Annotated in this window: 433 protein-coding genes, 13 tRNA genes, 6 rRNA genes, 2 pseudogenes and 1 riboswitch (1 of these 455 only partly in view); of the genes and pseudogenes, 312 read left to right on the top strand and 142 right to left on the bottom strand. The window is 60.5% G+C overall.

What is annotated here, in order from left to right; translation table 11 throughout:
* Positions 1-136: 136 nt before the first annotated feature.
* The 8 genes from AACH39_RS10050 (at position 137) to AACH39_RS10015 (ending at position 7,108) form a co-directional block, all read left to right on the top strand.
* Positions 137-400, top strand: a complete 264-nt coding sequence (locus AACH39_RS10050) for a DUF2282 domain-containing protein (RefSeq protein WP_215780281.1) — start codon at positions 137-139, stop codon at positions 398-400.
* A gap of 14 nt (positions 401-414) precedes the next feature.
* Complete coding sequence (locus tag AACH39_RS10045) at positions 415-1,275, top strand: DUF692 domain-containing protein (protein WP_215780282.1); 861 nt, start codon at positions 415-417, stop codon at positions 1,273-1,275.
* Positions 1,259-2,029 carry a DNA-binding domain-containing protein gene (locus AACH39_RS10040; protein WP_338619824.1) on the top strand — a complete coding sequence of 257 codons (771 nt, stop codon included), beginning with the start codon at positions 1,259-1,261 and terminating at the stop codon, positions 2,027-2,029. The genes AACH39_RS10045 and AACH39_RS10040 overlap by 17 nt, the downstream gene beginning before the upstream one ends.
* Positions 2,030-2,031: 2 nt before the next feature.
* Positions 2,032-2,496, top strand: coding sequence for a DoxX family protein (locus AACH39_RS10035; RefSeq protein WP_215780287.1), 465 nt, complete (start codon positions 2,032-2,034; stop codon positions 2,494-2,496).
* A gap of 51 nt (positions 2,497-2,547) precedes the next feature.
* Entirely contained in the window at positions 2,548-4,179 is a 1,632-nt protein-coding gene (locus AACH39_RS10030; protein ID WP_338619823.1) for a methyl-accepting chemotaxis protein, read from the top strand.
* A gap of 118 nt (positions 4,180-4,297) precedes the next feature.
* Complete coding sequence (cysT, locus tag AACH39_RS10025) at positions 4,298-5,137, top strand: sulfate ABC transporter permease subunit CysT (RefSeq protein WP_215780289.1); 840 nt, start codon at positions 4,298-4,300, stop codon at positions 5,135-5,137.
* A 10-nt stretch (positions 5,138-5,147) separates the two neighbouring features.
* Positions 5,148-6,047: a sulfate ABC transporter permease subunit CysW gene (cysW, locus tag AACH39_RS10020; protein ID WP_215780290.1), complete on the top strand. Its 900-nt coding sequence runs from the start codon at positions 5,148-5,150 to the stop codon at positions 6,045-6,047.
* On the top strand, positions 6,044-7,108 hold the full coding sequence (locus AACH39_RS10015; protein WP_215780291.1) for a sulfate ABC transporter ATP-binding protein: 1,065 nt from the start codon (positions 6,044-6,046) through the stop codon (positions 7,106-7,108). Before cysW ends, AACH39_RS10015 begins: the two co-directional genes overlap by 4 nt.
* Before the next feature lie 9 nt (positions 7,109-7,117).
* On the opposite strand, the gene AACH39_RS10010 is transcribed toward AACH39_RS10015, so the two are convergent.
* The gene (locus tag AACH39_RS10010) at positions 7,118-7,546 is read right to left on the bottom strand and encodes a DciA family protein (RefSeq protein ID WP_215780292.1); all 429 of its coding nucleotides are present in this window, start codon (positions 7,544-7,546) and stop codon (positions 7,118-7,120) included.
* A 203-nt stretch (positions 7,547-7,749) separates the two neighbouring features.
* On the opposite strand from AACH39_RS10010, the gene secA reads away from it, so the two are divergent.
* The 20 genes from secA to AACH39_RS09910 all read left to right on the top strand — a co-directional run bounded on the left by secA (position 7,750) and on the right by AACH39_RS09910 (position 30,517).
* A complete protein-coding gene (gene secA, locus AACH39_RS10005) occupies positions 7,750-10,452 on the top strand; it encodes a preprotein translocase subunit SecA (protein ID WP_338619821.1) in 2,703 nt (900 codons plus the stop codon).
* Positions 10,453-10,639: 187 nt separating this feature from the next.
* Positions 10,640-11,233 carry a Maf family protein gene (locus AACH39_RS10000; RefSeq protein WP_338619819.1) on the top strand — a complete coding sequence of 198 codons (594 nt, stop codon included), beginning with the start codon at positions 10,640-10,642 and terminating at the stop codon, positions 11,231-11,233.
* Positions 11,234-11,241: 8 nt separating this feature from the next.
* Complete coding sequence (rng, locus tag AACH39_RS09995; RefSeq protein ID WP_252346144.1) at positions 11,242-12,738, top strand: ribonuclease G; 1,497 nt, start codon at positions 11,242-11,244, stop codon at positions 12,736-12,738.
* Positions 12,739-12,781: 43 nt separating this feature from the next.
* Complete coding sequence (gene cysE, locus AACH39_RS09990) at positions 12,782-13,564, top strand: serine O-acetyltransferase (RefSeq protein ID WP_215780298.1); 783 nt, start codon at positions 12,782-12,784, stop codon at positions 13,562-13,564.
* Positions 13,565-13,637: 73 nt separating this feature from the next.
* Positions 13,638-15,782 (top strand): UvrD-helicase domain-containing protein, encoded by a 2,145-nt coding sequence (locus tag AACH39_RS09985; protein WP_215780299.1) that lies wholly within the window; start codon positions 13,638-13,640, stop codon positions 15,780-15,782.
* A 25-nt stretch (positions 15,783-15,807) separates the two neighbouring features.
* Entirely contained in the window at positions 15,808-17,529 is a 1,722-nt protein-coding gene (locus tag AACH39_RS09980; RefSeq protein WP_215780300.1) for a response regulator, read from the top strand.
* A 140-nt stretch (positions 17,530-17,669) separates the two neighbouring features.
* A complete protein-coding gene (locus AACH39_RS09975) occupies positions 17,670-19,010 on the top strand; it encodes a GGDEF domain-containing protein (RefSeq protein WP_338619814.1) in 1,341 nt (446 codons plus the stop codon).
* 71 nt (positions 19,011-19,081) lie between these two features.
* Positions 19,082-19,261, top strand: a complete 180-nt coding sequence (locus AACH39_RS09970) for a DUF3460 family protein (protein WP_215780302.1) — start codon at positions 19,082-19,084, stop codon at positions 19,259-19,261.
* Positions 19,262-19,336: 75 nt separating this feature from the next.
* Positions 19,337-20,002 (top strand): class I SAM-dependent methyltransferase, encoded by a 666-nt coding sequence (locus AACH39_RS09965; RefSeq protein ID WP_338619811.1) that lies wholly within the window; start codon positions 19,337-19,339, stop codon positions 20,000-20,002.
* A gap of 104 nt (positions 20,003-20,106) precedes the next feature.
* The gene (locus AACH39_RS09960) at positions 20,107-20,511 is read left to right on the top strand and encodes a biopolymer transporter ExbD (RefSeq protein WP_215780305.1); all 405 of its coding nucleotides are present in this window, start codon (positions 20,107-20,109) and stop codon (positions 20,509-20,511) included.
* Positions 20,508-21,311: an energy transducer TonB gene (locus tag AACH39_RS09955; protein WP_215780308.1), complete on the top strand. Its 804-nt coding sequence runs from the start codon at positions 20,508-20,510 to the stop codon at positions 21,309-21,311. Before AACH39_RS09960 ends, AACH39_RS09955 begins: the two co-directional genes overlap by 4 nt.
* Positions 21,312-21,369: 58 nt before the next feature.
* Positions 21,370-22,662: a Tol-Pal system beta propeller repeat protein TolB gene (gene tolB, locus AACH39_RS09950; RefSeq protein ID WP_338619809.1), complete on the top strand. Its 1,293-nt coding sequence runs from the start codon at positions 21,370-21,372 to the stop codon at positions 22,660-22,662.
* 29 nt (positions 22,663-22,691) lie between these two features.
* Positions 22,692-23,213, top strand: coding sequence for a peptidoglycan-associated lipoprotein Pal (gene pal, locus AACH39_RS09945; RefSeq protein WP_215780313.1), 522 nt, complete (start codon positions 22,692-22,694; stop codon positions 23,211-23,213).
* Between the two features lie 79 nt (positions 23,214-23,292).
* A complete protein-coding gene (gene ybgF, locus AACH39_RS09940; RefSeq protein WP_338619808.1) occupies positions 23,293-24,036 on the top strand; it encodes a tol-pal system protein YbgF in 744 nt (247 codons plus the stop codon).
* Positions 24,037-24,218: 182 nt separating this feature from the next.
* A complete protein-coding gene (gene purE, locus AACH39_RS09935) occupies positions 24,219-24,707 on the top strand; it encodes a 5-(carboxyamino)imidazole ribonucleotide mutase (RefSeq protein ID WP_215780317.1) in 489 nt (162 codons plus the stop codon).
* Positions 24,704-25,837: a 5-(carboxyamino)imidazole ribonucleotide synthase gene (locus AACH39_RS09930; protein WP_338619805.1), complete on the top strand. Its 1,134-nt coding sequence runs from the start codon at positions 24,704-24,706 to the stop codon at positions 25,835-25,837. The genes purE and AACH39_RS09930 overlap by 4 nt, the downstream gene beginning before the upstream one ends.
* 33 nt (positions 25,838-25,870) lie before the next feature.
* Positions 25,871-26,749 (top strand): phosphoribosylaminoimidazolesuccinocarboxamide synthase, encoded by an 879-nt coding sequence (locus AACH39_RS09925; RefSeq protein ID WP_215780321.1) that lies wholly within the window; start codon positions 25,871-25,873, stop codon positions 26,747-26,749.
* Between the two features lie 66 nt (positions 26,750-26,815).
* On the top strand, positions 26,816-27,391 hold the full coding sequence (locus AACH39_RS09920) for a GNAT family N-acetyltransferase (protein ID WP_338619802.1): 576 nt from the start codon (positions 26,816-26,818) through the stop codon (positions 27,389-27,391).
* A gap of 17 nt (positions 27,392-27,408) precedes the next feature.
* On the top strand, positions 27,409-28,362 hold the full coding sequence (locus tag AACH39_RS09915) for an alpha/beta hydrolase (RefSeq protein WP_338619801.1): 954 nt from the start codon (positions 27,409-27,411) through the stop codon (positions 28,360-28,362).
* Positions 28,363-28,495: 133 nt separating this feature from the next.
* Complete coding sequence (locus tag AACH39_RS09910) at positions 28,496-30,517, top strand: NADPH-dependent 2,4-dienoyl-CoA reductase (RefSeq protein ID WP_215780328.1); 2,022 nt, start codon at positions 28,496-28,498, stop codon at positions 30,515-30,517.
* Positions 30,518-30,584: 67 nt separating this feature from the next.
* Here the strand turns inward: AACH39_RS09910 and AACH39_RS09905 are convergent, their stop codons facing one another.
* Together AACH39_RS09905 and AACH39_RS09900 are read right to left on the bottom strand one after the other, a co-directional pair.
* Positions 30,585-32,966 carry a phosphoketolase family protein gene (locus tag AACH39_RS09905; protein WP_215780331.1) on the bottom strand — a complete coding sequence of 794 codons (2,382 nt, stop codon included), beginning with the start codon at positions 32,964-32,966 and terminating at the stop codon, positions 30,585-30,587.
* A gap of 270 nt (positions 32,967-33,236) precedes the next feature.
* The gene (locus tag AACH39_RS09900) at positions 33,237-33,707 is read right to left on the bottom strand and encodes a TlpA disulfide reductase family protein (RefSeq protein ID WP_215780333.1); all 471 of its coding nucleotides are present in this window, start codon (positions 33,705-33,707) and stop codon (positions 33,237-33,239) included.
* 208 nt (positions 33,708-33,915) lie between these two features.
* On the opposite strand from AACH39_RS09900, the gene gshA reads away from it, so the two are divergent.
* From gshA to AACH39_RS09885, 3 genes are read left to right on the top strand one after another with little or no spacing between them, the layout of a single operon-like run.
* Positions 33,916-35,199 carry a glutamate--cysteine ligase gene (gene gshA / locus AACH39_RS09895; protein ID WP_215780335.1) on the top strand — a complete coding sequence of 428 codons (1,284 nt, stop codon included), beginning with the start codon at positions 33,916-33,918 and terminating at the stop codon, positions 35,197-35,199.
* 8 nt (positions 35,200-35,207) lie between these two features.
* On the top strand, positions 35,208-36,155 hold the full coding sequence (gshB, locus tag AACH39_RS09890) for a glutathione synthase (RefSeq protein ID WP_215780337.1): 948 nt from the start codon (positions 35,208-35,210) through the stop codon (positions 36,153-36,155).
* A gap of 11 nt (positions 36,156-36,166) precedes the next feature.
* Positions 36,167-36,562, top strand: coding sequence for a diacylglycerol kinase (locus tag AACH39_RS09885; protein WP_215780339.1), 396 nt, complete (start codon positions 36,167-36,169; stop codon positions 36,560-36,562).
* Positions 36,563-36,636: 74 nt separating this feature from the next.
* Here AACH39_RS09885 and AACH39_RS09880 read toward each other — a convergent pair whose 3' ends face one another.
* The 4 genes from AACH39_RS09880 to dprA form a co-directional block, all read right to left on the bottom strand.
* Positions 36,637-38,391 carry a carbohydrate-binding protein gene (locus AACH39_RS09880; protein WP_338619798.1) on the bottom strand — a complete coding sequence of 585 codons (1,755 nt, stop codon included), beginning with the start codon at positions 38,389-38,391 and terminating at the stop codon, positions 36,637-36,639.
* 273 nt (positions 38,392-38,664) lie between these two features.
* Positions 38,665-40,950: a type I DNA topoisomerase gene (topA, locus tag AACH39_RS09875; RefSeq protein WP_338619796.1), complete on the bottom strand. Its 2,286-nt coding sequence runs from the start codon at positions 40,948-40,950 to the stop codon at positions 38,665-38,667.
* Between the two features lie 171 nt (positions 40,951-41,121).
* Entirely contained in the window at positions 41,122-41,580 is a 459-nt protein-coding gene (locus AACH39_RS09870; RefSeq protein ID WP_215780351.1) for a DUF494 domain-containing protein, read from the bottom strand.
* Positions 41,581-41,595: 15 nt separating this feature from the next.
* Complete coding sequence (dprA, locus tag AACH39_RS09865; RefSeq protein WP_338619795.1) at positions 41,596-42,708, bottom strand: DNA-processing protein DprA; 1,113 nt, start codon at positions 42,706-42,708, stop codon at positions 41,596-41,598.
* Between the two features lie 115 nt (positions 42,709-42,823).
* Here dprA and def point away from each other — a divergent pair, with 115 nt between their 5' ends.
* From def to moeB, 8 genes are all read left to right on the top strand, one after another.
* Entirely contained in the window at positions 42,824-43,327 is a 504-nt protein-coding gene (gene def, locus AACH39_RS09860) for a peptide deformylase (protein ID WP_215782625.1), read from the top strand.
* A gap of 21 nt (positions 43,328-43,348) precedes the next feature.
* Positions 43,349-44,266 carry a methionyl-tRNA formyltransferase gene (gene fmt / locus AACH39_RS09855; RefSeq protein ID WP_338619792.1) on the top strand — a complete coding sequence of 306 codons (918 nt, stop codon included), beginning with the start codon at positions 43,349-43,351 and terminating at the stop codon, positions 44,264-44,266.
* A gap of 40 nt (positions 44,267-44,306) precedes the next feature.
* Positions 44,307-45,161 (top strand): zinc metalloprotease HtpX, encoded by an 855-nt coding sequence (gene htpX / locus AACH39_RS09850; protein ID WP_215780359.1) that lies wholly within the window; start codon positions 44,307-44,309, stop codon positions 45,159-45,161.
* A gap of 110 nt (positions 45,162-45,271) precedes the next feature.
* A complete protein-coding gene (rsmB, locus tag AACH39_RS09845) occupies positions 45,272-46,522 on the top strand; it encodes a 16S rRNA (cytosine(967)-C(5))-methyltransferase RsmB (protein ID WP_215780369.1) in 1,251 nt (416 codons plus the stop codon).
* Positions 46,509-47,078 (top strand): DUF4390 domain-containing protein, encoded by a 570-nt coding sequence (locus AACH39_RS09840; RefSeq protein WP_252346146.1) that lies wholly within the window; start codon positions 46,509-46,511, stop codon positions 47,076-47,078. Before rsmB ends, AACH39_RS09840 begins: the two co-directional genes overlap by 14 nt.
* Complete coding sequence (locus AACH39_RS09835) at positions 47,078-49,186, top strand: ATP-binding protein (RefSeq protein ID WP_338619788.1); 2,109 nt, start codon at positions 47,078-47,080, stop codon at positions 49,184-49,186. Before AACH39_RS09840 ends, AACH39_RS09835 begins: the two co-directional genes overlap by 1 nt.
* Positions 49,187-49,188: 2 nt before the next feature.
* The gene (locus AACH39_RS09830) at positions 49,189-50,457 is read left to right on the top strand and encodes a sigma-54 dependent transcriptional regulator (RefSeq protein WP_215780375.1); all 1,269 of its coding nucleotides are present in this window, start codon (positions 49,189-49,191) and stop codon (positions 50,455-50,457) included.
* Between the two features lie 70 nt (positions 50,458-50,527).
* A complete protein-coding gene (moeB, locus tag AACH39_RS09825; RefSeq protein WP_215780377.1) occupies positions 50,528-51,286 on the top strand; it encodes a molybdopterin-synthase adenylyltransferase MoeB in 759 nt (252 codons plus the stop codon).
* Positions 51,287-51,334: 48 nt separating this feature from the next.
* On the opposite strand, the gene AACH39_RS09820 is transcribed toward moeB, so the two are convergent.
* The 4 genes from AACH39_RS09820 to AACH39_RS09805 form a co-directional block, all read right to left on the bottom strand.
* Complete coding sequence (locus tag AACH39_RS09820; protein WP_215780380.1) at positions 51,335-51,826, bottom strand: TlpA disulfide reductase family protein; 492 nt, start codon at positions 51,824-51,826, stop codon at positions 51,335-51,337.
* A 25-nt stretch (positions 51,827-51,851) separates the two neighbouring features.
* Positions 51,852-52,271, bottom strand: coding sequence for a thioesterase family protein (locus tag AACH39_RS09815; protein ID WP_215780382.1), 420 nt, complete (start codon positions 52,269-52,271; stop codon positions 51,852-51,854).
* A gap of 78 nt (positions 52,272-52,349) precedes the next feature.
* Positions 52,350-52,721: a VacJ gene (locus tag AACH39_RS09810; RefSeq protein ID WP_215780385.1), complete on the bottom strand. Its 372-nt coding sequence runs from the start codon at positions 52,719-52,721 to the stop codon at positions 52,350-52,352.
* A 12-nt stretch (positions 52,722-52,733) separates the two neighbouring features.
* Positions 52,734-53,519 (bottom strand): TonB family protein, encoded by a 786-nt coding sequence (locus AACH39_RS09805; protein WP_338619786.1) that lies wholly within the window; start codon positions 53,517-53,519, stop codon positions 52,734-52,736.
* A 229-nt stretch (positions 53,520-53,748) separates the two neighbouring features.
* On the opposite strand from AACH39_RS09805, the gene AACH39_RS09800 reads away from it, so the two are divergent.
* The gene (locus AACH39_RS09800; RefSeq protein ID WP_215780389.1) at positions 53,749-54,051 is read left to right on the top strand and encodes a DUF167 domain-containing protein; all 303 of its coding nucleotides are present in this window, start codon (positions 53,749-53,751) and stop codon (positions 54,049-54,051) included.
* 1 nt (position 54,052) lies between these two features.
* Here AACH39_RS09800 and AACH39_RS09795 read toward each other — a convergent pair whose 3' ends face one another.
* Positions 54,053-54,499: an FxsA family protein gene (locus AACH39_RS09795; RefSeq protein ID WP_338619784.1), complete on the bottom strand. Its 447-nt coding sequence runs from the start codon at positions 54,497-54,499 to the stop codon at positions 54,053-54,055.
* A 15-nt stretch (positions 54,500-54,514) separates the two neighbouring features.
* Between AACH39_RS09795 and cutA the strand changes: the two genes are divergently transcribed.
* The 4 genes from cutA (at position 54,515) to AACH39_RS09775 (ending at position 55,277) form a co-directional block, all read left to right on the top strand.
* Positions 54,515-54,838 carry a divalent-cation tolerance protein CutA gene (gene cutA, locus AACH39_RS09790; protein WP_215780393.1) on the top strand — a complete coding sequence of 108 codons (324 nt, stop codon included), beginning with the start codon at positions 54,515-54,517 and terminating at the stop codon, positions 54,836-54,838.
* Positions 54,839-54,941: 103 nt separating this feature from the next.
* A tRNA-Lys gene (locus tag AACH39_RS09785) sits at positions 54,942-55,017 on the top strand.
* Positions 55,018-55,040: 23 nt separating this feature from the next.
* Positions 55,041-55,116, top strand: a tRNA-Lys gene (locus AACH39_RS09780).
* Positions 55,117-55,201: 85 nt separating this feature from the next.
* Positions 55,202-55,277: transfer RNA gene (locus AACH39_RS09775), tRNA-Lys, on the top strand.
* Between the two features lie 56 nt (positions 55,278-55,333).
* Here AACH39_RS09775 and AACH39_RS09770 read toward each other — a convergent pair.
* Positions 55,334-56,419 (bottom strand): ionic transporter y4hA, encoded by a 1,086-nt coding sequence (locus AACH39_RS09770; RefSeq protein WP_215780395.1) that lies wholly within the window; start codon positions 56,417-56,419, stop codon positions 55,334-55,336.
* 179 nt (positions 56,420-56,598) lie between these two features.
* Here AACH39_RS09770 and AACH39_RS09765 point away from each other — a divergent pair, with 179 nt between their 5' ends.
* On the top strand, positions 56,599-56,922 hold the full coding sequence (locus AACH39_RS09765; protein WP_215780398.1) for a hypothetical protein: 324 nt from the start codon (positions 56,599-56,601) through the stop codon (positions 56,920-56,922).
* Positions 56,923-56,974: 52 nt separating this feature from the next.
* Here the strand turns inward: AACH39_RS09765 and pyrE are convergent, their stop codons facing one another.
* Positions 56,975-57,616 carry an orotate phosphoribosyltransferase gene (gene pyrE, locus AACH39_RS09760; RefSeq protein ID WP_215780400.1) on the bottom strand — a complete coding sequence of 214 codons (642 nt, stop codon included), beginning with the start codon at positions 57,614-57,616 and terminating at the stop codon, positions 56,975-56,977.
* A gap of 65 nt (positions 57,617-57,681) precedes the next feature.
* On the opposite strand from pyrE, the gene AACH39_RS09755 reads away from it, so the two are divergent.
* Together AACH39_RS09755 and AACH39_RS09750 are read left to right on the top strand one after the other, a co-directional pair.
* On the top strand, positions 57,682-58,464 hold the full coding sequence (locus AACH39_RS09755) for an exodeoxyribonuclease III (RefSeq protein WP_338619780.1): 783 nt from the start codon (positions 57,682-57,684) through the stop codon (positions 58,462-58,464).
* Positions 58,465-58,472: 8 nt separating this feature from the next.
* Positions 58,473-59,024, top strand: a complete 552-nt coding sequence (locus tag AACH39_RS09750) for an alpha/beta hydrolase (protein ID WP_338619778.1) — start codon at positions 58,473-58,475, stop codon at positions 59,022-59,024.
* A gap of 24 nt (positions 59,025-59,048) precedes the next feature.
* On the opposite strand, the gene AACH39_RS09745 is transcribed toward AACH39_RS09750, so the two are convergent.
* Entirely contained in the window at positions 59,049-59,888 is an 840-nt protein-coding gene (locus AACH39_RS09745; protein WP_215780408.1) for a sulfurtransferase, read from the bottom strand.
* Between the two features lie 61 nt (positions 59,889-59,949).
* Entirely contained in the window at positions 59,950-60,354 is a 405-nt protein-coding gene (locus AACH39_RS09740; RefSeq protein WP_215780410.1) for an HIT family protein, read from the bottom strand.
* 127 nt (positions 60,355-60,481) lie between these two features.
* On the opposite strand from AACH39_RS09740, the gene AACH39_RS09735 reads away from it, so the two are divergent.
* Both AACH39_RS09735 and AACH39_RS09730 read left to right on the top strand, forming a co-directional pair.
* Positions 60,482-61,795, top strand: coding sequence for a hemolysin family protein (locus AACH39_RS09735; RefSeq protein WP_215780412.1), 1,314 nt, complete (start codon positions 60,482-60,484; stop codon positions 61,793-61,795).
* Positions 61,796-61,931: 136 nt separating this feature from the next.
* Positions 61,932-62,990: a hypothetical protein gene (locus AACH39_RS09730; protein ID WP_338619777.1), complete on the top strand. Its 1,059-nt coding sequence runs from the start codon at positions 61,932-61,934 to the stop codon at positions 62,988-62,990.
* A gap of 127 nt (positions 62,991-63,117) precedes the next feature.
* On the opposite strand, the gene AACH39_RS09725 is transcribed toward AACH39_RS09730, so the two are convergent.
* From AACH39_RS09725 to AACH39_RS09710, 4 genes are all read right to left on the bottom strand, one after another.
* Positions 63,118-66,933: a DUF3683 domain-containing protein gene (locus AACH39_RS09725; protein ID WP_215780417.1), complete on the bottom strand. Its 3,816-nt coding sequence runs from the start codon at positions 66,931-66,933 to the stop codon at positions 63,118-63,120.
* Between the two features lie 154 nt (positions 66,934-67,087).
* Positions 67,088-68,077, bottom strand: coding sequence for a 4-hydroxythreonine-4-phosphate dehydrogenase PdxA (gene pdxA, locus AACH39_RS09720; protein WP_215780419.1), 990 nt, complete (start codon positions 68,075-68,077; stop codon positions 67,088-67,090).
* The gene (locus tag AACH39_RS09715; protein ID WP_338619776.1) at positions 68,074-69,363 is read right to left on the bottom strand and encodes a peptidylprolyl isomerase; all 1,290 of its coding nucleotides are present in this window, start codon (positions 69,361-69,363) and stop codon (positions 68,074-68,076) included. Before AACH39_RS09715 ends, pdxA begins: the two co-directional genes overlap by 4 nt.
* Positions 69,360-71,585 carry an LPS-assembly protein LptD gene (locus tag AACH39_RS09710; RefSeq protein ID WP_338619774.1) on the bottom strand — a complete coding sequence of 742 codons (2,226 nt, stop codon included), beginning with the start codon at positions 71,583-71,585 and terminating at the stop codon, positions 69,360-69,362. Before AACH39_RS09710 ends, AACH39_RS09715 begins: the two co-directional genes overlap by 4 nt.
* 73 nt (positions 71,586-71,658) lie before the next feature.
* Here AACH39_RS09710 and amgK point away from each other — a divergent pair, with 73 nt between their 5' ends.
* The 4 genes from amgK to ruvA are packed head-to-tail and all read left to right on the top strand — an operon-like array spanning position 71,659 to position 74,531.
* The gene (amgK, locus tag AACH39_RS09705; protein ID WP_215780426.1) at positions 71,659-72,663 is read left to right on the top strand and encodes an N-acetylmuramate/N-acetylglucosamine kinase AmgK; all 1,005 of its coding nucleotides are present in this window, start codon (positions 71,659-71,661) and stop codon (positions 72,661-72,663) included.
* Positions 72,663-73,373, top strand: coding sequence for an N-acetylmuramate alpha-1-phosphate uridylyltransferase MurU (gene murU / locus AACH39_RS09700; RefSeq protein ID WP_338619771.1), 711 nt, complete (start codon positions 72,663-72,665; stop codon positions 73,371-73,373). Before amgK ends, murU begins: the two co-directional genes overlap by 1 nt.
* Complete coding sequence (ruvC, locus tag AACH39_RS09695; protein ID WP_215780459.1) at positions 73,370-73,900, top strand: crossover junction endodeoxyribonuclease RuvC; 531 nt, start codon at positions 73,370-73,372, stop codon at positions 73,898-73,900. The genes murU and ruvC overlap by 4 nt, the downstream gene beginning before the upstream one ends.
* 37 nt (positions 73,901-73,937) lie before the next feature.
* Positions 73,938-74,531: a Holliday junction branch migration protein RuvA gene (gene ruvA / locus AACH39_RS09690; protein ID WP_215780460.1), complete on the top strand. Its 594-nt coding sequence runs from the start codon at positions 73,938-73,940 to the stop codon at positions 74,529-74,531.
* A gap of 39 nt (positions 74,532-74,570) precedes the next feature.
* Here ruvA and ribB read toward each other — a convergent pair whose 3' ends face one another.
* On the bottom strand, positions 74,571-75,203 hold the full coding sequence (gene ribB, locus AACH39_RS09685; protein ID WP_215780462.1) for a 3,4-dihydroxy-2-butanone-4-phosphate synthase: 633 nt from the start codon (positions 75,201-75,203) through the stop codon (positions 74,571-74,573).
* A gap of 77 nt (positions 75,204-75,280) precedes the next feature.
* Positions 75,281-75,436: riboswitch (FMN riboswitch) on the bottom strand.
* Positions 75,437-75,512: 76 nt separating this feature from the next.
* Between ribB and ruvB the strand changes: the two genes are divergently transcribed.
* Both ruvB and AACH39_RS09675 read left to right on the top strand, forming a co-directional pair.
* A complete protein-coding gene (ruvB, locus tag AACH39_RS09680; protein WP_215780465.1) occupies positions 75,513-76,544 on the top strand; it encodes a Holliday junction branch migration DNA helicase RuvB in 1,032 nt (343 codons plus the stop codon).
* Positions 76,545-76,676: 132 nt separating this feature from the next.
* Positions 76,677-77,087 (top strand): hypothetical protein, encoded by a 411-nt coding sequence (locus AACH39_RS09675; protein ID WP_215780467.1) that lies wholly within the window; start codon positions 76,677-76,679, stop codon positions 77,085-77,087.
* Between the two features lie 59 nt (positions 77,088-77,146).
* Here AACH39_RS09675 and proB read toward each other — a convergent pair whose 3' ends face one another.
* Positions 77,147-78,265 carry a glutamate 5-kinase gene (gene proB, locus AACH39_RS09670; protein WP_215780469.1) on the bottom strand — a complete coding sequence of 373 codons (1,119 nt, stop codon included), beginning with the start codon at positions 78,263-78,265 and terminating at the stop codon, positions 77,147-77,149.
* A gap of 63 nt (positions 78,266-78,328) precedes the next feature.
* Entirely contained in the window at positions 78,329-79,675 is a 1,347-nt protein-coding gene (gene bioA, locus AACH39_RS09665; protein WP_338619767.1) for an adenosylmethionine--8-amino-7-oxononanoate transaminase, read from the bottom strand.
* Positions 79,676-79,824: 149 nt separating this feature from the next.
* On the opposite strand from bioA, the gene AACH39_RS09660 reads away from it, so the two are divergent.
* Both AACH39_RS09660 and AACH39_RS09655 read left to right on the top strand, forming a co-directional pair.
* A complete protein-coding gene (locus AACH39_RS09660) occupies positions 79,825-80,349 on the top strand; it encodes a pilin (protein WP_338619765.1) in 525 nt (174 codons plus the stop codon).
* Positions 80,350-80,522: 173 nt separating this feature from the next.
* Positions 80,523-82,328 carry an O-antigen ligase family protein gene (locus AACH39_RS09655; RefSeq protein ID WP_215780476.1) on the top strand — a complete coding sequence of 602 codons (1,806 nt, stop codon included), beginning with the start codon at positions 80,523-80,525 and terminating at the stop codon, positions 82,326-82,328.
* A 104-nt stretch (positions 82,329-82,432) separates the two neighbouring features.
* Here AACH39_RS09655 and rpoH read toward each other — a convergent pair whose 3' ends face one another.
* The 4 genes from rpoH to ftsY all read right to left on the bottom strand — a co-directional run bounded on the left by rpoH (position 82,433) and on the right by ftsY (position 86,000).
* Complete coding sequence (rpoH, locus tag AACH39_RS09650) at positions 82,433-83,284, bottom strand: RNA polymerase sigma factor RpoH (RefSeq protein ID WP_215780479.1); 852 nt, start codon at positions 83,282-83,284, stop codon at positions 82,433-82,435.
* Between the two features lie 117 nt (positions 83,285-83,401).
* Positions 83,402-84,310 carry a permease-like cell division protein FtsX gene (ftsX, locus tag AACH39_RS09645; protein WP_215780482.1) on the bottom strand — a complete coding sequence of 303 codons (909 nt, stop codon included), beginning with the start codon at positions 84,308-84,310 and terminating at the stop codon, positions 83,402-83,404.
* Positions 84,307-84,960: a cell division ATP-binding protein FtsE gene (gene ftsE / locus AACH39_RS09640; protein WP_215780485.1), complete on the bottom strand. Its 654-nt coding sequence runs from the start codon at positions 84,958-84,960 to the stop codon at positions 84,307-84,309. The genes ftsX and ftsE overlap by 4 nt, the downstream gene beginning before the upstream one ends.
* 41 nt (positions 84,961-85,001) lie before the next feature.
* Positions 85,002-86,000, bottom strand: coding sequence for a signal recognition particle-docking protein FtsY (ftsY, locus tag AACH39_RS09635; protein WP_338619764.1), 999 nt, complete (start codon positions 85,998-86,000; stop codon positions 85,002-85,004).
* Positions 86,001-86,174: 174 nt separating this feature from the next.
* On the opposite strand from ftsY, the gene rsmD reads away from it, so the two are divergent.
* From rsmD to rplQ, 49 genes are all read left to right on the top strand, one after another.
* On the top strand, positions 86,175-86,726 hold the full coding sequence (gene rsmD / locus AACH39_RS09630; RefSeq protein WP_215780490.1) for a 16S rRNA (guanine(966)-N(2))-methyltransferase RsmD: 552 nt from the start codon (positions 86,175-86,177) through the stop codon (positions 86,724-86,726).
* Positions 86,727-86,797: 71 nt separating this feature from the next.
* Entirely contained in the window at positions 86,798-87,049 is a 252-nt protein-coding gene (locus AACH39_RS09625) for a YfhL family 4Fe-4S dicluster ferredoxin (RefSeq protein WP_215780493.1), read from the top strand.
* 156 nt (positions 87,050-87,205) lie between these two features.
* Positions 87,206-87,290, top strand: a tRNA-Tyr gene (locus AACH39_RS09620).
* Between the two features lie 52 nt (positions 87,291-87,342).
* Positions 87,343-87,416 (top strand) — tRNA-Gly (locus AACH39_RS09615).
* Positions 87,417-87,436: 20 nt separating this feature from the next.
* Positions 87,437-87,511: transfer RNA gene (locus AACH39_RS09610), tRNA-Thr, on the top strand.
* 40 nt (positions 87,512-87,551) lie between these two features.
* Positions 87,552-88,742, top strand: a complete 1,191-nt coding sequence (gene tuf / locus AACH39_RS09605; RefSeq protein WP_215780495.1) for an elongation factor Tu — start codon at positions 87,552-87,554, stop codon at positions 88,740-88,742.
* A gap of 12 nt (positions 88,743-88,754) precedes the next feature.
* A tRNA-Trp gene (locus AACH39_RS09600) sits at positions 88,755-88,830 on the top strand.
* 66 nt (positions 88,831-88,896) lie between these two features.
* Positions 88,897-89,250, top strand: coding sequence for a preprotein translocase subunit SecE (gene secE / locus AACH39_RS09595; protein WP_215780497.1), 354 nt, complete (start codon positions 88,897-88,899; stop codon positions 89,248-89,250).
* A 7-nt stretch (positions 89,251-89,257) separates the two neighbouring features.
* Complete coding sequence (nusG, locus tag AACH39_RS09590; protein ID WP_215780499.1) at positions 89,258-89,791, top strand: transcription termination/antitermination protein NusG; 534 nt, start codon at positions 89,258-89,260, stop codon at positions 89,789-89,791.
* 99 nt (positions 89,792-89,890) lie between these two features.
* A complete protein-coding gene (gene rplK / locus AACH39_RS09585) occupies positions 89,891-90,322 on the top strand; it encodes a 50S ribosomal protein L11 (protein ID WP_215780501.1) in 432 nt (143 codons plus the stop codon).
* A complete protein-coding gene (gene rplA, locus AACH39_RS09580) occupies positions 90,323-91,018 on the top strand; it encodes a 50S ribosomal protein L1 (RefSeq protein WP_215780504.1) in 696 nt (231 codons plus the stop codon).
* 158 nt (positions 91,019-91,176) lie between these two features.
* Positions 91,177-91,251: transfer RNA gene (locus AACH39_RS09575), tRNA-Thr, on the top strand.
* 88 nt (positions 91,252-91,339) lie between these two features.
* Positions 91,340-91,837: a 50S ribosomal protein L10 gene (rplJ, locus tag AACH39_RS09570; protein ID WP_215780505.1), complete on the top strand. Its 498-nt coding sequence runs from the start codon at positions 91,340-91,342 to the stop codon at positions 91,835-91,837.
* 36 nt (positions 91,838-91,873) lie between these two features.
* On the top strand, positions 91,874-92,245 hold the full coding sequence (rplL, locus tag AACH39_RS09565) for a 50S ribosomal protein L7/L12 (protein ID WP_215780506.1): 372 nt from the start codon (positions 91,874-91,876) through the stop codon (positions 92,243-92,245).
* A gap of 153 nt (positions 92,246-92,398) precedes the next feature.
* Positions 92,399-96,574, top strand: a complete 4,176-nt coding sequence (rpoB, locus tag AACH39_RS09560) for a DNA-directed RNA polymerase subunit beta (protein ID WP_215780507.1) — start codon at positions 92,399-92,401, stop codon at positions 96,572-96,574.
* A gap of 51 nt (positions 96,575-96,625) precedes the next feature.
* Entirely contained in the window at positions 96,626-100,819 is a 4,194-nt protein-coding gene (rpoC, locus tag AACH39_RS09555; protein ID WP_215780508.1) for a DNA-directed RNA polymerase subunit beta', read from the top strand.
* A gap of 166 nt (positions 100,820-100,985) precedes the next feature.
* Positions 100,986-101,357, top strand: coding sequence for a 30S ribosomal protein S12 (rpsL, locus tag AACH39_RS09550; RefSeq protein ID WP_215780509.1), 372 nt, complete (start codon positions 100,986-100,988; stop codon positions 101,355-101,357).
* Positions 101,358-101,464: 107 nt separating this feature from the next.
* A complete protein-coding gene (gene rpsG, locus AACH39_RS09545) occupies positions 101,465-101,935 on the top strand; it encodes a 30S ribosomal protein S7 (protein WP_215780510.1) in 471 nt (156 codons plus the stop codon).
* Between the two features lie 27 nt (positions 101,936-101,962).
* Positions 101,963-104,059: an elongation factor G gene (gene fusA, locus AACH39_RS09540; RefSeq protein ID WP_215780512.1), complete on the top strand. Its 2,097-nt coding sequence runs from the start codon at positions 101,963-101,965 to the stop codon at positions 104,057-104,059.
* Positions 104,060-104,128: 69 nt separating this feature from the next.
* Positions 104,129-105,319: an elongation factor Tu gene (gene tuf / locus AACH39_RS09535; RefSeq protein ID WP_215780495.1), complete on the top strand. Its 1,191-nt coding sequence runs from the start codon at positions 104,129-104,131 to the stop codon at positions 105,317-105,319.
* A 13-nt stretch (positions 105,320-105,332) separates the two neighbouring features.
* A complete protein-coding gene (gene rpsJ / locus AACH39_RS09530) occupies positions 105,333-105,644 on the top strand; it encodes a 30S ribosomal protein S10 (RefSeq protein ID WP_133679779.1) in 312 nt (103 codons plus the stop codon).
* A gap of 143 nt (positions 105,645-105,787) precedes the next feature.
* Positions 105,788-106,432 carry a 50S ribosomal protein L3 gene (gene rplC / locus AACH39_RS09525; RefSeq protein ID WP_338619761.1) on the top strand — a complete coding sequence of 215 codons (645 nt, stop codon included), beginning with the start codon at positions 105,788-105,790 and terminating at the stop codon, positions 106,430-106,432.
* Entirely contained in the window at positions 106,432-107,052 is a 621-nt protein-coding gene (gene rplD, locus AACH39_RS09520) for a 50S ribosomal protein L4 (RefSeq protein WP_215782626.1), read from the top strand. Before rplC ends, rplD begins: the two co-directional genes overlap by 1 nt.
* Positions 107,043-107,351 carry a 50S ribosomal protein L23 gene (gene rplW / locus AACH39_RS09515; protein ID WP_215780516.1) on the top strand — a complete coding sequence of 103 codons (309 nt, stop codon included), beginning with the start codon at positions 107,043-107,045 and terminating at the stop codon, positions 107,349-107,351. Before rplD ends, rplW begins: the two co-directional genes overlap by 10 nt.
* An 11-nt stretch (positions 107,352-107,362) precedes the next feature.
* Entirely contained in the window at positions 107,363-108,196 is an 834-nt protein-coding gene (gene rplB, locus AACH39_RS09510; protein ID WP_215780518.1) for a 50S ribosomal protein L2, read from the top strand.
* A gap of 7 nt (positions 108,197-108,203) precedes the next feature.
* Complete coding sequence (gene rpsS, locus AACH39_RS09505) at positions 108,204-108,482, top strand: 30S ribosomal protein S19 (RefSeq protein ID WP_133679771.1); 279 nt, start codon at positions 108,204-108,206, stop codon at positions 108,480-108,482.
* 9 nt (positions 108,483-108,491) lie between these two features.
* Complete coding sequence (gene rplV / locus AACH39_RS09500) at positions 108,492-108,821, top strand: 50S ribosomal protein L22 (protein ID WP_215780520.1); 330 nt, start codon at positions 108,492-108,494, stop codon at positions 108,819-108,821.
* Between the two features lie 10 nt (positions 108,822-108,831).
* On the top strand, positions 108,832-109,536 hold the full coding sequence (rpsC, locus tag AACH39_RS09495) for a 30S ribosomal protein S3 (RefSeq protein ID WP_215780522.1): 705 nt from the start codon (positions 108,832-108,834) through the stop codon (positions 109,534-109,536).
* Complete coding sequence (gene rplP, locus AACH39_RS09490; RefSeq protein WP_133679765.1) at positions 109,520-109,936, top strand: 50S ribosomal protein L16; 417 nt, start codon at positions 109,520-109,522, stop codon at positions 109,934-109,936. The genes rpsC and rplP overlap by 17 nt, the downstream gene beginning before the upstream one ends.
* Positions 109,936-110,124, top strand: coding sequence for a 50S ribosomal protein L29 (rpmC, locus tag AACH39_RS09485; RefSeq protein ID WP_133679763.1), 189 nt, complete (start codon positions 109,936-109,938; stop codon positions 110,122-110,124). Before rplP ends, rpmC begins: the two co-directional genes overlap by 1 nt.
* 1 nt (position 110,125) lies before the next feature.
* The gene (gene rpsQ / locus AACH39_RS09480; RefSeq protein ID WP_215780525.1) at positions 110,126-110,389 is read left to right on the top strand and encodes a 30S ribosomal protein S17; all 264 of its coding nucleotides are present in this window, start codon (positions 110,126-110,128) and stop codon (positions 110,387-110,389) included.
* A gap of 211 nt (positions 110,390-110,600) precedes the next feature.
* Positions 110,601-110,969, top strand: a complete 369-nt coding sequence (gene rplN, locus AACH39_RS09475; protein WP_215780528.1) for a 50S ribosomal protein L14 — start codon at positions 110,601-110,603, stop codon at positions 110,967-110,969.
* Between the two features lie 9 nt (positions 110,970-110,978).
* Positions 110,979-111,293, top strand: coding sequence for a 50S ribosomal protein L24 (rplX, locus tag AACH39_RS09470; protein ID WP_215780530.1), 315 nt, complete (start codon positions 110,979-110,981; stop codon positions 111,291-111,293).
* A gap of 9 nt (positions 111,294-111,302) precedes the next feature.
* Positions 111,303-111,842, top strand: coding sequence for a 50S ribosomal protein L5 (gene rplE, locus AACH39_RS09465; protein ID WP_215780533.1), 540 nt, complete (start codon positions 111,303-111,305; stop codon positions 111,840-111,842).
* 4 nt (positions 111,843-111,846) lie between these two features.
* Entirely contained in the window at positions 111,847-112,152 is a 306-nt protein-coding gene (gene rpsN / locus AACH39_RS09460) for a 30S ribosomal protein S14 (protein ID WP_215780535.1), read from the top strand.
* Positions 112,153-112,166: 14 nt separating this feature from the next.
* Positions 112,167-112,562, top strand: coding sequence for a 30S ribosomal protein S8 (gene rpsH / locus AACH39_RS09455; RefSeq protein WP_215780537.1), 396 nt, complete (start codon positions 112,167-112,169; stop codon positions 112,560-112,562).
* Positions 112,563-112,573: 11 nt separating this feature from the next.
* Positions 112,574-113,107: a 50S ribosomal protein L6 gene (gene rplF, locus AACH39_RS09450; RefSeq protein WP_215780540.1), complete on the top strand. Its 534-nt coding sequence runs from the start codon at positions 112,574-112,576 to the stop codon at positions 113,105-113,107.
* A gap of 13 nt (positions 113,108-113,120) precedes the next feature.
* The gene (gene rplR, locus AACH39_RS09445) at positions 113,121-113,474 is read left to right on the top strand and encodes a 50S ribosomal protein L18 (protein WP_215780543.1); all 354 of its coding nucleotides are present in this window, start codon (positions 113,121-113,123) and stop codon (positions 113,472-113,474) included.
* A 13-nt stretch (positions 113,475-113,487) separates the two neighbouring features.
* A complete protein-coding gene (gene rpsE, locus AACH39_RS09440; RefSeq protein ID WP_215780546.1) occupies positions 113,488-114,006 on the top strand; it encodes a 30S ribosomal protein S5 in 519 nt (172 codons plus the stop codon).
* Positions 113,999-114,184 (top strand): 50S ribosomal protein L30, encoded by a 186-nt coding sequence (gene rpmD / locus AACH39_RS09435; RefSeq protein ID WP_215780549.1) that lies wholly within the window; start codon positions 113,999-114,001, stop codon positions 114,182-114,184. Before rpsE ends, rpmD begins: the two co-directional genes overlap by 8 nt.
* Before the next feature lie 2 nt (positions 114,185-114,186).
* Positions 114,187-114,621: a 50S ribosomal protein L15 gene (gene rplO, locus AACH39_RS09430; RefSeq protein ID WP_215780551.1), complete on the top strand. Its 435-nt coding sequence runs from the start codon at positions 114,187-114,189 to the stop codon at positions 114,619-114,621.
* A gap of 11 nt (positions 114,622-114,632) precedes the next feature.
* Entirely contained in the window at positions 114,633-115,952 is a 1,320-nt protein-coding gene (secY, locus tag AACH39_RS09425; protein WP_215780554.1) for a preprotein translocase subunit SecY, read from the top strand.
* A 23-nt stretch (positions 115,953-115,975) separates the two neighbouring features.
* Complete coding sequence (gene infA / locus AACH39_RS09420) at positions 115,976-116,194, top strand: translation initiation factor IF-1 (protein ID WP_215780556.1); 219 nt, start codon at positions 115,976-115,978, stop codon at positions 116,192-116,194.
* A 33-nt stretch (positions 116,195-116,227) separates the two neighbouring features.
* Positions 116,228-116,341 (top strand): 50S ribosomal protein L36, encoded by a 114-nt coding sequence (rpmJ, locus tag AACH39_RS09415; protein WP_011137711.1) that lies wholly within the window; start codon positions 116,228-116,230, stop codon positions 116,339-116,341.
* A 70-nt stretch (positions 116,342-116,411) separates the two neighbouring features.
* A complete protein-coding gene (gene rpsM, locus AACH39_RS09410; RefSeq protein ID WP_215780558.1) occupies positions 116,412-116,774 on the top strand; it encodes a 30S ribosomal protein S13 in 363 nt (120 codons plus the stop codon).
* 17 nt (positions 116,775-116,791) lie between these two features.
* Entirely contained in the window at positions 116,792-117,187 is a 396-nt protein-coding gene (rpsK, locus tag AACH39_RS09405) for a 30S ribosomal protein S11 (RefSeq protein WP_008955659.1), read from the top strand.
* A 17-nt stretch (positions 117,188-117,204) separates the two neighbouring features.
* Positions 117,205-117,825, top strand: coding sequence for a 30S ribosomal protein S4 (gene rpsD, locus AACH39_RS09400; protein WP_215780561.1), 621 nt, complete (start codon positions 117,205-117,207; stop codon positions 117,823-117,825).
* 23 nt (positions 117,826-117,848) lie between these two features.
* On the top strand, positions 117,849-118,832 hold the full coding sequence (rpoA, locus tag AACH39_RS09395) for a DNA-directed RNA polymerase subunit alpha (RefSeq protein WP_215780563.1): 984 nt from the start codon (positions 117,849-117,851) through the stop codon (positions 118,830-118,832).
* A 25-nt stretch (positions 118,833-118,857) separates the two neighbouring features.
* On the top strand, positions 118,858-119,250 hold the full coding sequence (rplQ, locus tag AACH39_RS09390; RefSeq protein ID WP_215780566.1) for a 50S ribosomal protein L17: 393 nt from the start codon (positions 118,858-118,860) through the stop codon (positions 119,248-119,250).
* Between the two features lie 53 nt (positions 119,251-119,303).
* Here the strand turns inward: rplQ and AACH39_RS09385 are convergent, their stop codons facing one another.
* Together AACH39_RS09385 and AACH39_RS09380 are read right to left on the bottom strand one after the other, a co-directional pair.
* Entirely contained in the window at positions 119,304-120,101 is a 798-nt protein-coding gene (locus AACH39_RS09385) for an MOSC domain-containing protein (RefSeq protein ID WP_215780569.1), read from the bottom strand.
* A 50-nt stretch (positions 120,102-120,151) separates the two neighbouring features.
* Positions 120,152-121,537, bottom strand: coding sequence for a PLP-dependent aminotransferase family protein (locus AACH39_RS09380; protein WP_215780571.1), 1,386 nt, complete (start codon positions 121,535-121,537; stop codon positions 120,152-120,154).
* 271 nt (positions 121,538-121,808) lie between these two features.
* Here AACH39_RS09380 and AACH39_RS09375 point away from each other — a divergent pair, with 271 nt between their 5' ends.
* The 4 genes from AACH39_RS09375 (at position 121,809) to AACH39_RS09360 (ending at position 128,498) form a co-directional block, all read left to right on the top strand.
* Positions 121,809-123,686 carry a methyl-accepting chemotaxis protein gene (locus AACH39_RS09375; protein ID WP_215780573.1) on the top strand — a complete coding sequence of 626 codons (1,878 nt, stop codon included), beginning with the start codon at positions 121,809-121,811 and terminating at the stop codon, positions 123,684-123,686.
* A gap of 182 nt (positions 123,687-123,868) precedes the next feature.
* On the top strand, positions 123,869-125,182 hold the full coding sequence (locus tag AACH39_RS09370) for an aspartate aminotransferase family protein (RefSeq protein ID WP_338619750.1): 1,314 nt from the start codon (positions 123,869-123,871) through the stop codon (positions 125,180-125,182).
* A gap of 13 nt (positions 125,183-125,195) precedes the next feature.
* Positions 125,196-126,683 carry a CoA-acylating methylmalonate-semialdehyde dehydrogenase gene (locus tag AACH39_RS09365; RefSeq protein WP_215780576.1) on the top strand — a complete coding sequence of 496 codons (1,488 nt, stop codon included), beginning with the start codon at positions 125,196-125,198 and terminating at the stop codon, positions 126,681-126,683.
* 192 nt (positions 126,684-126,875) lie between these two features.
* Complete coding sequence (locus tag AACH39_RS09360; protein WP_338619743.1) at positions 126,876-128,498, top strand: methyl-accepting chemotaxis protein; 1,623 nt, start codon at positions 126,876-126,878, stop codon at positions 128,496-128,498.
* A 37-nt stretch (positions 128,499-128,535) separates the two neighbouring features.
* Here the strand turns inward: AACH39_RS09360 and lnt are convergent, their stop codons facing one another.
* From lnt to AACH39_RS09325, 7 genes are all read right to left on the bottom strand, one after another.
* Positions 128,536-130,089 carry an apolipoprotein N-acyltransferase gene (gene lnt / locus AACH39_RS09355; protein ID WP_252346150.1) on the bottom strand — a complete coding sequence of 518 codons (1,554 nt, stop codon included), beginning with the start codon at positions 130,087-130,089 and terminating at the stop codon, positions 128,536-128,538.
* Complete coding sequence (locus tag AACH39_RS09350) at positions 130,079-130,915, bottom strand: transporter associated domain-containing protein (protein WP_215780587.1); 837 nt, start codon at positions 130,913-130,915, stop codon at positions 130,079-130,081. The genes lnt and AACH39_RS09350 overlap by 11 nt, the downstream gene beginning before the upstream one ends.
* A gap of 5 nt (positions 130,916-130,920) precedes the next feature.
* Positions 130,921-131,427: an rRNA maturation RNase YbeY gene (gene ybeY / locus AACH39_RS09345; protein WP_215780606.1), complete on the bottom strand. Its 507-nt coding sequence runs from the start codon at positions 131,425-131,427 to the stop codon at positions 130,921-130,923.
* Entirely contained in the window at positions 131,402-132,367 is a 966-nt protein-coding gene (locus tag AACH39_RS09340; RefSeq protein WP_215780608.1) for a PhoH family protein, read from the bottom strand. The genes ybeY and AACH39_RS09340 overlap by 26 nt, the downstream gene beginning before the upstream one ends.
* A gap of 28 nt (positions 132,368-132,395) precedes the next feature.
* The gene (locus AACH39_RS09335; protein ID WP_215780611.1) at positions 132,396-132,683 is read right to left on the bottom strand and encodes a YciI family protein; all 288 of its coding nucleotides are present in this window, start codon (positions 132,681-132,683) and stop codon (positions 132,396-132,398) included.
* Positions 132,684-132,698: 15 nt separating this feature from the next.
* Positions 132,699-134,027: a tRNA (N6-isopentenyl adenosine(37)-C2)-methylthiotransferase MiaB gene (miaB, locus tag AACH39_RS09330; RefSeq protein ID WP_215780613.1), complete on the bottom strand. Its 1,329-nt coding sequence runs from the start codon at positions 134,025-134,027 to the stop codon at positions 132,699-132,701.
* Positions 134,028-134,181: 154 nt separating this feature from the next.
* Positions 134,182-135,303, bottom strand: a complete 1,122-nt coding sequence (locus AACH39_RS09325) for a metallophosphoesterase (RefSeq protein WP_215780616.1) — start codon at positions 135,301-135,303, stop codon at positions 134,182-134,184.
* A 95-nt stretch (positions 135,304-135,398) separates the two neighbouring features.
* Between AACH39_RS09325 and AACH39_RS09320 the strand changes: the two genes are divergently transcribed.
* A complete protein-coding gene (locus AACH39_RS09320) occupies positions 135,399-135,767 on the top strand; it encodes a VOC family protein (RefSeq protein ID WP_338619737.1) in 369 nt (122 codons plus the stop codon).
* Positions 135,768-135,793: 26 nt separating this feature from the next.
* Here the strand turns inward: AACH39_RS09320 and AACH39_RS09315 are convergent, their stop codons facing one another.
* The 5 genes and pseudogenes from AACH39_RS09315 to AACH39_RS09295 all read right to left on the bottom strand — a co-directional run bounded on the left by AACH39_RS09315 (position 135,794) and on the right by AACH39_RS09295 (position 139,565).
* On the bottom strand, positions 135,794-136,276 hold the full coding sequence (locus tag AACH39_RS09315) for a glutathione peroxidase (RefSeq protein WP_338619736.1): 483 nt from the start codon (positions 136,274-136,276) through the stop codon (positions 135,794-135,796).
* Positions 136,277-136,343: 67 nt separating this feature from the next.
* Positions 136,344-137,012 carry a type 1 glutamine amidotransferase domain-containing protein gene (locus AACH39_RS09310; protein WP_215782630.1) on the bottom strand — a complete coding sequence of 223 codons (669 nt, stop codon included), beginning with the start codon at positions 137,010-137,012 and terminating at the stop codon, positions 136,344-136,346.
* A 45-nt stretch (positions 137,013-137,057) separates the two neighbouring features.
* A pseudogene (locus AACH39_RS09305) lies at positions 137,058-137,441 on the bottom strand (organic hydroperoxide resistance protein); the annotation flags it as partial.
* A gap of 30 nt (positions 137,442-137,471) precedes the next feature.
* Positions 137,472-138,500, bottom strand: coding sequence for an NADP-dependent oxidoreductase (locus AACH39_RS09300; protein WP_215780624.1), 1,029 nt, complete (start codon positions 138,498-138,500; stop codon positions 137,472-137,474).
* 168 nt (positions 138,501-138,668) lie between these two features.
* Positions 138,669-139,565 carry an aldo/keto reductase gene (locus tag AACH39_RS09295; RefSeq protein ID WP_338619735.1) on the bottom strand — a complete coding sequence of 299 codons (897 nt, stop codon included), beginning with the start codon at positions 139,563-139,565 and terminating at the stop codon, positions 138,669-138,671.
* Between the two features lie 124 nt (positions 139,566-139,689).
* On the opposite strand from AACH39_RS09295, the gene AACH39_RS09290 reads away from it, so the two are divergent.
* Positions 139,690-140,031, top strand: coding sequence for a zinc ribbon domain-containing protein YjdM (locus AACH39_RS09290; RefSeq protein ID WP_215780626.1), 342 nt, complete (start codon positions 139,690-139,692; stop codon positions 140,029-140,031).
* A 12-nt stretch (positions 140,032-140,043) separates the two neighbouring features.
* On the opposite strand, the gene AACH39_RS09285 is transcribed toward AACH39_RS09290, so the two are convergent.
* Entirely contained in the window at positions 140,044-140,964 is a 921-nt protein-coding gene (locus AACH39_RS09285; RefSeq protein WP_215780627.1) for a glutaminase, read from the bottom strand.
* A 167-nt stretch (positions 140,965-141,131) separates the two neighbouring features.
* Between AACH39_RS09285 and AACH39_RS09280 the strand changes: the two genes are divergently transcribed.
* Together AACH39_RS09280 and ccoG are read left to right on the top strand one after the other, a co-directional pair.
* Positions 141,132-141,521, top strand: coding sequence for a nuclear transport factor 2 family protein (locus tag AACH39_RS09280; protein ID WP_215780628.1), 390 nt, complete (start codon positions 141,132-141,134; stop codon positions 141,519-141,521).
* 114 nt (positions 141,522-141,635) lie between these two features.
* Positions 141,636-142,976: a cytochrome c oxidase accessory protein CcoG gene (gene ccoG, locus AACH39_RS09275; RefSeq protein ID WP_215780645.1), complete on the top strand. Its 1,341-nt coding sequence runs from the start codon at positions 141,636-141,638 to the stop codon at positions 142,974-142,976.
* On the opposite strand, the gene AACH39_RS09270 is transcribed toward ccoG, so the two are convergent.
* Entirely contained in the window at positions 142,945-144,294 is a 1,350-nt protein-coding gene (locus tag AACH39_RS09270) for a PLP-dependent aminotransferase family protein (RefSeq protein ID WP_215780647.1), read from the bottom strand. The two genes, ccoG and AACH39_RS09270, sit on opposite strands and share 32 nt — an antisense overlap.
* Before the next feature lie 70 nt (positions 144,295-144,364).
* The gene (locus tag AACH39_RS09265) at positions 144,365-145,228 is read right to left on the bottom strand and encodes a carcinine hydrolase/isopenicillin-N N-acyltransferase family protein (protein ID WP_338619734.1); all 864 of its coding nucleotides are present in this window, start codon (positions 145,226-145,228) and stop codon (positions 144,365-144,367) included.
* 236 nt (positions 145,229-145,464) lie between these two features.
* On the opposite strand from AACH39_RS09265, the gene AACH39_RS09260 reads away from it, so the two are divergent.
* The gene (locus AACH39_RS09260; protein WP_338619733.1) at positions 145,465-146,691 is read left to right on the top strand and encodes an MFS transporter; all 1,227 of its coding nucleotides are present in this window, start codon (positions 145,465-145,467) and stop codon (positions 146,689-146,691) included.
* On the opposite strand, the gene AACH39_RS09255 is transcribed toward AACH39_RS09260, so the two are convergent.
* Positions 146,679-147,833, bottom strand: a complete 1,155-nt coding sequence (locus AACH39_RS09255) for a multidrug effflux MFS transporter (RefSeq protein ID WP_338619732.1) — start codon at positions 147,831-147,833, stop codon at positions 146,679-146,681. The genes AACH39_RS09260 and AACH39_RS09255 overlap by 13 nt on opposite strands.
* 111 nt (positions 147,834-147,944) lie before the next feature.
* Between AACH39_RS09255 and AACH39_RS09250 the strand changes: the two genes are divergently transcribed.
* Genes AACH39_RS09250 through arsB form a run of 3 tightly spaced genes read left to right on the top strand, consistent with a single transcriptional unit; the run spans position 147,945 to position 149,780 of the window.
* Positions 147,945-148,295, top strand: coding sequence for a metalloregulator ArsR/SmtB family transcription factor (locus tag AACH39_RS09250; RefSeq protein WP_215780657.1), 351 nt, complete (start codon positions 147,945-147,947; stop codon positions 148,293-148,295).
* The gene (locus AACH39_RS09245; protein ID WP_215780660.1) at positions 148,288-148,710 is read left to right on the top strand and encodes an arsenate reductase ArsC; all 423 of its coding nucleotides are present in this window, start codon (positions 148,288-148,290) and stop codon (positions 148,708-148,710) included. Before AACH39_RS09250 ends, AACH39_RS09245 begins: the two co-directional genes overlap by 8 nt.
* Positions 148,707-149,780, top strand: coding sequence for an ACR3 family arsenite efflux transporter (arsB, locus tag AACH39_RS09240; RefSeq protein ID WP_215780662.1), 1,074 nt, complete (start codon positions 148,707-148,709; stop codon positions 149,778-149,780). Before AACH39_RS09245 ends, arsB begins: the two co-directional genes overlap by 4 nt.
* 332 nt (positions 149,781-150,112) lie before the next feature.
* Here arsB and AACH39_RS09235 read toward each other — a convergent pair whose 3' ends face one another.
* Positions 150,113-151,003, bottom strand: coding sequence for a GNAT family N-acetyltransferase (locus AACH39_RS09235; protein WP_338619731.1), 891 nt, complete (start codon positions 151,001-151,003; stop codon positions 150,113-150,115).
* A gap of 203 nt (positions 151,004-151,206) precedes the next feature.
* Between AACH39_RS09235 and AACH39_RS09230 the strand changes: the two genes are divergently transcribed.
* Entirely contained in the window at positions 151,207-151,977 is a 771-nt protein-coding gene (locus AACH39_RS09230; protein ID WP_338619729.1) for an amino acid ABC transporter substrate-binding protein, read from the top strand.
* Here the strand turns inward: AACH39_RS09230 and AACH39_RS09225 are convergent.
* Together AACH39_RS09225 and AACH39_RS09220 are read right to left on the bottom strand one after the other, a co-directional pair.
* Positions 151,946-152,662 (bottom strand): HAD family hydrolase, encoded by a 717-nt coding sequence (locus AACH39_RS09225; protein WP_215780669.1) that lies wholly within the window; start codon positions 152,660-152,662, stop codon positions 151,946-151,948. The two genes, AACH39_RS09230 and AACH39_RS09225, sit on opposite strands and share 32 nt — an antisense overlap.
* A complete protein-coding gene (locus AACH39_RS09220) occupies positions 152,646-152,831 on the bottom strand; it encodes a hypothetical protein (protein WP_215780671.1) in 186 nt (61 codons plus the stop codon). Before AACH39_RS09220 ends, AACH39_RS09225 begins: the two co-directional genes overlap by 17 nt.
* Positions 152,832-152,919: 88 nt before the next feature.
* Here AACH39_RS09220 and sgrR point away from each other — a divergent pair, with 88 nt between their 5' ends.
* Positions 152,920-154,614: an HTH-type transcriptional regulator SgrR gene (gene sgrR, locus AACH39_RS09215; protein WP_338619725.1), complete on the top strand. Its 1,695-nt coding sequence runs from the start codon at positions 152,920-152,922 to the stop codon at positions 154,612-154,614.
* Here sgrR and AACH39_RS09210 read toward each other — a convergent pair.
* Positions 154,583-155,080, bottom strand: coding sequence for a DUF6622 family protein (locus AACH39_RS09210; protein ID WP_338619723.1), 498 nt, complete (start codon positions 155,078-155,080; stop codon positions 154,583-154,585). The genes sgrR and AACH39_RS09210 overlap by 32 nt on opposite strands.
* A 221-nt stretch (positions 155,081-155,301) precedes the next feature.
* On the opposite strand from AACH39_RS09210, the gene AACH39_RS09205 reads away from it, so the two are divergent.
* Positions 155,302-156,231, top strand: coding sequence for an RDD family protein (locus AACH39_RS09205; protein WP_338619721.1), 930 nt, complete (start codon positions 155,302-155,304; stop codon positions 156,229-156,231).
* 3 nt (positions 156,232-156,234) lie between these two features.
* Here AACH39_RS09205 and AACH39_RS09200 read toward each other — a convergent pair whose 3' ends face one another.
* The 3 genes from AACH39_RS09200 to AACH39_RS09190 all read right to left on the bottom strand — a co-directional run bounded on the left by AACH39_RS09200 (position 156,235) and on the right by AACH39_RS09190 (position 159,715).
* On the bottom strand, positions 156,235-158,436 hold the full coding sequence (locus AACH39_RS09200) for a SulP family inorganic anion transporter (protein ID WP_338619720.1): 2,202 nt from the start codon (positions 158,434-158,436) through the stop codon (positions 156,235-156,237).
* 103 nt (positions 158,437-158,539) lie between these two features.
* On the bottom strand, positions 158,540-158,770 hold the full coding sequence (locus tag AACH39_RS09195) for a DUF2789 domain-containing protein (protein WP_215780683.1): 231 nt from the start codon (positions 158,768-158,770) through the stop codon (positions 158,540-158,542).
* Between the two features lie 42 nt (positions 158,771-158,812).
* Complete coding sequence (locus AACH39_RS09190) at positions 158,813-159,715, bottom strand: LysR family transcriptional regulator (protein ID WP_338619717.1); 903 nt, start codon at positions 159,713-159,715, stop codon at positions 158,813-158,815.
* A 95-nt stretch (positions 159,716-159,810) separates the two neighbouring features.
* Here AACH39_RS09190 and AACH39_RS09185 point away from each other — a divergent pair, with 95 nt between their 5' ends.
* From AACH39_RS09185 to AACH39_RS09175, 3 genes are all read left to right on the top strand, one after another.
* The gene (locus tag AACH39_RS09185; RefSeq protein ID WP_338619714.1) at positions 159,811-160,056 is read left to right on the top strand and encodes a DUF2798 domain-containing protein; all 246 of its coding nucleotides are present in this window, start codon (positions 159,811-159,813) and stop codon (positions 160,054-160,056) included.
* 1 nt (position 160,057) lies between these two features.
* The gene (locus AACH39_RS09180) at positions 160,058-160,489 is read left to right on the top strand and encodes a carboxymuconolactone decarboxylase family protein (RefSeq protein WP_338619712.1); all 432 of its coding nucleotides are present in this window, start codon (positions 160,058-160,060) and stop codon (positions 160,487-160,489) included.
* A gap of 77 nt (positions 160,490-160,566) precedes the next feature.
* Positions 160,567-160,950, top strand: coding sequence for a hypothetical protein (locus tag AACH39_RS09175; protein WP_215780693.1), 384 nt, complete (start codon positions 160,567-160,569; stop codon positions 160,948-160,950).
* A gap of 167 nt (positions 160,951-161,117) precedes the next feature.
* Here AACH39_RS09175 and AACH39_RS09170 read toward each other — a convergent pair whose 3' ends face one another.
* The 5 genes from AACH39_RS09170 to AACH39_RS09150 all read right to left on the bottom strand — a co-directional run bounded on the left by AACH39_RS09170 (position 161,118) and on the right by AACH39_RS09150 (position 167,044).
* Positions 161,118-161,684: a GNAT family N-acetyltransferase gene (locus tag AACH39_RS09170; protein ID WP_215780696.1), complete on the bottom strand. Its 567-nt coding sequence runs from the start codon at positions 161,682-161,684 to the stop codon at positions 161,118-161,120.
* 78 nt (positions 161,685-161,762) lie between these two features.
* Complete coding sequence (gene btsR / locus AACH39_RS09165) at positions 161,763-162,482, bottom strand: two-component system response regulator BtsR (protein ID WP_338619710.1); 720 nt, start codon at positions 162,480-162,482, stop codon at positions 161,763-161,765.
* On the bottom strand, positions 162,482-164,179 hold the full coding sequence (locus AACH39_RS09160) for a sensor histidine kinase (RefSeq protein ID WP_215780700.1): 1,698 nt from the start codon (positions 164,177-164,179) through the stop codon (positions 162,482-162,484). The genes btsR and AACH39_RS09160 overlap by 1 nt, the downstream gene beginning before the upstream one ends.
* 71 nt (positions 164,180-164,250) lie before the next feature.
* Positions 164,251-165,663 carry an L-serine ammonia-lyase gene (locus AACH39_RS09155; protein ID WP_215780702.1) on the bottom strand — a complete coding sequence of 471 codons (1,413 nt, stop codon included), beginning with the start codon at positions 165,661-165,663 and terminating at the stop codon, positions 164,251-164,253.
* Between the two features lie 91 nt (positions 165,664-165,754).
* Positions 165,755-167,044 (bottom strand): HAAAP family serine/threonine permease, encoded by a 1,290-nt coding sequence (locus tag AACH39_RS09150; protein WP_215780704.1) that lies wholly within the window; start codon positions 167,042-167,044, stop codon positions 165,755-165,757.
* Between the two features lie 249 nt (positions 167,045-167,293).
* On the opposite strand from AACH39_RS09150, the gene AACH39_RS09145 reads away from it, so the two are divergent.
* Positions 167,294-167,560, top strand: a complete 267-nt coding sequence (locus AACH39_RS09145; protein WP_338619707.1) for a hypothetical protein — start codon at positions 167,294-167,296, stop codon at positions 167,558-167,560.
* A 380-nt stretch (positions 167,561-167,940) separates the two neighbouring features.
* Here AACH39_RS09145 and AACH39_RS09140 read toward each other — a convergent pair whose 3' ends face one another.
* Entirely contained in the window at positions 167,941-168,204 is a 264-nt protein-coding gene (locus AACH39_RS09140) for a hypothetical protein (RefSeq protein WP_215780709.1), read from the bottom strand.
* A gap of 625 nt (positions 168,205-168,829) precedes the next feature.
* Here AACH39_RS09140 and AACH39_RS09135 point away from each other — a divergent pair.
* Both AACH39_RS09135 and AACH39_RS09130 read left to right on the top strand, forming a co-directional pair.
* Positions 168,830-169,327, top strand: a complete 498-nt coding sequence (locus AACH39_RS09135; RefSeq protein WP_338619704.1) for a TIR domain-containing protein — start codon at positions 168,830-168,832, stop codon at positions 169,325-169,327.
* Positions 169,324-170,805, top strand: coding sequence for an SIR2 family protein (locus AACH39_RS09130; RefSeq protein WP_338619702.1), 1,482 nt, complete (start codon positions 169,324-169,326; stop codon positions 170,803-170,805). Before AACH39_RS09135 ends, AACH39_RS09130 begins: the two co-directional genes overlap by 4 nt.
* A gap of 969 nt (positions 170,806-171,774) precedes the next feature.
* Here AACH39_RS09130 and AACH39_RS09125 read toward each other — a convergent pair.
* Together AACH39_RS09125 and AACH39_RS09120 are read right to left on the bottom strand one after the other, a co-directional pair.
* Positions 171,775-174,543, bottom strand: coding sequence for a DUF927 domain-containing protein (locus tag AACH39_RS09125; RefSeq protein ID WP_338619698.1), 2,769 nt, complete (start codon positions 174,541-174,543; stop codon positions 171,775-171,777).
* Entirely contained in the window at positions 174,540-174,794 is a 255-nt protein-coding gene (locus tag AACH39_RS09120; protein ID WP_338619695.1) for an AlpA family phage regulatory protein, read from the bottom strand. Before AACH39_RS09120 ends, AACH39_RS09125 begins: the two co-directional genes overlap by 4 nt.
* A gap of 265 nt (positions 174,795-175,059) precedes the next feature.
* On the opposite strand from AACH39_RS09120, the gene AACH39_RS09115 reads away from it, so the two are divergent.
* Positions 175,060-175,362 carry a hypothetical protein gene (locus AACH39_RS09115; protein WP_338619691.1) on the top strand — a complete coding sequence of 101 codons (303 nt, stop codon included), beginning with the start codon at positions 175,060-175,062 and terminating at the stop codon, positions 175,360-175,362.
* 244 nt (positions 175,363-175,606) lie between these two features.
* Complete coding sequence (locus tag AACH39_RS09110; protein WP_338619689.1) at positions 175,607-178,135, top strand: SNF2-related protein; 2,529 nt, start codon at positions 175,607-175,609, stop codon at positions 178,133-178,135.
* Between the two features lie 18 nt (positions 178,136-178,153).
* Here AACH39_RS09110 and AACH39_RS09105 read toward each other — a convergent pair whose 3' ends face one another.
* From AACH39_RS09105 to AACH39_RS09085, 5 genes and pseudogenes are all read right to left on the bottom strand, one after another.
* Entirely contained in the window at positions 178,154-178,921 is a 768-nt protein-coding gene (locus tag AACH39_RS09105; protein ID WP_338619686.1) for a hypothetical protein, read from the bottom strand.
* Positions 178,918-179,526: pseudogene (locus AACH39_RS09100) on the bottom strand (DUF6216 family protein); the annotation flags it as partial. The gene AACH39_RS09105 and the pseudogene AACH39_RS09100, both read right to left, overlap by 4 nt.
* Positions 179,527-180,022: 496 nt before the next feature.
* Positions 180,023-180,286 carry a hypothetical protein gene (locus AACH39_RS09095; RefSeq protein ID WP_215777839.1) on the bottom strand — a complete coding sequence of 88 codons (264 nt, stop codon included), beginning with the start codon at positions 180,284-180,286 and terminating at the stop codon, positions 180,023-180,025.
* Positions 180,287-180,771: 485 nt separating this feature from the next.
* A complete protein-coding gene (locus AACH39_RS09090) occupies positions 180,772-182,247 on the bottom strand; it encodes a UvrD-helicase domain-containing protein (protein ID WP_338619683.1) in 1,476 nt (491 codons plus the stop codon).
* Entirely contained in the window at positions 182,183-183,916 is a 1,734-nt protein-coding gene (locus AACH39_RS09085) for an AAA family ATPase (protein ID WP_338619681.1), read from the bottom strand. The genes AACH39_RS09090 and AACH39_RS09085 overlap by 65 nt, the downstream gene beginning before the upstream one ends.
* A 601-nt stretch (positions 183,917-184,517) precedes the next feature.
* On the opposite strand from AACH39_RS09085, the gene AACH39_RS09080 reads away from it, so the two are divergent.
* Positions 184,518-184,883 (top strand): hypothetical protein, encoded by a 366-nt coding sequence (locus AACH39_RS09080; RefSeq protein ID WP_338619680.1) that lies wholly within the window; start codon positions 184,518-184,520, stop codon positions 184,881-184,883.
* A gap of 547 nt (positions 184,884-185,430) precedes the next feature.
* Here the strand turns inward: AACH39_RS09080 and AACH39_RS09075 are convergent.
* The 4 genes from AACH39_RS09075 to AACH39_RS09060 all read right to left on the bottom strand — a co-directional run bounded on the left by AACH39_RS09075 (position 185,431) and on the right by AACH39_RS09060 (position 189,346).
* On the bottom strand, positions 185,431-186,171 hold the full coding sequence (locus tag AACH39_RS09075) for a DUF2971 domain-containing protein (RefSeq protein ID WP_338619679.1): 741 nt from the start codon (positions 186,169-186,171) through the stop codon (positions 185,431-185,433).
* 373 nt (positions 186,172-186,544) lie between these two features.
* Entirely contained in the window at positions 186,545-186,901 is a 357-nt protein-coding gene (locus tag AACH39_RS09070; RefSeq protein ID WP_338619677.1) for a hypothetical protein, read from the bottom strand.
* Between the two features lie 182 nt (positions 186,902-187,083).
* Positions 187,084-188,778 (bottom strand): AAA family ATPase, encoded by a 1,695-nt coding sequence (locus AACH39_RS09065; protein WP_338619675.1) that lies wholly within the window; start codon positions 188,776-188,778, stop codon positions 187,084-187,086.
* A 491-nt stretch (positions 188,779-189,269) separates the two neighbouring features.
* Positions 189,270-189,346: transfer RNA gene (locus tag AACH39_RS09060), tRNA-Met, on the bottom strand.
* Positions 189,347-189,514: 168 nt separating this feature from the next.
* Here AACH39_RS09060 and AACH39_RS09055 point away from each other — a divergent pair.
* Positions 189,515-190,060, top strand: coding sequence for a YgjV family protein (locus tag AACH39_RS09055; protein ID WP_215780725.1), 546 nt, complete (start codon positions 189,515-189,517; stop codon positions 190,058-190,060).
* Positions 190,061-190,071: 11 nt separating this feature from the next.
* Here AACH39_RS09055 and AACH39_RS09050 read toward each other — a convergent pair whose 3' ends face one another.
* The gene (locus AACH39_RS09050) at positions 190,072-191,223 is read right to left on the bottom strand and encodes an SAM-dependent methyltransferase (protein WP_338619672.1); all 1,152 of its coding nucleotides are present in this window, start codon (positions 191,221-191,223) and stop codon (positions 190,072-190,074) included.
* Positions 191,224-191,284: 61 nt separating this feature from the next.
* Between AACH39_RS09050 and AACH39_RS09045 the strand changes: the two genes are divergently transcribed.
* The 19 genes from AACH39_RS09045 (at position 191,285) to AACH39_RS08955 (ending at position 209,171) form a co-directional block, all read left to right on the top strand.
* Positions 191,285-191,878: a hypothetical protein gene (locus AACH39_RS09045; protein ID WP_338619670.1), complete on the top strand. Its 594-nt coding sequence runs from the start codon at positions 191,285-191,287 to the stop codon at positions 191,876-191,878.
* Positions 191,868-192,611, top strand: coding sequence for a pteridine reductase (locus AACH39_RS09040; protein WP_215780732.1), 744 nt, complete (start codon positions 191,868-191,870; stop codon positions 192,609-192,611). The genes AACH39_RS09045 and AACH39_RS09040 overlap by 11 nt, the downstream gene beginning before the upstream one ends.
* Positions 192,612-192,726: 115 nt before the next feature.
* The gene (ttcA, locus tag AACH39_RS09035) at positions 192,727-193,653 is read left to right on the top strand and encodes a tRNA 2-thiocytidine(32) synthetase TtcA (RefSeq protein WP_338619667.1); all 927 of its coding nucleotides are present in this window, start codon (positions 192,727-192,729) and stop codon (positions 193,651-193,653) included.
* Positions 193,643-194,446: a polyamine aminopropyltransferase gene (locus AACH39_RS09030; RefSeq protein WP_256444962.1), complete on the top strand. Its 804-nt coding sequence runs from the start codon at positions 193,643-193,645 to the stop codon at positions 194,444-194,446. Before ttcA ends, AACH39_RS09030 begins: the two co-directional genes overlap by 11 nt.
* Before the next feature lie 204 nt (positions 194,447-194,650).
* A complete protein-coding gene (locus AACH39_RS09025) occupies positions 194,651-195,955 on the top strand; it encodes a nucleotide sugar dehydrogenase (RefSeq protein WP_338621277.1) in 1,305 nt (434 codons plus the stop codon).
* 64 nt (positions 195,956-196,019) lie between these two features.
* The gene (locus tag AACH39_RS09020; protein WP_215780736.1) at positions 196,020-197,084 is read left to right on the top strand and encodes a Gfo/Idh/MocA family oxidoreductase; all 1,065 of its coding nucleotides are present in this window, start codon (positions 196,020-196,022) and stop codon (positions 197,082-197,084) included.
* A 17-nt stretch (positions 197,085-197,101) separates the two neighbouring features.
* Positions 197,102-197,674, top strand: coding sequence for an acyltransferase (locus AACH39_RS09015; RefSeq protein WP_338619664.1), 573 nt, complete (start codon positions 197,102-197,104; stop codon positions 197,672-197,674).
* Positions 197,675-197,685: 11 nt separating this feature from the next.
* Positions 197,686-198,783 carry a DegT/DnrJ/EryC1/StrS family aminotransferase gene (locus tag AACH39_RS09010; RefSeq protein WP_215780741.1) on the top strand — a complete coding sequence of 366 codons (1,098 nt, stop codon included), beginning with the start codon at positions 197,686-197,688 and terminating at the stop codon, positions 198,781-198,783.
* Entirely contained in the window at positions 198,770-200,083 is a 1,314-nt protein-coding gene (locus tag AACH39_RS09005) for an oligosaccharide flippase family protein (protein WP_215780743.1), read from the top strand. Before AACH39_RS09010 ends, AACH39_RS09005 begins: the two co-directional genes overlap by 14 nt.
* A complete protein-coding gene (locus tag AACH39_RS09000; protein ID WP_215780745.1) occupies positions 200,080-200,661 on the top strand; it encodes an acyltransferase in 582 nt (193 codons plus the stop codon). Before AACH39_RS09005 ends, AACH39_RS09000 begins: the two co-directional genes overlap by 4 nt.
* A complete protein-coding gene (locus AACH39_RS08995) occupies positions 200,654-201,763 on the top strand; it encodes a glycosyltransferase family 4 protein (RefSeq protein ID WP_252346155.1) in 1,110 nt (369 codons plus the stop codon). Before AACH39_RS09000 ends, AACH39_RS08995 begins: the two co-directional genes overlap by 8 nt.
* On the top strand, positions 201,760-202,857 hold the full coding sequence (locus AACH39_RS08990; RefSeq protein ID WP_215780749.1) for a glycosyltransferase family 4 protein: 1,098 nt from the start codon (positions 201,760-201,762) through the stop codon (positions 202,855-202,857). Before AACH39_RS08995 ends, AACH39_RS08990 begins: the two co-directional genes overlap by 4 nt.
* Positions 202,858-202,926: 69 nt before the next feature.
* Positions 202,927-204,171: a glycosyltransferase family 4 protein gene (locus tag AACH39_RS08985; protein WP_215780751.1), complete on the top strand. Its 1,245-nt coding sequence runs from the start codon at positions 202,927-202,929 to the stop codon at positions 204,169-204,171.
* Complete coding sequence (locus tag AACH39_RS08980; protein WP_215782633.1) at positions 204,171-204,368, top strand: DUF1737 domain-containing protein; 198 nt, start codon at positions 204,171-204,173, stop codon at positions 204,366-204,368. The genes AACH39_RS08985 and AACH39_RS08980 overlap by 1 nt, the downstream gene beginning before the upstream one ends.
* A gap of 27 nt (positions 204,369-204,395) precedes the next feature.
* Positions 204,396-205,553 (top strand): DegT/DnrJ/EryC1/StrS family aminotransferase, encoded by a 1,158-nt coding sequence (locus AACH39_RS08975; RefSeq protein ID WP_215780753.1) that lies wholly within the window; start codon positions 204,396-204,398, stop codon positions 205,551-205,553.
* Positions 205,553-206,185 (top strand): sugar transferase, encoded by a 633-nt coding sequence (locus AACH39_RS08970; RefSeq protein ID WP_338619661.1) that lies wholly within the window; start codon positions 205,553-205,555, stop codon positions 206,183-206,185. Before AACH39_RS08975 ends, AACH39_RS08970 begins: the two co-directional genes overlap by 1 nt.
* 17 nt (positions 206,186-206,202) lie before the next feature.
* Positions 206,203-208,077 carry a nucleoside-diphosphate sugar epimerase/dehydratase gene (locus AACH39_RS08965; protein ID WP_338619658.1) on the top strand — a complete coding sequence of 625 codons (1,875 nt, stop codon included), beginning with the start codon at positions 206,203-206,205 and terminating at the stop codon, positions 208,075-208,077.
* A 77-nt stretch (positions 208,078-208,154) separates the two neighbouring features.
* The gene (locus AACH39_RS08960; protein WP_215780759.1) at positions 208,155-208,538 is read left to right on the top strand and encodes a hypothetical protein; all 384 of its coding nucleotides are present in this window, start codon (positions 208,155-208,157) and stop codon (positions 208,536-208,538) included.
* Between the two features lie 30 nt (positions 208,539-208,568).
* Positions 208,569-209,171, top strand: coding sequence for a YdcF family protein (locus AACH39_RS08955; RefSeq protein WP_215780760.1), 603 nt, complete (start codon positions 208,569-208,571; stop codon positions 209,169-209,171).
* Between the two features lie 53 nt (positions 209,172-209,224).
* Here the strand turns inward: AACH39_RS08955 and AACH39_RS08950 are convergent, their stop codons facing one another.
* Entirely contained in the window at positions 209,225-209,593 is a 369-nt protein-coding gene (locus AACH39_RS08950; protein WP_215780761.1) for a YggL family protein, read from the bottom strand.
* A gap of 72 nt (positions 209,594-209,665) precedes the next feature.
* A complete protein-coding gene (gene ubiD, locus AACH39_RS08945; protein WP_338619656.1) occupies positions 209,666-211,141 on the bottom strand; it encodes a 4-hydroxy-3-polyprenylbenzoate decarboxylase in 1,476 nt (491 codons plus the stop codon).
* Positions 211,142-211,285: 144 nt separating this feature from the next.
* Between ubiD and AACH39_RS08940 the strand changes: the two genes are divergently transcribed.
* Positions 211,286-211,873: an OmpW family outer membrane protein gene (locus AACH39_RS08940; protein WP_215780763.1), complete on the top strand. Its 588-nt coding sequence runs from the start codon at positions 211,286-211,288 to the stop codon at positions 211,871-211,873.
* 41 nt (positions 211,874-211,914) lie between these two features.
* Here AACH39_RS08940 and AACH39_RS08935 read toward each other — a convergent pair whose 3' ends face one another.
* Positions 211,915-212,553 (bottom strand): pyrimidine 5'-nucleotidase, encoded by a 639-nt coding sequence (locus AACH39_RS08935; protein WP_215780764.1) that lies wholly within the window; start codon positions 212,551-212,553, stop codon positions 211,915-211,917.
* 301 nt (positions 212,554-212,854) lie between these two features.
* Here AACH39_RS08935 and AACH39_RS08930 point away from each other — a divergent pair.
* The 6 genes from AACH39_RS08930 to AACH39_RS08905 all read left to right on the top strand — a co-directional run bounded on the left by AACH39_RS08930 (position 212,855) and on the right by AACH39_RS08905 (position 219,528).
* Positions 212,855-214,392: ribosomal RNA gene (locus AACH39_RS08930) — 16S ribosomal RNA — on the top strand.
* 75 nt (positions 214,393-214,467) lie between these two features.
* A tRNA-Ile gene (locus tag AACH39_RS08925) sits at positions 214,468-214,544 on the top strand.
* Positions 214,545-214,567: 23 nt separating this feature from the next.
* A tRNA-Ala gene (locus AACH39_RS08920) sits at positions 214,568-214,643 on the top strand.
* A gap of 226 nt (positions 214,644-214,869) precedes the next feature.
* A 23S ribosomal RNA gene (locus AACH39_RS08915) occupies positions 214,870-217,760 on the top strand.
* A gap of 75 nt (positions 217,761-217,835) precedes the next feature.
* Positions 217,836-217,950 (top strand): 5S ribosomal RNA (rrf, locus tag AACH39_RS08910).
* The 16S, 23S and 5S rRNA genes sit together here with 2 tRNA genes alongside, the layout of an rRNA operon.
* A gap of 138 nt (positions 217,951-218,088) precedes the next feature.
* Complete coding sequence (locus AACH39_RS08905) at positions 218,089-219,528, top strand: hypothetical protein (protein WP_338619655.1); 1,440 nt, start codon at positions 218,089-218,091, stop codon at positions 219,526-219,528.
* A gap of 48 nt (positions 219,529-219,576) precedes the next feature.
* Here the strand turns inward: AACH39_RS08905 and gabD are convergent, their stop codons facing one another.
* The 3 genes from gabD to AACH39_RS08890 form a co-directional block, all read right to left on the bottom strand.
* The gene (gene gabD / locus AACH39_RS08900; RefSeq protein WP_338619653.1) at positions 219,577-221,037 is read right to left on the bottom strand and encodes an NADP-dependent succinate-semialdehyde dehydrogenase; all 1,461 of its coding nucleotides are present in this window, start codon (positions 221,035-221,037) and stop codon (positions 219,577-219,579) included.
* A gap of 14 nt (positions 221,038-221,051) precedes the next feature.
* A complete protein-coding gene (gabT, locus tag AACH39_RS08895; RefSeq protein ID WP_338619652.1) occupies positions 221,052-222,311 on the bottom strand; it encodes a 4-aminobutyrate--2-oxoglutarate transaminase in 1,260 nt (419 codons plus the stop codon).
* Between the two features lie 135 nt (positions 222,312-222,446).
* Positions 222,447-223,784 (bottom strand): TolC family outer membrane protein, encoded by a 1,338-nt coding sequence (locus tag AACH39_RS08890; RefSeq protein ID WP_338619650.1) that lies wholly within the window; start codon positions 223,782-223,784, stop codon positions 222,447-222,449.
* A gap of 163 nt (positions 223,785-223,947) precedes the next feature.
* Between AACH39_RS08890 and argB the strand changes: the two genes are divergently transcribed.
* Positions 223,948-224,817, top strand: a complete 870-nt coding sequence (gene argB, locus AACH39_RS08885; RefSeq protein ID WP_252346159.1) for an acetylglutamate kinase — start codon at positions 223,948-223,950, stop codon at positions 224,815-224,817.
* Positions 224,818-224,886: 69 nt separating this feature from the next.
* Positions 224,887-225,321 (top strand): CBS domain-containing protein, encoded by a 435-nt coding sequence (locus AACH39_RS08880; RefSeq protein ID WP_215780770.1) that lies wholly within the window; start codon positions 224,887-224,889, stop codon positions 225,319-225,321.
* A gap of 6 nt (positions 225,322-225,327) precedes the next feature.
* Here AACH39_RS08880 and AACH39_RS08875 read toward each other — a convergent pair whose 3' ends face one another.
* Complete coding sequence (locus tag AACH39_RS08875) at positions 225,328-226,134, bottom strand: IclR family transcriptional regulator (RefSeq protein ID WP_338619648.1); 807 nt, start codon at positions 226,132-226,134, stop codon at positions 225,328-225,330.
* Positions 226,135-226,224: 90 nt separating this feature from the next.
* Between AACH39_RS08875 and AACH39_RS08870 the strand changes: the two genes are divergently transcribed.
* The 6 genes from AACH39_RS08870 to ylqF all read left to right on the top strand — a co-directional run bounded on the left by AACH39_RS08870 (position 226,225) and on the right by ylqF (position 232,690).
* Positions 226,225-227,412, top strand: a complete 1,188-nt coding sequence (locus tag AACH39_RS08870) for an acyl-CoA dehydrogenase (protein WP_215780774.1) — start codon at positions 226,225-226,227, stop codon at positions 227,410-227,412.
* Between the two features lie 13 nt (positions 227,413-227,425).
* Entirely contained in the window at positions 227,426-228,619 is a 1,194-nt protein-coding gene (locus tag AACH39_RS08865) for a CaiB/BaiF CoA-transferase family protein (RefSeq protein ID WP_215780776.1), read from the top strand.
* A 96-nt stretch (positions 228,620-228,715) separates the two neighbouring features.
* Positions 228,716-230,338 carry an electron transfer flavoprotein-ubiquinone oxidoreductase gene (locus AACH39_RS08860; protein WP_338621276.1) on the top strand — a complete coding sequence of 541 codons (1,623 nt, stop codon included), beginning with the start codon at positions 228,716-228,718 and terminating at the stop codon, positions 230,336-230,338.
* Positions 230,339-230,613: 275 nt separating this feature from the next.
* On the top strand, positions 230,614-231,231 hold the full coding sequence (locus AACH39_RS08855; RefSeq protein ID WP_215780778.1) for a hypothetical protein: 618 nt from the start codon (positions 230,614-230,616) through the stop codon (positions 231,229-231,231).
* Positions 231,232-231,542: 311 nt separating this feature from the next.
* The gene (locus AACH39_RS08850; RefSeq protein ID WP_215780781.1) at positions 231,543-231,755 is read left to right on the top strand and encodes a DUF3820 family protein; all 213 of its coding nucleotides are present in this window, start codon (positions 231,543-231,545) and stop codon (positions 231,753-231,755) included.
* 2 nt (positions 231,756-231,757) lie between these two features.
* Positions 231,758-232,690, top strand: coding sequence for a ribosome biogenesis GTPase YlqF (gene ylqF, locus AACH39_RS08845; protein WP_338619642.1), 933 nt, complete (start codon positions 231,758-231,760; stop codon positions 232,688-232,690).
* A gap of 12 nt (positions 232,691-232,702) precedes the next feature.
* Here ylqF and ruvX read toward each other — a convergent pair whose 3' ends face one another.
* Both ruvX and AACH39_RS08835 read right to left on the bottom strand, forming a co-directional pair.
* Positions 232,703-233,140 carry a Holliday junction resolvase RuvX gene (ruvX, locus tag AACH39_RS08840; RefSeq protein ID WP_215780786.1) on the bottom strand — a complete coding sequence of 146 codons (438 nt, stop codon included), beginning with the start codon at positions 233,138-233,140 and terminating at the stop codon, positions 232,703-232,705.
* Complete coding sequence (locus tag AACH39_RS08835; RefSeq protein ID WP_338619641.1) at positions 233,124-233,684, bottom strand: YqgE/AlgH family protein; 561 nt, start codon at positions 233,682-233,684, stop codon at positions 233,124-233,126. The genes ruvX and AACH39_RS08835 overlap by 17 nt, the downstream gene beginning before the upstream one ends.
* A 128-nt stretch (positions 233,685-233,812) precedes the next feature.
* On the opposite strand from AACH39_RS08835, the gene smc reads away from it, so the two are divergent.
* The 3 genes from smc to AACH39_RS08820 all read left to right on the top strand — a co-directional run bounded on the left by smc (position 233,813) and on the right by AACH39_RS08820 (position 239,423).
* Positions 233,813-237,301 (top strand): chromosome segregation protein SMC, encoded by a 3,489-nt coding sequence (smc, locus tag AACH39_RS08830; RefSeq protein WP_338619639.1) that lies wholly within the window; start codon positions 233,813-233,815, stop codon positions 237,299-237,301.
* Positions 237,302-237,363: 62 nt separating this feature from the next.
* The gene (locus AACH39_RS08825) at positions 237,364-238,743 is read left to right on the top strand and encodes an MFS transporter (RefSeq protein ID WP_215780795.1); all 1,380 of its coding nucleotides are present in this window, start codon (positions 237,364-237,366) and stop codon (positions 238,741-238,743) included.
* Entirely contained in the window at positions 238,743-239,423 is a 681-nt protein-coding gene (locus AACH39_RS08820; protein WP_338619637.1) for a TonB family protein, read from the top strand. Before AACH39_RS08825 ends, AACH39_RS08820 begins: the two co-directional genes overlap by 1 nt.
* Here AACH39_RS08820 and AACH39_RS08815 read toward each other — a convergent pair.
* The 4 genes from AACH39_RS08815 to AACH39_RS08800 are packed head-to-tail and all read right to left on the bottom strand — an operon-like array spanning position 239,417 to position 241,572.
* Complete coding sequence (locus tag AACH39_RS08815; RefSeq protein WP_338621275.1) at positions 239,417-239,980, bottom strand: YceI family protein; 564 nt, start codon at positions 239,978-239,980, stop codon at positions 239,417-239,419. The two genes, AACH39_RS08820 and AACH39_RS08815, sit on opposite strands and share 7 nt — an antisense overlap.
* Before the next feature lie 24 nt (positions 239,981-240,004).
* The gene (locus AACH39_RS08810) at positions 240,005-240,550 is read right to left on the bottom strand and encodes a YceI family protein (RefSeq protein WP_338619635.1); all 546 of its coding nucleotides are present in this window, start codon (positions 240,548-240,550) and stop codon (positions 240,005-240,007) included.
* A gap of 22 nt (positions 240,551-240,572) precedes the next feature.
* Positions 240,573-241,118, bottom strand: a complete 546-nt coding sequence (locus AACH39_RS08805; protein ID WP_338619633.1) for a cytochrome b — start codon at positions 241,116-241,118, stop codon at positions 240,573-240,575.
* Positions 241,102-241,572, bottom strand: a complete 471-nt coding sequence (locus AACH39_RS08800; protein ID WP_215780807.1) for a MarR family transcriptional regulator — start codon at positions 241,570-241,572, stop codon at positions 241,102-241,104. The genes AACH39_RS08805 and AACH39_RS08800 overlap by 17 nt, the downstream gene beginning before the upstream one ends.
* 258 nt (positions 241,573-241,830) lie before the next feature.
* Here AACH39_RS08800 and AACH39_RS08795 point away from each other — a divergent pair, with 258 nt between their 5' ends.
* The 19 genes from AACH39_RS08795 (at position 241,831) to AACH39_RS08705 (ending at position 265,735) form a co-directional block, all read left to right on the top strand.
* Positions 241,831-242,976: a cell division protein ZipA C-terminal FtsZ-binding domain-containing protein gene (locus AACH39_RS08795; RefSeq protein ID WP_215780809.1), complete on the top strand. Its 1,146-nt coding sequence runs from the start codon at positions 241,831-241,833 to the stop codon at positions 242,974-242,976.
* A 51-nt stretch (positions 242,977-243,027) separates the two neighbouring features.
* Complete coding sequence (gene ligA / locus AACH39_RS08790) at positions 243,028-245,160, top strand: NAD-dependent DNA ligase LigA (protein ID WP_215780811.1); 2,133 nt, start codon at positions 243,028-243,030, stop codon at positions 245,158-245,160.
* Positions 245,157-246,599 (top strand): tetratricopeptide repeat-containing glycosyltransferase family protein, encoded by a 1,443-nt coding sequence (locus AACH39_RS08785; protein WP_338619628.1) that lies wholly within the window; start codon positions 245,157-245,159, stop codon positions 246,597-246,599. Before ligA ends, AACH39_RS08785 begins: the two co-directional genes overlap by 4 nt.
* Before the next feature lie 6 nt (positions 246,600-246,605).
* On the top strand, positions 246,606-248,141 hold the full coding sequence (locus AACH39_RS08780) for a tetratricopeptide repeat protein (protein ID WP_215780819.1): 1,536 nt from the start codon (positions 246,606-246,608) through the stop codon (positions 248,139-248,141).
* A gap of 76 nt (positions 248,142-248,217) precedes the next feature.
* The gene (gene galU / locus AACH39_RS08775) at positions 248,218-249,081 is read left to right on the top strand and encodes a UTP--glucose-1-phosphate uridylyltransferase GalU (protein ID WP_215780822.1); all 864 of its coding nucleotides are present in this window, start codon (positions 248,218-248,220) and stop codon (positions 249,079-249,081) included.
* Positions 249,082-249,147: 66 nt separating this feature from the next.
* Complete coding sequence (locus tag AACH39_RS08770; protein ID WP_215780824.1) at positions 249,148-249,690, top strand: hypoxanthine-guanine phosphoribosyltransferase; 543 nt, start codon at positions 249,148-249,150, stop codon at positions 249,688-249,690.
* Positions 249,691-249,875: 185 nt separating this feature from the next.
* Positions 249,876-250,613 carry an S-methyl-5'-thioinosine phosphorylase gene (locus AACH39_RS08765; protein WP_215780826.1) on the top strand — a complete coding sequence of 246 codons (738 nt, stop codon included), beginning with the start codon at positions 249,876-249,878 and terminating at the stop codon, positions 250,611-250,613.
* 74 nt (positions 250,614-250,687) lie between these two features.
* The gene (locus AACH39_RS08760) at positions 250,688-251,680 is read left to right on the top strand and encodes an SDR family oxidoreductase (RefSeq protein ID WP_215780828.1); all 993 of its coding nucleotides are present in this window, start codon (positions 250,688-250,690) and stop codon (positions 251,678-251,680) included.
* On the top strand, positions 251,677-252,249 hold the full coding sequence (locus AACH39_RS08755; protein WP_215780831.1) for an SIS domain-containing protein: 573 nt from the start codon (positions 251,677-251,679) through the stop codon (positions 252,247-252,249). The genes AACH39_RS08760 and AACH39_RS08755 overlap by 4 nt, the downstream gene beginning before the upstream one ends.
* Positions 252,246-253,763 carry a PfkB family carbohydrate kinase gene (locus AACH39_RS08750; protein ID WP_215780833.1) on the top strand — a complete coding sequence of 506 codons (1,518 nt, stop codon included), beginning with the start codon at positions 252,246-252,248 and terminating at the stop codon, positions 253,761-253,763. The genes AACH39_RS08755 and AACH39_RS08750 overlap by 4 nt, the downstream gene beginning before the upstream one ends.
* Before the next feature lie 18 nt (positions 253,764-253,781).
* Positions 253,782-254,882 (top strand): radical SAM protein, encoded by a 1,101-nt coding sequence (locus AACH39_RS08745; RefSeq protein WP_215780836.1) that lies wholly within the window; start codon positions 253,782-253,784, stop codon positions 254,880-254,882.
* A gap of 116 nt (positions 254,883-254,998) precedes the next feature.
* Positions 254,999-259,504 (top strand): glycosyltransferase, encoded by a 4,506-nt coding sequence (locus AACH39_RS08740; protein ID WP_215780838.1) that lies wholly within the window; start codon positions 254,999-255,001, stop codon positions 259,502-259,504.
* Entirely contained in the window at positions 259,501-260,163 is a 663-nt protein-coding gene (locus AACH39_RS08735) for a hypothetical protein (RefSeq protein ID WP_338619623.1), read from the top strand. Before AACH39_RS08740 ends, AACH39_RS08735 begins: the two co-directional genes overlap by 4 nt.
* Entirely contained in the window at positions 260,163-261,170 is a 1,008-nt protein-coding gene (locus AACH39_RS08730; protein ID WP_338619621.1) for an aminoglycoside phosphotransferase family protein, read from the top strand. Before AACH39_RS08735 ends, AACH39_RS08730 begins: the two co-directional genes overlap by 1 nt.
* On the top strand, positions 261,151-261,999 hold the full coding sequence (locus tag AACH39_RS08725; protein WP_338619619.1) for a transketolase: 849 nt from the start codon (positions 261,151-261,153) through the stop codon (positions 261,997-261,999). Before AACH39_RS08730 ends, AACH39_RS08725 begins: the two co-directional genes overlap by 20 nt.
* On the top strand, positions 261,992-262,912 hold the full coding sequence (locus tag AACH39_RS08720) for a transketolase C-terminal domain-containing protein (protein WP_215780845.1): 921 nt from the start codon (positions 261,992-261,994) through the stop codon (positions 262,910-262,912). The genes AACH39_RS08725 and AACH39_RS08720 overlap by 8 nt, the downstream gene beginning before the upstream one ends.
* 217 nt (positions 262,913-263,129) lie before the next feature.
* Entirely contained in the window at positions 263,130-263,987 is an 858-nt protein-coding gene (locus AACH39_RS08715; protein ID WP_215780846.1) for an NAD(P)-dependent oxidoreductase, read from the top strand.
* A gap of 46 nt (positions 263,988-264,033) precedes the next feature.
* A complete protein-coding gene (locus AACH39_RS08710; RefSeq protein WP_215780847.1) occupies positions 264,034-264,414 on the top strand; it encodes an NUDIX domain-containing protein in 381 nt (126 codons plus the stop codon).
* Positions 264,415-264,442: 28 nt separating this feature from the next.
* Positions 264,443-265,735 carry a radical SAM/SPASM domain-containing protein gene (locus AACH39_RS08705; RefSeq protein WP_215780848.1) on the top strand — a complete coding sequence of 431 codons (1,293 nt, stop codon included), beginning with the start codon at positions 264,443-264,445 and terminating at the stop codon, positions 265,733-265,735.
* Between the two features lie 72 nt (positions 265,736-265,807).
* Here AACH39_RS08705 and AACH39_RS08700 read toward each other — a convergent pair whose 3' ends face one another.
* Together AACH39_RS08700 and AACH39_RS08695 are read right to left on the bottom strand one after the other, a co-directional pair.
* On the bottom strand, positions 265,808-267,073 hold the full coding sequence (locus AACH39_RS08700) for a glycosyltransferase (RefSeq protein ID WP_215780849.1): 1,266 nt from the start codon (positions 267,071-267,073) through the stop codon (positions 265,808-265,810).
* An 11-nt stretch (positions 267,074-267,084) separates the two neighbouring features.
* Positions 267,085-268,374, bottom strand: coding sequence for a radical SAM protein (locus tag AACH39_RS08695; protein ID WP_215780850.1), 1,290 nt, complete (start codon positions 268,372-268,374; stop codon positions 267,085-267,087).
* A 378-nt stretch (positions 268,375-268,752) separates the two neighbouring features.
* On the opposite strand from AACH39_RS08695, the gene AACH39_RS08690 reads away from it, so the two are divergent.
* The 15 genes from AACH39_RS08690 to AACH39_RS08620 all read left to right on the top strand — a co-directional run bounded on the left by AACH39_RS08690 (position 268,753) and on the right by AACH39_RS08620 (position 282,457).
* Positions 268,753-269,598, top strand: coding sequence for a flagellin (locus AACH39_RS08690; protein ID WP_338619616.1), 846 nt, complete (start codon positions 268,753-268,755; stop codon positions 269,596-269,598).
* Between the two features lie 196 nt (positions 269,599-269,794).
* Entirely contained in the window at positions 269,795-270,640 is an 846-nt protein-coding gene (locus AACH39_RS08685) for a flagellin (RefSeq protein ID WP_338619615.1), read from the top strand.
* 259 nt (positions 270,641-270,899) lie between these two features.
* The gene (locus tag AACH39_RS08680) at positions 270,900-271,748 is read left to right on the top strand and encodes a flagellin (RefSeq protein WP_215780855.1); all 849 of its coding nucleotides are present in this window, start codon (positions 270,900-270,902) and stop codon (positions 271,746-271,748) included.
* 352 nt (positions 271,749-272,100) lie between these two features.
* Positions 272,101-272,514: a flagellar protein FlaG gene (locus tag AACH39_RS08675; protein WP_338619610.1), complete on the top strand. Its 414-nt coding sequence runs from the start codon at positions 272,101-272,103 to the stop codon at positions 272,512-272,514.
* Between the two features lie 35 nt (positions 272,515-272,549).
* Positions 272,550-273,923 (top strand): flagellar filament capping protein FliD, encoded by a 1,374-nt coding sequence (gene fliD, locus AACH39_RS08670; RefSeq protein WP_338619607.1) that lies wholly within the window; start codon positions 272,550-272,552, stop codon positions 273,921-273,923.
* Positions 273,924-273,976: 53 nt separating this feature from the next.
* The gene (fliS, locus tag AACH39_RS08665) at positions 273,977-274,423 is read left to right on the top strand and encodes a flagellar export chaperone FliS (protein WP_215780863.1); all 447 of its coding nucleotides are present in this window, start codon (positions 273,977-273,979) and stop codon (positions 274,421-274,423) included.
* A gap of 21 nt (positions 274,424-274,444) precedes the next feature.
* Positions 274,445-274,759, top strand: coding sequence for a flagellar protein FliT (locus AACH39_RS08660; protein ID WP_215780866.1), 315 nt, complete (start codon positions 274,445-274,447; stop codon positions 274,757-274,759).
* A 79-nt stretch (positions 274,760-274,838) separates the two neighbouring features.
* Positions 274,839-275,204, top strand: a complete 366-nt coding sequence (locus tag AACH39_RS08655; RefSeq protein WP_215780869.1) for a DUF2802 domain-containing protein — start codon at positions 274,839-274,841, stop codon at positions 275,202-275,204.
* Positions 275,201-276,394 (top strand): flagellar hook-length control protein FliK, encoded by a 1,194-nt coding sequence (locus AACH39_RS08650; protein ID WP_215780871.1) that lies wholly within the window; start codon positions 275,201-275,203, stop codon positions 276,392-276,394. Before AACH39_RS08655 ends, AACH39_RS08650 begins: the two co-directional genes overlap by 4 nt.
* Positions 276,369-276,716 carry an EscU/YscU/HrcU family type III secretion system export apparatus switch protein gene (locus AACH39_RS08645; protein WP_215780873.1) on the top strand — a complete coding sequence of 116 codons (348 nt, stop codon included), beginning with the start codon at positions 276,369-276,371 and terminating at the stop codon, positions 276,714-276,716. Before AACH39_RS08650 ends, AACH39_RS08645 begins: the two co-directional genes overlap by 26 nt.
* Before the next feature lie 68 nt (positions 276,717-276,784).
* Positions 276,785-277,669 (top strand): NAD(P)-dependent oxidoreductase, encoded by an 885-nt coding sequence (locus AACH39_RS08640; protein WP_252346161.1) that lies wholly within the window; start codon positions 276,785-276,787, stop codon positions 277,667-277,669.
* Entirely contained in the window at positions 277,662-278,813 is a 1,152-nt protein-coding gene (locus tag AACH39_RS08635) for a glycosyltransferase (protein WP_215780876.1), read from the top strand. The genes AACH39_RS08640 and AACH39_RS08635 overlap by 8 nt, the downstream gene beginning before the upstream one ends.
* Positions 278,814-278,979: 166 nt before the next feature.
* Positions 278,980-279,621 carry a hypothetical protein gene (locus AACH39_RS08630; RefSeq protein ID WP_338619598.1) on the top strand — a complete coding sequence of 214 codons (642 nt, stop codon included), beginning with the start codon at positions 278,980-278,982 and terminating at the stop codon, positions 279,619-279,621.
* 151 nt (positions 279,622-279,772) lie between these two features.
* A complete protein-coding gene (gene pagP / locus AACH39_RS08625) occupies positions 279,773-280,327 on the top strand; it encodes a lipid IV(A) palmitoyltransferase PagP (RefSeq protein WP_252346162.1) in 555 nt (184 codons plus the stop codon).
* A 129-nt stretch (positions 280,328-280,456) separates the two neighbouring features.
* Positions 280,457-282,457 (top strand): methyl-accepting chemotaxis protein, encoded by a 2,001-nt coding sequence (locus AACH39_RS08620; RefSeq protein ID WP_338619593.1) that lies wholly within the window; start codon positions 280,457-280,459, stop codon positions 282,455-282,457.
* A gap of 102 nt (positions 282,458-282,559) precedes the next feature.
* On the opposite strand, the gene AACH39_RS08615 is transcribed toward AACH39_RS08620, so the two are convergent.
* The gene (locus AACH39_RS08615) at positions 282,560-283,426 is read right to left on the bottom strand and encodes a YicC/YloC family endoribonuclease (RefSeq protein WP_338619591.1); all 867 of its coding nucleotides are present in this window, start codon (positions 283,424-283,426) and stop codon (positions 282,560-282,562) included.
* A 168-nt stretch (positions 283,427-283,594) separates the two neighbouring features.
* Here AACH39_RS08615 and rph point away from each other — a divergent pair, with 168 nt between their 5' ends.
* Positions 283,595-284,317, top strand: coding sequence for a ribonuclease PH (gene rph / locus AACH39_RS08610; RefSeq protein ID WP_338619589.1), 723 nt, complete (start codon positions 283,595-283,597; stop codon positions 284,315-284,317).
* A 35-nt stretch (positions 284,318-284,352) separates the two neighbouring features.
* On the opposite strand, the gene AACH39_RS08605 is transcribed toward rph, so the two are convergent.
* The 4 genes from AACH39_RS08605 to rstA all read right to left on the bottom strand — a co-directional run bounded on the left by AACH39_RS08605 (position 284,353) and on the right by rstA (position 287,520).
* Positions 284,353-285,156, bottom strand: coding sequence for a trypsin-like peptidase domain-containing protein (locus tag AACH39_RS08605; protein ID WP_215780889.1), 804 nt, complete (start codon positions 285,154-285,156; stop codon positions 284,353-284,355).
* A 48-nt stretch (positions 285,157-285,204) separates the two neighbouring features.
* Positions 285,205-285,387 (bottom strand): hypothetical protein, encoded by a 183-nt coding sequence (locus AACH39_RS08600; protein WP_215780892.1) that lies wholly within the window; start codon positions 285,385-285,387, stop codon positions 285,205-285,207.
* A 68-nt stretch (positions 285,388-285,455) separates the two neighbouring features.
* A complete protein-coding gene (gene rstB, locus AACH39_RS08595) occupies positions 285,456-286,796 on the bottom strand; it encodes a two-component system sensor histidine kinase RstB (RefSeq protein ID WP_215780894.1) in 1,341 nt (446 codons plus the stop codon).
* A 7-nt stretch (positions 286,797-286,803) separates the two neighbouring features.
* Entirely contained in the window at positions 286,804-287,520 is a 717-nt protein-coding gene (gene rstA / locus AACH39_RS08590; protein WP_215780896.1) for a two-component system response regulator RstA, read from the bottom strand.
* Between the two features lie 646 nt (positions 287,521-288,166).
* Here rstA and cyoA point away from each other — a divergent pair.
* The 12 genes from cyoA (at position 288,167) to recG (ending at position 300,312) form a co-directional block, all read left to right on the top strand.
* On the top strand, positions 288,167-289,105 hold the full coding sequence (gene cyoA / locus AACH39_RS08585) for a ubiquinol oxidase subunit II (protein WP_215780899.1): 939 nt from the start codon (positions 288,167-288,169) through the stop codon (positions 289,103-289,105).
* A complete protein-coding gene (gene cyoB, locus AACH39_RS08580) occupies positions 289,102-291,150 on the top strand; it encodes a cytochrome o ubiquinol oxidase subunit I (protein WP_338619584.1) in 2,049 nt (682 codons plus the stop codon). Before cyoA ends, cyoB begins: the two co-directional genes overlap by 4 nt.
* Positions 291,151-291,162: 12 nt before the next feature.
* On the top strand, positions 291,163-291,771 hold the full coding sequence (cyoC, locus tag AACH39_RS08575) for a cytochrome o ubiquinol oxidase subunit III (protein ID WP_338619582.1): 609 nt from the start codon (positions 291,163-291,165) through the stop codon (positions 291,769-291,771).
* Positions 291,771-292,100 (top strand): cytochrome o ubiquinol oxidase subunit IV, encoded by a 330-nt coding sequence (gene cyoD, locus AACH39_RS08570; RefSeq protein WP_338619580.1) that lies wholly within the window; start codon positions 291,771-291,773, stop codon positions 292,098-292,100. The genes cyoC and cyoD overlap by 1 nt, the downstream gene beginning before the upstream one ends.
* 11 nt (positions 292,101-292,111) lie before the next feature.
* Positions 292,112-293,005, top strand: coding sequence for a heme o synthase (gene cyoE / locus AACH39_RS08565; protein ID WP_215780907.1), 894 nt, complete (start codon positions 292,112-292,114; stop codon positions 293,003-293,005).
* A 124-nt stretch (positions 293,006-293,129) separates the two neighbouring features.
* Entirely contained in the window at positions 293,130-293,345 is a 216-nt protein-coding gene (locus tag AACH39_RS08560; protein WP_338619578.1) for a hypothetical protein, read from the top strand.
* Positions 293,346-293,686: 341 nt separating this feature from the next.
* Complete coding sequence (dusA, locus tag AACH39_RS08555) at positions 293,687-294,709, top strand: tRNA dihydrouridine(20/20a) synthase DusA (RefSeq protein ID WP_338619577.1); 1,023 nt, start codon at positions 293,687-293,689, stop codon at positions 294,707-294,709.
* A gap of 4 nt (positions 294,710-294,713) precedes the next feature.
* Positions 294,714-295,811 carry a spermidine/putrescine ABC transporter substrate-binding protein gene (locus AACH39_RS08550; protein ID WP_215780913.1) on the top strand — a complete coding sequence of 366 codons (1,098 nt, stop codon included), beginning with the start codon at positions 294,714-294,716 and terminating at the stop codon, positions 295,809-295,811.
* A gap of 2 nt (positions 295,812-295,813) precedes the next feature.
* Positions 295,814-296,407 carry an RdgB/HAM1 family non-canonical purine NTP pyrophosphatase gene (rdgB, locus tag AACH39_RS08545; RefSeq protein WP_215780915.1) on the top strand — a complete coding sequence of 198 codons (594 nt, stop codon included), beginning with the start codon at positions 295,814-295,816 and terminating at the stop codon, positions 296,405-296,407.
* Positions 296,404-297,585 carry a radical SAM family heme chaperone HemW gene (hemW, locus tag AACH39_RS08540; protein ID WP_338621264.1) on the top strand — a complete coding sequence of 394 codons (1,182 nt, stop codon included), beginning with the start codon at positions 296,404-296,406 and terminating at the stop codon, positions 297,583-297,585. The genes rdgB and hemW overlap by 4 nt, the downstream gene beginning before the upstream one ends.
* A gap of 127 nt (positions 297,586-297,712) precedes the next feature.
* A complete protein-coding gene (locus tag AACH39_RS08535; protein WP_252346163.1) occupies positions 297,713-298,150 on the top strand; it encodes a DUF2147 domain-containing protein in 438 nt (145 codons plus the stop codon).
* 113 nt (positions 298,151-298,263) lie between these two features.
* Positions 298,264-300,312 (top strand): ATP-dependent DNA helicase RecG, encoded by a 2,049-nt coding sequence (gene recG, locus AACH39_RS08530; protein ID WP_338621263.1) that lies wholly within the window; start codon positions 298,264-298,266, stop codon positions 300,310-300,312.
* A 334-nt stretch (positions 300,313-300,646) separates the two neighbouring features.
* On the opposite strand, the gene AACH39_RS08525 is transcribed toward recG, so the two are convergent.
* The 5 genes from AACH39_RS08525 to pstS all read right to left on the bottom strand — a co-directional run bounded on the left by AACH39_RS08525 (position 300,647) and on the right by pstS (position 306,096).
* Complete coding sequence (locus tag AACH39_RS08525) at positions 300,647-302,104, bottom strand: inorganic phosphate transporter (protein WP_338621262.1); 1,458 nt, start codon at positions 302,102-302,104, stop codon at positions 300,647-300,649.
* Between the two features lie 217 nt (positions 302,105-302,321).
* Entirely contained in the window at positions 302,322-303,086 is a 765-nt protein-coding gene (gene pstB, locus AACH39_RS08520; protein WP_215780923.1) for a phosphate ABC transporter ATP-binding protein PstB, read from the bottom strand.
* Between the two features lie 12 nt (positions 303,087-303,098).
* Complete coding sequence (pstA, locus tag AACH39_RS08515; protein WP_338621261.1) at positions 303,099-304,001, bottom strand: phosphate ABC transporter permease PstA; 903 nt, start codon at positions 303,999-304,001, stop codon at positions 303,099-303,101.
* A 16-nt stretch (positions 304,002-304,017) separates the two neighbouring features.
* Positions 304,018-304,980, bottom strand: coding sequence for a phosphate ABC transporter permease subunit PstC (gene pstC, locus AACH39_RS08510; RefSeq protein ID WP_215780927.1), 963 nt, complete (start codon positions 304,978-304,980; stop codon positions 304,018-304,020).
* A gap of 84 nt (positions 304,981-305,064) precedes the next feature.
* On the bottom strand, positions 305,065-306,096 hold the full coding sequence (gene pstS, locus AACH39_RS08505; RefSeq protein WP_215780930.1) for a phosphate ABC transporter substrate-binding protein PstS: 1,032 nt from the start codon (positions 306,094-306,096) through the stop codon (positions 305,065-305,067).
* A 192-nt stretch (positions 306,097-306,288) separates the two neighbouring features.
* Here pstS and tpiA point away from each other — a divergent pair, with 192 nt between their 5' ends.
* The 21 genes from tpiA (at position 306,289) to AACH39_RS08400 (ending at position 324,244) form a co-directional block, all read left to right on the top strand.
* Positions 306,289-307,035 carry a triose-phosphate isomerase gene (tpiA, locus tag AACH39_RS08500; protein ID WP_215780932.1) on the top strand — a complete coding sequence of 249 codons (747 nt, stop codon included), beginning with the start codon at positions 306,289-306,291 and terminating at the stop codon, positions 307,033-307,035.
* Between the two features lies 1 nt (position 307,036).
* Entirely contained in the window at positions 307,037-307,387 is a 351-nt protein-coding gene (secG, locus tag AACH39_RS08495) for a preprotein translocase subunit SecG (RefSeq protein ID WP_215780934.1), read from the top strand.
* A 13-nt stretch (positions 307,388-307,400) separates the two neighbouring features.
* A tRNA-Leu gene (locus AACH39_RS08490) sits at positions 307,401-307,485 on the top strand.
* 91 nt (positions 307,486-307,576) lie between these two features.
* Positions 307,577-307,933: an NADH-quinone oxidoreductase subunit A gene (locus AACH39_RS08485; RefSeq protein WP_215780936.1), complete on the top strand. Its 357-nt coding sequence runs from the start codon at positions 307,577-307,579 to the stop codon at positions 307,931-307,933.
* Complete coding sequence (locus AACH39_RS08480) at positions 307,924-308,400, top strand: NADH-quinone oxidoreductase subunit B (protein ID WP_215780938.1); 477 nt, start codon at positions 307,924-307,926, stop codon at positions 308,398-308,400. Before AACH39_RS08485 ends, AACH39_RS08480 begins: the two co-directional genes overlap by 10 nt.
* Positions 308,401-308,410: 10 nt before the next feature.
* Entirely contained in the window at positions 308,411-309,004 is a 594-nt protein-coding gene (locus AACH39_RS08475) for an NADH-quinone oxidoreductase subunit C (RefSeq protein WP_215780941.1), read from the top strand.
* On the top strand, positions 308,997-310,250 hold the full coding sequence (locus AACH39_RS08470) for an NADH-quinone oxidoreductase subunit D (RefSeq protein WP_215780943.1): 1,254 nt from the start codon (positions 308,997-308,999) through the stop codon (positions 310,248-310,250). The genes AACH39_RS08475 and AACH39_RS08470 overlap by 8 nt, the downstream gene beginning before the upstream one ends.
* Positions 310,250-310,723 carry an NADH-quinone oxidoreductase subunit NuoE gene (gene nuoE / locus AACH39_RS08465; protein WP_215780946.1) on the top strand — a complete coding sequence of 158 codons (474 nt, stop codon included), beginning with the start codon at positions 310,250-310,252 and terminating at the stop codon, positions 310,721-310,723. Before AACH39_RS08470 ends, nuoE begins: the two co-directional genes overlap by 1 nt.
* Positions 310,723-312,018 carry an NADH-quinone oxidoreductase subunit NuoF gene (nuoF, locus tag AACH39_RS08460; protein WP_215780948.1) on the top strand — a complete coding sequence of 432 codons (1,296 nt, stop codon included), beginning with the start codon at positions 310,723-310,725 and terminating at the stop codon, positions 312,016-312,018. Before nuoE ends, nuoF begins: the two co-directional genes overlap by 1 nt.
* A 42-nt stretch (positions 312,019-312,060) precedes the next feature.
* The gene (gene nuoG, locus AACH39_RS08455; protein WP_215780950.1) at positions 312,061-314,415 is read left to right on the top strand and encodes an NADH-quinone oxidoreductase subunit NuoG; all 2,355 of its coding nucleotides are present in this window, start codon (positions 312,061-312,063) and stop codon (positions 314,413-314,415) included.
* 3 nt (positions 314,416-314,418) lie between these two features.
* On the top strand, positions 314,419-315,465 hold the full coding sequence (nuoH, locus tag AACH39_RS08450; protein ID WP_215780952.1) for an NADH-quinone oxidoreductase subunit NuoH: 1,047 nt from the start codon (positions 314,419-314,421) through the stop codon (positions 315,463-315,465).
* Between the two features lie 17 nt (positions 315,466-315,482).
* Complete coding sequence (nuoI, locus tag AACH39_RS08445) at positions 315,483-315,971, top strand: NADH-quinone oxidoreductase subunit NuoI (protein ID WP_215780954.1); 489 nt, start codon at positions 315,483-315,485, stop codon at positions 315,969-315,971.
* A 9-nt stretch (positions 315,972-315,980) separates the two neighbouring features.
* Positions 315,981-316,619 carry an NADH-quinone oxidoreductase subunit J gene (locus tag AACH39_RS08440; RefSeq protein ID WP_338621259.1) on the top strand — a complete coding sequence of 213 codons (639 nt, stop codon included), beginning with the start codon at positions 315,981-315,983 and terminating at the stop codon, positions 316,617-316,619.
* A gap of 26 nt (positions 316,620-316,645) precedes the next feature.
* Positions 316,646-316,951 carry an NADH-quinone oxidoreductase subunit NuoK gene (gene nuoK / locus AACH39_RS08435; RefSeq protein WP_243729367.1) on the top strand — a complete coding sequence of 102 codons (306 nt, stop codon included), beginning with the start codon at positions 316,646-316,648 and terminating at the stop codon, positions 316,949-316,951.
* Between the two features lie 28 nt (positions 316,952-316,979).
* Entirely contained in the window at positions 316,980-319,007 is a 2,028-nt protein-coding gene (nuoL, locus tag AACH39_RS08430) for an NADH-quinone oxidoreductase subunit L (RefSeq protein WP_215780959.1), read from the top strand.
* Between the two features lie 39 nt (positions 319,008-319,046).
* Positions 319,047-320,540, top strand: a complete 1,494-nt coding sequence (locus tag AACH39_RS08425) for an NADH-quinone oxidoreductase subunit M (RefSeq protein WP_215780961.1) — start codon at positions 319,047-319,049, stop codon at positions 320,538-320,540.
* A gap of 15 nt (positions 320,541-320,555) precedes the next feature.
* Entirely contained in the window at positions 320,556-322,010 is a 1,455-nt protein-coding gene (gene nuoN, locus AACH39_RS08420) for an NADH-quinone oxidoreductase subunit NuoN (protein ID WP_338621258.1), read from the top strand.
* Positions 322,011-322,019: 9 nt separating this feature from the next.
* Positions 322,020-322,313 (top strand): DUF2818 family protein, encoded by a 294-nt coding sequence (locus AACH39_RS08415; protein ID WP_338621257.1) that lies wholly within the window; start codon positions 322,020-322,022, stop codon positions 322,311-322,313.
* 188 nt (positions 322,314-322,501) lie between these two features.
* Positions 322,502-323,185 (top strand): CsgG/HfaB family protein, encoded by a 684-nt coding sequence (locus tag AACH39_RS08410; RefSeq protein WP_215780967.1) that lies wholly within the window; start codon positions 322,502-322,504, stop codon positions 323,183-323,185.
* A 30-nt stretch (positions 323,186-323,215) separates the two neighbouring features.
* Positions 323,216-323,572, top strand: a complete 357-nt coding sequence (locus AACH39_RS08405; RefSeq protein WP_252346164.1) for a DUF4810 domain-containing protein — start codon at positions 323,216-323,218, stop codon at positions 323,570-323,572.
* A 9-nt stretch (positions 323,573-323,581) separates the two neighbouring features.
* Positions 323,582-324,244 (top strand): DUF799 domain-containing protein, encoded by a 663-nt coding sequence (locus tag AACH39_RS08400; protein WP_252346165.1) that lies wholly within the window; start codon positions 323,582-323,584, stop codon positions 324,242-324,244.
* 58 nt (positions 324,245-324,302) lie between these two features.
* On the opposite strand, the gene AACH39_RS08395 is transcribed toward AACH39_RS08400, so the two are convergent.
* Together AACH39_RS08395 and AACH39_RS08390 are read right to left on the bottom strand one after the other, a co-directional pair.
* Entirely contained in the window at positions 324,303-325,169 is an 867-nt protein-coding gene (locus AACH39_RS08395; RefSeq protein ID WP_338621255.1) for a lipid A biosynthesis lauroyl acyltransferase, read from the bottom strand.
* Positions 325,166-326,059, bottom strand: a complete 894-nt coding sequence (locus tag AACH39_RS08390; protein ID WP_215780974.1) for a lysophospholipid acyltransferase family protein — start codon at positions 326,057-326,059, stop codon at positions 325,166-325,168. Before AACH39_RS08390 ends, AACH39_RS08395 begins: the two co-directional genes overlap by 4 nt.
* A gap of 74 nt (positions 326,060-326,133) precedes the next feature.
* Between AACH39_RS08390 and metK the strand changes: the two genes are divergently transcribed.
* The 3 genes from metK to metF all read left to right on the top strand — a co-directional run bounded on the left by metK (position 326,134) and on the right by metF (position 329,776).
* Positions 326,134-327,303 carry a methionine adenosyltransferase gene (metK, locus tag AACH39_RS08385; protein ID WP_215780976.1) on the top strand — a complete coding sequence of 390 codons (1,170 nt, stop codon included), beginning with the start codon at positions 326,134-326,136 and terminating at the stop codon, positions 327,301-327,303.
* A 140-nt stretch (positions 327,304-327,443) separates the two neighbouring features.
* Complete coding sequence (ahcY, locus tag AACH39_RS08380) at positions 327,444-328,844, top strand: adenosylhomocysteinase (RefSeq protein ID WP_215780979.1); 1,401 nt, start codon at positions 327,444-327,446, stop codon at positions 328,842-328,844.
* Positions 328,845-328,939: 95 nt separating this feature from the next.
* Positions 328,940-329,776, top strand: a complete 837-nt coding sequence (metF, locus tag AACH39_RS08375; protein WP_215780981.1) for a methylenetetrahydrofolate reductase [NAD(P)H] — start codon at positions 328,940-328,942, stop codon at positions 329,774-329,776.
* A 721-nt stretch (positions 329,777-330,497) separates the two neighbouring features.
* On the opposite strand, the gene AACH39_RS08370 is transcribed toward metF, so the two are convergent.
* A complete protein-coding gene (locus tag AACH39_RS08370) occupies positions 330,498-332,309 on the bottom strand; it encodes a diguanylate cyclase (RefSeq protein ID WP_338621254.1) in 1,812 nt (603 codons plus the stop codon).
* 78 nt (positions 332,310-332,387) lie between these two features.
* Positions 332,388-332,867: an Lrp/AsnC family transcriptional regulator gene (locus tag AACH39_RS08365; RefSeq protein ID WP_215782641.1), complete on the bottom strand. Its 480-nt coding sequence runs from the start codon at positions 332,865-332,867 to the stop codon at positions 332,388-332,390.
* Positions 332,868-333,036: 169 nt separating this feature from the next.
* On the opposite strand from AACH39_RS08365, the gene AACH39_RS08360 reads away from it, so the two are divergent.
* The 9 genes from AACH39_RS08360 to AACH39_RS08320 all read left to right on the top strand — a co-directional run bounded on the left by AACH39_RS08360 (position 333,037) and on the right by AACH39_RS08320 (position 339,367).
* The gene (locus tag AACH39_RS08360) at positions 333,037-333,813 is read left to right on the top strand and encodes a phenylalanine 4-monooxygenase (protein WP_215780993.1); all 777 of its coding nucleotides are present in this window, start codon (positions 333,037-333,039) and stop codon (positions 333,811-333,813) included.
* Positions 333,814-333,873: 60 nt separating this feature from the next.
* Positions 333,874-334,938, top strand: a complete 1,065-nt coding sequence (gene hppD, locus AACH39_RS08355; protein ID WP_215780996.1) for a 4-hydroxyphenylpyruvate dioxygenase — start codon at positions 333,874-333,876, stop codon at positions 334,936-334,938.
* A gap of 195 nt (positions 334,939-335,133) precedes the next feature.
* A tRNA-Phe gene (locus AACH39_RS08350) sits at positions 335,134-335,209 on the top strand.
* Between the two features lie 338 nt (positions 335,210-335,547).
* The gene (locus AACH39_RS08345) at positions 335,548-335,961 is read left to right on the top strand and encodes a PPC domain-containing DNA-binding protein (protein ID WP_215780998.1); all 414 of its coding nucleotides are present in this window, start codon (positions 335,548-335,550) and stop codon (positions 335,959-335,961) included.
* Between the two features lie 14 nt (positions 335,962-335,975).
* Positions 335,976-336,551 carry an ECF transporter S component gene (locus AACH39_RS08340; protein WP_215781000.1) on the top strand — a complete coding sequence of 192 codons (576 nt, stop codon included), beginning with the start codon at positions 335,976-335,978 and terminating at the stop codon, positions 336,549-336,551.
* Positions 336,551-337,258: an energy-coupling factor transporter transmembrane component T gene (locus tag AACH39_RS08335; protein ID WP_215781002.1), complete on the top strand. Its 708-nt coding sequence runs from the start codon at positions 336,551-336,553 to the stop codon at positions 337,256-337,258. The genes AACH39_RS08340 and AACH39_RS08335 overlap by 1 nt, the downstream gene beginning before the upstream one ends.
* A complete protein-coding gene (locus AACH39_RS08330) occupies positions 337,249-338,094 on the top strand; it encodes an ABC transporter ATP-binding protein (RefSeq protein WP_215781005.1) in 846 nt (281 codons plus the stop codon). Before AACH39_RS08335 ends, AACH39_RS08330 begins: the two co-directional genes overlap by 10 nt.
* A complete protein-coding gene (locus AACH39_RS08325; protein ID WP_338621253.1) occupies positions 338,087-338,920 on the top strand; it encodes an ABC transporter ATP-binding protein in 834 nt (277 codons plus the stop codon). The genes AACH39_RS08330 and AACH39_RS08325 overlap by 8 nt, the downstream gene beginning before the upstream one ends.
* Positions 338,921-339,004: 84 nt before the next feature.
* Positions 339,005-339,367, top strand: a complete 363-nt coding sequence (locus tag AACH39_RS08320; RefSeq protein ID WP_215781009.1) for a hypothetical protein — start codon at positions 339,005-339,007, stop codon at positions 339,365-339,367.
* 4 nt (positions 339,368-339,371) lie between these two features.
* Here AACH39_RS08320 and AACH39_RS08315 read toward each other — a convergent pair whose 3' ends face one another.
* On the bottom strand, positions 339,372-339,776 hold the full coding sequence (locus AACH39_RS08315; RefSeq protein ID WP_215781012.1) for a nuclear transport factor 2 family protein: 405 nt from the start codon (positions 339,774-339,776) through the stop codon (positions 339,372-339,374).
* A 139-nt stretch (positions 339,777-339,915) separates the two neighbouring features.
* Between AACH39_RS08315 and tyrS the strand changes: the two genes are divergently transcribed.
* A complete protein-coding gene (tyrS, locus tag AACH39_RS08310) occupies positions 339,916-341,193 on the top strand; it encodes a tyrosine--tRNA ligase (protein ID WP_215781014.1) in 1,278 nt (425 codons plus the stop codon).
* Positions 341,194-341,255: 62 nt separating this feature from the next.
* Here the strand turns inward: tyrS and AACH39_RS08305 are convergent, their stop codons facing one another.
* Positions 341,256-342,965: an alpha/beta fold hydrolase gene (locus AACH39_RS08305; RefSeq protein WP_215781016.1), complete on the bottom strand. Its 1,710-nt coding sequence runs from the start codon at positions 342,963-342,965 to the stop codon at positions 341,256-341,258.
* Between the two features lie 146 nt (positions 342,966-343,111).
* The gene (locus tag AACH39_RS08300; protein WP_215781018.1) at positions 343,112-343,504 is read right to left on the bottom strand and encodes a DoxX family protein; all 393 of its coding nucleotides are present in this window, start codon (positions 343,502-343,504) and stop codon (positions 343,112-343,114) included.
* Between the two features lie 151 nt (positions 343,505-343,655).
* On the opposite strand from AACH39_RS08300, the gene AACH39_RS08295 reads away from it, so the two are divergent.
* From AACH39_RS08295 to AACH39_RS08285, 3 genes are read left to right on the top strand one after another with little or no spacing between them, the layout of a single operon-like run.
* The gene (locus tag AACH39_RS08295) at positions 343,656-344,558 is read left to right on the top strand and encodes a LysR family transcriptional regulator (protein ID WP_215781021.1); all 903 of its coding nucleotides are present in this window, start codon (positions 343,656-343,658) and stop codon (positions 344,556-344,558) included.
* A gap of 60 nt (positions 344,559-344,618) precedes the next feature.
* Entirely contained in the window at positions 344,619-345,191 is a 573-nt protein-coding gene (locus tag AACH39_RS08290) for an isochorismatase family cysteine hydrolase (protein ID WP_215781024.1), read from the top strand.
* On the top strand, positions 345,188-346,201 hold the full coding sequence (locus AACH39_RS08285) for an FUSC family protein (RefSeq protein WP_338621252.1): 1,014 nt from the start codon (positions 345,188-345,190) through the stop codon (positions 346,199-346,201). Before AACH39_RS08290 ends, AACH39_RS08285 begins: the two co-directional genes overlap by 4 nt.
* 81 nt (positions 346,202-346,282) lie before the next feature.
* On the opposite strand, the gene AACH39_RS08280 is transcribed toward AACH39_RS08285, so the two are convergent.
* Positions 346,283-348,151 carry a THUMP domain-containing protein gene (locus AACH39_RS08280; RefSeq protein WP_215781028.1) on the bottom strand — a complete coding sequence of 623 codons (1,869 nt, stop codon included), beginning with the start codon at positions 348,149-348,151 and terminating at the stop codon, positions 346,283-346,285.
* A 114-nt stretch (positions 348,152-348,265) separates the two neighbouring features.
* Between AACH39_RS08280 and mutY the strand changes: the two genes are divergently transcribed.
* The 12 genes from mutY (at position 348,266) to AACH39_RS08220 (ending at position 360,833) form a co-directional block, all read left to right on the top strand.
* Positions 348,266-349,312 (top strand): A/G-specific adenine glycosylase, encoded by a 1,047-nt coding sequence (gene mutY / locus AACH39_RS08275; protein WP_215781030.1) that lies wholly within the window; start codon positions 348,266-348,268, stop codon positions 349,310-349,312.
* 13 nt (positions 349,313-349,325) lie between these two features.
* Positions 349,326-351,530 carry a bifunctional (p)ppGpp synthetase/guanosine-3',5'-bis(diphosphate) 3'-pyrophosphohydrolase gene (locus tag AACH39_RS08270; protein WP_215781032.1) on the top strand — a complete coding sequence of 735 codons (2,205 nt, stop codon included), beginning with the start codon at positions 349,326-349,328 and terminating at the stop codon, positions 351,528-351,530.
* A gap of 183 nt (positions 351,531-351,713) precedes the next feature.
* A complete protein-coding gene (deoC, locus tag AACH39_RS08265; protein ID WP_215781035.1) occupies positions 351,714-352,490 on the top strand; it encodes a deoxyribose-phosphate aldolase in 777 nt (258 codons plus the stop codon).
* Positions 352,491-352,535: 45 nt separating this feature from the next.
* Positions 352,536-353,873 (top strand): thymidine phosphorylase, encoded by a 1,338-nt coding sequence (gene deoA, locus AACH39_RS08260; protein WP_215781037.1) that lies wholly within the window; start codon positions 352,536-352,538, stop codon positions 353,871-353,873.
* A 14-nt stretch (positions 353,874-353,887) separates the two neighbouring features.
* Positions 353,888-355,105: a phosphopentomutase gene (locus AACH39_RS08255; RefSeq protein WP_215781039.1), complete on the top strand. Its 1,218-nt coding sequence runs from the start codon at positions 353,888-353,890 to the stop codon at positions 355,103-355,105.
* Positions 355,106-355,121: 16 nt separating this feature from the next.
* On the top strand, positions 355,122-355,832 hold the full coding sequence (gene deoD / locus AACH39_RS08250) for a purine-nucleoside phosphorylase (protein ID WP_215781042.1): 711 nt from the start codon (positions 355,122-355,124) through the stop codon (positions 355,830-355,832).
* A gap of 334 nt (positions 355,833-356,166) precedes the next feature.
* Positions 356,167-356,601, top strand: coding sequence for a 50S ribosomal protein L13 (gene rplM, locus AACH39_RS08245; RefSeq protein ID WP_215781044.1), 435 nt, complete (start codon positions 356,167-356,169; stop codon positions 356,599-356,601).
* Positions 356,602-356,610: 9 nt separating this feature from the next.
* Positions 356,611-357,003 (top strand): 30S ribosomal protein S9, encoded by a 393-nt coding sequence (gene rpsI, locus AACH39_RS08240; RefSeq protein WP_215781046.1) that lies wholly within the window; start codon positions 356,611-356,613, stop codon positions 357,001-357,003.
* 142 nt (positions 357,004-357,145) lie between these two features.
* Positions 357,146-358,174, top strand: a complete 1,029-nt coding sequence (argC, locus tag AACH39_RS08235) for an N-acetyl-gamma-glutamyl-phosphate reductase (protein ID WP_338621274.1) — start codon at positions 357,146-357,148, stop codon at positions 358,172-358,174.
* A gap of 84 nt (positions 358,175-358,258) precedes the next feature.
* Positions 358,259-358,609, top strand: a complete 351-nt coding sequence (gene erpA, locus AACH39_RS08230) for an iron-sulfur cluster insertion protein ErpA (protein WP_215781048.1) — start codon at positions 358,259-358,261, stop codon at positions 358,607-358,609.
* A gap of 59 nt (positions 358,610-358,668) precedes the next feature.
* On the top strand, positions 358,669-359,568 hold the full coding sequence (locus AACH39_RS08225) for a CheR family methyltransferase (protein ID WP_215781050.1): 900 nt from the start codon (positions 358,669-358,671) through the stop codon (positions 359,566-359,568).
* Positions 359,569-359,576: 8 nt separating this feature from the next.
* A complete protein-coding gene (locus tag AACH39_RS08220; protein WP_338621251.1) occupies positions 359,577-360,833 on the top strand; it encodes a D-amino acid dehydrogenase in 1,257 nt (418 codons plus the stop codon).
* 6 nt (positions 360,834-360,839) lie between these two features.
* Here the strand turns inward: AACH39_RS08220 and AACH39_RS08215 are convergent, their stop codons facing one another.
* Positions 360,840-361,199: a dihydroneopterin aldolase gene (locus AACH39_RS08215; RefSeq protein ID WP_215781055.1), complete on the bottom strand. Its 360-nt coding sequence runs from the start codon at positions 361,197-361,199 to the stop codon at positions 360,840-360,842.
* Positions 361,200-361,270: 71 nt separating this feature from the next.
* Here AACH39_RS08215 and plsY point away from each other — a divergent pair, with 71 nt between their 5' ends.
* Positions 361,271-361,930, top strand: coding sequence for a glycerol-3-phosphate 1-O-acyltransferase PlsY (plsY, locus tag AACH39_RS08210; protein ID WP_338621250.1), 660 nt, complete (start codon positions 361,271-361,273; stop codon positions 361,928-361,930).
* On the opposite strand, the gene AACH39_RS08205 is transcribed toward plsY, so the two are convergent.
* Positions 361,931-362,626: an aspartate/glutamate racemase family protein gene (locus AACH39_RS08205; RefSeq protein ID WP_215781057.1), complete on the bottom strand. Its 696-nt coding sequence runs from the start codon at positions 362,624-362,626 to the stop codon at positions 361,931-361,933.
* Positions 362,627-362,689: 63 nt separating this feature from the next.
* Here AACH39_RS08205 and AACH39_RS08200 point away from each other — a divergent pair, with 63 nt between their 5' ends.
* Entirely contained in the window at positions 362,690-364,039 is a 1,350-nt protein-coding gene (locus AACH39_RS08200) for a PLP-dependent aminotransferase family protein (RefSeq protein WP_215781060.1), read from the top strand.
* On the opposite strand, the gene AACH39_RS08195 is transcribed toward AACH39_RS08200, so the two are convergent.
* Positions 364,036-364,995, bottom strand: coding sequence for a histone deacetylase family protein (locus tag AACH39_RS08195; protein ID WP_338621249.1), 960 nt, complete (start codon positions 364,993-364,995; stop codon positions 364,036-364,038). The genes AACH39_RS08200 and AACH39_RS08195 overlap by 4 nt on opposite strands.
* Positions 364,996-365,257: 262 nt before the next feature.
* Here AACH39_RS08195 and AACH39_RS08190 point away from each other — a divergent pair, with 262 nt between their 5' ends.
* From AACH39_RS08190 to AACH39_RS08180, 3 genes are read left to right on the top strand one after another with little or no spacing between them, the layout of a single operon-like run.
* Positions 365,258-366,379: an efflux RND transporter periplasmic adaptor subunit gene (locus AACH39_RS08190; RefSeq protein WP_338621248.1), complete on the top strand. Its 1,122-nt coding sequence runs from the start codon at positions 365,258-365,260 to the stop codon at positions 366,377-366,379.
* The gene (locus tag AACH39_RS08185) at positions 366,372-368,321 is read left to right on the top strand and encodes an ABC transporter permease (RefSeq protein ID WP_338621247.1); all 1,950 of its coding nucleotides are present in this window, start codon (positions 366,372-366,374) and stop codon (positions 368,319-368,321) included. The genes AACH39_RS08190 and AACH39_RS08185 overlap by 8 nt, the downstream gene beginning before the upstream one ends.
* A 4-nt stretch (positions 368,322-368,325) precedes the next feature.
* Entirely contained in the window at positions 368,326-369,657 is a 1,332-nt protein-coding gene (locus AACH39_RS08180) for a TolC family protein (protein WP_338621246.1), read from the top strand.
* Positions 369,658-369,712: 55 nt separating this feature from the next.
* On the opposite strand, the gene rpoS is transcribed toward AACH39_RS08180, so the two are convergent.
* The 5 genes from rpoS to nadA all read right to left on the bottom strand — a co-directional run bounded on the left by rpoS (position 369,713) and on the right by nadA (position 374,274).
* Complete coding sequence (gene rpoS, locus AACH39_RS08175) at positions 369,713-370,663, bottom strand: RNA polymerase sigma factor RpoS (protein ID WP_215781071.1); 951 nt, start codon at positions 370,661-370,663, stop codon at positions 369,713-369,715.
* Positions 370,664-370,707: 44 nt separating this feature from the next.
* Positions 370,708-371,760 carry a peptidoglycan DD-metalloendopeptidase family protein gene (locus AACH39_RS08170; RefSeq protein WP_338621245.1) on the bottom strand — a complete coding sequence of 351 codons (1,053 nt, stop codon included), beginning with the start codon at positions 371,758-371,760 and terminating at the stop codon, positions 370,708-370,710.
* A 93-nt stretch (positions 371,761-371,853) separates the two neighbouring features.
* Positions 371,854-372,522 carry a protein-L-isoaspartate(D-aspartate) O-methyltransferase gene (locus AACH39_RS08165; RefSeq protein ID WP_215781085.1) on the bottom strand — a complete coding sequence of 223 codons (669 nt, stop codon included), beginning with the start codon at positions 372,520-372,522 and terminating at the stop codon, positions 371,854-371,856.
* Positions 372,507-373,250, bottom strand: a complete 744-nt coding sequence (surE, locus tag AACH39_RS08160; protein ID WP_338621244.1) for a 5'/3'-nucleotidase SurE — start codon at positions 373,248-373,250, stop codon at positions 372,507-372,509. The genes AACH39_RS08165 and surE overlap by 16 nt, the downstream gene beginning before the upstream one ends.
* A 109-nt stretch (positions 373,251-373,359) precedes the next feature.
* On the bottom strand, positions 373,360-374,274 hold the full coding sequence (gene nadA, locus AACH39_RS08155) for a quinolinate synthase NadA (RefSeq protein WP_215781089.1): 915 nt from the start codon (positions 374,272-374,274) through the stop codon (positions 373,360-373,362).
* A 204-nt stretch (positions 374,275-374,478) separates the two neighbouring features.
* Here nadA and AACH39_RS08150 point away from each other — a divergent pair, with 204 nt between their 5' ends.
* From AACH39_RS08150 to xerD, 7 genes are all read left to right on the top strand, one after another.
* Entirely contained in the window at positions 374,479-377,157 is a 2,679-nt protein-coding gene (locus AACH39_RS08150; RefSeq protein ID WP_215781091.1) for a bifunctional acetate--CoA ligase family protein/GNAT family N-acetyltransferase, read from the top strand.
* 139 nt (positions 377,158-377,296) lie between these two features.
* A complete protein-coding gene (gene rpsP, locus AACH39_RS08145; RefSeq protein WP_215781093.1) occupies positions 377,297-377,542 on the top strand; it encodes a 30S ribosomal protein S16 in 246 nt (81 codons plus the stop codon).
* 35 nt (positions 377,543-377,577) lie between these two features.
* On the top strand, positions 377,578-378,084 hold the full coding sequence (gene rimM / locus AACH39_RS08140) for a ribosome maturation factor RimM (protein WP_215781095.1): 507 nt from the start codon (positions 377,578-377,580) through the stop codon (positions 378,082-378,084).
* Positions 378,084-378,851, top strand: a complete 768-nt coding sequence (gene trmD / locus AACH39_RS08135; protein WP_215781098.1) for a tRNA (guanosine(37)-N1)-methyltransferase TrmD — start codon at positions 378,084-378,086, stop codon at positions 378,849-378,851. Before rimM ends, trmD begins: the two co-directional genes overlap by 1 nt.
* A gap of 1 nt (position 378,852) precedes the next feature.
* Positions 378,853-379,221 carry a 50S ribosomal protein L19 gene (gene rplS / locus AACH39_RS08130; protein ID WP_215781100.1) on the top strand — a complete coding sequence of 123 codons (369 nt, stop codon included), beginning with the start codon at positions 378,853-378,855 and terminating at the stop codon, positions 379,219-379,221.
* Between the two features lie 88 nt (positions 379,222-379,309).
* Positions 379,310-379,777, top strand: a complete 468-nt coding sequence (locus tag AACH39_RS08125; protein WP_215781102.1) for a methylated-DNA--[protein]-cysteine S-methyltransferase — start codon at positions 379,310-379,312, stop codon at positions 379,775-379,777.
* Positions 379,761-380,648, top strand: a complete 888-nt coding sequence (gene xerD, locus AACH39_RS08120) for a site-specific tyrosine recombinase XerD (protein ID WP_338621243.1) — start codon at positions 379,761-379,763, stop codon at positions 380,646-380,648. The genes AACH39_RS08125 and xerD overlap by 17 nt, the downstream gene beginning before the upstream one ends.
* Positions 380,649-380,707: 59 nt before the next feature.
* On the opposite strand, the gene clpA is transcribed toward xerD, so the two are convergent.
* Both clpA and clpS read right to left on the bottom strand, forming a co-directional pair.
* Entirely contained in the window at positions 380,708-382,984 is a 2,277-nt protein-coding gene (clpA, locus tag AACH39_RS08115; protein WP_215781107.1) for an ATP-dependent Clp protease ATP-binding subunit ClpA, read from the bottom strand.
* Positions 382,984-383,292: an ATP-dependent Clp protease adapter ClpS gene (clpS, locus tag AACH39_RS08110; protein WP_215781109.1), complete on the bottom strand. Its 309-nt coding sequence runs from the start codon at positions 383,290-383,292 to the stop codon at positions 382,984-382,986. Before clpS ends, clpA begins: the two co-directional genes overlap by 1 nt.
* 207 nt (positions 383,293-383,499) lie before the next feature.
* Here clpS and AACH39_RS08105 point away from each other — a divergent pair, with 207 nt between their 5' ends.
* From AACH39_RS08105 to AACH39_RS08095, 3 genes are all read left to right on the top strand, one after another.
* On the top strand, positions 383,500-383,703 hold the full coding sequence (locus AACH39_RS08105) for a cold-shock protein (RefSeq protein ID WP_215781111.1): 204 nt from the start codon (positions 383,500-383,502) through the stop codon (positions 383,701-383,703).
* 613 nt (positions 383,704-384,316) lie between these two features.
* Positions 384,317-385,636 carry a cadaverine/lysine antiporter gene (gene cadB / locus AACH39_RS08100; protein ID WP_215781113.1) on the top strand — a complete coding sequence of 440 codons (1,320 nt, stop codon included), beginning with the start codon at positions 384,317-384,319 and terminating at the stop codon, positions 385,634-385,636.
* A gap of 72 nt (positions 385,637-385,708) precedes the next feature.
* Positions 385,709-387,850, top strand: a complete 2,142-nt coding sequence (locus AACH39_RS08095) for a lysine decarboxylase LdcC (protein ID WP_215781115.1) — start codon at positions 385,709-385,711, stop codon at positions 387,848-387,850.
* A 96-nt stretch (positions 387,851-387,946) separates the two neighbouring features.
* On the opposite strand, the gene AACH39_RS08090 is transcribed toward AACH39_RS08095, so the two are convergent.
* Positions 387,947-388,843: a LysR substrate-binding domain-containing protein gene (locus tag AACH39_RS08090; protein WP_215781117.1), complete on the bottom strand. Its 897-nt coding sequence runs from the start codon at positions 388,841-388,843 to the stop codon at positions 387,947-387,949.
* Positions 388,844-389,072: 229 nt separating this feature from the next.
* Positions 389,073-390,320 carry an NADP-dependent isocitrate dehydrogenase gene (gene icd, locus AACH39_RS08085; RefSeq protein ID WP_215781119.1) on the bottom strand — a complete coding sequence of 416 codons (1,248 nt, stop codon included), beginning with the start codon at positions 390,318-390,320 and terminating at the stop codon, positions 389,073-389,075.
* Between the two features lie 226 nt (positions 390,321-390,546).
* Between icd and AACH39_RS08080 the strand changes: the two genes are divergently transcribed.
* Positions 390,547-391,188: a pseudouridine synthase gene (locus AACH39_RS08080; RefSeq protein WP_215781121.1), complete on the top strand. Its 642-nt coding sequence runs from the start codon at positions 390,547-390,549 to the stop codon at positions 391,186-391,188.
* A gap of 35 nt (positions 391,189-391,223) precedes the next feature.
* Positions 391,224-392,987, top strand: a complete 1,764-nt coding sequence (gene aceK, locus AACH39_RS08075) for a bifunctional isocitrate dehydrogenase kinase/phosphatase (protein ID WP_215781123.1) — start codon at positions 391,224-391,226, stop codon at positions 392,985-392,987.
* Positions 392,988-393,033: 46 nt separating this feature from the next.
* Here the strand turns inward: aceK and AACH39_RS08070 are convergent, their stop codons facing one another.
* From AACH39_RS08070 to AACH39_RS08060, 3 genes are all read right to left on the bottom strand, one after another.
* A complete protein-coding gene (locus AACH39_RS08070; RefSeq protein ID WP_215781126.1) occupies positions 393,034-393,471 on the bottom strand; it encodes a hypothetical protein in 438 nt (145 codons plus the stop codon).
* 64 nt (positions 393,472-393,535) lie between these two features.
* Entirely contained in the window at positions 393,536-396,082 is a 2,547-nt protein-coding gene (gene mutS, locus AACH39_RS08065) for a DNA mismatch repair protein MutS (protein WP_215781128.1), read from the bottom strand.
* 169 nt (positions 396,083-396,251) lie between these two features.
* Positions 396,252-397,415 carry a porin gene (locus tag AACH39_RS08060; RefSeq protein WP_338621242.1) on the bottom strand — a complete coding sequence of 388 codons (1,164 nt, stop codon included), beginning with the start codon at positions 397,413-397,415 and terminating at the stop codon, positions 396,252-396,254.
* Positions 397,416-397,677: 262 nt separating this feature from the next.
* Here AACH39_RS08060 and AACH39_RS08055 point away from each other — a divergent pair, with 262 nt between their 5' ends.
* Together AACH39_RS08055 and AACH39_RS08050 are read left to right on the top strand one after the other, a co-directional pair.
* Positions 397,678-398,145: a MarR family transcriptional regulator gene (locus AACH39_RS08055; protein WP_215781133.1), complete on the top strand. Its 468-nt coding sequence runs from the start codon at positions 397,678-397,680 to the stop codon at positions 398,143-398,145.
* A 27-nt stretch (positions 398,146-398,172) separates the two neighbouring features.
* Complete coding sequence (locus AACH39_RS08050; protein ID WP_338621273.1) at positions 398,173-399,666, top strand: DHA2 family efflux MFS transporter permease subunit; 1,494 nt, start codon at positions 398,173-398,175, stop codon at positions 399,664-399,666.
* A gap of 61 nt (positions 399,667-399,727) precedes the next feature.
* Here the strand turns inward: AACH39_RS08050 and AACH39_RS08045 are convergent, their stop codons facing one another.
* The gene (locus tag AACH39_RS08045; RefSeq protein ID WP_215781139.1) at positions 399,728-400,516 is read right to left on the bottom strand and encodes an inositol monophosphatase family protein; all 789 of its coding nucleotides are present in this window, start codon (positions 400,514-400,516) and stop codon (positions 399,728-399,730) included.
* 141 nt (positions 400,517-400,657) lie between these two features.
* On the opposite strand from AACH39_RS08045, the gene AACH39_RS08040 reads away from it, so the two are divergent.
* Positions 400,658-401,422 (top strand): RNA methyltransferase, encoded by a 765-nt coding sequence (locus AACH39_RS08040; RefSeq protein ID WP_215781141.1) that lies wholly within the window; start codon positions 400,658-400,660, stop codon positions 401,420-401,422.
* Positions 401,400-402,311, top strand: coding sequence for a DUF1853 family protein (locus AACH39_RS08035; RefSeq protein WP_215781143.1), 912 nt, complete (start codon positions 401,400-401,402; stop codon positions 402,309-402,311). The genes AACH39_RS08040 and AACH39_RS08035 overlap by 23 nt, the downstream gene beginning before the upstream one ends.
* 27 nt (positions 402,312-402,338) lie before the next feature.
* Here the strand turns inward: AACH39_RS08035 and fnr are convergent, their stop codons facing one another.
* Complete coding sequence (gene fnr, locus AACH39_RS08030) at positions 402,339-403,088, bottom strand: fumarate/nitrate reduction transcriptional regulator Fnr (protein ID WP_215781145.1); 750 nt, start codon at positions 403,086-403,088, stop codon at positions 402,339-402,341.
* A gap of 109 nt (positions 403,089-403,197) precedes the next feature.
* Here fnr and hemN point away from each other — a divergent pair, with 109 nt between their 5' ends.
* Together hemN and AACH39_RS08020 are read left to right on the top strand one after the other, a co-directional pair.
* Positions 403,198-404,604 carry an oxygen-independent coproporphyrinogen III oxidase gene (hemN, locus tag AACH39_RS08025; protein ID WP_215781147.1) on the top strand — a complete coding sequence of 469 codons (1,407 nt, stop codon included), beginning with the start codon at positions 403,198-403,200 and terminating at the stop codon, positions 404,602-404,604.
* Between the two features lie 3 nt (positions 404,605-404,607).
* Positions 404,608-404,733, top strand: a complete 126-nt coding sequence (locus tag AACH39_RS08020; protein ID WP_256444965.1) for a hypothetical protein — start codon at positions 404,608-404,610, stop codon at positions 404,731-404,733.
* 52 nt (positions 404,734-404,785) lie between these two features.
* Here AACH39_RS08020 and udk read toward each other — a convergent pair whose 3' ends face one another.
* The 10 genes from udk to iscR form a co-directional block, all read right to left on the bottom strand.
* Positions 404,786-405,400: a uridine kinase gene (udk, locus tag AACH39_RS08015; protein WP_215781149.1), complete on the bottom strand. Its 615-nt coding sequence runs from the start codon at positions 405,398-405,400 to the stop codon at positions 404,786-404,788.
* 42 nt (positions 405,401-405,442) lie between these two features.
* On the bottom strand, positions 405,443-406,078 hold the full coding sequence (locus tag AACH39_RS08010) for a glutathione S-transferase family protein (protein WP_338621241.1): 636 nt from the start codon (positions 406,076-406,078) through the stop codon (positions 405,443-405,445).
* A 128-nt stretch (positions 406,079-406,206) separates the two neighbouring features.
* On the bottom strand, positions 406,207-406,404 hold the full coding sequence (iscX, locus tag AACH39_RS08005) for a Fe-S cluster assembly protein IscX (RefSeq protein ID WP_215781154.1): 198 nt from the start codon (positions 406,402-406,404) through the stop codon (positions 406,207-406,209).
* Between the two features lie 11 nt (positions 406,405-406,415).
* The gene (fdx, locus tag AACH39_RS08000; protein WP_215781156.1) at positions 406,416-406,757 is read right to left on the bottom strand and encodes an ISC system 2Fe-2S type ferredoxin; all 342 of its coding nucleotides are present in this window, start codon (positions 406,755-406,757) and stop codon (positions 406,416-406,418) included.
* 6 nt (positions 406,758-406,763) lie between these two features.
* Positions 406,764-408,626: a Fe-S protein assembly chaperone HscA gene (gene hscA / locus AACH39_RS07995; protein ID WP_338621240.1), complete on the bottom strand. Its 1,863-nt coding sequence runs from the start codon at positions 408,624-408,626 to the stop codon at positions 406,764-406,766.
* A gap of 28 nt (positions 408,627-408,654) precedes the next feature.
* On the bottom strand, positions 408,655-409,188 hold the full coding sequence (hscB, locus tag AACH39_RS07990; RefSeq protein WP_215781161.1) for a Fe-S protein assembly co-chaperone HscB: 534 nt from the start codon (positions 409,186-409,188) through the stop codon (positions 408,655-408,657).
* Between the two features lie 52 nt (positions 409,189-409,240).
* A complete protein-coding gene (iscA, locus tag AACH39_RS07985; protein ID WP_215781163.1) occupies positions 409,241-409,564 on the bottom strand; it encodes an iron-sulfur cluster assembly protein IscA in 324 nt (107 codons plus the stop codon).
* An 18-nt stretch (positions 409,565-409,582) separates the two neighbouring features.
* On the bottom strand, positions 409,583-409,966 hold the full coding sequence (gene iscU / locus AACH39_RS07980) for a Fe-S cluster assembly scaffold IscU (RefSeq protein WP_215781165.1): 384 nt from the start codon (positions 409,964-409,966) through the stop codon (positions 409,583-409,585).
* Between the two features lie 49 nt (positions 409,967-410,015).
* Entirely contained in the window at positions 410,016-411,233 is a 1,218-nt protein-coding gene (locus AACH39_RS07975) for an IscS subfamily cysteine desulfurase (RefSeq protein ID WP_305798423.1), read from the bottom strand.
* A 30-nt stretch (positions 411,234-411,263) separates the two neighbouring features.
* Positions 411,264-411,755, bottom strand: coding sequence for a Fe-S cluster assembly transcriptional regulator IscR (gene iscR / locus AACH39_RS07970; RefSeq protein WP_215781167.1), 492 nt, complete (start codon positions 411,753-411,755; stop codon positions 411,264-411,266).
* 266 nt (positions 411,756-412,021) lie between these two features.
* Here iscR and AACH39_RS07965 point away from each other — a divergent pair, with 266 nt between their 5' ends.
* From AACH39_RS07965 to AACH39_RS07940, 6 genes are all read left to right on the top strand, one after another.
* Positions 412,022-413,143 (top strand): beta-ketoacyl-ACP synthase III, encoded by a 1,122-nt coding sequence (locus tag AACH39_RS07965; protein ID WP_215781169.1) that lies wholly within the window; start codon positions 412,022-412,024, stop codon positions 413,141-413,143.
* 207 nt (positions 413,144-413,350) lie between these two features.
* Positions 413,351-414,943 carry an ABC transporter substrate-binding protein gene (locus tag AACH39_RS07960; protein ID WP_215781171.1) on the top strand — a complete coding sequence of 531 codons (1,593 nt, stop codon included), beginning with the start codon at positions 413,351-413,353 and terminating at the stop codon, positions 414,941-414,943.
* Between the two features lie 265 nt (positions 414,944-415,208).
* Complete coding sequence (locus tag AACH39_RS07955) at positions 415,209-416,237, top strand: ABC transporter permease subunit (RefSeq protein ID WP_215781173.1); 1,029 nt, start codon at positions 415,209-415,211, stop codon at positions 416,235-416,237.
* A 16-nt stretch (positions 416,238-416,253) separates the two neighbouring features.
* On the top strand, positions 416,254-417,165 hold the full coding sequence (locus tag AACH39_RS07950; protein ID WP_215781175.1) for an ABC transporter permease subunit: 912 nt from the start codon (positions 416,254-416,256) through the stop codon (positions 417,163-417,165).
* 10 nt (positions 417,166-417,175) lie between these two features.
* Positions 417,176-418,150 carry an oligopeptide/dipeptide ABC transporter ATP-binding protein gene (locus AACH39_RS07945; protein WP_215781177.1) on the top strand — a complete coding sequence of 325 codons (975 nt, stop codon included), beginning with the start codon at positions 417,176-417,178 and terminating at the stop codon, positions 418,148-418,150.
* On the top strand, positions 418,147-419,121 hold the full coding sequence (locus AACH39_RS07940; RefSeq protein ID WP_215781179.1) for a peptide ABC transporter ATP-binding protein: 975 nt from the start codon (positions 418,147-418,149) through the stop codon (positions 419,119-419,121). The genes AACH39_RS07945 and AACH39_RS07940 overlap by 4 nt, the downstream gene beginning before the upstream one ends.
* Positions 419,122-419,198: 77 nt before the next feature.
* Here AACH39_RS07940 and AACH39_RS07935 read toward each other — a convergent pair whose 3' ends face one another.
* The gene (locus tag AACH39_RS07935; RefSeq protein ID WP_215781181.1) at positions 419,199-419,822 is read right to left on the bottom strand and encodes a peptide deformylase; all 624 of its coding nucleotides are present in this window, start codon (positions 419,820-419,822) and stop codon (positions 419,199-419,201) included.
* Positions 419,823-419,964: 142 nt separating this feature from the next.
* Here AACH39_RS07935 and coaD point away from each other — a divergent pair, with 142 nt between their 5' ends.
* The 6 genes from coaD (at position 419,965) to rrf (AACH39_RS07905) (ending at position 427,150) form a co-directional block, all read left to right on the top strand.
* Complete coding sequence (gene coaD / locus AACH39_RS07930; RefSeq protein WP_215781183.1) at positions 419,965-420,465, top strand: pantetheine-phosphate adenylyltransferase; 501 nt, start codon at positions 419,965-419,967, stop codon at positions 420,463-420,465.
* A 95-nt stretch (positions 420,466-420,560) separates the two neighbouring features.
* Positions 420,561-421,508: a class I SAM-dependent methyltransferase gene (locus tag AACH39_RS07925; protein ID WP_338621239.1), complete on the top strand. Its 948-nt coding sequence runs from the start codon at positions 420,561-420,563 to the stop codon at positions 421,506-421,508.
* A gap of 108 nt (positions 421,509-421,616) precedes the next feature.
* A complete protein-coding gene (trxA, locus tag AACH39_RS07920; protein WP_215781188.1) occupies positions 421,617-421,970 on the top strand; it encodes a thioredoxin in 354 nt (117 codons plus the stop codon).
* 302 nt (positions 421,971-422,272) lie between these two features.
* Positions 422,273-423,809, top strand: a 16S ribosomal RNA gene (locus AACH39_RS07915).
* A gap of 259 nt (positions 423,810-424,068) precedes the next feature.
* A 23S ribosomal RNA gene (locus AACH39_RS07910) occupies positions 424,069-426,959 on the top strand.
* 76 nt (positions 426,960-427,035) lie between these two features.
* A 5S ribosomal RNA gene (gene rrf, locus AACH39_RS07905) occupies positions 427,036-427,150 on the top strand.
* A gap of 136 nt (positions 427,151-427,286) precedes the next feature.
* Here the strand turns inward: rrf (AACH39_RS07905) and AACH39_RS07900 are convergent.
* From AACH39_RS07900 to AACH39_RS07885, 4 genes are all read right to left on the bottom strand, one after another.
* Positions 427,287-427,976 (bottom strand): DUF3313 domain-containing protein, encoded by a 690-nt coding sequence (locus tag AACH39_RS07900; RefSeq protein ID WP_215781190.1) that lies wholly within the window; start codon positions 427,974-427,976, stop codon positions 427,287-427,289.
* A gap of 138 nt (positions 427,977-428,114) precedes the next feature.
* Complete coding sequence (locus AACH39_RS07895) at positions 428,115-430,046, bottom strand: flagellar assembly protein A (RefSeq protein WP_215781192.1); 1,932 nt, start codon at positions 430,044-430,046, stop codon at positions 428,115-428,117.
* Positions 430,047-430,155: 109 nt separating this feature from the next.
* Positions 430,156-431,502: a CDP-diacylglycerol--serine O-phosphatidyltransferase gene (gene pssA / locus AACH39_RS07890; RefSeq protein WP_215781194.1), complete on the bottom strand. Its 1,347-nt coding sequence runs from the start codon at positions 431,500-431,502 to the stop codon at positions 430,156-430,158.
* Positions 431,503-431,557: 55 nt separating this feature from the next.
* Positions 431,558-432,874 carry an FAD-binding oxidoreductase gene (locus AACH39_RS07885; protein ID WP_338621238.1) on the bottom strand — a complete coding sequence of 439 codons (1,317 nt, stop codon included), beginning with the start codon at positions 432,872-432,874 and terminating at the stop codon, positions 431,558-431,560.
* Between the two features lie 182 nt (positions 432,875-433,056).
* Here AACH39_RS07885 and AACH39_RS07880 point away from each other — a divergent pair, with 182 nt between their 5' ends.
* From AACH39_RS07880 to AACH39_RS07840, 9 genes are all read left to right on the top strand, one after another.
* Entirely contained in the window at positions 433,057-433,593 is a 537-nt protein-coding gene (locus AACH39_RS07880; RefSeq protein ID WP_215781207.1) for an RNA pyrophosphohydrolase, read from the top strand.
* A 75-nt stretch (positions 433,594-433,668) separates the two neighbouring features.
* On the top strand, positions 433,669-435,633 hold the full coding sequence (gene parE / locus AACH39_RS07875) for a DNA topoisomerase IV subunit B (protein ID WP_215781210.1): 1,965 nt from the start codon (positions 433,669-433,671) through the stop codon (positions 435,631-435,633).
* 58 nt (positions 435,634-435,691) lie between these two features.
* Positions 435,692-436,747: a uroporphyrinogen decarboxylase gene (hemE, locus tag AACH39_RS07870; protein WP_215781212.1), complete on the top strand. Its 1,056-nt coding sequence runs from the start codon at positions 435,692-435,694 to the stop codon at positions 436,745-436,747.
* Between the two features lie 347 nt (positions 436,748-437,094).
* The gene (locus AACH39_RS07865) at positions 437,095-439,308 is read left to right on the top strand and encodes a primosomal protein N' (RefSeq protein ID WP_338621237.1); all 2,214 of its coding nucleotides are present in this window, start codon (positions 437,095-437,097) and stop codon (positions 439,306-439,308) included.
* Positions 439,308-440,699: a D-alanyl-D-alanine carboxypeptidase/D-alanyl-D-alanine-endopeptidase gene (gene dacB / locus AACH39_RS07860; RefSeq protein WP_338621236.1), complete on the top strand. Its 1,392-nt coding sequence runs from the start codon at positions 439,308-439,310 to the stop codon at positions 440,697-440,699. The genes AACH39_RS07865 and dacB overlap by 1 nt, the downstream gene beginning before the upstream one ends.
* 62 nt (positions 440,700-440,761) lie before the next feature.
* A complete protein-coding gene (grxC, locus tag AACH39_RS07855; protein ID WP_215781214.1) occupies positions 440,762-441,025 on the top strand; it encodes a glutaredoxin 3 in 264 nt (87 codons plus the stop codon).
* A 142-nt stretch (positions 441,026-441,167) separates the two neighbouring features.
* A complete protein-coding gene (secB, locus tag AACH39_RS07850; RefSeq protein WP_215781216.1) occupies positions 441,168-441,632 on the top strand; it encodes a protein-export chaperone SecB in 465 nt (154 codons plus the stop codon).
* Between the two features lie 26 nt (positions 441,633-441,658).
* Positions 441,659-442,081, top strand: a complete 423-nt coding sequence (locus AACH39_RS07845) for an SH3 domain-containing protein (RefSeq protein ID WP_338621235.1) — start codon at positions 441,659-441,661, stop codon at positions 442,079-442,081.
* Position 442,082: 1 nt separating this feature from the next.
* On the top strand, positions 442,083-443,072 hold the full coding sequence (locus tag AACH39_RS07840) for an NAD(P)H-dependent glycerol-3-phosphate dehydrogenase (RefSeq protein ID WP_338621234.1): 990 nt from the start codon (positions 442,083-442,085) through the stop codon (positions 443,070-443,072).
* A gap of 65 nt (positions 443,073-443,137) precedes the next feature.
* Here AACH39_RS07840 and AACH39_RS07835 read toward each other — a convergent pair whose 3' ends face one another.
* Entirely contained in the window at positions 443,138-444,340 is a 1,203-nt protein-coding gene (locus tag AACH39_RS07835) for a Bcr/CflA family efflux MFS transporter (RefSeq protein WP_338621233.1), read from the bottom strand.
* A gap of 121 nt (positions 444,341-444,461) precedes the next feature.
* Between AACH39_RS07835 and AACH39_RS07830 the strand changes: the two genes are divergently transcribed.
* Positions 444,462-445,049, top strand: coding sequence for a TetR/AcrR family transcriptional regulator (locus AACH39_RS07830; RefSeq protein WP_215781225.1), 588 nt, complete (start codon positions 444,462-444,464; stop codon positions 445,047-445,049).
* A gap of 10 nt (positions 445,050-445,059) precedes the next feature.
* On the opposite strand, the gene AACH39_RS07825 is transcribed toward AACH39_RS07830, so the two are convergent.
* The 6 genes from AACH39_RS07825 to aroQ all read right to left on the bottom strand — a co-directional run bounded on the left by AACH39_RS07825 (position 445,060) and on the right by aroQ (position 450,229).
* Positions 445,060-445,704, bottom strand: coding sequence for a redoxin family protein (locus AACH39_RS07825; RefSeq protein ID WP_215781227.1), 645 nt, complete (start codon positions 445,702-445,704; stop codon positions 445,060-445,062).
* Between the two features lie 93 nt (positions 445,705-445,797).
* Complete coding sequence (locus tag AACH39_RS07820; RefSeq protein ID WP_338621230.1) at positions 445,798-446,943, bottom strand: DUF3426 domain-containing protein; 1,146 nt, start codon at positions 446,941-446,943, stop codon at positions 445,798-445,800.
* Positions 446,940-447,836, bottom strand: coding sequence for a 50S ribosomal protein L11 methyltransferase (prmA, locus tag AACH39_RS07815; RefSeq protein WP_215781231.1), 897 nt, complete (start codon positions 447,834-447,836; stop codon positions 446,940-446,942). The genes AACH39_RS07820 and prmA overlap by 4 nt, the downstream gene beginning before the upstream one ends.
* Positions 447,836-449,194: an acetyl-CoA carboxylase biotin carboxylase subunit gene (gene accC, locus AACH39_RS07810; protein WP_215781234.1), complete on the bottom strand. Its 1,359-nt coding sequence runs from the start codon at positions 449,192-449,194 to the stop codon at positions 447,836-447,838. The genes prmA and accC overlap by 1 nt, the downstream gene beginning before the upstream one ends.
* An 86-nt stretch (positions 449,195-449,280) precedes the next feature.
* A complete protein-coding gene (accB, locus tag AACH39_RS07805; RefSeq protein WP_215781237.1) occupies positions 449,281-449,745 on the bottom strand; it encodes an acetyl-CoA carboxylase biotin carboxyl carrier protein in 465 nt (154 codons plus the stop codon).
* A gap of 34 nt (positions 449,746-449,779) precedes the next feature.
* On the bottom strand, positions 449,780-450,229 hold the full coding sequence (aroQ, locus tag AACH39_RS07800) for a type II 3-dehydroquinate dehydratase (protein WP_252346170.1): 450 nt from the start codon (positions 450,227-450,229) through the stop codon (positions 449,780-449,782).
* 298 nt (positions 450,230-450,527) lie between these two features.
* Between aroQ and queA the strand changes: the two genes are divergently transcribed.
* From queA to ubiE, 3 genes are all read left to right on the top strand, one after another.
* The gene (gene queA / locus AACH39_RS07795; protein WP_338621229.1) at positions 450,528-451,553 is read left to right on the top strand and encodes a tRNA preQ1(34) S-adenosylmethionine ribosyltransferase-isomerase QueA; all 1,026 of its coding nucleotides are present in this window, start codon (positions 450,528-450,530) and stop codon (positions 451,551-451,553) included.
* 14 nt (positions 451,554-451,567) lie between these two features.
* The gene (locus tag AACH39_RS07790; protein ID WP_338621228.1) at positions 451,568-451,942 is read left to right on the top strand and encodes a DUF971 domain-containing protein; all 375 of its coding nucleotides are present in this window, start codon (positions 451,568-451,570) and stop codon (positions 451,940-451,942) included.
* 85 nt (positions 451,943-452,027) lie between these two features.
* Positions 452,028-452,579: the 5' portion of a bifunctional demethylmenaquinone methyltransferase/2-methoxy-6-polyprenyl-1,4-benzoquinol methylase UbiE gene (gene ubiE, locus AACH39_RS07785; RefSeq protein ID WP_215781246.1), read on the top strand. It continues 183 nt past the right edge of the window; the window shows 552 of its 735 coding nt (coding positions 1-552); it begins with the start codon at positions 452,028-452,030; the stop codon falls past the right edge of the window.

The following is a 452,579-nucleotide window of genomic DNA, read 5'->3' as shown; positions in this document are numbered from 1 at the left end:
GCAGTTTCGGTAAAAAAATCTACAGTGTGGTGTAAGAAATCCACTTGGGCCGCGACCAACCATCAGAAAGCCCGATCAAGGGTTTCTGGTACCGGAGGGCCGGTGCCTTGATGCAAACACCAAGGAGATTGAAACCATGACTTCTCGCAAAATGATCCAGTCCGCTGCTGTTGGCCTGCTTGCCGTTGGCCTGATGACCGTTGCTGCCACCGCCTCGGCCGCCGACAAGGAACAATGCTTCGGTATCGCCAAGGCGGGCAAGAACGACTGCGCCAGCAAGTTCAGCAAGCACTCCTGCGCCGGCCAGTCCAAGGTCGACAATGATCCCAATGATTTCAAGCTGGTGCCGACCGGTTCTTGCCAGCAGATGGGCGGCAAACTGCAACCGGCCGGTCACTGAGGCGGGGAGTGACGATGCCGATCCTGACGAACGCGGTGTCTCTGCCCGTGAGTGCCGGCATCGGTCTGCGTGCCCCGCACCTCGACGAGGTGCGGGCAGGCTGGCCGAAGCTGGGCTGGGTGGAAGTGCACAGCGAGAACTACTTCATGGCAGGCGGACCGGCACTGGCTGCGCTGGAATCGGTCCGGGCGCACTACCCGGTCAGCCTGCACGGGGTCGGCATGTCGCTGGGCGGGGCTGATGCACTGGATGCCCGCCATCTGCAACAACTCAAACGGCTGGTGGCGCGCATCGAGCCCGCCGCCGTTTCCGAGCATCTCTGCTGGTCGGCCATCGGTGGCCGCTGGCTCAATGACCTGCTGCCTTTGCCCTATACCAGAGAAGCCTTGCAGCGGGTCTGTGATCATGTCGAACAGGTTCAGCAGGTGCTGGGGCGCCAGATTCTGCTGGAGAATGTCTCCAGCTATCTGCGTTTCTTGCCCGAGGACATGCCGGAGTGGGATTTTCTCGCGGCAGTGGTGCAGCGAACCGGCTGCCTGTTGCTGCTGGATGTGAATAATATTCACGTCAGCGCCGTCAATCACGGCTTTTGCGCCGAATCATTCCTGGCCGCCATGCCCGCCGAGGCGGTGGCCGAAATCCACCTGGCAGGCTACGAAGAAGACGATGGTTTGTTGATCGATACCCACTCGCGGCCCGTGCACGAAGCGGTCTGGGCCCTGTACCGCTCGGCGCTGCAACGCTTTGGCCCGAGACCGACCCTGATCGAATGGGATCAGGACATTCCGCCGCTGAGCGAGCTGCTGGCCGAGGCCGCCCGGGCACAAGCCTGCCTGGATGACTGTCGGGAGGTGCGAAATGTCTGCCTTGCATGAGTTGCAACAGGCATTCGCCACGGCGGTCTTTGCCAATGAGGCGGACGACCTGCTGGCCTGCTGCGCCGGCGATCCGGCCCGTGCCGGGCGAGCCATCCAGGCCTATCGGCAAAGTGTGTTGTCCAATCTGGCGGGGGCCTTGCAGCTCACCTATCCGCTGGTGGGCCGAATTGTCGGCGAGCCCTTTATGCAGGCGGTCACCCGCCGTTATGCGCAGCGTTATCCCAGTAAGTCAGGCGATTTGAATCGCTATGGCGAGGCTTTTCCGGCATTTCTGGCCGGCCTGGAAGCCGTGGCCGGTTTGCCCTATCTGCCCGACGTGGCCCGGCTGGAGTGGCTGATGCTGCAGGTCAGCGGTGCGGCGGATGCGCCGCCACAAGATCTGTCGCTGCTGACGCGGACGCCGCCGGAAGATTGGGGTGCGCTGTGTTTCGAGCTGATGCCGGCGCATACCCTGCTGCAGTCCGACTGGCCGCTATACGACATCTGGCGCGTCAATCAGCCGGATCATGCCGGCGAAATGGCGATTGATTTCTCCTGCGCACAATCGGTGCTGGTCGTGCGAGAGGCCGCCGGCTTGACGGTCAGTCAGCTCCCGGCAGAAGGCGCGTTGGTGCTGGCGGCTCTCTCCGCCGGACAAACGCTGCAACAGGCATTGGATGCCGTGCCGGATGAGTCGGATTTTGATTTGCAGGCCCTGCTGGCCATGTTGATTGGCCGTGGCCTGCTGATTCGGGCCCGGGCCAGGGAGTGATCATGAAGAACGTATGGTGTCAGGGCTACCGGTTTTGCCTGCAGGTGATCACGTTGATTGAGTGCTGGGTGCGGCCGCTGTTTGATCTGGGGCTGCGTATTTATCTGTGGCAGGTGTTTTTCCGTGCCGGCTGGCTCAAGTTGTCTGACTGGTCCGGGACGCTGGACCTGTTCGACTATTTCTACAAGGTGCCGGTGCTGCCGCCACATCTGGCGGCTGTCATGGGCACGGCGGGCGAGGTCGGCCTGTCGACCCTGCTACTGTTCGGATTCTGCGGACGCTTTGCTGCCGCCGGGCTGTTCGTGACCAACCTCATGGCGGCCATTTCCTTTCCGGATATCCCGGAACTCGGCTTGAAAGACCATTATTTGTGGGGCGCCCTGTTGCTGGTGCTGGCTTTTCATGGCAGTGGTCGTCTGTCGCTCGATCACTGGTTCAATCAGAAACTGGGCAACTCGCGATCTTGAGCTGCCTTGATCGGACAGGATGACTGTCCAACTTCTTCATCAGGGGCAATCATGAATCCCTTGCGTCATCTTGGTATCGGTGGCCGGCTTGCGCTGGCTTTTGCCGTCTTGCTGGCCCTGCTGTTGCTGGTGGCGGGTCAGGCGCTGTCGCAAATGCAGCAGCAGCAAATGGTCACCCGCCAGATTGTCGACCAGCAGGCCGTGCGTCTGTCGCTGGCCGAGGATATTCAGCGACATGCCCAGGGGGCGGCGCTGCCCTTGCTGCAATTGCTGCTGACCAAAGAGCAGGCCCAGCGGATCCCGCTCTACAAGCAGATGGATGAGGCAAACGCGGCGGTGGATCAGTCGCTGGCCAGGCTGGTCAAGTCCGATGACGAACCGATGGACAAGACCCTGATTGATGCACTGGTGTCTCAGCGGGCCAGTTATGCCGACCTGTTTCACGAGACGGTGATCCAGATCGAGGTACAGGGACCGGAGGGCGCGCTGGCCCATTTTGTCGCCAAGACCCAGCCGGCGCTGCAGTCCGTGCTGGCCGCATCCACCGCTTTGGTCGACAAAGAGCGTCAGGCCATGCAGGACGGTCGTCAGCAGCTGGAGGTGGCTGTGGCACAGGCCCGGTTGCTGGTCAGTGGCATGGCGATCGTGGCCGTGTTGCTCGGTGCCCTGCTGGCGCTGCTGGTAACACGCAGCATCGTGCTGCCCCTGCGGCGTGCGGTGCAGTTTGCCGACCAGGTGGCGCAAGGGCAGCTGAGCGGTGAGCTGCAGGTGTCGGGAGGGGGCGAGCCGGCTGCGTTGGCGCAGTCGCTCAACAGCATGCAGCGAGCCTTGTCCGGCCTGATCAGCGCCATTCGTTCCTCCGCGGATCAGGTTCATGGTGCTGCCGGTGCCATGGCCGGACCGGTGGATCACGTGCGGCATGGCTCGCATGCCCAGCATGACGCTGTCGCCTCGGTGTCGACGGCCGTCAGTGGTCTGGCCAGCGAATCGCGCGCGGTGGCGGCGGCTGCGGATGAAACCCGAGATCAGGCAGAGCGGGCGCGCGATCTGGCCCGTCAGGGTTGCCGCATGATTGAAGACGCTTCGCGCGAGGTGGCTCGCATTGCCGTGACGGTCAGTGATTCGGCCTCTTCGGTCGAGGCGCTGCGCGAGCGGGCGCTGTCGGTGCGGCAGATGCTGGATACGGTCAAGGAAATTGCCGATCAGACCAACCTGCTGGCGCTCAATGCCTCGATCGAGGCGGCGCGTGCCGGCGAAACCGGACGCGGGTTTGCCGTGGTGGCGGATGAGGTGCGCAAGCTGGCCGATCGTACCTCGCAGGCGACGTCAGAAATCAATCGGGTGATTACCGCTATCGATGACGAAACCGGTGTGGCGGTGGCCCGTATCGGCCAGGGCAGGGAAGAGATGCAGCGCGGTGTGCAATTGATCGAGGGCATCATGCCGCCGCTGACCCAACTCAGCCAGGATGCGCAGAATTCACTGGATCAGCTGGATGGACTGCGCGAGACCCTGGGCCGTCAGGTGAGTGAAAGCCGCCAGATTGCCGCCAGTATCGAACGAATCGGCAGTATGGCGACCGAGAACCTGGGTGCAACCCAGTCGGTCGCCAGTACCAGTGACAGTCTCAAATGCCTGTCTCAAGCGCTAAGCGAGCAGGTGCGGCGTTTTCAGCTGGTCTGAGACAGGGGCGGGACTGGTTATAACCACGGTGGCTAATGGTATTTCCCGATATTATTTATGGGAATAAAAATCAGACGGTATAGTGCCATACTGCCTTCGCCATCGTGATGCCGCACCCATGACCTTACTTAACCGCCAATACAGCATGTTGCCGGGCTTCAGCCTGGCCTTCGGTGTGAGCCTGTTCTGGCTCGGACTGATCGTCATCCTGCCCTTTGCCGCGCTGATCGTCTCGACCGCAAGCATGGGCTTGCCGGCTTTCTGGCACACCATCAGCGACAGCCGTGTCTTGGCCGCCATCCGTCTGTCCTTCGTGGCGGCGCTGTACGCGGCGCTGATCAATGCCGTGTTTGGCCTGCTGGTGGCCTGGGTCCTGGTGCGCTATCCCTTTCCGGGTCGACGCCTGTTCGACGCGATGATTGATTTGCCCTTCGCCCTGCCGACGGCGGTGGCCGGCATTGCTCTGACCGCCCTGTATGCCCCTTCCGGCCTGATCGGCCAGTACCTGGCACCGTTGGGGCTGAAGGTGGCGTTCTCGCCGCTGGGCATTGTGGTGGCACTGACTTTCATCGGCCTGCCTTTTGTGGTGCGTACCGTGGAGCCGGTTTTGCTGGGCCTGGAGCGTGAGCTTGAAGAGGCCGCCAGCTGTCTGGGGGCGACACGCTGGCAAATCGTCCGACGGGTGGTTTTGCCTGCCTTGCTCCCCTCTCTGCTGACCGGGGTGGCACTGGCGTTTGCCCGCGGGGCGGGGGAATACGGTTCGGTGATTTTCATTGCCGGCAATATTCCGCGTGTGTCCGAGATTGCGCCGCTGATCATTGTGGCCAAGCTGGATCAGTACGATCAGAACGGTGCGACGGCCGTGGCGGTGGTCATGCTGGCCATTGCCTTTGTCTGCCTGTTGCTGATCAATGTGTTGCAGTGGCGCATTGCCCGGCGTCACGGCGCCGGACGTTGAGGAACCCTTCATGAGTGCTTACGTCGATTCGCGTGCGGGCAGCCCGGTCATCCGCTGGTCGTTGATTGTGCTGGCTGTCCTGTTCCTGACACTGTTCCTGCTCTTGCCGCTGTTCGTGGTGTTCCAGCAGGCCTTCAGCCAGGGGTTTTCCCTGTATGCGGCCGCTCTGGTCGATGAGGATGCGCTGGCAGCGATTCGTCTGACTCTGCTGGCCACCTCGGTGGCCTTGCCGCTGAACCTGATCTTCGGGGTCTGTGCCGCCTGGTGTATCGCCCGTTTCGAATTCCGCGGCAAAAGCCTGTTCACCACCCTGATCGATCTGCCGTTTTCCGTTTCGCCGGTGGTCGCCGGTCTGATGTATGTGCTGCTGTTCGGTGTGCATTCGCCGCTGGGGGGATGGCTCGAAGCGCATGGCTTCAAGGTGGTGTTTGCCGTCTCCGGCATCGTGTTGGCCTCGGTCTTTGTCACCTTCCCTTTCGTGGCGCGGGAATTGATCCCCTTGATGCAGTCACAGGGCTCGGAGGAAGAGCAGGCGGCGCTGGTGCTCGGCGCCTCGGGCTGGCAGACCTTCTGGCGTGTGACGGTGCCGAATATCAAATGGGGCTTGCTCTACGGCGTGATTCTGACCAATGCCCGGGCCATGGGCGAGTTTGGTGCCGTGAGCGTGGTGTCCGGCCATATCCGCGGCGAAACCATTACCCTGCCGCTGCACATTGAAATTCTTTACAACGAATACAACTTCGTCGGCGCCTTCGCCTGTGCTTCGCTGCTGACGCTGCTGGCCTTGCTGACTTTGCTGGCCAAAGCGCTGGTGGAGTGGCGTCAGCGTCGTGCCGACGCGCTGGCCACTACCCGGACGCTGGATCTGCGTCTGCAAGCCATGAGACCGCTTAACCAGGAGTCGGTATGAGTATCGAGGTTCGCAAGCTGAGCAAACGTTTTGGCGATTTCACCGCGCTGGATCAGGTGGATTTGCAGGTCAACCCCGGCGAGCTGCTGGCATTGCTCGGCCCGTCCGGCTGTGGCAAGACCACCCTGCTGCGCATGATTGCCGGACTGGATCAGCCGGATGCCGGACAGATCTTGTTTTCCGGCGAGGATGCTACCAGGCGGCACGTCAGTGAGCGGCAAGTCGGTTTCGTCTTTCAGCATTACGCGCTGTTTCGCCACATGACGGTATTCGATAACGTGGCGTTCGGCCTGTCGGTCAAGCCGCGTGCCACGCGCCCGGGCAAGGCGGAAATTCGCGAGCGGGTGATGTCTCTGCTCAAGCTGGTCCAGCTGGACTGGCTGGCCAATGCCTATCCGGCGCAGTTGTCGGGCGGGCAACGTCAGCGGATCGCGCTGGCGCGTTCGCTGGCGGTCGAGCCCAAGGTGCTGTTGCTGGATGAACCCTTCGGCGCACTGGATGCCAAGGTGCGCAAGGATCTGCGGCGCTGGCTGCGCGATCTGCACGATGAAATCCATCTGACCAGCGTGTTTGTCACCCATGACCAGGAAGAGGCACTGGAAGTCTCCGACCGGGTGGTGGTGATGAACCATGGCCGCATCGAGCAGGTCGGTGCGCCGGACGAGATTTACGAACATCCGGCCACGCCGTTCGTCACCCACTTTCTGGGGGATGTGAACCTGTTCCACGGCAGGGTGGAGCAGGGGCAGCTGACCATCGGGCCGTTTGCCCATCATGTTCAGGGTGTGGATGACAGCGAGCGGGCGGTGGCCTATGTGCGTCCGCACGATCTGGATATCAGCCGAGACCCGGCCGGTGCGCTGGCACAGGGGCGGGTCGAGCATATCCATGCGGTGGGACCGCTGGTACGGCTCGAGTTGCGCCGTGACGATGCCGAGCCCATTGAGGTGGCGCTGGCCAAGGAGCGTTATCGCGAGCTGGCGCTGGCGCCGGGAGATCTGGTGTATGTGCGGCCACGCAAGCTGGCGGTGTTTCCGGATGTTCAGGATTACGTGATCTGAGGGCTGGGCTTATTTGCGGTGATGGGCGATCAGCCTGGCCAGCGCCTCGGCGACCAGCGGGTGCTTCACCGCCTGAGCCGCCGCCTGCTCGATGGCGTCCAGGGCGCTTTCACCGATCACCAGTTTCTTTTCCCGCACCGGCGGTGCGATTTGCAGGTTGACGCGAACCTTGACCCGGTCTGCCGGATAGCCCAGTGCCGCCAGCTGCGGCAACAGGCCCGGCGCCAGCATGCGCAGCCGGGCGGCGATCAGGCCGTTGTCGGCAAACAGCAGCAGTTCCCCGTCTTCGATGCGCACGGCACGACAACTGGCCGCGACGGCTGGCGGCAGCATCTTGCGAAATGCCCGGTCCAGTTTCAGCAGGGCGCGGGCTTGTTCCGTCAGTTGAGCCAGAGTGCGATCATGGCTGGCGATTTGATACGGTGTGCGACTTCTCATGAATGGCTCAGTATGGGATTCGTCTGAATTCTAATTCATCATTGCGCTATTAAGCTGTCAGAAATCGCCGCTTGGTGCAAAGAAACGACCGGCTCGACGCAACAGCCTCTTGATTCAAAGCAATCATGCCCTGATATGCAGTGCATTGAATGTGCTAAACTCTCCGTCATTTTTGGCCTAGCTGGCTCCCCTGGATTCGATAGATGATTTCCTCGCTCCTCAAGAAAGTGTTCGGCAGCCGCAACGAACGGTTGCTGAAGCAATACCGCCAAGTGGTGGTTCGCATCAATGCCCTCGAAGAAGGCATGCGCTCGCTGTCCGATGAGGCGCTTGCAGGCAAGACCGCTGAATTCCGCCAGCGCCTGGCCGCCGGTGCCACGGTCGATGATCTGTTGCCGGAGGCGTTTGCCGTCTGCCGCGAAGCCTCGCGCCGGGTGCTGGGCATGCGCCATTTCGATGTACAACTGATCGGCGGCATGGTGCTCAATGCCGGCAAGATCGCCGAAATGCGCACCGGTGAAGGCAAGACCCTGGTCGCCACCCTCCCTGTCTACCTGAATGCCCTGACCGGCAAGGGTGTGCACGTGGTGACGGTCAACGATTATCTGGCCAGCCGCGATGCCGGTACCATGGGCCGCCTGTACAACTTCCTCGGCCTGTCGGTCGGCGTGAACCTCAGCCAGATGGATCACTCGACCAAGCAGGCCGCCTACTCCGCCGACATTACCTACGGGACCAACAACGAATTCGGTTTCGATTACCTGCGCGACAACATGGTCTTCAATCTGGGCGAGAAAGTTCAGCGCCCGCTGGCCTTCGCCGTGGTCGATGAAGTCGACTCGATCCTGATTGACGAGGCGCGTACCCCGCTGATTATCTCTGGTCCGGCGGAAGACAATCTTGATCTCTATACCCGGATGAATGCCATTCCCGGCAAGCTGCAGCGCCAGGAAAAGGAAGATGGCGAAGGTCACTACTGGGTGGACGAGAAGGGCCATTCGGTCATGCTGTCCGAGGCAGGTCACGAGCGCTGTGAACAGCTGCTGGCCGAAATGGGCATGCTGCGCGAGGGCGACAGCCTGTACTCCGCCACCAACATTTCGCTGATGCATCACCTGATGGCCGCGCTCAAGGCCCATTCGCTGTTCCTGCGTGACCAGCACTATGTGGTCCAGGATGGCGAAGTGGTGATCGTGGATGAATTTACCGGCCGTCTGATGCCGGGCCGCCGCTGGTCCGATGGCCTGCATCAGGCCGTGGAAGCCAAGGAAGGCGTCGAGATCAATCGCGAAAACCAGACGCTGGCCTCGATCACCTTCCAGAACTACTTCCGCCTCTATGGCAAGCTGTCCGGCATGACCGGTACCGCCGACACCGAAGCGTACGAATTCCAGGAGATTTACGGTCTGGAAACCGTGGTGATCCCGACCAACCGTCCGATGGTGCGCAAGGATGCGCAGGACAAGGTTTATCGTACCGCTGCCGAAAAATACCAGGCGATCATCGACGACATCGCCGATTGTCACAAGCGTGGCCAGCCGGTTCTGGTCGGTACCACTTCGATCGAGAACTCGGAGCTGATCTCGTCGCTGCTGACCCGCGCCAAGCTGCCGCACAACGTGCTCAATGCCAAGGAGCACGCCCGCGAAGCCGACATTGTGGTTCAGGCCGGTCGTCCGGGCGTGGTGACCGTCGCGACCAATATGGCCGGTCGCGGTACCGACATCGTGCTGGGTGGCAACCCGGAAACCGATATCCAGGCGGTGCGCAATGATGAGAGTCTGAGCGAAGAGCAAAAGCAGCAGCGCATCGAAGCCCTGCGCAGCGAGTGGCAGGAACGCCATGATGCCGTGCTGGCCGCCGGTGGTCTGCATATCGTCGGCACCGAGCGCCATGAGTCGCGCCGGATCGACAACCAGCTGCGCGGCCGTTCCGGTCGTCAGGGCGACCCGGGTTCCTCGCGTTTCTATCTGTCGCTGGAAGACCCGCTGCTGCGGATTTTTGCCTCCGATCGCGTCGCCGCGATCATGGAGCGGCTGAAAATGCCGGAAGGCGAGGCCATCGAGCATCCGTGGGTCAGTCGTTCCATCGAGAACGCCCAGCGCAAGGTGGAAGGCCGCAACTTTGACGTGCGCAAGCAGCTGCTGGAATACGATGACGTTGCCAACGATCAGCGCAAGGTGATCTATCAGCAGCGTAACGAGATTCTCGAAGACGAAGATGTCAGCGCCATCGTGACCAATATGCGCGAAGGCGTGCTGGGCGATCTGATCGACCTGCACATTCCGCCGGATTCAATGGACGAGCTGTGGGATCTGCCGGGGCTGGAGAAGGTGCTGGAAGCCGAGTACCAGTTGCATGCGCCGGTCAGCGAATGGCTGCAGCAGGAAGCCACGCTGGATATTCCCGATATCCGCGAACGCATCCTCAAGCTGGCCGAAGAGAGCTACGCCGCCAAGGTGGCCCTGGTCGGTGACGAGGGCATGCGCAAGTTCGAACATTCGATCGTGTTGCAGATGCTGGATTCTCACTGGCGCGAACACCTGTCGGCGATGGAGCATCTGCGTCAGGGGATTCATCTTCGTGGCTATGCACAGAAGAATCCGAAGCAGGAATACAAGCGCGAAGCCTTCGAGCTGTTTGCCGATATGCTGGAGCGCATCAAGCGCAGCGTGGTCGGTGTGCTGATGACGGTACAGATCCGCAGCCGCGAGGAAGTCGAGGCGCTGGAAGCACAGGAAGCACGAGAAACCTCGATGCACCATGACACCCCGGGGTCGGGCTTCTCAGATGAAGCGCTGAGTCCGGAGGCTCTGGCCGAGCGTGGTCTGCGCATCAGTCGCAATGATCCGTGCCCGTGCGGCAGCGGCAAGAAGTACAAGCAGTGCCACGGCCGTCTGGCCTGACCGCTTCGGTCCCGGTAACGAATGAACGCCACGCCTTGCGCGTGGCGTTTTTCATTTCGAGCCTTGGTTTCTGTCGGCGCTTGGAACGCATGTCGGCAGGGTTTGTCACGGTCGCGTCGGAAAGCAGGTAGTCCGCCATGCCCCCGTCTGGTAGGCTTACAGCAAATCACGACTGCCATAGCCCAACATGACTGCAAACGAAACCCTGTATCTGGCGTCCGGAAGTCCGCGTCGCCGCGAGTTGTTGACCCAGCTCGGCCTGCATTTCGAACGGATCCATGCCGATATCGATGAATCGGTGCTCCCCGGCGAAGACGCCCGGGTCTATGCCGAGCGCCTGGCGCGCGCCAAGGCCGATGCCGGCTGGTCGGTGGTGCAAAGCTGCGCTCTGCCGGAGCGAGCCTTGTTGTCAGCCGATACGACGGTGGTGCAGGACGGGGTCATTTTCGGCAAGCCACTGGATGCCGAAGATGCCCGGCGCATGTTGCAGGCATTTTCCGGTCGCACCCATCAGGTGATTACCGCGGTGGCCGTACGCCAGGGTGAGCGGGTGGAGCAGGTGACCTCGATCACCGACGTGACCTTCCGACCGCTGAGCGAGGCCGATATCCAGCGCTATCTGGACAGTGGCGAAGCCTTCGACAAGGCCGGCGCCTATGGCATTCAGGGCAAAGCCTCGGTGTTTGTCGAACGCATCAACGGCAGCTTCACCGGTGTCGTCGGTTTGCCGCTGTTTGAAACCGCGGCACTGTTGTCGCGCTTCGGCTACGTCTTTCCTTGAGGGGGCGCATGATGCATCAAACCATTCCCCTGCCGCGCGATGTTCCGCGCCACAAGGAACAGATTCTGGTCAACATCACCCCGCAGGAGACCCGTGTAGCGGTGCTGGAAGATGCCATCGTGCAGGAGCTGCACATCGAGCGTTCGGCCAGCCGCGGGATCGTCGGCAATATTTATCTGGGCCAGGTCAAGCGCGTACTGCCGGGCATGCAGTCGGCCTTTATCGAGATCGGCCTGGAAAGAGCGGCCTTCCTGCATATCGCCGACGTGCTGGAACAGCGCCAGCATCCGACCGAGCCACAGCGCATTGAGAAGATGCTGTTCGAGGGGCAGACGGTACTGGTGCAGGTCATCAAGGATCCGATCGGCACCAAGGGCGCGCGCCTGAGTACCCAGATCAGCCTGGCCGGGCGCTTCCTGGTGCATTTGCCTCAGGAAACCCATATCGGCATTTCGCAGAAAATCGAAAACGAAGAGGAGCGTCATTCGCTCAAGTCGCGGCTGGAGAAGCTGCTGCCGCCCGACATGCCGCATGGCTTCATCATCCGCACCAGTGCCGAGACCGCCAGCGATGAGGCATTGGCCGCCGACGTCGGCTACCTGTCCAAGCTGTGGACCGACATCCGCTACAAGTCGAAGAATCTGCCAGCGCAATCCCTGCTGTATGAAGATCTGCCGCTGTCCTTGCGTGTGCTGCGCGACATGGTCAGTGAATCGACCGAGCAGGTGATCGTCGACTCGACGGAAAACTATAGCCGCATGACCGAGTTTGCCGAGCAGTATGTGACGCTGGCGGTGGACAAGATTCAGCGCTACAGCGGTGAACGGCCGCTGTTCGAGTTGCACGGGATTGAAGCCGAGATCGACAAGGCGCTGGCGCGTCGGGTTAACCTCAAGTTCGGTGGTTATCTGATCATCGACCAGACCGAGGCGATGACCACCATCGACGTGAATACCGGCGGCTTTGTCGGCAACCGCAACTTCGACGAAACCATCTTCAAGACCAATCTGGAAGCGACCCAGGCACTGGCACGCCAGTTACGGCTGCGCAATCTGGGCGGCATCATCATTGTCGATTTCATCGACATGGAGAACGAAGAACACCGCAATTCGGTGCTCAACGAGCTGGCGCGCTCACTGGCGCGCGACCGCACCCGGGTGACCCTCAACGGCTTTACCAGCCTCGGACTGGTGGAGATTACCCGCAAGCGCACGCGTGAAAGCCTGGCTCATGTCTTGTGCGAGACCTGCCCGCAGTGTCAGGGCCGTGGCGAGGTCAAGACCGCCCAGACCGTCTGCTACGAGATTCAGCGTGAGATTGTGCGCGAGGCGCGGCAGTTCGAGGCGCGCGGCTTCCGCATCCTGGCTGCGCAGCCGGTGATCGATATGTTCCTGGATGAGGAGTCGCAGAGTCTGGCCATGCTGGTGGACTTCATCGGCAAGCCGGTGTCGCTGTCGGTGGAGAGCTCCTATACCCAGGAACAGTTTGACGTAGTGTTGTTGTAACCCGCGGTCGGGGTCTGCCCGGCCGCAGCAAGAAAGAAAACAGATGTCCGATATGCCTGAAGATCCCTTGTGGTCGGCGATTCTGCTCGAGGCCCAGGCCGCGGCCGAAGCCGAGCCCCTGCTGGCCAGTTTCCTGCACATGACGGTGCTGCGGCACCGCTCGCTGGAAGACGTGCTGGCGTTTCACCTCTCCAGCAAACTGGCCAGTCCGGTGATGGATGCCCGTGCCCTGATGGAGTTGTTCCGCGAGGCGTTTGATGCCGATGGCCGCATCATCGACAGCGTGCGCGCCGATATCGAGGCGTGTTACCAGCGCGATCCGGCTTGTGACGGTTATGCTACCCCCCTGCTGTATTTCAAGGGGTTTCATGCCATCCAGAGCCAGCGCATCACCCACTGGTTGTGGCTGAACGGACGTCAGCCACTGGCGCTGTTCCTGCAAAACCGCATTTCCGAGGTGACCGGTGCCGATATTCATCCGGCAGCCCGGCTAGGTCGCGGCATCTTGCTGGATCACGGCACCGGCGTGGTCGTCGGTGAAACGGCCGTGATCGGCAACAATGTCTCGATCCTGCATGGTGTCACCCTGGGCGGTTCCGGCAAGGAGCGCGGCGATCGCCATCCGAAGATCGGTGACGGTGTGATGCTCGGTGCCGGTGCAGCCGTCCTGGGCAACATCCATGTCGGCGAGTGCGCCAAGGTGGGCGCCGGCAGCGTGGTGCTGGACGAGGTCCCGCCACACTGTACCGTGGCCGGCGTGCCGGCCCGCATCGTCAGCCAGGGCACAGGCGGTACCCCCGCACTGGAGATGGATCAGCGCGTCTGACGCGTCTCTGCCGGACACGGTTTTCCGACGCTGGCTGGTGTAAAATCCGGCTTTTACCGCTTGCGAGATGCACATGAGTTCAGATTTGCTGGCCGGCCTCAATCCGGAACAACTGCGTGCCGTGACCTGGCCGGCGCAAAGCGCCCTGGTCCTGGCCGGTGCCGGCAGTGGCAAGACCCGTGTGCTGACCACCCGTATCGCCTGGCTGATCCAGACCGGGCAGATCAGCCCGGCCGGGGTGCTGGCCGTGACCTTTACCAACAAGGCGGCGCGCGAGATGCAGGCCCGGCTGTCCGCGATGATTCCGGTCAATGTGCGTACCATGTGGATCGGCACCTTTCACGGCCTGTGCAATCGCCTGCTACGGCTGCATTACCGTGATGCCGGTCTGCCGCAGACCTTCCAGATCCTGGATACCCAGGATCAGCTGGCGGCCATCAAGCGCCTGCTGAAAAGCCTCGAGTTGTCCGACGAGAAATTCCCGCCGCGCAGCGTGCAGCACTTCATCAACGGCAACAAGGAAGCCGGCCAGCGCCCGGATCGCCTGACTGCCCATGACTACTACGGCCAGAAGCTGATCGAGCTGTACGCGGCCTATGATGCCCAGTGCCGGCGCGAAGGTGTGGTCGATTTTGCCGAACTGCTGCTGCGCAGCTACGAATTGCTGTCGGCCAATCAGGCCCTGTGCGAGCACTACCGCAGCCGCTTCCGCTTTTTGCTGGTCGACGAGTTTCAGGATACCAACCGCTTGCAGTACGCCTGGCTGCGCCTGTTGGCCGGTACGGACAATGCCTTGTTCGCCGTCGGTGACGACGATCAGTCGATCTACGCCTTCCGCGGGGCGGAAGTCGGCAATATGCGCGCACTGCTGCGCGATTACGGCATCGGCGACGCCATCCGGCTGGAACAGAACTATCGCTCGGCAGGCACCATCCTCAAGGCCGCCAATGCCCTGATCGAGAACAATGACGGTCGTCTGGGCAAAAACCTGTGGACCGAGGCGGGGGACGGCGAAGAAATCCGCTTTTACGAGGCCTGGTCGGATGGGGATGAGGCGGAGTTCATTGTCGATGAGGCCCGCGCCCTCAAGCGCGAAGGGCTGAACCTGTCCGACATCGCCGTGCTGTATCGCTCCAATGCCCAGTCGCGGGCGCTGGAGCATGCGCTGGTCAATGGTCGCATCCCCTATCGCATCTATGGCGGCCTGCGCTTCTTCGAACGCCAGGAAATCAAGCATGCGCTGGCTTATCTGCGCCTGCTGGCCAATCCGGAGGACGACAATGCCTTGCTGCGGGTGATCAACCTGCCGGCACGCGGCATCGGTGCCCGGACCATCGAGAATCTGCAGGCGGCCAGCGTCGCGGGCGGCATGTCGCTCTGGCAGGCGGCCTGCGCCGCCGGCGGGGGACGCAGCGCGGCCAGTCTGGCCAGGTTTGTCTTGCTGATGGATGCCATGCGCGAGCGTGCCGAGGGCTTGACGCTGGCCGAGACGGTCAGCCTGGCCATTGATGACTCCGGCCTGCGCGCCATGTACGAACAGGACAAGAAGGACGGTGAGGAGCGACTGGCCAACCTGGACGAACTGGTCAATGCTGCCGCGGCATTCGTGGCCGATGAACCTTCGCTGGCCCTGATCGAGTTCCTCACCTCGGCGGCTCTGGAGGCTGGCGATCACCAGGCCGAAGCCGGTGAGGATGCGCTGCAATTGATGACGGTGCACGCGGCCAAGGGGCTGGAGTTCGACGCCGTGTTTGTTTCCGGTCTGGAAGAGGGGCTTTTCCCGCATGAAAACAGCCTGAATGACAGTAAAGGGCTGGAAGAAGAGCGACGGCTGATGTACGTTGCAGTGACACGGGCTCGCAAGCGTCTATATCTGACTTGTGCCCAGGCGCGCATGTTGCACGGTCAGAGCCGTTATCCGATCCGGTCGCGCTTTGTCGACGAAGTCCCCGCCGGACTGGTCAAGGTGCTGTCCGGACAGCAGGCGGCGGTGGCGCCGCAAGCCCCGGCGGCATGGCAGCGGGCACCACAGGGCCGCAGTAGTGCGGCGACCGATCATGGTTATCGCATTGGTCAGTCGGTGAGCCATGCCAAGTTTGGTCTGGGGGTGGTGGTCAATGCCGAGGGCGCCGGCAGTGATGTGCGCCTGCAAATCAATTTTGCCGAACACGGCATGAAATGGCTGGATCTGCGCTACGCCAAGCTGCAGCCAGCCTGAAGGCGGATGGAGCGATCAGGCAACCATGGGTGACAAGCCGAAAGCCGGCAAGCCGGCAATCCAGTCTGCCGCGCTCGGCTTGGGCGCGGAACCCGGGCATCGCGAGGAAGAGTACCGCAACAGCTTCAGTGGAAGGCTGTTTCTGGTCGTCGACAGCGTGCCGGAGATGCAGCGCGCCATGGGTATGACTCTGTCATCATTCGGGGCGGAGAAGGTCGAGTACGCCAACCGCGCCAGTGATGCGCTGTCCAAGATGGGGCGCTACGACTTCGATGTCGTGCTGTGTGACTATGACCTGGGCAATGGCTACGACGGCTTGTACCTGTTCGAAGAGGTCAAGGAACGCAATCTGATCAAGCAGTCCTGCGTGTTCATGATCGTGACCGGCGAGCGCCGTTCGCAACGCGTGATTTCTGCTGCCGAACTGGCCCCCGACGATTATCTGCTCAAGCCCTTCTCCGGCGAGATGCTGTCCCAGCGATTGTCGAAGGCCATGCGCAAGCGCACGGCCTTCCGCCCCATCGACGAAGCCATCCTGCGCAACGAGTATCTGGTCGCCATCGAAATCTGCAGCCGCAAGATCGCCGAGCGCGGAGAGTTCACGCTCGACTTCATGAAGATCAAGGGTTCGCTGTCGCTGCGTATCGGCGATTACGATACGGCGCGCAGCCTGTATATGGATGTGCTGCGCATGAAGGATGTGCCCTGGGCCAAGCTCGGTCTGGCCAAGGCGCTGACCGGCCTGAAGGCGCATGGCGAGGCCCGCATGCTGTTCGAGGAAGTACTGGCAGACAATGATCGCATCATGGAAGCCTACGATTGGCTGGCGCGCCTGCACCGGGACAGTGGTGAACTGGAGAAGGCTCAGGCCATCCTGCAGACCGCGACCGCCCTGTCGCCGGTGGTGATCCGGCGTCAGAAGCAGCTGGCCGAAGTGGCCTTCATGAACAATGACCTGGCCGTGGCGGAAGTGGCCTGCACCGAAACGCTGGAGATTGCCAAGTACACCTGGCATCGCAGCCCGAACCACTATGCCATGCTGGCGCGCGTGCAACTGGCTCAGGGGGAAACCGGTAACGCCAGTCGCACCCTGGGGCGGCTGCGGCGCGATTTCCGCTACAACCAGACCGGCGAATGGATGGCCGATGTCATCGACAGCCAGGTGCAGATTCACAGCGGCAATGGCATGCGCGCCGAGCAATTGCTGAAAGAGGCCGAAGCGCGCTTCGAGCAAATGGCGGATGGTCTGGATGCCGAGGCGCAGATGGAGTTCGCCCGCGCCTGCTACGCCCAGCACCGGACCCAGCTCGGCGATCAGGTGATGCGTGATCTGGTGCGCAATCACCATGATGACGAGTCCATGCTTAACCGGCTTGGCGTGCTGTTTGACGAGGTCGGGCGCGGAGAAGTGGGCCGCCGCCTGATTGCCGAGAATGTGCAGGGCGTGGTCGACATGAACAACCTGGCGGTGCGCGATGCTCAGAGTGGCGCTTATGATGCCGCCATTGAGCGCTTCGCCCGCGCTTTGACCGAAATGCCCAACAATATCCAGATCATGCTCAATCTGGTCAATGCCACCATGGCCTATGTGCATCGCCATGGCTGGCATGAAAGCTATATGCGACGCGCCAGCGAGCTGTTGATGAAGGTGAGGGACGTGGCGCCGACCAACAACAAATTCCAGAAACAGATGCAATCCTGGCGTCTTCTGACCGAAAAGCTGGGAAAACCGCACTGGGGCCTGTAGGTTTTGCCCGGTCTGCGCATCTTGCTGTTTTGTTGCCTTCCCGCTGTTGTTTTGGCCGGTTTTCGCCGTCTAAATAGGCTGATAATCTAATCAGTTTCAATTACAATATTCTGTTATTCCACAAGAAATATGGCAAAGCCATGCGAATGAGACTGGTCTATCTGACCTGCACATTGCTGTGGCTGGTAATGAGCGCGTTGATCGGGCTGTCTTTTGTCAGCCGTTCGGTATTTCGGGCCGAACAGGATTTTCACGCTTTCGAGCAGCATCTGGCTGAACAGCTCGGCCAGACCTTGAAAGCGAACGAAGTAGTGCTCTACAGCTATGCGGCCTTGCGATCGATCGATCGATCCGATTCGGCGGGCCGGGCCTTCGAGGCCAGTGTCCTGCCACATAATCCACAGATCAAACGCTTGTTCTATTTTCAGGATCTGAATGCGCCGGTGCATCGTGTTCAGCTGGAGCAGGCCGCCAATGGCGCCTTTTCCGCCGCGGATCTGACCCAGTTGCAGACTTTGCAGCAAGCCGTGGTGCTGCGTGGCGGCGCACCGGTGATGCAATTGCGCATGCAAGGTGGCAAAGAACCGGGCTATCTGCTGCTGCGCTCGGTCGATGCGTCCTTGCAGCACTTTGTCGGACTGCAGGTGTCTGCCGCGCGCTTGTTGCCGGATTTGCGCGGCCTGCCAGCAGGGGGGCAGTTGCGCATGTGGCAGGGGGAGCAAAGTGATCGCCTGTTGCTGAGTCAGCAGACGGCCGCACGGCGCAATATCGAGGTCTTGCTGTTTCCGCAGCTCTATTCGTTGCACCGCCTGGGCGGTGTGGATCAGCCGCTGACGATTCAATTGACCTGGCAGCTGGGCTTTGCCGAGGTGAATCCGCTGGATTGTCTGGTAGCCGGCCTGATTTCGCTGGGCCTGCTGGCGGTGATCCTGACGGGTCTGGCCAGCTACGCGCGGTTCATGGCGGGGAGCCAGGAGCGTGAAATGCGGCTGTTCTACATGGCCAACCATGATCGCCTGACCAATCTGGCTAATCGCAACCTGTTTTACGATCGTCTGCAGCATGCCATTTCTCGCCTGAATCGCAAGGGGAAGAGCCTGGCCGTGCTGTTTCTCGACATGGACCGCTTCAAGCCGGTCAATGACACCTATGGCCATGCTACCGGTGACCGCGTGCTGCAGGTGATTGCCGCGCGCCTGAAAGCCGAGCTGCGTACCGAGGACACGGTGGCCCGGCTTGGTGGTGATGAGTTTGCGGTACTGATCGAAGAGGTCGAGTCCAAGCAGGAGGTCACCCAGGTGGTCGAGCGCCTGAAACGTGCCATCGAGCGCAGTTACGATATGGACGGTCATCACATCCAGCTCGGGGTCAGTATCGGGGTCGCCTACTATCCGGAGGATGGTGTCCTGATCGAGGAGCTGCTGTCCGTTGCTGATCGCAAGATGTATGGTGAAAAGAACGAGCCGGTTCTGGTCGTCTGAGGCGCTATGCCAGATGCGAACGGGATCGATTTACAGTACAATCGGGTCAAGTATCCGTTTCAGGAGTCGGCATGTACCAGTCTGATTTCACCAAATTCATGCAGGATTTTCTGCAAAAGAATCCGCAGATTGACACCCAGCGCCAGGAGCTGCGCCTGACCTGGTGGGATCGTCAGCCTGACCTGGATGACCAGCGTCGCTGGCGCGAATCGCGCGTGCCGCAAAAACCCTATGTTTACCAGCCGGATTGATGCCGGCGGAAAATGCCTGATTCGCCCCTGACAACGCCCTGCCGGGCGTTGTTTGCTTTCCTGTGACCCGAAATCATGACCAGACAATCCATTCCGCTCGATGGCGGCCTGACCGGTTACCTGCACGCCATCGGCGTGACCGAACATCCTGTCATGCGCGAACTGCGCGAGTTTACTGCCGGCCATCGCCTGGCCAAAATGCAGATCGCCCCCGAACAGGGACAGTTCATGGGCTGGCTGGCGCGGCTGATCGGTGCACGGCGCTACCTTGAAATCGGTGTCTTTACCGGGTACAGCGCCCTGTCGGTGGCCCTGTCCCTGCCAGCGGACGGCGAGGTCGTGGCCTGCGATGTCAGCGAAGAGTTCACCCGGATCGCGCGCGAGTACTGGCAGAAAGCCGGCGTGGCCGATCGCATCCACCTGACCTTGCAGCCGGCCATCCGAACCCTGCAATCCCTGCTGCAACAGGGACAGCACAATGCCTTTGACATGGCTTTCATCGATGCCGACAAGCCGGGTACGCCCGATTATTTTGAGGCCTGCCTGCAATTGGTCCGGCCGGGCGGCGTCATTCTGCTCGACAATATTTTCCTCGGTGGCCGCGTGGTGTCTCCGCGCGAGGAAGATCCGCCCGGCGTACAGATCATGCATGACTTCAATGCCGCGCTGGCGCGCGATGAACGTATCCATCTGAGTGTGCTGCCAATGGGTGATGGCATGACATTGGCTATGAAATTGTGAACTAACACCGGGGAGGCATGTCTGACATCCTCTTTGCAGTGCACTGCACACGGCCAGGGTTGGCCGGTGCTATGATGTGGGCTGATACCTAACCCGATCCGACTATGCTGAATCGCCGCCCCCGCCGCCAGATCAATCAGATGAATGTGGTGCCCTATATCGACGTCATGCTGGTGTTGCTGGTGATTTTCATGATTACCACGCCCATGTTCACGCCGGGTGTCATCGATGTTCCCAGTGTTTCCCAGGCGCGTACGCCGGATGTTCAGCCCGTTGAGGTTGAACTCGACAGCAGCGGCAACATTACGCTGAAGGGGGCCGACAAGACGCAAACCTTCACCAGTGTCGATGCCTTGACCGCTGCCGCCAGTACGATGGCGCAGAATGATCAGCCCTTTGCCATTTCTGCGGCGCGCGACATGAAATATGAAGATGTGCTCAAGGTGGCGGATGCGCTGCACAAGGCCGGCATCAAGCGGGTGGCCCTGACGGTGAAGCAAAGCCAATGACCTCGCCGCGCGGCCTGAGCCGACCCGCCCTGTTCTCGCTGCTGTTGCATGCTGCGCTGATCGCTGTGCTGGTGCTGGCGGCACGCCAAACCGTCATGACCGAGCCGGCACCGGTGTCGGTGGAACTCTGGTCAGCCGCGCCCGTGGCAACGGTAGCCGCGCCGCAGCCGGTGGCCCAGCCTGTCGTACCGCCCCCCCAGCCTCAGACCGTGACGCCGGCAGAAGCCCCGAAGGCCGATGTGCAACTGGCGCATAAGCCCGAGCCCAAAAAACAGGAGGCGTCGCATCCCTCCGTGCGACAGCCGCCCAAGCCGGCCGCGCCGCCGGCGCCCAAGCCCGAACCCAAAGCCAAGCCTGTGCCGCCGCCTGTCAGCAAGGCCAAGCCGGCCAGCAAGCATCCGATCGATGACAGCAATGATCTGTTGTCGGAGCTGGGCAGCAGCACCCATGCGCCCAATTCGAAGGTGACTCAGGCCGGTGCGGCCAATGGGGTTGCCGGTGGTGTGCCGAACGGCTCCGCTCAGGCGCGTGACAATTACGCCGCCAAGGTGCGCGCCAAGATTCTGCCGCTGGTGCAGCTCCCGCCCGGTCTGCAGGGCAATCCCAAGGCGGTGGTTCAGGTGGTCTTGCTGCCGACACTGGAAGTGCGCAGCGTGACCCTGCTTCAGTCGAGCGGCAATCATGCCTATGACGAAGCGGTACAACGTGCCATTCGTGAGGCCGGGACATTCCCCTCCTTGCCTGCAGGGACCCGCTTTGGTGATGTGCGCCAGCTGAAGCTGGAGTTCAGGCCAAGTTGATCATGATTTGCTAATTTATTTGTATATCAGTTAAATAAATTGATATTTGAGGGAACTAATGATTAGTTCAAAGTATCTGTTCAGAGTACTGTTGATTGTCTTAGCTTTCGCGAGTGGTATAGCGAAAGCAGATATGACAATTGAAATTGTTGGCGGCGGCGCGACGCGTCATGCCATCGCCATCGTGCCGTTCAAGGATGAGAGCACACGGCTGCGAGATCCGCTGACGCTGGTGGTACGCAACGATCTGAATATTTCCGGTCTGTTTCGCGTGCTGGATGCGGGAACGGTGAATGATCTGCCGAGTGCGCCGGCTGGGATTCACTATCCGCTGTGGCAGGCGGCCGGGGCACAATCGGTGGCCGTTGGTTCGGTGGTCGATGCCGGCAATGGTCAGGTGACCGTGTCGTTTGCCCTGATGGATGTTGCGCAGAAAAAGCAACTGACGGCCGGGCAGTTTACCGTGACGCCGGATCAGGGGCGGCAGGTGGCGCACAAGATCGCCGACATGATCTATCAGGCCATTACCGGTCAGCAGGGGATTTTCGGCACGCGCATCGTGTATGTGCTCAAGCAGGGCAATGCCAGCTACCAGTTGCAGGTGGCGGACATGGACGGCGCCCGGGCCCAGACGATCCTGCGCTCGAAAGAGCCGATCATGTCACCGGCCTGGTCGCCGGATGGGCGTTATCTGGCCTATGTGTCGTTCGAGACCCGCAAGCCGGTGGTCTGGGTACAGGACCTGGCGACCGGCAAGCGACATGCTGCCGCCAATTTCAAGGGCAGCAATTCGGCACCGGCCTGGTCGCCGGATGGCAGCAAGCTGGCCGTGGTACTGACCACGACCGGCAACTCGGAGCTGTATCTGGTCGGCCCGGATGGCGGCACGCCGCGGCGGCTGACCTTCAGCGATGCCATCGACACCGAACCCTCGTGGTCGGCCGATGGTTCGCAGATCCTGTTCGTGTCGGACCGCGCCGGTGGCCCGCAGATTTATTCGATGGCCGCTGCCGGTGGCGCAGCGACCCGATTGACCTGGCAAGGTAGTTACAACGTGTCACCGCGACTGTCGCCAGATGGCAAGACCCTGGCCTATATCCAGCGACAGGCGGGTGCATTCCGCGTGATGATGCAGGATATGACCAGTGGGGACACCCGAGTGTTGTCGAGTGATCCCTACAATGAACGACCCAGTTTTGCGCCCAATGGCCAGATGGTGCTGTATGCCAGTGTGCAGGGTGGTCAAAGCGTGCTTTATGCCGCCACGCTGGATGGCGCCAACAAGGCACGGCTGGCCGTACTGCATGGTGAAGTTCAGGACCCGGCCTGGGGGCCGTTTACAAACCATTGATCAGTTTGATCCGCGTGAAGGAGTAGGTTATGAACTGGAAACACTTGCTTGTTGGTACCGCTGCCGTCTCTCTGCTTGCTGCCTGCTCGAGCACCAAGCCGCCGGAAACCAACACTTCGGCCGCCTCGGCCAGCCAACCGGCTGCACCGGTCGATTCCGCCTCGACCAAGTCGGCCCAGACCCCGGTGGATCCGCTGAATGATCCGAACAGCCCGCTGGCTCAACGCAGCGTGTACTTCGACTTCGACTCCTCGCTGGTCAAGGATGAGTACAAGCCGCTGATCAGCGCCCATGCCGATTATCTGAAGGGTAATGCGGCACACAAGATCACCATTCAGGGCAATACCGACGCCCGTGGCAGCCGCGAGTACAACCTGGCCCTGGGTCAGCGCCGAGCCGAGAGCGTGAAGAAAGCCATGGAAGTGCTGGGTGTGCCGGACAAGCAACTGGAAGCGGTGAGCTTCGGCAAGGAAAAGCCGAAGGCTGAAGGCAACAGCGATGCCGATTACGCCCAGAACCGTCGTGACGATATCGTGTATGACGGCCAGTAAGCCGTGATCCTGCGTTGTCCATGACATTACGGCCGGTGATCGTTAAGATGACCGGCTGTTTCCTTTTGTGGAGCCCCTGATGAAACGCCTTGCCATTGGCTGTGTCTTGCTGAGCCTGGTTTCCGGTTGCGCGACCAACTCCGATCTGGAGGCGACGCGCCAACAGATCTCTCAGGTCAACCAGCAGGCCAGTGCCCGCCTCTCCCAGATTGAAACCAAGCTTTCCAACGACAAGCTGCTGGACATGGTCAGCCAGCTGGATGACTTGCGGGCTCAGGTCGCCAAGCTCAGTGGCCAGGTAGAAGTGCTGAACTACAACCTGCAGAGCACCCAGAAGCGGCAGAATGATCTGTATACCGACCTGGATGGTCGCCTGACGAAGCTGGAAACGCCGGCTTCCGCCGCTGCGAGCAGTGCCCCTGCGGCTTCGGTGCCCCCCGCTGGTGCCAGCGCCCAGACAGTGCCGGACTATGACCGCGCCCTGAATCTGCTGCGCCAGCGCAATTTTACCGACGCCATTCCGGCCCTGGACCAGTACATCAAGCAGAATCCGGATTCGCCGCAGGCAGTCGAGGCGCTGTTCTGGATTGGTGTCGCCCATACGGCGCTCAAGCAATATGATGCTGCCATCGCCATCCATCGTCAGTTCGTCACGCAGAACCCCAATCATCCGAAGGCCCCGGATGCCATGCGTAACATCGCCAGCTGCCAGATCGAGCTGTCGCAGAACGATGAAGCCAAGGTCACCCTCAAGCGACTGATCAAGCTCTATCCGAAGAGTGCGGCGGCCACCAAGGCCAAGACCATGCTCAAGAGTCTTTAAGGTCCGCTTTGTCCGGGAAGCCCGCAGTACATTGCGGGCTTCTTCATTTTCCCAGGCGACCGGAAGGACTGGCCGGCCAGTCTTTACCCGCCGTGTTTATTCCTTCCACATAAAGACACCCCCCGGCCTGACGGCCCCATCAGGTAAAATCCTGTTTTTCAACGCATCGAGCAGCGAAAGACATGATTCAAGTCGGTATCGTGATGGGCAGTAACAGTGACTGGGAAATCATGCAGCATGCAGCGCGCATGTTGCGGGATTTCGGGGTGGCATTCGAAACGCGAGTTGTTTCGGCGCATCGTACGCCGGACCTGTTGTTCGACTACGCCGAGCAGGCGGCCGGGCGCGGCCTGAAGGCCATCATCGCCGGTGCCGGTGGTGCGGCCCACCTGCCCGGCATGCTGGCTGCCAAGACCACGGTGCCGGTTCTCGGTGTACCGGTCCCCTCCAAATACCTGCGTGGTGAAGATTCCCTGCTGTCGATCGTGCAAATGCCCAAAGGCATTCCGGTCGCGACGTTTGCCATCGGCGAGGCCGGTGCGGCCAATGCGGCCCTGTTCGCCATTGCCATGCTGGCCGGCACCGACAAGCGCCTGGGGGACAAGCTGGCGGCTTTCCGCCTGCAGCAAGAACAGACGGTACTGGCCATGAGCCTGCCGGAGGTGGAGTGAGTATGGCCGCCATCCTTCCCCCGGCCATGCTGGGCATCCTGGGCGGTGGCCAGCTCGGGCGCATGTTTGCCGTGGCAGCACGCCGCATGGGCTATCACGTGATGGTGCTGGATCCGGATGCCAGGGCACCGGCCGCCGCCTTTGCCGACGTGCATCTGTGTGCCGCCTTCGACGATGAACAGGCGCTGCGCCAGATGGGGCAGCGCTGTGCGGCGATTACCACCGAGTTCGAGAATGTCAGTGCCGATGCCATGCAGCTGCTGGCGACGCTGACCCGTGTGGCCCCCTCCGCCGAGTGCGTGGCGATCGCCCAGGACCGGATTGCCGAGAAGGGCTGGATCAATCGTGCCGGGTTGCCGACCACGCCCTGGCTGGCGGTGCAGGCTGCTGCCGATCTGCAAGGGGAGCTGGCCGATTACCTGCCGGGCATCCTCAAGACGGCGCGCCTCGGCTATGACGGCAAGGGTCAGCAGCGGGTCGAGACGGCAGAAGAGGCGCGAGCCGCCTTTGCTGCCCTCGGCGCTCAGGTCTGCGTGCTGGAAAAGCGCCAGCACCTGAAGATGGAGGTCTCGGTGATTGTGGCGCGCAGCAGTGCCGCACAGATCGAAGTCTTTCCGGTTGCCGAAAACAGTCACCGCGATGGCATTCTGGATATCAGTCTGGTGCCGGCGCGCATTGAGGCGGCCATGGCGGAGCGGGCGCGTGCCATGGCCTGCCAGCTGGCCAATGCACTGGATTATGTCGGGGTGCTGGCCGTCGAGTTTTTCGTGCTGGACGACGATACGCTGATCATCAATGAGATCGCGCCGCGGCCGCACAACTCCGGTCACTTCAGCCTCGATGCCTGCCTGACCGACCAGTTCCAGCAGCAAGTGCGCACGCTGTGCGGCCTGCTGCCGGGCAAGACCGATCTGCTGTCCCCGGTCGCCATGGTCAACCTGTTGGGCGATCTTTGGCCGCCGCAGGGCGAGCCACACTGGGATGTGCTGATGGAGGCGCCCAATGCCCATCTGCATCTTTACGGCAAGACCGAGGCTCGTCCGGGACGAAAAATGGGCCATTTCAACGTGCTGGCCGGCGACAACGAAGCCGCGCTGGCCCAGGCTCGGGCATTGTTCGAGACCTTGTAGCCCTTTCGAATTTTCCAGCAAGGATTTGTAGACATGAGCGGCATTAGCACCACCCATCTGAGCAGCCTGCAGAAAATCTATTCCGGCAAGGTTCGCGATCTCTATGCCATTGACGATCAGCGCATGCTGATGGTGGCCACCGACCGGTTGTCGGCGTTTGACGTGATTCTCGACGAGCCGATTCCGGCCAAGGGCCAGATCCTGACCGCGATTTCCAATTTCTGGTTCGACAAGCTCAAGGCGGTGATTCCCAACCACCTGACCGGGGATCGTGTCGAAGACGTGGTCAGCGCGGCAGATCTGCCGCAGGTGGCCGGTCGTGCCGTGGTGGTGAAGCGTCTCAAGCCGGTGCCGATCGAGGCCATCGTGCGGGGCTATCTGGCCGGTTCCGGCTGGAAGGACTATCAGGCGACCGGCATGGTCAGCGGCATTCGTCTGCCTGAGGGCATGGTCGAGGCCCAGGTGCTGAGTACACCGATCTTCACGCCGTCGACCAAGGCGGCGGTGGGGGACCATGATGAGAGCATCAGTTTCGAGCGTTGCAGCGAGCTGATTGGTGCGGATCTGGCAGCCGCTGTGCGTGCCAAGGCCATCGAGCTTTATCAGAATGCTAGTCAATATGCATTAAGTCGTGGGATTATTATTTGTGATACCAAATTTGAATTCGGCATCGATCAGGAGGGCACGCTGACCCTGATGGATGAGGTGCTGACGCCGGACTCGAGTCGTTTCTGGCCGGCCGATCAGTATCAACCCGGAAGCAACCCACCCAGCTTCGACAAGCAGTTTGTGCGTGACTGGCTGGAGGCCAGTGGCTGGAACAAGCGTCCGCCCGCACCTTCCGTGCCGCTGGCGGTACGTCAGAAAACTGCCGACAAGTATCGTGAAGCGCTGATTCGCCTGACGGAGTGATCCTCAGGTCCGATGGATCCAGAGGCGCGATGCGAGGGCATGGCGCCTTTTTTCATGGATGAAAACATGTTGTTGCAACCCCGACTAGAAACGCCTCGGCTGTGGCTGCAGCCGGCTGATCCGGCGCTGGCCGCCGCCACGCTGGCCTATCAACTGCGCAACCGGTCCCATCTTGGTCCCTGGGATCCGACTCCGAGCGAGCATTTTTTTACGCTGGGCTTCTGGGAAAGCCGCCTCAAGCAGCGCATGCGCGAGTGGCAAGAAGGGCTGGGGGCGGCGTTTTTCCTGCAGGACAAGCAGGACCCCGAGCAGATCCTCGGCACGGTGTCGATTTCGCAGATTCATCGCGGCATCGCCCAGTATGCCATGCTCGGTTATGGCATCGACCATGCCTGCCAGGGCAAGGGGATGATGTCCGAGGCTTTACAGGCGGTAGTGCGCTTTGCTTTTGACGAGCTCAAGCTGCATCGTCTTCAGGCCAGCTACCAGCCCAGCAATCAGCGCAGTGCCGCCGTCCTGGCGCGCCTCGGTTTCCTGATTGAGGGGCACGCCAGCCAATACCTGTTTCTGAACGGCGCCTGGCGCGATCATGTGGTGACCGCGCTGATCAACCCGCGCTTTGACGCTGACAACATGCTATAGCCCTCGCCTGGAGACGCATGGATACCTTGCACCTGCCCTTTTCCCCGGGGCCCGACATTGCGGTCTATCGCTGGTCCCCCGCCTCGGCCCCCCGCGGGGTGCTGCTGATTTCCCATGGTCTTTCCGAGCATGGCCAGCGCTATGAGCGCATGGCGCGCGCCCTGAATCTGGCCGGTTACGAGGTCTATGCCCTGGATCATCCCGGACATGGACCGCAGGCCGAAATACCGGGCTATTTTGCCGATCAGGACGGCTGGTGGCGTGTGGTCGAGCGGCTCAACGTGGTGCGCCACCATCTGCAGCAACAGCACCCCGGTCTGCCGCTGGTGCTGTTTGGCCACAGCATGGGCTCCTTCATTGCCCGCAGTTATTTTCTGCAACATGGCGAAGGCCTGGCGGCACTGGTGCTGTCGGCGACCGGTTACCGGCAGGGGGGGATGGCCCGGGTCATGCGCGCCATTGCCTCTGGCTGGGGCAAGGTCGTGGGGTACAAGGTGCCCAGTCCTTTTCTGGCCAGACTGGTATTTGGCAGCTTCAATCTGACGTTCTGGCCCAAACGCACTCGTGCCGACTGGTTGTCGCGCGATGCTGACGAGGTGGACCGTTATCTGGCGGATCCGTTGTGTGCCGGCATTCCGACTGCAGGCCTTTGGGTCGATCTGTTCGGTGGCGTACGTCAGATGGAGTCGGCCGAAAAGCATGCCCCGTCTTTGCCCCGGACCTGCCCGGTCCTGTTGCTGGCCGGCAGCCGGGATCCGGTGAGCCTGGGTTATTTTGGCTTGCGACAACTGGCAGCGCGCTATCGCGCGGCGGGTTTGTCCCGGGTCGAACTGCTGGTGTATCGCGGCGGCCGTCATGAAATGCATAACGAGATCAACCGCGAAGCGGTCATGCACGATCTGGTGGCGTGGCTGGAACAGCAGGGCGCCTTGCTGCCGGAGCCAGCCCCTGTGGTGAACCTGCCCGATTAATGTCTGCGCAGGGCGCTGAGGGGGTGACGTCTCTCGCTATGCCATTGACAACTTACTTACTAGTCAGTATGTTGATCCGCAACGAGATTCGGGTGTGCTGCACCCTCCCCACTGACTTGACCGAGGCCTCGACATGACTGCCTATCCGCATTTGCTTGCTCCGCTCGACCTGGGCTTTACCACGCTGAAAAATCGTGTCCTGATGGGCTCGATGCACACCGGACTGGAAGAGGCGCCCAACGGCTTTGAAAAGATGGCGGCATTTTATGCCGAGCGGGCGGCGGGCGGCGTCGGCCTGATCGTCACTGGCGGGGTCGGACCGAATGCCGAGGGCTGTGTGGGGGAAGGTGCGGCCAAGCTGGTGGACGAAGAGGGCGTGGCCCATCACCGCGTGGTGACCGATGCCGTGCACGCCGCCGGTGGCAAGATCTGTCTGCAGATCCTGCACAGCGGGCGCTACAGTTTTCAGGAAGGCTGCGTGGCGCCGTCGCCGCTGATCGCCCCGATCAATTTCTACAAGCCGAAGGAACTGAGCGAAGAGGGCATCTGGCAGACCATCGCCGACTTTGCCCGGTGTGCCCGCCTGGCACAGCAGGCCGGCTATGACGGCGTTGAGGTCATGGGGTCGGAGGGCTATCTGATCAACCAGTTCATCGCCCGGGCAACCAACAAGCGGACCGACGGCTGGGGGGGCAGTTTCGAAAACCGCATCCGTTTCCCGCTGGAGATTCTCAAGGCCGTGCGCGAAGCCGTCGGCCCGTCGTTCATCGTGATCTATCGCCTGTCGATGCTGGACCTGGTCAATGACGGCAGTACCTGGGACGAGGTGGTGCAGCTGGCCAAGGCTGTCGAAGCCGCCGGTGCCACCCTCATCAATACCGGTATTGGCTGGCACGAGGCGCGTATTCCGACGATCGCCACCATGGTGCCGCGTGCCGGGTTTGCCTGGGTGACGAAAAAGCTGATGGGGCAGGTGAAGATTCCGCTGATCACCACCAACCGTATCAATACACCGGAAGTCGGCGAGCAGGTGCTGGCCGAGGGATGTGCCGACATGGTGTCGATGGCGCGCCCCTTCCTCGCCGATCCGCAGTTCGTCAACAAGGCCGCGGCCGGACGCGGTGATGAAATCAACACCTGCATTGGTTGTAATCAGGCCTGTCTTGATCACATCTTCCAGGGCCGTCTGACCTCCTGTCTGGTCAACCCGCGTGCCTGCCGCGAAACCGAGCTGGTGACCCGGCCAGCCAGCCAGCAGAAAAAACTGGCCGTGGTCGGGGCGGGGCCTGCCGGTCTGGCCTTTGCCACGGAGGCGGCCGAGCGCGGCCATGCGGTCACGTTGTTTGATGCGGCCGATAAAATTGGCGGCCAGTTTAATGTCGCCAAACAGATCCCGGGCAAGGAAGAGTTCCATGAGACCTTGCGCTACTTCGCCCGCCGACTTGAAGTGACCGGCGTGACCCTGCGGTTGAATCAGCGCGTGACAGCCGAAGCACTGGCCGACTTTGACGAAGTCGTGCTGGCGACCGGCATTGCCCCGCGCACGCCACCGATTCCTGGCATTGACCATCCCAAGGTGCTGAGCTATCTGGATGTCTTGCGCGACAAGAAGCCGGTCGGCCAGCGCGTGGCGATCATCGGGGCCGGCGGGATCGGCTTCGATACGGCGGAATATCTGGCGCATCAGGGGACGCCGACTTCGCTGGATGTGGCGGCCTTCATGCAGGAGTGGGGCGTGGACATGAATGTGGCAGAACCTGGCGGTCTGCGCGCTTCCGGCCCGCACCCCGAGCCCAGCCCGCGGCAGATCTGGCTGTTGCAGCGCAAGCCGGCCAAGCCGGGTGAAGGTCTGGGCAAGACCACCGGATGGATCCATCGCGCCAGCCTGAAAATGAAGCAGGTCGAGATGCTCGGTGGCGTGCAGTATGACAAGATCGACGACGACGGGCTGCATGTGACCATCAAGGGACAAAGCCAGTTGTTGCCGGTGGACAATGTCGTGGTGTGTGCCGGCCAGGAGCCGCTGCGTACCCTGCAGGCCCCGCTGCAAGCCATGGGCAAGACCGTGCACCTGATCGGCGGGGCCGATGTGGCCAGCGAGCTGGACGCCAAGCGCGCCATTGCGCAGGGTACTCAGCTGGCGGCGACCCTCTGATCTTCTCCGCGATCTGCAAAAAGAAACGGCGACCAGGTGGTCGCCGTTTTTCATGCACAGACTGCGATTAGTACGGCCAGGTCCAGTTCTTGATCTCCGGCATGTCGTCACCATGGGTATGGATGTACGACTTGTGTTCGATCAATTTGTCGGCAAAGGCCTGGCGGACATGGGCACCGGTGTGGCTGAGCTTGGTCACGCGGTCGATGACATCGATGGCCAGGGTGAAGCGGTCTACCTGGTTCATCACCACCATGTCGAACGGGGTGGTGGTGGTGCCTTCTTCGATGTAACCACGAACATGCATGTTTTCCTGGCCGCGACGACGGTAGGTCAGGCGGTGGATCAGCCACGGGTAGCCGTGGAAGGCAAACACCACCGGCTTGTCGCTGGTGAAGATCGACTCGTACTCATGATCGTCCAGGCCATGCGGGTGCTCGCTCTTCGGCTGCAGTGTCATCAGGTCGACCACGTTGACGAAGCGTACCTTGAGATCCGGGAAGTGCTGGCGCAGCAGATCGGTGGCGGCCAGGGCTTCCATGGTCGGCACGTCGCCGGCGCAGGCAATCACCACGTCCGGTTCGGCACCGGCATCGGTCGAGGCCCAGTCCCAGATCCCCACCCCCTTGGTGCAGTGCTTGATGGCCTGGTCGATGGTCAGGTACTGCAGTGCAGGCTGTTTACCGGCAACCACCACGTTGACGTAGTGACGCGAGCGCAGGCAGTGGTCAGTCGTCACCAGCAGCATATTGGCATCGGCCGGCAGATAGACGCGGATGACTTCGGCGCGCTTGTTGACCACATGGTCGAGGAAACCCGGGTCCTGATGACTGAAGCCGTTATGGTCCTGGCGCCAGACGTGGCTGGTCAGCAGGTAGTTCAGCGAAGGCAGCGGACGGCGCCATGGAATGTCCAGGGTGGTCTTCAGCCACTTGGCGTGCTGGTTGAACATCGAGTCGATGACGTGGATGAAGGCTTCGTAGCAGCTGAAGAAGCCGTGGCGGCCGGTCAGCAGGTAGCCTTCGAGCCAGCCCTGGCAGGTGTGCTCGGACAGGATTTCCATCACGCGGCCATCGGTGGCCAGATGATCGTTGGTTTCGTCTTCCGGCTTGTAGTCGGCCAGCCAGACCTTGGCGCTGGCATCCAGTACATCGCCCCAGCGGTTGGAGGCGGTTTCATCCGGGCCGAAGATGCGGAAGTTCTTCGAGTCCATATTGCCGCGCATCACATCGCGCAGGAACTTGCCCATCACGCGGGTGGCTTCGGCCACCTTGTTGCCCGGCTTGTCGAACTGGACGGCGTAATCGCGGAAGTCCGGCATTTTCAGATCGCGCGAGACCAGACCATGTACGTGCGGGTTGGCACTCATGCGCAGTTCGCCATGCGGCGCCAGGGCCGCCAGGTCCGGACGCAGGGCGCCGGATTCGGTGAACAGTTCATCCGGGCCATAGCTCTTGAGCCAGGTTTCCAGTGCGTTGATGTGCTCCGGGGTCATGTCGGAGAACGGCACCTGGTGACTGCGCCAGTAGCCTTCCACCTTCTTGCCGTCGATTTCCTTCGGTCCCGTCCAGCCCTTGGGGGTCTTGAGGATGATCATCGGCCATTTCGGACGCGACAGCGGTTTGCCGGCCTTGTCTTCACGGGCGGCGCGCGCCTTGATATCGGCGATTTCGTCCATGATGGTGTCGAGTGTCGCGGCCATCTTGCGGTGGATGGCGGCGAAATCGTCCGGATCCTTGCCGATATCGACGAAGTAAGGCTTGTGACCATAGCCTTCGAACAGCTTGGTCAGTTCATCGGTCGACAGACGGGCCAAGACGGTCGGGTTGGCAATCTTGTAGCCGTTCAGATGCAGAATCGGCAGCACCACGCCATCACGCAGCGGGTTGAGGAATTTGTTGGAGTGCCAGCTGGTGGCCAGCGGACCGGTTTCGGCTTCGCCATCCCCCACGACGCAGGCGGCGATCAGCTCCGGATTGTCGAAGACCGCGCCATAGGCGTGCGAGACCGAGTAGCCCAGCTCACCGCCTTCGTGCATCGAGCCCGGGGTTTCCGGTGCCACATGCGAGGGAATGCCGCCCGGGAAGGAGAACTGCTTGCACAGTTTGCGCAGGCCTTCATGATCTTGCGAGACGTTCGGGTAAACCTCGGAGTAGGAGCCTTCCAGCCAGCTGTTGGCCACCAGACCCGGACCACCATGGCCAGGACCGGTGATATAGATCATCGGTTGCTTGCGGGCGTTGATGACACGGTTGAGGTGAACGTAGATGAAGTTCAGGCCGGGTGTCGTCCCCCAGTGGCCCATCAGGCGTGGCTTGATATGCTCGCGCTGCAGCGGTTGGCGCAGCAGCGGGTTGTCCATAAGGTAGATCTGGCCGACGGAGAGATAGTTGGCGGCGCGCCAGTAGGCGTGCATTTTATCCATCAGCGATTTGCCGAGTTGTGCCATGGGGAGTCCCGTATGAGTGCTGGAAAAAGGCCTACGCGAGGAGTCCGTAGAGTGAAATCGCAGTATAGGATGGCACCTGTATCTTTATATGATGCAAATCAAATAATTCGAAATATCTTTATGTAGAACTAAGCATTGGGGGCGAAAAAAAGCCCGCAAATGGCAAAAAATTTGCCGGCGGGCCGACTTTTCTGAGCGGAAAATGATGTGTGTGGTCAGTTTTTTTGATCGAAATGCGCTTTTTTTGCTTCTTGTTGTGTGTTTGCCTGGTTACTTTAATGCTTTTTGCAGGGTGGCTTCGTTGATCTCACCAATCCAGCGTTGCAAAATTTGACCGTTTTTGTCGATCAGCAGGGTAAAGGGGATATTTATCGTCGGGTTGCCCAGTGCGGGGAGCAAATCCGTGCTGTTTTCGTCGCCAATCCAGATGGGGTAGCGAATTTTTTGCTGCTGAACGAACTGTTGGACTGGTTTTTTTTCATCCAGGGCAATGCCAACCACCACGACGTTGCGTGGTTGCCATTTCTGGCTGAAGGCATTGAGCATGGGCATTTCCTTGCGGCACGGGCTGCACCAGGTGCCCCAGAAATTGACGATGACCCGCTTGCCGCGCAAGTCGGCCAATTTGACCTGGCGGCCATTCAGGTCGGTGAAGATCGTCTGGTCGAGTGCCGTGGCGTGGCTCAGGCCGGGCAGGAGGAGCAGGAGGCAAAGGAGCGGTCGGAGCAGGCGGATCATCATGGTGTTCTCTGGCGAAAAGTTCTGACAGTGCACGGGGCGAACGGGCTTGGTGCTAAAATGACACGGAATCCGGACAAGCGTTCAATCATAACGTGGCAGATGGTGTCATGCGAGCCGGTTTTGTGATTGTTTGTCATGTCCACAGGGTTGAATATCCTCGTGTCAACCCCCACCACTGAGCCATCTTCATTCTTCCTAGGAGGGCGTGATGCCCATACCGCACCTTTCCAATGTGCAGACCGGTCCCTTGCTGGAGCTGGAACGCCGCATCCTCGAGGCGCAGCCACAGATCGAGCACTGGTTCCGCAGTCAGTGGCATAACCATGCCACCCCGTTTTACGGCTCGGTCGATCTGCGCAATAGCGGTTTCAAGCTGGCACCGGTAGACATGAACATGTTCCCGGGCGGGTTCAATAATCTGAACACCGACATGACGCCGCTGGCGGTTCAGGCGGCCATGAGTGCCGTGGACAAGGTCTGTCCCGAGGCCAAGAGCGTACTGCTGATTCCGGAGAATCACACGCGCAATACCTATTATCTGCAGAATGTGGCCGCTCTGGTGCGCATCTTCGAACTGGCCGGCCTCAAGGTACGGCTGGGCACCCTGAACCCGGAAATCACCGAGCCGACCGAACTGATCGCTGCCAATGGCGTGCCGGTGCGCCTGGAACCGGTGCAGCGCCGTGGCAATCGTCTGGTGCTGGCGGATGGCTTCAATCCTTGCATGGTGCTGTTGAACAATGACCTGTCCGGCGGCATCCCCGAACTGCTGCAGAATATTGAACAGAATCTGATGCCTCCCCTGCATGCCGGCTGGGCCGTGCGGCGCAAGAGTCAGCACTTCCGCGCCTATGACGAGGTGGCGGCCGAGTTTGCCGAATTAATTTCGATTGATCCGTGGCTGATCAATCCGATGTTTGCCAGTGCCAGCGGGCTGGACTTTCAGTCGCGCCAGGGTGAGCAGCAACTGGCCGACAGTGTGTCCGATCTGTTGGCACGCATCCGCAGCAAGTATCAGGAAAACGGCATCGAGCACGAGCCTTTTGTGATCGTCAAGGCGGATGCCGGTACGTACGGTATGGGCGTGATGAGCGTCAAGTCGCCGGACGAGGTGATCGGTCTCAATCGCAAGGCACGCAACAAGATGGCGGTGGTCAAGGAGGGGCTGGAGGTCTCCGAGGTGATCGTGCAGGAGGGTGTCTATACTTTCGAGACGGTGGAGGATGCCGTGGCTGAGCCGGTGGTCTACATGATGGATCGCTTTGTGATCGGCGGTTTCTACCGGGTGCATACCGGCCGGGGCATCGACGAAAACCTCAATGCGCCGGGGATGCACTTCGTCCCGCTGTCGTTCGAGACTGCCTGCCTGCCGGACCGCCAGGGCAGCCCGGATTGTGCGCCGAACCGTTTCTATTCATACGGGGTGATCGCCCGGCTGGCCTTGCTGGCCGGTTCGCGCGAACTGGAAGCGACCGACCCGGACAACGATTGAGGAAAACCATGAGAGTCCTGTTTATTGCCGATCCGCTGGAGTCGTTCAAGATCTACAAGGACACCACTTTTGCCATGATGCAGGAGTCGGCCCGCCGCGGCCATGCCCTGGCCTTCGCCCGCGTGCAGGACATGGCGCTCGAGGGGGGGCGCATCATGGTGGACGCTACCAGCCTGACGCTGACTGGCGAACAGGATCCCTGGTATCGTGCCGGCGACTGTTACCGTCAGCCGCTGGCCGGGTTCAATGCCGTGGTGATGCGCAAGGATCCGCCGTTCGATCTGGAGTATCTCTACGCCTCGCAGCTGTTTACCCTGGCCGAGCAGCAGGGCTGCAAGGTGTTTACCAGCGGTCAGGCGCTGCGTGACTTCAACGAAAAGCTGGCGATCCTGCAGTTCCCCGATCTGATTGCCCCGACCATGGTGACCAGCAGCATCGGCCGGCTGCATGCCTTCGTCAATCAGCACTTCGATGCCATTGTCAAACCGCTGGATGGCATGGGCGGAGACAGCATCTTCCGCATTCGTCCCGATGACCCCAATCTGAACGTGATTCTGGAGACCATCACCCAGCGTGGCGCCCGCACAGTGATGATCCAGCGTTATATTCCGGAGATCCGCAACGGCGACAAGCGGGTGCTGGTGATTGACGGCAAGCCGGTGGATTACTGCCTGGCGCGGATTCCCAAGGCGGGAGAAACGCGCGGCAACCTGGCCGCGGGGGGGCGTGGTGAAGCCCGCGAGCTGTCCGCCCGTGACCGCGAGATCGCCGAAACCGTTGGTCCCATGTTGAAAAAGCGCGGGATTCTGCTGGCCGGGCTGGATGTCATCGGTGACTATCTGACCGAGATTAATGTCACCAGTCCGACATGCTTCCGCGAGATCATGGACCAGACCGGTTTGAATGTGGCCGGTCTGTATATCGATGCCCTCGAACGCGCCCTGGTCGCGCCGTGAACGGAGACAGTATGGAGAGGAAGGACAGCGTGCCGTCAGGAGAAAGTCCTTTCAAGGGCAAGACGGGGGTAGTACGGCTGGTGAATGCCCTGGGCTACTCGATTGACGGCATGCGTGCCGCCTTCCGGCATGAAGACGCCTTTCGCCAGCTGGTGTTGCTGGCGCTGGTGCTGGTGCCGCTGGCCTTTATCGTTCATGCCACACCGTTGGCCCGTGCCTTGCTGATTGCCAGCTCGCTGGCTACCCTGATCATCGAGTTGCTGAATTCGGCGATTGAGGCGGCGGTGGATCACACCTCGCTGGAGCGCCACCCTTTGGCCAAGCGCGCCAAGGATATGGGCAGTGCGGCCCAGTTGCTGGGTCTGATCAATCTGGCGCTGGTCTGGGGCGTCGTGCTGTTCGGCTGAGAGACCCGCTTGCACAAAACGAAAGGCGCTGCCGGTTGTCCGGCAGCGCCTTTTTTTACAGCAGATTCAGGGGATTACTTGGCAGCCCAGGGGTCGCCGGCGGTGGGCAGATTGCCCTGGGTCCACCACTTGGCACAGTATTCCTTGCCCTGGTACATCACGCAGCTGCCCCCGTTATACGCGGCGCTGGCCGACCATTGTTGCAAACCGCCACCTTGCTGCAGCCAGACCGAAGACTGACCCGGGATATCACCCTGAGTCCACCATTGGGCCTTCCAGTCGGCACCGGCATAGCTGACGGTGTTGCCGCTGGTATAGATCTGGCTGGAGGACCACGGTGCGCCATTGACCGGGGTAACATCGCCACCGCCGTTGTCGGTGTTGCCGCCAGCGGTGTTGCCGCCGTTGTCGGTGTTGCCGCCAGCGGTGTTGCCGCCGTTGTCGGTATTGCCACCAGCGGTGTTGCCGCCGTTGTCGGTATTGCCGCCAGCGGTGTTGCCGCCGTTGTCGGTGTTGCCACCAGCGGTGTTGCCGCCGTTGTCGGTGTTGCCACCAGCGGTGTTGCCGCCGTTGTCGGTGTTGCCACCAGCAGTGTTGCCGCCGTTGTCGGTGTTGCCACCTTGCTGCCAAACGGCCGCCTGGCCCGGGACATCGCCCTGCGTCCACCACTTGGCGGTCCAGGTGCTGCCCGCATAGGTCACGGTGTCACCGGCGGTGTAGACCTGAGTCGCCGACCAGGGTTGGCCGTTGACAGGACCGCTGTTGCCGCCGGCGCCGTTATCGCCACCGCCATAGTTCGGGTCACGGGTGACACCGGTACCCCAATGATCTGCGTAGGCCTGGAAGATGCTGCTGAAGGCATAGGGGTCTTGCACGATGCCCGAGCACTGGGCATCCACATAGCTGCCATTGCCGGCGCAGGCCTTGTCGCGGGTCAAGGACCACATCCCCAGCAGACCAATGCCATTGCTGCTGGCCATCTGGAGCAGATCTTTGGCGTTGTCGATGGTGAAGGTTTCCGGCTTGGTGTCATTCAGGCCGATCATCGGGGTCACGCCAACCAATTGCCACAGTTGTTCGTTGCTGAGCGACTGGCCGTGCGCCTTGTAGGCGGCGTCCAGCTGGCCATAGAGGCCCTGGGCGGCTTGCTTGGCAGCGGCGCCCATGTCCGAGGTGGCCTGACCATAGTCCATGGCCATGATGTTGACGCCATCCAGCGTCACACCGTTGTCCAGTGCCGACTTGACGACATCCTGGCCGGATTGGGTCAGGCCGTAGGGCATGGTCGGCAGGGTCAGGGTGACGTGCAGGGTCTTGCCCTTGGCCTTGAAATTGTTTTGCAGGGCGGCAACCGCTTCGAAGTTGCGCTTGTTGGCAGCGACGTCGTTCTGTGCCGCGCCTTCGATGTCGAAGTCGATGCGACTCAGGTCATAAGCGTCCAGCACGGTCTGGTAGGCCGACTGCAGTGCGGCGGTGGTGGTGCAGGACTGCTGCAGCGGGATGCCGTTGGCGCCGCCGAAGGACAGGGCCACTTCGCCGCCCTTGGCGCGGAAGTTCTGGATGCCATTGCTGATGGCGCTCATCTGGCTGTCGCTGCTGGCGCCGGCACTAGCGGTGATCGGCAGAACACCGCCCCAGGACGGTGCACAAGTCCCCTGAGAGACGACAAAGGCCATGGTGAACTGCTGGATCCCCTGGGTGACACCGATTTTATCGATCTGCGGGGTCGGCCACAGCGTCATATCGACATAGGGGGAAAAAGCACCGGCAAAAACCGATGCGCTGGCCAAGCTGGCAGCCAGCGCGGAGAGTGCAAACTTGCTTCTCATGGGTAAACTCCTGATGTGAGCAGTGACTGATTGCCAGTCCTGCGAGACCTCGGATGGAGGATGGTTCCGTGCAGTGCCAGACGGCATGAGCCACTCTTCTTCTGGCGCTGTCCGGGGTGGTCAAGGTAAACCGCCAGGGGGGCGTGACGAATCAGGTGAGTCCGAATCCATGGGCTGTCGGAAAGCAGAAAGGCGCTGCCAGATGTCTCTGGCAGCGCCTTGTGGGACTTTTTTCCGGGCGCAGCCTGGGGCTGTGCCGGCATGTCAGGCAGGTTACGCTTTGGGTTCTGGCGGGGTGATGACCTCGCTGTAGCCACACTCCTTCTGCGGGCAGACCTTTTCGGTGCCTCGACGTTTGGTAGTCTTGATGGTCAGGATCGGCCAGCCACATTGCGGGCAGGGTTCTGCCACCGGCGGGTTCCAGGTCGCATACTTGCACTTCGGATAGGTATTGCAGCTGTAGAACAGCTTGCCGTAGCGGCTCTTGCGCTCGATCAGGTTGCCGGTCTTGCATTCCGGGCACTGCACGCCGGTGTCACGCGGTTTTTCCAGTGGCTCGATATGCTTGCACTTCGGGTAGTTGGCGCAACCGATAAATTTGCCGTACGGCCCCTTCTTGATCACCAGCTGACCACCGTCATCCGGGCAGGTCCGGCCTTCGATGATTTCCGGTTCTTCCGGTTCGGCCGCCTGCTCTGCCGTCTCGTTCATGTTGCGGGTGTAGTCGCAGTCAGGATAGCCGGAGCAGCCGATGAAGCGGCCACGCTTGCCGAAACGGATCATCAGCGGCTTGCTGCACTTCGGGCAAGCCTCGTCCAGACTTTCTGTAGTGATTTCTGCGCGCGAAATGGTCTCTTTTTCGGCGATCTGCTTGGAAAATCCGTTCCAGAAGGTCTCCATGACCGGAATCCAGGCGCGTTGACCACCGGCGATTTCGTCCAGTTGATCTTCCAGCTTGGCGGTGAAGTTGTAGTCGACGTACTGGGCGAAGTGTTCGGTCAGGAACTTGTTGACGATTTCACCGGTGTCGGTCGGCATGAAGCGCTTCTTGTCCAGCGTGACGTATTCACGATCCTTGAGCGTGAAAATGATGCTGGCGTAGGTCGAGGGACGGCCAATGCCAAATTCTTCCAGTGCCTTGACCAGGCTGGCTTCCGAGAAGCGGGGCGGCGGCTGGGTGAAGTGCTGCTCGCCGTAGAGCTTGTCAATCGGCAGCGTCTCGCCGGTTTCCAGCAGCGGGAGCTTGGCGTTGTCTTCGTCTTCGGCATCATCGACGTCTTCTTCGTAGACGGCGAGGAAGCCGGCAAACACCTGCACCTGACCGCTGGCGCGGAAGGTGCCCGGACCGACGGCGATATCCACGCTGGTGGTATCGAATTTGGCCGGTGCCATCTGGCAGGACAGCGTACGTTTCCAGATCAGTTCGTAGAGCTTGTACTGGTCGGCGGTCAGGAAGGGTTTGACCGATTCGGGCGTGCGCTGGATGGACGTCGGACGAATTGCTTCGTGCGCTTCCTGGGCATTCTTCGATTTGTTTTTGTAGGTGACCGGGTTCTTCGGCAGGAACTCCGGCTCGAAGTTGGCGCTGATGTAGTCGCGGATTTCCGCCACGGCCTCGTTGGCGAGCACGACGGCGTCGGTACGCATATAGGTGATCAGGCCGACCGTACCCTGGCCGATGTCCACGCCTTCGTACAGTTGCTGAGCCGTACGCATGGTGCGGTCGGTGGTCATGCCCAGCTTGCGCACACCTTCCTGCTGCAGTGTCGAGGTGGTGAACGGTGCGGTCGGGTTGCGGGTTTTCTTTTTCTTTTCGATGTTGCCGACGATGGCCGGGTGGTTGGCCAGCTTGGCGACGGCCTCCTGGTGCAGGCTGTCATTGGCAATGTCGAACTGGTCGAGTTTTTTGCCGTCCAGCTCGATCAGGCGCGCCCCGAACTTTTGCCGTCCCTTGTGGCTGTCGAGGTGAACGCTCCAGTACTCCTGCGAGACGAAGGCGCGGATTTCATTCTCGCGCTCGCAGATCAGTCGCAGCGCCGGGCTTTGCACGCGACCGGCCGACAGGCCGCGGCGAATCTTTTTCCACAGCAGGGGCGACAGGTTGAAACCGACCAGATAGTCGAGCGCACGTCGGGTCTGCTGGGCATCGACCAGCGACTGCGAGACTTCGCGCGGGTTTTCGATGGCTTCCAGTACGGCGTTGCGGGTGATTTCATGGAAGACCACCCGTTTGGCGGTCTTCGACTTGAGCAACTTCTTGCTGTCCAGGATCTGCACCAGATGCCAGGAGATGGCTTCGCCTTCGCGGTCCGGGTCAGTGGCCAGATAAATGTTGTCCGCCTCGGCGACCGCCTTGACGATGGCATCGACGTGCTTGGTGTTTTTCGGGATCAGCTGGTACTTCATGGCGAAGTTTTTGGCCGGATCCACGGCGCCGTTTTTCGGCACCAGGTCACGCACGTGACCGTAGGAAGCCAGGACTTCGAAGTCCGGGCCCAGGTATTTTTTCAGTGTTTTCGCCTTGGAGGGCGATTCGACGATCAAGAGGCTCGAAGGCATGTTCGTATTCTTCAGTTAGCCGGCCGCAGGGTCCGGTGGCGTTGTCAGCCCGGGATACTCAATATCGGTTTGTCCAAAACAAAACAAGAGCGCTGCTTGCGCTCTTGGATGCGGCGACGGGTGTCTGCACGGAAGCCGGCGATGGTATGCCGGCCTTGTGCGCCTGACAAGTCATTGCATGGTTGGTTCGCCATGTACCGCATCCAGCAGCTCTTCGCCCAGCAAAATGGGCAGTTCGGCCTTTTGCACCCACAACACCATCAGTGAGACAAGTTTGGCAGAAGGCACCGTAATCTCGTCGTCGGTCAGTGCCAGCAGGCGGTCGATGACCATTTCCCGCTGCGCGCCGCTCAATGCGCCGTGATCCTCAAGGAACTGTAGCAGGCCACGCACTTCGACGGACAGTCGTTTTTGTTCGATGTCGCTGTAAATGCGCATGCCGCTGGCCTGATCCGCGCCGGCGAACGCCCCTTCCGAGATACGACACAGGCTGTCGATCCAGTCCAGTGCGTCCTGGATTTCGTCGTTGTCGAAACCGGCGGCTTCCAGTTGGTGTGCCAGCAGGTTGCGATCATCGAAGGCGTCCGGGTCGCGGTATTGTTCAAACAGATAGGCGAGAACATCAAACATGGTGCAACTTTACTTTTATAGATGCGATTCGACCGGCGGGGGGTCGATACGCTGGAAACGACCTCCGGGCAGGGGTGCGACGCGGCCTTCCAGCTCAAGCTGCAAGAGGATCTCGTAAAGCTCGGCGACAGTCAACCCAAGTCTTGGTCCGAGTTCGTCAATCGACACCGGTTCGGTCCCGATGGCATCCAGTACGGGATGAGGCTGGCCGGGGGGCGGGGAGGCCGGCGACTCGGCCTGCAGGCGTCCGACCTGATCGAGAATATCGTCGACCGTCTCGATCAGGGCGGCGCCCTCCTTGATGAGACGATGACAGCCACGGGCGCCTGCGTGGTGGATCGAGCCCGGTACGGCCATGACGTCACGACCGGCCGCCGCCGCCTGGCGCGCGGTGATCAGCGAACCGGAGCGCACGGAGGCTTCGATCACCAGACAGGCGAGCGACAGGCCGGCAATGATGCGGTTGCGTTGCGGGAAATGGCGTGCGACCGGCCCGGCGCCCAGCGGGTATTCGGACAGGATCAGCCCCTGTTGCGCCAGGTGTCTGGCCAGTTGCCGGTTATTTGCCGGATAAACGCGGTCAATGCCGGTGCCGATGACGGCGATGCTGGAGGCCGCATGGCGCAAGGCGCCTTGGTGGGCGCTGCTGTCGATGCCGCTGGCCATGCCGCTGACGATGCAATAGCCGTGCTCCGCCAGGGCTGCGGCATAATCGTGCGCCAGTCGGCAGGCTTGCGGGCCGGCATGGCGGCTGCCGACAATGGCCAGTTTCGGTCGGGCCAGCAAGCTGCGTTGGCCCAGACCGAAAAGCAGGCTGGGCGGCGAGGGCGATTCCGCCAGCGCCAGCGGGTAATCGGCGTCCTGCAGGCTGAGCAGAAAGGCGCCAGGGGTACGCTGCAGCCAGTCGAGCGATTCTCCGACTGCCGGGGCGGCCTGTCTGCACTTCAGCGCCTGTGCCACCTGACGGGGCAGAGTCTGACAGAGTGTGGCCAGGTCTGACGCCAGGGCACGGCGCAGGCTGCCATGACGCTGCAGCAAGGCCAGCATGGCGCGCGGTCCGAGGCCGGGGGTCAGGGCGGCGAGCAGCCAGTCGGGATCGGGAGACGGGGGCGGCAGGGTCTCGGTCATGATTGCCTCGCTGTGAAGGGCGCATGTCGCGATATAATGCAGGGAATTGACTATGTAACCCGCCATGTCAGACCTGGTCTGGCCTGGTGACAACCGTACGGAGACTGTTAGCCAGATGGCCTTGCTCAATATCCTGCATTACCCGGATGAACGTTTGCACAAGGTGGCCAAGCCGATTGACAAGGTGGACGACGAAGTCGTGCAGCTGATCGATGATATGGTTGAAACCATGTATGCGTCGAAGGGCGTCGGTCTGGCCGCGACGCAGGTCAATGTGCATCGTCGCCTGGTGGTGATTGATGTCTCGGAAGAGCGTGAAGGCGCCACCGCTTTCATCAACCCTGAAATCATCGAAAAGATCGGTGAAACCGAATACGAAGAAGGCTGCCTGTCCGTGCCGGGTATTTACGAGACGGTGCGGCGCGCCGAGCGTGTCAGGGTCCGTGCCCTGGGGCGTGACGGCAAGCCGTTCGAGCTGGAAGCGGATGGTCTGCTGGCCATTTGCCTGCAGCACGAGATTGATCATCTTGATGGCAAGGTGTTCGTCGAATATCTGTCGACGCTCAAGCAGAACCGTATTCGCACCAAGATGAAAAAGCTGGAAAAGCGCACGCTGTAAGCCCCCCTCGCAGGAAGACTCATGAAATTGATTTTTGCCGGTACGCCGGATTTCGCCGCTTGCGCCCTGGAGGCGCTGATTGCTGCCGGGCACGAGATCGCCCTGGTGCTGACCCAGCCTGACCGTCCCGCTGGTCGCGGGATGAAACTCAAGCCCAGTGCCGTCAAGGTGGTGGCGCAGACGCACGGTCTGCGTGTCGAGCAGCCGGCTTCGCTGAAGTCGGCAGAGACGCAGGACATGATCCGTGCCATCGGTGCTGAGGTCATGGTGGTGGCGGCCTATGGCCTGTTGCTGCCACAGGCCGTGCTCGACATGCCGCGCCGCGGTTGCCTGAATATCCACGGCTCGCTGCTGCCGGCCTGGCGTGGCGCCGCGCCGGTTCAGCGCGCGATCCAGGCGGGAGACCGTCAGACCGGCATCACCATCATGCAGATGGATGCCGGTCTGGATACCGGCGCCATGCTGAGCAAGCACGTGATCGATATTGCCGACACGGAAACCAGTGCCAGCCTGTTTGCCCGCCTGACGCAGCTGGGGGCCGAGGCCATCGTGGACACGCTGGCCCGGCTCGACAGCCTGACGCCACAGCCGCAGCCGGCCGAGGGGGTCAGCTATGCCCACAAGATCAGCAAGCAGGAGGCGCTGGTCGACTGGACGCAGGAGGCCGAGCAGGTGGCGCGGACGATTCGTGCCTTTAATCCGGCCCCGGGTGCCCATACCTTGTTGCAAGGCGAGCCGCTGAAGCTGTGGCAGGCTCAGGCCAGGGAGGGGCAGGCGCAGCCTGGCCTGGTGGTGTCGGCCGACGCGGAGGGCGTCCTGGTCGGCTGCGGCCGTGGTCTGGTCTGCATCAGCGAATTGCAGGCGCCGGGTGCGCGGCGTTTGCCGGCTCGCGAATTTCTGGCCGGGCACCCCGGCCTGGTGGGAACCCGTTTGGGGTAAAACACTCCAAAGCAGAACCTGTTAAGGAGGAATACCTGCTATGAATAACTGGCTGAAAACCACGGTACTGATGGCGGGCATCATCGCGCTGTTCGGCGTGATCGGTGCGCTGATCGGCGGCAAGACCGGCATGCTGCTGGCCCTGCTGTTTGGCGGGGCGATGAATCTGTTTGCCTACTGGCATTCCGACAAGATGGTGTTGCAGATGTACAACGCTCAGCCAGTCGATCAGCACACTGCGCCGGAGTTTTACTCGCTGGTCGCCGAGCTGGCGCAGCGCGCCGGTCTGCCGATGCCTCGTGTCTATGTGATTCACGAGGACCAGCCCAATGCCTTTGCGACCGGGCGCAATCCGGAGAATGCCGCCGTGGCGGCCACCACCGGCATCATCCGCATGCTGGACCGGCGTGAATTGCGCGGGGTGATGGCGCATGAGCTGGCCCATGTGCGGCATCGCGACATTCTGATCTCCACCATCAGCGCCACCGTGGCCGGGGCCATTTCCGCCCTGGCCAATTTCGCCCTGTTCTTCGGGGGGCGTGACGAGAACGGCCGGCCGGTGAATCCGCTGGCCGGCATCCTGATCGCCCTGCTGGCGCCCCTGGCAGCCAGTCTGATCCAGATGGCCATCTCCCGTTCGCGTGAATTCGATGCCGACCGCGGTGGCGCCGAGATCTCGGGAGATCCGCTGGCACTCGCTTCTGCCTTGCAGAAAATAGAGTATTATGCGCAGGGCCTGCCGTTTGCGGCAGCAGAAGCCCATCCGGCGACGGCACAGATGATGATCATCAATCCGCTGGCCGGCGGGGCCGGGGTGGCGGATTTGTTCCGCACCCACCCGCGAACCGAGGAGCGCATTGCGCGCCTGCATGACATGGCACGCGGCGTCCGTTGAATCCTGTGGTATCGGCGTGTGTGCCGATACCCTCTGATGATCCCGGCGGGATCGTTTTCGGGCCACAGCCAGGCCATGCCGGCTGTGGCCCGACCCTTTGAAGAAGCGCTATGCACCGTATTCAGGAATTGGCCGCCTTGACGGTCGAACAGGTTGCCGCCGGCAAAAATCTTACCGATGCGCTGGCAGCACAGCTGCGCCGTGTGCCGGATCTGAGTCCCCAGGAACGGGGCGCCATCCAGGACATTACCTTTGGTGTAATGCGCCACTGGGCCGAGCTGAAGCTGATTTTGCGGCAACTGGTACCGAATGCCCTGGCGCTGCCTTTTCTCGAGCACCTGCTGGTGGTGGCGATTTATCAGCTGTATTACAGCCGCACGGCACAGTATGCCGTGGTGAATGAGGCCGTGAGCCTGGCCGCGACCCAGGCGCGCGGCCGTTTCAAGGGGCTGGTCAATGGTGTGCTGCGCAACGCGCTGCGCCGTCGCGACGAACTGATGCAGGTGGTGGCGCGTGATGAAGAGGCGCGCAGCAATCATCCCGGCTGGTGGCTGCGAGCCCTGCAGCAGCACTACCCGGATCACTGGCAGTCGATTGTCGAGGCCGACAATGCCCATCCCCCGATGATTCTGCGCGTCAATACGCGTCGCAGCGACATGACGCGCTATCTGGCGGACTTGTCGGCAGCGGGGATTCAGGCCGAAGCGCTGGATGAGCAGGCCGTGCTGCTGGCCCAGCCGATGCCGGTGCGCGAGCTGCCGGGGTTTGCCGAAGGGGTGGTCTCGGTGCAGGACTGGGGCGCGCAGCAGGCGGCCCGACGGCTGGATCTTCAGCCGGGATTGCGGGTGCTGGATGCCTGTGCGGCGCCAGGTGGCAAAACCTGCCATATGCTGGAGCTGGCCGATGTGGAGATGACTGCGCTGGATGTCGATGGCATGCGACTGGCGCGTGTGCGCGAGAATCTGGATCGTCTCGGCCTGCAGGCACAGTTACTGACCGGGGATGCCGGGCGGTCGCAAGACTGGTGGGATGGCCGTCCGTATGACCGTATCCTGGCCGACGTACCCTGCAGCGCTTCCGGCGTCGTGCGGCGTCATCCGGACATCCGTTGGCTGCGGCGTCCGGACGACTTCCGCAATCTGGCGCGCCAGCAGGCGCAAATGCTGGATGTTCTTTGGTCTTTGCTCGCATCGGGCGGTAAAATGCTTTACGCTACGTGCTCGATTTATCCAGAAGAAAACTCGCAGCAATTGTCGGCATTCCTGCAGCGTCGAGACGACGCGATTTGCCTGAATCAGGAACAGTTGCTGCCTACCGATCGCCATGACGGCTTTTATTACGCGCTGCTTGAGAAACGTTAGCCTGCTGGTGGGCCTGCTGGCTTGTCTGGCCCATCCTGCCTGGGCCGACAACGTCAATGCGCGCCGGGCAGAGGCTGAGCTGATCGATGGCCAGCTTGCCATCAGCACGCGTTTCAATATCAAGCTGCCCAGCGGCCTGAGCGAAGCATTGACTCAGGGCGTGCCGCTGACCTTTCGTCTCGAGTTCGAACTGACCAGGCCGCGCAGCACGGCGCTGTACCTGAATCTCAGCCAGTGGTTTGCGCCGCATGCCAGCATGGTTTTCCGTCTTTCCTACCAGCCCCTGACTGATCGCTATCGGGTGGCGATCGGGTCCTTCGCCAATTACTACTCCAATCTGAATGAGGCCATGCGTGCCATCGGCGCCATCCAGAGCTGGCGCGTGCTCAATGTGGGCGCCCTGTCCGGCAATTCGCCGGATCAGGTGGCCGGGCGGGTGCGGCTGGTGCTGGACATCAGCGAGTTGCCCAAGCCCTTCCAGCTCAATGCCCTCGGCTCGTCCGACTGGACGCTGGGCTCGAACTGGACGTCGCTGGACATGAAAGGGGGCAGCTGATGCCCTATGCTGTGGTCGCTGTCGCCTCGGTGGCGGCCATCATGCTTTATCTGCTGGCGATTGCCACCGGCAATGCCAGCCGACTGGAGGCCTACTACTGGTGGGTTTTCGGGCTGAACTCCCTGTTGCTGGCGGCGCTGATCGGCGTGGTCGGCCGGCAGATGCTACGTTTGCGCGCCCGGGTGAAGAGTCGCATGTTCGGGGCCAAGCTGACCCAGAAGCTGGTCGGCATGTTTGCCCTGGTGGCGCTGGTGCCGGGGGTGCTGATCTTCACCATTTCCGCCCAGTTTCTGACCGGCAGCATCGAGAGCTGGTTTGATGTGCGGGTCGAGTCCGCACTCGACCGCGGCTTGTCTCTGGGACGCAATGCCCTTGGGTTTGTGCTGCAGGATGTCAGCCGCAAGAGCCATGTCGTGCAGGAGAACATCCAGGGGCTGGACCAGGGGGCGCTGGGCGGGCGGCTGGATGTGATGCGCGAGGAGTTGGCATTGCGGCAAATCGCCATTTTCGATCGCAGTGGCAGGTTGCTGGCATACTCGGGCCAGCCCGGCCTGCGGGCACCGCTGCCGCCGCCCAGGGATACCCTGCGCAGCATCAGTCCGATGCAGTCGGTTGACACCATCGAGAACGAAAACCAGACCGGTCTGCTGCTCAAGGTACTGCTGGGGTATCGCATGCCCGATGACAGCGTGCGGGTGCTGATGGTGATGCAGGGCGCACCGGAGAGCATTGCCCGCGACGCGGACATGATCGAGAGCGCACGATCGGATTATCGCGGGCTGTTGTTCAATCGGCATGGCCTTAAAACCTTCTACATGCTGACGCTGGCCCTGGCCTTTCTGCTGGCCCTTACGCTGGCGCTGGCTTTTGCCCTGTTTCTGTCCGAGCGCTTTTCTGCGCCGTTGCTGGAATTGGCTGCCGCCACCCGGGCCGTCGCCCAGGGTGACTTTTCCCGCCGTCACCCCGTCTACCGGCGCGATGAGCTGGGTATGCTGACGTCGATGTTCAACCGCATGACGCGGCAGCTGGATGAGGCGCGACAGCTGGCGGAGGAAAATCACCGCCAGCTGGAGGCCGGCAAAATTTATCTGGAAAGCATTCTGGCCAATTTGTCTGCCGGGGTGATTGCCTTTGACGCGGAATGGCAGTTGCGGGCCTTCAATATCAGTGCTGCCCGCATTCTGAATGTCGATTTTGATGATGTCGGCAAGCTGCCCTTTGCCGAGTGGCCGCAAAAGATCCCTGCGCTGCAGGCGCTCGCGGATACCGTCGGACAGCAGGCCGGCGATCAGGACCGGCGCGACTGGCAGCTGCAACTGGACTATCAGACCTCGCAGGGTGAGCGTGCGCTGCTGATCCGTGGTGCACGCCTGTCGGAGCTCAGTAACGCCGGCTATGTGCTGGTGTTCGACGATATTACCGACCTGGCTCGTGCGCAGCGTGATGCAGCCTGGGGTGAGGTGGCCAAGCGGCTGGCGCACGAGATCCGCAACCCGCTGACGCCGATTCAGTTGTCGGCCGAACGGCTGGCCATGAAGCTGGCAGACAAGCTGGAGCCCGCCGATGCCGAGATCCTGCACCGGGCCACCGATACCATTGTCAATCAGGTGACGGCTTTGAAAGGAATGGTGGATGCATTCCGCGATTATGCCCGCGCACCTCGTACCAAATTACAAAACCTTGATGTAAATGAGGTGATTCGTGAGGTCATGACGCTTTACGAATCCAATCCTGCTGTTAAGATTGATCTTTCCGACGGTCCGCTGATGATCATGGGGGATGCGGCTTTGCTGCGGCAGGTTTTGCATAATCTTTTGCAAAACGCCCAAGATGCCGTTCTTGACGCCGAAAACCCGATGATTCAAATTAGCAGCCGACTAGAAGGAAGAAACGTGCATGTCTGTGTGGAAGATAATGGCGCCGGTTTTTCGGCAGACATTCTTCCGCGTGCATTCGAGCCTTATGTGACCAATAAGTCCAAGGGCACCGGTTTGGGTTTGGCCGTGGTGAAGAAAATTGTGGAAGAACACCAGGGCCAAATCATTCTGGGTAATGCCGATCAACATGGCGCACGTATTCTTCTCATCTTGCCAATGCTGGAGGCCTAAGCGTGCGTAGCAGCGACATTTTGATTGTGGACGATGAGATCGGTATCCGCGAATTGCTGTCCGAAATCCTGCAGGATGAAGGATATACGGTGGCATTGGCGGAAAACGCCGAGGTCGCCAGACAGCTGCGGAATCAGACCCGCCCGGCACTCGTCTTGCTGGACATCTGGATGCCAGACTGCGACGGTGTCACGCTGCTGAAGGAGTGGGCCAAGTCGGGACACCTGAACATGCCGGTGGTGATGATGTCTGGTCATGCCAGCATCGACACTGCCGTCGAGGCCACCCGTATCGGTGCCTTCGACTTTCTGGAAAAGCCCATTGCCCTGCAGAAGCTGCTGACGACCGTGCAGCGTGCGCTCAAGTACGGCGATATGCAGGCCAATACCTCGCTGAATCTCGACAAGCTGGGCAAGAGCGAACCGGTTCAGGAGCTCAAACGCCAGCTGGAGCGGGTCGCCAAGGTCCGCTCCCCGGTACTGATGACCGGCGAGTCCGGTTCGGGCTTCGAGCTGGTAGCGCGCTTCTTCCACCAGGGCAACACCCCCTGGGTGACCCCGGCCAAGCCGGAGCAGCTGGCCGATGCGCCGCTCGAGCTGCTGCAAAAAGCCAATAATGGTGTGCTGTTCCTGCCGGAAATCGGCCAGTACAGCCGCCGTGTTCAGCAGGGCCTGCTGTTTTTGCTGTCCAAGCTGGACCGATTCAATGTCCGTCTGATCTGTTCCTGCAGCCGTCCGCTGCAGGAGTTGCTGGTGGATCCCGAGTGCGACAACCGGCTGCTGACCTCGCTGTCCAGCGTCATCGTGCCGATTCCTCCGCTGCGTGACCATGCCGAAGACATCATCTTCATTGCCGAGCAGATCCTGACCGAACTGGTCGAATCCAAGCAGGTACCGGCACGCAAGCTGACCACCGCCGCCCTGAACGCCCTGCGCCAGTACGACTGGCCGGGCAACCTCGAACAATTGCGCAGCATCATCAAGAGCCTGGCATTGACCGCCGAGTCCGATGATATTGATGCGCCGGCCGTCAACAAGGTGCTGGCGCAGTTCCGCCACGAGAAGCCGATCGAGGAAACCGGTTTCGACTTCAACCTGCCGCTGCGCGAGTTGCGCGAGCAGCTGGAACGGCGCTATTTCGAGTACCACATCTCGCTGGAGAACGGCAATATGAGCCGCGTGGCACAGAAGGTCGGCCTGGAGCGTACCCACCTGTACCGCAAGCTGAAACAGCTGGGGATCAAGTTCTCCCGCCGTACCGCCGAAGAATGACCGGTCGTTGACCGGGTCGCCCCAAAGCGCCGCTGACCGTCAGGCAGCGGCGTTGTTACGAGAATGATGGATGATGGAACTGGATGACTCCGCGCTGCTGCGCTATAGCCGGCACATTCTATTGCCGCAGATCGATGTCGAAGGGCAGCGCCGGCTGAGCGCCGCCAGGGTGCTGGTCGTTGGTGCCGGCGGACTGGGTTCGCCGGTGGCGCTGTATCTGGCCAGTGCCGGTGTCGGTCGCCTGACCATTGCCGATGACGACATCGTCGAGCTGAGCAATCTGCAGCGTCAGGTGGTGCATGATATGGCCAGTCTGGGGCGCAGCAAGGCCGAATCGGCACGTGAACACATGCTGGCGCTCAACCCCTCTATCCAGGTCGCTGCCCTGAAACAGCGGCTGGCGCCCGAGTCGCTGTCTGCCCTGATGGCGACCCACGACGTCGTGCTCGACTGTTCGGATAATTTTGCCACCCGCCATGCCATCAACCGGGCGGCTGTTCAGGCCCGGGTGCCGCTGGTGAGCGGGGCGGCCGTACGCTTTGACGGGCAACTGGCGGTGTTTGACAGCCGTGAGGCCGACAGTCCCTGCTACTGCTGTCTGTTTCCGGAAGATGGCCCTGCCAGCGATGGTCCGTGCGCGACCTTCGGTGTGCTGGCGCCGCTCGTGGGGGTGATGGGCAGCATGCAAGCCGTCGAGGCCATCAAACTGATCGTCGGCTTGCCTGCTCCGCTGGGCCAGTTGACGGTTTACGATGCGCTGGCCGGCAGCTTTCGCCAGTTGCGCATCCCGCGTGATCCGGATTGTCCGGTCTGCGGACAGACGTCATGAAGAAAAAAGCCCGGAGGTCCCCGGGCATTTTTATGCGTCTGGCACGAATCAGGCGCGGGTGCCTTGCTCGATGAGCTGGCGCACCTCGTTGAAATTCATCACGCCGACATAGCGCTTGACGATGTGGCCATCACGATCGATCAGGAAGGTGCTCGGTGTCAGCTGAATATCGCCAAAGGCCTTGGCGATAGCGCCCTGGCTATCCATGGTTACCAGAAAGGGAAGCTGATTTTTCTGGGCGTAGGCCTGCACATAGTTCGATGGGTCATAGTTCATGGCCACGGCGACGATGGTGAAGCCTGCCGGAGCAAACTGTTGATACATCTGCTTCATCTGCGGCATTTCCTGAACACAACCGGAGCAACTGGTTGCCCAGAAATTGACCAGTACAACCTTGCCCTTCAGCGAGGCAAGATCCATCTTCTGGCCCTGCAGCGTGGTGAAACTGACCGCCGGCGCCGGCGTCTTGCTGAACCACAGGGTGTAGCCGGCAAAGACGGCAATCAGACCAATGGCCAGCAGAATCAGGCTTTTCTTCATGATGAGGCAACTTCCCGTCAGGTGATCAGGCGATGGTGGCCGGATCTTGCATGGATTCCAGAATGTCCTTGAGTTCGCCGCTGATCGGCACGGCCTTGTTGGCCTTGCCGTCAAAAGCCACCATGGTGACATCGGCCTCGGCGACCAGGGTGTCCTTGCCCGCCAGGGTCACGCGCTGGTGAATCACGGCACTGCGATTGCTGATGCTCTTGACCGAGGAGGTGATCAGCAGCTCGTCGCCCATGGTGGCCGGGAATCGATAGTCGATGTTGATATTGACCACGATCAGCGCAATGCCGGAGGCCATGTAGCGCGGCAGGTCTGTTTTCTCTTCGAACAAAGTCCAGCGCGCCTCTTCGAGGAACTCCAGATAGCGGGCATTGTTGACATGACTGTACAGGTCCAGATGGTAGCCCCGGACCTTGATGCGGGTGGTGTGCGGCATGGTTGGGTTTCTCCTGACTTTCCTCGTGGCGATGACTTGCCGGGTTTTTGTTATGAAAGAACTGCAAGCATAACCGAATCAATGCTGGTCGAGATCAAACGGCATGAATTGCTCGCGCTCCAGCGGTTCTTCCACCATGTCGGAGACCACGCCGTGCAGATGGATCTCGAACCACTGGGTGAACAGGCTGGCGCTCAAGGGGCTCGGCCACAGGCCCGGGTCTTCGCACCAGTCGGCCAGCTCGGCCTGAAACATCGTCTGGTAGTGTTCGGCGATGAATTCCGCCAGCTCGTCACCGTGATCGACCGCGGGAACCAGCAGGGCATTGCTGCCGGCCTGCAGGGCGGACAGGGTCGGCGGGGTGTCGAAACCGCCCGGCAGGCTGTTGAGCCAATCCAGAAAGGGTTGCTGGGGACGGAGGATGATGACACTGCGATTGACTTCGTACATGTGGTTTCCTGGTTATTGCACCGACAACTCATTGCCGGTGGTGAAATGCCATTTTCGCCGGATTTCCAGTGAGCGCGCCTGAGTGGCCAGTTCCGGCGGGAAGGGGGCAAACGGGGCGGCCAGACGGACGATGCGCTGAGCGGCCTCGTCCAGAATCTGGTTGCCGGAGCTGCGGCTGATGCTCAGCGCGGCCAGTGTGCCGTCGGCGTTGATCACGACACTGAGGGTCGGACCGCCGGTCAGCCCCTGGTTGCGCGCTTCCTGCGGGTAGTTCAGGGCGCCGATCCTTTCCATCTTGCCCGCCCAGTCGTCCATATACTGCCGCCACATATAGCCGCGTGCCGAACTGCCGTACACCAGTCGCCCGGGAGGCGGTGTCTGCGGTGACGTATTGCCGGCTTCCGTCGAGATCTGGGACAACAGCGAGGCGACGGACACCCCTTTGGCCGCAGGGGGCGCAAGCTGCGGCGCCACCGCTTGAGCGATGGGCGCCGGCTGCGGCTTTGCCGCCAGCTGACGGAGGTGACGTGTCTGCGGCTTGCCGGTGGCGGCGGGCGGTGTGTCGGCCGGCTGCATGGCCATGGCCGCTGCGGGCGGCGTTCCCATGTCGCCTGTGGTGGCAGGAGGAGGGGGCTGCAAGGTCAGCTGGAGCGGAATGGTCTGAGTGAATCGCGGGGAATGGGCCGGAACGCCAGGCAGGAGCATCAGCAGCAAATGCACGGCAGCCGACAGCAGCAATGCCGTCAACAGTGGCCAGGCACGAGTCAGGTGATGGGTGTGATGCGGGGCTGAGGGCATGTCCGGTCCGGGTGGTCGATCACGTGGAAGCGACCGTGGCTCAATGGATTGATTGGCGATATTTTTCCAGAAGACTGGCCTGCCTCCAAGCGATTTTTCATGGCAGAGGCGGCTGTCGGCCGGGCGGGGCGGCGGCCTTGCCGGTCCGATGCTTTCAGGCCGGCAAGGAGCCGGGCATAATCCCAGCTTGCGACATCCCCGGTGTGCGGGGGCATTCAAGAAAGATGGCATGAAATCCTGGCTGAAACCCACGGAAAACGGATTCAATCTGACCCTGCATGTCCAGCCCGGGGCGAAAAAGACGGAAGTCAGCGGCGAGCATGGCGAGGCCTTGAAGATCAGGCTGGCCGCACCACCGGTCGATGGCAAGGCTAACGCGGCCTTGCTGCGCTGGCTGTCAGACCGTTTTGATCTGCCGCAGAGGGCGGTCGAGCTGCTCAGCGGCGACAAGAGCCGGCACAAAATTGTCGCCATCCGTACCGACTGCTCTGAGACCGAGCTGATGGACAGACTGGGCGTGCCGCAAGACTGACTCAGGCCCCCGGCTTGTGCTCGTCCCCCGGACGCTGCAGCTGACTGAACGGGTCATCGACGCGGTGAAACTCACCCTCGATGACGTCATCGTCCATCGGGCGGGTCGGCTGAGCGGGGGGCATTTGCCATTGTGGTCCCTTGAGCGGCAGGAGCAACAAAATGGCGGCAATCTCGCTCAGTACACCGGGGATGATGAACAGGACGCCTGCCAGAGCGTAGCGAAGCGGCCAGAGCAGACTGTAGATCGACACGCCGCCGCCCTGACGCATCAGGCTGCCCAGGGTCAGCAAGGCGCCAACTTTCTGGTTGCGCAGCATCCAGCTGCCCAGCATGGCGCTCAACAGCAGATACAGCAGGGTGGCCATCAGGCCGATATGACTGGCCAGGCTGACGAGAAGCAGGATCTCGATGACCGGCAGAAGCAAAATCAAAAGGAGGATGGGCATGATGGAGTGTTCGCCATGAAAGCGTTGCTGGTGTTTTGTAATGTGCCGGATCGGGCGCAGGCCGAACGTATCGCCGAGGCGCTGGTGGCCGGGCAGTGGGCCGCGTGCGTCAACATTCTGGCGCCTTGCCGTTCGGTCTATCGCTGGCAGGAGGCGGTGACATCCGCCGATGAAGTCCCGCTGCTGATCAAGACCACCGAAGCAGCCTACCCGTATCTCGAGCAGCAATTGCGCGAGCTGCACCCCTATCAGGTACCGGAAATCATTGCCTGCGACATCGCGGCAGGCCTGCCTGATTACTTAACATGGGTAGGCGAGTCGGTTTTTTCAAGGGCATGAAAATGGTCTGAGAGCCGCGCCAATACAATGGCATTGGGGTGAGGGTGTAGGAAAAAAATCGTTGACATTTCAAAAATCGGTCATTATAGTTGCGGTCTCTCGGGGGTCGTTAGCTCAGCCGGTAGAGCAGCGGACTTTTAATCCGTTGGTCGCAAGTTCGAATCTTGCACGACCCACCAGAGAAAACAGCAGTGCCCGAGGGGGGTCGTTAGCTCAGCTGGTAGAGCAGCGGACTCTTAATCCGTAGGTCGAAAGTTCGAATCTTTCACGACCCACCAACCTTCTAGCATCACTGTTGATGAGTAGTTACTTATCTTGCGCAAGCCAAGACAATCTGTTAAAGTCTGACTTCGCAAGTACACCGGGTTGTTAGCTCAGTTGGTAGAGCAGCGGACTCTTAATCCGTAGGTCGAAAGTTCGAGCCTTTCACAACCCACCAATTTCGAAAAAAGCCCTGACAATCGTCAGGGCTTTTTTCATTCTACCTTGCCCGTCTCAGGGAAAGATTGTCAGAAACAGATAGGTCGCGAACAGCGCCAGGTGCACGACGCCCTGCAGGATGGTGGTGCGTCCGTTGCCCAGCGACAGGGTGGCGATCAGCAGAGACAGCACCAGCAGCACCGTCGATTTGGCGTCAATGCCCAGGGTCAGGGGCCAGCCATGGTAGATCGAGACGACGGCGACTGCCGGGATCGACAGGCCGATACTGGCCAGTGCCGAGCCAAGCGCCAGATTCAGGCTGGTCTGCAGCCGGTTGGCGCGGGCTGCGCGCCAGGCGGCCAGCCCCTCGGGCAGCAAGACGATGGCCGCAATGATCACCCCCACCAGCGCGGGGGGCGCACCCATGCCCGCCACCGCGGCCTCAATCTGTGGCGAGATTGCCTTGGCCAGCAGCACCACGGCCGCCAGCCCGGCGACCAGACAGGTCAGACTGATCAGTGTGACGCGTCCCGTGGGCGGCGCCGCATGGACGTGCTCGTTGCCTGCCCCCTCTTCCGGCAGGAAATAATCCCGATGACGCACCGTCTGGATAAAGACAAAGGCGGCATACAGGACCACCGAGGCCACGGCGACAAAGCCGAGCTGGCGTGCGTTGTACAACGGTCCGGGCACGGTCGTGGTGAAATTCGGCAGGATCAGGGTCAGGGTGACGATCGCCGCCAGGGTCGAGAGGGCAGCGTTGACACCGAGCAGGCTGAAGCGCTGTTCACCGAAGCGTTGCCCCCCCGCCAGCAGGCACAGGCCGACAATGCCATTGAGGATCAGCATCACCGTGGCAAAGATGGTATCGCGCGCCAGTGCGGAGGTGGCACTGCCGCCCGAGATCATCAGTGTCACGATCAGGGCGACCTCGATGGCGGTAATCGCCCCGGCCAGGACCAGGGTGCCGAAGGGTTCTCCGACTTTGTGCGCGACAACTTCGGCATGATGTACTGCTGCCAGCACACCGAACAATAAGCCGGCAGCAAGCAGGATGGGCCAGCCGCTCAGCAGGCCGGTGAATTTGCCGGCCAGCAGCAGCCAGCCTGTTGCCGGGGCGAGGAGGGTCCATATCGGGAGCGGAGAGGTGCGTGTCGTCATGTTTTGATCCGTCTGATTGCGGGAAGGGGCGCGCTGGCCTGCTCGCGAACTGTAACTGATAATTGCATTTTGCATAACCTTAATGGCTTTGCTTTGCCAATGGTGTTATGGGGCCATTTGTCTCGACAACCGCACTCGCGCATAATTCCATGATCAAAGCCAATAAAGGGAGTTTGCGCATGAAATGTCACGCCTTGGGAGTATTGTTGCTGGCCATGACAGCCGGTGCCGTGGCCCAGTCCGTGGATGAGCAGCTCTTGGCTGCGCAGATGGCCTATCAGCAGGGCGATGCCCAGCTGACACAGGCGACCAATCGACGTGTACAGGCTGAGTCGGCCAAGCAGCTGGCCGATCAGCGACTGCTGGATGCGCAGGCGGCTGTCGAACGCAGCAATGCCGAACTGGCCGCGGCCAAAGCCGCGGAAGATGCCGCCAAGCAAACCATGGATACCCTGACCAGCTCGCTTAGTGAGGCCTGGAAACGCAAGGATGCCGGCCAGTGACCGTCAGTGCATGAAAAAAGCCGGCAACTGCCGGCTTTTTTGTACCCCGCGCTCAGCGAATGCCGTATCGCTGGCGGTAAGCCTGCACGGCACCCAGATGGTTCTGCAGGTCGGGACTTTGTTGCAGATAGCCCAGCATGTCCTCCAGGGTGGCAATGGCCACCACCGGCAAGCCGAAGTCGCGGCTGACCTCCTGCACGGCAGACAACTCACCCTGACCCCGCTCCATGCGGTCAAGTGCGATGGCGACACCGGCCGGTTCGGCACCCGCCGCGCGGATCAGGTTGACGGACTCGCGCACCGAGGTGCCGGCGGAAATCACGTCGTCAATGATCAGCACCTTGCCTTGCAGCGGTGCGCCGACCAGCGTGCCGCCCTCGCCGTGATCCTTGGCTTCCTTGCGGTTGTAGGCAAATGGCACGTTGCGGCCACGTTCGGCCAGTGCCATGGCGGTCGCCGACGCCAGGATGATGCCCTTGTAGGCCGGGCCGAACAGCATGTCGAAGGCGATGCCGCTGGTTTCGATCGACTGGGCATAAAAGCGCGACAGGGTCAGGGTCGACAGGCCGTCATTGAACAGCCCGGCATTGAAGAAGTAGGGGGAATCGCGCCCGGCCTTGGTGACAAAGGCGCCAAAGCGCAAAACCTGCCGGTCCAGCGAAAATCGAATAAAATCGTGTCGGAAATTACTCATCATTACCTCAAAAAACTGTCTGCATCGCACGCATGATGCCGGCAAGGATATCACGGGAGAGCCGCTTGCTTCGAATCGTTTCCGCCAACCTGAATGGCATCCGTTCTGCGGATAAAAAGGGCTTTTTCACCTGGTTGGCCGGCAGTGATGCCGACATCGTCTGCGTCCAGGAGCTCAAGGCGCAGCAGGCCGATCTGGCTCCGCACATGCTGGCACCTCCGGGATATCAGGGGTTTTTCCATCCGGCCGAAAAGAAAGGCTACAGCGGTGTCGGGCTGTACGCGCGCCGTGCGCCTGACAGGGTGCAGATCGGGCTCGGCATCGAGGATATCGATGCGGAAGGCCGCTATTTGCGTGCCGACTTCGGCAAGCTGAGCGTGGTGTCGCTGTATCTGCCGTCCGGCTCCAGCAGCGAAGAGCGGCAGCAGGTCAAGTTCGCCTTCATGGCCCGCTTCCTGCCGGTCCTTGAGTCCTTGCGCGCGGAAGGTCGTGATCTGGTGATCTGCGGTGACTGGAATATCGCACACAACGAAATCGATTTGAAAAACTGGAAGGGCAACCTGAAAAACTCCGGCTTCCTGCCCGAAGAGCGTGCCTGGATGAGTGATCTGCTGGCGCGTGTCGGTTGGGTGGATACCTGGCGTACCCTGTACCCGGAAGTGCCGGGCTACACCTGGTGGAGCAATCGAGGGCAGGCCTATGCCAAGGACGTGGGGTGGCGCATTGATTATCAGCTCGCCACGCCGGAGATTGGCGCACTGGCCCGGCAGGCCTCGGTCTACAAGGACGAGAAGTTTTCCGACCACGCCCCGCTGATTGTCGACTACGACTATCAGCATCAGACTTGAGGCATGCCATGGCGACGCTGATCATTGTGCCGGGCTGGCAGGATTCCGGCCCGCAACACTGGCAGACCTTGTGGGAAAAGGGCTTTCCGGGTTGTCTGCGCGTGCGGCAGGCCGACTGGCAGCATCCGGATCGTGCCGCCTGGGTGCAGGGGCTGGACGACACGGTGCAGATGGCCGAGGACGAAATCGTGCTGGTGGCGCACAGCCTGGGCTGCATTACCAGCGTGCACTGGCTGGCCACGCTCAGCCTGCGGGCGCAACGCCGGGTGCGTGGTGTGTTGCTGGTGGCGCCGCCGGATGTGACCGGCGAGGGGTTTATCGCCAATGTGCCGGCGAGCGGTTTTGCCCCGCAGCCCGACTGGCGGCTGCCGGCGCCCGCCATCGTGGTGGCCAGCAGCAATGACCCCTACTGCCAGATTGATCGTGCTGAGCGCATGGCCCAGTCATGGGGGGCTCACTTCGTGGATCTCGGCCCGGCCGGCCATATCAATGCCGAAAGCGGTCTGGGAAGTTGGGAAACCGGCCAGCGCTTGTTGCAGCGACTGATTCTCGGCGACTAGCGGCGCTGTGCCGATTGTTTGGTGCTAGCGGGCAACAGGGCGGGCCGGGTCGGCGCACCACTCGCTCCATGAGCCCGGATACAGCCGGCTGCCATGCAGACCGGCAATTTCCATTGCCAGCAGGTTGACGCAGGCGGTGACGCCGGAACCGCACTGATGGACGATGTCTTCGGCGGTCCGTTCCTCGCCCAGCAGGCCCTGCCATTCCTGGCGCAGCGTTGCCGCATCCTTGAAGCGGCCCTGCGCGTCGAAGTTGTCGCGGAAAAAGCGGTTGATGGCGCCGGGGATGTGTCCGCCGACCGGATCGAGTGTTTCGCCGATACCGGCGAAGCGCTCCGCCGACCGGGCATCGATCACCGTGAATTGCGGATTGTCCAGGTTTTCCAGAACCTCCTCGACCTGCACCGTCGCAGCGTGGCTGGCGCGCATGGCAAAGCGCCGGGTGTGGCGCGCCGGCTGGTGTGTGTCCAGTGTGCCGCCGGCGGCGAGCCAGGCCGGCAGGCCGCCATCCAGCACGGCAACCCGGTCATGCCCCAGCCAGCGCAGCAGCCACCAGGCGCGGGCCGCATACTGGCACTGGCCATCGTCGTAGACCACGACCTGGGTACTGGCGCTGATGCCGCGCGCGCCGAGATCGACGGCCAGTCGCTGACCGTCCGGCAGCGGATGGCGGCCGTTCTGGCCGGTCTTGCTGCCCGATAGATGGTAATCGAGGTGCAGGTAATGGGCTTCGGGAAGGTGTCCCTGGCGCCAGGCGGCTTCGCCGGCTTCCGGCTCGTTCAGGCTGAAACGGCAATCCAGAATGACCCATTCCGGGCGGCGCTGGGTGAGCAGCGCTTCGGCGCTGATGAGGGTCTTGAACATGGGGGGGCTCTCCTGACGGTTCAGGAAAGCCTATCCAGCTGCGGGCCGTTCGGCAAGCCTGTCAGCCGCCGGGCAGGGCAGCACGCAGGCGCTCGGCCAGGTCTGAGGGGGCGCTGCGCTTGCTGTCGCGAGCGGCGGTGGCCCAGATCGGCGCCGGAAAGTGAGCATCGTCGGCAAAGCGCGGGATGACGTGCCAGTGCAGGTGCGGCACCATATTGCCCAGCGAGGCCAGATTGATCTTGTCGGGGTTGAGAACTTCGCGCACGGCGCGTTCGGTATGCATCAGCCAGGCAAACAGGTGCTGGCGATCTGCTTCGCTCAGGTCCGACATTTCCTTGATGTGCTGTTGCCAGATGATGCGGCAAAAGCCAGGATAGACAGGGTCATCAACCAGTATCACGCGCAGTTTTTCGTCGCGGAATAACACGGTTTCCTCGCCGGGAAAACAAAGCTCGCAATTCAACATGTTATTGTCACCCAATCAAATTAAGGTATCCTAACATAGGCTTCCTGTATCTGAACGATTCGCAAGTATCAAATGCGGATGCCGGATTCTTTCGGGGAAGCCGCAAATTCCGAGCAAGGATAGTGTTGTGAGCCTCTCTAGTCATTTATTGATTATTTTTCTGTTGATGTGCATCAGTGCGTTTTTCTCCGTGTCTGAAATCGCGCTGGCTGCGTCCCGCAAGATCAAGCTGCGTCAAATGCTGGAAGAAGGCGATTTGCGCGCTGAAAAAGTACTCGCTCTGCAGGAAAAACCGGGCAAGTTTTTTACAGTGGTACAAATCGGCCTGAATGGCGTGGCCATTCTCGGCGGTATTTTGGGTGAATCGGCGCTGACGCCGTTTTTCGAAGCCTGGGTCGGAACGGTTTACCAGGGCGACATGCTGCCCACGATCAGCTTCATGATGTCGTTTGCCGTGGTGACCTCGTTGTTCATCATTTTTGCGGACCTGATTCCCAAGCGAACCGCGATGATCCACCCGGAAAAAATCGCAGTGGTGATTGTCGGCCCGCTGTTGTTCTCCCTGATGTTGTTCAGCCCGCTGGTCTGGTTCTTCAATGGCACGGCCAACCAGATGTTCAAGCTGTTCAAGTTGCCGTCGGTGCGCAGTGATGAAATCACGTCCGATGATATTTTCGCCATCATGGATGCCGGCGCCGAGGCCGGGGTGTTGCAGCGCGAAGAGCACCACATGATCGAGAATGTATTCGAACTCGACAGCCGCACGGTCCCGTCGTCCATGTCCAGTCGCGAAAGCATCGTGTATTTCTCGCTGGAAGATACCGAGGACGAAATTCGCGAGAAGATCGCCACTCAGCCTCATTCGAAGTTCCTGGTCTGTGACGAGACCATTGACCGGGTGGTCGGCTATGTCGATTCCAAGGACGTGCTGATGCGCTTGCTCAAGGGATTGCCGATTTCCCTGCGCAAGGAGCTGCCGATCCGCACCGTGATGGTCATTCCGGATTCGCTGACTTTGTCCGAGCTGCTGGAGCGTTTCAAGGCATCGCGCGAAGACTTTGCTGTGGTCATGAATGAATATGCCCTGGTGGTGGGCATCATTACCCTGAACGATGTGATGAGCACCGTGATGGGAGACCTGGTCAGCCAGAGCCAGGAAGAGCAGATTCTGCGCCGCGACGAGCATTCCTGGCTGGTAGATGGCATGACGGCCCTGCAGGATGTGTCGCGTGCACTGGATATCGACGAGTTCCCGGATGATGCCAACTACGAAACCATCGGCGGCTTCATGATGTATATGTTGCGCAAGATTCCCAAGCGTACTGATGTGGTGGAATATGCCGGCTACAAGTTTGAAGTCGTCGATACCGAGAACTTCAAGGTGGACCAGCTGCTCGTCACACAACTACATGCACCTACGTCAAATGAGCCGAATGTGTAAATAAAGTATGTACACGTCGTTACATGGCCTTACATACCACTCACAGACGGATAGACAGGGCATGCCTACGATACCGACTATGGAAGCGCTAACTGCAGTGCTTCAGGAGTCAAATTCATCAATTGTGGAGATTTTCATGAAAAAGATCGCTGCGCTTATCCTGACCGCTGCATTCGGCCTGGTTTCCGCCAGCAGCTTCGCTGCTGACGCTTCCGCCGCTGCAGCCGCTCCGGCCAAGCATCACGTTGTTAAAAAACACACCGCTAAAAAACACGTAGCCAAAAAAGCCGAAGCTTCGGCTCAAAAGGCTCAGGCAGCTGAAGCTTCGGCCCCGGCCAAGAAGCACGCTGCCAAGAAGCACGTAGCCAAGAAGGCCGCTTCGGCTCAGAAGGCTCAGGCTGCTGACGCTTCGGCTCCGGCCAAGAAGCACGCTGCCAAGAAGCACGTAGCCAAGAAGGCCGCTTCGGCTCAGAAGGCTCAGGCTGCTGACGCTTCGGCTCCGGCCAAGAAGCACGCTGCCAAGAAGCACGCCAAGGTAGCCAAGAAGGCCGCTTCGGCTCAAAAGGCTCAGGCTGCTGACGCTTCGGCTCCGGCCAAGAAGCACGCTGCCAAGAAGCACGCCAAGGTAGCCAAGAAGGCCGCTTCGGCTCAAAAGGCTCAGGCTGCTGACGCTTCGGCTCCGGCCAAGAAGCATGCTGCCAAGAAGCACGCCAAGGTAGCCAAGAAGGCCGCTTCGGCTCAGAAGGCTCAGGCTGCTGACGCTTCGGCTCCGGCCAAGAAGCACGCTGCCAAGAAGCACGCCAAGGTAGCCAAGAAGGCCGCTTCGGCTCAAAAGGCTCAGGCTGCTGACGCTTCGGCTCCGGCCAAGAAGCACGCTGCCAAGAAGCACGCCAAGGTAGCCAAGAAGGCCGCTTCGGCTCAGAAGGCTCAGGCTGCTGACGCTTCGGCTCCGGCCAAGAAGCACGCTGCCAAGAAGCACGCCAAGGTAGCCAAGAAGGCCGCTTCGGCTCAAAAGGCTCAGGCTGCTGACGCTTCGGCTCCGGCCAAGAAGCACGCTGCCAAGAAGCACGCCAAGGTAGCCAAGAAGGCCGCTTCGGCTCAGAAGGCTCAGGCTGCTGACGCTTCGGCCCCGGCCAAGAAGCACGCTGCCAAGAAGCATCACAAGGTTGCCAAGAAGGCTACCGCTTCCAAGTAATTCCTGACGGAATACCTGGTCGTACAAGAAAGGGAGACAGTAGTCTCCCTTTTTTGCGTCTGAAGCTATCTGCGAAACAAAGCGGCAAGTCGCAAGACTTGCCGCTTTGTTTCGGGGAACTGCCGACTCAGAGCAGTACGCGCTCGATCCCCCCCTGACTGGCCTGTTGCAGGTACTGTGGCATCCAGTTCTCGCCCAGTACATGCCGCGCCATTTCCACCACGATGTAGTCGGCTTCGGTGCCGGTATCGTTGTTGTAGCGCGACAGGCCCTGCAGGCAGGACGGGCAGGAGGTCAGGATCTTGACCGGGGCATCGCCCGCCGGCAGCGTGCTCAGATCGCGGCTGATCTCTTCCTGCTTGCGGAAGCGGACCTGGGTCGAGATGTCGGCCCGGCTGGTGGCAAAGGTGCCCGCCTCACCACAGCAGCGATCATTCAGCTTGACGCCCCCCCCCATCAGTTCATTGACGACCTTGATCGGCTGGTGGCTCTTCATCGGGCTGTGGCAGGGGTCATGGTACATATAGCGCTGACCGGTCACCTGGTCGATGCGCAGCCCCTTTTCCATCATGTACTCGTGGATGTCCAGTACGCGGCAGCCGGGGAAGATGTCCTCGAAGCGATACTTGGTCAACTGGTCAAAACAGGTGCCGCAGCTGACCAGCACCGTCTTGATGTCCAGATAGTTCAGGGTATTGGCAACACGATGGAACAATACCCGGTTTTCCGTGGTGATGGCCTCGCCCTTGTCGGCAAAGCCCGACGCTGCCTGCGGGTAGCCGCAGCACAGATAGCCCGGCGGCAGCACCGTCTGGACGTTCATGTGCCACAGCATGGCCTGGGTGGCCAGGCCGACCTGACTGAACAGCCGTTCCGAGCCACAGCCCGGGAAATAGAATACCGCCTCGGTGTCATCCGCCAGGGTCGGCTTGCGAATTACCGGCACCACCGTCGGGTCTTCCAGATCCAGCAGGGCGCGGGCCGTTTTCTTCGGCAAGCCGCCCGGCATGGGCTTGTTGATGAAGTGGATGACCTGCGCCTTGATGGGCGCTTTCTCCACGGTGGCGGGCGGCCGGCTGGTCTGATCGCCAAGCAGACCGAAACGCTTGGCGACCGAGTGGGCACTGCGCTGAGCCTTGTAGCCCCATTCAATCATGCCCTTGCGCAACAGCTTGATGGTGGCCGGGTCCTTGGCATTGAGAAAGGCCATCCCCAGTGCGGTGCCGGGATTGAACGACTTTTTGCCGGTTTTGCGCAGGAAGTTGCGCATGGCGATGGAGACATCGCCGAAGTCGATATTCACCGGGCAGGGTTTGACACAGCGATGGCAGACCGTGCAGTGGTCGGCCACATCAGACAGTTCCTCGAAATGTTTCAGGCTGACGCCACGACGGGTCTGCTCCTCGTACAGAAAGGCCTCGGTCAGCAGACCGACGCCGAGAATCTTGTTGCGGGGCGAGTACAGCAGGTTGGCCCGCGGTACATGGGTCGAGCAGACCGGTTTGCACTTGCCGCAGCGCAGGCAGTCCTTGACCGAGTCAGCGATGTCGCCGATGTCGGATTGCTCCAGAATCAGTGACTCGACGCCCAACAGGGCAAAAGACGGTGTATAGGCCCGGCGCAAGTCGGCGCCTGGCAGCAGTTTGCCGCGGTTGAAGTGGCCATGCGGATCGACGCGTTGCTTGTAGGCGACGAAGGGGGCCAGTTCCTCTTCGCGCAGGAATTCGAGTTTGGTGATGCCGATGCCGTGCTCGCCTGAAATCACGCCGTTCAGATCCCGCGCCAGCTTCATGATGCGCACGACCGCCTCGTTGGCGGTGTGGAGCATGGCGTAGTCGTCGGAATTGACCGGGATATTGGTATGCACATTGCCGTCGCCGGCATGCATGTGCAGTGCCACAAACACCCGGCTGCGCAGCACCTTCTGATGGATCGCGCGGATGGCGGCCAAAATGGGCGCATCGGTCTTGCCGGCGAACATGGTTTCCAGCTCCTGCTGGACTTCGGCCTTCCAGCTGACACGCAGCTGAAAATCACGCATGGCCGTAAACAGGCTGCCTTCAGCGGGGGCTTCACATTCTGGCCAGCGCTGTCGGAAGGCCGTCAGCGGCTGATCTAGATTGGCCAACATCCACTGCCAGCGGCTGCGCACATGTGTCAGCAGTGCCAGCGCGGCTTCACGCCGGTCGGCGATGACATCGTCCGTCGACAGCGTGCTGCTGTCGCTATCCACTTCAAGGCGACCATGGAAATAGTCGCTCAGGCTGTCGAGCAGGCGGATCTTGTTGCTGATCGACAGTTCGATGTTCAGTCTTTCGATCCCGTCGGAGTAGTCGCCCAGCCGATCCAGCGGGATGACCACGTCTTCATTGATCTTGAAGGCATTGGTATGGCGGGCGATGGCAGCCGTACGCGACCGGTCCAGCCAGAAGCGCTTGCGGGCTTCCGGGCTGGCGGCAATGAAGCCCTCGCCGCAGCGGGCGTTGGCCAGCTTCACCACATGACTGCAGGTTTCGGCCAGTGCATTTTCATCATCGGAAACAATGTCCGCCAGCAGCACCATCTTCGGGCGTCCGCGGGACTTGGCCTTGGTGGCATAGCCGACGGCGCGGACATAGCGCCAGTCCAGGTGCTCAAGGCCGGCCAGCTGTACGGCGCCATGGCCATCAATGTATTGCTTGATCTCGACGATGGCCGGGGTGGCCTGCGTGACGGTGCCGAAGAACTCCAGGCAGACCGTTCGGATATGGTCGGGCATGCGGTGCAGTACAAAGCGGGCACTGGTGATAATGCCGTCACAGCCTTCTTTCTGAACCCCGGGCAGGCCGGCGAGGAATTTGTCGGTGACATCTTTGCCCAGCCCGGTCTTGCGGAAGGCGCTGCCGGGGATCTCCAGTACCTCGGCCGACAGGACAGTGCGGGCATCCTCGGCCAGACGCGATACCCGGAAGCGTACCTGCTCCACGTCGTGGATCTTGCCGTAGTTGTGCGCCAGCCGCTCGATCAGTTGCCAGTTGCCATCCGGATCAACCATTTTCCAGCTGACGAGGTTATCCAGTGTCGTGCCCCACAGCACGGCTTTTTTCCCGCCGGCGTTCATGGCGACATTGCCGCCGATACAGGAGGCTTCTGCCGAGGTGGGGTCGACGGCAAAGACCAGGCCGGCCGCGGATGCTGCCTCGGACACCCGCGCCGTCACGACGCCGGCACCACAATGGATGGTGGCATGACTGCCCGTCAGGCCGGGCAGGGGGATATATTCGACGCCCTGATGATGGTCCAGCTTCTCGGTGTTGATCACCGCAGACAAGCGGTCCAGCGGCACGGCACCTCCGGTATAGCCGGTACCGCCGCCGCGAGGAATGATGGTCAGCCCCAGCTCGATACAGGCTTTGACCAGCGGCGCGATTTCTTCTTCGCTGTCCGGGCACAACACCACAAAGGGATATTCGACACGCCAGTCCGTGGCATCGGTGACATGCGAAACGCGAGCCAGTCCGTCAAACAGGATGTTGTCGCGGCGGGTCAGGCGGCCAAGGCGCTTCAGGATGCGGCTGCGCAGTGTTCGGGTTTCGACGAACTGGGCTTCAAAGCGGTCAACGGCCTGTGCCGTCGCCTGGATCAGCGCCTGCACCTTGTCATTGCCTTCGCGGCGTTTGTCGATTTCGTGCAGCCGATGGTGCATGGCTTCGACCAGGGCATTCAGGCGCTTGGGGTTGTCCAGCAGGTCGTCTACCAGATAGGGATTGCGGTCGACGACCCAGATATCCCCCAGGACTTCGAACAGCATGCGGGCGGAGCGCCCGGTACGGCGCTCGCTGCGCAGGGCTTCCAGCAATTGCCACATGTCTTCGCCCAGCAGGCGAATCATGATTTCACGGTCGGCAAACGACGTGTAGTTATACGGTATTTCGCGCAAGCGCGCTTTTTCGGGAGCGTTCATTATTTTTTCTGCTCGATCATCTTTGTCTGCAGAAAGTGTATCCCAAATGTTGCGCCGCGGAAAACGATGTTGTTATAGGGGATATTGCAGCGGAAAACTGTCTTTATATGAAACAGTCATCGCCTCTGGATTTTGTCCGACAAGCTGGCGGGGCTTAGCGGGGGGCGGCGAAAACCAGTTGCTCAGCCAGGCGGACGGCTTCGAACAGGCTGCCGGGAGAGGCCTTGCCGGTGGCCGCCAGATCCAGCGCCGTGCCGTGATCCACCGAGGTGCGGATCAGCGGTAAACCGAGGGTGATATTGATGCCATGGCCAAAGGTGGCGTATTTGAGAACCGGCAGGCCCTGGTCATGGTACATGGCCAGCACGGCATCACAGTCGGCCAGGCGGTCCGGATTGAACAGGGTGTCGGCAGGCAGCGGACCGATCAGCTGCATGCCTTCGGCACGCAAAAGATCCAGCACCGGCATGATGACATCGATTTCTTCGCGGCCCATATGGCCGCCTTCGCCGGCGTGCGGATTGAGTCCGGCGACCAGAATGCGGGGCCGGGGCAGGGCGAAACGCTGTACCAGATCGTGGTGCAGGATACGAATGACCCGGGTCAGATCCTCGGGGGTGATGGCATCGGCCACGTCGCGCAAGGGAAGGTGGGTCGTGGCCAGGGCCACGCGCAGCTTGTCTCCGGCGAGCATCATGACCACTCTTTCGGTGCCCGTGCGCTCTGCGAGGTACTCGGTATGACCGGTAAAGGGGATGCCGGCATCGTTGATGACACCCTTGTGGACCGGGCCGGTGACCATGGCGGCAAATTCGCCGGTCAGGCAGCCGTCGATGGCACGATCCAGCAGGGCCAGCACGTGACCGGCATTGTCCGGGTTGAGCGTGCCGGGCTGACTGGGCGCGAGCAGTGGCAGGTGCAGCACTTCCAGACAGCCGACAGGCGGCTGCTGTCCGGCCTGATACGGGACGCAGGTGAGTGCAAGACCGAGTTGACGGGCGCGCTGCTGCAGCAGGCCGATATCGCCGAGAATCACACGCCGTGTTCCGCCATCTGCCAGTTGCAGCAGGCTGAGCATCAGCTCGGGGCCGATGCCGGCAGGCTCACCGGCAGTGATGGCCAGAACAGGGCGTGGCGGACTCATTGCTGCTCGTTCAGACGATCATCGACAAAGGCAGAATCGCGCAGCTGATGCACCCAGTCGAGATAGGCCTCGTCCACCTTGCGGTTGCGGATCTGCTGACGAACGACAGACCGGCTGCGGTCGGCCGTCACGTCTTCAGTGCGCTTGGCCTCGACCTTGATCAGGTGCCAGCCGAAGGGCGAGCGCACTGGTTCCGACAGGGTGTTGAGCGGCAGGGTGGTCATGGCTTGCTCAAACTCCGGCACGGTATCGCCCTTGGACAGCCAGCCCAGGTCACCGCCCTTGGTGTTGCTGCCGTCTTCGGAATAAAGCTTGGCCATTTCCTGGAAGGAAGCGCCGCGCAGGATACGATCGCGAATCTGCAGGATCTTGGCCTTTGCATCACTTTCCGACACGGCTTCGTTGGTGCGGATCAGGATGTGGAAGGTGTGATACTGCTCGGCCATCTGCTGTGCCTGCTGGCTGCGCTTTTCCACCAGCTGGAAGATGTAGAAGCCTTGCTGGGTACGGATGATGTCGGTGATGCCACCCGCCTTCAGCGCTTCCAGCATGCTGGTGAAGTCGCTCGGCAGGCTGGCCGCCGGGCGCCAGCCGATATCCCCGCCGCGCATGGCATTGGGGGCAGACGAGTAAGCTGCCGCCACGTTGGCGAAAGGTTTGCCTGCCTTCAGTTCGGCCAGCGCCTGACGGGCGCGCTGCATCCGGCTGTCGATCTGGGCCGCATCGGCTCGCTCCGGAACATCGATCAGGATATTGGCCAGATGGTATTCGGTATGGTTGGCAAACTGCGGGTTCTTCAGCGCCTGTTCGACTTCACTGTCGGTGACGTTGACGCGCGAGGCGATCACGCTTTCCTTGAGTTTGGACAGCAGCAATTCGCGCCGTACTTCGGTGCGGAAGGTGGCCATGTCCAGTCCCTGCTTGGACAGCAACTGACGCAGACCATTGACGTCGGTCTTGTTTTGCTGCGCAACGCGCTGAATGGCCTGGTCGATATCCCCGTCCGTGACGCTGATGCGATTGCTGTCCGCATATTGCAGCTCGGTTTGTTCGGTGATCATTTGATCCAGCACCTGGCGACGCAGGACGTCCATCGGCGGCGGGGTGACATGTTGCTCCTGCAGGGAGGCGGTGGCCTGGCTGACGCGCTTTTGCAGTTCGAGTTCGGTGATGACGCTCTTGTTGACCACGGCAACGATGCGGTCAACCGGTACCACCGGTGCCGCCATCGCGGAGGAAATCGCAGCGGTTGTCAGCAAGGCAAGCAGTGTTTTTTTCATGGTCATGGTTGGATATCGTTGGTCTGGGTGTAGCCCGGAATCGCCAGGCGCAGGGTTTGCAGCGGGTTGGTGCCCAGGGCGCCGAGGCCCTTGAGTTCAACCTGGAAGTAAAAACCGGTCTTGCGCTGGGTCAGGTTGGTGATGTACTGCTCGGCGACCAGCCGCAGCAGCCAGCAGCCGCTGTTGTACTCGATACCGGCCAGCTGCTGCATGATCTGCCGGTCCTGCAGCGAGTAGTCGGTTCGGGCCAGCGCGTACAGCGAGCGTGTCAGCGGCCACTGCACGCCGAGATCGACCTCGTGCAGATTCTCCGGCAGACCCTGCGCGTTCACCTGATTGTTGCTGTAGAAGCGGTAACGCAGGGACACCACCTTGCCGGCGGCCGGCTGGTAGCGCAGCGATACATTGTACTGGACCGGTGCGTGCGTGGTGGCGCTGTACTGATACAGGCTGTCCAGGTTCCAGTTTTTCACCACTTCGCCACCCAGGCTGGCCAGGAAGTCCGAGGCCCCGGTGGTACGCTTGCCGAGCGTGCCGTCGGCGTTGAGCTGGGTCGAATCAAAGTAGAAGCGCTGACCAAAGGCTGCCCGGATGATTTCACGGCCGCTGTCGTTGTCGATCAATTGCGAAGTCAGCGCCGCCGTGACCTGATTGGCCGGCGCAATGCGGTCGTAACCGGAGTAGTCGTTCTCGGTAAAGATCTGCGCAAAGCCGAAGTCATTCAGCGAGGAGTCGAAGTTGGGGATCCGGCTCTGGTCGCGCGCAGGCACATTCAGATAGAACAGCCGCGGTTCCAGCGTCTGGGTGCGTTCGCCGCCGAACATGTTGACCTGGCGGTCGAAATACAGGCCGCTGTCAATGCTGACAATCGGCAAGGTGCGATCCACGCTGTAGGCGTTGGCACCCTTGAAGCTGTTGAGCTGGTAGTCAGTGGCATGGATGCCCAGCTTCGGCTTGAAGAAGCCCCAGGTGCGCTGGAAGGGCAGGGAAATGCTGGGATAGATCACCCAGCGCTGGCCTTCCTGCAGTGTCGGGTGAGAGAACTCGGTCAGTACCGAGGTCAGATTGCCGGTCAGCCCCCATGGCAGTTGCTGGTTGGCATTCAGGGTCAGCTCCGGCAGCTTGGCATACGGTGGTGTGACGGTGGTGCCGGTCGCCTGCAGGGTCTGATAGCGCAGGGCGGTCACGCCGAAGTTGGCGCTGCCGCCTTCCCACGACTTGCCGTAGTTGATGTAGGCCTGACGCAGCAAGTTGACATTGTCTGCGACGGTATAGCGGTCGCCCATGTCGCTGAAGTAGTTGTCATCCGAGACGGTGGTGGCGTCATAGCCGGCGGTCAGTCCGGGCGCCAGGGTCTGTCGGTGTGCCCCGCTCCACAGGTAGCGGTAGCGGTGGGTGGCCGTGTCGCGCTGGTTCTGCTCGGTATACAGCCAGCCGCTGTACTCCGGCTGCAGGTAGCGGAATTCTCCCCCCAGGATGACGCCGTGCTTGGTATTCAGGTGCGTGGTCAGCGTGGCGTCGTAGTTCGGCGCCAGGTTGAAATAGTACGGAATCGCCAGGTCGACGCCACGGCTGCCCCCCTGCAGGGTCGGATACAGCAGCCCGGACTTGCGCTTGCCGTCGAGCGAGAAATCGAGCCAGGGCGAGTAGAGGATGGGCACGCCCTGAAACACCACATGGGCGTTGTAAGCTGTTCCGATGCCGCTGGTGTAGTCGAGATCCAGCTGAGAGGACTTCAGATACCAGCTGTCGTCTCCGACCGAGCAGGTGGTTGCCTCTGACTGCATGACGCGGTAATTGTCCTTGCCGCGGAAAATGACCTCGCGGCCATCGCCCCGCATCTGCTTGCCCGGGGTACCGGACTGGAAGACCGGCTGCTGGCCTGTGCCGGTGCGAGAGTCCAGGTTGTAGTCAAGCAGGGTGCCATCCACCCGGTCCTGTTGCCTGGTCAGGGTAAAGTGGTCACCGGCCTTGACGTTGTTTTTGGCCTGGTAGTAGTCCAGCCAGTCGCTGTTGAGCTTCTGGTCATCGCGTGTGACCACCACATTGCCGCGAGCCTGCAGGACATTTTCCATTGCCCCTTCGATACGGTCGGCGGTGACATGGGCCTCTCCCGGCACGGTGCTGGAGGGCAGGACGTAGTCCAGAGGCTCGTCCGCGCTGGCCATCGGCGCAGAAAAGGCGGCAGCGAGTGCCAGGACAATTTGTGTTTTTTGAATTCTGGGCATGCACAAAACCATATCGTGGGTGCAGTCGGCGGTATAAAATCTCACAATTCTACCAGTACCGCAATGAACAGACATGCAGCGATTAGAACAATTAAAGCAGTGGCTTTCTGCTAGACACCCGGGAATCGACCTGAAAGTGGAGTTCGCCGCGGCCGATGCCGACTTCCGGCGCTACTTCCGCGCGACCTTTCCCGATGGCTCGACGCGCATTCTGATGGATGCGCCGCCGGAAAAAATGGACACCGCGCCCTATGTCCATGCCCGGGAGGTGCTGTCCATGCTTAACGTGCCGGTCATTCATGCCCACGACCCGTTGCAGGGCTTCATGGAGCTGCAGGATCTGGGGCGTGTGACCTATATGGCGGCCCTGCAGCAGCCACAGACGCCGGAAACCATTCATCTGCTGCTGATGGAAGCCGTGGACAGCCTGATCGAGATGCAAAAGGGCAGTCGTCCCGGCGTGTTGCCGGAATATGACCGCGCCCTGTTGCAGCGCGAGGTGGATCTGTTTCCGGAGTGGTTTGCCGGCAAAGAGTTGCAAAAACCCTTCAGCTACGCGCAGCGCAAGCTGTGGGAGCAGGCCGTGCCGCGCATTCTGGATCAGGCGCTGGCCCAGCCGAAGGTATTCGTGCACCGCGATTTCATCGTGCGCAACCTGATGCTGAGCGAAGGGCGCCCCGGCGTACTCGACTTTCAGGATGCAGTCTATGGCCCGATTACCTATGACCTGGTTTCCCTGCTGCGCGATGCCTTCATCGAATTTGATGAAGAGCTGGTGCTCGACATTGCCGTGCGCTACTGGGAGCGGGCCCGCAAGGCCGGATTGCCGGTGGCCGCCAATATCGACGACTTCTACCGCGACTTCGAATGGATGGGCGTACAGCGCCACCTGAAGGTGGCTGGCATCTTCTGCCGGCTGTGGCATCGCGACGGCAAGGAACGCTATCTGCCCGAGGTACCGCGCTTCCTGCGCTATCTCAAAAAAACCACACGTCGCTACAGCGAGCTCGCCCCTCTGTACCAGCTGATCTGTCAGCTGGACGGCGATGAGGATGTGCAGACGGGATACACCTTCTGATGCGCGCGATGATCATGGCGGCCGGGCGCGGCGAGCGCATGCGGCCGCTGACCGACCATACTCCCAAGCCGCTGCTGCAGGCCGGTGCCGAAACCCTGATTGGCTGGCATCTGCGCCGGCTGGCCGCCTGTGGTATCCGCGAAGTGGTGATCAACCACGCCTGGCTGGGCGAGCAACTGGAGGCCGCGCTGGCCGACGGGCAGCGCTACGGCGTGCAGATTCGCTGGTCGGCCGAGGGGGAGGCCCTCGAAACGGCAGGCGGGGTCGCCAAGGCCTTGCCGCTGCTGGGGGATGAACCGTTTCTGCTGATCAGCGCCGATATCCTCAGTGATCTGGATTTCTCCCTGCTGGCGCAGCGTACTGCGCAGCTCGATGGTCATCAGCATCTGGCCCACCTGATGCTGATCGATAATCCGCCACATCGCCCGGGCGGAGATTTCACCCTGCATCCCGACGGCAAGGTGACACGCGAGCCGCAGGGAGGACTGCCGCGCCTGACTTATTCCGGCTTTGGCGCTTTCCATCCACGCCTGTTTGCCGAGTTGGCCAGGCGTTCGCCGGTCAAGCTGCCCTTGCTGGCGGTGCTGCTGGAGGGCATGCTGGCCGGCCAGGTCACTGGCGAGCGTTTCACCGGGCAATGGCTGGATGTCGGTACGCCGGAGCGTTTGCAACAGGCTGAGCGCATCGCCGGCGGCTGGTCGTTGCCATGAGTCGCCGCATTCTTGGCGTTGACCCCGGCTCACGCATCACCGGCTTCGGGGTCATCGATGTGGTCGGGCAGCAGCGTCACTATGTGGCCTCCGGCTGCATCCGAACCCCCGAGGGTGCCCCACTGGCCGAGCGCATCCGGGTGATTGCCGAGCATCTGTTCGAGGTGATCGAGACCTACCAGCCGCATGAGGCCGCCGTGGAGCAGGTGTTTGTCAACGTCAACCCGGCGGCCACGCTGATGCTGGGGCAGGCGCGCGGAGCGGTGGTGACGGCGCTGGTGTTGCGCCAGTTGCCGGTGGCCGAATACACCGCCTTGCAAGTCAAGCAGTCTGTGGTGGGCCATGGCAAGGCGCAGAAAGAACAAGTACAGGCCATGGTGGTGCGTCTGCTGTCGCTGTCCGGGACGCCGCAGGCCGATGCCGCCGATGCACTGGCGGTGGCGCTGGCTCACGCCAATCATCGCCACGATGCCCTGGCCGGCCTGATGCCCAAAGGGGTACGTATCAAGGGTGGTCGCCTGGTGTGAGGCGATGACTGACCTTTATTGAATGGATTGAACCAAGATGATCGGACGCCTGAACGGGGTATTGCTGGAAAAACTCCCCCCGCAGTTGTTGATTGATGTGCAGGGCGTCGGCTACGAGGTCGATGTGCCGATGACCACCTACTACCAGCTGCCGGCGCTGGGCGAAAAAGTGGTGTTGTACATTCATCAGGTGGTGCGCGAAGACGCCCATCTGCTGTTCGGTTTTGCCAGCCGTGCCGAGCGCGAGACCTTCCGTCAGCTGATCAAGGTGACCGGCATCGGCGCACGGATCGCCCTGGCGATTCTGTCGGGCATGAGTGCCGATGAGCTGGCGCAGGCGATTGCCAGCGAAGATCTGAAGCGTTTGTCGGCCGTGCCGGGTATCGGCAAGAAAACCGCCGAGCGCCTGGTGCTCGAATTGCGTGGCAAGCTGGTGACCGGTGCGGCGCTGGCGGTACCGGGCGGCTTGCCGTTTACCGTCACGCCGGACGAGAAGAGCGATATTCTCAATGCGCTGCTGGCGCTGGGCTACAGCGAGAAAGAGGCGCAACTGGCCATGAAGACCCTGCCGGCCGGGGTCGATGTCAGCGAAGGCATCCGCCTCGCCCTCAAAGGGCTGGCCCGGGGCTAATCAAAGAAAAAGGGGGCGATCATCGCCCCCTTTGCTGTTTTACGCTCCGCGTTCCCGACGATAGTCAGCCAGTGCCGCGATACTCAGTCGTGGTATCCGCCGGCTCTGCAGATAGCTGTCCAGTGCCGCGCCACGCATCATGCTGCCGTCCGGGTTCATCAATTCGCACAATACGGCAGCCGGTTGCAAGCCGGCCAGTCTGGCCAGATCGACCGAACCCTCGGTATGGCCGCGTCGAGTCAGCACGCCGCCGTCGCGGGCGATCAGCGGAAACACATGGCCGGGACGGGCCAGATCGTCCGGTCCGGCGTTCGGTGCCATGGCCGCGCGAATGGTGGTGACGCGGTCGGCGGCCGATACCCCGGTGGTGACACCCTGGCGTGCCTCGATGGACACCGTGAAGGCGGTGCCATAGCGACTCTGATTGTCGGCCACCATGGGGAGCAGACCCAGACGGTCGGCATGATGCTGCGTCAGACACAGGCAGACGATGCCGCTGCCATCGCGGATCAGCTGTGCCATCACGGCGGTGTCGATCAGTTCGGCGGCAACGATCAGATCCGCTTCGTTTTCTCGGTCATCATCGTCCGTCAGTGCCATCGGCAGGCCCCGGCGCAGTGCATCAAGCGCGGTTTCCACGGCCAGGGTGCGGGAGTCTTGTATCAGGTTCATTGCATCGGTCCTCGAAATAAAAATAGAGAAACACGCATGCAGGGCAAACGAACACACCCGCCAGAGATCTGGCGGGTGCATGTCTTCTCTCATCCGGACTGTGACCGTCGGCTCCGGCCTTGAACCGGATCTGCTGACCCTGGCGGCCGGGGATGGCCGTCAGGCGCTCGCGGGCTTGCTGGTATGATCAGCTTACCGCCGGTGGGGAATTTCACCCCGCCCTGAAGACGTTGTCTTGACCCGAAGGTCGGCAATGATCATAGCAGGATGATAAGATTGCAGTCTAACGTCTACTTTTAATGGCTCGTCATGCTGGAAACCGACAATCTCATGGGCGATGCGCCGCGCCGCATCGTCACGCAGCAACCGCTGTCGGCGCAGGAAGAGGCGCTGGAGCGAGCATTGCGCCCCAAGGTGCTCGACGAGTATGTCGGCCAGGTCAAGGCACGCGAGCAACTGGAAATTTTCATTCAGGCGGCGCGCAAACGCGGCGAGGCCCTCGACCACGTGTTGCTCTTCGGTCCGCCCGGCCTGGGCAAGACCACACTGGCGCATATCATCGCGCGTGAAATGGGCGTCAATTTGCGCCAGACGTCCGGACCGGTGCTGGAGCGTGCCGGCGATCTGGCCGCCTTGCTGACTAATCTGGAACCACATGATGTGCTGTTCATCGATGAAATCCATCGTCTCAGCCCGGTGGTGGAGGAAATCCTCTATCCGGCGCTGGAGGATTATCAGATCGACATCATGATCGGCGAGGGGCCGGCAGCGCGTTCGGTGAAGATCGATTTGCCGCCGTTTACCCTGGTCGGCGCGACGACGCGCGCCGGCATGCTGACCAACCCGCTGCGGGACCGTTTCGGCATTGTCTCGCGGCTGGAGTTTTATTCTGCCGAGGAGCTGACACGCATCGTGCAGCGCTCGGCCGGTCTGCTGGAGGTCACGCTGGGGGCGGATGGCGCTTTCGAAGTGGCGCGCCGCAGCCGGGGGACGCCGCGCATTGCCAACCGTCTGCTGCGGCGGGTGCGCGACTACGCCGAAGTTCGTGCCGACGGCGTGGTCAGCGCGGAAGTGGCCGATGCGGCGCTGTCGATGCTGGATGTGGATGTGGCCGGGCTGGATGTGATGGACCGCAAGTTGTTGTCGGCGGTCATCGAGAAATTCGGTGGCGGGCCGGTCGGGCTGGATAATGTCGCGGCGGCGATCGGCGAGAGTACCGACACCATCGAGGACGTGATCGAGCCCTATCTGATCCAGCAGGGCTATCTGCAGCGTACGCCGCGTGGCCGCATGGCGACCGCCCAGGCCTTCACGCATTTCGGGCTGCCGCAAAAGGACTGAACCCAGGTTCCGCGGACAAGTCACTCCCCCGGAGGCCAAGCCGGGGGCATGCTTTGGAACGATGCCCACGCCGCTGGCGTGAGCGTCTAGAATGATCGAAAACGATCTGATAATTCAACGATGAGGTGAGGCATGTTTTTAGTCATGTTGGTGGTGGCGCTGGTGGTGTCGCTGTTGACGGCCACGCTGACCGCTCGCTTTTTTGACAAGGCGGTGGACAGTATTCTGGCGCGGATTGTCGGCGTCGAGCTGGCCGATGCCTGGCACAAGTACATCCAGTTCGCCATCGTGGTGGTCGGGGTATCCGGCGGGGTACAGCTGTGGGAGCTGCAGAAGTACATCGCCAACAAGGGGGATAGTGGCGCGCCGCCGCCGCTCACCTTCATGAGCTGGGTGCTGGAGGTGTATCGCACGGTCATTGAGACCTTGCAGTCGATTGTCTGGCTGCTGTTGCTGTTTTTCCTCTGCGGCATGATTGCCATCGTGATTCTGCGCAGTATCGAGCAAAAGCGACAAAAACCAGACCAGGACCCGCAGGCCTGATCTGCGAGGAAGCAAAAATGCCGCGATATCGCGGCATTTTTTTTGCACAACGGCCGAGGTCAGGACAGGACCATATTGTCTCGGTGGATCAGTTCCGGCTCGCCGATGTAACCGAGCACGCCCTCGATGTCGCGGGTGGCGACCTTGATGATCTGCCGGGCTTCGTCCGAGCTGTAGTTGACCAGACCGCGAGCCAGTTCACGGCCGTCCGGCGCGATGCAGGCCACGGCTTCACCCCGCAGGAAGTCGCCCTCGACCGCCTCCACCCCGATGGGCAGCAGGCTGGTGCCGTTTTCGCCGATGGCCCTGGCCGCTCCCGCATCCAGCATGATGCGGCCGGAGAGTTTCAGGTGGTCGGCCAGCCATTGCTTGCGTGCCGCCATGCGGCTGGTGACGGCCTGCAACTGGGTGCCGATGCGCTCGCCGTCGGCCAGGCGCGACAGCACATGGTGCTCGCGACCGCAGGCGATGACGGTGTGGGCGCCGCTGTGGGCCGCGCGCTTGGCTGCCAGAATCTTGGTCAGCATGCCGCCGGTACCGACCTTGCTGCCTGCACCGCCTGCCATCTCTTCCAGCACCGGGTCCCCCGCCGTGGCATCTTCAACCAGTCGCGCCTGGGGATCCTTGCGCGGGTCCGCAGTGAACAGGCCGATCTGGTCGGTGAGGATCACCAGGGCATCGGCTTCGATCAGGTTGGTGACCAGTGCGCCCAGTGTATCGTTGTCCCCCAGCCGGATTTCATCCGTTACCACGGTGTCGTTTTCATTGATGATCGGCACCACGTTCAGGTTGAGCAGTGTCGTCAGGGTCGAGCGGGCGTTGAGGTAGCGGGTGCGGTCGGCCAGATCCTCGTGGGTGAGCAGGATTTGTGCGGTACCGAGACCGAAGGCGCGAAAGGCCGTTTCGTAAGCCTGACACAGACCCATTTGCCCGACGGCGGCCGCGGCCTGCAACTGGTCGACGCTTTTGGGGCGGGTCGCCCAGCCCAGTCGCTGGCAGCCTTCGGCAATGGCGCCGCTGGAAACCAGCACCACCTGCTTGCCGCGACGTTTGAGTTCAGAAATTTCTTCAGCCCAGCGACCCAGCGCCGCCAGGTCGAGCCCCTTGCCGTCGTTGGTGACCAGACTGGAGCCGACCTTGACGACAATGCGGCTGGCTGCGTGGATGACCGAATGCATGGTGAAAGATGTCCGAATGAAAGAGGTCAATTATAGGCGGAGCCGCGTCGGCGGCGAAGCCTCTCAGGGCAGCGGAGGTTGTGCCGCGCCCTCCGTCCGGCCCTGCGCCAGGTGGTCCAGTGTGAGGCAGGTGGCCTCGATCAGCTGGCTCATCTCGCTGTCCGTCAGGCAGTAGGGCGGCATGAAATACACCGACTGGCCGATCGGTCGCAACAGGCAGCCACGTTGCAGCATGGCGGCGAAGAAGGCCAGGGCGAAATCGCCGCGTTCTGTCTCGACATCAAAAGCCCAGATCATGCCCTGATGACGGAAGTGGCGTACATCGCCTCGCGTGGCGAGAGGCTGCATCAGGCGGCTGAAGCGCTCGGCCTTGTCGCGGTTCAGCGCCAGGATGTCTTCTTCCTGCAGGGTGTCCAGCACCGCCAGTGCAGCGCTGCAGGCCAGCGGGTTGCCGGTATAGCTGTGTGAATGCAGAAAGCCGTCGCGGACATCGTCGCTGTAAAAGGCCTGATAGACCTCGTCGGTGGTGAGGACGCAGGACAGCGGCAGAAAACCACCGGTGATGCCCTTGGACAGGCAAAGAAAATCCGGACGGATGTTGGCCTGCTCACAGGCAAACAGCGTACCGGTGCGGCCAAAACCGACGGCGATTTCATCGGCAATCAGGTGAATTTGGTACTGGTCGCACAGACGGCGGGCTTCGCGCAGATAGTCCGGATGGTACATGGCCATGCCGGCGGCACCCTGAACCAGCGGCTCCAGGATCAGCGCCGCGGTCTCCCCTGCATGCTTGCGCAGGACATTCTCCAGCGCCCGGGCGGCGCGCAGTGCGACGGCACTTGGCGTTTCATCCGACTGCGCCAGGCGGGCATCCGGTGTCGGGACACGAATGGCGCGCTGAAGCAGCGGGGCATAGGTGGCCGAGAACAGGGGCACATCCGTGACTGCCAGCGCGCCGACGGTTTCACCGTGATAGCTGTTCTCCAGACTGATAAACCGACACTTCTCCCCTTTGCCGCTGTTCTTCCAGTAGTGGAAGCTCATTTTCAGGGCAATTTCGGTGGCGCTGGCGCCATCGGAGCCATAGAAAGCATGGCCCAGTCCCGTCAGCGCCGCCAGGCGCTCGGATAATTCGATGACCGGACGGTGGGTAAAGCCGGCCAGCATGACGTGCTCCAGCTGATCCAGTTGGGTGCGGATAGCCTGCTTGATGCGCGGATGGCCGTGACCGAGCAGGTTGACCCACCAGGAGCTGACCGCGTCGAGATAGCGTTTGCCATCGAAGTCACTCAGCCAGGCGCCCTCGGCCCTGGCGATCGGCACCAGGGGAAAGCGCTCGTGACGTTTCATCTGGGTGCAGGGGTGCCATACAGCCTGAGTGCTGCGTGTCAGCCAGTCTTGATTCGACATGCCGGTATTCCATCCAAGAACAAAATCAGGGTAGTGATGCTATCACGCTCGCCGACTTCCGGCTTGCCGCGCTGAGCTGTTGAAGCTTCGCCGGCTGGCTAGCATGGACTTCCGCCCTTCGGGGATTTGACACTGTCAAAGGAGGCAATATGTGGCACAAGCGGGTCCATGCGGGCTTTTCCTTGATCGAACTGATGGTGGTGGTGGCGATTGTCGGGCTGCTGGCGGTGACGGCCATACCGCGCTATCAGGACTACACCACCCGGGCAAAACTGACCGAGGCGCTACAGTTAGTGGCCGCGGCCCGGGTCAGCGTGGCCGAGGCCATGGTGACCCGGGGGGGCTGGCCGGAGAGCCTGGAGGAGGCCGGTGTAGAGGAGATCAGCAGCGAAGTGGTCAAGAAGATCGAATTAACAAAAAAGGGTAATGATGCTGTGTTGACGGTCACGGTGCACAACACGGGTAATCCGCAGGTCGATGGCAAATCCTTTTCCATGCGAGGCGAAATGGCCCAGTCCGGCGGCACGGGTACGGTGCAGGCGGCTGATGGCAGCGAGCGCACCCTCAATGCCCGCGGGGTGATCAGCTGGCGTTGCCTGCCGGGAAATGCCTCCGGGGCGGAGCCGATCCCGAATTCATTCTTGCCAGCCAACTGCCGCTCTGGCGGGAAATAAGACGAAAAGGATGTGGCAAACAGGCACACAGGGGCTTCTCCTGTGTGCTTTGTGCATCAAAACCGCCGGGGAGGCGGCAAACGTTGTTGTTTAAGCGAATTTGATTAAAAAGCGTGCTGGCTTAGCACGATTTTTGCGCTATCCTTGCGGCTTCAACGAAACGACCCCGAGCTATGCAATTCAGAACCCTGACCCTGTCGATGGCCACCCTGTTCTGGTGCCTGATTGCCATCGTCCCCTTCGCCTCGCCAATTCACTATGTGCCGCTGCCGCAATGGTGGGGTGAGCTCATGACGGTCTGGCTGGCCTTTGGGGCCGGACTGCTGCTGGCCTGCAACGGCATCCTGTTCGAACGCCTGCCGCGCGCGATGATCTGGTGTCTGGTGCTGGCGCTGTGCTGGGCGATTCAGCCCTGGTTTGTGAAAATCCTGTTCCCCGGCATGAATTACGCCACGGCGCTGGCATTCAGTGCGCTGGCCTATCTGGCAGCCGTGACCCTGACCTTGCGTGATGAGCTGGGTCTGCCGCGCCTGACCTACTGGCTGGCCTGGGCCCTGATGGCCGGGGCGCTGGTGCAATCGCTGATCGGTCTGACACAGCTGACCGGGATTGCCCCCATGCTGGGCGGCGTGGTGTTTTATGATTCCTCACATCTGACGACCAACATCTTTGGTCATATCGGGCAGCGCAATCAGTACGCGCATTATCTGATGTGGGGCATGATCGCCGGGGTATACCTGTTCTCGACCGAGAAGCTGCGCGGGCGCTGGTTCCTGCTGTGGATGGTCTGGCTGTCGGTGATGCTGGCCTATGCCGGGTCGCGTACCGTACTGCTGTACGTGGTGGCCGTGGTGCTGATCAGCATTGTCTGGCATGCCCGGATTCGCACGGCCATTTCGCGCCGGCTGATGCTGTCCATGCTGCTGGCCTGCGCCGCCATTGTGGCGGGCCAGTTCCTGCTGCCATACGTCAATCAGTTTGTGGCGCTGTTTACCCATAATCAGCAGGCCGTATCTTCCGGTGTGCAGCGGCTGGCCGCCAATGGCGACGATATGTCTTCCCGGCGTTTTGCCGAGATGTACAAGGCCTGGCTGGTGTTCCGTGCCCACGCGGTACACGGCGTGGGCTGGTCGCAGTTTGCTGCCGAAAGTGTGCGTCTGCAGGCTTTGCCGCAGTTTGCCAATGATGGTTTTAACAGTGGCCTGTTTACCAATGCCCATAACCTGGTGCTGCAGTTGCTGGCCGAAATGGGCTGGGTGATCACCGCGATTGTCTTCGTTGGTTTCGGCTGGGTGATCTGGCCCTATTTCAGCCAGAAGGCCCAGGTGGAAGGCGTGCTGCCGCTGGCCTGCATGGCTGTGACCCTGATCCACAGCATGGTCGAGTATCCGCTGTGGTATCTGTACTTCCTGGCGATGCTGGTGGTTTTCATGTCGCTGGCGCCCTTGCCGGAACGTGGTCGCGGTACCGGTCTGGGGGTGTTGTGGCGGCTGGTGCTGTTTGCCGGCATGGTGGCGCTGGCGGTGATGTCGGTGGCGTCGGTGCGGCATTACAGCGAGCTGACCGGGCTCTATACCCCGGCAGACAACGAGAAAATCGACAATCCCCGCATTGCTCGCCTGGGGCAGATTGTGCGCGATGAGCCGCTGTACGCCTTCCATGCACTGTATACGCTCGACAATTATCTCGAGGCGACACCGGACAATCTGCAGCAGAAGCGTGCCTGGGTGGATCAGATGGCCGCCATTCGTCCCTATCCGGATGTGTTGCTGAAGCAGGCAGAAATGCAGGCGCTGGTGGGGCAGGAAGCACAGGCCGAACAGACGCTGCGTCTGGCGCTGGCTTCGTTCCCGACCTATGCCCATGACTTTATCGAAGATTTGAAGGACGGCCCGGCATCCTGGCAGCGTTTGCGTGTCATCAGCAGTGAGGCTTATGCCAGGCTGCCGGCGCGTTATCGTACCGCCCCGGCCGAATAATGCCGCGGATGCCCCGGGCCCTGTTCGACAGGGCCCCGTACGGGGCAGGCAATAAAAAACCCTGCCGGCTGCGGCAGGGTTTTTTCATGGGCGGTGAGTGAAGATCAGGCCTGACTGAGCATCGCCTGTTTCATTTTCCCCAGCGCCTTGGCCTCGATCTGGCGGATTCGCTCGGCAGAGACGCCGAACTCGGCAGCCAGATCATGCAGGGTGGCACCGCTGTCATCGGCCAGCCAGCGCGCTTCGATGATGCGGCGACTGCGGTCATCCAGCGTGCACAGTGCTTTTTCCAGTCCAACCGTTTGCAGCTGAGCCAGGGCCTTCTTTTCCAGCTGACGGGTCGGCTCGGTTTCGGCGTCGGCCAGCCAGTCGATCGGGGCAAAGGCTTCGTCGTCGCCTTCTTCCGCCACCAGGGCGATATCCTGACCGGTCAGGCGAGTTTCCATTTCCAGCACTTCTTCACGCTTGACGCCCAGATCATCTGCGATGGCCTGTGCTTCTGCATCGGTGAGTGCGGAAAAGTTCTTCTTCATGCTGCGCAGGTTGAAGAACAGCTTGCGCTGAGGCTTGGTGGTGGCAATGCGCACCAGGCGCCAGTTGCGCAGGATGAATTCGTGGATTTCAGCCTTGATCCAGTGGATCGCGAACGAGAACAGGCGGACACCGCGGTTGGGCTCGAAGCGCTTGACTGCCTTCATCAGGCCGATATTGCCTTCCTGGATCAGATCGGCCTGCGGCAGGCCGTAACCGGCATAGCCACGCGCAATGGACACCACGACGCGCAGGTGCGAGAGCACGAGCTTTTTCGCCGCTTCCAGATCGTTGGATCCGTGGTAGCGGGTTGCCAGCTCGTTCTCTTCTTCCGCCGTCAGCATCGGGACGCTGTTCACGGCCTGGATGTACTGCTCCAGACTGCCGGAGGTTGATGGAACGGGCAATGCAAAAGTTGTGGTCATAGGGCGTTGGTTCTCCAATCAAGGTAATGCAATGTTAGCACTCGGGTTAGTCGAGTGCTAGTCGATAAAGTTTCATTCCCTGATGTATTTGTTTATCGATTTAATAGCCTGTTGTTATCAGCGTGGCCCGATATGCCGCAGGTGGTGGTCGGCGGCAAGACGGGCGCCAATCACCGCCAGCAGGGCGGCGCCACCGATGAATACCGCCAGTTCTACAGGCTGAAGCATGCGCAGGGAGACGTGCTCGTTATAGAGACGGGCAAAGGCCTGAATCGGCGGATTGGCAATCAGCGCCAGCCAGCTGGTGAGCCCCCAGGCGATCAGGGCGGCCAGAATGCCCTGCCACAGCGCGTGGTAGATGAACGGGCGGCGGATAAAGCTGTCCGGTGCGCCGATGAGCTTGGTGACTTCGATTTCATCGCGCCGGGCCAGGATCTGCATACGAATGGTGTTGTGGGTGACCAGGACCAGGGCTACGCCCAGCACCGCGGCCAGGAACCAGGTGAGCTGGCGGCCGAGCGAGATCATGGCGAACAGGCGCTTGGCCCAGCTGGCATCGAATTGGGCGCTCTCGACCATTGGCAGGCCGGATAGCTCTTTTTGCAGCATGTCCAGTTCGCGCGGGTCGAGTGTGGTCGGGGTGACGACGAAGGCGTCGGGCAGCGGGTTGCTGCCCAGTCCGTCCGACAGGCCCTGCAGGCCGTTGCGCGCTTCCATGTCTTTCAGTGCCTGACCCTTGCTGATGTAGACGAAGGATTGCACTTCGGGGTGCTTGTGCAAGGTGCTGTTGACGGCAGAAATGTCGGCCGCCTCGGCGCTTTGCTCCATATACAGCGTGATTTGCGGCGTGGCCGTGAGCCGGCCGGCCCAGTCCTGCAGGCTGGCCATGGCGACAAACAGCGACAGCGGCAGCGCCAGGGCCACCGACAGCATCAGCAGGTTGAGCAGGCTGCCAAAGGGCTGGCGCATAATCTTGATCAGGGCGCTGCGGGCGCTTTGTGCGTGCAGATAGAAGAAGTGTTTCATGCGGCGAATTGTCCTTCTCTCAGACGGATGATGCGGCGGCCGTAATCCTCCATCAGGGTTTCGTCGTGCGCCGAGATCACCACGGTGGCCCCAACCTGATGGAAGGATTTGAACAGTTCCATGATGTCCAGTGCGTAGGCACGGTCCAGATTGGCCGAAGGTTCATCGGCGATCAGGATGGAGGGGCGGTGCACGACGGCGCGGGCGATGCACAGGCGCTGCTGCTCACCACCGGACAAGCGGATGGGCATGGATTTCTCCCGCCCCAGCAGACCGACCTTGTCCAGCGCTGCACGCACGCGTCGCGCGGCGTCGCGCCGGTCGAAGCCGATGATGTCCAGTGGCAACATCACATTATCGAAGACGTTGCGGTCGAACAGGATTTTGTGGTCCTGGAACACCATGCCGATATGCTGGCGAATGAAGCAGATCTGATTGTTGCGCATGCGGGTGAGGTTCTGGCCATTGACCAGCACGCCACCCTGGGTCGCACGCTCGATACCGGCGATCAGCTTCAGCAGGGTGGACTTGCCTGCGCCGGAGTGCCCCGCCAGGAAAACCATTTCGCCGGTGTCGATGGAAAAGGACAGGTTCTTCAGTGCCTCAATGCCACCGGGGTAACGCTTGCTCACCTGGTCAAACTGAATCATGCGGTGTGATCCTCAACAATGTCGGGTTGCTGTCGTGCCACTCAATCGAACAGTGCATCGATGTAGTCACGGGCCGAGAAGGGGCGCAGATCGTCCAGACCTTCACCGACGCCGATGAAGCGCAGTGGAACCGGGTGCTGCTTGGCGATGGCGGCGATGATGCCGCCCTTGGCCGTACCGTCTAGCTTGGTCAGGATCAGGCCGGTCAGCCCCAGCGCCTCGTCAAACACCTTGACCTGATTGAGGGCGTTCTGGCCGATGTTGGCATCCAGCACCAGAACGACCTCCTGCGGTGCCTCGGGCAGCGCCTTCTGGATGACGCGCTTGACCTTGCGGATTTCTTCCATCAGGTGCAGCTGAGTCGGCAGGCGGCCGGCCGTATCGGCCAGCACGATATCGATGCCGCGGGCCTTGGCCGAGTTGATGGCATCAAAGCAAACGGCGGCGGAGTCGCCACCCTGCTGGGTAATGACGGTCACATTGTTGCGTTCGCCCCATTCCATCAGCTGTTCGCGCGCCGCGGCACGGAAGGTGTCGCCGGCAGCCAGCAACACGGATTTGTTCTGATTCTGGAAGTACTTGGCCAGTTTGCCGATGGAGGTGGTCTTGCCGGCGCCGTTGACCCCGGCCATCATGATGACGAACGGCTTGCCCTGGCTGGTGTCGAGCGGTACTTCCAGCGGCGCGATCAGCTCATACAGCACGTCTTTCAGTGTCTGTTTGAGTTCACTGCTGTCTTTCAGACCGCGCAGAGAGACACGGGCGCGCACCTCGCGCAGCAGGTGTTCGGTGGCATCGACCCCCATGTCGGCCGTGAGCAGCACGGTCTCGAGTTCTTCGTAGAGCGCTTCGTCGATCTGTCCGCCACCGAAGAGCGAGGCGAGGTTTTTGCCGAGTTTGTCACGCGTCTTGGCCAGGCCCGACTTGAGTCGTTCGGTCCAGCTGCGCTGAGGGATGGCCGGCGTGTCGGAAGGTTCGCGCGGAGCGGCTTCGACTTCGCTGACGTCGGTATCGGATTTCTTTTTGAAAAAACTGAACATGCGTGACCTGTTGATGCTATTAAAGGCGAATGGTGAAATTGTACCTATTAAAGCTGTGCCCGGCACGCCGGTTCATGAAAGAATAACGGGTTGTACGTATTTTATTGACGATGTTTGACCGAGGGCGGTGTCAGCCTGTTCGACAAACGGTAGTATGCAACTCTGGCGGATGGCATGAATCAGCAACGTAACAAAGTCAGAATCATCGGTGGCGAGCACCGGCGGCGCCTGTTGTCCTTCCCGGACTCCGCAGGCTTGCGACCGACACCGGACCGGGTGCGGGAAACCGTCTTCAACTGGCTGGGGCAGAATCTGTACGGCAAGAAATGCCTGGATTTGTTTTCCGGCAGCGGTGCCATGGGGTTTGAGGCCGCGTCCCGCGGCGCAAGCAGTGTGGTGATGGTGGAGAAGAGCAAGGCCGTGGCTGCATCGCTGCAGTCCAACAGGCAGTTGCTGGCTGCGGGCAATGTCGATGTGCAGTGTACCGATGCACTGCAGTATCTGCGCCACAGTCGTGAAGTGTTTGATGTGGTGTTTGTCGATCCGCCGTACGATAGCGACTTGCTGCAGCAGGTGCTGCCCATGTTGCCGGGATTGCTGGCACCGGAAGCGGTCGTGTATCTGGAGAGCCGGCAATGGCCCGCTCTGGCAGGGTGGACGGAATTGCGTCGGGGGAAGGCGGGAACGGTCTGTTATGGATTGATTGCCCGCGACGCCGCCGACTGAATGGTGTATGAATGGATGAGACCGGTCTGCGACCGGACGAGTCTGCCGTGAAATGTGTAGAGGAATGAATTATGGCTTTGATGATTACCGACGAATGCATCAATTGCGACGTCTGTGAACCCGAGTGCCCCAATCATGCGATTTCGCAGGGCGAAGAGATTTATCAGATCGACCCCGAGCTGTGCACCCAGTGCGTTGGTCATTACGACGAGCCGCAATGCCAGCAAGTCTGTCCGGTAGATTGCATTCCGCTGGATCCTTCGCGTGTCGAAAGCGAAGAAGAGCTGATGCAAAAGTATGAGCGGATCTCTGCCAAAGGCTGATTCCTGCCGCTAAGTTCATGATCCGAAAGGAAACGCCCGGGATGGCCGCCCAGCCTGCCGGGCGTTGTCTTTTGGCGGTGTGGAAAAAAGCTGAATTTTTTTTGTTTTGGGTGTTGACACCCCTGAGGGGCTTCTATAATATTCGGCTCTCTTCACGGAGGGATTCCCGAGCGGTCAAAGGGATCAGACTGTAAATCTGACGGCTCTGCCTTCGAAGGTTCGAATCCTTCTCCCTCCACCAGATTTCAAGCGTTTTGGCGCGAGTAGTAAATGGTCGTCCGTGTTCGTGATAGGCGGGTGTAGCTCAATGGTAGAGCAGAAGCCTTCCAAGCTTATGACGAGGGTTCGATTCCCTTCACCCGCTCCAAGCGTATTAGCCTGTTAGAGGCCCATGTAGCTCAGGGGTAGAGCACTCCCTTGGTAAGGGAGAGGTCGGCAGTTCAATTCTGCCCATGGGCACCACCACGTAACTTTTTGATTTGGATTCAGGGAAAAGTTCATCATGGCAAAAGGTAAGTTTGAGCGGACTAAACCGCACGTAAACGTCGGCACCATCGGTCACGTTGACCATGGTAAGACCACCCTGACTGCTGCCATCACCACCATTCTGTCGAAGAAGTTCGGTGGCGAAGCCAAGGGCTACGATCAAATTGATAGCGCGCCGGAAGAAAAGGCACGTGGTATTACCATTAACACCGCTCACGTTGAGTACGAAACCGAGACCCGCCACTACGCACACGTAGACTGCCCGGGTCACGCCGACTACGTGAAGAACATGATTACCGGTGCTGCCCAGATGGACGGCGCGATCCTGGTTTGCTCGGCCGCTGACGGTCCGATGCCGCAAACCCGCGAACACATCCTGCTGGCTCGCCAGGTGGGTGTACCGTACATCATCGTTTACCTGAACAAGTGCGACATGGTAGACGACGAAGAGCTGCTGGAACTGGTTGAAATGGAAGTGCGCGATCTGCTGTCTTCCTACGACTTCCCGGGCGATGATCTGCCGATCATCAAGGGTTCGGCCCTGAAGGCGCTGGAAGGCGACCAGTCCGAAATCGGCGAACCGTCGATCTTCCGTCTGGCTGATGCTCTGGACAGCTACATCCCGACCCCGGAACGTGCCATCGACAAGCCGTTCCTGCTGCCGATCGAAGACGTGTTCTCGATCTCCGGCCGTGGTACCGTTGTGACCGGTCGTGTTGAGCGCGGTATCGTCAAGGTCGGCGAAGAAATCGAAATCGTTGGTATCAAGGCTACCGCCAAGACCACCTGCACCGGCGTGGAAATGTTCCGCAAGCTGCTGGATCAGGGTCAGGCTGGTGACAACGTCGGCGTTCTGCTGCGTGGTACCAAGCGTGAAGAAGTTGAGCGTGGTCAGGTTCTGGCCAAGCCGGGTTCCATCACCCCGCACACCGACTTCACCGCTGAAGTTTACGTTCTGTCGAAGGAAGAAGGCGGCCGTCACACCCCGTTCTTCGCCAACTACCGCCCGCAGTTCTACTTCCGTACCACGGACGTGACCGGCGCTGTATCGCTGGCTGAAGGCGTGGAAATGGTTATGCCTGGCGACAACGTCAGCATCACCGTTGCGCTGATCGCTCCGATCGCCATGGAAGAAGGTCTGCGCTTCGCTATCCGCGAAGGTGGCCGCACCGTCGGCGCCGGCGTTGTAGCCAAGATCATCAAGTAATTGCAGGTTTATAGGCCAGTAGCTCAATTGGTAGAGTATCGGTCTCCAAAACCGAGGGTTGGGGGTTCGAGACCCTCCTGGCCTGCCAAGTAAGACTAACCGGCGCTATTGCGCCGGTTGGTCTTTTGTCACATACGCGCTGAGAACATTCCGTATGGAAATGCAAGACAAAATCAAGCTGTCCCTGGCTGGTCTGCTGATCGCCGCTGGCGTGGTAGGCTTCTATATGATTCCGGAGGCGCAGAGCTTTGTGCGCGTCCTGGCCATGTTTGTGGCGCTGGTGCTGGCTGCCGCCGTTGTCTGGACCACGCAGTCCGGACGAGAGTTCGTTGCCTATGCGCGCGACTCGGTCGCCGAAGGGCGCAAGGTGGTATGGCCCACCCGCAAGGAAGCCATGCAGATGACGGGGATTGTCTTCCTGTTTGTTGCCGTCCTGGCATTGTTCATGTGGTTGGTTGACTCGGGTCTGACCTGGTTGGTCTACGACGTGATTCTCGGTCGAGGTTGATAGATAAATGGCTAAACGCTGGTATGTCGTGCACGCTTATTCCGGTTTCGAGAAGAGCGTGCAAAAAGCACTGCGCGAGCGCATCGATCGTTCCGATGTTGCTGATCAGTTCGGCCAGATTCTGGTGCCGGTTGAAGAAGTGGTGGATATCAAGAACGGTCGCCGTTCGATCACCGAGCGCAAGTTCTTCCCGGGCTATGTGCTGATCGAAATGGAAATGACCGATGAAACCTGGCACCTGGTGAAGAGTACGCCCAAGGTGACCGGCTTCATTGGCGGCACGGCGAACAAGCCGGCGCCGATTTCCAAGAAGGAAGTCGATTCGATCATGCAGCAGATCCAGGAAGGGGTGGAGAAGCCCCGTCCGAAGGTGCTGTTCGAAGTGGGCGAAAAGGTCCGTGTGACCGATGGTCCGTTCAACGATTTCAACGGTACGGTCGACGAAGTCAACTACGAGCGCAACAAGCTGCGTGTCTCGGTGCAGATCTTCGGTCGTGATACCCCGGTTGAGCTGGAATTCAGTCAAGTAGAAAAAGTCTGATTGCTACTTGGCAATGTGGGTGAAGGATGTGTATAATCCAACCCTTTCGTCTGGGAAGCAGGCTTGCGCCTGCGTTATACCCGTTTAGGAGTGTAAATCGTGGCAAAGAAAATTGTCGGCTATATCAAGCTGCAAGTGCCCGCTGGTAAAGCCAATCCGTCGCCGCCTATCGGCCCGGCTCTGGGTCAGCGCGGTCTGAACATCATGGAATTCTGCAAGGCGTTCAACGCCCAGACTCAAGGCGTTGAGCCGGGTCTGCCGATTCCGGTTGTGATCACTGCTTACGCAGACAAGTCCTTCACCTTCATCATGAAGACCCCGCCGGCCACCATTCTGCTGAAGAAGGCCGCCGGCCTGCAGAAGGGTAGTCCCCGTGCCAATACCCAGAAGGTAGGCAAGGTGACCCGTGCCCAGCTGGAAGAAATCGCCAAGACCAAGCAGCCGGATCTGACTGCCGCCGACATGGACGCCGCCGTGCGTACCATCGCTGGCTCCGCTCGCTCCATGGGTCTCGAAGTGGAGGGTGTGTAAATGGCTAAAGTTTCCAAGCGCATGCAAGCAGTTGTTGCCAAGATCGATCGCAACAAGCTGTACCCGGTAGACGAAGCCCTGGCGCTGGTCAAGGAAGCGGCGACTGCCAAGTTCGACGAGTCTATCGACGTTGCCGTTAACCTGGGCGTTGATCCGCGTAAGTCCGACCAAGTGGTTCGTGGCTCCGTGGTTCTGCCGCGTGGTACTGGTAAGTCGGTTCGCGTTGCCGTGTTTGCTCAGGGTGCTGCCGCTGATGCAGCCCGTGAAGCCGGTGCCGAAGTCGTTGGCTTCGAAGACCTGGCCGAGCAAGTCAAGGCCGGTCAAATGGACTTCGACGTTGTGATCGCAGCACCGGACGCCATGCGCGTTGTCGGTCAGCTGGGTCAGATCCTCGGTCCGCGCGGCCTGATGCCGAACCCGAAGGTGGGTACCGTGACCCCGAACGTTGCCGAGGCTGTGAAGAACGCCAAGGCTGGTCAGGTTCAGTACCGTACCGACAAGGCCGGTATCGTTCACGCCACCATCGGTCGCGCTTCGTTCGAAGCCGCTGCCCTGCGCGAGAACCTGGTTGCACTGGTTGATGCCCTGCTGAAGGCCAAGCCGGCCGCAGCAAAGGGTCAGTATCTGAAGAAGGCTGCCGTTTCCAGCACCATGGGCGTCGGCGTTCGCGTAGATACCAACAGCTTCTCTGCCTGAGTGCAATGAAGTTGTGACAGGCGCAAGCCTGTCAAGGCTTTGGGCTGGCGGGCTCGTCCCGCCAGATTGTCAAAGACCGTAGGAGCCTCAGGGCTTAATCGCTGGAAACAGCATCCTACGCAGATGGTGTACCCGAATAGAAGGCTTCAGCGTTTCGAGCCCATGTAGCTCAGGGGTAGAGCACTCCCTTGGTAAGGGAGAGGTCGGCAGTTCAATTCTGCCCATGGGCACCACCGAAACGACGCATGTTGTCTCCTGAAAGGTCGCCGCTGCAAAGCGGAGTGCGATGTTCGCACTTCATTTCAGACTAGGAGGTAGACCTTGAGTCTCAATCTTGAAGATAAAAAGGCGGTTGTCACTGAGGTATCGGCCAAGCTGGCTGACGCCCAGACCATCGTAATCGCCGAATATCGGGGGATCGAGGTTAGCAGCATGACCCAGCTCCGTGCCAAGGCACGCGAGAACGGTGTGTATCTGCGCGTTCTGAAGAACACGCTGGTACGTCGCGCCGTTCAGGGTACCGCATTCGAAGGCCTGGCTGACCACATGGTCGGCCCGCTGGTTTACGGTATCTCTGCTGATCCGGTTGCTGCAGCCAAAGTGCTCCAACAATTCGCGAAGACCGACGACAAGATCATCGTCAAGGCCGGTTCTTACAATGGCAACGTTCTGAATGCCGCTCAGGTTGCTGAGCTGGCGTCGATCCCGAGCCGCGAAGAACTGCTGTCCAAGCTTCTGTTCGTTATGCAGGCTCCTGTGTCCGGCTTTGCCCGCGCACTGGCCGCACTGGCGGAAAAGAAGCAGGCCGAAGCCGCTTAACCTTTTTGATATATACAGATTTCTGGAGATTTTCACATGGCAATCACCAAAGAAGACATTCTCGAAGCCGTTGCTGGCCTGACCGTTATGGAACTGAACGACCTGGTTAAGGCGTTCGAAGAGAAGTTCGGCGTTTCCGCTGCTGCCGTTGCCGTTGCCGGCCCGGCTGCTGGTGGCGCTGCTGCTGCTGAAGAAAAGACCGAGTTCGACGTTATCCTGTCCGCCGTTGGCGACAACAAGGTTAACGTGATCAAGGTTGTACGTGCTATCACCGGTCTGGGCCTGAAAGAAGCCAAGGACCTGGTTGACGGCGCTCCGAAGCCGGTCAAGGAAGGCGTTGCCAAGGCTGAAGCTGACGACATCGTTAAGCAACTGACCGAAGCCGGTGCCAAGGCTGAAATCAAGTAATCTTCTTTGAAAAAAGAAGGAAGGCTGGCGGAGAAATCCGCCAGCCTTGTTGCGCTTGTGAATGAGTGATTAGAGAAGTTAAACGCCAGCAATTAATAGCGTGTGGTTGCTGACATTTGGTTTCTTGCGCCACCCCACCTCGATGGAGACTCTATGAGTTATTCGTTTACTGAGAAGAAACGTATTCGTAAGAGCTTTGCGAAACGTGCCAGTGTTCTCGATGTCCCATTCCTGTTGGCGACCCAGATTGATTCGTATACCGAATTCCTTCAACTGGGTACTCCGGTAGAGCAGCGCAAGGATGTTGGTCTGCAGGCTGCCTTCAAGTCGATCTTCCCGATCACCAGTCACAACGGTTATGCCCGTCTGGACTTTGCACACTACATTCTTGGCGAGCCTCCGTTCGATATGCAGGAGTGTCAACTGCGCGGCATTACTTATGCTGCTCCGTTGCGCGCCCGTATCCGCCTGACGATCTTTGACAAAGAATCTTCCAAGCCGGTGGTGAAGGAAGTGCGCGAAAACGAAGTGTACATGGGTGAAATTCCGCTCATGACCACCAACGGTTCGTTCATCATCAACGGTACCGAGCGCGTGATTGTCAGCCAGCTGCATCGCTCGCCTGGCGTCTTCTTCGAGCACGACCGCGGCAAAACCCACTCCTCGGGCAAGCTGCTGTTCTCGGCTCGCGTGATTCCCTACCGCGGCTCCTGGCTCGACTTCGAGTTCGATCCGAAGGACCTGCTGTACTTCCGTATCGACCGTCGTCGCAAGATGCCGGTCACCATCCTGCTCAAGGCCCTGGGTTATACCGAAGAGCAGATCCTGTCCGAGTTCTACAGCTTCGACACCTTCTACCTGACCAAGAACGGCGTGTTCATGAAGGTGGTGGCCGATCGTCTGAAGGGCGAAGTGGCCAAGTTTGATCTGGTCGGTGCCGACGGCAAGCTGATCGTCGCTAAGGACAAGCGCATCACCGCCAAGCACATCCGCGACATCCAGACCGCCGAGCTGGACCGCGTTGAAGTGCCGGCCGATGCCCTGCTGGGCCGCGTACTGGCCCGCGCCGTGGTCAATACCGATACCGGTGAAGTGATCGCCCGTGCCAACGAAGAGATTTCGGAAGAAATCCTGGCCAAGCTGGCGCTGACCGAAGCATCGGAAATCGACGTGCTGTTCACCAACGACCTGGATCAGGGGGCGTACATCTCGCAAACCCTGCGTGTCGATGACATCCAGGATCGCCTGCAGGCGCGTGTTGCGATCTATCGCATGATGCGTCCTGGCGAACCGCCGACCGAAGACGCCGTCGAGCAACTGTTCCAGCGCCTGTTCTTCAGCGAAGAAACCTACGATCTGTCGCGCGTGGGTCGCATGAAGTTCAGCTCGCGCACCTACCAGTACAAGTTCGATGACAAGACGCCGGAGTGGTTCAAGACCCTGATCGGCGAGAAGTTCGCGTCGCGTCGCGACATCATGGACGGCACCCTGTCGACCGAAGACATCGTCTCGGTGATTGCCATCCTGACCGAACTGCGCAACGGTCGCGGCGAAGTCGATGACATCGATCACCTGGGCAACCGTCGCGTGCGTTCGGTGGGCGAATTGGCCGAGAACCAGTTCCGTGCCGGTCTGGTGCGTGTCGAGCGCGCCGTCAAGGAACGCCTGAACCAGGCTGAATCTGACAACCTGATGCCGCATGATCTGATCAACGCCAAGCCGGTATCGGCCGCGATCAAGGAATTCTTCGGTTCCAGCCAGTTGTCGCAGTTCATGGACCAGACCAACCCGCTGTCGGAAATTACCCATAAGCGCCGTGTTTCGGCCCTGGGCCCGGGCGGTCTGACCCGCGAACGTGCAGGCTTCGAAGTCCGCGACGTGCACCCGACCCACTACGGCCGCGTGTGCCCGATCGAAACGCCTGAAGGTCCGAACATCGGCCTGATCAACTCGCTGTCGGTTTATGCCCGCACCAACGAGTTCGGCTTCCTGGAAACCCCGTACCGCAAGGTCGTGGATGGCAAGGTAACCAGCGAGATCGATTACCTGTCCGCGATCGAGGAAGGTCGTTACGTCATCGCTCAGGCCAACGCCGAGCTGGATGAAGAAGGCCGTCTGATCGACGACCTGGTGACCTGCCGTGAGAAGGGCGAAACCATTCTGTCCACCCCGGACCGCGTACAGTACATGGACGTGGCCACCGGTCAGGTGGTGTCGGTTGCTGCCTCGCTGATTCCGTTCCTGGAACACGATGACGCCAACCGTGCCTTGATGGGCGCCAACATGCAGCGCCAGGCCGTACCGTGCCTGCGTCCGGAAAAGCCGTATGTCGGCACCGGCATCGAGCGCGATGTGGCCATCGACTCGGGTACCACCGTCGTGGCGCGCCGTGGCGGCGTGGTCGATCTGGTGGACGCCAACCGCGTGGTGATTCGCGTCAATGACGACGAAGCCACCGCTGGTGAAGTGGGTGTGGATATCTACAACCTGACCAAGTTCACCCGTTCCAACCAGAACACCAACATCAACCAGCGCCCGGTCGTGCATGTCGGCGACAAGCTGGCCAAGGGTGATGTGGTGGCTGACGGTGCGTCGACCGACCTGGGCGAACTGGCGCTGGGTCAGAACATGACCATCGCCTTCATGCCGTGGAACGGTTACAACTTCGAGGACTCGATTCTGATCTCGGAAAAGGTGGTGGCAGAAGACCGCTACACCTCGATCCATATCGAAGAACTGTCGGTTGTTGCCCGTGACACCAAGCTGGGACCGGAAGAAATCACCCGTGATATCCCGAACCTGTCCGAGCGCATGGCTGGCCGTCTGGATGAGTCCGGTATCGTTTACATCGGCGCCGAGGTCGAGGCCGGTGACGTGCTGGTCGGCAAGGTCACCCCGAAGGGTGAAACCCAGCTGACGCCGGAAGAGAAGCTGCTGCGTGCGATCTTCGGCGAGAAGGCCTCCGATGTGAAGGACACCTCGCTGCGCGTACCGACCGGCATGACCGGTACCGTGATCGACGTTCAGGTCTTCACCCGTGAAGGCATCGAGCGCGACAAGCGTGCCCAGTCGATCATCGACGCCGAACTGAAGCGTTATCGTCTGGACCTGAATGACCAGCTGCGTATTTTCGAGAACGATGCCTTCAGCCGTATCGAACGCCTGATCACCGGCAAGCCGGCCAATGGCGGTCCGAAGCGTCTGGCCAAGGGCACCATCATCGATGCCGAGTACCTGGAAAGCCTGGGTGCCAAGCACGACTGGTTCGACATCCGCATGAGCGATGAAGACATCGCCAAGCAGCTGGAACTGATCAAGGACAGCCTGGCGCAGAAGCGTGAAGAATTCGACCTCAAGTTCGAAGACAAGAAGCGCAAGCTCACCCAGGGCGACGAACTGCCCCCGGGCGTGCAGAAGATGGTCAAGGTCTACCTGGCCGTCAAGCGCCGCCTGCAGGCCGGTGACAAGATGGCCGGTCGTCACGGTAACAAGGGTGTGGTGTCGCGCATCCTGCCGGTGGAAGACATGCCGTTCATGGGCGATGGCCGCCCGGTCGACATCGTGCTGAACCCGCTGGGCGTACCGTCGCGTATGAACATCGGTCAGATTCTGGAAGTGCATCTGGGCTGGGCCGCCAAGGGTATCGGTGAGCGCATCGACGGCATGCTGAAGAGTCAGCGCGCTGTGGCCGAGATCCGCGAGTACCTGACCCGCGTGTACAACGAAACCGGCAAGCCGGAGCAGATCGACAGCATGACGGACGACGAAATCCTGATGCTGGCCGACCACCTGCGCAAGGGTATGCCGTTCGCCACGCCGGTGTTCGACGGTGCCAAGGAAGCGGAAATCCGCCACATGCTGAACCTGGCCTACCTGGACGAAGATCCGCGTACGGCTCAACTGGGCTTCAATGATTCCAAGACCCAGCTGACGCTGCACGATGGCCGTACCGGCGAAGCCTTTGACCGCAAGGTCACGGTTGGCGTGATGCACTACCTGAAGCTGCATCACCTGGTCGATGACAAGATGCACGCCCGTTCGACCGGCCCGTACTCGCTGGTGACCCAGCAGCCGCTGGGTGGTAAGGCACAGTTCGGTGGTCAGCGCTTCGGTGAGATGGAAGTCTGGGCACTGGAAGCCTATGGCGCCGCCTACACCCTGCAGGAAATGCTGACGGTGAAGTCCGACGACGTGACCGGCCGTACCAAGGTGTACGAAAACATTGTCAAGGGCGAGCACAAGATCGACGCCGGCATGCCGGAGTCCTTCAACGTGTTGGTGAAGGAAATCCGCTCGCTTGGCCTGGACATCGACCTGGAACGTTATTGATAGGCGCGCCGGTGCGGCACTCGCCGCGCCGGCCCCCTGACTGGAGACGCAATGAAAGCACTGCTCGACCTCTTTAAGCAGGTGACGCAAGAAGAAGAGTTTGATGCGATTAAGATCGGCATCGCCTCACCGGACAAGATCCGTTCCTGGTCCTACGGTGAAGTCAAGAAGCCCGAAACCATCAACTATCGTACCTTCAAGCCGGAACGTGACGGCCTGTTCTGCGCCCGCATCTTCGGGCCGGTGAAGGATTACGAATGCTTGTGCGGCAAGTACAAGCGCCTGAAGCATCGTGGCGTGATCTGCGAAAAGTGCGGCGTGGAAGTCACGCTGTCCAAGGTTCGCCGTGAACGCATGGGCCACATCGAGCTGGCCAGCCCGACCGCGCACATCTGGTTCCTGAAGAGCCTGCCGTCGCGTCTGGGCATGGTGCTCGACATGACCCTGCGCGACATCGAACGCGTACTGTACTTCGAAGGCTTCGTCGTGACCGACCCGGGCATGACCCCGCTGACCCGTGGCCAGCTGCTGTCCGAAGAAGACTTCCTGGACAAGGAAGACCAGTACGGCGAAGAGTTCAAGGCCATGATGGGTGCCGAGGCCGTGCGCGAACTGCTGCGCAGCCTGGACCTGGAACGCGAGATTGAAACCCTGCGCCGCGAACTGGAAAGCACCGGTTCCGACACCAAGATCAAGAAGATTGCCAAGCGCCTGAAGGTGCTGGAAGCCTTCCTGCGTTCCGGCATGAAGCCGGAATGGATGATCCTGGAAGTGCTGCCGGTCCTGCCGCCGGAACTGCGTCCGCTGGTACCGCTGGATGGTGGTCGTTTCGCGACCTCGGATCTGAACGATCTGTATCGCCGCGTGATCAACCGTAACAACCGTCTGAAGCGCCTGCTGGAACTGCGCGCGCCGGACATCATCGTGCGCAACGAAAAGCGCATGCTGCAGGAGTCGGTGGACTCGCTGCTGGACAACGGTCGTCGCGGCAAGGCCATGACCGGCGCCAACAAGCGTCCGCTCAAGTCGCTGGCCGACATGATCAAGGGTAAGGGCGGTCGCTTCCGTCAGAACCTGCTGGGTAAGCGCGTCGACTACTCCGGCCGTTCCGTGATTACCGTGGGCCCGACCCTGCGTCTGCATCAGTGCGGTCTGCCGAAGAAGATGGCGCTGGAGCTGTTCAAGCCGTTCATCTTCCACAAGCTGGAAGTCATGGGCCTGGCGTCCACCATCAAGGCGGCCAAGAAGCTGGTCGAGCAGGAAGTGCCGGAAGTCTGGGACATCCTGGAAGACGTGATCCGCGAACATCCGGTCCTGCTCAACCGTGCCCCGACCCTGCACCGTCTGGGTATTCAGGCCTTTGAGCCGGTGCTGATCGAAGGCAAGGCCATCCAGCTGCATCCGCTGGTCTGCGCGGCATTCAACGCCGACTTTGACGGTGACCAGATGGCTGTTCACGTGCCGCTGTCGCTGGAAGCGCAGATGGAAGCCCGTACCCTGATGCTGGCCACCAACAACGTGCTGTCGCCAGCCAACGGCGAGCCGATCATCGTGCCGTCGCAGGATATCGTGCTGGGTCTGTACTACATGACCCGCGACCGCGTGAATGGCAAGGGTGAAGGCATGGTATTTGCCGACACCAAGGAAGTGCATCGCGCCTACGAAACCCGTCAGGTCGAACTGGCCACCCGCATCACCGTCCGCCTGAAGGAATGGGAAAAGGACGAGCAAGGCGAGTTCCAGCCGGTCATCAAGCGTTACGAGACCACCGTGGGTCGTGCGCTGCTGTCCGACATCCTGCCGAAGGGCCTGGGCTTCGAGCACATCAACAAGGCGCTGAAGAAGAAGGAAATCTCCAAGCTGATCAATGCATCGTTCCGTCGTTGCGGCATCCGCGACACGGTGATCTTTGCCGACCAGCTGATGTACACCGGTTTCGCCTTCTCCACCCGCGGCGGTATCTCGATCTGCGTCGACGACATGCTCGTGCCGACCAAGAAGACCGATCTGCTCGCCGAGGCGCACAAGGAAGTCAAGGAAATCGAAGAGCAGTATCGCCAGGGTCTGGTGACCCAGGGCGAACGCTATAACAAGGTGGTCGATATCTGGGGTCGCACCGGTGACAAGGTCGCCAAGGCGATGATGGACGAGCTGTCCAAGCAGAAGGTGCTGGATCGCGACGGCAAGGAAGTCGACCAGGAATCGTTCAACTCGATTTACATGATGGCCGACTCCGGTGCCCGGGGCTCGGTGGCTCAGATCAAGCAGCTGGCCGGTATGCGGGGCCTGATGGCCAAGCCGGACGGCTCGATTATCGAGACCCCGATTACCTCGAACTTCCGCGAAGGTCTGACGGTATTGCAGTACTTCATCTCGACCCACGGTGCCCGTAAGGGTCTGGCGGATACCGCGTTGAAGACGGCAAACTCCGGTTACCTGACCCGTCGTCTGGTCGACGTGACGCAGGATCTGGTCGTGATCCAGGACGATTGCGGCACCACCAACGGCTTCACCATGAAGGCCGTCCTGCAGGGTGGTGACGTGATCGAAGCCCTGCGTGACCGTATTCTGGGTCGCGTGGCTGCGGTGGACGTGATTGATCCGTCGAGCGGCGAAACCGTGATCGAAGCCGGCACGCTGCTGGACGAGCATCTGGTTGACATGGTCGACAACCTGGGTATCGACGAAGTCAAGGTTCGCACCCCGATCACCTGCGACACGCGCTACGGTCTGTGCGCCAAGTGCTACGGCCGCGATCTGGGCCGAGGCAAGGAAGTCAATGCCGGTGAAGCAGTCGGTGTCATCGCTGCCCAGTCGATCGGTGAGCCGGGTACCCAGCTGACCATGCGTACCTTCCACATCGGTGGTGCCGCATCGCGTAACGCTGCTGCCAGCCAGGTGGAAGCCAAGTCGAACGGTACCGTACGCTTCTCCAGCCAGATGCGTTATGTCACCAACACCAAGGGCGAGCTGATCGTGATCACCCGTTCCGGTGAAGTGGTGATCCATGACGATATCGGCCGCGAGCGCGAACGTCACAAGGTACCGTACGGTGCGACCCTGCTGGTAACCGATGGCCTGGTCATCAAGGCTGGTCACGTGCTGGCGACCTGGGACCCGCATACCCGTCCGATCATTACCGAGTACGCCGGCCGCGTGAAGTTCGAAAACGTGGAAGAAGGCACCACGGTCGCCAAGCAGGTGGACGAAGTGACCGGTCTGTCGACGCTGGTGGTCATCGACCCGAAACGTCGCGCCGGTTCGCAATCCAAGCTGCTGCGTCCGTTGGTCAAGCTGCTGGACGAGAATGGTCTGGAAGTCAAACTGGCCGGTTCGGATGCTTCGGTGTCCATCACCTTCCAGGTCGGCGCCATCATTACCGTCAAGGATGGTCAGGAAGTCGGCAAGGGTGAGGTTCTGGCGCGTATTCCGCAAGAAACCACCAAGACCCGCGACATTACCGGTGGTCTGCCGCGCGTGGCCGAGCTGTTCGAAGCCCGCTCGCCGAAGGACGCCGGTATGCTGGCCGAAGTCACCGGTACCGTATCGTTCGGCAAGGACACCAAGGGCAAGCAACGTCTGATCATTACTGATCTGGACGGCAATACCTTTGAAAACCTGATTCCGAAGGACAAGCACGTTCTCGTGCACGACGGTCAGGTGGTCAACCGCGGCGAATTGATTGTCGACGGTGCCGTTGATCCGCACGACATTCTGCGTCTGCAGGGTATCGAAGCGCTGGCGCGCTACATCGTGCAGGAAGTACAGGAAGTGTACCGACTGCAAGGTGTGAAGATTAACGACAAGCACATCGAAGTGATCATCCGCCAGATGCTGCGCCGTGTGATCATCACCGATTCCGGCTCGACCGAGTTCATCCAGGGTGAACAGGTAGAACGTGCTGAAGTGCTGGAAACCAACGACCGCATGCTGGCCGACGGCAAGGAACCGGCTCAGTACGAAAACGTACTGCTGGGTATTACCAAGGCGTCGCTGTCCACCGACTCGTTCATCTCGGCGGCTTCCTTCCAGGAAACCACCCGAGTTCTGACCGAAGCGGCCATCATGGGCAAGAAGGACGATCTGCGTGGTCTGAAGGAAAACGTGATCGTCGGTCGTCTGATCCCGGCTGGTACCGGCCTGGCTTACCACCGCAACCGTCGTCGCAACCCGGATTCGCAAGATCTGTTTGCTGACGCGATGTCGCTGGAAACGCCGCAAACCAGCCTGGAAAGCAACGAATAAAACCCGGTTTTTTGTGGTTTTAGAAAACAACGCTGCCCATTCAACGCTAAACCGTTGAATGGCAGCGTGTTTTCCATTGACGGTGGGTTGTTGACTAAAATATAATCCACCCTCTTTCATGGCGGCGTGTTGCCGTTGTGAGGAACTCAACTAGGAACTGAGAGTAATGCCAACCATCAACCAACTGGTCCGCAAGGGCCGTCTCGCCGAAAAGGCGAAGAGCAAGGTGCCTGCGCTGGAGGCCTGCCCGCAGAAGCGTGGCGTGTGCACCCGCGTATACACCACCACCCCGAAGAAGCCGAACTCGGCACTGCGTAAGGTGTGCAAGGTACGTCTGACCAACGGTTTCGAAGTGATTTCGTATATCGGCGGTGAAGGCCACAACCTGCAAGAGCACTCCGTGGTACTGATCCGCGGCGGTCGTGTTAAGGACTTGCCGGGTGTGCGTTACCACACCGTCCGTGGCTCCCTGGATACCGCAGGCGTCAAGGATCGTAAGCAGTCCCGTTCGAAGTACGGTGCCAAGCGTCCTAAGTAAGTCGCTGGCGGTAGCTGCAACGGCGGCCTTGTGTCGTCGAGTAAGTGGTCGCTCCAACATGGGCGCCATGAGCGCGAAGCTCAACTGAATAGATTGAAGGAATCGAAATGCCAAGACGCAGAGAAGTCCCGAAACGCGAGATCCTGCCGGATCCGAAGTTCGGTAGCCAGGACCTGTCCAAGTTCATGAACGTCGTCATGATTGACGGCAAGAAGTCTGTTGCAGAACGCATCATCTACGGTGCCCTGGAACAGATCGAGAAGAAGACCGGCAAAAACGCCCTGGAAGTGTTCAACACTGCCATCTCGAACGCCAAGCCGGTTGTCGAAGTAAAGAGCCGCCGTGTTGGTGGTGCCAACTATCAAGTTCCTGTTGAAGTACGCCCGTCCCGTCGTATGGCTCTGGCCATGCGCTGGCTGCGCGATGCTGCGCGCAAGCGTGGCGAGAAGTCCATGGACCTGCGTCTGGCAGGCGAGCTGCTGGATGCAGCCGAAGGCCGTGGCGGCGCAATGAAGAAGCGCGAAGAAGTACACCGCATGGCAGAAGCCAACAAGGCCTTCTCGCATTTCCGCTTCTAAATTCAACTAACCATAAAGGTTAAGGCCGTGGCTAGGAAAACCCCTATCGAGCGCTACCGTAACATTGGTATCAGCGCTCACATTGATGCCGGTAAGACCACTACTACCGAACGCATCCTGTATTACACCGGTGTGAACCACAAGATTGGTGAAGTTCACGACGGCGCTGCCACCATGGACTGGATGGAGCAGGAGCAGGAACGCGGTATTACCATTACTTCCGCTGCAACCACTACCTTCTGGAAGGGTATGGGGATGCAGTTCCCGGAACACCGCTTCAACATCATCGACACCCCCGGACACGTTGACTTCACCATCGAAGTTGAACGTTCCATGCGTGTCCTTGACGGCGCGGTAATGGTTTACTGCGCGGTGGGTGGCGTTCAGCCGCAATCCGAAACCGTATGGCGTCAGGCGAACAAGTACCACGTTCCGCGCATCGCCTTCGTGAACAAGATGGACCGTCAGGGTGCCAACTTCTTCCGTGCGGTTGAGCAAGTGAAGACCCGCCTGCGCGGCAATCCGGTGCCTATCGTTGTGCCTATCGGCGCAGAAGACGGCTTCACCGGTGTTGTCGACCTGCTGAAGATGAAGGCCATCATCTGGGATGAGGCCTCGCAAGGCATGAAGTTCGAATACGGTGAAATCCCGGCCGACCTGGTTGCCGTTGCCGAAGAGTGGCGCGAAAAGATGGTTGAGGCAGCTGCCGAAGCCGACGAAGACATGATGAACAAGTACCTGGAAGAGGGCACGCTCTCTGAAGAGGAAATCGTCAAGGGTCTGCGCGAACGTACTCTGAAGTGCGAAATCCAGCCGATGCTGTGTGGCTCCGCGTTCAAGAACAAGGGTGTACAGCGCATGCTGGACGCCGTGATCGAGCTGCTGCCGTCGCCGACCGAAGTACCGGCGATCAAGGGCGAAACCGATGGCGTTGAAGCCGAACGTCACGCTTCGGACGACGAGCCGTTCTCGGCGCTGGCGTTCAAGCTGATGAACGACCCGTACGTCGGTCAGCTGACCTTCTTCCGCGTCTACTCGGGCGTGGTGAAGTCGGGCGACACCGTGCTGAACTCGGTCAAGGGCAAGAAGGAACGTATCGGCCGTATCGTGCAGATGCACGCCAACGACCGTAAGGAAATCGACGAAGTCCGCGCTGGCGACATCGCTGCTGCCATCGGCCTGAAGGAAGTCACCACCGGTGAAACCCTGTGTGCCGTTGACGCCGAGATCATCCTCGAGCGTATGGAGTTCCCGGATCCGGTGATTCACGTTGCCGTTGAGCCGAAGACCAAGGCTGACCAGGAAAAGATGGGCGTTGCCCTGAACCGCCTGGCCAAGGAAGACCCGTCGTTCCGCGTACGCACCGACGAAGAATCCGGCCAGACCATTATTTCCGGTATGGGTGAACTGCACCTGGAAATTCTGGTTGACCGCATGCGCCGTGAATTCGGCGTAGAAGCCAACGTCGGCGCACCGCAAGTGGCCTACCGTGAAACCATCACCAAGACCGTGACCGACGTGGAAGGCAAGCACGTCAAGCAGTCGGGTGGTAAGGGTCAGTACGGTCACGCCGTGATCACGCTGGAACCGTCGGGCGAAGGCAAGGGTTACCAGTTCATCGACGAAATCAAGGGTGGCGTGATTCCGCGCGAATTCATCCCGTCGGTGGACAAGGGTATCCAGAACACCCTCAACAACGGTATTCTCGCCGGCTTCCCGGTCGTCGATGTGACCGTTCGCCTGACCTTCGGTTCGTACCACGATGTCGACTCGTCGCAGATCGCCTTCGAACTGGCCGGCTCGCTGGCCTTCAAGGAAGCCATGCGTCGTGCCGGCCCGTGCATCCTCGAACCGATGATGGCTGTTGAAGTGGAAACCCCGGAAGAGTACATGGGCGACGTGATGGGTGACCTGAACCGTCGTCGCGGTATCGTTCAGGGCATGGATGATGATGGCATCGGCGGCAAGAAGATTCGTGCCGAAGTGCCGTTGGCTGAAATGTTCGGCTACTCGACCGACCTGCGTTCTGCTACCCAGGGTCGTGCTACCTACTCCATGGAGTTCAAGCACTACTCTGAAGCGCCGAAGCATGTTGCTGAAGCCGTCATGAACGCCAAGAAGTAATGCGCGCTGTGGCGGGGCCCTGGGCCCCGCCCTGATCTACTGTTCTTTATATTTAAGGATTTTGCAAAAATGGCAAAAGGCAAGTTTGAGCGGACGAAACCGCACGTAAACGTCGGCACCATCGGTCACGTTGACCATGGCAAGACCACCCTGACCGCAGCAATCACCACCATTCTGTCGAAGAAGTTCGGTGGCGAAGCCAAGGGTTACGACCAGATCGACAGCGCGCCGGAAGAAAAGGCACGTGGTATTACCATCAACACCGCTCACGTTGAGTACGAAACCGAGACCCGCCACTACGCACACGTAGACTGCCCGGGCCACGCCGACTACGTGAAGAACATGATTACCGGTGCTGCCCAGATGGACGGCGCGATCCTGGTTTGCTCGGCCGCTGACGGTCCGATGCCGCAAACCCGCGAACACATCCTGCTGGCTCGCCAGGTGGGTGTACCGTACATCATCGTTTACCTGAACAAGTGCGACATGGTAGACGACGAAGAGCTGCTGGAACTGGTTGAAATGGAAGTGCGCGATCTGCTGTCTTCCTACGACTTCCCGGGCGATGATCTGCCGATCATCAAGGGTTCGGCCCTGAAGGCGCTGGAAGGCGACCAGTCCGAAATCGGCGAACCGTCGATCTTCCGTCTGGCTGATGCTCTGGACAGCTACATCCCGACCCCGGAACGTGCCATCGACAAGCCGTTCCTGCTGCCGATCGAAGACGTGTTCTCGATCTCCGGCCGTGGTACCGTTGTGACCGGTCGTGTTGAGCGCGGTATCGTCAAGGTCGGCGAAGAAATCGAAATCGTTGGTATCAAGGCTACCGCCAAGACCACCTGCACCGGCGTGGAAATGTTCCGCAAGCTGCTGGATCAGGGTCAGGCTGGTGACAACGTCGGCGTTCTGCTGCGTGGTACCAAGCGTGAAGAAGTTGAGCGTGGTCAGGTTCTGGCCAAGCCGGGTTCCATCACCCCGCACACCGACTTCACCGCTGAAGTTTACGTTCTGTCGAAGGAAGAAGGCGGCCGTCACACCCCGTTCTTCGCCAACTACCGCCCGCAGTTCTACTTCCGTACCACGGACGTGACCGGTGCTGTATCGCTGGCTGAAGGCGTGGAAATGGTTATGCCTGGCGACAACGTCAGCATCACCGTTGCGCTGATCGCTCCGATCGCCATGGAAGAAGGTCTGCGCTTCGCTATCCGCGAAGGTGGCCGTACCGTTGGCGCCGGCGTTGTAGCCAAGATCATCAAGTAATCAGGAAGCTATCATGCAGAGCCAAAAGATCCGTATCCGCCTGAAAGCTTTCGATTACAACCTGATCGACCGTTCGGCTGAAGAAATCGTTGAAACCGCCAAGCGCACCGGCGCCGTTGTCAAGGGCCCGGTTCCGCTGCCGACCAAGATCGAGCGCTTCAACGTTCTGCGTTCGCCGCACGTGAACAAGACCTCGCGTGACCAGCTGGAAATCCGTACCCACCTGCGCCTGATGGACATCATCGACCCGACCGACAAGACTGTCGACGCGCTGATGAAGCTGGACCTGCCGGCCGGTGTGGATGTGGAAATCAAGTTGCAATAATCACGAATCCAGCCCGCGAGTACGCTAAGTGCTTGCGGTGCTTGAATTTTTGGTGATATAGTAGCGGACTCGTCATTTTGGCGAGTCCGCTATTGTTTTTGTAAGCCGGTCAATCGTAATCGGCCCTGCAAAAGGAAATAAACATGAGTTTAGGTCTTGTCGGTCGCAAAGTCGGCATGACCCGCATTTTTGCCGAAGATGGTGCTTCCATTCCGGTAACTGTGCTGGACATGTCCGCTAATCGCGTCACGCAAATCAAAACCCCCGAAGTGGATGGCTACAGCGCCATTCAAGTCACTTTCGGCGAGCGTCGCGCTAACCGCGTGAACAAGTCGGCAGCTGGTCACTTTGCCAAGGCAGGCGTTGAAGCCGGTCGTGGCATGGGTGAATTCACGCTGACTGCTGAACAGCTGGCTGGCTACAAGGCTGGTGATTCCATTACCGTCGAGATCTTCTCCGAAGGTCAACTGGTTGATGTAACCGGTACCTCGAAGGGTAAGGGCTTCTCCGGTGCCATCAAGCGCCACAACTTCTCCTCCAACCGTGCCTCCCATGGTAACTCGCGCTCGCACAACTCGCCGGGTTCCATCGGTCAAGCGCAGGATCCGGGCCGCGTACTGCCGGGTAAGCGCATGGCTGGTCAATATGGCAACACCAAGAGCACCATGCAGTGCCTGGAAATTGTCCGTATTGACGTAGAGCGTCAGCTGCTGCTGGTCAAGGGTGCTGTACCCGGTGCCAAGAACGGCGACGTGGTCGTACGTCCTAGCGTGAAGGCGGGTGCATGATGGAATTGAAAGTAATCAATACCCAAGGTCAGGCTCAAGACAGCCTGCAAGCTTCCGAGTCCCTGTTCGGTCGTGAATACAACGAAGCACTGGTTCACCAGGTCGTGACTGCGTTCCTGGCAAATGCCCGTAGCGCCAACCGCGCTCAGCTGACCCGTGCCGAAGTGAAGCACACCACCCACAAGCCCTGGCGTCAAAAGGGTACCGGCCGCGCGCGTTCCGGTACGACTTCCTCGCCGGTATGGCGTGGTGGTGGCCGTGCATTCCCGAACAAGCCGGATGAAAACTTCAGCCAGAAGGTTAACCGCAAGATGTTCCGTGCCGGCATGGCCGCGATTCTGTCGCAGCTGGTCCGTGACGAGCGTCTGATCGTGGTTGACAGCCTGACGGTTGAATCGCCGAAGACCAAGGAATTCGTTGGCAAGGTGAAGTCCATGGGCCTGGAACACGCCCTGTTCATCACCAAGGAACTCGACGAAAACCTCTATCTCTCGTCTCGCAACCTGCCGAACGTGCTGGTGATCGAGGCTCAGCAAGCTGATCCGTACAGCCTGCTGCGCTTCAAGAAGATCGTGATCACCCGTGACGCCGTGAAGCAACTTGAGGAGCAATGGGCATGAATCAAGAACGTCTGATGCAAGTCATTCTTGCTCCGGTTGTTTCTGAAAAGAGCACCATGGTGTCCGAGAAGAACCAGCAAGTGGTATTCCGCGTTGCTGGCGATGCGACCAAGCCCGAAATCAAGGCTGCCGTTGAACTGCTGTTTAACGTCAAGGTTGAGGGTGTGTCCACCGTGAATGTCAAGGGCAAAGTCAAGCGCTTTGGCCGCATGACCGGTCGTCGCAAGGACTGGAAAAAGGCTTACGTTAGCCTCGTGCAAGGTCAGGAACTTGATCTGACCGGCGCAGCTGCTGAGTAAGGAGATAGAGCATGCCTATCCAAAAAGTAAAACCGACATCGGCAGGCCGTCGCGCAGTCGTCAAGGTGGTTCACCCTGACCTGCACAAGGGCGCCCCGCTGGCTTCGCTGGTCGAAAAGAAGAACTCGACCGGTGGCCGTAACAACAACGGCCATATCACGACCCGTCACAAGGGTGGTGGTCACAAGCAACACTATCGTATCGTTGACTTCCGTCGCGAAAAGGATGGTATTCCGGCCAAGGTGGAACGTATCGAATACGATCCGAACCGTACCGCGCATATCGCCCTGCTGTGCTATGTCGATGGCGAACGCCGTTACATCATCGCTCCGCGTGGTGTGAAGGTTGGTGCCGAGCTGCTGTCGGGCGCAGAAGCCCCGATCAAGGCCGGCAACGCGCTGCCGATCCGCAATATCCCGGTGGGTACCACGATTCACTGCGTGGAACTGCAACCTGGCCGTGGCGCGCAAATGGCGCGTTCCGCTGGTTCCTCCGCCATGCTGCTCGCACGTGAAGGCGTTTACGCCCAGCTGCGTCTGCGTTCCGGTGAAATCCGCAAGGTCCATGTTGATTGCCGCGCGACCGTTGGCGAAGTTGGTAACGAAGAGCACAACCTGCGCAAGATCGGCAAGGCCGGCGCGAACCGCTGGCGCGGTATCCGTCCGACCGTCCGTGGTGTGGTCATGAACCCGATCGATCACCCGCACGGTGGTGGTGAAGGTAAGACCGGCGAAGGTCGTGTACCGGTTAGCCCATGGGGCACGCCGACCAAGGGTTACCGTACTCGTCGCAACAAGCGTACCGACAACATGATCGTACGCCGCCGCTATTCCACTAAAGGGTAATTGACATATGGCACGTTCGCAAAAAAAGGGCCCGTTTGTTGATCTTCACCTTCTGAAGAAGGTGGACGCGGCGCGTGCGACCAGTGACAAGCGTCCGATTAAGACTTGGTCTCGCCGTTCGACCATTCTGCCGGACTTCATTGGTCTGACCATCGCTGTGCACAACGGTCGTACCCACGTCCCGGTCTATGTTTCTGAAAACATGGTCGGCCACAAACTGGGCGAATTCTCGCTGACTCGTACCTTCAAAGGCCACGCGGCCGATAAGAAGGCGAAGAAGAAGTAAGGTGAAGCGATGAGAGTATCTGCATATCTGAAGAGCGTTCGCCTGTCGGCACAGAAGGGCCGTCTGGTGGCTGACCTCGTTCGCGGCAAGTCCGTCGAAGAGGCGCTGAACATTTTGACCTTCTGCCCCAAGAAGGGCGCCGGTCTGGTCAAGAAGCTGCTGGAGTCGGCAATCGCCAACGCTGAGCACAACGAAGGTGCTGACATCGACACCCTGAAGGTGGAGACCATCTACGTTGACAAGGGCCCGAGCCTGAAGCGTTTCACGGCACGTGCTAAAGGTCGTGGCAACAAGATCGAAAAGCAGACTTGCCACATCATGTTGACCGTGGGCAATTAAGGGGTAAGAAATGGGTCAGAAGATTCATCCGACGGGATTCCGTCTTGCCGTCACCAAAAACTGGTCTTCGAAGTGGTTTGCCAACAGCGCCAATTTCCCTGGCATGCTGAAGCAAGACATCGAAGTCCGTGAGTTCCTGAAGAAGCGCCTGGCGCACGCTTCGGTTGGTCGCGTGACCATCGAGCGTCCGGCCAAGTCCGCCCGTATCACCATTCACAGCGCCCGTCCGGGTGTCGTGATTGGCAAGAAGGGTGAGGACATCGAAGTTCTGAAGGCTGAACTGCAAAAGCGTCTGGGCGTTCCGGTGCATGTGAACATTGAAGAAGTTCGCAAGCCGGAACTGGATGCACAAATCATTGCCGATGGTATCGCCTCGCAGCTGGAAAAGCGCGTGATGTTCCGTCGCGCCATGAAGCGTTCCATGCAAAATGCAATGCGCATGGGCGCCCTGGGCATCAAGATCATGAGCTCCGGCCGTCTGAATGGTATCGATATCGCTCGTAGCGAATGGTACCGTGAAGGCCGCGTTCCGCTGCACACCCTGCGTGCCGATGTTGAGTACGCTACCTCTGAAGCCAAGACCACTTACGGCATCATTGGTATCAAGGTGTGGATCTACAAGGGTGAGCTGAAGCCGGGCCAAGTACAGGCCGCTGCTCCTGCTGCTCCTGAAAAGAAAGTGAGAAAGGGCGCTCGCAATGCTGCAGCCAACTAGACTCAAGTACCGTAAACAGCAAAAAGGCCGCAACACCGGTATCGCCACCCGTGGCAACAAGGTGAGCTTTGGTGATTTTGGTCTGAAGGCGCTGGGCCGTGGTCGTCTGACTGCACGTCAGATCGAAGCCGCCCGTCGTGCGATGACCCGTCACATTAAGCGTGGTGGCCGCATCTGGATTCGTATTTTCCCGGACAAGCCGATTACCTCCAAGCCTGCAGAAGTACGTATGGGTAATGGTAAGGGTAGCCCGGAATACTACGTTGCGGAAATTCAGCCTGGCAAGATGCTGTACGAAATGGATGGTGTTTCCGAGGAACTCGCTCGCGAAGCTTTCCGTCTGGCCGCAGCCAAGTTGCCGATCCCGACTGTATTTGTAATTAGACAGGTAGGTCAGTAATGAAAGCGTCCGAACTGAGAGCGAAAAGCGTGGACGAGCTGAAGGCCGAACTGCTGAGCCTTCTGAAGGCCCAGTTTGCGCTGCGCATGCAGCACGCCACCCAGCAGCTCGCCAAGAACAGTGAACTGAAGAAAGTGCGCCGCGATGTAGCTCGTGTACGCACCATTCTGAAAGAGAAGGCTGCTTAAGATGAGCGAAACCAAAGTGGTACGTACGCTGACCGGCAAGGTGGTCAGCGACAAGATGGACAAGACCGTAACCGTTCTGGTCGAGCGCAAGGTTAAGCACCCGATCTACGGCAAGATTGTCCGTCTTTCCAAAAAGTTCCATGCACACGATGAGAACAACGAGTTCAAGGCCGGCGATATCGTAGTCATCAGCGAGTCCCGTCCCCTCTCGAAGACCAAGTCGTGGGTGGTAACTGCACTGGTCGAGAAATCTCGTCAAGTGTAAAAAGCTTGCAGAGGGGGTAACTCCTCTGTACAATGGCCGTTTTCCTGCCACCGTTTTGGCAGGACTCTGCCCTTACGGGGTCCAAAACTGGCCGTTTGATACGCCGCAGAGTCATCTGCGGCGTTTCGTCTGTGATCGTGGTCTGGCGGCAATAGGCTGCGTAATCACGGATGAAAGTGACGGGATAAGTTGGATAGAAAGGTAATCATAAATGATCCAAATGCAGACCATTCTTGAGGTCGCAGACAACACTGGTGCGCGCTCTGTTATGTGCATCAAAGTGTTGGGCGGCTCCAAGCGTCGCTACGCAGCAGTTGGCGACATCATCAAGGTGAGCATCAAGGATGCCGCTCCGCGCGGACGCGTCAAGAAAGGCGATGTATACAACGCTGTCGTTGTACGCACTGCCAAGGGTGTGCGTCGTGCCGATGGCTCGTTGATCAAATTCGACGGCAATGCGGCTGTGTTGCTCAACACCAAGCTTGAGCCGATCGGCACTCGCATCTTCGGGCCGGTAACGCGTGAACTGCGTACCGAACGCTTCATGAAGATCGTTTCGCTGGCTCCTGAAGTGCTGTAAGGAGAACACATGCGCAAAATTCGCAAGGGTGATGAAGTCGTAGTAATCACCGGCAAAGACAAAGGCAAGCGTGGTACCGTGTTGCGCGTCCTGGACGAAAAGCTCGTCGTAGAAGGCGTTAACGTTGCCAAGAAGCATCAAAAGCCGAACCCGATCCGTGGGATCGCCGGCGGTATTGTCGAAAAGACCATGCCGATCGCCGTGTCCAACGTGGCTATTTTCAATCCGGCTAGCCAAAAGGCTGACCGCGTAGGCTTCAAGGTTCTTGAAGACGGCCGCAAGGTACGCGTGTTCAAGTCTTCCGGCGAAGTCATCGGGGCGTAAGGAGTCAACATGGCACGTCTCTACGATTTCTACAAAGACACCGTAGTGCCGGATCTGATGAAACAGTTCGGCTACAAGTCGGTTATGGAAGTTCCGCGCATCGAGAAGATCACCCTGAACATGGGTGTCGGTGAAGCGGTAGCCGACAAGAAGGTGATGGAACACGCTGTGGGCGATATGGAAAAGCTGGCTGGCCAAAAGCCGGTCGTGACCACCGCTCGCAAATCGATCGCAGGCTTCAAGATCCGTGATCATTATCCGATCGGCTGCAAGGTTACCCTGCGCCGCGAACGGATGTACGAGTTCTTCGACCGCCTGGTTACCATCGCGCTGCCGCGCGTACGCGACTTCCGTGGTGTTTCCGCCAAGTCTTTCGACGGCCGCGGCAACTTCAACATGGGTGTGCGCGAGCAAATCATCTTCCCGGAAATCGAGTACGACAAGATTGATGCTTTGCGCGGTATGAACATCACCATTACCACTACGGCGAAAACTGACGAAGAGGCCCGCGCACTGCTGGCAGCTTTCAAGTTCCCGTTCAAGGGTTAAGCACATGGCGACACAAGCACTGATTAACCGTGAAGAGAAGCGCGCAAAGCTGGCTGCCAAGTTTGCTGCCAAGCGCGAAGCGCTCCTCGCCATCATCAACAACCAGAGCCTCTCGGAAGAAGAGCGTTTCGCAGCCCGTCTGAAACTTCAGCAACTGCCGCGTAACGCCAGCCCGGTACGCCAGCGTCGTCGCTGCGCCATCACCGGTCGTCCGCGTGGCGTGTTCCGCAAATTCGGTCTCGGTCGTAGCAAACTGCGTGAAATCGCCCTCAAAGGCGAAATCCCGGGTGTTACGAAGGCCAGCTGGTAATAGGAGACACATAAATGAGCATGCATGATCCTATTTCCGATATGCTGACCCGCATTCGCAACGCACAGCGCGCCGCCAAGGTCGCCGTTGCGATGCCGTCTTCCAAGTTGAAGATTGCACTTGCGCAGGTCCTGAAAGAAGAGGGCTACATCGAAGACTTCGCCGTCGCCGGCGAAGCCAAGAAGCCTGTCCTCGATATCCAGCTCAAGTACTATGCTGGCCGTCCGGTGATCGAGCGCATCGAGCGCGTATCCCGTCCTGGCCTGCGTGTGTACAAGGGCACCACTGAAATTCCGAAGGTCATGAATGGCCTGGGCGTAGCTATCCTGTCCACCTCCAAGGGTGTGATGACCGATCGCAAGGCACGTGCTGCCGGCATCGGTGGTGAGCTGCTCTGCATCGTGGCGTAAGGGAGGGTGTAATGTCTCGCGTAGCTAAGAATCCTGTAGCGATCCCGGCCGGCGTTGAAGTCAAGTTCAACGCAACCGAGGTGAGCGTTAAGGGCTCCCTTGGCACCCTCAGCACCCCGCTGTGCACTGAGGTGGATGTCAAGCTGGACAACGGTCAGCTGACGTTCGCAGCCAAGAATGACAGCAAGTTCGCTCGTGCCATGTCTGGCACGCTGCGTGCGCTCCTCAACAACATGGTCCAAGGTGTAAGCAAGGGCTTCGAAAAGAAGCTGACCCTGGTCGGCGTGGGCTATCGTGCCCAGGCTCAGGGTGACGTGCTCAACCTTTCTCTGGGCTTCTCCCACCCGGTAGCGCACAAGATGCCTGCTGGCGTGAAGGTGGAAACGCCCTCTCAGACCGAGATCATCATCAAGGGCGCCGACAAGCAGCAAGTCGGCCAGGTAGCCGCTGAAGTCCGCGCGTACCGTTCTCCGGAACCGTACAAGGGCAAGGGCGTTCGCTACGCTGATGAGGTCGTGGTTCTGAAAGAGACCAAGAAGAAGTAACTGAGGCCCTGATATGGACAAGAAACAAGCTCGACTCCGCCGCGCACGTAAAACCCGTGCACGGATTGCGGAGCTCAAGATGGTGCGACTCACCGTATTCCGCACCAACTGCCACATTTACGCTCAGATCATTGACGAGACCGGCAGCAAGGTACTTGCAAGCGCTTCCACCCTGGAAGCCGAAGTACGCGCCGACATCGCCAATGGTGGCAACGTGAACGCAGCAGCCATGGTTGGCAAGCGAATTGCCGAAAAAGCCAAGGCTGCCGGCATCCAAACCGTGTCTTTCGATCGCTCGGGCTTCAAGTACCACGGTCGTATCAAGGCACTGGCTGACGCTGCCCGCGAACACGGTCTGGTATTCTAATTCGGAGTGAAGAATGGCTAAGCACGAAATGGAAGATCGTGGCGACGGTCTGGTCGAAAAAATGATCAGCGTCAACCGCGTCACCAAAGTGGTGAAGGGCGGTCGCATTATGGCTTTCTCCGCTCTCACCGTGGTTGGTGATGGCGACGGCGGCATCGGTATGGGCAAAGGTCGCTCGAAGGAAGTGCCGGTCGCTGTGCAGAAGGCAATGGAACAAGCTCGCCGCAATCTGGTAAAGATTCCGCTGAAGAACGGTACCCTGCACCACGCCGTACACGGCAAGCACGGTGCTACCACCGTTCTGATGCAGCCCGCCAAGGATGGTACCGGTGTCAAGGCCGGTGGTCCGATGCGCGCAATCTTTGAAGCCATGGGCGTTCGCAACGTATCCGCCAAGATCCAGGGTTCGACCAACCCGTACAACGTGGTTCGCGCCACGCTGGACGGCTTGAACAAGATTTGCGTTCCGGCGCAAATCGCGGCCAAGCGTGGTCTGACCGTGGAAGAAATTCTGGGGGTAGATCATGAGTAACACCAAGACTGTCAAGGTGACTCTGGTTAAGAGCCTGATCGGCCGCCTGGAGTCTCACAAGGCTTGCGCTCGCGGTCTGGGTCTGAAGAAGATTCGCCAGACTGTCGAAGTGATCGATACGCCTGAGAACCGTGGCATGATCAACAAGATCAGCTATCTGCTGAAATTCGAGGGCTAAGCATGGAACTGAATACCATTAAACCTGGTGCCGGTGCCAAGCATGCCAAGCGTCGCGTCGGCCGTGGTATCGGCAGCGGCCTGGGCAAGACTGGTGGCCGTGGCCACAAGGGTCAAAAGAGCCGTGCGGGCGGTTTCCACAAGGTAGGCTTCGAAGGCGGTCAAATGCCGCTGCAACGTCGTCTGCCGAAGCGTGGCTTCAAGTCCCTGACGGCTGGCAAAATGGCTGAAGTTCGTTTGTCCGAACTGAACCTGCTGCCGGTTGACGAAATCGATCTGCTCGCCCTCAAGCAAGCTGGTCTGGTAAGCGCCCTGGCGATCTCCGCCAAGGTGATCCTGTCCGGTAAGGTTGAGCGTGCTGTCAAGCTGCGTGGTCTGGCCGCTACGGCCGGTGCCCGCGCCGCAATTGAGGCAGCTGGCGGCAGTATTGTTGAATAAGGCACACGTACGTGGCGAATACTTCGATAGTGGCAAAAGCCAATAAGTTTGGTGATCTGAAGAGCCGGATCTGGTTCCTGATCGGGGCGTTGATCGTTTTCCGCATCGGCGCACACATTCCGGTTCCCGGGATCAATCCGGCTGAGCTAGCGAAGTTGTTCCGCACGTCGCAGACAGGGCTCCTCGACATGTTCAACATGTTCTCGGGGGGCGCCCTGTCCCGATTTACGGTTTTTGCCCTTGGCATCATGCCGTACATCTCTGCCTCGATCATTCTGCAACTTGCGGCTGAGGTTATCCCCAGCCTCAAGGAGCTGAAGAAAGAGGGCGATGCGGGACGTCGCAAGGTAACCCAGTACACACGTTACGCGACTGTAGTGTTGGCCTCGTTCCAGAGTTTCGGCATTGCGGTTATGCTTTATAAGCAGCCCAATCTGGTGGTAACTGCCCAATGGGAGTTTTACCTGACCACCGTGGTCACCCTGGTGACCGGCACCATGTTCCTGATGTGGCTTGGTGAGCAGATTACCGAGCGGGGTATCGGCAACGGTATCTCCTTGATCATCTGCGCCGGTATTGCCTCCGGTGTTCCCGCGGCGATCGGTAAGACCCTGACTCTGACCAGTCAGGGTTCGCTGCCTCTTCTGTTTGCCGTCGTGCTGTTTGCCGGCGTTCTGCTTGTTACCTATCTGGTGGTCTTCGTCGAACGAGGCCAACGCAAGGTACTGGTGAACTACGCCAAGCGCCAGGTCGGTAATCGCGTCATGCAGGGTCAGAGCACGCATTTGCCGCTCAAGCTCAACATGGCAGGGGTGATTCCGCCGATTTTCGCTTCTAGCATCATCCTGTTCCCGGCCACCGCACTTGGCTGGTTCGGTAATACGGATGGTCTGGGCTGGATGAAGAGTGTTGCCGACAAGCTGCACCCTGGGCAACCGATCTACGTCCTGCTGTACTCAGCGGCCATTATCTTCTTCTGCTATTTCTACACGGCGTTGATGTTTAACCCGAAAGAAACCGCAGACAACCTGAAGAAAAGTGGCGCGTTCATCCCGGGCTATCGTCCAGGTGAGCAGACCTCTCGTTACATCGAGAAGATCACGCTGCGTCTGACGCTTATCGGTGCGATCTATATCACGTTGGTTTGCTTGTTGCCTGAATTTCTGGTCTTGAAGTGGAACGCTCCGTTCTACTTCGGTGGCACATCGCTGTTGATTATTGTTGTCGTCACGATGGACTTTATGGCGCAGGTTCAATCCTACGTATTGTCTCACCAGTATGAGAGCTTGCTGAAGAAGGCTAACTTCAAAGGCAATGCGCTCACCCGCTGATAAACGAGTTGACACTGGGTTCTATGGCTAAGGAAGACACCATCCAGATGCAAGGCGAGGTCCTTGAAAATTTGCCTAATGCAACTTTCAGGGTCCAGCTTGAGAATGGACACATAGTGCACGGTCATATTTCCGGGAAGATGCGGATGCACTACATCCGTATTCTTCCAGGGGATAAGGTTACGGTCGAATTGACGCCCTATGACCTGACCCGTGCCCGAATCGTGTTCCGTGCGAAATGACGCACTCGCTCTTTTAGATTGAAAGGAACTGAAATGCGAGTACAGCCTTCGGTAAAGAAAATTTGCCGTAACTGCAAAATTATCCGCCGCAATCGCGTAGTTCGAGTGATCTGCACGGATCCCCGTCACAAGCAAAAGCAAGGCTAATATTTGTTAGTCTTGCGATTGCGTGTTACAATCGCAACCTTTTCAAGGTCTTAAGGCTTAAGGAAAGAGAATGGCCCGTATTGCAGGGGTAAATATCCCCAATCATGCACATGCCGTTATCGGCCTGCAGGCAATCTACGGCATCGGTCAAACCCGCGCCCAGCAAATTTGCGTTGCTGCCGGCGTGGCGACCTCGACGAAAGTCAAGGATCTGACCGAAGCCGAAATGGAAGCTCTGCGTGTAGAAGTAGCGAAGTTTGTCACTGAAGGTGACCTGCGCCGCGAAGTCACGATGAGCATCAAGCGACTGATGGACATGGGCTGCTACCGCGGCATGCGTCATCGTCGTGGTTTGCCCTGCCGTGGCCAACGCACTCGTACCAATGCTCGTACCCGCAAGGGTCCGCGCAAGGCGATTGCCGGCAAGAAGTAACTTAAGGAACACAGATAATGGCTAAAGCAAACACAGCTGTCCGTGTACGTAAAAAAGTGCGCAAGAGCGTGAGCGAAGGTATCGTGCATGTGCACGCTTCGTTCAACAACACCATCATCACTATCACCGACCGTCAAGGCAATGCACTGTCTTGGGCTACCTCTGGCGGCGCTGGTTTTAAGGGCTCGCGCAAGAGTACACCCTTTGCTGCTCAGGTAGCAGCGGAGCACGCTGGTAAAGTTGCCCAAGAATATGGTGTGAAGAACCTCGAAGTTCGGATCAAGGGCCCGGGACCGGGTCGCGAGTCCGCTGTTCGTGCTCTCAACGCGCTTGGTTTCAAGATTACCAGCATCTCCGACGTGACGCCGGTGCCGCACAACGGCTGCCGTCCGCCCAAGAAACGTCGTATTTAATTCGGAGAGTGTGAGACATGGCACGTTATATCGGCCCGAAATGTAAGCTCGCGCGCCGCGAAGGCACCGACCTCTTCCTGAAGAGCGCGCGTCGCGCACTTGATTCCAAGTGCAAACTGGACAGCGTACCTGGCCAACATGGCGCCCGCAAAGGCCGCCTGTCGGATTACGGCGTACAGCTGCGTGAAAAACAAAAGATTCGCCGCATTTACGGCGTTCTTGAGCGTCAGTTCCGCAACTACTTCGCGGAAGCTGTTCGTCGCAAGGGCTCCACTGGCGAAAACCTGCTGAAACTGCTCGAGTCCCGTCTCGACAACGTTGTATATCGCATGGGCTTTGGCTCCACTCGCGCGGAATCGCGCCAGCTGGTCAGCCACAAGGCCATCGTGGTAAACGGTCAGGTTGTGAATATTCCGTCTTTCCAGGTCAAATCTGGCGACGTGGTAGCTGTTCGTGAAAAAGCCAAGAAGCAGGTTCGCGTAGCCGAAGCCCTGTCCCTGGCTGAACAAAGCGGCTTCCCCTCCTGGGTATCTGTTGATTCGAAGAAGATGGAAGGCGTTTACAAGAGCGCTCCGGAACGTTCCGAACTGTCTAGCGATATCAACGAACAGCTCGTTGTGGAATTCTACTCCAAGTAATCGCTAGCTCTTAGGGAATGACTATGCAAAACAGCGCTTCGGAATTTCTGAAACCTCGAATCATCGACGTCCAACCGATTTCGGCTACGCATGCACGTGTGTCGATGGAGCCGTTCGAGCGTGGCTATGCCCATACTCTGGGCAATTCGCTGCGTCGCATTCTGCTGTCGTCGATGCCGGGTTACGCTCCGACCGAAGTGACCATCGCTGGCGTTCTGCATGAGTACTCGGCCCTCGACGGTGTCCGCGAAGATGTCGTTGACATCCTGCTGAACCTCAAGGGCGTCGTACTCAAGCTGCATGGTCGCGACAGCGTCGTACTTACCCTTCGTAAAGAAGGTGAAGGCGCTGTTTTGGCTGGCGATATCGAATTGCCGCACGACGTTGAAGTGATCAATCCGGACCACGTGATTTGTCACCTCGCTGCCGGCGGCAAGATCGAGCTCGAAGTGAAGATCGAAAAGGGTCGTGGCTATCAGCCCGTCTCTGCTCGCTCCAGTCATGATGACAACCGCTCCATCGGTACCATCCAGATGGACGCTTCCTTCTCGCCGGTTCGCCGCGTGAGCTATGCAGTGGAAAGCGCCCGTGTGGAACAGCGTACCGACCTCGACCGCCTGGTTCTCGATATCGAGACCAATGGGGTTGTCGAGCCGGAGCAGGCAGTGCGTAGCGCTGCCCGCATCCTGATTGACCAGCTGTCGATCTTTGCTGATCTCCAGGGCACTGCGGTTGAAGAAGTCGTTGAGAAGGCGCCGCCGATCGATCCGATCTTGCTGCGTCCGGTCGACGATCTTGAACTCACGGTTCGTTCTGCAAACTGCCTGAAGGCCGAGAACATCTATTACATCGGTGACCTGATCCAGCGTACTGAGACTGAATTGCTCAAGACGCCGAATCTGGGCCGTAAATCTCTTAACGAGATCAAGGAAGTTCTTGCCTCCAAGGGCCTCACTCTCGGCATGAAGCTGGAGAACTGGCCTCCGGCAGGGCTGGAAAAGCCGTAAGGTTTGAGACTAAAGGACATTAACAATGCGTCATCGTTACAGTAATCGTAAACTGAACCGCACGACCAGCCATCGTCTGGCGATGCTGCGCAACATGGCCAACTCGCTGCTGCGTCACGAAGCGATCGTGACCACGCTGCCGAAGGCCAAGGAACTGCGCCGTGTGGCAGAGCCGCTGATCACCCTGGGCAAAGAACCCTCGCTGGCTAACCGCCGCCTGGCCTTTGACCGTACCCGTGATCGCGAAATCGTCGTTAAGCTGTTCGACGTGCTCGGCCCGCGTTTCGCTACCCGCAATGGTGGTTATCTGCGTATCCTGAAATGTGGCTTCCGCAAGGGCGACAACGCTCCGCTGGCTCTGGTAGAGCTGGTAGACCGTGCCGAAGGCGTGGTTGCTGCTGATGAATCCGCCGAGTAATATCGGTTGATTCGAAAAAGCCAGCTCATCGAGCTGGCTTTTTTTACGTCTGATTAAAAAGAATAACGGCTTTCCAGCACCTCCACCTCATCGCCGACGTAGATCAGTCCGGCATTCAGCGCCCGCAAATTGCTGCCAAAGCAAATTCCCTCGGCCAGCTGCCGGGTACGGATCAACGTCTTCAACGGCTCATTCTGCTCATCCTTCACACCGGTATCCGGATCCACCGTCGTCAGCACACAACGCGAACATGGCTTGGTGACCTCAAACAACACCTCCCCGATACGAATTCGCAGCCAGTCATCCTCCTCATAGGCCGCGGCCCCGCTAATCAGCAAATTCGGCCGGAAATGACGAACGGTGACCGGTTTCGCCAGCAAGCCATTGAGCGCCTCCAGCGAGGACTGGTTCACCAGCAGATAAGGATAGCCATCCGCAAAAGACAAGGCCGCTTCCTGATCCTTCTGCGACCGGGTCGGCTGCTGGCCCAGCCAGAGCAGCCGACAGGGCTCACCCAGGTAGTCGCTGAACCAGGCATCCACCCGCTCGTCACCGTGATAGGCCACAAAGTGATCGCCCCAGACCTGGCACTCCACGGGCTCGTCATAGACAGTCATCATCGCCAGTACAGGCGCCCGGTCAGCGGTTTTGAACAAGGCCGCCCCCGGAATCAGGTCAATTTCGATCCGCACCATGGCCGGATGCGTCCTGGCCGTCATGAACGCTCCGCTGCCATCGACCAGCAGCCACTCACGGTCATGCAGCAGCCCCTGCTGGTCGGCAAACGCCCGCGTATATTCGATCCCGCGGCCAGATTTCAGCGGGTGCACAAACAGATTAGCTAAACGCATAAACCTTCCTTGAAAACCGGGCAGGGCGCCGCATCAGCCCTCTGCCTGCATTACAGGTTGAATGTCTGCAAAAAATCCCATAGCGACTCGTCCTGGCAGAATGCCACATTGAAGCGCAGCCAGGGCGATACCCCACCGCCGGGGCGGAACAGATTGCCCGGAGCCAGCAAAAAGCCCGCGGCCTTGGCCTGCCGGGCCAGCTCCAGACTGTCATAGGGCATGGTCGGACGGGCCAGCAAAAACAGCCCATTATAGGGACGGGTAAACAGCTTCCAGCCGATGGCCGAGAATCGATCCGCACAGCGGAACTGCGCCTGCGCCAGCCTGCCGCGCAACTTCTCCAGCTGCTTGTGTTGCTTCGACTCCTGCAACATGGTCAGAATCGCCCGCTCGTTCAATTCCGGCGACGTCATGCCGGTCATCATCTTGAAGCGCGTCATCTGAGCCAGCAGCGGTTCGCGTGCCGCGAGAAAGCCCACCCGCAGCGCCGGTGACAGGGACTTGGAAAAGCTGCCGATATAAATCACCCGCTCAAGCCCATCCATCGCAGCCAGCGTCGGTTGCGGCCAGCCAGCCAACTCCGCCGAAACATTGTCCTCAATCAGATAAAAATCATGCTGTTCGGCCAGCTTCAAAACCTGATGCGCCGTCTGCATGTCATAGCTGGCCCCGGTCGGATTCTGCAGCCAGGGATTGGTAATGAACGCCTTGGGCCGGTGCTGTCGCAGCAACCCTGCCAGTACCGCCGTATCCGGTCCGTGCGGCGTCCAGGGAACCCCGACCACCTGGATCCCCTGAAAGGTCAGACTCGACAACACATTGCAATAGCCCGGGTCATCCACCAGCACCGTATCGCCAGGCCGTGCCAGGCAGCTCGCCGCGATATGCAGTGCGCTGCTGGCGCCCTGGGTGAGCAGAATCTCCTGGGCTCCCAGCGCCAGACCCTGCTCGCCCAGCGCGCCTGCCAGCCATTGGCGCAGACCGGCGAAGCCCTGCGGGTCGCCATACTCCGCCGTCAGGGCATTGTCGCGCGCCAGCGCCCGCAAGGCGCGGTGTTGCGCCTCGATGTCATACCAGTCCTGCGGCAACCAGCCGCAGCCCGCCGGCAGTCGCTGGTCGGACTGGTGATACACATTGTGCAGCAACCAGTGCTCATCGACCGGCAGGTCGACAATGCGCGGGGTACTGACCGGCGAGCGTGTCAGACGCTCGCGCACAAAAAACCCCGAGCCGCGCCGTGACTCGATCAGCCCGCGTGCGACCAGCCGCTCATACGCCTCCACCACCGTGAAAGGACTGACGCCAATTTGCGCCGCTTGCTGCCGGATGGAGGGCAGGCGGGTTCCCGGCGGGCTGCTGCCCTGCTCGATCGCCTCGGCCATCGATAATTCAATTTGTTCAGCGCGCGTCGGCGCTGCTTTCAGGCGTGGTTTCATCGATTTTGCTGCAATTGGTTATGCATTATGGCTAATTTAAACCCTAGTCTATCGAAACCCAAGGCTATATGTTACAAATATCGCATAAGCAGTAATGTAGTGTTATTCATTATTGCCATTCTCTGTCTATAGTGGGGTAGCAAACGCGCGCTGGCGCAATAAACAAGACACAAGCTGCATTGAGGAACAACATTCAGTAAACGCGGTGGCCAACCGGTCGCATGCCGGGCAGGCTGAGTATAAATATAAGAGTCTTCGGGGAGCACCAATCATGCGGTCATTGAAAGTCAAGCTCATCATCTTTGTCGCTGTGCTGATGACCATTCTCAGCGCGGTGATTGCCGGTCTGGTCTACAGCCAGATGCGCAGCAGCATCGTCGAGGGGGTCAACAACGAACTCGGCGGCACGGCAGCAGGCTATGCGACCTTCGTCAAAGGCTGGTATGACGACCGTCTGCAGGCCGTCGTTGCCGGCAATCCGCTGGTCAACAGCGCCGACCCGGTGCCGACACTGGCCCGCATGAACGAAGCGGCCGGCTTCGCCACCACCTATGTCGGCTTTGCCGATCACCACATCGTCTACTCGGACGGCCACCCGCAAAAAGCCGGCTATGACCCCGTCAAGCGCCCCTGGTACCAACAGGCCGTTGCCATGGGCAAGCCGGGCGTCTCGGCACCCTATGTCGACTTTGATACCGGCAAGCTCTGCCTGACCTTTGTCTCCCCGGTCATGGAGGGGGGCAACGTCAAGGCCGTGGTGGGGGGCGACGTGTTCATCGATGCGCTGGTCAAGGCCGTGTTGTCGGTCAAACTGCGTGGTGATGGCTATGCCTTCCTGGTCGACAAGGCTGGCAACGTGATTGCCCACCACAACCAGCAACTGACGCTCAAGCCGCTGGCCAACATCGCCCCGGATCTGACCGCCGACAAACTCAATGCGGCGGCGGCCAGTGGCGACGTACTGCAAACCCAGCTGGAAGGGACCGACAACTACGTGAAGGTGGTGCCGATCGCCGGCACCGACTGGCTGCTCGGCATGTCCATGGGTTCGAGCGTCGTCAGCGAGCCGATGACCAAGCTGCTGCTGACCATCATTGGTATTGCCGTCATCGCGCTGATCATTCTGGTGCCGATCGCCAGTGCCGTGCTCGCCAGCATGCTGTCCGGCCTGAAGCGCCTGAGCCAGGCCATGCGCGAAATCTCGCAAGGTGAAGGTGACCTGACACGTCGCATCAATGTTTCGGGTCAGGATGAAATTGCCGAAACGGCCATGGCCTTCAATACCTTCGTCGGCCACCTGCAAGACATGTTCCGTGCCGTGAAGGAAGAAGCGGATCGCGTCATCAGCGGTGTCGAACAGGCCGGCAGCACGGTACGTCGCGTGGCAGACGATTCGCGCGAAATCTCCGATGTGTCCAGCTCCAATGCGGCCACGCTGGAACAGATCACCGTCAGCATTTCGCACATTGCCGATGCCGCACGCGAAGCCGACAACCTGGTCAGCCAGACCGGCTCGGTGTCGAGCGAAAGTGCCGCCGACATGGAGAAGATCTCGCGCGAAATGGGACGCACCGTCGACGCCGTCAAGGGCCTGTCCAGCATGCTGGAAACCCTCGACAACCGTTCGCAGCAGATTACCGGCATCACCAACGTGATCAAGGACATTGCCGACCAGACTAACCTGCTGGCGCTGAATGCCGCGATTGAGGCGGCCCGTGCCGGTGAAATGGGCCGCGGCTTCGCCGTGGTGGCCGACGAAGTGCGCAAGCTGGCTGAACGCACGGCACAGGCGACGCTGGAAATTACCGGCATGGTCAACACCATCCGCGAAGAAACCAGCCAGGCCGTCACCAACATGCAGCGCACCGTCAGCTCGGTCGATGGCGGGGTCGAACTGACCCAGAACGCGGTGCAGCGTATCGAGGACATCCGTGCCGCCATGCAGAGCGTCGTGGCCAAGATGAACGAAATCTCGCTGTCCACCAGTGAGCAGCACAATGCCACTACCGTGATCGCGCAAAGTACCGAGCGCATCAACGGCCGCATCATCGACAGCGACAACTCGCTGCAGGGCGTGCACCAGACCCTGTCGGTCCTCAATGATGCCGCCTCCAAGATGCGTGAAATGTTCGGCCGCTTCCGCGTCTGATCACGACCGTCTTGCCGACGAAGCCACCGCCCAGCGGTGGCTTTTTTCATGGCGATGACCGCAACTGTACTGGTCGGGACACTGATACGGTTTTTCACAAAAATCGCCAACTGTATATGTAATTGTATTGGTGAGGCGATTAGATTGAACGCATCAGACCCGCCCGGGCAGAGGAGAACACCATGAGCAGCAATCGCGACGCCTACTGGATGCCGTTTACCGCCAACCGTCAGTTCAAGCAGAACCCGCGTCTGCTCGTTTCCGCCGATGGCATGTACTACACCGATGCCGATGGCCGTCAGGTACTGGATGGCGCGGCCGGCCTGTGGTGTGTCAACGCCGGCCACAACCGCCAACCCATCGTCGAGGCCATCCAGCGTCAGGCGGCCACCCTCGACTATGCGCCACCATTCCAGATGGGGCACCCGCTCGCCTTTGAAGCCGCCGAGCAACTGGTGGCCATGGCACCCGAGGGCTTGACCCAGGCCTTCTTCGTCAACTCCGGTTCCGAGGCGGTCGAAACCGCCCTCAAGATGGCCCTGGCCTACCACCGGGTACGCGGTGACGCTGCCCGCGTCAAACTGATCGGTCGCGAGCGCGGCTACCATGGCGTCAATTTCGGCGGCATTTCGGTGGGTGGCATGGCCGGCAACCGCAAGCACTTTCCGGTCGGCCTGCCCACCGTCGACCATCTGCGCCACCCGCTCAACATCGAGAAAAACGCCTTCAGCCACGGCCTGCCGGAACATGGCGCCGAACTGGCCGATGAACTGGAAAGCCGCATCCTGGCCCTGCACGACCCGTCGACCATCGCCGCCGTCATCGTCGAACCCATGCAAGGCTCGACCGGGGTCATCCTGCCGCCCAAGGGCTACCTGCAGCGACTGCGTCAGATCTGCGACCAGTACGGCATTCTGCTGATCTTCGATGAAGTGATCACCGGCTTCGGGCGACTGGGGGCCGACTGGGCCAGCAACAAATTCGGCGTCCTGCCCGATTTGCTGACCTGTGCCAAAGGCCTGACCAATGGCTGCGTGCCGATGGGGGCCGTACTGGTCAAACCCGGCATCTATCAGGCCTTCATGGAGAGCGCGCCGGAGCACGTGATCGAATTCCCGCACGGCTACACCTACTCGGCCCATCCGCTGGCCTGCGCGGCGGCCATTGCCACCATGCAGCTCTACCGCGACGAGGGCCTGTTCCAGCGCGCCGCCGAGATGGCGCCGCTGTTCGAGGGGGCCGTCCACAGCCTGCGCGGCAAGCCTCATGTGCGCGACATCCGCAACCTGGGACTGGTCGCCGGCATCGAGCTCACCCCGCGGGCCGGCGAGCCCGGCAAACGCGGCATGGAGGTCTTCCTCAAGTGCTGGGAACAGGGCGTCATGGTGCGCGTGACCGGCGACACCCTGGCCGTCTCGCCACCGCTGATCATCGATGCCCAGCAGATTGATCGCCTGTTTGCCGTCATCGGCAGCGCCATTGAACAGACACACTGAATCCGGAGCCCCCATGCAGACCCTGACTCATTACATCGCCGGCGAACCACACGCTGGCAACAGCGAACGCTTTGCCGATGTGTTCGACCCTGCCAGCGGCAGCGTCACCGCCCGCGTTCCGCTGGCCAGTGCCGCCGAAGTGTCGGCAGCGGTAGACGCCGCCCGCCGCGCCTTCCCCGCCTGGGCCGACACCCCGCCGCTCAAGCGCGCCCGCATCCTGTTCCGCTTCAAGGAACTGCTGGAGCAAAACCAGCAAAAGCTGGCCGCGCTGATCTCCGCCGAACATGGCAAGCTGGTGCCGGATGCGCTGGGAGAGGTCACCCGCGGTCTGGAGGTGGTGGAATTTGCCTGTGGCATTCCCCATCTGCTCAAAGGCGAATACAGCCCGCAGGTCGGCAGTGGCATCGACAGCTTCAGTCTGCGCCAGCCCCTGGGGGTGGTGGCCGGCATCACCCCGTTCAACTTCCCGGCCATGGTGCCGATGTGGATGTTCCCGGTGGCGCTGGCTTGCGGCAACTGCTTCATCCTCAAGCCTTCCGAACGCGATCCCTCTGCCGCGCTGCTGCTGGCGCAACTGCTGGCAGAAGCCGGCCTGCCCGCCGGCGTATTCAATGTGGTCCACGGGGACAAACTGGCCGTCGATGCCTTGCTGGCGCATCCGGAAGTCGCCGCACTCAGCTTTGTCGGCTCGACCCCGATCGCCAAGTACATCTATGAAACCGGCGCCTCCCACGGCAAGCGTGTCCAGGCACTCGGTGGCGCCAAGAACCATCTGGTGGTCATGCCCGATGCCGATCTCGATCAGGCGGTCGAGGCACTGATCGGTGCCGCCTACGGCTCTGCCGGCGAGCGCTGCATGGCCATCTCGGTCGCTGTCGCCGTGGGCAACGTGGCCGATCGGCTGGTTGAGCGGCTGGCCGAGCGTGCCCGCACGCTGAAAATCGGCAGCGGCAATCAGCCCGGGGCCGAAATGGGTCCCCTGGTGACCCGCCAGCATCGCGACAAGGTCAGCCAGTACATTGCCAGCGGGGTTGAGCAGGGCGCCTCGCTCGTGGTGGACGGGCGGGAATACCGGCATGCGCAGGCGCCGGAGGGCTTCTTCCTCGGGGCCAGCCTGTTCGACCACGTCACCCCGGAAATGACCATCTATCGCGAAGAAATCTTCGGCCCGGTGCTGAGCGTGGTGCGCGTCGACGATTTCGAGCAGGCGCTGGCGCTGATCAACCGTCACGAGTTCGCCAACGGCGTCAGCCTGTTTACCCGCAGCGGGGGCGTTGCCCGCGAGTTTCAGCAGCGCATCCAGGTCGGCATGGTCGGTATCAATGTGCCCCTGCCGGTGCCGATGGCCTTCCATAGCTTCGGGGGTTGGAAAGCCTCCCTGTTCGGCGATCACGCCATGCACGGGCCAGAAGGCGTGCGCTTCTATACCCGCATCAAGACGGTGACCAGCCGCTGGCCGGACAACCTTCATGCCGAGTTTGTGATGCCGACCATGAAATAACGTTGCATTTTCGCTGCGTTTCTCCCCAGGCCCTGCTCAATGCAGGGCTTGTTGCTTCTGCTTGTCTCCCGCGGGTGTGATACTAAACTGTGATTTATAAGTAATGACGTATTGAAAATCTAAATATATAAATAATGACAAACGGGCGAAGCCCGATGCGGAGGGGATATGATTACAGCAGCATCCAAAGGCATGAGTCTCAGGCTCAGGCTCATCGCCCTGATGGCTTTTGCCGCACTCCTGATCTGTGTCCAGGGGGGATTCAGCATCCTCAATCAGCGCGACATCATGTTGCAGGATCGTCAGGACAAAATCCGCAATCAGGTCGAGTCGGCCGTCAGTGCCGTGAGCCGCTTCGAAACCATGGCTGCCGAGGGGCAGGTGCCGCTGGATCAGGCGCAAAAGATGGCCAAGGCCGCCCTCTCGGCCATGCGCTACGACCAGAAAGAGTATTTCTTTGGCTTCGACGCCGGCATGCACTATCTGGTGCAGGGCGTGAAACCGGCCCTGCTCGGCAAGGATGCCCACGGGCTGCACGATGCCGGCGGCAAGAATCTGGGTGAGCTGTTCGATCAGACGCTGGCACAGGGCAACGGCAAGGGCTTTGCCGCCTATATCTGGGACAAACCGGGGTTCGATACCCCGCAACCCAAAGTCTCCTACCTGATGACGACACCCGGCTGGCACTGGATCATTGGCACCGGCATCTATCTGGATGATGTCGACCATGCCTTTTATGCCCAGATGCGCTGGCTGCTGCTGCAGGTCTCCCTGTCCTTGCTGGTGTTGCTGGCACTGGGCGCCCTGGTGACCCGCCGCATCCTGCGCCAGCTCGGGGCCGAGCCGGATATCACCACCGGCGTGGTGCATCGCATTGCCGCCGGGCATCTGGACGAACCGGTGCCGCTGCAGCCCGGCGACCGCCACAGCCTGCTGGCCGCCGTGGACGACATGCGCCAGCAACTGCGCCAGTTGGTCAATGACATTCTGGCCGGCGCCAATCATCTGGGACAGACCAGCGCCCAGGTCACCCAGAGTGCCGAGCACGTCGCCATCGGCTCGCGCGAACAGAGCCAGGCAGCCAGCAATATGGCCGCCTCGGTCGAGTCCATGACCCAGAGCATTCAATCGATTGCCGAGCATGCCCAGGAGGCCCGACGCCTGTCCCAGGTCTCCGGCGAGCTGTCGCGCGAAGGGACCGATGTCTTGCGCCAGGCCGAAGGGGAGATGAACCGCATCGGCGACTCGGTCAATGCGGCGGCGCAGACCATCGGCGATCTGGCAGCCAAGACAGCCAACATTACCTCCATCGTCCAGGTCATTCGCGAAGTGGCCGATCAGACCAACCTGCTGGCGCTGAATGCGGCCATCGAGGCCGCCCGGGCCGGAGAGGCCGGACGAGGCTTTGCCGTGGTGGCCGATGAAGTGCGCAAACTGTCCGAGCGGACCGCTTCGGCGACCCGGGAAATTGCCACCATGGTGGAGGAAATCCAGCAAGGCTCGGATGCCTCCCATGAAACCATGGCGCAGGCGGTCGAGCGGCTGGAAAGCGGCTTGAACATGATGCATCAGGGGGGCGATGCCGTTGGCCGCATTCAGCAAAGTGCCGAATCAGTGTTGAGCGCGGTGCAGGACATTACCGAGGCCTTGCGTCAGCAGGGCGAGGTCAGTGCCGACATTGCCCGCCATGTCGATCAGATCGCACAGAGCAGCAATACCAACGCCTCGGCGACCATGCAGACTTCACAGGCGGTAGAAGAGATTCACCGGCGCACCGAGCTGCTGCGCAGTCTGGTGGCGAAGTTCAAGGTCTGAGTCCATCGGGGCCGGCCGGTCGGTCCGGCCCCGTGACTCACAGATGATCGCGATAGCGCGCCCGGATACCGGACGGGCGACGCCACAGCCGCAGCAGCGGCAGCAGCAACAAGGCGGCACAGGCCAGCAGCACCGGCAGGTTGCCGAAACGCATATAGGGCGTCAGACCGCTGCGCCCCTCTGCATAGCCCAGCAGCACCTGGCGGGTGAACGGCGCGGCAATCGCATCCACCGCGCCATCCGGACGAATGATGGCGGTCATGCCGGTATTGGTCGAACGCAGCATGAAGCGGCCGGTTTCCAGTGCCCGCGCCTGAGCCAGCTGCAGATGCTGGCTGGCGGCAGTGCTCTTGCCGAACCAGGCCAGATTGCTGACATTGGCCAGCATGGTCGAACGTGCGGCCGGACCGATCAGCTCCTCGCCAAAACTGTCCTCATAGCACACATTGAAGGCAATCTTCTGCCCGGCCATCTCCAGTGGCGCCTGATCGCTGCCACCGCGCGAAAAGCCGGCCAGCGGCATGTGCATCAGCTGATACAGCCAGCCGGTCAGCCAGGGCAAGGGAATGAATTCGCCGAAAGGCACCAGATGATCCTTGGCGTAATAGGGCATGCCCGGCGTGGTCAGTGCCACCACGGCGTTCAGATAGCCCGCCGGATCCTTGTCGCTGCGACGCGGCACGCCGACCGCCAGCGCCATGTCGTTGTGGCTGGCGATGCTTTGCAGCACCTCGACGTAATTCGGCGGCAATTCGTTCAGAAACACCGGCAGGGCGGTTTCCGGCAGAATCATCAAATCGGCCCGGGTGTTGGCGACCTGCTGACCATACAGCCGCAACGTCGATTCGAAACTGACCGGATCCCACTTCAGTGATTGCGGGACATCGCCCTGAGCCAGTGCCACGGTGATCGGCTTGCCGACCGGCGTGGTCCAGCTCAGCATCTTGAGCTGCATGCCCCAGACCCAGAGCAGCGCGAGGCCGATGGCCAGACCCGCGCGCCACCACTTGCCGGATTGCAGCGCCAGCTGCAAGGCCCCGGCGGTCAGCGCCACCAGCAGCGTCACCAGCAGAATGCCGCCGATCGGCGCGAAGCCGGCCAGTGCACTCTCGGTAATCTGCGAATAACCAATCTGTCCCCAGGGGAAGCCGGACAGCATCCAGCTGCGCAACCACTCGGTCAGCGTCCAGCTGGCGGGAAACAGCACCAGCCAGCGGGTGGCTGCACCATGCTGACAGGTGTCGCTGATGCGGACAGTCATCCAGGCCGCCAGACCGGGGTAAAGCGCCAGATAGGCCGGCAGCAGCAAGGTCAGCAGCCCGGCCAGCACCGCCGGCATGCCGGCCACGTCATGCAGCGAGATGAAGATCCAGTTGAAATTGCACAGATAGGCGACCAGCCCCCAGGCATAGCCCAGCCAGAAGGCATGCTTGCCGCCGCGCTGCAGCGTGTTGGCCAGAATGGCCAGCGACAGCGGCATCACCCAGTAGAGGCGATAGGGTGCGAAAGCGAGCAGGGTCATGACCCCGGCCAGGGTGGCCAGGATCAGCAACAGCGCGAGGCGCATGGCTTTGGAACGTTCAGGCGTCACTGCGGATTTTTTCTACCAGAAGGGTTTGCAGCCGACGGCTGTCGGCCTTGATAACGGTAAAGCGCATGCCGTCGGACACCTGGCTGTCGCCCCGCTTGGGAACGTGGCCGAACATCTCCAGCACCAGACCGCCAATGGTGTCGACATCGTCGCTGGCAAAGCGGGTGCCGAAGTAATCGTTGAAAGTATCGATTTCGGTCAGCGCGCTCACCCGGTGGCGTTGGCCGCGTACCGGCACGATCTGTTCTTCGGTATCGGTAAAGTCGGTTTCATCCTCGATGTCACCGACAATCTGCTCGATCACATCCTCGATGGTGACCAGACCGGCGACGCCGCCATATTCGTCCACCACCACCGCCAGGTGATTGCGGGTACTGCGGAAATCCTTCAGCAGCACGTTGAGCGGTTTGGACTCCGGAACAAACACCACCGGGCGCAAGGTCTTGGCCAGGTCGAAGGTTTCCGGATTGTGGAAGTAGCGCAACAGATCCTTGGCCAGCAGGATGCCGATCACATCATCGCGGTCTTCGCCGATCACCGGAAAACGCGAGTGACCACTTTCGACCACCATCGGCAGAAAACGCTCGATCGGCTCGGCTTCGCGGATCACATCCATCTGACTGCGCTGGATCATGACATCGCCGACGGTCAGTTCGCCGACCGACAGCACCCCCTCGATCATGCCCAGCGCATCGGCATCCAGCAGCTTGCGCTCGAAGGCGGTATGCAACAGTTCGACCAGTTCCTCGCGATCTTCAGGCTCGTGCTGGAACAGCTCGGACAAACGTTCAAACCAGTTGGGACGGGGTTTACTGGGGTCTTCCATGATGTTCAGGCGTGCTCCTCGCCGTAGGGGTCAGGGTATCCTAGCCGTTTCACGATGACGGTTTCAAGCGCTTCCATGGCTTCGGCCTCATCCTCTTCCAGATGATCGAAGCCCTGCAGATGCAACATGCTGTGCACCACCAGGTGCGCATAGTGTGCATCCAGTGTTTTGCCTTGCTCTTCCGCCTCGCGCGCCACCACACCGGCCGTCAGCACAATGTCGCCAAAAAGCGGCATGCCGGGGATCGGATCTTCGCCCTCATTCAGGGCAAAGGTGAGGACATTGGTGGCATAGTCCTTGCCGCGATAGTCGCGGTTCAGCGTGCGGCCTTCCTGTTCATCCACCACCCGCAGGCCGATTTCCGCCTGCGCCACGTCCGGCAGCAGGGCGGCTTCAGCCCAGCGGCGCAGCAGGGCCGCATCCGGCAGACCCGTCGGGTCCACCACAAACTCGATCGCCAGCTGCAGACGGGCAGCGGCTTGTCGTCTAGTTCTTTGCTTGGCGATTTTCATCCTGACCCTGCCATTGTTCGTAAGCGTCGACGATCTTCTGCACCAGCGGGTGGCGCACCACGTCCTCGCTCTGGAAATGCTGGAAATGAATGCCGCGGATCTGGCCGAGAATGCGCTCGACCTCCACCAGGCCGCTCTTCTGGTGCCGGGCCAGGTCGATCTGCGTTACGTCGCCGGTGATCACCGCGCGCGAGCCGAAGCCGATCCGCGTCAGGAACATCTTCATCTGTTCCGGCGTCGTGTTCTGCGCTTCGTCGAGAATGATGAAACTGTTGTTGAGCGTGCGACCGCGCATATAAGCCAGCGGGGCAATCTCGATCAGCCCCTTCTCGAACAGGCGCGTGACCTTGTCGAAACCCATCAGGTCATACAGCGCGTCATACAGGGGGCGCAGATAGGGGTCGACCTTCTGGGCCAGATCGCCGGGCAGAAAGCCCAGCTTTTCGCCCGCCTCGACCGCCGGGCGCACCAGCACCAGACGCTTGACCTGGTCGCGCTCCATGGCATCCACCGCGCAGGCCACCGCCAGATAGGTCTTGCCCGTCCCTGCCGGACCGATACCGAAGGTGATGTCGTGCTCGAGAATGGCCTTGATGTAATGCGCCTGACGCGGCGTGCGCCCGCGCAATTCGCCACGACGGGTGCGCAGGTGCAGTCGATCTTCCTGTTCTGCCGCAGGACCCTGGCGGCGAATCTCCACCAGACACAGCTGCACATCCTCGATGTCCACCGGCTGTTTTTCCGCCTGCAGATAGAGTTCGGTCAGGGCCTGGACCGCGGTGCGGGCCAGTTCGCCCTGAATCTTGAAATGTTCGCCCCGGCGCTGAATGGCCACGTCCAGGGCGTTTTCGATCTGTTTCAGGTTCTCGTCCAGCGGGCCGCACAGATTGGCCAGGCGCTCATTGTCGACGGGATTGAAACTCAGTGGTTCTGTCAGCAAGTTGCAGAGATCTCCAGAAGGCGTACGGTCACGCCGTTGTCAGCACTTCAAAGCCGGGCGCCGTCATGCTCGGCACGAATTCGGTCACATCGTAGCGCGCCACGGCGCCGACAGCAAAAGGATCCCTGGCCAGCCAGGCATCCAGTTCGGCACGCTCGCCGCGCGCCAGAATGACGCCACCCTCGCGCGGCACCTTGCGGCCGGAGGCGATGAAAACACCGGCGGCATACGCGTCCTTCAGCCAGGCAATGTGCGCTTCCAGCAGGGCATCCACCTCTTGCAGCGGACGGGTATAAGTCAGCGAAACAATATACATGCCGTGTTCTCCGGGTTAGTCCTGGATGAGTGCCTCGCCGCGCAGCGAATGCGCGAAGGCCTCGACGATGCGGACATCGATCATCTGATTGATCAGACGCGGGTGCCCCAGGAAATTCACCACCCGGTTGTTGGCGGTACGCGCCGCCAGCTGACCCGCCTCCCGCTTGCCCAGCCCTTCGACCAGCACCCGCTGGACGCTGCCCACCATGGCCTGGTTGGTCGCGTAATGATTGGCCTCAATCACTTCATTGAGGGCCTCCAGACGACGCACCTTGACCTCTTGCGGCGTGTCATCGCTCAAATTGGCTGCCGGCGTGCCGGGACGCGGACTGTAGATGAACACAAAGCTCAGATCGAAAGCCAGGTCGCGCGTCAGCTTCAGCGTGGCTTCGAAATCGGCTTCGGTCTCGCCCGGGAAACCGACGATGAAGTCGGATGACAGGCACAGATCCGGCCGCACGGCGCGCAATTTGCGGATCACCGACTTGTACTCCAGCGCGGTATAGCCACGCTTCATCGCCATCAGGATGCGGTCGGAACCACTCTGCACCGGCAGGTGCAGGTGCGAGACCAGCTTGGGCAGTGTGCGGTAGCAGTCGATCAGCCGGTCGGTGAACTCGCGCGGATGGCTGGTGGTGAAACGCAGCCGCTCCACCCCCGGAATCTCGTGCACATACTCCAGCAACATGGCGAAGTCGGCGATGTTGCCATCGGCCATCAGGCCACGATAAGCGTTGACGTTCTGCCCCAGCAGCGTGATTTCCTTCACGCCCTGCTGCGCCAGACCGGCCACCTCGGTCAGCACGTCCTCGAACGGTCGCGAGACTTCCTCCCCCCGGGTGTAGGGCACCACGCAATAGGAGCAGTACTTCGAGCAGCCCTCCATGATCGAGACAAAGGCCGCGCCCCCTTCCACCTTGGCCGGCGGGATATGATCGAACTTTTCGATTTCCGGAAAGGAAATGTCCACCTGGGAGCGCCCGCTGTCCTGGCGGCTCTTGATCAGCTCCGGCAGGCGGTGCAGGGTCTGCGGACCAAACACCACGTCCACATAGGGCGCGCGCTTGATGATCTGCTCGCCCTCCTGCGAGGCGACACAGCCGCCCACCCCGATCAGCAGATCGGGCTTCTGCAACTTCAGCTCACGCACGCGCCCCAGGTCGGAGAACACCTTCTCCTGTGCCTTCTCGCGCACGGAACAGGTGTTGAACAGGATCACGTCGGCGTCTTCCGGCGAGTCGGTCTTGACCATGCCTTCGGCGCTGCCGAGTACGTCGAGCATCTTGTCCGAATCGTACTCATTCATCTGGCAGCCGAAGGTCTTGATAAACACTTTCTTCATTGCAATCGATCCAGCCTGTCAGGCCAGGGGCGCATGTCCGATGCAAAAAGCCCGTTGAACCGGCTCAACGGGCTTGGGCGTGACGCGCCGCTCTGGCGGGTGCGTATTCAAACCGCTGATTATACGGCCAAAAGCCATCAAATCGCTAGCCTCTCTATGCGCGCGTCAAGCGCAACAGCGTGATCTCCGACGGGGCAAACAGCCTGACCGGCGGTCCCCAGTAGCCCGTACCCCGGCTGGTGTAGACCCATAAATCACCCAGGCGGTGCAGCCCGGCGACAAAGGGCTGCTGCAGCGGCACCAGCCAGTTCCAGGGGACGAACTGTCCGCCATGGGTATGCCCCGAAAGCTGCAGATCGAAACCTGCGGCTTGCGCGGCAGGGGCCGAGCGCGGCTGATGGGCCAGCAGGACGCGCAGCGCCGCCTCGGCGGGCGCGCCGGCCAGCGCAGCCTGCGGATCGCTGGCCACCCCCCCTTCAAAGTGCCCGGCCGAATAATCCGTGACCCCGGCCAGCACCCATGAACGCGATCCGCGTGGCAGCACCACATGCTGATTTTCCAGCACCGTCAGGCCGAGCCGGCGAAACTCGGCGATCCATTCGCGCGCCCCCGAGTAATACTCATGATTGCCGGTCACCAGATAGACCCCCTGCGGTGCCTGCAAGTCCGCCAGCGGGCGGGTATGCCCGGCCAGCTGCCGTACACTGCCGTCGACCACGTCCCCGGTGATGGCGATCACGTCCGCACCCAGGGCATTCGTTCGCGCCACCATCCGGGCCAGATACCCACGTTTGATGGTCGGCCCGACATGGATATCGCTCAGCTGGGCGATACGCAGCCCTTCCAGCTCGGGCGGCAGACCGGCAATCGGCACCGTGACCTGTCGTACCCGGGCCACCCGGCGGGCCCCCGCCATGCCGACCAGCAGCAACAAAGGCGACAGCCAGATGACCGCCGTGGCCGAGTCAGGCGAGAAGCTGGCCAGCCAGTCCGGATGCACCAGCCGGATGGCCAGCAGCGCCACATCCCGCAATGCCGTCAAACTCAATGTCAGCGCAAACAGACCGAACCAGCTCAGGCCGATCCAGGATAGCGCATCGGCCAGGGCCGGCCAGCGAATACTGCGCAGCAGCAGAGAAAACGGCACCACCAGCACCGAGAGCAGCAACAGGGCCAGCGAGACCGGACCGGGCGCACTCAGCAGCCGCAGACCGATATACAGATGCAGCAGGGCGGACAGCAGCAGAAAAGACAAGATGACGCGACGCGGGGGCATGCAGGCCTCTATTCAAATGCAGATTAATAAACTACTAAAAAATCAACTATAACGGTTTATGACAGGAAAATAGAAAGGCAAGCACAGGAGCTGCCATGGCGATTCCCTCTCACGTACTGCTCTATGTCGACGATCCCGACGCCAGTGCCACGTTCTATCAGACCGTGCTCGGCGACCTGCCGGTGCGCAGCGACCCATCCTTTGTCCTGTTCGAGCAGCCTTCCGGCCTGCGGCTCGGGCTGTGGGCCCGACACAGCGTGCAGCCGGAGGCGACCATTGCCGGCGGCGGGGCCGAGCTGGTCATCGTGCTGGACGACGAGGACGCCGTGGACGAGCGCTACCATGCATTGCAGCAGCTGGGCCTGTGCATCATCCAGCCGCCACAGGACATGACCTATGGCCGCAGCATGGTGCTGCTCGACCCGGATGGTCACCGCATTCGCCTGCTGGAACCGGCGGGCTGAGCCTGCCGGAAAGATGCCTGGGGCCCCTAGAGCAGGGCCTCGATGCGGGCGGCCAGTTTTTCCGGCCGGGTGAACGGGGCGAAACGGCCAACCACCTGGCCCTGACGATTCACCAGAAACTTGGTGAAGTTCCAGTGAATCCTGCCCAGGCCCAACACCCCGCGCCGAGCCTGCTTGAGTTCGCGCCACAGCGGGTGTGCCTGCGGACCATTGACCTCGATCCGCGCGGCCATCGGAAAACTCACGCCAAAATTCTTCTGGCAAAAAGCGCCGATCTGCTGATTGCTGCCCGGATCCTGCTTGCCGAACTGATTGCAGGGAAAGCCCACCACCACCAGACCGCGAGCGGCAAAGCGCTCATGCAGCGCCTGCAGGGCGGCAAACTGCGGCGTAAAGCCACACTGGCTCGCGGTATTCACCAGCAGCAAGACCTTGCCCTGCAGGCTGGCCGGGTCAATACGCTGGCCGTCCAGGCCGACAATCGGGTGACGCAACAAATTGGATGTCATGATAACTCCGGGCAGATCAATGCCCCCATGCTGCCATGCGGCAACCGGGGGCGGCAATGAGAATCACTTATCGCGACAGCAGCTGCAACAGCGCTTCGGCCACCGGGGCGGAAGAGGCCGGATTCTGACCGGTGATCAGCAGACCATCCACCTCGACATGCGCCAGCCAGTCATCGCCCTTGCGATAATCGGCCCCCAGACGCTTGAACTCGTCCTCGATCAGGAACGGCACGACCGCACTCAGCTGTACCGCATCCTCCTCGCTATTGGAGAAACCCGTGACCCGCTTGCCGGCCACCAGCGGGCGGCCATCCGCCTGACGGGCATGGCGCAGCACGGCCGGCGCATGGCACACCGCGGCCACCGGCTTGCGCTGACGATCAAAAGCCTCGATCAGGGCGATCGAGTGGGCATCTTCGCTCAAATCCCACAAGGGACCGTGACCACCGACATAGAACACGGCATCAAAGTCCTCCGCATGGAGGCCGGCCAGCGGGCTCGTGGCAGCCAGCGCGGCCTGAGCGGCAGGATCCTGGCGGAAGCGGCGGGTTTCCTCGGTCTGGAACGCCGGATCATCGCTTTTCGGGTCCAGCGGCGGCTGACCGCCTTTGGGCGAGGCCAGGGTAATGCGTGCACCGGCATCGCGGAAGGTGTAGTAGGGCGCGGCAAACTCTTCCAGCCAGAAGCCGGTTTTGTGGCCGGTATTGCCCAGCTGATCGTGCGAGGTCAGCACCATCAGCACACGAGCCTGCTTCGGCACCACCGTCAGATGCAGCCGCACCTCGACATTGCCCTTGAGCGCATTAGAGTAGGGGCAGGCGGCATGCGCCGCGGCCAGCAGTTTCTCCCCGCTTTCCTGATCGACGCCAAACAGGCTGACATGCAGATCAACGTCCAGCGAAAAACCGCCACTGGCATTCTGCCCCATGCCGACTTCCGCCCGCGTCTGGCTGCCCGGCAGCGCCATTTTCAGACGTTGCGCGACATGAATCAGGGCATTGTCGAAACAGGCGGCATAGCCCAGCGCAAACAGTTGTTCCGGATTGACACCGGACTTGCCACTGCCCGGCGTCGACATCTCCACATCAAAGCTGCCGTCATCCAGACGGGCATGGCCACTGCGGCCACCGATGGCGGTGGCACTGGTCTTGTAAAAAATCTTCATCATGATGCTCCTCGTGATGTTGGATAGGGATCAGGCCAGCCGGACAACCAGCTTGCCGAAATTCTTGCCTTGCAACAGACCCATCAAGGCCTCGGGTGCCTTCTCCAGCCCCTCGACCCGGTCTTCGCGCAGCTTGATCGCGCCACTGTTCACCAGCGGCAGCATGGCTTCGAGAAACTCGCCATAGCGATGGGCATAATCATCAAAAATAATGAAACCCTGCATGCGGATACGCTTGCGCAACAACGTCCCCATCAGCAGCGACAGGCGGTCCTCGCCTTGCGGCAGGCCGGTGGCGTTGTACTGAGAGATCAGCCCGCACAGCGGCACGCGCGCGGCCGGGTTGAGCAAGGGCAGCACCGCATCGAACACCGCACCGCCGACATTCTCGAAATACACATCAATCCCCTGCGGACAGGCCGCAGCCAGCCGTCCGGGCAGATCAGCCGCCTTGTGATCGATACAGGCATCAAAGCCCAGCTCTTCCACGGCGTAGCGACATTTCTCGTCGCCGCCGGCAATGCCGACCACCCGACAGCCCAGACGCTTGGCCAACTGACCCACCACCGAACCCACCGCACCGGTCGCGGCGGCCACCACCACCGTTTCGCCGGCCTTCGGCTGGCCGATATCCAGCAGACCCATATAGGCGGTAAAGCCCGGCATCCCGAGCACGCCCAGATAACGGCTCGGTTCGGCGACCTCCCGCCCCAGTTTGTGCACCGACCCGGCCGCGACGACGGCCAGCTCCTGCCAGCCGCCATTGGCCAGCACCCAGTCACCTTCGGCAAAGTCGGGGTCCCTGGATTGCAGCACCTGACCGACGGTGCCGCCCACCATCACCTCATCAATCGCCACCGGCGCCGCATACGATTTGGCATCACTCATGCGACCGCGCATATACGGGTCCAGCGACAGATAAACCTGTCGCACCAGCAGTTCCCCTTCTTGCAGCGCGGGCAACGTGGCGTCCTCCAGGCGGAAGTTCTCGGCCTGCGGGGCGCCGACCGGGCGCGAGGCCAGCACGATACGGCGATTGTTCAGTGAAGCGTGTGTCATGGCAGATCCTGTTGAGTAGACCAGTCGTCTAGGTTGTGGGCCAAAAAAATCCGCAGACAACTGCGGCGATGGCATCAATGAGCACACTATAATATCAATTAGACCGGTCGTCTAGTGGTCGCGCAAGAAAAATGCCGACCCCGTTGCGGGCGGGTCGGCATGCCTGACTCAGGCGACCTCGTGGCCGCAGGCGGCCTGCAGAATCCGGTACCAGTCCTGCCGTTCCAGCGACAAGGAGCACGCGGCCACGGCGTCGCGGATCACCTCGATCCGCCCGCTGCCGGTGAGCGGCAGGGGCCGGCAGGGCAGTTGCATGATCCAGGCGTAGACCAGGCTGGCCACCGAGCTGCCGTATTGCGCCGCCAGCTGGGCCAGCACCGCCTGCAGCGGCGAAGTGTCATTGTGGCGGAACAACAGCCCGCCCCCCAGCGCCGACCAGATCATCGGGGCGACCCCGTGACGCTGCAGCGTATCGAACTGCCCGTCCTGCAGGGCAGACAGCTGCAGCGGCGAGAACTCCACCTGATTGGTCACCAGCGCAATACGGCTGTTGAGCGCCTCGAACTGCAGCGGGGTGAAATTCGACACGCCGAAATGCCGCACCTTGCCAGCGGCACGCAGCGTTTCAAACGCCCTGGCCATCTCGTCATAGTCCATCAGCGGATCGGGGCGGTGAATCAGCAACAGGTCCAGCGTCTCGACCTGCAGCTCCGCCAGCGTACGTTCGGTCGAGGCCAGAATATGGGCCGCGCTGGTGTCGTAATGCTTGATGCGGTGTTCCAGCCGGTGCGACGAAGTCAGCTTGATGCCGCACTTGCTGACCAGCTGAATCTGCTGCTTCAGCGCCGGCGCCTGCTGCAGCGCCGCGCCAAACAGCTGCTGGCACTGGTAATCGCCATAGATATCGGCGTGATCAAACGTCGTGACCCCCAGCTCGATACACTGCTCGATCAGACGAATGCGCTCGGCCAGCGACAGATTCCAGTCGGCCAGACGCCACATGCCGGCCACAATGCGGGAAAAAGACGGGCCATGACGGCTCAGGGAAAGACGGGGACTCAGCATCGATCACTCCTTGAAACCGGCCTGTTGCCTCACAGGTCCGGGAAAATGTCGCGGTAGAAGACTATTCTGCCATCAGGGGGATCGGTTATCCTCTCGCCTTCTTTTACCTTGATCGGAATGCAGCATGTCCCAGATTCCCGCCTGCCCACAATGCGCCATGGAAAACACCTATCCGGATGGCGACAACTATGTCTGTGCCGATTGCGGCCACGAGTGGTCGGCGCTCGCCACAGCGGCCAGTGAAGAAGAGGCCGCACCGGTCAAGGATGCCAACGGCACCATCTTGCATGATGGCGATGCCGTGGTCCTGATCAAGGATCTCAAGGTCAAGGGGAGTTCCATCACCCTCAAAATGGGTAGCAAAGTCAAAAGCATCCGCCTGGTCAGCGGCGGCGATCACGAAGTGGATTGCCGCATGGATGCCGGCAACTTCATGCTCAAGGCCTGCTTCCTGAAAAAAGTCTGAGCGCCGGGTCGCCTAGAAAATGGAGTTACCCGCCAGGGTGGTAAAGCGCTCCAGCGCCATGCCCCCTGCCAGCGAATTGCCGTTGGCATCCAGCCCGGGCGACCAGACGCACACCGCCAGTTCGCCCGGCACGATGGCCACAATCCCGCCGCCGACCCCGCTCTTGGCCGGCAAGCCCACCCGATAGGCAAAGTCACCGGCCGCATCATAGGTGCCGCAGGTCAGCAGCACCGCACTGATCCGCTTGGCCTCACTGGCCGTCAGCAAATGCTCGCCACTATTCGGCACCACCCCGCGATTGGCCAGAAACAGCGCCGCCGTGGCCAGCTCACGACAGCTCATGGCAATCGAACACTGGTGGAAATAACTGTTCAATAGCACATCGACCGGCGACTGGATGCGACCAAAACTCTTCATGAAGTGCGCCATGGCCGCATTGCGATGGCCGGTGGCGGCTTCCGACTCGGCCACGGCGTGATCAAAGTGGATATCACTCCGCCCGCTCAGGCGGCGCAGGAAATGCAAAATGGCCAGATGGGCGTTGACCGAGTGACTGCACAGCACATCGGTCACCATCAGCGCACCGGCATTGATAAACGGATTGCGCGGCTTGCCGGCCTCATTCTCCAGCTGAACCAGCGAATTGAACGGATTGCCCGAGGGTTCGCGTCCCACCCGTTCCCACAAGGCATCCCCCAACTGGCGGAAGGCCAGGGTCAGGGCAAACAGCTTGGAGATACTCTGGATGGAGAAGCGTTTGTCAGCCGCGCCGACCGAATAATAACGGCCATCCAGCGTGACGACGCACATACCGAACTGAGCCAGCGGCACCTGTGCCAGCGAAGGAATATAGTCGGCCACGCGCCCCTGATGGGTCAGCGGCGCCACTTCCAGCGCGATATCCTCAAGGATGGCCTGATAATCAACCTGCATGATGTCCTGCAAATGGGCAAGCGGGGCGCCTAGCGTACCGCAGTTTGCCAAGCCAAGTCTTTGATCTGAGTGCGGCAAGATGGGCAGAACCATGGCATGGATGTTGACGTTGTCATGGCAGGGGCAAGGATGCCACAATGCCTCGACATCTGTTTCAGGAGTGCCCCATGTCCCAAGCCTCTGCCCTGAATGTGGTGCGCGAATTCTGGCGCCGCATGGCCAGCAATGATTTCCATTCGGTGTGCCCGCTGCTGGCGCCCGGTTTTGTGCTGGAATGGCCGCAATCCAATGAACGCATCCGCGGAGCCGAGCGCTTCGCACGCATGAACCAGGAATACCCGGCACATGGCAAATGGCGCTTCACCATCAACCGGTTGGTGGCCGACGAACATGAAGTTGTCAGCGACGTCAGCATTACCGATGGCGTGCAACAAGCACGCGCCATCTCCTTCTTCAGTGTCGAGGACGACCTGATCGTCCGGCTGGTGGAATACTGGCCCGACCCCTATCCGGCGCCGGAGAACCGTGCGCATCTGACCGAACCCCTGCATCCCTGACAGATACAGGCCCGCTCCGGGCCTGTATCCGTCATTGCGTGCCATCTGTGCCTGTTGCCGCCGGCACAGAGTGCCTACCCTCGGGGAACGTTTTTCCCGATGAGGCACGACCCGATGGCAACGCCCCTGCAAGCCCAGCCAATCAAGCTCTATCCACGGTTGACCAGCGGCCGGTTCAATCGCTGGCGCGTCGGCCTGGTGCTGATCACCCAGGCGCTGTTCTTCCTCACCCCCTGGCTGGACTGGCAGGGGCGACAAGCCGTGCGCTTCGATTTCGTCAGCATGCGTGGCTATCTGTTCGGTCTCACCCTGCTGCCCGGCGACCTGATCTACCTGGCCGGGACGCTGATTCTCTGTGCCCTGGGACTATTTCTGTGGACCGCCCTGGCCGGGCGCCTGTGGTGTGGTTTCTCCTGCCCGCAGACGGTCTACAGCCAGATCATGCTGTGGATCGAGCGCTGGATCGAAGGTCCGCCAGCCGAGCGCCGCCGCCGCGATGCCGCGCCCTGGTCCGCCGGCAAACTTGCGCGCAAGAGCCTGACCCAGGCGCTGATGCTGGCCTTCAGCCTGCTGACCGGCTGGACCCTGGTCGGCTATTTCTCGCCGATGCGCGAACTGGCGCCGCGCTGGTTCAACGGCGGCGCCGGACAATGGGAGTGGCTGTTTGCCCTGGGCTATGCCGGCTTTACCTGGCTGCTGGCCGGCCATCTGCGCGAGAGCGTGTGCAAGCACATGTGCCCTTATGCCCGCTTTCAAAGTGCCATGTTTGATGCCGATACCCTGCTGGTCACCTATGACACCCGGCGCGGCGAACCGCGCGGCAGCCTGAAAAGCCCCGGCAAAGGCGCCTGCGTCGATTGCGGCCTCTGTGTGCAGGTCTGCCCGACCGGCATCGATATCCGCCAGGGCTTGCAGTATGAGTGCATCGGCTGTGCCGCCTGCATCGATGCCTGTGACCAGGTGATGGACAAGATCGGACGGCCGCGCGGCCTGATCCGCCTTGACCGGCTCAACCCGGAGACCCCGCAGGCACGCACCCTGTGGCAGCGTCCGCGCGTGCTGGTGTACAGCGCCCTGCTCGGCACCCTGGTGGCGATGATGGTCTGGGGGCTGGCATGGCGCGAACCCTTCCGCGTCGATGTGCTGCGTGACCGGGCGGTCATGGCGCGCGAAACCCCCGATGGCCTGATCGAAAATGTCTATACCCTGCGCATCCAGAATACCCGGCCAGAGGCGCGTCAATACGCCCTGACTGTCCGCGGCAGCGGCGTCGTGCGCACCGACCTGCGCCAGCCACTGCGTGCACCGGCCGATGGCAGCGCCAGCGTGCAGCTGGCGGTGATTGCCGACCCCTCCGTGCTGGCGCCGGGCAGCCATCCCCTGCAGTTTGAACTGGTCGATCAGCGTGAGCCCGGCCAGCGCGTCAGCGAAGCGGCACGGCTGCTGATGCCCTGAGGTCAGGCTGTGCCAGCGCCTGCAGCAGCCAGTCGAACGCGGCCTGTTGCGCCGGATCGTAGTAGCTGGCATTGATGCGCAAGGCATGGCGGCCGACCTCGTCGGGCTGGCACAGCCAGCCCGCCGCCAGCTGGATGCCGTGGCGCTGGGCCTGCACCGTCAGATGACTGCTGTCGACCGGCAGATCACGCAACCAGACAAAATAGCCGCCCTGAGCCGGGCTGAAACGTCCGAACGGCAACCTGTCGTGCAGCAGCCCCTCCACGGCACGCACCTGCTGCGCCAGCCGGTCAGTCAGCTGCGCCAGCATCCCCTTGTGCCTGCCCTGCGCCAGCAACTCGGCCAGCGCCATCTGATTGGGGAGGGGCGACGACAGCGTCTGCGCCAGCTTCAGGCGGCGGCAGATCTCGCCATAGCGGCCAGGGACCAGCCAGCCGAGACGGTAACCGGGCGTCAGCGTCTTGGAGAACGTACTGCACAGCAGGACGCGTCCGGACTGATCCATCGCCTGCAAGGGAACCGGGGTGGTCGCATGAAACCCGAGCCAGCGGTAGGCATCGTCCTCAATGATGGCGATATCGTGCTGCTGCGCCAGTTGCAGGATGGCCTGCCGGGCGGCCGGACCGAGGGTCTGGCCGTGCGGATGACCATAGACACTCATCAGCGCAATGGCCTGAATCTTGCCCTGTGACAGCGCCGGTTCGATGGCCGCCAGATCGGGCAGACCATCCGGCAGCAAGGTCATGGGCCAGATGCGCACCCCTTGCTCGTTCAGCCGGCCCAGCAGGCCGGGGAAAGCCGGCAACAGCACCGCCACCCCCGGTTCATGCTGCCCGAGCGTGACCGCCGAAATCGCCAGCGACAAAGCCTCCATCCCGCCACAGGTCACCAGAATTTCGTCGGCATGCAGCGACCAGCCTTCACCGTGCGCCAGACGCGCCAGCTGGCGCCGCAGTGCCGGCAAACCGGCCAGCGCCGGCTCCGCCAGCCCCTGCTGGTAATGGCGCATGGCATGGAAAAACGCCCGCGTCAGCGCCCGGGTGTCATGCAGCTGCGGATTGATGAACGGCGCACCGAGCGGGGCGGCCAGCAGATCCTGCATGCCGGCAGCCCCGCGGGCCACCACGTAACCGCTGCGCGGCCGCGCCTCGATATAGCCCAGGCGCTCCAGCTCCTCGTAGGCACGGCGCACCGTGTTCAGACTGACGTTGAAATGCTGTTCGCTGTGGCGCAGCGAAGGGATCAGCTCACCGGGCAGATAATCCCCCCGCTCGATGCTGTGAATCAGGTGTTCGACCAGTTCGCGGTATTTGCTCATGACAGTTCCATCGACATGGGCTCATTATGTGGCGGCATGATTAACTTGTCATGAGCATGCCATGACAGGCTCAACGCCCGTCCGCCCCGGCCAGGGTCTGGGCGGCTTGCCGCCAGAAGGCCTCGTCCAGGGTCAGCTGCAGATCACGCACCGGCGCCCCGGGGTTGGCCAGCCGCAGCCACAGTTGCGGCGCCGCCTGCGCCGGCAGCGCCACTTGCCAGCCGGCCAGGGTATCTTCGCGACCATGGCGCCACAGGCTGTCATCCGGGCCATCGTGCTGGTCATGACTGATCCGCTGAAAGTCGGCGATCGCCCACGGCCCCTGATGCCCGGCGATCAGACTGCGCACCCGCGCCAGCCGCACGCGGCTGCTCTGGCCGATACGCTGAGCGCCGTCCACCAGGGCAGGGTCGAAATAATGATTGGTATGCGCCATGCTGCCATCGCGCTGCCGACTGAGGGCATAGCGGCCATTCAGACCGATCTCCACCTGCATCAGTCCGTGGCGGTCGGCCAGCAGCAGAAACATCGGCCGGGCATGGGCGAACCACTGCGCGGCATGCTGCGCCACGGCATCCAGATCCGCGTCCTGCGCCAGAATGCGGCGCATCACCCCCTGTTCGCCGCTGCTGGCGTCGCGCTGCGCGCGCGTCAGACTGCTGGCCGAGGCACTCACCACCACCAGGCCGGCACGATTCACGCCGGCCTTCAGCCCGGGCGCCCGCCCGCCATCGGCGAACAGCCCGACATAGGGCAGGCCATGTACCGGTTTCACCAGCCGCAGCGATTGCTGGTGATCCGGCCGCCAGTCGCGATTCTTGGCGATCAGCGTCATGGGCGCCTGTGAGCCTGTCACCCCCCACAGGGTACAGGCGGCAGCAGACAGCGGCAGGCAGATCATCAGGGTCAGGGCGGTTCGGGATAACGGCGACATAGTCACTCCACAAGGCATACGCATCGTCAGGCTCGGCGTCTTGATGATAGCGCAATGCCCCAGGCAGCCGGTGCCGTATGGTCAGACCGACAGCGCTCAGGGACAGACAATCCGCATGGGCACCCTGACCGGCGATGGCAGCGGGCTGAGGCACCCGCCATGGCTGCTGGACCACGAGCGTCACCAGAAAGCGCAAAGTCGCTTACAATCGACAGACCTCTTCGACGGATTCCGTCATGTCCTTGCCCCGCAGCACCGAACCCGCCCGTCTGGTCGCCGGCACCCCCGCCTTCTGGCGCACGGCACGCGGCATGTTTGCCGGCGGCTTCGCCACCTTTGCCATGCTCTACTGCCTGCAGCCCCTGATGCCGCAGTTCAGCCAGGCCTTCGGGATCAGTGCGGCCAGCGCCAGCGGCGTGTTGTCCGCCTCGACCGCCAGCCTGGCCTTCGGCCTGCTGCCGGCCAGCTGGCTGGCCGATCGGGTCGGCCGCAAGCCGCTCATGGGCGCGGCGCTGGCACTGGCCGCCCTGCTGACCCTGGCTTGCGCACTGACCACCGGCTTTGGCCAGCTGCTGCTGCTTCGCGCACTGGTCGGACTGGCCCTGTCCGGCCTGCCGGCCACCGCCATGGCCTATCTGGCAGAAGAAATGGAGCCTGCCTCGCTCGGTCGGGTGATGGGGCTGTATGTGGGCGGCAATGCCCTGGGCGGGATGAGCGGTCGCTTTCTGTCGTCGCTGGTGGTGGAGCACTTCAGCTGGCGCGTGGCACTGCTGCTGATCGGTTTGCTGGGCGTCGGCAGTGCCTGGGTGTTCTGGCACAACCTGGCGCCATCGCGGCATTTCCGGCCGCAACGCACGCGACTGGGCGACATGGCACAGGCCGCACGCGCGCATCTGGCCGATGCCGGGCTGCCATGGCTGTTTCTGACCTCGTTTGCCCTGATGGGCTGCTTCGTCAGTGTCTACAACTATCTCGGCTTCCGCCTGGCAGCGGCCCCCTATCTGCTGAGTCCCGGCACCATCGGGCTGGTGTTCAGCCTGTACATGGTCGGCTCCGTGTCGTCGGCCTGGGCCGGGCGCCTGTCCGATCGGGTCGGGCGACGCAATGTGCTGTGGCTGACCCAGTGCGTCGTCCTGGCCGGCCTCGGCCTGACACTGGCCGACAGCCTGTGGCTCATCATCGCCGGACTGACACTCTGCACCATCGGCTTCTTTGCCGGCCACTCGGTGGCCAGCAGCTGGGTCGGCCTGCGCGCCCGCCAGGGGCGCGCACTGGCTTCGGCACTGTATCTGGCTTGTTACTATCTGGGCGGCAGTATCATCGGATCGGTCTCCGGTCTGGCCTTCGGGGCACGCGGCTGGCCGGGTGTCATCCTTTTGCTCGCGCTGTTGCAGCTACTGGCGCTGGCGCTGGCCTGGCGCCTGCGCCGGCTGACGCCGCTGGCACCGACTCAGTCGCCCTGACGATCCCGCAACAGCAGCAAGCCGACCCCACTGAGCACAATGATGCCACCGCCCAGCGCCCATTCAGCCGGCCAGGGCAGGGCCGCCAGCGTCGCCGACAGCAGCGAGGCAAACAGCATCTGTGCACAGCCCACCACCGCGGCGGCCCGCCCGGCCATCTCGCCGAACGGTGCCATGGCCAGACTGCTGGCCGGACCCAGCGTGCAGGCGAACCCGATCCCCAGCACGCCCACCGGCAGCATGTAGTGCCACGCGCCCTGCCGGGCGGCCAACAGCCACATCAACAGGCCGGCCAGCAACATCAACAACAGCCCGAAGCGCAAGACATGACGCAGCTTGAAGCGGCCGATGGTACGCAGGCTGATGAAGCTGGCCGCCATGATCAGCAGGGCATTGGCCCCGAACAGCAGGCCAAACTCACCGCCGGACAGCCCGCCGCGGGCAATCAGCACCGCCGGCGCCAGCGTGACATAGCTGATGATCAGCCCCAGTGCCGCGCAGCAGCAGAAGCCATAACGCAGCATGGCCGGGTGGGTCAGTACCCGAGCCAGCGGCAGCGGGCGAGCATGCGCAACCCGGATGACGCGCGTTTCCGGCATACGCCAGCCCAGCCACAGCGAGGCCAGCAAGGCCGCGCCGGCCAGCAGTTCAAAGCAGAGCGGCCAGCCCCAGCCCTGCGTCAGCCAGCCACCGAGCGCCGGCGCCAGCGCCGGGACAATGTTCAGCGTGCCATTGAGCAGGTTGTAACGGCGAGCGGCGGCATCACCATCGAAGCAGTCGCGGATTACGGCAAAGGCGCACACCGCACTGGCACTGGCGCCCAGCCCCTGCGTCAGCCGCAGCAGCAGAAAACTGCCCAGCTGCTGACTGTGACTGGCCAACAGGGCGCTGAGGGCATAAAGCAGCAGGCCGGACAAAGCCACCGGCCGCCTGCCAATCCGGTCGGCCAGCGGGCCGAACAGCAATTGCCCCAGCCCGAGACTGAACACAAACACACTGATGCTGACCGAGGCATGGCCCCCCAGCGATTGTTCAATGGCAGGCAGCGCCGGCAGATACAGATCGACCCCCAGCGGATTGAACAGGATCAGCAGCAGGGCGGACAGGGTGGCCGTATCAAGTCGGCGCAGAGAGGAGGGCACGATGGGTTGGCTTGAAGAGAAAACGCCATGCTAACAAATCGGCGCAAGCTGTGCCTGTGCGCACCAGACACAAGGGTTGGCTTTTGCTGATGATTCGATAATAATGGAAATATGGAAATAGAAAATGCGGTCGAATTGCTAGCAGCCCTCGGGCATGCCTCACGCCTGGCGGTCTTTCGCCTGCTGGTCGAAGCGGGACCACAAGGTCTGCACGCCAGTGCCATTGCCGCCCAATTGGCCATGGCGCCGGCCACGCTGTCCTTCCACCTGGCGCATCTCAGCCGGGTTGGCCTGATCCGTGGTCAGCGCGCCAGCCGTTTCATTCACTACTCAGCCAACTATGAATCGGTCGATGGCCTGATCGCCTTTCTGACGCAGAACTGCTGTCAGGGCTCGCCCTGTCTGACGACAACAGCCTGCTGCACGCCAGCCGACCGACCGGAGACCATGCAAAATGTCTGACCTTCCGACCGTGCTGGTGCTGTGCACCGGCAATGCCTGCCGTTCCCAGATGGGCGAAGCCATTCTGAACCATGACCTGGCGGGGCGGGTACAGGCCATCTCGGCGGGCACCCAGCCCCAGGCGCAAGTGGCCGAGGGGGCACTGACCGCCCTGCGCATGGCCGGATTGCCCTGCGAGGGCTTGCGGCCCAAATCGGTCGATACCTGGCTGGACCGGCAGATTGATCTGGTGGTGACGGTGTGTGATCACGCCCGGGAAAGCTGCCCGGTGTTTCCGCGCCGGGTCAAACAGCTGCATGTCGGTTTTCATGACCCGCATGGCGAGCCTTTGCAGCAATTCCTGGCGGTGCGCGACGACATTCGCGCCCGCCTGGTGCCGGCAGTGTGCGCCGCGCTCGGACTGGAGCAGGCATGATGGCGCAGCCCCTTCGTCCTGCCATGGCCATGAATCGCTTCGAACGCTATCTGAGCGTGTGGGTTGTCCTCTGCATTCTGGCCGGCATCGCGGCCGGCCAGTGGGCGCCGGGCCTGTTTCATGCCATCGGTGCCATCGAGTTTGCCCGCGTCAATCTGCCTGTTGGGCTGCTGATCTGGGTGATGATCATTCCGATGCTGCTCAAGGTGGACTTTGCCGCCCTGCATGAAATCCGGCACCACGTGCGCGGCATTGGCGTGACCCTGCTGGTCAACTGGCTGATCAAGCCCTTTTCCATGGCCCTGCTCGGCTGGCTGTTCGTGCGTCAGCTATTCGCGCCCTGGCTGCCGGCGGGGCAGCTCGACAGCTATATTGCCGGCCTGATACTGCTGGCGGCCGCGCCCTGCACGGCCATGGTCTTCGTCTGGAGCCGCCTGGCCGGCGGCGACCCGCTGTTCACCCTGTCGCAGGTCGCCATCAACGACACCATCATGGTGTTTGCCTTTGCGCCGATTGTCGCCCTGCTGCTGGGGATATCCTCGATCAGCGTGCCATGGGGCACCTTGCTCACCTCGGTGCTGCTCTACATCGTCTTGCCCGTCACCCTGGCCCAACTCTGGCGTCGAGCCCTGCTGGCCAGAGGACAGGCGGTGTTCGATGCCACCCTGGCCCGCATCGCACCCTGGTCGATATCGGCGCTGCTGGCCACCCTGGTGCTGCTGTTTGCCTTTCAGGGGCAAGCCATCCTGCGCCAGCCGCTGGTGATCGCCTTGCTGGCGGTGCCCATCCTGATTCAGGTGTTTTTCAATGCCGCGCTGGCCTACTGGCTGAACCGGCAATTGGGTGAAAAGCATGCGATTGCCGCGCCGTCCGCGCTGATCGGGGCGTCGAATTTCTTCGAGCTGGCCGTGGCCACGGCCATCAGCCTGTTCGGCTTCGAGTCTGGCGCGGCACTGGCCACCGTGGTCGGCGTGCTGATCGAGGTGCCGGTGATGTTGCTGGTCGTGCGGGTCGTGAATGGCTCCAGAGACTGGTACGAACACCCGCGGCCTCATCTCGGCAGCCGGTGAGGTTCATGTCAACCGTTGGTGGGGGGGGCATGGGGGCGTTGCATTGGGGCATTGCATTGATGCATTGCCTTCGGCGAATGCATCCTACGCGAATGTGTCCTACGTGGATGTATCCTGTGGCGGTAGGGCGCAATCTTTAATTGCGCCTCAACGGTTGGGGCATTGCATCGGTGGGTTGCATCGGGGCATTGCATTGATGCATTGCATCGGTGCATTGCCTTCGGCGAATGCACCATTGGCGCATTGCCTTCGGCGAATGCACCCTACGCGAATGCATCCTACGCGAATGCATCCTACGTGGATGTTGTAGGGCGCAATCTTTCATTGCGCCATCAACGGTGGGTGCTGGGGGGGCGGCGCATGGCAATTAGGGGTTCTCCCTGTGCCAGGCAGTCGGTGAGTCGCTCGGCGAGGAATGGTGGCAGCTCGCTGGCGGACACGGTTTCGAAGCCGGCATGGCCATAGAAGTTGCGCAGGTGGGCATAGGGCAGGCAGTAGGCAGTCGCCTGCTGCAGGTGCGGGATGCAGGCACCTAACAAGCGCGCACCGATGCCTTGTTGCTGATACAAGGGATGAATCTGCATGCCGCGCAGCACCATGGTCTGCTGCTCCAGGCACAGGCGAACGGCACCGACCAGCTGTCCATGCAGGCGTGCCACCATGATCAGGTCCGTCTCACGCAAGCTGCCGTTGTAGCCGACCAGGGTGTAAAACGCTTGCACCGCCGAGCGTTCGGCGGACGTGGCGGGCGAGATGTCCATTGTGTCGGCGGTCTTGCGGTCATACATCATGCTGCCTCGTCCCTCATGCGCCAGCAGGCAATAAGCGCCGTCCGGGCCCTCGCCCCGCGCCAGCTGGACAAACCCCTGCCGATCATAAAAAGCCCTGGCGGCCAGGTTCTGCTGCAGACACTTCAGGGTGTAACGCTGGCGGCCCCAGTCAGGCAACGACTGCAGCAGCAGGCGGCCAATGCCCTGGCCCTGATGGCCGGGGGCGACATAAAGGTGGTGGATGAAGTGATCGGGCTGCCACACGCTGATGAAACCACACAACTGGCCGGTCGCGTCGCGCGCCAGCCAGATGGCTTCGCCCTCGCTCTGCTGGCGCAAATTGTCGGCCTTCAGCTGTGCCGGGGTTTGCCAGTAAAAAGTGGCCAGACGGGTGTGCAGGAAGAGCTGCTCCAGCGCCGGCCAGTCGCTACTGGTCGCAGGCGTAATGATCATGATGAATGAATAACAATGTCAGACTGGTGAGTGTAACAGCCCGCAGCAGGCTCAGGACGATGTGCGACAGGGGTGATATATATATTTTAGTAATGACAACCGGAAATTAAGTTATTAATCAGAATAAAGCGCGGCTGTTACATTCATCCCTGATCACCCCCGCTGACGGGGGACGTTATTCACGAAGACCTCAGGAGTGCTGTATGAATCGATTTGCGCCCCGTTTATTGTTGCTGGTTCTGCCCCTGCTGGCCGCCAGTGCCCAGGCGAGCGATGCCCTGGCTCAGATCAAGGCTGCCGGGGTGCTGAAAATCGGCACGGAAGGTTCGTACCCCCCCTTCACCTTTCATGACGCCAGCGGCAAGCTGGTTGGCTTTGATGTCGAACTGGCCGAAGCGCTGGCGCAGAAACTCGGCGTCAAGCCGCAGTTTGTCGAAGGCAAATGGGACGGGCTGATTGCCGGGCTGGATGTGGCCCGTTACGACGTGGTCATCAATGAGGTGTCGATCACGCCGGCGCGCCAGACCAAATACGATTTCTCCGCGCCCTATATCGTCTCCAAGGCGGCACTGATCGTGCGCAGCGACAACCACAGCATCAAGTCCTTTGCCGACCTGAAAGGCAAGAAATCACCCAATTCGCTGACCAGCAACTTTGCCCGTCTGGCCCAGGCCAACGGCGCCGAGGTGATTCCGGTGCAGGGGTTTAACGAAAGCGTGGCGCTGTTGCTGTCCGGGCGAGCCGACGCGACCATCAATGACAGTCTGTCCTTCTTTGACTTCAAGAAGCATCAGCCGAATGCCCCGCTGAAAGTCGCCGCCTACGAGGCCAACGCCGAATCGGCCGGCGTGGTGCTGCGCAAGGGCAATCCGGCACTGGTCAGTGCCATCAATCAGGCACTGGGCCAGATTCGAGCCGATGGCACCTACAGGCGTCTGTCGCTCAAGTACTTTGGCGAAGACGTGTCGCCATGACCGGCTCCACCTGCACCAGCGGCCGCGTTCTGCTCAGGCAGAAGCGGCCGTTTTGCTGTTGCAGCTGCAGATCGCGGTAATCGGTGAGCCAGCAGAAGTCGGCCAGCTGAGCGGACGGCAAGGTGCCGGCCAGCGCCACCACCTGCATGCCGGCAGCCAGACCCGCCTGCAGACCCGCCGGCGCGTCTTCGAACACCACACAGTCAGCGGGGGCTACCTTGAGCCTCTGTGCCGCCTTCAGATAACCCTCAGGGTCCGGCTTGCCGCGTTCCACCTCCTCGCCGCAAATCATCACCGCCGGCAGCGGCAGCCCGGCAGCCCGCATGCGGGCTTCGGCCAGCACCCTGGGCGCCGAGGTGACCAGCGCCCAGGCATGATCCGGCAGCGCGGCCAGCAGGCGTGCGGCGCCCGGCAAGGCGACAATGCCCTCGGTATCGGCCACTTCTTCCGCCGTCAGCCGTGCCGCCTCGGCCGCGACATCCACCCCGGGAGGCGCCAGCAGGGCCACACTTTCCTCCGCCTTGCGGCCGGGAATACGCGCCATGACCGCGGCGGCATCCAGCCCGTGGCGGGCGGCAAAGCCATGCCAGACCTTTTCCACGACCGCACTGGAATCGACCAGCGTGCCGTCCATGTCAAACAGCAGGGCATTCGCCCACAGGGAAAAATCAGTTTGCCTTTGCATCGGATGATGGCTTTCGTGTGCACGGGTTGAGGGGGGCGCCCTTGCGTTGCGCCGGCCCCTGGATCAAATCGGTCAGCAACGCCATGGCGACCTCGGGTTGGATCCCGAAACGCGGCAGATGGCGTTTCAGGTATTCGGCATGATAGCCGAGCAGGATTTGCTTTTGCATACTGGACTCCGCAAAGGGGGATGCGCTATTTTGGCGCTGAAAAGGGGTAAGAAAAATTGCTGAGATATGAGAAAAGGATTTCCTCTTTATGCTATCCGCACGGCTGAGCCAGCAGTATCAGCGTCTGTACCAGGCCCATGGCGGGCAAACCGTACAGACCACCTTGCAGCGACTGGCCGATACCCTGCATTGCACCCGGCGCCATATGCGCAACCTGCTGGCGCTGATGCAGGCACAGGGCTGGATCGAGTGGCAGTCGCGAGCCGGCCGCGGCGGCCGTTCGCAGCTGGTGTTCTGCCATACCCCGGACCAGCTGCAGCGCGAGCGCGCCGGCCAATTGCTGGCGCAGGGACGCCTGGAACAAGCCGTCGATCTGCTGGAAGATCGCGATGCGCTGTCCTCGCTGTTGCTGTCGCGACTGGGGCAGCGCTGGGAGCAGGGGCGCCAGGTCCTGACCGTGCCCTACTACCGGCCGCTGCATCACCTCTTGCCCGGAACCCCGCTGCGGCGAACCGAGCGCCATCTGGCCGGCCAGCTGTTCAGCGGCCTGACCCGACTAAATGAGGAAAAAGGGGAAATCGAGGCGGATCTGGCGCACCACTGGTATGCCCATACTCCGCTTGAATGGCACTTTCATCTGCGCCCCTCGGTACAGTGGCATGACGGCTCGCGGCTGGAGATCGGACAAGTGGTGGCCGCCCTGCAGCGCCTGATGACACAACCGCTGTTTCGCCACTGGCGGGCAGTGCGCATCCTGTCGCCGCGCTGCCTGGCCATCGAGCTGCACGAACCGGATGGCTGGCTGCCCTGGCTGCTGGCCGATGCCAGCGCCATGATCGTCCCGCCCGAGGCGTCGACCCGGCCCGACTTCGCGCGCCTGCCGGTGGGCACCGGCCCCTACCGCGTGCAGATCAATGACAACTACCAGCTCAAGCTGCAGGCCTTCGACGACTATTTTGGCTACCGGGCCCTGCTGGACGAGGTGGATATCCTGATCGTGCCGGATCTGATCGATGGCTCGGCCCTGCATGAGCGGCGCTCTTCCTGCGAACTGAAGGTCCAGGTCAAGGCCGGCGATGCCAGCCAGGCGCGTGACGAGATGGTGTGCGAGCAGGGCTGCCACTTCCTGTTGTTTGACGGCCGCTCGGCGCGCATGCACTCGGCACCGCTGCGGCAATGGCTGAGCCAGGAACTGACCCCGCTGGGCCTGATCGCCGGCCTGACGCCCGAAGTCCGCCGCTACTGGACCCCGGCCGCCGGTCTGCTGCCGCAATGGTTTCATGGCCAGATGGCGCAGACAGCCACGCCCCCGCAGCCAACGCTGACCCTGCGCCTGGCCTACCACGCCGAACAGCCGGATTACCCTATCGTGGCCGACCTGATGCAGCAACGACTGGCCGCACAGGGCGTGCAACTCGAATGCCATTGCCTGCCCTACGACGCCTGGGACCAGGGCGAGGGCGAGTTTGACCTCTGGCTGGGCTCCATCAATTTTGCCGGCAATCCGGAATACGCCGTCGCCGCCTGGTTGCTCGGCACGCCGCTGCTGCGCCATGGCCTGGAGGCCGCCGGCACGCTGCCACTGGCCAGCTGGCATTCCGCCTGGCGCCGCGGTGAAGTCACGGCCCAGGCGCTGGCCGCCGAAGTGGTGCAAAGCGGCTGGCTGTTGCCGCTGTTTCATCACTGGTTCCGCCTGCAGGGCAGCCACCAGATGCAGGGGGTGCGGCTCAACAGCCTGGGCTGGTTCGATTTCAAGTCGGCCTGGCTGGCACCGTCAGCCTGAGCAAAAGCAGCAGGCGCGCTGCGAAATAGCTGCTCAACAGCCCGTACAGCAAGGCAATGGCCATGACGAAATCGCGTTGCTGCGCCAGCGCCGGGCTGCGCGCCAGGCTGATCGCCACCGCATACTTGCTGCAGAAGATCAGCAGCATGACCAGCATGGGCCAGCGGCTGCCCGGCAGCCAGAAGCGGCGTTGCTGCGGCAGATAGCGTGCGGTCGATACGCCCCCCCGGCGTTGCCACAGACTCAGGCCGATCACCAGACCACCGCCCCAGCAGGCAAAAGCCAGCGCCGAGCCAAAGGCACTGGCCAGCCCGCCCAGCGACAGCCCCAGCATCACCAGCGGCAGGATCAGCACGCGCGCCAGCGGCACTTCGCGCGGCCGGGTTTGCAGATAACCGGCATACAGCAGGTAAGCCAGCAACAGAAACACCCAGATCGGGGTGTGCTGCAGAATGATCAGAAGCATGTCAGGCGCCTTGTCGAGTTCGATGGCGCCCAGCATGCCGACCGGCAGGTTGTGAGCACAGGACCAGGCGATGAACTGCCGTACTGCACGATGACCGGTGCTGACACCGGATGAACGGATGCCCGCCGATCATGAGCAGGCTATAATCGCCAATTATTTTTCATGCTTTTATCATTGCGTGCCGGCAGCCAACCGGACGCGCCTCAGACAGGAAGCCGTTGATGAACCATGCTGGATTCTGGCGCCGCCTGGCGGCCTTTGCGATCGATCTGTTGCTGCTGGGCACCGTGGGCCAGCTTTGCGGCCTGGTGGCCTTTGACCAGCTGGCGAGCCTCGGTGGCTGGGGGCGTCTGATCGGTCTGGTGCTGAGTGTGCTGTATTTCGGCGTACTCGACAGTCGTCTGGGCGGCGGCCAGACACTGGGCAAACGGCTGCTGGGCATCGTGCTCTACCACCAGGCGGGGCAACGGATCAGCCCCGTACGCAGCGCCTTGCGCTACCTGGTGATTGCGCTGCCGCTGGAAATCAACGCCCTCAGCCAGGGGCCGGGCGACGGCCAGATGGGCTTGTCCATGCTGCAAGCGGCATTGAGCCTGGGGGTCGGGCTGGCCTGCCTGCACATGATGATCTTCAACCGCCGGCAGGGACAGTGGCTGCCCGATGTACTGTGCCGCACACTGGTGCTGCGCAAACAGCCGGGGGACTTGCCGAACCCTGTCTTCTGGCGAGGTCATGCCTATGCCGGGCTGTCCATGCTGGCCCTGGCCGCCGCCTTGCCGCCCATGCTGGCGCACTGGCTCAATGCACCGGTCTATGGAGAGCTGACCCGGGTGGCGAATGCCGTGCAGGCGGTGCCCGGCGTGAGGGCCATCGGCGTTCAGGAGGCACAGAAGGGCGGCACCTCGCCTGAGGGGGCGCCACCGACAGTCTTCCTGCAGGTCTCGGCCCAGGTCGATCAGCGCGCCCGGCTGACGCAGACCATGGCCAATCAGGTGGCACGCGCGGCGCTGCCGCAAATGGCCGCGACCGATCGTGCCGGACTGGTGATTGCGCTGCGCTACGGCTTCAACATCGGCATCGCCAGCCGCTGGATGCAGTACAACGTCAGCCACAGCCCGGCCGAGTGGCGCCAGTTGCTGCTCAAGCCATAGGCCCTAGTCGCGCAGCACGCGCAGCTCCTTGTTCATCATGCGCATGCGCATGGCCAGCACCAGCGCAATCCCTTCGAAGATGGCGGCACAGCCATCCGGCTGGGTGGCCGCAAACTGGTCAAAGCGCTGACGCGACAGCAGGTAATAGTCAGTGTCGGTCATGGCGACGGCTTCGGCCGTGCGGCGCACACTGTCGAGAAAGCCCATCTCGCCGATAAAGTCGCCGCGACCGAAAGTACCGATATGCCAGGCCTCCTTCTTGCGCAACGGCAGACTGACCCGCACCGTGCCGCGGCGGATGAACAGCAAATCGCCGCCCTCGGTACCGAGCGCAAACACCTTTTCCCCGGCGGCCGCATGGTGCGTTTCCATCAGATCGGCCAGCCGGGTCAGTGAGCCGGGCTTCCAGCACAAGACCTGCTCCAGCGCGTCAAGGCTGAGCGGTTCCGCCTCCTCGCGCACCAGACAGGCCGCTTCGCGCAGCATTTGCCCCTCCACCCACTCCAGCGCCTCATCCAGCTGACGGAAGGCCAGCGCCTTCGGGCTGTCCTGCAGCAAACCGACCTGCCGCAGATAGCGCTTCATCTTCAAGCCGCTGGGCAGCCCGTGCGGGATTTCCGAAAAAATCAGCCAGGCCCCGACCGCCTCCAGCCGGTCCTTGATCTGCTCGAGGACATGCGTGGCCGTCAGGTCGATCGACTGCACCCGGCGCAGATTGAGAATCACATAAGTGCGCGGACCGATTTCCGGCTCCAGCGCCAGATAAAGCTGGTGCGCGGTGCCGAAAAACAGACTGCCCTGCAGCTCGACGATCACCGTCTTGCTGCCTTCGCGGATCAGGATGGCCAGCTCCTGTTCGTGGCGCATCACCCGCGAGAAGGCGCCGCCGCCTTCGATCTTGCGGCGCAGCACCGTGCTGCGCATCTGCTCGCGCAGATACAGCATCATCGCCAGCAGAATGCCTACCCCTGACGCCGCAATCAGACTGACACTCAGCGCGGTCACCACCACGGCAATGATGACCAGAAAGTCAAAGCGCGTGGCCTTGCTGCGGAAGAACGCCAGACTGCGCACATCGATCATGCGCGCCCCGACCACCAGCAAAATCCCCGCCAGCGCCGCCAGCGGTACCCAGGCCACCAGCGGCGACAACAGCAGCAAGGCCAGCAGCGCAAAGCCGCCGGCCAGCAGACCGGAACGGCGCGTGCGGGCGCCACTGGACAGATTGACCATCGAGGCCCCCATCTGCCCCGCACCGGGGATGCCGCCCATCACCGCCGAGGCCACATTGGCCAGCCCCTGGGCCACCAGCTCACGGTTCGGATTGTGGTGCGAGTAGGTCAGGGTATCCAGCACCACACAGGTTTTCAGGGTGTCGATGGAGAGCAGCGCGGCCAGCGTCAGTGCCGGAATGACCACCTGGGCCAGCATGGCCGGGTCACCCTGCTGCAGCGCCTGCAGATTCTGTTGCAGCATCTCGGCCAGTTCGCCATGACCGCCCACCAGCGGACCGATGATGTAGGGATTGCCATGCGATTGCCACAGACCAGGGTCCGCCAGACCCAGCAGCAGATATACCGCGATGCCGGTCAGCATGGCCAGAATCGCCGCCGGCACAATGCGCACCACCCGTGGCGCCAGCAACATGGTCGCCACCACCGCCAGACCGACCAGCAGACTTTGCCAGTGCCACAGCAGCGGCTGCTGCAAGGCCCTGAACAGGCTCATGCCCTTGGGCGTGCCGAGCAGGGCGGGCAACTGGCCGAAAATGATGGTCAGACCCACCCCGCTGAGATAGCCGCTCACCACCGGATAGGGAATAAAACGGATCAGACGGCCGATCCCCGCCAGACCGAGCATGACCTGAATGGCACCGGCGAGCAGCGCGATCAGCATCAGCAGCAGCATGATGCTGGCCGGGGAAGTGGATTGCTGCATCAGGGAGATCGACAGGGCCGACATGACCGCCGCCGCCGGCGCGCAGGGCGCGGTGATCAGGCGGTCCGTCCCGCCAAAGGTCGCGGCGACCAGCCCGAGACTGGTGGCGCCAAGGATGCCGGCCAGCGCGCCGTGAGCCGCATAGTCCCCGCCGAGCGGGGCAAAGATGGTGACGCCAAAGGCAATCGCCGAGGGGAGCGCCACCAGCATGGCCGCCAGTCCCCCCCACAGATCACCCGCTGTGTGGTGTTGTTCTTCCGTCGTCATGACCGCCCCCGGTGATGCTGTTTTTATCGCTGCGGCAGATGTCATGACACCGCGGCAGACTGTTATGACAATTATAAGACGGTTTGGCGAATTTTAACGGCGCTTAACGGCTCAACATCACGGTCAGCTGCTCGACCGCATCCGACCAGTCGGCATCCTCCTCCAGCGCACTTTGCAGAAAATCACGCTGCGCCTCATTCCAGAAGTCGGCCTGATAGATCTTCTGATCTGCCGCCAGCGGGTGGCTGGCAATGAAACGGCGAATGGCCTCCGGCTCGGCCGGCAGGCCCAGCTCGTCGAACAACGCCGACAGGTGATGATGACTGGTATCCATGACATGCCCTTCAAGTGGTCTGGCCCGGACTGCCAGCATAGTTCATTGTGCGGCGCGCGGTGTGGCACCTGCCGTCCAGTCGAGCAGGAAATCCAGCAAGACCCGGACCCGCGCCGGCAAAGCACGCTGTGGCGGCCAAAGCGCATACACCGGCAAAGCCTCGCCCTGCCAGCCGGGCAGCGGATTCACCAGCCGGCCGCTGGCCAGCGCCGCTTCGGCGGCACGCAAAGGACAATACAGAATGCCCTGGCCGGCCACCGCCAGATCGACCGCCAGTTGCATATCGTTGACCCGCAGCCTGACCGGATCCTGCGGCTGGAACACCGTCGCGTTACCGCCCGCCGTGTCCTGCAGGCGCCAGCGCCGCATCGGTTCGGCCACCAGCAAATCATGTTGCGCCAGCGCCGCCGGCGAGTCCGGCCAGCCTGCGCGCGCCAGATAGTCCGGGGCCGCCACCAGCACCGTTTGCCCCGTGCCCAGCCGACGCTGGCCATACAGCGAGTCCGCCTGCTCCCCCACACGCAGCGCCAGATCCGCCCCTTCCGCCAGCAAGTCCTGACGCTCATTGGCCAGCTGCAGCACCAGCCGGATATCCGGGTACTGCGCCATAAACCGCGCCCAGGCTTCGCGATACAGCACGCCCGCCAGCGTCACCGGTGCCAGCACCCGCACCACCCCGGCCGGACGATTCAGCTCGGCATCCAGCGAGCTGGTGGCCTGCTGCAAGGAGGCCAGCAAGGGACGGCAACGCTCGTAGTATTGCCAGCCTGCTTCCGTCGGCAGCAGGCGCCGCGCACTGCGATGCAGCAGCCGGCAGCCCAGTGCCTGTTCCAGCTTCTGCAGTCGGCGAGTCAGCGTGGCGGGCGGCATGGCATGGCGCTGAGCCGCTGCGTTCAGGCTGCCGCACTCGACAATGCGGATAAATAAGACCAGATCGTCCAGCATGATTTCATTTTTGCAATTAGAAATTGAAATTTTAGCGCTATTTGCAAAAAAGTGGGTGAGGTAAGGTGGCTGGCATTCCAGCAGAGGAGATCTCGATGAACCATGCCTTGAAAGTCCGCCTGTTGTTTTCGCTGCTGATGTCGCTGTGCCTGTCAGCACTGATGTGCGGCTGGGTCACCTGGCTCAACCTCGGCCTGAGCGCCGATTATCTGGCGCGCTGGGGCCATGCCTTCGTCCATGCCTGGCCGGCGGCCTTCACCGTGGTGCTGCTGCTGGCGCCGACCCTCCAGCGGCTGACCCATTACCTGCTGCGAACCCACACAGTCATCAAAGGAGTTTGATATGTCGACCTTGCGCCAACCCTATTACACCCTGTCGCCCGAAGCATTTGCCGGGCTGCGCCAGACCAAGGCCGCACTGGAAAACAGCCTGCTGGGCGCCGAGCTCATCGAGCTGGTGTACCTGCGCATCTCGCAGATCAACGGCTGCAGCTACTGCCTGGAGATGCACAGCAAGGCCCTGCGCCAGCGCGAAGTCCCACAGCCCAAACTGGATGCCCTGGCCGGCTGGCAGGCCAGCAGCCGCTTCAGCGAGCGCGAGCGTGTGGCCCTGCAGTGGGCCGAATCGCTGACCGCACTGCCCGACCGCCAGGCCGCCGATCAGGATTACCAGCCCTTGCTGGCACACTTCAGCGCCCGGGAAATCAGCGATCTGACCTTTGCCGTGGCACTGATGAATGCCTTCAACCGCCTGGCCGTCGGCATGCGGCAGTAAGCGCGGGCGCAGGATGGCGGTAGTGTGCCGGGCCGCCGACAGGTAGAATCGCGTCTTACCCATTCCCGGTGGCATCTATGGCAGGCAAGAAAGCACCCCCCCCCAACAAGGCCGTGCAGCAGGAAGCGCTCAAGCGCTGGCAGCGCAGCGAGACGGCGTGCCGCTCACTGATGGACACCCTGTTCCAGCTGCAGCGCGACAAAGGGGAAACCCTGCCGGAGCGGGCACAGCAATATCTGTCGATGACCGCCATCCACTACCGCAAAATCCGACACGGCCGGGTGATCAGCGCCACGGATTTCAACAGCTGCGTCGAAGTCTGCCAGCATGCATTGCGCACCCTGCAGGCACTGGATACCACGCAAACCTTCGAGGGCTGGCCCCAGGCCGAGGCACTGCAACAGGCCGGCAAACTGGCCGAAGGCGTGCTGGCCGACTACCAAAAACTCAAAGGCCGCTGAAACGCCAACAGACGCGCCAACAGACGGGGTCAGGTCTTGTATTTTGCATCAAGATGCGCCAACGGACGGGGTCAGGTCTTGTATTTTGCATCTTGATGCAAAATACAAGACCTGACCCCGTCCGTTTTCGCCGTCCGTTTTCGGACCCCGGCTGTTTTCGTCGTTGGTTAGCGGATGAAGGCATACAGGCAGGTATCGCGCAGTTCGCCTGTCGGTGTCTTGCGCTCATGGCGCATGATGCCTTCCAGTGCAAACCGGCAGCGTTCCGCCACGGCACGACTGGCCTGATTGGCGGCATCGGACTGGATCTCGAGCCGGTGCATGGCGAGATGCTCAAAGGCAAACTGCACCAGCCCGGTGACGGCCTCGCTGACCAGGCCCTGGTGATGAAAGCGCTTGCGGCACCAGTAGCCGATTTCCGCTTTCGGCACCGACCAGTCCAGGCGGTGCAGCCCGCAACACCCCACAAACTGATGGTCCTGCTGCAGAAACATCAGCATCGGCAAGTCGCTGCGCGCCAGAAACGCCGCATGACCGTTGCGGCAAAACTGCTCGGAAGCTTGCGGTGACGGTTCGTGCTGCGCCCAGGGCAGGGAGGCCGGCCAGGCGCGCAAGTCCGGCAGCGTTTCGCTGACGGCGGCGAACAGGGCGGCACCATCGCCGGGCCGCGGGGCACGGACCAGCAGCCGTTCGGTTGCAAAGTGATCAGGAAAGTCGAGCAGGATGGGTGTCATGGTATCGGGAAGCTGGTTTCCAATACCGATATCATACCGCGATAGAGTGAACCTGCCTGGCTCGCGCAACAGCCTCGCTCAGGCGATGCCGAGCTGTTCTTTGATGTCGGGCAGCAGACGGCGGCTGATCGGCAGGACGCGACCGCTGCGCGTGACGAATTCCGCCAGGCCGCTCTCGAGGTACTGCAGTTTTTCCACCTGATCGACATTGATCAGATACTGCCGGTGACACCGCATCAGCGGCGTGCGTTGCTGCAGCACATTCAGCCGCAGACTGGTGAGATGCTCCTTGCCCAGCGTATCCCGTACATAGACCCCGGTGGTGCGCGACTCGATGTACTCCACCTCTTCCATCTTCAGAAACACGATCGACTGCAAGCTGAAACAGGGAATCTGGCGCAGATGCTTGGCCTCGGGCAGGGCACTGAAATCCTGGTGGATCAGACTGTGCCGCAGCCGGTCGAGCGTCAGCGCCAGACGATCTGCCGTCACCGGCTTGAGCAGATAGTCGAAGGCATTCTTCTCGAAGGCACTGACGGCATATTCGTCATAGGCGGTGAGAAACACAATGAACGGCATGTGTTTGGGGTCCAGCATGCTGAGCATTTCCAGGCCGGTGACCTGCGGCATCTGAATATCCAGAAACACTACGTCCGGCTTGTCGGCATGAATGCGGGCCAGCGCCTCCAGCGCGTTGCCGCACTCGGCGAGAATCTGGATATCCCGGGCCGGCTCCAGCGAGCGCCGCAGCGCCTGCCGGGCATGGACTTCGTCATCGACGATCAATGCGGTGATCATTAGCTTGCTGCCTCCAGAGGAATCCGGACCGTGGCCCGGGTGACAACATTGCGTTCACAGCTCATGGTGACGCCGTAGGATTCGCCGTAACGGGTCTTGATGCGCCGGTCGACGATATTCATGCCCAGGCCGCCGCTGCTGCCCGGATCGTACAAGCCGGCATTATCCTCCACCACCAGCTCCACCCCCTGCTCATTCTGGCGGGCGCTGATGCGGATCACCCCGGCACGGATCATCTGCGAAGTGCCATGCTTGATGGCATTTTCCACCAGCGGCTGCAGGGTAAAAGCCGGCACGCGTACCCGCAGCAGCGGCTCGGGCAGGTCGAACTCGACCGACAGCCGGTCGGCAAAGCGTGCCAGCTGGATGCGCAGATAGGCATCAATGTGTTCAATTTCATCCGACAACTGCACATCCTCGGTCGGGCGCTTGAGATTCTTGCGCAAAAACACCGCCAGGTCGGTCAACAGCCCGCGCGCCTTGTCGACGTCGTCGTGGGTGACGGCGATGATGGTGTTGAGCGTGTTGAACAGAAAGTGCGGGTTGACCTGCGCATGCAGCAGCTTGAGCTCCGATTGCAGCAGCAGGCTCTTCTGCCGCTCGAAGCGCCCGTCGAGAATCTGGTTCGACAACAGCTTGGCAATCCCCTCGCCCAGCGTGCGGTTGATGGTCGAGAAAATCCGGGTTTTCGGCTCGTACAGCTTGATGGTGCCGATCACCTGCTTGTCTTCGCCGACCAGCGGAATCACCAGCGAGGAGCCCAGCTTGCAGTGCGGACTGATCGAGCACTGATAGGGAATTTCGTTGCCATCGGCGAACAACACTTCGTTATTGGCGATGGCATGCAAGGTATGCGGCGAGGTAATCGGCGTGCCGGGCAGATGATGATCGGCCCCGATCCCGATGAAGGCCAGGATTTTGTTGCAGTCGGTGATCGCCACCGCGCCGACGCCGGTCTGATCGTAGATGATGCGCGCCACGCGCATACTGTTCTCATGATCAAAGCCGTCACGCAGCACCCCATCCACATGGGCGGCGATTTCCAGCGCCTTGGCGGAGAACGCGCGCGAGTGTTGCTCCAGGCTGTCACGCCGGTCCAGCAGGATCTTGGCAAACACCGCGGCACCGGCCGAGTTGGCGATCAGCTCCGGCAGCACAATCAGGTAGACAATATGCAGCGCCTGATCGAATGGCCGCGACAGCGCCAGGTCGATGCCCATTTCCAGCAGGATGGTGACAAAGGTCAGCCCGCCGGCCAGCAGCGGACTGAACAGCAGACGGGTCTTGCCGCGACGGATCAGATAACGGTGCGTCAGGCCGCCGATCAGCCCTTGCATCACGATGTCGAGCGAGGCCGCCAGACCGAAAGAGCCGCCGAGGAAGTAACGGTGGATACCACCGGTAATGCCGACCGCCAGGCCAACCACCGGGCCGCCCAGCAGACCGCCCAGCACCGCGCCGATGGCGGGCGTATTGGCGATGGCATTGCCGCTGACCACCGGAAAACCGAGCAGCGTTCCCATGATGCAGAACGCGGTAAAGATGACATAACAGGCCAGACGGTGCGGCCAGCGAATGGTGGCACGCGTCAGGGGAATGAACAGCCGGGTCCGGCTCAGGGCGTAGGCGACGGCCAGGTAGACGCACATCTGTTGAAGCAACATCACCGACAGCGTGATGACCGAGTGCAAATCCATCCTGACCCCTTTTCCTGTTTCGTTCGCCGTCGCCCTTCGCCGGCTGGTGTTCCTTTAATGGTGCGGTGCGCTTACGGCGCCCAGCAGACGCATTCTGCCTCATTGTCCGCCGAGCAGTTGTGCACCGGTGCCGCCAGCTTCAGCGCCAGACCGCCACACGACGTTTCCCGATACTTGGCGCTCATGTCCTTGCCGACTTCCAGCATGACTTCGATGACCTTGTCGAGGGGAACGATCGGCGCACTGGTACGGGCCAGCGCCATGCGTGCTGCATTGATGGCCTTGACCGCGCCCATGGCATTGCGCTCGATGCAGGGAATCTGAACCTGGCCGCCGACCGGGTCGCAGGTCAGGCCCAAATTATGCTCCATGGCAATTTCAGCAGCAATGCATACCTGCTCAGGCGAGCCGCCCAGCAGCTCGGCCAGACCGGCCGCGGCCATCGAGCACGCCACACCAATTTCCCCCTGGCAGCCCACTTCGGCGCCGGAGATCGAGGCATTGGTCTTGAACAGGGTGCCAATGGCGGCGGAAGACAGGAAGAAACGAATGCAACGCTCTTCATCCAGCGGGCTGATGAACTGATTGTAGTAAGCCAGTACCGCCGGCACGATGCCGCAGGCCCCGTTGGTCGGCGCGGTCACCACACGGCCACCGGCGGCATTCTCTTCCGCCACCGCCAGGGCAAACATATTGACCCAGTCGACAATGCTCATCGGATCGCGCGACAGCGATTCGGCCGCCGTCAGGCGACGATGCAGCGCCGAGGCGCGACGCGGTACGCGGAACGGGCCCGGCAGCACGCCTTCGGCCTTCATCCCGCGCGCCATGCACTGCTGCATGGTTTGCCAGATATGGTCGAAGTAGGACTGAATTTCTTCCTGAGTGTGCAGGTGCAACTCGTTTTCCATCACCAGACCGGACAGCGACAGCCCGGTGCTCTGGCAATGCGCCAGCAGCTCGGCGGCCGTGCGGTAAGGGTAGGGGCCGACCGGCGCGCCATCTTCTTCTGCCGCGCTGTCGCCATCTTCGATGACGAAGCCGCCACCGATGGAGTAATAGTTCTTGTCCAGCAGCAGTTGCTCGCCGCCAAACGCCTTGATGGTCAGACCGTTCTCGTGCCGCGGCAGGTTGGAGCGGTGGAAGGTCATGGCCTTGTTGGAGAACTCGACAACCGGACCATCATGCCCCAGGCGGATGCGTTCGGTCTTGCGAACCTGCTGAATCAGTACCGGGATGGCGGTGACATCGACGGTGTCGGGCAGTTCGCCCATCAGGCCGAGCAACAGCGCCACGTCGGTCTTGTGACCCAGCCCGGTCAGTGCCAGCGAGCCGAACACGTCGATCTGCAGGGAGGTGGCCCTGGAGAGCAGGCCGCGTGCGCGCAGATCATCGACAAAGCGGCGAGCGGCATTCATCGGACCAAGCGTATGCGAGCTGGAAGGACCGATCCCGACTTTATACAGATGGAACATGCTGATCATGATGTGATTTCCTTATGCGTTTCGCGCGCCAGCCGGATCCCCGGCCCCGACGGGACGGGTGCGGGGGCCGGATGACGCGCGAATGGGAGGCTTAGAGACCGAGCAGCTTGTAGAGGATGGCCGACATGGCGATCGCACCGATGAATACCACCAGGACGTTACCCGGCTGGTTGGCATACTTGCGCATTGCCGGCACCTTGCGGATGGCGTACATCGGCATGATGAACAGCATGGCGGCGATGATCGGGCCACACAGCGAGTCGATCATGTCCAGGATGCTCGGGTTGACCGTGGCCACACCCCAGATCGACAGGAACAGGAAGGCCATGATGCCGCGGTTGATGGTCTTGGCCTGACGTTCAGCCTTCTCGGTACCGATTTGTTGCGCGATCAGACCATGCAGGCCTTCACGTGCGCCCAGATAGTGACCCAGGAAGGACTTGGACATGGCGATGAAGGCCACGGCCGGTGCCACCAGCGCGATGATCGGGGTTTGGAACTTGTTGCCCAGGTAGGACAGGATCGAGATGTTCTGAGCCTTGGCAGCCGCCAGGTCAGCCGGCGACAGGGCGAAGACGCAGCTGAAGACGAAGAACAGCACCACGGCAGTCATCATCATGACAGCGTACTTTTCAATCTGTTCTGCCTTGCGCACACCGTTCTTGCCATAACGCTCTTGCTGAGCCACGGCAAAGCGCGAGATCACCGGCGAGTGGTTGAAGGCAAACACCAGAACCGGGATGCTCAGCCACAGGGTGTAGCTGAACTTGCCGGCGCTCGGCACGCCGCCTTGCAGGATGGCACCGTTCCAGGACTTGGTCAGATACAGCGCCAGACCCAGCAGCACGAAGATGAACGGATAAACCAGCCAGCCCATCACACGCACGACCATTTGCTCGCTGCTGGCCACGATGGCGATCAGCATGGCGGTCAGCACGAAGGCCAGCGGCGCGCGCGGCAGGGCTTCCATGGCCAGTTGGTGGGTGACGAAGCTTTCGACCGTATTGGTCAGGCCGACACCGTAGAGGAACAGAATCGGCAGAATGGTGAAGAAGTACAGCAGGGTGATCAGCTTACCGGCAGTGGCGCCGAAATGCTCACCGACCACTTCGGTAATGTCGCTGCCCGGCTTGGACGAGGACAGGATGAAACGGATCAGGCCACGGTGAGCCAGATAGGTCATCGGAAAGGCCAGTACGGCCATGACCAGCAGGGGCCAGATACCGCCCAGGCCGGCATTGATCGGCAGGAACAAGGTGCCAGCGCCGATGGCGGTGGCAAACAGACCCAGAACCCAACTGGTATCGTGGGAACTCCAGGCGGGGGTAGCAGCGGTGCTGACCGCACCACTGTCGCGTACAACTTCGCTTGATGACGACATTTTCTTATCTCCCTGATGACAGTAATCGTCCAGAGTGGACTTCTGACGCAGCGAAGTTTAGAGATAAATAATGTACAAAAAAGAAGAATGTTCCGAACGGCGGAATAGGGAATTGAACGGTTGTGTGGGGACAGGAGCGGCGACGAGTGGTGATGATCAGGATATGTAATTCGTCATGGAACTCCCTTATTGCGTAACACTCTATAGCCCATGAACCACACGCCGGGAGCCATGATGCGCCATCGAATCATGATGTTACTGACCATCGTCTTGCCCCTTGCCGCCTGCTCCGAGCAACAAGCCACCAGCCTGCAGCAGGCCGCTTCCGCGGCCATCGGCAGCGCGCACCAGCGCATCGAGCAGGCCAGCGCCCCGCTGGGGCAGCTGAAGCAACAGGCCAGCGCCGTGCTCGGCGTGGCCACGGCACTGAATCCTGAACTGCAGCAGCAAGTCAAACAACTGAAGGAACAGGCCTCCGCCCTCAAGGGCGTGCTGCCGCAAGGGGATCAGCAGTAGGGGAGGGCACGCTGCGAGTGTGCCGTACACATTGCCTCGGTGGATTGTATTGATGCATTGCATTGGCGCATTGCATTGGCGCATTGCATTGGCGCATTGCCTTCGGCGAATGCATCCTACGTAGGGCGCACTCTTCAAGTGCGCCGTTCACATTGCCTCGGTGGATTGCATTGATGCATTGCCATTCGGCGAATGCACCCTACGTGGGGCGCACGCTTCTCATTGCGTCGATGGGCGTGAGATCTTGGTGGGGAGCGGCGGTTTTTCAATGTGTAGGGGCATTCACGTAGGGTGCATTCGCCGAAGGCAATGCACCACATCAATGCGCCAAACCGACCCCCCCGGGGGGCTTAACACCCCCCGGCCTCCAGTTGAATGTCCTACTCCGCCAACAACACCGTACAACCCGCCAATTGCCGCATCGGAACCGCCTGCGGCAGATACAGCCAGCTCTGGCCATTGACCCTGGCCAGTGACCAGTCAAGCCGGCCATCGACGATCAGGCGGCATAGTCCCGGCTGGGACAGCGCCTCACGTGGTGGGCACAGCTCGGAAACCAGCTCAAACAGCGGCATGAACGACGATGGATGAGAACGGCGATTTGTGAAGTGGGACAGGGGTGAATTACCATGCTTGGCAGCCATACTGACTCCTTGTGCGAGTTGGTTTGGTTAGCGGGCTCGGGGGTGGTGGTACACCCCCGGGCCCGCGCCTTTTCACGGCATCATTGCCGCGCTACATACCCTAGCGAAAGCGATGACAGATCCGCAAGTTTGCGCGGTCATCCTGCTGCGGTGCATTGATGCATTGCTGCGGTGCATTGCATTGGCGCATTGCTGCGGTGCATTGCCTTCGGCGAATGCACCCTACGCGATGCATTGATGCATTGCCATTCGGCGAATGCATCCTACGTAGGGCGCACTCTTCAAGTGCGCCGATGGGCGTGAGATCTTGGTGGGGGGAGGGCGGTTTTTCGGCCAAAGCTGCCATTCATGTCAATGTGTTAGAATGGCTGTTACAGGCCACAAGCAGCCATAGTCCGTTTTCTCACATAGCAGACACTCACATGGCCATTTATGCTAATGTATTTGCTTGCCACTTTTCACAACTGTGCAGTAGCTATAGTCTCCGAAACCAAATTTCTATCCGCCCTTTACCGCAACAGTTGCCGGTAATCGGCAATATGACAACCCGAAGTTAGGGCTCATGTCAGCATAGATGGGGGGCATGCAGTGTGGCCGCCAATTACCAAGAAAGGGAAAAAAACAGATGGCTCGTCGTGTCTTCTACAGCTTCCATTACAAGCCGGACAACTGGCGCGTTTCCCAAGTGCGCAACATTGGTGCCATCGAGGACAACAAGCCCGCGTCTGACAACGATTGGGAAACCGTTACAAAGGGCGGTGACAAGGCTATTGAGAAGTGGATCGCTGATCAAATGCATGGTCGCAGCTGCGTGGTAGTTCTTATTGGTTCTGAAACAGCCGGTCGCAAATGGATTAATCACGAGATCGTGAAGGGCTGGGATGCCAACAAGGGCGTATTGGGCATCCACATTCACAACCTCAAGAATAGCGATGGCAAGACGAGCGCAAAGGGAGCAAATCCTTTTGATTGCATCACGCACGGACTCTCCGGAAAGAAGCTCTCTAGCATTGTGAAGGTCTACGATCCGCCTGGCGCGACAAGCTCTGACGTCTACAACCACATCAAAGAGAACATTGAAAAGTGGATCGAGACAGCTATTGATATCCGGAGCAAGAATTGAATGCCCGAGTTGGAGAGTGGGTGCCAAACAGGGAGCAGCGTCGCTTTATCCGTAACTTTGGCGCCAAGGCGCTCAATCAAGAAGCCGCGCTGTTCATTGGCGCTGGAGCGTCCCGTAACGCCGGCTTCGTGGATTGGAAGGGGCTGCTTGCTGAAGCTGCTGAAGAGCTGGATCTCGACATTGACAAGGAGTACGACCTCCTTGCCCTAGCCCAGTACCACGTTAATGGCCGTGCGGGTCGGGGAGAGGTAAACCAGCAGCTCATCGACGCATTCACTCGTGAATCACAACCGACCCAGATTCATGAGATTCTCGCCAGGCTCCCCATCGACACAGTCTGGACGACCAACTACGACCAGCTGCTTGAGAAGGCCTATGAAGCAGCCGGTCGCCGAGTTGAGGTCAAACTGTCAATTGAAAACCTGGCTCAGGCGCGTAAGGGGCGGGACGTCACCATCTACAAGATGCATGGGTGTGTGACTCAGCCACACGAGGCTGTTCTAACAAAGCAGGACTACGAAGTTTATGATGCAGGACGTCGCCTGTTCACCGACAGCCTGAAGGGAGACTTCATCGAGAAGACCTTGCTGTTCGTTGGATTCAGCTTCTCTGACCCCAATGTGGAACGAATCTTATCGAAGGTACGCGAGCAATTAGGGCAGAACCGTAGGGATCACTACTGGATCACGCGGCGCCCCCCAACCTTGAGCGCCGACGGCACCAAGTCACAGGAGGAATTGGACTATGACCGTCGTAAGGCCGACCTTCAAAGCGCGGATCTCCAGCGCTACGGAATTCAGACCGTGTGGGTCGACGAGTACGCTGATATCCCGCCCTTGCTTCGGGCGCTAGAGGCGTATGTCATGCGCCGGGGCGTCTTTGTCGCGGGTGCTGCCTTTGATCCCAGCCCTCTCGGCTGGGAGCGACTCAACGAATTGAGCAGGGCGCTTGGCAAAGCCATCATTCAGAGAGGCCTCAATTTAGTCTCTGGTTTTGGTATTGGAATCGCGGAACAAACCATCTTGGGTGCGTTTCATGCGGCCTATGAGAGCCAGACGGCATTGCCTGCTGACCGTGTGTTGATCCGTCCGTTTCCAGGGAATGCGCCACAGGCCCAAAGAGCCGCAGCCTTTCGGCGACATCGCGAGGACATGATTTCACGGGTCGGTGCTGTGGTTGTCCTTGCTGGCAACAAGGCCGATGCCACAGGCACACAGATCCCATCAAACGGGGTAGAGGAGGAAGTTCAGATTGCGCTGGGTCTCGGAAAACCTGTTATTCCGATCGGAATGAGCGGACATGTGGCGCACGATGTTTGGCTACGGGCGATGAACAATCCTCAGGAATTCTTGCCGGGGTTGGATTGTGCGGCCGAGCTAAAAATCTTGGGGGATCGCGGCTCGAGCGTTGAGCAAGTAATTGCGGCTGTCTCTGCACTTCTGGAGCGCGCGGAGCGGAGTGCTGCTGCCAAAACCTAACCTGACGGCGCCATTTCCCGAGTAGTTCTATAGCAGTAGTTGAGTATTTTGGTTATTAGCCAAGGGGCATCTATGATGCCCCTAACTTCATTGCAACTGATGGTTGAACCGCCGCGAACTCATCTAACTGCGGAAAGTGGTCGTTTGCAAACAATGCACGACATTGCCCCTCCGTTGCGAAAGGCCGCTTCGGGCCGGTTGCAGCAGTTCCGGTCCCTTAGACACAAAGGTCCGCTTCGGCCGAGTACCCGCCCCCTCTCCAAACATGAAGGCGCATACATCGGCGCATTGCATTGATGCATTGCCATTCGGCGAATGCATCATTGGCGCATTGCATCGGCGCATTGCCTTCGGCGAATGCACCCTGCGCGAATGCACCCTACGCGAATGTGTCCTTCGTCCGTATTGCATTGGTGCATTGCCATTCGGCGAATGCATCATTGGCGCATTGCATCGGCGCATTGCCTTCGGCGAATGCACCCTACGCGAATGCATCCTACGCGAATGTGTCCTTCGTCCGTATTGCATTGGTGCATTGCCATTCGGCGAATGCATCCTACGTAGGGCGCACTCTCTAAGTGCGCCGTCCACCACCACAACGCATGGCAAATCCGGTCGGAGAGAGGGGATGTAACCAGGACAGGCGCGATGTAACCCAAATGTAACCCGAACTTATGCTTTAAAAACAGCGATGTAACCAATGTAACCAATGTAACCACGATTTTGAGAGAGAAATAGAAATAGGGGGATAGGTAAGTAAATACTCAGTGGTATATATATATTTATCTGTAAGAAAAACGTATATATAAGTACCTTCTGCACCAACTACTATTTATCAATATCTCTCAAAATCGTGGTTACATTGGTTACATTGGTTACATCGTTGAAATATAAAGATATTCTCTGGTTACATCTGTAACCAATGTAACCAAAATGCCGCCCGTATACGCAATATCCGGGCGGCATTGTTTATGACTCCCACACCTTCGGGGTCAGCACATAGACCCGGACAGGCGTGGTGCCCATCCCCGGCAAGCGCGTCAGCAACGTCGCCCGATTCTTGCCGTTGGTCTGCAGCCACTCTAGTCGTACCATCTCCGCCAGCATGGCATCAAAGGGGTACCCCTTGCACAACTCATGACGCATGGCCGTCGGCAGCACATAAAACCAGCAGGCATCGTCTTTCATGCGACGAAAACCAACGCGTTGCAGGGTACGCTGCGGCGGCTCGTCATCCGTCGGCTCACGCCATGGCGTGAAGCGGCTTTCGCCATAGGTCTCCAGATAGGCGCGCACCTGCGCCAGACCGTTGAGCAGATCACTATCGCTCTGCCCGCCCCGGCTGCGCAGCCATTCGCCTAACAGACGTCCGACCATCTGCTCAGCATGCCCAACCGGCCAGGGCAAAACGCCCCAGCGGATCGCCAGCTCACCGGCGCAGGCCACCAGTGCAAAGCGCTGGATTGAGCGACGTATCTGTCCCTTGGCCTGTTGATTGAGATGTTGCTGGCTGAACCGGCTGGTGATCATGGACAACAGCGGTGCCACCTGCTCGTGCTGTGCCACCAACTGCCGCAGGAATGCCCGCCCGGCATGACCATGGTGCTGACGGACCGCATGCTGAATGTGGCGCACCCAGCTGCCGCTGTCTGGAAACGGTGCGCATTGCTCCAGCACCCCCAACCCGACACCGGCATCTGCCGACAAGTCGATCAGCCGCACTTCCTGCCCGCCGCGCAACGCCTGCCCGGCAGTACGCAGATGGTCGCTCATGGTCAGCTCGCCAGCCGAGAGCAACAGCAGTCGCCAATACATCTGCTGCAGCAATTTTCCCTGACGGTCAGCGCGCGCCTTGCCCTGGCCATTGGCAATCAAGTAGGCGGCTTCACCGGCCTGCTGCGGAGACAGTTGCGACAGCTCGTCCAGCACCAGCAGCAGGTCATGGTGCTGGCTGCACAAACCCTCCAGCCCGTTGCTGGTGCTGCGCCACTGGTGGCGGCTGTGTTGTGGGTGCCCCCAGACGCTGGTCGCCAGCTCCAGCAACGTGGTCTTGCCGATGCTGGAGCCGCCAAGCAAATGAAAGCCCCCGGTCGCGGGCTGCCAGCGCAGCAAGGGAGGGGCGAGCGCCATGGACAGTGCAAACACCGGTCGACTGTTGTGGGCGGCTGGCAACGCCACTTGCTGCTGCCAGTCACTCAGGTTGCCCTGCAGCCGCGCTTCGCCCCCATGGGGCAAGGGATTGAGCAGCAACAGGTCATCATGCGGACCAATCACTTCATCCGGCAGGACGAAGGCTTGATCATGCCAGCCACTGTGTGGGGTGATGCGGGCAAAGCGCTGGCAATCGGTACGCATTACGTAGCTGGCCAGCCGCTCGCGGCAGAATCGGCTGGGGTCGATGTCCAGACCGCCGCGCGCCAGGATACTGAGCAAGGACTGGGCATCGCCGCAGATCTGCTCGGAGGTCACTGCCGACTGCCGCACCCGGCCTTCAGCGTCCTTCCAGGTCAGCAGCCGGCCCCAGTGGTCGCCACTGACATCACGAGTACGCGCCAGAATGTACAGCGGCGCACACAGCCACTGACCGGGCTTCTGCGGTGAAGGCTGCCAGTAGAGCCCGGGCGGCTGACCTTCAGCGTAGAGCACGTAGCCCGGGGGTGGCTCGGCATGACCGGCGGCCCAGGGCGGGGTCGCCGTGTCCTCGCTGAGCGGCTCAGGCTCTCTGCGCTCCGGCTCGCTCGGCACCGCTTCCCCCTCCTGCTGCCCCGCCGACAAAGGCAACAGCCAGATCTTCGGTGCCAGCTGCTGCTGCAGTGCCGCCAGCCCCTGCTGGCGATGCAGGTCGTTGAAGTCGCTCAGCGCCGGGTCGGCGTCCGGGCCGAAATCCGGCAGCAGCACATAGCCGCGCGCGCCGAGCAGCGCCCCCGCCTTGCGCGCGGCCTGCTGGCCGGTACCACTGGCGTCGCGGTCACCGCAAACAAACACCGGCGGGCCGTCTTGGGCCAGCTGGCGTGCCACGGTTTCCAGGTTGTGGGCGTTGAAGGCCACGCATACCGGCAGCTTGCTGGCCTGGTGCAGGCTGCAGGCGGTGGCCCAGCCCTCGCACAGCAGCCAGGCGCTGGCGTCTTCCGCCTGCCCCAGCCACAGCGAGGTCCCGCGTACCTGCCCGCCGGTCAGAAAGCGCTTCTGGCCATCCGGACCGATCAGCTGCAGGTTGACCAGCCGGTTGTCGCTGTACATGGGCAACAGCAGCAGCTGGCGCATTTGCCGCGCGCCATAGGGAATCATGCGGTGCGACTGCAGATAGCCGTGGCGGGCTTCGACCAGCCGGCTACGCGACCACAGCGTCTGCGCCTTGTCGGCGGCAGCGGCCTGCTGGCGCTGGCGCAGTTCGCGGTCGGCCAGCAGGGCGGCGTGGCGTTCGCTGGCCAGCTGCGCCAGATCCGGCGCTTTGCCGGCGGTCTCGCTGTGCTGGCGCCAGTCAAAGCCTGCTGCCCTGGCGGCACCGAGCAGGCTGGCGACCGTGACGCCGCCGCCGGGGCGGAAGCTTTTCCAGCTGTCTCGTGCCGCCCGTGCCTGGTAGTTGGGCGCCTGCTGGCTCCACTGGTCCCAGAGGTCGAAACCGGCATCGCCGAGGGCGGATTTGAGCGCCATGCCCATGGTGATCCACTGGTCGCGCGGTCGCGGGTCGAGGGTGTAGAGGGCCTGGCGCAAGAGTTGGGGGGACGGGGTTTTCATGACTGGGCGGCCCTCTGCTGGTGGCGGTTGTCCAGCCAGGCCCAGACTTGCTCTGCCTGCCAGGTGCTGCGACGCAGACCGAGCGATACCGGGGCAGGGAATTGGCCCTTGCAGATCATGCGCCACAGCGTGGTGCGGGAGAACGGCAGCAAGGCCGGGATGCCACGGCGCGGGCAGCCAATCAGCTGATACAGGCGCAGGAAACCGGTGCGCGGCGGCAACCCGGTATGAATGGTGCGGGATGGCTTCATGCATTCACTCCTTGTCGGTAAAAAATGGCGAAAGGACTTGCCTGATGCGCCTGAATAGGCAAGCGATCGCCGAGTGAATTCCCGCTTGATGCGAATTTACAACATATCCCACACTGTTCCCCGACGTTTCACACTGTTTCCTTCCGTTTCACTGATGATCGCTGGCGCAAATTCTGCGCCGCGCGGGTTTCCGGATGCCGGGATGTTGCCCCTATCCTGCTCAGGCGACGTCGCAGTCTTCATTCACTTTGGAAAGGAAACCAACATGAGTAACGCAAACTTTTCTGTCTTCGATCGTCTGAGGCAGGCGCAGGGAAACGCCCACGACCTCATCAGCATGGTGCTGATGCTCAAGCCGGATGGGGTCATGCGCATCGCCCGCCGGGCAGACATGTACCTGACGCTGATTCGCTCGGCGCTGGCACGGCAGGGGGGCAATCTGGAGGTGAAGATCCGCTTTGCCGATGGCGAACAGGACGTACCTGCCTTCGCGACCCTGGCCGCTGCCGCTGCGGCCGATGGTGGCGTTGGCCAGGGCACTGGCCCTGCCCTGTCCCCTGGCCTCTAGGCCTGATGGTCTAGGCGCACCCCTCTCCCTTTCGCAGTCAGGGGGAGGGGTTTTTCAAGACGCAAAGACGCGCAAAGACCGCCCAAGGACGGGGTCAGGTCTTGTATTTTGCGCTGCGTGCAAAATACAAGACCTGACCCCGTCGGGAGACCGGAGACCCGCAGCGCAAAATACAAGACCTGACCCCGTCCGGAGGCCGGACTGCCGACCCCGTCCGGAGGCCGGACTGCCCCAAAGGAAACCCATGTTCACCCCCCACCATCGTTGCTACTACGCCCACGAACTCACCCTGCGCGCCGGTGGCCTGCGGCCAGCGCCGCCTGCGCCATCGATCGGCTGGCAGTCGCATCAGCTGGCCGCCGCGGGGTGGGCGCTGCACGGCGCGCGGCCAGAGGGGGCGGTGCTGGCGGATGAGGTTGGCCTGGGCAAGTCGATTCAGGCCGGGCTGGTGCTGGCGCAGGGCTGGGCCGAGCGGCAGCGGCGTCTGCTGGTGCTGTGTCCGGCGGGTTTGCGGGCGCAGTGGCAGGCGGTGTTGTGTGAGCGCCTGGCCTTGCCGGCCATGGTGCTGACGCGCGCGCAGTGGCCGCCGGATACCCCCTTGCCGGGGGTGGGGCAGCAGGTGCTGATTCTGTCGTATGGCTTTGCCTGGCGCAGGCGGCACGCCCTGCAGGCGGCGCCCTGGGACTGGGTGGTGCTGGACGAGGCGCACAAGCTGCGCGCGGCTCAGCGCGACGGGCCGGGGCTGGCGGCGGATCTGCGCCGGGCCTTGCAGGGGCGGCGCAAGTTGCTGCTGACCGCCACGCCGCTGCAGAACCAGCTGATGGAATTGTTTGGCGTCAGCTGCCTGCTGTCGCCGCACTGGCTGGGGCCAGAGGCGGATTTCCGCCGGCAGTTTCTGGATCAGCCCGGCACGCTGCCGGCCCTGCGCCAGCGCTGGCAGCAGGCGGCGACCCGCACGCTGCGCCGCAGCCTGCCAGCCGCACTGACCGCCCCGCCGCGCCGGGTGCTGACGCAGTGCGTGGCGGCCAGTGCGGCGGAGCGGGCCTTGTACCAATCGCTGTCGCACTTCATCGCCCAGGCCTCACCAGCGCTGCTGCCCGCGCGCGGCCGCGGCTTGCTCGGCCTGCTGCTGAAGAAGCGGCTGGCCTCCAGCCCGGCGGCCTTGCTGGCGACCCTGCAGCGCCTGCAGCAACGGCTGCGCCAGCCAAACGCCGCCGTTGACGGATTTTGGCAGCAGATGTGGGCACAACAGGGGGACGAGACGCTGGGGCAGGTGCCGACCGATGCGCCACCGCCCGCGCTGTGTCGCGCCGACCGCAGCGCGCTGGCGCGGCTGATGGCACAGGCACAGTCGCTGGGTGAGGACAGCAAGCTACAGGCGCTGTTGCACTGCCTGGCACAGGGGCTGGCGCGCCTGCGCGCGCTGGGGGCGCCCGACAAGGCGGTGCTGTTCACCGAATCCACCCGCACGCAGGCCTGTCTGGCCCGGCAACTGCAGCAGCACGGCTATGCCGACCGGGTGATCTGCGTGAATGGCCAGAGCGGTAGCGACCGGCCCGCCTTGCTGGAACGCTTTCGCCAGCAGGGGCAGCTGCTGATCGCCACCGAAGCCGTCGCCGAAGGGGTGAACCTGCAGTGCTGCGCGCTGGTGGTGAACGTCGACCTGCCGTGGAACCCGCAACGACTGGAGCAACGCATCGGCCGCTGCCAGCGCTTTGGCCAGCCCTTCGAGGTGGTGGTGTTGAATCTGCTCAGCCCGCACAACCAGGCCGAACGCCGGCTGCTGAGTCTGCTGCAACAAAAGAGCCGCCTGTTCGACACCCTGTTCGGTACCTCGGAAGGGGTGCTGGGCCAGATCGCCCCAGTCGGGCAGCTGGACCACGCCTGGCCAGCGCTGCTGGCCAGCTGTCGCAGCCGGGACCAGATCGAGGCCGAACAGGCACCCCTCCCCGTGGTCAGCGCTGCCGAGGCCGACGCCCTGCTGGCCCCGTTTGACCAGTGCGTCCGCGACCAGCTGCAAGCCCCGCCCGGACTGCGCTGGCCCAGCGACAGCGAGCGAAAGTGGCAGGCACTGCGCGCCTGGCGCCCCGGCCTGAATGATGAGGCGCTGCTGACCGCCGCCTGTGCGCTGCGCCCGGCGGCGGCCTATGTGCTGCTCGATCACCGCGGCGACGGCGTGCGCCACAGCGAACTGCGCCGGCTGCGCGGCCAGTCCGGCTGGCTGCGCCTCGACCGCCTGCTGCTGGACGACACACTGCGCGACTTGCTGTTCAGCGGCTGCCGCGATGACGGCAGCTGGCTGGATGACACACAATGCCGCGCGCTGTGGCAAGTCCCGGCCCGCTTCAGCGCCCCCCTGCCCGAAGCCCGGCCACCGCAGGCGCTGGCCAGGGCGGCGGCACGGCAAACCCAGGACTGGCAGGCGGCGCGGCAGGCCCAGGACACGCAATGGTTTGCGACAGAACGCCAGACGCTGGCGCAGTGGGTGACACAGCAGGTAGCCCCGGCGGAAGCGCGGCTGCGCCGACTGCAGACGGAACGGCGACGATTACAGCGGGCGGAACGCCGATCAAACGAGGCAGGAGAACAGGTCAAGCTGCAGCAGGCGATGCTGACGCTGGCGGAGGCGATTCGCGCGGCGCAGCAGGGGCTGGCGGGGTTGGAGGAAGCGCAGGCTGCACGTCGTGCGGCACTGTTGGCGGACTGGCAGGCAAGGCAGCGGCGGGCGGTGCGGTGTGAGGGGCTGTGGGTGGTTAGGTGGCGGGTGGGGTGAGGTGAGGGGGGGCTCCAATTATCCCTGCTTTAAGCTGCTTTCCTGAACCCTGTTGAGCTTCGACTGATAATAGTCGTAATACCGATGTAGTGCTGGATAGCTGCGGAGTACCAGCCGTACAACATCATTGACTGCGGAGTAATCTTCGGGGGCGTGAAGGTCTGCATCCTTTAATAAGTTCCAAGGAAGCTCATAGCTGACAAACTCTTTCAGAGGAAATACATATCCACCACCATCGACTGGGTAACCAATGTGTGGGGTGATGATTTCATCTTGAAATGGCAGGTCCACGAAGCAAGTGGCTTTCTTGAGCCTAACTCTCGCTGCCCTCATCTTTTGGCTTAGGATGTTATTCTCGCAAGCAAAGTCTACGGCAGGGTAAACAGCCAAAATCTTTTCGTGAAGAACCAGTGGGATGCCATGTACGACAGAGTTTCTGATCGACTTTAAGGATGCTGTATATATATTCCATCCTTTAAATTCTGAAGCCAACCAAGGTAAGCCTGCTATGGCCTTGTATTCACGACGCATAACCTCTGTCAACTGATGACTCTTGTACACATACTCTTCAAAGTGCTTGCGGAATTTTGCTGGAAATCTCCGGCTTTCCATGAGGTTAATGTAACTCCTGCGAAGCTCCTCAAAAACAATTTCTGTGGCTAGTGAATAACTCATGATTTTTTTATGATGAATTTGGTTGTTTGGCATTTTCTCTAAAGATAAATGCAATTGTTTTTGGTGTGTGCGAAAAATAGCGTCAATATGACATAGAATAAATTTATTCAATCTGCCGACCTATTTGCTCTTTCGGATAACCTTTTCTGTAATCCTGTAGCAACGACGATTGCATCAATTTTTTTGGCCAGAAATACAATGAATGGTGTTGTTATGATTAGCAAAAAAATAGAGAAATATAATTGCTGCTTTATTGTTTTTGAAACCTCTTCGTTAATCTTGTTGGTCTTGTAAAGGTTGCAAACTGAATCCATTTCGCTGGTTGATATTCCTATTTCATTCTTGTCTACGAGTATCTTTTCCTCATTGCTGCAATCAGATAGGCTAAATGATTTTCCGAAATAAAATCCTTCTTTTATGTATGTATTAGTTAGGCGAAAATAAACTTGGCTGTCTCTGCCTTGAAGTATGGCTCCATTTGCTCCACTGAAAAGATTCATCGTCCAAAATAGTGCAGCAGTGATAATGAATATAACCACCATGAATGTTTTTTTCTTGCCGTTTGCAGGTATGTTTATTATTCTCAATTTCTCTGTGTCAAAGTAGCTTCCACTGCGACCGATCAAGGCAATGCTCTCGTCATGCAAATCTGCCCATTTAAGTAGGGCCAAAGCTCTTTTGTGTGTTCTTACCTTTACTCCAGTGATTGCTCTAAACTTTGATAAAGATGCTTACCTGCTTAAAAATTTTTTAATCTCACCGTCATCTATGTCACCATTGTTTCTGTATATAAATCGCCACATCAGATCGGTGAGCATGTAGTAAGATCCTGAGCGATTTATTAAATAAATTGCAGAAATTGCATATAAAACAGCAACAAAAAAACCAAGTTTCTCGGCCTTGTCGACTAAGCTTAATAAATAATCTACTCCTTCCATGCGGAGCCTCCAATTTTTTTGCTTATTGATATCTGCAAGAATGTTTTTAAAATGGGAATTTATTAAAATTTTATTATTCATTTCGTACAGAATACAACCGATAGCAGTACGTAGCCAATCAATTATGCCCTCCAGAGCGTCCGCAATATCTATGGCTCAGTCAGCAGCTGGGTCATTTCCATGAAGTACTTTGTCTCCGGAGAATGTACTCTACGAGCAAGCTTTGCTTACCCCTCCGGGGGGCTTAACACCCCCCGGCCTCCAGTTGAATGTCCTACTCCGCCAACAACACCGTGCAGCCCGCCAATTGCCGCATCGGTACTGCCTGCGGCAGATACAGCCAGCTCTGGCCATTGACCCTGGCCAGGGACCAGTCGAGCCGGCCATCGACGATCAGGCGGCACATGCCGGGTTCGGCCAGCGCCTCACGCGGCGGGCACAGCTCCGAGACCAGCTCAAACAGCGGCATGAACGTTGGTTGGTGAGAACGGCGATTTGTGAAGTGGGACAGGGGTGAATTACCATGCTTGGCAGCCATACTGACTCCTTCGACGAGTTGGTTTGGTTAGCGGGTCCGTCGGTGTGTCACCACCTTCGGGCCCGCGCCTCTTTCACGGCATCATTGCCGCGCCACATACCCTAGCGAAAGCGATGACAGATCCGCAAGTTTGCGCGGTCATCCGTCCTGGAGAGCACCGTAGGGCGCACTCTTTAAGTGCGCCGATGGGGGGGGCGGTTTTTCGGCCATTGCAGACGTTGGCGGTCGCAATCCGATGCGGCAACAATGTAGCGGTTAGCTGACGTTGTATAGATCACACAGTTAAACGATCGCTTTCTCTGCTGCTGAACGCGTACTTTCAACCCATTGCAGTCAGTCATCACTCAGGCTGAATGACAGGTGTGCAGCTGGAGCAGAAACTGGGTGTCGCAGTAGCGAACCTACGATTTGGAGCGTGGAGCAGTCTTTGAAGGCCTGAATATTACCTTTGAGAGTTATGAGTTCAGTCGTTGAATGAGCGTTAATTAGCGCCCCCTTGCGGGCGTTAGCAAAGGCGACGACGAGCAAACCACGACTCGCCTTGCTCCTCGCGTGAGAGCCACGTAGAGGTGTTGCGCAGTCATGCGCTCGGGCTCAAGAATGACTGCGACGTCAGCTTCAAGCCCTTTCAGGAGAAGCGTGCTTCCAACGGCGCGCCGCCCCAGAGGCCGCCCCAAATGGCGGTTCCGCTCGCGGACCTGAATCGCCGCGCCCATGAAACCACCGTCCCCCCCGGCGGCTCTTAGCGCTGAGATGCAGCAGTACAGCACTTCGGGTCGGTAGACTCGCGCACCGTGTTGGTCCGCAAGGGACTGGAGCAGGTCAATCGTGGTCTTGTGGCTGGGAGCCGCCATGAACGCCACGGCTGCGGCTTCTGCAGGCGTCGCGGGCGTGCGAGCTCGACCGCCTCGTATCGTTTCGACTCGCGCGAGCAAGTTTGCAGCACCCACCCCGGTCATCAGTGACGTCGCGAACTCGGCAAGTTGTCGCAGTGCATTGGGGCTCGCCAAATTGAATTGGCGGGCAAAGGTCACCAGGTCTTTCAGGTCGACCGCCTCGACGGAAGTGGCGCCCGGCGTCTGCATGGTGAGTTGATGGCGACCGTTGACATTCATCGAGTCGCCAATCACCAGAACGCGGCCGTCTCGATTTGGTGCTTCCGTCCGGGCGGCTGCGAGTCGCTGCTGCACTTCCATGCCTTGGGTCAGCTGAACCCACTGGACACCCTCTGGTGCTCCACGCAGGTCTACAGACTGACCCGCCTGCAATGATGCTCGGGCTTGAAGTAGCCAGGCACCTAGTGCGTCCATGCCTGCGAGGCGCCATCGCCAAGGGGTCTGCAGCGCACCGATGGGCGGGAACGCAACTTGAGCGTCACGCTCCCAGTGAACCAGTGGGTCGCGAAAGCCGAATATCGCCTGCATGGGGTCACCAAGAATGCAGGTGGGCAGCGTCTGTGCGATGGAACAGACGATAGCGTGCTGGGTAGTGTTGCAGTCCTGATACTCATCCACCAGCAAACGCGAATAAGTTGAGGCGATGGGGTCCGCGATGTGACCTGCCTGTAGGAGCCCTTGCACAGCGACTCGGATGGCTGGGTAGTCGGTGTTCGGGTTAGCTAGTTCGAGAACGCGCGCGTTGAGGCCTGCGCGGAGCGGAAACTTTGCAGCTAACCGCATCGCGAAACCGTCGATGGTCGACACCCTATATGCTGAGTTCGGGACGCCGCCACGCTGGAGCCTAGCGCGTAGCGCGGTGACCCCAGCGTTGGTGTGTGTCAGCACCAAGACTGGCTTGTTGTCAGTGTGCTGACTCAGGGAGTCCGCGATGAGCTGGGTCTTGCCGCATCCGGCTGGGGCGGTAACTGAGCCTAGGCGCGCCTGAAAGATGTCGATTTCAGGCGGAGGCACTCGTCCACCTCCAGAGTTGGTTCGTGATTTCGATGAAGCCCGGCTCTGCATTCGCAATGTGAGGGCCGACGATGTCCTTGGCGATTTCCTGGAAACCAGTTACTGACTTAAACCAGCCGTTCTTGTTGTTGCGAGCGGCAAGTCCGAGCAATTCTCGGCTCGCAGGGGTGTAACCGCCATTCAGCCGTTCGGCCTCTATGGCATCCAAGGTGACTTGTCCATTCGACTTCGACTTGATGTGCTCAGCCATGAGCTCGCGGCCGACCGTCTCGTCTGCCTTATTCAGCAAGGCATGCACCGCATCATTGCTTGAATGGCGGAATAACTCGTCTTCTAGTGCCAGGCCTTGCCGCCACGTGAGGTACTGGCCACCAGCTGCAACAAATCGCTCCACGAGTCCGTCGGTTGAAACAGGCTTGTCCGCATCGACGAAGACGAGGACGCGATAGCCCAATTTGAGGAACGCCTCTCCTCGCGTGAAGCATTGGTCGGGGCTTCCTCCGCCTGCATCTACGTATGAGCCTCCGTGGGCCAGGAATGACGTCGCACCACCGTGAACCCACCACTGGTCCATCCCGCGAGCGAATCCAACCTCGCTGGCGCCTTCGCAGACAATAACGGACTTAGAGAGGAATGCCTCGGCCGCCTTACGTAGGGTACCCTGTATGCCATCGTCCATACCGGCGCATGTGGCGGTGTGGGTGCCAGAACGCTGGCGCACGACGAAAAGTTGATTTGCAGCTAGTTCCCTGAGCGTCACCGGTGAGTGCGTGGTCATGAATACCTGCAGCGGCTGGCTCGAGTCCTTCGCGCCAAGAGAGTCAAGCAGTCGCATAAGCCGGTGCGGCTCAAGTCCGTACTCGACTTCGTCCACTAGGGCGACGGTGGCCGCCGCCGCAGCGGCCCTTTGCAACCCCGCGACAAGTAGCCGCCCCGAACCGGTACCTAGCGACCGCAGAGGAATGCCGGCCTCGCTGTGGAGCGCGATAGCACCATCACCAATCGAGACCGAGTGAGCATCAAGTAGCGCCTGAGCACTTGCACCGACGGTTACGCCCAAGCTGGTAGCTGTCTGGGTGACCACTTGCAGGGTTTGGGCGAGTTGAGTGCCCGCCTGTGCGCCGAAAGTGGCCCGGGCGGCGCGTGCCGCGACGGCGAGTTCTGAGCCAAGGTTCGCGCGCTCTTCCGTGAGCCGGTTCAATACTGAGCCCCTAGACCAGGAAAGACTCGTATTCGTGTAGGTGCCAATACGAGCAGGCGTCAGGAGACTGCGCTCCTTCCAGGCCAGAGACCGTTCCAGTTGTTGCTGGGCGGCTCGCTCAGAATAGAGCGCCCAACTTGGCTCGAGGTCGTCCTTGACTTCGAGTTTCAGAGTCAGAACTGTTTCTATGCCAGCGCGCGGCTCGTCTTCAAGCACACCTGTACCAAGGTCAAATCCGCGAAGGAACTCTCCGTAGTTGTCGATGTTCTTCAGCGCGTCGGGTAGTGCGCCGAGCGTGACTGCAATCACGATGGTCCGAGTGACGTCCAGACTGAAGAAGTCTGTGTCACCAAAAGGTGCGCTCCTCCGCGCTCCAAGGCACAGGTCGATGGCATCTAGGATGGTCGACTTGCCACTGTCACCCGGGCCAATAAGGCAGTTCACGCCGTTGGACGGTGTCCAATCGAGAGTCTGTATCGAGCGGAAATTGCGAATTTCAAGGCGACGGATACGCGTCATTTTCCCTCTCTAGTCATTCCGGTAAATATCCCAACGCGTAGGAAAGCTACCGAAGGTATACGCAGACACTCGTCGGACATCCACCAATGCCAACGCTCTCCGGCAAATGGTCAGCAAGAGTTTGAACGATGACCGTCCGCTTACAGCCTGAACCGGTCGGCCGACGGCATATACGTAAGAACTACATATGGCCGTTTGCCGCCGCCGAAAAAAGCGTCTGGAAATGCTCGACCTCAGAGTCCGGCAATGACAAAGTGGCCAAGAAGAGAATATATTTATTCCATTGCGATACTCTTGCGGTAAGTCAAACGGTGCGTTGGCCACTTCGGGCACTCTTCTTCTGCCATGCATGACCGGAATCGGTCAGCACTGGCCATTGTGAATTTCCTCCAGTCGCGGACGTCGCGGCCAACTTCTTGGCGCCCGCGTTATTGAAATTGCTATATGGATGCAGCTAGATCAATTTCCTTGCCGGGTCAGGCGCATGCCACGCGCATAATAAGTGGATATGTCTGTTCATATACAGACCCAGTTTGTACGTATATACCCTTTGGGCATCGCTACTGATCTTCAATCTTCCATTGCGATCAGAAAGAAATCTATGAACGTTGTTGTCCGTACCATGATTACGGTATTCAGCATTTCGGCGCTTGTTGGGTGTGCCGTTACGATTCCCAAAGAAATGAAACTTGCTGACCCACATAACCGGAAGACAGTAGACAATCCTGGCACTAATTTAGATGCTATCCGCTTGGCCTGCGTAGAAACGATGCTGAACGCCTCTCCCGCAACCGAGGCCATCGACATCAATGTTCGCGTTTTGTCACAAGGCGATCTCGTGGTGACGGAAGTAGATGCCCTGCTGAAATACGATGGTATGTTTAACCAACGCCTGCCCGTTACCTATCATTGTGAGTACCGCAACGGGCGCTTGGCTTCTGGTGTTTGGACTCGTGGCTTAAAGTAAGCCTCTGTGCTGGCTACCGCGACGCTCAACCCTTTCGAATACAAAAAAATGGTACTAGACCTCTCGCTAGCTCAGATGTTTCTGTACGTCCGCTTCACCACGTAACCTACTTACGCTTCGGGTCGATTCCGGCCGTTGCCAAAAGATAAATCCGGACATTCTCCCAACAGATGGGTGAATGTCCGGTTATGGTATCTCAGCAGACTCAGCGAACTGGCCGCGCCGACGTCCGCTTCGGCCGATTTCCCGACGACGTACCCCCCGCTATTGAGTAGCACGTAGCTTTAGAGTCCAATCTCCGTGTCATGGGTGATTGGACTCTAAAGCCCTTTGCTACGGAAAGCGGGGGGAAGCCGTAGCCAGTTGAATAGCCAATTTTACCTTTTCCAACGACCTGAATCGCCCCATTGTTGCTCTGGCCGAGTTCGCAAGCGGGCGCTCAGGAGAGCAGATATCAGCAGTTGCCGAAGGAGGTCGCCTGGATGAAAATGTCAGGCCTCGGAGATAAGGAAGAGCCGCCAGACACAGCAAGAAAGAGGGGATGCACTCAATCGCCTTCACCAGCACGTCTATCGGGCGCGCCAAAGATCTCAATACCAGACTTGGCCGTAACCGGAAAAACCGCCTGCAACTCGTCGACGTCAACCTGTCGCCTACGCAGCGCAAAACTATTCCGGACTTCGTGAATTTTAAAGAACTTAACGCAGTTTTCGCGCCTCTCAAGTGCTCGAATGACAGTATGAATGACGGGGGGCGGACAGCGAAGACCAAACGTGACCTCTGTTAGAAGCAATGGCGACTTTTGCAGTCCTTGCGGTTTGATGAGGCGCCACTCTGATTCGTAACTCCAGCCCCTTGCTTTCCGTAGCAGAACATTTTTGTTAATAGCCGCGACTACATCTTCGTTCCCATGCAGGAAGGCTTCACAGAGCATCGATGAGGTAATGGTACGACTACCTCCATAGGCAACTTTCTGGAGTTTTGGGGCCGGATTTCGGTCTGCGGTGTATCCGATGCAGAGACCTTTGTGTTGGTCGCCGTAGTGGCTCCAAAGAAGAGGGCTTGAGTAAGAGGTGGAGAAGCAGCACACACCCTGCTCATACCAATGATGCAGTTCATGCTCAATGGCGTTGAGCAACAAACACGATTCTTTTTCCTCTATCGACCCATCATGGTCTGGATTTCTAGCGTGATAAGCGATATCAGCCAACTGCCTCTCGGCTTCACGAAAAGCCTGTTTCTCTGCATGCTCTGAAGCCTGTCCTCCTTTTACTCCTGCTTCTCTCAAGTGAGATAAAACTTGAGACGAGATCCGCCTGCTAACGAAATGTGTGAGCAGTGCTCTCAGGTCCTCAATCGGTGAGTTACAAGTGAGAGTAGGGCTGCAGTCCAGCGGGTCATTGAACGATCCTGGGGGAGCAAAATATAACTCGTCATAACACAAGGAAGATAGCGTTGTCGTACAGAACGCCCTGTATCGATAGAACGTCTTTGGGATATCCGTCATGGTGGCAAGATATTTGGGGTTAAACGTCCGCTGCTGGACGATATTAGACCTTGGAGCTGCTTAGGCGCAACTCCCGCGCTGGCCGCTTATCAAATGTAAGGGTTGAATATGCAGATCAGCGCCACCCTTGATTCTAGGGGATTGATTCAGAAGACTATTCTTCCCGCTTGGTGTCAAGCACTGAAACGTTGACTGAAGTTTTCAGCAATGCTTGAACATCTTTTGATGAATAACCTTTGATGTTAATAACTGTACCGTCGTTGATCTGGATGATCACCTGCCGGCTTTTCCGGGCATCAAGCCAGGCGATAAATATATCTGCTATTTTTTTCCATGGCATTGCTTCTGCGATGGCGGTGATGCTCGCTAGAATGCCTGATGCCTGTGGCATATTTGAATATGTGTTGATACGGCCGTAAGGAATATTTTCCTTCTCTAGTGCAGCCAAGAAGGATATTTCACTTTCTTTGAAAATATTCAGGCGGATAGATGCGTATTTTTGATGACTCATTATATTTTTTTAGTTGATTAGTCAAAGTTGCTTCGAGCAAGCCTACCAAAGACATGGATTGATGTCGAGGAGGCCTCTCTTCCGGAGACAAAGATGGCTGTGCTGTGGATAAAGCGTTGCAATAGATTAAAAATTCCAGTTTGCCTTGGTGTAAAATCGGGGAGCAGATCAGTCGTATGGCCTTATTCCCCTGCACTCCGAATGACCTCGATCGTGTTTCTCAGAAACTCGAAGTCAGCAATGTTGTTTCTTCTTATCAGATAATCCTCGAAATCTCTCTTACGGCTTTCATCGAATTCAATCTTTGTTTCTCCTGTTGAAAGAATTATTCGCTTTTGAAATTCAGAAAATAAATTCTCAGGAAATGCGTTCTCGATGCCAGATTTCGCAATTTTATTGGCCGGGTTTTTTGGTATGGTAATCGGCACGGTGTTGTTGATTATCTCAAGGGGATGGCTAAAGCTAACGTCGCAATCCCAAACAAATATTACAGTCTTTTCGTGTGGTACTCTCACAAAAAAATCGTACAGCGTCTTCAGCTGGGATTTTCCAGAATTGGACTCAACACCCTCTAGGATTTCAATATCTGAAACACCAAAAAGTTCGAATGCCTTCCTCAGAATCTTTGTGTTCTTTCCTTCAGTGATGACCGTTGCTTTCAACCGGCCCACTTGATCAAACAGCCTAATACCATCTTGAAGGATTGCGAACCCTTCGGTGAGTATGGAAAGAGCGCTACTGTTGTTAGACTTCTCGACTCTGCTCAGTCCTGCTCGATTCATTACGAACACGGAGTCTTCTGGTGCTAGCGCGACCGTTGTCGGAGAATGGGTCACTAGGATTACCTTTGTACCGCGTGAAATGAACTCTTCTTGAATTACCTCAATCATATTTCGCATCATCGAAGGATGCAAAGTGGCGTCAATCTCATCGAGCAAAAGTACGTCCGGGAAGTATCTATCGAAGGACGATTTGTAAATGGACGCAACGAGAGCCATAAGAACCTTCTCACCAGATGAAAGACTACTGAAGTCAATCTGCAAGGTGGGATCTGAAGTGTGAACTAGTCTCAAAGAGTAGTTCTTGAATACGTCTGTTCCCTCTGGTGATGTGATCTGGTACTGGATCGAGCTAAACTTTCGTAGGATTTTGTTGATTAGTTCCCAAGGTTTGTCGCCGTGTTTCGCAATAAAGTCGGTTTCAGAGATGACCGGGTAGTCCTTACCATATCTCAGGTTCTCAAACTCGTTAACTTGATTTTGCCGGTACTTAATGTAGTAATCCCAGATGACCTTGCCGAGTTGATGTGGAAGAAAATTGTTTTTGAGCGCAACGGGCTTATATAGCTCCCTAAAATCTTCTTCCGTAATCTCATCGAGAGGAAACTGCAAAGAGTGTGCGAGCGAGTACAAGCCCGCCGCATCATTATTGTTCCAAATGTGTGGCTGTGCGAAATACTGATCTACAGTATTTCGGTAGTTTGCCACTTCAGGACGGTCATTTCTGGAAAGAAGAGGAACTTTGTCTCGCTTGCATTCGTCTGCAATCTGACTATGTGAGGGACCTAGATGCCCTTTTGCATTAACAAGGAGAGGCTTGATACTGCCGTTGTAATAATTCCAAGCATTGTCTTTCTCTGTCCCGAGTTGATAGGCGTTGAACTCAGCCTCATTCTCCAGTCGGAAATTCTCATAATTGAACTTCACAATAGAGAGGCTCGGATCTCCGTTGATAAGAACGCATTTTTGTTCAATTGCTTCAAGAAGGTGGCTCTTGCCGGAGCCGTTAAGTCCGGTCAGGATAGTAAGGTCACTGAGTTCCACTGGATTGAACTGCTTGATGGACAGATAGTCTCTAACATACTGGAGTGAAAACACTCTGCTCTCCTACTTGTTCTGACCCTGCAACCGTATTTTCGGCAGACAGAAGCCGCTGCATCATGCCGGCGCCATCCGAATAATAAAGTCGCGCTAATATCTTCTAAGTCTTTAATTTATTGATGACCCCGTTCCACACTCCAACCCGGCACAGGGTGAAAAATATCCCGAAAAAGCAGCACGGGTAACAACTGGTGCAGCGCATCAAGGCCGCCAGCTTGAACGGCGGCAAAGGCGATCACTGGTGGTCTTCCGCTCCTGACCGTAATCGGTCGATTACAGCTTGATTAGCATAATGGCATTTTTTGGGGGTTGCCAGACCTAGAATGGATTTCTCTTGATGAAGGGCAGGCTAACGGCAGAAATGGACTTTGTGGGGCAGACTTCTGTGGGGTTGAGTAAATAACTTTTGATAGGAAAGATTGTTTTGAGTCGGGAAAATCTCATAAACGGAAAAGGGGTTACGTTTGCACGTAACCCCTTGATATTCTTGGTGGCGAATCAGGGACTCGAACCCCGGACCTGCGGATTATGATTCCGTCGCTCTAACCGACTGAGCTAATTCGCCGTACTCGTTGATGTAATCGCGAAGTGGGGCGAATTATGCCGAGCCTCTGGCTGGCTGTCAATACCTGTCACCAAGATTTTTCTGAGCCGGTCGGAATCGAGCATTGTGCCGGGGCGTTGAGCGGCGTACAGTGATCGACTCTGCTGATTGTTTTCCTGGTTTTTTCCCATGTTTACCGACTTTCTTTCGCCGGCGCAGTGCGTTGGCTATCTGGCCCTGCTGCTGGGGGTCTGCGCGTTCCTGCAACGTCAGGATCACCGTCTGAAGCGTTTCAATGCCTGCCAGTCGCTGGCCTATGCGCTGCACTTCTTTCTGCTGGGCAATGCGGCCGCGGCGGCCAGTTCGCTGGTGTCGTCGTTTCGTTCGTTTGCCGCGGTGCGTACCCGCTCGCTGTGGCTGGCCGGGGCGGTGATCGGGGTGAATTTGCTGATGGCGTTCTGGCTGGTGCACAGCCCCTGGGGCTTGCTGCCGATTCTGGCGGCCTGTCTGGGGACGTATGCCATGTTCCGCCTGACCGGTTTGCCGCTGCGTCTGACCCTGCTGCTGGGGACGGTGCTGTGGTTCACCAATAATCTGCACAGCGGCTCGATTGGCGGTACGGTGCTGGAGTCGTTTGTCGGGGTGGCCAATCTGATGACCATTGCCCGCATGCTGCGTCAGCGGCAACGTCAGCGGGAGACGGGCGACCTGGCGGCCGCCGATCTGCCCGGCTGAGTTCGGGGTTTCTACAGGGTGTGGCAGCGGTCGCCGTCGACGAAGCCTGTCCAGTCGATGCTGACCGCGCGGCCAAAGCCGATCACTTTAAACAGCTCGCCCATTTCCGCCGGTGACATGAGTTTCTGCACCGCCGCGGCCTGTGGCGCCCATTCGCGCACGTTCTGCGGGTCGAGGCGTTGCATCACGTCCCCAATGCCACTGTTGATGAGAAATTGTGCCTGGCTGGTATAGCCAATCAGGTCGAGTCCGGCGTCGATGCCGGCCTGTGCCACGGCGCTGAAGTCGACATGGCAGGTCAGGTCCATCAGCCCGGGCAGGTAGAAGGGGTCGTCGATGGTGTGGTGGCGGTAGTGGCCGATCAGGGTGCCCATGCGCCGCTGCGGGTGGTAGTACTCGTGTTGCGGAAATCCGTAGTCCAGCAGCAGGATGGCGCCGCGCGTGAGCTGGCTGGCCAGGGTGCGGAGGAAGGCCAGGTTGCTGAGGCTGATTTCCGAGGTATAGCCGGGCAGGTCGATGGCCAGGGCGTCTGCCCGTGCCTGCAGGTCCGGGTGGTCGATCGGGCGGTCCTGCCAGGCAAATTGTTCGCCCTCGATCACCACGCCGCGCTGCATGGGGGCGGGGGTCCAGTGGATCAGTTCGCAGGGCATGGCGTCGAGCACTTCGTTGCCGATGATGACGCCGTCGAGGGTGTCCGGCAGGGCGGTCAGCCACTGCACTCGGGGCAGCAGGTGTGGCAGTTCGCGGCGGAGGGTGTCGCGCTGGCGCGCGATCAGGTCGGGCGAGAGGTCGAGGATGCAGTATTGCGCCGGCAGGCTGTCGAGTTGTTCCAGTTCGCGAAGCAGGTCGACGGCCAGGCGGCCGCTGCCGGCGCCGAATTCGTACAGGGTGCCGGCGGTCTGCGGCAGGAGTTCGGCCAGTTGGCGTGCCAGGGTGGCGCCGAACAGCGATGTCATTTCCGGCGCGGTGGTAAAGTCGCCGGCGCCGCCCAATTTGTGGCTGCCGGCGGCATAATAGCCAAGTCCAGGTGCATAAAGTACCTGTTCCATGTAATGCGAAAAAGGAATCCAGCCGCCGGCGTCCGCGATGATCTGGCGCAGGCGGGCTTGTAGTTGCTGGCTGATGGCCAGGGCGGCCGGGCTGGGTTCGGGTAAAGTGCTCATTCTGGGCGTCCTGCTACAATGACAGGCGATTGTGGGCGAAAGCGAGAATAAGGAGAAGAGGGTGGGCCGATTTTTCCGTATGACACTGCCGCTGGCGGTGTTGCTGGCGCTGGCGGGTGTGGCGCGGGCTGAGGCGGCATGGCGTGTCACCACGCCTTATCAGGGTAATCCGCTCAAGGTGGCGGTGCTGTCTGGTGAGGGCACGGCGTCGGGCAACCATTTTCCGGCCTCGCTGGAGTTTTCCTGTCATCCGGGGGCGGCGGTGCCGCGGGTGGTGTTGCGGGTGCCGGTGATGGTGGCGGACTGGGATTTTCACGCGTATGACAGTTCGGGCAGTGGCAGTGTGTCGCTGCGCCGGCGTTTTCTGAAGATCATGGCGGCGAATCGCCGGGTGATTGACCGGCCGGTGTATACCGGGATTGCCGGGGATAACGCCAGTTTTATGTTCAGCTGGCAGCCGAATGAGGCTTTGCTGGCGCGTCTGACGCGCCCTCAGGACGGGGTGCAGGTGGTGCTGGATGGTTTGCGGCGTAATCAGGGCAATATGCAGGCTCATTTTGTGATTCCGGCCGATGCTTCGCTGATGTTGTCGGTGTTGCGGCCTTGCAGCGGGGCTTTGTCGGGGCAGAAGGGGGCGGCCAGTGATGCAAAATAAGGTGGTGCTGATTACTGGTGCTGCCCGGCGTGTGGGGGCGCAGATTGCGCGTGAGCTGCATGCGCGCGGCGCCTGTCTGATGCTGCATTATCGTGGTTCGGCAGCGGCGGCGCTGGCGCTGGCGGGGGAGTTGAATCATCACCGGCCGGATTCGGTGGCGACGGTGCAGGCGGATCTGCTGGATCTGGCGCAGTTGCCGCGGTTGGTCGAGGCGTGTATTGAGCGCTTCGGCCGGCTGGATGGTCTGGTCAATAATGCGTCGAGTTTTTTTGCCACGCCGCTGGGGGAGATTACGCCCGGGCACTGGGCGGATCTGATGGGCAGTAATTTGCAGGCGCCGCTGTTTCTGGCGCAGGCGGCGGCGCCGCATCTGGCGGCAACGCAGGGGGCGATTGTCGGTATTGTCGATATTCATGCTGATCGTCCGTTGAAGAGTTTTGTGGTGTATAGCCTGGCCAAGGCGGGGCATGCGCAGTTGATTCGTGCGCTGGCGCTGGAGCTGGCGCCGCAGGTGCGGGTGAATGGTGTGGCGCCGGGGGCGAATATCTGGCCGGAGGGCGGGGAGCATTTCACTGCCGAGGAGCGTTCGGCGATTGAGGCGTCGATTCCGCTGGGGCGGGTCGGGGCGCCGGCGGATCTGGCGCGGGCGGTGGCCTGGCTGTTGTCGCCGGAGGCGGCTTATGTGACCGGGCAGGTGCTGGCGGTCGATGGCGGGCGCAGTGTGGTGTTGTAAGGCGGACGGTGGTTGTGGCTGCCGCTGTCTGTCGGTCGGTCTTCCCGGGTTTTGCTGGCTTTTTCTGCCTGGAACGGGTTAAAATCGCCCGTTTTTCAATCTGTTACGCCTGACCATGCAAACTCCCGTTACCGAGGCAGATGCCAAGGCCAAAAAGGCGGCCTACGAGGCCGGCAAACTGACCAAGCGGCTGCGTCATCACGTTGGTGATGCCATCAACGATTTCAACATGATTGAGCCGGGCGACCGGGTGATGGTGTGTCTGTCGGGGGGCAAGGACAGTTACGCCCTGCTGGACATCCTGCTTGGCCTGCAGAAGTCGGCGCCGATCGATTTTTCGCTGGTGGCGGTCAATCTCGATCAGAAGCAGCCCGGCTTTCCGGCGGATGTGCTGCCCAATTACCTGAAAACCCTCGGCGTTGAATACCGTATCGTCGAGGAGGATACCTACTCGATCGTCAAGCGTGTCATTCCGGAGGGCAAGACCACCTGCGGTCTGTGCTCGCGTCTGCGTCGCGGTATTCTGTACCGTGTGGCCGATGAGCTGGGCGCGACCAAGATTGCGCTCGGTCATCATCGCGACGACATTCTGGAAACGCTGTTTCTCAATATGTTCTATGGCGGCAAGCTCAAGTCGATGCCGCCCAAGCTGGTGTCCGACGATGGTCGTCACATGGTGATTCGCCCGCTGGCGTATTGCCGTGAAAGCGATCTGGAGCGTTATGCCGCGCTGCGTCAGTTCCCGATTATTCCGTGCAATTTGTGTGGTTCGCAGCCGAATCTGCAGCGCCAGGTGGTGAAGCAGATGATTCAGGACTGGGACAAGCGTTTCCCGGGCCGGGCCGAAACCATGTTCAGCGCTTTGCGCAATGTGGTGCCTTCGCATCTGGCGGATACGTCGCTGTTTGATTTCGCCGGGCTGAAGCTGGGCGAGGTGCCGGCGGGCGGGGGGGATCTGGCTTTCGACAAGGAAGAGTTCAAGACACCTGCCACGATCAATATTCTGGATTCGCGCCCGAAGGAGTCGGCCTGTGGCGAATAACAAGGCGCGTCATCCGTTCCGCCGCCGGGTGCGGCCGGGCGTCGAGGCCATGCCGGAGGTGGAGATCAGCGAGGCGGATGGGATTCGCTCGCTGCATCTCGGTTCGGAAACGGTGCAAAGTTCGATGAATCTGGATGACCCGACGGATCTGGTGTTGTCTTATAGCCGGGCCATGATGGGGTTTCTGCTGTTCAATGCCGATCCGGCGCATATTCTGCAGATTGGTCTGGGGGGCGGCTCGCTGTCGCGCTTCATTGATTTTTATTTGCGTGATACCAAGAGTGTGGCGGTGGATATTAATCCGCAGGTGATCGCGGTGGCGCGGGCTTTCTTTGAGTTGCCGGAAGAGGGTGAGCGTTTCGAGATTATTGAGGCGGACGGCGCGGACTACGTGAAGATTTTCCGTGATTCGACGGATGTGATTCTGGTGGATGGTTTTGATGGTCTGCAGATTGTCGATGCGCTGACGACGGAGGATTTTTTCGAGGATTGTCGTCGTGCGCTGACCGAGGACGGGATTTTCGTGACGAACTGGTGGAGCGGGGATAAGCGTTATATGGCTTTTCTGGAGCGGCTGCTGGGGGTGTTCGAAGGTCGGGTGCTGGAGTTGCCGGCGGCCAGTCATGGCAATGTGGCGGTGATGGCGTTTAACAGTATGCCGAAGCTGACGCGCTGGGCGGCGCTGGAGAAGCGGGCGGATGAGCTGGAGCGTCGTTTCGGGCTGGAGTTCGGTGAGTTTGTTTCGCGGATGCGGCTGATGAATCCGCAGGGTGAGCGCTGCCTGAATCCTTAGTCAATCTGGGTGTATTAGCTGTTAGCGTTATACATTGCCGCGTTGCGGCGTATAATGGCTGGTTTGAATCCGACCGGGTGTTGAGCAAGATCAGCAGCCTTTCGTAGGCCATGCCTCACACTACGGGGAGACGGATGACAGAATTCTGGGCTCTTGCCGCCCGGCGGCACGGGCCCACGGTTATTTTTGAAGGAAATCATTGTGATCAAGCAGCAAGTACTCAACCGGATTGCGGATAAATCCGCGGTAATCGGTATCGTCGGTCTGGGCTATGTGGGCCTGCCGCTGATGCTGCGTTTTGCCGAAGTCGGCTACAAGGTGCTGGGCTTTGATATCGACCAGAGCAAGGTCGACGCCCTGATGGCCGGCAAGTCCTACATTGAACATATTTCGGCGGCCTCGATTGCGCAGGCGCGTGAGCGCGGTTTTGAAGCCACGACGGATTTCAGCCGTGCCGGCGAGGCTGACACGCTGATTCTGTGTGTGCCGACGCCGCTGAACAAGTATCGCGAGCCGGATCTGTCTTTTGTGCTGGATACCATTGATTCGCTGGTGCCGTATCTGCGCCCGGGTCATCTGGTGTCGCTGGAGTCCACCACTTATCCGGGGACGACGGATGAAGAGCTGCTGCCGCGTGTTGAGTCGCGTGGTCTGAAGGTGGGTCAGGATGCCTTCCTGGTGTTCTCGCCGGAGCGTGAGGATCCGGGTAATCCGGATTTCACTACCCGCACGATTCCGAAGGTCTGCGGTGGTGTGACCCCGGCCTGCCAGGAGATTGGTGTGGCGCTGTATTCGGCGGTGATTGACAAGGTGGTGCCGGTGTCGTCGACGCGCGCTGCGGAGATGACCAAGCTGCTGGAGAATATTCACCGTGCGGTGAATATCGGTCTGGTGAACGAGATGAAGATCGTGGCCGACCGCATGGGTATTGATATTCACGAAGTGATCCGCGCGGCCGCGACCAAGCCGTTTGGCTTCGTGCCTTACTATCCGGGTCCGGGTCTGGGTGGTCACTGTATTCCGATTGATCCGTTCTATCTGACCTGGAAGGCGCGTGAGTACGGGGTGAATACCCGTTTCATCGAGCTGGCCGGTGAGGTGAACTCGAATATGCCGGATTATGTGGTCAGCAAGGTGGCGGCGGCGCTGAACAAGCGTCAGAAGGCCATCAATGGCAGCCGTGTGCTGGTGCTGGGCATTGCTTACAAGAAGAATGTCGATGATATGCGCGAGAGTCCGTCGGTGATGCTGATGGAAAAGCTGCGTGATCTGGGTGCCAGCGTGTCTTATTCGGATCCGCATGTGCCGGTGTTCCCGAAGATGCGTGAGCACAAGTTCGACTTGAAGAGCGAGCCGTTCACGGCCGAGTCGCTGGCCAGCTACGATTGTGTGGTGCTGGCGACGGATCATGACAAGTTCGATTATCCGCTGTTGAAGCAATCGGCCAAGCTGATTGTCGATTCGCGCGGCAAGTTCCTGGAACCTGCCGAACACATCGTTAAAGCGTAAGACTTTAGCGCAGGAAATATGGGCGACCCTGGGGTCGCCTTTTGCCATTTGCCGAGGCCGAACCATGCAAACTGTTCAACATCCCGCTATTACTGACCGCAAGATCCGCTTCGCGCTGGTCGGTTGTGGCCGCATTGCCGCCAATCATTTCGGTTCGCTGGAAAAGCATGCCGACCGCGCCGAGTTGGTGGATGTGTGTGATATCAATCCTGAGGCACTGCAAGCGGCGGTGGAGCGTACCGGCGCCCGCGGTCACAGCAGTCTGAGCGCCATGCTGGCGGTCAGCAATGCCGATATCGTGATTCTGACGACGCCCTCTGGTCTGCATCCGCAGCAGGCGATTGAGTGTGCGGAAGCCGGTTTCCATGTGATGACCGAGAAGCCGATGGCGACGCGCTGGCAGGATGGTCTGGAAATGGTCAAGGCCTGCGACCACGCCGGCAAGCGTCTGTTCGTGGTGAAGCAGAACCGCCGCAATGCCACGCTGCAGTTGCTCAAGCGTGCCATGCAGGAAGGCCGTTTCGGTCGTCTGTACATGGTGAACGTGAATGTGTTCTGGACGCGTCCGCAGGCGTATTACGATTCGGCCGCCTGGCGTGGTACCTGGGAATTCGATGGCGGGGCGTTCATGAATCAGGCCAGTCACTATGTGGATTTGCTGGACTGGCTGGTGGGCCCGGTGGAGAGCGTGCAGGCCTATACGGCGACGCTGGAGCGCAATATTGAGGTGGAAGACACGGGTGTGGTCAGCCTGAAGTGGCGTTCGGGTGCGCTGGGCAGCATGAATGTGACCATGCTGACTTATCCGAAGAATCTGGAAGGTTCGATCACGATTCTGGGTGAGAAGGGTTCGATCCGTGTGGGCGGTGTGGCGGTGAACGAGATTCAGCATTGGGAGTTTGCCGAGCCGCATCCGATGGATGAGGAGATCAAGAACGCCAGTTATGCGACGACCAGTGTCTATGGTTTCGGCCACCCGATGTATTACGACAATGTGTTGAATGTGATGCAGGGCACGGCGGAGCCGGAGACGGATGGTCGCGAGGGGCTGAAGTCGCTGGAGCTGCTGATCGCCATGTATTTGTCGGCGCGTGATGGCCGTCGTGTCAGCCTGCCGCTGGACTACTGAACAGGAAAGGTCAGGCCATGAGCGAATGCCAGTTCCATGAAACCGCCATCATTGATGCCGGCGCCCAGGTGGGGGCCGGTACCCGGGTCTGGCACTGGACGCATATTTGCGCCGGTGCCCGTATCGGTGAGCGTTGTTCGTTCGGGCAGAATGTGTTTGTCGGCAATGATGTGATTGTCGGCAATAACGTCAAGGTGCAGAACAATGTGTCGATCTACGATGCGGTGACGCTGGAGGACGATGTGTTCTGCGGTCCGAGCATGGTGTTCACTAATGTGAATAATCCGCGCAGTCACGTCTCGCGCAAGCATGAGTACCGCCGCACGGTGGTGAAGCGTGGTGCCACGATCGGGGCCAATGCCACGGTGGTGTGTGGTCATACGATCGGCGAGTTTGCCTTTATCGGTGCCGGCAGTGTGGTGACGCGCGATGTGCCGGCTTATGCGCTGATGGTGGGGACGCCGGCTCGTCGGATGGGCTGGATGTGCCAGTGCGGCGAGCGCTTGCCGACCCAGATTGGCGAGCATGCCTGCCCGGTATGCGCGCAACGTTATGATATCGGCGGCAATCACTGCACGCCGCTGGCCTGAGGAAATACGCGATGAGCATCAACTTCATTGATCTGAAAGCACAGTATCAGCATCTGAAACCGCAAATTGACGCCCGCATTCAGGCGGTGCTGGATCACGGTCAGTACATTATGGGGCCGGAGGTGGCGGAGCTGGAGCAGCAGCTGGCGAGTTTTGTCGGGGTCAAGCACGCGATTGGTGTTTCGGATGGCACGACGGCGCTGCAGGTGGCGCTGATGGCGCTGGGGGTCGGCCCGGGTGACGAGGTGATTACCACGCCGTTCACTTTTATTGCGACCGGCGAGATGATTGCCCTGCTGGGCGGCAAGCCGGTGTTTGTCGATATTGATCCGGCGACCTATAACCTGGATCCGGCGCTGCTGGAAGCGGCGATCACGCCGCGGACCAAGGCGATTATTCCGGTCAGTCTGTATGGTCAGTGTGCCGATTTTGATGCCATCAATGCGGTGGCGGCGCGTCATGGTCTGGCGGTGATCGAGGATGGTGCGCAGAGTTTTGGTGCCCGTTACAAGGATCGTCGTTCCTGCGGCGCGACGACGATTGCCACCACCAGCTTTTTCCCGTCGAAGCCGCTGGGTTGTTATGGCGATGGCGGTGCCTGCTTTACCAATGATGACGAGCTGGCGCGCAAGATGAAGCAGATCCGTGTGCATGGTCAGGATCGTCGTTATCATCATCCGGTGATCGGGATTAACGGTCGTCTGGATACGCTGCAGGCGGCGGTTTTGCTGGCCAAGTTGCCGTCTTTCGAGCAGGAGCTGACGGCGCGCAAGCGTATTGGCGCCCGCTATAGTCAGTTGCTGCAGGATGTGGTGCGGGTTCAGCAGATGGCCGAGGGCTGCGATTGTGTGTATGCCCAGTACACCATTGAGGTGGATCGGCGCGAGGCGGTGCAAGCGGCGCTGAAGGAGGCGGGTATTCCGACGGCGGTGCATTATCCGGTGCCGCTGAATTTGCAGCCGGCTTTTGCGCATCTGAATCAGCCGGCCGGCAGTTTCCCGCATGCTGAGGCGGCTTCGCAGCGCGTGATGAGTCTGCCGATGCATCCGTTCCTGGATGAGGCCACGCAGGATGCGATTGTCGAGGCCGTGAAGCGTGCCATCGGCTAAGGCCCGGGCGGCCTCGCTGCTGGCTTCGTGCCGGCGTTTCACCAGTTCGGGGTTTGTGCGCCACATCGCCACGCTGGCGACGGGCGCCGCCCTGGCGCAGGTGATTCCGCTGTTGGTGCAGCCTGTGTTGACGCGCCTGTACACGCCGCATGCTTTCGGTGTGTTGTCGCTGTATGTGGCGCTGATGTCGAATCTGGCGGTGCTGGCCACCGCCCGCTATGAATTGGCCATCGTGTTGCCGGCAGAGGAGAAGCGCGCCAGCAATCTGATGGCCTTGTCCATGTTGTTTGCCACGACGCTGGCGACGCTGGTGCTGCTGGCTCAGTTGTTCGGTGTCAATCACTGGCTGCTCCGGCTGATGGGCGGGGCTACCAGTGAGCATGACTTTTCTTTCTGGCTCTATCTGCTGCCCTTGTCTTTGTGGCTGGCCGGCATGATGCAGGCCTGGACCAACTGGAACAATCGTCACAGTCGTTATCAGGCGAACGCTTCGGGGCGGATGAGTCAGTCTGTCGGCATGTCGCTGACGCAGCTGGTGGGCGGGGTGCTGCATGCCGGGCCGGGCGGCTTGATTCTGGGGCAGTTTGCCGGTCAGGTTTCGTCGCTGCTGGCGCAGGCCTGGCTGGATATCAAGCAGCGGTTCCGCTGGCTGCATGAGGTGGATCGCTACACGATGGTCCTGGTGGCCCGCGAGTATTCGGAGTTTCCCAAGGTCAATACGCCGCATGCGTTTGTCACGGCCTTGCAGGATTCGCTGACGCTGTCTTTGCTGGGGACGCTGTCAGGGACGGCGACGGTGGGTTACTACGGGATGATGATGCGCCTGTTGAAGCTGCCGGCGGCGCTGATCGGGCAGGCGGTGGCGCAGGTGGCTTATCGTGAGTTGGCCGAGGCGCGTAATGCCGGTCGTCCGTTGCGTCCGATCATCAAGCGGATGGCGGTGGCGTTGGGCGGGATGGCGCTGGTGCCGTTTCTGGTGATTCAGCTGGCGGGTGAGCCGCTGTTCGGGCTGGTGCTCGGCCAGGCCTGGCGTACGGCCGGGCGCTATGCGGAGGCGATGTCGCCATTTATTTTGTTTCATTTTGTTGCCTCGCCGCTGGCCATGGTGCCTTTGGTGATTGAGCGCCAACGCACGGCGTTTATGCTTTCGCTGGTGCAGACGGTGCTTTTCGTCGGTGCTTTGTGGAGTGGTTTCCATTTTTGGGGTGATCCGGTCTGCGCATTCACACTGGTTTCCTGGGTGATGGTCGGGTATTTTATTTTCTATTTCACTTGGCTATATCACGCAGCTAATAAATGATTCTGACAAAACTTCTGACCAGTCTGCGTTTTCGCCTCTCTGCGTGGATCCGACCGCGCATGGTCTATGGCTTTCGTCGCCATGACGGGGTGTTTCTGCCGCGCACCCGTTTGTCCAACCTGACCCGGGTGGAGCATGTTCATCGTCTGGATATCGGCGATAACGTGTATATCGGCCATTTCAACTTTGTGGATGCCTCGGGCGGTCTGACCGTCGGCGAGGGCTGCCAGATTACCAATTACGTGTCGATTCTGACGCATTCGAGTCATATCGCCATTCGTCTGTATGGTCGTCATTATCTGGACCATAAGCAGCATGCGGGTTATTTGCGCAAGTCGTCTGAAATCGGGCGCTACAGCTTTATCGGTCCGCATTCGGTGCTGATGCCGGGGGTTCGTCTGGGCCGGGGCTCGCTGGTCTCGGCTTATAGTTTTGTCGCCGCGGGGGATTATCCCGACTATGCGATTCTGGCGGGTAACCCGGCTCAGGTGGTCGGTGATACGCGCGAGATGGATCAGGAGTGGCTGGCGTCGGATCCGGCGTTGCGGGCGATGTATGAGGAGTGGAGTCGTGACTGAGCCGGTTCTGTCGCGGTTGTTGGTGGTCGGTTCGGCGTCGGTGCATACCTGGCGCTATCTGGCCGGGATTGCGCCTTATGTGGGCGAGGTCTGGCTGGCCAGTAATCGCGAGGCGCCGGAGCAGTATCGTCCGGCCAATCTGGCCGGTTACCAGAAAATCGATTTTCGTCTTTCTTCGCTGGTGGCTTCGGGGCGACTGCGCGGCTGGATCAAGGCGATCCGTCCTGAGCTGGTGCATGTGCATCAGGCCAATAGTGTGGCCTGGCACGCCAGCCGGGCGATGCGTGGCCTGCGCATTCCGCAGGTGCTGACGGCCTGGGGCTCGGACATTCTGTTGCTGCCGGAGTCGAATGCGCTGTTCGGGCGCATGGTGCGCAGCAATTTGCAGGCTGCCGACGTGATTACCTCGGATTCGCTGTATATGGCGGCCCGGATTCGCGAGCTGGCCGGTGAGGGGTGTCGCATCGAGTTGCTGAATTACGGCATGGATGCACTGCCGCTGTCGCCGGATCTGGCGCTCAAGGAAAAGCGGGTGTTGTCCTGCCGGCTGCACAAGCCTTTGTACCGTATCGACGCGATTTTGCATGCCTGGGCCGCGATCGAGGCCAGTGGGCAGTGTGCTGACTGGCATCTGACGGTGGCGGCCAGCGGTGATCAGACGCCGGAGCTGAAGCGGCTGGCGGACTCGCTGGGGTTGAAGCGGATTGATTTCCCGGGGTTCATTCCCGGTCATGAGCTGGCTGAGCTGTATCGCAAGAGCCGGGTGTTTGTCAGTGTGCCGCGTTCGGATGCCACCAGTATCAGTTTGCTGGAGGCCATGGGTCATGGTTGTTTGCCGGTGTTGTCCAATCTGCCGGCGAATGGCGAGTGGATCATCGATGGCCTGAACGGGCGGATTGCCGAGGATATGCGCTGTCTGTCTGACAGTCTGCTGGCCGCCATGCAAGAGGCCAGCGATGATCAGCGCCTGCAGTTCATTGCGGACATCAATCGTCAGCTGGTGGCGCAGAAGGCTTTGCATGCCGACAATATGCGCCGCTTTGCCGCGCTGTATGCCCGTACTCTCAAGGACGGCCCTCGGCCGCTGAAGAAAAAGCAATGAGAATCGCCCATCTGACCAGTGCGCATCCGCGTCACGACATTCGAATTTTCATCAAGGAGTGCGGTACGCTGGCGCGCGGCGGCCATGAGGTGTCGCTGATCGTGGCCGATGGTCTGGGGGAAGAGGTGCGCGACGGGGTGCGCATTCATGATGTCGGCGCCAGGACCGGCGGTCGTCTGGCGCGCATGACCCGGACGGTGGATCGGGTGATCCAGGCGGCGTTGCGTCTGCGTCCGGATGTGGCGCATTTCCATGACCCGGAGCTGATGCTGGCGGCGCTGAAGCTGAAAAAGGCGGGTATCCGGGTGGTCTACGATGTGCATGAAGATTTGCCGCGCCAGTTGCTGGCCAAGCACTGGATTCCGGGTATGTTGCGTCCGCTGACTTCCCGGGTGTTCGAGGTGCTGGAGAACCGGGTGGCCAGCCGCTTTGATGCGATCGTCACGTCGACGCCGCATATCCGCACGCGTTTTGCCCGGGTCAACGCCCGCGCGGTGGATGTCTGCAATTATCCCATTCTGAGCGAGCTGGTGCGCGAGACGCCCTGGGAGAGCCGGCACAATGAGGTGTGTTATCTCGGCGGGATTACCCGCATTCGCGGGATTGGCCCGATTGTGGCGGCGATGCCGGATGTGCCGGCCAGGCTGAATCTGGCCGGGATCTGGGGCGAGGCCGGGCTCAAGGATGAGCTGATGGCGTCGGCGGGCTGGAGCCGGGTGAATGATTTGGGCGTGCTGGATCGCCAGGGGGTGGCCGGGGTGCTGGCGCGCAGCAAGGTGGGTCTGGTGACGCTGTTCCCGACGCCGAATTATGTCGATGCCTTGCCGATCAAGTTGTTTGAATATATGGCGGCCGGTATCCCGGTGGTGGCGTCGGATTTTCCGGTCTGGCGCGCCATTGTGGAAGATGCCGGTTGTGGTTTGCTGGTCGATCCGCAGGATCCGGCCGCGATTGCTGCTGCCATGAATACGCTGCTGGCCGACGATCAGCGTGCGGCGGCGATGGGCGCCAGTGGCCAGCGGGCGGTGCTGGCCAAGTACAGCTGGCAGGCAGAAGGCGAAAAGTTGCTGGCACTTTACGACCAGTTGGCATGACCGGACCGGCTGCGGGCTGATGTGGTCGGCCTGCCCGGTTTCCGCAACAAGATTGGACTGATTCCGAACATGCGTATTCTTTATCTGAACCATTATGCCGGCTCGCCGAAACATGGCATGGAGTATCGGCCGTATTACCTGTCGCGCGAGTGGCTGAAGAGCGGGGACAAGGTCAATATCCTGGCCGCCAGTTATTCGCATCTGCGGCAAAACAACCCGAAGGATCTGCCGGGTCTGTTCGGCGAAGAAGAAATCGACGGCATCATTTACTCCTGGTACGCCACGCCCAAGTATTCGGGTAATGGTATCGGCCGGGTGCTGAATATTTTTGTCTATCTGTTCCAGGTCTGGAACATGAGCCGCTTCTTCGTCAACAAGTGGACGCCGGATGTGGTGATCGCTTCCAGTACGTATCCGCTGGATATTTACCCGGCACGGTTCATTGCCAAGCATGCCAAGGCCCGGCTGATTTTTGAGGTGCATGACCTGTGGCCGCTGACGCCGGTCGAGGTGGGCGGGATGTCGCCGCGTCACCCCTGGATCTGGTTGCTGCAGAAGGCGGAGAATTTTGCTTACCGCGTTTCTGATGCGGTGGTGTCGATGTTGCCTTGTGCCAAGGAGCACATGGTCGAGCACGGCATGGCGCCGGAGAAGTTCCACTATGTGCCGAACGGCATTGTGGTCTCGGAGTGGGAGAGTGCGACGCAGTCGCTGCCGGAGGTGCATCTGGCCAAGATCGAGCAGTTGAAGGCGCAAGGCCATTTCCTGGTCGGCTATGCGGGTGGCCATGGCCTGGCGAATGCTCTGCAGGAGCTGTTGAAGGCGGCTGACTGGCTGCGTGATGAGCCGGTGTCTTTTGTGCTGGTCGGCGATGGTCCGGACAAGCTGGCGCTGGAGCAGATGGCGCGCGAACTGGGCCTGGGCAATGTGCATTTCCTGCCGCCGGTGGCCAAGGCCGCGGTGCCGGCTTTGCTGGCTCATATGGATGCGTTGTTTATCGGCTGGCGCAAATTGCCGATCTATCGTTTCGGGATTAACCCGAACAAGTTGTTTGATTACATGATGTCGGCACGGCCGGTGATTCATTCGGTCGAGGCCGGTAATGACATTGTGCGCGAGGCGCAGGCCGGTTTGTCGGTGGCCGCCGAAGATCCGGCGGCGATTGCCGCGGCGGTGCGCCAGTTGATGGCGATGGACCCCGCCGAGCGTCAGCGCCTGGGCGAGAACGGCAAGCGCTATGTCCTCGACAATCATGATTACAGTGTGCTGGCCAAGCGCTTCCAGAAGTTGTTCAAGCGCAGCAAGGCTTCGTGATGAATCTTTATCGGGTGCTGACCGGACCGGATGATGCCACGTTTTGTCTGCGGGTGACGGAGGCGCTGAATGCTGGCTGGTTATTGCATGGCCCGCCGGCGCTGACGTTTAACGGTGAGCGGGTGATTGTCGCCCAGGCCATTACCAAGCAAGTGGACGGCGAGTGGACGCCGGAGATCAAATTAAGCGAGATGTGATCGCAATCGGGGATGACGGAAAGAATCATGAGCGAGAAATTTTTGCCTTTTGCCCTGCCGGAAATCGGTGAGGAAGAGATCAATGAAGTGGTGGATGCGCTGCGTTCGGGCTGGGTGACGACCGGGCCGAAGACCAGGCAGTTCGAGGCGGATTTTGCGGCCTTCATCGGCGAGGATGTGGAGGCGATTGCCGTGAACTCGGCGACGTCCGGCCTGCATCTGGCGCTGGAAGCGGTGGGGGTCGGTCCGGGCGACGAGGTGATCGTGCCGACTTATACCTTTACCACGACGGCGGAAGTGGTGCGCTATCTGGGCGCGCATCCGGTGCTGGTGGATGTCGATCCGCAGACGCTGAATATTGATCCGCAGGCCATTCGTCGCGCCATTACCGACAAGACCCGGGCCATCGTGCCGGTGCATTTTGCCGGTCTGGCCTGCGAGATGGACGAGATCATCGCCATTGCCCGCGAGCATGGGCTCAAGGTGGTGGAGGATGCCGCGCATTCTCTGCCGACCAGCTATAAGGGCAAGCTGATTGGCACGCTGGATACGGATGCCACGGTGTTCAGCTTTTATGCCAACAAAACCATGACGACCGGTGAGGGCGGCATGGTGGTTTCGAAGCATCCGGAGCTGATCAAGCGTTGCAAGGTCATGCGCCTGCACGGGATCAGTCGTGATGCCTTTGATCGCTATACCTCGAAGGCGCCGGCCTGGTTCTATGAGGTGATTGAGCCCGGTTTCAAGTACAACATGCCGGATATTTCGGCGGCGATCGGCATTCACCAGCTGAAGAAGCTGCGCCGTTTCCACCTGGCGCGCATGGATATGGCCGAGCGTTACGATATTGAGCTGGCCGAGCTGCCGCTGATTCTGCCGGCCAAGCCGCTGGCCGGTGATGCCCATGCCTGGCATCTGTATCCGGTCCGCCTGAAGCCGGAGGCGGGCATCGAGCGTGGCGAGTTCATCCAGCGCATGGCCGATCTGGGCATCGGTTGCTCGGTGCATTTCATCCCCTTGCATCTGCATCCGGTCTGGCGCGACAGCTACCAGCTGACGCCGGCGCAGTTCCCGAATGCGCAGAAGGCGTATGAGGGTGAGGTGTCCCTGCCGCTGTATACCCGCATGACGGATGAAGATCAGACGCGGGTGATTGCGGCTATTCGCCAGATTCTGGGTGCCTGATGACGTCTGTTGCCGGATGCGGCGCGCCTGGCTCGGATCGGGTCAAGCGCGCTTTTGACTTGCTGGCGGCCGGAACCGGCCTGCTGCTGTTGTCGCCTGTCTTGCTGCTGCTGGCGCTGTGGATCCGGCTGGATTCGCCGGGGCCGGTGTTTTTCCGCCAGGAGCGGGTCGGCCGCTACGGGGTACCGTTCCGTATCCACAAGTTCCGTACCATGCGGGTGGATGCCGAGCGGCATGGCCAGTTGACGGTCGGCGCGGATGGTCGGGTGACCCGTGCCGGACGCCTGTTGCGCAAAACCAAGCTGGACGAGTTGCCGCAATTGATTGATGTGGTGTCTGGGCGCATGAGTCTGGTCGGTCCCCGCCCGGAGGTGCCGCGTTATGTGGCCTGCTATCCGGCGCCTCTGCGCGACAAGGTGCTGGCCTTGCGTCCCGGCATTACGGACTGGGCGTCGATCCGCATGATTGATGAAAACGAGATCCTGGGCGCTGCCGAAGATCCGGAGCGGGCGTATATCGAACAGGTGCTGCCGGAGAAACTGGCCTATTATGCGAGCTACGCCGACACCCATACCTTGCCTGGCGACATTCGCATCATTCTTGCCACCTTGCTGAAGATCGTCTCACGTTGACTGCCATGCTGGAAAAAATGCTTTCGTTTTCGCGCCACAACAAGATGGTGCTGCTGATGTTGATGGATGCCATCCTGCTGCCGCTGGCTTTATGGAGTGCGGTGGTGCTGCGGCTGGGTGGCAGCTGGGATCCGAAGCTGAATCCTTTTCTGTGGATTTTCTTTGTCCCGCCTTTCTGGGTGATTCCGATTTTCATCCATCTCGGCTTGTACCGGGCGGTGCTCAAGTATCTGGACGACAAGATCGTCTATACCGTGTTCAGCGGGGTGACCCTGGCCGTGCTGGTGCTCACGGCGGTGATTGCCCTGTCTGGCATGCATCCGTTTCCGCGTTCCTCGATCATTATTTTCTGGGTGTTCGCCATGGCTTATCTTGGCGGCAGCCGTTTTCTGCTGCGCGGCCTGGTGCGCCGGATCGATGCGGTGGATGCTCCGCGCGAGCATGTCATCATCTATGGTGCCGGCCGGGCGGGTGTGCAGCTGATGCTGGCTTTGCAGGCGGGCCGGGAATACCGGCCGATGGCTTTTGTCGATGACAATCCTTCGTTGTGGCGCCGGACTTTCCGTGGTGTCGCGGTGCATGGTCCGCAGGAGCTGCCGATCCTGATCAAGGAGACGTCGTCCAAGCTGATTTTGCTGGCCTTGCCTTCGGTCAGTCGCTCGCGGCAGCGGGAGATTCTGGAGAGTCTCGAGTCGCTGCGCGTGCCGATCAAGCGGTTGCCGGGGATGGCGGATCTGGTGTCGGGCGAGGTGCGGGTTGAAGAGCTCAAGGAGGTCGATATTGAGGATTTGCTCGGTCGGGAGCCGGTGCCGCCCCGTCGCGAGTTGATGTCGGCCAATATCGAAGATCGGGTGGTGATGGTGACCGGTGCCGGTGGCTCGATCGGCTCGGAGCTGGTGCGGCAGATTGTCCAGTGTCGCCCGCGGTTGCTGGTCTTGTTCGAGCTGTCGGAATACAACCTGTATGCGATTGACCACGAGCTGTCGGTCATGGCGCCGAACTGTCCGCGTGTGGCCTTGCTGGGGTCGGTCGGTGATGCCGCGCGCATGCGCCAGGTGATGCAGGCTTTCCAGGTCGAGACGGTCTATCATGCGGCGGCCTACAAGCATGTGCCGATGGTCGAGCACAATCCGGTCTCCGGCATTCTCAACAATGCCTTCGGGACCGACACGGCCGCCCAGGCCGCGGAAGATTGCGGGGTCGATACCTTTGTGCTGATCTCCACGGACAAGGCGGTGCGTCCGACCAATGTCATGGGGGCGACCAAACGCCTGGCCGAGCTGGTGTTGCAGGCTCGTCATGCGCGTGGCAGCCGCACTCGTTTTGTCATGGTGCGTTTCGGTAATGTTCTCGGTTCGTCCGGTTCGGTGGTGCCCTTGTTCAAGCGTCAGATCAAGCAGGGTGGGCCGGTGACGGTGACGCATCCCGACATCACGCGCTATTTCATGACCATTCCCGAAGCGGCGCAGCTGGTGATTCAGGCCGGGGCCATGGGCCAGGGGGGGGATGTGTTCGTGCTGGATATGGGGCAACCGGTGCGGATTGCCGATCTGGCGCGCCGCATGATCCATTTGTCCGGGCTGGAGGTGAAGGATGCCAACCGGCCGCATGGTGATATCGAGATCCGTTTCAGTGGCCTGCGTCCGGGGGAGAAGCTCTATGAAGAGCTGCTGATCGGCGACAATGTGCTGGATACCGAGCATGAGCGCATCATGCGGGCGCAGGAGTCGCTGATTGCCGAGCCGGTGTTGCGTGCCTTGCTGGATCGCCTGCAGGCAGCTTGCCACGAACTGGATGCTGTTTCGGCTTTCGAGCTGATGAAGTCGGTGGTGCAGGAATTCAATGCCGCGCCCAGTACGCAGGACTGGGTGGTCAAGGCCACCCGCGAGTGAGCCTGATGTAACGCGGGCTTGTATCTCCCGCTGGTCGGACTAAACTCCCATTGTGCAGTGCACAATGGGAGTTTGTCATGATGGATCCCCCCGTGCCGGTGAGTGTCTGGCCCGCGCTGGTCTCGCTTCATGTCAGTCACTGGCGTTGCCAGCAGGTTTTCTGCCGTTCCCAATTTTTCTTTGGCGCCACCACGCTGTCCGGCGCTGCTCCGCTGTCTGACAAGTGTCGGCGGTTGCAGCGGCGCTGGCTGGCGGACTGGCTGGCGCTGTTGCATGGCCTGGTCGATGCGCAGGAGCCTGTGCTTGCGCATTGCATTCGATCCGACTCGGTTTGGCAGCCTTATCTGGTGGCCTGGAGTGAGAATCACCGGCTTGGGAAGGATTGTCTGGTGCGTGTCGGGCAGCAATGTTTGACGGAAGGCCTGACCGGATGTGCCGCCAATGCGCCCATACCGTTATAATAACGTGTTAATTGGCACAATGAGTCGAGCATGCATTATTGGTGGTTGGTGCTCAAAGGTGTGCTGCTGGCCTTTTTCCTGGTGCTGGTCGGAATGGGGGCGGTCGCATGGAGCATCGTGAGTTATGGAGAGCCCCCGGATTATCCGGCCAGGGCTGACGCCGCTTTGGTGCTCGGCGCCGCGGCCTGGGGCGACAAACCTTCCCCGGTGTTTCGCGAGCGGATTCGCCACGCCGTTGAACTGTATAAGGCCGGTCAGGTGCACTGGATCGTGTTTACCGGCGGAACTCCGGTGCCGGGCTATCCGTCCGAGGCGGATGTCGGCCGGGACTATGCGCTGAAGGCCGGTGTGCCGATGACGGTCATGCTGGCCGAGCCGGATTCGCGCACGACCTGGGAAAATCTGCAAAATGCCAAGAAGCTGGCGGAGCCGTTTGGTATTCATACCTATCTGCTGGTCAGTGATCCCTGGCACATGCGTCGCGCGGTTCTGATGGCGCGTGATCTCGGGCTGGCGGCGTCGCCCTCGCCGACGCGTTCAACCCGTTTCCGCACGCTGTCTGCGCGGATTGCCTTCTTGTCGCGGGAAACCTGGCTGTACGTCGGATACCGTATTTTCCGTACGGTGTCGTGATGTTTCGGGCAAGAAAAAAGCCGCTAAAAGCGGCTTTTTTCTGTTATTGGCGCTCAGGCTTCGTGCCAGATGTCGAACAGACCGCTGGCCTGCAGGTCCTTGACTTCCGGGCGGGCCTTGAGCCAGTCCAGCAGCCCGGTTCGAATCGCCTCGGTGACCAGATTGCCGGCGACCGGAAAGACGACCCCTTCCATGGCGCCGCGGGCATCAAACTGACCACCAAAGCTGACGCCATGGCGGTCCACTTCGCCCAGCCAGGCATCCAGCAGGGCATCCTGCGCGGCCACCTCCAGTCCGGCATCAATCGAAGCCTTCAGGCTGAAGCCCAGTTCGCGGAATTCGCCGACGCGCAGTTTTTTGCGCAGGCGCGGGCTCATGCGTTTTACATGGCTGGCCAGTGCGGGGTTACGTGCCGTTCGCATTGTTGACTCCTAATCGATATTGTTGCGCCGAATCATACCAGTGATCGGTGGCGCCGGGGGCTTGGCAGCGCCTTACAGTCCGAGCTCATCCCACATCGCATCGACGCGTTGTTTGACGGTCGGGTCCATGACGATGGGGGTGCCCCATTCGCGGCTGGTTTCTCCCGGCATCTTGTTGGTGGCATCCAGTCCCATTTTGCCGCCCAGTCCGGAGATCGGGCTGGCAAAGTCGAGGTAGTCGATCGGGGTGTTTTCTACCAGCATGGTGTCGCGCACCGGATCCATGCGGGTGGTAATGGCCCAGATGACTTCTTTCCAGTCGCGGGTGTTGACGTCGTCGTCCACCACGACGATGAACTTGGTGTACATGAACTGACGCAGGAAGCTCCAGCAGCCCATCATCACCCGCCGCGCATGGCCGGGGTATTGTTTCTTGATGCTCACCACGGCCATGCGGTAGCTGCAGCCTTCGGGCGGCAGATAGAAGTCGACAATTTCGGGAAACTGCTTCTGCAGGATGGGGACGAAGACTTCATTCAGCGCCACGCCCAGAACGGCCGGCTCATCCGGTGGTTTGCCGGTGTAGGTGCTGTGGTAGATGGGGTTTTCCCGCATGGTGATGCGGTCGATGGTAAAGACCGGGAACTGGTCTTGTTCGTTGTAATAGCCGGTATGGTCGCCATAGGGGCCTTCCAGCGCCATGTCATCGGGATGAATGTGGCCTTCCAGCACGATTTCGGCCCGGGCCGGGACGCGCAGCTCGGAACCGATGCAGCGCGTCAGCTCGGTGCGGCTGCCGCGTAGCAGACCGGCGAACTGATACTCCGACAAGGTGTCGGGAACCGGGGTGACGGCGCCGAGAATGGTCGCGGGATCACAGCCGAGTACCACGGCGACCGGGAAGGGTTGGTCGGGGTTGGTCTGGCGGAACTCGCGGTAGTCCAGTGCCCCGCCGCGGTGGGCGAGCCAGCGCATGATGACGCGGTTCTTACCGATGACTTGCTGGCGGTAAATGCCGAGATTCTGGCGCTTTTTGTTTGGACCCTGGGTGACGGTCAGCCCCCAGGTGATCAGCGGTGCGACGTCGCCGGGCCAGCAATGCTGAATGGGTAGTCTGGACAGGTCGACCTGGTCGCCTTCCCAGACAATCTGCTGGCAGGGGGCTTTGCTGATTTCTTTCGGCGCCATGCTCAGGACCTGTTTGAGCATAGGCAGCTTGTCCCAGGCGTCGCGCCAGCCGCGTGGCGGTTCCGGTTCTTTCAGATAGGCGAGTAGCTGCCCGATCTCGCGCAAGGCGCTGACATGGCTGGCCCCCATGCCCATGGCGACGCGCTCTGGTGTTCCGAACAAATTGGCCAGTACGGGGAATTCATATTGCTGATCCCCTGCCTGGGGGCGTTCGAACAGGAGTGCCGGTCCGGCGGATTTGAGGACTCTGTCGCCAATCTCGGTCATCTCGAGGTGCGGTGACACTGGCCGACTGATGCGGCGTAATTCCCCTTGTTGTTCGAGTTGTGCAACAAAATCACGTAGATCGGTGTATTTCATGACGCTCTCATGATCTAGAACAAAGTCTTCTGTTATGACGTTCACTACATTTTGTCATGAACGCTACGCGGCCCGTTATGGTGCAAATCAATTCAATATGCGTGGCGGGGTATCCAATTATTGTATTCCAGGAGAAATCATAAAATGAGAAAGATCGCTTTTGTTGCCGTGGCCGGCCTGCTCTCTGCTTCCGCTTTTGCTGACCAAGGCGATATTCTGGCTCGCTTCCGCGTGATTGATGTTAGCCCGCAAACCTCCAGCACTGGTTATTTGTCTGCCAATAGTGCCAAGGTAAAGAACGACGTTGTGCCCGAGCTGGATTTCACTTATATGATCACCAATAACATTGGTGCTGAGCTGATCCTGGGGACTTCCCGCCATGAGGTAGATCTCAATGGGTCGAGCATCGGCAAGGTCAGCGTCCTGCCGCCGACCCTGACGCTGCAATATCATTTCAATCCGCAAGGTACGATTCGCCCGTATGTCGGTGCCGGTGTGAACTATACCCGTTTCTACGATAACGGCCTGAATGCCGGCATTAACGTCAAGCAAAATAGCTGGGGCGGTGCGCTGCAAGTGGGTACTGACATTGCCATCAACAAAGACTGGTTCGTCAACCTGGATGTCAAGAAGCTCTACATCAAGACCGATGTGGACCTGAACGGCACCCCGCTGGGTACGCTGACCATCAACCCGTGGGTCTACGGTGTGGGTATCGGTACCAAGTTCTGATCGGACGTCGTCAGAAAAAAGCGCACCCAGGTGCGCTTTTTTTACGCCTGCAGCCAGGTCAGACGCGGCAGGTCGCGTATCGAGCTGATGCGATAGTCGACATAGACGGGGCGGCGCGGGGTGGGGGTGATCCAGACCGTGCGCATGCCGAGTGATTTGGCCGTGAGCAGATTGGGCAAGCTGTCTTCCACCATGATGCAGGTCGCCGGGTTGAGCCGCTCGCGTGCGCAGACGGTGATGAAGGGGCGGGCATGGGGCTTGGGCAGATAGCCGACGCGTTCGACACCATAGAGGGCGTCGAACAGGCGATCGATGCCCATGCGGCGGGTGACTTGCTCGACATAGGTCTGTGGGCCATTGGAGAGCAGGATTTTGCGTCCGGGCAGTGCGGCCAGCAAGGTGCCGACGTGGGCATCCCATTTCATCAGCGGCAGCAGGGCTGCGACGGGATGGGTTTCGCGCAGGAAGAGATCCGGGTCGATGCCGTGGTGTCGGTGCATGCCGCGCATGGTGGCGCCATAGCGGGTGTAATAGCGGTGGCGCAGCGCATGGGCGGCTGCTTCATCAAGGCCGAGCTGGCGCATGATGTAATCGGTCATGCTGCGGTTGATCCAGGGGAAAATGCCGTGGTCGGCGTTGTGCAGGGTATTGTCGAGGTCGAAAATCCAGGTGGGGTGCAAACTGTTGCTCCGATATAAGGTTCTGATAGAGGGTAGCGGCAAGACGACGCTTTCGACAAGGATGTTCCCTGCGGGGGTTAAGGTTTTTCTGAAAATGGGGGTTGACGCCGGATTTTTCCGTCTGTATAGTTCGCCTTCTCCGCTGCAGCAACAACGCAGCACTGCTCTTTAACAAAACGAACAACCGATAGGTGTGAGTGCCGGGAGAGACCGACACTTGCACTGCAAGAGACAGAAAAAAAACCTTACGGGGTTCTTTTGAAGTCCTTGCGTGCCAGATAGTACGAAAAGCATAGAGATTGAACTGAAGAGTTTGATCCTGGCTCAGATTGAACGCTGGCGGCATGCTTTACACATGCAAGTCGAACGGCAGCACGGGAGCTTGCTCCTGGTGGCGAGTGGCGAACGGGTGAGTAATGCGTCGGAACGTGCCGAGTAATGGGGGATAACGCAGCGAAAGTTGTGCTAATACCGCATACGCTCTGAGGAGGAAAGCGGGGGACCTTTGGGCCTCGCGTTATTCGAGCGGCCGACGTCTGATTAGCTAGTTGGTGGGGTAAAGGCCCACCAAGGCGACGATCAGTAGCGGGTCTGAGAGGATGATCCGCCACACTGGGACTGAGACACGGCCCAGACTCCTACGGGAGGCAGCAGTGGGGAATTTTGGACAATGGGGGCAACCCTGATCCAGCCATGCCGCGTGTCTGAAGAAGGCCTTCGGGTTGTAAAGGACTTTTGTCAGGGAGCAAATCCTGCTTGTGAATAATGAGCGGGGATGAGAGTACCTGAAGAATAAGCACCGGCTAACTACGTGCCAGCAGCCGCGGTAATACGTAGGGTGCAAGCGTTAATCGGAATTACTGGGCGTAAAGCGTGCGCAGGCGGTTTTGCAAGTCTGATGTGAAAGCCCCGGGCTTAACCTGGGAACGGCATTGGAGACTGCAAGGCTAGAGTGCGTCAGAGGGGGGTAGAATTCCACGTGTAGCAGTGAAATGCGTAGAGATGTGGAGGAATACCGATGGCGAAGGCAGCCCCCTGGGATGACACTGACGCTCATGCACGAAAGCGTGGGGAGCAAACAGGATTAGATACCCTGGTAGTCCACGCCCTAAACGATGTCAACTAGCTGTTGGGGGTTTGAATCCTTGGTAGCGTAGCTAACGCGAGAAGTTGACCGCCTGGGGAGTACGGCCGCAAGGTTAAAACTCAAAGGAATTGACGGGGACCCGCACAAGCGGTGGATGATGTGGATTAATTCGATGCAACGCGAAAAACCTTACCTGCTCTTGACATGTACCGAAGCCCGAAGAGATTTGGGTGTGCCCGAAAGGGAGCGGTAACACAGGTGCTGCATGGCTGTCGTCAGCTCGTGTCGTGAGATGTTGGGTTAAGTCCCGCAACGAGCGCAACCCTTGTCATTAGTTGCCATCATTAAGTTGGGCACTCTAATGAGACTGCCGGTGACAAACCGGAGGAAGGTGGGGATGACGTCAAGTCCTCATGGCCCTTATGAGCAGGGCTTCACACGTCATACAATGGTCGGTACAGAGGGTCGCGAAGCCGCGAGGTGGAGCCAATCTCAAAAAACCGATCGTAGTCCGGATCGCACTCTGCAACTCGAGTGCGTGAAGTCGGAATCGCTAGTAATCGCAGATCAGCATGCTGCGGTGAATACGTTCCCGGGTCTTGTACACACCGCCCGTCACACCATGGGAGTGGGGGATACCAGAAGTGGGTAGGCTAACCGCAAGGAGGCCGCTTACCACGGTATGCTTCATGACTGGGGTGAAGTCGTAACAAGGTAGCCGTAGGGGAACCTGCGGCTGGATCACCTCCTTTCTAGAGAAAGTCGATCCTGGTACTCACAGCCTATCGGTTGTTCAAAGCGCAAAGTCGCATGCAATGACTATCTGGGGGTTTGTAGCTCAGCCGGTTAGAGCACCGTCTTGATAAGGCGGGGGTCGTTGGTTCGAGTCCAACCAGACCCACCAATCCTGCATGTGACCGTTCAAATGGGGGCATAGCTCAGTTGGGAGAGCGCCAGCTTTGCAAGCTGGATGTCGTCGGTTCGATCCCGTCTGCCTCCACCACCCCACTCTTAATGACAATCAGAAGGCTTTCAAGCAGAGCCTTGTGATTGGCGTTAATTGTTTAGCGCATTGATCTTTAACAAACTGAAGAAGCCGAATACAAAATTGATTCTGAGCCAGGATGGTTTCATCCTCGTTTGGATTCAACTTTGGGTAATTGTATGTATCGACGTTTTGCCGGTAGAGGTATCGGCAAAGCGAGTGCGCAAGGCCCTTGAAATGATAGGGTCAAGCGAGTAAGTGCATCTGGTGGATGCCTTGGCGATCATAGGCGATGAAGGACGTGTAAGCCTGCGAAAAGCGCGGGGGAGCTGGCAATAGAGCTTTGATCCCGCGATGTCCGAATGGGGAAACCCGGCCCTTAGGGGTCACTCCCACCTGAACACATAGGGTGGGTAGAGCGAACGCGGAGAACTGAAACATCTAAGTACCCGCAGGAAAAGAAATCAACCGAGATTCCGTGAGTAGTGGTGAGCGAAAATGGAAGAGCCTGTACGTTTTAGCCGTTGAGTTAGTGGAAGAGTCTGGAAAGGCTCGCCGTAGTGGGTGATAGCCCCGTACACGAAAACTGAATGGTGGCACTGAGCGTACGACAAGTAGGGCGGGACACGAGAAATCCTGTCTGAAGATGGGGGGACCATCCTCCAAGGCTAAATACTCATGATCGACCGATAGTGAACCAGTACCGTGAGGGAAAGGCGAAAAGAACCCCGGGAGGGGAGTGAAATAGAACCTGAAACCGGATGCATACAAACAGTGGGAGCCTCGCAAGGGGTGACTGCGTACCTTTTGTATAATGGGTCAGCGACTTACGTTCAGTAGCGAGCTTAACCGAATAGGGGAGGCGTAGCGAAAGCGAGTCCGAATAGGGCGCTTCAGTTGCTGGGCGTAGACCCGAAACCGAGTGATCTATCCATGGCCAGGATGAAGGTGCGGTAACACGCACTGGAGGTCCGAACCCACTAATGTTGCAAAATTAGGGGATGAGCTGTGGATAGGGGTGAAAGGCTAAACAAACTCGGAGATAGCTGGTTCTCCCCGAAAACTATTTAGGTAGTGCCTCATGTATCACTTCCGGGGGTAAAGCACTGTTATGGCTAGGGGGTCATTGCGACTTACCAACCCATGGCAAACTCTGAATACCGGAAAGTGCAAGCATGGGAGACAGACGGTGGGTGCTAACGTCCATCGTCAAGAGGGAAACAACCCAGACCGCCAGCTAAGGTCCCAAATGATCAGTTAAGTGGTAAACGAAGTGGGAAGGCCCAGACAGCCAGGATGTTGGCTTAGAAGCAGCCATCATTTAAAGAAAGCGTAATAGCTCACTGGTCGAGTCGTCCTGCGCGGAAGATGTAACGGGGCTCAAACTGATAACCGAAGCTGCGGATTTGCACGCGAGTGCAAGTGGTAGGGGAGCGTTCTGTAGGTCTGTGAAGGTGTGTCGAAAGGCATGCTGGAGATATCAGAAGTGCGAATGCTGACATGAGTAGCGATAAAGCGGGTGAAAAGCCCGCTCACCGAAAGCCCAAGGTTTCCTACGCAACGTTCATCGGCGTAGGGTGAGTCGGCCCCTAAGGCGAGGCAGAAATGCGTAGTCGATGGGAAACTGGTTAACATTCCAGTACTTTCATACAGTGCGATGGGGGGACGGAGAAGGTTAGGTCAGCCAACTGTTGGAATAGTTGGTTCAAGCTGGTAGGCGGGACACGCAGGCAAATCCACGTGTTCGTTAACGCCGAGAAGTGATAACGAGGGTCTACGGACCTGAAGTGACTGATACCCTGCTTCCAGGAAAAGCCTCTAAGCTTCAGCTGTATGAGAACCGTACCGCAAACCGACACAGGTGGGCAGGAAGAAAATTCTAAGGTGCTTGAGAGAACTCAGGAGAAGGAACTCGGCAAATTGATACCGTAACTTCGGGAGAAGGTATGCCTCTTAGGGTGTAGGACTTCGCGTCCGAAGCTTTGAGAGGTCGCAGAGAATCGGTGGCTGCGACTGTTTATCAAAAACACAGCACTGTGCCAACACGAAAGTGGACGTATACGGTGTGACGCCTGCCCGGTGCCGGAAGGTTAAGTGATGGGGTGCAAGCTCTTGATCGAAGCCCCGGTAAACGGCGGCCGTAACTATAACGGTCCTAAGGTAGCGAAATTCCTTGTCGGGTAAGTTCCGACCCGCACGAATGGCGTAACGATGGCCACACTGTCTCCTCCTGAGACTCAGCGAAGTTGAAATGTTTGTGAAGATGCAATCTACCCGCTGCTAGACGGAAAGACCCCGTGAACCTTTACTGTAGCTTTGCATGGGACTTTGAACAGACTTGTGTAGGATAGGTGGGAGGCTATGAAGCGTGAACGCTAGTTTGCGTGGAGCCGTCCTTGAAATACCACCCTGGTGTGTTTGAGGTTCTAACCTAGGTCCGTGATCCGGATCGGGGACAGTGCATGGTAGGCAGTTTGACTGGGGCGGTCTCCTCCCAAAGTGTAACGGAGGAGTTCGAAGGTCACCTAGGTACGGTCGGAAATCGTGCTGATAGTGCAATGGCAAAAGGTGGCTTAACTGCGAGACCGACAAGTCGAGCAGGTGCGAAAGCAGGACATAGTGATCCGGTGGTTCTGAATGGAAGGGCCATCGCTCAACGGATAAAAGGTACTCCGGGGATAACAGGCTGATTCCGCCCAAGAGTTCACATCGACGGCGGAGTTTGGCACCTCGATGTCGGCTCATCACATCCTGGGGCTGTAGCCGGTCCCAAGGGTATGGCTGTTCGCCATTTAAAGTGGTACGCGAGCTGGGTTCAAAACGTCGTGAGACAGTTTGGTCCCTATCTGCAGTGGGCGTTGGAAGTTTGACGGGGGCTGCTCCTAGTACGAGAGGACCGGAGTGGACGAACCTCTGGTGTACCGGTTGTCACGCCAGTGGCATCGCCGGGTAGCTAAGTTCGGAAGAGATAACCGCTGAAAGCATCTAAGCGGGAAACTCGCCTGAAGATGAGACTTCCCTGAGGGCTAGACCCTCCTGAAGAGTCGTTCGAGACCAGGACGTTGATAGGTCGGGTGTGGAAGCGCTGTGAGGCGTGAAGCTAACCGATACTAATGGCTCGTGAGGCTTGATCCTATCATTTGATGGGCTTTGTGCCCGATACATACGAATTCAAACCAAACGGCTTCTGCAGTTTGTAGACAGTTTATGTCTGGCGGCCATAGCGAGGTGGTCCCACGCCTTCCCATCCCGAACAGGACCGTGAAACGCCTTAGCGCCGATGATAGTGCGGCATTCGCCGTGTGAAAGTAGGACACTGCCAGACTCCCCATGCAAAGCCCAGACCTTCAGGTCTGGGCTTTTTGCTTTGTGGCCGTACCAGGACACGTGCCCGGCTATGCCGTGATCAACGAGGCCGATTTCAGGCTACAATTCACCGTTAGCCAGTATTGAATGTGATGGAATGATGAAGCCGCACCCCCGCAATGCCCGTATCAAGGGTTCGGCCTTGCGCCCGAACCGCTTCATTTTCGGTGATGCCATGGATGAGCAGGGCCTGGAGCCTTGCGAATATGTGGTTCATACCGAGTCGCCTGCTTTTGTCTGCCGTCTGGTCGGCTATGATGTCACGCCGTTTGATGGTCGTGATCAGGATGTCTTCGCCAGCGCCTTGCTGTTTGATGAGGGCGACAATGCCACGATTTATGTCTGCAATCCGGGTTTTCGTCTGTTCGATTTCAATTTTCATGACACCACGCCGACGGCCGCAGAGCTGCATGCCATTTGTGATGAGGCCATGAAGATCTATCTGCAGCTGCAGGAACATCGCGAGCGTGAGGCGACCATGCCGGCGCGCGAGATGCGTGCCTATCCGATCAAGCCTTTATTGCCTGCCGCGCGTTCGGCTGCGGTCAAGGCTTTGCAGGCCATGGCGCTGGAGGCCTGCGAACGGCCGATGAGCAAGCTGCAATTGAGTGGCCTGGTGCAGCAGACCCTGGCGCAGGATGATCAGGCGGTCATGACCGAAGCGCAGCTCGGCTTGCTGACGCAGCCGCAGGCGCGTGATTTATTGCTGGCGACGGCGCGTGACTGTATCGCCTTCCCCGAGGTGGTGCGCAAGGATGGCTCTATTCTGTCGTTCGAGCTGTGGGCATTGCCTTTTGCTTTTTCCCGCGCGCAGGGTGGGGCGTGGTGGCATTTCCCCATGATGGAGCGGGTGGAGCCGGTTCTGGCCGATGCGCTCGGGCTGCCGGAAAAGAAAATCCTGTGGATGTCGCCGACCTGTTTCACCGTCGAGATGCTCAATGAGCGCAGCTGCCAGGATCTGGTGCATCTGGCGCCGGTGATGGATCTGGGGTGTGACTATGCGCCAGTGAATCCGGAGGATGCGCGTGCGACTTACGAAGCCGCTCGCCAGACGCAGGATCCGCGACTGATGCTGGCGTTTATTCCCTTCCTGGTGGAGCGTGGTGCGCTGCCGCCAGATCAGGCTCGTCGCCATGCACGCAAGGCGCTGGATGCGGTGATGCCGCTGGTGCAGGAGGCGATCGGTCGGGAAATGGAGTATGGCGAAGCCGAGTTGTTTGCGCCCATGCCCTGGTGGGAGGCTTTGGCCAGCGGGATTGGCAGTGTCAATCGCAAGCGGCTGGGGCTGACGCTGGCCCTGTGTGGCGCGCAATTGGGTGGGCTGAAGGCGCTGCATGCGGAAGCCGAGTATCAGCCGGAGCATCTGTCTTATGAGGTGTTGCTGCGCGAGAGCGGACGTGAAGAGGTGGTTGCGCGTCTGCCCTGGCTGCTGGTGCCGGATGTGGCGCCGGACCGCAGTCGCGCCCTGGATGATCTGACTTATTGCTTGCGCGAGGCCGGTGTGCCGCTGGCCGAGCGTATCTCGCGGCTGCACTGAGCGCGTGGTCCAAAGAAGAAAAGCCGGCTTGCGCCGGCTTTTTTGTCTTTAGCGGTCAATGCCGCCGAGACACAGGTATTTGATTTCCAGATAATCCTCGATGCCGTATTTCGACCCCTCTCGGCCCAGTCCGGACTGTTTGACGCCGCCAAACGGTGCGGTTTCGTTGGAGAGGATGCCGGTGTTGACGGCGACCATGCCATACTCGAGTCCTTCGCCGACACGGAAGATGCGGCCCAGATCTCGCGAGTAGAAGTAGCTGGCCAGCCCGAACTCCGTATCATTGGCCAGTTGGATGGCTTCTTCCTCGGTCTTGAAGCGGAAGATCGGTGCCAGCGGTCCGAAGGTTTCTTCGCGCGCCACCTTCATTTCGCTTGTCACGCCGGTCACCACGGTCGGCTCGAAGAAGTTGCCTCCCAGTGCATGGCGTTTGCCGCCCAGCACCAGACGTCCGCCCTTGCCGAGGGCATCGGCGACATGCTCTTCCACTTTGCTGATCGCCTTGTCGTCGATCAGCGGTCCCTGGTTCACGCCTGCCTCCAGGCCATTGCCGACATTCAGCTTGGCGACGGCGGCGACAAACTTCTCGACGAAGGCATCGTGTACAGCATCCTGCACGTAGATGCGGTTGGCGCAAACGCAGGTCTGGCCGGCATTGCGGTATTTGGAAATCATGGCCCCTTCGACTGCCGCATCCAGGTCGGCATCATCGAAGACGATGAAGGGCGCATTGCCGCCCAATTCCATCGAGACTTTCTTGACGGTTTCTGCGCACTGGGCAATCAACTTGCGGCCCACTTCCGTCGAGCCGGTGAAGCTGAATTTGCGCACCGCGTCGGCACCGGTCAGCACGCCGCCGATTTCGCTCGATCCGCCGGTCAGTACCGAGAAGACGCCGGCCGGGATACCGGCGCGTTCGGCCAGGACGGCGATGGCCAGGGCGGACAGCGGGGTCTGGCTGGCCGGGCGGACCACCATCGGGCAGCCGGCGGCGAGTGCCGGTGCTGCCTTGCGGGTGATCATGGCATTGGGGAAGTTCCACGGTGTGATGGCCGCGGTGACGCCGATCGGTTCCTTGAGTACCAGGATGCGTTTGTCGCCCTGGCTGGTCGGAATGGTGTCGCCATAGACGCGCTTGGCTTCTTCGGCATACCACTCGATATAGGAGGCGCCATAGGCGATCTCGCCTTTGGCTTCTGCCAGCGGTTTGCCCTGCTCGGCGGTCAGGATGGTGGCCAGGTCTTCCTGGTTGGCCATCATCAGGTCATACCAGCGGCGCAGGATGGCCGCGCGTTCTTTGGCGGTCTTTTTCTTCCACAGCGGGAAAGCTTTTTCTGCCGCCGCAACGGCGCGTTCCGCTTCGCTTTTGCCCATTTTCGGCACCGTGGCGAGGCGTTCGCCGGTTGCCGGATTGGTCACTTCGATGGTGGCGCCGTTATCGGCATCCTGCCATTCGCCATTGATATAGCACTGCTGGCGCAGCAGGCTCGGATCTTTCAGATTCAGCATGCGATGACTCCCTGTCAGGCCTTGAGTGCTTGTTCGAGAATGCCGAGTGCTTCATTGAAGACGGTGTCTTCAATGGTCAGCGGGAACAGGAAGCGCACCACGTTGGCATAAGTCCCGCAGGTCAGCAGGATCAGGCCGCGCTTCAGCGCTTCGGCCTGTACCTTCTTGGTGAAGTCGACATCGGCCTCGTGGGTGCCCGGTTTCATGAACTCGACCGCTACCATGCCTCCCAGGCCGCGCACGTCGGCAATCTGCGGTACCGCCTGTTTCAGGCTGCGCAGCTTTTCCTGCAGCAGGGCGCCCAGCTGGGCCGAACGTGCCACCAGGTTTTCTTCTTCGATGACTTCCAGGACGGCTTCGGCTGCGGCCAGGGCCAGCGGGTTGCCGGCATAGGTACCGCCCAGGCCGCCAGGTGCCGGTGCATCCATCAGTTCGGCGCGACCGACCACGGCCGCCAGCGGGAATCCGCCGGCCAGGCTCTTGGCCAGGGTGGTCAGGTCGGCGCTGACGCCGTAATGTTCCATGGCAAACAGCTTGCCGGTGCGGGCAAAGCCTGCCTGGACTTCATCGGCAATCAGCAGGATGCCGTGCTGGTCACAGAGGCTGCGCAGGCGTTGTACGAATTCGGCCGGTGCCGGGTAGAACCCCCCCTCGCCCTGAACCGGTTCGAAGATGATGGCGGCCACGCGGGCCGGATCGACGTCGTACTTGAACAGTTTCTCAACGCCGGCCAGGGCATCATCCACGCTGACGCCATGCAGGGCGTTCGGATAGGGGGCGTGATAGATGTCGGACGGGAACGGGCCAAAGCCGACCTTGTAGGGAACGACCTTGCCGGTCAATGCCATGCCCAGCAGGGTGCGGCCATGGAAGGCGCCACCGAAGGCAATCACGGCCGGACGGCCGGTCGCGGCTCGGGCGATCTTGACGGCGTTTTCAACGGCTTCGGCACCGGTGGTGAAGAAGGCGGTTTTCTTGGCGCCGGCACCCGGTGCGCGCTGATTGATTTTTTCTGCCAGCGAGATATAGGACTCGTAGGGCACCACCTGATAGCAGGTGTGGCTGAACTGTTGCAGCTGCTTGCTGACGGCAGCCTGCACCTTGGGATGCAGATGGCCGGTGTTCAGTACGCCGATACCGCCGGCGAAGTCGATGTAGCGCTTGCCTTCCGTGGTCCACAGTTCGGCATTTTTGGCATGATCGATAAAGAAATCGCACATGACCCCGACTCCGCGCGGGGTAGCCTGCGCCTTGCGCTTCAGCAAATCCGACATCTGGTTCTCCTCTGTAGGCAGTGCCCTGTAATGGATTATCTGATTCTAATAACCCGTTTAGCAAAAAGCTACAGAGGGATGAATAAATTAAACACGTGTTGCGCGCCAAGCACATGCTGCATGGCAGCAGCATGATCAGCGGGCGCTGTGTTGCAGTGCCTGGTTGACGTCGGCCAGCATGGTTTCATCCAGTGTACCGGCGGCTTGCGCCAGCTGCAGGCGGGCATTCAGATAGCGATAGCGGGCGCTGGCCAGGTCTTTCAGGACTGTGCTGTAGTCTTGCTGGGCCTTGAGCAGGTCGAGATTGGTGCGGATCCCCACTTCGCGGCCCAGCTGGGTCGAGTCGAGCTTGCTTTTGGTTGAGCGCAGGCGTTGCTGCTGGGCGCGGATGGCGGCAATGCCGTTGGTGACGCCGAGCCAGGCGCGGCGGACCTCTTCGCGTACCAGCCGGCGGGTGTTTTCCAGCTCGTCGCGGGCGCTGTCGCGCAGGGCGACCGCTTCGCTGACCTGGGCGCGGATGCCGCCGCCCGAATACAGCGGCACGGTGATATTGATGCCGATCGTGCTGCTGCGGGTGCGGGCCTGACCGCCGAGGGTGCTGGCCGGGTCGTTGGTGATGTTGTCCTGGTAGCCGGCGGTCAGCTGTACCACGGGCAGGTGTCCGGCGCGTTTTTCAGCCAGTGTCTGTTCGGCCAGTTCCAGCGCCTGCTGCTTGCTGATGATTTTCGGACTGTTGCGCTGGGCCATGGCCAGCCAGTCCTCCAGACTGTCCGGTTGCGGCCGCTGCAGCGGGAAACTGTCGGCCAGGGGGCGGATTTCTTCCGGCCGCAGTCCGGTCAGGCGTGCCAGGGTATTGCTGTTGAGCTCCAGGTCGCTCTGGGCCTGAATCTCATCGGCGACTGCACCGTCGTAGCCGGCTTGTGCCTCGTTGGTATCGGTAATGGTGGCTGTACCGATGTCGAATTCGGTTTTTGCCTGGGCCAGCTGGCTGGCATAAGCGCGCTTGGCGATTTCGGTGGCGGCCAGATTGTCCTGTGCCTGCAACACGCTGAAGTAGGCCGCCGCGACGTCAACCATCAGTTGCTGGCCGGCGCTGTCGTAGGTGCTCCCGGCCTGGGCCTGATTGATCTGGGCCTTGCGGTAATTGGCCAGTCTGGCGGCGTCGAATAATGGCTGGGTCAGGTTGACGCCGTAGCCGTGGGTGACGCCGCCAGGCTCGCTGCCGCCCGCGGTGGCGGCGTGGATTGGCTTGTTCTGGCTGTAGTTGCCGCTCAGGCTGAGCTGGGGCAGCAACAGGGCTCGGCCCTGGTCGCCCTGTGCCTGGCCGGCGCGCCAGTTGGCGCCTGCCGCCGCATAGCCGCTGTCATATTGACGGGCTGCCTGCCAGGCTTGCAGCAGGTCGAACGCCTGAGCTGTCGCCGCCAGGCTGCCCGACAGCAGGATGGCGGCCAGGATGGGGACGGGTCTGTTCACGGTGCGATCCGGTTCTGTGGCCCGGCTGGCGCAGTTCGCCAGTCAGGCTGGTGGGGGACAAGGCAAGGATTGTACCGCGCAGCGAGCAGATTAGGCATAAGGGCAGCACAAGTGCCGGCAAGCCGGTAAGATGACAGGAAGATAAAAAATAAAGGAGCAACGCGTGACGATTCAAGCTGCAGAGAAGGCTGGGGTGCTGGCCGAAGCCATGCCGTTCATCCGCCAGCTGGCGGGCAAGACCATCGTGGTCAAGTACGGTGGCAACGCCATGACAGATGATGCTCTCAAGGCGGATTTCGCCCGGGATGTGGTCTTGCTGCGCCAGCTGGGTCTGAATCCGGTGGTGGTGCACGGGGGCGGGCCGCAGATTAATGACATGCTGGCGCGCGTCGGCAAGCAGGGTGAGTTTGTCCAGGGGATGCGGGTCACCGATGCCGAGACCATGAGCGTGGTGGAAATGGTGCTGGGCGGGCAGGTCAACAAGGAGATTGTCTCGCTGATCAATCAGCACGGGGGGCGGGCGGTGGGGCTGACTGGCAAGGATGGCCATTGCATCCGCGCCCACAAGCTGACCTTGCAGGACGAGCAGGGCCAGCCGGTGGATATCGGGCAGGTGGGGGAGGTCAGTGCCATCGACCCGACGCTGATCGATCTCCTGGCCCGTTCCGGTTTCATTCCGGTGATTGCGCCGATCGGTGTCGGTGAGCGGGGCGAGGCCTACAATATCAATGCCGATCTGGTGGCGGGCAGTCTGGCGCAGAGCCTGCAGGCAGAGAAGTTGATGCTGCTGACCAATACCCCGGGTGTGCTGGACAAGCAGGGGGCTTTGCTGACCACGCTGTCCGGGGCGCGCATTCAGGCGCTGATGGCCGACGGGACGCTGTACGGGGGGATGATTCCCAAGGTCAGTTCGGCGCTGGAAGCGGCGAGCAGCGGGGTGGGGGCCGTGCATATCATTGATGGCCGGGTGCCGCATGCCTTGTTGCTGGAGCTGCTGACCGACAGTCCTCTTGGCACCATGATCCATGCATAATGACATTCGTTCTCATTGATCTATAGTGATGTCACGACCCGTGTAATCACGACAACAATGGGGGATGACATGCATACGGTACGACAGCTGCTCAATGAGAAATCGCATCGCTCGCTGATCACGGTCAGCCCCGATTCAACGGTCTATCAGGCGCTTCAGGTGATGGCCGATCAGGATGTCGGCGCGGTGCTGGTGATGGAGATGGGCGATGTGGTGGGCATTTTTTCCGAGCGCGACTATGCCCGCCGCATCGTGTTGCAGGGCCGTACTTCGGTGACGACGCCGGTGCGCGAAATCATGACCAGCCGCGTGGTTTATGTGAAGCCGGAAAATACCCTGCAGGAGTGCATGGCGCTCATGACCGAGCGCCATATTCGCCACCTGCCGGTGCTGGAGGACGATCTGGTGGTCGGCATGCTGTCGATTGGCGACCTGGTGCGTGCCACCATCGCCGAGCAGCAATTCTTTATTGATCAGCTGGTGCAGTACATCCAGACCGCCTGATCTCCCTCATCCCGTTGTGCGCGGCAGGATCTGGTCGCGCAACGCCAAGAGTGCCGGGCCGATGCGCCCGGCCATGTCCTGCGGTGTGAAGGCAAAGGCCGGGCCACTGGCATTCAGGCACATGGCGCCTTGCCCCGGCCCCAGTGGCGGCAGGGCGACACCGACTGCCATCACATCCGGCTCGAACTCTCCGAATGACGAACAAAACCCTTGTTGCTGGTACTGTGCGCAGGCTGCCTGCAAGCGGGCTGCATGGGATGGCCATTCCTCGCCGTAGCGGCTGGCCAGCAGCGTGTTGAGCCGCTGCTGTTCTGACGACGGCAGGCCGGCGTAGCAGGCCCGCCCGATGGCGGTGGTGGCCAGCGGCACGCGCGAACCCACGCTCAGTTGCACCGAGACGCGTGCCTGGCTGCGGCAGGTTTCCAGATAGACGATATCGGTGCCATCCAGCAGGCCGAGACTGGCCGAGATGGTATGCGAGAGCGAGAAGTCGCGCAGCAGGGGCGCCATGACACGGCGAATGTCGAAGCTGCCCAGCAGGCTGCCGGCCAGCGAGATGGCGGCCAGCCCCGGGCGGTAGCCGCCCTGTTCGGCATCCTGGGCCAGATAGCCGAGCCGCGTCAGCGTGTAGCTGAGGCGCGACACCGTCGATTTGGGCAGGCCGGTGCGCGCAGCCAGTTGCTGATTGGACAGTGTTCCTTCGCCCGGGCGGAAGGCCGCGAGCACTTCCAGCCCTCGTGCCAGCGCGGTGACAAAGTGGCGATCCTGCGCCGGGTCGTAGTCGGATGCTTCGACAAGCCTTTGATTTGACATAAATCGCTTTACAAGTCCATGTGGGGGTTGCTAGGCTTATTTTGCACAGTAAAACATAATTCTGCAATGCAGAACAAAAGGAGAATCCAGATGGCCCAATCCACCCAGCGTCCGGCCTTTGCCTGGGACGATGCCTTGCTGCTGAATGAGCAACTGACCGATGACGAGCGCATGGTGCTCGATACGGCGCGCGCCTACTGCCAGGATCAACTGATGCCGCGTGTGCTGACGGCCAATCGCGAGGAGCGCTTTGACCGGGAGATTATGTCGGAGATGGGTGAGCTGGGCCTGCTGGGCTGCACCATCGATGGCTATGGCTGTGCCGGTCTGTCGCATGTGGCCTATGGCCTGGTGGCGCGCGAGGTGGAGCGGGTGGATTCCGGCTACCGTTCGGCCATGAGTGTGCAGTCTTCGCTGGTGATGCATCCGATCTGGGCTTACGGCAGCGAGGCGCAGAAGGATAAGTATTTGCCGCGGCTGGCCACGGGTGAGCTGGTCGGCTGCTTCGGTCTGACCGAGCCGGATGCCGGCTCGGATCCGGGCAGCATGAAGACCCGGGCGCGCAAGGTCGAGGGTGGCTATGTGCTCAAGGGCAGCAAGATGTGGATTACCAACAGCCCGATTGCCGATGTCTGTGTGGTCTGGGCCAAGGATGATGAAGGCGAGATCCGCGGCTTTATTCTCGAGCGTGGCATGAAGGGGCTGTCGATGCCGAAGATTCACGGCAAGTTCAGCCTGCGTGCCTCGATCACCGGGGAAATCGTCATGGATGACGTGCTGGTGCCGGAGGATGCCCTGCTGCCGGGGGTGAAGGGGCTGAAGGGGCCGTTTGGCTGTCTGAACAAGGCACGTTATGGCATTGCCTGGGGCAGCATGGGGGCGGCTGAGTTCTGCTGGCATGCCGCCCGTCAGTACACGCTGGACCGTCAGCAGTTTGGCCGTCCGCTGGCGGCGACCCAATTGGTCCAGCTCAAGCTGGCCAATATGCAGACGGAAATCAGCCTCGGGCTGCAGGCGGCATTGCGGGTCGGCCGACTGCTCGACGAAGGTCGGGCGGCACCGGAAATGATCTCGCTGATCAAGCGCAATAACTGTGGCAAGGCGCTGGACATCGCCCGCGTGGCGCGCGACATGCACGGTGGCAACGGCATTGCCGATGAGTTCCACGTCATCCGCCATGTGATGAACCTCGAGGCGGTCAATACCTATGAGGGGACGCACGATGTGCATGCGCTGATTCTGGGGCGTGCCCAGACGGGTATCCAGGCTTTCGGCTGAGCGGGAGATGACCATGGCAGGCGCACTGGAAGGGATCAAGGTGCTGGATTTGTCGCGCGTGCTGGCCGGCCCGTGGGCAGGCCAGTTGCTGGCCGATCTGGGGGCCGATGTCATCAAGATTGAACGTCCCGGCACGGGCGACGACACGCGGCAGTGGGCGCCGCCGGCGCTGGAGGATGGTACGGCGGCGTATTTTCTCTGTACCAATCGCGGCAAACGTTCGCTGACGGTGGATATCGCCACGGCAGAAGGTCAGGAGATCGTCCGGCGCCTGGCCTGCGATGCCGATGTGCTGCTGGAAAACTACAAGGTCGGCGGGCTGGCCAAATATGGTCTGGATTACGCCAGTCTGTCGCAGCTGAATCCGCGGCTGGTGTATTGCTCGATCACCGGGTTTGGTCAGGATGGACCCTATAGCGAACTGCCGGGCTATGACTACATTCTGCAGGGCATGTCGGGGCTGATGAGCATTACCGGTCCCGCCGATGGTGAGCCCCACAAGGTGGGCGTCGCCGTCACTGATGTCTTTACCGGCTTGTATGCCGCCAATGCCGTGACGGCGGCGCTGCTGGCGCGCGAGCGCAGCGGGCAGGGCCAGTATATCGACATGGCGCTGTTCGACTGTGCCGTTGCCATGCTGGCCAACGTCAATTCAAACTGGCTGGTCGGCGGCAAGGTGCCGCCGCGGCTGGGCAATGCGCACGCCAACATCGTGCCGTATCAGGTGTTTGCCTGTGGTGACGGCGGGCATTTCATCCTGGCCTGCGGCAATGATCGCCAGTTTGCCGCGCTGTGCCAGCTGCTCGGTCATGCAGAGTGGGCGAGCGATGAACGCTTTGCCAGTAACCCGCAACGGGTCAGGCATCGCGATGTGCTGATCCCGCTGCTGGCGGCCGAATTCGCCCGGCGCGGGCGAGACGCCTGGCTGGCCGACCTCGATCGTATCGGCGTACCGGGCGGGCCGATCAATACCATCGATGAGGCCTTTGCCGATCCCCAGCTGAAACACCGTGGTCTGGAGATTCATCTGCGTGATGAACGGGGACAGGATGTGCCCATGGTCGGCTGTCCGATCAAGCTCTCGGGCACGCCCGTCAGCTATACCCGCGTTCCGCCGAAGTTGGGGGAACATACCGATGCCATTTTGAGCGAACTGGGTTATGACGCTGTTTCCATCGCACAACTCAGAGGCAAAGGCTCCATTTAAACGTTTGTTTGATTTTTGACGAACGTGGTGGGTTCATTGCATTATTGCGTGTATTAGAGCGCAAAGCGCAAAGGAGAAACGGTGGAACGCGAATCGATGCAGTATGACGTGGTGATTGTCGGCGCCGGTCCGTCCGGGCTGGCCGCCGCGATTCGTCTCAAGCAACTGGCCGCCGAGGCGGGTCGGGAAATCAGCGTCTGTGTGCTGGAAAAAGGCTCGGAAGTCGGTGCGCATATCATGTCCGGTGCCATCATCGAACCGCGCGCGCTCAATGAGCTGATCCCTGACTGGCGGGAAAAGGGCGCGCCGCTGAACACGCCGGCGCGTGAGGACCGCTTTCTGCTGCTGACGCAGACCGAGTCGGTGCAGCTGCCGACCCCGCCGCAGATGCACAACGAAGGCAACTACATCGTCAGCCTGGGCAATTTCTGTCGCTGGCTGGCGACTCAGGCCGAAGAACTGGGCGTCGAAATCTACCCGGGCTTTGCCGCGGCCGAGGTGCTCTACCACGCCGATGGCTCGGTCAAGGGGGTGGCGACCGGCGACATGGGCATTGGCCGCGATGGCGAGAAGACGGATGCCTGGCAGCCGGGCATGGAGCTTTGGGCCAAGCAGACGCTGTTTGCCGAGGGCTGTCGAGGCTCGCTGACCAAGACCTTGCTGGCACGTTTCAAGCTGGATGCCGACAGCGATGTCCAGACTTACGGCATCGGCATCAAGGAGCTGTGGGAGGTCAAGCCCGAACTGCATCAGCCGGGCATGATTACCCATACCATCGGCTGGCCGCTGGACAACAGCACCTATGGCGGCTCCTTCCTCTATCACCTGGAAGACAATCTGGTGGCGGTGGGGTTTGTCATCGGTCTGGATTATGCCAACCCCTATCTGTCTCCCTACGAAGAATTCCAGCGCTTCAAGACCCATCCGGCGATCCGTGGCGTCTTTGAGGGGGGGCGCCGCATTGCTTACGGGGCACGTGCGCTGTACGAGGGCGGGATTCAGTCCCAGCCCAGGCTGACTTTCCCGGGGGGCGCGCTGATCGGCGATACCGCCGGCTTCCTCAATGTACCGAAGATCAAGGGTTCGCATGCGGCCATGAAGTCCGGCATGCTGGCCGCCGAGGGCGTCTTCGAGCAGCTGTCGCAGCAGCCCGAGACCGACGGGGCCGAGGTGCAGGGCTATACACAGCGTTACCGCCAGAGCTGGCTGTATGACGAGCTCTATCGCGTGCGCAATATTCGTCCTTCCTTCCGCTACGGGCTGTGGGCCGGCATGATCTATTCGGCCATCGATACCTGGCTGTTCCGCGGCAAGGCGCCCTGGACGCTGCATCACACCCACAAGGACAGCGAGTGTCTGCAGACCGCCGACAGTGTCGAGCCGATCAGCTATCCGAAACCGGATGGCGTGCTGACCTTCGATCGCCTGTCGTCGGTTTTTCTGTCCAGTACCAATCACAGTGAGGATCAGCCGATTCACTTGCGGCTGAAGGACCCTTCGGTGCCGATTGACATCAATCTGGCAAAGTATGCTGCGCCGGAAACCCGCTATTGTCCGGCCGGGGTCTATGAGATCGTGCAGGAGGGCAGTGGTCCGCGGCTGCAGATCAATGCGCAGAACTGTGTGCACTGCAAGACCTGTGACATCAAGGATCCGACGCAGAACATCGTCTGGAGCGTGCCGGAGGGCGGCGGCGGTCCCAACTATCCGAATATGTAATTCCGGAAGACCTGTCGTCAGAAGTGATGAAAAGAGGCTTGACTTACTTCTGACGGCGGGTCAGCATACTCACCATGAGCCAACAGACATTCTCCCTGAACCGTTATTGGTATTGGTACCGCACTGACGCGCGGCGCCAAGGGGTCTGTCTGTTCTGAAGTTATTGCAGAATGATCACGACAAATGCCGCCGCGAACCGGGCGGCATTTGTTTTTTCACCTAGTGACGATACAGATGATCTCCCCGGCCAGCGGTCGAACAAGGGGATCCCCATCATGGAAGAATTGACCGGCGACCGACAGGTTGCGACCGAACAGACAGACTCCGGGCATCTGGTGATGCTCCGGCCGGTCACGCTGGTGACCGATGTACAGGCTTTCTCTTCGGTCTGGCGCCCTTATGCCCAGCTGGCACCGCAGATCGAGCGGCTGCGTCAGCAGGGGGCCGGTCAGTGTGTGATGGAGTCTTCTCTGCCGGAAATCCGTGCGCTGGCCATGCTGCTGGCCGCACGGCGGGCCGATCGCCATGCCGCACGCTCCCCGACGCATTTTGCCGATGAGGCCGACTGGCTGTGCGCCCGGGCGTTTTTGCTGGGGTTGTCGCATGTCGAGATCACGCTGGCCCAGATGGCCATGTTCGACGAGGCCAATCTCAGGTTGCGCCGGCTCGCTGCCCATGGTTTGCCCGTGGCAACGGGCCTGCTGCCGGTCTTGAATACGTCTCCCCAGTTGCCGACGGCGCCGATGGTGCTGCATGGCTGGAGTCCCTTGTCCGTTGACGAGGGGGAGGGGGTGGTGGCGTCAGCTGCCGGCTCGCCTCAGGCGCGAGCCTTGCGCCAGCGTTGTCAGAAGCGTTTTGCCCTGTTGCTGGGGGCCTGGCGGCCTAGGCCATAAAAACGGGGCACCCTTGCGGAATGCCCCCAGCGCTCTGCGCGAGCCGTCAAATCCGGGAAAACCCGGATGGCCAACAATATGCAAGCCTGCCGGGAGGGATGTCCGGGGCCATGATTGTGACTGGCGCCGATGCTACCGGTTTTGACCCGCCCTTGTCGTCAGTCAAACGACATCCCCTTGAGCCATGTCAAAAGCATGGCCAGGACTGGAGATGTCACCGACAATCCAACAAATTGCTGTAAACAAAGCGTTTTCATGGCTTAGTTGTGCCGTTTTTGGCACAATGCGCATCCCTGCCGAGATATTTCACGATGCAAAACGATGACCTGATGCTGCTGGTCACGCGCCAGATGCCTTACGGCAAGTACAAAGGACGGCTGATTGCCGATTTGCCGCTTCATTATCTGTCCTGGTTTTCACGTGAGGGATTTCCGCCGGGAGAGATCGGTCGTCTGTTGCAGCTGGTGTTTGAGCTCCAGCATAACGGGCTGATGTCTCTTTTGGATCCTCTAAGAAAGCGTTAAGCATGGCAATTCAATGGTTTCCCGGCCACATGAACAAGGCGCGCAAGGCAATTGCCGAGCGCGTACAGGATATCGATGTGGTCATCGAGCTGCTCGATGCCCGTCTGCCGGCATCCAGTGCCAATCCGATGCTGGCGCAGCTGACGCGCAACAAGCGGGCACTGAAGATCCTCAACAAGCAGGATCTGGCCGACCCTCAGGTGACCAGGCTGTGGCTGGATCATTACAACGGTCAGCCCAATACCCGCGCCCTGGCCCTGGATGCCGGTGACCGCGCGCCGACGCAGAAACTGATTACCGCCTGTCGTGATCTGGTCCCTCATCGCGGCGGGCTGGACAAGCCGCTGCGGGTGCTGATCTGCGGCATCCCGAACGTGGGTAAATCCACGCTGATCAACACCATGACCGGGCGCCGTGTCGCCAAGACCGGCAATGAGCCGGGCATCACCAAGTCACAGCAGCGTATCCTGCTGGCCGATGACTTCGAGCTGTTCGACACCCCGGGGATGCTGTGGCCGAAAATCCTGGTCGAGGAGGGGGGCTACAACCTGGCCGCCAGCGGTGCCATCGGTCGCAATGCCATGGACGAGGAAGAGGTCAGCCTGGTTCTGTTGGGCTATCTGATGCGCCGTTACCCGGATGCCCTTTGCCAGCGCTACAAGCTCGACAGTCTGGAAGGGCTGCAGGACGTGGATGTGCTTGAGGCCATCGGGCGCAAGCGCGGGGCCATGCTGGGCGGCGGACGGGTCAATATCCAGAAGGCTGCCGAGGTGGTGTTGACCGATTTCCGGGCTGGTTCGACCGGCCGTATTACCCTGGAGCGCCCGGAAGAGTGGGTGGTCTGGCTCAAAGTGGCGCGGGAGCGCGAAGCGCAGCGCCTGGCGGACAAGGCCGCGCGCGAGAAGGAAAGACAGGGCAAGTCGGCGGCCGAGTAAACCCGGCCGGGCTCAGACCTGCTCGCCCGGCTGCTCGAACCAGGTTTGCAGGATGGCTTGCGCCGCGACCTGGTCCAGCACGGGTTTTTGCTTGCGGCCGCGCAGGCCGGCCTCTCGCAGCAGCGATTCGGCCAGCAGCGAGGTGTGACGCTCGTCCACCAGCCATACCGGCAGGGCAAAGCGCCCCTTGAGCCGGTTGGCGAAGCGGCGAGCCAGTCTTGTCATGTCGTGTTCGGTGCCGTCGGCGTGAGTCGGCAGCCCGACCACCAGCGATTGCGGCTGCCATTCGGCGATCAGGGCGGCAATGCGCGCAAAGCGCTCGTCATTGCTTTCGGTGTCGATGGTACAAAGGGGGTGGGCAATGCCGACCAGCGCTTCGCCGGTGGCGACCCCGATACGGCGTTCGCCGAAATCAAATGCCAGTGCGGATCCCTCAGGCATGACCGACATCCCCGGACAGCAGGGACGGATCAAACCCCAGCAGGGCCATGGCGGCGTCGTAGCGTTCTTCCGCCGGCAGATCGAAGATGATCTGCGGGTCGCTTTGCACGGTCAGCCAGGCGTTGCTGGCGATTTCCTCTTCCAGCTGTCCGCCTGACCAGCCGGCATAGCCGAGCGTGACCAGAACGTGCTCGGGCCCCTTTTGTTCGGATACCGCGATCAGCACATCCTTGGAGGTGGTCAGCATGATGTCGTCGGTCACCTTCAGGCTGGACTGCCAGTCGCTGATCGGACTGTGCAGCACGAAGCCGCGGTCTGGCTGAACCGGCCCGCCGAACAGCACCTGGGTGGCGGCGATCGGGCCCGGCTCGATCGACAGGTCGATCTGGTCGAACAGCTGGGCGAGCGCAATGCCGGAGGGTTTGTTGATGATCAGCCCCATGGCCCCGTGCTCACCGTGCTCGCACAGGTAGACCAGCGCGCGGGCAAAGAGCGGGTCGGCCATGTTGGGCATGGCGATGAGAAACTGATTGGCGAGCGATAACGATTTCATTTTTGCATTATGGCACAGGCGGCACATAAAGACGCTTGCCGTACCCGGTGGGGACGGGATCGCGTTCGGCACGCCGTGACAAGCCTTGTTAAACTGTCGGTTTCGAGCGTCTCGCAAGCGAGGGTGTGGTGCGGCTTACGCATATAAAGCTATCCGGATTCAAATCATTTGTCGATCCGACCTCCATCCCGGTTCCCGGCCAGCTGGTGGCGGTGATCGGGCCGAATGGCTGCGGCAAATCCAATGTGATCGATGCCGTACGCTGGGTGTTGGGTGAGTCCTCCGCCAAGCAGTTGCGTGGCGAGTCGATGCAGGACGTGATTTTCAACGGATCCACCACCCGCAAGCCGGTTTCGCGTGCCTCGGTCGAGCTGGTCTTCGACAATGCCGACGGCCAGATGGCCGGCCCCTGGGGCCAGTACGCCGAAATCGCCATCAAGCGCGTGCTGACCCGCCAGGGTGAGTCCAGCTATCTGATCAACAATCAGGTGGTGCGCCGGCGCGACATCACCGACCTGTTTCTCGGTACCGGCGTGGGGGCACGGGGATATGCGGTGATCGAGCAGGGCATGATCTCGCGCATCATCGAAGCCCGGCCGGAAGAGCTGCGCGTCTATCTGGAGGAGGCGGCCGGCGTGTCGCGCTACAAGGACCGGCGCCGCGAAACCGAAAACCGCCTGGCGGATACCCGAGACAATCTGTCCCGTGTCGACGACCTGCGTCTGGAGCTGGAACGCCAGGTCGAGCGACTGACCGAACAGGCCGCCGTGGCCGCGCAATACCATGATCTGCGTGCCGCCCTGACGCACAAGCAGAATCTGCTGGCGCTGGCCCGGCGCGAGGAAGCTGCCCGCGACGAAGCCCATGCCCGCGCAGAACTGGCGCGGCTGGAGAGCGAAGAGGCTCGCTTGTCGCAGGCGCTCTCCGCCCTGGATGCCGAGCTGGAAACCGTGCGCGACAGCCACTTCAGTGCCGGTGACCGGGTCCAGGCGGCACAACATCAGGTCTTTGAAACCAATGCCCAGCTGGCGCGACTGGAAGAACAACAACGCCATCGTCAGGAAACCCGTGCCCGCATCGAGCGCGATCTGGCGCGGGCTCGCAATGACCGCGCCATGCTGGCGGATGAGCAGTCAGGCATTGCGGATCAGCGCAGCGAGTGGCTGGCACAGCGTGAAGAGCTGCAGATGCAGCTGGAAGAGGCCATGCTGCGGCTGGAAGACGACCGGGCCCAGCTGCCGGACGTCGAGGCTGAGCATGCCGGTCACGAGGCCCTGCAGAGTCGTCTGAGCGAACAGCATGGCGAGCGCTTGCGTCAGCGTGATCTGGCCAGTCAGCATATCCAGCACCTGCAGCAGTCCCTGCAGCAAAAAAATGATCGTCTCAAGGCGCTGCAGCAAGAGCAGATTGCCTTGAATCTTCCCAGCCAAAGCGCGCTGGATGAAGCGCAGCGAGTGGTCGATGACGCGCGCGAGGCGCTGGCCTCGGTGCAGCAACGCGTGGTGCGTGATGAGGCCAAGCAGGCTGATCTGGCCAGCGAGCGCGAAAAGCTGGATGAAAGCTTGCACCGGCTGCGGGGCGAGCTGGCACGGGCCGAGGCCGAGGTCTCGGCGCTGAGCGCGCTGTTGTCGCGCCAGCAGGATGCCGGTGCACTGACGGACTGGCTGGCCGAACAGGGGCTGCAGCAGGCTCCGCAGCTGTGGCAGGCACTGCAAGTGGAGGAAACCTGGCGCAGTGCGCTGGAAGCGGTGCTGGCCGAACGCCTGACGGCACGCCATGGCATGTTGCCCGCGCAGCCGCCACCGGCCGCCCTGGTGCTGATCGATGACGCACCGGCCTCAGCCCCCGCGGTGGTGGCGAGGTCTCTGCCTGCATTGCGCGACCGCGTGCAGGCCGGTGCGCCGTTTGCGGCGGCGCTGGACGACTGGCTGGCCGGGGTCTATCTGGCCGAGGACTTGCAGCAGGCACTGGCCTTGCGCCCGCAGCTGGCGACGGGAGAATGTCTGCTGACCCCGCAGGGACACCGTGTGGATCGCCATAGTGTGCAGTTCCATGGGGACACCGCAGACGATGGTCTGATGGCGCAGAAGGCGCGTCTGGACGAGGCGATCAGCCGCGTCGCGGCGCTGAGCCCCGAAGTGGCGGCCTTGCAATCGCGGCGTGACAGCCTGGTGAGCCAGATGAACATGCTGGCCGAAGCCATTCGTGGTCAGAAAGGGGCCGTCACCCGGCTGGACGGCGAGCTCAATGCCGCCACGGTGGCGCATGTGCGGCTGGATCAGGCTGCCCGTCAGGGCAGTGCCCGCCGCATGGCCATTCTGAGCGAGGAGGCCCAGCTGCAAGAAGCGTTGGCGCTGGCGCAGGCACAGATGCAGGAAGCGGCCGAAGTGATCGAAAGCGTGGCGCTCGAGCTGGAGACGCTGGATGAGCAGATGACTCAGGCCCGGGCGGCTCGTGCCCGGACCCAGTCCACGCTGGCCGCCGCGCGCGAGCAGTCGCAGCAGGCCGAGCGCCAGATGCATGACATTCGTCTGCGCCTGCAGGCCGCCGAGCAGCAGGTTGCCGAACTGACCCGTCGCGATGAGGAGCGCGCTGAGCGCGATGCCCTGCTGGCGGAACGACTCGAAGCCCTGGCCGAAGAGGCGGAATCGCTGCTGGAGGATGATGGCCAGGCGTCTCTGCAACTGCTGCTCGCCGAGCGCGAGCAGGCGGATGGCGAGCTGGCAGCCGCCCGTGACCAGCTCAATGGTCTGGCTGAGCGCATGCGTGCCCTGGCCGCTCAGCAGCACGAGATCAATCAGGCCCTGCCCGCCTTGCGCGAGGCCCGTCAGTCTGCCCTGCTGGCCCATCAGGAAGCGCGCATCGCCATGGAGCGCTACAGCGAGGAGCTGAAAGAGGCGGCAGCCGATGAGGCGGCGCTGCTGGCCGATCTCGGTGCCGGGGTGAAACCCAATGCGCTGGCGGCGGAAATCGCCCGCCTGGCCCGCGCCGTGGAAGGACTGGGCGCCGTGAATCTCGCCGCGCTGGAAGAGCTGGAGCAGGCCCGGTTGCGCGGCGAGTATCTGGGCGCACAGGCCGATGACCTGTTGCAGGCGATTGCCACCCTGGAGAGTGCCATCCAGAAAATCGATGCCGAATCGCGGGCCATTCTGCAGAGCACCTTCGATGCGGTGAATGCCAAGATGAGCGAGTTTTTCCCGACGCTGTTCGGCGGTGGTCGTGCCGAGCTCACCCTGACCGGCGAGGACTTGCTCGACGCCGGGGTGCAGATCATTGCCCAGCCTCCGGGCAAGAAAAACAGTACCATCCATTTGTTGTCCGGTGGCGAGAAAGCCCTGACGGCGATGAGCCTGGTGTTCTCGCTGTTCAGCCTCAATCCGGCACCTTTCTGCCTGCTGGACGAGGTGGATGCCCCGCTGGACGATGCCAATACCAGCCGCTTCTGCGATCTGGTGAAGAAAATGGCCGAGCGCACCCAGTTCCTCTATATCTCGCACAATCGCCTGACCATGGAAATGGCCGAGCAACTGGTGGGGGTGACCATGCAGGAGAAGGGGGTCAGCCGCGTGGTGGCGGTGGATATTGTCCAGGCGCTGCAGATGCGCGAGAGCGCCTGAGGTTCATCGATGACGTACAATAAATATATAATGCTGATCTTCTATCCACCGAGCTGTTCGCGATGACCATTCGCATCCAGCGTTGGCAACCGGAAAACAGGATTTTCTGGCTGACGCACGGTCGACGCATTGCCAACCGTAACTTGTTGCTGTCTACCTGCTCGCTTCATCTCAATTTCAATATCTGGATGATGTGGAGCATGGTGGTCGTCAACCTGCCGGCCGTCGGTTTTCTGTTGACCCGTCAGCAAGAGTTCCTCCTGGTTTCGATCCCCGGTCTGGTCGGGGCCCTGATGCGCATTGCCTATTCCTGGGCGTGGAGCTGGGTGGGGGGCGGGACCTGGATGGCCCTGTCGACCCTGTTCCTGCTGATTCCGGCGCTGGGCGTGGCCCATGTGGTGCAGGACATCGCCACGCCGTTTCCCATGCTGCTGCTGATTGCCGCCTGTTGCGGTATTGGCGGCGGGGCCTCGGCCTCGCATCTGCCGAACATCAGTTTCTTTTTTCCCAAGGCGGCCAAAGGCTTTGCCATGGGTATCAATGCCGGCCTGGGTAATCTCGGTGTCTCGGTCTCGCAACTGGTGGTGGCCGTGCTGATCTCGGTCAATCTGTTTGGCTGGACCGGCGGCGAGCCGCAGATCTGGGGACAGGGGGGCGACGTGCATGCCGTCTGGCTGCAAAATGCCGGCTATTGCTGGACGCCGCTGATTGCCCTGATGGCCATCATCTGTCTGCTCTATGCCCACGATATGCCGCGTCTGCGACTGACCCCGGTCGATCAGCTCAGTGCCATGAAGCATCCGCATACCTGGGCGATCTGTCTGCTGTATTTGAGCAGCTACGGCACCTTTCTCGGCCTGTCGGCAGCGTTTCCCCTGCTGTCACATGCCATGTTCCCGCTGCATAACGCCCTGGCCTATGCGTTCATCGGCCCGATGATCTGCGCGCTGGTGCGTCCCTTTGGCGGCTGGCTGGGGGATCATCTGGGCGGCGGGATTACCACTTTGTTCAGCAATGTGCTGATGGCCGCCGGGACGGTCGGTGTACTGCTCAGCCTGCCTGGGGACAATGGTGGCGGATCGTTCTGGCTGTTCCTTTGCATGGTGCAGGTGATTTTCTTTGCCGCCGGCATTGGCAATGGCTCCTCCTACCAGCTGGCGCCCAAAGTCTTCATGCACGAAGCCATGCTGCAGGCGGCCGAGCGCGGCGAGGATGAGGCACAGGCCTATACCCGCGGTGGTCGCAACGGCGCGCTGGCCATGAACATCTGTTCAGTCGGGGCGGCGTTCGGCGGCTTTTTCATTCCCAAGTCCTTTGGCAGTTCGCTGAGCTGGTTCAACAGTTTCGTACCGGCTTTCGGCCTGTTTTTCCTGTTTTATCTGCTGGCCTCGCTGATTGCCTGGTGGTGCTACACCCGGCGTGGTGCGGTCATGCGTTGCTGATGTCCATGCTGCGTCGTCATCCCTTGCGTCTGGCCCTGGCTGTGTCCGTGCTGGCGCACCTGCTGGTGTTGCTGCTGTTGTTGCCGCTGCGTGCCAGCCAACCCTTGCCGGCACCGCTGCAGGTCGAGTTGCTGAATGCTCCCGGCCATGGCGGCGGGGCGGCAACCACGGCCAGGCCTCATCCCTCACGCCCGGTGGTCCAGTCCAGGACGGCGCCTCCGGGCGCTCATCATCCTGCTGATACGGTGAGCACGCCTGCCCCGGCAGCGGTGATCGCCTTGCCATCCGCGGCGGCCCAGGCCGAGCGTGGCGGTGCCAGAACACCGGCGCCGGCCGCGACGACACAGGCGGACAATGCGGGAGCGTTGACAGCACCGTTAGGGGGGAGTGTTCAGCCTGCCAGCGTGACGCCCGCCCGGTATCTGGGCGATGCCCAGGATCCGCCTTATCCGGAGTCGGCCCGGTCGCGTGGTGCCGAGGGACGGGTTGAGGTGCAAGTGACCCTGGCATCCGACGGTCGGGTGACCGCGGTGAAGCTGACTCGCTCCAGTGGGGATGAGGAGCTGGATCAGGCGGCGCTGGATTTGTTGCGGCGGGGGACGTACACCCCGGCACAGCGTGCCGGGGTGCCGATTGCGTCACGGTTGAGGATGACCGTGCCGTTCAGGCTGAATCACTGAGCCTGGGCTTCGATGGTGAGGTGCAGGGTCACGTCGTCGGCGATGGCCGGCAGGTAGGTCATCATGCCGAAGTCGCTGCGCTTGATCTGGGCAACGGCATTGGCGCCATAGGCATCCTTGCCGGCCATATCCTTGCCGCCGTGGAAGTTGGTCACGGTCAGCGATACCGGCTTGGTCACGCCCAGCAGGGTCAGATTGCCATCCACACGGCTCAGCTTGTCACCCACGAAGACCAGTTTGTCGGCCTTGTAGCTCATGGTCGGGAACTTGGCGACATTGAAGAACGCTTCGCTCTTCAGGTGCTTGTCGCGTGCCGGCCAGAAGGTTTGCAGCGAGTTGGTGTCGATGGTGACATCGACTGCACCGCTGTGGGCTGCCGCATCCAGCACGACCTTGCCGGCGACCTTGGTAAAGGTACCGGACTGGTTGGAAAAGCCCATGTGATTGATTTCATAGGCGGCATAGGTGTGGCTGGAATCAACGGTATAGCTGACCGGTGCCGCCAGGGTCAACGAACTGGCCGCAGCCAGCAGGCTGGCCAACAACAGGGGTTTCATCACGGTTTTCTCCTTGCAGGGCTGTTATTTGTTGCCTGGGTAGGCAACATGGAATTTGATGCTGACCTGGTCTGCGACGGTGTCGGTATCGGCCCACTCACCTTCGCCCACCTTGAACGCCAGACGCGACACCGGCAGCGTGCCGTCCACGACATTGAGCGCCCCCTGGCGCGACAGCGTGAAGGGGGCCGACACGTCGCGCGTGATGCCCTTGATGGTCAACTTGCCGCTGAACTGATAGCGGTTGTTGCCCAGCGGGCGGATGCTGCTGGTGACGAAGCGTGCGGTGGGGAATCGTGCCGCACCGAACCACTCTGGTTTCTGAGCCTGCGCCGTGGCGTCTGCCGTCGGCAGGCTGATGCTGGCCACCTGGATGGTCAGGTCAGCCTTGCCCTGGGCCGCATGGGCCGGGTCGAGGGCAATGTCGCCGCTGAAACGCTTGAACTGTCCCTGCATGGGGATATCCATCTGCTTCAGCGAGAAGTCGATGCGACTCTGGGCGCTATCGAGCGGTACGGCCAACAGTGGGCCGCTCATCAGCAACAGCCACGGAGCAAGAGACCATTTCATGCCAAATTCCTTCTGTTAGGTGTCAGGAACCGCCGAGGTGCATGCGGTTGAGCATGCCGTCCCGGTCGATAAAGTGATGTTTCAGGGCGACCAGGACATGGCCGATCACCGTCAGGGCCAGCAGCAGGTTGAGGCCGCGGTGTACGAGCTGCAGTTGTTCACCAAGTGCCTGATCCGCCGGCAACAAGGCGGGCAGGTGAACCACCCCGAATGCCACGACCGGAATGCCAAAGGCCGAACTCATGGCCCAGCCGGACAGCGGCACCGCCAGCATCAGCAGATACAGTGCCAGATGACCGAGGTGGGCCAGGCGCTGCTCGCCCGGGCCCATGTGATCCGGCAGCGGCGGCACCTTGCTGAACAGGCGGACCAGCACGCGCAGTGCCAGCAGGGACAGAATCAGGATGCCGGTCGACTTGTGACTGAGGATCAGCTTCAGGCGCAGGGGCGACAGCGGCAGGCTCCAGATTTTCAGCCCGACGGCAAAACAGGCAATGATCAGAAAGGCCATCAGCCAGTGCAGGAGGACGGCGCTTTTGGCATAACGGGCGTTAATCGCAGATTTCATTGGGTACCTCGCTCATGGCCGTGGCAAAGGCCTCTCTCAGGCGCAGCAGTTCTGCTGCGCAACGCTCATAATCCTGGCCGCTGAAACCGGCAAAAGCCTGCTGCATATACGCCAGATGGGCGGGGAAGGCCTGCTCGAACAGGGCTTCCCCCTTGGCCGTCAGCGCGACAAACACGCTGCGGCGGTCGTGTTCCATGGTCGTGCGCTGTACCAGGCCCTTGTCGCAAAGACGGTCGACGACACCGGTCAGCGTGCCCTTGGTAATCAGCGTCTTCTCGGACAACTCTTTGCAACTCATGCCGCGGGTATTGCCCAGTGTGGCAACCACGTCGAATTGCGGCGGTGTCAGTCCCATCTGCCGGACGTGATGCGCCGAGAACTGCTCGAAGGTCTGATAGGTTTGAGCGAGTAATCGGATCACCGGCAAGAAGGGCTCCCGGGGTGTGGCACTCATGGTGTCTCCGTTTTTGTATGGATGAATATAGTTCGTGTTAGAACTAATTGTAAAGTGGCTTGTGCATGAATTTCTAGCACAAATAGATGATGAATGTATCGACTTCCACTTGTCCGTGGTGGCATGCTGGTAGCTTGAAAATGAGCGAGAACCCCCGCATCGGCAGGCTTTCCCGTATGATTCTCTGCTATACAGGTGTCGCCTGACCGGCGATTCGTTATACTACCCACGGATTTATTCGCCCTTGCGGACTGGCTGATGAGCGAATTGCAAATAGGTTTACTGGTGTTGGGCGGGTCGGTAGTCGGCCTGGTATACGGTTTTAATGTCATTCAGGAATGGCGCTTCCGTCGCAGGATGCGCCAGTCTTTCGTGCGCACGCAGGACGATCCCTTGCTGAACGTCCCGAAGAACAATGTGCGTGACGGTGTCCGTGCCGATCGCCTGGAGCCGGTGCTGATTGATGCCGGACGCGCTGATCTGCCGGAACCGGAACCGTTCGAAGTCGATGTGCCGCCGCTGGACGCCCAGGCGGAAACCGAGCCGGCACCCGCCAGTCCGGTGGCCGAGGTGTCGCTGGATGCGGCGGACCACCAGGCGCTGGTGGTGGCCATGCTCGATCCTTCGCTGGATTTCATCTGCGAAGTGGTTTTCCACGAGCCGCTGGAACTGGTCAGCATGCCGCGCTTCAATGTGGCCAAGCGCGTCCAGATCATCGGACGGACCGAGAAGGGGTTGTGGAAACCTGCCGAAGTGCTGCCCGGCATCCGCTACAAGCAGATCAATATTGGCCTGCAGCTGGTGGATCGCGGTGGTGCCGTGACCGAGCAGGAACTGGCGAGCTTCTGCCAGCAGGTGACGCGCTTTGCCGACGAGTACAGCGCCGCAGCCAGCTTCCCTCAGCGCCAGCAAAAGCTGGTCGCCGCCCGCGAGCTGGACCGCTTCTGTGCCGACGTGGATGTGCTGATCGGCATCAATATCGTGCCGCGCCAGGCCATCGAAGGCACCCGGCTGCGCAGCTTTGCCGAAACCAACGGCATGCAGCTTGAGCCGGATGGTGCCTTCCACTATCTGGCCGACTCCGGCAATACCCTCTATTCGCTGATGGCGGCCGACCAGATGCCGTTCACCCTGCACACCCTGCTCGACAACAGCTTCCCGGCGCTGTGCCTGCTGTTCGATGTGCCGCGTGTCGCCGGCGGGGTGGAGGTCTTTGACCGCGCCGTTCAGTTTGCCCGTCTGCTGGCGCAGGAGTTCGATGCCCAACTGGTGGACGATAATCGTCGCCTGCTGACCGATGTCGGCCTTGGCCGCATCCGCGACCAGCTCAAAACAATCTATGGCAGCATGGATGACCGCGGGATTGCCCCGGGCAGTGTCGCCGCGCTGCGCTTGTTTGCCTGACCTGCAGGGCCGGCCGATCGCCGGCCCTGATTCCTTTCCGACCTGAATCCTATGCCCACTGCCCCTCACCAACGCGCCTCCGAGTTGCGTGCCTTGCTGGACCGTTACGGTCGCGAATACTACGAACTGGATGCCCCTTCGGTCCCTGATGCCGAATACGACCGTCTGATGCGCGAACTGCAGACGCTCGAAGCCCAGTTCCCCGAATTGCAAACCGCCGACTCGCCGACATTGCGCGTCGGCGGCGCCCCGCTGGATGCCTTCGAGCCGGTGACGCATGCCGTTCCCATGCTGTCGCTCAACAATGCCTTTTCCGATATGGAACAGACCGATCCGGCCCTGCGTCATGCCGAGCTGATCCAGTTCGACGAACGCGTGACGCGCGAGCTGGCCAGTGGCACCGTCGAGTATGCCGTCGAGCCGAAATTCGATGGCCTGGCCATCAGCCTGTTGTATCGCGACGGCGTGCTGGTGCAGGCGGCGACGCGGGGTGACGGCCTGACCGGCGAGAATGTGACGGAGAACGTGCGTACCGTGCGCGGCATTCCCCTGCGGCTGCAGGGGGAGGCCTGGCCCGCCCTGCTGGAGGTGCGCGGCGAAGTGCTGATGTTCAAGGCCGACTTCGAACGTCTGAATCAGGCGCAGGAGGCGCAGGGCGAAAAACGTTTTGCCAACCCGCGCAATGCCGCGGCGGGCAGTCTGCGGCAGCTGGACTCGCGCATTACCGCGCGTCGCCACCTGTCCTTCTTTGCCTATGCCATCGCCCGCATCGAGGGGGCGGACTGGCCGTCCACCCATCAGGGGGAGATGGACTGGCTGGCGCAACTCGGGCTGCCGGTGGTGGCGCCAGACTTGCGGCCGGTGGTGCAGGGGCTGGATGGCCTGACCGGCTATTACGAAACCGTGCTCTCGCGTCGGCCGGGGCTGCCCTATGACATCGACGGCGTGGTCTACAAGGTGAACCGGCTTGATCAGCAGACCCAGCTGGGTTTTGTCTCGCGCGCCCCGCGCTTTGCTATCGCGCACAAGTTTCCGGCGGAAGAGGCGCTGACCGTCGTCGAGGCGGTGGAGGAGCAGGTCGGGCGAACCGGGGCGATCACCCCGGTGGCGCGTTTGCAGCCGGTTTTTGTCGGCGGCGTGACGGTGACCAATGCCACACTGCACAACCAGGACGAAGTGCTGCGCAAAGATGTGCGTGTGGGCGACACGGTCATCGTGCGCCGTGCCGGCGACGTGATTCCCGAGGTGGTGTCGGTGGTACTGGAAAGACGGCCGATGCGCGATGTGCCGGGGGCTGATCTGTTCTCGCCGGCGCAGGAGCCGGTGTATCCGGCCTATCGCCTGCCGACGCACTGTCCGGTGTGTGGCTCGCATATCGTCAAGGAAGAGGGAGAGGCCATCGCCCGCTGTAGTGGCGGCCTGTTCTGCTCGGCTCAGCGCAAGCAGGCGATCTGGCATTTTGCCGCCCGCCGGGCCATGGATATCGATGGCCTGGGAGACAAGCTGATCGAGCAACTGGTCGACCGCGGGCTGGTGCATACCCTGGCCGATTTGTACCGGCTCGATGCGGCCACGCTGGCGGCCATGGAGCGCATGGGGCAGAAAAGTGCCGACAACCTGGTGGCGGCCATCGAGGCCAGCAAGCAGACCACGCTGGCGCGCTTTATCTACGCCCTGGGGATCCGCAACGTCGGCGAGGCCACCGCGCGCGATCTGGCCCGGCATTTTGCCGAGCTGTCTGTCTTGATGGCACTGGGGGAGGGGCTGGACGATCCGCTGCAGCGTGCGCGTGCGCTCGATACCCTGATGGCGGTGCCGGATGTCGGCCCGGTCGTGGCCGAATCCATCCTGGATTTTTTTGCCGAACCGCACAATCGCGAGGTCGTGAATGCCCTGATCGAAGCCGGTGTGCACTGGCCACAGGAAGCGGCTGTCGATGTGGCCAGCCTGCCGCTGGCCGGCAAGACCCTGGTCCTGACCGGCACGTTGCCCAGCCTGTCGCGCGATGAGGCCAAGGCGCTGATTGAGGCGGCCGGCGGCAAGGTGGCCGGCAGCGTGTCGGGCAAGACGGACTACCTGGTGGCGGGCGAGGCGGCGGGCAGCAAGCTGGACAAAGCCCGGTCGCTGGGCATCGCCATCCTTGATGAAGCCGGATTACGGCAATTGCTGGAGACCAAGACATGAATCAGGGCAACGCGGGCGTGGCAGATTTCGAACAGGGGTGCCATCTGCTGGCACAGGGAGAACTGCATGCCGCGCTGACCGTGTTCGATCAGCTGCTGGCCGCGGATGACCAGGACTGGCAGTCGCGCGCCAACCGTGCCCTGATCCATTACCGTCTCGGCGCTTTCGACAAGGCGCTGGATGATTATTGCCTGGCGCTGGCCATCAAGCCGGATGCCGTCAATCTGCTGGTCAACTTTGCCGTACTGCTCAAGGAACTTGGTCAGCTGGATACCGCTGAATCGCTCCTGGTTCAGGCCCTGCAGCTGGACCCGGCGCATGCCGATGCCTGGAGTAATCTGGGGATTGTGCGCGTCTACCGGCTGCAATATGACCAGGGGGCGCAATGCCATGTGCGTGCCATCGAGCTGGCGGGTGACAGTCCGGCGCGCTGGACCAATCTCGGCAATGCCCTGACCGGCGGACTGTATCTCAACGAAGCGGTCGAGGCCTATGGCAATGCCCTGCAACTGGCGCCGGACTACCATGAAGCCCGCTACAACCAGTCGATTCCGCTGTTCATGCTCGGGCGTTATCGCGAGGCCTGGCCCCTGTACGAGTCGCGCTGGCAGACCATCCTGACGCCGCGCTTTACCGAACGCCGCTGGCAGGGCGAGCCGCTGGGGCAGGATTGTCTGCTGATCTGGAGCGAGCAGGGGCTGGGAGACTGTCTGCAGATGGCGCGTTTTTTGCCCCTGCTGCGAGCCACCCATCCTGAGGCGCGGCTGGTGTTGGCCTGCCCGGCCAGTCTGCACCGGCTGTTCGCCTCGCTGTCCGGCATCGAGCTGATCGAGGCCACGGACAGCGTGCCATTCGACTGGCAGCTGCCGATGGCCTCGCTGCCAGGCATTTTCCAGACGGAAATCGATCAGTTGCCGGTCCTGCCCTATCTCGCGGCGGATCCACAGCGGGTGGCGCAGTGGGCTGAGCGACTGCCTGCCCGTCAGCCCGGAAAGCGGCGCGTCGGTCTGGTGTGGCAGTCAGGCGTCTGGGGCGTCGGCGCGCAGGACCTGACCCGGCAGTACAAGTCGATCGAGCCTGGCTTGCTGCAGTGCCTGCTGCCGCTGGCCGATTTTGTCAGCCTGTGGCCCGGTGCCTTGCCAGACAGCTGGCAAGGTCACGTTCACGCGCCGGCGATTCAGGATTTTGCCGATACAGCGGCGCTGATCGCCCAGCTGGATCTGGTGTTGTGCGTTGATACCGCCGTGGCCCATCTGGCCGGTGCCATGGGGCATCCGGTCTGGCTGCTGATGCGGCAGGAAGGGGCGCCGTTCTTCGGTGTGACGGGAGAGCAGGCCCCCTGGTATCCGAGTATCCGCGTTCTGCGCCAGCCGGTGGCTGGTGACTGGCTGCCGGTACTGGCGCAAGTGCAGCGTCAGCTGCAAGACATGCAAGGGTAAGACGCGATGGTGAATCCGCTTCCTGGTGAGTTGCTGCAACTGAAAAAAGAAGCCGGGCGACAGCGTCAGAACCCGGTGCTGTGGCAAAAGCTGGCGCAACGCTGTGTCGAGCTGGCGCTGCCGGCCGAAGCGCATGATGCCTTTCTGCATCTGACCCGCCTGCAGCCGGACAACGGCGCAGCCTGGTTTGGTCTGGCCAATCAGGCCTATCTGCTGGGCCAGTACCCGCAGGCGCTGGATGGCTTCATGAAAGCCTTGAGCATCAATCCGGCTTCGGCCGAGATCCGCAACAATCTGGCCCTGCTGCTGGCCGGTTTGGGCGAACTGTCGCTGGCCGAGCAATTGTGGCTGGAGGCGCTGGACAGCCGGCCTGACTACCAGGATGCCCTGAATAATCTGGGCAATCTGTATCGGGATTGCCGACAGTTCGAGCAGGCGCATCTGTGCCTGGAGACGGCCTTGCAGCTGGCGCCGGACAGCGCGCGCGTCATGACCAATCTGGGCTTGCTGCTCAAGGCCGAAGGCCGGCTGGACGAGGCCCTGACGATCTACCGTCAGGCACTGGACCAGGCCGGCGACCCGCCACCGGAATTGCCCTACAACTACAGCATTGCCCTGATTCAGTCCGGCGAGTGGCTGCGCGGTTTCCGCTGGTACGAGCAGCGCTGGGCCCTGCCGCGTCTGGCGGCCCGCAAGCAGGACATGGATGCGCAGCTGCCGGCCTGGCAGGGCGAGTATCTCGCCGGCAAAACCTTGCTGCTCTGGCAGGAGCAGGGGCTGGGGGACACGCTTCAGATGGTGCGTCTTCTGCCGCTGTGGCGGGCGCGCCAGCCGGAATGCCGGGTGGTGCTGCGGGTGGCGCCGCCCCTGCTGCGACTGTTGGCCGGTTTGCCGGGCGTGGATCTACTGCTCGACACGCAAGCGCCGCTGCCGCCGGCGGATTTCCATCTGTCCCTGATGTCGCTGCCGATGCAGCTGCAACTGACGCCTGACACCTTGCCACCCTTTGCGCCCTATCTGGCGGCGGATCCCGCCCTGACTGCCCGGTGGGCGCCGTCACTGCCTGCCCGGCGTGGTCGTCCCAGGCTGGGACTGGTCTGGCAGTCGGGGCAGGCCGGCACCGGCGCGGATGAGCGTGACCGGCAGGCGCGCAGTCTGTCGCACGAGGTGTTGCACGCCTTGTTGTCGTCGCTGGACGCGGACTGGGTGAGTCTGCAGTTTGGGGCCGAGGCCCTGCCGGACGAGCTGCAGGCCATGCTGGCGCAACCGGCACTGACCGACTTTGCCGACAGCGCCGCCATTCTCGGGCAGCTGGACGGGCTGGTGACGGTGGATACCGCCGCGGCCCATCTCGGCGCGGCCATGGGCTTGCCGACCGTGGTGCTGATGTCGGCCCTGGGGGGCAATCTGTTCCCGGCCGAAGGGGAGCGGATGCCGTGGTATCCGTCCATGCGCCTGTTGCGCCAACAGACGTTGCATGACTGGCAGAATGTGCTGCAGGTGTTGCCTGAAGTGCTGAGCACGCTGCTGGAACCGCAATAATTCGGCAAATTGCTAGAGCCTGTCGCTGCGGCAAGTTAGAATACGCCCGATTAAATTCAGAAAGCTTAGTACGCCAATGAAGAAAATTACCAAAGCCGTGTTTCCGGTCGCCGGATTGGGCACGCGCTTTTTGCCGGCAACCAAGGCCAGTCCGAAGGAAATGCTGCCTGTGGTCGACAAGCCGTTGATTCAATATGCGGTGGAAGAGGCCGTTGCAGCCGGGATCACCGAACTGATCTTTGTGACGGGGCGCAACAAGCGCTCCATCGAGGATCACTTCGACAAGGCCTATGAGCTGGAAACCGAGCTGGAAAACAAGAACAAGCAGAAGTTGCTCGACATGGTGCAGGGCATCCTGCCGCCGTCGGTGACCTGTGTCTACACCCGTCAGCCCGAGGCGCTGGGTCTGGGCCATGCGGTGCTGTGTGCGCAGCCGGTGGTCGGCAATGAGCCGTTTGCCGTGATTCTGGCCGACGATCTGATCGACGGCGAGCCGGGTGCCATGGAGCAAATGGTCAAGTTGTTCGACGAGACCCATTGCTCGGTGCTTGGGGTGGAAACCGTCGCGCCGTCGGAAACCGGTTCCTACGGTATCGTCGAGGTGAGTGATGGCGCCAGCGGCCATCGCAAGGTGACCTCGATTGTGGAAAAACCGCGTCCGGAAGAGGCGCCTTCGAACCTGGCCGTGGTCGGTCGCTACATTCTGACCCCGCGCATTTTCGAAAAGCTGATCAATACCAAGCCGGGTGCCGGTGGCGAGATCCAGCTGACCGACGGGATCGCGGCCTTGCTCAAGGAAGAAGACATTCTGGCGCTGCCGTTCTCCGGCGTGCGCTATGACTGCGGTTCCAAACTGGGTTATCTGAAGGCCACCGTCAGTTATGGTCTGAAGCATCACGAGGTCGGCGAGGCCTTTGCGGATTATCTGGCCAACCGCTAAAAACCAATCATTGTAATCCTCCCGTGTCCGGCCTGCGGCGCGGGGGTTTGAAGTAAAGGAGTCAGCATGGCAAACGTAGCCGAAGCTCTGGGCATTCTGAATAGCTCGGACATTCTGTTCAGCGCGGAAGAAGTCAGCAGTGCCGTAGATCGCATGGCCGAAGAAATTACTGCCAAGCTTGGGGAAGCCTATCCGCTGGTGCTGTCCGTCATGGGTGGTGCCGTGGTCTTTACCGGCCAGCTGTTGCCGCGCCTGCATTTCCCGCTGGATTTTGACTATGTGCACGTGTCCCGCTATGGCGACAAAACGCACGGTGGCGAGCTGGTGTGGAAACAGGCCCCGAAAGAAGACGTTCAGGACCGCGTGGTACTGGTGCTGGATGACATTCTGGATGAGGGGCATACCATGGCCGCCATTCGCGACAAAGTCATGGAAATGGGTGCCAAGGCATTCTACAGCGGTGTTTTCGCCAATAAGCTGATCACCAAGGAAAAGCCGATCCTTGCCGATTTCGTCGGCATCGACGTGCCGGACCGTTATGTCTTCGGTTATGGCATGGACGTCCGTGGCGCCTGGCGTAACCTGCCGGCCATCCATGCCCTGAAGTAAGTTTTTCCGCCCCTGGGCAAGCTGACAGGCCGATGCGATGCATCGGCCTGTTTGCTTTTCTGCGTGGGGAGAGGCAAATCGCCCAAAGAGAGGCGTTCGGCGCTTTGCCACCCTATCCCTTGCCCCGCAAAGGCTATACACTCCCACCCATAGTGTTGCGACATAATTTATGGATGGAGGGCAGCATGCTGGCAATCATTGGCGGTAGTGGTCTGGCGCAACTGTCGGTTCTCGAAGTGACGCACCGGCAGGTCGTGCGTACGCCATTCGGCGAACCGTCTTGTGCCCTCACGTTCGGACTGGTGGGGGAAAGCCATGTCGTTTTCATTGCACGTCATGGTTATGGCCATTCCCTGGCGCCGCATGAAATCAACTATCGCGCCAACATCTGGGCGCTCAAGCAGCAAAACATCAAAGGCATCATCGCCATCGGCGCGGTGGGGGGCATTCGCCCCGACATGACGCCGGGGACGCTGGCGTTGCCTGATGATCTGATCGATTACACCACCGGGCGCGAGCATACCTTCTTCGAGGGGCTCGACAAGCCGGTGGTCCACGCCGACTTTACCCATCCCTATTGTCCCGACTTGCGTGCCCGCCTGCTTCAGGCTGCGGCCAAAGCGTCGATTGATCTGGTCGATGGCGGTGTCTATGCCTGCACCCAGGGGCCGCGCCTGGAAAGCGCCGCCGAAATTCGCCGGCTGGAGCGTGATGGCGCCGACATGGTCGGTATGACCGGCATGCCCGAGGCCGCGCTGGCGCGGGAGCAGGATTTGCCGTATGCCATGCTGACCGTCGTGGCAAACTTTGCCGCCGGTCGCGGGGAAAGTGGCCATAAAGTCGACTTTTCCGGTGCCTCGGCTGTGCTGGCGACCTCTTTGCCCTCCGTGGAACGGATATTGCTTCAAATGCTCAATTCCTGACCTGGCAGGTTCGCTCATTCAAGTAAGGCCGTTTGAGGCCGATACAATATTCATTCTTATTGGTGTGACGATAGATGAAAGCTCTTGTTACCGGTGCCGCCGGGTTTATCGGTAGCCATCTGGCGGAAATGCTGCTTGAGCAGGGCGCCGAGGTGGTGTTGGTTGATGATCTTTCCACCGGGAAACGGGCACATATCGAGGCATTGCTGGCCCGGGGCGCCTGCACTTTCCATCAGGTGGACATTCGGGATCGCGCCGCGCTCGAACCTTGTTTTGCCGGTGTGGAGCAGGTGTTCCATCTGGCTGGCCGCGCCGATATCGTGCCGTCGATCGATGATCCGGAAACCTATTTTTCGGTGAATGTGCAGGGCACGCTCAATGTCCTGCAGTCGGCGCGTCTGCATGGCGTGCGTCGCCTGGTGTATGCCGCTTCCTCCTCCTGCTATGGCATTCCGGATGTTTACCCGACGCCGGAAACCTCGCCGATCCGCCCCGAATACCCCTATGCCCTGACCAAGGCCATGGGGGAAGAGCTGGTGATGCACTGGGGCAAGGTCTACCATCTGCCGGTGGTTTCCCTGCGGTTGTTCAATGTCTACGGCCCGCGTTCGCGTACTGCCGGCACCTATGGTGCCGTGTTTGGCGTCTTCCTGGCCCAGAAGCTGAAAGGCCTGCCGTTTACCGTGGTGGGTGACGGCGAGCAAAGTCGTGATTTCACCTATGTGACGGATGTGGCGCGTGCTTTCATGATGGCCGGCGCCTCCCGGGTCGAGGGCGAGATCATGAACGTCGGCAGCGGCGGTCATTACCAGGTCAATCGCCTGGTGGCCCTGCTGGGCGGTGAAAAAGTGCATATCCCCAAACGTCCCGGCGAGCCGGACTGCACGTTTGCCGATACTGCCAAGATTACCCGGCTGCTGGGCTGGCAGGCCGAGGTCCCGCTGGAGCAGGGGGTCGCCAATATGCTGGCCTGCCTGGAAGACTGGCGTGATGCGCCGGTATGGACACCAAAAAGCATCGAACAGGCCACCAAGAGCTGGTTCGACAACCTGGGGGACAAATCATGAATAGTGCAACCCTGTCAGGCGCCTGCGAGCGCTTTTCCGGTGTGATGAATGGTTTGCTGTGCACTCAGGCGGATCGACCGGTCCCGGCGGATACGGCCATTGCCGCCCTGCTGGACGCGCTGGTGACCCTGCGGCATGCCGGTGGCTCGGTGTTCATCATCGGGAACGGTGGCAGTGCCGCCGTGGCGGCGCATATCCAGAATGATCTGGTCAACAAGGGCAAGTTGCGTGCCCAGGTGCTGCACGAGCCATCGCTGATGACCTGCATGAGCAATGATTTCGGTTATGACCAGGCCTTCGGCCGCATGGTGGGACTGTATGCCCGCAAGGGCGACATGCTGATTGCCATCAGCAGTTCGGGCAAGTCGCCCAATATCCTGCAGGCTGTGGCTGCCGCGCGCGAAGCGGGGGCCTCGGTCGTGACCTGTAGCGGCTTCACTGCCGAAAATCCCCTGCGTACGCTGGGGGAGATCAATTTCTGGAGTCCCTCCGGCGATTACGGTGAAGTCGAAGTCTCTCATTTGTTCTTGCTGCATTACGTGGCGGATTGTCTGGCGGAGCGCACATGACCGAGCACAAGATTCATTCTCTCGACGATCTGGCAGCGATTGTTGCCCAGCTGAAAGCGCTGGGGCGCAGGGTGGTGTTGTGCCACGGCACGTTCGATCTGATGCATACCGGCCATATCCGCCATCTGCAGAGCGCCCGCAAGCTGGGTGATGTGCTGGTGGTGACCCTGACCGGCGACCCCTTCGTGCGCAAGGGACCCGGGCGCCCGGTGTTCGGCGAGGACCTGCGCGCCGAGAACCTGGCCGCATTGGCCTGCGTGGATCATGTCGCCATCAATCATGCCGAGACGGCGATCAATGTGATCCATGCCCTCAAGCCCTCGCTGTACGTCAAGGGCAGTGATTATGTCGATGCCGGTACCGACCTGACCGGCAATATTGCGCTGGAAGTCGAGGCCGTTCGGGCTCACGGTGGCGATGTGCATTTCACGGATGAAATCACCTTCAGCTCCACCAGTCTGCTCAACAACCATTTCGATGTGTTCTCGCCGGAAGCGCGAGCGTTTCTGGCGGACTTCAAGCAGCAATATCCGCTCGACGAATTCATCGCCCGCGTCAAACAGCTCAAGTCGCAGCGCGTGCTGGTCGTCGGGGATGCCATCATCGATGAGTATCACTATGTGTCGACGCTGGGGCAGACGGGCAAGGGCAATACCCTGGCCGTGCGCTACGCCTCGGAAGAGCGTTTCGCCGGTGGCGCCATCGCCGTGGCCAATCATGTGGCCGGTTTCTGCCAGGAGGTGACGCTGCTGACGGCACTGGGCAAGGAGCCCGGCACACGCGAGTACGTGACCGAGAAGCTGCGCCCCAATGTCCAGCTGCCGACCATCGAGTTCCCGACGGCACAGACGCTGATCAAGCGACGTTTTGTCGATCAGGAGCTGCAGCGGCTGTTTGAAGTGTATTTCGGCGGCGTGGAGCAGGAGCGCACCACGCTGGATCAGCAGGTTTGCCAATGGCTGGCCGAGAATGCGGGCGACTACGATACGGTGATCGTGCCGGACTTCGGCAATGGCATGATTTCCCGTGAAATCGCCAATGCCATCTCGCGCCATGCCCGTTTCCTGGCGGTCAACACCCAGATCAACAGTGGCAATCGTGGCTATCACGTGATTACCCGCTATCCGCGTGCCGACTTCCTGTGCCTGAACGAACCCGAGGCCCGTCTGGCCGCGCATGACCGGTTGTCGCCGCTGGAAATGATTGCCAGCGAACTCAACGGTCGTCTCTCCGCCAGGGCGACCGCCATTACCCGCGGCAGTCAGGGGGCCCTGCTGGTCGGTCAGGATCGCATGTTGTCGATCCCGGCGCTGTCCTCCAAGGTGGTCGATCGCATCGGTGCCGGCGATGCCTTCCTGTCGCTGGCCGGTGCCTGCATGGGCGCCGGGCTGCCGGCGGAGATTGCCGTGCTGGCGGGCAGCATTTCTGCCGCGCTGGATGTGCAGATCGTCTGCAACCGCGAGCCGGTCGATCCGGTATTGTTCTTCAAGTACGCGACCACGCTACTCAAGTAAGCCGGGAAAGGCCGTGATATGGACAAGTTTTTGATCGACAGCCACAAGCTGATCTATCACCCGAAGCGCGTGGCGCAGCTGCTGGAAGTCGGCGATGACTGGGAGCGTGCCAAGTCGGTCTATCCGATTTATCTGGAGATGGCGCCGGTGGGCGCCTGCAATCATCGTTGCACCTTCTGTGCCGTAGATTACATCGGCTACAAGGCGGTGATGCTGGACGAGCAGGTGCTGGCCGAGCGCATTCCGGAAATGGCGCGTCTGGGCGTGAAGAGCATCATGTACGCCGGGGAAGGCGAGCCGCTGCTGCACAAGAAGATCAACGAGATCGTGGCCATGACCAAGGCCAGCGGCATCGATGTGGCGTTCACGACCAATGGCGTGTTGCTTAATCAGCGTTTTGTGGAAGAGTCGCTGGACAAGGTGTCGTGGATCAAGGTGTCGCTCAATGCCGGCAGCGCTGCCAGCTACGCCGCCATTCACCGCACGCGCGAACGTGATTTCCAGCGCGTGATCGACAACCTGCGGGCGGCCAGCGATTACAAGCGGGCGCACGGGCTGGATACCGTGATTGGCGTGCAGACCTTGCTGCTACCGGAAAATGCTCACGAGATGGTGGAGCTGGCACGCATTTGCCGTGATGAAATCGGTGCAGATTATCTGGTGATCAAACCTTATTCACAGCACCTGTTCAGCGAAACGCATGAATACGAGCATGTCAATTATCAGGGGTATCTGGATCTGGCGGCTCAGCTGGAGCCGCTGAATACCGATCAGTTCCAGGTGGTTTTCCGTGCGCATACCATGCGCAAATATCAGGAAGACCCGCAAACCCGTTACAAGAAATGCCAGTCCACGCCATTTCTGTGGGGCTATGTCATGGCGGATGGCCGTGTGTACGGCTGCAGCGCCTATTTGCTCGACCAGCGCTTTGAATACGGCAACATCAACCAGAATACCTTCCAGGAAATCTGGGAGGGCGACAAGCGCCGGGAAAACTTCCGCTATGTGCGCCATGACCTGGATATTCACGAGTGCCGCAAGAATTGCCGCATGGATGAGGTCAACCGTTATCTGGACCGGCTGGTGCAGCAAAGCGTGCCGCACATCAATTTCATTTGAGCGGCTCCGGCGCGGCGCGTTATGTTGTCTGAATTATTATTTGCCACTGCCATGCCCTGGTGACGGATGGGGGTATGGCGGCGAAAACCATTGAGATTCCGAAATCGGGAGGGTGCATGATTTCTATCGTCATTCCAGCGTATAACTATGGCAAATATCTGCCAGCGGCCATCGACAGCGTGCTAGCTCAGGGCATCGACGACCTCGAGATCCTGATCTGCGATGACGCGTCGACCGACAATACGCCGGAAGTGATTGCCGAATACGAGGCCAAGTACCCTTGCGTGCATGGTTACCGCAACCTGGTCAATCTGGGCGCCATCCTCAACTACAACTATGCGGTCGGCCTGGCTCAGGGCGAGTACGTGATGGTGGTCAGTGCCGATGATGCGCTGATGCCCGGCGCACTCAAGACGCTCAAGGCCGCACTGGATGCCCACCCGGAGTGCGGCTATGCCTTCGGTCGCTATAACGTTCAGCAAGCCGACAATAATATTTTCAAACTGCAGCATCCCGGCTGGCTGACCGAGCCCTATGCCGGTACCCGCGATGAATTTGCCCCGCAACTGGCACATGACTGCTACATCCAGATCGGCTCGACCCTGTTCCGCAACGAGGTCCTGCAGCTGCGCGAGGCCTTCTTCGATGTGACGCTCAAGGCCTTCCCGGGGGAGCGCTTCTTCCGCGCCACCGACTGGGACATGATGCTGGATCTGAGCCTGCGCAATGTGCGCGGGGTATTCACCAACGAAGTGATTTCGGTGTTCCGCCAGCATGCCAAGCAGGCGTCCAGTGTGGATACCTATGCCGCCAGCGGGATGGCGATTGTCGAGCACATGCTGTTGCTGGACCGCTATCTGGTCGAAACCAATCTGCCGCGTCTGAGCGGTCAGCTGGGTAATATTTTCACCCTGCTGTATGGCAAATACCTGTTCTATGTCGAGCACGCCAATCCGCCGAGCCAGGAGATGGATCAGTATATTCACGAGCGCTTCGAGTATTTCCGCCAGCGCTTCAATACGCTGATCAAGATGGATCCGCTCACCGTGGTCTCGCCGGCCTTGCGTGCCGTGCTGAACAAGTCGACGCGCCAGAGCCAGATCGCGGTGCAGGACGGACCGTTCTTCTCGGTGATTGTTGCCGCTTACAAGCGCCCGCGCATGCTGCAGGATGCCGTGGCCAGCATTCTGGCGCAGACTTGCCAGGACTTTGAGGTGCTGGTGGTCAATGATGGCGGTGACATGATGGAAAACACCGTCGAATGGGCTGGCCGTGATCCGCGTATCACCTATGTCCGTCAACCTAATCGCGGCCTGTCTGCAGCACGAAATACCGCCATCAAGCTGGCCCGTGGCCAATTTGTCTGCTTCCTGGATGACGATGACCTGATGCAGCCGAATCACCTGCAGGTGCTGCGCGATGGTCTGGTGGCCAATCCGGAGTGCGTGGTCTACACCGGCGCTGAACTGGTGACGGAGTCGGTCGACAAGGGCGTGCGCCGCGAGGTGAAGCGTTCCCGCTACTTCGTGCATGAAGATTACGACATGGTTCGTCTGCAGGTGGCCAACTACCTGCCGGTGAATATCTATGCCTTTGCCCGCGCCTGGTTCGATCAGGTCGGGGTGTTCGATGAAACCCTGACGGCGCTGGAGGACTGGGATCTGCTGATTCGCCTGTCTCGTGCCACTCAGTTCATCCATTTGCAGCAGACCACGGTCGAAGTGCGGCAGCGCGAAGATGCCGAAGATCACATGACCGGCCGTGAGTCGGGACGATTGAAGGCGCTGTTCAGCAAGATTTACGAACGTTATGACGACATGGGCAATGCCCTGATCCGTGTCGGCCGTGCCGCCGTCATGGCTGCGGATCATCCGGCCCGTGCCTCGGCGGGGTCGACAGAATACCTGCTGTGGCAAGACGCCCATGGCCTGCGCGAAGTCGACGTGGAAATCCTGGCCGAACGCATGCTGACCAAGTGGCACCGCAAACCGCTGATCACCCTGGTGATGAAGGTGGCGCAGGCCAATCTGGAGGCGCTGGGTGGCACCATCCAGTCTCTGCAGCAACAGATGTATCAGACCTGGCGGCTGATCGTGGTGGCCGATTTCCCGGCCCCGGATCCGATTTTCAACAGCACCGATCTGCTGGGCTGGCTGGAGGTCGAATCGCTGGAGAACGACGAGCAGGTGGTGGCCGGGCTGAATGCCATTGTGACCGACCTGCCGGGCGACTGGCTGGCACTGGTGCCGCCGGGCACCGAGCTGTCGCCGGAGTGCCTGCTGCGTCTGGGCGATTATGTCCAGGGCAAGGATCATCTGGCCGCCGTCTATACCGACCATGACCAGTTGCTGCTGCCGGGCAGCTTCTCCGATCCGCAGTTCAAGCCTGACTTCAATCTGGAGTACCTGCTGTCCTGGGACTACATCGGTGCTGCCTGCGTCTTCAATCAGCAGGCCGTGATGAATGTCGGCGGCTTTGCCGCCTTCCCGGGCAAGGAAAGCTACGAGCTGTTGCTGCGGATGTCGCAACAGTACGGCGAGTCGTCGATCGGCCACATTGCCTTCCCGATGTTCCACCTGCCGCAGGTCGAAGAAGGTGTGCTGGAGTGGACCGCACAGCGGGTGGCGATCGAGCAGCATCTGGCACGCCTCGGCCGCCCGGGGCAGGTGCTGGACGGTGCCCGTCCCGGCATCTTCAAGGTCGAGTACCCGGTAGAGGGTCAGCCGCTGGTGTCGATCGTGATCCCGAACCGCGACAAGCTGGAATTCCTGCAGCCCTGCCTGGAAAGTCTGTTCGCCAAGACCGCCTACCAGCACTTCGAAGTGCTGGTGGTGGACAACCAGAGTCAGGACCCGGATGTCCTGGATTACTACGAACGTGTGGTGGCGGAGTATCCGGATCGCGTACGGGTGGTGTCTTACGATGCACCGTTCAACTTCTCGGCGCAGTGCAACCTCGGGGCCGGTGCCGCTCGTGGCGACTATGTCCTGTTGCTGAACAACGATATTGAAATCGTTCAGCCCGAGTGGCTGGAGCGCCTGCTGATGCATGCGCAGCACTCGGAAGTCGGGGCTGTCGGCGCCAAACTGGTGTATCCGGAAACCGGCATGGTTCAGCATGGCGGGATCGTGCTGGGCAATGGCCAGATCATGCTGGCGATCGGCAATCACTACGGCATGGACTGCAAGCTGGATGATCCTGGCTACATGAACCGTAACCAGTGCGACATGAGTCTCTCCGGCCTGACCGGCGCCTGCCTGCTGGTGCGCCGTGATGTGTACCAGGAGGTCGGCGGGTTCAATGAAGAACTCAGCGTACTGTTCAATGATATCGAGTTCGGGCTGCGGATCAGCCGCGCCGGTTACAAGCTGTTGTGGACGCCTTATGCCATCCTGGTGCATCACCATGGCATGAGCGTCAATGCCCGCCTGGCCGATCCGATCGAGCAGGGCCGCTTTGCCGAGCGCAGCAAGCGCGAACACATGTATATGTTCGAGCACTGGATGAAGGAACTGGCCAATGACCGGGCCTACAACCGCAACCTGACCCTGCGCAACACCCCGCTGACCATCGAGCATGGCATTCCCTATACCTGGGATCCTGAGTTCACCGAGCGGCCACGCATTCTGGCTGCCGCCATTGCCGGCGGCAGTGGCGAGTATCGTGTGGTGCAACCGCTGCGTGCGCTGGCGGTGGCCGGCAAGGCTCAGGTTTGCTGCATCCGCATGGAGCAGAACCGTAACCTGATGCCCAAGCCGCTGGAAATCGAGCGCATGAATCCGGATGTGCTGGTGTCGCAAAACGGCTTCAACGACATGCATCTGGAAACCTCGCGCTTCTATCGTGAGTTCTTCCCGGAAAAGCTGCGCATCGTGACGATCGACGACTTGCTGACGGATCTGCCGGAAAAGAGCTCGCTCTACAAGCACATCAAAGCCAACTTCCGCGATGCGCGCCGTCGCATGCGCGAGTGCCTGGCGCTGGTTGACCGTGCCATTGTCTCGACCGAACCACTGGCCGAAGCCTGCCGCGACCTGATCGGCGATGTGCGCCTGGTGCCGAACCGACTGAACAAGGAAATGTGGTGGAATCTGCGCTCGAAGCGCAGCGTCGGACCGAAGCCGCGTGTAGGTTGGGTCGGCGCGCAGCAGCATCAGGGTGACCTGGAGATTATTCAGGAAGTGGTGCGGGCCACGGCGGATGAAGTGGATTGGGTCTTCATGGGCATGTGGCCCAAGGAGCTGGAGGATCTCATCAAGGTCAAGCGCAACTGGGTGGCCTTCAAGGATTATCCGGGCACCATGGCCAGTCTGAATCTGGACCTGGCGATTGCCCCGCTGGAGGTGAATGCCTTCAACGAGAGCAAGAGTAATCTGCGTCTGCTGGAGTACGGTGCCATGGGCTGGCCGGTGGTGTGTACCGATATCTATCCGTACCAGACCAACCAGGCGCCGGTGAAGCGTGTGCCGAACACGGTGGAAGCCTGGACCGATGCCATCCGTGAGCGGGTGCATGATCTGGATGCCGCTTATCGCGAAGGGGATGCCCTGCGTGAGTGGGTGGGTCGGCATTATCTGCTGGAAGACCACCTCGACGAGTGGGTGCAGGCGTTTACCCGATGAAACGGCAGGCTGCGGTAGCGGACGTGGCCCAGGCTGCGTCCGGCCCGCTGATCATCGGCATCGATTTCGACAATACCATTGCCTGCTATGACCAGGCCTTTGCCCGCGTGGCTTGTGCCATGGGACTGCTGGACGAGGCCAGCGGTCTCGACAAGGCGCAAGTCAGGCAGCGGGTGCGCGAACAGGCCGGCGAGCAGGCCTGGATGCGTTTGCAGGGGTTGGTCTATGGCCGGGAAATCGGTCTGGCCAGCGTGTTCCCCGGCTTTGATCAGTTCGTGCAACGGGCCAGGCAAGAGGGCGCCGTACTGCGCATCATCAGCCACAAGTCCCGCTATGGTCATTTTGATCCCGAGCAGGTGGATTTGCGCCAGGCGGCCATGGACTGGATGCAGCAGCGAGGCTTCTTTGCCCCCGATGGGCTGGGCTTTGTCGCGGGGGATGTCTCGTTTCACGACGAGCGGGGCGAGAAGTTGGCGGCCATTGCCCGTCAGGGCTGCCGGGTGTTCATTGATGATCTGCCCGAGGTCTTGCTGGACGGCGCCTTTCCGCCAGATTGCCGTGCGCTGTGGTTTGCGCCCGGCAACCGGCAGCATCCGCCGCTGACGGCCCTGCCTTCCTGGGCCATGCTGAGTGACGTGCTATGGCCTGCTGCAACGTGATGACGATGAAAGACCTGGCCGAGGGCCTGCTCGGGATGCCCGTGCAGTCCTGTGAGCCTATGCCGGGGGGCGGCAATAACCAGCTGTTTCTGCTGGCGGTGGCCGGGCAGCGTTATGTGCTGAAGCATTATCCGCCGGATGACCGTGATCGCCTCGGCGCGGAATTCGGTGCGTTGCGTTTCCTGTTCCGGCATGGTGTCACGCTGACGCCACAGGCCATTGCCTGTGATCCGGCGCGGCGGATCGCCATCTACGAATGGATTGAGGGGGAGCGCCCGGAGGCACTGGCGGCTGCGGATCTCGAGCAGATGTTCTCCCTGGTGGCCGCGCTGGACCGATTGCGTCTGGCGCCGGATGCGCAGGATTTGCCGGCGGCCTCGCACGCCAGCCTGGATTTCGCCGCGCCGCAAAGGCAGTTCGCGCAGCGCTGGCAACGTCTGCAGCCTGTGCTGTCGCAGCATGAGGCGCTGCGCGATTTTGCCCTGAATACGCTGCAGCCCTTCCAGCAGGGCCTGCTGGCGCCGTATGCCGCGCTGCTGGCGCAGCATGGCTGTGCGCTGGCGGCACCGCTGCCGGCGTCCGCCCTGTGCCTGTCGCCGTCGGATTTTGGCCGGCACAATCTGCTGCGCCGCCGCGATGGCCGTCTGTGTTTTCTTGATTTTGAATATTTTGGCTGGGATGACGCAGTGAAATTCAGCTGTGATCTGGTCTTGCATCCCGGTTCTGCCCTGTCGCCCGCCATGCGCCGCATGGCACTGACCCGGGCGCTGCGGCAGTTTGCGCCGCGCGACCCGCTGTTTGCCGCCAGGCTGCCAGCCATGCTCGGGCTGTGCGGCAGCCTGTGGTGTCTGATTATTCTGAACGTGTTTATCCCCGAGATCTGGCAACGCCGCGTGCTGGCGGGCGAGCAGCGCTCCCTGGCCGAGGCCGGTGCACAGCAGCTTGAGCTGGCCCGGGGGTTCTTCGTGCAATTGCAGGAGGTGATTGATGACTGCCCATCCTTCTGAGCTCAGTGTGGCCGCGCTGGATGCGCGCTCGCTGGCTTTGCGTCAGCTGGTGGTATCGGCCATGGTGGCCGCCAAGCGTGGCCATCCCGGTCCGGCGCTGTCGCTGGTCGAGGTCATGCGTGTGCTTTACGACGATATTTTGCGTGTCAGGCCCGACGAGCCGGACTGGCCGCTGCGCGATCGCTGCATCCTCAGCAAGGGGCATGGCTGCCTGGCCTGGTATGCGATTCTGGCCGACAAGGGATTCTTTCCGCGTGAAGAGCTGCAGACTTTCTGCCAATACGATAGCCGCCTGGGCGGCCATCCGGAATTTGGCAGTCTGCCTGGTGTCGAGGCCTCGACCGGGGCGCTGGGGCATGGTCTGTCGATCGGCCTGGGTCTGGCTCTGGCGGCACGCATGCAGAAGCAGGATTGGCGTGTGTTCGTCGTGACCGGGGATGGTGAACTGAATGAAGGCTCTGTCTGGGAGGCCGCGATGTCGGCCGGCAAGCATGGCCTGGAAAATCTGGTGGCCATTGTCGATCACAACAAGCTGCAGTCCTATGGCCCGGTCAGCGAGGTGCAGGACATGGCACCGCTGGCCGACAAGTGGCGCAGCTTCGGCTTCGGTGTGCGCGAAGTGGATGGCCACGATGTGGTGGCCTTGCGCCAGACCTTGCAGCAGTTGCCGTTTGAAGCCGGCAAACCGTCGGTGCTGATTTGCCACACCATCAAGGGCCGGGGCATACCCCAGGCGGAGAACAACCCGGACTGGCACCACAAGAATGCCCTGACCGAGGCTGAACTGGCGGCGATCCAGACCGCGCTGGGAGGAGGGGAGCATGCGTAATACCTGCCTGAACATGGTCTATGAGCTGGCCCAGCAGGACCCGCGTGTCGTGTACATCGGGTCCGATCCTGGTCCCGGTACCCTGTCCAAAATGCAGGCGGCGTATCCGGACCGTTTTTTCATCGAGGGTATCTCCGAGCAGAATGTGATCGGCATGGCCGCCGGTCTGGCGATGGCCGGTTATATCCCGTATGTGAATACCATTGCGACCTTCCTGACCCGGCGTTGTCTGGAGCAGGTGGCGGTCGACGTGTGTCTGCACCAGTTGCCGGTGCGTCTGATCGCCAATGGCGGCGGCATGGTGTATGCCCCGCTGGGGCCGACGCATACCGCCATCGAAGACATTGCCCTGATGCGCGCCTTGCCGGGGATGGCCGTGGTGGTGCCGACCGATGCCGAGGACATGCGCAGCTTCATGCCGTCCACGCTGCAGTGGCCGGGGCCGATGTATATTCGCCTGGCCAAGGGCAAGGATCCGGTGGTGGCTAACCCGCTGGGCCGCTTCGATATCGGTGTCGGTCGTGCCTATGGCGAGCCGGGCGAGGTGCTGCTGGTGGCGACCGGCATCATGGTGCATGCCGCGCTGGAAGCGGCGAACGGCTTGCGCGCGTCTGGGGTGGATTGTGCGGTACTGTCCTTGCCGACTGTGGTGCCGATGGATGTGGCCTTGCTGACGCAGATGACCGAAAAGGCCCGGCTGGTGGTGACGGTCGAAGAGCATCTGCGTGACGGAGGCCTGGGCACGGCTGTGCTGGAGACCCTGGCGGACCTGCCGCGCCCTATGCCGGTGATCCGGCGTCTGGGCTTGCCCGTTGCATTTCGGCATCAGTATGGCAGCCAGGCCAATCATCTGCAGGCAGAGGGATTGACCGCCGCCGGGATCGTGCAAACCGTGCAAATGGCCCTGAATTGAAGGCCAGCCGAAGGACGGCAAAACCCTGGTATATATAGGGTTTTGCCGGATTTTTTTCTGGTGCCGACTTAAGTTTTTCTGTGGCTTGACGAAAGATGTCTTACTGCTGCGATAATGCCAGAAAACCCTTTCCCGGTTATTTTTCGATTTGTCTGGCGTCGTTAAATAGTCCTTTCGTAATCATGGTTTTTATCGCGGCATGAAAACAGGATGGGATATGAAGAAAACGGTTCTACTGCTGGGGCATTCCGGGAAAATGGGCCTGGCGCTGCAACAGCGCTGTCCGGCGGATATCGCGCTGGTCGGTCTGGCTTCCCGTGATTTCGATGCGGCCAGACCGGAGACACTGCGACCCTTCATCGAACAATACCGTCCCTGGGCGATCATCAATACGGTGGGTTATCTGGGAATTGATCCCTGCGAGCAGAATCCGCAGGCCGCCTATGCCGTCAATACCCTGTTTCCGTATGCCCTGGCCAAAATGGCCAATGAATATCAGGCGACTTTGCTGCACTTTAGTACGGATGCCGTATTTAATGGTGATGAGGAAAAAACCGAATACGATGAATCAGATTCAGCCAATCCGGTAAATGTCTATGGCATGACAAAATGGGGTGGCGATTGTCTGGTTCAAAATACTGCTCTTAAATATTATATTGCCCGTATTTCGATTCTGTTTGGCCCTAGTCATAAACAGAATCAGTTTGTTGAGAAAATGTTGAGTCTGGTGGCGAATGGCCAAACGACCATTCGGGCTTCGCAGGACATTCTCTGCTCGCCTTGCTACAGCCTGGATGTGGCCGATGCGGTGTATGCCCTGTTGCTGCAGGAAGCCCGCTACGGCGTCTATCACCTGTCGAATCAGGGACGTGCTTCGCTGTATGAGGTGATGCAGGCGGTCATGGCGCATGTGGCGCCGGCCGTGACGGTGTTGCCGGCTTCGTACCGGGATTTCCCCTTTGTCGGGCGCAAGAATCTGAGAACCCCGCTGGTGTCGCGGCGCGGTCCGGTATTGCGGCCCTGGCGCGAGGCACTGCAGGCCTATCTGGAGGCGCGTGATGCAGAACGCGGCTGAGTTGATCCACTGTCCGGTGGACAGACACAGCGGGGACTGTGACCTGGTGTCGTCGCTGCTGATTCTCTGGCATCGCCGGCATGGCTTTCTGATGCAGCTGCGCACCGATGATGCACCGATCATGCCGTCTTGTGTCGGCTTCTTCGGCGGCGGCATTCGCCATGGCGAGACGCCGCATGCGGCGGCCTTGCGGGAGATGCAGGAGGAACTGGGGTTTTGTGTCGACATTGCGTTTCATGCCGCGCGGGTCGCGGCAGTCGAACCTGACCACAAAGAACTGGCTTATTTTTTCAGTGCCGAGTTACATAACGATCATTACCCGGTTTTTGAGGGTGCGGCAGCCATTTGGGTAGATCCAGAAAATCCGCCGAAGGGGCTGTATCCCAGGGATGTCCAGACGTTGCTGGGTTTCCCTTTTGCAGGGTGATTTTGAACTGTTGGACATGGAGCGTGAAATGGACGATATCATCAAGGAAGAAAGTTCTCATTCGCGGTTTTTCCGCCGCAATCAGAATATGCCGGATCAGGTTGTTGACCTGTCCCAGCTCAAGCGGAATATGCCGTCCACGCTGAATGCCCAGGGCAAGCACATTTCCTCCCAGGACAAATACCTGATGGATGGCAACAAGATGCTCTGGCATCTTGACCGTTTCAAGGCCTGGAAAAATGGCGAGATTTTTGCGCCTATCCATATCGACTCGGGCCTGTCCAAGGGTTGCAACATCAAGTGCCATTACTGCTATGGCGTCACGCAAGGCAATTTCTACAAGGAAAGCGCCAAGAAGTATATTGATCGCCATTCGCTGATCGACAATTATCTGCGCAGTGCCGGCGACATGGGCGTGCGTTCGATCGCCCTGATTGGCGAAGCCGAGCCGACGCTCAACCCGCACTTCTATGAGGCCGTGGTGGTGGGCAAGGAGTCGGGCATCGATATGTCGGCGGGGACCAACGGGGTACTGTTTGATACCGGTCGTGATGGTCAGGCGGCGCTGGAGCACCTGTCCTGGCTGCGATTCAATATCAGCGCGGCCTCCGATGAGTCGTATCGCCGGATCCATGCCAGCAAGATGTTCGATACCGTGATCGAAAAGATCCGCTTCTGTGTGGAGTACAAACGCAAGCATAACCTGCAGCTGGATATCGGCCTGCAGATGGTGCTGACCCCGAAGGACATCGGTGAAGTGGTGCCGCTGGCCAAGCTGGGCCAGGAGCTGGGCGTTGACTACTTCCAGGTCAAGCATTGCAGCGACACGGTGGAAAACGACCTGGGTTTCTATGAGCGTCTGGATGATTACGAGAAGTACGCACCCCTGCTGCTGGAGGCCGAGGGCTATGGCACGGGGGATTATCGCGTGGTCGTGAAGTGGGACAAGATCACCAACGGTGGCAAGCGCGATTATGACCAGTGCCTGGGCGCGCCGTTCCTGCTGTATACCGAAGGCACCGGCAAGGTGTACACCTGCGGTATGTTCTTTGACGGCAAGTATCAGCAGGATTATCTGCTCGGTGATCTGACCAAGCAGACCTTCCGTGAAATCGTCGAGTCCGATCATTACTGGAAGGTCATCGACAAGGTCAAGAATGAGATTGACGTCCACAAGGATTGCTATGCCAATTGCCGTACCCACTCCTGCAACAACTTCCTGTGGGATGCCAAGGAGGGCAACGTCAACAGCGGGATTGTGCAGAAGTACTCGGGCGGCTTCGATCTGAACAACCCGCCGCCGCACAAGAACTTTGTCTGAGGCGGCAGCCAAAATGAACGGCGCGGATTTCTCCGCGCCGTTTTTCTTTGGCTGACCTGAAGAAGCAGGACCTCAGGCGGTGATGGTTTCGTCGCTCCTGGCGGTGGGCGCGTCCTGCAGGCTGCTGATATCGCTGAGGACTTCCTGTACACGATGTCGCCAGGTATGACGGGCATGAGCCTCTTCTGCCGCATTCATGCCGATCTCGCGCAGCCTGGCCGGCTGTGCGCACCAGTGGCGCAAGGTCTCGACGCCTTCTTCAATGGTGAAGGGAATGTAGTGTTCGCCAGGCTGGAAATGTCGCTTGATATCGTGCTCTGTATCATCGAAGCGCCCGGTGCAGACAAACATCGGGGCCCCACAGCCCATTCCCTCCAGTACCCGGGAGTGCATGCCGAAGCAGCCGTTGTGCATATTGACCTGGGTTTCGCGGTAGACCTGGGCAAGTTCCTGCTGCCAGCGCAGATTGCGGCGGTAGTAAGGGACAAATTTTGGCCAGTAAAGCCATTGTGACGAGCCATAAATCGCCAGATCGAGACCGGCGGCAACGGCCATGTCGCCAATGGCCAGGCGATCGTTGATGCGCGGCATTTCGGTATCGAGCGTATGCAGCACGGCGGTCTGGTCCATGCTGGTGGCGAGCTGGGCGCCGGAAATGTCGATCTGCAGGTAGTCGCGGAACTGGCTGGCGATCAGATCGTGCATGTCGCTGAAGGAGTGCTTGCAGACACTGACCTTGGCCTTGGTCAGCAAGAAGTCGGCAACTCGGTCGACGCACAGTTTCTTGCCATTGTTCCAGCCCAGGGCATGACGCATGACCGCCGGGTTGGTGGCGTGCAGGGGCAGCGGGATGTAGCCGCAGATAGCCGCCGTATTCGGCACCGGCGTGATCTCCGGCCGCGGGTAGTGCATGTTCGGGTCAATGCCGGTATGCAGTCGGCCCCAGACCCCTTCGAGCAGATGATGGCTGAAGCCGAAGTAGTCCGGCTGGATCAGGGTGTAGGTCAGCAGGCTGCCGCCGAAGTTGGGGTCGGTATAGTGCAGTTGCTTGCGCTCATGGGGGCGACGCTCGCGCCAGCCGTCCTGAATCCAGGCGACGTGCGGTATTTCCTCGGGGATGGCCGCACGGCTCTGGTTTTTGGTGCGGTTGATTTCAAAGATGAAATCCGGTTTGAGCGTCGACAGCTCCTTATAGATCGCTTCATCGTCAAGGTCGGAGTCGACGGCGAGGGTTTCCACGCCCTCGCATGAAAAGGCGCTGGCCAGCGAGCGCAGCATGCCGGCCATATAAGGGTGGGTACTGAAGCTGTGCAACAGTACCACTTTGCTGATTGCCATGAGGCAGGTCCTTAGCTGACAAAAACCGACATGTCATTGCGCTTGAAGTACTCCACATAGCGATCAATGATCAGGCGCAGTTCTTCTTCGTCTTCATGAGTACGAACTTCGGGGATGATGAAGTCGCGTACCGGGTTGCGGCAAAAGTCGGTCCAGACATCGCGATCAAATTTGCCTTCTTTCAGCAGTTGATCGTAGTACGGCGTTTCTGCCAGCGGAGACAGCAGGTTGAAGTAGGGCAGCTTGATGCCGAGGTCGCGGATGCGGCTGGGCAGGGAGTTGCGATACTCCTGGGTTTCGCCCGGAGCCCCCATGATGAAGTAGCCCAGGATGTCGATGCCGTACTTGCTGCACAGCTTGCAGAACTGTTCGATGTGTTTGTACCGGCAGGACTTCTTGAACGTGGCCAGAATCCCGTCATCGAGACTCTCGATGCCGACATGCAGGCGGCGACATCCCGCGTCGGCCAGATCGGCAATCACATCTTCCCGGACTTCGACCGTGCCGCGCGCACTCCAGTCAATGGTGATGTTTTCATTGATCAGGGCGCGGGAGATCTCGCTGACGCGGGCGCGGTTGACGTTGAAGGCATCGTCGAGAATGTGGATCGAGGTCGCCCCGAGATCGATCAGCTGCTTGAATTCTTCCACGCAGCGCTCGGCAGACTTCATGTTGAAGGTCTTCTGCTGCACGTCGCAGTACGTACAAGCGTAGGGGCATCCTTTGGAGCTGAACATCGGCAGGCGCAGCGAGCCGACATTGAACAGCAGGTCTTCATTGGCCTCGATACGGTAAGTCTCGATATCCATCAGGTGCCGCGCCGGCAGGGGGATGGCGTTCAGGTCCACTTGCCCGCCAAAGTAAACGCCGGGCGGACGACCGGAGTCCAGCCATTCCGGAAAGATGACTTCCGCGTCATCGACGAACACCGCATGGGCGCCTTGCTCTTGAATGAAGCGGTAGTTCTTGGTGGCGTGCGGGCCGCCGACGATCTTGCAGGGGGCACTGGTGCGCCGCAGGATCTCGGTCATGGCCCAGGCGCGATAGGTGACGACCGACAGGCCGAGCACGTCAGGGGCAAAGGTTTCGATCTGCTCAATCGTCTCATCCAGAGACAGGCCCAGGCTGGCGGCGTCGAGCACGTTGACTTCATAGCGGTCGGCCGGAATGTTGGCGGCCAGGCTCAGCACGCCGAGAGGCATGTATTTGACAGCTTTGTTCTTGTAAAACTTGGCGGTCACGCGGTCGAGCACTTCTCCCTCGTAGGGCATGACAACCAGCATGATTTTTTCTCTGTTCATGGTCAGATGACTCCCGATGAATGTGCATGGTCTGCAAACAGTGCGTTTGAGCGGGCGTGCTGTCGTGGCGCCTCGGCTCATCGGCTTCCAGCGAGTCTATGCAATTTAAGTTGGAAATCTACATGCCATAGAGGCAGTAGGCAATGGATAAGCACCCTCACTGGTCTGTTTATATCGGTTGCTGTGGCGTTGGCTGAAGGGGTGGCGCGGATTCTGCCCGACGAATTCATCCCATGAAAAAAAATATCATTACAACCCTAAAGGTTTTCGGATTGCTGTCGATGAAGTAGACGAGTAAGTGACAAGTGGTGGCGGATGAAGGCTGGGCAAGCCTGTCCGCTTTGGCGGACTTAATATGAAAGAGAATGGAGGCCTGTCATGGCTATCTATGTAAATACCAATATTGCCTCGCTCAATGCGCAGCGCAATTTGTCCGCATCGACGGACTCGTTGAAGACCTCCCTGCAGCGTCTGTCCTCCGGTCTGCGGATCAACAGTGCGGCTGACGATCCTGCCGGCATGGCGATTTCGCAAACCATGACCCTGCAGATCAACGGTAACAACCAGGGTATCCGTAACGCGAGTGACGGTATCTCGCTGGCGCAAACGGCTGAAGGTGCACTGGGCCAGATCCAGAACAACCTGCAGACCATTCGCCAGATTGCGGTGCAGGCCGCCAACGGTACGATTTCCGATACCAACCGTTCGCAGCTGCAAAAGCAGGTCGACCAGCTGACGCAGGAAATCTCGCGTATCGTGCAAACCACCAACTTCAACGGCACGGTGCTGCTGTCCGGTGGTGCCAACATTACCTTCCAGGTGGGGGCATCCGGTGTGGCTTCCAACCAGGTGGTGGCCAGCGGTCTGGACCTGACCTCGGGCGTGTCGAGCTACGCGACCTCGCTGACGGCGACCGGTACCATCGACATCACCACCTCTGCCAAGGCTTCTGCCGTGCTGTCGGCACTGGATACGGACATCAACACCGTATCGAACGACCGTTCGCAGCTGGGTGCCATCCAGAACCGCTTCCAGGCGGTGGTGGCCAACATGCAGAACTATGTACAGAACCTGTCTGACTCGCGCAGCCGTATCGTGGACACCGACTTCGCGTCGGAAACCGCGAACCTGACGCAGAACCAGATTCTGCAACAGGCCGGTACCGCGATTCTGAGTCAGGCCAACCAGGTGCCGCAGGCAGCCCTGACCCTGCTGAAGGGCTAAGCGGAGATTTCTCTCCTCTGGTCTTGAAGCCCCGCTCCGGCGGGGCTTTTTCATGAAATCTGCAAGAAAGTGCGTGTTGTAACTAAAGATTGTCGATTGCCTGCCGATAAGTAAGTCATGGGCGGAAGCAAAGACCCGTCTTCGGTAGTGGCGCTGAGAAGTTCCCGCCGGCTAACTGACTCGATGGAGAGTAAAAATGGCTATCTATGTAAATACCAATATTGCCTCGCTCAATGCGCAGCGCAATCTGTCTGCATCCACTGACTCGCTGAAGACCTCTCTGCAACGTCTGTCCTCCGGTCTGCGGATCAACAGCGCGGCCGACGATCCTGCCGGCATGGCGATTTCGCAAACCATGACCCTGCAGATCAACGGTAACAACCAGGGTATCCGTAACGCGAGTGACGGTATCTCGCTGGCACAAACGGCTGAAGGTGCACTGGGCCAGATCCAGAACAACCTGCAGACCATTCGCCAGATTGCGGTGCAGGCCGCCAACGGTACGATTTCCGATACCAACCGTTCGCAGCTGCAAAAGCAGGTCGACCAGCTGACGCAGGAAATCTCGCGTATCGTGCAAACCACCAACTTCAACGGCACGGTGCTGCTGTCCGGTGGTGCCAACATTACCTTCCAGGTCGGTGCCTCGGGTGTGGCCACCAACCAGGTGGTGGCCAGCGGTCTGGACCTGACCTCGGGCGTGTCGAGCTACGCGACCTCGCTGACGGCGACCGGTACCATCGACATCACCACCTCTGCCAAGGCTTCTGCCGTGCTGTCGGCACTGGATACGGACATCAACACCGTATCGAACGACCGTTCGCAGCTGGGTGCCATCCAGAACCGCTTCCAGGCGGTGGTGGCCAACATGCAGAACTATGTACAGAACCTGTCTGACTCGCGCAGCCGTATCGTGGACACCGACTTCGCGTCGGAAACCGCGAACCTGACGCAGAACCAGATTCTGCAACAGGCCGGTACCGCGATTCTGAGTCAGGCCAACCAGGTGCCGCAGGCGGCCCTGACCCTGCTGAAGGGTTAAGTCTGACTAACAAGTGATGCAAAAATGGTTACCACGGCATGTCAACATGTCGTGGTAACTCGTTGTTTTTATCGCAAAGCTTGCGTTTGGTGTTTTCTACGCGTATTGTTCACCATGAGAGGCGGTACGGGGACTGACTAGCCTATCCTGAAGGCATATTGCTGGAAGGGGCCGTCAAATTTGACGGGCGCGCATCGGGTGCGCTGGGACATCGCTGGCAAAGTCCGCCGAGTTATCCTCGACTCGATGGAGAACAATAATGGCAATTTATGTCAATACCAACATTGCATCGCTGAATGCCCAGCGTAATCTTTCCGGATCAACTGAATCCCTGAAAACGTCGCTCCAGCGGCTGTCGTCCGGTCTGCGCATCAACAGCGCGGCGGATGATCCTGCCGGCATGGCTGTGTCGCAGTCCATGACGACACAGATCAACGGTAACGAGCAGGGTATTCGCAACGCAAGTGACGGTATCTCCCTGGCGCAAACCGCCGAAGGTGCACTGGGCCAGATCCAGAACAACCTGCAGACCATTCGCCAGATTGCCGTGCAGGCCGCCAACGGTACGATTTCCGATACCAACCGCTCGCAGCTGCAAAAGCAGGTCGACCAGCTGACGCAGGAAATCTCGCGTATCGTGCAAACCACCAACTTCAACGGCACCATGCTGCTGTCGGGTGGTAACTCTATTACTTTCCAGATCGGTGCTTCCGGCGTGGCTTCCAACCAGGTGGTGGCCAGCGGTCTGGATCTGACTTCCGGTATCAACAGCTACGCGACCTCGCTGACGGCGACGGGGACCATCGATATCACCACCACGGCCAAGGCCTCGGCGGTGCTGTCGGCGCTGGATGCCGACATCAACCTGATTTCGAATGACCGTTCGCAACTGGGTGCGGTACAAAACCGTTTCCAGGCGGTCATCGCCAATATGTCGAACTATGTGCAGAACCTGAAGGACTCCCGTTCGCGCATCATCGACACGGACTTTGCTTCTGAAACCGCCAACCTGACCCAGCAGCAGATCCTGCAGCAGGCCGGTACGGCCGTGCTGTCGCAGGCCAACCAGGTGCCCCAGGCGGCCCTGACCCTGCTCAAGGGTGGTTGATCGGGATTGAGCGGTGCAATTTAGCCACGATGCCTTGGGGCCTCGTGGCTATTTTTATATGCATGTTGTGGTGGTGGCGTCTAACGTTAAATAAATTCGCATGGCCTCTAAAGTTATGTCTCGCCCGGTCGATAAAGAGTGAGGCGGGCTGCCACTTCGGTGCGCCCATGGAGAAAATGCGGCTATCATACGGCTTGGATGTCATAATAGTACGCCTGGCACGCGCAAGCGGATGAACGGGCGAGGCCCTTGTAGTCGACCAAGGCAAGGCAATGCATGATGCCTGGCCTTTGTGGAGCGTAGACGAGAGCAAGTCTGCAGGTGCAGGCCCGTCTCTTGTAAGGAGGCCACCATGCAAGTGAATCCACTTTTGAGCAATCTGCCCCAGTCGGCGCAGACGGCGCAGCCCGTCCTTTCCCCTCAGTCCGGGAGTGGTGCACAGGCTGTTCAGGCACAAACCAGTGCCGCCGTGACGTCCGTTGGCCAGACGCAGACCGATGGTTCTCAGTCTCAGGCAGATGTGACCAAGAAAACCAAGATTGACGAGAAAGAGCTGAGTTCGGCGGTGAGCAAGCTGAATGATACGGCCAAACTTTTCAATACCCAGTTGCAATTTGCAGTGGACCCGGGTACTGGGCGCAGGGTCGTCAAAGTCACGGACAGTTCGACTAACGAAGTCATCCGCCAGATTCCGGCGGAAGATGTGTTGCGGCTTTCCAAGGCGATCGATGACTTCAAGGGTCTGCTGGTTAAAGACAGTGCCTGATTCGCCTTAGCGGTGTTTCGGGCCGGGAGTGACTCATGGCATCCATATCCTCATCGACCGGTCCGCTCGATGTGCAAGGTCTTGTTTCGCAACTGATGACCGTTGCCAAGCAGCCTTACAATCGGATGAATTCGCAGCTTTCGAGCACCAACAGCCAGATTTCCGATTATGGCGCGCTGAGCTCGGACCTGACCGCGCTGCAAGGGACATTGACCTCACTGTCCTCGGGGCAGTTCGTGCATTCGTTCAAGGCCACCAGCAGCAATACCACGGTCTTGAACGGCACGGCGACCTCGACGGCCAACCCGGGTAACTACAGTATTACGGTCAATTCCCTCGCGACCTCGCAAAACCTGGCCCTGACTGGCCAGGCCAGCTCCTCGACCAGCTTTGGCAACACGGCCGACACGCTCAAATTCAGCTTTGGCGACGGGACCTCGGCGTCGGTCAATGTCGATGCCAATGCCACGCTCGACCAGATCAGCAATGCCATTAATTCCGCGGGGATCGGGGTGAGTGCCAGCGTGGTGAAGGCAGACAATAGTGCCTCGCCCTATCGTCTGGTCCTGACCGGTACCACCGTCGGGGCGAGCAAATCATTCAGCACTTCGACCGCCTCCGGTCAGGCCGCCTTGTCGTTTTTCAACTTCAACGCCGCCAGTGCGGTAGATGGCACCGGTGCCATCACCGACAGCCGCCTGACATCAGCCGCCAAGGATGCCAGCCTGGTCGTCAATGGTCTGACCATGACCAGCAGCAGCAACACGGTGACCAATGCCATCAATGGTGTGACGCTGAACCTGACACAGAGCGGGTCGTCCATGCTGACTGTCGCCAGTGACAGTGCCGCCATTCAGGCCAAGGTGCAAAGCTTTGTCGACGCCTACAATAAAGTCGCCAACAATGCGTCGAACCTGTACAAGACCAGTCTGCAGGGCGACTTTACGCTGGTTTCGCTGCAATCGCAGTTTGCCAAGATCCTGAATACGCCGATTGCCGGCGCCGATGGCACCACCACCGTGGCCTACCTGGCCCAGGCGGGTATTTCGCTGCAGAAGGATGGCACGCTGAAGCTCGATGCCACGGCATTGAACACGGCGATTACCAATAACGCCAATGCGGTGGTCAATCTGTTCGGCAACGATAATAATGATGGTTTCGCACAGCGCTTCAACAATACCATCAACAATTATCTCGGTCCGACCGGGCTGGTGACGACGCGTACCACCACCCTCAACACCCAGGTCAAGACCATGAAGGACAAGATGTCGCAGGAGGCGAACCGGCTGGACGTGGTACAGGCAGGCTATCTGTCGCTGTATACCAAGCTGAACTCGTCCCTGATGCAGATGCAGCAGACCAGCACATCGCTGACCTCCATGCTGGCTTCGTTGAACGCCAATAAATAATCATTGTCGGGGGGGTGAGATGCCCCCCTTCCTCACGGGATACTCAGGCAGCCATGAAGAATACCCTTGCCATGCAGCAGTTGAAGAAGGCCTACCAGGATGATGCGCTGGAGGTCGCCGTGTATGGGGCAAGCCCGGTCGGTCTGATCGTGATGTTGTACGAGGGGGCCTTGCGGGCCATCGATCAGGCCAAGGTGCTGATGCAGCACCAGCGCTATGAAGAGAAGGGCAGGCTGATCAACAAGGCCATCGATATCATCGAAGGCCTGCGCATTGCACTCGATCATACGCACAATGCGTCGCTGTCGCTGAATCTGGAAGATCTGTACGTCTATGCCAAGTTCCGCCTTGGCGTGGCCAACATGAAGAACGATCCGGAGATTCTGGATGAGGTCGCCAAGCTGCTGAATGTCATTCTGCCCGCATGGCAGGAGCTGGCAAAAACCGGTGGGAACGTTGCTCCGGGCGCGGAAAGCCCCCGTTCTCAGACGGCGATTTGAGGGAACGGACAAGAGGTCGCCATGAATCTGGAGAGCCTGCGCGAAACGACGCGTCAGTTTGCCGAATATACCGAAGCCATGCTGGTGGCGGCCGAGCAGGGCCAGTGGGAGGATTTTCTGCTGGTGCACGAGGCGCGCGAGGCACAGATGGCGACCCTGCAGGCCGAGGCCGGCGATGCGCTGCTGACCCTGCTGCCTGACCTGCGTCCGGTGCTCGAGGCGGCGCTGTCGCTCAACCAGCGCATCGAGCTGCTCGCCAGCGCGCGCCGCGACGAGCTGGGTGAGGAGTTGTCGACGGTGCAACAGCAGCGTCGCCTGCGCATGACTTACCGCTGAGCTTGTCTGACGGTCTTTTCCTTGGGTTATTTTCAAGCGCCTCTTAGAATCAGAGAAAGACCGCCCCTGGAGTACGCCCATGTCCGCCTTTGCCTTGCTGGCCAGCAATACCATCATTTTCTGCGTGATTGTGGCCCTCGCCTGGTACTTTCACCGGCGCCTGCGCAAGGTGGAAACGGAAGAGGACAGGGTGACCGCCATGTACATTGAGCAATTGCAGCATCAGATCAGTGTGCAGCAGCGGGATTTGCTGCATCTTGCCGAGATGGTCGAACGGCAGCAGCACAAGCCGGCGCCCGATGTGCCGGCCGCCTCTCCCTACAAGCAGGCCATCGAGCTGATCCGCCAGGGCATGGGTGCGGCCGATGTCGCCCAGCGTTGCGGCATCTCCCGCAGCGAAGCCGAGTTGATTCTCTCCCTGTACCGCAATAACTCGACCTCATGATCCCATCCCTGCCGCCCAATCTGGTCAACCCGCTCACCTCCGGCCCCGGTGCCGGGACCGAGGCGGTATCGCCGCTGCGTTTGCTCAACGAGGGCGATCGTGCGCTGATCGACGCCACGGTTCTGCCAGGGCGCCTGCCCAATCTGGTGATCGGCGAGCAGGTCACGGCCCGGATTGCCGAACAGCTCAGCAATAATCAGGTTGCGGTGCTGATCAAGAATGCCCTGTTCACCCTGACCTTGCCCAATGGCATGCAGCCCAAGGGCGATACCCTGACGCTGCGGGTGGCCAACCTCAAGCCCAATCTGACCTTTTCCCTGCAGGGAGAGGGGCAGGAGGGCGAGGCCAAGGACAGTTCTGTCCAGGTGGATCTGAGTCCGGCTTCCCGTTACCTGACGCGTCTGCTTTCCTCCGCCAATCAGCAGGATGCGGCCGGTCCGGGCGCCGGCGGGGCCGGTGGTGCCAAAGAAACCGAGCAGGGCAATGCGGCCTCGGCCGCTGCCAGGGCGGCCGGCGATGCAGCGCTGCTGAAGGATTATGCCACGACCTCCTCCGGCTCAAATCCCTTGCTGAGTCTCAAGCCAGGGCAGGCCGGCGGGACCGTCGCACTGGACGCCCAGCAACAGCAGCCGGCACAGGTGGCCGATCACCTCAAGCAAGGGGTTGAGAAAAGCGGGTTGTTTTACGAGTCACATCTGAAGGCCTGGGATCAGGGCAAGTTGCCGCTGTCGCAACTGCAGCAGGAGCCTCAGGCCAAGCTGGGGCAGGCTCTGCAGGATCCGCAGCTGGCGCATGACAAGGCCTTGCCGGAACTGGGCAATCTGGTGCAGCGCCAGCTGAATGCCCTGGAAAGCCAGCAGGTCCCGTTGCAGGGATTTGCCTGGCCCGGTCAGCCGATGCAAATGTTGATTCAGCCCGAGCAGAAGGACGATCGCGAGGGGCATGGCGACAGCGAGGAGACGCATGCCTGGAGTACCCACATGTCGCTTAACTTGCCGGTGCTCGGAGGGCTGTCAGCCCGCGTCCGGCTGGTCGGCAATGCGGTGCAAATCGCTTTTGTTACCGAAGAGGCTTCAGCCGGCGGGCTGATCCAGAATCACAGCCAGAAATTGTCCGATGGCCTGGCGGCTGCCGGCCTCGATCTGGCCACCTTGTCAGTCAAGCATGAAGAAGCCAACCCAGAAAAATGATCCCCTGCGCCGCTCGGCGCTCGCCCTGTCCTATCAGGAGGGCACCCCGGCCCCGCGCGTGGTCGCCAAAGGCTATGGCCAGACGGCGGAGCGTATCATCGAAAGTGCCCGGCAGGCCGGCGTCTTCGTGCATGACTCCCCCGAATTGGTGTCCCTGCTGATGCAGGTCGATCTTGATCAGCAGATTCCGCCCGAACTCTATCGGGCGGTTGCCGAGGTTCTGGCCTTCGTTTACTACCTGGAGAAGCAGGCAGAGAAGCAGTCTTTCGAGTTGAATGCCTGGTTACCCTCGGTCAAGCAATCCATTCTGCCTTCCCCCTGATTCCGACTGGCCGGATGGTCGGAATTTCCTTATGCTTTGATAATTTCGTTTCTGAATGGGTCATCATCATGTTGAAAGTCGGTTATGTCGGGCTCGGCATCATGGGGCGTCCTTGCGCGCTGAACTTGCTGCGTGCGGGCTTTGAAGTACAGGTCTGGGCCAGACATCCGGAGCGTGCCCAGCCGGTACTGGATGCAGGCGCCATCTGGCGCGACAGTCTGCCCGAGCTGGCCGGCGCGGTGGATGTGCTGATTACCAATCTGTCGGATACGCCTGATGTCGAGCAGGTGCTGCTGGGGGCCGGCGGGGTCATCGAAGGGGCCAGGACCGGTCTGATTTGTGTCGATATGAGTACCATCTCCCCCTTTGGTGCACGTCGCATTGCCAGCCAGCTGGCCGAGCGTGGCATCGATTTTCTCGATTGCCCGGTATCGGGCGGGGAGGTTGGTGCCATCAACGGTACCCTGACGGTCATGGTCGGCGGCAAAGAAGCCGCGCTGGAACGCGTGCGCCCGGTTCTGGAGGCCATGGGCAAGACGATTACCCGCATCGGCGACGCCGGTGCCGGTCAGGTGGCCAAGGCCTGCAACCAGATCGCCGTCGGCGTGGGGGTCACCATGGTGGCCGAACTGATGAAACTGGCCACGGCCTGCGGGGTGGATCCGGTGCCGGTACGCCAGGCGCTGATGGGGGGCTTTGCCGCCAGTCGTGTGCTGGATGTGCATGGCCAGCGCATGATTGATGACAACTACGTCCCGGGCTTCAAGGCGAACCTGCATCTCAAGGATATGGGGATCGTGCTGGACTGCGCTCGTGAACTGGGCATTTCCCTGCCGCAATCGGAACGCGTCACCGCCATGATTCGTCAGCTGGTGGCTCAGGGGGATGGTGAGCTTGACTCCGCAGCCATCGCCCGCTTCATCTTGCAAGGCGAAGACGCTCGCCATGACTGAACTGCCGATTCCGCAGGAACCGCATCATCTTGCCCAGGTGCTGGCACTGACGAAATTCGGTCAGCAGTGCCAGCAGGATTTCGAGGCCGCCCGGCGCGAAGTTTGCCAGGCGTTTGGCCTGGCCGGCGATCAGACCGATGATCCGATCGTCTACGCCATGCTGTTGCTCAATGCACAGCGCCTGGAGGAGGCGCGTCAGTTGCTGCTTGAGCAGGCGCTGGCGACACCGGAGAAATTCCCGTCGATCTATGCCTTGCTGGCCTGCGTTTTCAAGTATTTCAATGCCGGCATGACGATTGATCAGCTGGCCGGCTTTGCCATCGAGCCGATGCTGCAGCTCTATCAGGCCAATCCGGCCTCACCCACCATACAGCTCGGCCTGCTGGACATGTTGCTGTATCTGGGGCTGCCCGACGAGTGTAGTCAGGTACTGGCGCAGTCCGATGCGGTGATGTTTGCCCAGGAGGCGGCCGAGCTGGCGGCGCTGCGCGACAGGATTGCCGGGCAGCAGGATCGCTGTCGTCTGTCGGTCGTCATGCTGACCTGCCGCCGTCCGGCCTTGCTGCGTCACACCCTGCAGATCCTGCAGCAGGCGCTGCAGGAGACGGATGTCGAAATCATTGTCGGCATCAACGACGACCTGCCGGAGACGCGCGCCGTGCTGCAGCAGGCCGGTATCGAGCACACCATCGAGAGTCCGGGCAATATCGGCTGGGAGCTCTACAAGCAGGTCTTTGCCGAAGCGCGCGGCGAATTCATCATCGAGCTCGATGATGACATCGCCGAGCTCCCTGCCGGTTTTGACCAGCAGATCATCGCCTGCCTGCAACAACGCGCGGATCTGGGCCTGGTCGGCCACTGGCCCGTCGGCTTTGTTGACGCGCAGGATGGCCGGGCGATCGAACCGGCACCTTCCTACCATGTCCGTGAAGAAGTTGCCGGCTTGCCGTTTGGCATCGGCCCGGTCGCCGGGGTCTGCGCCGGCATGCGCCGGCGCGACTTCCTGGCCATCAACGGCTTTGCCCGTGCCAGCCTGGGCCGGATGTCGGGAGAAGAGCCGCAACTGATCCGCAAACTGGCACTGCACGGCAAGTATTCCGGGGTCATCTTCGATCAGGGCTTGCGGGTCTATCAGGACCACTGAGACGGCAGCCCCTCGCCGAGTTGAAACATTTCTTGCAAAAACAGTCGTGGTTGAACCAAATTTTACGCATTCATCATTAATCATTGCTGCAAAATGAAAATGGGAATGGTATAAAATAGAGGTTCAACCCGCCTGCATGCGGGAAAAAGCGAGGGGGCGTCCGGAAATGAACGTATCGCTGACCAAGGCTGTACTGCAAAGATTGCCTGATCTGAGTGTGCATGTGCTGGTGGCCAGGGCCATCCGCCTGGATGTGCTGCAATATTTTCAGGTCATCCCTCCCGTGCTGGATCCCGATGCCGTCGAAAACCTGCTGGTACAGTGGCGTGCGCAATGGCGTGATTTCCCCGGCCCGTGGCAGGGGCAGGGCGCACTGGCGCAACTGGTACGCATGGTGATGAATCAGCAATTCCAGAGCACACTGCCCATGGTCGACATGGCCAACTATGCCGCCTTGCTGGCGCTGTGCCCGGTCAGTGGCTTTGACATGGCCGCCTTGCACGGCAGCCTGACACTCGAGCTGGCGCAAAGCGCGGATGAAGCCTGCCAGCCGGCCCTTTTCCCCGGGGAGCCCGTCTGGCGCGATGGCCGTCAACAGCTTGTCACGCGCCGTCTCAATGCCTGGCAGTCACCCGAGCATCAGTTGTCCGAACACAGTGCCGACATTGTTTTCATCAGCGAACAGCCCCACCGGGCCATGCCGGCGCCTGGCAGGGCCTTCCATTACCTGCAGGCGACCCTGACGCCGTTATGCGACAGTCTGCAGTACACCGTGCTGGATGCACGCCAGCTCGAACTGGCGTGCTGATCGGCCAAGTCAATTCACCTTTACTGAAACCTTTCGCGTTTTTGGGACTCTGATCCACTTCACCGGGACGTCACATGGCACCTCCCGGTCTCTTCCATTTCACGAAGGTATCGCCACCAGCATGTTCAAGAATGATCGCCAATGCGGCTGTATGCTCGCCGTTCTGCTTTGTCTGCCCCTGAGCGCACGCGCGCAGGAAGGCGCTGTCACGCCCGATCCGGCCTCCGCCCAGACGGACAGTTGGTGGCAGCAGGCACGGGACACCGTCAGCACCACCTGGAACGAGGGACAGAACGAACTCTATGTCCCCTTGCATACCTGGCATAACCGGCGGATGTACACCCCGGAAAAGATCGCGGAATACAACGAAAACCCCTGGGGACTCGGGGTGGGGAAATACCGCTACGACGAACAGGGTAACTGGCATGCCCTGTATGCGATGGCCTTTCTCGACTCGCACAACAAGATCGAGCCGATCGCCGGATATGGTTACGAAAAGATCTGGCGGCCCGGCGAGAACTGGCGGCTGGGTGCCGGCTTTACTGTCGGCATGACCGCACGGCAAGACTATAACTACTATCCCATTCCGGTGGTGCTGCCCATGGTCTCCATCGAGTACAAGCGCTTTGCCTTGCAGTCCGCCTATGTGCCGGGCGGCAAGGGCTATGGCAACGTCCTGTTTACCTGGGCGCGCTGGCAGTTCTGACCGGTCCGGGAGGGGCGGCGGGCAAGAAGTTTCCCTGCAGGTCTGGCATCGTCTATCTTGAACTGATGCAGGCGGATCGCTACGGTGTGCCGGGGCGGTCACGCGGATAACTATGCTCGGGGGAATACCATGCTCAGCCACCTTTCACTGCGCCTGCGTGTCAGCATCACCGCGGTGGCCTGTCTGTTTGCCGGTCTGACGGTCGTCGCCGGCGTGATTGCCTGGCAAAGTCGCAGCAGTGTCCGTGCCGAAGCGATGGAAAATGCCCGCACTCTGGCGCGGGCACAGGCTGCTGAAGTGACGGCCATGTTCAATACCACCCTGGCCGATGTGCATAGTCTGCGGGATGCGCTGGTCGGCATGAAGGCAGCGGGACAGGGGCCGAGCCGCGAACAGATCAATGCCATCATGGCGGAGATGCTGCGTCAGAACCCCGATGTCCTCGCTTTCAGCAATATGTGGGAGCCGAATGCCCTGGATGGCCGGGATGCCGAGTACGTCAACAAGAAGCCTGAGCATGACAAAACCGGTCGTTTCCTGCCCTACTGGAACCGTGGTAGCGGCCAGATTGCCGTCGAGCCGCTGGTCGATTATGACAAGGCCGGGCTGAACGACTGGTACGAGATTCCGCGGCAGACCATGAAGGACTCGATGATCGAGCCCTATCTCTACAAGGTCAACGGCAAGGATGTGCTGATGACCTCGCTGATGACGCCGATGATCGTCAACAACCGTTTCCTCGGCGTGACGGGCGCGGATTATCCGCTGGCCTCGCTGCAGGAGAAGCTCGGCAAGCTGCATCCTTTTGGCGAGGGGCAGGTGGTGCTTTACTCCAATGGTGCCCTGTACGCCACCAGTCCGGATGCCTCTCTGCTGGGCAAGGCGGCCAAGACCCTGCCCGCCGAGGCCGTGCAGGCCATCAAGGCAGGTCAGCCCTATGAATTCGAGTCGGACGGGGTCGCTTATCTGTTCGCGCCATTCTCCATTGGCAATGGCGGGACGCCCTGGTCGCTCAGTGTCAGCTTCCCGATGTCGGCAGTCATGGGACCCGCCAATCAGGTGGTGATGAGTGCCATTGTGGTCTCGCTGGTGATTCTGCTGCTGGTCGCCGTACTGTTGGTGTCGCTGATCAGCCGTGCCACCCGGCCTCTGATGACGCTCAATCAGGCCATGAGTCAGTTTGCCAACGGCTCCGGCGATCTGACTCAGCGTCTGGAGGTCAGGGGATGGGACGAGATTGGCCGGATCGCGGCCTCGTTCAATGCCTTTGCCGATCTGATTCAGGGGCTGATCACGGATATTCGCCAGCGGGCGCGTACGGTCGAGCAGGAGGGAACGCGCCTGGGAGAAGTGGCCGAGTCTGTCGAGCATGGCTCGCAAAAACAGAGCCAGGGTTCACGTTCTGCCTCCGAGGCGATCAAGGCGCTGACCGAAAGCATTGGCCTGGTGGCCAATAGTGCCAGGGAGGTCGACCAGGCGGCGCAGGATACCGATGAGTTGTCGCGTGATGCCGCCGAGCGCATGCGCGTCAACGCGGCCCTGATTGCCGGCATCGACCAGTCGATGCAGGACGTGAAGGATCGGGTGGTCAAGCTCAATGACAGCGCCCGCGAGATCAACTCGATTGCCGATGTGATCAAGGAAATTGCGGCGCAGACCAATCTGCTGGCCTTGAATGCGGCCATCGAGGCCGCACGTGCCGGCGAGCAGGGGCGCGGTTTTGCCGTGGTGGCCGATGAAGTGCGCAAACTGGCCGAGCGCACCACGCAGGCAACCTTGCAGATTGCCGACATGCTGGCTGGCGTGCAGGGCGATACCGAAAGTGCGGTGCGTGGGGTGGATGAGGCGAATGACCGTGTCGATCAGAGCGTCGCGGGGTCGCGCGAGGTCGCGGATGCCGTCGAGGCGATCCAGCAGCACATCCGCATCGTGGCCAGCCAGATTGCCGAAATCGCCCGGGCAACCTCGGATCAGTCTCACTCCAGCCGGGAAATTGCCCGTCATGTGGAAAATATCTCGACCACCGCCGAGGAAAACGAGTCCGCGGTCAGCGAGTCGCATCAACTGGCTCAGCGGGTGCGCAACGAGGCGCGCGAACTGCTGGGGCAGGTTGATCGCTACAGGGTTTGAGGCGACTGCCTCGCAAGCAAGAACGGGGTCAGGTCTTTCATTTTGCATCAGGACGCAAAATGAAAGACCTGACCCCGTTCGCGTTCGACAGGGTGTAACGGCTTACTCGATGTTTTGAATCTGCTCGCGCATTTGTTCAATGAGCACCTTCAGCTCGACCGAAGCCTGCGTGGTTTCAGCCGACACCGACTTGGAGCCCAGGGTATTGGCTTCGCGGTTCAGCTCCTGCATCAGGAAGTCCAGGCGCTTGCCGGCCTGGCCGTCCGCCTTGAGAATGCGGCGTACTTCGGTCAGGTGAGTGGTCAGGCGCGACAGTTCTTCATCGACATCGATTTTCTGGGCAAACAGGGCGAACTCCTGCTTGATCCGGTCATCGTCGATATTGCCCAGCGCCTCACGCAGTCTGCCCGACAGCTTGGCCATATAGGCATCGAGAATCTGCGGCAGCTTGGGTTTGACCGCCGCGACAATGCTCTCCATGCCGGCCACACGCTCAAGCAGCAGCGTCCTGAGTTTGTCGCCTTCGCGTTCACGCGAGGCATTGAAGTCCGCCAGGACGGCGGCCAGGCCTTCCAGACACAGCTGCTGCAGTACCTCCGGCGCCAACTGGTTGGATTTCAGCACGCCAGGCCAGCGCATCATCTCGCCAACGGACAGGCCCTTGCTTTCCTGAGCCAGGGCGCGGACTTCGCCTGCAACGTTCAGCAGGGTCTGCAGGTATTCTGTGTTGATTTCCAGCATCGGTGCGGTGCTGTCGAGCTGGTTGAGGCCGACACGGCATTCCAGCTTGCCGCGCGATACCTTGCCGGAAATCAGTTCGCGCATCTGTGGTTCGATGATGCGCAGCTCTTCCGGCAGACGCATCTGAATGTCGAGGTAGCGATGGTTGACCGCGCGCAGTTCGAGGGTCAGCATTCCACCGGGGAATTCCCGGTTGGTCGAGGCAAAGCCTGTCATACTCAAAATCATTTCGGGCTCCCGTTCAGGGGTTGGACTAAGAATCAGGTCAGGCCCGAATGGCTTGAGTAACAGGAAGCAATCCGGGCTTGAGCACTATAGCAAGCCCCCGTACCCGACTCAATCCGCTTGCAGCGTGCCAGCGGTATAATCCATTTCATTTTTTGATAGAGATACACCATGAAGAGATCTGCCGACCGTTCCGCGGCCACCTTGCGTCCGGTGCGCCTGACCCGCCATTTCACCCGCCATGCGGAAGGCTCGGTGCTGGTCGAGTTTGGGGATACCCGGGTGATCTGTACCGCCAGTGTCGAGGAGGGGGTACCCGGTTTTCTCAAGGGTAAGGGGCAGGGCTGGGTGACGGCGGAATATGGCATGTTGCCGCGCTCGACCGGCAGCCGCATGCGGCGCGAAGCCGCGGCGGGCAAGCAGTCTGGGCGTACACAGGAAATTCAGCGTCTGATCGGTCGCTCGCTGCGGGCCGTCATCGATCAGGGCAAGTTGGGCGAGCGCCAGATCGTGATCGATTGCGACGTGATCCAGGCCGATGGCGGGACGCGTACCGCGAGCATTACCGGTGCCTACGTGGCCCTGGCGGATGCCGTTGCCGGTCTGCTGCGCGACGGTAAGTTGCAGGAAAACCCTTTGCGTGACCATGTGGCAGCGGTGTCGGTGGGCATTGTCGACGGACAGGCCTTGCTGGATCTGGATTACGTCGAAGATTCAGGCTGCGAAACGGACATGAATGTGGTGATGACCGGCAGTGGCCGTTTCATTGAAGTGCAGGGCACGGCAGAAGGCGAGCCCTTCAGCCGGGCGGAAATGGATCAGTTGCTGGATCTGGCAGGGCAGGGGATCGCCGAACTGATCGCTCTGCAAAAGCAGGCTCTGGCTCAAGCGTAAGACCGAAACAACACGGGCGCCGCGGCGCCCGTGATTCATTTCTTCTGGATGAAGCGCTGCAGCGAGTTGTAGAACACCGGCGCGGTCAGCGACATATTGTCTGCACGGTAGCGATCGCTGGCATTGGGGGCCGAGCTCTGGATGGCGATGACCACGGTCTTGCCATCAATGGTTGCCAGCATGGGCGAGCCACTGTCCCCCGGCAGGGTGTCACAGCGGTGTCCCAGGCGGCCGTCGCGATGCAGGTCGGTGGCCAGGCAGCTCTTGTGCGCCATCATCACCCCCTGGGTATCTTCCGGATAGCCGACATGCACCATGCGCTTGTTGATTTTGGCCAGCGCCTTGCTCAGATCGGCGCGGGAGCCGCCGAAGACCGGCAGGTAGCCATAGGTGTTGCCCAGCGGTTCCGCCAGGCGGACAAAGGCATAGTCATAGCGCGCCACACTTTCCGGCACATATACGCCATCGCGCTTGTGGATCAGGCCGCGCAGCAGTTGCCGGTTGACCATGACCTTGGTGATGGCGACTCGCTTGGCGTACTGCTCACCCTTCAGACCGATGGTAAAGTCCTGCGCCGGATCGAGTTGACCGCGCGCGCTGACGAAGCAGTGGCCTGCCGTCAGTGCGACGTCGGGAGCGACCAGTGTCGCGGTACACTGCAACCCGCCCATGGTCTGCAGGCGACCGATGGTCTGCCAGGGCATGCCCGAAGGGCCGACGGCGACACGATCGTCCTTGCCGAAAAACAGGGTGAGCTGTTCGCGAGTGAGTTTATGGGCGGCGACAGGCAGGCTGCTTGTCATTGCCGCCAATGCCAGACCCAGTAAACGCAATTTCATGCAGAACTCCGAAACAGGTAAGCATGGCGGTCGCCATGCGCAGCAATCTTATTTGGCGGCGGATGCCGTCGGATGGATCCTGGCGGGTTTGGCCGCCGGCGGACTCTTGACGGCACGATGCTTGGCCGTGGTGCGGTGAATCGGTACCGGTGCAGAGGTCTCGTCAGCCATGACCGACAAGGACAGGGCAGCCAACATGATGGTCGCCGTCAGGACGTGTCTTTTTTTCATCGGGCAGAATCCTCTCGTGAAGGACTGCCGGTTTCCCTGCGGGAGACGCGGCATGGTGAAGAATCATGCTAATCACCACCCGGTGGAGCGTCTAGGCGCTGTTTGTTTCCCCGTGTAACTGAATGTAAAAGCAGTCCTTCCGGCCAACTGAAAATGAAACGAGCGCCGCCTTCCGGCGAGGTGTCGATACGGACCTGGCCGCGGTGTGCACGGGCAATGCGCTCGACAATGGCCAGGCCCAGGCCATGTCCGCCCGTGCTGCGGTGGCGGCTGCTGTCGAGCCGGACGAAAGGCGAGAACACCCGTTCGCGGTCTTCCGGTGCGATGCCCGGACCGTCATCATCCACCACCAGAATATGCTGACCGTTTTCCAGTCGCAGCGAGACGCGCACCAGGGTGTTGGTATAGCGGCGCGCATTGGAGAGCAGGTTGTCCACGACGCGGGTCAGCAGGTGCTGATCGGCGGTAATGGCCTCGGCGCCCGCTGCCAGCGCCTGCCGCTGCCATTGCAGTTGCGGGGCCAGTGCGACCTGGGCGGCGACGCGATCATCCAGCCAGCTGGCGGCATCAAAGGTGCTGGGGGTGAGCGGGGCTTCCGGACGGTCCAGCTTGGCGTGCAGCAGCAGCTCTTCGATGAGTTTGTCGATTTCCTCCAGGTCTCGCACCATGGCCTGATGCGCCGGCGAGTCGGCATCGTCCATCAGCTCCAGCCGATAGCGCAGACGGGCCAGCGGGGTGCGCAGCTCATGAGCCACGGCATTGGTCAGTGCCTTCTTGCTGGCCAGCAGTTCGGCGATGCTGTCGGCCATGCGGTTGAAGGCCTGGCCGACCCGGCGTACGCCAGAACTCTCCGGCAGGCGGGCCCGCGCGGAAAAATGGCCGTGCGCCAGCCGGGTGGCGGTCTGCTCCAGCGTCATCAGATCGCGCCAGTGGGGGCGCATCCAGAACAGCACAGGGAAGGCCAGGGACAGGCCGATCAGCACCAGCAGGGCATAGTCGAACCATTTCAGCTGATGCAGGAAGAACAGATAGCGCAGCGGTCCGGCGACCAGCACATAGTCGCTGTTTTCGATCTTTTGCAGGAACAGGTAGTTGTTTTCCAGCATGACGATCTCGCCGCGCGCCAGGGCGGCACGCGAGGCATCGTCGAGGTCGTAGGCACTCTCGCGTTCCAGTTTGACGTGGAAAGTAAAGCGGTGGTCGTCCTGCGACAGCTTCTCCAGCCACAGTTCCTGCGGCACGCCGCGCAGCTCGGTTTCGATCAGCGACAGCGTGGTACGAAGCAGGTCGGAAAGATAGCGCTCCCCGACCTTGTCCACCGCCTGCTTGTAGACCACGCCGACCAGAATCACCGCCACCAGAAAGCAGCCGATCAGCAGCAGGTAAAACTGGATGAACAACTTGCGCATCGGGCGCTTACTCCCAGCCGGACAGCGAGAACAGGTAGCCCTTGTTGCGCACGGTCTTGATGCGGAAAGGCTCGTTGGGGTTGTCGCCGAGTTTCTTGCGCAGGCGCGAGATGGCGACGTCGATGCTGCGGTCCAGTCCGTCGTAGCTCACGCCTCGCAGGGCCTTGAGCAAGGTTTCGCGCTTCTGGATTTCGCCGGCATGACTGGCCAGCAGCCACAGCAGGTCGAAGTCGGAGGTCGACAGGACGATCTGCTCTCCGTCTAACCAGACATCGCGATTGACCGGGTCAATGGTCAGTTGGCCAAAGATGCGCTTCTGCGGCAGCTTGGCCGACGATTCCGGCTGTGGGGCGGCGTGACTGCCGACATTGCGCAGCTGGGCGCGCAGGCGGGCCACCAGGACCGAGGGCGGGGTGGTCTTGAGGATGTAGTCGTTGGCGCCCAGTTCCAGACCGAGAATCTGGTTCATGTCGCTGTCGAGCGAGGTGAGCATGACGATCGGGCCATGAAACACCGGACGCAGCTCGCGGCAGATCGACAGTCCGTCCTTGCCGGGCAGCATGATGTCCAGCAAGACCAGGTCGGGTTGCTCGCGCTGAATGGTGTCCATGGCCGTATCGCCGCGCGGGTCGACCACCACTTCCATTTCATGGCGGGACAGGAAGTCGCTGATCAGGCCGGAGAGCTCCGGGTCATCCTCGACAAACACCACGCGGTAAGCCATTGCGGTACTCCATTCATTGCAAACCTCGCAAGTATCGCGCGTGTCACGGGGCGGCTCAACTATTGTCCGGTAATTCATGCGAATTGCATGACTGGAATGCCTGGTGAGTGGCCTCTGGCGGGAGGGGACGGATGAAGAGATCTCAGGTGCAGTGATGCAACATGGCGGGAAAATAAATATGTAACAAAATGCAACCGGAGGAATTTTTTGTCGGACAGCACCGCAAAGCCTTGTGGTGCTTATTCTTTTGTAAGAATATTGTCGTTGATGCAGGTCAATAATCCTGCGGATTGTGCGGGTTTTTCTGCTGCGGCACACTTGCCCGTGCTTGATAAGACTAGTTCGAACTGACTTAATACGCGGCAACCGTCGTTTATAGCATGGCAGTGTCAAATGGGGAAAGTGGCTTTCCCGCGCTGCCGGACTGCAAGCCTGCACGTGGTGGATATCCCGCGGCGTAGCAGGCACAAGGCGCAAAGACGCCTGAGAAACGGATAACAAGAACATGTGGCAACCGCCCCCTGCGGCGTCGGTTGCCCAGCTCCTGGGAAGCAAACAGCAAAGCCCCGCGATGGCGTCAGGTATGGCGCGCCGGGCTCTTTGCCCCTGCGCGTCAAAAGTTTTTTTTAACCTGTGAAGTCGCAAGATGAGAAACTGTAGACCCTCCCGCCTGGTGCGGTGGCTCTCGCCGTTTTTGCTGGCGCTGCTCTCCGGCTGTCAAGGCGGTATCCTTGACCCGAAGGGACAGATCGCCGCAGACGAGAAGTCGCTGATCATCACGGCAACCCTGCTGATGCTGCTGGTTGTGGTTCCGGTCATCGTCATGACCCTGGTGTTTGCCTGGAAGTATCGCGCCAGCAATACCAACGCCACTTACACGCCGAAATGGGCACACTCCACCAAGATCGAAGTCGTGGTGTGGCTGATCCCGATCATCATTGTTTCCTTCCTGGCGGTGCTGACCTGGCATACCACCCACAAGCTCGATCCCTATCGTGCCCTGGATTCCGACAAGAAGCCGGTGCGCATCGAGGTTGTGGCCCTGAACTGGAAATGGCTGTTCATCTATCCTGATCTGAACATCGCCACGGTCAACCAGATCGCCTTTCCCAAGGACGTGCCGGTCGACTTCCGCATCACCTCCGACACGGTGATGAACTCGTTCTTCATTCCGCAGTTGGGTGGCCAGATCTACGCCATGGCCGGCATGCAGACCCAGTTGCACCTGATTGCCAACGAGGCGGGTACCTACAAGGGCTTCTCTTCCAATTACAGCGGTGCCGGTTTCTCCGGCATGAAGTTCAACGCGATTGCCACCGCGACGCCGGCCGAATTCGAGCAATGGGTGGCGTCGGTACGTGCCGCCGGCAAGCCGCTCGATACCGGGGCCTACCTCAAGCTGGCCAGTCCGAGTGAGAACAATGCCGTCGCCTACTACGCCGATCCGACCCCGCGTCTGTTTGATGCCATCGTTCACAAGTACATGGCGGGCCGGACCTCGCTGGCGCTGACGGAAGAAGATATCAAGCTGGCCGCACTGACCAAGAGTCTGTGTGCGCCCGCCGCTGCAAGGAGTGTGAATTGATGTTGCTCGGCAAACTGACTCTCGATGCCATTCCGTACCACGAACCCATCATCATGGGGGCGTTGTCCGGTGCCGGCCTGATCGGCCTGATCATTGCCGCCCTGATTACCAAGTTCGGCAAGTGGGGCTACCTGTGGAAAGAGTGGCTGACTTCGGTCGACCACAAGAAGATCGGCGTGATGTACATCATCGTGGCGCTGATCATGCTGCTGCGCGGCTTTGCCGATGCGCTGATGATGCGTACCCAGCTGGCGCTGGCCACCAATGGCCACATGGGGATCTTCCCGCCCGAGCACTATGACCAGATCTTCACCGCCCACGGCGTGATCATGATCATTTTCATGGCCATGCCCTTCATGACCGGGCTGATGAACATCGTGGTGCCGCTGCAGATCGGTGCGCGCGACGTGGCTTTCCCCTTTCTCAACTCGCTCAGCTTCTGGTTGCTGACCTCGGCGGTCATCCTGGTCAACCTGTCGCTGGGGGTGGGCAACTTTGCCCGTACCGGCTGGGTCGCCTATCCGCCCTTGTCCGAACTGGGCTTCAGCCCGGACGTCGGGGTCGACTATTACACCTGGGCGCTGCAAATCTCGGGGATCGGCACGACGCTGACCGCGATCAACTTCCTGGTGACCGTCATCAAGATGCGTGCCCCGGGCATGAAGCTGATGCAGATGCCGATCTTTACCTGGACCTGCACCTGGGCCAACGTGCTGATCGTGGCCTCGTTCCCGATCCTGACCGGTGCGCTGGCCATGCTGTCGCTCGACCGTTACCTCGACTTCCACTTCTTCACCAGTGAAGCCGGTGGCAATGCCATGATGTACCTGAACCTTTTCTGGGCCTGGGGTCACCCCGAGGTCTACATTCTGGTTCTGCCGGCCTTCGGGATTTTCTCCGAAGTGGTGTCGACTTTCACCGGCAAGCGTCTGTTCGGTCATACCTCGATGATTATTGCCAGCGGCGTGATCTCGGTGCTGGGTTTCATGGTGTGGCTGCACCACTTCTTCACCATGGGATCCGGTGCCAACGTCAATGCCTTCTTCGGCATTGCCACCATGGTGATTTCGGTGCCGACCGGCGTGAAGCTGTTCAACTGGCTGTTTACCATTTACCGCGGTCGTCTGCGTTTCGAAACGCCGATCTTCTGGACGCTGGGTTTCATGGTGACGTTCTCGATCGGTGGGATGACCGGTGTGCTGATGGCGGTCCCGGGCGCGGACTTCATGCTGCACAACAGCCTGTTCCTGATTGCCCATTTCCATAACACCATCATTGGCGGGGCCGTGTTCGGCTACCTGGCCGGCTTTACCTTCTGGTTCCCCAAGGTGTTCGGCTTCAAGCTGAATGAAAAGCTGGGCAAGGCGGCCTTCTGGTTCTGGCAGTCCGGTTTCTACTTCGCCTTCATGCCGCTGTATGTGCTGGGCTTCCTCGGCATGACCCGCCGTCTGAACCATACTGACAATCCTGCCTGGACGCCCTGGCTGTACCTGGCTTGCGTGGGTGCCGCGCTGATCGCCATCGGCATTGGCTGCCAGTTGCTGCAGATTGCTGTCAGCCTGCGTGACCGCAAGAAGCACGTCGATGTCAGTGGTGACCCGTGGAATGGCCATACCCTCGAATGGTCGACTTCGTCGCCGCCCCCGTTCTACAACTTTGCCAAGTTGCCGGTGGTGCACGATATCGACGCCTTTACCGACATGAAGGAAAAGGGCGTGGCCTATGCGGTACCGCAAAGCTATGAGCCGATTCACATGCCCAAGAACACCGCTGTCGGTGTGGCCATCGGCGGGTTTACCACGCTGCTCGGCTTTGCCCTGATCTGGCATATCTGGTGGCTGGCCGTGCTTGGCCTGGTCGGTATTGTCGGCAGCATGCTCACGCGCGCCTTCGACGATGATCTCGACTACTACGTGCAACCGGCGGAAATCGAAGCCATCGAACGGGCCCGTTTCGAGCGTATGGGCATCGAGGTGGCTGCCGGCCACCCGGGCGATGCCGCCAAGAAACCGTCCAGCGGCGTCGAGCCGGCGACTCTGGCCTGAGGGGGATCAAGCATGACGAGTTATGTAAATCAGGCGCATGGTCACGACGACCACGCGCATCATGATGGCGGCGAGCAAAAGGTGCTCGGTTTCTGGTTCTACCTGATGACCGACTGCATCCTGTTCGCTACCGCATTTGCGTCTTATGCCGTGCTGTATCGCAATACTGCCGGCGGTGTCTCCGGCAAGGACATTTTCGAGCTGCCTTATGTGCTGCTGGAAACCGCTGCGCTGCTGTTCTCCAGCATCACCTACGGTTTTGCCATGATTGCCGGCCACAAGGGCCGCAAGCAGGGCGTACTGGGCTGGCTGGCCGTCACTTTCCTGTTCGGTGCCATGTTCATCGGCATGGAAGTCAACGAGTTCCATCACCTGATCAGTGAAGGTAACGGCCCGAACGTCAGCGCCTTCCTGTCCTCGTTCTTCGGCCTGGTCGGCCTGCATGGCCTGCACGTGACCGCTGGTCTGCTGTGGATGAGCGTGATGATGTTCGAAGTGGTCAAAACCGGTCTGACCAGTCGCGCCATGACGCGCCTGAACTGCCTGAGCCTGTTCTGGCACTTCCTCGACATTGTCTGGATCTGCGTCTTTACCGTGGTGTATCTGAAAGGAGTCCTGTGATGAGTCAAGCGTATGCACATGCCGCCGACCATGGCAGCGTCAAGAGCTATCTGACCGGCTTTGTCCTGTCGGTGATTCTGACGGCGATCCCGTTCTGGATCGTGATGAGCGGGGCGTTCACCCGTCAGGCCGCCACCATGGCGATCTTCGCTTTTGCCGTGGTGCAGATCCTGGTGCATCTGAAGTATTTCCTGCACCTGCATTTCCGCACCCCGGAAGGCAAGCTCAACACCTTCTCGTTCATCTTTACCGCCATGATCATCGTCATGCTGGTCGGCCTGTCGGTGTGGATCATCACCAGCGCCGACGTGCTGATGATGCGTGGTTGAGCGAGGCTGTGTTGAAGCTCAAACGATACTGGCAGGTGGTGAAGCCGGGCATTATCTTCGGCAACCTGATCTCGGCCGCCGGCGGTTTTCTGCTGGCGGCGCAGGGACGGGTTGACGGGGCGCTGCTGCTGGCGACCCTCATGGGGCTGTCGCTGGTGGTGGCCTCCGGCTGCGCCTTCAATAACTGCATCGACAGCGATATCGACAGCAAGATGGCCCGTACCTGCCAGCGTGTGCTGGTGACCGGTGCCATGAGCCGCAGGGCGGCACTGGCGCATGGTCTGGTCCTCGGGCTGTCCGGCTTTGCCTTGCTGTGGTTTGGCGCCAACCCGCTGGCCTTTGCCTGTGCCCTGTTCGGCTTCGTCATCTATGTCGGGGTCTACAGCCTGTACATGAAGCGCCACTCGGTATATGGCACGCTGGTCGGCAGCTTGTCCGGTGCCGTGCCGCCGGTGGCGGGCTACTGTGCCGTCACCGGCCGTTTCGACAGTGGCGCCCTGATCTTGCTGGCGATGTTCAGCCTGTGGCAGATGCCGCACTCCTACGCGATTGCCATCTTCCGCTTTCAGGATTATCAGGCGGCGCGCATCCCGGTGCTGCCGGTGGTCAAGGGGGTGGATCATGCCAAGCAACAGATCGTGCTCTATATCATGGCCTTCGCCGTGGCGACCATCATGCTGGCCGTCGGTGGTTATGCCGGCTATGGCTACCTGGCGGTGGCCTGTGCCACCAGTCTGTGGTGGCTGAAGATGGCACTGGGTGGTTATCGCCAGCAAGTGGACGAGCGCCTCTGGGCACGCAAGGTGTTTTTCTTCTCGATCATCACCATCACGGCGCTGTCCTTCATGATGGCGGTTGATTTCCAGAGCCCGGTGCTGGCGTCCCATTCGCTGCTGCTGAGCTGAGCCGGAACGTTTCACTTCTGAACCCCTGTGCGGACACAGGGGTTTTTTGTTTTGTGCTGTCGACAGATTCTGCGACTCAGGCCGACTAAAGTTCATTGATCAGTCGCATGGATGGGGTGCTGTCATGAAATGTCGGTTGTTGTGGCTGTCCTTGCTGGCGCTGCCCGTTCTGGCTGCGCCGGCCGATATACCGGGCTGGCAGGCCTATCAGCACCATGATTACCTTGCGGCACGACAGGCTTTTGCGGCAGGTGCCGCCGCCGGTAACCGCGTGGCGATGTTCGATCTGGCCATGATGAACTGGCGCGGCGAGGGGGGGGCGCGGCGCCCCGAAGGATGAGCGTCTGGCCGCCTATTGGTATGAACAGGCGGCTCGGCAAGGGGATGTCGGTGCCCAGTACCTGATCGCCAGCCTATATGAGCATGGAGATGGCGTGATGCAGGATCGCCAGCGTGCGATGGCATGGTATGCCCGGGCGGCGGCACAGGGCGATGTGGCGGCCAGACTCAAGGCACAGGCCTTGTCCGGTGGGCCGCACTGATTCATCTGGATCTTGCTTGACCCTGAGTCCGGGGGCGGTGGATAATTACGCGTTTGATTACAAATGCTTAGTTTTTTGCTGCCGTGCCGCATTGCTCTCCGGCACAGGTGGCAGGCAACTGGCGCCAGAGCCCTCCTGAATGAATCCAAGTCCTGCTCGTCCCGTCCTGCCCCCGCGCCGCCTCTCCGTCGCCCCGATGCTTGACTGGACGGATCGCCATTATCGTTATTTCGCCCGTCTGATTACCCGCAACACCTGGCTGTATACCGAGATGGTCACCACCGGGGCTTTGCTGCATGGCGATGTGGCCCGCCACCTGCGCTTCGATGAGGCCGAGCACCCGCTGGCGCTGCAGCTGGGCGGCAGTGAACCGGCCGAACTGGCGCAATGCGCCCGGCTGGCGGAGCAGTGGGGCTATGATGAGGTCAATCTGAATGTTGGTTGTCCGTCCGAGCGGGTGCAGAAGGGGGCCTTTGGTGCCTGCCTGATGGCCGAGCCGCAGTTGGTGGCGGACTGTGTCAAGGCGATGCGCGATGCCTGTGGTATCGACGTGACGGTGAAGCACCGTATCGGCATCGATCACGTCGAAGACTACGGTTTTGTACGAGATTTCGTCGATATCGTGTCGGCGGCCGGTTGCCGCACGTTTATCGTCCATGCGCGCAATGCGATCCTCAAGGGGCTTTCTCCCAAGGAAAACCGCGAGATCCCGCCCCTCAAATACCACTATGTCCATCAGCTCAAGCAGGAGCGTCCGGAGCTGGAAATCCTGATCAATGGCGGCATTCAGACTCTGGACGAGATTGACCGGCAATTGCTGCACGTCGATGGCGTGATGGTCGGGCGTGAGGCGTACCACAACCCCTATCTGATGTCGGCCTGGGATACCCGCTACTATGGCTGCGACGCGGCAGCGCCGACCCGGGCCGAGGTTGTGGCAGCACTGGTGCCCTATGCCGAGCGGATGCTGGCCGAGGGCCACAAGCTGCGTAATCTTGCCCGCCATATTCTTGGTTTGTTCCAGGGTATGCCGGGTGCCCGTCGCTGGCGGCGCATGTTGTCGGATGCCGCTTGTCTGGAGGGGGCTGATGCTTCCCTGCTGCTGCGTGCTCTGGAGGAAATCGGTGTTTCCCGTACCCTGTCCGAGGCTCATGAAGCATAAAGGCATGAAAGCGCTGGCGGTCTTGTTGTGTCTGATCTGTTCTCTGGCGCAGGCGCAACCGGTATTGCATGTCCTCAGCCGGCATGATTTCCTGCCGGAACGCACCATTGCCCGTTTCGTCCAGCATTGCCAGTGTCTGGTTGAGCAGGACTTCTATCATGACAGTGAGGAGCTGGTGTCCCGGTTGTCTGCCGGCGATGCCGACACCGATGTGGTGTTTCCCTCCAGCTTCTCGGTGCCGGCCCTGTTGCGCCTCAAGCTGCTGCAGCCGCTGGACAAGAGTCGTTTGCCCAATGTCGCCGACCTGAACCCGGTGTTGAGCAATCCTTCCTTTGATCCGGGCAGCCAGTTTACCTTGCCGGCATCCATGTCCCTGGCAGCGGTTGGCTACAATATCGACAAACTGCGCGAGTTGAATATTGATCCCTACAGCTGGTCGGTGATTTTTGACCCGCGAGTGCTGGCGCGCCTCAAGGGCCATGTCAGTGTGGTGGATAACCCGCGCAGCGTGTTTGCCGCTGCGCTGCTGTATCTGGGGCTCGATCCCAACAGTACCCGGGATGAAGATTATGCGCGCGCGCGCGAGGTGATTGCCGCAGCCCGTCCCTACTGGTCCGGCTTCGGTGGCAATTACTACTGGAAAGATCTGGTCTCGGGGGATGCCTGGGTTCAGCTGGGTTTTTCCGCCGAATTCTTCCAGGCAAGGGAAGAGGCGCGCAGTCAGCACAAGCCTTATACCATCGGTTATGTGCTGCAGAAGGAAGGGAATCAGCTGGCCATGGACAATATGGCCATTCCCGCGGCGGCCCCCCATCCTGCGCTGGCGGCGCGTTTCATCAACTTTCTGCTGGCCGGCAGGAATGCCGCCGATCTGAGCAATCTGAATGGTGCGACCACGGCGGTATTAAGCGCTGCGCCTTATTTTCGCGATGACATCAAATATCATCCGGTAATCAATCCCGATCCGTCTGCGTTTCGCAAATGGGTGGTGCTGCGCGAGATGCCGGCCAAACGCATGCGACAGCTAAGGCACTGGTGGAGTGAGCTGCGCACTGACCGCAATGTCAGCTCAACCCCCAAAACCGCCCACCGAAGGGAGTAGTCATGTTTGAGAAACTGGTTCTGGCCAGCAACAACGCCGGCAAGTTGCGTGAGTTTTCCGCCCTGCTGGCACCGCTTGGTGTTGAGGTCATTGCACAGAAAACGCTGGGTGTGCCGGAGTGTCCGGAGCCGTATGGCACGTTCCTGGAAAATGCCCTGGCCAAGGCCAGGCACGCCAGCAGGCTGACCGGCCTGCCGGCACTGGCCGATGACTCCGGGCTGTGTGTTCGCGCCCTGTCCGGGCGGCCTGGCGTGCTGTCGGCGCGGTTTGCCGGCGAGCCCAAGTCGGATGAACGCAATAACCAGCTGCTGGTCGAGCAGCTCCGGGGCGTGGCCGACCGCCATGCCTGGTATGTCTGTGTGCTGGTGATGGTGCGTCATGCCGATGATCCGCACCCCCTGGTGACCGACGGCATCTGGCAGGGGGAGATACAGGATCTGCCGGGCGGGGAAGGGGGCTTCGGCTACGACCCTTATTTCCGCCTGCCGCCCTTCGACTGTACGGTCGCCGAGTTGCCGGCCGAGCAAAAGAACCGTCTGAGCCATCGCGGCCAGGCGATGCAGCAGATGCTGGCCAAGATACAGGCCATGGCATGAGTCAGACCGTGTATGTCCAGCATGGTGGGCTGACCCAGTTGCCACCCTTGTCCTTGTACGTTCATTTTCCCTGGTGCGTGCGCAAGTGCCCGTATTGTGATTTCAATTCTCATGAGGCGCGTGGCGGTCTGGATGATCTGGCCTATGTGCAGGCCTTGCTGCTTGATCTGGAGCATTCACTGCCGGCCGTCTGGGGGCGGGCTGTTCATACCATCTTCATTGGTGGCGGTACGCCGAGCCTGATGTCCCCCGCTGCCATGGAGATGTTGCTGGACGGGATCCGTGCCCGGGTCAGGCTGTTGCCGGATGCCGAAATCACCATGGAGGCGAATCCGGGCACCTGCGAAGCGGAGAAGTTCAAGGCGTTCCGGGCGTCGGGGGTCAATCGCCTGTCCATCGGCATTCAGAGTTTTGATGATCGCCAGTTGACGCGCCTGGGGCGCATTCATGACAGCCGGCAGGCGCATGCCGCACTGGACCTGGCGCTGACGCACTTCGACAACGTCAATCTGGATCTGATGTACGCCTTGCCCGAGCAGACCCTGCCGGAGGCGCTGGATGATCTGTCTCAGGGGCTGGCCCATGGCGTGACACATCTGTCGGCCTATCATCTGACGATTGAGCCCAATACCCTGTTTTACCGTTATCAGCCAGCCGGCCTGCCGGACGAGGATCTGGCGGCGGACATGCAGGAGGCGCTGGAGGCGCGTCTGGCCGAGTCCGGCTTCGTCCACTATGAGACCTCGGCGTTTGCCCGACCGGGCAGGCAGTGCCGGCATAACCTCAATTACTGGCAGTTTGGCGATTATCTGGGGATTGGGGCTGGCGCGCATGGCAAGATCAGCTCGGCCGAGGGCATTGTGCGCGAGATGCGTTACAAGCAGCCGGCGGCCTATCTGCAGGCGGTACGCGATGGCGACGCGGCACAAAGCCGGCAGCGGGTCGCCCGCAAGGCGCTGCCGTTTGAATTCATGATGAACCTGCTGCGTCTGACCGATGGCTTCGAGCTGTCGCTGTTTGCCGAGCGCACTGGCCTGTCGCTGGCGAGTATCCAGCGCCAGCTGGCCCTGGCCGAATCACAGGGCCTGATCGAGCGAGATTTGCAGCGCTTGCGGCCTACCCTGATGGGACAACGCTTTCTCAATGATCTGCTGGGGATGTTTCTCGAGGAAGACTGATGGATGTGGGCGCCATCCATGGCGGTAAGGGCCATTGCTACCGTCAGGCTTGACGTTTGACGGGTCAATTGGCATTCTAGAGTCCGGGCTCCAAACTTACGTTTAAATATTACAACGGGGAAAACTCATGATGATTCGCTGCAAGGCCGTGCTGTTCTCGGCGGTATTGGGTCTGCTGTCTTCTTTTGCCTTTGCCGATCAGACGCCGGTCGGTGTATGGAAAAATATCGATGATGAAACGCATCAGGCCAAGGCGCTGATCGAAATCAGCCAGACCGCCAATGGCGAGCTGACCGGCAAGATCGTCAAGCTGTTGCAACACCCGGATGCGGTTTGCGATAACTGTGAAGGGGCGCTCAAGGGAAAGCCTGTGATGGGCATGACCATGCTGTGGGGGCTGAAGCAGGACGGTAATAGCTGGAGTGGCGGTCGCATTCTGGATCCGAAGTCCGGCAAAGTCTATAGCGCCAAGATGACGGTGATCGACGGTGGCAAGAAGCTGGAAGTGCGCGGCTTCCTGGGGATTTCCCTGCTGGGTCGTTCGCAGGTGTGGGAACGCCAGTAATCAACTGATTCCTGATCAAACGGGCCGGCAGCCTTGGGGGGCGCCGGCCCGTTTGTCTTGGCCGCAGGGAAAGCGCTGCGGGGGGAAATCGAGTTGCGTTACAATCGTCAGTCATGATCATCACGCCCGACCTTGCCAATCAGCCGATTACGGCCGCACCGGCATTACTCAAGAAACTGGAAAAGCTCGGCATCCGCCGCCGCTTCGACCTGGTGCTGCACCTGCCTTTGCGCTACGAAGACGAGAGCCACTTGTTTCCCATCAAGCACGCTCCCTACGGGCAGCCGGCGCTGGTGGAAGGGGTGGTGGTTGCGCAGGAGGTGCAGTTCCGGCCGCGCAAGCAACTGCTGGTGCGCCTTGAGGATGAGAGCGGGCAGCTGGTGTTGCGCTTCATTCATTTCTATCCCAGTCAGCAGAAGCAGATGGCCAAGGGCGAGCGCCTGCGGGTACTGGGCGAAGTGAGGCGCGGCTTCTTTGGCGATGAAATGGTGCACCCCAAGTGCCGGCCGGTGTTGCCGGGGGAGCCGCTGGCAGACCGGATGACCCCGGTCTATCCGACGCTCTCCGGTCTGACGCAGCCCCAGCTGCGCAAGCTGATTCATGCCGAACTCAAGGCGCAGCCCCTGCAGGAAACCTTGCCACCGGGCTGGCGCGAGCAACTGGGGCTGTGCACGTTTGCCGAGGCGGTGCAGTTGCTGCACGCGCCGACACCGGATTACTCCCTGCAGCAACTGAATGACCCCCTGCTGCCTGCCTGGCAACGACTGAAATTTGACGAGTTGCTGGCGCAGCAGCTCTCGATGCGGCTTTCCTATCGTCAGCGCCGAACCGGCAAGGCGCCGCAGCTCGCCGGCGATGGTTCGCTGCGCCAGGCGCTCTCCCGTCAACTGCCGTTCGCGCTCACCGGGGCGCAGCAGAAAGTTCTGCAGGAGATTCTGGCCGATATGCGCCAGCCGCATCCGATGCAACGCCTGCTGCAGGGGGATGTTGGCAGCGGCAAAACCGTGGTGGCCGCCATGGCCGCTCTGGCGGCCATCGAGGCGGGCTTCCAGGTGGCGCTGATGGCGCCGACGGAAATTCTGGCCGAGCAGCATTTTCTCAAACTGTCTGCCTGGCTGGCTCCGCTGGGGATTGGCGTCGCCTGGTTGTCCGGTTCCTTGCGCAAGAAGCAGAAGACCGAGGCATTGCAGCAAATTGCCAGTGGCTCGACCCGGCTGGTGGTGGGCACCCACGCTTTGTTCCAGGAAGAGGTGTCTTTCGAGCGGCTGGGGCTGTCGATCGTCGACGAGCAGCACCGCTTTGGCGTCGGGCAGCGTCTGGCGCTGAAGGACAAGGGCGGCGAACCGCACCAGCTGATGATGTCCGCCACGCCGATTCCGCGCACCCTGGCGATGAGCTATTACGCAGATCTGGATGTCTCGATCATTGACGAGTTGCCTCCCGGCCGCTCGCCGATTGTTACCAAGCTGGTCAACAGCGACCGCCGGGATGAGATGGTGGCGCATGTAGACCGTATCTGCAGCAAGGGGCAGCAAGCCTATTGGGTCTGTCCGCTGATCGAGGAGTCCGAGGCGCTGCAGTTGCAGACTGCCGTGGATACCTTTGAAGCGCTGACCGAAGAGTTACCGCACTGGCGGGTCGGCCTGGTGCACGGACGCATGAAGCCGGCGGAAAAGGCCGAGGTGATGGCGGCGTTTGCCGCCAATGAGATTCAACTGCTGGTCGCCACGACGGTGATCGAAGTCGGTGTCGATGTGCCCAATGCCACGCTGATGATCATCGAACATAGCGAGCGCATGGGTTTGTCGCAGCTGCACCAGCTGCGTGGCCGGGTAGGGCGGGGCAGTGCCGGCGGCATCTGCGTGCTGATGTTCGAGACCCCTCTGTCCGAACTGGCCAAGGCGCGCCTGCGGGTGATTTACGAGCATACCGATGGTTTTGAAATTGCCCGTCAGGACTTGCAGATTCGCGGCCCGGGTGAGTTGCTGGGGGCGCGTCAGAGCGGGATGCCGATGTTGCGCTTCGCGGATCTGGAGCAGGATGCCGAGTTGCTGGCACAGGCTCGCGAGCTGGCGCCCAGGATGCTGAGCGAGGCGCCGGAGCAGGCCGAAGCGCACCTGATGCGCTGGCTGGCGGGGCGCGAACATTTTCTCAAGGCATAGGGCCCCTGCCTGGGGACGTTTTGCTTGCCGCCAACCTGCCGGGTGCCATTGTTTTGCATCAAATGCCGTTGCCTGCTAGCAGGCAAAAAAAATGCCTTGGCTGGGGGGCCAAGGCATAAATGGGATTGCTGCAAACAACAAAGGAGAAACCATGATGAAGCAGGCGTATATTAGCAACATGTAAACTTCAGTTCAATTGTAATCAGGCCGCTACACTTGACGTGAGTCAAGTTCCGTTCAGTCTGCTGGAAAATAGCTCGATTTGAAGTGGATTGACGGTTTGGAGATAAAAAAAGAGAGCCGGATGGCTCTCTTTTTTGTGCCCGGACGGCGCTTACTGAATCCACAGCGAGGCGAGATAGTACAGGCCGGCGGCCAGCGCCATGGACACTGGCAGGGTGAACAGCCAGGCCAGCAGGATGGCGCGGATGGTACCGAACTGCAGGCCGGATTTGTCGGCCACCATCGAGCCGGCGACACCGCTGGACAGGACGTGGGTGGTCGATACCGGCATGCCGATGAAGCTGGCCAGGCCGATGGAAATGGCCGCCGTGATCTGCGCAGCCATCCCCTGGGCGTAGGTCATGTCCTTTTTGCCGATGCCTTCGCCCACCGTCTTGACCACGCGACGCCAGCCGATCATGGTGCCCACACCCAGCGCCAGCGCGACGGAGAGGATCACCCAGTAGGGGGCGTATTCGGTGGTTTGGGTCAGATCACCGCGCAGGGCCTGCAGATTGCGCTTGTCGCCGTCGGCCAGATGCGGCAGCTGGCTGGCCAGCTTGGCGGCATCGTCCAGACACAGCAGGCGGGTGCGGACATCCCAGCGTTGTTCGGGCGACAGATTGTGATAATCGGTGTCGTTCATCAGCGTCTGGTTGAGGGCGTCCACCGTCTTGCCGGTAGCAAGCGGGTTGCAGCCGTGGCTGACGCTGTAGTGGTTCTTCGACAGCAGCGTCTGCAGGGCGGCATCGTGCTGGGCATAGAACTGCTGCAGGTGCAGGGCGGCATCACGGGTACGCTCGATCTGGTACGGGTTGCTGTCCATGTTGAGCACATAGTTGGCCGGCACGATGCCGATCAGCACCAGCATGATCAGGCCGACGCCTTTCTGACCATCGTTCGAGCCATGGGCAAAGCTGACACCCATGGCGGACAGGATCAGCATGAAGCGGGTCCAGAACGGCGGGTGTTTGCGTCCCTCGACCTGCTGACGCTGGTACGGTGTCTTGTGCATGTTGCTGCGGCCACGATAGCGGCGCAGCAGGATCACGATCAGCCCGGAAATCAGGAAGCCCACCATCGGGGAGAGCAGCAGGGACATGCCGACCTCGATGGCCTTGCCCCAGTTGATGCCCTGGGACAGCGGCGAGTGGTTAAGCAGGGCATTGGCCAGGCCGACACCGAGAATGGCGCCGATCAGGGTATGCGAGCTGGAGGCGGGCAGGCCCAGGTACCAGGTGCCCAGATTCCACAGGATGGCCGCGGCCAGCAGGGCAAACACCATCGACATGCCGTGTGCGGTATTGACCGAGACCAGCAGGTCGACCGGCAGCAGGTGCACGATGGCGTAGGCGACGGCCAGGCCGCCGGACAGAACGCCCAGGAAGTTGCAGACGCCGGAGGCAAAGACCGCCAGACGTGGCTTCATCGACTGGGTATAAATCACCGTGGCGACCGCATTGGCGGTATCGTGGAAGCCATTGATGAATTCGAATGTCAGGACAAAGCCGAGAGACAGGAACAGGGTGATCGCCAGTTTGAGGTCGAGCCCGGAAAAAAGTGCCAGCATGATTCTTAAGGTAGGTTGAGTCTGAGGGTGGATTGTTGGGTGGCAGCGCTATTCCGTCAAGCCTGCAGGACAAAGGGAATGCATGGTGTCGTTTCCTGTCCAATGCAGGGTCAGAATCTTCTTGACATATGCAGATCCGTGAGGTCGTCAATCAGGCAAAAATGTAAAAAAAGCCACTGATTTCAGTGGCTTTTGTTGGCCGTTGACCCGGGTGTCATTAACCGAACTTGCCGGTTATGTAGTCTTCCGTGGCACGCTGCTTCGGCGTGGTGAAAATGGTGTCGGTCTCGCCGAATTCGATCATTTCCCCCAGGTACATATAGGCGGTGTAGTCGGATACCCGTGCCGCCTGCTGCATGTTGTGGGTCACGATCGCAATCGTGTAGTCCTCTTTCAGCTCATGGATCAGTTCTTCGATGTGCGCCGTCGAAATCGGGTCCAGTGCCGAGGTCGGTTCGTCCAGCAGCAACACTTCAGGCTTGGAAGCGACTGCCCGTGCGATGCAGAGACGCTGTTGCTGGCCACCCGACAGCGAATTGCCGGACTGCTTGAGCTTGTCTTTGACTTCTTCCCACAGCGCCGCCTTGCGCAGTGCCCATTCGACCCGGTCATCCATTTCGGTCTTGCTCAGCTTTTCATACAGCTTCACGCCGAAGGTGATGTTGTCGTAGATCGACATCGGGAACGGGGTCGGCTTCTGAAACACCATGCCGACCTTGGCGCGCAGCAGGTTGATGTCGACATCGCGGCCGAGGATGTTGCGCTTGTCGAGCAGGATTTCGCCTTCGGCGCGCAGGCCGGGGTAGAGCTCGAACATGCGGTTGAAGGTGCGCAGCAGGGTCGACTTGCCGCAGCCGGACGGACCGATGAAGGCCGTTACCTTGTTGGCGGCAATGCCGAGCGAAATGCCCTTCAGGGCATGGAAGTTGCCGTAGAAAAAGTTCAGGTCTTTGACCTGGAGCTTGGTGCCAGTTTCAGCCATGGTGTGCAAGCCTTAATGGGATTGGTGTTTTTGACTGCCCAGCCAGCGGGCGACAATGTTCAGTGCCAGGACGCTGAAGGTAATCAGCAGCGAGCCTGCCCATGCCAGTGTGTGCCAGTCGTTGTAGGGACTCATGGCGAACTGGAAGATGACGATCGGCAGGTTGGCCATCGGCTGGTTCATGTTGCTGTTCCAGAACTGATTGTTCAGCGCGGTAAACAGCAGGGGGGCGGTTTCGCCCGAAATGCGCGCTACAGCCAGCAGGACGCCGGTCAGTACGCCGGACTTGGCGGCGCGCAGGGTGACATACAGGGTCACTTTCCACTGCGGCGTCCCCAGGGCGATGGCCGCTTCGCGCAGGCTGTTGGGCACCAGGCGCAGCATGTTCTCCGTGGTACGGACCACGACCGGGATCACCAGCAGCGACAGCGCCAGGGAGCCGGCCCAGCCGGAAAAATGGCCCTGGGCGACGACGAACACTTCATAGACGAACAGGCCGATCACGATGGACGGCGCCGACAGCAGAATGTCGTTGATGAAGCGGGTTGCCGGGGACAGCCAGCCACGCTGACCGTATTCGGCCAGGTAGATGCCGGCCAGAATGCCGATCGGGGTACCGATCACGGTGCCGAAGGATGTCATCAACAGACTGCCGACGATGGCATTGCCCAGGCCGCCGGATTCGCCCGGCGGCGGAGTGCTCTGGGTGAAGACCGAAAGATGGATGCCGCTCAGGCCGTTTTGCAACAGCGTGAACAGGATCCAGCACAGCCAGAACAGGCCGAAAACCATGGCAAGCATCGAGATGCCCATGGTGATGCCGTTGATCATGCGCCGACGGCGGTAGATCGTATTATTCATCGAGTAGGATTCCGTTTCTTGCTTCGACGGCGATGCCAGCAGGGTGTCACTCATTGGGTCGCTCCTTGGCTCAGGATGCCTTGCCTTCCTGGCTCTTCAGGCGCAGGAGCAGGATCTTCGAGCAGGCCAGCACCACGAAGGTGATGAAGAACAGGATCAGGCCCAGCTGGATCAGCGAGGCAATGTACAGGTCGCCATTGGCCTCGGCAAATTCATTGGCCAGAGAGGAGGCGATCGAGTTACCCGGCTGGAACAGCCCCGGGGCGAAGTGCGAGGAGTTGCCGATGACGAAGGTGACGGCCATGGTCTCGCCCAGTGCACGGCCAAGACCCAGCATGATGCCGCCGACAACACCGGTCTTGGTGTAGGGCAGGACCACGTAGCGCACGACTTCCCAGGTGGTCGAGCCCAGGCCATAGGCCGACTCTTTCAACAGGGTGGGGACCACTTCGAAGACGTCTCGCATCACCGAGGCGATGAACGGAATCACCATGATGGCCAGAATCAGGCCGGCGGTGAAAATGCCGATCCCCATCGGCGCACCCTGGAAGATCCAGCCGATCATCGGCAGCGGGCCGACATTGTCGATCAGCCAGGGCTGGATGCGTTCGGAGAAGTAGGGAGCGAAGACGAACAGGCCCCACATGCCATAAATGATGGAGGGGATGCCTGCCAGCAATTCCACGGCGATGCCAAGCGGGCGTTTCAGCCAGGTCGGGCAAAGCTCGGTCAGGAACAGTGCGATGCCGAAGCTGACCGGAACACCGATCAGCAGGGCGATCATCGAGGTGATCAGGGTGCCGAAGATGGGCACGGCGGCACCGAAGCTGCCTGCAACCGGATCCCATTCGCTTGAGGTGATGAAGCTGAAACCGAATGCCTTGATGCTCGGCATGGCGCCGATCAGCAGCGAAATCAGGATGCCCAGCAGCAGGGCCAACACCAGGAAGGCAAAACTGCGGGTAACGACCTTGAACACCTGGTCGAGCATCATCTGACGCCGCATTACCTGATCGTTACTGTACTTTTCCATACTCGGACTCATTGGTTGTCTGAGACAAAAAGCCGGGGAGAGGCTCCCCGGCCATTCTGGACAGCGTGAGCTGCCAATTCTGCATTACTTCCAGACCGGCTGACCGCTGGTGTCGGTAATTTGCTTCCAGCTGTCGCGGATCATGCCCTTGACGCCTTCCGGCAGGGGGATGTAGTCCATGCTGGTGGCAGCGCCGTCACCGGTTTTGTACGCCCAGTCGAAGAACTTCAGGGCAGCGGTGGCCTGAGCCGGCTTGTCTTGCTTCTTGTGCATCAGGATGAAGGTGGCACCGGCGATCGGCCAGGTGTCATGACCAGCCTGGTTGGTCAGCAGCAGGTAGTAGCCCGGTGCTTTCTTCCAGTCAGCGTGACCGGCTGCGGCCTTGAAGGACTCCTGGCTCGGCATCACGAACTTGCCGTCCGCATTCTGCATCTGGCCATAAGCCATGTTGTTTTGCTTGGCGTAGATGTACTCGACGTAACCGATCGAACCCTTGATGCGATTGACGAAGTTGGCCACGCCTTCGTTACCCTTGCCGCCCTGACCCGCCGGCCAGTTCACCGAGGTATTGTTGCCGACCTTGCTGGCCCACTCCGGCGATACCTTGGACAGGTAGTTGGTGAAGATGAAGGTGGTGCCGGAACCGTCTGCACGGCGTACCGGGAAGATGGTGTCCTTCGGCAGCTTGACGCCCGGGTTCAGCTTGACGATCGCCGGGTCGTTCCAGTTCTTGACCTTGCCCAGGTAGATGTCGGCCAGCAGTTGGCCGGTGAACTTCATCTGGCCGGGCTTCACGCCCGGGATATTCACGACCGGGACCACGCCGCCAATGACGGTCGGGAACTGGGTCAGACCAGCCTTTTCCAGTGCGTCGGGCTTCAGCGGCATGTCGGAGGCGCCGAAATCGACGGTCTTGGCGGTGATTTGCTTGATGCCGCCGCCCGAACCGATCGACTGATAGTTCATCTTGCTGCCGGTTTCAGCCTGGTAGGTGGCTGCCCACTTGGCGTACAGCGGATACGGGAAGGTGGCGCCTGCACCGGTGATGTCGGTGGCGAAGGCGGAAACCGATGCAAAGGCACTGACGGCCAGTGCCAGACGAAGCGTGGTTTTCATTACGAAATGGCTCCAGAGGTTGAGGTGCAGGGTAAGCGATGGGGGGCATTGTGGCCTGTTTATTTTTCAGAAATATTACAGTTCCAATTTCTTCCGGGATGGCTGATGTCTTTATATGAAGAAATATCTGTCCTTCTCAGTCGATGTAACCGGGGGATATAATCCGGCCTGTCTCAAGCAGGAGTAATCTGAATGACAGCCAAGCTGGTGGTGGGCAACTGGAAGATGAATGGCAGCCTCGCGTCCAATCGCAAACTGGTGCGCGGCATGCTGGAGGATCGCCGCATCAACCGCTCGGGGGTGGCCCTGGCCGCACCGTATGTCTATCTGCTGCAGCTGGCTGACTTGTTGCAACTGAGCCCGATGGACCTCGGCGCGCAAGATGTCAGTCAGTTCGGGCGCGATGGCGCCTTCACCGGCGAAGTCTCGGCCTCCATGCTGGCCAACGTCGGCTGTCGTTATGTGCTGATCGGCCATTCGGAGCGCCGCCAGTATCTGGGCGAGGGGAGTGATCTGCTGGCCAAGAAGATGACCAACGCGTTGTCGGCACATCTGGCGCCGATTCTCTGTGTCGGCGAGACCCTGGATCAGCGTGAGTCTGGCGAGCATCTGCAGGTCATTCGTCGTCAGCTCGAGATCGTGGCCGACTTTGCGCCGGAGCAGGTGATCGTTGCCTATGAGCCCGTCTGGGCCATCGGTACCGGCAAGGTGGCCAGCCTGGAGCAGATTGCCGAAATGCATGAGTGCATCAAGGAGACCGGCTTGCAAAGACAAAAAGGCTCTGCTAGTATGCGCGTTCTCTACGGCGGCAGCGTAAAGGCTGATAATGCCGAAGCTATTCTGTCAATATCAAGTGTCGATGGCGCCCTGGTGGGCGGTGCTTCACTCGATGTTGATTCATTTGGAATGATTTGCCAGGCCGCGGACAAATTGGTATAGTATGGAACTTCTTAAGACGTTAATCTGGATTGTTAATCTCATCTCTGCCGTATCCGTTGTGGTACTGGTGCTGATGCAGCACGGCAAGGGTGCGGACATGGGTGCTGCTTTTGGTAGCGGCGCATCCGGAAGCCTTTTTGGCGCGTCTGGCTCGGCAAATTTCCTGAGCAGAACAACCGCCCTCCTCGCGATTGTTTTCTTTACGACCAGTCTCACGCTCGTTTATCTGTCTGGGGGCAGTAAAAACGAACTTGGCGTGATGGGTGGTGCGGTAGTACAAAAAACGGTACCGCAAATCCCGAGCGGTACCGCGAACAAGAATAATGCATCGGGTCCAAAGATACCCGACTGATAAAATTGACTGTGCCGACATGGTGAAATTGGTAGACACGCTATCTTGAGGGGGTAGTGGCGAAAGCTGTGTGAGTTCGAGTCTCACTGTCGGCACCACCATTAAAGCAGGCCACCGGGATTCCGGTGGCCTGTTTTGCTTGGAGCCGGGAAGGGTCAAACCTTTCCATAAAAATGGGGTATAGGGGAAATGCTGCAAAACTACTTTCCTATTCTGTTGTTCGTCATCGTCGGGTTGTTGGTCGGCGCGGGTCCGTTGCTGTTGGGTCGGATTCTTGCTCCCAATCGTCCTGATGACGCAAAACTGTCTCCGTACGAGTGCGGCTTCGAGGCTTTCGAAGACGCGCGCATGAAGTTTGACGTGCGCTTCTATCTCGTCGCCATTCTCTTCATTCTTTTCGATCTCGAAATTGCATTCATGTTTCCGTGGGCTGTCGTGCTGAAAGAGCTCGGCATGTTCGGTTTGTCGGCAATGTTTGTATTCTTGGCTATTCTCACGATTGGCTTCGTATACGTCTGGAAAAAGGGAGCATTGGAATGGGAATAGAAGGCGTTCTGGAGAAAGGTTTCATTACCACCACCGCCGATACGCTGATCAATTACACCCGCACTGGCTCGCTCTGGCCCATGACTTTCGGTCTGGCATGCTGTGCTGTGGAAATGATGCACGCTGGTGCGGCACGTTATGACCTGGACCGCTTTGGTGTGGTATTCCGCCCCAGTCCGCGTCAGTCTGACCTGATGATCGTGGCCGGCACGCTGTGCAACAAGATGGCACCGGCGCTGCGCAAGGTTTACGATCAGATGGCGGAGCCGCGCTGGGTGATTTCCATGGGTTCCTGTGCCAACGGTGGCGGCTACTATCACTACTCTTACTCTGTCGTGCGCGGTTGTGACCGGATCGTTCCGGTAGACGTGTATGTTCCCGGCTGTCCCCCGACTGCCGAGGCGCTGTTGTACGGCATCATCCAGCTGCAAAACAAAATTAAACGCACTCATACCATAGCCCGCTAAGGTAGAAACTATGGCCTCCAAACTGGAAGCGCTCAAGGCGACCGTTGAACAGGTGCTGGGCGACAAGCTCGTGTCTGCAACGCTGGCGCTGGAAGAATTGAGCATCGTCTGCAAGGCAGCGGACCTGGTGGAAGTGGCGCAGACTTTGCGCGACCACCCCTCGCTGGCGTTTGAACAATGCGTCGACTTGTGCGGCGTGGATTATCTCACCTACAAAGATTCGGCCTGGGATGGCGCGCGTTTTGCCGCCGTCTATCACCTGCTGTCGCTGACGCACAATGCGCGTCTGCGTCTGCGCGTGTTTGCCGAAGACGATGATTTCCCGGTCCTGCCCTCGGTGGTGGATGTCTGGAATGCGGCCAACTGGTACGAACGTGAAGCGTTCGACCTCTACGGCATCGTCTTCGAGGGGCACCCGGACCTGCGTCGTCTGCTGACAGACTATGGCTTCATCGGCCATCCGTTCCGCAAGGATTTCCCGCTGTCCGGTCATGTGGAAATGCGCTACGACCCGACCCAGCAGCGCGTGATCTACCAGCCCGTCACCATCGAGCCGCGCGAAATTACGCCGCGCATCATTCGCGAGGAGAACTACGGTGGCTGAGATTCGCAATTTCACTCTCAACTTCGGCCCGCAGCACCCGGCAGCGCACGGTGTGCTGCGTCTGGTGCTTGAACTCGACGGGGAAGTGATCGAACGTGCTGACCCGCACATCGGCCTGCTGCACCGCGGCACCGAAAAACTGGCCGAGCACAAGACCTTCATCCAGTCCCTGCCGTATATGGACCGTCTCGACTATGTGTCGATGATGTGCAATGAGCATGCCTACTGTCTGGCCATCGAGAAGATGGTCGGCGTCGATGTGCCGCTGCGCGCGCAATACATCCGGGTCATGTTTGCCGAGATGACGCGTATCCTGAACCACCTGTTGTGGATCGGGGCCCATGCGCTGGATATCGGTGCCATGACCATGTTCCTGTATGCCTTCCGTGAGCGTGAAGACCTGATGGACTGCTACGAGGCGGTCTCGGGTGCCCGCATGCACGCGGCCTATTTCCGTCCGGGCGGTGTGTATCGCGATCTGCCGGACAGCATGCCGCAGTACACGGTGTCGAAGATCAAGAATGCCCGCGAACTGGCCCGCCTGAACGAGCGTCGCTCCGGCACCATGCTGGACTTCATCGAAGACTTCACGCGCCGTTTCCCCAAGTGTGTCGACGAATACGAGACCTTGCTGACCGACAACCGTATCTGGAAGCAGCGGACAGTCGGCATCGGCGTTGTTTCGCCGGAGCGAGCGCTGAACCTGGGCCTGAGCGGTGCCATGCTGCGTGGTTCGGGCATCGAGTGGGATCTGCGCAAGAAACAACCCTACGATGTCTATCGCGAAGTGGATTTCGACATTCCCGTGGGCGTGAACGGCGACTGCTATGACCGTTATCTGGTGCGTATGGAAGAAATGCGTCAGTCCAACCGCATCATGGCGCAGTGCGTGGCCTGGCTGAAGCAGAACCCGGGTCCGGTGATCACCTCGGACCACAAGGTGGCCCCGCCGTCCCGCGAAGGCATGAAGAGCAATATGGAAGAGCTGATCCACCACTTCAAGCTCTTCACCGAAGGCATGCATGTGCCCGAGGGCGAGGTCTATGCCGCCACCGAGCACCCGAAGGGCGAATTCGGCATCTACCTGGTGTCCGATGGTGCCAACAAACCCTACCGACTCAAGATTCGTGCGCCGGGCTATGCCCACCTTGCCGCGCTGGACGAAATGGCGCGCGGCCACATGATCGCCGACGCCGTCGCGATCATCGGCACGCAGGATATCGTATTTGGGGAGATCGACCGCTGATGTTGTCCGCAGAATCGCTTGCCAAGATTGATATTGAGGTGGCCAAGTACCCTGCCGACCAGAAACGGTCGGCCGTGATGGGCGCGCTGCGCATTGCCCAGCAGGAAAAGGGCTGGCTCGCTACCGAGACCATCGAATTCGTTGCCACTTACCTGGGGCTGCCCCCGGTACAGGCCTACGAAGTCGCCACCTTCTACAACATGTATGACCTGCGCCCGGTCGGCAAATACAAGCTGACCATGTGCACCAACCTTCCCTGTGCGTTGCAGGGCAGCGTCAATGCTGCCGAATATCTGCAGAAGAAGCTTGGCATCGGCTTTGGCGAGACCACGGCCGACGGCAAGTTCACGCTGCTGGAAGGGGAGTGCATGGGGGCCTGCGGTGACGCCCCGGTCATGCTGGTCAACAACCACAAGATGTGCTCGAAGATGACCCCCGAAGCCATCGATAAGAAACTGGCGGAGCTGGAATAATGGCGATCTTCGTTTCTGGCGTGATTTTCGAGGGGATCGATACCACCGATCCGGATTGCTGGACTCTGCAGGCTTATCGCGCTCGCGGCGGTTACAAGGCGCTCGAGCAGATTCTGGCCAACAAGATGCCGCAGGATGATGTGGTGGCCGAGGTCAAGGCCTCCGGCCTGCGTGGTCGCGGTGGCGCCGGCTTCCCGTCCGGGCTGAAGTGGAGCTTCATGCCGCGCAGCTTCCCGGGCGACAAGTACGTCGTCTGCAACAGCGACGAGGGCGAGCCGGGCACCTTCAAGGACCGTGACATCCACCGCTACAATCCGCACGCCCTGATCGAGGGCATGATCATCGCGGGTTATGCCATGGGGACCAAGGCCGGCTACAACTACATCCACGGCGAAATCTTCGAAGAGTACGAGCGTTTCGAGCTGGCGCTGGCCGAAGCCCGCGCCGCCGGTTATCTGGGACAGAACATCCTGGGCAGCGGCTTCAACTTCGACCTGTTTGCCCATCATGGCTACGGCGCCTACATCTGCGGTGAAGAAACCGCGCTGCTGGAGTCGCTGGAAGGCAAGAAGGGGCAGCCACGCTTCAAGCCGCCGTTCCCCGCCAGCTATGGCCTGTACGGCAAGCCGACCACCATCAACAACACCGAAACCTTCGCGTCGGTGCCGTTCATCATGCGCGACGGCGCACAGAAATTCATGGACCTGGGCAAGCCGAACAACGGCGGTACCAAGCTGTTCTCGATTTCCGGCCACGTCGAGCGTCCCGGCAACTACGAAGTGCCGCTGGGCACGCCGTTCACCAAGCTGCTGGAAATGGCCGGCGGCATGAAAGGCGGCAAGAAGCTCAAGGCGGTGATTCCGGGTGGTTCCAGCGCTCCGGTACTGCCGGCAGAGATCATGATGGACCTCACCATGGACTACGATGCCATCGCCAAGGCGGGCTCCATGCTCGGCTCCGGTGCGGTGATCGTCATGAACGAGGACGTCTGCATGGTGAAGGCGCTGGAGCGTCTGGCCTACTTCTATCATGAAGAATCCTGCGGCCAGTGCACGCCGTGCCGCGAAGGCACCGGCTGGCTCTATCGCATCATCCACCGCATTGAAAACGGTGAAGGGCGTCCGGATGACCTGGAGCTCCTGACATCGATCGGCAACAACATGGCCGGACGCACCATCTGTGCGCTGGCCGATGCCGCGGTGTTCCCGGTACGAAGCTTTACCAAGCACTTCCTCAAGGAGTTCGAGTATCACATCGAACACAAGAAGTGCATGGTTGAGCATCAATGGTGTTGATCCGGCCCCTCAGGGTGCCCCTAATTCAGGTAGCTGACCGCTATGCTTGAAATCGAAATCGACGGAAAAAAACTGACGGTGCCGCAAGGCAGCACCGTAATGGATGCCGCCCACTCGGCCGGCACCTACATCCCGCACTTCTGCTATCACAAGAAACTGTCCATTGCGGCCAACTGCCGCATGTGTCTGGTGGAAGTCGAAAAAGCGCCCAAGCCGCTGCCGGCCTGTGCCACCCCGGTGACCGACGGCATGAAGGTCATGACCCACTCGCCGATGGCCAAAACGGCCCAGCAGGGGGTGATGGAGTTCCTGCTGATCAACCACCCGCTGGATTGTCCGATCTGCGACCAGGGGGGTGAGTGCCAGCTGCAGGATCTGGCCGTGGGCTATGGCAAGAGCCAGTCGCGCTATCAGGAAAGCAAGCGCACGGTCTCGCCGAAGGACATGGGTCCGCTGGTCAGCGCCGAGGAAATGGCGCGCTGTATCCACTGCACCCGCTGCGTGCGCTTCACCGAGGAAATTGGTGGCCTGCAGGAAATCGGCATGGCCAACCGCGGCGAGCACTCGGAAATCCTGCCCTTCCTCGGCCAGACCGTGAATTCGGAAATCTCCGGCAACGTCATTGACCTGTGCCCGGTCGGTGCGCTGACCTCCAAGCCGTTCCGCTACAGCACCCGTGCCTGGGAGCTGTCGCGCCGCCGCTCGGTCAGCCCGCACGATGGTCTGGGCAGCAACCTGGTGGTTCAGGTCAAGCACAACCAGGTCATGCGTGTCCTGCCGCTGGAGAACGAAGCCATCAACGAATGCTGGATCGCCGACCGTGACCGCTTCTCCTACGAAGGGCTCAATGCCGAGACCCGTCTGCAGAAGCCGATGATCAAGTACGGCGGCCAGTGGCATGAAACCGACTGGCAGACCGCACTGGAGTATGTGGTCAAGGGCCTGAAGGGTGTGGCCAACGACCATGGCAAGGATGCCATCGGTGTACTGGCCAGCCCGCATGCCACCACGGAAGAGCTGTTCCTGGTGCAGAAGCTGGCACGCAGTTTCGGCGTCAACCACATCGACTATCGTCTGCGCCGCAGCGATTTCAGCCTGGATGCCGCCCAGCAGGGCGCCCAGTGGCTGGGCAGCAGCATTGTCGATCTGGCCAATGCCAACGCCATTCTGGTCATCGGCAGTACCCAGCGTCAGGAACAGCCGCTGCTGGCCTCGCGACTGCGTCAGGCCGTCAAGAAGGGGGCTCAGCTCAACGTGCTGCACGTCGTCAGCGAAAACTTGCTGACCCCGCTGCATGCCCGTCTGACCGTGTCTCCGGCCGCGCTGGTCAATGGCCTGGCTCAGGTCCTGAAGGCGGTTGCCGCTGCCAAGGGTGAAACCCTGACCGCGGACCTGTCTGCCGTACAGGTATCGACCGAGGCGCAGCGCATCGCCGACAGTCTGTGTGGCGCCGAGCGTGCTGCGCTGCTGCTGGGCAATGTGGCGCAACATCATCCGGCCTTCGGTCAGCTGTGGACCCTGGCGCAGGAGATTGCCCGTCTGACCGGTGCCAGCTTTGGCCTGAGCGCCGAAGCGGCCAACAGTGTTGGCGCTGAACTGGTTGGTGCCGTGCCATTCCGTGGCGCACTGGGTCAGGCTGTTACCGCCGGCGACAACGCGGCCGCCATGATTGCCAAGCCGCGCAAGGCCTATGTACTGCTGCAGACCGAGGTCGAGTTCGACAGCTACAACCCGCAGGCTGCCCTGGCGGCCATGAAGTCGGCTGAAACCGTGATCGCCATGACCAGCTTCAAGACCGCCGGTCTGCTGGACTACGCCGATGTGCTGCTGCCGGTGGCGCCGTTCAGCGAAACCGCCGGTTCGTTCATCAATATGGAAGGCCGACTGCAGACCTTCAATGGTGTGGTCCGTCCGCTGGGCGATACCCGTCCGGCCTGGAAGGTGCTGCGTGTCCTGGGTGGCCTGCTGGGGCTGAGCGGCTTCGAATACACCTCGGTGGAAGAAGTCCGTGCCGAGTGGCAAGGCCTGGGTGAACTGACCGCGGCACTGAACAATGCGGTCACGCCGCTGGGTATCGACGCCAGCGTCAAGGCCGGTCTGAGCCGCATCGGAGAAGTGCCGATGTATCAGGCGGATGCGATCAGCCGTCAGGCCCCGTCGCTGCAGCAAACCGTCTGGGCGGCCCGTCCGCATGCGACGGCGCACAGCAGCGTGCTGGCCGCCGCCGGCGTGAACGCCGGCAGTGAAGTGACCGTCCGTCAGGGCGAGGGCGCCGTCAAGGTGCGTATCGAGGCCGATGACAGCCTGCCGCCGGACGCCCTGCGTCTGGCCACGGCCCATGCGGACACGATCGCCCTGGGCGGCATGTTTGACCCGATCCAGATTACACAGGGGTAAACCATGGAGCTACTGCAAACCTATTTCGGCACACAGCTCGGGTACGTGATCTGGACCCTGCTGAAGATCATCGTCATCGTTGCGCCGATGATGATCGCCGTTGCCTACCTGACCTACGCCGAGCGCAAGGTCATCGGCTATATCCAGGTCCGTATCGGGCCGAACCGGGTCGGCCCGCTCGGGCTGCTGCAGCCGATTGCCGACGGCATCAAGCTGCTGATGAAGGAAATCATCCTGCCTGCCAAGTCGAGCAAGGGGCTTTTCCTGCTGGCGCCGGTGCTGTCGATCATGCCGGCCATGGCCGCCTGGGCGGTGGTGCCGTTTACCGACCATCTGGTGCTGGCCAATACCAATGCCTCGCTGCTGTACATCATGGCCATCACCTCGATGGGGGTGTATGGCGTGATCATCGCCGGCTGGGCGGGCAACTCCAAGTACTCGTTCCTGGGCGGCATGCGTTCCGCGGCCCAGATCGTTTCCTACGAAATCGCCATGGGCTTTGCCCTGGTGGGGGTACTGATGGTGTCCGGCAGTCTGAACCTGGTGGATATCGTCAAGCAGCAGGGTCACGGCATTGCCGGCGGCTCGATCCTGTCCTGGAACTGGTTGCCGCTGTTCCCGCTGTTCATTGTCTATCTGGTCTCCGGTGTCGCCGAAACCAACCGCGCCCCGTTTGACGTGGCCGAAGGGGAGTCGGAAATCGTCGCCGGCTTCCACGTGGAATACTCCGGCATGGCATTTGCGATCTTCTTCCTGGCCGAGTACGCCAACATGATCCTGGTGTCGGCCCTGACCTCGCTGATGTTCCTCGGGGGCTGGCTGTCGCCGTTCCCGGCGAGCTGGGGTCTGCTGGGGGCCGGCGGCTTCTTCTGGATGGCTGCCAAGATGTCGTTTGTGCTGTTCTGCTTCCTGTGGTTCCGGGCCACCTTCCCGCGTTATCGCTATGACCAGATCATGCGTCTGGGCTGGAAGGTCTTTATTCCCGTAACGCTGGTATGGGTGGCGGTGCTGGGCGCTTGGATGATGAGCCCGGTTTCCCTCTGGAACTGATACTTTAGGCAAAGAGCATGGAATCGATTCGCAAGTTTTTCAAAACCTTCCTGCTGGTCGAGCTGGTACAGGGCCTGATGCTGACCGGGCGCCATCTGTTTGCGCGCAAGATCACCGTCCAGTATCCGGAAGAGAAGACCCCGCAGTCTCCGCGTTTCCGCGGCCTGCACGCCCTGCGCCGATATCCCAACGGCGAAGAGCGCTGCATTGCCTGCAAACTGTGCGAGGCGGTGTGCCCGGCGATGGCGATCACCATCGAGTCGGACCAGCGCGAGGACGGTACCCGCCGTACTACCCGCTACGACATCGATCTGATCAAGTGCATTTACTGCGGTTTCTGTGAAGAAGCCTGTCCGGTAGACGCCATCGTGGAAACCCACATTCTTGAATTCCACGGCGAGAAGCGTGGCGACCTCTACTACACCAAGCCCATGCTGCTGGCCATCGGTGACAAGTACGAGGCCGAAATCGCTGCCAACAAGGCAGCCGACGCCAAGTACCGCTAAGGGGGACGCATGAGCTTTACTACGGTTGTTTTCTACATCCTGTCGGCCATCCTGCTGGTGGCGGCGTTCCGCGTGATCACCGCCAAGAACCCGGTGCATGCGGCGCTCTACCTGGTGCTGGCCTTCTTCACCGCCGCCGGTCACTGGATTCTGCTGGAGTCCGAGTTTCTGGCCATCGCCCTGGTGCTGGTCTATGTCGGCGCGGTCATGGTGCTGTTCCTGTTCGTGGTGATGATGCTCGACATCGACATCGAGAAACTGCGCGAGGGCTTCTGGAAGAACTTCCCGCTGGCCGGCACCATCGCCATCATCATGGCCGGTGAAATGGCGCTGATTCTCGGCAGCCCGGAAGCCGGTCTGAAGACCTATCCCGCGCGCGCCGCGCTGGCCGCCGATTTCAGCAATATCCGCGAGCTGGGTCTGCAGATGTATACCCACTACATGTTTGCGACCGAACTGGCCTCGGTGGTGCTGCTGCTGGCGATTGTCGCCGCGATTGCCCTGACCCAGCGCAAGCGCAAGGACACCAAGGTGATGAATGTGGCCGACCAGGTTGCCGTCAAGGCGTCCGACCGGGTCCGTGTCGTCAAAATGGCCGCGACGCCGGTGGAAACCGTCGCCGCTGCCGATGATCAACCTCAGGCCTGACGGCCACCATTGAAAAAGGAGGAATCGTGCTGACACTCACACACTTCCTGGTGCTGGCCGCGATCCTGTTTGCCATCAGCGTGCTCGGGATTTTCCTGAACCGTAAAAACATCATCGTGCTGCTGATGTCGATCGAGTTGATGCTGCTGGCGGTGAACTGCAACTTCATCGCTTTCTCGCATTACCTGTCGGATACCGCCGGGCAGATCTTCGTCTTCTTCATCCTGACCGTCGCCGCCGCCGAGTCGGCCATCGGTCTGGCGATTCTGGTGGTGCTGTTCCGCAATCTGCGCACCATCAACGTGGAAGACCTGGGCAGCCTCAAGGGCTAACGCATAACCAAAAGACAAAGCAGACAACATGGATATGAAAACCCTACTACTGCTGATCGCCCTGGCGCCGCTGGCCGGGTCGCTCATTGCAGGCCTGTTTGGCTGGGCGATCGGCCGGCGTGCTGCGCACGTGGTGACCATCACCGGCGTGGCGATTTCCGCCATCCTGTCGCTTCAGGTCCTTTCCGGCTTCGTTTCCGGGCATGCCCCGGTATTCAACGAGCCGGTCTACACCTGGCTGACGGTGAACGGCAATACCTACTCGGTCGGCTTCCAGATCGATGCCCTGTCGGCGATGATGATGGCCGTGGTGACCAGCGTGTCGCTGATGGTTCACATCTACACCATCGGCTACATGCAGGATGACCCGGGCTACCAGCGCTTCTTCAGCTATATCTCGCTGTTTACCTTCTCCATGCTGATGCTGGTGATGAGCAACAACTTCATCCAGCTGTTCTTCGGCTGGGAAGCCGTGGGCCTGGTGTCCTACCTGCTGATCGGTTTCTGGTTCAAGCGCCCGACGGCCATCTTTGCCAACCTGAAGGCCTTCCTGGTCAACCGCGTCGGCGACTTCGGCTTCCTGCTGGGCATTGGGCTGGTGCTGGCCTATTTCGGCGGCTCGCTGAACTACAACGATGTGTTTGCTGCCGCTCCGGCGCTGGCAGGCAAGACCATCGAGATCATCCCCGGCCAGTCCTGGTCGCTGATGACCGTGACCTGCATCCTGCTGTTCGTCGGCGCCATGGGTAAATCCGCCCAGTTTCCGCTGCACGTCTGGCTGCCGGACTCGATGGAAGGCCCGACCCCGATCTCGGCGCTGATCCACGCTGCCACCATGGTGACGGCCGGTATCTTCATGGTGGCGCGCATGAGCCCGCTGTTCGAGCTGTCCGATACCGCCCTGAACTTCGTCATGGTCATCGGCTCGATTACTGCCCTGTTCATGGGCTTCCTCGGGGTGGTGCAGAACGACATCAAGCGTGTGGTGGCTTACTCGACCCTGTCGCAGCTCGGCTACATGACCGTTGCGCTGGGGGCCTCGGCCTACTCGGTGGCAGTGTTCCACGTCATGACCCACGCGTTCTTCAAGGCGCTGCTGTTCCTGGCTGCCGGTTCCGTCATCATCGGCATGCACCACGACCAGGACATGCGCAATATGGGCGGTCTGCGCAAGTACATGCCGATCACCTGGATCACTTCGCTGATCGGCTCCCTGGCCCTGATCGGTACACCGTTCTTCGCCGGCTTCTACTCGAAGGACTCGATCATCGAAGCCGTCAATCAGTCGCATCTGCCGGCAGCCGGTTTTGCCAGCTTTGCCCTGACGGCCAGTGTCTTCGTGACCGCGCTGTATTCCTTCCGCCTGTACTTCATGGTGTTCCATGGTCCGGAGCGCTGGAAGCAGAAGGCTCACCATCACGAGGATCATCATGATGACGAACATCATCACGGCCTGGGCCCGAATGACAATCCGCACGAATCGCCGTGGGTCGTGACCCTGCCGCTGGTGCTGCTGGCCATTCCGTCGGTGGTGATCGGTTATCTGGCCATTGGCCCGCTGGTGTTTGGTGACTTCTTCCATGGCGCAATCTTCATCGATGCCATCAAGCATCCGGGTCTGTCGCACCTGGGCGAAGAGTTCCACGGCCCGGTTGCCATGGCGCTGGAGTCGCTGCACTCGCTGCCGCTGTGGCTGGCTGCGGCTGGTGTCCTTGCCGCCTGGATCGGCTATATGAAGGCGCCGCACCTGCCGGAGCAGATTCGCAGCCGTGTCAATGGCCTCTATCAGCTGCTGGTCAACAAGTACTACCTGGATGAGCTGTACTTCGCCGTGTTCGCCAAGGGGGCGCGTGCGCTGGGGAATGCGTTCTGGAAGATCGGCGACATGCTGCTGATCGACGGACTGGTGGTCAACGGCTCTGCCGCGCTGGTCGCTGCTTTCTCGCGCACCATCCGCAAGTTGCAGACCGGCTTCATCTACAGCTACGCCGCCACCATGATTCTGGGCGTGCTGGCACTGATGACTTACTGGTTCGCCCCGCTGATCTTGCGCTGAGCCACGAACAACCGGGATTGAAATAATAAAGGTTCGACTATGTTGACTCATGTTTTAAGTCTGGTGATCTGGGTGCCGATTCTGTTCGGCCTGCTGGTCCTGGCAACCGGCGGTGACAGCCGGGCAGGGCTGGCACGCTGGATTGCCGTGGTCGGTGCGCTGGCGGGTTTCCTGCTGTCGCTGCCCCTGTTCTTCAACTTCACCGAACTGCACGGCGGTATGCAGTTCGAAGAGATGCACGGCTGGATTGATGCGCTGAACATCAACTATCACCTCGGGGTGGACGGCATTTCCATGCTGTTCGTGGTGCTCAACAGCTTTACCACCCTGCTGGTGGTGATTGCCGGCTGGGAAGTGATCCAGAAGCGTACTGCGCAGTACATGGCGGCATTCCTGATCATGTCCGGTCTGATCAACGGGGCGTTTGCCGCGCTGGATGCCATCCTGTTCTATGTCTTCTTCGAAGGCATGCTGATCCCGATGTACCTGATCATCGGTGTCTGGGGCGGTCCGCGTCGGGTGTATGCCTCGATCAAGTTCTTCCTGTACACGCTGCTGGGTTCGCTGCTGATGCTGGTGGCCTTCATCTACCTGTACGGCAAGGCGGGCAATACCTTCGAGATCTCTGCCTTCCAGGATCTGCGTATCCCGATGGGCATCCAGCTGATGCTGTTTACCGCCTTCTTCCTGTCCTTCGCCGTGAAGGTGCCGATGTGGCCGGTGCATACCTGGTTGCCGGATGCGCACGTGGAAGCGCCGACAGGTGGCTCGATGGTGCTGGCGGCCATCACCCTGAAGATCGGTGCCTACGGTTTCCTGCGTTTTGCTCTGCCCATCGTGCCGGATGCCTCGCGTTATCTGTCCGGTTTCATGGTGACCCTGTCGCTGATCGCCGTGGTGTACATCGGCCTGGTGGCGCTGGTGCAGAGCGACATGAAAAAGCTGGTGGCCTATTCGTCGATTTCCCACATGGGTTTCGTGACCCTGGGGATCTTCATGTTCGCCGGCAACACCCAGAACGTGTATGCCGTCGAAGGCGCACTGATCCAGATGGTGTCGCACGGCTTCGTGTCCGCCGCGATGTTTATGTCGATCGGTGTCATGTATGACCGCATGCACAGCCGCAACATCGGTGACTATGGCGGTGTGGCCAACAAGATGCCGATCTTTGCCTCCTTCATGATGCTGTTTGCCATGGCCAATGCCGGCCTGCCGGCGACCTCGGGCTTCGTGGGCGAGTTCATGGTCATTCTCGGTGCCGAGCAGGTGAACTTCTGGTATGCCGCGCTGGCCGCCACCACGCTGATTTTCGGCGCTGCCTACACGCTGTGGATGTTCAAGCGGGTGATCTTCGGCGAAGTGGCCAACGACCATGTCGCCGAGTTGAAGGACATCAACAAGCGCGAATTCCTGGTGCTGGCGCTGTTGGCGCTGACCGTGCTCGGCATGGGTCTGTATCCGCAGGCCTTTATCGACAAGATGCACCCGGCGGTGAACGACCTGATTGCCCATGTGGCGCAAAGCAAGCTGTAAGGCAAGGAAAACACAATGAACTGGGCTACCCTGAACCTGATGCCAGCCTTGCCCGAGCTGTTCATGCTCGCGGCGGTGCTGCTGATTCTTGTGATCGACATGCTGTTGCCGGACGAACGTCGTGACATCACTTATGGCCTGAGCCTGCTGACGCTGGCTGGCTGTGCCGTGATGCAGTACCTCGCCTGGACTGCCGTGCCGGTTGAAACCTTCCAGAAAATGTTTGTTGCCGATCCCTTGTCCGGCATCATCAAGTTCTTCCTATATGGCGTGACCGCCGCCGTGCTGGTGTACTCGCGCCAGTACATCGCCGACCGCCAGATGTTCAAGGGCGAGTTCTACACCCTGACGCTGTTTGCCCTGCTCGGCATGAATGTCATGGTTTCGGCCAGCCACTTCATGACGCTGTACATCGGGCTGGAGCTCCTGTCGCTGGCGCTGTATGCCCTGATTGCGCTGCGTCGTGACTCGGTGTCTGCGACCGAGGCGGCCATGAAATACTTTGTGCTCGGTGCGCTGGCTTCCGGTCTGCTGCTGTACGGCATGTCGATGGTGTATGGTGCCACCGGTTCGCTGGAAATCGGCCGCATTGCCCAGGTGATCGCCAGCGGCAACGGTAATACCGTGCTGCTGATCTTCGGCGTGGTGTTCCTGGTGGCCGGCCTGTGCTTCAAGCTGGGCGCCGTGCCGTTCCACATGTGGGTGCCCGACGTTTACCAGGGCTCGCCGACGGCCGTAACCCTGATGATTGGCGCCGCGCCGAAGCTGGCGGCCTTCGTGTTCCTGGTGCGCATCCTTGGCGAAGCCATGGGGCCGCTGCTGTCGCAATGGCAAGGCATGCTGGTGATCGTCGCCGTGCTGTCGATGGCCATCGGTAACATCACCGCCATCGTCCAGACCAACATCAAGCGCATGCTGGCCTATTCGACCATCTCGCACATGGGTTTCCTGCTGGTCGGTTTCCTGACCGGTAATGCCGATGGCTTCTCCTCGGCCATGTACTACGCCATCATCTATGTGCTGATGTCGCTGGCGGCCTTCGGGGTTCTGCTGGCGCTGTCGCGTGCCGGGTTTGAGTGCGAGAAGGTGGCGGATCTGAAGGGGCTGAACCAGCGCAACAGCTGGTATGCCTTCCTGATGCTGCTGGTCATGTTCTCGATGGCGGGCATCCCGCCGCTGGCCGGCTTCTATGCCAAGTTTGCCGTGATCCGTGCGGCGCTCAGCGTAGGCATGGTGCCCCTGGCGGTGTTTGCCGTGCTGATGTCGCTGATTGGTGCCTTCTACTATCTGCGCGTGGTCAAGGCCATGTACTTTGACGCCGCAGAAGACGACAGCGCCATCGTGGTACGGGCCGACATGCGTCTGGTGCTGTCGCTCAATGCCTTGGCCCTGCTGGTGCTCGGCATCCTGCCGCAGCAACTGGTTGCCCTGTGCATGGATGCCGTCAAGCAATCGCTGACGGCGCTGTAAGGAGCGATCATGCAAGCCAGTGTTGCGGTGTTGCTGATCGTGGCCGTTCTGGCGGCCAACCTGCCATTCGCCCTGCCGCGTATCGGCGGGGTGGTGGCGGTGGCGCACAAGCATTTCGGCTGGCGCCTGCTGGAGCTGGTTGTGCTTTATCTGCTGGTCGGGCTGTTTGCCCGACTGCTCGAATCACGGCTGATGCCGGTACATGAGCAGAACTGGCAGTTCTATGCCAGCACCTTCGCCCTGTTTGTGGTCTTTGCCTTTCCTGGATTTGTCTGGCGCTATTTCTGGCGACAGCCGCACTGAAGCACATCGGGCCTGGCCCGATGTGCTTTCCCTCACCCCTGTCCTTCCTCTCGACCACCGGTCGCACACGCTCTGTCTGATTGCATAACGCTTAGTGGCCGTTTATGACGATCTGTAGCGATTTTGTATAAATCGTTTATACTATCTACCTTTTTTTAAATTGTTTCTCATTGTCTTGGAGAGGGTAGATGCTCAACAGCAGACAGGCGAAGTCGTTTTTTGCGGTTGCGGCCCTGGCCGCATTGTTGGCCGGCTGTGCCACGGAGAGTTCGCAGTCATTGGCGGTGACGCAGGTTACCAGTGCCAGTCAGCCGTATACCGGCGTGCGTTCGCCGATTGCTGTCGGCAAATTTGATAACCGATCAAGCTTCATGCGCGGGATTTTCTCCGACGGGATCGACCATGTTGGCTCTCAGGCCAAGACCATTCTGATCACCCACCTGCAGCAGACCAATCGCTTCAATGTGCTCGACCGCGACAATATGGCGGAAATCAAGCAGGAAGCCGGTTTGAAAAAACAAGCTCAGTCGCTCAAGGGTGCTGATTATGTCATTACCGGTGATGTGACCGAGTTTGGTCGCAAGGAAGTGGGGGATGATCAGCTGTTCGGTCTGCTGGGCAGCGGCAAGCAACAAATTGCTTATGCCAAGGTGAGTTTGAACGTCGTAAACACCCACACTTCCGAAGTCGTCTACTCGAGCATGGGGGCGGGTGAATACAAGCTGTCGAATCGTGAAGTGCTCGGTTTTGGCGGGACGGCCAGCTACGACTCAACCTTGAATGGCAAGGTACTCGATCTGGCCATTCGCGAAGCCGTCAACCGCCTGGTCGACGGTATTCAGTCGGGTGCCTGGCAGCCGGCAAAACCCTAATTCACGGATGCAAGCAAGATGAAATCGACCATGCAGAAACGTTCGGGTCTGGTGTTGGGCCTCATCGCCAGTGTCATGCTGTGTGCCTGCGCCTCACAGCCGGATACGCTCTATCAATGGGAAGGTTATCAGTCGCACGTGTACAGCTATCTGCGTGCGGACTCCGGTACCAGCCCGGACAAGCAGATTCAGGAGATGGAAGCGGAGTTGCAGAAGATCCGCGCCAGGGGAAAGACGCCGCCTCCCGGCTACTATGCGCATTTGGGCATGCTGTATGCCAATGTCGGTAACACCGCCATGATGGCGCAGAATTTTCAGGTGGAAGAAAAGCTGTTCCCCGAGTCTGCACCCTATCTGGACTATCTGATGTCCAAAGTGAAGAAATAAGAGATCAACATGTTCAAATCCATGTGCAAATATCTTGCCCTGGCCTCCATGCTGGGTTTTCTTGCGGGTTGTGCCACTGAGCCGCCGAAACAGCTGGATTACACCGCCTATAAGAAGAGTAACCCGCACTCGATTCTGGTTTTGCCGCCGATCAGCAAGGCGACCGATGTGAATGCCGGCAACGGCGTGCTCGCTCAAGTCACCTATCCCCTGGCAGAGGCAGGCTACTATGTCCTGCCCGTCGGTCTGGTCTCTGAGACATTCAAGCAAAATGGCCTGACCACGGCGGATGATATTCATCAGGTGCCACTGGCCAAGCTGCGCCAGATTTTTGGTGCAGACGCTGTGCTGTATATCGAGGTCAGCAAATATGGCGTCAGCTACCAGGTACTGGATAGTGTTGCCTCGGTCAGTGTTTCCGCCCGGTTGGTGGATCTGAGAAGTGGTGCCACCTTGTGGACCGGCTCTGCGCAGGCCTCCGATGCCGAGAACAACAACAATAACAATGATCTGCTGGTTCAACTGGTCAGTGCCGCCATCAAGCAGATTGCCAAAAAGGTGACGGATGCTACCTATCCGGTAGCGGGGGTGGCGGATCAGCGCCTGCTCGAGCCTGGCCGGTTCAACGGCATTCTGTACGGGCCGCGCTCACCGAAATACATGGCCCAGTAATGCACTGATTGTTGCCCTGATATAAAAAGCCCTCTGCATGCAGAGGGCTTTTTTCGGATCAGTAAATCGGCGGCTGTCCTTCTGGCCTGGTCTTGAATCGCTTGTGCAGCCAGAAATACTGATCCGGCTGTTCGCGAACCCGCGCTTCCAGGAAATCGTTCATACGCTGAGTATCGGCAGACACATCTTCGCTGGGGAAGTTGTCCCAGGCAGGATAGAACTCCAGTTCGCAGCGATTACCCACTCGGCGGGCGATGGCCGGTACCACCTTGGCGCGCGCCAGTTGGCTGATGCGCGACAAACCGGTGATGGTGGCGGTCTCGATGCCAAAAAACCGGGCGAAAATCGAGTCGCGCGCACCATAGTCCTGATCCGGCAGGTAGAGGAAGGGGACATGGTTCTTGCGCATGGCCTTGATGATCGGCCGCAGTCCTTCCTGGCGTGAAACGATGAATGCATTGTTGTACCGCTGGCGACCCTGGTAAATCATGGCATCCAGCGTATCGTTCTTCTGGGCGGAATAGACGCTGACCAGCGGCAGATGCTGATTGAGGGCAAACACACACATTTCGAAACCGACAAAATGCGGGTAGAACAGGATGACATCCTGCCCCTGCTCGCGCAGATCGGTGACGTAGTGCAGGTTCTTGATGTCCACCAGTCGGTCCAGCCGTTCGGCCGAACTCCACCAGACGACGCCGTATTCCAGTACCAGCCGCAGCATGTAACGGAAATTGTTGCGCAGCATGCGCTTGTGTTCGGCGTCACTCAGTTCGGGGAAGCACAGGCGCAGGTTGATCATACCGACACGGCGGCGATCTGCGGCCAGCAGATAGGCCACACTGCCCAGCAACCAGGCGAGTGCGCCAATCACCGGCATCGGCAGAAAGCGGATCAGCCACAGCAGGGCAAAGGCGATTCTCATGGGGATCCTTCTTGCCCGGCCGGCTGTTCGACACCTGCCGGGCATTTGTAGCGGTTATAACTCCACAGATATTGCAGTGGGCATTCCGTGATCAGGGTCTCAACCGCATGGTTGAGGATGGCGGCATCCTGATCCCGTTCACCGGTGAACGGCTGGGGCAAGGGGCGGATGTGAACTTTGAATCCTTGACCTCTCGCCAGTCGTTCTCCATAAAACAACAAGGTCTCCACACCCTTGAGCTGGGCCAGGCGCGGCACCAGGGTCATGGTATAGGCGGGTTGTCCGAAGAAGGGCGCCCAGACGCCTTCTCCATTGCCGGGAACCTGATCCGGCAAAATGATGGTGGCTTCGCCTGCCTTGAGTGCTTTCATCAGCACGCGCACGCCAGCGCCGGTTGCCGGCGCCGTTTTGCCCTTGCCCCTGGCGCGGCCGGCATTCATGACCGGTTCAAGCCAGGATAACTTGGGCGGGCGATACATGGCGGTCAGCGGAAAGGGCAGGCGATGGCTGATATAGCGGCCGGCAATATCATAGCTGCCCAGATGCGGCGTGACGAAGACAATGCCATGGCCAGCGCTGATCGCCTTTTCGACATGCTCCCAGCCGTCGCATGCCTTGACCATGCGGGCAATGTCGCGCGGTTCGCGACACCAGGCGATGGCCAGCTCCAGCGCGCCCTTGCCGGTTTCTTCTGCGCACTGTTTGACTGCGTCGCGGGAAAGCTGATAATTTGGAAGAATTTTACTATCTTCAAGATTTTTCGCCATGCGGGCACGGAATGAGCCTGACAGTGTCAGGGTCATGCGGCCGAGCAGGGCACCCAACACCTGCAACCATGCCAGAGGCAGGCGGGCAAGCAGGGTAAGCAGTAGTTTGACCAGCGAAGCCATGGTAGGGATTTGAGTCGCATTAAAGCGGCGTATTTTATCATCACGAATGCAGATTATTCGGAAAGCAGATCAAAATGAGTGAATATTTGTTTACGTCCGAGTCGGTCTCGGAGGGCCATCCGGACAAGGTTGCCGACCAGATTTCCGACGCCATCCTTGACGCGATCCTGCGCGAAGACAAATTCGGCCGCGTGGCTGCGGAAACGCTGGTGAATACCGGCCTGGTCGTGCTGGCCGGTGAAATTACCACCCATGCCAACATCGATTACATCCAGGTGGCGCGTGAGACCATCAAGCGTATCGGCTACGACAATTCCGAGCTGGGCTTCGATTATCACGGTTGTGCGGTGATGGCCTGCTACGACAAGCAGTCGCCGGATATTGCCCAGGGCGTCAACGAAGGCCAGGGGCTGGATCTCGATCAGGGTGCCGGTGACCAGGGCCTGATGTTCGGTTACGCCTGCGACGAGACCCCGACGCTGATGCCGTTCCCGATCTATTATTCGCATCGCCTGATGCAACGCCAGGCCGAGCTGCGCAAGGATGGTCGTCTGCCATGGCTGCGTCCGGATGCCAAGAGCCAGATCACCTGCGTCTACGACAGTGCCACCGGCCTGCCAAAGCGTATCGAAACCGTGGTGCTGTCGACTCAGCACAGCCCGGACATCGATCACAAGACCCTGACCGAAGCCGTCATTGAAGACATCGTCAAGCCGGTCCTGCCGCCGAATATGCTGACGGCAGAAACCAAGTTCCTGATCAACCCGACTGGCCGCTTCGTGATTGGCGGCCCGATGGGCGATTGCGGTCTGACTGGCCGCAAGATCATCGTCGATACCTACGGTGGTGCCGCGCCGCATGGTGGCGGTGCCTTCTCCGGCAAGGATCCGTCCAAGGTTGACCGTTCTGCCGCCTATGCCGGTCGCTATGTGGCCAAGAACATCGTGGCCGCCGGTCTGGCGCGTCAGTGCCAGATTCAGGTTTCCTACGCCATCGGTGTGTCGCAGCCGACCTCGATTGCCGTGGATACCTTCGGTACCAACCGCATTCCCAATGAGCAGATCGTTGAGCTGGTCAAGCGCCACTTCGACCTGCGTCCGAAGGGCATCGTACAGATGCTGGACCTGCTGCGTCCGATCTACAGCAAGACCGCGGCCTATGGCCACTTCGGTCGCGAAGAGCCGGAGTTTACCTGGGAGCGTACCGACAAGGCCGAAGCCCTGAAAGCCGACGCCGGGCTGTAATCCGCTTATTTCCGGGAAGCGCTGCGAGACGGACAACGTCCCAGGCCCGGTTCAAAACGGCGCTTACCTGACAATCCGTGCCGGGGTGCGGGATGTAGGTAAGCGCATCTCCCCCTCGGCCGCGTGTAAAGGAACACACGATGGCTGAATTCACTGATTTTCTGGTTGCCGATATCCAGCAAGCGGCCTGGGGCCGCAAGGAACTGAGCATCGCCGAGACCGAGATGCCGGGTCTGATGGCCTTGCGCGAAGAGTATCGTCATCAGCAGCCGCTGCGCGGTGCGCGCATTGCCGGCTCCCTGCACATGACCATTCAGACCGGCGTGCTGATCGAGACGCTGGTGGCCCTCGGTGCCGATGTGCGCTGGGCGTCGTGCAATATCTTCTCCACCCAGGACCATGCCGCCGCGGCGATTGCCGCCGCCGGGATTCCGGTGTTTGCCTTCAAGGGTGAAAGCCTGGACGAGTACTGGGAATATACCCACCGCATTTTCGAGTGGCCGGCCGGCCAGTCCGCCAACATGATTCTGGATGATGGCGGCGATGCCACCTTGCTGTTGATGCTGGGCGCACGGGCCGAACAGGATCGCAGCGTTCTGGCCCATCCGTCCAACGATGAGGAAACCGCGCTGTTTGCCGCGATCAAGCGTCATCTGGAAGTGGATGGCCAGTGGTATTCCAAGCGTCTGGTCCAGATCAAGGGCGTGACCGAAGAAACGACCACGGGTGTGCATCGTCTGTACCAGTTGCACAAGGAGGGGCGCCTGCCGTTCCCGGCCTTCAACGTCAACGACTCAGTGACCAAGTCCAAGTTCGACAACCTGTACGGTTGCCGTGAATCGCTGGTCGATGGCATCAAGCGTGCGACTGATGTGATGATTGCCGGCAAGGTGGCCGTCGTGGCGGGCTATGGCGATGTCGGCAAGGGTTGTGCTCAGAGTCTGCGTGGCCTGGGGGCGACTGTCTGGGTGACGGAGATTGACCCGATCTGCGCCCTGCAGGCGGCCATGGAAGGCTATCGCGTGGTACGCATGGAAGATGTTGCTGACAAGGCGGACATTTTTGTCACCGCCACCGGTAACGTCAACGTGATCAATCACGCCCACATGAAGGCCATGCGCAACCAGGCCATCGTGTGCAATATCGGCCATTTCGATTCGGAAATCGAAGTGTCCAGCCTGCGTCAGTACCAGTGGGAAAACATCAAGCCACAGGTTGATCACATCATCTTCCCGGACGGCAAACGCATTATCCTGCTGGCCGAAGGGCGCCTGGTCAATCTGGGTTGCGCCACCGGTCACCCGAGTTTCGTCATGTCCAACTCGTTTACCAATCAGGTGCTTGCCCAGATCGAACTGTTCGTTAATGGCGACCAGTATCAAAAGCAGGTGTATGTCTTGCCCAAGCATCTGGACGAGAAGGTGGCGCGCTTGCACCTCAAGCGCATTGGCGCCCAGCTGACTGAACTGAGCAATGAGCAGGCCAACTATATTGGCGTGCCGCAAAACGGTCCGTACAAGCCCGATCACTATCGTTATTAATGCCTGACCCGGGGAGGGAGACCACAGTCGTGGTTCTATAATCAGAGTCTCCCCCCCGTCTGATCAATCCGACAAAGAGAGAGCCCGAGGAGCGCATGGCCGAACGGACATCCAATTTCAGTTTCGAATTTTTCCCGCCCAAGACGCCCGAGGGCATGACTCGTCTGCAGAACACGCTGATGCAGCTGGCTCCGCTGAAGCCGGAGTTCTTTTCGGTGACCTTCGGTGCCGGTGGCAGCACCCGCGAAGGAACCCTGGCGACGGTGCAAGAGATCCGTTCGCGCGGACTGGCTGTGGCGCCGCATCTGTCCTGCATCGGTTCGACCCGCGACAATATCCGGGCTTTGCTGGACGAGTATCGTTCCCATGGCGTCCGCCACATCGTGGCCCTGCGCGGAGACATGCCCAGCGGCATGGTCGAGGCTGGGGAGTTTCGCTATGCCAACGAACTGGTGGCTTTTATCCGCGAAGAACATGGCGAGCATTTTCATATCGAGGTGGCGGCTTATCCGGAATTCCATCCTCAGGCGCGTTCCGCCGAGGATGATCTGAATAACTTTGTGCGCAAGATTCATGCAGGCGCCGACTCGGCCATCACGCAGTACTTTTTCAACATCGACAGCTATCTGCGCTTTGTTGATGAGGTGCGCGCCCGTGGCGTGGATGTGCCGATCGTGCCGGGCATCATGCCAATCAGCAATTTCAGTCAGATGTGCCGTTTCTCTGATGCCTGCGGCACGGAAGTGCCGCGCTGGCTGAGGCTGCGCATGCAGGCTTACGGGGACGATGTCGCTTCGGTGCGAGCCCTGGGGCTGGATGTCGTGACCGAGCTGTGTGACCGTCTGTTGCAGGCCGGTGCGCCAGGGTTGCACTTCTATACGCTGAATCAGGCTGGCGTGGTCTCAACCATCTGGCAGCGACTAGGCTTGTAATAGCCATGATCTAACAAGGGGCTTAGGCCCCTTTTTTTGTTTTATGCTGCGGCGCGTCGTAAAAAAGACACACACAAAATCATGGGGTTGATGAGGTGATAGCGGCCTGATTTCATGGCTTTGCATAATTTATAATTATTTAATGTTATTTGGGATGAATAGCGAAATCATGCAAAACCATTGACCTTGCAATGAGGGGCGGATATCTTTGATTTACCGGCAAATAAAAGCCATATAAGGCACCTGCCGGTTTTTCACTCAAGGAGAGTTACCATGATCAAGCTTCTGTCCCAACTGCAACACGCCTGGTCCGTTTACCATCGCCAAGGCCGCCGCTATGCCCGCTAATCCTGGGGATGGCAAACGAAACGGGCGACAGTGATGTCGCCCGTTGTCATTTGAGCCCCAGGATAAAGGCTCGTTGTGCGCAATGGTCATACAACCATATTGTTTTTTAGTTTTTTGGATTATTCAGATTAGTCCTATCGAGTGATGGGGCGCTGCGGGCTAAAGTTCTGTCTGACAGCGCGGCCGTGCTTTTGTCCGGCAAGTCTCTACCCCTATATCGAAGGAGAACAATATGTTTGTATCGTTCATCAATGCCATCAAACTGGCTTGGCAGCACTACCAGAACCATCGTCGCGTAGCCCGCTAAGCCGCGATGCATAAAGAAAACGGCCGCTCCTTCCGGAAGCGGCCGTTTTCTTTATGCCGGTACCGTTCAGCCTGTGCAGTTGCGTCCGGAGGCCTTGGCGCGGTATAGCCCGGCGTCGGCCTCGGCAATCATCTGATCGATGCTGCTGTGGTTTGCCGTGTCCAGGGCGGCAATCCCCAGGCTGATGGTGAGACGGTCTGCGACACGCGAGCTGGCGTGGGGCAGGTTCAGTTCCCAGACCGCCTGTCGCAGCGCTTCGGCGCGTGACCTGACGGCCTGGGCGTCCAGTCCCGGCAGCAGCACGGCAAATTCCTCCCCGCCGATTCGCGCGGCCAGTTCGCCCGGATAAACGAAGAAACGCGTCAGCAGGGCAGCGAGCTGCTGCAGGCATTGATCTCCCGCCAGGTGACCGTAGTGGTCGTTGTATTCCTTGAAGAAGTCGATATCCAGCATGATCAGCCCGAGGGGCTCCGCCTTGCGGCGCGCCTTGTCGAAGGCCTGACGCTTTTCTTCGTCAAAGTGACGGCGGTTGGCCAGTCCGGTCAGGCTATCGCTCAAGGCCATGCGTGCCAGGTTGGCATTGGCCTGCTCCAGTTGCTGCTGCGTTTCGGACAGATCTTGCAGCTGCTGGCAGCGGATAATCATGTTGGCAAACATATCGGCCAGCAAACGGGCCTGAACCAACTCTTCCTCCTGCCATTGTCTGGCATGGCGCAGCATGTCACAGCCGAAGACGCCGACCGGGTGGCCGAGGTAGTCGATGCGGATCATCAGCATGCTCTGGATCGCATCCTGCGCGCTGGCCAGATCTGCCTGCGGGAGTGACTGGCAGTGCGGCAGGTTCAGCACGCCCTCGCGCATCAGGGTGGCGAATAATGATGGCCGTGCCGTCAGGGGAGCAAATCCCAGTCCCTCCTTGCCGCTGTCGATCCCTGGTGCCTGCCACTCGTGCACCATGCTGACGATTTGCAGGTGATCGACGCCGATCAGGTAGCAGCGATCGACATCCATGAACTGACCAATCTGCATCAGGGCCTGCGACATGGCCAGATTCACTTCTGCCAGCGGGATGTTGATGAAGCGTGAGGAAATCGCCGAGACCAGTTGCTGGAAATTCAGCAGCCTGTCCAGCTGCGCGGTGCGTTCTTCCACCCGGCGTGCCAGCTCATCGCGCGCCTGGGTCAGGGCGGTTTCATAACGCTCGCGGTCGGCCAGATGGCTGTTGATGCTGGTGCGCATGGCATTGAACGACGCCAGCAACTGGGTCATCTCGTCTTCGATATGGCTGGGATAGTTCAGGCGAAACGTCGGTGTCGCCTCGCCAGGCCGGAAGGTACGTGCCGCCTGGGCCAGCTGCTGGACCGGCAAGACGAAGCGGCGGCGCAGAATAAAGACGATCAGCAGTGCCAGTGCCGTGAAGTCGAGGACACGCTGCGCCATGCTGCTGAGCAGATCGTTGACGATTTCGCTTTGAACCGGCTTGTTGGAGACGAACAGTGTCAGCGTGCCGAGTGACTCGCGGGTGCCGTGATTGAGGTGAACGTCCAGGTGGTAGACGTTGTGGGGGGCGTTGCCGGCATGCGGGCTGTCATAGCGCAGGCGCTGCCCCAGGCGTGTCTCCAGAATGACTGATTCGACGCCATTGATGGCGCTGATGCTGGCCAGTTCCTTCTGGGTGGTGTTGAGTTCGACATCCCAGACGCTCTGCGCCAGCAGCGGCATGTACAGGGTGTTGACCGTCTCCGGGATCTCGGCGAGGCGTTTCTGGCCGTGATAAAACAGCAGGCCGGCGCGTACGGCACTGACCAGAAGCCAAAACAGAACCGCATAGAGCAGGATCTGCTGCAGCACCTGTATTGCCAGCGGTTTGAAACGCATCCGACGCCCTTGCTGGATGACCCGCATCCACGGGCCGTGGGTGACAGCCGGAACGGTCGGCGCCGTTCCGGCCCGGGATTAGCGCAGGTGGCTCAGCGGCAGAGCCGTGGTGCGCTTGAACTCTTTCAGGACGAAGCTCGATTTGACGTCTTCGACCCCTTGCTGTTGCAACAGCTCGTTCATGACGAAACGTGAAAAATGCTCCATGTCTTCGAAATGAACCTGCAGCAGATAGTCCATTTCGCCGGTCATGGCGAAGCAATTGACGACTTCGGTCCAGCGCTGAACGGCATCGACAAAGCTCTGATTGTGCGAATTGCCGCGCTTTTCCAGTGTGACACGCACGAAAGCCTGCAAACCGAGGCCGATCTTGGCAGGATCCAAAAGTGCAACATATTGGCTGATGACCCCCGATTCTTCCAGCTGTTTCAGGCGGCGCAGACACGGAGAAGGAGACAACGCGACCCGTTCGGCCAGCTCTACGTTGGTCAATCTCCCGTTGAGTTGCAGCTCCGCCAGAATCCTCAAGTCGGTCTTATCTAGTGTAAGACTTGGCATCTCTTGTCCTTTTGTCATGGTGTGTTGAAATTTTGTTCTTTTATCTTTGCATTATAAGACATATTAGCTAGGAAATTGGCGAAAGACTTCTCTAGAATAAAATGCCTAACATGCCTATTTTACACGCGGAAGTTATCTCTTCGGAATCAATAAGTAAGGAAAAGATGCAATGTATACCACTGATGCAGGCTTGATCCGTCCGGACATGAAGATGGCATTAGTGCAACAGCAGGATATCCATGAGGTACCTGTCCCTGCATATAGTCCGATCGAGCATCAGACCTGGGCTACCTTGCTGGCCAATCAGCAACGGGTCCTGCCCGGACGAGCCTGCCGAGAGTTCCTGAGCGGTCTGGAGGCCATCGACTTTCCGCGTGATCATATTCCGCGTCTGGCCGACATCAGCGATCGGGTCGAAGCCTGCACTGGCTGGCGGCTGGTGCGTGTGGACGGCATCGTGCCGGATGCCGAGTTTTTTGCCCTGCTGGCCTCGCGGCATTTCCCCTCAACGGATTTCATTCGCAAGCCCGAAGAGCTGGGTTATACCCCGGCGCCGGACATGTTTCATGATCTGATGGGGCATGTGCCCCTGCTGACGGATCCCCGTTTCTGTGCTTTTTTCGAGCGCTTTGGTCAGGTGGGGGTCAAAGCCTTTGAACTCGACCATCCGGCCAGGGAATGGTTGCCAAGAATTTACTGGTATGCCGTGGAGTTTGGCCTGATTCGCGAGGGTGATGAACATCGTATTTATGGTTCAGGCATCTTGTCGTCCCCGGATGAGGTGTTGTTCAGCCTCTCGGATCAAACCCGGAAGTGTCCTTTTGATATCGAGGTGGTGAGTGCCGAGCCCTACGATATCTGGCACATGCAGCAAAAGCTGTTCGTCATCGAGAGTTTCGATCAACTGGAGCAGTCGTTTGCCCGCTGGGCGGACGCCCTGTTCTGATCTGTCCGGACCGATATCCCGCAGAGGATGGTCCTTCGCCTACAAAAACGGAGAAACTGCATGAACCTGAACAATCCCCTTGCCACCGACGGCTTCGAATTTGTCGAGTACACCGCAGCCGATGCCGACGGGGTCGCCAGGCTGGGTGAACTGTTTCGCTCGCTGGGCTTTGCTGCCGTTGCGCGGCATCGCCATCGCAATGTGACGCTCTATCGCCAGGGCGATATCAACTTCATTGTCAATGGTGAGCCGGTTGCGCCCTTTGTTGATTTTGCCCGCTTGCATGGTCCTTCTGTCTGCGCCATGGCCTGGCGCGTCAAGGATGCCGCCAAGGCTTATGAGTATGCACTGGCCAATGGGGCCAAAGCCTATGAACACCCCGTCGGGGCGATGGAACTGAATATACCGGCGATTCAGGGGATTGGTGGTTCGGCCATTTATCTGGTTGACCGCTATGGCGAGCGCAATATCTATGATGTTGATTTCGTGTCCTTGCCGGGGGCCGACTGGCATCATCAGGGGGCAGGGCTGCAGGAGATCGATCATCTGACGCACAATGTGGCGCGCGGCAATATGGATGTCTGGGCTGGTTTTTATACCGCCATCGCCAATTTCCGCGAGATCCGCTATTTCGATATCGAAGGCAAGTTGACGGGACTGACCTCGCGCGCCATGGTCAGTCCCTGCGGCAAGATCCGTATCCCCATCAACCAGTCGGCCGATGACAAGAGTCAGATCGAAGAGTTCTTGCGTCTGTATCACGGTGAAGGGATCCAGCACATTGCCCTGTCGACCAGTGATATTTATGCCACGGTGGAAGGTCTGCGTGCGGCCGGCACCAAATTTCTCGATACGCCGGACACCTATTATGAGCGTGTCGACAGCCGTGTGCCCGGTCATGGGGAAAACCTTGCCCGCATGCGCGATAACCGTATTTTGATCGATGGCGCACCGACCGAGGGCGGCGGGATCTTGCTGCAGATCTTTACCGAGACCGTGATCGGCCCGGTATTCTTCGAAATCATCCAGCGCAAGAATAATGATGGCTTTGGCGAGGGTAATTTCAAGGCGTTGTTTGAGTCGATGGAAGAAGATCAGGTCCGTCGAGGGGTGTTGACCGCCTGATGAGCGCGCGAGCCTCGCGCAAGGCGCGGGGCTCGGCTGTTTTTGCTCAAAATGTCGCGAAGCCAAGTGTCTGTTTCTGTTGTCGCTTTTTCTCTTGTTAGGAATTTGTCTGAAAAAAGGCGGCGAAAAGCTTGACGGAGCAGGGAGCCTCTGGTTAAATGGCGACCTCTGACGACGCAGCAGCGCCGCCAAGAAGGCCAGTTAGCTCAGTTGGTAGAGCAGCGGATTGAAAATCCGCGTGTCCGTGGTTCGATTCCGCGACTGGCCACCAGAATTACCAAAAAAGCCACTCTGAAAAGGGTGGCTTTTTTGCATTTCATCCTTCCGCTTGCTTTGTCCGCCGCCACCAGGGGACGCTCTGAGCCAGTTCTTCGTCCGGCCTTCAAACCCCACGCGGCCATGCCCGCCGCCTCCCTGGCAGTGATGCTTAAAAAACACAGGCCTTTGATCTCGGGCAGTGCACACTGATTATGCTTGGAGAATTTTTATTTGAAGATGCTAAGATCTTTAGTCATTCAATGATTGGCGCCGCTGTCTGATCCTGTTGTGGCGACGCCGTCTCAATGTGGTGGCGGAGGCCTGCTCCGCGACACAACGGAGATCGATACCATGGGGCATGCTGCCCGTTTCTTCGCGCTGCGGCTGTTGCCAGGCGATGAGCTGCTGAGCGCATTGAATGCTTTCCTTGTTCAAAATGATATCCGTGCCGGCTGGATTGCCGGGGTCGTCGGCAGTCTGAGCCAGGCATCGCTGCGCTTTGCCGGCGAACCGGACAGTACCGTGCTGCACGGTGCATTCGAGATCATTGCCTTATCCGGCACGCTGGATCAGCAGGGCGGGCATTTGCACATGTCCGTGTCGGATGCCTGTGGTCAGATGCGTGGCGGGCATGTCATGCCAGGATGTCTGGTGCGTACCACATGCGAACTGGTAATCGGCGAGCTGCAGGGACTCGTGTTTTCGCGCGAGCCGTGTGCACGGTCCGGTTACGACGAGTTGGTCATTACTGATAGTCACTCTTGAAACCGAGGCTAACCATGAAAAACCTGTTTTCGACGCGTACTTTGGCACTGATGTCGGCGGCGATTGCCATCAATATGGCCTTCGGCCAACTGGTGAGCATGCTCAAGTTGCCGATTTTCCTTGATTCGATCGGTACGGTGGTGGTGGCGATGATGGCCGGCCCGCTGGCCGCGGTGGTCGCCGGCGTGGTGACTAACCTGCTCTGGGGTTTGATCACCGACCCGGTGGCCGCTGCCTTCGCGCCCGTTGCGGCGGTCATTGGTCTGGTTGCCGGCCTGTGCGCCCGCTCGGGGGGCTACCGCACTCTGCCCAGAGCACTGCTGTCCAGTCTGTTGATCACGCTGGGGCTGATGGTGGTGGCGACGCCGATTCGCACCTATCTGTTTGGCGGGGTGACCGGCAGCGGTGCCGACTTCGCTGTGGCCTATCTGCACGCCATGGGAAAAGATCTGCTGGAGTCGGTGGCACTGACGGTCTTTGCCGCCAATCTGGCCGACAAGGTCATCACCGTGCTGGTGGCCTGGTATGTGGTGCGTCGTCTGCCTGAACGGGTTCTGGTCGAATTCCCCGACGCGACGGCTGTGCGTTGATGCATCCGTTTACCGGCCTGGCCTGGGTGCTGCCGCTTGCTTTGCTGGTGCTACAGCTTGAACAACCGGGCCACGGACTGGGGCTGCTGGTTCTGCTGGTCGTGTTGCTGGGGCTACGCCCGGACGGTAGTGCGCGCCTGCGTCGCTGGGCGCTGGTCATGGTGCCGCTGGCGCTGGGTTTGTTGCTGGTGCACGGCCGCTGGCTCTCCGTCTGGCTGGGGGCCGATCTGCGCCAGGCCGATGTGGCGCTCAAGCCGGTGATGATGCTGTGGCTGCGGGTGGGGACCGTGCTGGCCGCCGCCCTGCTGTGGTTATCCACGCTGACGCCGGAGCGTCTGATCCGCGCCTTGTTTGCCAGTCGCCTGCCGCCAGGCGCTGCCTATTTGCTGGCCAACCCGATGTTGCTGGTGTCGCAGATCAAGACCCGGCTGGCGGCCATTGCGCAGGCTCAGGCGGCGCGCGGGGTGGATGTGCAGGCTTCACGCTTCCGGCGTTGGCGACATTTGCTGGCGCTGACTTTCCCTCTGCTGGTCTGGACGCTCTCCGATGTGACCGCCCGTGCGGCCGCGCTGGATGGGCGGGCCTTTCGTAGCCGGCCGCGGCGCACGACCCTCGATGCACCATCCATGGCCTTCTGGGAGCGAGGCGTGATCGCTCTGGGGCTGTCTTTGTCTGCCCTGCTGACAGGGGTCGCTTTATGGCACTGATTCATTTCGAACAGGCCAGCCTGACGCGTCGAGGTGCCTCGGCGCCGGTGTTGTCCGGTCTCGATTTTACGCTCGCCGCAGGCGAGTCCCTGGCGGTTCTGGGGGGCTGTGGCAGCGGCAAGACCACTCTGGCCAACTGGCTGGCCGGCTGGGTGCCTCATGCCCTGCCGGCGACCACGGCCGGCCTGGCGATGATCGATGGTGCACCGCTGGCCGGGCAACACCCGGCCAGGCTGGCCGAACGGGTGCAACTGGTGCAGGCCAGTCCCTACGTTGGATTGAGCGGCTGTGCCTTCACCGTCGAGGCCGAGGTGGCTTTCGGCCCGGAGAATCTCGGCCTGGCCGAGTCGGAGATCCGGCTGCGTGTCGCAGAGGCATTGGCCTTGTGTGAGGCCGAAGACCTTGCCGGGCGCCATCCTGCCACCTTGTCAGGCGGCGAGGCGCAGCGGGTGGCTGTGGCGGCGGCCCTGGTCATGCGTCCGCAAATCTTGTTACTGGATGAAGCCTTTAGCCGTCTGACGCCCTTGGCCGCCAGCCGCATTCTGGCGCGTTTGTCAGGGCTGACGCGGGAGGGCATGGCGCTGGTGTTGTTCGAAAAGCGCTTTGACCTGGCCGCCAGCATGGCGCAGCGGGTTGTCCTGTTGCAGGAGGGCCGCCAGCTTGCCTGCGATTCCCCGGCGGTGGTGTTTGATCAGGCGCTGACGCATGTTTGTGCCAGTGATGCACTGCGCGCGGCGCATCAGGCCAGAAGCGAAGGGTTGTGGCGCGCCTCGGTGACGGCGCCCCTGAGTGCGGCGGCTGCCCCGGCACAGTTCATGGCGGTGCTGCATGGCTGAACCGCTGCTGAAATTTGAAGAAGTGTCGTTCGCCTGGGCAGAGGCTTCGCCGCTGCTGCAGTGCATGACGCTGCAGATTGCGCCCAATGAGTGTGTGGCACTGGTAGGGCGCAACGGCGCCGGCAAGTCCACCCTGTTCCAGTTGGCCTGCGGCCTGCTCAGGCCCGCCAGCGGCAAGGTCTGGCTGGGGTCGCTGGATACGGCTCAGGCGCGTCCTCCGCAGCTGGCTCGTCAGGTATCGCTGATGTTTCAGGAAGCCGAGCGACAGATCTGCCGCGAGCGGGTGGATGCCGAGGTCGGATTTGCGCCATCACTGGCCGGGCTGTCGGCCGAAGAAGTCGAACAGCGCGTGTCGATGGCGCTGAGTTTGACCGGATTGACCGGGCTGGCAGCGCGCCATCCAATGGATCTGAATGCCGGCGAGCGCCGCATGCTCAGTCTGGCGTCGCTGATTGCGCAGGATACACCGCTGATCTTGCTGGATGAGCCGACGCGTGACTTTGATGCGCCCTTGCTGGCCCGGTTCGAGGCCTGGATGAACATGGCCCGGGAGCAGGGGCGCGCAGTCCTGTTCATCAGTCATGATCTGGATTTCATTGCCCGTCATGCCAGTCGCGTCCTGCACCTCAAGGCGGGGCGAATCGAGGCCAATGGTCCGGCCGGACAAGTGTTGCTGCATCCCGATCTGCAAGAGACAGGCCGCATGGCGGCACCAACCTTGCCGGCATTGTGCCGGTCCCTGAACCTGCCGGAGTGCAGGCAGCTGGATGCCTTTGCCGCCCTCTGGCGATCACATGTCGCGGCCTTGCCGGACGGAAAGCCTTGACTGGCCAGGGTTTGCCAGGAGTCAGTCGCCGTCGGGAGCGATCTTTGCTAAGGTAGCACCATTCCCTTTTAAGCGAGTGGTGTCATGAAGATCAAGCAAGCTGTCTGGATGCTTTCCTTTACCGTACTGGCTTCCGCCTGGGCTCAGGCCGGGGAGAATGCTTCGGCGCCAGCCAAAACGGGTGTCATCTCCAGCATCAAGCAGGATGCCGTGACCGTCGGGCATGTCGTGGCCAAGGATGCCAAACATGCCGGCCACAGCATTGCCAAAGGCGCGAGCTCGGTCGGCCATGCTGCCGTCAAGGGCGGCAAGGAGGTCGGTCATGCCTTCAAGGACGGGGCGCTGGCCGTGGGCAAGGCGGTCAGCGAAGGCGTCGAGTCGATCAAGGATGCCGTCGACCCCCAATCCAAGGGGGCGCCGGCACCGATCGAGCAGGGCAGTCACTGAGCGGTCATTCGTCGATCCAGGTTTCCTGCAGGTGGCGCAGCAGGGGTTCGCCATCTGCGCCGCGGGTGAACGTGGCGGTCGAGATGCGGCGGTGGAAACCCTTTGGGGTTCGCCGCTGTTCTTCATAGGTAAAAATGGCCACGTCGCTGGTGGCATGGACCAGCTCCAGGTCGACGATGTTGATGTCCAGTTCGCTGCGGCGGTCGATGGCCTCGAGGATGGTTCTCACCAGCGCCTCGCGCCCCTGGCGTTTTCCTGCCGGGGCAATCATGACAAATTCCGGATGAAAGTGGGCGAGAAAGCCCGCCATGTCGACCGGCGGCGCATCGGCCCCGCCCCGGACCCATGCCTCGACCAATTCATGCAGATCCAGAATGTCGCGCGCGGCGGCATCAATGAAACGATTCATGTTTTCACTCCGGCAGGCAACCCAGCTGGTTTAACTATAGCTTTGTTCTGTGGCTTTGGACGGGGATGCAGAGCAGGCGGGTTATCCGCTAGAATGACCCATTCATTTGATGTCCCGACTTAGCGTAAGGAAGTAAGACATGTCTCAGCAGAATCTGATCAGCCAGCTGGAAGAACGAGGTCTCCTCGCCCAGGTATCCGACCGTGAAGCGCTGGAAGCGCAGTTGTCCGAGGGTATGGTGACCTTGTATTGCGGCTTTGATCCGACCGCTGACAGTCTGCATATCGGCCATCTGGTGCCGCTGTTGACGCTGAAGCGCTTTCAGCAGGCCGGTCACCGCCCGGTCGCGCTGGTCGGCGGTGCCACCGGCATGATCGGTGACCCCAGCTTCAAGGCTGCCGAGCGCAAGCTCAACACCCCGGATGTCACGGCCAGCTGGAGCGAGCGTATCCGCCAGCAGGTGTCGCCTTTCCTCGATTTTGACCGCGGTGCCAACAGCGCCATCGTCAGCAACAACTTCAACTGGTTTGGCAGCATGAACGTGCTGGATTTCCTGCGCGACATCGGCAAGCACTTTTCGGTCAATGCCATGATCAACAAGGAATCGGTCAAGCAGCGCATCAACCGCGATGAGGTGGGCATTTCCTTCACCGAGTTTTCCTACAGCCTGCTGCAGGGTTACGACTTCGTCGAGCTGAACCGTCTGCATCAGTGTCGCCTGCAGATTGGCGGCTCTGACCAGTGGGGCAATATCGCCTCCGGTATCGACCTGACCCGCCGTCTGAATCGCGAGCATGTTTTCGGTCTGACCCTGCCGTTGATCACCAAGTCCGATGGCACCAAATTCGGCAAGACCGAAACCGGGACCGTGTGGCTGGATCCGAAAAAGACCTCGCCCTACAAGTTCTACCAGTTCTGGCTCGGGACGGCTGATGCCGATGTTTACCGCTTCCTGGCGTTCTACACCTTCATGCCGATGAGCGAGATTCAGGCCATCGAGGCGGCCGACAAGGCGCGTGAGGGGGCCCCGGAGGCGCAGCGCATTCTGGCCGAACAGGTCACCACGCTGGTACACGGTGCCAGTGCACTGGAGGCGGCCAAGCGCATCAGCCAGAGCCTGTTCTCCGAAGACCAGCAATCGCTGACCGAGGATGACTTCGAGCAACTGGCGCTGGATGGCCTGCCGACCGTGCAGCTGACCCTGGGCGAAGGCAATCTGATCGACGCGGTGGTGGCTGGTGGTCTGGCAACTTCGAAGAGCCAGGCACGAGGCTTTATCGAGAGCGGTGCCGTGGTGGTCAATGGGGCCAAGGTGACCGATCTGAGCTATGTCCTGCAGGCAGCCGATCAGCGCTTTGGTCGTTACACCCTGCTGCGTCGCGGCAAGAAGAACCACTGCCTGGTGGTCTGGGCCTGAGGTTTTGCCCGACAAAACGGAAAAAGCCCGGTACATTGCCGGGCTTTTTTGTCTGTGTGTCATTACCCCAGCACATACGTGCCCGGAGCGGGACCAAGTTGAGGGTAGTGCTTGCTGTCCAGCTTGAACGGGACCATGTCGCCGCTGCGAGGTGTCAGCCACTCCACCCAGCTGGGCCACCAGGAGCCTGCATGCGCTTCATGATGGGCCAGCCAGTAATCCGCGCTCTGTCCTTGCTGCGGCGTCCCCTGCCAGTATTGGCGCTTGGAGCCCGGTGACGGCGGATTGACGATGCCCAGGATGTGGCCCGAGGACGACAGGGTGAAGGTGATCGGTCCGCTGACATGCTGGGTCAGCTTCCAGGTCTGTTTCCACGGGGCGATGTGGTCCTCTTCGGTCGACACCATGAATAGTGGCGTTTCGATGCGTTGCAGATCAATCGGCTCACCGGCAATGACCAGGGCATCTGGCTGGCACAGCTTGTTGTGGTAGTAAAACTCGCGCAGATAAAAACTGTGCATCTGCTGCGGCATGCGCGTGGTATCCATGTTCCAGTAGAGAATGTCGAAGGCCCGCGGGGTTTCTCCCAGCAGATAATTGCCCACCCAGTAGTTCCAGACCAGACTGTTGGCCCGCAGCATGCGGAAACTGGACGCCATGTCCTTGCCGTCCAGATAACCACGTTGCGCCATCTTGCGCTCGACAAAATCCAGCCCCTCTTCGCCCAGGAATACCTCGATGTCGCCCGGGCGGGCGAAATCGGTCAGCGTGGTCAGCAGGGTGGCAGAGGCGACCTTGCCGGCCTGTTTGCGGGCGGCCAGCCAGGCCAGATAAGTGGCGGTCAGGGTACCGCCGATGCAATAGCCGGTGAGGTGGACCTGCTCGCTGCCGCTGATTTTGCGCGCCACTTCCACGATGCGGTCAATGCCGTCGTGGATGTAGTCGTCAAAGGCCAGGTCACGGGCTTCCTCACGCGGGTTTTTCCAGCTGGTGATGAAGACCGAGAAGCCCTGGCTGACCAGCCAGCTCACCATGCTCTTTTTGGCGTCCAGATCCAGAACGTAATATTTGTTGATCCACGGCGAGACGATGACGATCGGGACGGCGCGGACCTTTTCTGTGGTCGCCTGATAGTGCAGCACTTCCAGCAACGGGCCACGGTACACTACGGCGCCGGGGGTGGTGGCCAGATTGACGCCGACCTGGAAGGCGTCGCGGTCCGTCATGGCAATATCGCCGTGCTCCATATCGCGCAGGAAATTGCGCAGGCCGTTGAGCAGGCTCTCTCCCCCGGTTTCGCGGGCTTTCTCCAGCGCTCGCGGATTGAAGGGCAGGTAGTTGGTCGGGGCCAGGGCGTTGAGGTATTGCCGCAGCCAGAAGGCACTGAGGTTACGCTCCTTGTCGCTCAGCTCCGGCGTGGCGTACAGGGTGTCTTGCAGCCAGCGGGTATTGAACAGATACCATTCCTTGAGCATGTCCCAGCCGGGCTGGCTGCGCCAGGCTTCGTCGGCAAAGCGATCGTCGCTGGGGTTGGCCGGAAATTCGTCTTCGTCCCCCTCGCCCAGCAAGCGGCGCCAGGCCTGAGCCTGCCAGCGCAGGGCATCACTTTGCCAGTTGCCGATGGCATTCATCATGTCCTTGGGGTGCGACCACCAGGCCAGTTGTGCCTTGCCGATGATCGGGCCCAGTTCAAATGGGTCGATGGCCCGGTAGAGCTCTTCTGCCAGTGGGGGATGCCAATCCTCTTGCTGCACGCGCTCATGCTTGCCCATGTCGACCTCCTTTATTAAGTCTTCTCAATAAGTGTAGTAGCCATCTGGCAAATCACAGAGGATGTTGCGGTGCAAAATTGATTTGGGGCAAAAACAAACCCGCCCGTCGGCAGGCCGGCGGGCGGGCAGGATGAGGCAAGGCGGGATCAGGCGCCGGCGCGGTCGGACGGCTTGCCATTCCCCAGGAAGAACAGGGCGATCGAGGCGGCGATCAGGAAAGCTGAATACTCCCAGCCACCCCCCGGATTGGCGAACATCCAGCCATTGGCGCCATGAACCAGGACGATGGTGCCCAGCAGCAAGGGAACCAGGGCAATCGCCGCCCAGCGGGCCATGAAGCCGGACAACAGCAAGGCGGCACCGCCCAGCTCAGCCACGATAGCCAGGTAACCGACAAAGCCGGGAACCCCCAGGCTGGCAAAGAACTTGGCCGTACCGGCCGGGGTGAAGACAAACAGTTTGGTGGCGCCATGCGCCAGATACATCAGGCCCAGCGCAAGACGCAAACTCAGGCTGGCCAGTCTCGGGTTGGTGTTCATCTGTAACTCCTTGAAAGCAATCCATAAAAGGGCACGTGTTTTGGTGCATCCGGCAGGATGCTCGATGCCGTGCTGTTACCCCTATTAAAGCGGGTTTGCTTTGTTGAATAAATAGTTGTTCAATAAAAGCATTGTTTACCTGGAGGAAATTATGGATCGCTTCTCGGAAATTACGGCGTTTGTCACGGTGGCCGAGCAGGGCAGCTTTGTAGCGGCGGCTGAGCGCATGGGCTTATCACGTGCCATGGTGACCAAGCTGGTGTCTGCGCTGGAGGCCCGACTCGGGGTGCGACTGATGCATCGCACGACGCGGCGCCTGTCGCTGACGTCGGAAGGGGAGGCGTATCTGGCAGAGGCCGGCATGTTGCTGGGTGAGCTGGCAGCGCTGGAGGCGCGGCTGTCGCAAGGGGCGGCACAACCGGCAGGCCGCTTGCGCCTGACGGCGCCGGTGTCGCTTGGCGAGCGTTTTCTCGGCGCTGCATTGACCGAATTTTGCCGGCTGTATCCGCAGATCGAGATCGATCTGTCGCTGAATGACCGCCGTGTCGACCTGGTGGAGGATGGCTATGACCTGGCACTGCGCATCACCCGCCCTGGCGACTCCACGCTGATCGCGCGTCGACTGGTCAAGGTCAACGGGGCCATTGCCGCTTCGCCTGCCTATCTGGCCGAGCACGGCACCCCGCAACGCAAGGAGGATCTGGTCGACCACAATTGTCTGGTCTATACCCTGACGGATCAGGCCGGTTACTGGACCTTTGTCGATGCCGATGGCACCGAACGCCGGATCAAGGTGCAGGGCAGTCTGCGCGCCAATAACGGAGACTTGCTGATCGATGCCGCCGTCAATGGCATGGGCATCACGGTGCAGCCGCGCTTCCTGCTGGCCCGTGCGCTGGAGAGTGGGCAACTGGTCGAGATTCTGACGGAGTATGGACGTCTGCCGCTGGACCTGTATGCGGTGTACCCGGTACGGCGCCATGTGCCCGGCAAGGTGCGGGCCCTGGTCGAGTTTCTCCAGCAGTTTTTCCAGGAACGGCAGGCATTCTTCTGATTGAATTGTAATAATTAAATAGTTATGTTAAAGTAACTAAAATTCAACAAGGAGAACACCATGAATACCGCGTTCATCGGGCTGGATTACATCGTCGACATCATGCATCCGAGTGGCAAGATTGCCGGTTCGGCTGCCCATGCCGCCGAGCGTGACGTGATTGGCAAGGCCAATCGTTTGCTGACGTTGGCCAGGGAGAAAAACTGGCTGTCGATTCTGGTCAAGGTCGGCTTTGCCGCCGGTTACCCGGATCAGCCCAAGCATTCGGCCATGTTCGGCCGGGCACATGAATTCGGCGCCTTGGAGCATGGCTCCGCCGGCATGCATTTCCACCCGGATCTGCATGCCGAACTGGCAGACATGGTGATCGTCAAGCCGCGCGTCAGCGCCTTCTACAGCACCAATCTCGAGGCTGCCCTGCGTGCCCGTCGCATCGAGCGCGTGGTGATTGCCGGTGTGAGCAGCTCCTGGGCGGTGCAGGCGGCGGCACGCGATGCGCATGACCGCGATTATCAGGTCGTGGTGGTGGAAGATGCCTGTGCAGCGGTCAATGATGAAGAGCACAAAGTGTCCATGGCCATGCTGTCGCGCATTGCCCGCATCATCACGACCGACGAGGTGGCATCGTTGTGAACTGGCTGGCTGAAATCCACCTCAGGCAGGCCGGGCGCTGTCTGATGGTGTTGATGCCGGTGTTATTGCTGTGGGTGATCAGCGGCGATGCGCTCTGGTTGCGCGCTGCCGTCATGGCCGTGGCGACGCTGATCGGGGTCGAGCGTGCACATCTGGCCCCGGCCGGAGTGTTACTGCAGGCACTTGCGGTCACAATGGGCTTCTTGCTGCTGTTCTTTGCCCTGCAGCAGCCGGTGCTGTTTGTATTGGGCTGCGGGCTGATGGCTGCGGCGGCCATCGGTCTTTCGGCGTTTGGGCGCAAATTGCGCTCGCTGGGAAATTTTGTCTTTATTCCTGCCTTGTACCTGGCCTGTGAAACCGCCGAAGGGCTGGTACCGGCACAGTTCGCCGCGCACGCGTGGCATTTCCTGCCTTATATGCTGATCAGCATGCTTCCGGTGTTGCTGCTGTCTCTGATTGAGCATCACCGGCGTGGCCGTCAGCAAGCCGCAGGGATGTGGCGCCACTATTTGTGCTGGCGCCACCAGCGCGATGCCGGAGAGGCCATGCCGGTTGCGGCGGCCATGCTGGCCGTCGGCCTGGCCGTGGCTTGTGCGGCTGCGCTAGTGGAATGGCAACAGCTGGGACATGGGCAGTGGGTGGTTTGGTCGGCCGCCAGCGTGGTGACCGGTGATGTTCTGTCATCGCGCCGCAAGCTGAGAGATCGTGGCCTTGGCGCACTGATTGGCGTGCCGCTGGGCATCGGCATCGGCAGCCTGTTACCGCACACCCCGGTGATGTATGCCCTGGTCGCTTTGGCCTCGGTGACGACGCTGGTGTCCTTTCACCGCTACATCGTTGGCTTTGCCGCGCGCTGTACTTGCGTGGCGTGTGCCCTGATTCTGCTGAATGAATCTGCCATGGTGGCATCGGAACGGCTGGTGAATGTGTTGCTGGGCGGCGTGATCGGGCTGGGATTTGTGCTGCTGGTCGACAGGCTGCTGCCTGCACCACGAATCCGTGCGGCCTGAAACAACCAGAAAAAGACCGGGGTCAGGTCTTGTTTTTTGCTGCAAAAAACAAGACCTGACCCCGGGTTGTGCGGTTGATGCTTACTTGCGGGCGCTGCCGGCGATCAGGGGCAGGACAAAGATGCGGCATTCCAGCGCGCCGTTATACAGCGGTACACGACGCTTGATGGTCAGCCGGATCAGTTTCTGCAGTCGCAGGTCACCGGTGAACAGATGGGCGGTCCAGCCGGCAAAATGCTGTTTCAGCCAGTCTCCTAATTTCGGGTACATCTCGGCCAGGGTGTCCTGTTCTTCCAGACGAACACCGTAGGGCGGGTTGGTGACGATCAGCCCTTGTTCAGCGTGGGGACGGGTGTCAAACACGTCCTTGACCTCGACTTCAACCAGTCCGCGCAAACCGGCGCGCTCCAGATTGGCCCGGGCGATGCTGACCATCTTGCGGTCGGCGTCGCTGCCGCGGATCGGCAGGGCCGTGGAGGGTTTCTCGGCCAGCCGGGCCTGTTCTCTCAACTGCTGCCAGGCGGCGGCATCAAAGGACTTCCACTTTTCGAAGGCAAAGTTGCGGGCACGGCCCGGTGCGCGATTCAGGGCGATATCGGCGGCTTCGACCAGGAAGGTGCCGCTGCCGCTCATCGGGTCCAGCAAGGGCTGGCTGCCATCGTAGCCTGCCAGCAGCAGGATGCCGGCCGCCAGGTTCTCGCGCAGCGGCGCTTCACCACTTTCTTTGCGCCAGCCTCGCTTGAACAGGGCGTCACCACTGCTGTCGAGATAGATCGAGGCCTCGGTCGGGCTGAGGAAGACCTGGATGCGCACGTCCGGCGCGCGGGTGTCAACGCTTGGCCGGCCCAGCTGCGCCTGACGGAAGCGGTCACATACCGCATCTTTGACGGTCAGCGAGACGTATTCCAGGCTCTTGACCCGGGCGCCGACGCCATCGGTCTTGACCTTGATGGTCCGGCTGACATCGAACTGTGCCGGCCAGTCGACCTGCATGGCCAGCGCATTGATGTCGCGCTCGTTCTGATAAGCGCCCTGTGCCAGGCGCAGCAGCACCCGGCTGGCCACCCGGCTGTGCAGGTTGAGCTGCATCATGGTGTGCAGTGAACCGCTGAAGCCGACGCCGCCATCGGCGACCTGGATGTTCTCGGCCCCCAGTTTTTGCAGTTCATGCTGCAGTACCGGCTCGAGGCCGCGCGGGCAGGGGGCAAAGAGGGCCAGGGCCGGGACAGGCTCGCCACGACGGCGTGTCTCGGCACTGCGGCGTTCGAATACCGGACGCTCGGTCGGCAGGGTATCGGTGGCGGGCAGTCCGCGGCGGGCGCTCGGGGCATGCCGGCTCGGCTGGCGCAGGCGTACCGGTGCATCAGACTGCGGTGCTTCAGTCGTCTCTGGTGCAGCCGGTGCGGGCGCGGCGGCCGGGACGTGGCCTTCTGCCGGTTTGATGAAGCGTCGGCGCGGTGCCGGGGTGGCGGCATCGGTGGCCTCTGCGCGCGCCGGGGCGGGTTCCTGAGCGGGCGGGGCGACGGCAGGGACGTGATCGGCGGCTGGCTTGATCAGCGAGCGGCGCGGCTTGCTTTGCGCCGGCGCGGGCGCAGGTGCCTCACGCGCCGGGCGGGGGGGCGGCGATGCCGTGACAGGCGGCGCAGCCTCATCCGCCGGTTTGATAAAGCGCCGACGTGTTGCCGGGGCTGGCTGTTCGACCGGCACCTCAACCGGGCGTGCCGCCTTGGCTTCTGGCGCCGGTTTGGTCTCGCGTTGCGGCGTTGTGCGACGGTTGTCCGCTTTGGCAAAGTGCGGCTTGCCGGCCTGTTCGGGCTGGCGGCGACGTGCTCCGGGGGGCGTTTCGGCTGCCGGTGCCGGCTTGGGCGTCGGTGCGGCGGGCGCGTGTCGTTCGTCGCGCTTGCCGTCGCGGCGCTGGCTGGCGCGCTGGCGTGAGCGGAAGGTGGCCATAAAAAATCCCCGGAATGTTTAAAGCAGTATTTTAGCGGATTTTTATCTTCCCTTCTTGGTGCTGTTTTGCGATTGCGCTAACATAACCGGTTAAATTTTCATTTTTGGGCATTCATGGAGCAGCAGCAATTTGCCAGTCGGCTGATTCAGTGGCAGCAGCGCCATGGGCGCCATGATTTGCCTTGGCAGGTGCGGGACCCTTATCGCGTCTGGCTGTCGGAAATCATGCTGCAGCAGACCCAGGTGGCCTCGGTGCTGCAGTATTACGCTCGCTTCCTGCAGGCTTTTCCAACGGTCGACGCGCTGGCAGCGGCGCCTCAGGACGAGGTTCTGGCGTTGTGGAGTGGCCTGGGGTATTACAGTCGGGCGCGCAATCTGCACCGTGCGGCACGCATGGTGATGGACGAGTTCGGCGGCGCGTTTCCTGCCTCGCGCAGCGAGCTGGAGCGTCTGCCGGGCGTGGGGCGTTCGACGGCGGCGGCGATTGCCGCCTTTGCCTTCGACCGCCGCGAGGCGATTCTGGACGGCAACGTCAAACGCGTGTTGACGCGGGTGTTCGGCATAGAGGGTTTTCCTGGTGACAAGCCGGTCGAGAATCGTCTGTGGGCGCTGGCGGAGCGTCTCCTGCCCGAGCAGGGGATGGTTGCCTATACCCAGGGTCTGATGGATCTCGGCGCCACCGTCTGTCTGCGCGGCAAGCCGCAATGTGTGGCGTGCCCGATGGCGGATTTCTGTGTGGCCAATGCCCAGGGCCGGCAGGCCGAGTTGCCGGTGCGCAAGGCCAAAAAGGCGCAGCCGCTGCGTCAGGTGATGATGGTGCTGGCGGTTTGCCAGGGACGGGTGTATCTGCAGCGTCGGCCGGATAGCGGTATCTGGGGCGGTTTGCTGTCCTTGCCCGAGTGTGCTGACAGCAGTGAGGCCGAAGCCTGGCTGGCGCGGCATGGTGAGGGGGATTTGCTGCCTTCCTGGCCGGAAATGACGCATGTGTTTACCCATTTTCGCCTGCAGATCACGCCGCAGCCGATCCGGCTGTCGCGCTGCTGGCCCGGGGTGGAGCCGGAAGCCGGTGCCTGCTGGCTGCCGGTCGATGAGGCGTTGGCCGCGGGTGTGCCGACGCCGGTCGGCAAGCTGCTGAAGCAGTGGCTGGCCGGGTTGAACTGAAAGTAAAGAGAATATGGTTTCTGTCGTCCGATCTGTCGCTGATACGCTGGCGGATGCTGCCAATCCGGAGCGTTGGCTGGAACAGCTGTCGTCGTCCCTGACGGATGCCGATCGCGCCATGCTGGCGCGGGCCTTTGCCGAGGCGCGCACCTTGTATGCCGATCGTTGTCTGCCATCGACGGGTGAGGATGTCTTCAGCCATGCGGTTTCCGCTGCCGCCATTGTGGCGGATCTGAATTTGCTGCCGGATGCCATTGCCGCGACCCTGCTGTTTTGTGTGCCGGACTTTATGCCCGACTGGCAGGTCTGGCTCAACGAGCAATTCAATCCCACGGTGGCCATCCTGGTGGAAGGGGCCAGCCGTGTGCGCCGCCTGACCGAGCTGGCCCATATCGATCATCTGGATACCCCGGAGGAGCGTGCGCGCCAGGCAGAGACCATGCGCAAGATGCTGCTGGCGATGGTGGCCGATATCCGCGTGGTGTTGATCAAGCTGGCATGGCGTACCCAGACCATGCATTACCTGGTGCATTGTGACGAGCCGGTCAGACGGCGCATTGCCCAGGAAACCATGGATGTGTTTGCGCCGCTGGCCAACCGCCTGGGCGTCTGGCAGATCAAGTGGGAGCTGGAGGATCTGGGGTTCCGCCATCAGGACCCGGATAACTACAAGAAGATTGCCCGCCTGCTGGATGAACGCCGGCTGGAGCGTATCGACTATATCGAGCGCGTGCTGGAAGCCCTGCGCCAGGAGCTGAAGAAGGCCGGGATCCACGGTGAGGTGGCCGGCCGTCCGAAGCATATCTACAGCATCTGGCGCAAGATGCGCAAAAAGAATCTGGATTTCAATGAGTTGTACGATATCCGGGCGGTGCGGGTGCTGGTGGATACGGTACAGGATTGCTATACCGTATTAGGCCTGATGCACAGTATGTGGCAGCCGATTCCGGGTGAGTTCGACGATTATATTTCTCACCCCAAGGCCAATGATTATCGCAGTCTGCACACGGCGGTGATCGGGCCGGAAGACCGTGGCATCGAGGTGCAGATCCGTACCTTCCAGATGCACGAGCATGCCGAGTTCGGCGTGGCGGCCCACTGGCGCTACAAGGAAGGCGGCAAGGGGGATGCACAGTATGAGGAGAAGATTTCCTGGTTGCGTCAGCTGCTCGACTGGCGCGAGGAGATCTCCGACCGTTCCGGACTGGCTGACGCCTTCAAGACTGAGCTGTTTGCCGACACCATCTACGTGCTGACACCTGCCGGTCGCGTGCTGGCTCTGCCCACGGGCGCGACGCCGATCGACTTTGCGTATGCGGTGCACAGTAATGTGGGTGATCGTTGCCGCGGCGCCAAGGTGGATGGCCAGATCGTGCCGTTGTCGACGCCGCTGCAAAATGGGCAGCGCGTCGAGATCCTCACTGCCAAGGAAGGCGGGCCGAGTGTCAACTGGCTGCATGAAGGCTGGGTCAAGAGTCACCGGGCCATTGCCAAGATCCGGCAGTATATTCGTCTGCAGAACGCAGACGTGGTGCGCGAAACCGGCCGCCAGCTGTTTGAGAAGGAGCTGGTGCGCCATGCCCATGCCCGGCCGAATCTGACGCAACTGGCCGAGAAGCTGGGGTTTGAAAAGCTGGATGATCTGTATGCCGCGCTGGGACATGGCGAACTAACGCTGCGGCTGGTGGCTCAGGCGCTGGAAAGCTTTGCCCCGCCGCCCGCCCCGAAGGAAGTGGCGCCGGAAGATCTGGTCAAGGCCAGCAAGGGCAGTCACGATGCCGGCGGGATCCTGATTGAGGGGGTGAACAACCTGATGACGGTGCTGGCGGGCTGCTGCAAGCCGGCGCCGCCCGATGCGGTGATGGGCTTTGTGACGAAGGGCCGAGGCATTTCGATTCACCGTGCCGGTTGTCAGACACTCAAGCGTTTGTCGGCTCAGGCGCCGGAGCGGCTGATCGCCGCCGACTGGGGCGAGCAGAAGAACAGTATTTTCCCGATCGACATCGAGGTGGTCGCGCAAGACCGGCACGGTCTGTTGCGCGATATCTCGGATGTGTTGTCACGGGAGAAGCTGAATGTGATTGGCGTGCACACCCAGAGCAAGGATCTCAAGGCGCTGATGCGCTTCACCGTCGAAGTGCGACAGGTGAGCGAGATCAACCGGGTGCTGGCGCATGTGATGGATGTCACTGGCGTTATCGAGGCCCGGCGCTGCTAGGGCCCCTCTGAACCAGCTATTTTTCGTGATGCCCGGGCTGTGGGGCATTTGCCCCAGGCCCGGCTTTTCCCGTTGCTTTATTCAAATAGCAATTGATTTCACGTGAAGATAAAGTCCATAATTTCTTCTTGTTGTTTTACTCATTGCTAGTATCCATTTTTCGTTAGAAAAGAGAGGGACGAAATGTCCGATTTGGTTTTGGCCGCCCGGCGCGCCTTGTCTTTGATGGATTTGACGACCCTGAATGACGACGATACCGATGGCAAGGTCGCCGATCTGAGCCGCAAGGCGGCGGGTCCGGCCGGCAAGGTCGCCGCAGTATGCGTCTTTCCGCGTTTTGTCCCGATCGCCAAAAAGACGCTGCGTGAGCAGGGGACGCCCGATGTGCTGGTCGCCACGGTGACCAATTTCCCGCACGGTAACCCGGATGTGGCCGTGGCGGTGGAAGAAACCCGCGAGGCGGTTGCGCTGGGCGCCGACGAAGTGGACGTGGTGTTCCCGTACCGGGCCCTGATGGAAGGCAATGCCGATCTGGGCGCCCGCCTGGTGGCGGCCTGCAAGCAAGCTTGCGGCAGCGCGGCTCAGCTCAAAGTGATCATCGAGAGCGGCGAGCTGAAAGACCCGGCACTGATTCGCCAGGCCAGCCTGATTTCGATTGAGGCCGGTGCCGATTTCATCAAGACTTCGACCGGCAAGGTTCCGGTCAATGCCACGCTGGAGGCCGCCGAGATCATGTTGCAGGCCATCAAGGACAGCGGGCGTGATTGTGGTTTCAAGGCGGCTGGCGGCGTGCGCAGTGCCGCCGAGGCCGCTGAGTACCTGGCGCTGGCCGAACGCATCATGGGGAAAGACTGGGTCAGCCCGGCCCACTTCCGCTTCGGTGCCTCCAGCCTGCTGGCCAGCCTGGAAAGTACGCTGGGTGTCGGAAGTGCCCAGCAACAAAACAACGCAGCATATTGATGACAGGCGCCCCTCGCGGGCGCTTTCTGGTTGAAGGAGCAGGGAATGTTTCTGCCGCAGGAGTTCATTGTCAAAAAGCGCGACAACAAGGCGTTGTCGTTGAGCGAAATTCAGCAGTTCGTCCAGGGGATTACCGATGGTTCGGTCGCCGACAGCCAGATTTCGGCTTTCGCGATGGCGGTTTTCTTCAACGACCTGACGCTGGATGAAAACGTCGGCCTGACCATGGCCATGCGCGACTCGGGTCGCCGCATGCAATGGTCGGATCTGCATTTGCCGGGCCCGGTGCTGGACAAGCACTCGACCGGCGGGGTGGGCGACGTGGTGTCGCTGATGCTCGGGCCGATGATTGCTGCCTGCGGTGGCTTCGTGCCGATGATTTCCGGCCGTGGTCTGGGCCATACCGGCGGTACGCTGGACAAGCTGTCGGCCATTCCGGGTTATGACCCGTTCCCGACTGCCGAGAATTTCCGTCGCATCGTCAAGGAGGTCGGTGTGTCGATCATTGGTCAGACCAATGACCTGGCACCGGCCGATCGCCGTTTCTACGCCACCCGTGACGTGACCGGTACGGTGGAGTCGATTGCGCTGATTACCGCTTCGATCCTGTCGAAGAAGCTGGCTGCCGGACTGGATGTGCTGGTGATGGACGTCAAGACCGGGACCGGCGCTTTCATGCCGACCTTCGAGTTGTCGAAGGCGCTGGCCGAGCGGATCGTCCGTGTCGGCAATGGTGCGGGCGTCAAGACCAGTGCCCTGGTGACCGATATGAACCAGTCGCTGGCGACCTGTGCCGGTAACTCGATCGAAACCGCCGAGGCTGTGCGCTACCTGACCGGCGAAGTCCGTTCTGATCGTCTGCATGAAGTGACCATGGCGCTGTGTGCCGAGATGCTGATTGCCGGTGGCCTGGCGCGTGATGTGGCCGAGGCCAGTGCCCGTCTGCAGCAGGCGCTGGACAGCGGCCGTGCGGCCGAGATCTTCGGCAAGATGGTGGCCACCATGGGGGGGCCGGCCGATTTCGTCGAAAACTATGCCAAGTATCTGGCGCCGGCACCGCTGGTACGCCCGGTGTTCGCACCCGAAGCCGGATTTGTGTCGGCGACCGATACCCGCGGTCTGGGCATGGCCGTGTGTGCGCTGGGTGGTGGCCGTCGTCAGGCTGCCGATGTGCTGGATTATCGTGTCGGCCTGACCGATCTGGTGGCCCTGGGACAAAAGGTCGACAGCCAGACCCCGCTGGCGGTGGTGCATGCCGCCGACGAGGCCGGTTTCGAAGAGGCCAAGCGCCGTGTGCTGGCAGCCGTCAGCATTGGTGCGACGCCGGTCGCCCGTCCCGAGCAGGTGCATTGCATCCTGCGCGAGGGTGATCTGAAGAACTGATGGAGGAGTGCGTCATGAAACGAGCCATTATTTTGATTCTGGATTCGCTGGGCATTGGTGCCGCGGCGGATGCCGATCGCTTTGGCGATGTCGGCAGCAATACGCTGGGGCATATCGCCCGTGATGCCGCCGCTGGTCTGCTCGACCGGGGCGGTCGCAGCGGTCCGCTGAACATGCCGAATCTGACCCGGCTCGGCCTGGCGCACGCCTGCGAGCTGTCATGCGGCGAGTTCCCGGCGGGCGTCGAGCGTCTCGAACCGATCGCGGCTTACGGTTTTGCCCGTGAGCTGTCGTCCGGCAAGGATACGCCGTCCGGTCACTGGGAAATCGCCGGGGTGCCGGTGCTGTTTGACTGGGGTTACTTCACCGACAAGGAAAATGCATTCCCGGCGGCGCTGCTGGATGCCATCGTCGAACGTGCCGGCCTGCCGGGCTATCTGGGTAATTGCCATGCCTCCGGCACGGAAATCCTCGATCGCCTGGGCGAAGAGCATATGCGCACCGGCAAGCCGATCTTCTATACTTCGGCCGACTCGGTGTTCCAGATTGCCTGCCATGAAGAAACTTTCGGGCTGGAGCGTCTGTACCAGCTGTGCAAGATCACCCGTGAGCTGCTCGAGCCCTACAATATCGGCCGGGTGATTGCCCGTCCGTTCCTGGGCAGCGGCAAGGGCCAGTTTGCCCGTACCGGCAACCGCAAGGATCTGGCCGTCGAACCGCCGGCGCCTACCGTGCTGAAGAAGCTGGCGGATGCCGGCGGGCAGGTGGTGTCGGTCGGCAAGATTTCCGATATCTATGCGCATGTCGGCATCACGCGTGCCGTCAAGGCGACCGGTCTTGACCAGCTGTGGGACGTGACGCTTGAGGAAGTGCGTCAGGCGCCTGATCGCAGCATCGTAATGACGAACTTCGTCGATTTCGACTCCAGCTACGGTCATCGTCGCGATACGGCCGGCTATGCCGCCGCGCTGGAGGCGTTTGATCGCCGGCTGCCGGAGATTCTGGCGCTGCTGGGCGAGGACGATATTCTGATTCTTTCCGCCGACCACGGTTGTGATCCGACCTGGCCCGGCTCCGACCATACGCGCGAGCACATTCCGGTGCTGTGCTATGGCAAGAAGGTGCCGGCCGGTTCACTGGGTGGTCGCGATACTTTTGCCGATATTGGCCAATCGGTCGCGCGTCATCTTGACCTGCCGCCGATGGACTACGGTACTTCATTTCTTGGCTAATTTTTAAAGGACTGCCATGGCTACTCCGCATATCAGCGCCCAACCGGGTGACTTCGCCGACATCGTTCTGATGCCGGGAGATCCGCTGCGCGCGCAGATGATTGCCGAAACCTACCTCGAGAACCCGCGTCAGGTGACGGCGGTGCGTAATATGTTCGGCTACACCGGTACCTACAAGGGCCGCCGGTTGTCGGTGATGGCGCACGGCATGGGCATCCCCTCCTGCAGCATCTACGCGACCGAGCTGATCAAGGATTACGGCGTCAAGACCATCATTCGCGTCGGCTCCTGCGGCGCGACCACCAGCAAGCTGAAGCTGCGTGATCTGGTCATCGCCATGGGTGCCTCGACCGACAGCAAGGTCAACCGCATGCGCCTGATGGATCACGACTTCGCCGCGATTGCCGACTATGACGTCCTGCGTACCGCCGTGGATACCGCCAAGCGCCTGAACAAGCCGGTGCATGTCGGCAATGTGTTCTCGGCCGATCTGTTCTACTCGGTGCAGCCGGGCATGCTCGATGCGCTGGCAGCCATGAATGTTCAGGCGATCGAAATGGAACTGGCCGGTATTTACGGTGTTGCGGCGCAATATGGCGCACGTGCCCTGGGCATCCTGACCGTGTCGGATGTGATCCCTACCGGCGAGGCAACCAGTGCCGAAGATCGTCAGAAGAGCTTCAATGACATGATCGAGATCGCGCTGGAAACCGCTCTGGCGCTGTAATTCGGTATGTTTCCCCTAGCCCGGCCCTGTGCCGGGCTTTTGTTTTGTTGTGCAGATGCACATCGCATAGTGCAGTGCACAAAAAATCCTTGCCATCCTGCCGGGCTCTGCCAATAATGGATTTACATCAGACGCTTGTGCGTTTTGGTGTTGTCTCCTCCATCCTCCTTTCAAAGGTGGAACTTGGCGCGATCACAACCGGGTTGCGCTTTTTTTTGGCCAAAAAAACGACTTTTCCCGCGCCGGATTTCTTCTTGTCTCACAATGGTTTGACAGGGTAGTCGGCCTTGTAATAGAATCCGTAACTTTCAAGAATTACGATGAGAAGAGTTCCATGAAGACCTTTTCTGCCAAGCCGCATGAGGTAAAGCGCGAGTGGTTCGTGGTCGACGCCTCCGACAAGGTGCTGGGTCGTCTGGCTGCTGAAATCGCGCACCTGTTGCGCGGCAAGCATAAGCCGGAATACACCCCGCACGTTGATACCGGCGACTACATTGTCGTCGTTAACGTCGACAAACTCCGCGTTACCGGTGCCAAGGCACAGGACAAGATTTACTACCGTCATACCACCTACCCGGGCGGTATCCGCGAGCGTACCTTCACCGAACTGCAAAACCAGTTCCCGGAGCGCGTTCTGGAGAAAGCCGTTAAGGGTATGCTGCCGAAGGGTCCGCTGGGCTACGCGATGATCAAGAAGCTCAAGGTATACGCTGGTAGCGAGCACCCGCACTCGGCCCAACAGCCGAAAGTGCTGGAAATCAGTTTTTGAGGCTAAAAGATGAACGGTAAATACTACTACGGTACCGGCCGTCGCAAGAGTTCGGTTGCGCGCGTTTTCATGCAAAAGGGTAACGGCCAGATCATCGTCAACGGCAAGCCGGTTGACGAGTACTTCGCCCGTGAAACCGGCCGCATGGTGATTCGCCAGCCGCTGGCGCTGACCGAAAATCTCGAATCCTTCGACATCAAGGTCAACGTTGTTGGCGGCGGTGAAACCGGCCAGGCCGGCGCGATCCGTCACGGCATCACCCGCGCTCTGATCGACTACAACGCCGATCTGAAGGCTGCCCTGTCCAACGCCGGCTTCGTTACCCGCGATGCCCGTGAAGTTGAACGTAAGAAGGTCGGTCTGCGCAAGGCCCGTCGTGCCAAGCAGTTCTCCAAGCGTTAATCGCCGGATTACCTGTTTTACAAAAAAAGCCGCCCTCGGGCGGCTTTTTTATTGCCCTTTTCACGGACGGCTTGTTGCATTGCAAGAGGCTTGAACGGGATAATGTCGCCTTTGCGACATGAATTTACGTTTGGGTGACGGCATGATCAAGGTAGGCATCGTAGGCGGGACCGGGTATACCGGCGTTGAACTTTTGCGGCTGCTGGCGGGGCACCCGTCGGTCAGTGTGGTGAGCGTGACATCCCGCAAGGAAGCCGGCATGCGCATCGACCATATGTTTCCCAGTCTGCGCGGCCATGTGGATCTGGCCTTTTCTTCACCGGATGAGGCATCGCTGAGCGACTGTGATGTGGTGTTTTTCGCCACGCCGAATGGTGTCGCCATGCAGGATGCCCGCCGCCTGCTGGAGGCCGGGGTGCGTGTCATCGATCTGTCGGCAGATTTTCGCCTGCGCGATGTCGAGCAATGGCAACAGTGGTACGGCATGACGCATGCCTGTCCGGATCTGATTGCCGACGCGGTCTATGGCCTGCCGGAGGTGAATCGCGAGGCGATTGCCTCTGCCCGTCTGGTGGCCAATCCGGGGTGTTATCCCACGGCGGTGCAGTTGGGCTTCCTGCCGCTGATCGAGGCGGGAGTGGTCGACGCGTCTTCGCTGATCGCCGATTGCAAGTCGGGCGTTTCCGGTGCCGGTCGCAAGGCCGAGGTGGGGGCGCTGTTCTGCGAGACCGGCGATTCCTTCAAGGCTTATGGTGTGGCTGGCCATCGTCACTTGCCGGAAATTCGCCAGGGCCTGTCGCGCCTGTCCCGGAATGCCGTCGGTCTGACCTTTGTACCGCACCTCACGCCGATGATCCGTGGTATTCACGCGACGCTCTATGCGCGCCTGACGACCGAGGTGGATCTGCAGTCTTTGTATGAATCGCGTTATGCCGATGAGCCATTTGTGGATGTCATGCCGGCAGGCAGTCAGCCGGAAACCCGCTCGATACGAGGGGCCAATCTGTGCCGTATGGCGGTGTATCGGCCGCAGGGCGGTGACATGGTGGTGGTGCTGTCGGTGATCGACAATCTGGTCAAGGGGGCGGCCGGTCAGGCGGTGCAGAACATGAACCTGATGTTCGGCTTGCCGGAGTCTGCCGGGCTGGCGGTCGTACCCTTGCTGCCCTGATGTTGAATTTCTCGCCAGACGCCACCATATCCTACTAAAATAGTAGGAAAGCCGCTGTCCGGCTCAACGCTTTAGAGGCTAATCATGACTGAAACGACTGAAGTGCTGTCCCCGATCAATTTCACCGACAGCGCATGCAGCAAGGTGCGCGAACTGATCGCTGAAGAAGGTAACCCCGATCTGAAACTGCGGGTGTTCGTCACCGGTGGTGGTTGTTCCGGCTTCCAGTACGGCTTCACCTTCGATGAGCTGGTGAATGAAGATGATACCCAGATCGCCCGCGAAGGCGTGACCTTCCTGGTGGATCCGATGAGCTACCAGTATCTGGTCGGCGCGGAAATCGATTATCAGGAAAGCCTGGAAGGCTCCCAGTTCGTCATCAAGAATCCGAATGCCACTACCACCTGCGGTTGTGGATCTTCGTTCTCGGTGTAAGGTTTTTTGCGATAAGATAAAAGCCTGGGGTATTCCCAGGCTTTTTTATTTGGATCGACATGGACAAGCAGCCACCTCTGACGATGCCCAAGGTTGAATTCAGCCGCGAATTCAATTTCACCGACGCCGACTTTGAACGTATCCGCAAGCTGATATACAAAGAGGCCGGGATTTCGCTGAATACCTCCAAGAAGGACATGGTTTACGGTCGCCTGGTGCGCCGTATTCGCGAACTGAAACTGGCAGGTTTTGCGGCCTACCTGGATTTGCTGGAATCAATCCAGGGCAAGCGCGAGTTCGAACAGTTCGTCAATGCCCTGACCACCAACCTGACTTTCTTCTTCCGCGAGGAGCATCATTTTCCGCTGCTGGCGGAACATTTGAAGAAGCGGGTGGCGGCAGGGGCGACCGAGATCAATATCTGGTGTGCCGCTTCGTCGACAGGCGAAGAACCTTATTCCCTGGCCATGACCGCACTGGAAACGCTGCGCGGCACCGGTCCGAAGGTCAATATTGTCGCCACGGACCTGGATACGCTTGTGCTGGAAACCGGTCGCAAGGGGATCTATCCCGCCGACAAGGTGGCCAGGCTGCCCACGGGGCATGCCAGCAAGTATTTCGACAAATTGCCGGATGGTACCTATCAGGCGAAATCCCAGCTGCGCAATATGATCACCTTCTCCCGGCTGAATCTGATCGAGCCGCAGTGGTCGGTGCACAAGCAGTTTGACGCGATCTTCTGCCGCAATGTGATGATCTACTTTGATCGCGATACGCAGTTCGCGATCCTCAAGCGCTTTGCCCCCTTGCTGCGTCCCGATGGTTTGTTGTTTGTCGGTCACTCCGAGAATTTCTATTTTGCTTCGGATTATTTCCGCCTGCGCGGCAAGACCGTGTATGAGCATGCCCCCAGGGGCGATGCCGGGCATAAACCGGGCGAGCTGGCCAAGGGACGTTAAGGAGCACCATGAAGGTAGCGGTACTGGGGGCAGGAGTAGTGGGGGTCAGCACCGCCTGGTTTCTGGCGTGTGATGGTCATGAGGTGGAAGTGATCGATCGTGCCTGCGGGCCGGCGCGCGAGACCAGTTTCGCCAATGGTGGACAGATTTCGGTCAGTCAGTCGGAGCCCTGGGCTTATCCGGGGGCGCCGCTGCAGATCCTGCGCTGGCTCGGGCGGGAGGATTCTCCGCTGTTGTTCCGCCCCCGGCTGGATCCCGCTCAGTGGCGCTGGATGGCCGGCTTCCTGCGCGAGTGCCTGCCCGGCCGTTTCGATCGCAACATGCGGCAGATGCTGGCACTGGGCAAATACAGCCGCGACACGTTTGCCGAGTTGCGCCAGACTCTGGGCCTGCGTTACGACAATCTGGAACGCGGCATCGTGACCCTGATTGCCTCGCAGCAGGGCCTGGACGAAGCGGCGGCGACCTGTCGGGTCATGCAGGGTTACGGTGTGCAGAAGCGGGTGGTGTCGCGCGAGGAGTTGCTGGACATCGAGCCTGCGCTATCTCCGGTGGCCGGCCAGCTGGCCGGCGGGACCTACTGTCCGGATGACGAGTCAGGCTGTGTGCATTTGTTCACGGCCCAGTTGGCGCAGCATGCGGCGGCACGTGGCGTGCGCTTCCGTTTCAATACCCGCATCAATGCCCTGGAGGCTGATGGCGACCGTGTCAGCGGTGTCTCGGTGACCGATGAGGATGGCCAGTACCGTACCGTCAGGGCGGATGCCTACGTCCTGGCGCTTGGCAGCTATTCCCCGCTGCTGGCGCGGACAGTTGGCCTGTCCTTGCCGGTCTATCCTACCAAGGGCTATTCGGCCACGGTGCCGCTGGCCGATGAGGCGCAGGCGCCGCTGGTGAGCATTACCGACGAGGATTACAAGATCGTGCTGACACGGCTGGGTTCGACGCTGCGCATTGCCGGGACGGCCGAGCTGGCGGGCTACTCCACCCATCTGACTCCGGCGCGTTGTCAGGCGCTGATCCGCCGTGCCCGTGTCCTGGTGCCCGAAGCCTGTGCACATTGGGATCAGGCCAGCTTCTGGAGCGGCCTGCGTCCCAGTACGCCGGGCAATGTGCCTCTGATCGGCCGTTCGCGACTGGCCAACCTGTATCTGAATACCGGACACGGTACCCTGGGGCTGACCGAAGGGCCAGGCTCCGGCAAGGCGCTGGCCGAGCGTATGGCCGGCCGCCAGCTGCCGTTTGCGTTCGGCTTTACCGGTTAAGGAGGCTCAGCGTGGCCGATGGCCGCGCTCGATGCAGACGCCGACCCGCTTCACGCCAGGCAGGATGCCGAGCTTGCTGACGGATACCTTGACCCAGGGCGAGCCGAAATCTTCGCGCACGACCTTGGCAATGTATTCCGCCAGGGCTTCGATCAGCAGAAAGTGCCTTTCGGCCAGGGCATGGCGCAGACGATCGACCACCACACCGTAATGGATGGTGTCGCTGATGTCATCGCTGTGACAGGGTGCTTCGCTGGGAATGCCGATTTCCATATCGATTTCGATGGTCTGCGGCGTGGTTTTTTCCCAGTCGTATATGCCGATAATGGTCTCGGCGCGCATTTCGCGCAAAAAAATGATGTCCATCCGATGGCGGCTGTTGGGGAATGCCGCTTGATACCGTAGAATCTGAGACTTTGCATTCTAGTGGATATAACATGTCTCCGACAGTCCATGCCCTGATGTCCCCCATTGATTTTGTCTTTACTTGCGCTGCCTACATCATCGGCTCGCTGTCCTTTGCCGTGATCGTCAGCAAGGTCATGGGCATTCAGGATCCCCGCAGCTATGGTTCCAAGAATCCGGGGGCGACCAATGTGCTGCGCAGCGGCAACAAAGCCGCCGCGGCGCTGACCCTGCTGGGTGACGCCATCAAGGGGCTGGTTGCCGTGCTGCTTGCCCGCTGGCTTGGCCCGCAATATGGCGTTGATGCAGCCGGTGTGGCCTGGGTCGCCCTGGCCGTGGTGATCGGCCACATGTGGCCGATGTTCTTCAACTTCAAGGGCGGCAAGGGCGTGGCCACCGCCATTGGCGTGATGTTCGGCCTGAATTTGCTGCTTGGTCTGGCCGTCGTGGTGACCTGGTTGCTGGTGGCCTTTATCTGGCGCTACTCCTCGCTGGCCGCCATGCTGTCGCTGGGCCTGTCCCCGCTGTTCGCCACCTTCCTCATGCCGCGTGGCACGCCGGAAATGGGCATCACCCTGGTGATCGGGCTGCTGGTGTTCTACCGCCACCGCGACAATCTGCTCAAGCTGCTGACCCGCCAGGAAAAGAAGATCGGCGAAAAGGCCCGGGCGCCGGCCGATCCGCATCAGTAATCACGTCGCCAGTGCCCACTCGACGGCTGCCTCGGCGTGCAGGACGGTGGTATCAAATACGGGTAATGCCGAGTCGGCCTGCTTGATCAGCAGGCCGATTTCCGTACAGCCCAGCACAATGGCCTGTGCCCCTTGTTGTTGCAGGCGGGCCATGATTTGGCCATACAGCTGGCGTGAGTCCTCACGCAAAATCCCCTGGCAAAGTTCCTCATAGATAATGCGGTGCACGTCTTCGCGGTCGTGTACCTGGGGTATCAGTACATCGATCCCGTGCCCTGATGTCAGTCGCTGGCGATAAAAGTCCTGCTCCATGGTATAGCGCGTTCCCAGCAGCCCGACCTTGTCGATACCGGCCTGGCGCAGTGCTTTGCCAGTGGCATCGGCGATGTGCAGCAAAGGCAGTGGACTGGCTGCCTCAATGACCGGAGCCAGTTTGTGCATGGTGTTGGTACACAGCACGATGCCATCTGCGCCCCCGGCCGCCAGCTGGCGTGCGGCGCAGGCCATCTTGTCCGCCAGCGCCTGCCAGTCACCCTGTACCTGCAGGGTTTCAATCTCGGCAAAATCCACGGTCAGCAGCAGGCTGCGTGCATTGTGCTGACCGCCCAGTCTGGCCTTCACGGACTGGTTGATCAGTTGGTAATAATGGGCTGAGGACTCCCAGCTCATGCCGCCGATTAGTCCGATGGTTTTCATCTCCAGTCCTTCTCTGTTTGCAGATAGGCTTAGTATGTCTTCATTTCTGACAGGATTGTCTTCATGACAAACTGGCTGCCACGTTTGCGTCCCGGACAAGGGCCGATGTTTTTGCAGATAGCAGAGGCCATCCGCCATGACATCCGCGCCGGGCGATTGCAGGCGGGAGAGGTGTTGCCACCGCAACGGTTGCTGGCGGATTTGCTAGGTATCCATCTCAGCACGGTGACGCGTGCCTATGGCCTCGCTGAACAGCGCGGGTTGATTGTCGGCCAGGGGCGGCGCGGCACCGTTGTCCGGGATAGGGTGCTTGCCTCTGGTCTGTTCGCGCCTCAGCGTGACTTGACTGACGAACGCATCGATTTGTCCAGCAACGTACCGGCGCAGGATCTGCGGGATCGGACCGTCGAGAAGATGTTGATGGCCATGTTGCAGGAGCAGGGGGCCGAAGCGTGGATGCGATACTGCACGGCGAGCGAGTGGCTGGACGCGCAGGCGGATGTGGCCGACTGGCTGGGGTTGTGCGGCCTGGACACCGGGCAGTTTGCCATCCTGTTGTGCGCTGGCGCACAACATGCGCTGGATCAGGCATTGGCCATGGCGCATGGCGGACGTGACGTGGCGGTGGAGTGTCTGACCTACCCGGGGGTACAGGCGCTGGCTGCCATGCGGGGACTGCAGTTGCATGGTTTGGCGATGGATGCCGAGGGCGTGCGGCCGGACAGCCTGGATACCGTGGCGCAGCGTGGCGTGCGCGTGGCGATTGTGTCGTCGAACCTGCAAAATCCGACAGGGGCGACGATGGGGCTGGCTCGTCGTCTGGCGCTAGTTGAGGTGGCCCGGCGCCGCGGGGTGACGCTGATTGAAGAGGATGTCTATGGACTGCTGACAGCAACGCGCTTGCCGCCACTGGCCATGTTGGCCCCGGAGCGTACTCTTTATCTGACCTCCCTGTCCAAAACCGTGGCCCCCGGATTGCGTCTGGGCATGCTGGCTGCACCGCCCACGCTGGCACCGCGTGCCGAGGATGCCTTGCACCTTACCGGTTGGCAGCTCAGTCCCCTGATGCTTGCGCTTGGCTGCCGGCTGATTCGTACTGGCGAAGCAAGCCGTCGGCTGAACTGGCAGCGCCAGGAGCTGGCCGCACGGCATCGATTGCTGGATCGTGCGCTCGGTCTGGCCAACAGGCCAGTCTGCCATTGTCCCCACCGCTGGCTGCCCGTCGAGGGCCATTCGACGGCACTGATTTCCCGATTGCGCGAGGCGGGAATCTGGCTGGTGGATGGGCAGGACCTGGCGGTGGGAAGAGCGGCGCCAGAGGGGGTGCGGCTGGCCTTGGGGGCCGCCGTGAGCCGACGCCAGCTTGAACGTGCGGCACGGCAGCTGGCCGTCTTGTTGCCTGGTGAGACTTAACCGTCCGACAGCACGCGAATGTGAGCGGTCACGCTGCGTCCGAGCGAGGAGAGGTCATAGCCGCCTTCCAGAACCGACACAATCCTTCCCTGACAGTACAGGTCGGCAATCTGCACCAGATGCCGCGTCACCCATTCGTAATCGGCTTCGACCAGGCCGAGCGAGCCCATATCGTCTTCGCGATGGGCATCGAAACCGGCTGAAATGAAGAGCATCTCGGGCTGGAAGTTGTGCAGCTCAGGCAGCCAGACATTCTCCACCACCTCACGGAAGGCGGCGCCGCTGCTGCCAGCGCGCAGCGGCACATTGTGCATGTTGGGGCCCTGTGGCTTGTCGCCACAGTAGGGGTAGAAGGGGTGCTGGAAAATCGACACCATCATCACGCGCGGATCGTTGTGGAAAATTTCTTCCGTGCCATTGCCGTGATGGACATCGAAATCAATGATGGCCACGCGCTCCAGCTTGTAGGTCGACAGGGCGTGCGCGACACCGATGGCAATATTGTTGAAAAAACAGAAGCCCATGGATTTGGCGCTTTCCGCATGGTGTCCCGGCGGGCGGATGGCACAGAAAGCGTTTGGTACCTTCTCTTCACACACCAGATCGACGGCCTTGACCACGGCTCCGGCGGCCCGGCGCGCCGCTTTCAGTGTCCCGGGTGACATGGCGGTATCCGGATCGACACGGAAGGTGCCGACGGTCGGCACACTGGCTTCAATGTATTCCACATAGCGCGGCGGATGGATGCGCGCCAGTTGTTGTTCGGTCACTTCGGGGGCTTCGACTTCCTGCAGGGTGTCGAAGATCTGGGAGGCCATCAGTTGATCACGGATGGCGATCAGGCGCTCCGGACATTCGGGGTGACCCACGCCCATATTGTGCTGGAGACAGTCCGGGTGGGTGACATACGCCGTCAGACCGGTACGGTGCCATTGGGTCTTCAACCAGGTAAACACGATCTCCCCTCTGTCGCTCTTGTGCGCGAGCATATGTATTTTCAATAAATATTGGTCGAAATTCCCCCGGAAATCAATAACAAGAAAGCAATGGCTGAATCAGCTTTGCCGGGAAAGTGGCGGCGATATGGCGGGGAATTGGCGGCGTCCAGTTAAGAACTATCTGCCTGATGCCTGTGTCTGAGTGCCCGTTGCCCATTGCTGCGAGCATGACATATACATGAAATATAGAATAGTTGCGTTTTGGCGAAAAGCCAGCAGGATGAAGCGTATCGGATGGATTATCCTGCTGTCGGCATTGTGCAGCTCCGGGGCCTGGTGGTTGTGGCACAGAACCGTCCGTAGCCCGGCGCCGGCACCACTGACCGAGACCATCGTGCGCAGCGACATTGTCAGCGCGGTGCAAGCCAGTGGCCAATTACAACCGATCCGGACCGTCGATGTGGGCGCCCAGGTCAGCGGGCAACTGAAGCATCTGTATGTGGTCGCCGGTCAGCGGGTGCGCAAAGGCCAGCTGCTGGCAGAGATTGATCCGCGCCTGGCCCGGAGCGAGCTGCAGATCGCCCTGGCGGAGCTGGCCGTGTTGCAGTCCGAGGCGCGCGGGCTGAGCGTGCGTTACCACTATGCCGACCGTGAGCTGCATCGTCAGCAACAGTTACATGCCGGCGGGGTCAGCGCGGAGCGCGAGCTGCAGCAGGCGCATAGCCAGCGGGCGCAGCTCGCGGCGGATCTGGCGGGGGTCAGGGCGCGCATCCGCCGTGCCGGACTGATGGTTGAGCAGCAGCGTACCCGATTGGCCTATACCCGCATTGAGGCGCCCATGGATGGCGAGGTGCTGGCGATCGAAACCCGTGAAGGGCAGACGGTGATTGCGGCACAGCAGGCGCCGACCATTCTCAAGCTGGGGGATCTGTCCCGTCTCCGCGTCAGGGCCAATGTCTCCGAGGCCGATATCCTGCGCATTCACCCGGGACAGAAGGCCTGGTTTTCGCTGCTGGGTCATCCGGCTCAGCGCTATGAGGGCCGGGTGGGTGAAGTGCTGCCGACGCCGCAGCGCATCAATAACGCGCTGTACTTTCATGTGCAGTTTGATGTCGATAATCCGCAGCAGCTGCGAACCGAGATGACGGCTCAGGTCAGCATCGTGCTGGCCGAGGCACGCCAGGTGGTGGCCGTCCCGCTGATGGCCCTGGACGATGAGGCCGAAGAGGGCAACTGGCACTCGGTACGGGTGCTGGGCAAGGATGGCAGCGTTCGTCCGCAGCGGGTACGCATTGGCTTGCGTGGACGTACCCAGGCGGAGGTACTGGAGGGACTGCAGCCCGGTGAGCAGGTGGTGATCAGTGATGCGCGGCTGCCGTTGCAGGAGGGGCGTCATGGCTGAGCCCCTGCTCTGGCTGGAGCGCGTTTCGCGCCACTTTGCCTCACCGGCCGGCGAGGTGGTGGTGCTGGATGAGGTCAGCCTGCAGATCGAGGCCGGCGACATGGTCGCCATCATCGGCGCCTCGGGGTCGGGCAAGTCCACCCTGATGAATCTGCTCGGCTGCCTGGACCGGCCTAGCCGTGGTTGCTACCGGGTTGCCGGCCGGGATACCGCGCGGCTAGACAGCGATGCACTGGCCGCCTTGCGGCGCGAGCGCTTTGGTTTTGTCTTTCAGCGCTACCATCTGTTGCCGCATCTGGATGCCGCCGACAATGTCGCCATGCCGGCCATCTATGCGGGTCTGGGACAGACACCACGCCGGCAGCGGGCGCTGGCCTTGCTCGGGAGGCTGGGCCTGTCGACCCATGCCGACAAACCTGGATGCCTGCTGTCGGGCGGGCAGCAGCAGCGGGTCAGCATCGCCCGGGCGCTGATGAATGGCGGCGAGGTGATTCTGGCCGATGAGCCGACCGGGGCGCTGGACAGTCAGAGCGGGCGCGAGGTGATGGCGATCCTGCATCAGCTCCATCAGGCCGGTCACACCATCATCATCGTGACACATGACCCGTCGATTGCCGCCCAGGCCTGCCGCATCATCGAATTGTCGGATGGCCGGGTGGTGCGTGATCAGCGAGGCAGCAGCCCGGCCGGTGCCGGCGCGCAGGCCACCGTATCCTGCCCGGAGCGGCCAGCCCCACCGGCGCGCCGTGCAGGCCATCTCGCCGATGCATTCAACATGGCCCTGTTTGCCCTGCGAGCCAATCGACTGCGCACCTGTCTGACCATGCTGGGCATCATGATCGGTATCGCGGCGGTCGTTACGGTGGTGGCCCTGGGACAGGGGGCCAGCGATGCGGTGCTCAAGGATATCCGCCAGATCGGGACCAATGCCATCTACGTCTACCGTGGCAGCGACTGGGCGGATGACAGGGCGTCATCGATCGACACGCTGGGACCGGAGGATTTGTCTGCCTTGTCGGCCGCCTCCTATGTCGACAGCGTGTCGCCGCTGGGCGGCGCGAGGATGCGTGCCCAGTGGCGTCACGCCGATGCCGATGTCCAGGTGTTTGGCGGGGGCGCGGATGTGTTCCGCGTGATGGGGCGGCAAGTGGTCGAAGGGCGCGGGATCAGCGCTGAGGATATCCGCCAGCAAAACCAGGTGGTGGTGCTGGACCCGAATACCCGGCGCAAATTGTTCGGTGATCGGCGCGAGGTGCTGGGCGAGGTGGTGCAGCTGGGGCCGCTGCCGGCGACGGTGATCGGTGTCACCGATCGCGACCGCTACAACGAGGGATCCAGCCAGTTGCTGGTCTGGACCCCCTACAGCACGGCGGCCAGCCGTCTGTTCGGCTATGCCCACTTCGACATGCTGATCGTGCGCATCCGCGATGGTGTCCCGATGGCATTGGCCGAGGCTCAGGTCACCCGCCAGCTGACGCTCCTGCATGGCCGCAAGGATTTCTTTACCAGCAACCTCGATGCCATCTATCAGTCGATGAAGCGCGTCAATGACACCATGTCGCTGCAGTTGTCGGTGGTGGCGCTGATTGCCCTGCTGGTGGGCGGCATCGGGGTGATGAACATCATGCTGGTGTCCGTGGCCGAGCGCACGCGTGAAATCGGCATCCGCATGGCCGTCGGCGCCCGTCAGCGCGATGTGCTGCTGCAGTTTCTGATTGAGGCGGTCATGGTGTGCCTGCTCGGGGGCATGGTCGGCATCGGCCTTGCCCTGGCGTTTGGTCTGGTGTTCCCGTTGCTGAGTGACAGCATCCAGTTGCGCTACTCCTGGCCCTCGGTGGTGGTGGCACTTGGCTGCTCGATGCTGGTCGGTGTCGGGTTCGGTTATTTCCCCGCGCGCAAGGCGGCCAGACTGGATCCCGTCGTGGCACTGGCCAGGGAGTGAAAACATGAAAGCATGGCTGTCAGGCTTGCTGGCACTGGGGTGTGTCGGCTGTGCCATGAGTCCGCCGCCCGCCGTGACGGTGTGCGATACCCGGTCAGAACAAACGCTGGCATGGTGGCAGGGCTTTGCCGATCCGCGCCTGCTCGGCTATCTGGCGGAAGCCGGCCGCTGCAATCTCGAGCTGGCCCAGAAAGCCCGCCTGATTGCCCGCCAGCGGCAGTCGCTCGCCGAGGGGGACTGGCGGCCCCGGGGCAGGATGTCGGCGGATGTCGGCCAGTCACTGGACGGCGGTGAGCTGCGCCATGGTCACACTCTGGATCTGGCCGTGGGCTATGAGCTGGATGTCTGGCAGCGCCTGCGTCTGGGCAAGCAGTCAGAAGCGCATGCCGTCGAAGCGGCTGAGCTCGACCGGCAGGCCCTGTGGCTGTCGCTGCAGGCGGAGGTGGCCATGCGCTATTGGGACTGGGTGGCCCTGCGCCGGCAACAGGTGTTGGCCGGGCAGGTGGTCGAGGTCCGTCAGGCCTTGCGCGAGCTCGATCAGCTGGCTGTACGGCATGGCAGTCTGGCACCGCGTCAGCGGCATGAGAGCGAGATGGCCTGGCTGCAGGCCCGGGAACGGCAGTCGCAGCTGAGTCATCAGGTCGAGCAGGCCGCCGAGCGGCTGGCCGCGCTGCTCGACCGGCCTGGACTGTCTGATTTGCCGGGGGCGGATACCTTGCCGGCGCAGTGGCCGGCGCTGCCGGCGGATCAGCCTGCCGCGGTGCTGGCTCGCCGGCCGGATGTGGCGGCTCAGTCCGCCCGTGTTGCGGCGGCCTGGGCAAAGCTGGTGCAGGCGCGTCAGGCCCTGATGCCGACCGTCACCCTGTCCGCCACGCTGGGCGCAGCCAGTCCGACCCTGAAAGGCTTGCTGGCTCAGAGCGCGGCCGGTGGGGTTCTGCAGCTGGGATTGCCATTTCTGGACTGGTCGGGCATGGGGATTCAGCGCGAGCAACTTCGCCTGGCGTGGGAGCAGGCCACACTGGCCTATGAGCAAACCCTGCGACGGGCCTTGCGCGAACTGGCGCTGGCCCTGCGTCATCAGCCGTTGCTTGAACAGGATGTGCAGCGGGTCGAGGCTCGGCTGGCGCTGCAGCGCCAGCAAGAGCGTCGAGCCGAGCTGGCGGTCTCTGCCGGCGCCAGTGCACAGACCGAGCGTTTGCTGGTGCGTTTGCAGGGCTTGCAGCTGGCTTCGGCGCAGGTCGATCTGCTGCATGCGCGTGCCAGCCATCTGGCGCTGCTGTACAAGGTGCTGGGCGGGCCGCCGCAAGCGCTGGTTTCACCCGGGGCAGGGGAATGAAAAACGCCGACCCCGCTTGAGACGATGGTCGGCGCCAACGATTGATCCGGGCTTGTCAGAGCAAAAAGTCTTTCGAGATGCCTTTGCGGCGCAGGATGCGTCGCAGTTGTTCCAGGCCCTCGATCTGAATCTGGCGCACACGTTCCCGTGTCAGGTTCAGCGCAGCAGCCAGTTCTTCCAGCGTACAGATCTCATGGCCGTTGAGGCCATAACGTCTTTCGATCACCATGCGCTGTTTTTCGTTGAGCTGCGCCATCCACTCGTGCACAAAGCGCTCCAGCTGGGTGTTATGCAGCTGCATTTCCGGCTCTTCATGCTGTTCGTCCGGGATGGACTCGCCGATCGACAGCATCGGATCGATATCCAGCGGTGCATCCAGCGAGGCCATGCGCTCATTGAGGTTCATCACGCGGCGCACATCGCTGACCGGGCGATCGACCAGATGGGCGATCTCCTCCAGGGTTGGCTCGCGCCCGACCTGGCTCTCCAGATGGCGCGACGCACGCAGGTAGACGTTGAGTTCCTTGATGACATGAACCGGCAGCCGGATGGTGCGCGACTGGTTCATGATGGCGCGTTCGATGCTTTGACGGATCCACCAGGTAGCGTAGGTCGAGAAACGGAAACCACGTTCGGGATCAAATTTTTCCAGGGCGTGCATCAGGCCGATATTGCCTTCCTCGATCAGATCGAGCAGGGCAAGACCCCGGTTGATGTAGTGCTTGGCGATGTTCACAACCAGACGCAGGTTGTGTTCGATCATCTTTTGCCGGGCTTCAAACTCGCCTTGTACAACACGGCGGGCCAGTTCCAGTTCTTCTTTGGGTGTCAGGAGGGCGTTGTTGCCGATGTCGTTGAGATAAATCTGGGTGACATCGGCGGTTTCGTCGTGGGCCAGTGGCGCCTCGGATCCTTCTTCGCTTTCAGCTTGTTCAGCTACAGCTTCCTCGGCGCCCGCATCTTCTACTGTTTCCTCGTCTTCGAGGAGATCGAGTTCGTTATTCATGCTTCCCCCGCCTAGAGATGACCCTGGCTGGGGATAGCCCCCGTTCAGGGTTTGCTGTTCAGGTACTGCGTCGGATCAACCGGCTTGCCGAATTTGCGGATCTCGAAATGCAGCTTGACCTGATCTGCATCCGTATTACCCATTTCGGCAATTTTTTGTCCTTTCTTTACGGCCTGGCCTTCCTTGACCAGTAGCTGGCTGTTGTGAGCGTAGGCCGATAGAAATGTCTTGTTATGTTTGATGATGATGAGTTTGCCGTAACCTCTCAGTCCATTACCGCTGTACACCACCTTGCCGTCACCGGCCGCCAGGACAGCCTGTCCCATGCGACCACCCAGGTCGATACCCTTGTTGTTGTCGGAGAAGCCGCGCAACAACTTGCCATTCACCGGCCAGATCCAGCCGACATTGTCATCGCCCGCACTTGCCGCCGGGGCGGATGCCGCATGATCGGGCGCTGTCGGGCCGGCCACAGGGGCAGAGGCCACGGCAGGCGCACTGGCTGCCGGTTTGCTGCTCTTGCTGGCGGTCTGGTTGCTGCCTTCGCTTTCTGCACCAATTGCATGCAGAGCAGCATCAGAATATGCCAACTTCAAAGCCTTCGGATATGTCTTGACGGGGGACTGTCTGACAGATCCGTTAATTTGTGTTGCTGGCGGCGTACTGGCCTTTGGCGCCGGCGTTTCGCTGCCGGGAGGCGTCAGTCGCAGCACCTGCCCGACCTTGATGCTGAAGTCCGGCAGATTGTTCCAGGTGGCAACCTGTTGATACTTCAGCCCATGAGCCAGCGAGATCCGGAACAGGTTCTCGCCCGGTGCCACCACGTGTGTCTTGCCATCATCGGCGCTCACCGCGACCGGTCTGGCGGATGCCGAGCCGGCACTGCCCATCGGCGCATCGGCCTTGTAGGGCGTGGTTTGCGCACTATCCACACTGCGCGAAACGCTGTTTGGCGCCGTGCTGCGTACCGTGGTCGGCGAAGCCGTGCTGCCGGATTCGACCGGAGCCGGTTGCTGGACAAAACTGCTGCAACCACACAGCCCGACAAGGGCCAGGGTAGTCAGCAGACTGGTACGACGGGATGGCAAAATCATCATTCTGGTTTTTTATATGCTAACGGATATGAATTGTAAATTGTCAAACAATACCGTTGTGGTATTTTTGCTCTATTCATGACTGTTTAAAACGCGTCAGTCGCGTCCCGGGAGCAGCGGAACGAATTTCACCGCATCCAGCTTGGTCTTCTGCAAACCCTTGGCGGTCTTCTCGATGTGCCACAGGTGCTGTTCACCGTCGCCGAGCGGCATGATCAGGCGCCCGCCCTCGGCCAGCTGGCTGATCAGTGCCTCCGGCACGGCCTTGGCCGCCGCGGTCATGATGATGCCGTCAAACGGAGCGGCCTCGGGCAGACCGAAGTGGCCGTCTCCGTGGACCAGACGGGCATGGACCAGCTTGGCTGCGCGCAGGTTCTTTCTGGCTTTGTCCAGCAGCGCGCCGATACGTTCAATCGAAAATACTGTTGCACCCATTTTGAGTAGCACAGCGGTTTGATAACCGCAGCCGGTGCCGATCTCCAGAACCTTGCCCATCGGGCGGTCGGCAAACAGCAGTTCGGACATGCGGGCCACCGTCAGGGGCTGGGAGATGGTCTGCTGCATGCCGATAGGCAGCGAGACATCATCGTAGGCGCGGGTGGCCAGGGCCTGGTCGACAAACAGGTGGCGTTGAACTTCGTACATGGCCGCCAGCACCCGCTCGTCGCGGATGCCCGCCTGGCGCAGTCGTTCGACCATGCGCATGCGTGTCCGGTCGGACAGCATGCCGTAATCCTGACGCTGCGAAGTCAGCTGCATAGCCATGTATTGATCCCGTCCAGTTGGTCATAGGCCGTCAGATCGATCATCAGTGGGGTGACCGAAATCCGGCGATTGGCGATGGCGTGAAAGTCGGTGCCGGCTCCGGCGTCCTGAACGCTGCCGGGCGGGCCGACCCAGTATACGGTTTCTCCGCGCGGCGTGTCGGTCTTGATCACCGGTTCGGCCATATGACGGCGGCCGAGGCGGGTGATGCTCAGGCCGCCGAGCTGTTCGGGCAGGACGTCCGGTACATTGACGTTGAGCAGGACTGGTTGGCCGAAAGGCTGCTGCAGGCAGCGCTCGATCAGGCGCCCGACGGCCTGGCAGGCGGTCGGCATGTTGTCGGTGGCATGGCTGGCCAGCGAGACCGCGATCGACGGAATGCCCAGCAGGTAGCCTTCGGTGGCGGCGGCCACCGTGCCGGAGTAGAGCGTGTCATCACCCATGTTGGCACCGTGGTTGATGCCGGAGATGACCATGTCGGGGCGGAAGTCGAGCAGGCCGGTCACCGCCAGGTGCACGCAATCGGTCGGGGTGCCGTTGACGAAGAAGAAGCCGTTGGATGCCTTGCGTACCGACAGCGGTCGATCCAGCGTGAGCGAATTGCTGGCGCCGGAGCGGTTGCGTTCCGGGGCGACGACGACCACTTCGCCGTAGCGTGCCAGTGTCTCGGCCAGGGCGTGGATGCCCGGCGCGAGATAACCATCGTCATTGCTGATCAGAAACTTCATGCCGTATTTCCTCGGGAGACCCGCTGATTGTATCGCTCCGGACGGGGGTAAGAAAACCGTCGGATCATGGCCGTGTGATGCAAAAACCCGCCACGGGGCGGGTTTCGGGTCAGGCCAGGTAACGCTGGCTGAAGGCCAGCATGCGTTCGATCGGTACGCGGGCGGCGTCCATCTGCGCCTCGCTGAGATAGTCGATTTCCAGACCGATGCCATCCTGGGCGCGTTTGACTGCCTCGACGCTGTTGAGCTTCATGTACGGACAGGAGTTGCACTGGCAGCCGGCATAGATCGGCGCCTGGCGCAGGTCGAGATCCGGACGGGCCAGCCGCATGTTGTACAGGATGCCGTCTTCGGTGGCGACGAAGATCACGTCCTTGGCATCGCCCTGATAGTTTTTCACCCAATTGAGCATGCCGGAGGTCGATCCGACGTATTCGGCGCGCTGCAGGACCGGCAGCGGGCTTTCCGGGTGGGCGATCAGGTGGGCCGCGTCCACCGCGCTGATGGCTTCGTTGAGTGCGGTTTCATTGAACTTGTCGTGGACTTCGCACACGGCCGACCACAGCGGCATATCGTAGCCATACTGGAAGTTCAGGTAGGCGCCCATGTTGCGGTCCGGCGAGAAGATGACCTTCTTGCCCTGACTGTAAAGGTCGGCAATCACGTCATCCACGTTGCGGCTGGTGACGATCCAGTCGGACAGCGCCTTGTGTTCGGCGCTGGAGTTGATGTACGACACATGGACATGGTCCGGGTAGCTGTTGCGCCACTTGGCCAGGGCACTGACATCGGTCTGGGTGACCAGCGAACAGGTGGAACCGGCATCCGGCAGGATGACCCGTGCATTCGGGTTGAGGATCTTGGCGGTTTCCGCCATGAAGCGCACGCCGGCAAACACGATGATGTCCGCCTGCGCTTCACGGGCGTACAGCGAGAGCTCCAGACTGTCGCCGACCTTGTCGGCCATCTGCTGGACTTCGGGCTGGGTGTAATAGTGGGCTAGGGTGACGACACGTTTCGTCATGATACTTTCATCTCTTCCTGACAACTTGGGCAGGTTTGGGCCAATAGCGTAGGTTATCAAGTCTGTGACCGGATTGCCACTTTGCCGCTGATTTGACTGTCGGACGATACTGAATCAGAGGGCGGTGATATTCTTGTCGAATAAAGTGGCCAGTTGCCATCCTGCAGGCTGGCCGTGCATTGCATGCGAATGTGGATGACGCCGATGAAACCGCATTATCTGACCTCCTTGTTTTCGCCTCGCAACGTCGCCGTCGTGGGCGCGAGCGATACGCCGGGCTCCATTGGCCAGGCTGTGTTCGCCAATCTTCTGACAGGCAACTTTCAGGGCAAATTGTTCCCGGTCAACCTCAATCACAAGGTGGTCGGCGGCGTGCCGGCACACCAGTCCGTGCGTCAGATCGAAGCACCGCTGGACATGGCGGTGGTGACCACGGCGCTGCGTACCCTGCCGGCGATCATGCGCGATTGTGGCAAAAAGGGGATCAAGGCGGTCCTTCTGGCCAAGGAGTTCTCGGACGCCGAGCAGCTGGAGCGGGAAATTCTCAATGAGTCGGTCGGCATCGCGCGGCATTACGGCATCCGGGTGCTGGGTCCCAATGTGCTGGGACTGATGCGCCCGGTGGCCGGCTTCAATGCCAGCAATTACACCAGTAAGGTGCGCCCAGGCAATCTGGCGCTGGTATCGCAGTCGAGTGCGCTGTGTACCGCCATGCTCGACTGGGCGGACAGCAAGGGGATCGGCTTCTCCAGCGTGGTGTCGGTGGGGGAGGCGGTCGACGTCGACTTTGGTGAAATTCTCGATTATTTGGTGGCCGACAACTTTACGCAGGGTATTTTGTTGCACGTGCACCACATTCATGATGCGCGTCGTTTCATGAGCGCCCTGCGGGCGGCGGCCCGAACCAAGCCGGTGGTGGTGATCAAGTCCGGCCGCTACGAAGACGGGGTAACCGGCCTGACGCATTCGAGCAATCTGATCGCCAGCGCCGATGTCTTTGATGCCGCCCTGTCGCGCGCCGGGGTGCTGCGCGTCGATACCATTGCCCAGCTGTTTACTGCCGCCAAGGTGCTGGCAGCCAATTTCCGCGTACAGGGCAATCGTCTGGCGATCGTGACCAACGGTATCGGTCCGGGAGTGCTGGCCGCCGACAGTGTCGCCAGTTACGGCGTCGAACTGGCCCAACTGACACCGGAGACCCTGGCGCTGCTCAATCAGGTGCTGCCGCGTAACTGGTCCGGCGGCAATCCGCTCGACATCATCGGCGATGCCAGTCCGATGCGCTTTCGCACCGCGGTCAAAGCCTGTCTCGATGATGCCAATGTCGATGGCGTGCTGGTGCTCTTTACCCCGCAGGCGGGTACCGATCAGCTGACCACGGCCCAACTGATGATCGGCCTGCAGCGCGAGGCCAGCAAGCCGATCTTCCTGTCCTGGCTCGGCGAGGCCAAGGTGGCCGAAAGCCGCGAGCTGTTCAGCAAGGCCAAGTGCGCCCACTTCCGTGCACCGGAGTACGCCATCGAGGTATTCCGCAATCTGGCCAATTACCATCAGAACCAGAAAATGCTGCTGCAGACGCCGGGGCCGCTGGAGGGCAAGCGTGAGGCGCCGGATGTCACCACGGCGCGGGCCGTGATCAATCTGGCGCTGGCTGATGGCCGTACCCTGCTCTCCGAGTATGAATCCAAGCAGGTGCTGGCGGCCTTTCATGTGCCGGTCAATCAGACCCTGCTGGCGCGTACGGAAGACGAAGCGGTGGCCTGTGCGGCGGAAATCGGCTATCCGGTGGTGCTGAAAATCGATTCGCCGGACATCTTCTACAAGTCGGATGTCGGCGGTGTGGAGCTGAATATCACCAATGAGGCCACGCTGCGGGCGGCCTTTGTCGGCATCATCGACCGCACCCGCTCGGCGCGTCCCGATGCCCGCATCGACGGGATTTCCGTGCAGCCCATGCGTCGCCGGCGTTTTGCCCGTGAGACCATGGTCGGCGTCAGTCATGATGCCCAGTTCGGTCCGGTGATGACGTTCGGTGCCGGCGGCATTGCCGTTGAGGTCATGAACGACCGGGCGCTGGCCCTGCCGCCACTGAATGACTATCTGGTCAACCGCATGATCGACAAGACGCGCATTGGTCAGTTGCTGGGGGCCTTCAAGAACATGCCGCCGGTGGACCGCGATCAGCTGGCGCAGGTGCTGTTGCACGTCTCCGAGCTGGTATGCGAGCTGCCGCAGGTGCGCGAGCTGGATATCAACCCGCTGGTGGCCGATGACCTGGGGGTCATTGCGCTGGATGCGCGCATCGTGGTGGCCGCCGTGCGTGAAGACCGCAAGCGTTACAGCCACATGGCCATCATGCCGTACCCGACGCGGCAGATCCGCCAGGCGCAGCTGGCCGATGGCACCCCGGTGACCATCCGCCCGGTGCGGCCGGAGGATGCCGAGATGCAGCAGGCCTTCGTGCGCAATTTGTCGGAAGAGAGCCGCTATAACCGCTATATGTCCAGCATCAAGCAGCTGTCGCAGACCATGTTGGTGCGCTTTACTCAGCTCGATTACGACCGGGAAATGGCGCTGGCACTGGTGCGTGATGACGGCCAGGGGGCGGAGGAGCAACTGGCTGTGGCGCGCTTCATTACTGATCCGGATAACGAAGGCTGCGAGTTTGCGCTCGAGGTGGCCGATCACTGGCAGGGGCACGGCATTGGTGCCTTGCTGATGAATGCCTTGTTCGACGCGGCGCGCGAGCAGGGCCTCAAGGTCATGCGCGGCGAGGTGCTGGCCAGCAACAAGGGCATGCTGAAACTGATGCGCAAGCTGGGTTTCAGCGTGGAACCACACCCGGAAGACAGCTCGCTGACCAACGTGACCCGGGCGCTCTGAACCGCGCAGAGTGTCGGGTTTTCCGCCCCCGGACAGGCCCGTTGGCAGGCTTGACAGAATAAGCGCTTGCCAGATAAGGGAAAACTGACCTAGAATCATGGGCTTTTCTATTGATCCGTTTTCATTAAGGACATCGACAATGGTAGTCATTCGTTTGGCTCGTGGCGGCTCCAAGAACCGTCCGTTCTACAACATCGTTGTGACCGATTCCCGCAATCGTCGTGACGGTCGCTTCATCGAGCGCCTGGGTTTCTACAATCCGGTTGCCAACGAGAAGGAAGAACGCGCACGTTTCACCATGGACCGTGTGAACTACTGGATCGGCGTTGGCGCGCAAGTATCCGATAGCGTTGCCCGTCTGCTGAAAGAACAGGCAGCAGCCTGATCGATCTTCTGATCCCGAATACGGAAGCAGGGCGCATGCGCGACAACGATCTGGTCATCATGGGTTTTGTGCGCGGCGCCTTTGGCGTGCGTGGCGGTATCAAGGTGCACGCCGATACCGAATTCGTCGACAGCCTGTTCGATTACCCGGTGTGGTGGTTGGGCAGGAATGGCGACTGGAAGCCGTACAACTTCGTCGACGGGCAGGTCCAGCCCAAGGCGTTGGTGGCACAGCTGGAAGGGGTGACTGATCGCGATGTGGCCGAGGCCATGCGCGGCATGCAGATCGCCGTTCCCCGCAGTGAGCTTCCCGAAGCCGAGGAAGATGAGTATTACTGGAACGACCTGATCGGCCTGAAGGTGAACAACCTTGAGGGCGAGTCGTTCGGCAGTGTGACGGAACTGATGGAAACCGGTGCCAATGACGTGCTGGTGGTAGATGACGGCCCCAAACGCCGTCTGATCCCGTTTGTAGATGCGGTGATTGACCGTGTCGACCTTGAGGCAGGCCTCATCGTGGTCGACTGGGGTGCCGACTACTGATGCAGATCGATGCCATCACGCTGTTCCCGGAGATGTTCGATGCCATTTGCGCCAGCGGGATAACCAGTCGCGCTCTGCAGCAGGACATCTGGGGCTTCAAGGCCTGGAATCCGCGTGATTTTACCGACGACAATTACCGTCGCGTCGATGACCGCCCCTATGGGGGAGGTCCCGGCATGGTGATGTTGCCGGAACCGCTGGAAATGGCCATCGAGGCCGCGCGTGCCCGTCAGCAGGCGCTGGGTATCGACAGCCATGTGGTGTATTTGTCGCCACAGGGACGCAGGCTTGACCACGACAAGGTGGTCGAACTGGCCGCGCGTCCCGGCATGATCCTGTTGTGCGGTCGTTATGAAGGGATTGACGAGCGCCTGATCGAACGCCAGGTCGATGAAGAAGTCTCCATCGGCGATTATGTCCTGTCCGGTGGCGAGCTGCCGGCCATGGTGCTGGTCGATTCGGTGGTCCGTCAGTTGCCCGGTGCGCTCAATGATGCGCTGTCGGCGGATGAAGATTCTTTCGCCACCGGCCTGCTCGATTGCCCGCACTACACCCGACCGGAAGAATACCGGGGCATGCGGGTACCGGACGTCTTGATGTCCGGTAATCATGCCCTGATTGCCGCCTGGCGGCTCAAGCAGGCGCTTGGCAGAACCTGGCTTCGCCGCCCGGATTTGCTGGCCGCCCGCAAGTTGTCAAAACAGGAGTCTCGGCTGCTGGCTGAGTATCAGCAGGAACAAGCCTCCGTAAAAAATCAGGAGTTGTAACATGGATCTGATCCAAATTCTGGAACAAGAAGAAATCGCCCGTCTGGGCAAGACCATCCCGTCCTTCAACCCGGGCGACACCGTTGTCGTTCAGGTCAAGGTAAAGGAAGGTAACCGTGAGCGTCTGCAGGCTTACGAAGGCGTTGTCATCGCCAAGAAGAACCGCGGTCTGAACAGCTCGTTCATCGTGCGCAAGATTTCCGCTGGTGAAGGCGTTGAGCGTACCTTCCAGACCTACTCCCCGCTGGTGGCTTCCATTGAAGTGAAGCGCCGTGGTGACGTGCGTCGCGCCAAGCTGTACTACCTGCGCGGTCGTACCGGCAAGTCCGCACGCATCAAGGAAAAGCTGTCGTTCAAGAAAGAAGCTTGATCGACCGGGTTTTCGCTATGATGAAGCGCAAGGCTTACGCCTTGCGCTTTTTTTCTGCCTGTCGTCTGGACATCACAAGGACTGGCACATGAATGAGTCGGTGGTGATCACGGTACCCTTCGGTTGTCTCGCGATCGAGACGTACGAAGACCGCCTGGCAAGTATCCGTTTTCTGCCGGGCGATCATCCCTTGTCGGCGCCGCAGCGCGGCGGGCTGGCGGAAGAGGCCGTGCGTCAGGTGCAGGCCTGGCTGGTGGATCCGCACTTTGTCTTCTCCCTGCCTTTCCTGCTCCAGGGCAGTGATTTTCAGCGGCGCGTCTGGCAGCGCATTGCCGCGATCCCGCTGGCGCAGACCTTGAGTTATGGTGCCCTGGCGCAAGAACTGGGCAGTGTGGCCCGTGCCGTCGGCGGTGCCTGTGGCCGTAATCCGCTGCCGCTGGTCATTCCCTGTCACCGGGTGGTCGCGGCAAGCGGCAGCGGGGGCTTCAATCAGTCGGCGGGACGGGAGACGGTCAGTATCAAGGAGTGGTTGCTCGCTCATGAACGACGTGCTTGATGTACTCGATACCTTTCTGGACCATCTCTGGCTCAGCGATGGTCTGTCGCGCAACACCCTGGCGGCCTACCGGCGCGACCTGAACAAGCTGGCGCTCAGGCTGGAGCAGGTGGGCGGCAATCTGGTCACGGCCGATGGCCAGGCCCTGGCTTCGGCCTTGCTGTTGTGCGCTGATCAGGAGAAACCGGCGACGCGCGCCAGACTGCTCAGTGCCGCCAAGCGTTTCTATCAATACCTGCAGCAGAACGGCATGCGCGGCGATGATCCCGTGGCTCGCATGGCGACCCCCAAGCAGGGTCTGCGTCTGCCCAAGACCCTGTCCGAGGCCCATGTCGAGGCCTTGCTGGCGGCACCGGATACCGGCACCCTGCTTGGACTGCGTGACCGCTGCCTGTTTGAAGTGCTCTATGCCACCGGCCTGCGGGTTTCGGAGCTGGTCGGGCTGACGCTGCAGCAGATCGATCTGGTCAGCGGGGTGCTCAAGACGGTCGGGAAGGGGAACAAAGAGCGACTGGTGCCGCTGGGGGAAATCGCCGTGGAGTGGCTGCAGCGCTATCTGAGCGAGGCGCGTCCCCATCTGCTGTCCGGCGTGCAATGCGACGCGGTCTTTATCACCCGTCTCAAGGGGCCGATGACCCGTCAGATGGCCTGGTACCTGATCGTGCGCTATGCCGAGCGCCAGGGCTTGCCAAAGCTGAGCCCGCATACGTTGCGCCATGCCTTTGCCACGCATCTGGTCAACCACGGTGCCGACTTGCGCGTGGTGCAACTGCTGCTGGGTCATGCGGACATCTCCACCACCCAGATCTATACCCATGTGGCGCGCGAGCGGCTCAGGCAACTGCATGCCGAGCACCATCCCCGCGGCTGAGACAAGACATGAAAAAGCCGGTGGCGAATGCCACCGGCTTTCAGTTGGCTGCGGACTGCTTACAGCGCCTCGGCCAGCTTCTCTTCCTTGAATTGCAGTTCGACCTTGCCTTCTTCGTTGACGCTGACCGTCACCTCGCCACCATCGGCCAGTCGGCCGAACAGCAATTCGTCGGCCAGCGCCTTGCGGATGGTGTCCTGGATCAGGCGGGCCATCGGGCGGGCGCCCATCTGCGGGTCGAAGCCATGCTTGGCCAGGTAGCTGCGCAGCTCGTCGGTGAAGTGGATCTCGACGTGCTTGTCGGCCAGCTGGTGTTCCAGCTGCATCAGGAACTTGTCCACCACCTGCAGGATGATCTGCTCGTCCAGCGTGCTGAACGAGATGATGGCATCCAGCCGGTTGCGGAACTCGGGACTGAACAGCCGCTTGATGTCGGCCATCTCGTCGCCGAGGGCGCGTTCGTTGGTAAAGCCCATGGTCGGCTTGGACAACGATTCTGCCCCGGCATTGGTGGTCAGAATCAGGATCACGTTGCGGAAATCCGCTTTGCGACCGTTGTTGTCAGTCAGCGTGCCATGGTCCATCACCTGCAGCAGCACGTTGTAGATGTCCGGATGCGCCTTCTCGATTTCATCCAGCAGCAACACCGAATAGGGGTGCTTGGTGATCGATTCGGTCAGCTGTCCGCCCTGTTCGAAGCCGACATATCCCGGCGGCGCGCCGATCAGTCTTGAAACGGCATGACGCTCCATGTATTCGGACATGTCGAAGCGCACCAGCTCGACGCCGAGCGCATAGGCCAGCTGGCGGGCCACTTCCGTCTTGCCGACCCCGGTCGGACCGGAGAACAGGAAGGAACCGATCGGCTTTTGCGGATTGCCCAGGCCGGAACGCGACATCTTGATGGCGGTGGCCAGGGCTTCGATGGCCTTGTCCTGACCGAACACCACGTTCTTGAGGTCGCGGTCCAGGTTACGCAGCACGTTCTTGTCGCTGCTCGACACCGTCTTGGCCGGGATGCGGGCAATCTTGGCCACGATTTCCTCGATCTCGGACTTGTTGATGACCTTCTTCTGGCGCGACTTGGGCAGGATCTTCTGCGCAGCCCCGGCCTCGTCGATCACGTCAATCGCCTTGTCCGGCAGATGGCGGTCATTGATGTAGCGTGCCGACAGCTCTGCTGCCGTGGCCAGCGCACCGGCGGTATAGCGAACGCCGTGATGCGACTCGAAGCGCGACTTCAGTCCCTTGAGAATTTCCACCGTCTGCTCGACCGTCGGCTCGGCAATGTCGATCTTCTGGAAACGACGCGACAGGGCGTTGTCCTTCTCGAAGATGCCGCGGAACTCGTTGTAGGTGGTGGCCCCGATGCACCGCAGATTCCCGTTGGACAGTGCCGGCTTGAGCAGGTTGGACGCATCCAGCGTGCCACCGGAGGCCGCGCCCGCACCGATCAGGGTGTGGATTTCGTCAATGAACAGGATGGCATGCGGATCATCCGTCAGCTGCTTGATGACCGCCTTGAGCCGCTGCTCGAAGTCACCACGATACTTGGTGCCGGCCAGCAGGGCGCCCATGTCCAGCGCGTAGACCGTGGCGCCTTCCAGTACCTCCGGGACCTCCTTGTTGACGATACGGCGTGCCAGCCCCTCGGCGATGGCGGTTTTGCCCACACCGGCCTCACCGACCAGCAAGGGGTTGTTCTTGCGGCGACGGCACAGGGTCTGCACCGTACGTTCCAGTTCCTGTTCGCGCCCGATCAGCGGGTCGATCTTGCCGTCGCGCGCCAGGGCATTGAGGTTCAGGGTGTAGTTTTCCAGCGCCCCGCCCGCGGACGGAGACTGCTCTTCACCATCGGCCTCGCTGCCTTCACTGCGCGACTCGGACGGCTGTTGCTGCGAGCGCTGCTTGGTGATGCCGTGGGAAATGAAATTCACCACGTCCAGACGGGAAATGCCCTGCTGGTGCAGGTAGTACACCGCATGCGAATCCTTTTCGCCAAAAATGGCGACCAGGATATTCGCGCCGGTGACTTCCTTCTTGCCGGACGACTGGACATGCAGGATCGCGCGCTGAATCACGCGCTGAAAACCGAGGGTCGGCTGGGTTTCCACTTCGGATTCGCCAGGGACGGTCGGGGTATGTTCATCGATGAAATCAGTCAGCTGTTTCTTCAGCTGATCCAGATTGGCACCGCACGCTCGCAAAACATCCGCGGCGGACGGGTTGTCAATCATGGCCAGCAGCAGGTGTTCGACGCTGATGAATTCATGCCGCTTGCGTCTGGCATCCATAAACGCCATATGCAGGCTCACTTCAAGCTCTTGGGCAATCATCAGTTTTCCTCCATCACGCATTGGAGCGGATGCTGATGCACTTTCGCGAAGTGCAACACCTGCTCAACCTTTGTTGCAGCCACATCTTTGGTATAAATGCCACACACGCCGTGGCCCTGCGTATGTACCTGAAGCATGATCACGGTCGCCTGCTCGCGATCCTTGTGAAAGAAGCGCTGCAGAATCTGTACGACAAAATCCATGGGTGTGTAATCGTCATTCAATAACAACACCTTATACATGGGTGGCGGGGTAGTGCGCACTGTTGATGCCAGGTTCTCGGCATCTTCCTTGTACTGCGTAGACATGTCGGCTTTCGGCAAAATCGCTGCTTACTACAATTTTGGTTCCAGTATTAATTTTTTCAAGTGCATTCAATTCGATTACTTATGACTTGACGCTGTGGCAATGGTTGCGTAGAAATGCACTCAGGTGCTTGGCTTAATTGAAATCTATGCGAATTAGTTAAGCTTTTGTTGTTCGGCCTCACCAGCCTGTTTATGCAAGGAAGTGAAATGGCAACTGGTATCGTCAAATGGTTCAACGACGCTAAGGGCTTCGGCTTTATTACCCCGGATGAGGGTGGTGAAGATCTGTTCGCCCACTTCTCGGCCATCAACATGCAAGGCTTCAAGTCCCTGAAGGAAGGGCAACGTGTAAGCTTTGACATCGTCAATGGTCCGAAAGGCAAGCAAGCGTCGAACATCCAGACTGCTTAACCTCGTTACAGGTTTAGGGAGGGTCGACCTCAATCGACCACTGGATCTAGATGAACCCGCCACAAGCGGGTTTTTTCTTGCCCGAAAAGTTTGTTCCAGATCAAGTCCATCCGCATTTGTTTTTCAGCCCTTACCTCATATCCCCTTTGAATTTTCAATGCCCTATAGATGGCGCCCCCACTTGCCAGAACCCTCTTTCGATCCCTGTAAAGACGTCATGGTTGCTTTTGTCATATTTGTAAAAACAAAAAATCTTCAATAAAACAATGATTTGTCTTGTTTTGTTGCGCTGCAAGAGCGAATAGCAAAAGAGGTTCTTGGCTTTAGCTAATGCAGGCAAGAAGTGAGAAAGGGGCGTTTGCCCGGGTAAGTTTCGCTTAATTAGAGATTCATTATTAGTTAATTTTTTGTTATTCGGACTAGTCCTACACTTGCCTCGTGCTCAAGTAAGCACTCCTCGAATGAAAAGCAAACATACAGGTCGACCGCAGCAAGGCCAGGCCAGTATCCGCAGCTTGATCTCTTTCGTGAGAAACACAGAAAAGGCAACAGACCAGGTCATCCCGCCGGGAACCGGTACTGACAAGCCTAAACCCTGAGGTACTTGAAGACTATGACTACGACACCTAAGAAAATCGGTTTGCTCGCCTGCATCGGCGTGGTCGCCGGCAACATGATGGGCAGCGGTATCGCTCTCTTGCCAGCCAACCTGGCTCGCATTGGCTCGGTATCTATTCTGAGCTGGATTATTTGTATGTTTGGCGCCATGTGCCTGGCGTATGTCTATGCCCGCCTGGGCACGGTCAACCCGCAACAGGGTGGTCCGATCGCTTACGCCGGTGAAGTGTCGCCGGCCTTCGGTTTCCAGACCGGCGTGCTGTACTACCACGCCAACTGGATCGGCAACCTGGCCATCGCCATTACCGGTGTTGCCTACATGTCGACCTTCTTCCCGATCCTGAACCAACCGTGGCCGGCAACGATCGCCTCGGTGGCCATCGTCTGGATCTTCACTTTCGTCAACCTGATGGGTGGTGCCTGGGTCAGCCGTCTGACCTCGTTCGGCCTGATCCTGATCCTGATCCCGGTCGTTCTGACCGCGACCGTGGGCTGGGGCTGGTTTGATGCGCACACCTACATGGCCAACTGGAACACCTCGGGCAAGACCGATGGCTCCGCCATGGTCAGCGCTGTGATCCTGTGCCTGTGGGCCTTCGTTGGTGTCGAGTCCGCTTCCGTGTCCACCGGTCTGGTCGACAATCCGAAGCGTACCGTGCCGCTGGCTACCATGCTGGGTACCGGTCTGGCCGGCCTGGTGTACATCTCCTCGACCCAAGCCATCAGCGGCATGTTCCCGGCCAAGGAAATGGCTGCTGCAGGTGCGCCGTTCGCGCTGGCTACCAGCCACATGTTCGGTAGCTGGGCTGCACCGCTGGTTTCGCTGTTTGCGGCTTTCGCCTGCTTCACCTCGCTGGGTTCCTGGATGATGCTGGTGGGCGAAGCTGGTCGTCGTGCTGCCAATGACGGCAACTTCCCGGCCATCTACGGCAAGACCGACAAGCATGGCGTGGCCCGTTTCGGTCTGCTGCTGGCTTCGATCAAGATGACTGTCCTGCTGATTCTGCTGAACCTGTTCGCTGGTTCGGGCAATGCTTCCGGTCTGTTCAATCAGCTGACCTCGATCGCCGTGCTGCTGACCCTGCTGCCGTACTTCTACAGCTGCATCAACCTGATCCGTTTCGAAGGCATGACCACCAAGAGTGCTGTCAGCCTGGTGGCCTGCGTGGTCGGTAGCGGTTTCTGCATGGTCGGTCTGGCCGGTGCGGATGCTACCCCGCTGATGGGCACCTTCATTGTTTCGCTGATCATCCTGATGTTCTACGCCCGCAAGATGGGTGCCCGTCAGGCTGCCGGCGCCGCGATCGACGCCTGATCCGGCAAAGAATCTGTCGCCAGCCGGAGGGCTCCGGCTGGTGGCTGTAAACCCCAAGAAAGGGAAGTTTCTATGAAAACCATTCTGATTCTGACGAGTAACGATGCACCGCAGTTCAAGACCGAACCGATGCAGGAACTGCACGCAGTAATGGCAGATTCCGGCTACGAGGTGGTTTACCCGGACAGCAAGGAAGACTTGCTGAAGCTGATCGCGCAAAACCCGCGTATCGCAGCCGTACTGTTTGACTGGGATGACTTCGGTCTGGACCTGTGCAGCGAAATCAGCAATCTGAATGAAAAGCTGCCGCTGTTCGGCTTCGCCAACCACAATACCGTTCTGGACGTGTCGCTGACCGAACTGCGTCTGAACCTGAATTTCTTCGAATACCACATGGATCAGGCCGAAGATGTCTTCGTGACCATCGAGCAAGGTATCGAAGCCTACGTTGACGACATCGTTCCGCCGTTCACCAAGGCACTGTTCAAGTACGTTGAATCCAACAAGTACACCTTCTGCACCCCGGGTCACCTGGGCGGTTCGGCCTTCCTGAAGAGCCCGGTCGGCAGCGTGTTCTATGATTTCTACGGCCCGAACGTATTCAAGGCCGACGTTTCGGTTTCCATGCCGGAACTGGGCTCCCTGCTGGACCACTCCGGTCCGCACAAGGAAGCCGAAGAGTACATCGCCAAGGTCTTCAACGCGACCAACAGCTACATCGTGACCAACGGTACCTCGACCGCCAACAAGATCGTCGGCATGTTCGCGGCACCGGCCGGTTCGACCATCATGGTTGACCGCAACTGCCACAAGTCGCTCACCCATCTGATGATGATGAGCAATGTGACCCCGATCTACTTCCGTCCGACCCGTAACGCCTACGGTATCCTCGGTGGCATCCCGAAGAGCGAATTCACCCGCGAAGTGATCGAAGAGAAGATCGCCGAAACCCCGAATGCTACCTGGCCGACCTATGCCGTGGTGACCAACTCCACCTACGACGGCCTGCTGTACAACACCGAGTGGATCAAGAAGACCCTCGACGTGAAGCACATGCACTTCGACAGCGCCTGGGTGCCGTACACCAACTTCCACCCGATGTACAAGGGCAAGTATGGTATGAGCGGTGAAACCGTTCCGGGCAAGGTGGTTTATGAAACCCAGTCGACCCACAAGCTGCTGGCTGCCTTCTCGCAAGCTTCGATGATTCACATCAAGGGCGAAGTGGACCATGAAACGTTCAACGAATCGTTCATGATGCACACCTCGACCTCGCCGCAATACGGTATCGTTGCCTCGACCGAAGTGGCTGCCGCCATGATGAAGGGTAACGCTGGTCGTCGCCTGATCGAGAACTCGGTTGAGCGCGCCCTGAACTTCCGCAAGGAAGTGAAGAAGCTGCGTGAAGAAAGCAAGGGCTGGTTCTTCGACGTATGGCAACCGGAAGCGATTGACGGTGCGGATTGCTGGCCGCTCAAGCCGAGCGACAACTGGCACGGTTTCAAGAACATTGATGCCGACCACATGTACCTCGACCCGATCAAGGTCACCATCCTGACCCCGGGCATGAGCAAGCAAGGTACCCTGGAAGACACCGGTATCCCGGCTTCCATCGTGTCCAAGTACCTGGACGACCACGGCATCGTGGTTGAAAAGACCGGCCCGTACAACCTGCTGTTCCTGTTCTCGATCGGTATCGACAAGTCCAAGTCGCTGAAGCTGCTGCGTACCCTGACCGAGTTCAAGCGTGGCTACGACCTGAACCTGAAGGTCAAGAGCATGCTGCCGAGCCTGTACAATGAGCATCCGTCCTTCTACGAAGACATGCGCATCCAGGATCTGGCACAAGGCATCCACAAGCTGATGCGCAAGTTCAACCTGCCGGAAATGATGTACCACGCCTTCGAAGTGCTGCCGCAACAAGAACTGACCCCGCACAAGGCATTCCAGCTGGTGCTGAAGGATCAGACCGAAGAAGTTTACGTGGAAGAGCTGGTTGGTCAGGTCAACGCCAACATGATCCTGCCGTATCCTCCGGGCGTACCGCTGGTTCTGCCGGGTGAAGTGATCACCGAGGAAAGCGTTGCCGTTCTGGACTTCCTGCTGATGCTGATCGAAGTGGGCAAGCACTACCCGGGCTTCGACACCGACATCCACGGTGCTTACAAGCAAGAAGACGGCCGTTACAAGGTCAAGGTCATCAAGCGCAGCTAATCGCGTCTTGCTGATGAAACAAAACCGCCAGGCAGCGATGCCTGGCGGTTTTTTTGTCTGGCAGGGCAACAAAAAACCGCCTTGCGGCGGTGCGATTCAGCGATTGTGCTGGTCTTTGTAATGCTCGAGATAATCGAGCAGCGCCTGCAATTCCGGCCCGACATACTTCTCGCTGTAGGTGGCGATGCAGAACTCGCGATGGAAAAACTCCGGCATCGGCAAGGCCCGCACCAGACCGTGCGCCACAGCCTGGGTGACGGCGATGCGCGAAACAAAGGCTAGCCCGACACCATGAATCACGGCGTTGATGATGGCTTCCGTGGCGTTGATCTCCAGCGCGATACGCGGATGCTTGAGGCGGCGGCCGATATGGAAGTCGAACTGCTCGCGGCTGCCCGAGCCTTGTTCGCGCAGCACCCATGCCTGCTTTTCCAGTTCGGCCATCTGCAGTTTGCCCTCCAGCCCGAGGGTCGAATCGGGCGGGGCAATCACGATCATTTCATCGCGAATCCACGGCCGCTTGGTCAGGGTGGCGTCCTGTACGGTGCGTTCAATGATGGCTACATCCAGCTCGGTGGTTTGCAGCTTGTTACACAAATCACCGGTACTGCCGATGAACAGTGTCGGGTAGCCGCCGCCCTCGGTCTGGTGGTAGTCCTGCAGAATGCCGGGCAAGAGATAGTTGCCGATGGTCTTGGTGGTGCCCACCTTGATGCGCTTGAAGCTCTCGAACTCACCGGTGAAAAAATTCTCGATCTGATTGATGCGCTGGATCAGCTCGTCGATGTAAGGCAGCAACTGCTTGCCTTCCGAATTGAGAATCAGGCGGTTGCTCACCCGGTGAAACAGCTTGCGGCCAAACTGGCGTTCCAGTTCCTGCAGCGTCTGTGATACGGCAGGACGCGTCAGGCAGAGTTTTTCAGAGGCATTGGCAATCGAGCCTTCCTGCGCCACGGCCAGTAGGGCACGCAATTGTCGAATGGTGATGTTCATAACGCTCCGGCTGTGTTGGGTCGTACGTCTTCTACGGCCTGTGCAACGGCAATGGGGATGCTGTGGCGTGGCGTGCCGGGGGTAGTCGGACGGAAGCCATGCGCCTGATTTTTATTTTCCTTATATTATAACATTTTGCCATGGAATATGCCGTTGCCCGGACGGTCGTCCGGCGGGCAAGAAAAAAGCCGCGGGCCATGCCGCGGCTTTTTGACGACTGCCTGCTGGCTTACATGCGAGCGATCATCGCGTCGCCGAAGGCCGAGCAGCTGACTTCGGTGGCACCATCCATCAGACGGGCGAAGTCATAGGTGACCTGCTTGTCGTTGATCGACTTCTCCATGCCCTTGATCACCAGATCGGCCGCTTCGGTCCAGCCCAGGTGACGCAGCATCATTTCGGCCGACAGGATCAGCGAACCCGGGTTGACCTTATCCAGGCCGGCATACTTCGGTGCCGTGCCGTGGGTGGCTTCGAACACGGCGTACTGATCCGAGATGTTGGCGCCCGGGGCGATCCCGATCCCGCCCACTTGTGCGGCCAGCGCGTCGGAGATGTAGTCGCCGTTCAGGTTCAGCGTCGCAATCACGTCGTACTCGGCCGGACGCAGCAGGATCTGCTGCAGGAAAGCGTCGGCAATCGCATCCTTGACGATGATCTCGCGACCGGTCTTCGGGTTCTTGAACTTGCACCACGGACCGCCGTCGATGAGCTCGGCACCGAACTCGTTCTTGGCCAGTGCATAGGCCCAATCACGGAAGCCACCTTCGGTGAACTTCATGATGTTGCCCTTGTGGACGAAGGTCACGCTCTTGCGATCGTTGTCGATGGCATAGCGGATGGCCGCACGGACCAGACGCTCGGTACCCTGACGCGAAACCGGCTTGATGCCGATGCCGGAGGTTTCCGGGAAGCGGATCTTCTTGACGCCCATTTCGGTTTGCAGGAACTGGATCAGCTTCTTGGCGCCTTCCGTTTCGGCCTGCCACTCGATGCCGGCGTAGATGTCTTCGGTGTTTTCGCGGAAGATCACCATATCAGTCAGCTCAGGCTGCTTGAGCGGGCTGGGCACCCCCTTGAAGTAACGTACCGGGCGGACGCACTGATACAGATCCAGCTCCTGGCGTAGTGCGACGTTGAGCGAGCGGATGCCGCCGCCAACCGGCGTGGTCATCGGCCCCTTGATCGATACCGAGTATTCTTTCAGGGCGGCAAAGGTTTCTGCCGGCAGCCACTCGTCCGGGCCATACAGGCGGGTCGATTTTTCACCGGCATACACTTCCATCCAGTGAATCTTGCGGGCGCCGCCATAGGCTTTTTCCACCGCCGCGTCGATGACCTTGATCATCACCGGGGTGATGTCGACGCCAATGCCGTCGCCTTCGATGAACGGAATGATCGGGTTGTTCGGAATCGGTTGCCCCGGGACGATCTTTTGTCCGCCGGCAGGCACTTTGATGAGGGATTGAACGCTCATGCCTTCTCCATTGTTGGTGGGTGCTGTTGGCTACCAGGAATCACGCCCCCGCCGGGTCGGCCGGGGTGTTCGTGGTGTCCGGTGGTGCGCGCGGGCAATGTGCGATCGTTTCGAGAAGCGGTCGCGCGACCGCGCAGGAGATGCCGGATGATGACCAAAGCTTATTGTTATGCCGCTCTCCTTAACCTTGCTATTATCGTGTAAATCATTCGTATTCGCCAGACCCATGCCTGAACTGATCCTGTTAAATAAACCATATGGCGTAATAAGCCAGTTTTCGCAACATGAATTGCATAAAACCCTGAAGGACTTTGTGCAGGTGCCGGGCTTTTATCCGGCCGGCCGGCTGGATACCGATAGTGAAGGATTGTTGTTACTGACCAATGACGGCACGCTGCAGCATCGCATCAGCGATCCGCGCTGGAAGCAGCCCAAGACTTACTGGGTGCAGGTCGAGGGCGTCCCGGGCGATGAGCAGCTGGCGGCCCTGCGTCAGGGCGTGGATCTGGGGGACTTTATCACCTTACCCGCAGAAGCCGAGCGCCTGGATGCCCCCGAGATCTGGCCGCGCGTGCCGCCGATCCGGGTGCGCAAGACCGTGCCGGACAGCTGGATTGCGCTGACGATTCACGAGGGGAAGAACCGCCAGGTCAGACGCATGACCGCCAAAGTCGGTTTGCCCACCCTGCGTCTGGTGCGGGTGGCCATTGGCCCCTGGCGTGTGGACGGGCTGGCGCCGGGCGAAATGCGCCGGCTGGAAATCCGCCTTGAAGATTTGCCGCGAGTCAAGCATGCTGGTGGCATTGGCAAATCGGCCGGCACGATGACAGGTGCCGCCAGATTCGGCCGGGGGAGCGGCAGACGCTGAGAACCGTCGGTCGCCGCCCGGCAGGGGGCGAAACGATGCAGATTCCCGAGTATTACAACCCGGTGGCGCGAGATATCGCGCTGGCCTTGATCGCCGGCTTCGACAAGCATTACCGCTTGTTCCGCGAATGCACGCAGAGCGCCAAGACGCGCTTTGACGAGGCGGACTGGCCGGGGATCCAGAAAGCGATCCGCGATCGCATCCAGTTTTATGACCAGCGTGTGAGCGAGACGGTCGAGCTGCTGCATCGCGATTTTCATGCCGAGCTGCTGGACAACGAGATCTGGCAGCAGGCCAAGCTGTATTACATCGGCCTGCTGTGCAACCACAAGCAACCCGAGCTGGCGGAAACCTTCTTCAACTCGGTGTTCACCCGCATTCTGCATCGCGACTATTTCAACAACGATTTCATTTTCCTGCGCCCGGCGATTTCCACCGAGTACATCGAATCCAATCCACCGTCCTACCGCAGCTACTATCCCGCTTCGGTCGGCTTGCTGGCGACCCTGCAGCAGATCATCGCCGACTTCGGCTGGACAAGACCGTTTGCCAATCTGCGCCGCGATCTGACGCTGGTATTGCGCACGGTGAATCAGTATCTGGAGGGACGCGTTCCGCGGCGCGAGGCCAATCTGCAGATTCAGGTGCTGTCTTCGGCGTTTTATCGCAACAAGACTGCCTATCTGTTCGGCAAGGTGATCAACGGCTATGCCTCGTATCCCTTTGCCGTGCCGGTGCTGCATGATGCCGACGGCAATCTTTACCTGGACACTATCCTGCTCGAGCCCTGGCGCATCGGCGTGCTGTTTTCCTTCAGCCATGCCTATTTCCTGGTCGACATGGAGGTGCCCTCCGGCTATGTGCAGTTCCTGCGCAGCATGCTGCCGACCAAGAGCAAGGCCGAGCTCTATACCATGATCGGACTGCAGAAGCAGGGGAAGAACATCTTCTATCGCGATTTCATCCAGCATCTGCAGCACTCCAACGACCTGTTTACCATCGCACCCGGTATCCGCGGGCTGGTGATGCTGGTGTTCACGCTGCCGTCGTTTCCTTATGTGTTCAAGCTGATCAAGGATGTGTTCGGCGCCACCAAGGAGCTGGATCGTCACACCGTGCGTGCCAAATACCGGCTGGTCAAACGCCATGACCGGGTTGGCCGCATGGCGGATACGCTGGAGTTTTCCAACGTAGCCTTTCCCAAGGCGCGCTTTACCGAGGAGTTGCTGGAAGAATTGCGTCGTCTGGCACCGTCGATGATCGAGGAGAGCGAGCACACCATCGTGATTCATCACCTGTATATCGAGCGGCGCATGAAACCGCTCAATCTGTACCTGCAGTCGGCGACGCCGGAAGAGCGCGAACAGGCGGTGATCGAATACGGCAATGCCATCAAGGAGCTGGCGACGGCCAATATTTTCCCTGGCGACATGTTGTTCAAGAACTTCGGGGTGACACGTTACGGGCGGGTGATTTTCTACGACTATGACGAGATCGAGTACATGACGGATTGTCAGTTCCGTCGTATTCCGCCGGCACCGAATCCCGAGATGGAGATGTCCGGCGAGGTCTGGTATCCGGTGGCGCGCAATGATGTGTTCCCGGAGGAGTTTGCCACCTTCCTGCTGGCGGACGCCGATGTGCGCAAAGTGTTCCTGCAGCACCATCGGGATTTGCTGGATCCGTCATTCTGGCAGGAAAAACAGCAGCGCATCCGTGCCGGCAATATCGAGGATTTCTACCCCTATCCGGAGAGCATGCGCTTCGTTCATCGCTACCCGACCCGTTTTGCCCCATGACAAAGGCCGGGACACCCAGGTGTCCCGGCCTTTGTCATCCCTCACCTCAGGCCGATACCACCGGACAGACGTGATCCTGGAAGTAGGCCACCGGCCCGGCGCTGGTCAGGCCGATATGAAAGCAGCTCTGACTGGCGAAGGTCTCGCCCGGGTTTTCCAGTGCGCGCAGCATCTCGAACAGCACTTCCACTTCCTTGAAGTTTTTCGCCATCTTGACGTTGCCCTCGATCCACGCCTGCAGCAGATCGGCCTGCGGGTGTTCGCCATCCAGCCGCAAGGCGCAGTTGGGGCAACTGACCAGGCCAATGCCCGGTGGCATGGTGATGCCGCGTTGCTGCAGCTGCTCGCGGGCGAACTGATCGAACTTGCTCAGTTGACGTTGCGCACGACGGCGGATGGCGGTCAGCGACACGCCTTCCTTTTCCGCTGCCGCACCAAAAATCTTCTTCAGGCCGGGATTGTCGCCGGCATGGCTGGTTGGCATGGTTTCATCCTCGAATCAATATCTGGTGTTTCATTCTAGGCAATGCCGTACAGATTGCCGGGGTTTAATTCATAATTTGTTTGAGGTCGAACAATAAATCCAGCGCCTGCCTAGGCGTCAGCGCGTTGGGGTCGATGTCGGCCAGGCGCTCCAGGACCGGATCGGGCTCCGGCTCGGACGCCTGCGGCATCGCCACGGCGAACAGATCCGGTTGCTGGCTGGCGGCCTGATTTTCCAGTTCGACCAGGTAACGACGCGCCTCGCGGATCACCTTGCCCGGTACCCCGGCCAGCTGGGCGACCGCCAGACCGTAACTCTGACTGGCCGGCCCTTCTTCCACATGGTGCAGGAAGACAATGCGGTCCTTGTGCTCGACCGCCGACAGGTGAACATTGGCCACGCTCGGATAGTCGCTGGCCAGCCGCGTCAGCTCGAAATAGTGGGTGGCGAACAGGGTATAGGCACGATTCTTCTCGATCAGTGCCTTGGCAATCGCCCAGGCCAGCGCCAGGCCGTCAAAGGTCGAGGTGCCGCGGCCCACCTCATCCATCAGCACCAGACTCTGCTCGCTGGCGTTGTTGAGGATGTTGGCGGTTTCGGTCATCTCGACCATGAAGGTCGAACGCCCGCCGGCCAGATCGTCCGAGGCGCCGATGCGGGTGAAGATGCGGTCGATCGGGCCGATGGTGACGCCCTCGGCCGGGACGAAACTGCCGATGTGTGCCAGCAGGGTGATCAGCGCAGTCTGTCGCATATAGGTTGACTTACCGCCCATGTTCGGACCGGTGATCAGCAGCAGCTTGCGGGCTGCGCCCAGGCTGGTGTCATTGGCGATGAAGCTGTCTACCTGGCTTTCGACCACCGGGTGGCGTCCGCCGCGGATGTCGAGCACAGGTTGTGAGACAAACACGGGCTCGACATAGCCGCCCGTTTCGGCGCTTTGGGCAAACGCCGCCAGCACATCCAGCGTGGCCACGGCGGCCGCCACCTGCTTCAGCGTGCCGATCCCCGCTGCCAGCGTTTCGAGCAGGGCTTCGTAGAGCTGCTTTTCCAGTGCCAGCGACCGATCCTGGGCCGACAGCGCCTTGTCTTCGAACTCTTTCAGCTCGGGCGTGATGTAGCGTTCGGCATTTTTCAGGGTCTGGCGGCGGCGATAATCGTCCGGCACATTTTCCGATTGTGCCTTGCTGACTTCGATATAGAAGCCATGCACCCGGTTGAACTCCACCTTGAGGGTGGCGATGCCGCTGCGTTCGCGTTCCCGTGCCTCCAGCGCCAGCAGGAATTCGCCGCAATTGGTCTGGATGGCGCGCAGTTCGTCCAGCTCGGCCGAATAGCCATGATTGATCACGCCGCCATCACGCAGAAAGGTTGCCGGCTCCGGCAGCACTGCCTGCTGCAGGGTCTCGATCAGACCGGCTGCACCGGGCAGCGCCGCGGCCAGCTCGGCCAGCAGTCCGCTCTCGTCCTGGGGCAGCAGCGGCGTGATGTCGCCCAGCTTGATCAGCGAATCACGCAGGGCCGACAGGTCGCGCGGGCGCGCCGAGCGCAGCGCGATGCGCGCACAGATACGCTCGATATCCGCCACTTCGCGCAACTCGGCCAGCAAGGTGGCATGACCCGGCAGCAGGGCACGCACGGCGCTCAGACGTTCAGCGATCTTGCCCTGCTGGCGCAGGGGGTGATGCAGCCAGTGGCGCAGCAGACGGCTGCCCATGGTGGTGGCACAGCGATCCAGCAGGGAAAACAGCGTCGGCGAGGGCTCGCCGCGGATGGTTTCGGTCAGCTCCAGATTGCGCCGGGTCGCCGCATCCATGCGGATCAGTTCGCGGCTGTCCTCGACCGCCAGCGACATCAGGTGTGCCGGATTGGCACCCTGGGTGGTCTTGACGTATTCCAGCAGGGCGCCGGCCGCGCCGACGGCCACTTTCAGCTCCTCGGCACCAAAGCCCGACAGGTCGCGCGTGCCGAAATGCCGCGTCAGGGCCTGATGGCTGGACTGCGGGTCAAACTGCCAGGCCGGCAGTTTTTTCTTCGGCAGGTTCAGTTCCTGCAGCAAAGCCAGATCGCAGTCATCGGGCAGGATCAGCTCGGAAGGGCGCAGCCGTTCCAGCTCACTCGCCAGCTCCTCGCTGGCGGTCTCCATCACCTTGAACTCGCCGCTGGCCAGCGACAGCCAGGCCAGTCCCAGCTTTCCCTTGATGGTTTGCAGGGCCAGCACCAGGACATCGCGCTTTTCATCGAGAAAGGCCGCATCCGTGACGGTACCGGGCGTGACAATGCGTGCCACGCGTCGCTCGACCGGTCCCTTGCTGGTGGCCGGGTCGCCGAACTGTTCGGCAATCGCGACCGATTCACCGAGACGAATCAGCTTGGCCAGATATTGCTCGGCGGCATGGTAGGGCACCCCGGCCATCTTGATCGGATTGCCGGCACTGGCCCCGCGGGTGGTCAGCGTGATATCCAGCAGGCGGGCGGCTTTTTCGGCGTCTTCGTAGAACAGCTCGTAGAAGTCGCCCATGCGATAGAACACCAGTTTGTCCTGATGCTCGCGCTTGATGGCGAGGTATTGCTGCATGACAGGGGTGTGTTTGGCTGCGGCGTCTGTCATTGGTGGTGACCCTGATTCCTGGCGGCTGAGCCCGGCGACAGGCCGGGCAGAATGAAAAGAAAAGGGCGAGGGGTGGGACCTCGCCTCATTGGCGCCGCGTCTCGGCGGCATCCGGATGGATTTTCTCACAGCCGGGCGGCCCGGGCTATATGCCGGGCTGCCCTGGCGCTCAGAACTTGTGGCTCAGACTCAGGCTGGTGCTGGTCAGGGTGGTGGCACGTGCGGCCACAGCGGCCCCCGCCTGGGGGGCGAAGATCAGCCGGCCATGAGCGATACCGGCCTGCGTGCGTTTGGAGAGCTGGTAATCGGCCCCGATGATCCACTGACGATAGCCGGTCTGCGGCAGGCGTTCTCCGTTCGTGCGCTGGTCCCAGCCATGTGCCAGTGTCAGTTTTGCTGTGATGGCGCCACGGGTGTGTGCCAGCGAGAGTGCCGCCTGCCGGGTTTGCAGCCGGCTCTCGGCGGCTGACTTCATGCTCCCCGTTGTCCCCTGGGGATGCTGGCTGTCGCCGGAAAAGCCATCGGTCCAGTCATAGCCCCGCGCCTGCTGCCAGGCCAGAGCCAGCAGCCACTGGTCATTGCGATAGCCGGCCTCGAAATAGTGCAGATGAGCGGGCTCCAGTTCGCCGCCCGCCTGGGGACGACACTCTTTCTTGTCCCCGGTCCGGCGCAGACTGCAGGGATTGGCTTCGCGTTGAAAGGCATAGGCGGCAAACCATCCCTGAGCGGCATAGCTCAGGCCCAGCGAAAAAATGTCGGACGGCCGTTCGATCTCCGCCTGCCCTGTGCTGTCACGCGTGGCGTTTTCGCCAAAGCCGTAGCTGAGGCTGGTTTGAAAGCCCGCCACGACCGGAGAGTCATAGGCAATGGCGTTTTTCAGCCGTTTGCCCGGATTGGTGAAGACCTTGAGGGCATCGGCGCCGAAATTCCTCATGCCTTCATGCCCCTGATGACGGTGATGGGCAATGCTGCCGCCCGAGCGCCACTGATTGACCGTGTACAGCCCCTTGAGCGCACTGTTCAGATGTCCCAGGCGCAGGGTGCCCAGCGAGGCATCGCTCAGTCCGGCAAAGGTCTGTCCCGGAGACGGGGCCTTGCTGCCATCCAGCTCGGCCTCCAGCTCGATCTGCCAGAGGGTTTTCAATCCATTGCCCAGCGACTCACTGCCCTTGATGCCGAAATGTGTACCGGCATTGTCCAGCCGGTTCTGGTTCGGCCCCCGCGACAGGGTGTGGCGGCCAAGGCTGCCGTGCAGTTCGCCATACAGCGTGACATCGGCCCAGAGCGGGGCGGACAGCGGGCAGGCCAGCAGGGGGATCCAGCGTAGATGCATGGTATGACTCCTGAATGTGAGTAAAAGGAGTCATACAATTTAAACAGTCTGTTTAAGATTGATAGGGTGCATGGCGCCCGAAGTTTCATGAATTGTCTGATTGCTATATGTCTCAATAAATGGATTGAGCCAAAATCATGAATAACGACAATTTCATGATCTGTCGCAAGAATGTGTCGTGATATGACCACAGTGCGGCATGCCCGAGGCAGATCGGACATGCTAGAATCATTAGCTTAAACATAATTAGTTTGCTAATGATATGCCGACCCAAAACGATCGCTTCAGCGAAGCCCTGGTGCATCTGATGAAAAACTGGCGCAGTGCCCTCGATGCCCGGTTCCGGCCTTTCGGTCTGTCTCAGGCGCGCTGGCAGGTGCTGCTGAAACTGTTACGTGCCGGTCAGCCGCTGGCGCAATGTGATCTGGCCCAGCGCATCGGTATCGAACCGGCTTCGCTGGTGCGGCTGCTGGATGCCTTGCAGAGCGAGGGACTGGTCAGTCGTACGGCCGATCCGCATGACCGGCGCAGCAAACTGGTGTCGCTGACCGGGCAGGGGAGCGCGCTAGGACAGCAGCTGGCGCTGATTGCCGACGAGATGAAAACTGAATTGCTCGGCAGCGTACCTGCCGAGGCCCTGGCCCAAACCATCGAGGTGCTGGAGCAGCTGGAGCAGCTGGCTGCCGCCATGCTGGCGGCGCACACGGCGTCGGATTGTGCACCGGAGTAGGTTTTGAGCCAGGCTCCGGCAAATCAGGTGTTGATCATTGTGGCGGTCATGTCCGCCACCATCATGCAGGCGCTCGATACCACGATTGTCAATGTGGCCCTGCCGCAGATGCAGGGCAATCTCGGTACGACCGCTGATCAGATCAGCTGGGTCTTGACCAGCTATCTGGTGGCCTCGGCGATCTTCATGCCGCTGACCGGCTATCTGACCGATCTCCTCGGTCGGCGTCGGTACCTGCTGTATTCGATTGCCGGCTTCGTGCTGGCCTCCATGCTGTGCGGCGTGGCGCAGAATCTGGCGCAAATTGTGCTGTTTCGCCTGCTGCAGGGGGTCTTCGGCGCCGCACTGGTTCCCTTGTCCCAGGCCATCATGGCGGATACGTTTCCGTTGGCCGAGCGCGGCCGGGCGATGGCCATCTGGGGCATGGGGGTCATGATCGGCCCGATTGGCGGCCCGACGCTGGGGGGCTGGTTGACCGATGTGCTCGACTGGCGCTGGACGTTCTATATCAATGTGCCGGTTGGCCTGATCTCCCTGTGGCTGGCCCGACAGGTGCCGGATACGCCGCGCAGGCAGCGCGACATGGACTGGCTCGGCCTGTTGCTGCTGACCCTGGGCATTGGCGGGCTGCAATTCGTGCTGGACCGGGGGAATACCGAGGACTGGTTTTCCAGTCGGGCCATTGTGGCGGCCACCTTTGCCAGTGTGATCGGCATGGCCGGCTTTGGTTTGCGAGGCCTGCTCTCGCGCCAGAAGCCGCTGTTTGATCTGCATATTTTCCGCGACGGCAATTTTGCGGCCTCCAGCTTCGTGATCACCGCACTCGGGCTGGCCATGTATGGCGCCATGGTGATTCAGCCGATCATGCTGGAAGGCCTGTTCCATTACCCGACCCTGTCGACCGGGCTGGTCATGGCGCCACGCGGCATTGCCAGCATGATCAGCATGATGATGATCGGCCGGCTGGTGTCGAAAGTGGACGTCCGCTATCTGATCGGCACCGGCATCCTGATCGGCGCCTGTGGTACCTGGGTCTGCACGCACTACACGCTGGAGACCAGCACGGCCTGGTTTATCTGGCCGGTACTGCTGCAAGGTTTCGGGTTAGGGATGATCTGGGTGCCGCTGTCGACGCTGGCCCTGTCAACCTTGCCGGCGGCGCTGACCGCCGAGGCAGCAGGTCTGTTCAGCTTGTTGCGTACCATCGGCTCCTCGGTGGGGATTGCCGTGATCACTACCTTCTACACCCGGGACACGCAGGCTGCCTGGAATCATCTGGTTGGGTATTTCAATATCAATAATCCGGCACTGTGGTCATATCTGAATCTGAGCGGGCGCACCGTGCTGGATGAGACCTCGGCCAGCATGCTGGCCAGCGAGCTGGACCGCCAGGCGCACATGGTGGCGATTGTCGATGTTTACTGGCTGATTACCTTCAGCTTCCTGCTGATGCTGCCGCTGGTGCTGATGCTGCGTCAGCGCAAGGGGGTGGTGCACAAGGTAGAGATCGTGGCGGATTGATCCGCCGCCGAGCGCCATGAAAAAAAGCGCCCGTGGGCGCTTTTTTTCATGGCGGTATGGCTTACTTCACGTGCGGCGACAGGATGTGCAGCAGTTGGGCCAGAACCTTCGGGCTGGCTGCCACGATATCACCGGATTCGAACCATTCCTGCTCGCCCTTCATGTCGGTGACGATGCCACCGGCCTCCTGGATGATCAGGCTGCCGGCCGCGATATCCCACGGCTTGAGGTTGAACTCCCAGAAACCGTCCACCCGACCGCAGGCCACATTGCACAGGTCGATGGCGGCGGCACCTTCGCGACGTACGCCGGCGGTACGGCCGATCACGTCCTTGAGCATGCCGAGATAGGTGTCGATATAAGACTGATCCACCACCGGGAAGCCGGTGGAGATGACGCATTCATTGAGGTTGGTACGCTTGCCGACGCGGATGCGGCGGTCATTGAGGAAGGCGCCCACGCCACGCGAGGCGGTGAACAGGTCGTTGCGGTTCGGGTCGTAGACCACGCCCTGCTGAATCTGGCCCTTGTGCGCCAGCGCGATGGAAACCGCGTACTGGGTATGGCCGTGGATGAAGTTGGTGGTGCCGTCGATCGGGTCGATGATCCATTCGTATTCGGCTTGTCCCACACCCTTGGCGCCCGATTCTTCCGCCAGGATGGCGTGCTTCGGATAGGCCTCGAGAATGGTTTCAATGATGGTTTGTTCCGCGGCGCGATCGACCTCGGAAACGAAGTCGTTGTGCTTCTTGCGTTCGACACGGATGGTATCGACATTCATGGAAGCGCGTTGAATCACATTGCCTGCGCGGCGTGCGGCCTTGATGGCCACATTGAGCATCGGGTGCATGGACAGCCTCTAAACTGACAGGGACGGCTCGCGCATGGGCGGGCCGCCGACTGGTATCATCTGGGTTAAGGAACAGGAAAGGCGGCGCATGTGAAGGCCGCATTTCAAAATTATGTCCGCTATTTTAATGTGAAACGGTCAATGAATAAACCCGAAGTCCCTGATTTTTTGAGAAACATCCGAATTGTGCTGGCCAGACCGAGTCATCCGGGCAACATCGGCTCGGCGGCACGGGCCATGAAAACCATGGGTTTGTCGCAATTATGGCTGGTGTCACCGAAAGCTTTTCCCAGTGGTGAGGCCGATGCGCTGGCCTCGGGAGCGGTGGATCTGCTGCAGTCGGCGCAAGTGGTCGATACCCTGGCAGAGGCGCTGAATGGGGTGACGGTTGCCGCGGCGCTGACCAGTCGCCGTCGGGAGCTGACCACCCCGCTGGCCGTGCCGCGCGAGCTGACGCCCGAGCTTCTGGGGCGGGCACAGGCCGGCGAGCAGGTGGCCCTGGTGTTCGGTAACGAGACCTTCGGGCTGTCGATCGAAGAGGTCGAGCTGTGCAATCGCCTGGTGACCATTCCGGGCAATCCGGATTATTTTTCCCTCAATCTGGCCATGGCGGTGCAGGTGATGACCTACGAGCTGTTCAGCCACGTGGGTGTCGGCGTCGATTATCTCAAGCCGAGCGGCCTGGCCGCGACCGCTGACGAGGTGGAAGGCATGTGCGCCCATCTGGATCAGACCATGGCACATATCGGCTACTACGAGCGCCGCAATGGCGAACGGCTGATGCGCCGCATGCGCACCCTGTTCCATCGGGCCGGCGTTCTGCGCGAAGAGGTCGACATCCTGCGCGGCTTCTTCAAGCAGGTGATGCGTGCGGCTGACGGGCATGTTCCTCCCGACAAGTCCTGAGCTGCCCTGGCGCCAGCCTGCGGTGCGTGATCTGGCCTGTCTGCTGACCGGCCGCGCACCCTGGCTCACGCCAGACGACCTGCCCGATGCGCTGCTGCTGGGGGCCGACGGGATGAGGCGCCTGGCGATGCTGGACAACGATCCGGCGCCACTGCGCCGCTGGCTGGCGGCTCGTCCCGTCAGGCGGCTTGGCCACTATGCCGAGCAACTGCTGGCTTTCTGGTTTGACCATTCCCCCCATATCGAGCTGGTTGCGCACAATCTGGTGCTGCGCGACAAAGGGCTGACGCTGGGTGAGTTCGACTTCCTGCTGCGTATTGATGGCCAGCCCTGGCATCTGGAAACCTGCAGCAAATTCTATCTGCAGTGCGGAAAGGGGGCGTCAGGCCTGGTGGGCCCCAGTCTGCGCGATGCCTGGCTGCTGAAACAGGACAAGCTGGCTCAGCAATTGAGGCTGAGTCGCCATGCGCTGGCCCGACAAGTCCTGCCGCCGGGGTTTGAGGCACCGCGCACCGGGGCACTGGTGCGTGGCTGCTTTTTTTACCGTCAGGCGCCTGACGAGGCGGCATTCGCGCCGGCAACCCAATGGCAAGGCTGGATGGCTGACTGCGAACAGCCCTGGCCCTGTCGCGACGCCTCCAGTCGCTGGCTGTGGCTGCCGCGCATGCGCTGGCTGTCGCCGGCGCTGGCCGCCAGCGGCGAGGTGGGGTCGGCACAGGCCCTGCGTGTGCAGATGACACAAGCCGAGGCGCCTCAAATGGTGGCGGAAATGGTGGCAGAGGAGGGGGGATGGCGCGAATTGCGGCGCGGCTTTGTTCTGCCGTCGCGCTGGCCGGATGCCGGGCGGCTGGTGCAGCTGCAGCAGCAAATGCCAACGGGCGCCTGCTGAGCGGCGCCCGTTGTCGGGACTGGCAAGTTACTCCGCGTTGTTGGAGTGGATGCAGCCGGCGATCAGTTGCTTGAGTTCTTCCGGTTTCACCAGCTGAATGTGCTTGTGATCGACGCTGATCCAGCCCTGTTGCTGGAACTTCGACAGCGTGCGGCTGACGGTTTCCAGTTTCAGGCCGAGGAAGCTGCCGATTTCCTCGCGGCTCATGCGCAGGATGAAGTCATTGGCGGCGAAGCCACGGATGGCCAGACGCTGGGACAGGTTGAGCAGGAACGCGGCCAGACGCTCTTCTGCCTTCATGTTGCCAAGAAGCAACATGACGTTCTGATCGCGGACAATCTCGCGGCTCATCAGGCGGAAGAAATGGTGCTGCAGGCTGGGGATGTCGCGACCAAGGCTCTCGATTCGATTGAACGGCAGTTCGCAGACTTCGCTGTCTTCCAGGGCGATGGCATCGCAGCCATGGATGTTGGAAGACACGCCATCCAGCCCCATCAGCTCGCCGGACATCAGGAAGCCCGTGACCTGCTCGCGGCCATCCTGGCTGGAGACGCAGGTCTTGAAGAAGCCGGTGCGCACGGCGAACAGCGACTTGAAGCCCTCGCCGCTGCGGAACAGATACTCGCCCCGTTTGATGCGACGGCTCTGGCGGATGACGGCATCAAGCTGCGTCATCTCTTCGCGATTCAGTCCGACGGGCAGGCAGAGTTCGCGCAAGCTGCAGTTGGAGCAGGAGAGCTTGAGCGCATGCAATTGGATGGTGGTCTGGTCAGTCATGCCGTTTTTTGAGCAACCTTTAATTGAACCTTGACTCTTGTCAAAGCGGAATTCAAATGTTTTCCGCAAATTTACCAGCCCACCACCGGTTTTTCCATCAAATACCGACATGACCACCATCCATTCGTTTTCTCCGGAGCATTTCGAGTTCGATCGACAACTGATCGAACGGCTGGAAGGCTCCGGCCCGAGATACACCTCATACCCGACTGCAGACCGCTTTCATGCGGATTTCGGCGAGGCCGATTATCGTCATTGGCTCAAACAGCGTCGCATCGGGGCGAATAGTAAAGCTGTATCATTATATGCTCATTTACCATTTTGCAATACTGTTTGCTATTACTGTGCCTGTAACAAGATCATCACCAAGGACAAGAGCAAGGCAGATATCTACCTCGACTACCTGGAAAAAGAGGTAGAAATGGTGGCAAATGCCGTCGGTGAGCGAGAAAAAGTCATTCAGTTGCATTTTGGTGGCGGTACGCCGACCTTCTTGTCGGATGCGCAACTCGAACGACTGATGAATATCCTGCGCGGGCATTTCGACTTTTTGCCGGAAGGTGAATATTCCATCGAGATTGATCCGCGCAAGGTGGGGCGCGAGACGATCTTCAAACTGGCGTCATTCGGTTTCAACCGCATCAGTGTCGGGGTGCAGGATCTGGAACCGCGCGTGCAGGAGGCCGTCAACCGGGTGCAGAGCCTGGACGAGACACTGGAAGTGATTCAGGCGGCGCGCGAGGCAGGTTTCAAATCGGTCAGTATCGACCTGATCTACGGGCTGCCGTTTCAGACGCAAAGCTCCGTGGCGCGGACCATTGAGCAGGTCATCGCCATCAGTCCGGACCGCATTGCGCTATACAATTACGCCCACTTGCCAACGCTGTTCATGCCGCAACGGCGTATCGACGAAGCCGACCTGCCGTCGTCTTCAGTGAAATTGGATATTTTACAACACTCGGTGCGTCAACTGACCGAGGCGGGCTATGTGTTCATCGGCATGGATCACTTCGCCAAGCCCGATGATGACCTGGCGGTTGCCTTGCGTCAGGGGCGTCTGCAGCGCAATTTTCAGGGCTATTCCACCTACGCCGACTGCGACATGCTGGCCTTCGGGGTGTCCTCGATCGGCAAGGTGGGACCTTGCTATAGCCAGAACGAGAAAGAGCTGGATGCCTACTATGCGGCGCTGGACGCCGGCCGCCTGCCGGTGATGCGTGGACTGGTGCTGGACAGTGACGACATTCTGCGCCGCTCGATCATCCAGGCGCTGATGTGCCGTTTCTCTTTGTCGTTCGAGGCCATCGAGGAAATCTTCAATATCAATTTCGCCCATTACTTTGCGGAAGAGATCCCGAAGCTGCGCGAGATGCAGCAGATGGGCCTGCTGCATTTTGACGGCGACTTCCTGACCGTTGAACCGAAGGGGCGATTCCTGATCCGCAATGTGGCCATGCTGTTCGATCGCCATCTGCGCGAGCGCCAGACCAAGGCCCGTTACTCCAAGGTGATCTGAGCGGTGTCCCGTCTGCTTAACGGGGTACTGCTGGCCCTGGTGGCTGTCGCCTACGGCCTGTGGTTTGGCCTGCGACTACTGGGCTGGCCGTTCGCCTGGCTGTGGCAGCAGCGACCACGCAGCAAATGAAAAAGCCGGCGGATGCCGGCTTTTTTTGCATGCATACGGCCATGGGCGTGTGTTACACCACCAGGCTTTCGATGCGGGCGATGATCATGTCGATGGCCGGGTCATTGCTGCCATGCGGCAGGATCACGTCGGCAAAGCGCTTGGTCGGCTCGATGAACTGGTTATGCATCGGTCGCACCGTCGACATGTACTGATCGATGACGTGCTGCATCGAGCGGGCACGTTCGACGATGTCGCGCTGCAGCCGGCGGATGAAACGCACATCCGGGTCGGTGTCGACAAAGATTTTCAGCGACATCATGTCGCGCAGCGCCGCATCGTACAGAGAGTAGAAGCCTTCGATCAGAATCACCGGTGCCGGCACGACGGTACGGGTTTCATGGCTTCGGGTGTGGATCGAGAAATCATAAATCGGCATGTCGATCGGCACGCCGTTGCGCAGGTCATCGATGTGCGACATCAGCAGCGGCCAGTCGAAGGCATGCGGATGGTCGTAGTTGGTCAGCAGCCGCTGCTCGAAGGTCAGCGCACTCTGATCACGATAGTAGTTGTCCTGGATGATGACCGCTGCCTTGTCGGTGCCGATGGTTTCGACCAGTTGGCGAGTTACGGTGGTCTTGCCGCTGCCGCTGCCGCCGGCGATGCCGATGATGAAAGGTGTGGTCATGATGTGCTGTCGGAAAAGGCCGATATTTTAATGAAAAGGTAATCAGCGCGCCAGTGCTGTTTCTGCCTCGGCCTCGCGAATCCATTGCTGCATGGCCGGCAGAGACAGCATGTGTTCGGCGTACTGTTCGGCCAGACCGGTCAAGACATAATCATAGCTGACGAAGCGGGTGACGACCGGCGCAAAGAAGGCATCCGCCAGGGTGAAGTGGCCGAACAGGAAGGGGCCAACGGCTTCATGTTGCTGGCGCAGACTTTGCCAGATCTCGAGCACGCGGTGGATGTCGCGTTGCAGTTCCGCGGTCAGCGGCGGGGTGGCGTGGCGCCCGCAAATATCAAATGGCATTGCCTGACGCAGGGTGGGGAAGCCGCTGTGCATCTCGGCCACCACCGAGCGTGCCTGAGCCCGTTCGGCACTGCCTTGTGGCCACAGGCGGGCATGAGGAAAGCACTCCGCCAGGTATTCGCAAATGGCCAGTGAGTCGCCGATCCGCAAGTTGCGGTCGTACAACAGCGGGACCTTGCCGGCCGGGTTGAATACCCGGATTTGTTCTGCTGCATCGGCCGCTCGCAAATCTATCTTCTGCTCTTCGAAGGGCTCGTCGAGCATCTTCAGTACCAGCCAGGGGCGCAGGGACCAGGAAGACAGGTTTTTGTTGCCGATCAGCAAAGTAAACATGAGCCACTCCGGGAATGGGGGTGATTCATCTTACAACGCGGCAGAAGTGCATGGGATGGTTAGATTGCTCATGACAAAAAAATACCACCGTCCTGTGGTGCAAGACGGTGGTGCGGGGCGGGAGGGGCTCAGGCGCCGACTTCGTCGATCCAGGCCTGCTGAATGGCCTCCAGCACCTTTTCGCCGCCACGGCCGTGGTCGTCGTCAAACCCCGGCAGGGAGACGACCCAGTTGTGCAGGTCAGTGAAGCGGATATGACGCGGGTCGGTATCCGGCATGCTGTCCGCCAGCTCGGCGGCAATATCGTAAATGTCGCTCCATTTCATGATCGGCCTCCTCAGTGGTTCTCGCGTGCGTGGTTGATGGTGTAGCGCGGAATTTCGACGGTCAGGTCGTCCTGACCGATCACCGCCTGGCAGGACAGGCGCGACGTGGCTTCCAGTCCCCAGGCACGATCCAGCAGGTCGTCTTCCAGCTCGTCCGAAGGCGGCAGGGAGTTGAAGCCCTCGCGGACGACCACATGACAGGTGGTGCAGGCGCAGGACATCTCGCAGGCGTGTTCGATTTCGATGCCGTTTTTCAGCAAGACCTCACACAGACTGCTGCCGCTTTCGGCATCTTCGATTACCGCGCCTTCCGGGCACAGTTCGTTATGGGGCAAAACAATGATTCTGGGCATGGGATCTCACAATTCGCCAATTTTCTGGCCCTTGAGCGCGCGCTGGATGTTGCGATCCATGCGTCGCGCGGCAAAGGTCTCGGTGATCTGGTTCAGCAGACCGACCGCTTCGTTGATGTCGCGGGTCTCGTTGCCGGCGCAGGCCTGCTGGCAGGCGGCAATGGCCGACTCGATGGCCTGACGCTCGCTCTCCTGCAACAGGTCGCCATCGGCCAGGATGGCCGCCTGCGTGGCTTCGACCAGCCCCTGGGCATTGACCTGGGCCTCGCGCAGCTTGCGGGCCTCGATGTCTTCACGTACGTGCTGCAGTGAATCGCTGAGCATGCGGCTGATATCGTCGTCATTGAGCCCATAGGAGGGCTTGACCTCAATGCTGGCCGCCACGCCGGAAGTCTGTTCGCGCGCCGAGACCGACAGCAGGCCGTCGGCATCCACCTGGAAGGTGATGCGGATGCGGGCGGCTCCGGCCACCATCGGCGGAATGCCGCGCAGCGTGAAGCGTGCCAGCGAGCGACAGTCGGCCACCAGCTCGCGTTCCCCCTGCAGTACATGGATGGACATGGCGGTCTGGCCATCCTTGAATGTGGTGAACTCCTGGGCACGCGCCACCGGGATGGTGCTGTTGCGCGGAATGATCTTCTCGGTCAGGCCGCCCATGGTTTCGATGCCCAGCGACAGGGGAATCACGTCCAGCAACAACCAGTCATCTTCCTGCTTGTTGCCGGCCAGCAGATTGGCCTGAATCGCCGCGCCCAGCGCCACGACCTTGTCCGGGTCGAGGTTGTTGAGCGGCGTCTGGCCAAAGAATTCGGCGACTGCCTGCTGGATCTGCGGCATGCGGGTAGCGCCCCCTACCATGACCACACCCTGCACCTCGTCGATGCCGATACCGGCATCGCGCAGCGCCTTTCTGACCGGCAGCAGGGTTTTTTGTACCAGGTTGCGGCAGATGTCACGCAAGGTATCGCGTGCCAGTGTCAGCTCGACCTGTTGTCCGTCTTGCAGCTCCGCCGACAGACGGGTTTCGGTATGCTCGGACAAGGCTTCCTTGGCCTGACGTGCCGCGCTGTGCAATGTGCGGGCGTCGGAAGGGGACAGGCCGGAGAGTTGGGCCTCTTCCAGGGCCCAGCAATAGATCCGGTGGTCGAAATCATCGCCGCCCAGCGCCGAGTCGCCACTGGTGGCCAGCACTTCGAACACCCCCTTGCTCAGTCGCAGGACCGAGACGTCGAAGGTGCCGCCGCCGAGGTCGTAGACCACGTAGACCCCTTCCGAACCATTGTCCAGGCCGTAAGCGATGGCGGCCGCAGTCGGCTCGTTCAGCAGGCGCAGCACATTGATACCTGCCAGCTGTGCCGCATCCTTGGTGGCCTGACGCTGGGCATCGTCGAAATAGGCGGGCACGGTGATGACCGCGCCGAGCAGATCGCCCGTGATGCTGGCTTCGGCACGGGCTTTCAGCGCGCGCAGGATTTCTGCCGAGACTTCCACCGGGCTCTTGATCCCGGCGCGGGTCTGCAACTGGGCCATGCCCGGTGCATCGACAAAGCGGTAGGGCAGGTCATTCAGGTCGCCGATATCGGCCAGACCACGGCCCATGAGCCGCTTGACCGAGGCAATGGTATTGACCGGATCCTGGCTGATGGCCTGCATGGCACCGTGGCCGACGGTGACTTGCCCGTCCTGGTCGAGGTAACGGACCACCGAGGGCAGCAGCGTGTTGCCTTCATCATCGGGCAGCACGGTGGCTGTGCCGCTGCGCACGATGGCAACCAGCGAGTTGGTGGTGCCCAGATCGATGCCGATCGCATTGCGATGCTGATGTGGGGCGGCGGACAAGCCGGGTTCGGCGATTTGCAAAAGGGCCATGGCAAACGATCAGTAAGGGGTGAGGGGGTCAGGACAGCGCCTGTTCGAGGGCGTCATCGACTTCCTGACCAAGTTTTTCCAGAAAACGCCACTTGCGTACCAGCAGTGCAGCCTGGTCGTCGTCGCGTTCGATATCCAGTGTGTGAACCAGTTGCTGCTCCAGCTGGCGGGTTTCGTCCCGCAGCTCGGCCGCCAGACGGTCCAGGGTGGCGCTGTCGCGGGCACGGCGGGCATCCTCGATGGTTTCGCGCCAGGTCATCTGCTGCATCAGAAACGCACCGGGCATGCTGGTATTGGTTTCTTCCTGCGTGTCGGTGCCGGCCAGCGTGAGCAGGTAGCGAGCCCGGGCCAGCGGGGACTTCAGGGTGCGGTAGGCTTCATTGACGCGGGTGGCCATCATCAGGGCGACGCGCTTTTCGGCGTCACCGGCATGGGCGTAGCGGTCGGGATGGACTTCGGCAGCCACGGCACGCCAGGCCTGATCGAGCTGAGCGCTGTCCAGCGCAAAGCGTTCGGGCAGGCCGAAAAGCGCAAAGTGACTCTGTTGGAAATCAGGGTTCATCAACACTCCAGCAGGCCCCGGCAGCTGGATGCCGGGGCGCAACGTGCACCGTTCAGACGTTGAAGCTTTCGCCGCAACCGCATTCGTTCTTCACGTTCGGATTGTTGAACTTGAACCCTTCGTTCAAGCCTTCCTTGACGTAGTCGAGCTCGGTGCCGTCGATGTAGCTCAGACTCTTCTCGTCGGTGTAGACCCGCAGGCCGTGACTTTCGAAGAAGATGTCTTCCGGGTTTTCGACATCGACGAATTCCAGCTTGTACGCCATGCCGGAGCAGCCGGAGGTCTTGACACCCAGGCGGATGCCGAGACCTTTGCCGCGCTTGGCAATGAAGTTGCTGACATGCGCCGCAGCGCTTTCGGAAAGGGTGATGGCCATAGTGTTACCTGTCGCCGCTTATTTGCCGTGTTTTTGCTTGTAATCGCTGACCGCTGCCTTGATGGCATCTTCCGCCAGAATCGAGCAGTGGATCTTGACCGGCGGCAACTCCAGCTCTTCGGCGATTTCGGTATTGCGGATGTTCAGGGCTTCGTCCAGGGTCTTGCCCTTGACCCATTCGGTCACCAGCGAGGAAGAGGCGATGGCCGAGCCGCAACCATAGGTCTTGAAGCGTGCGTCTTCGATGACGCCGTCCTCACTGACCTTGATCTGCAGTTTCATGACATCGCCACAGGCCGGTGCGCCGACCATGCCGGTACCGACCTGGCCGTCGTCCTTGTCGAAGGCACCGACGTTGCGCGGATTCTCGTAGTGATCCAGTACTTTGTTGCTGTAAGCCATGATGTAACCTCTTGCTGCCAAGGGGCGGCGGCTGCCGCCCGGTTTCAGTTCAGTGTGCAGCCCACTGCACGCTATTCAGGTCCACGCCGTCCTTGTACATCTCCCACAGGGGCGACAGTTCGCGCAGCTTGCCGATCTTCTCGCGCAGCAGGGCGACGGCAAAGTCGATCTGCTCGACCGTGGTGAAACGACCGATGGTGAAGCGGATCGAGCTGTGTGCCAGTTCGTCGTTGCGTCCCAGCGCGCGCAGCACATAAGACGGCTCCAGGCTGGCCGAGGTGCAGGCCGAGCCACTGGAGACGGCCAGTTCCTTGATGGCCATGATCAGCGACTCACCTTCGACGAAGTTGAAGCTGATGTTCAGGTTGTGCGGCACGCGCTGATCCATGTCGCCGTTGAGGTAAACCTCTTCCATGCCCTTGACGCCATTCCACAGGCGGTCGCGCAGCATGCGGATGCGCTCGTTTTCGTGTGCCATCTCTTCGCGCGCCAGGCGGAAGCTTTCCCCCATGCCGACGATCTGGTGCGTGGCCAGGGTGCCGGAACGGAAGCCACGCTCGTGACCGCCGCCATGCATCTGCGCTTCCAGACGGACGCGCGGCTTGCGGCGGATGTACAGGGCGCCGATGCCCTTGGGACCATAGGTCTTGTGAGCCGAGAAGCTCATCAGGTCAACCGGCTGCTTTTCCAGATCGATGGCGACCTTGCCGGTGGCCTGGGCGGCGTCCACATGGAAGATCACACCCTTTTCGCGGCACAGCGCTCCCAGCGTATCGATATCCTGAATCACGCCGATCTCGTTGTTGACCAGCATGACTGACGCCAGAATGGTATCCGGGCGCATGGCGGCCTTGAACTGATCAAGATCAATCAGGCCGTCCGGCTTGACCGGCAGGTAGGTGACTTCGAAGCCTTCGCGTTCCAGCTCGCGGCAGGTATCCAGCACGGCCTTGTGTTCGGTGCGCACGGTGATGATGTGCTTGCCGCGGGTCTGGTAGAACTGCGCCGCGCCCTTGATGGCGAGGTTGTCGGACTCGGTGGCACCCGAGGTCCAGATGATTTCTTTCGGGTCGCAGTTGACCAGGCGAGCCACTTCCGCCCGGGCGTTTTCAACCGCATCTTCGGCCTCCCAGCCGAAACTGTGACTGCGTGAAGCCGGGTTGCCGAAGTGCTCGGTCAGCCAGGGGATCATCTTCTCTGCCACGCGCGGATCAACCGGGGTGGTGGCCGAGTAGTCAAGATAGATCGGAAGCTTCATCTGGGACATTTAAACGTTCTCCACAAAGTGTTTCCGCAGTCACAAGGCGCCGCCGGCCGAGGCTGGCTGCGATCGATGTGCGGGGGCCGCTTCGCGCTTGTCCTGCAGCACGGCCGTATCTTTGGCCAGCTGCTCGTCGACAAGGTTGCCGAGGCTCACCTGCGATAGATAATTGAAGATGGTGGCATTCAGGTTGGTCCACAAGTCATGGGTCATGCACCGCTGGTTCTGACCGCGACAATTTTCGCGGCCACCGCACTGCGTGGCATCCACCGGCTCGTCAACCGCGGTAATGATATGAGCCACCGAGATATCCTCGGGGGCGCGTGCCAGGGTGTATCCGCCGCCCGGTCCGCGAACGCTGTCGACCAGTTCGGCCCGGCGCAGCTTGCCGAACAGCTGCTCCAGATAGGAGAGCGAGATGTTCTGTCTTTCGCTGATGCCGGCCAGCGTGACGGGACCCTTGTCCTGGCGCAGTGCCAGGTCCAGCATGGCCGTGACGGCAAATCGGCCTTTAGTGGTCAGGCGCATGGTAGGAAGCTCCCAAAAAGAAAGTGGTCGAGCTGATTATACGCAAATCCCGAGTAATTTGGTCAACTAATTTTTGACGGGAGCATGCCCACCAAAGTTGATAGTTGATCATTTTACTGGGAAATGGCGGATTTGTGATCGTTTTCTGACAATCGTGTCATCCTCTTGGTATATTTGCTGCACTTCAACAGAACAAAATGGCGGCAGTGACGCGGCTTGTGGCATGACAAGGCGAGCCCGTGGCTGTCGAGGCGAGGAGATTCTTCATGTATCAGGCAGTCATCAGCGGTACCGGCTTGTTCACGCCGCCGCATGCGGTCAGCAATGACGAGCTGGTCGCAGCATTCAATACCTATGTGGCGCAGTACAACCAGCAGCATGCCGCAGAGATTGCGGCCGGCAGCCGCGAGGCCCTGGCCGAGTCCAGCAGCGATTTCATCGTCAAGGCCTCGGGCATCCGCCAGCGCTATCTGATGGACAAGTCCGGCGTGCTGGATCCGCAGCGCATGCGCCCCTTCCTGCCCGAGCGCGATAACGAGGCATTGTCGCTGCAGGCCGAAATGGCGGTGGCAGCGGCCCGCCAGGCGCTGGAGAACGCCGGGCGCGTCCCGGCAGACATCGATATGGTGATTGTCGCCTGCTCCAATATGCAACGCGCCTATCCGGCCATGGCGGTCGAGGTGCAGCAGGCGCTCGGCATCAGCGGCTTTGCCTTCGACATGAATGTGGCTTGCTCCTCGGCCACCTTTGGTATCCAGAATGCGGTGAATGCCGTCGCCACCGGCCAGGCGCGCGCGGCCCTGGTGATCAGCCCCGAGATTTGCTCGGCCCACCTGAATTTCCGCGATCGGGACAGCCATTTCATCTTTGGTGACGCGGCCAGTGCCGTGCTGGTGGAGCGAGCCGAGGATGCCCGGGCCGCTCAGGTGTTCGAGGTGTTGGGCACCAGGCTGGCCACCCTGTTCTCCAATGCCATCCGCAATAATTTCGGCTTTCTCAATGCGTGTGACGAGCGGGGAATTGGCCAGCCGGACAAATTGTTCGTCCAGCAGGGGCGCAAGGTCTTCAAGGAGGTCTGCCCGATGGTCGGCGAGCATATTGTCGGCCACCTGGATCAGTTGTCGATTGCCCCGGACAGCGTCAAGCGCTTCTGGCTACATCAGGCCAATCTGTCCATGAACCAGCTGATTGCCCGCCGTGTGTTGGGTCGGGATGCCAGCGAGATCGAGGCGCCGGTGATTCTCGACCGCTATGCCAACACCAGTTCGGCTGGCTCGATTATCGCCTTTCACTTATATAAGGATGATCTCGTTTCTGGCGACGTGGGGGTCATTTCTTCGTTCGGCGCCGGCTACTCGGTCGGCAGTGTGGTGCTGAGGGTACGCTGAGACAGGCCGACCGCCATTCCGTCATCGCCAGTATTTCCACAAGGCGCAGCGATACTCGTTGCGCCTTTTTTGACATTTAATTCTGCCCGGCTACGCTTTTCGCATCATTATCGGTTTGATGCTTGTCAAATACGATACAAATGCATAATGTATACCGCATGGCCCTTGATGGCCTAATCAAAATAAATACAGAGGAATAGAGAGATTATGCGAGATGCAAAGAAAGTACTGCTGGCAGCTGGTCTGCTGGCCGCTGCGTCGTACGTGTCCGCTGGCGGCACCCTGATTTACTGCTCCGAAGGCAGCCCGGCGGGTTTTGATCCGGGCCAGTACACCTCCGGTACCGACTTCGACGCTTCTGCCGAAACCGTCTTCAACCGTCTGGTGCAATTCGAACGTGGCAGTACCAAGCTGATCCCCGGTCTGGCCACCAGCTGGGACGTGTCTGCCGACGGCCTGAACTACACCTTCAAGCTGCGTCCGGGCGTGAAGTTCCACAGCACCGACTACTTCAAGCCGACCCGCACCTTCAACGCCGATGACGTGGTCTTTACCTTCGACCGCATGCTGAACAAGGACCATCCGTTCCGCAAGGCCTACCCGACCGACTTCCCGTACTTCTCCGACATGGGCATGCCGGACAACATCGTCAAGGTCGAAAAGGTCGATCCGATGACCGTGCGCTTTGTGCTGAAGAGCGTCGATGCCTCCTTCCTGGCCGACCTGGCCATGAGCTTCGCCTCGATCCAGTCGGCCGAATACGCCGACAAGCTGCTCAAGGCCGGCCATCCGGAGCAGATCAACAGCCAGCCGATCGGTACCGGTCCGTTCATCTTCAAGCGCTATCAGAAAGATGCCCAGATCCGTTTCGTCGGCAACAAGGAATACTGGAACAAGGGCGACGTCAAGCTGGATAACCTGATTTTCGCCATCACCACCGACCCGTCGGTGCGCTACCAGAAGCTGAAGGCCGGTGAGTGCCAGGTTGCCGCCTACCCGCGTCCGGCCGATGTCGCCGCCATGAAGGCCGATCCCAAGCTGCATGTGCTGACCCAGTCCGGCTTCAACGTCGGCTACCTGGGCTACAACGTGCTGCATGCCCCGCTGAACAAGCTGGAAGTGCGCCAGGCGCTGGATATGTCCATCAACAAGCCGGCCATCCTGAAGGCCGTCTACCAGGGGCAGGGCCAGCCGGCCGTCAACCCGATGCCGCCGACCCAGTGGTCCTACAACAAGAGCGTGAAGGATGCGCCGTTTGACCCGTCCAAGGCCAAGGCACTGCTGAGCAAGGCCGGTTTCCCGAACGGTTTCGACCTCACCCTGTGGGCGATGCCGGTACAGCGTCCGTATAACCCCAATGCCAAGCTGATGGCCGAGATGATCCAGTCCGACTGGGCCAAGATCGGTGTGCGCGCCAAGATCGTCACCTACGAATGGGGTGAATACCTGAAGCGTGCCAAGAATGGCGAGCACGATGCCATTCTGGTCGGCTGGACCGGCGACAACGGTGATCCGGACAACTGGCTCAATGCCCTGCTGGGTTGCGAAGCCGTCAACGGCAACAACTACACCAAGTGGTGCTACAAGCCGTTCGATGATCTGATCCAGCGTGGCAAGCGCACCACCAATGTGGCCGAGCGCACCAAGGACTACTCGAAGGCCCAGGTGATTGCCAAGCAACAGCTGCCGCTGACCACCATTGCCCACAGCACGGTCAACGAACCGACGACCGCCAATGTGGTGGGCTTCAAGGTCAGCCCGTTCGGTCTTAACTCCTTCTATGGTGTAAGCGTCAAGTAATGACACGGTAGTAGCGCCCGGGGCCCGGCCCCGGGCGTGTGGTCGAAATCAGAGAGGCGAGACAACGCCCGGATTGCTGGTCAAAGGGGCAACAGAGAGCTGGTCAGTCAACGATGTCCGGCCCATCCGACGATGGGGCGGCGTTCATCGTGCGCGCTGTCTGCCTGCGTCCCCGCGCCGGCCCGTCCTCCCCGGTTTCCTCCCTGCCAGATAAAAGCAAATGCGCGGCAGTCGCAGCTGGAAGTGCCGCGCGGAGGTGACACGCATGTTTTCATTCATTCTCAGACGCTTGTGGTTGCTGGCCCCTTCGGTCATCGGCATTACCCTGCTGACCTTCGGCCTGATCCGCATGATCCCGGGCGATCCCATTGAAGTGATGGTGGGCGAACGGACCCTCGACCCGGCCCTGCACGCCGCTGCGCTGCATCGCCTCGGGCTGGACAAACCGTTGTACCAACAATATTTCGACTATGTCGGCAATCTGCTGCATGGCAACCTCGGCCAGTCGCTGATCACCCGTGACAATGTCTGGAACGAGTTCACGACCCTGTTCCCGGCCACGCTGGAGCTGGCGGCATCGGCCATGCTGTTTGCCGTGGTGGTCGGCCTGCTGGCTGGCGTGATTGCCGCCATCAAGCGTGGTTCCCTGTTTGATCACGGGGTCATGGGCCTGTCGCTGACCGGCTTCTCCATGCCGATCTTCTGGCTGGGCCTGCTGCTGATCATGCTGTTCTCGGTCAAACTCGGCTGGACGCCGGTATCCGGTCGTATCGACCTGGCATTTGATATACCTGCCCGCACCGGCTTCATGACCATCGACGCCTGGATTGCCGAACACAATGATCCGGCCAACTACGCCGGGGCGCTGCGCGATGCGCTGGCGCATCTTATCCTGCCGTCGATTGCACTGGGCACCATTCCGATGGCGGTGATTGCCCGGATGACCCGCTCGTCCATGCTGGAAGTGCTGCGCGAAGACTATGTGCGCACCGCGCGCGCCAAGGGGCTGTCGCCGGCCCGGGTGATCTTCATCCATACCCTGCGTAACGCGCTGATCCCGGTGCTGACCGTGGTCGGTCTGCAGGTGGGTACCCTGATGGGCGGCGCCGTGCTGACCGAAACCATTTTCTCCTGGCCCGGTATCGGTAAATGGCTGATCGACGCCATCCAGCGCCGTGACTACCCGGTCGTGCAAAACGGCATTCTGCTGGTGGCGCTGCTGGTGATTCTGGTCAACTTCATTGTCGACATCCTGTACGGCATCGCCAATCCGCGCATTCGCCATGCCAAATAACAGGGGAGTAGCAAGCATGACAACCCAAGTACAAAGCAGTGCCGAAGACAAGGCACTGGCCTACCCCTCGCCGCTGAAAGAGTTCTGGCAGGGTTTCAGTTTCAACAAGGGGGCCGTGATCGGACTGGTGTTCCTGACCGTGGTGGTGCTGGCGGCGCTGTTTGCGCCCTGGGTGGCGCCCTATAACCCGGTGGAACAGTACCGCGACTTCATGCTGACGCCGCCCAGCTGGGCCGATGGCGGCAGCAGCCGCTTCCTGCTCGGCACCGATGAGATCGGCCGCGACATGTTGTCGCGTCTGATCTACGGCTCGCGCCTGTCGCTGCTGATCGGCCTGTCCGCCGTATTGTCCTCGCTGATCCCGGGCATCATTCTCGGCCTGCTGGCGGCCTTCTTCCCCAAGGTACTGGGGCCGCTGATCATGCGCGTCATGGACGTGATGATGGCCCTGCCGTCGCTGCTGCTGGCGATTGCCATCGTGGCGATCCTCGGGCCGAGCATGGTCAACACCATCATTGCCATTTCCGTGGTATCGCTGCCGGGCTATGTGCGCCTGGTGCGCGCGTCGGCCATGACCGAGCTGAACCGCGACTATGTCACGGCGGCTCGCGTGGCCGGTGCCGGCACGGTCCGTCTGATGTTCGTCACCGTGCTGCCCAACTGCATGGCACCGCTGATCGTGCACGCCACCATGAGCTTCTCCTCTGCGATTCTGGATGCTGCTGCCCTGGGCTTCCTCGGCATGGGGGTGCAGCCGCCTTCTGCCGAATGGGGCGCCATGCTCTCCAGCGCGCGTGACTACATCGAACGCGCCTGGTGGGTGGTGTCCTGGCCCGGTCTGACCATTCTGCTGTCGGTGCTGGCGATCAATCTGATCGGTGACGGTCTGCGCGATGCGCTGGATCCGAAACTGAAACGCGCGGCGTGAGAGGAATAACATGAGTCTGCTGGAAATCAACAATCTGTCCGTGCTGTTCGGTGCCGAAGCCAATCCCTTCGCTGCCGTCGAAGGGCTGGACCTGAGCGTCAAGCAGGGCGAGATCGTCGGGATTGTCGGTGAGTCCGGCTCCGGCAAATCGGTCACCATGATGGCCATGATGGGCCTGCTGGAAGGCCAGGGTCGCATTGTGGCTGACAAGCTGCAGTTCGATGGCAAGGATCTGCTGACCCTGCCGGCACGCGAGCGGCGCAAGATCGTCGGCAAGGATATTTCGATGATCTTTCAGGATCCGATGACGGCCCTGAATCCGAGCTTTACCGTCGGTTATCAGATCATGGAAGTGCTCAAGGTGCATCAGGGGCTGCGTGGTGCTGCGCTGAAGCAGCGCGCCATCGAATTGATGGAAATGGTCGAGATTCCGGCCGCCGCGACCCGGCTGGATGCCTATCCGCACCAGCTGTCCGGCGGGATGAGCCAGCGTGTGGCGATTGCCATGGCGATTGCCTGTAACCCGAAACTGCTGATTGCCGACGAACCGACCACGGCGCTGGATGTGACCATTCAGGCGCAGATCATGTCGCTGCTGGTCAATCTGCAGAAGAGCCACAATATGGCGCTGATCCTCATTACCCACGATCTGGCGGTCGTGGCCGAGGTGGCGCACCGGCTGGCGGTGATGTATGCCGGCCAGGTGGTGGAGGAGGGGGCCGTCCCGGGCATCTTCCGTCATCCGCAGCATCCCTACACCGAGGCGCTGCTGTCGTCGATTCCCGAGCACAGCAAGGGGGCGCGCCGACTGAACACCCTGCCGGGTATCGTCCCCGGGCATTACGACCGACCCAAGGGTTGCCTGCTGTCGCCTCGCTGCCCCTATGTGACCGACCGCTGCCGCGGTGAGCGTCCGGTGCTCGAGCATAACGCCGCCGGCGCCGTGCGCTGCTATTTCCCTCTTTCGGCCAAGGACACGCAATGACTGAACATGTTTTGCAGGCACGGGATCTGACCCGTCACTATCAGGTGTCGCAAGGCTTTCTCAAGGGCCATGCCACGGTCAAAGCCCTCAACGGCGTCTCGTTCGACCTGCAGGCCGGTCGTACCCTGGCGGTGGTGGGGGAGTCCGGCTGTGGCAAGTCGACACTGGCACGCCAGCTCACCCTGATCGAGCCGCCGACCTCCGGGTCTCTGCTGCTCGACGGCCAGGATGCGGCCAAGGCCTCGAAGGCGGAACTGAAGGCCATGCGCACCAAGGTGCAGATGGTGTTCCAGAACCCCTATGCCTCGCTCAATCCGCGACAGAAGATCGGGACGCAACTGTCCGAACCGTTGGTGATCAACAGCCAGTTGTCGGCGGCGGAGCGCCTGGAGCGTGTGCAGTCGATGATGAAGCTGGTCGGCCTGCGTCCGGAGCACTATTACCGCTACCCGCACATGTTCTCCGGTGGCCAGCGCCAGCGTATCGCCATTGCGCGTGCCATGATGCTCAACCCGAAGATCGTGGTGGCCGACGAGCCGACCAGTGCGCTGGATGTCTCGATTCAGGCGCAGGTGCTCAATCTGTTCATGGATCTGCAGGAGTCGTTCAACACCACCTATGTGTTCGTCTCGCACAATCTGGCGGTGGTGGAGCATGTGGCCAACGACGTGATGGTGATGTATCTGGGGCGGGTGGTGGAAATCGGCGCCAAGGAAACCCTCTACGCCCGTCCGCTGCATCCTTATACCCAGGCGCTGCTGTCGGCCACGCCGTCGATCCACCCGGAAGATCGCCGTATTCAGATCAAGATCCAGGGCGAGTTGCCCAGCCCGCTCAAACCGCCCACGGGGTGCGCCTTCCACAAGCGCTGCCCGTTTGCCGTCGAGCGTTGCAAACAGGAGACCCCTGAGTTGCGCGAACTGGATCAGCGCCAGGTGGCTTGCCATCGTGCCGAGGAGATCAACAGCTGATTCACGGAGTCAGATCACAAGGATGCCCCGCCGAGCGGGGCATTTTTTTGTCCTGACCTGTCCGGGCCGCGAGGGCGTCAATCCGGCACCGGATAGTGGGTGCCTTGTTTCATCGCCAGCCAGCTTGGCCAGGGGAAGGTGGTCGGCCATTGCTGCCAGTGCAGGCGGTAGTGCGCCAGTTGTGCTTCCGGCACCCAGTGCAAGACGCCGTCGTCACCAATGCGGTCAGGAAAGCGCACACCATGCAGGTGATCGATTTCGTGCAGGAAAATGCGCGCGGTCAGCCCTTCGGCCGTCCGCTCTACCCGCTCGCCATGCCGGTCCAGCGCCTCGATGCGAATTTCACGTGCTCTGCTCACCAGACCACGCACCTGACCGTGGACGGAGTAGCATCCCTCTGGCCCGGTCTGTTGCGCCTCCGATTGCCAGATGACGCGTGGATTGATGAACACCTCCAGCTCACCCCAGCCGGTCCGGTCCTCCCGTACCGAGGTATCGACCAGGATGATGGCGCGGTCGATGCCGATCTGCGGAGCCGCCAGGCCCAGCATGCGCGGATTGTCTGCGTCGCGCTCCGGCGCGGCCGCGACCAGCATGCGCTCAATCAGCGCCTGAATCTCGGCGGAGGGTATGGTCTCGGGGGCAATCCGTGCCACCGCTTGTTGCAACAACGGGGCCCCGGGGGGCAGAAAGTCGGTCATCGGAGAAATGTCCTTGTCGGCGGGGGGGGCGAGGGGACCATGCTGTCGCCATCCTCCGGTGTGCGTTGCACAAAAAAGCTTTACCTCAACGGCTGACTGGCGATACAGTCGCCATAACCTAGCTTACTGACGGGATAATGTCGTGAAAAGAGCGGTGTATGCCGGAAGTTTCGATCCGGTAACCAACGGTCACCTGTGGATGATCCGTGAGGCGGTCGAGCTGTTTGACGAGCTGGTGGTGGCTGTCGGCGTCAACCCGGACAAGCACTGTACCTTCACGGTTGAAGAGCGTGTCGAAATGCTCAACGCCGTGACTCAGGGCTTCAACAAGCTGCGGGTCGAAGTGTTCAGCAACCAGTTTCTGGTCAACTATGCCCAGACGGTCGATGCCAACTACATCGTGCGCGGCATTCGCACCGCCAGCGATTACGAATACGAGCGCACGATGCGCTACATCAACACCGACCTGCATCCGGATATCACCACGATCTTCCTGCTGCCGCCGCGTGAATATGCCGAAGTCTCCTCGACCATGGTCAAGGGGCTGGTCGGTCCGCGAGGCTGGGAAACCGTGATCCGCCAGTATGTGCCGGATCCGGTCTATCGCAAGCTGATGGCCATGTATACGCTCAGCGGCAGCTGAGCCGGAACGGAATTTGACAGTGACGCGCGTCGGCATCAAGCTGACGCGCGTCATGTTTTTTGTGCCCGGCAGGACCGGGCAGTAGGGAGCCAATCATGTCGGACATCAACGCCTTTGCCAATCGCCTCGGCAAGAACTTCAAGCATTTCGGCAAATGGGCGAAGCGGCAGGGTATCGAGGCCTGGCGAGCTTATGATCGCGATATCCCCCAGTTTCCGGTCGCCGTCGATATCTATGGCAGCCATTGCCATCTGCAGGAGTACGACACCGGCTGGGTGATGAGCGATGAGGAACATGATGCCTGGTTGCAGGCGGTCTGCCAGTCGGTGGCGGACGTCACCGGGATCGAGCTGTCGCATATTGGTGTCAAGACGCGTCGTCGGCAAAAGGGGACAAGTCAGTACGAAAAGACCGGCAGCCAGGGCGAGGACTTTGTCGTCGAGGAGTTCGGTCAGCGCTTCTGGGTCAATATGGATGCCTATCTGGATACCGGCCTGTTCCTGGATCACCGCAATACCCGCAAGCGGGTGCGTGAAGAGGCCGCCGGCAAGCGCTTCCTTAATCTGTTTGCCTATACCGGCAGTTTCTCCGTCTATGCCGCCAGTGGTGGTGCCGTGCTGTCCGAGACGGTTGATCTCTCCAATACTTATCTGGATTGGGCAGGGCGCAATTTCGATCTCAACGGCCTGGATCGTGCGCGCCATCAGCTGGTGCGCAGCGATGTGTTCCAGTATCTGGTCATGGCCATTGCCGAGCGCAAGCAGTTCGATCTGATCGTGATGGATCCGCCGAGTTTTTCCAATTCCAAAAAGATGAGCGATACCCTGGATGTGCAGCGCGATCACCCCTGGCTGATCGAACAGGCGATGAAACTACTCAGTCCGGACGGAACGCTGTATTTCTCCAATAACCTGCGCAGCTTCGAACTCGATGGCAAATTGCCCATCCTTTATCAGGTCAAGGATCTCAGTGCCCAGTCGGTCCCGGAGGATTTTCGCAACAAGAAAATCCATCAGTGTTATCAGTTGCGCCATCTGCCTTGAGCCGGGGCTATCGGTACTGTTGATAAATTCAATCGATTAACTGTCTTGTGGAATATATAAGGCGACCCTATTCTCCAGTGTAACGTTGAGACTGAAGGGGAGGGCGCCATGGCTGTACTTGAACTGACTGCGGAAAACTTTAACGAGACGGTCGATCGTGATGGCATCGTCCTGCTGGATTTCTGGGCGCCGTGGTGTGGACCATGCAAAATGTTCGGACCGGTCTTTACGGCAGCGGCCGAAAAACATCCTGATATTCTGTTTGCCAAGATCAATACCGAAGATCAGCCGGCTTTGGCGCAGCACTTCAATATCCGCTCTATCCCGACACTGATGGCGCTGCGCGACCGAACGCTGGTGTTCAACCAGGCGGGGGCGATGATGAGTGCTCAATTCGAACAATTGATTCAGGCCGTGCGTGATCTGGACATGAAAGAAGTGCGCCAGCAGGCACAGGGATAGGCGGATGGTGCAATGCAAAAACGGCGGGCGCAGCCCGCCGTTTTTTTATTGCCTTTTTCTTCAGTGGCTTAGCGTAAAGTTACCGTTTTTTGTCAGAAAGGGTGTTGACGACCCTTCGTCCGGCCGGTATAGTTCGCCTCCTCGCTGCAGCAACAACGCAGCACCGCTCTTTAACAAAACGAACAACCGATAGGTGTGAGTGCCGGGAGAGACCGACACTTGCACTGCAAGAGACAGAAAAAAACCTTACGGGGTTCTTTTGAAGTCCTTGCGTGCCAGATAGTACGAAAAGCATAGAGATTGAACTGAAGAGTTTGATCCTGGCTCAGATTGAACGCTGGCGGCATGCTTTACACATGCAAGTCGAACGGCAGCACGGGAGCTTGCTCCTGGTGGCGAGTGGCGAACGGGTGAGTAATGCGTCGGAACGTGCCGAGTAATGGGGGATAACGCAGCGAAAGTTGTGCTAATACCGCATACGCTCTGAGGAGGAAAGCGGGGGACCTTTGGGCCTCGCGTTATTCGAGCGGCCGACGTCTGATTAGCTAGTTGGTGGGGTAAAGGCCCACCAAGGCGACGATCAGTAGCGGGTCTGAGAGGATGATCCGCCACACTGGGACTGAGACACGGCCCAGACTCCTACGGGAGGCAGCAGTGGGGAATTTTGGACAATGGGGGCAACCCTGATCCAGCCATGCCGCGTGTCTGAAGAAGGCCTTCGGGTTGTAAAGGACTTTTGTCAGGGAGCAAATCCTGCTTGTGAATAATGAGCGGGGATGAGAGTACCTGAAGAATAAGCACCGGCTAACTACGTGCCAGCAGCCGCGGTAATACGTAGGGTGCAAGCGTTAATCGGAATTACTGGGCGTAAAGCGTGCGCAGGCGGTTTTGCAAGTCTGATGTGAAAGCCCCGGGCTCAACCTGGGAACGGCATTGGAGACTGCAAGGCTAGAGTGCGTCAGAGGGGGTAGAATTCCACGTGTAGCAGTGAAATGCGTAGAGATGTGGAGGAATACCGATGGCGAAGGCAGCCCCCTGGGATGACACTGACGCTCATGCACGAAAGCGTGGGGAGCAAACAGGATTAGATACCCTGGTAGTCCACGCCCTAAACGATGTCAACTAGCTGTTGGGGGTTTGAATCCTTGGTAGCGTAGCTAACGCGAGAAGTTGACCGCCTGGGGAGTACGGCCGCAAGGTTAAAACTCAAAGGAATTGACGGGGACCCGCACAAGCGGTGGATGATGTGGATTAATTCGATGCAACGCGAAAAACCTTACCTGCTCTTGACATGTACCGAAGCCCGAAGAGATTTGGGTGTGCCCGAAAGGGAGCGGTAACACAGGTGCTGCATGGCTGTCGTCAGCTCGTGTCGTGAGATGTTGGGTTAAGTCCCGCAACGAGCGCAACCCTTGTCATTAGTTGCCATCATTAAGTTGGGCACTCTAATGAGACTGCCGGTGACAAACCGGAGGAAGGTGGGGATGACGTCAAGTCCTCATGGCCCTTATGAGCAGGGCTTCACACGTCATACAATGGTCGGTACAGAGGGTCGCGAAGCCGCGAGGTGGAGCCAATCTCAAAAAACCGATCGTAGTCCGGATCGCACTCTGCAACTCGAGTGCGTGAAGTCGGAATCGCTAGTAATCGCAGATCAGCATGCTGCGGTGAATACGTTCCCGGGTCTTGTACACACCGCCCGTCACACCATGGGAGTGGGGGATACCAGAAGTGGGTAGGCTAACCGCAAGGAGGCCGCTTACCACGGTATGCTTCATGACTGGGGTGAAGTCGTAACAAGGTAGCCGTAGGGGAACCTGCGGCTGGATCACCTCCTTTCTAGAGAAAGTCGATCCTGGTACTCACAGCCTATCGGTTGTTCAGCGAGTGGAATGGTAATCAGAGGGCCTGAGGGGTCTTGTGATTAGCGTTTCAAACGCATTGATCTTTAACAAACTGAAGAAGCCGAATACAAAATTGATTCTGAGCCAGGATGGTTTCATCCTCGTTTGGATTCAACTTTGGGTAATTGTATGTATCGACGTTTTGCCGGTAGAGGTATCGGCAAAGCGAGTGCGCAAGGCCCTTGAAATGATAGGGTCAAGCGAGTAAGTGCATCTGGTGGATGCCTTGGCGATCATAGGCGATGAAGGACGTGTAAGCCTGCGAAAAGCGCGGGGGAGCTGGCAATAGAGCTTTGATCCCGCGATGTCCGAATGGGGAAACCCGGCCCTTAGGGGTCACTCCCACCTGAACACATAGGGTGGGTAGAGCGAACGCGGAGAACTGAAACATCTAAGTACCCGCAGGAAAAGAAATCAACCGAGATTCCGTGAGTAGTGGTGAGCGAAAATGGAAGAGCCTGTACGTTTTAGCCGTTGAGTTAGTGGAAGAGTCTGGAAAGGCTCGCCGTAGTGGGTGATAGCCCCGTACACGAAAACTGAATGGTGGCACTGAGCGTACGACAAGTAGGGCGGGACACGAGAAATCCTGTCTGAAGATGGGGGGACCATCCTCCAAGGCTAAATACTCATGATCGACCGATAGTGAACCAGTACCGTGAGGGAAAGGCGAAAAGAACCCCGGGAGGGGAGTGAAATAGAACCTGAAACCGGATGCATACAAACAGTGGGAGCCTCGCAAGGGGTGACTGCGTACCTTTTGTATAATGGGTCAGCGACTTACGTTCAGTAGCGAGCTTAACCGAATAGGGGAGGCGTAGCGAAAGCGAGTCCGAATAGGGCGCTTCAGTTGCTGGGCGTAGACCCGAAACCGAGTGATCTATCCATGGCCAGGATGAAGGTGCGGTAACACGCACTGGAGGTCCGAACCCACTAATGTTGCAAAATTAGGGGATGAGCTGTGGATAGGGGTGAAAGGCTAAACAAACTCGGAGATAGCTGGTTCTCCCCGAAAACTATTTAGGTAGTGCCTCATGTATCACTTCCGGGGGTAAAGCACTGTTATGGCTAGGGGGTCATTGCGACTTACCAACCCATGGCAAACTCTGAATACCGGAAAGTGCAAGCATGGGAGACAGACGGTGGGTGCTAACGTCCATCGTCAAGAGGGAAACAACCCAGACCGCCAGCTAAGGTCCCAAATGATCAGTTAAGTGGTAAACGAAGTGGGAAGGCCCAGACAGCCAGGATGTTGGCTTAGAAGCAGCCATCATTTAAAGAAAGCGTAATAGCTCACTGGTCGAGTCGTCCTGCGCGGAAGATGTAACGGGGCTCAAACTGATAACCGAAGCTGCGGATTTGCACGCGAGTGCAAGTGGTAGGGGAGCGTTCTGTAGGTCTGTGAAGGTGTGTCGAAAGGCATGCTGGAGATATCAGAAGTGCGAATGCTGACATGAGTAGCGATAAAGCGGGTGAAAAGCCCGCTCACCGAAAGCCCAAGGTTTCCTACGCAACGTTCATCGGCGTAGGGTGAGTCGGCCCCTAAGGCGAGGCAGAAATGCGTAGTCGATGGGAAACTGGTTAACATTCCAGTACTTTCATACAGTGCGATGGGGGGACGGAGAAGGTTAGGTCAGCCAACTGTTGGAATAGTTGGTTCAAGCTGGTAGGCGGGACACGCAGGCAAATCCACGTGTTCGTTAACGCCGAGAAGTGATAACGAGGGTCTACGGACCTGAAGTGACTGATACCCTGCTTCCAGGAAAAGCCTCTAAGCTTCAGCTGTATGAGAACCGTACCGCAAACCGACACAGGTGGGCAGGAAGAAAATTCTAAGGTGCTTGAGAGAACTCAGGAGAAGGAACTCGGCAAATTGATACCGTAACTTCGGGAGAAGGTATGCCTCTTAGGGTGTAGGACTTCGCGTCCGAAGCTTTGAGAGGTCGCAGAGAATCGGTGGCTGCGACTGTTTATCAAAAACACAGCACTGTGCCAACACGAAAGTGGACGTATACGGTGTGACGCCTGCCCGGTGCCGGAAGGTTAAGTGATGGGGTGCAAGCTCTTGATCGAAGCCCCGGTAAACGGCGGCCGTAACTATAACGGTCCTAAGGTAGCGAAATTCCTTGTCGGGTAAGTTCCGACCCGCACGAATGGCGTAACGATGGCCACACTGTCTCCTCCTGAGACTCAGCGAAGTTGAAATGTTTGTGAAGATGCAATCTACCCGCTGCTAGACGGAAAGACCCCGTGAACCTTTACTGTAGCTTTGCATGGGACTTTGAACAGACTTGTGTAGGATAGGTGGGAGGCTATGAAGCGTGAACGCTAGTTTGCGTGGAGCCGTCCTTGAAATACCACCCTGGTGTGTTTGAGGTTCTAACCTAGGTCCGTGATCCGGATCGGGGACAGTGCATGGTAGGCAGTTTGACTGGGGCGGTCTCCTCCCAAAGTGTAACGGAGGAGTTCGAAGGTCACCTAGGTACGGTCGGAAATCGTGCTGATAGTGCAATGGCAAAAGGTGGCTTAACTGCGAGACCGACAAGTCGAGCAGGTGCGAAAGCAGGACATAGTGATCCGGTGGTTCTGAATGGAAGGGCCATCGCTCAACGGATAAAAGGTACTCCGGGGATAACAGGCTGATTCCGCCCAAGAGTTCACATCGACGGCGGAGTTTGGCACCTCGATGTCGGCTCATCACATCCTGGGGCTGTAGCCGGTCCCAAGGGTATGGCTGTTCGCCATTTAAAGTGGTACGCGAGCTGGGTTCAAAACGTCGTGAGACAGTTTGGTCCCTATCTGCAGTGGGCGTTGGAAGTTTGACGGGGGCTGCTCCTAGTACGAGAGGACCGGAGTGGACGAACCTCTGGTGTACCGGTTGTCACGCCAGTGGCATCGCCGGGTAGCTAAGTTCGGAAGAGATAACCGCTGAAAGCATCTAAGCGGGAAACTCGCCTGAAGATGAGACTTCCCTGAGGGCTAGACCCTCCTGAAGAGTCGTTCGAGACCAGGACGTTGATAGGTCGGGTGTGGAAGCGCTGTGAGGCGTGAAGCTAACCGATACTAATGGCTCGTGAGGCTTGATCCTATCATTTGATGGGCTTTGTGCCCGATACATACGAATTCAAAACCAAACGGCTTCTGCAGTTTGTAGACAGTTTATGTCTGGCGGCCATAGCGAGGTGGTCCCACGCCTTCCCATCCCGAACAGGACCGTGAAACGCCTTAGCGCCGATGATAGTGCGGCATTCGCCGTGTGAAAGTAGGACACTGCCAGACTCCCCATGCAAAGCCCAGACCTCAGGTCTGGGCTTTTTGCTTTGTGGTGCCGCAGGAGGCGCGATGAGCAAAAGCCCAGATCGATGATCCGGGCTTTGTGGTGTGTCGCTTCCCGACGGGACAGAAGGCTGTGGGCCTACTGCTTGGCGCCCGGCAACGTCTGCGCAAGCCGCACGGCGACATCCTTGCTCCAGCTGTCCAGCCAGTCCTGGAAGTGACTCATCGAAACGGCCTCAGAGCCGTTCTTGTTCTCATGGCGCAGGCCATAGCCCCCCGCCACCATTTGTCCGGTCTGGGCATCATCCAGCTGACCCACGGTCGAGAGCTTGACGATATATTTCTGCAAACCCGTTGCCCGCCGAGCCAGGTTAAAGACCATTTTGATCGGCAAAACATCGGAGACTTCAAACCCTTGAGGACTCTGCTCAATGTGCGTGACGGCGATGCGCAGGATGATCACTCCCGGGCCTGGCTGGTCGGTCACTTTCAGGCCCTGTGCCTGCAAGGCCTTGGTCATGGTTTGCTGGAACAGCTGGGCAGCCTGGCCCGTTTCGTCACTGACCAGTGCCTGCCACTGTTTGTCCTGCTTCTGCTCCAGAATGACCAGCGGCGCTACCATGATCTGGTTGTATTGCAGCAGGTCCGCCCCGGGTTTGAGGTAGTAAAACTGCCCCGGATAGCCTTTCAATGGCTTGAATTGGGACTTGGGGATATTGAACAGCAACTCCGGCTGAATCGTGGACGGCGCAGGGTCAGCCGCCATGGCCAACTGACAGGACAGTGCCAGCAGCGTGCTGGCACACAGGCATTTGAGGCTTCGCTTCATGATCACCCTTATACAGGTAGCGCTGCGGGGTTGTCGGATGACTTCGGTTGGGTTGTTGGGTGGAATGTCCCAAAACATCATCATATTTTAGACAGTAGGTATCATCAAATGTCCCGATATGAACATGAAAAATGACGTTCAGGCGGGGCGCCAGATGAAGGGCTCGCTCATGACCTGGAGCTGATCTTCTTTCGGGCCGGCTTCCAGCAGGCGCAGGCGCAGGTCACGCTGGGAGGCATCCAGCAGCGTATTCAGATGGATGCGCAGTTTACGGATTTGCGTGTCATCGGTCAGATGATCGATCTGGCAATAGACTGAAGCGGTGGCCTGGGAGCTCTGCTGACGGATGGCCGAAGCCCGTTCGACCAACTCTTTCTGTTCGGCAATACGAGCCTGAATCTGCTGATTGATTGCCGCCGCGGCCGTCAGTGATGGCGTGATTCGTGCCTTGATCTTCAGCAGATTGGCCTTCTGCTCCTCATTGAGTACCAGTTCCTTGCGTTGCACCTTGCCGGCAATCGCCAGATAGTTGCGCACATCCGGGTCGGCGACCAGTGCGTCATACTTCTTGCGCATCTCCTCGATTTCACCGGTGATTTCGCTGCTGCGAAAGCGCATTTCATTGATGCGGGCATTGAGCAGGCTGAGATCTGGCAACACCACCGAGACCATGGTCGGCGTATTGCGCCGGCTGTGCGCCTGCTCGATATGAACCTGACGACCGGCCATCTGGCTGCCGTGTGCCGCCTTGATCCGGATTTCTTCGCCGACAATGCAACAATTCACGGCAGACTCGATCTCGATGTGCTGACCGATCACAAACACATTCTCGGCCCGGCTCAGGGTAATCGTGCCCTTTTTGGCGATGACCGTTGCATTGCTGGTCAGTCCGTCGATGTGGATGTCGCCATCCTCATTGATGGCCGAGCCGCCGACCAGGTTCTGCTTCAGCTGAATGGTGCCGCCCTCGGAGATCACTTCGCCGAAGACATCGGCCATCACGGTAATGCTCTTGCCTCGGACGACCCGTTTTTCCTGGATCTCGCCATGCTCTTCAAAGTGCTCGCCCTTGAGCGCGATGTCACCGGTGGTTTTCAGACTGACGCCTGAGTAATTGATGATTTTTTCCGTGACGGCGATGCGATTGCTGGCAGTGTCGATATTCAGGAAACCGTTGATACGGGCGACGATGAATTCCCCTTCCGCGGTCTGTTCGATCGCCGTCCCTTCCCCCGCCAGCACCCGCAGGTCGAAGTCATCCGGCAGTGGTGGCTCGACGGGTTTGCCTGACAGGCTGAAGCCCGGCAGACCAAGTTCACGCGGGGACTTCTGCATCAGCCGATCGCCCGCTTTGACCTGGGGGAAGCGATTACCGAAGTGGCGCAGATCGATGGCGCCATTGGGAAGTTTGAGCGGTGCGTCATCGCGGCGCATCTGGCTGCCGACTTCGACCAGGTTGGCATCCTTGCCCGGTGTGACCGGCAGGGCATGGGCAACGGCGATACGGGCATATTTGTTGCTGCCGATGGTCGCGCGTACCACGGCCTCATCAATGCCATAGCGGATCCCCTTGACCCACATGGCGGCGACAAACTCGTCAAAATCCAGCGTCGCTTTAACCTGAACAACTTTCTGGTCGAGGCCGATGACATCCTGTGTGCCGTCTTCGAGTTCTTCATAGATCGGCACCGAGATGGTCTTGTCCATCATCACCGGTTCGAACAGGTATTCGGCGCTGTCATCCGCGAGAAAGGGATTGCGATACAGCGCCTGCCGATTGGCGGGAAAGGGCTGGATACCTGTTGCAATGCGAACCTTGCCGACCTTGCTGATGCTGGCCGCCGCCCGGGTCGCCAGCATTTCCGGCGTGTACTGGCTGATGAGGCGGAGAAAGGCAGGATAGTCGAGGTTTTGCAGGCAATAACCGGCGGCAAACATGCGGTCGACGAATTCACAGAACAGCGCGGAAGAGTCCATCCTGCCCAGATCGACCCACACGCCCTGCTCATTGAGCTCAATGAAAGGGGGATCGCCGAATTCGCGAAGAAGGGAAGGCTGACTCGTCTGCATGATGTGACGCTTGATCCGGGAAATTTATGACAAAGGGAAATGCTGATTATGCCTGAATTGGCTTCTTCAGCATGGCTTTTTGTCATCAAATTTCAAGGAGCGATTTGCGTCACAAGATCCGGTAGATCAGACGGTCGATCCGGACGCGGCTCAGTCGTGTCAGCAGCTTGCGGACACGCTCCGGATACTGGCGCAGGGTCTCCAGTTCGCGATGTTGCTGGATGGTGCGGGTGTGGCGGTGAATGGCATCCAGCTCCTGCTGCTTCAGCGCCTGCAGCTCCCCGTGTGGATCATGGATCAACAGGGCATTTTCCAGATCGAGACTGAACGCGCGCGGGTTGAGATTGTTACCGGTGAGCAAGTGGTAGTGATCGTCGACCCAGATGCCCTTGAGGTGGAAGCTGTTGGTGCCGTCCTTCCACAAGTGCAGCTTCAACTGGCCATTGAGCAGGGCTTTGCGGTGCTGTTTGGCAAAACGGCGCAGATTGACCTCATACAGATAGGGCAGTGCGCCGATGGCCTTGAAGGACTCATGTGGCGGGATGAAGAAATCGTTGGCGGTCTTGTCGCCGACGATGATCTCCAGCTGGACGCCGCGCTGGATCAGACGGTTGATTTCGCGGGTGACCGGCTTGGGAAAGTTGAAATACGGGGTACAGATGATGACCCGTTCGCGGGCACTGGACAGCAGGTCGAGCACATGGCGATTGAGCGGGTTGTTGCGGCCAATGCCGATCAGCGGCGTCACCGCCAGACCGTTCTGCGCCTCCAGGCTGGCATGCGAGACATCATAGCGTGCCATGGCCAGTTGTCGGCGCAGCAGGCGGATCTCCCGCCGCAACAGGCGTGTCGGCGGACAGTCCGCCTGATCCAGACGGTGCACGGCCGGCGAGGACAGCAGATACTGGCGGGTAAAGTTGACCAGGGCATCGGCCAGTTCACGACAATGCAGCAGGTGGTAGCGGTCGTGGCGGTATTTGTCCTGATACTGCAGATAAACCTCGTTCAGGCTGGCACCGCTGTACAGCACGGTATCATCGAAGACGAAGCCCTTCAGGTGCAGCACGCCGAACAGCTCGCGGGTTTGTACCGGGACACCGTAGACCGGAATGGCACCGTCGTGCGCGTCACTGCTGGCCCGGTACCAGGCTGCATTGCCGGCCTGCTTGCCCGCGCCGATCAGTCCGCGCTGGGCTCTGTGCCAGTCGACCAGTACCCGCACATCCAGCTCCGGGTGGGCGCGGCGGGCCGCCAGCAGGGCCTCCATGACTTCATGGCCGGCGTCATCGTCCTGTAAATAGAGCGCCGTCAGATAGATGCGCTGGCGCGCACGGGCAATCTGCTGCAGCAGCACCTGGCGAAAGTCGGCGGCGCTGGTCAGGGTTTCCACCTCGGCGGCGGTCAGAGGAAAGCGCGGTAATTGTTGCAGTGTCGGACGTGGATAGAGAAGCGCCATGATTTATTAGTATGCCAGCGTGCAAGCAGAACTCAGTATCTTACCACCATGGTTATCAGCAGCCCAGCCGGTCCCGCAAGCGGTAGAACGCTACGCCCATCCGGATCAAGGCATTGTCAGCCAGTCCGCGCAGGGGGATCGGCGCAACAGGTAGGCCCGATAGCAGGTCGAAGCCGCTCGTGTCCTGCTCGATACTGCGGGCCATCAATTCGCCGGCCAGACCGGTCAGGGCGACGCCGTGGCCGGCAAAGCCCTGCGCGTACAGAATGCGCTCGGACAGGCGTCCGAACTGGGGGGCCTTGTTCAGGCCCATGTCGATCAGGCCGCCCCAGCTGTATTCGATGGGGGTGCCGGCCAGTTGTGGGAAAATGCGTACCAGCTCTGCCTGACGCTCGGCACGAATGCTGGCCTGATCGCCCTGCGGCCGTTTCAGTCGGCCGCCAAACAGCATGCGGCCATCGTCGGACAGGCGGAAATAGTTGAGCACATGCCGGCTGTCGCAGATCGCCGCATGGCGGGGTAGCAGGCTGGCGTGCAGCTCGGGTGCCAGGGGGGCGGTGGCAATGATGTGGGATTGCACCGGCAGGAAGCGTCGCGCCAGGTCGGGGCGCAGTGCGCCAACGTCGACATTAGTGGCCAGGATCAGATGCTCGGCCCGCACTGTACCGCCCTGCGCGGTCTGGACTTGTACGCCCCTGGCGTCGGTCACGATCTGCGAGACCCGGCTGCGCTCGAACAGCCTGGCGCCCTGTGTGCTGGCGGCTCTGGCCAGTCCCTGTGTGTAGCGCAAGGGGTGCAGATGGCCGCAACCGGGGTCGTACAGACCGCCAAGATAGGCCGGAGAGTCGATCTGCTCGCGCAGTGCGGCGCCTTGCAGCAGCTCGGTCCGGCCATAGTCGAGCTGTTGCAGCAACTGTTGCCAGTCAGCCAGCCCCTTCAGTTGGCGCCGGGTCTCTGCCACGGTGACATAGCCCCAGTGCAGCTGGCAATCAATCTGATGGCGTTCAATGCGGGACTTGAGCAGTGCGACCCCCTGCAAGGAAAGATCCCAGCTCAGGCGAGCCCCGGCTGCCCCGAGGTGCCGGACCAGCAGGGCATGCGGACAGGCGTAGCCGTGCAGGACCTGACCGCCGCTGCGGCCGGAGGCGCCGAATCCGACCAGCCCCCCTTCCAGCAAGACGCAGGGAATGCCTCGTTCTGCCAGCGACAGGGCGGCGCTGACCCCGGTGAGTCCGGCGCCGATAATGCAGACCGCGGTATCCAGCGTGTGGTTTTCCAGGGCAGGGTAGCTCGCCGGCGTGCCGGCGCTGTGGGCATACCAGGAGTCGATATGCTGTCCCTGAAAGGTGTCGAGGTGTGGAGCCTGGCGCATGAGCGGTTTCCGTGGCGGCATGGGTGGATCCATCTTCGCGGTGAGTCTGGCCGGATGTCAATTGTCTGACTGCCTGTGGCTGGTAATCTGACATCAGGACGGGAAACGCGCCGAATCACGCATGGCATGGATGGTGGAAATGTGCAAAAATTCAGCTAACTTGACGAATTGTAGGTTTTTCCATGCTGGACCGGGACGGATACCGCCCCAATGTCGGAATTGTCATCATCAATGCCCGGAATGAAGTCTTCTGGGGCAAGCGTGTGCGCGAGCACTCATGGCAGTTCCCGCAGGGGGGCATCAAACCGGGCGAAAGCCCTGAGGCAGCGATGTATCGCGAGCTGCTGGAAGAGGTCGGGCTGTTGCCGCAACACGTGAAGATTCTCGGCCGAACCCGTGACTGGCTGCGTTACGAGGTGCCGTCCAACTGGGTTCGACGTGAATGGCGTGGCAGCTACAAGGGACAGAAACAGATCTGGTTCCTGTTGCGCCTGACCGGGCGCGACTGCGATGTCTGCCTGCGCGCCACGAATCATCCCGAGTTCGACGGCTGGCGCTGGAGCCCCTACTGGGCGCCGGTGGATGCCGTGATCGAATTCAAGCGGGACGTCTATGAGCGCGCCCTGCGCGAACTGTCCCGTTTTACCAAAGGCCTGGAGACGCGCGAAGAATTCCTGACGCGTCAGCCTCCGGCGGCGGTGCCGGATCGTCAGGCCTGATTTCCCGTTGATGTGGCAGGCGCCTCCTGGTGGGGCGCCTGCTTTTGTTTGATCGATCATTCGTGACTCAATGCCATGACTCAACAATACGACGAATCCTCGGTACGCGTTCTCAAAGGGCTGGAACCAGTCAAAGAGCGGCCGGGGATGTACACCCGCACGGTCGACCCGACGCATATCTGCCAGGAGGTGATCGACAACGCGGCTGACGAGGCGCTGGGTGGGTTTGCCCGCAAGATCGCGGTCACCCTGCACCAGGATGGCTCGCTGTCGGTCGAAGATGACGGGCGCGGCATTCCGGTGGGCGAGCATCCGACCGAGAAGCTGCCGGTGGTCGAACTGGTGTATACCCGGCTGCACGCCGGCGGCAAGTTCGACAAGAAGGATGGCGGTGCTTATGCCTTTTCCGGTGGTTTGCACGGGGTCGGTGTCTCGGTGACCAATGCCTTGTCGACCCGGCTGGAGGTGGAGGTCAAGCGCGAGGGCGGCGTGTGGCGCATCGTGTTTGCCGGCGGCGACGTGATTGAGCCGCTGGCCCGCATCGGCGACTGCGGTGCCCGCACCAGCGGGACCCGGGTTCGTGTCTGGCCTGACAGCAAATACTTTGAGTCCCCGCGCTACTCCATGACGGAGCTGGAGCGCATGCTGCGCGCCAAGGCCGTGCTGCTGCCCGGGGTGGCCGTGAGTCTGACCATCGAGCGTGCGGGGGGCGACGAGATCAAGTCCTGGCACTATCCCGATGGTCTGAAGGGCTACCTGGCCGAGCTGTGCAACGGCGACGAGCCGGTGGCGCCGTTTTTCGCCGGCGAGAACTTCATTGGTGCCGAGCACGAACAGTTTGCGCCGGGTGAAGGCGTGCAGTGGGCGCTGGCCTGGTTCGAGGACGGGGCTGGCGGCGAAAGCTATGTCAACCTGATTCCTACGCCTGCCGGCGGTACCCATGAAGCCGGCATGCGTGCCGGGATCTTCGAGGCGGTGAAGAGCTTCATTGATCACCACAATCTCTTGCCCCGCGGTGTCAAGGTCATGGCGGAAGACGTCTGGAGCCGGGTGCGCTTCGTGCTGTCTGCCCGGGTGCTTGACCCGCAGTTCCAGGGGCAGACCAAGGAAAAGCTGACCAGCCGCGATGCCCTCAAGCTGATTGCTGCGCTGACGCGCGACCCGACCGAGCTGTGGCTCAACCAGCATGTGGAAGCCGGTAAAAAAATTGCCGAGCTGGCGATCCGTCAGGCGCAGAGCCGTCTGAAATCGGTCAAGAAGGTGGAGAAGAAAAAGGGCTCCGGCGTGGCCGTGCTGCCGGGCAAGCTGACCGATTGCGAGAGCGAGGATATCGAGCGCAACGAACTGTTTCTGGTCGAAGGCGATTCGGCCGGCGGCTCGGCCAAGCTGGCGCGTGACAAGGAATTCCAGGCCATCCTGCCGCTGCGCGGCAAGGTGCTCAACAGCTGGGAAACCGACAAGGATCAGCTGTTTTCCAATGCCGAAATCCACGATATCGCCGTTGCCATCGGGGTCGACCCGCATCTGCCGGGTGAAAGTGCCGATCTGTCCGGTCTGCGCTATGGCAAGATCGCCATCCTGTCCGATGCCGATGTCGACGGCTCGCATATCCAGGTGCTGTTGCTGACCTTGTTCTACCGCCATTTCTCTGCGCTGATGGGTGCCGGTCACATCTTTATTGCCCAGCCGCCGCTGTTCCGGGTCGATGTCCCGGGACAGGGCAAACATCGTCCGCCGAAGAAGCTGTATGCGCTGGATGCCGACGAGCTGGAGGCGATTCTGGAACGGTTGCGCAGTGAAGGGGTGCGCGAGGGCAACTGGAGTATCAGCCGCTTCAAAGGCCTGGGCGAAATGAATCCCGAGCAGCTCAAGGACACCACCATGCACCCGGATACCCGTCGGCTGGTGTGTGTGCGCATGCGTCCGGACAGCAGCGAGGAAACCCGCCGCATGTTCACCATGCTGATGGGCAAGGGGGAGGCGGCCAGCCGGCGCAGCTGGATGGAGGCGCGTGGTAACGAGGTGGAAGCCGATATTTGACCGGTGCAAGCCCCGGTTGCGGCGATATAATGCTGGCTGAATAAATGACGAGCTGATCATGACACAACTGAAAAACGATCTTTTTTTGCGCGCTTTGCTCAAACAACCGGTCGAGCATACCCCAGTCTGGATGATGCGCCAGGCAGGGCGCTATCTGCCGGAGTACCGCGCCACCCGGGCCCGCGCCGGCAGTTTTCTCGATCTGTGCAAAAACCCCGAGCTGGCTTGTGAGGTGACCTTGCAGCCGCTGGATCGTTTTCCGCTCGATGCCGCCATTTTGTTCTCTGACATCCTGACTGTGCCGGATGCCATGGGGCTGGGGCTGTATTTTGCCGAGGGCGAGGGCCCGAAGTTCGAGCGCCCGCTGCGTGACGAAGCGGCGATCCGCCAGTTGGCGGTGCCCGATCCGGAAGAGGAGCTGGGCTATGTGATGGCGGCTGTCCGTACTATTCGTCGCGCGCTGGATGGCCGTGTGCCCTTGATCGGCTTTTCCGGCAGTCCGTTCACCCTGGCCTGCTACATGATCGAAGGCGGCGGCAGCGACGACTTCCGCCACACCAAGGCGATGCTGTATTCGCGTCCCGAGTTGCTGCATCACATTCTGTCGGTCAATGCCGAGGCGGTGACGCGCTATCTCAACGCCCAGATCCTGGCCGGTGCTCAGGCCGTGCAGATCTTCGATACCTGGGGAGGGGCGCTGTCCCGTGCCGCCTACCTGGAATTCTCCCTGCCTTACATGCAACGCATCGTGCAGGGCCTGATTCGCGAGCACGAAGGGCGGCGCGTGCCCTGCATCCTGTTTACCAAGGGCGGCGGCCAGTGGCTGGAAGCCATGGCAGATAGCGGCGCGGATGCCCTGGGGCTGGACTGGAGTACCGATATCGCCGACGCCCGTCGCCGGGTCGGCGACCGGGTGGCCCTGCAGGGAAATCTTGATCCTTGCGTGCTTTTTGCCTCTGCGCCGGCGATTGAGGCCGAAGTGGCAAGAATTCTCCAGGCCTACGGCCCGGGCAGCGGCCACGTTTTCAATCTGGGTCATGGCATTTCCCAGCACGTCGATCCTGAACATGCGGCGGTGCTGGTTGAGGCGGTTCACCGCCTGTCTGCGCACTGATATAGCCTCAGTACCGCCGTGGTTTTGTCCGCCGCGGCGGTTTGTCGGTCCGCTGGCCGGCCATGGGGTAGTGACTGTTTTTGTCCTGCCCCAATTTACGGATTGACATCTGCCCGGTCTGTTGTTCTAAGAGTTATGCACACGAGCTAGTCTTTTGCCGTATGCTTGTCAAGCCCCCGGTCGGTCAAAAAACTGCTGTTTGTAAGTCATTGAAAAATAAAGCCTTTAACATTTGATTAATTTTTGTGCAATCTGTTGGTCGTGTGTCTGACCCTCGGTTTTGAGCCCTGGCGCAAGGGTTATGCACAAAGTTGTCCACAGAGGCTGTGCACAGGAAAGGCAAAGCCTTGTCGGAGCTAGATTTGCAGCCGGACAGCCCGCCTGCGTCCCCATCGCTTTCGGTAGAGGTAGCACTGGACGTCCCTTTGTGGACCACCTTCCATTACCTGACCGAACAGCCCCTTTTGCGTGGTCAGCGCGTTCAGGTTTCCTTCGGTTCGCGACGCATGTGTGGCGTCGTCACAAATAGTTTCAACGAAAACAAAGGTTATGCCTTTCGCATGAAACATGTCGGGGAGGCGTTTGATGAATTGCCGCCCTTGCCGGAAGACTTCCTGGCGCTGGTGAACTTCGCCGCCAGTTACTATCACCACCCCTTCGGTCAGACGCTGTTTACCGCTTTGCCGACGGCCTTGCGCGAGCCGCGCGCCGTGCGCCTGGCCGATCGCCAGGTCTGGCAATTGACACCTGCCGGGCGCGCCGCAGTGATCCCGCCGCGCCACAAAGTACGCTTTGCCCTGTGGCAGGCGCTGTCTCAGGGGGATTTGACCCCCGAGGCTGTACGTGAGCTGGCGCCCGGGGGCGCGGCCATCCTGAGGCAATGGCAGCAGGACGGCTGGGTTCGGCGTGCGACACCTGCGGCCGGGGCGGCGCAGGTCCAGGGTGCCATGCCGCTGACGGCTGAACAGCAGGCCGCATTCGACACCATCCAGTCAGCTCAGGCGCCCTGCAAGCCCTGGGTACTGCATGGCGTCACCGGTAGTGGCAAGACCGAGGTCTACCTGCATTTGATCGAGCAGCAATTGCGTGCCGGTCGTCAGGTGCTGGTGCTGGTGCCGGAAATCAACCTGACGCCACAGCTGATTGGCCGCTTCGTGCAGCGCTTCCCTCAGACGCCGCTGGCGCTGTTGCACAGCAATGTGGCCGATGGCGAACGGCTCAATGCCTGGGTGGACGCCTGGCAGGGGCGGGCACGCATTGTCATCGGCACCCGTCTGGCTGTGTTCACCCCCCTGCCGGAGCTGGGCATGGTGATCGTCGACGAGGAGCATGACGCCTCGTTCAAGCAGCAGGATGGTCTGCGCTACCATGCACGTGATCTGGCTGTCTGGCGTGCCCACCGTGCGGGTGTGCCGATCGTGCTGGGCAGTGCCACGCCCTGCCTGGAAACCCTGGCCAATGTCGAGGCGGGTCGCTATCGCCGTCTGGTGCTGGCGGAGCGGGCGCATCGATCGGCCAGTCTGCCCCAGGTGCGCCTGCTGGATGTGCGCCGTGTCCGGCGCAGCGAGGGCATGTGCGACGAGGTCATGGCGGCGCTGGCCGAACGGGTGCGCAAGCGGGAGCTGAGTCTGGTGTATATCAACCGCCGGGGCTTTGCCCCGGTCGTGGCCTGCACCGAGTGCGGCTGGATTTCCGGCTGCCCGCGCTGTAGTGCCAAGCTGGTGGTCCATCTGCTGGAACGCAAGCTGCGCTGCCACCATTGTGGCTGGGAGGAGCCGGTGCCTCATGTCTGTCCGGAGTGCGGCAACACGGACATCAAGCCGCTGGGTGAGGGGACGCAGCGTCTGGAGGCGGCGCTGGCGCGTGCCTTGCCCGGGGCCCGCATCTTGCGCATCGATCGCGACACCACGCAGCGACGCGAGGCCTGGCACGAGATTTACCGTCAGGTTCAATCCGGTGAAGTGGATATTCTGGTCGGTACGCAAATGCTGGCCAAGGGGCACGACTTCGGTGCCTTGAGCCTGGTGGTGATTCTGAATGCGGACGGCGCGCTGTATTCGGCCGACTTCCGTGCCTCGGAGCGCTTGTTTGCCCAGTTGATGCAGGTCGCCGGTCGCGCGGGGCGGGCGGACCGTCCGGGCGAGGTCTTGCTGCAGACGCAGTGGCCTGAGCATCCGCTGTATCAGGCACTGGTGGCGCATGATTTTGACCACTATGCCCGGGTTCTGCTGGATGAACGGCGCCAGGCCGGCTTTCCGCCCGCCACGTTTCAGGCGCAGCTGCGTGCCGATGCCCCGACGCTGGCCGAGGCGACCGCCTTTTTGCAGGATATTCGCGCCCGGCTGGCGCCGCAGGCGCAACAGGCCGGCGTCATGCTGTGCGGGCCGGCACCGGCCCTGATGGTGCGTCTGGCCAATCGCGAAAGGGCACAGCTGGTGCTGGAGTCTGCCGAGCGCAGCGGCTTGCATCAGTTATTGAATCATTTGACGGTCTGGTTGCCGGAGCAGGCCAGTGGACGAGGTTTGCGCTGGTCTCTGGACGTCGATCCACAGGAAACATGATGAGAAAACCGAAGATGCGCCAGAAATTGATCATGCTCGCCAGCGGAATGCTGATTAGTCTGTCAGCCCATGCGCTGGATCTGCACGGTCTGCCCGCTCAGAGCCTGGCCTTGTGGGTCGCCCCGGTGGCCTCCGCCGACGTACAGACGGCCTATCGCGCCGATGTGCCAGTCAATCCGGCTTCCACCATGAAACTGTTGACCAGCTGGGTGGCGCTGGAGCGGCTGGGGCCGGACTTTACCTGGCAGACGCGTCTGATGGCCAGTGCCCCGGTGAAGGACGGCGTGCTGCAGGGCGATCTCTGGTGGGTGGGTGAGGGGGATCCCCGCTTTTATGCCAGTCGGCTGAGCGAGTTGCTGACGGGCCTGCGCCAACGCGGCATTGTCGGGGTCGCCGGTCGTCTGATGCAGGATCGCACGGCCTACAGCCGGCTGTCGCAAGCTGATGGCTTTGATCCGGACGGCGGTGAAAGCTTCATGGCGCCGCCAGATCCGCTGTTGACCAATCTCAATGTGGTCTGGCTGCGATTCTTCAATGATGCGCAAGGGCCGCGCGTGGTTCTGGATCCGCCGCTGGCCGGCGTGCATGTCCAGGCCAGTCTGACGCGCGGTGGCGACGAGGCTTGCCCGGATGTACGACGCTACGTACGCATGGCCGTCACGGGCAGTGATATCCGCGTCAGCGGTGCGCTGCCGCCGGCCTGCGATGGCCGCATGGCCTATCTGCAGCCTCTGGCGCCGGAAACCTTTGCCGCCGCGGCCTTCCGGGGTCTGTGGCAGGCGCAGGACGGCCGCGGGCTGCAGGGAGATGGCAGTGGCAAGGTGCCGGAGGATGCCCGCGTGCTGGCCGAGGTGAGTTCCGAACCGCTGGCACGCATCCTGCCGGACATGAACAAATTCAGCAGCAACCCGATGGCGCGTTCGTTGTTCCTGACGTTGGGGCGGCAGTCTGCGCAGCGTGGCGACACGGTGGCGGATGCCGAGCGTGCCGTCAGACAGACGCTGGCGGCGCACCAGATTCCGGACCAGGGCCTGGTCCTGGAGAATGGCGCCGGACTGTCGCGTGTCGAGCGCCTGCCGGTCAGTTTGCTGGGCGAGGTATTGCGCACGGCCGCACGTGGCCCGTATGCCAGTGAACTGATGGCCAGCCTGCCGCTGGCCGGTCAGATGGGCACCCTCAGGCGGCGTTTTGTCGATCTGGGGCCGGCGCTGCGGCTGAAAACGGGAACGCTGAAAGATGTGGTGGCGCTGGCGGGGTATTGGCAGCGCCGGGATGGTCAGCGTCTGGTGATTGTGGCGGTGGTGAATCATCCGGAGGCCGCCAGTCTCAAGCCGTCGCTGGACGCCGTGGTACGTGATGCAATTCGGCAGTTTGAGCCAGGCGGGATATAATGATTGATTGTTAATGGCTTGCCCCAATCTGAGAGGGATCAGCCACGTTGCAAGGAAACCTCATGAGTCCCGTTGTCATGTATACCACGGCGGTTTGCCCCTATTGCCAGCGCGCCAAGATGCTCCTGGCCAGCAAGGGCGTGACCGATATCCGTGAAATTCGCGTTGACCTGGATCCGGCCGAGCGCGAAAAGATGATGACCCTGACCGGTCGTCGTACCGTGCCGCAGATTTTCATCGGTGAGACCCATGTGGGGGGCTGTGATGATCTGATGGCGCTGAACAATGCCGGCAAGCTGGATGTCTTGCTGGGGCAGTCGGCCTGACGTCGGTGACGCTGGCCGGTCTGGTTTGCCGTCATCATTCGTGCGATGATGCCGGCCAGCGAAATAATGCAGTATTCCTACGACAGTTTCCCATCGTTTTGGGCTGTCATTTTTGACCAAACCAGCAGGTGAGATTCTCAGTATGAGCGAACAGCAAGCGCAGCAAGAGCAACAACAACCGGTCTTCTCCATCGACAAGATCTACGTCAAGGACATGTCGCTGGAAGTGCCGAATGCACCGGAAGTTTTCCTGGTGCAAGTGCAGCCGGAGATCGACATGCAACTGGCTTCCGAAGCCAAGCAGATCGAAGACGGTTATTTCGATTGCTGCCTGACCGTGACCGTCACGGCCAAGGTGGATGACAAGACGCTGTTCCTGGCCGAAGTGGCCCAGTCCGGTATCTTCCAGATTCGCAATATTCCGGTTGAAGACATCGATCCGATCCTCGGCGTGGCCTGCCCGAACATCCTGTTCCCGTACGCACGTGAAACCGTGTCGAACATCGTCAATCGCGCGGGCTTCCCGCCGGTTCTGCTGTCGCCGATCAACTTCGAAGCCCTGTACATGCAGCAGCGTGCTGCACAGGCCGAAGCCGGGAACGCCTGATGACCAGCCGGCGTCTTGCATGGCTTGTGGCCCTCCTGGCAATGGCCAGTGCGCCCCTGGCGGTCGCACTGGAGTTCCGTTCAGTCAAGGAAACCGGCTCCGTGCTGTACGAGGCGCCGGCATTGTCGGCCAAAAAGCTGTTTGTCGTCAGCCGCTACTACCCGGTCGAGGTGCTGAATACCCAGGATGCCTGGTCGCGGGTGCGTGATGCGACTGGCGGCATTGCCTGGTTGCCCAGCGCCGCCTTGTCTGCTCAGCGGACCCTGTTGGTGGTGAATGAGCGGGCCGATGTCCGCGCCAGTGCGGCGTCTAACGCCCAGGTGGTGTTTTCGGTGCCAAAGAATGGCGTGCTGCAGCTGATTGATCCGCCGGTGAACGGCTGGGTGCATGTCCGCCATCGCGACGGCAGCAGTGGTTACGCCAATATTTCCGATCTGTGGGGCCTCTAGCATGAAGCTTGCCGTTCTTGGTGCCGGTGCCTGGGGTACGGCCCTGGCGATCTCCTTTGCCCGTCATCATGATGTCGTGCTGTGGTCGCGCAATGGGGCGCAAGTGGCCGAGCTGGCAGCCAGCCGGGTCAATCAGCGCTACCTGCCCGATGCCCCGTTTCCGGAGCGTCTGACGCTCAGTGCGGACTTGCCTCGTGCCATTGCCGATGCCGATTTGCTGTTGATTGCCACGCCGATCGCCGGCCTGCGCCCGGTGTTGCGGGCGCTCAAGGCCTGTGCGGGGACGCTGGCACCGGTACTCTGGGCCTGCAAGGGCTTCGAGGCGGGTTCCAGCCTGCTGCCGCACCAGGTGGTAGCGGAAGAGTTGCCGCCGCAGCATCCCTGCGGTGTGCTGTCCGGACCGAGCTTTGCCCGCGAAGTCGCGACCGGCCTGCCGGCGGCGGTGACCATTGCCTCGGATGACGCGGCCTTTGCCGAGCGCATTGTGCGAGAGTGGCACAGTCCGCTGCTGCGTCTCTATGCCAATGATGACCTGATCGGGGTAGAGGTTGGCGGCGCAGTCAAGAATGTCATGGCGATTGCCACCGGGGTGGCCGATGGTCTGGGATTTGGCCTGAATACCCGTGCGGCACTGATTACCCGCGGGCTGGCCGAGATTACCCGCCTGGCCATGGCGCTGGGGGCCAGCCAGAAAACCATGATGGGGCTGGCCGGCATGGGGGATCTGATCCTCACCTGTACCGGTGCCCTGTCGCGCAACCGTCAGGTTGGCCTCCGTCTGGCCGAAGGTTTGCCGCTGAGCCAGATTCTCGATGAGCTTGGCCATGTGGCCGAAGGGGTGCCCACCGCCCGCGAGGTGCTGACTATGGCCGAAAGGCTGGAGGTGGACATGCCGATCACGGCCGCGGTCTGCGGCCTGCTGTATTACGGCGCCGAGCCGGCACAAGTGGTGGATGAGTTGTTGAGCCGTTCGCCCAAGTCCGAATCCTGATCCTGAATTCATGCCCGCCGTGTTGCGGCGGGCATGTCTTGTTTTGCCTCCCTTTTTGTCCAGTCTCAGGGCTTTGCCGCCGTCGCGGCGGGACGAGCCATGCGCAGCAGCAGCCAGGAGAGTAGCGGCGCTGTCAGCATGAGAAGCTGCAGTGGCCATAATCTGTCGTGGGGCAGCAGGCTGATCAGTTGTGTGACGCAGGCTGCCCCGCCCAGCTGCAGGCAGCCATACAGAGCCGCCGCTGAGCCAGCGATATGTCCGACCGACGAGAAGGCCAGCGCATTGGTATTGGGCCAGACCAGTGCCGCGCCGAACCAGTACACCATCAAGGCCAGCACCAGGCCACCCAGACCCAGCGGCAGCCAGGACAGCGCCAGCATCAGCAGGGCGCCTGCCAGCATGCAGGCGAGGGCCAGCTGCAGCATGCCTGTCAGTCCCCGTTGCTTGACCAGCCTGCCGTTGCACCAGGCGGCCAGCCCATAACACAGTCCGCCCCCTGCGCCGGTCAGCCAGCCAAAGAACACACCAGATTGCCCGTATTGGCTGGTCAGCAGTACCGGACCCATGCTGAACCAGGCGAAATAACTGCCATAACAAACAAACGTCATCAGTGCCACCCGCAGAAATGCCCGGGTGCGCAGCAGTTCGGCATAGCCTTGCCACAGTCCTGACAGACTCAGCGCCTGCCGATGGTGGCTGGCCTGGGTTTCCTGAAAGGCAAAGTGCAAAACAGCCAGCGCCAGCAGGGCATAGCCCAGTAAAAAAACAAAATTGGCCCGCCAACTGATCAGGTGGCTCAGATAGGCACCGATCAGCGGCGCTGCCGGCATGATGAACAGGATCAGGACGACAAAATAGGAGGCGTAGCGCGACAAGGCTTCGCCACTGAACAGGTCGCGGAACACCGCGCGCCAGATGGCGGCACAGGCGCCGGCCCCGGCCCCCTGGATGGCTCTGGCCAGCAGCAGGGTGTCGATGGATGGGGCCAGCGCCGCCAGCAAACTGCCTGCCATGGCGATCAGGCAGCCCAGGGCCAGCACCCGGCGACGTCCAAGCATGTCGGACAGCGGGCCATAGCCCAGCTGCGACAAGGACAGGGTGGCCATGTACACCGCCATGCTGAGCTGCACTTGCCCGATGCTGACGCGGAAGTCACGGGCGATGGCCGGCAGGGCCGGGGCATAGACATCGGCGGCCAATTGCGCAAAGCAGGCAATCAGCACGATGGCGGCTAACTGGCGCCACTGAATGGGAGGGGCAGACTTCATGTTCTTGGCCTTCATCAAAGAAATTGACTGATCAGTCAATCAATGTTGTGCGCACTTTACGCATGATTGACCGATCAGTCAATAACGATACAATGACGGATTCTGATGGCGGACAGGCAGCATGAAAGCAGATAACAAACGGGAACGGATTCTGGCGGCCGCGCGCGCGCTGTTCGTCGAGCATGGCTTCGCCGGTACCTCCATGGGCAATATCGCCAGGCAGGCGGGGGTCAATCACAGTCTGGTATTCCACTATTTTGACAACAAGGACACCCTCTGGCGGGCGGTGAAACAGGCGATTGTGCAAGAAGAGCCGCAGGGCATCCTGCCGGATACCGGCCTGGCGTTTGCCGATTTCATGCAGGCGCTGGTGCGTAACAATGTGCGCTTTTACAGCGATAACCGCGATATTGCGCGCATGATCCACTGGCAACGCCTGCAGCAGTCTTCGTCTGCCCGCATCGGGGTAACCCAGTCGGAGTCGGCCGGGCAATGGCTGGCGGCCATTGCGCATTATCAGCAGACTGGCGATATCGATCCTGGCCTGCGTCCGGCGTTTGTGCTGACCCTGATCCTGTCGGCGACCAGCAGCTTCGCCCTGGATCAGAACAGCATGGTGGAAACGCCGGAAGACCGGGCTGCCTGGCTGTCATTCTGTGCCGAACGTCTGGTGCAGGCCTTGCGCCCGCCGCCCGCCAGCGGACAGTAAGCGTCGTCCCTTATTTGGCGACGCTGTTGCGCACCGTGTCGATCATGGCGCGTTCCTGTCTTTCTCTTTCTTCGGCCTCTGCCTGAGCGCGGGCGGCTTCTTCGGCGGCTTGCTGGCGCAGTGCCGCCTCTGCTGCCTCGATGGCCTGCATGACCGGCAACATCTGATCGAAGCGAAAATCATCCAGGGTGTCGCGCAGCCGCTCGGCATACAGCACATTATTGTCGGCATCGGCAATGATGATGGATGGCGCGGTGTAGCCGGACAGTGGGTATTCAGTGATCAGCACGCCAAAGTGCTTGTGGAAGTCACGACCGCGCAGGGTGGAGAGCAGGGTGACGCCGGGCAGCCCGCGCTCCTTGCGTACCCGACGCAGTGTCGAGGGGGAGTCGACCGTGACCACCACCACCTGAACCGTCGGCCAGCGCTCGAGAAAGCGCAGGGATTCCCGCAGCAGACGCATGCCGCCGTGTTCATCTTCATCCAGGGAAAGCAGGGTGATGATGGCCTTGGGCTGGCCGGAAAACTGGCCCAGTGCCACGTCATTGAATTGACCATCGACCAGCATGAAGCTCGGCAGATGAGAGCCCTGCGTCGGAAAGTCGCCGATCAGCGGCAGGATTTCCTCGCCATACAGCAGTCTGAACTGGTTCATCGCAAACTTCCTCCATGTTTCTTTCATGGTGGAAGCCGGACGGCGAAAAAACAAGGAAAGGTTCAGCGCGCAGCGTGATGCTGCGCCCGGCGGTCAGGGATAGAACCAGTACAGGCTGTAACCCTGGGCGTGAACCTTGCCGACATCGAAGCGCATCACGATCTTTTCTTCGCTGTTGGCGGCAAAGCTCTTGAGCTTCTGGCTGTCAGGCTTGAGATAGTCGCGCGGAGTGAAAACCTTGCGGATCAGGACCTGATTGTCGGCATCCTTCAGCGTGACTTCCAGCATGGGGAAGGCCTGGGGATAGCGGGCATGATTCTTCAGCGTTGCCGACAGCTGCACCAGGTTGGTGTGCTCGGGGACAAAGGACAGCTCGGACCATTCAGTACGGATGAACTCCGGATCGGTCGGGTAGGGGACGTTGCAGCCCAGCTTTTTGCACAGGCGCTCGAAGACCGGGCGGGTGTCCGGTGCCTGCGCCGCGATGGCCGTACGGTTGATGTAGACCAGCTGGGCGGCCAGCAGCAACAGGCCGATGAACGAGCCGAACAGGATCAGGATGGTCAGCCAGGGGTTGCTGCGTTTGCGGGCGGGTGTCTCGTCGCCGGCCGGGTCGAAGGCCGGCGCCTCGGCAATCATGGTCTCTTGCGGTAGCGGCGCGGTCTCTGCCAGTTCGGGTTCGATGGGGGCGGGAGCGCTGCGCCGGGTATCAAGTACCGCCGGCAGATCCTCTTCGTCAATCGGTGTCACCGGTGTTTCGGGGGCCGGCTGACGCGGTTCGGGGTCAAGCGCCATCTCGGCAAAGGGATTGCCGATCGGAGCGCTGGCCACCGGGTGTTGGTGCAGGGCTTCGTTGAGTGCCTGCTGGAAGGCCTCGACATCTGCCAGCGACGGTGCGCTGCTGTCAGGCTGTTCACTTGCCGGGGTTTCCGGCAGGCTGGCCGTCATGGGGTCGAAGTCCGGGACTTCCAGCTCGAAGTCGTCGATGTCCGGCGCGCTGTACGCTGCTGCCGGCGCTTGTGGTGCGGGGGCTGCCGGGGCGGCGGCAGGCGCGGGCTGGGCTGGTGCCGGCTGAGCCGGCGTCGTGACTGCGGCGGGGACCGGCGCAATCAGGTAATCGAGCGCATTGAAGACATGGGCACAGCGCCCGCAGCGCACCAAGCCTTTGGCGGCGGACAGTTGAACGTCACTAACCTTGAAGCGAGTCTGGCAAGCGGGGCACTGTGTTGTTTTGGTCATACCGTTTGTCGTCGGGTTCCGGTGAGTCGGGTCCATCCCTCGTCGAACACCGGCGGATCCATATCGAACCAGCCGGCATAAATCGCCGAGAGCTCATCAGCCTGTTCGGCAAGAATGCCGGACAGGACGATTCTACCACCGGTTTTGACATGGTTGGCTAGCATCCCGCCAAGCATGCGCAGCGGGTTGGCCAGAATATTGGCCAGCAAGACGTCAACCTGTACCGCCGGGGTATCGTCCGGCAGGCAGAACCGGGCGGAAACACCGTTCTGCGCGGCATTGTCCCGGCTGGAACGGACTGCCTGCGGGTCGATGTCGACACCGATGGTATCGCCGGCGCCCAGCTTGAGGGCTGCAATCGCCAGAATGCCCGAGCCGCAGCCGTAATCGAGGACCGTGGCACCCGGTGTCAGGTGGGCATCGATCCACTGCAGGCACAGTCGTGTGGTCGGATGGCTGCCGGTACCGAAGGCGAGGCCGGGGTCCAGCTGCAGGTTGACGGCATTCGGCGCCGGCGCCTCATGCCAGGTCGGGGTGATCCACAGCCGGTCCGAAATCCGGATCGGTTCGAACTGCGACTGGGTCAGACGCACCCAGTCCTGTTCTTCGATCCGTTCGGTCGTGAAGCCCGGCATCGCCAGCTGGCAGGCGTTGGCCGCGGCGGCGATCAGCAGGCCGACTTCGGCATCATGGGCAAACAGCGCAATAATGCGGCTTTGTGCCCACAGCCGGTCAACCGGCTCGCCCGGTTCGCCGAAGATCGGTTCTTCCTGCGCCGTACCGGCCCAGGCGTCCTCGATGGCGGCCGACAGGGCGCCGGCCTCCATCAGGGCATCCGCCAGCTTCTCCGCCACCTTGGAGTCGGTATCGATAGTGGCCTGGATCCACGCCATCAGATCGAGCCTTTCTTCATGTTGGCCAGACGTTCTTCCAGATAATGGATGCTGGTGCCGCCGCGGATGAAGGTGCTGTCCATGAACAGCTCCTGATGCAGCGGGATGTTGGTCTTGATGCCGGAAATCGCCATCTCGGACAACGCGACGCGCATACGGGCGATTGCCTGGTCGCGCGTGTCGCCGTAGGCGATCAGCTTGCCGATCATCGAGTCGTAATGCGAAGGCACGGTATAGCCCTGGTAGATATGCGAATCGATGCGGATGCCCGGGCCGCCGGCCGGGTGATAGCCGTCGATCTTGCCCGGAGAGGGCACGAAGGTGAACGGGTCTTCAGCGTTGATACGGCATTCCATGGCATGGCCGCGAATTACGATGTCCTTTTGCTTATAGCGCAACTTTTCACCGGCGGCGATGCGGATCTGCTCCTGGACGATGTCTACGCCGGTAATCATTTCGGTCACCGGGTGCTCGACCTGAACACGGGTATTCATTTCGATGAAGTAGAAGCCGCCATTTTCATACAGGAATTCGAAAGTGCCGGCGCCACGGTAGCCGATACGGCTGCAGGCATCGGCGCATACGGCACCGATCTGCTGGCGCTGCTTGTCGGTGATGCCCGGAGCAGGGGCTTCTTCGATGATCTTCTGGTGGCGACGTTGCATCGAGCAGTCACGTTCGCCGAGGAAGATGGCATTGCCGTACTCGTCGGCCAGCACCTGGATTTCGATATGGCGCGGCTGCTCGAGGAATTTCTCCATGTAGACCACCGGATTGCCGAAGGCGGCTTCGGCTTCGGCGCGGGTCATGCCCACGGCAGTGATCAGGGCGGCTTCGCTGTGGACGACGCGCATGCCGCGGCCACCGCCGCCGCCGGCGGCCTTGATGATGACCGGGAAGCCGACCTTGCGGGCGATACGGATGATTTCTTCCGGATCATCCGGCAGGGCACCATCGGAGCCGGGAACGCAGGGAACCTTGGCGGCCAGCATGGCATCCTTGGCCGATACCTTGTCGCCCATCAGGCGAATGGTTTCCGGGCGCGGGCCGATGAAGACGAAGCCGGATTGTTCGACGCGCTCGGCGAAGTCGGCATTTTCAGACAGGAAACCGTAACCGGGGTGGATGGCCTGGGCATCCGTGACTTCTGCCGCGGCGATGATGGCCGGGATGTTCAGATAGCTCTTGCCGGAAGGGGCGGGGCCGATGCAGACGGATTCGTCTGCCAGCTTGACGTATTTGGCTTCGCGGTCGGCCTCGGAGTGCACGACGACGGTCTTGATGCCCATTTCACGGCAAGCGCGCTGGATTCGAAGTGCGATTTCCCCGCGGTTGGCGATCAGGATCTTTTCAAACATGATTTGGCGTGTCCGTAGAAAGTCGGAACAAACAACAAGGGCACGGATGGTCGTGCCCTGTCATCTCTCGGGGTGCTCGTCGGCGATTACTCGATGACGAACAGCGCTTCGCCGTACTCGACCGGCTGGCCCTCTTCGACCAGGATCTTGGTCACGGTGCCGGCGCGATCGGATTCGATTTCGTTCATCAGCTTCATGGCTTCGATGATGCACAGGGTGCTGCCGACTTCCACCTTGTCGCCCACTTCAACGAACTTCTTCGCGCCCGGGCTCGGTGCGCGGTAGAAAGTGCCCACCATCGGCGACTTGACCAGCTTGCTGTCGTCGAGGGCGGCGCTGGCTGCCGGGGCGGCAGCGGCAGGTGCAGCGGCCGGTGCTGCCTGCTGGACGGGTGGCAACTGCACGGCATTGACCGGTTGTGCGTAGGCAATCTGGGCATTGGCCGAGACGCGGGTGATCCGCACTTTTTCCTCGCCTTCGGTGACTTCCAGCTCTGCAATGCCGGATTCTTCGACGAGGTCGATCAGTTTCTTGAGTTTACGCAGGTCCATTGAGTTGTCCTTCGGATGTTTTTATGTGGATACGTCAGGCCTGCACGGCCAGCCGGGTGATGGCATGCGCCAGCGCCAGCTCGTATCCATGAGCGCCAAGCCCGCAGATGACACCAACCGCCAGATCCGAGAAATAGGAATGTTGGCGGAACGGCTCACGGGCGTGCACGTTGGAAAGATGAACTTCGATAAAAGGCACCTTGACGCCTGCCAGCGCGTCGCGAATGGCCACGCTGGTATGGGTGAAGGCCGCCGGATTAATGATGACGAATTCGGTCTTGTCCGAGGCACAGGCGTGGATGCGCTCAATCAGCACATATTCGGCATTGCTCTGCAAAGCCTCAAGTTCGAAACCGGCCTGTCTGGCCTGTTCCTTGAGGCGCTGATTGATGGTATCCAGCGTGTCCCGTCCGTAGTGCTGCGGTTCTCTGGCGCCCAGAAGATTCAGGTTCGGGCCGTGCAGCACGAGGATTTTTCGGGTCAAGATGTTCGGTCCTTGGTTCAAATATTGGCCGCAAGTTTGCCGCACATGTCGGCAAAATGTCCAGCTTTGACTGCAAATCACCAGGGAATTTTCACCTGTCATTCAGCGGAGTTGCCGATGAAATGGAGCGAAAGCACTAGTTTGGCGCCTTTCGCTCGGGTGTGGCTATTGTGCGCCAACCGCACTGACCGGGGTTGATCTGAACCAAATTATGTTGATGCAAACGGAATAGATCAAACCTGTGCCGGGTCATTGAACCACAGGTATAATCGCTGCGTTTAAAGCTTCATGGATTGCCATGCACATTTCGCAATTTGACTATCACCTGCCGGAGCACCTGATCGCCCAGCACCCGCCGGCCGAACGCGGCGCCAGCCGTCTGTTGCACGTCGACGGTGCGACCCGTCACGACCGGATGTTTGCCGATTTCCTCGAGCTGATCCAGCCGGGGGATGTGATGGTATTCAATGATACCCGGGTCATCAAGGCCCGGCTGTTCGGCGAGAAGGCCAGCGGTGGCCAGGTCGAGGCGCTGATCGAGCGAGTCCTCGACGATCACACCGCGCTGGCGCATGTGCGTGCCTCCAAGTCCCCCAAGCCGGGCAGCCTGCTGACCTTCGGCGGGCAATGGCAGGCCGAGATGGTCGAGCGGGTCGGTGACCTTTTCAAATTACGCTTCCTGGCGTCCGAGCACCTGTTCGACATTCTGGAGCAGTCCGGCAAGCTGCCGCTGCCGCCTTATATCGAACGCAGTGCCGGCAACGAGGATGACGAGCGTTACCAGACGGTCTATGCCCGCGAAAAGGGCGCGGTGGCCGCGCCGACCGCCGGGCTGCATTTTACCGAACACATGCTGGCCGCCCTTGAGGCGCGCGGCGTCAGGCTGTGCCGCGTGACCCTGCATGTCGGTGCCGGCACGTTCCAGCCGGTGCGGGTGGAGGATATCCGCGAGCACAAGATGCACAGCGAGATCTACGAGATTCCGCAGGAGACCCGCGACACCATTCTCGCGGCACACGCTGCCGGGCATCGTGTACTGGCCGTCGGTACCACCAGCCTGCGCGCGCTGGAGTCGGCGGCGCAGAGCGGGACGCTGACGGCCGGCCGGGGTGAGACCGATATTTTCATCACGCCGGGCTACCAGTTCCGCGTGGTGGATCGTCTGCTGACCAATTTCCACCTGCCCAAGTCGACACTCATGATGCTGGTGTCGGCGTTTGCCGGCATGGAGACCATCCGCGCAGCCTACCAGCACGCCGTGGATCACGAATACCGTTTCTTCAGCTATGGCGATGCCATGCTGCTGGAAAAGCACAAACCCTGACGGAGAACGCCAGCATGGCCGGACTGAAAAAAGGGGGCGCTCAACCGCTCGAACTGTGCCTGCATACCCGGACCCGGGTGCTGGAAATCAGTTTTGATGACGGCAAGCGTTTCGAATTGCCCAGCGAGTACCTGCGGGTCTACTCGCCGTCTGCCGAAGTGCGCGGTCATGGTGTGGGGCAGGAGGTGCTGCAGACCGGCAAGCGCCATGTGGCGATCACAGCCGTCGAGCCGGTGGGGCAATATGCCGTCAAGCTGGTGTTCGACGACGGCCACGACTCCGGGCTCTACAGCTGGGATTATCTGTATGAATTGGGGCAGGGCCAGGCGGACAACTGGCAGGCCTATCTGGACCGGCTCGAGGCAGCCGGCGCCAGTCGCGATCAATAACCACCGGCCCCCGGCAGGGGCCCGGCTCCGATACGCATCGGGCACGGCACAGCACGTGCGGACGACACAATAGGGAAGGCGGCATATGGACAAAACCACGCATTTCGGCTTCAAGACGGTCGCTGAAAGCGACAAGGCGCAGAAAGTCGCCGAGGTCTTTCATTCCGTTGCGCAGAAGTACGACGTGATGAACGACCTGATGTCCGGCGGCATGCATCGCATCTGGAAACACTTCACCCTGACCACCTCCGGCGTGCGTCGTGGCGACCGGGTTCTGGATATCGCCGGCGGGACCGGCGACCTGGCGCGCGGCTGGGCCGAACGGGTCGGCAAGGAAGGCGAGGTCTGGCTGACCGACATCAACAGCTCCATGCTGACCGTTGGCCGCGATCGCCTGCTGGATGCCGGCATGGTGCTGCCGGTGGCGCTGGCCGATGCCGAGAAGCTGCCGTTCCCCGACCATTATTTCGACTGCGTGTCGGTGGCTTTCGGCCTGCGCAACATGACCCACAAGGATCTGGCGCTGGCGGAAATGTGCCGCGTGCTCAAACCGGGCGGCAAGCTGCTGGTGCTGGAGTTTTCCAAGGTCTGGAAGCCGCTGTCGCCGCTGTATGACCTTTATTCCTTCAAGGCCCTG

It is taken from the genome of Paludibacterium flexuosum (assembly GCF_037076605.1).
Lineage (GTDB): Bacteria > Pseudomonadota > Gammaproteobacteria > Burkholderiales > Chromobacteriaceae > Paludibacterium.
This window is presented reverse-complemented; position numbering and strand designations above follow the sequence as displayed.

Bases quoted from the DNA above. Each gene is read 5' to 3' on its own strand.
- ruvX (WP_215780786.1), bottom strand. From the start codon at position 233,140: ATGTCGGTCATGCCTGAGGGATCCGCACTGGCATTTGATTTCGGCGAA.
- rplF (WP_215780540.1), top strand. From the start codon at position 112,574: ATGTCTCGCGTAGCTAAGAATCCTGTAGCGATCCCGGCCGGCGTTGAA.
- AACH39_RS07950 (WP_215781175.1), top strand. From the start codon at position 416,254: ATGACAACCCAAGTACAAAGCAGTGCCGAAGACAAGGCACTGGCCTAC.
- AACH39_RS09805 (WP_338619786.1), bottom strand. From the start codon at position 53,519: ATGCCCTCAGCCCCGCATCACACCCATCACCTGACTCGTGCCTGGCCA.
- AACH39_RS08795 (WP_215780809.1), top strand. From the start codon at position 241,831: ATGAGCGAATTGCAAATAGGTTTACTGGTGTTGGGCGGGTCGGTAGTC.
- AACH39_RS09380 (WP_215780571.1), bottom strand. From the start codon at position 121,537: ATGAAACCACGCCTGAAAGCAGCGCCGACGCGCGCTGAACAAATTGAA.
- trmD (WP_215781098.1), top strand. From the start codon at position 378,084: ATGCAGATCGATGCCATCACGCTGTTCCCGGAGATGTTCGATGCCATT.
- AACH39_RS08905 (WP_338619655.1), top strand. From the start codon at position 218,089: ATGATGAAGCCGCACCCCCGCAATGCCCGTATCAAGGGTTCGGCCTTG.
- AACH39_RS08810 (WP_338619635.1), bottom strand. From the start codon at position 240,550: ATGAAATGGTCTCTTGCTCCGTGGCTGTTGCTGATGAGCGGCCCACTG.
- ylqF (WP_338619642.1), top strand. From the start codon at position 231,758: ATGGCAATTCAATGGTTTCCCGGCCACATGAACAAGGCGCGCAAGGCA.
- rplV (WP_215780520.1), top strand. From the start codon at position 108,492: ATGAGAGTATCTGCATATCTGAAGAGCGTTCGCCTGTCGGCACAGAAG.
- AACH39_RS08785 (WP_338619628.1), top strand. From the start codon at position 245,157: ATGAATCAGGGCAACGCGGGCGTGGCAGATTTCGAACAGGGGTGCCAT.
- AACH39_RS08410 (WP_215780967.1), top strand. From the start codon at position 322,502: ATGCTCAACAGCAGACAGGCGAAGTCGTTTTTTGCGGTTGCGGCCCTG.
- AACH39_RS07940 (WP_215781179.1), top strand. From the start codon at position 418,147: ATGACTGAACATGTTTTGCAGGCACGGGATCTGACCCGTCACTATCAG.
- AACH39_RS08860 (WP_338621276.1), top strand. From the start codon at position 228,716: ATGCAGTATGACGTGGTGATTGTCGGCGCCGGTCCGTCCGGGCTGGCC.
- AACH39_RS07835 (WP_338621233.1), bottom strand. From the start codon at position 444,340: ATGAAGTCTGCCCCTCCCATTCAGTGGCGCCAGTTAGCCGCCATCGTG.
- AACH39_RS08280 (WP_215781028.1), bottom strand. From the start codon at position 348,151: ATGGCCACCTTCCGCTCACGCCAGCGCGCCAGCCAGCGCCGCGACGGC.
- AACH39_RS08475 (WP_215780941.1), top strand. From the start codon at position 308,411: ATGGCCTCCAAACTGGAAGCGCTCAAGGCGACCGTTGAACAGGTGCTG.
- cyoD (WP_338619580.1), top strand. From the start codon at position 291,771: ATGAGTCAAGCGTATGCACATGCCGCCGACCATGGCAGCGTCAAGAGC.
- AACH39_RS08765 (WP_215780826.1), top strand. From the start codon at position 249,876: ATGCTGGCAATCATTGGCGGTAGTGGTCTGGCGCAACTGTCGGTTCTC.
- AACH39_RS08550 (WP_215780913.1), top strand. From the start codon at position 294,714: ATGAAAGCGCTGGCGGTCTTGTTGTGTCTGATCTGTTCTCTGGCGCAG.
- AACH39_RS08655 (WP_215780869.1), top strand. From the start codon at position 274,839: ATGTCCGCCTTTGCCTTGCTGGCCAGCAATACCATCATTTTCTGCGTG.
- AACH39_RS09715 (WP_338619776.1), bottom strand. From the start codon at position 69,363: ATGACCATGAAAAAAACACTGCTTGCCTTGCTGACAACCGCTGCGATT.
- nuoE (WP_215780946.1), top strand. From the start codon at position 310,250: ATGTTGTCCGCAGAATCGCTTGCCAAGATTGATATTGAGGTGGCCAAG.
- nuoG (WP_215780950.1), top strand. From the start codon at position 312,061: ATGCTTGAAATCGAAATCGACGGAAAAAAACTGACGGTGCCGCAAGGC.
- AACH39_RS08685 (WP_338619615.1), top strand. From the start codon at position 269,795: ATGGCTATCTATGTAAATACCAATATTGCCTCGCTCAATGCGCAGCGC.
- AACH39_RS09905 (WP_215780331.1), bottom strand. From the start codon at position 32,966: ATGGCACAACTCGGCAAATCGCTGATGGATAAAATGCACGCCTACTGG.
- secG (WP_215780934.1), top strand. From the start codon at position 307,037: ATGGAACTTCTTAAGACGTTAATCTGGATTGTTAATCTCATCTCTGCC.
- AACH39_RS10035 (WP_215780287.1), top strand. From the start codon at position 2,032: ATGAAGAACGTATGGTGTCAGGGCTACCGGTTTTGCCTGCAGGTGATC.
- rplP (WP_133679765.1), top strand. From the start codon at position 109,520: ATGCTGCAGCCAACTAGACTCAAGTACCGTAAACAGCAAAAAGGCCGC.
- AACH39_RS08330 (WP_215781005.1), top strand. From the start codon at position 337,249: ATGGCACTGATTCATTTCGAACAGGCCAGCCTGACGCGTCGAGGTGCC.
- rpoC (WP_215780508.1), top strand. From the start codon at position 96,626: ATGAAAGCACTGCTCGACCTCTTTAAGCAGGTGACGCAAGAAGAAGAG.
- AACH39_RS09245 (WP_215780660.1), top strand. From the start codon at position 148,288: ATGTCTGACCTTCCGACCGTGCTGGTGCTGTGCACCGGCAATGCCTGC.
- grxC (WP_215781214.1), top strand. From the start codon at position 440,762: ATGAGTCCCGTTGTCATGTATACCACGGCGGTTTGCCCCTATTGCCAG.
- iscR (WP_215781167.1), bottom strand. From the start codon at position 411,755: ATGCGCCTGACCACTAAAGGCCGATTTGCCGTCACGGCCATGCTGGAC.
- ftsX (WP_215780482.1), bottom strand. From the start codon at position 84,310: ATGAAACACTTCTTCTATCTGCACGCACAAAGCGCCCGCAGCGCCCTG.
- nuoL (WP_215780959.1), top strand. From the start codon at position 316,980: ATGGATATGAAAACCCTACTACTGCTGATCGCCCTGGCGCCGCTGGCC.
- ybgF (WP_338619808.1), top strand. From the start codon at position 23,293: ATGAAACGCCTTGCCATTGGCTGTGTCTTGCTGAGCCTGGTTTCCGGT.
- infA (WP_215780556.1), top strand. From the start codon at position 115,976: ATGGCTAAGGAAGACACCATCCAGATGCAAGGCGAGGTCCTTGAAAAT.
- AACH39_RS09320 (WP_338619737.1), top strand. From the start codon at position 135,399: ATGGCGATTCCCTCTCACGTACTGCTCTATGTCGACGATCCCGACGCC.
- mutS (WP_215781128.1), bottom strand. From the start codon at position 396,082: ATGACAGACGCCGCAGCCAAACACACCCCTGTCATGCAGCAATACCTC.
- AACH39_RS08940 (WP_215780763.1), top strand. From the start codon at position 211,286: ATGAGAAAGATCGCTTTTGTTGCCGTGGCCGGCCTGCTCTCTGCTTCC.
- AACH39_RS09110 (WP_338619689.1), top strand. From the start codon at position 175,607: ATGTTCACCCCCCACCATCGTTGCTACTACGCCCACGAACTCACCCTG.
- btsR (WP_338619710.1), bottom strand. From the start codon at position 162,482: ATGATCACCGCATTGATCGTCGATGACGAAGTCCATGCCCGGCAGGCG.
- AACH39_RS09235 (WP_338619731.1), bottom strand. From the start codon at position 151,003: ATGATCATTACGCCTGCGACCAGTAGCGACTGGCCGGCGCTGGAGCAG.
- AACH39_RS08290 (WP_215781024.1), top strand. From the start codon at position 344,619: ATGAATACCGCGTTCATCGGGCTGGATTACATCGTCGACATCATGCAT.
- AACH39_RS10010 (WP_215780292.1), bottom strand. From the start codon at position 7,546: ATGAGAAGTCGCACACCGTATCAAATCGCCAGCCATGATCGCACTCTG.
- xerD (WP_338621243.1), top strand. From the start codon at position 379,761: ATGAACGACGTGCTTGATGTACTCGATACCTTTCTGGACCATCTCTGG.
- deoD (WP_215781042.1), top strand. From the start codon at position 355,122: ATGGCTACTCCGCATATCAGCGCCCAACCGGGTGACTTCGCCGACATC.
- AACH39_RS08760 (WP_215780828.1), top strand. From the start codon at position 250,688: ATGAAAGCTCTTGTTACCGGTGCCGCCGGGTTTATCGGTAGCCATCTG.
- AACH39_RS09115 (WP_338619691.1), top strand. From the start codon at position 175,060: ATGAGTAACGCAAACTTTTCTGTCTTCGATCGTCTGAGGCAGGCGCAG.
- AACH39_RS09795 (WP_338619784.1), bottom strand. From the start codon at position 54,499: ATGCCCATCCTCCTTTTGATTTTGCTTCTGCCGGTCATCGAGATCCTG.
- fdx (WP_215781156.1), bottom strand. From the start codon at position 406,757: ATGCCCAGAATCATTGTTTTGCCCCATAACGAACTGTGCCCGGAAGGC.
- AACH39_RS09210 (WP_338619723.1), bottom strand. From the start codon at position 155,080: ATGCTTCTGATCATTCTGCAGCACACCCCGATCTGGGTGTTTCTGTTG.
- rpsC (WP_215780522.1), top strand. From the start codon at position 108,832: ATGGGTCAGAAGATTCATCCGACGGGATTCCGTCTTGCCGTCACCAAA.
- def (WP_215782625.1), top strand. From the start codon at position 42,824: ATGGCCTTGCTCAATATCCTGCATTACCCGGATGAACGTTTGCACAAG.
- AACH39_RS07935 (WP_215781181.1), bottom strand. From the start codon at position 419,822: ATGACCGACTTTCTGCCCCCCGGGGCCCCGTTGTTGCAACAAGCGGTG.
- AACH39_RS08325 (WP_338621253.1), top strand. From the start codon at position 338,087: ATGGCTGAACCGCTGCTGAAATTTGAAGAAGTGTCGTTCGCCTGGGCA.
- iscU (WP_215781165.1), bottom strand. From the start codon at position 409,966: ATGGCTTACAGCAACAAAGTACTGGATCACTACGAGAATCCGCGCAAC.
- dprA (WP_338619795.1), bottom strand. From the start codon at position 42,708: ATGACCGAGACCCTGCCGCCCCCGTCTCCCGATCCCGACTGGCTGCTC.
- bioA (WP_338619767.1), bottom strand. From the start codon at position 79,675: ATGTCGAATCAAGACTGGCTGACACGCAGCACTCAGGCTGTATGGCAC.
- rplR (WP_215780543.1), top strand. From the start codon at position 113,121: ATGGACAAGAAACAAGCTCGACTCCGCCGCGCACGTAAAACCCGTGCA.
- AACH39_RS09295 (WP_338619735.1), bottom strand. From the start codon at position 139,565: ATGCTGAGTCCCCGTCTTTCCCTGAGCCGTCATGGCCCGTCTTTTTCC.
- ftsE (WP_215780485.1), bottom strand. From the start codon at position 84,960: ATGATTCAGTTTGACCAGGTGAGCAAGCGTTACCCCGGTGGCATTGAG.
- purE (WP_215780317.1), top strand. From the start codon at position 24,219: ATGATTCAAGTCGGTATCGTGATGGGCAGTAACAGTGACTGGGAAATC.
- AACH39_RS09290 (WP_215780626.1), top strand. From the start codon at position 139,690: ATGTCCCAGATTCCCGCCTGCCCACAATGCGCCATGGAAAACACCTAT.
- fmt (WP_338619792.1), top strand. From the start codon at position 43,349: ATGAAATTGATTTTTGCCGGTACGCCGGATTTCGCCGCTTGCGCCCTG.
- proB (WP_215780469.1), bottom strand. From the start codon at position 78,265: ATGCATTCGGTCATCCACGCAGCCAGCCGCATTGTCGTCAAGGTCGGC.
- AACH39_RS09265 (WP_338619734.1), bottom strand. From the start codon at position 145,228: ATGTCGCCGTTATCCCGAACCGCCCTGACCCTGATGATCTGCCTGCCG.
- aceK (WP_215781123.1), top strand. From the start codon at position 391,224: ATGCAGATTCCCGAGTATTACAACCCGGTGGCGCGAGATATCGCGCTG.
- AACH39_RS08095 (WP_215781115.1), top strand. From the start codon at position 385,709: ATGAAAACCATTCTGATTCTGACGAGTAACGATGCACCGCAGTTCAAG.
- moeB (WP_215780377.1), top strand. From the start codon at position 50,528: ATGATGGAACTGGATGACTCCGCGCTGCTGCGCTATAGCCGGCACATT.
- AACH39_RS09835 (WP_338619788.1), top strand. From the start codon at position 47,078: ATGCCCTATGCTGTGGTCGCTGTCGCCTCGGTGGCGGCCATCATGCTT.
- pal (WP_215780313.1), top strand. From the start codon at position 22,692: ATGAACTGGAAACACTTGCTTGTTGGTACCGCTGCCGTCTCTCTGCTT.
- AACH39_RS09965 (WP_338619811.1), top strand. From the start codon at position 19,337: ATGACCAGACAATCCATTCCGCTCGATGGCGGCCTGACCGGTTACCTG.
- AACH39_RS09980 (WP_215780300.1), top strand. From the start codon at position 15,808: ATGGGTGACAAGCCGAAAGCCGGCAAGCCGGCAATCCAGTCTGCCGCG.
- AACH39_RS08865 (WP_215780776.1), top strand. From the start codon at position 227,426: ATGGCAGGCGCACTGGAAGGGATCAAGGTGCTGGATTTGTCGCGCGTG.
- AACH39_RS09225 (WP_215780669.1), bottom strand. From the start codon at position 152,662: ATGCAAAGGCAAACTGATTTTTCCCTGTGGGCGAATGCCCTGCTGTTT.
- rplL (WP_215780506.1), top strand. From the start codon at position 91,874: ATGGCAATCACCAAAGAAGACATTCTCGAAGCCGTTGCTGGCCTGACC.
- AACH39_RS08600 (WP_215780892.1), bottom strand. From the start codon at position 285,387: ATGAAAAAAAGACACGTCCTGACGGCGACCATCATGTTGGCTGCCCTG.
- AACH39_RS09370 (WP_338619750.1), top strand. From the start codon at position 123,869: ATGAGCAGCAATCGCGACGCCTACTGGATGCCGTTTACCGCCAACCGT.
- AACH39_RS09870 (WP_215780351.1), bottom strand. From the start codon at position 41,580: ATGTTTGATGTTCTCGCCTATCTGTTTGAACAATACCGCGACCCGGAC.
- rplD (WP_215782626.1), top strand. From the start codon at position 106,432: ATGGAATTGAAAGTAATCAATACCCAAGGTCAGGCTCAAGACAGCCTG.
- gabD (WP_338619653.1), bottom strand. From the start codon at position 221,037: ATGCTGAATCTGAAAGATCCGAGCCTGCTGCGCCAGCAGTGCTATATC.
- tolB (WP_338619809.1), top strand. From the start codon at position 21,370: ATGATTAGTTCAAAGTATCTGTTCAGAGTACTGTTGATTGTCTTAGCT.
- AACH39_RS08820 (WP_338619637.1), top strand. From the start codon at position 238,743: ATGTCCATGCTGCGTCGTCATCCCTTGCGTCTGGCCCTGGCTGTGTCC.
- AACH39_RS08180 (WP_338621246.1), top strand. From the start codon at position 368,326: ATGAAAGCATGGCTGTCAGGCTTGCTGGCACTGGGGTGTGTCGGCTGT.
- rplW (WP_215780516.1), top strand. From the start codon at position 107,043: ATGGGCATGAATCAAGAACGTCTGATGCAAGTCATTCTTGCTCCGGTT.
- AACH39_RS08980 (WP_215782633.1), top strand. From the start codon at position 204,171: ATGAATCTTTATCGGGTGCTGACCGGACCGGATGATGCCACGTTTTGT.
- gshA (WP_215780335.1), top strand. From the start codon at position 33,916: ATGCCCATACCGCACCTTTCCAATGTGCAGACCGGTCCCTTGCTGGAG.
- ubiD (WP_338619656.1), bottom strand. From the start codon at position 211,141: ATGAAATACACCGATCTACGTGATTTTGTTGCACAACTCGAACAACAA.
- erpA (WP_215781048.1), top strand. From the start codon at position 358,259: ATGACTGAAACGACTGAAGTGCTGTCCCCGATCAATTTCACCGACAGC.
- AACH39_RS08825 (WP_215780795.1), top strand. From the start codon at position 237,364: ATGACCATTCGCATCCAGCGTTGGCAACCGGAAAACAGGATTTTCTGG.
- AACH39_RS09190 (WP_338619717.1), bottom strand. From the start codon at position 159,715: ATGCTGGACGATCTGGTCTTATTTATCCGCATTGTCGAGTGCGGCAGC.
- AACH39_RS09900 (WP_215780333.1), bottom strand. From the start codon at position 33,707: ATGATGATCCGCCTGCTCCGACCGCTCCTTTGCCTCCTGCTCCTCCTG.
- pagP (WP_252346162.1), top strand. From the start codon at position 279,773: ATGCTCGCCGTTCTGCTTTGTCTGCCCCTGAGCGCACGCGCGCAGGAA.
- iscA (WP_215781163.1), bottom strand. From the start codon at position 409,564: ATGGCCATCACCCTTTCCGAAAGCGCTGCGGCGCATGTCAGCAACTTC.
- AACH39_RS08700 (WP_215780849.1), bottom strand. From the start codon at position 267,073: ATGGCAATCAGCAAAGTGGTACTGTTGCACAGCTTCAGTACCCACCCT.
- AACH39_RS08745 (WP_215780836.1), top strand. From the start codon at position 253,782: ATGGACAAGTTTTTGATCGACAGCCACAAGCTGATCTATCACCCGAAG.
- ccoG (WP_215780645.1), top strand. From the start codon at position 141,636: ATGGCAACGCCCCTGCAAGCCCAGCCAATCAAGCTCTATCCACGGTTG.
- AACH39_RS09325 (WP_215780616.1), bottom strand. From the start codon at position 135,303: ATGCCCCCGCGTCGCGTCATCTTGTCTTTTCTGCTGCTGTCCGCCCTG.
- AACH39_RS08425 (WP_215780961.1), top strand. From the start codon at position 319,047: ATGTTGACTCATGTTTTAAGTCTGGTGATCTGGGTGCCGATTCTGTTC.
- AACH39_RS09270 (WP_215780647.1), bottom strand. From the start codon at position 144,294: ATGAGCAAATACCGCGAACTGGTCGAACACCTGATTCACAGCATCGAG.
- AACH39_RS08875 (WP_338619648.1), bottom strand. From the start codon at position 226,134: ATGTCAAATCAAAGGCTTGTCGAAGCATCCGACTACGACCCGGCGCAG.
- rph (WP_338619589.1), top strand. From the start codon at position 283,595: ATGAAGAGATCTGCCGACCGTTCCGCGGCCACCTTGCGTCCGGTGCGC.
- AACH39_RS09730 (WP_338619777.1), top strand. From the start codon at position 61,932: ATGAAAAAGATCGCTGCGCTTATCCTGACCGCTGCATTCGGCCTGGTT.
- AACH39_RS09250 (WP_215780657.1), top strand. From the start codon at position 147,945: ATGGAAATAGAAAATGCGGTCGAATTGCTAGCAGCCCTCGGGCATGCC.
- ybeY (WP_215780606.1), bottom strand. From the start codon at position 131,427: ATGAAAATCGCCAAGCAAAGAACTAGACGACAAGCCGCTGCCCGTCTG.
- AACH39_RS08615 (WP_338619591.1), bottom strand. From the start codon at position 283,426: ATGATTTTGAGTATGACAGGCTTTGCCTCGACCAACCGGGAATTCCCC.
- AACH39_RS08125 (WP_215781102.1), top strand. From the start codon at position 379,310: ATGAATGAGTCGGTGGTGATCACGGTACCCTTCGGTTGTCTCGCGATC.
- AACH39_RS09660 (WP_338619765.1), top strand. From the start codon at position 79,825: ATGTGGCACAAGCGGGTCCATGCGGGCTTTTCCTTGATCGAACTGATG.
- AACH39_RS08560 (WP_338619578.1), top strand. From the start codon at position 293,130: ATGAAATGTCGGTTGTTGTGGCTGTCCTTGCTGGCGCTGCCCGTTCTG.
- AACH39_RS09970 (WP_215780302.1), top strand. From the start codon at position 19,082: ATGTACCAGTCTGATTTCACCAAATTCATGCAGGATTTTCTGCAAAAG.
- AACH39_RS09020 (WP_215780736.1), top strand. From the start codon at position 196,020: ATGCAAACTGTTCAACATCCCGCTATTACTGACCGCAAGATCCGCTTC.
- AACH39_RS08725 (WP_338619619.1), top strand. From the start codon at position 261,151: ATGACTGCCCATCCTTCTGAGCTCAGTGTGGCCGCGCTGGATGCGCGC.
- AACH39_RS09055 (WP_215780725.1), top strand. From the start codon at position 189,515: ATGTTTACCGACTTTCTTTCGCCGGCGCAGTGCGTTGGCTATCTGGCC.
- rpsQ (WP_215780525.1), top strand. From the start codon at position 110,126: ATGAGCGAAACCAAAGTGGTACGTACGCTGACCGGCAAGGTGGTCAGC.
- AACH39_RS09985 (WP_215780299.1), top strand. From the start codon at position 13,638: ATGAGTTCAGATTTGCTGGCCGGCCTCAATCCGGAACAACTGCGTGCC.
- AACH39_RS08225 (WP_215781050.1), top strand. From the start codon at position 358,669: ATGGACAAGCAGCCACCTCTGACGATGCCCAAGGTTGAATTCAGCCGC.
- AACH39_RS08620 (WP_338619593.1), top strand. From the start codon at position 280,457: ATGCTCAGCCACCTTTCACTGCGCCTGCGTGTCAGCATCACCGCGGTG.
- rpmD (WP_215780549.1), top strand. From the start codon at position 113,999: ATGAGTAACACCAAGACTGTCAAGGTGACTCTGGTTAAGAGCCTGATC.
- ruvB (WP_215780465.1), top strand. From the start codon at position 75,513: ATGCTGGAAACCGACAATCTCATGGGCGATGCGCCGCGCCGCATCGTC.
- ribB (WP_215780462.1), bottom strand. From the start codon at position 75,203: ATGAACCTGATACAAGACTCCCGCACCCTGGCCGTGGAAACCGCGCTT.
- AACH39_RS08360 (WP_215780993.1), top strand. From the start codon at position 333,037: ATGTATACCACTGATGCAGGCTTGATCCGTCCGGACATGAAGATGGCA.
- AACH39_RS08660 (WP_215780866.1), top strand. From the start codon at position 274,445: ATGAATCTGGAGAGCCTGCGCGAAACGACGCGTCAGTTTGCCGAATAT.
- icd (WP_215781119.1), bottom strand. From the start codon at position 390,320: ATGAGCGTTCAATCCCTCATCAAAGTGCCTGCCGGCGGACAAAAGATC.
- AACH39_RS09810 (WP_215780385.1), bottom strand. From the start codon at position 52,721: ATGTACGAAGTCAATCGCAGTGTCATCATCCTCCGTCCCCAGCAACCC.
- AACH39_RS08635 (WP_215780876.1), top strand. From the start codon at position 277,662: ATGACTGAACTGCCGATTCCGCAGGAACCGCATCATCTTGCCCAGGTG.
- rpsD (WP_215780561.1), top strand. From the start codon at position 117,205: ATGGCACGTTATATCGGCCCGAAATGTAAGCTCGCGCGCCGCGAAGGC.
- AACH39_RS09040 (WP_215780732.1), top strand. From the start codon at position 191,868: ATGCAAAATAAGGTGGTGCTGATTACTGGTGCTGCCCGGCGTGTGGGG.
- accC (WP_215781234.1), bottom strand. From the start codon at position 449,194: ATGTTTGAAAAGATCCTGATCGCCAACCGCGGGGAAATCGCACTTCGA.
- AACH39_RS08975 (WP_215780753.1), top strand. From the start codon at position 204,396: ATGAGCGAGAAATTTTTGCCTTTTGCCCTGCCGGAAATCGGTGAGGAA.
- AACH39_RS09000 (WP_215780745.1), top strand. From the start codon at position 200,080: ATGATTCTGACAAAACTTCTGACCAGTCTGCGTTTTCGCCTCTCTGCG.
- AACH39_RS09175 (WP_215780693.1), top strand. From the start codon at position 160,567: ATGGCAGGCAAGAAAGCACCCCCCCCCAACAAGGCCGTGCAGCAGGAA.
- AACH39_RS08645 (WP_215780873.1), top strand. From the start codon at position 276,369: ATGAAGAAGCCAACCCAGAAAAATGATCCCCTGCGCCGCTCGGCGCTC.
- AACH39_RS07880 (WP_215781207.1), top strand. From the start codon at position 433,057: ATGCTGGACCGGGACGGATACCGCCCCAATGTCGGAATTGTCATCATC.
- AACH39_RS09915 (WP_338619801.1), top strand. From the start codon at position 27,409: ATGGATACCTTGCACCTGCCCTTTTCCCCGGGGCCCGACATTGCGGTC.
- AACH39_RS08695 (WP_215780850.1), bottom strand. From the start codon at position 268,374: ATGAACAGAGAAAAAATCATGCTGGTTGTCATGCCCTACGAGGGAGAA.
- AACH39_RS09125 (WP_338619698.1), bottom strand. From the start codon at position 174,543: ATGAAAACCCCGTCCCCCCAACTCTTGCGCCAGGCCCTCTACACCCTC.
- AACH39_RS09385 (WP_215780569.1), bottom strand. From the start codon at position 120,101: ATGCGTTTAGCTAATCTGTTTGTGCACCCGCTGAAATCTGGCCGCGGG.
- AACH39_RS08255 (WP_215781039.1), top strand. From the start codon at position 353,888: ATGAAACGAGCCATTATTTTGATTCTGGATTCGCTGGGCATTGGTGCC.
- AACH39_RS09205 (WP_338619721.1), top strand. From the start codon at position 155,302: ATGAACCATGCTGGATTCTGGCGCCGCCTGGCGGCCTTTGCGATCGAT.
- rplX (WP_215780530.1), top strand. From the start codon at position 110,979: ATGCGCAAAATTCGCAAGGGTGATGAAGTCGTAGTAATCACCGGCAAA.
- iscX (WP_215781154.1), bottom strand. From the start codon at position 406,404: ATGAAATGGAGCGACATTTACGATATTGCCGCCGAGCTGGCGGACAGC.
- AACH39_RS08055 (WP_215781133.1), top strand. From the start codon at position 397,678: ATGCCGACCCAAAACGATCGCTTCAGCGAAGCCCTGGTGCATCTGATG.
- AACH39_RS08335 (WP_215781002.1), top strand. From the start codon at position 336,551: ATGCATCCGTTTACCGGCCTGGCCTGGGTGCTGCCGCTTGCTTTGCTG.
- AACH39_RS09820 (WP_215780380.1), bottom strand. From the start codon at position 51,826: ATGAAGAAAAGCCTGATTCTGCTGGCCATTGGTCTGATTGCCGTCTTT.
- rpsG (WP_215780510.1), top strand. From the start codon at position 101,465: ATGCCAAGACGCAGAGAAGTCCCGAAACGCGAGATCCTGCCGGATCCG.
- AACH39_RS08090 (WP_215781117.1), bottom strand. From the start codon at position 388,843: ATGAACATCACCATTCGACAATTGCGTGCCCTACTGGCCGTGGCGCAG.
- pyrE (WP_215780400.1), bottom strand. From the start codon at position 57,616: ATGAGTAATTTCCGACACGATTTTATTCGATTTTCGCTGGACCGGCAG.
- AACH39_RS09955 (WP_215780308.1), top strand. From the start codon at position 20,508: ATGACCTCGCCGCGCGGCCTGAGCCGACCCGCCCTGTTCTCGCTGCTG.
- tpiA (WP_215780932.1), top strand. From the start codon at position 306,289: ATGACAGCCAAGCTGGTGGTGGGCAACTGGAAGATGAATGGCAGCCTC.
- cutA (WP_215780393.1), top strand. From the start codon at position 54,515: ATGAAAGCGTTGCTGGTGTTTTGTAATGTGCCGGATCGGGCGCAGGCC.
- AACH39_RS09375 (WP_215780573.1), top strand. From the start codon at position 121,809: ATGCGGTCATTGAAAGTCAAGCTCATCATCTTTGTCGCTGTGCTGATG.
- accB (WP_215781237.1), bottom strand. From the start codon at position 449,745: ATGGACCTGCGTAAACTCAAGAAACTGATCGACCTCGTCGAAGAATCC.
- secB (WP_215781216.1), top strand. From the start codon at position 441,168: ATGAGCGAACAGCAAGCGCAGCAAGAGCAACAACAACCGGTCTTCTCC.
- AACH39_RS09365 (WP_215780576.1), top strand. From the start codon at position 125,196: ATGCAGACCCTGACTCATTACATCGCCGGCGAACCACACGCTGGCAAC.
- hppD (WP_215780996.1), top strand. From the start codon at position 333,874: ATGAACCTGAACAATCCCCTTGCCACCGACGGCTTCGAATTTGTCGAG.
- AACH39_RS09260 (WP_338619733.1), top strand. From the start codon at position 145,465: ATGTCCTTGCCCCGCAGCACCGAACCCGCCCGTCTGGTCGCCGGCACC.
- AACH39_RS08870 (WP_215780774.1), top strand. From the start codon at position 226,225: ATGGCCCAATCCACCCAGCGTCCGGCCTTTGCCTGGGACGATGCCTTG.
- rpmJ (WP_011137711.1), top strand. From the start codon at position 116,228: ATGCGAGTACAGCCTTCGGTAAAGAAAATTTGCCGTAACTGCAAAATT.
- AACH39_RS08835 (WP_338619641.1), bottom strand. From the start codon at position 233,684: ATGAAATCGTTATCGCTCGCCAATCAGTTTCTCATCGCCATGCCCAAC.
- dacB (WP_338621236.1), top strand. From the start codon at position 439,308: ATGAGAAAACCGAAGATGCGCCAGAAATTGATCATGCTCGCCAGCGGA.
- AACH39_RS07955 (WP_215781173.1), top strand. From the start codon at position 415,209: ATGTTTTCATTCATTCTCAGACGCTTGTGGTTGCTGGCCCCTTCGGTC.
- AACH39_RS08400 (WP_252346165.1), top strand. From the start codon at position 323,582: ATGTTCAAATCCATGTGCAAATATCTTGCCCTGGCCTCCATGCTGGGT.
- ruvA (WP_215780460.1), top strand. From the start codon at position 73,938: ATGATCGGACGCCTGAACGGGGTATTGCTGGAAAAACTCCCCCCGCAG.
- rpsL (WP_215780509.1), top strand. From the start codon at position 100,986: ATGCCAACCATCAACCAACTGGTCCGCAAGGGCCGTCTCGCCGAAAAG.
- clpS (WP_215781109.1), bottom strand. From the start codon at position 383,292: ATGTCTACGCAGTACAAGGAAGATGCCGAGAACCTGGCATCAACAGTG.
- rpmC (WP_133679763.1), top strand. From the start codon at position 109,936: ATGAAAGCGTCCGAACTGAGAGCGAAAAGCGTGGACGAGCTGAAGGCC.
- AACH39_RS08855 (WP_215780778.1), top strand. From the start codon at position 230,614: ATGGAAGAATTGACCGGCGACCGACAGGTTGCGACCGAACAGACAGAC.
- AACH39_RS08985 (WP_215780751.1), top strand. From the start codon at position 202,927: ATGCGTATTCTTTATCTGAACCATTATGCCGGCTCGCCGAAACATGGC.
- fliD (WP_338619607.1), top strand. From the start codon at position 272,550: ATGGCATCCATATCCTCATCGACCGGTCCGCTCGATGTGCAAGGTCTT.
- udk (WP_215781149.1), bottom strand. From the start codon at position 405,400: ATGACCACACCTTTCATCATCGGCATCGCCGGCGGCAGCGGCAGCGGC.
- AACH39_RS10015 (WP_215780291.1), top strand. From the start codon at position 6,044: ATGAGTATCGAGGTTCGCAAGCTGAGCAAACGTTTTGGCGATTTCACC.
- rpsE (WP_215780546.1), top strand. From the start codon at position 113,488: ATGGCTAAGCACGAAATGGAAGATCGTGGCGACGGTCTGGTCGAAAAA.
- AACH39_RS08060 (WP_338621242.1), bottom strand. From the start codon at position 397,415: ATGCATCTACGCTGGATCCCCCTGCTGGCCTGCCCGCTGTCCGCCCCG.
- pstA (WP_338621261.1), bottom strand. From the start codon at position 304,001: ATGAGTGACACCCTGCTGGCATCGCCGTCGAAGCAAGAAACGGAATCC.
- AACH39_RS09200 (WP_338619720.1), bottom strand. From the start codon at position 158,436: ATGACGACGGAAGAACAACACCACACAGCGGGTGATCTGTGGGGGGGA.
- AACH39_RS09050 (WP_338619672.1), bottom strand. From the start codon at position 191,223: ATGAGCACTTTACCCGAACCCAGCCCGGCCGCCCTGGCCATCAGCCAG.
- hemW (WP_338621264.1), top strand. From the start codon at position 296,404: ATGAGTCAGACCGTGTATGTCCAGCATGGTGGGCTGACCCAGTTGCCA.
- AACH39_RS09920 (WP_338619802.1), top strand. From the start codon at position 26,816: ATGTTGTTGCAACCCCGACTAGAAACGCCTCGGCTGTGGCTGCAGCCG.
- hemE (WP_215781212.1), top strand. From the start codon at position 435,692: ATGACACAACTGAAAAACGATCTTTTTTTGCGCGCTTTGCTCAAACAA.
- rstA (WP_215780896.1), bottom strand. From the start codon at position 287,520: ATGGCTTACCGCGTGGTGTTTGTCGAGGATGACCCGGAGCTCTCCGGC.
- rpsS (WP_133679771.1), top strand. From the start codon at position 108,204: ATGGCACGTTCGCAAAAAAAGGGCCCGTTTGTTGATCTTCACCTTCTG.
- rplE (WP_215780533.1), top strand. From the start codon at position 111,303: ATGGCACGTCTCTACGATTTCTACAAAGACACCGTAGTGCCGGATCTG.
- AACH39_RS08740 (WP_215780838.1), top strand. From the start codon at position 254,999: ATGATTTCTATCGTCATTCCAGCGTATAACTATGGCAAATATCTGCCA.
- AACH39_RS09880 (WP_338619798.1), bottom strand. From the start codon at position 38,391: ATGAGAAGCAAGTTTGCACTCTCCGCGCTGGCTGCCAGCTTGGCCAGC.
- AACH39_RS08165 (WP_215781085.1), bottom strand. From the start codon at position 372,522: ATGGCTATGCAGCTGACTTCGCAGCGTCAGGATTACGGCATGCTGTCC.
- AACH39_RS08370 (WP_338621254.1), bottom strand. From the start codon at position 332,309: ATGCGTTTCAAACCGCTGGCAATACAGGTGCTGCAGCAGATCCTGCTC.
- AACH39_RS09280 (WP_215780628.1), top strand. From the start codon at position 141,132: ATGTCCCAAGCCTCTGCCCTGAATGTGGTGCGCGAATTCTGGCGCCGC.
- pssA (WP_215781194.1), bottom strand. From the start codon at position 431,502: ATGGCGCTTCTCTATCCACGTCCGACACTGCAACAATTACCGCGCTTT.
- AACH39_RS10000 (WP_338619819.1), top strand. From the start codon at position 10,640: ATGACTGCAAACGAAACCCTGTATCTGGCGTCCGGAAGTCCGCGTCGC.
- AACH39_RS08735 (WP_338619623.1), top strand. From the start codon at position 259,501: ATGAAACGGCAGGCTGCGGTAGCGGACGTGGCCCAGGCTGCGTCCGGC.
- pstC (WP_215780927.1), bottom strand. From the start codon at position 304,980: ATGGAAAAGTACAGTAACGATCAGGTAATGCGGCGTCAGATGATGCTC.
- rpoA (WP_215780563.1), top strand. From the start codon at position 117,849: ATGCAAAACAGCGCTTCGGAATTTCTGAAACCTCGAATCATCGACGTC.
- AACH39_RS08965 (WP_338619658.1), top strand. From the start codon at position 206,203: ATGCTTTCGTTTTCGCGCCACAACAAGATGGTGCTGCTGATGTTGATG.
- AACH39_RS09230 (WP_338619729.1), top strand. From the start codon at position 151,207: ATGAATCGATTTGCGCCCCGTTTATTGTTGCTGGTTCTGCCCCTGCTG.
- AACH39_RS09815 (WP_215780382.1), bottom strand. From the start codon at position 52,271: ATGCCGCACACCACCCGCATCAAGGTCCGGGGCTACCATCTGGACCTG.
- rplO (WP_215780551.1), top strand. From the start codon at position 114,187: ATGGAACTGAATACCATTAAACCTGGTGCCGGTGCCAAGCATGCCAAG.
- AACH39_RS09885 (WP_215780339.1), top strand. From the start codon at position 36,167: ATGGAGAGGAAGGACAGCGTGCCGTCAGGAGAAAGTCCTTTCAAGGGC.
- AACH39_RS09095 (WP_215777839.1), bottom strand. From the start codon at position 180,286: ATGGCTGCCAAGCATGGTAATTCACCCCTGTCCCACTTCACAAATCGC.
- AACH39_RS08035 (WP_215781143.1), top strand. From the start codon at position 401,400: ATGTTCCTCCCGACAAGTCCTGAGCTGCCCTGGCGCCAGCCTGCGGTG.
- rplA (WP_215780504.1), top strand. From the start codon at position 90,323: ATGGCTAAAGTTTCCAAGCGCATGCAAGCAGTTGTTGCCAAGATCGAT.
- AACH39_RS10050 (WP_215780281.1), top strand. From the start codon at position 137: ATGACTTCTCGCAAAATGATCCAGTCCGCTGCTGTTGGCCTGCTTGCC.
- rplN (WP_215780528.1), top strand. From the start codon at position 110,601: ATGATCCAAATGCAGACCATTCTTGAGGTCGCAGACAACACTGGTGCG.
- plsY (WP_338621250.1), top strand. From the start codon at position 361,271: ATGTCTCCGACAGTCCATGCCCTGATGTCCCCCATTGATTTTGTCTTT.
- AACH39_RS08605 (WP_215780889.1), bottom strand. From the start codon at position 285,156: ATGAAATTGCGTTTACTGGGTCTGGCATTGGCGGCAATGACAAGCAGC.
- AACH39_RS08715 (WP_215780846.1), top strand. From the start codon at position 263,130: ATGAAGAAAACGGTTCTACTGCTGGGGCATTCCGGGAAAATGGGCCTG.
- dusA (WP_338619577.1), top strand. From the start codon at position 293,687: ATGAATCCAAGTCCTGCTCGTCCCGTCCTGCCCCCGCGCCGCCTCTCC.
- AACH39_RS08880 (WP_215780770.1), top strand. From the start codon at position 224,887: ATGCATACGGTACGACAGCTGCTCAATGAGAAATCGCATCGCTCGCTG.
- rdgB (WP_215780915.1), top strand. From the start codon at position 295,814: ATGTTTGAGAAACTGGTTCTGGCCAGCAACAACGCCGGCAAGTTGCGT.
- AACH39_RS09625 (WP_215780493.1), top strand. From the start codon at position 86,798: ATGGCTTTGATGATTACCGACGAATGCATCAATTGCGACGTCTGTGAA.
- rstB (WP_215780894.1), bottom strand. From the start codon at position 286,796: ATGCGCAAGTTGTTCATCCAGTTTTACCTGCTGCTGATCGGCTGCTTT.
- cysE (WP_215780298.1), top strand. From the start codon at position 12,782: ATGTCCGATATGCCTGAAGATCCCTTGTGGTCGGCGATTCTGCTCGAG.
- AACH39_RS08705 (WP_215780848.1), top strand. From the start codon at position 264,443: ATGGACGATATCATCAAGGAAGAAAGTTCTCATTCGCGGTTTTTCCGC.
- metK (WP_215780976.1), top strand. From the start codon at position 326,134: ATGAGTGAATATTTGTTTACGTCCGAGTCGGTCTCGGAGGGCCATCCG.
- AACH39_RS09750 (WP_338619778.1), top strand. From the start codon at position 58,473: ATGGCGACGCTGATCATTGTGCCGGGCTGGCAGGATTCCGGCCCGCAA.
- rpsH (WP_215780537.1), top strand. From the start codon at position 112,167: ATGAGCATGCATGATCCTATTTCCGATATGCTGACCCGCATTCGCAAC.
- rpoB (WP_215780507.1), top strand. From the start codon at position 92,399: ATGAGTTATTCGTTTACTGAGAAGAAACGTATTCGTAAGAGCTTTGCG.
- AACH39_RS09925 (WP_215780321.1), top strand. From the start codon at position 25,871: ATGAGCGGCATTAGCACCACCCATCTGAGCAGCCTGCAGAAAATCTAT.
- AACH39_RS07925 (WP_338621239.1), top strand. From the start codon at position 420,561: ATGTCGGACATCAACGCCTTTGCCAATCGCCTCGGCAAGAACTTCAAG.
- arsB (WP_215780662.1), top strand. From the start codon at position 148,707: ATGATGGCGCAGCCCCTTCGTCCTGCCATGGCCATGAATCGCTTCGAA.
- AACH39_RS08190 (WP_338621248.1), top strand. From the start codon at position 365,258: ATGAAGCGTATCGGATGGATTATCCTGCTGTCGGCATTGTGCAGCTCC.
- nuoF (WP_215780948.1), top strand. From the start codon at position 310,723: ATGGCGATCTTCGTTTCTGGCGTGATTTTCGAGGGGATCGATACCACC.
- AACH39_RS09170 (WP_215780696.1), bottom strand. From the start codon at position 161,684: ATGACACCCATCCTGCTCGACTTTCCTGATCACTTTGCAACCGAACGG.
- AACH39_RS08320 (WP_215781009.1), top strand. From the start codon at position 339,005: ATGAAGATCAAGCAAGCTGTCTGGATGCTTTCCTTTACCGTACTGGCT.
- AACH39_RS08485 (WP_215780936.1), top strand. From the start codon at position 307,577: ATGCTGCAAAACTACTTTCCTATTCTGTTGTTCGTCATCGTCGGGTTG.
- AACH39_RS09710 (WP_338619774.1), bottom strand. From the start codon at position 71,585: ATGCCCAGAATTCAAAAAACACAAATTGTCCTGGCACTCGCTGCCGCC.
- AACH39_RS07895 (WP_215781192.1), bottom strand. From the start codon at position 430,046: ATGCAGACGAGTCAGCCTTCCCTTCTTCGCGAATTCGGCGATCCCCCT.
- murU (WP_338619771.1), top strand. From the start codon at position 72,663: ATGCGCGCGATGATCATGGCGGCCGGGCGCGGCGAGCGCATGCGGCCG.
- AACH39_RS09085 (WP_338619681.1), bottom strand. From the start codon at position 183,916: ATGACGCGTATCCGTCGCCTTGAAATTCGCAATTTCCGCTCGATACAG.
- AACH39_RS09800 (WP_215780389.1), top strand. From the start codon at position 53,749: ATGAAATCCTGGCTGAAACCCACGGAAAACGGATTCAATCTGACCCTG.
- sgrR (WP_338619725.1), top strand. From the start codon at position 152,920: ATGCTATCCGCACGGCTGAGCCAGCAGTATCAGCGTCTGTACCAGGCC.
- AACH39_RS08690 (WP_338619616.1), top strand. From the start codon at position 268,753: ATGGCTATCTATGTAAATACCAATATTGCCTCGCTCAATGCGCAGCGC.
- rplC (WP_338619761.1), top strand. From the start codon at position 105,788: ATGAGTTTAGGTCTTGTCGGTCGCAAAGTCGGCATGACCCGCATTTTT.
- AACH39_RS08770 (WP_215780824.1), top strand. From the start codon at position 249,148: ATGGCAAACGTAGCCGAAGCTCTGGGCATTCTGAATAGCTCGGACATT.
- AACH39_RS08755 (WP_215780831.1), top strand. From the start codon at position 251,677: ATGAATAGTGCAACCCTGTCAGGCGCCTGCGAGCGCTTTTCCGGTGTG.
- AACH39_RS08535 (WP_252346163.1), top strand. From the start codon at position 297,713: ATGATGATTCGCTGCAAGGCCGTGCTGTTCTCGGCGGTATTGGGTCTG.
- tuf (WP_215780495.1), top strand. From the start codon at position 104,129: ATGGCAAAAGGCAAGTTTGAGCGGACGAAACCGCACGTAAACGTCGGC.
- AACH39_RS09150 (WP_215780704.1), bottom strand. From the start codon at position 167,044: ATGTCGTCATCAAGCGAAGTTGTACGCGACAGTGGTGCGGTCAGCACC.
- AACH39_RS08805 (WP_338619633.1), bottom strand. From the start codon at position 241,118: ATGAAATCTGCGATTAACGCCCGTTATGCCAAAAGCGCCGTCCTCCTG.
- AACH39_RS09010 (WP_215780741.1), top strand. From the start codon at position 197,686: ATGAGCATCAACTTCATTGATCTGAAAGCACAGTATCAGCATCTGAAA.
- rsmD (WP_215780490.1), top strand. From the start codon at position 86,175: ATGAATCAGCAACGTAACAAAGTCAGAATCATCGGTGGCGAGCACCGG.
- ruvC (WP_215780459.1), top strand. From the start codon at position 73,370: ATGAGTCGCCGCATTCTTGGCGTTGACCCCGGCTCACGCATCACCGGC.
- AACH39_RS08675 (WP_338619610.1), top strand. From the start codon at position 272,101: ATGCAAGTGAATCCACTTTTGAGCAATCTGCCCCAGTCGGCGCAGACG.
- AACH39_RS09160 (WP_215780700.1), bottom strand. From the start codon at position 164,179: ATGGATTTGCACTCGGTCATCACGCTGTCGGTGATGTTGCTTCAACAG.
- cyoA (WP_215780899.1), top strand. From the start codon at position 288,167: ATGAGAAACTGTAGACCCTCCCGCCTGGTGCGGTGGCTCTCGCCGTTT.
- hemN (WP_215781147.1), top strand. From the start codon at position 403,198: ATGACCACCATCCATTCGTTTTCTCCGGAGCATTTCGAGTTCGATCGA.
- AACH39_RS08850 (WP_215780781.1), top strand. From the start codon at position 231,543: ATGCAAAACGATGACCTGATGCTGCTGGTCACGCGCCAGATGCCTTAC.
- AACH39_RS08305 (WP_215781016.1), bottom strand. From the start codon at position 342,965: ATGGGCAAGCATGAGCGCGTGCAGCAAGAGGATTGGCATCCCCCACTG.
- rplB (WP_215780518.1), top strand. From the start codon at position 107,363: ATGCCTATCCAAAAAGTAAAACCGACATCGGCAGGCCGTCGCGCAGTC.
- htpX (WP_215780359.1), top strand. From the start codon at position 44,307: ATGAATAACTGGCTGAAAACCACGGTACTGATGGCGGGCATCATCGCG.
- AACH39_RS09220 (WP_215780671.1), bottom strand. From the start codon at position 152,831: ATGCAAAAGCAAATCCTGCTCGGCTATCATGCCGAATACCTGAAACGC.
- AACH39_RS08270 (WP_215781032.1), top strand. From the start codon at position 349,326: ATGGTTTCTGTCGTCCGATCTGTCGCTGATACGCTGGCGGATGCTGCC.
- mutY (WP_215781030.1), top strand. From the start codon at position 348,266: ATGGAGCAGCAGCAATTTGCCAGTCGGCTGATTCAGTGGCAGCAGCGC.
- AACH39_RS09285 (WP_215780627.1), bottom strand. From the start codon at position 140,964: ATGCAGGTTGATTATCAGGCCATCCTTGAGGATATCGCGCTGGAAGTG.
- nuoH (WP_215780952.1), top strand. From the start codon at position 314,419: ATGGAGCTACTGCAAACCTATTTCGGCACACAGCTCGGGTACGTGATC.
- AACH39_RS08150 (WP_215781091.1), top strand. From the start codon at position 374,479: ATGAAACCGCATTATCTGACCTCCTTGTTTTCGCCTCGCAACGTCGCC.
- rpsI (WP_215781046.1), top strand. From the start codon at position 356,611: ATGAACGGTAAATACTACTACGGTACCGGCCGTCGCAAGAGTTCGGTT.
- AACH39_RS08800 (WP_215780807.1), bottom strand. From the start codon at position 241,572: ATGAGTGCCACACCCCGGGAGCCCTTCTTGCCGGTGATCCGATTACTC.
- AACH39_RS09070 (WP_338619677.1), bottom strand. From the start codon at position 186,901: ATGAGTCATCAAAAATACGCATCTATCCGCCTGAATATTTTCAAAGAA.
- rng (WP_252346144.1), top strand. From the start codon at position 11,242: ATGATGCATCAAACCATTCCCCTGCCGCGCGATGTTCCGCGCCACAAG.
- tuf (WP_215780495.1), top strand. From the start codon at position 87,552: ATGGCAAAAGGTAAGTTTGAGCGGACTAAACCGCACGTAAACGTCGGC.
- clpA (WP_215781107.1), bottom strand. From the start codon at position 382,984: ATGATTGCCCAAGAGCTTGAAGTGAGCCTGCATATGGCGTTTATGGAT.
- AACH39_RS09195 (WP_215780683.1), bottom strand. From the start codon at position 158,770: ATGGATACCAGTCATCATCACCTGTCGGCGTTGTTCGACGAGCTGGGC.
- AACH39_RS08780 (WP_215780819.1), top strand. From the start codon at position 246,606: ATGGTGAATCCGCTTCCTGGTGAGTTGCTGCAACTGAAAAAAGAAGCC.
- recG (WP_338621263.1), top strand. From the start codon at position 298,264: ATGATCATCACGCCCGACCTTGCCAATCAGCCGATTACGGCCGCACCG.
- AACH39_RS08405 (WP_252346164.1), top strand. From the start codon at position 323,216: ATGCAGAAACGTTCGGGTCTGGTGTTGGGCCTCATCGCCAGTGTCATG.
- miaB (WP_215780613.1), bottom strand. From the start codon at position 134,027: ATGAAGAAAGTGTTTATCAAGACCTTCGGCTGCCAGATGAATGAGTAC.
- deoC (WP_215781035.1), top strand. From the start codon at position 351,714: ATGTCCGATTTGGTTTTGGCCGCCCGGCGCGCCTTGTCTTTGATGGAT.
- rplQ (WP_215780566.1), top strand. From the start codon at position 118,858: ATGCGTCATCGTTACAGTAATCGTAAACTGAACCGCACGACCAGCCAT.
- trxA (WP_215781188.1), top strand. From the start codon at position 421,617: ATGGCTGTACTTGAACTGACTGCGGAAAACTTTAACGAGACGGTCGAT.
- AACH39_RS09090 (WP_338619683.1), bottom strand. From the start codon at position 182,247: ATGCAGAGCCGGGCTTCATCGAAATCACGAACCAACTCTGGAGGTGGA.
- rsmB (WP_215780369.1), top strand. From the start codon at position 45,272: ATGCACCGTATTCAGGAATTGGCCGCCTTGACGGTCGAACAGGTTGCC.
- AACH39_RS08205 (WP_215781057.1), bottom strand. From the start codon at position 362,626: ATGAAAACCATCGGACTAATCGGCGGCATGAGCTGGGAGTCCTCAGCC.
- amgK (WP_215780426.1), top strand. From the start codon at position 71,659: ATGCAGCGATTAGAACAATTAAAGCAGTGGCTTTCTGCTAGACACCCG.
- AACH39_RS09080 (WP_338619680.1), top strand. From the start codon at position 184,518: ATGAACGTTGTTGTCCGTACCATGATTACGGTATTCAGCATTTCGGCG.
- hscB (WP_215781161.1), bottom strand. From the start codon at position 409,188: ATGAACCCTGATTTCCAACAGAGTCACTTTGCGCTTTTCGGCCTGCCC.
- AACH39_RS08650 (WP_215780871.1), top strand. From the start codon at position 275,201: ATGATCCCATCCCTGCCGCCCAATCTGGTCAACCCGCTCACCTCCGGC.
- AACH39_RS08815 (WP_338621275.1), bottom strand. From the start codon at position 239,980: ATGAAACCCCTGTTGTTGGCCAGCCTGCTGGCTGCGGCCAGTTCGTTG.
- rplS (WP_215781100.1), top strand. From the start codon at position 378,853: ATGGATCTGATCCAAATTCTGGAACAAGAAGAAATCGCCCGTCTGGGC.
- topA (WP_338619796.1), bottom strand. From the start codon at position 40,950: ATGCCTTCGAGCCTCTTGATCGTCGAATCGCCCTCCAAGGCGAAAACA.
- AACH39_RS08680 (WP_215780855.1), top strand. From the start codon at position 270,900: ATGGCAATTTATGTCAATACCAACATTGCATCGCTGAATGCCCAGCGT.
- AACH39_RS08315 (WP_215781012.1), bottom strand. From the start codon at position 339,776: ATGAATCGTTTCATTGATGCCGCCGCGCGCGACATTCTGGATCTGCAT.
- AACH39_RS08295 (WP_215781021.1), top strand. From the start codon at position 343,656: ATGGATCGCTTCTCGGAAATTACGGCGTTTGTCACGGTGGCCGAGCAG.
- rpoH (WP_215780479.1), bottom strand. From the start codon at position 83,284: ATGACCACAACTTTTGCATTGCCCGTTCCATCAACCTCCGGCAGTCTG.
- cyoC (WP_338619582.1), top strand. From the start codon at position 291,163: ATGACGAGTTATGTAAATCAGGCGCATGGTCACGACGACCACGCGCAT.
- AACH39_RS08730 (WP_338619621.1), top strand. From the start codon at position 260,163: ATGACGATGAAAGACCTGGCCGAGGGCCTGCTCGGGATGCCCGTGCAG.
- cysW (WP_215780290.1), top strand. From the start codon at position 5,148: ATGAGTGCTTACGTCGATTCGCGTGCGGGCAGCCCGGTCATCCGCTGG.
- pstB (WP_215780923.1), bottom strand. From the start codon at position 303,086: ATGGCTGAAACTGGCACCAAGCTCCAGGTCAAAGACCTGAACTTTTTC.
- AACH39_RS07840 (WP_338621234.1), top strand. From the start codon at position 442,083: ATGAAGCTTGCCGTTCTTGGTGCCGGTGCCTGGGGTACGGCCCTGGCG.
- AACH39_RS08220 (WP_338621251.1), top strand. From the start codon at position 359,577: ATGAAGGTAGCGGTACTGGGGGCAGGAGTAGTGGGGGTCAGCACCGCC.
- rplM (WP_215781044.1), top strand. From the start codon at position 356,167: ATGAAGACCTTTTCTGCCAAGCCGCATGAGGTAAAGCGCGAGTGGTTC.
- AACH39_RS07820 (WP_338621230.1), bottom strand. From the start codon at position 446,943: ATGACCAAAACAACACAGTGCCCCGCTTGCCAGACTCGCTTCAAGGTT.
- AACH39_RS09765 (WP_215780398.1), top strand. From the start codon at position 56,599: ATGAAATGTCACGCCTTGGGAGTATTGTTGCTGGCCATGACAGCCGGT.
- AACH39_RS09185 (WP_338619714.1), top strand. From the start codon at position 159,811: ATGAACCATGCCTTGAAAGTCCGCCTGTTGTTTTCGCTGCTGATGTCG.
- nusG (WP_215780499.1), top strand. From the start codon at position 89,258: ATGGCTAAACGCTGGTATGTCGTGCACGCTTATTCCGGTTTCGAGAAG.
- deoA (WP_215781037.1), top strand. From the start codon at position 352,536: ATGTTTCTGCCGCAGGAGTTCATTGTCAAAAAGCGCGACAACAAGGCG.
- AACH39_RS09120 (WP_338619695.1), bottom strand. From the start codon at position 174,794: ATGAAGCCATCCCGCACCATTCATACCGGGTTGCCGCCGCGCACCGGT.
- gabT (WP_338619652.1), bottom strand. From the start codon at position 222,311: ATGTCGGATTTGCTGAAGCGCAAGGCGCAGGCTACCCCGCGCGGAGTC.
- rpoS (WP_215781071.1), bottom strand. From the start codon at position 370,663: ATGAATAACGAACTCGATCTCCTCGAAGACGAGGAAACAGTAGAAGAT.
- AACH39_RS07790 (WP_338621228.1), top strand. From the start codon at position 451,568: ATGGCCGGACTGAAAAAAGGGGGCGCTCAACCGCTCGAACTGTGCCTG.
- AACH39_RS08045 (WP_215781139.1), bottom strand. From the start codon at position 400,516: ATGCACCCGATGCTCAATGTGGCCATCAAGGCCGCACGCCGCGCAGGC.
- ttcA (WP_338619667.1), top strand. From the start codon at position 192,727: ATGCAAACTCCCGTTACCGAGGCAGATGCCAAGGCCAAAAAGGCGGCC.
- AACH39_RS09310 (WP_215782630.1), bottom strand. From the start codon at position 137,012: ATGGTGCTGACCTCGCACGATCAGCTGGGCAATACCGGCCACAAAACC.
- AACH39_RS08525 (WP_338621262.1), bottom strand. From the start codon at position 302,104: ATGCTGGCACTTTTTTCCGGGCTCGACCTCAAACTGGCGATCACCCTG.
- secE (WP_215780497.1), top strand. From the start codon at position 88,897: ATGGAAATGCAAGACAAAATCAAGCTGTCCCTGGCTGGTCTGCTGATC.
- AACH39_RS08960 (WP_215780759.1), top strand. From the start codon at position 208,155: ATGATGGATCCCCCCGTGCCGGTGAGTGTCTGGCCCGCGCTGGTCTCG.
- queA (WP_338621229.1), top strand. From the start codon at position 450,528: ATGCACATTTCGCAATTTGACTATCACCTGCCGGAGCACCTGATCGCC.
- AACH39_RS08215 (WP_215781055.1), bottom strand. From the start codon at position 361,199: ATGGACATCATTTTTTTGCGCGAAATGCGCGCCGAGACCATTATCGGC.
- AACH39_RS08630 (WP_338619598.1), top strand. From the start codon at position 278,980: ATGAACGTATCGCTGACCAAGGCTGTACTGCAAAGATTGCCTGATCTG.
- AACH39_RS07965 (WP_215781169.1), top strand. From the start codon at position 412,022: ATGTATCAGGCAGTCATCAGCGGTACCGGCTTGTTCACGCCGCCGCAT.
- AACH39_RS09335 (WP_215780611.1), bottom strand. From the start codon at position 132,683: ATGTATATTGTTTCGCTGACTTATACCCGTCCGCTGCAAGAGGTGGAT.
- AACH39_RS09140 (WP_215780709.1), bottom strand. From the start codon at position 168,204: ATGGCTGCCAAGCATGGTAATTCACCCCTGTCCCACTTCACAAATCGC.
- pdxA (WP_215780419.1), bottom strand. From the start codon at position 68,077: ATGAGTCCGCCACGCCCTGTTCTGGCCATCACTGCCGGTGAGCCTGCC.
- AACH39_RS10030 (WP_338619823.1), top strand. From the start codon at position 2,548: ATGAATCCCTTGCGTCATCTTGGTATCGGTGGCCGGCTTGCGCTGGCT.
- parE (WP_215781210.1), top strand. From the start codon at position 433,669: ATGACTCAACAATACGACGAATCCTCGGTACGCGTTCTCAAAGGGCTG.
- ligA (WP_215780811.1), top strand. From the start codon at position 243,028: ATGCCCACTGCCCCTCACCAACGCGCCTCCGAGTTGCGTGCCTTGCTG.
- AACH39_RS07975 (WP_305798423.1), bottom strand. From the start codon at position 411,233: ATGTCCCAGATGAAGCTTCCGATCTATCTTGACTACTCGGCCACCACC.
- argC (WP_338621274.1), top strand. From the start codon at position 357,146: ATGATCAAGGTAGGCATCGTAGGCGGGACCGGGTATACCGGCGTTGAA.
- AACH39_RS07825 (WP_215781227.1), bottom strand. From the start codon at position 445,704: ATGAACCAGTTCAGACTGCTGTATGGCGAGGAAATCCTGCCGCTGATC.
- prmA (WP_215781231.1), bottom strand. From the start codon at position 447,836: ATGGCGTGGATCCAGGCCACTATCGATACCGACTCCAAGGTGGCGGAG.
- ahcY (WP_215780979.1), top strand. From the start codon at position 327,444: ATGGCTGAATTCACTGATTTTCTGGTTGCCGATATCCAGCAAGCGGCC.
- AACH39_RS08415 (WP_338621257.1), top strand. From the start codon at position 322,020: ATGCAAGCCAGTGTTGCGGTGTTGCTGATCGTGGCCGTTCTGGCGGCC.
- AACH39_RS08390 (WP_215780974.1), bottom strand. From the start codon at position 326,059: ATGGCTTCGCTGGTCAAACTACTGCTTACCCTGCTTGCCCGCCTGCCT.
- galU (WP_215780822.1), top strand. From the start codon at position 248,218: ATGAAGAAAATTACCAAAGCCGTGTTTCCGGTCGCCGGATTGGGCACG.
- pstS (WP_215780930.1), bottom strand. From the start codon at position 306,096: ATGAAAACCACGCTTCGTCTGGCACTGGCCGTCAGTGCCTTTGCATCG.
- AACH39_RS09675 (WP_215780467.1), top strand. From the start codon at position 76,677: ATGTTTTTAGTCATGTTGGTGGTGGCGCTGGTGGTGTCGCTGTTGACG.
- AACH39_RS08070 (WP_215781126.1), bottom strand. From the start codon at position 393,471: ATGCCAACCAGCCATGCCGGCGACAATCCCGGCCTGAAGAAGATTTTT.
- AACH39_RS09315 (WP_338619736.1), bottom strand. From the start codon at position 136,276: ATGACATCCAATTTGTTGCGTCACCCGATTGTCGGCCTGGACGGCCAG.
- AACH39_RS08080 (WP_215781121.1), top strand. From the start codon at position 390,547: ATGCCTGAACTGATCCTGTTAAATAAACCATATGGCGTAATAAGCCAG.
- metF (WP_215780981.1), top strand. From the start codon at position 328,940: ATGGCCGAACGGACATCCAATTTCAGTTTCGAATTTTTCCCGCCCAAG.
- surE (WP_338621244.1), bottom strand. From the start codon at position 373,250: ATGAAGTTTCTGATCAGCAATGACGATGGTTATCTCGCGCCGGGCATC.
- AACH39_RS08200 (WP_215781060.1), top strand. From the start codon at position 362,690: ATGACAAACTGGCTGCCACGTTTGCGTCCCGGACAAGGGCCGATGTTT.
- AACH39_RS08340 (WP_215781000.1), top strand. From the start codon at position 335,976: ATGAAAAACCTGTTTTCGACGCGTACTTTGGCACTGATGTCGGCGGCG.
- rpsK (WP_008955659.1), top strand. From the start codon at position 116,792: ATGGCTAAAGCAAACACAGCTGTCCGTGTACGTAAAAAAGTGCGCAAG.
- AACH39_RS09155 (WP_215780702.1), bottom strand. From the start codon at position 165,663: ATGATCAGCATGTTCCATCTGTATAAAGTCGGGATCGGTCCTTCCAGC.
- AACH39_RS08950 (WP_215780761.1), bottom strand. From the start codon at position 209,593: ATGCGAACGGCACGTAACCCCGCACTGGCCAGCCATGTAAAACGCATG.
- AACH39_RS08720 (WP_215780845.1), top strand. From the start codon at position 261,992: ATGCGTAATACCTGCCTGAACATGGTCTATGAGCTGGCCCAGCAGGAC.
- AACH39_RS08345 (WP_215780998.1), top strand. From the start codon at position 335,548: ATGGGGCATGCTGCCCGTTTCTTCGCGCTGCGGCTGTTGCCAGGCGAT.
- AACH39_RS08640 (WP_252346161.1), top strand. From the start codon at position 276,785: ATGTTGAAAGTCGGTTATGTCGGGCTCGGCATCATGGGGCGTCCTTGC.
- AACH39_RS09975 (WP_338619814.1), top strand. From the start codon at position 17,670: ATGCGAATGAGACTGGTCTATCTGACCTGCACATTGCTGTGGCTGGTA.
- rpsN (WP_215780535.1), top strand. From the start codon at position 111,847: ATGGCGACACAAGCACTGATTAACCGTGAAGAGAAGCGCGCAAAGCTG.
- AACH39_RS09725 (WP_215780417.1), bottom strand. From the start codon at position 66,933: ATGAACGCTCCCGAAAAAGCGCGCTTGCGCGAAATACCGTATAACTAC.
- AACH39_RS08300 (WP_215781018.1), bottom strand. From the start codon at position 343,504: ATGAACACCAACCCGAGACTGGCCAGCCTGAGTTTGCGTCTTGCGCTG.
- AACH39_RS09350 (WP_215780587.1), bottom strand. From the start codon at position 130,915: ATGGAAGACCCCAGTAAACCCCGTCCCAACTGGTTTGAACGTTTGTCC.
- AACH39_RS08040 (WP_215781141.1), top strand. From the start codon at position 400,658: ATGAATAAACCCGAAGTCCCTGATTTTTTGAGAAACATCCGAATTGTG.
- AACH39_RS08395 (WP_338621255.1), bottom strand. From the start codon at position 325,169: ATGAGAATCGCCTTTGCCCTGCTGTGGCTGATCCGCTTTCTGCCGATG.
- AACH39_RS10045 (WP_215780282.1), top strand. From the start codon at position 415: ATGCCGATCCTGACGAACGCGGTGTCTCTGCCCGTGAGTGCCGGCATC.
- AACH39_RS08440 (WP_338621259.1), top strand. From the start codon at position 315,981: ATGAGCTTTACTACGGTTGTTTTCTACATCCTGTCGGCCATCCTGCTG.
- AACH39_RS08365 (WP_215782641.1), bottom strand. From the start codon at position 332,867: ATGCCAAGTCTTACACTAGATAAGACCGACTTGAGGATTCTGGCGGAG.
- AACH39_RS07830 (WP_215781225.1), top strand. From the start codon at position 444,462: ATGAAAGCAGATAACAAACGGGAACGGATTCTGGCGGCCGCGCGCGCG.
- AACH39_RS07945 (WP_215781177.1), top strand. From the start codon at position 417,176: ATGAGTCTGCTGGAAATCAACAATCTGTCCGTGCTGTTCGGTGCCGAA.
- AACH39_RS09910 (WP_215780328.1), top strand. From the start codon at position 28,496: ATGACTGCCTATCCGCATTTGCTTGCTCCGCTCGACCTGGGCTTTACC.
- AACH39_RS08185 (WP_338621247.1), top strand. From the start codon at position 366,372: ATGGCTGAGCCCCTGCTCTGGCTGGAGCGCGTTTCGCGCCACTTTGCC.
- AACH39_RS09360 (WP_338619743.1), top strand. From the start codon at position 126,876: ATGAGTCTCAGGCTCAGGCTCATCGCCCTGATGGCTTTTGCCGCACTC.
- AACH39_RS09740 (WP_215780410.1), bottom strand. From the start codon at position 60,354: ATGTTGAATTGCGAGCTTTGTTTTCCCGGCGAGGAAACCGTGTTATTC.
- nadA (WP_215781089.1), bottom strand. From the start codon at position 374,274: ATGACGAAACGTGTCGTCACCCTAGCCCACTATTACACCCAGCCCGAA.
- AACH39_RS08170 (WP_338621245.1), bottom strand. From the start codon at position 371,760: ATGATGATTTTGCCATCCCGTCGTACCAGTCTGCTGACTACCCTGGCC.
- AACH39_RS08990 (WP_215780749.1), top strand. From the start codon at position 201,760: ATGAGAATCGCCCATCTGACCAGTGCGCATCCGCGTCACGACATTCGA.
- AACH39_RS08480 (WP_215780938.1), top strand. From the start codon at position 307,924: ATGGGAATAGAAGGCGTTCTGGAGAAAGGTTTCATTACCACCACCGCC.
- rpsJ (WP_133679779.1), top strand. From the start codon at position 105,333: ATGCAGAGCCAAAAGATCCGTATCCGCCTGAAAGCTTTCGATTACAAC.
- rpsM (WP_215780558.1), top strand. From the start codon at position 116,412: ATGGCCCGTATTGCAGGGGTAAATATCCCCAATCATGCACATGCCGTT.
- AACH39_RS07885 (WP_338621238.1), bottom strand. From the start codon at position 432,874: ATGCGCCAGGCTCCACACCTCGACACCTTTCAGGGACAGCATATCGAC.
- AACH39_RS09655 (WP_215780476.1), top strand. From the start codon at position 80,523: ATGCAATTCAGAACCCTGACCCTGTCGATGGCCACCCTGTTCTGGTGC.
- nuoI (WP_215780954.1), top strand. From the start codon at position 315,483: ATGGAATCGATTCGCAAGTTTTTCAAAACCTTCCTGCTGGTCGAGCTG.
- fnr (WP_215781145.1), bottom strand. From the start codon at position 403,088: ATGACTGACCAGACCACCATCCAATTGCATGCGCTCAAGCTCTCCTGC.
- AACH39_RS07900 (WP_215781190.1), bottom strand. From the start codon at position 427,976: ATGAAGCGAAGCCTCAAATGCCTGTGTGCCAGCACGCTGCTGGCACTG.
- rimM (WP_215781095.1), top strand. From the start codon at position 377,578: ATGCGCGACAACGATCTGGTCATCATGGGTTTTGTGCGCGGCGCCTTT.
- AACH39_RS09180 (WP_338619712.1), top strand. From the start codon at position 160,058: ATGTCGACCTTGCGCCAACCCTATTACACCCTGTCGCCCGAAGCATTT.
- cadB (WP_215781113.1), top strand. From the start codon at position 384,317: ATGACTACGACACCTAAGAAAATCGGTTTGCTCGCCTGCATCGGCGTG.
- nuoN (WP_338621258.1), top strand. From the start codon at position 320,556: ATGAACTGGGCTACCCTGAACCTGATGCCAGCCTTGCCCGAGCTGTTC.
- AACH39_RS09135 (WP_338619704.1), top strand. From the start codon at position 168,830: ATGGCTCGTCGTGTCTTCTACAGCTTCCATTACAAGCCGGACAACTGG.
- AACH39_RS07960 (WP_215781171.1), top strand. From the start codon at position 413,351: ATGCGAGATGCAAAGAAAGTACTGCTGGCAGCTGGTCTGCTGGCCGCT.
- tyrS (WP_215781014.1), top strand. From the start codon at position 339,916: ATGTCTCAGCAGAATCTGATCAGCCAGCTGGAAGAACGAGGTCTCCTC.
- AACH39_RS09015 (WP_338619664.1), top strand. From the start codon at position 197,102: ATGAGCGAATGCCAGTTCCATGAAACCGCCATCATTGATGCCGGCGCC.
- hscA (WP_338621240.1), bottom strand. From the start codon at position 408,626: ATGGCCCTTTTGCAAATCGCCGAACCCGGCTTGTCCGCCGCCCCACAT.
- AACH39_RS09745 (WP_215780408.1), bottom strand. From the start codon at position 59,888: ATGTTCAAGACCCTCATCAGCGCCGAAGCGCTGCTCACCCAGCGCCGC.
- AACH39_RS09300 (WP_215780624.1), bottom strand. From the start codon at position 138,500: ATGACACACGCTTCACTGAACAATCGCCGTATCGTGCTGGCCTCGCGC.
- rpsP (WP_215781093.1), top strand. From the start codon at position 377,297: ATGGTAGTCATTCGTTTGGCTCGTGGCGGCTCCAAGAACCGTCCGTTC.
- AACH39_RS09145 (WP_338619707.1), top strand. From the start codon at position 167,294: ATGATGTTACTGACCATCGTCTTGCCCCTTGCCGCCTGCTCCGAGCAA.
- AACH39_RS09960 (WP_215780305.1), top strand. From the start codon at position 20,107: ATGCTGAATCGCCGCCCCCGCCGCCAGATCAATCAGATGAATGTGGTG.
- AACH39_RS08010 (WP_338621241.1), bottom strand. From the start codon at position 406,078: ATGTTTACTTTGCTGATCGGCAACAAAAACCTGTCTTCCTGGTCCCTG.
- secA (WP_338619821.1), top strand. From the start codon at position 7,750: ATGATTTCCTCGCTCCTCAAGAAAGTGTTCGGCAGCCGCAACGAACGG.
- ftsY (WP_338619764.1), bottom strand. From the start codon at position 86,000: ATGTTCAGTTTTTTCAAAAAGAAATCCGATACCGACGTCAGCGAAGTC.
- AACH39_RS08105 (WP_215781111.1), top strand. From the start codon at position 383,500: ATGGCAACTGGTATCGTCAAATGGTTCAACGACGCTAAGGGCTTCGGC.
- AACH39_RS08750 (WP_215780833.1), top strand. From the start codon at position 252,246: ATGACCGAGCACAAGATTCATTCTCTCGACGATCTGGCAGCGATTGTT.
- AACH39_RS08955 (WP_215780760.1), top strand. From the start codon at position 208,569: ATGCATTATTGGTGGTTGGTGCTCAAAGGTGTGCTGCTGGCCTTTTTC.
- AACH39_RS10040 (WP_338619824.1), top strand. From the start codon at position 1,259: ATGTCTGCCTTGCATGAGTTGCAACAGGCATTCGCCACGGCGGTCTTT.
- AACH39_RS09770 (WP_215780395.1), bottom strand. From the start codon at position 56,419: ATGACGACACGCACCTCTCCGCTCCCGATATGGACCCTCCTCGCCCCG.
- fliS (WP_215780863.1), top strand. From the start codon at position 273,977: ATGAAGAATACCCTTGCCATGCAGCAGTTGAAGAAGGCCTACCAGGAT.
- AACH39_RS08970 (WP_338619661.1), top strand. From the start codon at position 205,553: ATGACGTCTGTTGCCGGATGCGGCGCGCCTGGCTCGGATCGGGTCAAG.
- gshB (WP_215780337.1), top strand. From the start codon at position 35,208: ATGAGAGTCCTGTTTATTGCCGATCCGCTGGAGTCGTTCAAGATCTAC.
- cysT (WP_215780289.1), top strand. From the start codon at position 4,298: ATGACCTTACTTAACCGCCAATACAGCATGTTGCCGGGCTTCAGCCTG.